General features: G+C 65.7%; 452 protein-coding genes, 4 tRNA genes, 1 other RNA gene, 3 pseudogenes and 2 riboswitches (1 of these 462 only partly in view). Of the genes and pseudogenes, 194 read left to right on the forward strand and 266 right to left on the reverse strand.

Translation table 11 applies throughout. The features are described from left to right. From WJU17_RS10955 to WJU17_RS10970, 4 genes are all read left to right on the forward strand, one after another. A partial coding sequence (locus WJU17_RS10955) for a YadA-like family protein (protein ID WP_346327437.1) occupies positions 1-1093 on the forward strand: 1093 nt, incomplete at its 5' end. 80 nt (positions 1094-1173) lie between these two features. Continuing rightward, positions 1174-3756: a tetratricopeptide repeat protein gene (locus WJU17_RS10960; protein ID WP_346327438.1), complete on the forward strand. Its 2583-nt coding sequence runs from the start codon at positions 1174-1176 to the stop codon at positions 3754-3756. Then, entirely contained in the window at positions 3753-6008 is a 2256-nt protein-coding gene (locus WJU17_RS10965; RefSeq protein ID WP_346327439.1) for a glycosyltransferase, read from the forward strand. Before WJU17_RS10960 ends, WJU17_RS10965 begins: the two co-directional genes overlap by 4 nt. Before the next feature lie 10 nt (positions 6009-6018). Beyond that, a complete protein-coding gene (locus WJU17_RS10970; RefSeq protein WP_346327440.1) occupies positions 6019-6489 on the forward strand; it encodes a hypothetical protein in 471 nt (156 codons plus the stop codon). Positions 6490-6498: 9 nt separating this feature from the next. Here WJU17_RS10970 and WJU17_RS10975 read toward each other — a convergent pair whose 3' ends face one another. The 5 genes from WJU17_RS10975 to WJU17_RS10995 form a co-directional block, all read right to left on the reverse strand. Then, positions 6499-6939, reverse strand: a complete 441-nt coding sequence (locus WJU17_RS10975) for a helix-turn-helix transcriptional regulator (RefSeq protein ID WP_346328937.1) — start codon at positions 6937-6939, stop codon at positions 6499-6501. 312 nt (positions 6940-7251) lie between these two features. Further along, positions 7252-8274, reverse strand: a complete 1023-nt coding sequence (locus WJU17_RS10980) for an NAD(P)-dependent alcohol dehydrogenase (protein ID WP_346327441.1) — start codon at positions 8272-8274, stop codon at positions 7252-7254. Between the two features lie 2 nt (positions 8275-8276). Further along, on the reverse strand, positions 8277-9134 hold the full coding sequence (locus WJU17_RS10985; RefSeq protein WP_346327442.1) for an amidohydrolase family protein: 858 nt from the start codon (positions 9132-9134) through the stop codon (positions 8277-8279). Positions 9135-9238: 104 nt separating this feature from the next. Beyond that, on the reverse strand, positions 9239-9445 hold the full coding sequence (locus WJU17_RS10990; protein WP_346327443.1) for a hypothetical protein: 207 nt from the start codon (positions 9443-9445) through the stop codon (positions 9239-9241). A 42-nt stretch (positions 9446-9487) separates the two neighbouring features. After that, positions 9488-10897: a coniferyl aldehyde dehydrogenase gene (locus tag WJU17_RS10995; RefSeq protein WP_346327444.1), complete on the reverse strand. Its 1410-nt coding sequence runs from the start codon at positions 10895-10897 to the stop codon at positions 9488-9490. Between the two features lie 141 nt (positions 10898-11038). On the opposite strand from WJU17_RS10995, the gene WJU17_RS11000 reads away from it, so the two are divergent. From WJU17_RS11000 to WJU17_RS11015, 4 genes and pseudogenes are all read left to right on the forward strand, one after another. Further along, positions 11039-11329 carry an antibiotic biosynthesis monooxygenase gene (locus tag WJU17_RS11000; protein ID WP_346327445.1) on the forward strand — a complete coding sequence of 97 codons (291 nt, stop codon included), beginning with the start codon at positions 11039-11041 and terminating at the stop codon, positions 11327-11329. After that, on the forward strand, positions 11304-11675 hold the full coding sequence (locus tag WJU17_RS11005; protein WP_346327446.1) for a hypothetical protein: 372 nt from the start codon (positions 11304-11306) through the stop codon (positions 11673-11675). The genes WJU17_RS11000 and WJU17_RS11005 overlap by 26 nt, the downstream gene beginning before the upstream one ends. A 56-nt stretch (positions 11676-11731) precedes the next feature. Beyond that, the gene (locus WJU17_RS11010; RefSeq protein ID WP_346327447.1) at positions 11732-12874 is read left to right on the forward strand and encodes an AAA family ATPase; all 1143 of its coding nucleotides are present in this window, start codon (positions 11732-11734) and stop codon (positions 12872-12874) included. A gap of 36 nt (positions 12875-12910) precedes the next feature. Further along, positions 12911-13294 (forward strand): annotated as a pseudogene (locus tag WJU17_RS11015) (OsmC family protein); the annotation flags it as partial. 105 nt (positions 13295-13399) lie between these two features. On the opposite strand, the gene WJU17_RS11020 reads toward WJU17_RS11015, so the two are convergent. Further along, entirely contained in the window at positions 13400-14167 is a 768-nt protein-coding gene (locus WJU17_RS11020; RefSeq protein WP_346327448.1) for a glucose 1-dehydrogenase, read from the reverse strand. Positions 14168-14217: 50 nt separating this feature from the next. Continuing rightward, positions 14218-14775: a nuclear transport factor 2 family protein gene (locus tag WJU17_RS11025; RefSeq protein ID WP_346327449.1), complete on the reverse strand. Its 558-nt coding sequence runs from the start codon at positions 14773-14775 to the stop codon at positions 14218-14220. A 107-nt stretch (positions 14776-14882) separates the two neighbouring features. On the opposite strand from WJU17_RS11025, the gene WJU17_RS11030 reads away from it, so the two are divergent. The 6 genes from WJU17_RS11030 (at position 14883) to WJU17_RS11055 (ending at position 18775) form a co-directional block, all read left to right on the forward strand. Then, positions 14883-15797, forward strand: a complete 915-nt coding sequence (locus tag WJU17_RS11030) for an LLM class flavin-dependent oxidoreductase (RefSeq protein ID WP_346327450.1) — start codon at positions 14883-14885, stop codon at positions 15795-15797. After that, entirely contained in the window at positions 15794-16216 is a 423-nt protein-coding gene (locus tag WJU17_RS11035; protein WP_346327451.1) for a gamma-glutamylcyclotransferase family protein, read from the forward strand. Before WJU17_RS11030 ends, WJU17_RS11035 begins: the two co-directional genes overlap by 4 nt. A 67-nt stretch (positions 16217-16283) precedes the next feature. Continuing rightward, the gene (locus WJU17_RS11040) at positions 16284-16700 is read left to right on the forward strand and encodes an OsmC family protein (protein ID WP_346327452.1); all 417 of its coding nucleotides are present in this window, start codon (positions 16284-16286) and stop codon (positions 16698-16700) included. A gap of 76 nt (positions 16701-16776) precedes the next feature. Continuing rightward, positions 16777-18030, forward strand: coding sequence for a cytochrome P450 (locus tag WJU17_RS11045; protein ID WP_346327453.1), 1254 nt, complete (start codon positions 16777-16779; stop codon positions 18028-18030). Positions 18031-18116: 86 nt separating this feature from the next. Next, entirely contained in the window at positions 18117-18335 is a 219-nt protein-coding gene (locus tag WJU17_RS11050) for a DUF2061 domain-containing protein (protein WP_346328938.1), read from the forward strand. Between the two features lie 77 nt (positions 18336-18412). After that, on the forward strand, positions 18413-18775 hold the full coding sequence (locus WJU17_RS11055; RefSeq protein WP_346327454.1) for a hypothetical protein: 363 nt from the start codon (positions 18413-18415) through the stop codon (positions 18773-18775). Here WJU17_RS11055 and pdeM read toward each other — a convergent pair. Continuing rightward, positions 18772-19467, reverse strand: coding sequence for a ligase-associated DNA damage response endonuclease PdeM (gene pdeM / locus WJU17_RS11060; protein ID WP_346327455.1), 696 nt, complete (start codon positions 19465-19467; stop codon positions 18772-18774). The two genes, WJU17_RS11055 and pdeM, sit on opposite strands and share 4 nt — an antisense overlap. Beyond that, positions 19460-21997 (reverse strand): ligase-associated DNA damage response DEXH box helicase, encoded by a 2538-nt coding sequence (locus WJU17_RS11065; protein WP_346327456.1) that lies wholly within the window; start codon positions 21995-21997, stop codon positions 19460-19462. Before WJU17_RS11065 ends, pdeM begins: the two co-directional genes overlap by 8 nt. A gap of 130 nt (positions 21998-22127) precedes the next feature. On the opposite strand from WJU17_RS11065, the gene WJU17_RS11070 reads away from it, so the two are divergent. From WJU17_RS11070 to WJU17_RS11085, 4 genes are read left to right on the forward strand one after another with little or no spacing between them, the layout of a single operon-like run. Beyond that, positions 22128-22406, forward strand: a complete 279-nt coding sequence (locus WJU17_RS11070) for a type II toxin-antitoxin system RelE/ParE family toxin (protein ID WP_346327457.1) — start codon at positions 22128-22130, stop codon at positions 22404-22406. Between the two features lie 8 nt (positions 22407-22414). Then, complete coding sequence (locus tag WJU17_RS11075; protein ID WP_346327458.1) at positions 22415-22714, forward strand: HigA family addiction module antitoxin; 300 nt, start codon at positions 22415-22417, stop codon at positions 22712-22714. A gap of 15 nt (positions 22715-22729) precedes the next feature. Continuing rightward, positions 22730-23779, forward strand: coding sequence for a ligase-associated DNA damage response exonuclease (locus WJU17_RS11080; protein WP_346327459.1), 1050 nt, complete (start codon positions 22730-22732; stop codon positions 23777-23779). Next, on the forward strand, positions 23776-25353 hold the full coding sequence (locus WJU17_RS11085) for a cisplatin damage response ATP-dependent DNA ligase (protein WP_346327460.1): 1578 nt from the start codon (positions 23776-23778) through the stop codon (positions 25351-25353). Before WJU17_RS11080 ends, WJU17_RS11085 begins: the two co-directional genes overlap by 4 nt. A 6-nt stretch (positions 25354-25359) precedes the next feature. Here WJU17_RS11085 and WJU17_RS11090 read toward each other — a convergent pair whose 3' ends face one another. Next, entirely contained in the window at positions 25360-25785 is a 426-nt protein-coding gene (locus tag WJU17_RS11090) for a Kazal-type serine protease inhibitor family protein (RefSeq protein ID WP_346327461.1), read from the reverse strand. A 144-nt stretch (positions 25786-25929) separates the two neighbouring features. Between WJU17_RS11090 and WJU17_RS11095 the strand changes: the two genes are divergently transcribed. From WJU17_RS11095 to WJU17_RS11105, 3 genes are all read left to right on the forward strand, one after another. Then, entirely contained in the window at positions 25930-26349 is a 420-nt protein-coding gene (locus WJU17_RS11095) for a metallopeptidase family protein (protein ID WP_346327462.1), read from the forward strand. Between the two features lie 76 nt (positions 26350-26425). Continuing rightward, entirely contained in the window at positions 26426-27514 is a 1089-nt protein-coding gene (locus tag WJU17_RS11100) for an efflux RND transporter periplasmic adaptor subunit (protein WP_346327463.1), read from the forward strand. 13 nt (positions 27515-27527) lie between these two features. Continuing rightward, entirely contained in the window at positions 27528-30599 is a 3072-nt protein-coding gene (locus WJU17_RS11105; protein WP_346327464.1) for an efflux RND transporter permease subunit, read from the forward strand. 4 nt (positions 30600-30603) lie between these two features. On the opposite strand, the gene WJU17_RS11110 is transcribed toward WJU17_RS11105, so the two are convergent. Genes WJU17_RS11110 through WJU17_RS11120 form a run of 3 tightly spaced genes read right to left on the reverse strand, consistent with a single transcriptional unit; the run spans position 30604 to position 33222 of the window. Continuing rightward, positions 30604-31485, reverse strand: coding sequence for a hypothetical protein (locus WJU17_RS11110; RefSeq protein ID WP_346327465.1), 882 nt, complete (start codon positions 31483-31485; stop codon positions 30604-30606). Continuing rightward, positions 31478-32152, reverse strand: a complete 675-nt coding sequence (locus WJU17_RS11115; protein ID WP_346327466.1) for an iron-containing redox enzyme family protein — start codon at positions 32150-32152, stop codon at positions 31478-31480. The genes WJU17_RS11110 and WJU17_RS11115 overlap by 8 nt, the downstream gene beginning before the upstream one ends. A 2-nt stretch (positions 32153-32154) precedes the next feature. After that, on the reverse strand, positions 32155-33222 hold the full coding sequence (locus WJU17_RS11120) for a 3-oxoacyl-[acyl-carrier-protein] synthase III C-terminal domain-containing protein (RefSeq protein ID WP_346327467.1): 1068 nt from the start codon (positions 33220-33222) through the stop codon (positions 32155-32157). A gap of 381 nt (positions 33223-33603) precedes the next feature. Here WJU17_RS11120 and WJU17_RS11125 point away from each other — a divergent pair, with 381 nt between their 5' ends. Then, a complete protein-coding gene (locus WJU17_RS11125) occupies positions 33604-34938 on the forward strand; it encodes a YhjD/YihY/BrkB family envelope integrity protein (RefSeq protein WP_346327468.1) in 1335 nt (444 codons plus the stop codon). A 54-nt stretch (positions 34939-34992) separates the two neighbouring features. Beyond that, positions 34993-36042, forward strand: a complete 1050-nt coding sequence (locus WJU17_RS11130; protein ID WP_346327469.1) for an alcohol dehydrogenase — start codon at positions 34993-34995, stop codon at positions 36040-36042. Between the two features lies 1 nt (position 36043). Here the strand turns inward: WJU17_RS11130 and WJU17_RS11135 are convergent, their stop codons facing one another. The 4 genes from WJU17_RS11135 to WJU17_RS11150 are packed head-to-tail and all read right to left on the reverse strand — an operon-like array spanning position 36044 to position 38122. Beyond that, on the reverse strand, positions 36044-36802 hold the full coding sequence (locus tag WJU17_RS11135) for a VOC family protein (protein ID WP_346327470.1): 759 nt from the start codon (positions 36800-36802) through the stop codon (positions 36044-36046). Between the two features lie 13 nt (positions 36803-36815). Further along, positions 36816-37292 (reverse strand): VOC family protein, encoded by a 477-nt coding sequence (locus WJU17_RS11140; protein ID WP_346327471.1) that lies wholly within the window; start codon positions 37290-37292, stop codon positions 36816-36818. 4 nt (positions 37293-37296) lie between these two features. After that, positions 37297-37653: a DUF1428 domain-containing protein gene (locus WJU17_RS11145; protein ID WP_346327472.1), complete on the reverse strand. Its 357-nt coding sequence runs from the start codon at positions 37651-37653 to the stop codon at positions 37297-37299. 52 nt (positions 37654-37705) lie between these two features. Continuing rightward, positions 37706-38122, reverse strand: coding sequence for a VOC family protein (locus tag WJU17_RS11150; protein WP_346327473.1), 417 nt, complete (start codon positions 38120-38122; stop codon positions 37706-37708). Between the two features lie 59 nt (positions 38123-38181). Between WJU17_RS11150 and WJU17_RS11155 the strand changes: the two genes are divergently transcribed. Further along, positions 38182-38874 (forward strand): winged helix-turn-helix transcriptional regulator, encoded by a 693-nt coding sequence (locus WJU17_RS11155; protein ID WP_346327474.1) that lies wholly within the window; start codon positions 38182-38184, stop codon positions 38872-38874. Here the strand turns inward: WJU17_RS11155 and ilvD are convergent. After that, positions 38871-40544 (reverse strand): dihydroxy-acid dehydratase, encoded by a 1674-nt coding sequence (gene ilvD, locus WJU17_RS11160; RefSeq protein WP_346327475.1) that lies wholly within the window; start codon positions 40542-40544, stop codon positions 38871-38873. The two genes, WJU17_RS11155 and ilvD, sit on opposite strands and share 4 nt — an antisense overlap. Positions 40545-40648: 104 nt before the next feature. On the opposite strand from ilvD, the gene WJU17_RS11165 reads away from it, so the two are divergent. Together WJU17_RS11165 and WJU17_RS11170 are read left to right on the forward strand one after the other, a co-directional pair. After that, positions 40649-41533 carry a LysR family transcriptional regulator gene (locus WJU17_RS11165; RefSeq protein WP_346327476.1) on the forward strand — a complete coding sequence of 295 codons (885 nt, stop codon included), beginning with the start codon at positions 40649-40651 and terminating at the stop codon, positions 41531-41533. Positions 41534-41656: 123 nt separating this feature from the next. Beyond that, positions 41657-43831, forward strand: a complete 2175-nt coding sequence (locus tag WJU17_RS11170) for a TonB-dependent siderophore receptor (protein ID WP_346327477.1) — start codon at positions 41657-41659, stop codon at positions 43829-43831. Between the two features lie 8 nt (positions 43832-43839). On the opposite strand, the gene WJU17_RS11175 is transcribed toward WJU17_RS11170, so the two are convergent. Next, the gene (locus WJU17_RS11175; protein ID WP_346327478.1) at positions 43840-44661 is read right to left on the reverse strand and encodes a transglutaminase-like domain-containing protein; all 822 of its coding nucleotides are present in this window, start codon (positions 44659-44661) and stop codon (positions 43840-43842) included. Further along, entirely contained in the window at positions 44658-45911 is a 1254-nt protein-coding gene (locus WJU17_RS11180; protein WP_346327479.1) for a cytochrome P450, read from the reverse strand. Before WJU17_RS11180 ends, WJU17_RS11175 begins: the two co-directional genes overlap by 4 nt. 343 nt (positions 45912-46254) lie before the next feature. On the opposite strand from WJU17_RS11180, the gene gltB reads away from it, so the two are divergent. The 5 genes from gltB to WJU17_RS11205 all read left to right on the forward strand — a co-directional run bounded on the left by gltB (position 46255) and on the right by WJU17_RS11205 (position 54284). Further along, a complete protein-coding gene (gltB, locus tag WJU17_RS11185; RefSeq protein ID WP_346327480.1) occupies positions 46255-50922 on the forward strand; it encodes a glutamate synthase large subunit in 4668 nt (1555 codons plus the stop codon). A gap of 1 nt (position 50923) precedes the next feature. Next, positions 50924-52342 carry a glutamate synthase subunit beta gene (locus tag WJU17_RS11190; protein ID WP_346327481.1) on the forward strand — a complete coding sequence of 473 codons (1419 nt, stop codon included), beginning with the start codon at positions 50924-50926 and terminating at the stop codon, positions 52340-52342. Between the two features lie 6 nt (positions 52343-52348). Then, positions 52349-52609 (forward strand): hypothetical protein, encoded by a 261-nt coding sequence (locus WJU17_RS11195; protein ID WP_346327482.1) that lies wholly within the window; start codon positions 52349-52351, stop codon positions 52607-52609. A gap of 111 nt (positions 52610-52720) precedes the next feature. After that, positions 52721-53245 (forward strand): pyridoxamine 5'-phosphate oxidase family protein, encoded by a 525-nt coding sequence (locus WJU17_RS11200; protein ID WP_346327483.1) that lies wholly within the window; start codon positions 52721-52723, stop codon positions 53243-53245. A gap of 10 nt (positions 53246-53255) precedes the next feature. Continuing rightward, entirely contained in the window at positions 53256-54284 is a 1029-nt protein-coding gene (locus tag WJU17_RS11205; protein ID WP_346328939.1) for an SIR2 family protein, read from the forward strand. Between the two features lie 2 nt (positions 54285-54286). On the opposite strand, the gene WJU17_RS11210 is transcribed toward WJU17_RS11205, so the two are convergent. Further along, positions 54287-55306 (reverse strand): NADP-dependent oxidoreductase, encoded by a 1020-nt coding sequence (locus WJU17_RS11210; RefSeq protein ID WP_346327484.1) that lies wholly within the window; start codon positions 55304-55306, stop codon positions 54287-54289. 103 nt (positions 55307-55409) lie between these two features. On the opposite strand from WJU17_RS11210, the gene WJU17_RS11215 reads away from it, so the two are divergent. Further along, positions 55410-56627, forward strand: coding sequence for a dipeptidase (locus WJU17_RS11215; RefSeq protein ID WP_346327485.1), 1218 nt, complete (start codon positions 55410-55412; stop codon positions 56625-56627). A gap of 37 nt (positions 56628-56664) precedes the next feature. On the opposite strand, the gene WJU17_RS11220 is transcribed toward WJU17_RS11215, so the two are convergent. Beyond that, a complete protein-coding gene (locus WJU17_RS11220; RefSeq protein ID WP_346327486.1) occupies positions 56665-57870 on the reverse strand; it encodes a mechanosensitive ion channel family protein in 1206 nt (401 codons plus the stop codon). A 124-nt stretch (positions 57871-57994) separates the two neighbouring features. Continuing rightward, entirely contained in the window at positions 57995-59161 is a 1167-nt protein-coding gene (locus WJU17_RS11225) for a mechanosensitive ion channel family protein (RefSeq protein WP_346327487.1), read from the reverse strand. 216 nt (positions 59162-59377) lie between these two features. On the opposite strand from WJU17_RS11225, the gene WJU17_RS11230 reads away from it, so the two are divergent. After that, complete coding sequence (locus WJU17_RS11230) at positions 59378-59953, forward strand: sigma-70 family RNA polymerase sigma factor (RefSeq protein ID WP_346327488.1); 576 nt, start codon at positions 59378-59380, stop codon at positions 59951-59953. Beyond that, positions 59950-60606, forward strand: a complete 657-nt coding sequence (locus tag WJU17_RS11235; protein WP_346327489.1) for a ChrR family anti-sigma-E factor — start codon at positions 59950-59952, stop codon at positions 60604-60606. Before WJU17_RS11230 ends, WJU17_RS11235 begins: the two co-directional genes overlap by 4 nt. 52 nt (positions 60607-60658) lie before the next feature. On the opposite strand, the gene WJU17_RS11240 is transcribed toward WJU17_RS11235, so the two are convergent. The 9 genes from WJU17_RS11240 to WJU17_RS11280 all read right to left on the reverse strand — a co-directional run bounded on the left by WJU17_RS11240 (position 60659) and on the right by WJU17_RS11280 (position 69944). After that, positions 60659-61936, reverse strand: coding sequence for a cyclopropane-fatty-acyl-phospholipid synthase family protein (locus WJU17_RS11240; RefSeq protein WP_346327490.1), 1278 nt, complete (start codon positions 61934-61936; stop codon positions 60659-60661). After that, entirely contained in the window at positions 61908-62711 is an 804-nt protein-coding gene (locus WJU17_RS11245; protein WP_346327491.1) for a DUF1365 domain-containing protein, read from the reverse strand. The genes WJU17_RS11240 and WJU17_RS11245 overlap by 29 nt, the downstream gene beginning before the upstream one ends. Positions 62712-62719: 8 nt before the next feature. After that, complete coding sequence (locus WJU17_RS11250) at positions 62720-64072, reverse strand: FAD-dependent oxidoreductase (protein ID WP_346327492.1); 1353 nt, start codon at positions 64070-64072, stop codon at positions 62720-62722. A 5-nt stretch (positions 64073-64077) separates the two neighbouring features. Continuing rightward, entirely contained in the window at positions 64078-65517 is a 1440-nt protein-coding gene (locus WJU17_RS11255) for a deoxyribodipyrimidine photo-lyase (RefSeq protein WP_346327493.1), read from the reverse strand. Positions 65518-65572: 55 nt separating this feature from the next. Then, positions 65573-66268, reverse strand: coding sequence for a DUF6134 family protein (locus WJU17_RS11260; RefSeq protein WP_346327494.1), 696 nt, complete (start codon positions 66266-66268; stop codon positions 65573-65575). A gap of 139 nt (positions 66269-66407) precedes the next feature. Continuing rightward, on the reverse strand, positions 66408-67049 hold the full coding sequence (locus WJU17_RS11265; protein ID WP_346327495.1) for an ABC-type transport auxiliary lipoprotein family protein: 642 nt from the start codon (positions 67047-67049) through the stop codon (positions 66408-66410). Next, positions 67046-67984, reverse strand: a complete 939-nt coding sequence (locus WJU17_RS11270; protein ID WP_346327496.1) for an MlaD family protein — start codon at positions 67982-67984, stop codon at positions 67046-67048. The genes WJU17_RS11265 and WJU17_RS11270 overlap by 4 nt, the downstream gene beginning before the upstream one ends. A 9-nt stretch (positions 67985-67993) precedes the next feature. After that, on the reverse strand, positions 67994-68791 hold the full coding sequence (locus WJU17_RS11275; RefSeq protein WP_346327497.1) for an ABC transporter ATP-binding protein: 798 nt from the start codon (positions 68789-68791) through the stop codon (positions 67994-67996). Between the two features lie 4 nt (positions 68792-68795). Beyond that, positions 68796-69944: an MlaE family lipid ABC transporter permease subunit gene (locus tag WJU17_RS11280; protein WP_346327498.1), complete on the reverse strand. Its 1149-nt coding sequence runs from the start codon at positions 69942-69944 to the stop codon at positions 68796-68798. 105 nt (positions 69945-70049) lie between these two features. Here WJU17_RS11280 and WJU17_RS11285 point away from each other — a divergent pair, with 105 nt between their 5' ends. Together WJU17_RS11285 and WJU17_RS11290 are read left to right on the forward strand one after the other, a co-directional pair. After that, complete coding sequence (locus WJU17_RS11285; protein ID WP_346327499.1) at positions 70050-70637, forward strand: DUF924 family protein; 588 nt, start codon at positions 70050-70052, stop codon at positions 70635-70637. 81 nt (positions 70638-70718) lie between these two features. Beyond that, entirely contained in the window at positions 70719-70907 is a 189-nt protein-coding gene (locus tag WJU17_RS11290) for a hypothetical protein (RefSeq protein WP_346327500.1), read from the forward strand. A gap of 18 nt (positions 70908-70925) precedes the next feature. Here the strand turns inward: WJU17_RS11290 and WJU17_RS11295 are convergent, their stop codons facing one another. Further along, complete coding sequence (locus WJU17_RS11295; RefSeq protein WP_346327501.1) at positions 70926-71702, reverse strand: metallophosphoesterase family protein; 777 nt, start codon at positions 71700-71702, stop codon at positions 70926-70928. Positions 71703-71718: 16 nt separating this feature from the next. Next, positions 71719-72300, reverse strand: a complete 582-nt coding sequence (locus WJU17_RS11300) for an ankyrin repeat domain-containing protein (RefSeq protein ID WP_346327502.1) — start codon at positions 72298-72300, stop codon at positions 71719-71721. Positions 72301-72384: 84 nt separating this feature from the next. Between WJU17_RS11300 and WJU17_RS11305 the strand changes: the two genes are divergently transcribed. The 3 genes from WJU17_RS11305 to WJU17_RS11315 all read left to right on the forward strand — a co-directional run bounded on the left by WJU17_RS11305 (position 72385) and on the right by WJU17_RS11315 (position 74734). Further along, positions 72385-72969, forward strand: coding sequence for an SCO family protein (locus WJU17_RS11305; RefSeq protein ID WP_346327503.1), 585 nt, complete (start codon positions 72385-72387; stop codon positions 72967-72969). 78 nt (positions 72970-73047) lie between these two features. Continuing rightward, entirely contained in the window at positions 73048-74286 is a 1239-nt protein-coding gene (gene phaZ / locus WJU17_RS11310; RefSeq protein ID WP_346327504.1) for a polyhydroxyalkanoate depolymerase, read from the forward strand. Positions 74287-74293: 7 nt separating this feature from the next. Next, on the forward strand, positions 74294-74734 hold the full coding sequence (locus WJU17_RS11315; protein ID WP_346327505.1) for a YcgN family cysteine cluster protein: 441 nt from the start codon (positions 74294-74296) through the stop codon (positions 74732-74734). On the opposite strand, the gene WJU17_RS11320 is transcribed toward WJU17_RS11315, so the two are convergent. The 10 genes from WJU17_RS11320 to mutM all read right to left on the reverse strand — a co-directional run bounded on the left by WJU17_RS11320 (position 74731) and on the right by mutM (position 87170). Next, positions 74731-75735 carry a polysaccharide deacetylase family protein gene (locus WJU17_RS11320; protein ID WP_346327506.1) on the reverse strand — a complete coding sequence of 335 codons (1005 nt, stop codon included), beginning with the start codon at positions 75733-75735 and terminating at the stop codon, positions 74731-74733. The genes WJU17_RS11315 and WJU17_RS11320 overlap by 4 nt on opposite strands. A gap of 78 nt (positions 75736-75813) precedes the next feature. Continuing rightward, complete coding sequence (locus WJU17_RS11325; RefSeq protein ID WP_346327507.1) at positions 75814-77652, reverse strand: PBP1A family penicillin-binding protein; 1839 nt, start codon at positions 77650-77652, stop codon at positions 75814-75816. A 218-nt stretch (positions 77653-77870) separates the two neighbouring features. Further along, on the reverse strand, positions 77871-80315 hold the full coding sequence (gene gyrB / locus WJU17_RS11330; protein ID WP_346327508.1) for a DNA topoisomerase (ATP-hydrolyzing) subunit B: 2445 nt from the start codon (positions 80313-80315) through the stop codon (positions 77871-77873). Beyond that, positions 80308-81501, reverse strand: a complete 1194-nt coding sequence (gene recF, locus WJU17_RS11335; protein ID WP_346327509.1) for a DNA replication/repair protein RecF — start codon at positions 81499-81501, stop codon at positions 80308-80310. The genes gyrB and recF overlap by 8 nt, the downstream gene beginning before the upstream one ends. Positions 81502-81528: 27 nt before the next feature. After that, positions 81529-82644 carry a DNA polymerase III subunit beta gene (dnaN, locus tag WJU17_RS11340; protein WP_346327510.1) on the reverse strand — a complete coding sequence of 372 codons (1116 nt, stop codon included), beginning with the start codon at positions 82642-82644 and terminating at the stop codon, positions 81529-81531. A 212-nt stretch (positions 82645-82856) separates the two neighbouring features. Then, positions 82857-84239 carry a chromosomal replication initiator protein DnaA gene (gene dnaA, locus WJU17_RS11345; protein ID WP_346328940.1) on the reverse strand — a complete coding sequence of 461 codons (1383 nt, stop codon included), beginning with the start codon at positions 84237-84239 and terminating at the stop codon, positions 82857-82859. 69 nt (positions 84240-84308) lie between these two features. Further along, positions 84309-84728 (reverse strand): rhodanese-like domain-containing protein, encoded by a 420-nt coding sequence (locus tag WJU17_RS11350; protein WP_346327511.1) that lies wholly within the window; start codon positions 84726-84728, stop codon positions 84309-84311. Positions 84729-85102: 374 nt separating this feature from the next. Next, positions 85103-85369, reverse strand: a complete 267-nt coding sequence (gene rpsT, locus WJU17_RS11355) for a 30S ribosomal protein S20 (protein ID WP_346327512.1) — start codon at positions 85367-85369, stop codon at positions 85103-85105. Between the two features lie 100 nt (positions 85370-85469). Continuing rightward, a complete protein-coding gene (locus WJU17_RS11360) occupies positions 85470-86246 on the reverse strand; it encodes an enoyl-CoA hydratase (RefSeq protein WP_346327513.1) in 777 nt (258 codons plus the stop codon). A gap of 78 nt (positions 86247-86324) precedes the next feature. Beyond that, positions 86325-87170, reverse strand: a complete 846-nt coding sequence (mutM, locus tag WJU17_RS11365; RefSeq protein WP_346327514.1) for a bifunctional DNA-formamidopyrimidine glycosylase/DNA-(apurinic or apyrimidinic site) lyase — start codon at positions 87168-87170, stop codon at positions 86325-86327. 56 nt (positions 87171-87226) lie between these two features. Between mutM and ubiE the strand changes: the two genes are divergently transcribed. The 10 genes from ubiE (at position 87227) to WJU17_RS11415 (ending at position 94660) form a co-directional block, all read left to right on the forward strand. Next, positions 87227-88027 (forward strand): bifunctional demethylmenaquinone methyltransferase/2-methoxy-6-polyprenyl-1,4-benzoquinol methylase UbiE, encoded by an 801-nt coding sequence (ubiE, locus tag WJU17_RS11370; RefSeq protein ID WP_346327515.1) that lies wholly within the window; start codon positions 87227-87229, stop codon positions 88025-88027. A gap of 8 nt (positions 88028-88035) precedes the next feature. After that, complete coding sequence (ubiB, locus tag WJU17_RS11375) at positions 88036-89592, forward strand: 2-polyprenylphenol 6-hydroxylase (RefSeq protein ID WP_346327516.1); 1557 nt, start codon at positions 88036-88038, stop codon at positions 89590-89592. 69 nt (positions 89593-89661) lie between these two features. Next, positions 89662-90882: a bifunctional phosphopantothenoylcysteine decarboxylase/phosphopantothenate--cysteine ligase CoaBC gene (coaBC, locus tag WJU17_RS11380; RefSeq protein ID WP_346327517.1), complete on the forward strand. Its 1221-nt coding sequence runs from the start codon at positions 89662-89664 to the stop codon at positions 90880-90882. After that, positions 90882-91328 (forward strand): dUTP diphosphatase, encoded by a 447-nt coding sequence (gene dut / locus WJU17_RS11385; protein WP_346327518.1) that lies wholly within the window; start codon positions 90882-90884, stop codon positions 91326-91328. The genes coaBC and dut overlap by 1 nt, the downstream gene beginning before the upstream one ends. A gap of 4 nt (positions 91329-91332) precedes the next feature. Next, a complete protein-coding gene (locus tag WJU17_RS11390) occupies positions 91333-91788 on the forward strand; it encodes an Rrf2 family transcriptional regulator (protein WP_346327519.1) in 456 nt (151 codons plus the stop codon). A gap of 26 nt (positions 91789-91814) precedes the next feature. After that, positions 91815-92780: a cysteine synthase A gene (gene cysK, locus WJU17_RS11395; RefSeq protein ID WP_346327520.1), complete on the forward strand. Its 966-nt coding sequence runs from the start codon at positions 91815-91817 to the stop codon at positions 92778-92780. Then, positions 92780-93571 (forward strand): molybdopterin-synthase adenylyltransferase MoeB, encoded by a 792-nt coding sequence (gene moeB, locus WJU17_RS11400; protein WP_346327521.1) that lies wholly within the window; start codon positions 92780-92782, stop codon positions 93569-93571. Before cysK ends, moeB begins: the two co-directional genes overlap by 1 nt. After that, on the forward strand, positions 93568-93951 hold the full coding sequence (locus WJU17_RS11405) for a DsrE family protein (RefSeq protein WP_346327522.1): 384 nt from the start codon (positions 93568-93570) through the stop codon (positions 93949-93951). Before moeB ends, WJU17_RS11405 begins: the two co-directional genes overlap by 4 nt. 50 nt (positions 93952-94001) lie before the next feature. Continuing rightward, complete coding sequence (locus WJU17_RS11410; RefSeq protein ID WP_346327523.1) at positions 94002-94235, forward strand: hypothetical protein; 234 nt, start codon at positions 94002-94004, stop codon at positions 94233-94235. Then, positions 94235-94660, forward strand: a complete 426-nt coding sequence (locus tag WJU17_RS11415) for a type II toxin-antitoxin system VapC family toxin (protein ID WP_346327524.1) — start codon at positions 94235-94237, stop codon at positions 94658-94660. The genes WJU17_RS11410 and WJU17_RS11415 overlap by 1 nt, the downstream gene beginning before the upstream one ends. Here the strand turns inward: WJU17_RS11415 and WJU17_RS11420 are convergent. Further along, positions 94657-95643, reverse strand: coding sequence for a D-glycerate dehydrogenase (locus WJU17_RS11420; RefSeq protein ID WP_346327525.1), 987 nt, complete (start codon positions 95641-95643; stop codon positions 94657-94659). The two genes, WJU17_RS11415 and WJU17_RS11420, sit on opposite strands and share 4 nt — an antisense overlap. A 190-nt stretch (positions 95644-95833) precedes the next feature. Here WJU17_RS11420 and WJU17_RS11425 point away from each other — a divergent pair, with 190 nt between their 5' ends. Next, on the forward strand, positions 95834-96358 hold the full coding sequence (locus WJU17_RS11425) for an SH3 domain-containing protein (RefSeq protein WP_346327526.1): 525 nt from the start codon (positions 95834-95836) through the stop codon (positions 96356-96358). 9 nt (positions 96359-96367) lie between these two features. Here WJU17_RS11425 and WJU17_RS11430 read toward each other — a convergent pair whose 3' ends face one another. Continuing rightward, the gene (locus tag WJU17_RS11430; RefSeq protein WP_346327527.1) at positions 96368-96970 is read right to left on the reverse strand and encodes a TetR/AcrR family transcriptional regulator; all 603 of its coding nucleotides are present in this window, start codon (positions 96968-96970) and stop codon (positions 96368-96370) included. 137 nt (positions 96971-97107) lie between these two features. On the opposite strand from WJU17_RS11430, the gene WJU17_RS11435 reads away from it, so the two are divergent. Further along, positions 97108-98565, forward strand: a complete 1458-nt coding sequence (locus WJU17_RS11435) for an FAD-dependent oxidoreductase (protein WP_346327528.1) — start codon at positions 97108-97110, stop codon at positions 98563-98565. A gap of 56 nt (positions 98566-98621) precedes the next feature. Here the strand turns inward: WJU17_RS11435 and WJU17_RS11440 are convergent, their stop codons facing one another. From WJU17_RS11440 to irrA, 4 genes are all read right to left on the reverse strand, one after another. Continuing rightward, entirely contained in the window at positions 98622-99215 is a 594-nt protein-coding gene (locus WJU17_RS11440) for a DUF3501 family protein (protein ID WP_346327529.1), read from the reverse strand. A 41-nt stretch (positions 99216-99256) separates the two neighbouring features. Beyond that, on the reverse strand, positions 99257-100597 hold the full coding sequence (locus tag WJU17_RS11445) for a heterodisulfide reductase-related iron-sulfur binding cluster (RefSeq protein WP_346327530.1): 1341 nt from the start codon (positions 100595-100597) through the stop codon (positions 99257-99259). 85 nt (positions 100598-100682) lie between these two features. After that, positions 100683-101102 (reverse strand): rubrerythrin family protein, encoded by a 420-nt coding sequence (locus WJU17_RS11450; RefSeq protein ID WP_346327531.1) that lies wholly within the window; start codon positions 101100-101102, stop codon positions 100683-100685. Between the two features lie 158 nt (positions 101103-101260). Further along, on the reverse strand, positions 101261-101677 hold the full coding sequence (irrA, locus tag WJU17_RS11455; RefSeq protein WP_346327532.1) for an iron response transcriptional regulator IrrA: 417 nt from the start codon (positions 101675-101677) through the stop codon (positions 101261-101263). 164 nt (positions 101678-101841) lie between these two features. Between irrA and WJU17_RS11460 the strand changes: the two genes are divergently transcribed. Beyond that, positions 101842-102285 (forward strand): hypothetical protein, encoded by a 444-nt coding sequence (locus WJU17_RS11460; protein ID WP_346327533.1) that lies wholly within the window; start codon positions 101842-101844, stop codon positions 102283-102285. Here WJU17_RS11460 and WJU17_RS11465 read toward each other — a convergent pair. The 20 genes from WJU17_RS11465 to WJU17_RS11560 form a co-directional block, all read right to left on the reverse strand. After that, positions 102282-103679, reverse strand: a complete 1398-nt coding sequence (locus WJU17_RS11465) for a nitronate monooxygenase (RefSeq protein ID WP_346327534.1) — start codon at positions 103677-103679, stop codon at positions 102282-102284. The two genes, WJU17_RS11460 and WJU17_RS11465, sit on opposite strands and share 4 nt — an antisense overlap. A gap of 85 nt (positions 103680-103764) precedes the next feature. After that, positions 103765-105939 carry a polyribonucleotide nucleotidyltransferase gene (gene pnp, locus WJU17_RS11470; protein WP_346327535.1) on the reverse strand — a complete coding sequence of 725 codons (2175 nt, stop codon included), beginning with the start codon at positions 105937-105939 and terminating at the stop codon, positions 103765-103767. Between the two features lie 102 nt (positions 105940-106041). Next, entirely contained in the window at positions 106042-106311 is a 270-nt protein-coding gene (rpsO, locus tag WJU17_RS11475; protein ID WP_346327536.1) for a 30S ribosomal protein S15, read from the reverse strand. Between the two features lie 11 nt (positions 106312-106322). Continuing rightward, positions 106323-107216, reverse strand: a complete 894-nt coding sequence (gene truB / locus WJU17_RS11480) for a tRNA pseudouridine(55) synthase TruB (protein ID WP_346327537.1) — start codon at positions 107214-107216, stop codon at positions 106323-106325. 7 nt (positions 107217-107223) lie between these two features. Continuing rightward, positions 107224-107628, reverse strand: a complete 405-nt coding sequence (gene rbfA / locus WJU17_RS11485) for a 30S ribosome-binding factor RbfA (protein ID WP_346327538.1) — start codon at positions 107626-107628, stop codon at positions 107224-107226. Positions 107629-107653: 25 nt separating this feature from the next. Next, on the reverse strand, positions 107654-110287 hold the full coding sequence (gene infB, locus WJU17_RS11490; protein WP_346327539.1) for a translation initiation factor IF-2: 2634 nt from the start codon (positions 110285-110287) through the stop codon (positions 107654-107656). Continuing rightward, on the reverse strand, positions 110284-110907 hold the full coding sequence (locus WJU17_RS11495) for an RNA-binding protein (protein WP_346327540.1): 624 nt from the start codon (positions 110905-110907) through the stop codon (positions 110284-110286). Before WJU17_RS11495 ends, infB begins: the two co-directional genes overlap by 4 nt. Positions 110908-110919: 12 nt before the next feature. After that, entirely contained in the window at positions 110920-112482 is a 1563-nt protein-coding gene (nusA, locus tag WJU17_RS11500; protein ID WP_346327541.1) for a transcription termination factor NusA, read from the reverse strand. Then, positions 112482-113018 (reverse strand): ribosome maturation factor RimP, encoded by a 537-nt coding sequence (gene rimP, locus WJU17_RS11505; protein ID WP_346327542.1) that lies wholly within the window; start codon positions 113016-113018, stop codon positions 112482-112484. The genes nusA and rimP overlap by 1 nt, the downstream gene beginning before the upstream one ends. Before the next feature lie 177 nt (positions 113019-113195). After that, positions 113196-113909, reverse strand: a complete 714-nt coding sequence (locus WJU17_RS11510) for a tRNA (guanine(46)-N(7))-methyltransferase TrmB (RefSeq protein ID WP_346327543.1) — start codon at positions 113907-113909, stop codon at positions 113196-113198. Positions 113910-113913: 4 nt separating this feature from the next. Continuing rightward, positions 113914-115083 (reverse strand): methionine adenosyltransferase, encoded by a 1170-nt coding sequence (gene metK / locus WJU17_RS11515; protein ID WP_346327544.1) that lies wholly within the window; start codon positions 115081-115083, stop codon positions 113914-113916. Between the two features lie 123 nt (positions 115084-115206). After that, entirely contained in the window at positions 115207-115590 is a 384-nt protein-coding gene (locus WJU17_RS11520; protein WP_346327545.1) for a helix-turn-helix transcriptional regulator, read from the reverse strand. Between the two features lie 172 nt (positions 115591-115762). Next, positions 115763-117325: an apolipoprotein N-acyltransferase gene (gene lnt, locus WJU17_RS11525; protein WP_346327546.1), complete on the reverse strand. Its 1563-nt coding sequence runs from the start codon at positions 117323-117325 to the stop codon at positions 115763-115765. Positions 117326-117333: 8 nt separating this feature from the next. Then, complete coding sequence (locus WJU17_RS11530; protein ID WP_346327547.1) at positions 117334-118236, reverse strand: hemolysin family protein; 903 nt, start codon at positions 118234-118236, stop codon at positions 117334-117336. Beyond that, positions 118233-118706: an rRNA maturation RNase YbeY gene (ybeY, locus tag WJU17_RS11535; protein ID WP_346327548.1), complete on the reverse strand. Its 474-nt coding sequence runs from the start codon at positions 118704-118706 to the stop codon at positions 118233-118235. The genes WJU17_RS11530 and ybeY overlap by 4 nt, the downstream gene beginning before the upstream one ends. Positions 118707-118720: 14 nt before the next feature. Further along, entirely contained in the window at positions 118721-119752 is a 1032-nt protein-coding gene (locus tag WJU17_RS11540; RefSeq protein WP_346328941.1) for a PhoH family protein, read from the reverse strand. A 33-nt stretch (positions 119753-119785) separates the two neighbouring features. Further along, on the reverse strand, positions 119786-121171 hold the full coding sequence (miaB, locus tag WJU17_RS11545) for a tRNA (N6-isopentenyl adenosine(37)-C2)-methylthiotransferase MiaB (protein WP_346327549.1): 1386 nt from the start codon (positions 121169-121171) through the stop codon (positions 119786-119788). 81 nt (positions 121172-121252) lie between these two features. Then, on the reverse strand, positions 121253-122089 hold the full coding sequence (locus tag WJU17_RS11550) for a 1-acyl-sn-glycerol-3-phosphate acyltransferase (protein ID WP_346327550.1): 837 nt from the start codon (positions 122087-122089) through the stop codon (positions 121253-121255). A gap of 6 nt (positions 122090-122095) precedes the next feature. Continuing rightward, the gene (locus tag WJU17_RS11555) at positions 122096-122515 is read right to left on the reverse strand and encodes a Fur family transcriptional regulator (RefSeq protein WP_346327551.1); all 420 of its coding nucleotides are present in this window, start codon (positions 122513-122515) and stop codon (positions 122096-122098) included. 48 nt (positions 122516-122563) lie between these two features. Then, complete coding sequence (locus WJU17_RS11560; protein WP_346327552.1) at positions 122564-122992, reverse strand: MucR family transcriptional regulator; 429 nt, start codon at positions 122990-122992, stop codon at positions 122564-122566. Between the two features lie 103 nt (positions 122993-123095). Between WJU17_RS11560 and WJU17_RS11565 the strand changes: the two genes are divergently transcribed. Then, positions 123096-123341 (forward strand): sulfurtransferase TusA family protein, encoded by a 246-nt coding sequence (locus tag WJU17_RS11565; RefSeq protein ID WP_346327553.1) that lies wholly within the window; start codon positions 123096-123098, stop codon positions 123339-123341. Here WJU17_RS11565 and WJU17_RS11570 read toward each other — a convergent pair. The 10 genes from WJU17_RS11570 to mutS form a co-directional block, all read right to left on the reverse strand. Beyond that, complete coding sequence (locus WJU17_RS11570; protein ID WP_346327554.1) at positions 123334-123816, reverse strand: GNAT family N-acetyltransferase; 483 nt, start codon at positions 123814-123816, stop codon at positions 123334-123336. The two genes, WJU17_RS11565 and WJU17_RS11570, sit on opposite strands and share 8 nt — an antisense overlap. Beyond that, entirely contained in the window at positions 123813-124484 is a 672-nt protein-coding gene (gene tsaB / locus WJU17_RS11575; RefSeq protein ID WP_346327555.1) for a tRNA (adenosine(37)-N6)-threonylcarbamoyltransferase complex dimerization subunit type 1 TsaB, read from the reverse strand. Before tsaB ends, WJU17_RS11570 begins: the two co-directional genes overlap by 4 nt. Positions 124485-124495: 11 nt before the next feature. Beyond that, entirely contained in the window at positions 124496-125089 is a 594-nt protein-coding gene (locus WJU17_RS11580; protein WP_346327556.1) for a malonic semialdehyde reductase, read from the reverse strand. 156 nt (positions 125090-125245) lie between these two features. Further along, on the reverse strand, positions 125246-125797 hold the full coding sequence (locus WJU17_RS11585) for a NifU family protein (protein WP_346327557.1): 552 nt from the start codon (positions 125795-125797) through the stop codon (positions 125246-125248). A 74-nt stretch (positions 125798-125871) separates the two neighbouring features. Next, the gene (locus WJU17_RS11590; RefSeq protein WP_346327558.1) at positions 125872-126351 is read right to left on the reverse strand and encodes a universal stress protein; all 480 of its coding nucleotides are present in this window, start codon (positions 126349-126351) and stop codon (positions 125872-125874) included. A gap of 113 nt (positions 126352-126464) precedes the next feature. After that, positions 126465-127097, reverse strand: a complete 633-nt coding sequence (locus WJU17_RS11595; protein ID WP_346327559.1) for a DUF4136 domain-containing protein — start codon at positions 127095-127097, stop codon at positions 126465-126467. Positions 127098-127159: 62 nt separating this feature from the next. Then, on the reverse strand, positions 127160-128164 hold the full coding sequence (gene trpS / locus WJU17_RS11600; protein WP_346327560.1) for a tryptophan--tRNA ligase: 1005 nt from the start codon (positions 128162-128164) through the stop codon (positions 127160-127162). Positions 128165-128228: 64 nt separating this feature from the next. After that, entirely contained in the window at positions 128229-129809 is a 1581-nt protein-coding gene (murJ, locus tag WJU17_RS11605) for a murein biosynthesis integral membrane protein MurJ (protein WP_346327561.1), read from the reverse strand. Positions 129810-129842: 33 nt separating this feature from the next. Further along, on the reverse strand, positions 129843-132674 hold the full coding sequence (locus WJU17_RS11610) for a [protein-PII] uridylyltransferase (protein ID WP_346327562.1): 2832 nt from the start codon (positions 132672-132674) through the stop codon (positions 129843-129845). A gap of 48 nt (positions 132675-132722) precedes the next feature. Beyond that, on the reverse strand, positions 132723-135359 hold the full coding sequence (gene mutS / locus WJU17_RS11615; protein ID WP_346327563.1) for a DNA mismatch repair protein MutS: 2637 nt from the start codon (positions 135357-135359) through the stop codon (positions 132723-132725). Positions 135360-135613: 254 nt separating this feature from the next. On the opposite strand from mutS, the gene WJU17_RS11620 reads away from it, so the two are divergent. Beyond that, positions 135614-137875: an NADP-dependent malic enzyme gene (locus tag WJU17_RS11620; RefSeq protein ID WP_346327564.1), complete on the forward strand. Its 2262-nt coding sequence runs from the start codon at positions 135614-135616 to the stop codon at positions 137873-137875. Positions 137876-137968: 93 nt separating this feature from the next. On the opposite strand, the gene WJU17_RS11625 is transcribed toward WJU17_RS11620, so the two are convergent. The 11 genes from WJU17_RS11625 to WJU17_RS11675 all read right to left on the reverse strand — a co-directional run bounded on the left by WJU17_RS11625 (position 137969) and on the right by WJU17_RS11675 (position 150004). Further along, positions 137969-138736: a GNAT family N-acyltransferase gene (locus WJU17_RS11625; RefSeq protein WP_346327565.1), complete on the reverse strand. Its 768-nt coding sequence runs from the start codon at positions 138734-138736 to the stop codon at positions 137969-137971. Positions 138737-138856: 120 nt separating this feature from the next. Next, positions 138857-140245 carry an AmpG family muropeptide MFS transporter gene (locus tag WJU17_RS11630; protein ID WP_346327566.1) on the reverse strand — a complete coding sequence of 463 codons (1389 nt, stop codon included), beginning with the start codon at positions 140243-140245 and terminating at the stop codon, positions 138857-138859. Positions 140246-140336: 91 nt separating this feature from the next. Beyond that, on the reverse strand, positions 140337-142208 hold the full coding sequence (locus WJU17_RS11635; RefSeq protein ID WP_346327567.1) for a potassium transporter Kup: 1872 nt from the start codon (positions 142206-142208) through the stop codon (positions 140337-140339). 155 nt (positions 142209-142363) lie between these two features. Then, positions 142364-142564: a YbdD/YjiX family protein gene (locus WJU17_RS11640; RefSeq protein WP_346327568.1), complete on the reverse strand. Its 201-nt coding sequence runs from the start codon at positions 142562-142564 to the stop codon at positions 142364-142366. Next, positions 142557-144599: a carbon starvation CstA family protein gene (locus WJU17_RS11645; RefSeq protein WP_346327569.1), complete on the reverse strand. Its 2043-nt coding sequence runs from the start codon at positions 144597-144599 to the stop codon at positions 142557-142559. Before WJU17_RS11645 ends, WJU17_RS11640 begins: the two co-directional genes overlap by 8 nt. A 26-nt stretch (positions 144600-144625) precedes the next feature. After that, positions 144626-145729 carry a branched-chain amino acid ABC transporter substrate-binding protein gene (locus WJU17_RS11650; RefSeq protein WP_346327570.1) on the reverse strand — a complete coding sequence of 368 codons (1104 nt, stop codon included), beginning with the start codon at positions 145727-145729 and terminating at the stop codon, positions 144626-144628. 88 nt (positions 145730-145817) lie between these two features. Continuing rightward, positions 145818-146165, reverse strand: a complete 348-nt coding sequence (locus tag WJU17_RS11655; RefSeq protein ID WP_346327571.1) for a DUF6867 family protein — start codon at positions 146163-146165, stop codon at positions 145818-145820. Then, complete coding sequence (locus WJU17_RS11660) at positions 146162-146896, reverse strand: ABC transporter ATP-binding protein (protein WP_346327572.1); 735 nt, start codon at positions 146894-146896, stop codon at positions 146162-146164. Before WJU17_RS11660 ends, WJU17_RS11655 begins: the two co-directional genes overlap by 4 nt. Then, a complete protein-coding gene (locus WJU17_RS11665) occupies positions 146896-147735 on the reverse strand; it encodes an ATP-binding cassette domain-containing protein (protein WP_346327573.1) in 840 nt (279 codons plus the stop codon). Before WJU17_RS11665 ends, WJU17_RS11660 begins: the two co-directional genes overlap by 1 nt. Continuing rightward, entirely contained in the window at positions 147732-149078 is a 1347-nt protein-coding gene (livM, locus tag WJU17_RS11670) for a high-affinity branched-chain amino acid ABC transporter permease LivM (RefSeq protein WP_346327574.1), read from the reverse strand. Before livM ends, WJU17_RS11665 begins: the two co-directional genes overlap by 4 nt. 5 nt (positions 149079-149083) lie before the next feature. Further along, on the reverse strand, positions 149084-150004 hold the full coding sequence (locus tag WJU17_RS11675) for a branched-chain amino acid ABC transporter permease LivH (RefSeq protein WP_346327575.1): 921 nt from the start codon (positions 150002-150004) through the stop codon (positions 149084-149086). A gap of 108 nt (positions 150005-150112) precedes the next feature. On the opposite strand from WJU17_RS11675, the gene WJU17_RS11680 reads away from it, so the two are divergent. The 3 genes from WJU17_RS11680 (at position 150113) to WJU17_RS11690 (ending at position 152873) form a co-directional block, all read left to right on the forward strand. Continuing rightward, the gene (locus WJU17_RS11680; protein ID WP_346327576.1) at positions 150113-150598 is read left to right on the forward strand and encodes a nuclear transport factor 2 family protein; all 486 of its coding nucleotides are present in this window, start codon (positions 150113-150115) and stop codon (positions 150596-150598) included. Between the two features lie 74 nt (positions 150599-150672). Then, positions 150673-151884 carry a CoA transferase gene (locus tag WJU17_RS11685; RefSeq protein ID WP_346327577.1) on the forward strand — a complete coding sequence of 404 codons (1212 nt, stop codon included), beginning with the start codon at positions 150673-150675 and terminating at the stop codon, positions 151882-151884. Between the two features lie 203 nt (positions 151885-152087). Next, positions 152088-152873: an SDR family oxidoreductase gene (locus WJU17_RS11690; protein ID WP_346327578.1), complete on the forward strand. Its 786-nt coding sequence runs from the start codon at positions 152088-152090 to the stop codon at positions 152871-152873. An 88-nt stretch (positions 152874-152961) separates the two neighbouring features. Here WJU17_RS11690 and WJU17_RS11695 read toward each other — a convergent pair whose 3' ends face one another. Both WJU17_RS11695 and WJU17_RS11700 read right to left on the reverse strand, forming a co-directional pair. Then, a complete protein-coding gene (locus WJU17_RS11695; protein WP_346327579.1) occupies positions 152962-153552 on the reverse strand; it encodes a mobile mystery protein B in 591 nt (196 codons plus the stop codon). After that, positions 153549-154013 carry a mobile mystery protein A gene (locus tag WJU17_RS11700; RefSeq protein ID WP_346327580.1) on the reverse strand — a complete coding sequence of 155 codons (465 nt, stop codon included), beginning with the start codon at positions 154011-154013 and terminating at the stop codon, positions 153549-153551. The genes WJU17_RS11695 and WJU17_RS11700 overlap by 4 nt, the downstream gene beginning before the upstream one ends. A gap of 220 nt (positions 154014-154233) precedes the next feature. On the opposite strand from WJU17_RS11700, the gene WJU17_RS11705 reads away from it, so the two are divergent. After that, entirely contained in the window at positions 154234-154356 is a 123-nt protein-coding gene (locus tag WJU17_RS11705) for a hypothetical protein (protein WP_346327581.1), read from the forward strand. 142 nt (positions 154357-154498) lie between these two features. Here the strand turns inward: WJU17_RS11705 and WJU17_RS11710 are convergent, their stop codons facing one another. From WJU17_RS11710 to rsmI, 10 genes are all read right to left on the reverse strand, one after another. Continuing rightward, positions 154499-155089 carry a hypothetical protein gene (locus WJU17_RS11710; RefSeq protein WP_346327582.1) on the reverse strand — a complete coding sequence of 197 codons (591 nt, stop codon included), beginning with the start codon at positions 155087-155089 and terminating at the stop codon, positions 154499-154501. A gap of 204 nt (positions 155090-155293) precedes the next feature. Then, positions 155294-156346: a DUF2252 family protein gene (locus WJU17_RS11715; protein ID WP_346327583.1), complete on the reverse strand. Its 1053-nt coding sequence runs from the start codon at positions 156344-156346 to the stop codon at positions 155294-155296. 56 nt (positions 156347-156402) lie between these two features. Beyond that, positions 156403-157392 carry a glutaminase A gene (gene glsA, locus WJU17_RS11720; protein ID WP_346327584.1) on the reverse strand — a complete coding sequence of 330 codons (990 nt, stop codon included), beginning with the start codon at positions 157390-157392 and terminating at the stop codon, positions 156403-156405. Positions 157393-157532: 140 nt separating this feature from the next. Then, entirely contained in the window at positions 157533-159047 is a 1515-nt protein-coding gene (locus WJU17_RS11725; RefSeq protein WP_346327585.1) for a YifB family Mg chelatase-like AAA ATPase, read from the reverse strand. Between the two features lie 82 nt (positions 159048-159129). Continuing rightward, complete coding sequence (locus WJU17_RS11730; protein WP_346327586.1) at positions 159130-159831, reverse strand: alpha/beta hydrolase; 702 nt, start codon at positions 159829-159831, stop codon at positions 159130-159132. A 59-nt stretch (positions 159832-159890) separates the two neighbouring features. Continuing rightward, entirely contained in the window at positions 159891-161213 is a 1323-nt protein-coding gene (locus WJU17_RS11735; protein ID WP_346327587.1) for a hypothetical protein, read from the reverse strand. Positions 161214-161385: 172 nt separating this feature from the next. Then, on the reverse strand, positions 161386-162501 hold the full coding sequence (locus WJU17_RS11740) for a metallophosphoesterase (protein ID WP_346327588.1): 1116 nt from the start codon (positions 162499-162501) through the stop codon (positions 161386-161388). Positions 162502-162570: 69 nt separating this feature from the next. Continuing rightward, complete coding sequence (gshB, locus tag WJU17_RS11745) at positions 162571-163518, reverse strand: glutathione synthase (protein ID WP_346327589.1); 948 nt, start codon at positions 163516-163518, stop codon at positions 162571-162573. 18 nt (positions 163519-163536) lie between these two features. Continuing rightward, positions 163537-163908 (reverse strand): YraN family protein, encoded by a 372-nt coding sequence (locus WJU17_RS11750; RefSeq protein ID WP_346327590.1) that lies wholly within the window; start codon positions 163906-163908, stop codon positions 163537-163539. Continuing rightward, entirely contained in the window at positions 163905-164783 is an 879-nt protein-coding gene (rsmI, locus tag WJU17_RS11755) for a 16S rRNA (cytidine(1402)-2'-O)-methyltransferase (protein ID WP_346327591.1), read from the reverse strand. Before rsmI ends, WJU17_RS11750 begins: the two co-directional genes overlap by 4 nt. Positions 164784-164839: 56 nt before the next feature. Between rsmI and WJU17_RS11760 the strand changes: the two genes are divergently transcribed. Beyond that, positions 164840-166159, forward strand: a complete 1320-nt coding sequence (locus WJU17_RS11760; RefSeq protein ID WP_346327592.1) for a penicillin-binding protein activator — start codon at positions 164840-164842, stop codon at positions 166157-166159. Here WJU17_RS11760 and hemW read toward each other — a convergent pair. From hemW to rph, 3 genes are read right to left on the reverse strand one after another with little or no spacing between them, the layout of a single operon-like run. Then, positions 166156-167328: a radical SAM family heme chaperone HemW gene (gene hemW, locus WJU17_RS11765; protein ID WP_346327593.1), complete on the reverse strand. Its 1173-nt coding sequence runs from the start codon at positions 167326-167328 to the stop codon at positions 166156-166158. The two genes, WJU17_RS11760 and hemW, sit on opposite strands and share 4 nt — an antisense overlap. Then, on the reverse strand, positions 167315-167917 hold the full coding sequence (gene rdgB / locus WJU17_RS11770; protein WP_346327594.1) for an RdgB/HAM1 family non-canonical purine NTP pyrophosphatase: 603 nt from the start codon (positions 167915-167917) through the stop codon (positions 167315-167317). The genes hemW and rdgB overlap by 14 nt, the downstream gene beginning before the upstream one ends. Continuing rightward, complete coding sequence (gene rph / locus WJU17_RS11775; protein ID WP_346327595.1) at positions 167914-168633, reverse strand: ribonuclease PH; 720 nt, start codon at positions 168631-168633, stop codon at positions 167914-167916. The genes rdgB and rph overlap by 4 nt, the downstream gene beginning before the upstream one ends. Positions 168634-168758: 125 nt before the next feature. On the opposite strand from rph, the gene hrcA reads away from it, so the two are divergent. From hrcA to WJU17_RS11805, 6 genes are all read left to right on the forward strand, one after another. After that, positions 168759-169796 carry a heat-inducible transcriptional repressor HrcA gene (gene hrcA / locus WJU17_RS11780; RefSeq protein WP_346327596.1) on the forward strand — a complete coding sequence of 346 codons (1038 nt, stop codon included), beginning with the start codon at positions 168759-168761 and terminating at the stop codon, positions 169794-169796. Positions 169797-169803: 7 nt separating this feature from the next. Further along, the gene (gene grpE, locus WJU17_RS11785; protein ID WP_346327597.1) at positions 169804-170370 is read left to right on the forward strand and encodes a nucleotide exchange factor GrpE; all 567 of its coding nucleotides are present in this window, start codon (positions 169804-169806) and stop codon (positions 170368-170370) included. Beyond that, positions 170367-170969: a hypothetical protein gene (locus tag WJU17_RS11790; RefSeq protein WP_346327598.1), complete on the forward strand. Its 603-nt coding sequence runs from the start codon at positions 170367-170369 to the stop codon at positions 170967-170969. The genes grpE and WJU17_RS11790 overlap by 4 nt, the downstream gene beginning before the upstream one ends. A 59-nt stretch (positions 170970-171028) precedes the next feature. Beyond that, the gene (locus tag WJU17_RS11795) at positions 171029-171460 is read left to right on the forward strand and encodes a hypothetical protein (RefSeq protein ID WP_346327599.1); all 432 of its coding nucleotides are present in this window, start codon (positions 171029-171031) and stop codon (positions 171458-171460) included. A gap of 91 nt (positions 171461-171551) precedes the next feature. Then, on the forward strand, positions 171552-172133 hold the full coding sequence (pyrE, locus tag WJU17_RS11800; RefSeq protein WP_346327600.1) for an orotate phosphoribosyltransferase: 582 nt from the start codon (positions 171552-171554) through the stop codon (positions 172131-172133). A gap of 127 nt (positions 172134-172260) precedes the next feature. Next, positions 172261-172554, forward strand: coding sequence for a GIY-YIG nuclease family protein (locus tag WJU17_RS11805; RefSeq protein ID WP_346327601.1), 294 nt, complete (start codon positions 172261-172263; stop codon positions 172552-172554). Between the two features lie 60 nt (positions 172555-172614). Here WJU17_RS11805 and WJU17_RS11810 read toward each other — a convergent pair whose 3' ends face one another. Beyond that, positions 172615-173031, reverse strand: coding sequence for a cupin domain-containing protein (locus WJU17_RS11810; RefSeq protein WP_346327602.1), 417 nt, complete (start codon positions 173029-173031; stop codon positions 172615-172617). A 193-nt stretch (positions 173032-173224) separates the two neighbouring features. Here WJU17_RS11810 and dnaK point away from each other — a divergent pair, with 193 nt between their 5' ends. The 3 genes from dnaK to dapB all read left to right on the forward strand — a co-directional run bounded on the left by dnaK (position 173225) and on the right by dapB (position 177265). After that, positions 173225-175153 (forward strand): molecular chaperone DnaK, encoded by a 1929-nt coding sequence (dnaK, locus tag WJU17_RS11815; RefSeq protein WP_346327603.1) that lies wholly within the window; start codon positions 173225-173227, stop codon positions 175151-175153. 75 nt (positions 175154-175228) lie between these two features. Then, positions 175229-176371 carry a molecular chaperone DnaJ gene (dnaJ, locus tag WJU17_RS11820; RefSeq protein WP_346327604.1) on the forward strand — a complete coding sequence of 381 codons (1143 nt, stop codon included), beginning with the start codon at positions 175229-175231 and terminating at the stop codon, positions 176369-176371. Between the two features lie 87 nt (positions 176372-176458). Next, positions 176459-177265 (forward strand): 4-hydroxy-tetrahydrodipicolinate reductase, encoded by an 807-nt coding sequence (dapB, locus tag WJU17_RS11825; protein WP_346327605.1) that lies wholly within the window; start codon positions 176459-176461, stop codon positions 177263-177265. Here dapB and WJU17_RS11830 read toward each other — a convergent pair. Beyond that, positions 177262-177789 (reverse strand): DUF2244 domain-containing protein, encoded by a 528-nt coding sequence (locus tag WJU17_RS11830; protein WP_346327606.1) that lies wholly within the window; start codon positions 177787-177789, stop codon positions 177262-177264. The two genes, dapB and WJU17_RS11830, sit on opposite strands and share 4 nt — an antisense overlap. Before the next feature lie 20 nt (positions 177790-177809). Between WJU17_RS11830 and nth the strand changes: the two genes are divergently transcribed. Continuing rightward, positions 177810-178442 carry an endonuclease III gene (gene nth / locus WJU17_RS11835; protein WP_346327607.1) on the forward strand — a complete coding sequence of 211 codons (633 nt, stop codon included), beginning with the start codon at positions 177810-177812 and terminating at the stop codon, positions 178440-178442. Between the two features lie 19 nt (positions 178443-178461). Here the strand turns inward: nth and WJU17_RS11840 are convergent, their stop codons facing one another. Next, on the reverse strand, positions 178462-178968 hold the full coding sequence (locus tag WJU17_RS11840; protein WP_346327608.1) for a hypothetical protein: 507 nt from the start codon (positions 178966-178968) through the stop codon (positions 178462-178464). A gap of 10 nt (positions 178969-178978) precedes the next feature. Further along, entirely contained in the window at positions 178979-179659 is a 681-nt protein-coding gene (locus tag WJU17_RS11845; protein WP_346327609.1) for an EI24 domain-containing protein, read from the reverse strand. Positions 179660-179748: 89 nt separating this feature from the next. On the opposite strand from WJU17_RS11845, the gene WJU17_RS11850 reads away from it, so the two are divergent. Continuing rightward, a complete protein-coding gene (locus WJU17_RS11850; RefSeq protein ID WP_346327610.1) occupies positions 179749-180732 on the forward strand; it encodes an adenosine kinase in 984 nt (327 codons plus the stop codon). 7 nt (positions 180733-180739) lie between these two features. On the opposite strand, the gene WJU17_RS11855 is transcribed toward WJU17_RS11850, so the two are convergent. The 3 genes from WJU17_RS11855 to WJU17_RS11865 are packed head-to-tail and all read right to left on the reverse strand — an operon-like array spanning position 180740 to position 184618. Then, the gene (locus WJU17_RS11855; protein ID WP_346327611.1) at positions 180740-181261 is read right to left on the reverse strand and encodes a VOC family protein; all 522 of its coding nucleotides are present in this window, start codon (positions 181259-181261) and stop codon (positions 180740-180742) included. A gap of 13 nt (positions 181262-181274) precedes the next feature. Then, entirely contained in the window at positions 181275-182159 is an 885-nt protein-coding gene (locus WJU17_RS11860) for a phytanoyl-CoA dioxygenase family protein (RefSeq protein ID WP_346327612.1), read from the reverse strand. Positions 182160-182170: 11 nt separating this feature from the next. Continuing rightward, positions 182171-184618: a TonB-dependent receptor gene (locus WJU17_RS11865; RefSeq protein ID WP_346327613.1), complete on the reverse strand. Its 2448-nt coding sequence runs from the start codon at positions 184616-184618 to the stop codon at positions 182171-182173. Between the two features lie 210 nt (positions 184619-184828). Here WJU17_RS11865 and WJU17_RS11870 point away from each other — a divergent pair, with 210 nt between their 5' ends. Then, positions 184829-185545: a TetR/AcrR family transcriptional regulator gene (locus WJU17_RS11870; RefSeq protein WP_346327614.1), complete on the forward strand. Its 717-nt coding sequence runs from the start codon at positions 184829-184831 to the stop codon at positions 185543-185545. Here WJU17_RS11870 and WJU17_RS11875 read toward each other — a convergent pair whose 3' ends face one another. The 7 genes from WJU17_RS11875 to hisB all read right to left on the reverse strand — a co-directional run bounded on the left by WJU17_RS11875 (position 185546) and on the right by hisB (position 189465). Continuing rightward, a complete protein-coding gene (locus WJU17_RS11875; RefSeq protein WP_346327615.1) occupies positions 185546-185923 on the reverse strand; it encodes a histidine triad nucleotide-binding protein in 378 nt (125 codons plus the stop codon). Continuing rightward, positions 185920-186240: a phosphoribosyl-ATP diphosphatase gene (locus WJU17_RS11880; protein ID WP_346327616.1), complete on the reverse strand. Its 321-nt coding sequence runs from the start codon at positions 186238-186240 to the stop codon at positions 185920-185922. The genes WJU17_RS11875 and WJU17_RS11880 overlap by 4 nt, the downstream gene beginning before the upstream one ends. A gap of 10 nt (positions 186241-186250) precedes the next feature. Continuing rightward, complete coding sequence (hisF, locus tag WJU17_RS11885; protein ID WP_346327617.1) at positions 186251-187018, reverse strand: imidazole glycerol phosphate synthase subunit HisF; 768 nt, start codon at positions 187016-187018, stop codon at positions 186251-186253. Beyond that, on the reverse strand, positions 187012-187734 hold the full coding sequence (gene hisA, locus WJU17_RS11890) for a 1-(5-phosphoribosyl)-5-[(5-phosphoribosylamino)methylideneamino]imidazole-4-carboxamide isomerase (RefSeq protein ID WP_346327618.1): 723 nt from the start codon (positions 187732-187734) through the stop codon (positions 187012-187014). The genes hisF and hisA overlap by 7 nt, the downstream gene beginning before the upstream one ends. Beyond that, a complete protein-coding gene (gene hisH / locus WJU17_RS11895) occupies positions 187731-188384 on the reverse strand; it encodes an imidazole glycerol phosphate synthase subunit HisH (RefSeq protein ID WP_346327619.1) in 654 nt (217 codons plus the stop codon). Before hisH ends, hisA begins: the two co-directional genes overlap by 4 nt. A gap of 71 nt (positions 188385-188455) precedes the next feature. After that, positions 188456-188866, reverse strand: coding sequence for a DUF2628 domain-containing protein (locus tag WJU17_RS11900; RefSeq protein WP_346327620.1), 411 nt, complete (start codon positions 188864-188866; stop codon positions 188456-188458). Beyond that, a complete protein-coding gene (gene hisB / locus WJU17_RS11905) occupies positions 188866-189465 on the reverse strand; it encodes an imidazoleglycerol-phosphate dehydratase HisB (protein WP_346327621.1) in 600 nt (199 codons plus the stop codon). The genes WJU17_RS11900 and hisB overlap by 1 nt, the downstream gene beginning before the upstream one ends. 119 nt (positions 189466-189584) lie before the next feature. Between hisB and hslV the strand changes: the two genes are divergently transcribed. The 3 genes from hslV to WJU17_RS11920 are packed head-to-tail and all read left to right on the forward strand — an operon-like array spanning position 189585 to position 191949. Then, positions 189585-190133, forward strand: coding sequence for an ATP-dependent protease subunit HslV (hslV, locus tag WJU17_RS11910; protein WP_346327622.1), 549 nt, complete (start codon positions 189585-189587; stop codon positions 190131-190133). Beyond that, on the forward strand, positions 190130-191443 hold the full coding sequence (hslU, locus tag WJU17_RS11915; RefSeq protein WP_346327623.1) for an ATP-dependent protease ATPase subunit HslU: 1314 nt from the start codon (positions 190130-190132) through the stop codon (positions 191441-191443). The genes hslV and hslU overlap by 4 nt, the downstream gene beginning before the upstream one ends. Beyond that, positions 191443-191949: an N-acetyltransferase family protein gene (locus tag WJU17_RS11920; protein ID WP_346327624.1), complete on the forward strand. Its 507-nt coding sequence runs from the start codon at positions 191443-191445 to the stop codon at positions 191947-191949. Before hslU ends, WJU17_RS11920 begins: the two co-directional genes overlap by 1 nt. Positions 191950-191953: 4 nt before the next feature. On the opposite strand, the gene WJU17_RS11925 is transcribed toward WJU17_RS11920, so the two are convergent. From WJU17_RS11925 to WJU17_RS11940, 4 genes are all read right to left on the reverse strand, one after another. Further along, positions 191954-192376: a limonene-1,2-epoxide hydrolase family protein gene (locus WJU17_RS11925; RefSeq protein ID WP_346327625.1), complete on the reverse strand. Its 423-nt coding sequence runs from the start codon at positions 192374-192376 to the stop codon at positions 191954-191956. Between the two features lie 78 nt (positions 192377-192454). After that, positions 192455-193027: a Smr/MutS family protein gene (locus WJU17_RS11930; RefSeq protein WP_346327626.1), complete on the reverse strand. Its 573-nt coding sequence runs from the start codon at positions 193025-193027 to the stop codon at positions 192455-192457. Next, positions 193024-194238, reverse strand: a complete 1215-nt coding sequence (locus WJU17_RS11935) for a murein transglycosylase A (RefSeq protein WP_346327627.1) — start codon at positions 194236-194238, stop codon at positions 193024-193026. The genes WJU17_RS11930 and WJU17_RS11935 overlap by 4 nt, the downstream gene beginning before the upstream one ends. Positions 194239-194262: 24 nt before the next feature. After that, complete coding sequence (locus tag WJU17_RS11940) at positions 194263-194949, reverse strand: Tim44/TimA family putative adaptor protein (RefSeq protein ID WP_346327628.1); 687 nt, start codon at positions 194947-194949, stop codon at positions 194263-194265. A gap of 144 nt (positions 194950-195093) precedes the next feature. On the opposite strand from WJU17_RS11940, the gene WJU17_RS11945 reads away from it, so the two are divergent. Beyond that, entirely contained in the window at positions 195094-195576 is a 483-nt protein-coding gene (locus tag WJU17_RS11945; RefSeq protein ID WP_346327629.1) for an FxsA family protein, read from the forward strand. A gap of 93 nt (positions 195577-195669) precedes the next feature. After that, a complete protein-coding gene (gene secB / locus WJU17_RS11950; RefSeq protein ID WP_346327630.1) occupies positions 195670-196140 on the forward strand; it encodes a protein-export chaperone SecB in 471 nt (156 codons plus the stop codon). Between the two features lie 38 nt (positions 196141-196178). Here secB and dnaQ read toward each other — a convergent pair whose 3' ends face one another. The 5 genes from dnaQ to WJU17_RS11975 are packed head-to-tail and all read right to left on the reverse strand — an operon-like array spanning position 196179 to position 199819. Further along, positions 196179-196850, reverse strand: a complete 672-nt coding sequence (gene dnaQ / locus WJU17_RS11955; RefSeq protein ID WP_346327631.1) for a DNA polymerase III subunit epsilon — start codon at positions 196848-196850, stop codon at positions 196179-196181. Then, complete coding sequence (gene coaE / locus WJU17_RS11960) at positions 196847-197485, reverse strand: dephospho-CoA kinase (protein ID WP_346327632.1); 639 nt, start codon at positions 197483-197485, stop codon at positions 196847-196849. Before coaE ends, dnaQ begins: the two co-directional genes overlap by 4 nt. Next, positions 197482-198402, reverse strand: coding sequence for a shikimate dehydrogenase (locus WJU17_RS11965; RefSeq protein ID WP_346327633.1), 921 nt, complete (start codon positions 198400-198402; stop codon positions 197482-197484). Before WJU17_RS11965 ends, coaE begins: the two co-directional genes overlap by 4 nt. Positions 198403-198407: 5 nt before the next feature. Continuing rightward, entirely contained in the window at positions 198408-198998 is a 591-nt protein-coding gene (locus tag WJU17_RS11970) for a Maf family protein (RefSeq protein ID WP_346327634.1), read from the reverse strand. Beyond that, entirely contained in the window at positions 198995-199819 is an 825-nt protein-coding gene (locus WJU17_RS11975; RefSeq protein ID WP_346327635.1) for a pyruvate, water dikinase regulatory protein, read from the reverse strand. Before WJU17_RS11975 ends, WJU17_RS11970 begins: the two co-directional genes overlap by 4 nt. Positions 199820-200198: 379 nt before the next feature. Between WJU17_RS11975 and hemE the strand changes: the two genes are divergently transcribed. The 3 genes from hemE (at position 200199) to rho (ending at position 203217) form a co-directional block, all read left to right on the forward strand. After that, entirely contained in the window at positions 200199-201248 is a 1050-nt protein-coding gene (gene hemE, locus WJU17_RS11980) for a uroporphyrinogen decarboxylase (protein ID WP_346327636.1), read from the forward strand. Between the two features lie 16 nt (positions 201249-201264). Continuing rightward, the gene (gene hemJ, locus WJU17_RS11985; RefSeq protein WP_346327637.1) at positions 201265-201717 is read left to right on the forward strand and encodes a protoporphyrinogen oxidase HemJ; all 453 of its coding nucleotides are present in this window, start codon (positions 201265-201267) and stop codon (positions 201715-201717) included. Positions 201718-201960: 243 nt separating this feature from the next. Beyond that, positions 201961-203217 (forward strand): transcription termination factor Rho, encoded by a 1257-nt coding sequence (rho, locus tag WJU17_RS11990; protein ID WP_346327638.1) that lies wholly within the window; start codon positions 201961-201963, stop codon positions 203215-203217. A gap of 42 nt (positions 203218-203259) precedes the next feature. On the opposite strand, the gene coaA is transcribed toward rho, so the two are convergent. Genes coaA through WJU17_RS12015 form a run of 5 tightly spaced genes read right to left on the reverse strand, consistent with a single transcriptional unit; the run spans position 203260 to position 208469 of the window. Next, positions 203260-204207: a type I pantothenate kinase gene (coaA, locus tag WJU17_RS11995; protein ID WP_346327639.1), complete on the reverse strand. Its 948-nt coding sequence runs from the start codon at positions 204205-204207 to the stop codon at positions 203260-203262. A 45-nt stretch (positions 204208-204252) separates the two neighbouring features. Continuing rightward, entirely contained in the window at positions 204253-205227 is a 975-nt protein-coding gene (locus WJU17_RS12000) for a quinone oxidoreductase (RefSeq protein ID WP_346327640.1), read from the reverse strand. 4 nt (positions 205228-205231) lie between these two features. Beyond that, positions 205232-205930: a dienelactone hydrolase family protein gene (locus WJU17_RS12005; protein ID WP_346327641.1), complete on the reverse strand. Its 699-nt coding sequence runs from the start codon at positions 205928-205930 to the stop codon at positions 205232-205234. 56 nt (positions 205931-205986) lie between these two features. Further along, on the reverse strand, positions 205987-206439 hold the full coding sequence (locus WJU17_RS12010; RefSeq protein WP_346327642.1) for a methylated-DNA--[protein]-cysteine S-methyltransferase: 453 nt from the start codon (positions 206437-206439) through the stop codon (positions 205987-205989). Then, a complete protein-coding gene (locus tag WJU17_RS12015) occupies positions 206439-208469 on the reverse strand; it encodes a thioredoxin domain-containing protein (protein WP_346327643.1) in 2031 nt (676 codons plus the stop codon). The genes WJU17_RS12010 and WJU17_RS12015 overlap by 1 nt, the downstream gene beginning before the upstream one ends. An 81-nt stretch (positions 208470-208550) precedes the next feature. Between WJU17_RS12015 and WJU17_RS12020 the strand changes: the two genes are divergently transcribed. The 7 genes from WJU17_RS12020 (at position 208551) to WJU17_RS12050 (ending at position 214809) form a co-directional block, all read left to right on the forward strand. Further along, positions 208551-208820, forward strand: a complete 270-nt coding sequence (locus tag WJU17_RS12020) for a DUF6489 family protein (protein WP_346327644.1) — start codon at positions 208551-208553, stop codon at positions 208818-208820. A gap of 3 nt (positions 208821-208823) precedes the next feature. Next, on the forward strand, positions 208824-209171 hold the full coding sequence (locus WJU17_RS12025; protein ID WP_346327645.1) for a (2Fe-2S) ferredoxin domain-containing protein: 348 nt from the start codon (positions 208824-208826) through the stop codon (positions 209169-209171). Beyond that, entirely contained in the window at positions 209168-210469 is a 1302-nt protein-coding gene (gene mnmE / locus WJU17_RS12030) for a tRNA uridine-5-carboxymethylaminomethyl(34) synthesis GTPase MnmE (RefSeq protein ID WP_346327646.1), read from the forward strand. The genes WJU17_RS12025 and mnmE overlap by 4 nt, the downstream gene beginning before the upstream one ends. A gap of 102 nt (positions 210470-210571) precedes the next feature. Next, on the forward strand, positions 210572-212458 hold the full coding sequence (gene mnmG / locus WJU17_RS12035) for a tRNA uridine-5-carboxymethylaminomethyl(34) synthesis enzyme MnmG (RefSeq protein ID WP_346327647.1): 1887 nt from the start codon (positions 210572-210574) through the stop codon (positions 212456-212458). Then, positions 212458-213078 carry a 16S rRNA (guanine(527)-N(7))-methyltransferase RsmG gene (rsmG, locus tag WJU17_RS12040; RefSeq protein WP_346328942.1) on the forward strand — a complete coding sequence of 207 codons (621 nt, stop codon included), beginning with the start codon at positions 212458-212460 and terminating at the stop codon, positions 213076-213078. The genes mnmG and rsmG overlap by 1 nt, the downstream gene beginning before the upstream one ends. Continuing rightward, on the forward strand, positions 213062-213925 hold the full coding sequence (locus WJU17_RS12045) for an AAA family ATPase (protein ID WP_346327648.1): 864 nt from the start codon (positions 213062-213064) through the stop codon (positions 213923-213925). The genes rsmG and WJU17_RS12045 overlap by 17 nt, the downstream gene beginning before the upstream one ends. After that, on the forward strand, positions 213922-214809 hold the full coding sequence (locus WJU17_RS12050; protein ID WP_346327649.1) for a ParB/RepB/Spo0J family partition protein: 888 nt from the start codon (positions 213922-213924) through the stop codon (positions 214807-214809). The genes WJU17_RS12045 and WJU17_RS12050 overlap by 4 nt, the downstream gene beginning before the upstream one ends. Positions 214810-214872: 63 nt before the next feature. On the opposite strand, the gene holA is transcribed toward WJU17_RS12050, so the two are convergent. The 4 genes from holA to WJU17_RS12070 are packed head-to-tail and all read right to left on the reverse strand — an operon-like array spanning position 214873 to position 219439. Further along, on the reverse strand, positions 214873-215898 hold the full coding sequence (gene holA, locus WJU17_RS12055) for a DNA polymerase III subunit delta (protein ID WP_346327650.1): 1026 nt from the start codon (positions 215896-215898) through the stop codon (positions 214873-214875). A gap of 33 nt (positions 215899-215931) precedes the next feature. Next, the gene (gene lptE, locus WJU17_RS12060; RefSeq protein WP_346327651.1) at positions 215932-216435 is read right to left on the reverse strand and encodes an LPS assembly lipoprotein LptE; all 504 of its coding nucleotides are present in this window, start codon (positions 216433-216435) and stop codon (positions 215932-215934) included. An 8-nt stretch (positions 216436-216443) separates the two neighbouring features. Beyond that, on the reverse strand, positions 216444-219002 hold the full coding sequence (leuS, locus tag WJU17_RS12065; protein WP_346327652.1) for a leucine--tRNA ligase: 2559 nt from the start codon (positions 219000-219002) through the stop codon (positions 216444-216446). Between the two features lie 26 nt (positions 219003-219028). Next, positions 219029-219439, reverse strand: a complete 411-nt coding sequence (locus WJU17_RS12070; protein ID WP_346327653.1) for a DUF3576 domain-containing protein — start codon at positions 219437-219439, stop codon at positions 219029-219031. A 392-nt stretch (positions 219440-219831) separates the two neighbouring features. Between WJU17_RS12070 and WJU17_RS12075 the strand changes: the two genes are divergently transcribed. After that, positions 219832-220860, forward strand: a complete 1029-nt coding sequence (locus WJU17_RS12075; RefSeq protein ID WP_346327654.1) for a hypothetical protein — start codon at positions 219832-219834, stop codon at positions 220858-220860. An 18-nt stretch (positions 220861-220878) separates the two neighbouring features. Here the strand turns inward: WJU17_RS12075 and WJU17_RS12080 are convergent, their stop codons facing one another. Further along, complete coding sequence (locus WJU17_RS12080; protein ID WP_346327655.1) at positions 220879-221508, reverse strand: thiamine phosphate synthase; 630 nt, start codon at positions 221506-221508, stop codon at positions 220879-220881. A gap of 54 nt (positions 221509-221562) precedes the next feature. Between WJU17_RS12080 and WJU17_RS12085 the strand changes: the two genes are divergently transcribed. After that, entirely contained in the window at positions 221563-222246 is a 684-nt protein-coding gene (locus WJU17_RS12085; RefSeq protein ID WP_346327656.1) for a YggS family pyridoxal phosphate-dependent enzyme, read from the forward strand. A 60-nt stretch (positions 222247-222306) separates the two neighbouring features. After that, a complete protein-coding gene (locus WJU17_RS12090; RefSeq protein WP_346327657.1) occupies positions 222307-223257 on the forward strand; it encodes a hypothetical protein in 951 nt (316 codons plus the stop codon). Positions 223258-223283: 26 nt separating this feature from the next. On the opposite strand, the gene WJU17_RS12095 is transcribed toward WJU17_RS12090, so the two are convergent. From WJU17_RS12095 to ribA, 3 genes are read right to left on the reverse strand one after another with little or no spacing between them, the layout of a single operon-like run. Next, the gene (locus WJU17_RS12095) at positions 223284-223928 is read right to left on the reverse strand and encodes a glutathione S-transferase (RefSeq protein ID WP_346327658.1); all 645 of its coding nucleotides are present in this window, start codon (positions 223926-223928) and stop codon (positions 223284-223286) included. 1 nt (position 223929) lies between these two features. Beyond that, positions 223930-224529 carry a L,D-transpeptidase family protein gene (locus WJU17_RS12100; protein WP_346328943.1) on the reverse strand — a complete coding sequence of 200 codons (600 nt, stop codon included), beginning with the start codon at positions 224527-224529 and terminating at the stop codon, positions 223930-223932. Continuing rightward, on the reverse strand, positions 224427-225575 hold the full coding sequence (ribA, locus tag WJU17_RS12105; RefSeq protein ID WP_346327659.1) for a GTP cyclohydrolase II: 1149 nt from the start codon (positions 225573-225575) through the stop codon (positions 224427-224429). Before ribA ends, WJU17_RS12100 begins: the two co-directional genes overlap by 103 nt. Positions 225576-225648: 73 nt before the next feature. On the opposite strand from ribA, the gene WJU17_RS12110 reads away from it, so the two are divergent. Further along, positions 225649-226338: a response regulator transcription factor gene (locus WJU17_RS12110; RefSeq protein ID WP_346327660.1), complete on the forward strand. Its 690-nt coding sequence runs from the start codon at positions 225649-225651 to the stop codon at positions 226336-226338. A 2-nt stretch (positions 226339-226340) separates the two neighbouring features. Then, positions 226341-227162: an MBL fold metallo-hydrolase gene (locus tag WJU17_RS12115; protein ID WP_346327661.1), complete on the forward strand. Its 822-nt coding sequence runs from the start codon at positions 226341-226343 to the stop codon at positions 227160-227162. Positions 227163-227178: 16 nt separating this feature from the next. Here the strand turns inward: WJU17_RS12115 and xth are convergent, their stop codons facing one another. From xth to WJU17_RS12155, 8 genes are all read right to left on the reverse strand, one after another. Next, the gene (xth, locus tag WJU17_RS12120) at positions 227179-227973 is read right to left on the reverse strand and encodes an exodeoxyribonuclease III (RefSeq protein ID WP_346327662.1); all 795 of its coding nucleotides are present in this window, start codon (positions 227971-227973) and stop codon (positions 227179-227181) included. Between the two features lie 11 nt (positions 227974-227984). Then, entirely contained in the window at positions 227985-228578 is a 594-nt protein-coding gene (locus WJU17_RS12125; protein ID WP_346327663.1) for a hypothetical protein, read from the reverse strand. A 400-nt stretch (positions 228579-228978) separates the two neighbouring features. After that, positions 228979-229641, reverse strand: coding sequence for an outer membrane lipoprotein carrier protein LolA (locus tag WJU17_RS12130; RefSeq protein WP_346327664.1), 663 nt, complete (start codon positions 229639-229641; stop codon positions 228979-228981). Between the two features lie 67 nt (positions 229642-229708). Further along, positions 229709-232093 carry a DNA translocase FtsK 4TM domain-containing protein gene (locus WJU17_RS12135; protein ID WP_346327665.1) on the reverse strand — a complete coding sequence of 795 codons (2385 nt, stop codon included), beginning with the start codon at positions 232091-232093 and terminating at the stop codon, positions 229709-229711. Beyond that, positions 232093-233313 (reverse strand): aminotransferase class I/II-fold pyridoxal phosphate-dependent enzyme, encoded by a 1221-nt coding sequence (locus tag WJU17_RS12140; protein WP_346327666.1) that lies wholly within the window; start codon positions 233311-233313, stop codon positions 232093-232095. The genes WJU17_RS12135 and WJU17_RS12140 overlap by 1 nt, the downstream gene beginning before the upstream one ends. A 73-nt stretch (positions 233314-233386) precedes the next feature. Next, positions 233387-234616, reverse strand: coding sequence for an ammonium transporter (locus WJU17_RS12145; RefSeq protein ID WP_346327667.1), 1230 nt, complete (start codon positions 234614-234616; stop codon positions 233387-233389). A 319-nt stretch (positions 234617-234935) separates the two neighbouring features. Next, positions 234936-236225: an ammonium transporter gene (locus WJU17_RS12150; protein ID WP_346327668.1), complete on the reverse strand. Its 1290-nt coding sequence runs from the start codon at positions 236223-236225 to the stop codon at positions 234936-234938. A 32-nt stretch (positions 236226-236257) separates the two neighbouring features. Beyond that, the gene (locus tag WJU17_RS12155) at positions 236258-236596 is read right to left on the reverse strand and encodes a P-II family nitrogen regulator (protein WP_346327669.1); all 339 of its coding nucleotides are present in this window, start codon (positions 236594-236596) and stop codon (positions 236258-236260) included. A gap of 298 nt (positions 236597-236894) precedes the next feature. Here WJU17_RS12155 and WJU17_RS12160 point away from each other — a divergent pair, with 298 nt between their 5' ends. Continuing rightward, positions 236895-238133, forward strand: coding sequence for an FAD-dependent monooxygenase (locus tag WJU17_RS12160; protein ID WP_346327670.1), 1239 nt, complete (start codon positions 236895-236897; stop codon positions 238131-238133). A 9-nt stretch (positions 238134-238142) separates the two neighbouring features. Here WJU17_RS12160 and WJU17_RS12165 read toward each other — a convergent pair whose 3' ends face one another. Both WJU17_RS12165 and WJU17_RS12170 read right to left on the reverse strand, forming a co-directional pair. Beyond that, the gene (locus tag WJU17_RS12165; RefSeq protein WP_346327671.1) at positions 238143-238394 is read right to left on the reverse strand and encodes a hypothetical protein; all 252 of its coding nucleotides are present in this window, start codon (positions 238392-238394) and stop codon (positions 238143-238145) included. 234 nt (positions 238395-238628) lie between these two features. Continuing rightward, positions 238629-238820 carry a DUF1192 domain-containing protein gene (locus tag WJU17_RS12170; RefSeq protein WP_346327672.1) on the reverse strand — a complete coding sequence of 64 codons (192 nt, stop codon included), beginning with the start codon at positions 238818-238820 and terminating at the stop codon, positions 238629-238631. 64 nt (positions 238821-238884) lie between these two features. Here WJU17_RS12170 and WJU17_RS12175 point away from each other — a divergent pair, with 64 nt between their 5' ends. Next, entirely contained in the window at positions 238885-239886 is a 1002-nt protein-coding gene (locus WJU17_RS12175; RefSeq protein WP_346327673.1) for an NAD(P)H-quinone oxidoreductase, read from the forward strand. Between the two features lie 97 nt (positions 239887-239983). Further along, positions 239984-240607 carry a cell cycle transcriptional regulator TrcR gene (locus WJU17_RS12180; RefSeq protein ID WP_346327674.1) on the forward strand — a complete coding sequence of 208 codons (624 nt, stop codon included), beginning with the start codon at positions 239984-239986 and terminating at the stop codon, positions 240605-240607. Between the two features lie 109 nt (positions 240608-240716). Here the strand turns inward: WJU17_RS12180 and WJU17_RS12185 are convergent, their stop codons facing one another. After that, the gene (locus WJU17_RS12185; RefSeq protein ID WP_346327675.1) at positions 240717-240932 is read right to left on the reverse strand and encodes a DUF465 domain-containing protein; all 216 of its coding nucleotides are present in this window, start codon (positions 240930-240932) and stop codon (positions 240717-240719) included. A gap of 52 nt (positions 240933-240984) precedes the next feature. Between WJU17_RS12185 and WJU17_RS12190 the strand changes: the two genes are divergently transcribed. After that, entirely contained in the window at positions 240985-241569 is a 585-nt protein-coding gene (locus WJU17_RS12190) for a UbiX family flavin prenyltransferase (RefSeq protein ID WP_346327676.1), read from the forward strand. Here WJU17_RS12190 and WJU17_RS12195 read toward each other — a convergent pair. Next, positions 241566-242015: a TIGR02444 family protein gene (locus WJU17_RS12195; RefSeq protein WP_346327677.1), complete on the reverse strand. Its 450-nt coding sequence runs from the start codon at positions 242013-242015 to the stop codon at positions 241566-241568. The two genes, WJU17_RS12190 and WJU17_RS12195, sit on opposite strands and share 4 nt — an antisense overlap. Positions 242016-242095: 80 nt before the next feature. Here WJU17_RS12195 and WJU17_RS12200 point away from each other — a divergent pair, with 80 nt between their 5' ends. From WJU17_RS12200 to WJU17_RS12210, 3 genes are all read left to right on the forward strand, one after another. Then, positions 242096-242296 carry a DUF465 domain-containing protein gene (locus WJU17_RS12200; RefSeq protein ID WP_346327678.1) on the forward strand — a complete coding sequence of 67 codons (201 nt, stop codon included), beginning with the start codon at positions 242096-242098 and terminating at the stop codon, positions 242294-242296. A 68-nt stretch (positions 242297-242364) separates the two neighbouring features. Continuing rightward, positions 242365-242859, forward strand: coding sequence for a 5-(carboxyamino)imidazole ribonucleotide mutase (gene purE / locus WJU17_RS12205; RefSeq protein WP_346327679.1), 495 nt, complete (start codon positions 242365-242367; stop codon positions 242857-242859). A gap of 4 nt (positions 242860-242863) precedes the next feature. Next, the gene (locus tag WJU17_RS12210) at positions 242864-243937 is read left to right on the forward strand and encodes a 5-(carboxyamino)imidazole ribonucleotide synthase (protein WP_346327680.1); all 1074 of its coding nucleotides are present in this window, start codon (positions 242864-242866) and stop codon (positions 243935-243937) included. Positions 243938-243940: 3 nt separating this feature from the next. Here the strand turns inward: WJU17_RS12210 and WJU17_RS12215 are convergent, their stop codons facing one another. Next, positions 243941-244615 (reverse strand): COQ9 family protein, encoded by a 675-nt coding sequence (locus WJU17_RS12215; protein WP_346327681.1) that lies wholly within the window; start codon positions 244613-244615, stop codon positions 243941-243943. A gap of 149 nt (positions 244616-244764) precedes the next feature. Between WJU17_RS12215 and rpsU the strand changes: the two genes are divergently transcribed. Continuing rightward, entirely contained in the window at positions 244765-244971 is a 207-nt protein-coding gene (rpsU, locus tag WJU17_RS12220) for a 30S ribosomal protein S21 (protein WP_346327682.1), read from the forward strand. Positions 244972-245134: 163 nt separating this feature from the next. Here the strand turns inward: rpsU and WJU17_RS12225 are convergent, their stop codons facing one another. Further along, positions 245135-245590 (reverse strand): carboxymuconolactone decarboxylase family protein, encoded by a 456-nt coding sequence (locus WJU17_RS12225; RefSeq protein ID WP_346327683.1) that lies wholly within the window; start codon positions 245588-245590, stop codon positions 245135-245137. Positions 245591-245740: 150 nt separating this feature from the next. On the opposite strand from WJU17_RS12225, the gene sigJ reads away from it, so the two are divergent. Then, the gene (sigJ, locus tag WJU17_RS12230) at positions 245741-246619 is read left to right on the forward strand and encodes an RNA polymerase sigma factor SigJ (protein WP_346327684.1); all 879 of its coding nucleotides are present in this window, start codon (positions 245741-245743) and stop codon (positions 246617-246619) included. 189 nt (positions 246620-246808) lie between these two features. Here the strand turns inward: sigJ and WJU17_RS12235 are convergent, their stop codons facing one another. Together WJU17_RS12235 and WJU17_RS12240 are read right to left on the reverse strand one after the other, a co-directional pair. Continuing rightward, positions 246809-247360: a hypothetical protein gene (locus tag WJU17_RS12235; protein ID WP_346327685.1), complete on the reverse strand. Its 552-nt coding sequence runs from the start codon at positions 247358-247360 to the stop codon at positions 246809-246811. Between the two features lie 199 nt (positions 247361-247559). Continuing rightward, positions 247560-247634: transfer RNA gene (locus WJU17_RS12240), tRNA-Val, on the reverse strand. A 161-nt stretch (positions 247635-247795) separates the two neighbouring features. Between WJU17_RS12240 and WJU17_RS12245 the strand changes: the two genes are divergently transcribed. Further along, positions 247796-248716: an N-formylglutamate amidohydrolase gene (locus WJU17_RS12245; protein ID WP_346327686.1), complete on the forward strand. Its 921-nt coding sequence runs from the start codon at positions 247796-247798 to the stop codon at positions 248714-248716. Between the two features lie 54 nt (positions 248717-248770). On the opposite strand, the gene WJU17_RS12250 is transcribed toward WJU17_RS12245, so the two are convergent. The 3 genes from WJU17_RS12250 to WJU17_RS12260 all read right to left on the reverse strand — a co-directional run bounded on the left by WJU17_RS12250 (position 248771) and on the right by WJU17_RS12260 (position 252056). Beyond that, positions 248771-249535, reverse strand: coding sequence for an SDR family NAD(P)-dependent oxidoreductase (locus WJU17_RS12250; protein WP_346327687.1), 765 nt, complete (start codon positions 249533-249535; stop codon positions 248771-248773). 86 nt (positions 249536-249621) lie between these two features. Continuing rightward, positions 249622-250524 carry a DMT family transporter gene (locus WJU17_RS12255; protein WP_346327688.1) on the reverse strand — a complete coding sequence of 301 codons (903 nt, stop codon included), beginning with the start codon at positions 250522-250524 and terminating at the stop codon, positions 249622-249624. Positions 250525-250676: 152 nt separating this feature from the next. Then, positions 250677-252056 (reverse strand): hypothetical protein, encoded by a 1380-nt coding sequence (locus WJU17_RS12260; protein WP_346327689.1) that lies wholly within the window; start codon positions 252054-252056, stop codon positions 250677-250679. Between the two features lie 387 nt (positions 252057-252443). Between WJU17_RS12260 and WJU17_RS12265 the strand changes: the two genes are divergently transcribed. From WJU17_RS12265 to WJU17_RS12280, 4 genes are read left to right on the forward strand one after another with little or no spacing between them, the layout of a single operon-like run. Further along, a complete protein-coding gene (locus WJU17_RS12265; RefSeq protein ID WP_346327690.1) occupies positions 252444-252983 on the forward strand; it encodes an RNA methyltransferase in 540 nt (179 codons plus the stop codon). Between the two features lie 52 nt (positions 252984-253035). Next, complete coding sequence (locus tag WJU17_RS12270) at positions 253036-253542, forward strand: invasion associated locus B family protein (protein ID WP_346327691.1); 507 nt, start codon at positions 253036-253038, stop codon at positions 253540-253542. A gap of 5 nt (positions 253543-253547) precedes the next feature. Continuing rightward, the gene (gene rlmN / locus WJU17_RS12275; protein ID WP_346328944.1) at positions 253548-254708 is read left to right on the forward strand and encodes a 23S rRNA (adenine(2503)-C(2))-methyltransferase RlmN; all 1161 of its coding nucleotides are present in this window, start codon (positions 253548-253550) and stop codon (positions 254706-254708) included. Positions 254709-254721: 13 nt separating this feature from the next. Further along, entirely contained in the window at positions 254722-255912 is a 1191-nt protein-coding gene (locus WJU17_RS12280) for a cyclopropane-fatty-acyl-phospholipid synthase family protein (RefSeq protein WP_346327692.1), read from the forward strand. On the opposite strand, the gene WJU17_RS12285 is transcribed toward WJU17_RS12280, so the two are convergent. Both WJU17_RS12285 and WJU17_RS12290 read right to left on the reverse strand, forming a co-directional pair. After that, positions 255909-257078 (reverse strand): glycosyltransferase family 4 protein, encoded by a 1170-nt coding sequence (locus tag WJU17_RS12285; RefSeq protein ID WP_346327693.1) that lies wholly within the window; start codon positions 257076-257078, stop codon positions 255909-255911. The genes WJU17_RS12280 and WJU17_RS12285 overlap by 4 nt on opposite strands. Next, positions 257075-258964 carry an XrtA/PEP-CTERM system amidotransferase gene (locus WJU17_RS12290; RefSeq protein ID WP_346327694.1) on the reverse strand — a complete coding sequence of 630 codons (1890 nt, stop codon included), beginning with the start codon at positions 258962-258964 and terminating at the stop codon, positions 257075-257077. The genes WJU17_RS12285 and WJU17_RS12290 overlap by 4 nt, the downstream gene beginning before the upstream one ends. A gap of 114 nt (positions 258965-259078) precedes the next feature. On the opposite strand from WJU17_RS12290, the gene WJU17_RS12295 reads away from it, so the two are divergent. Next, entirely contained in the window at positions 259079-260290 is a 1212-nt protein-coding gene (locus WJU17_RS12295; protein WP_346327695.1) for an argininosuccinate synthase, read from the forward strand. A 257-nt stretch (positions 260291-260547) separates the two neighbouring features. Here WJU17_RS12295 and folD read toward each other — a convergent pair whose 3' ends face one another. The 3 genes from folD to WJU17_RS12310 are packed head-to-tail and all read right to left on the reverse strand — an operon-like array spanning position 260548 to position 262041. After that, a complete protein-coding gene (gene folD, locus WJU17_RS12300; protein WP_346327696.1) occupies positions 260548-261438 on the reverse strand; it encodes a bifunctional methylenetetrahydrofolate dehydrogenase/methenyltetrahydrofolate cyclohydrolase FolD in 891 nt (296 codons plus the stop codon). Between the two features lies 1 nt (position 261439). Next, positions 261440-261748 (reverse strand): DUF167 family protein, encoded by a 309-nt coding sequence (locus WJU17_RS12305; RefSeq protein WP_346327697.1) that lies wholly within the window; start codon positions 261746-261748, stop codon positions 261440-261442. Beyond that, positions 261745-262041, reverse strand: a complete 297-nt coding sequence (locus tag WJU17_RS12310; protein ID WP_346327698.1) for a YggT family protein — start codon at positions 262039-262041, stop codon at positions 261745-261747. Before WJU17_RS12310 ends, WJU17_RS12305 begins: the two co-directional genes overlap by 4 nt. A 151-nt stretch (positions 262042-262192) precedes the next feature. Between WJU17_RS12310 and WJU17_RS12315 the strand changes: the two genes are divergently transcribed. After that, positions 262193-262268, forward strand: a tRNA-Ala gene (locus WJU17_RS12315). An 85-nt stretch (positions 262269-262353) separates the two neighbouring features. After that, a complete protein-coding gene (locus WJU17_RS12320) occupies positions 262354-262968 on the forward strand; it encodes a class I SAM-dependent methyltransferase (protein WP_346327699.1) in 615 nt (204 codons plus the stop codon). Positions 262969-262972: 4 nt separating this feature from the next. Here the strand turns inward: WJU17_RS12320 and WJU17_RS12325 are convergent, their stop codons facing one another. After that, entirely contained in the window at positions 262973-263365 is a 393-nt protein-coding gene (locus WJU17_RS12325) for a hypothetical protein (RefSeq protein ID WP_346327700.1), read from the reverse strand. Positions 263366-263523: 158 nt separating this feature from the next. Here WJU17_RS12325 and WJU17_RS12330 point away from each other — a divergent pair, with 158 nt between their 5' ends. Next, positions 263524-263838 carry an NIPSNAP family protein gene (locus tag WJU17_RS12330; RefSeq protein ID WP_346327701.1) on the forward strand — a complete coding sequence of 105 codons (315 nt, stop codon included), beginning with the start codon at positions 263524-263526 and terminating at the stop codon, positions 263836-263838. A 7-nt stretch (positions 263839-263845) separates the two neighbouring features. On the opposite strand, the gene WJU17_RS12335 is transcribed toward WJU17_RS12330, so the two are convergent. The 5 genes from WJU17_RS12335 to WJU17_RS12355 all read right to left on the reverse strand — a co-directional run bounded on the left by WJU17_RS12335 (position 263846) and on the right by WJU17_RS12355 (position 268874). Continuing rightward, positions 263846-264586, reverse strand: a complete 741-nt coding sequence (locus WJU17_RS12335; RefSeq protein WP_346327702.1) for a LuxR C-terminal-related transcriptional regulator — start codon at positions 264584-264586, stop codon at positions 263846-263848. 56 nt (positions 264587-264642) lie between these two features. Then, positions 264643-264906, reverse strand: coding sequence for a hypothetical protein (locus WJU17_RS12340; RefSeq protein WP_346327703.1), 264 nt, complete (start codon positions 264904-264906; stop codon positions 264643-264645). Between the two features lie 125 nt (positions 264907-265031). Next, positions 265032-265814, reverse strand: coding sequence for an SDR family oxidoreductase (locus tag WJU17_RS12345; protein ID WP_346327704.1), 783 nt, complete (start codon positions 265812-265814; stop codon positions 265032-265034). A 25-nt stretch (positions 265815-265839) separates the two neighbouring features. After that, on the reverse strand, positions 265840-268626 hold the full coding sequence (gene polA / locus WJU17_RS12350; RefSeq protein WP_346327705.1) for a DNA polymerase I: 2787 nt from the start codon (positions 268624-268626) through the stop codon (positions 265840-265842). 77 nt (positions 268627-268703) lie between these two features. Continuing rightward, on the reverse strand, positions 268704-268874 hold the full coding sequence (locus WJU17_RS12355) for a zinc-finger domain-containing protein (protein WP_346328945.1): 171 nt from the start codon (positions 268872-268874) through the stop codon (positions 268704-268706). 145 nt (positions 268875-269019) lie between these two features. Between WJU17_RS12355 and WJU17_RS12360 the strand changes: the two genes are divergently transcribed. The 6 genes from WJU17_RS12360 to dapE all read left to right on the forward strand — a co-directional run bounded on the left by WJU17_RS12360 (position 269020) and on the right by dapE (position 275341). Next, positions 269020-269955, forward strand: a complete 936-nt coding sequence (locus WJU17_RS12360) for an ABC transporter ATP-binding protein (RefSeq protein ID WP_346327706.1) — start codon at positions 269020-269022, stop codon at positions 269953-269955. 2 nt (positions 269956-269957) lie between these two features. Next, positions 269958-271538 (forward strand): L-aspartate oxidase, encoded by a 1581-nt coding sequence (nadB, locus tag WJU17_RS12365; RefSeq protein ID WP_346327707.1) that lies wholly within the window; start codon positions 269958-269960, stop codon positions 271536-271538. 3 nt (positions 271539-271541) lie between these two features. Then, the gene (locus WJU17_RS12370) at positions 271542-272450 is read left to right on the forward strand and encodes a D-amino-acid transaminase (RefSeq protein ID WP_346327708.1); all 909 of its coding nucleotides are present in this window, start codon (positions 271542-271544) and stop codon (positions 272448-272450) included. Then, complete coding sequence (locus tag WJU17_RS12375) at positions 272450-273121, forward strand: pyrimidine 5'-nucleotidase (RefSeq protein WP_346327709.1); 672 nt, start codon at positions 272450-272452, stop codon at positions 273119-273121. The genes WJU17_RS12370 and WJU17_RS12375 overlap by 1 nt, the downstream gene beginning before the upstream one ends. A gap of 54 nt (positions 273122-273175) precedes the next feature. After that, a complete protein-coding gene (dapD, locus tag WJU17_RS12380; protein ID WP_346327710.1) occupies positions 273176-274021 on the forward strand; it encodes a 2,3,4,5-tetrahydropyridine-2,6-dicarboxylate N-succinyltransferase in 846 nt (281 codons plus the stop codon). A gap of 174 nt (positions 274022-274195) precedes the next feature. Next, positions 274196-275341: a succinyl-diaminopimelate desuccinylase gene (dapE, locus tag WJU17_RS12385; RefSeq protein ID WP_346327711.1), complete on the forward strand. Its 1146-nt coding sequence runs from the start codon at positions 274196-274198 to the stop codon at positions 275339-275341. Here dapE and truA read toward each other — a convergent pair. From truA to ffs, 9 genes are all read right to left on the reverse strand, one after another. Next, positions 275338-276078, reverse strand: a complete 741-nt coding sequence (gene truA / locus WJU17_RS12390) for a tRNA pseudouridine(38-40) synthase TruA (protein WP_346327712.1) — start codon at positions 276076-276078, stop codon at positions 275338-275340. The two genes, dapE and truA, sit on opposite strands and share 4 nt — an antisense overlap. Continuing rightward, positions 276078-276470: a type II toxin-antitoxin system VapC family toxin gene (locus WJU17_RS12395; protein ID WP_346327713.1), complete on the reverse strand. Its 393-nt coding sequence runs from the start codon at positions 276468-276470 to the stop codon at positions 276078-276080. The genes truA and WJU17_RS12395 overlap by 1 nt, the downstream gene beginning before the upstream one ends. Further along, a complete protein-coding gene (locus WJU17_RS12400) occupies positions 276470-276754 on the reverse strand; it encodes a type II toxin-antitoxin system VapB family antitoxin (protein ID WP_346327714.1) in 285 nt (94 codons plus the stop codon). Before WJU17_RS12400 ends, WJU17_RS12395 begins: the two co-directional genes overlap by 1 nt. A gap of 54 nt (positions 276755-276808) precedes the next feature. After that, entirely contained in the window at positions 276809-277732 is a 924-nt protein-coding gene (gene fmt / locus WJU17_RS12405) for a methionyl-tRNA formyltransferase (RefSeq protein ID WP_346327715.1), read from the reverse strand. An 8-nt stretch (positions 277733-277740) separates the two neighbouring features. Further along, complete coding sequence (gene def, locus WJU17_RS12410; protein ID WP_346327716.1) at positions 277741-278253, reverse strand: peptide deformylase; 513 nt, start codon at positions 278251-278253, stop codon at positions 277741-277743. A 67-nt stretch (positions 278254-278320) separates the two neighbouring features. Continuing rightward, positions 278321-278923, reverse strand: a complete 603-nt coding sequence (gene recR / locus WJU17_RS12415) for a recombination mediator RecR (RefSeq protein ID WP_346327717.1) — start codon at positions 278921-278923, stop codon at positions 278321-278323. A gap of 87 nt (positions 278924-279010) precedes the next feature. Further along, complete coding sequence (locus WJU17_RS12420; RefSeq protein ID WP_346327718.1) at positions 279011-279334, reverse strand: YbaB/EbfC family nucleoid-associated protein; 324 nt, start codon at positions 279332-279334, stop codon at positions 279011-279013. After that, positions 279331-281100: a DNA polymerase III subunit gamma/tau gene (locus WJU17_RS12425; RefSeq protein WP_346327719.1), complete on the reverse strand. Its 1770-nt coding sequence runs from the start codon at positions 281098-281100 to the stop codon at positions 279331-279333. Before WJU17_RS12425 ends, WJU17_RS12420 begins: the two co-directional genes overlap by 4 nt. 52 nt (positions 281101-281152) lie before the next feature. Continuing rightward, an RNA gene (ffs, locus tag WJU17_RS12430) (signal recognition particle sRNA small type) lies at positions 281153-281249 on the reverse strand. Between the two features lie 317 nt (positions 281250-281566). On the opposite strand from ffs, the gene nudC reads away from it, so the two are divergent. After that, positions 281567-282610: an NAD(+) diphosphatase gene (gene nudC / locus WJU17_RS12435; RefSeq protein ID WP_346327720.1), complete on the forward strand. Its 1044-nt coding sequence runs from the start codon at positions 281567-281569 to the stop codon at positions 282608-282610. A 20-nt stretch (positions 282611-282630) separates the two neighbouring features. On the opposite strand, the gene WJU17_RS12440 is transcribed toward nudC, so the two are convergent. Further along, a complete protein-coding gene (locus tag WJU17_RS12440; RefSeq protein WP_346327721.1) occupies positions 282631-283497 on the reverse strand; it encodes a prephenate dehydratase in 867 nt (288 codons plus the stop codon). Between the two features lie 151 nt (positions 283498-283648). Between WJU17_RS12440 and WJU17_RS12445 the strand changes: the two genes are divergently transcribed. The 6 genes from WJU17_RS12445 (at position 283649) to WJU17_RS12470 (ending at position 292005) form a co-directional block, all read left to right on the forward strand. Then, on the forward strand, positions 283649-284311 hold the full coding sequence (locus tag WJU17_RS12445) for a cytochrome c family protein (RefSeq protein ID WP_346327722.1): 663 nt from the start codon (positions 283649-283651) through the stop codon (positions 284309-284311). Positions 284312-284421: 110 nt separating this feature from the next. Then, positions 284422-286269: an extracellular solute-binding protein gene (locus WJU17_RS12450; RefSeq protein ID WP_346327723.1), complete on the forward strand. Its 1848-nt coding sequence runs from the start codon at positions 284422-284424 to the stop codon at positions 286267-286269. 42 nt (positions 286270-286311) lie between these two features. Next, positions 286312-288171, forward strand: a complete 1860-nt coding sequence (locus WJU17_RS12455) for an extracellular solute-binding protein (RefSeq protein ID WP_346327724.1) — start codon at positions 286312-286314, stop codon at positions 288169-288171. After that, positions 288171-289295 (forward strand): microcin C ABC transporter permease YejB, encoded by a 1125-nt coding sequence (locus WJU17_RS12460; protein ID WP_346327725.1) that lies wholly within the window; start codon positions 288171-288173, stop codon positions 289293-289295. Before WJU17_RS12455 ends, WJU17_RS12460 begins: the two co-directional genes overlap by 1 nt. 59 nt (positions 289296-289354) lie before the next feature. Further along, positions 289355-290386, forward strand: a complete 1032-nt coding sequence (locus tag WJU17_RS12465; RefSeq protein WP_346328946.1) for an ABC transporter permease — start codon at positions 289355-289357, stop codon at positions 290384-290386. Continuing rightward, the gene (locus WJU17_RS12470; protein WP_346327726.1) at positions 290383-292005 is read left to right on the forward strand and encodes an ABC transporter ATP-binding protein; all 1623 of its coding nucleotides are present in this window, start codon (positions 290383-290385) and stop codon (positions 292003-292005) included. The genes WJU17_RS12465 and WJU17_RS12470 overlap by 4 nt, the downstream gene beginning before the upstream one ends. A gap of 10 nt (positions 292006-292015) precedes the next feature. Here the strand turns inward: WJU17_RS12470 and WJU17_RS12475 are convergent, their stop codons facing one another. From WJU17_RS12475 to WJU17_RS12485, 3 genes are all read right to left on the reverse strand, one after another. Continuing rightward, positions 292016-292885 carry an NlpC/P60 family protein gene (locus WJU17_RS12475; protein WP_346327727.1) on the reverse strand — a complete coding sequence of 290 codons (870 nt, stop codon included), beginning with the start codon at positions 292883-292885 and terminating at the stop codon, positions 292016-292018. Positions 292886-292895: 10 nt separating this feature from the next. Then, positions 292896-293192 (reverse strand): MarR family transcriptional regulator, encoded by a 297-nt coding sequence (locus WJU17_RS12480; protein ID WP_346327728.1) that lies wholly within the window; start codon positions 293190-293192, stop codon positions 292896-292898. Between the two features lie 98 nt (positions 293193-293290). Next, positions 293291-294700 carry a leucyl aminopeptidase family protein gene (locus WJU17_RS12485; protein WP_346327729.1) on the reverse strand — a complete coding sequence of 470 codons (1410 nt, stop codon included), beginning with the start codon at positions 294698-294700 and terminating at the stop codon, positions 293291-293293. A 218-nt stretch (positions 294701-294918) separates the two neighbouring features. Continuing rightward, a riboswitch (guanidine-I (ykkC/yxkD leader) is annotated at positions 294919-295029 on the forward strand. Positions 295030-295112: 83 nt separating this feature from the next. On the opposite strand from WJU17_RS12485, the gene WJU17_RS12490 reads away from it, so the two are divergent. The 7 genes from WJU17_RS12490 to atzF are packed head-to-tail and all read left to right on the forward strand — an operon-like array spanning position 295113 to position 304780. Next, positions 295113-296186, forward strand: coding sequence for a putative urea ABC transporter substrate-binding protein (locus WJU17_RS12490; RefSeq protein ID WP_346327730.1), 1074 nt, complete (start codon positions 295113-295115; stop codon positions 296184-296186). 34 nt (positions 296187-296220) lie between these two features. Next, positions 296221-297048 carry an ABC transporter permease gene (locus WJU17_RS12495; RefSeq protein ID WP_346327731.1) on the forward strand — a complete coding sequence of 276 codons (828 nt, stop codon included), beginning with the start codon at positions 296221-296223 and terminating at the stop codon, positions 297046-297048. After that, positions 297045-297863: an ABC transporter ATP-binding protein gene (locus WJU17_RS12500; protein WP_346327732.1), complete on the forward strand. Its 819-nt coding sequence runs from the start codon at positions 297045-297047 to the stop codon at positions 297861-297863. The genes WJU17_RS12495 and WJU17_RS12500 overlap by 4 nt, the downstream gene beginning before the upstream one ends. A 12-nt stretch (positions 297864-297875) precedes the next feature. Continuing rightward, positions 297876-298700 carry an urea amidolyase associated protein UAAP1 gene (locus WJU17_RS12505; protein ID WP_346327733.1) on the forward strand — a complete coding sequence of 275 codons (825 nt, stop codon included), beginning with the start codon at positions 297876-297878 and terminating at the stop codon, positions 298698-298700. A 10-nt stretch (positions 298701-298710) separates the two neighbouring features. Further along, entirely contained in the window at positions 298711-299349 is a 639-nt protein-coding gene (locus WJU17_RS12510; protein WP_346327734.1) for an urea amidolyase associated protein UAAP2, read from the forward strand. 14 nt (positions 299350-299363) lie between these two features. Then, the gene (gene uca / locus WJU17_RS12515) at positions 299364-302951 is read left to right on the forward strand and encodes an urea carboxylase (protein WP_346327735.1); all 3588 of its coding nucleotides are present in this window, start codon (positions 299364-299366) and stop codon (positions 302949-302951) included. Next, entirely contained in the window at positions 302948-304780 is a 1833-nt protein-coding gene (gene atzF / locus WJU17_RS12520) for an allophanate hydrolase (protein ID WP_346328947.1), read from the forward strand. Before uca ends, atzF begins: the two co-directional genes overlap by 4 nt. 447 nt (positions 304781-305227) lie before the next feature. Here the strand turns inward: atzF and WJU17_RS12525 are convergent, their stop codons facing one another. Beyond that, positions 305228-305692, reverse strand: a complete 465-nt coding sequence (locus tag WJU17_RS12525) for a hypothetical protein (protein WP_346327736.1) — start codon at positions 305690-305692, stop codon at positions 305228-305230. Positions 305693-305748: 56 nt separating this feature from the next. Here WJU17_RS12525 and WJU17_RS12530 point away from each other — a divergent pair, with 56 nt between their 5' ends. Together WJU17_RS12530 and WJU17_RS12535 are read left to right on the forward strand one after the other, a co-directional pair. Further along, a complete protein-coding gene (locus tag WJU17_RS12530; protein WP_346327737.1) occupies positions 305749-306207 on the forward strand; it encodes a GNAT family N-acetyltransferase in 459 nt (152 codons plus the stop codon). An 85-nt stretch (positions 306208-306292) separates the two neighbouring features. Further along, positions 306293-306664, forward strand: coding sequence for a hypothetical protein (locus WJU17_RS12535; RefSeq protein ID WP_346327738.1), 372 nt, complete (start codon positions 306293-306295; stop codon positions 306662-306664). A 167-nt stretch (positions 306665-306831) separates the two neighbouring features. Here WJU17_RS12535 and WJU17_RS12540 read toward each other — a convergent pair whose 3' ends face one another. From WJU17_RS12540 to ccrA, 10 genes are all read right to left on the reverse strand, one after another. Continuing rightward, complete coding sequence (locus WJU17_RS12540) at positions 306832-307611, reverse strand: SDR family oxidoreductase (protein WP_346327739.1); 780 nt, start codon at positions 307609-307611, stop codon at positions 306832-306834. Positions 307612-307736: 125 nt separating this feature from the next. Continuing rightward, complete coding sequence (locus WJU17_RS12545; RefSeq protein WP_346327740.1) at positions 307737-309719, reverse strand: biotin carboxylase N-terminal domain-containing protein; 1983 nt, start codon at positions 309717-309719, stop codon at positions 307737-307739. 2 nt (positions 309720-309721) lie between these two features. Next, positions 309722-311329, reverse strand: a complete 1608-nt coding sequence (locus WJU17_RS12550; RefSeq protein WP_346327741.1) for a carboxyl transferase domain-containing protein — start codon at positions 311327-311329, stop codon at positions 309722-309724. 84 nt (positions 311330-311413) lie between these two features. Next, the gene (locus WJU17_RS12555) at positions 311414-312286 is read right to left on the reverse strand and encodes a 3-hydroxybutyryl-CoA dehydrogenase (RefSeq protein ID WP_346327742.1); all 873 of its coding nucleotides are present in this window, start codon (positions 312284-312286) and stop codon (positions 311414-311416) included. Between the two features lie 43 nt (positions 312287-312329). Beyond that, complete coding sequence (locus WJU17_RS12560; protein ID WP_346327743.1) at positions 312330-313259, reverse strand: FAD-binding protein; 930 nt, start codon at positions 313257-313259, stop codon at positions 312330-312332. Beyond that, positions 313259-314008, reverse strand: a complete 750-nt coding sequence (locus tag WJU17_RS12565; RefSeq protein WP_346327744.1) for an electron transfer flavoprotein subunit beta/FixA family protein — start codon at positions 314006-314008, stop codon at positions 313259-313261. Before WJU17_RS12565 ends, WJU17_RS12560 begins: the two co-directional genes overlap by 1 nt. A 105-nt stretch (positions 314009-314113) precedes the next feature. Beyond that, complete coding sequence (locus WJU17_RS12570) at positions 314114-314677, reverse strand: cob(I)yrinic acid a,c-diamide adenosyltransferase (protein ID WP_346327745.1); 564 nt, start codon at positions 314675-314677, stop codon at positions 314114-314116. Positions 314678-314681: 4 nt separating this feature from the next. Next, complete coding sequence (locus tag WJU17_RS12575) at positions 314682-314876, reverse strand: twin transmembrane helix small protein (RefSeq protein ID WP_346327746.1); 195 nt, start codon at positions 314874-314876, stop codon at positions 314682-314684. Positions 314877-314897: 21 nt separating this feature from the next. Next, positions 314898-316589, reverse strand: a complete 1692-nt coding sequence (locus tag WJU17_RS12580; RefSeq protein ID WP_346327747.1) for an acyl-CoA dehydrogenase family protein — start codon at positions 316587-316589, stop codon at positions 314898-314900. Positions 316590-316640: 51 nt separating this feature from the next. After that, the gene (gene ccrA / locus WJU17_RS12585) at positions 316641-317954 is read right to left on the reverse strand and encodes a crotonyl-CoA carboxylase/reductase (RefSeq protein WP_346327748.1); all 1314 of its coding nucleotides are present in this window, start codon (positions 317952-317954) and stop codon (positions 316641-316643) included. Between the two features lie 177 nt (positions 317955-318131). Here ccrA and WJU17_RS12590 point away from each other — a divergent pair, with 177 nt between their 5' ends. Further along, a complete protein-coding gene (locus tag WJU17_RS12590) occupies positions 318132-320150 on the forward strand; it encodes a protein meaA (protein ID WP_346327749.1) in 2019 nt (672 codons plus the stop codon). 22 nt (positions 320151-320172) lie between these two features. Here the strand turns inward: WJU17_RS12590 and WJU17_RS12595 are convergent, their stop codons facing one another. From WJU17_RS12595 to argH, 5 genes are all read right to left on the reverse strand, one after another. Continuing rightward, complete coding sequence (locus WJU17_RS12595) at positions 320173-321096, reverse strand: alpha/beta hydrolase (protein WP_346327750.1); 924 nt, start codon at positions 321094-321096, stop codon at positions 320173-320175. Positions 321097-321170: 74 nt separating this feature from the next. Further along, complete coding sequence (locus tag WJU17_RS12600) at positions 321171-321680, reverse strand: DUF4175 family protein (protein ID WP_346327751.1); 510 nt, start codon at positions 321678-321680, stop codon at positions 321171-321173. 16 nt (positions 321681-321696) lie between these two features. Then, on the reverse strand, positions 321697-322968 hold the full coding sequence (gene lysA / locus WJU17_RS12605) for a diaminopimelate decarboxylase (protein ID WP_346327752.1): 1272 nt from the start codon (positions 322966-322968) through the stop codon (positions 321697-321699). After that, the gene (locus tag WJU17_RS12610) at positions 322968-323171 is read right to left on the reverse strand and encodes a lipoprotein (RefSeq protein ID WP_346327753.1); all 204 of its coding nucleotides are present in this window, start codon (positions 323169-323171) and stop codon (positions 322968-322970) included. Before WJU17_RS12610 ends, lysA begins: the two co-directional genes overlap by 1 nt. Continuing rightward, entirely contained in the window at positions 323168-324562 is a 1395-nt protein-coding gene (gene argH, locus WJU17_RS12615; RefSeq protein WP_346327754.1) for an argininosuccinate lyase, read from the reverse strand. The genes WJU17_RS12610 and argH overlap by 4 nt, the downstream gene beginning before the upstream one ends. 34 nt (positions 324563-324596) lie before the next feature. Between argH and WJU17_RS12620 the strand changes: the two genes are divergently transcribed. Continuing rightward, a complete protein-coding gene (locus tag WJU17_RS12620; RefSeq protein WP_346327755.1) occupies positions 324597-325169 on the forward strand; it encodes a TlpA disulfide reductase family protein in 573 nt (190 codons plus the stop codon). 93 nt (positions 325170-325262) lie between these two features. Continuing rightward, a complete protein-coding gene (locus tag WJU17_RS12625; protein WP_346327756.1) occupies positions 325263-326402 on the forward strand; it encodes an acyl-CoA dehydrogenase family protein in 1140 nt (379 codons plus the stop codon). An 86-nt stretch (positions 326403-326488) separates the two neighbouring features. Here WJU17_RS12625 and WJU17_RS12630 read toward each other — a convergent pair whose 3' ends face one another. From WJU17_RS12630 to pabB, 9 genes are all read right to left on the reverse strand, one after another. Continuing rightward, positions 326489-328045 (reverse strand): PepSY domain-containing protein, encoded by a 1557-nt coding sequence (locus WJU17_RS12630; RefSeq protein WP_346327757.1) that lies wholly within the window; start codon positions 328043-328045, stop codon positions 326489-326491. 19 nt (positions 328046-328064) lie between these two features. After that, positions 328065-330191 (reverse strand): TonB-dependent receptor, encoded by a 2127-nt coding sequence (locus tag WJU17_RS12635; protein WP_346327758.1) that lies wholly within the window; start codon positions 330189-330191, stop codon positions 328065-328067. A 58-nt stretch (positions 330192-330249) separates the two neighbouring features. Next, the gene (locus tag WJU17_RS12640) at positions 330250-330804 is read right to left on the reverse strand and encodes a hypothetical protein (RefSeq protein ID WP_346327759.1); all 555 of its coding nucleotides are present in this window, start codon (positions 330802-330804) and stop codon (positions 330250-330252) included. A gap of 10 nt (positions 330805-330814) precedes the next feature. Beyond that, entirely contained in the window at positions 330815-331642 is an 828-nt protein-coding gene (locus tag WJU17_RS12645; protein WP_346327760.1) for a DJ-1/PfpI family protein, read from the reverse strand. Beyond that, positions 331642-333726, reverse strand: a complete 2085-nt coding sequence (locus tag WJU17_RS12650; RefSeq protein ID WP_346327761.1) for a TonB-dependent receptor — start codon at positions 333724-333726, stop codon at positions 331642-331644. The genes WJU17_RS12645 and WJU17_RS12650 overlap by 1 nt, the downstream gene beginning before the upstream one ends. A gap of 51 nt (positions 333727-333777) precedes the next feature. Continuing rightward, entirely contained in the window at positions 333778-334278 is a 501-nt protein-coding gene (locus WJU17_RS12655; RefSeq protein WP_346327762.1) for a copper chaperone PCu(A)C, read from the reverse strand. Between the two features lie 39 nt (positions 334279-334317). Beyond that, positions 334318-336417, reverse strand: coding sequence for a TonB-dependent receptor (locus tag WJU17_RS12660; RefSeq protein WP_346327763.1), 2100 nt, complete (start codon positions 336415-336417; stop codon positions 334318-334320). Positions 336418-336478: 61 nt separating this feature from the next. Further along, complete coding sequence (locus WJU17_RS12665) at positions 336479-336871, reverse strand: hypothetical protein (protein ID WP_346327764.1); 393 nt, start codon at positions 336869-336871, stop codon at positions 336479-336481. Positions 336872-336973: 102 nt separating this feature from the next. After that, on the reverse strand, positions 336974-338803 hold the full coding sequence (gene pabB / locus WJU17_RS12670; protein WP_346327765.1) for an aminodeoxychorismate synthase component I: 1830 nt from the start codon (positions 338801-338803) through the stop codon (positions 336974-336976). Between the two features lie 72 nt (positions 338804-338875). Here pabB and WJU17_RS12675 point away from each other — a divergent pair, with 72 nt between their 5' ends. After that, positions 338876-339538 carry a hypothetical protein gene (locus WJU17_RS12675; RefSeq protein ID WP_346327766.1) on the forward strand — a complete coding sequence of 221 codons (663 nt, stop codon included), beginning with the start codon at positions 338876-338878 and terminating at the stop codon, positions 339536-339538. Here WJU17_RS12675 and WJU17_RS12680 read toward each other — a convergent pair. From WJU17_RS12680 to WJU17_RS12710, 7 genes are all read right to left on the reverse strand, one after another. Next, a complete protein-coding gene (locus tag WJU17_RS12680; RefSeq protein WP_346327767.1) occupies positions 339535-339657 on the reverse strand; it encodes a DUF2474 domain-containing protein in 123 nt (40 codons plus the stop codon). The two genes, WJU17_RS12675 and WJU17_RS12680, sit on opposite strands and share 4 nt — an antisense overlap. Further along, positions 339657-340658 (reverse strand): cytochrome d ubiquinol oxidase subunit II, encoded by a 1002-nt coding sequence (gene cydB, locus WJU17_RS12685; protein ID WP_346327768.1) that lies wholly within the window; start codon positions 340656-340658, stop codon positions 339657-339659. The genes WJU17_RS12680 and cydB overlap by 1 nt, the downstream gene beginning before the upstream one ends. Further along, complete coding sequence (locus WJU17_RS12690; protein ID WP_346327769.1) at positions 340658-342031, reverse strand: cytochrome ubiquinol oxidase subunit I; 1374 nt, start codon at positions 342029-342031, stop codon at positions 340658-340660. Before WJU17_RS12690 ends, cydB begins: the two co-directional genes overlap by 1 nt. Positions 342032-342196: 165 nt before the next feature. After that, positions 342197-342376, reverse strand: coding sequence for a hypothetical protein (locus WJU17_RS12695; RefSeq protein WP_346327770.1), 180 nt, complete (start codon positions 342374-342376; stop codon positions 342197-342199). Between the two features lie 8 nt (positions 342377-342384). Beyond that, positions 342385-343605 (reverse strand): acyl-CoA dehydrogenase family protein, encoded by a 1221-nt coding sequence (locus WJU17_RS12700; protein WP_346327771.1) that lies wholly within the window; start codon positions 343603-343605, stop codon positions 342385-342387. Positions 343606-343711: 106 nt separating this feature from the next. After that, positions 343712-344317 carry a hypothetical protein gene (locus WJU17_RS12705; RefSeq protein ID WP_346327772.1) on the reverse strand — a complete coding sequence of 202 codons (606 nt, stop codon included), beginning with the start codon at positions 344315-344317 and terminating at the stop codon, positions 343712-343714. A 144-nt stretch (positions 344318-344461) separates the two neighbouring features. Next, positions 344462-344782, reverse strand: a complete 321-nt coding sequence (locus tag WJU17_RS12710; protein WP_346327773.1) for a DUF2849 domain-containing protein — start codon at positions 344780-344782, stop codon at positions 344462-344464. A 247-nt stretch (positions 344783-345029) separates the two neighbouring features. On the opposite strand from WJU17_RS12710, the gene WJU17_RS12715 reads away from it, so the two are divergent. From WJU17_RS12715 to mutL, 8 genes are all read left to right on the forward strand, one after another. Continuing rightward, complete coding sequence (locus tag WJU17_RS12715; protein ID WP_346328948.1) at positions 345030-345416, forward strand: MaoC family dehydratase; 387 nt, start codon at positions 345030-345032, stop codon at positions 345414-345416. 14 nt (positions 345417-345430) lie between these two features. Beyond that, positions 345431-346447 carry a bifunctional riboflavin kinase/FAD synthetase gene (locus WJU17_RS12720; RefSeq protein WP_346327774.1) on the forward strand — a complete coding sequence of 339 codons (1017 nt, stop codon included), beginning with the start codon at positions 345431-345433 and terminating at the stop codon, positions 346445-346447. 100 nt (positions 346448-346547) lie between these two features. Continuing rightward, on the forward strand, positions 346548-347033 hold the full coding sequence (gene lspA / locus WJU17_RS12725; RefSeq protein WP_346327775.1) for a signal peptidase II: 486 nt from the start codon (positions 346548-346550) through the stop codon (positions 347031-347033). Positions 347034-347050: 17 nt separating this feature from the next. After that, positions 347051-347530 carry a DUF3035 domain-containing protein gene (locus WJU17_RS12730; protein ID WP_346327776.1) on the forward strand — a complete coding sequence of 160 codons (480 nt, stop codon included), beginning with the start codon at positions 347051-347053 and terminating at the stop codon, positions 347528-347530. 23 nt (positions 347531-347553) lie between these two features. After that, positions 347554-348915 carry a pitrilysin family protein gene (locus WJU17_RS12735; RefSeq protein WP_346327777.1) on the forward strand — a complete coding sequence of 454 codons (1362 nt, stop codon included), beginning with the start codon at positions 347554-347556 and terminating at the stop codon, positions 348913-348915. Beyond that, positions 348912-350243, forward strand: coding sequence for a pitrilysin family protein (locus WJU17_RS12740; protein WP_346327778.1), 1332 nt, complete (start codon positions 348912-348914; stop codon positions 350241-350243). Before WJU17_RS12735 ends, WJU17_RS12740 begins: the two co-directional genes overlap by 4 nt. Continuing rightward, positions 350240-351514 carry a glucose-6-phosphate isomerase gene (locus tag WJU17_RS12745; RefSeq protein ID WP_346327779.1) on the forward strand — a complete coding sequence of 425 codons (1275 nt, stop codon included), beginning with the start codon at positions 350240-350242 and terminating at the stop codon, positions 351512-351514. Before WJU17_RS12740 ends, WJU17_RS12745 begins: the two co-directional genes overlap by 4 nt. Then, positions 351511-353331, forward strand: a complete 1821-nt coding sequence (gene mutL, locus WJU17_RS12750) for a DNA mismatch repair endonuclease MutL (RefSeq protein ID WP_346327780.1) — start codon at positions 351511-351513, stop codon at positions 353329-353331. Before WJU17_RS12745 ends, mutL begins: the two co-directional genes overlap by 4 nt. On the opposite strand, the gene WJU17_RS12755 is transcribed toward mutL, so the two are convergent. From WJU17_RS12755 to WJU17_RS12770, 4 genes and pseudogenes are all read right to left on the reverse strand, one after another. Further along, entirely contained in the window at positions 353314-353520 is a 207-nt protein-coding gene (locus tag WJU17_RS12755) for a hypothetical protein (protein WP_346327781.1), read from the reverse strand. The two genes, mutL and WJU17_RS12755, sit on opposite strands and share 18 nt — an antisense overlap. A gap of 92 nt (positions 353521-353612) precedes the next feature. Beyond that, positions 353613-354164: a 16S rRNA (guanine(966)-N(2))-methyltransferase RsmD gene (gene rsmD / locus WJU17_RS12760; RefSeq protein ID WP_346327782.1), complete on the reverse strand. Its 552-nt coding sequence runs from the start codon at positions 354162-354164 to the stop codon at positions 353613-353615. 46 nt (positions 354165-354210) lie between these two features. Then, positions 354211-354909, reverse strand: a pseudogene (locus tag WJU17_RS12765) (pseudouridine synthase); the annotation flags it as partial. Between the two features lie 65 nt (positions 354910-354974). Then, positions 354975-355439 (reverse strand): GNAT family N-acetyltransferase, encoded by a 465-nt coding sequence (locus WJU17_RS12770; protein WP_346327783.1) that lies wholly within the window; start codon positions 355437-355439, stop codon positions 354975-354977. 75 nt (positions 355440-355514) lie between these two features. On the opposite strand from WJU17_RS12770, the gene WJU17_RS12775 reads away from it, so the two are divergent. The 5 genes from WJU17_RS12775 to WJU17_RS12795 all read left to right on the forward strand — a co-directional run bounded on the left by WJU17_RS12775 (position 355515) and on the right by WJU17_RS12795 (position 362148). Continuing rightward, a complete protein-coding gene (locus WJU17_RS12775) occupies positions 355515-355907 on the forward strand; it encodes a VOC family protein (RefSeq protein ID WP_346328949.1) in 393 nt (130 codons plus the stop codon). Positions 355908-355950: 43 nt separating this feature from the next. Then, on the forward strand, positions 355951-356397 hold the full coding sequence (locus WJU17_RS12780) for a nucleoside deaminase (RefSeq protein ID WP_346327784.1): 447 nt from the start codon (positions 355951-355953) through the stop codon (positions 356395-356397). 10 nt (positions 356398-356407) lie between these two features. Then, positions 356408-357727 carry a mechanosensitive ion channel domain-containing protein gene (locus WJU17_RS12785; RefSeq protein WP_346327785.1) on the forward strand — a complete coding sequence of 440 codons (1320 nt, stop codon included), beginning with the start codon at positions 356408-356410 and terminating at the stop codon, positions 357725-357727. Further along, entirely contained in the window at positions 357724-359286 is a 1563-nt protein-coding gene (locus WJU17_RS12790) for an alpha/beta hydrolase (protein WP_346327786.1), read from the forward strand. The genes WJU17_RS12785 and WJU17_RS12790 overlap by 4 nt, the downstream gene beginning before the upstream one ends. A gap of 117 nt (positions 359287-359403) precedes the next feature. Beyond that, positions 359404-362148 (forward strand): PAS domain S-box protein, encoded by a 2745-nt coding sequence (locus tag WJU17_RS12795; RefSeq protein ID WP_346327787.1) that lies wholly within the window; start codon positions 359404-359406, stop codon positions 362146-362148. 3 nt (positions 362149-362151) lie between these two features. Here the strand turns inward: WJU17_RS12795 and WJU17_RS12800 are convergent, their stop codons facing one another. From WJU17_RS12800 to WJU17_RS12815, 4 genes are all read right to left on the reverse strand, one after another. Further along, positions 362152-363234 carry a nuclear transport factor 2 family protein gene (locus tag WJU17_RS12800; protein WP_346327788.1) on the reverse strand — a complete coding sequence of 361 codons (1083 nt, stop codon included), beginning with the start codon at positions 363232-363234 and terminating at the stop codon, positions 362152-362154. Then, positions 363231-363749, reverse strand: coding sequence for a nuclear transport factor 2 family protein (locus WJU17_RS12805; protein WP_346327789.1), 519 nt, complete (start codon positions 363747-363749; stop codon positions 363231-363233). The genes WJU17_RS12800 and WJU17_RS12805 overlap by 4 nt, the downstream gene beginning before the upstream one ends. 176 nt (positions 363750-363925) lie before the next feature. Next, the gene (gene ppa / locus WJU17_RS12810) at positions 363926-364471 is read right to left on the reverse strand and encodes an inorganic diphosphatase (protein ID WP_346327790.1); all 546 of its coding nucleotides are present in this window, start codon (positions 364469-364471) and stop codon (positions 363926-363928) included. 141 nt (positions 364472-364612) lie between these two features. Then, a complete protein-coding gene (locus tag WJU17_RS12815; protein ID WP_346327791.1) occupies positions 364613-365683 on the reverse strand; it encodes a phosphotransferase in 1071 nt (356 codons plus the stop codon). Positions 365684-365862: 179 nt separating this feature from the next. Here WJU17_RS12815 and WJU17_RS12820 point away from each other — a divergent pair, with 179 nt between their 5' ends. Beyond that, on the forward strand, positions 365863-366708 hold the full coding sequence (locus WJU17_RS12820; RefSeq protein WP_346327792.1) for an MOSC domain-containing protein: 846 nt from the start codon (positions 365863-365865) through the stop codon (positions 366706-366708). Between the two features lie 9 nt (positions 366709-366717). Here the strand turns inward: WJU17_RS12820 and WJU17_RS12825 are convergent, their stop codons facing one another. Together WJU17_RS12825 and purD are read right to left on the reverse strand one after the other, a co-directional pair. After that, positions 366718-368223 (reverse strand): glycosyltransferase family 39 protein, encoded by a 1506-nt coding sequence (locus tag WJU17_RS12825; protein ID WP_346327793.1) that lies wholly within the window; start codon positions 368221-368223, stop codon positions 366718-366720. Positions 368224-368227: 4 nt separating this feature from the next. After that, positions 368228-369490 carry a phosphoribosylamine--glycine ligase gene (gene purD, locus WJU17_RS12830; protein WP_346327794.1) on the reverse strand — a complete coding sequence of 421 codons (1263 nt, stop codon included), beginning with the start codon at positions 369488-369490 and terminating at the stop codon, positions 368228-368230. 47 nt (positions 369491-369537) lie between these two features. Between purD and xseA the strand changes: the two genes are divergently transcribed. The 3 genes from xseA to WJU17_RS12845 all read left to right on the forward strand — a co-directional run bounded on the left by xseA (position 369538) and on the right by WJU17_RS12845 (position 372962). Further along, complete coding sequence (gene xseA, locus WJU17_RS12835) at positions 369538-371100, forward strand: exodeoxyribonuclease VII large subunit (protein ID WP_346327795.1); 1563 nt, start codon at positions 369538-369540, stop codon at positions 371098-371100. A gap of 74 nt (positions 371101-371174) precedes the next feature. After that, on the forward strand, positions 371175-371909 hold the full coding sequence (locus tag WJU17_RS12840) for a M23 family metallopeptidase (RefSeq protein ID WP_346327796.1): 735 nt from the start codon (positions 371175-371177) through the stop codon (positions 371907-371909). A gap of 276 nt (positions 371910-372185) precedes the next feature. Then, positions 372186-372962 carry a TorF family putative porin gene (locus tag WJU17_RS12845; protein ID WP_346327797.1) on the forward strand — a complete coding sequence of 259 codons (777 nt, stop codon included), beginning with the start codon at positions 372186-372188 and terminating at the stop codon, positions 372960-372962. 295 nt (positions 372963-373257) lie between these two features. Here WJU17_RS12845 and WJU17_RS12850 read toward each other — a convergent pair whose 3' ends face one another. Together WJU17_RS12850 and WJU17_RS12855 are read right to left on the reverse strand one after the other, a co-directional pair. Beyond that, positions 373258-374232, reverse strand: coding sequence for an NADPH:quinone oxidoreductase family protein (locus tag WJU17_RS12850; RefSeq protein WP_346327798.1), 975 nt, complete (start codon positions 374230-374232; stop codon positions 373258-373260). A 15-nt stretch (positions 374233-374247) separates the two neighbouring features. Next, the gene (locus WJU17_RS12855; RefSeq protein WP_346327799.1) at positions 374248-375369 is read right to left on the reverse strand and encodes an FAD-binding oxidoreductase; all 1122 of its coding nucleotides are present in this window, start codon (positions 375367-375369) and stop codon (positions 374248-374250) included. An 80-nt stretch (positions 375370-375449) separates the two neighbouring features. Between WJU17_RS12855 and hisN the strand changes: the two genes are divergently transcribed. After that, positions 375450-376256 (forward strand): histidinol-phosphatase, encoded by an 807-nt coding sequence (hisN, locus tag WJU17_RS12860; protein ID WP_346327800.1) that lies wholly within the window; start codon positions 375450-375452, stop codon positions 376254-376256. Here hisN and WJU17_RS12865 read toward each other — a convergent pair. The 3 genes from WJU17_RS12865 to WJU17_RS12875 form a co-directional block, all read right to left on the reverse strand. Then, positions 376253-377176 carry an alpha/beta hydrolase gene (locus tag WJU17_RS12865; protein ID WP_346328950.1) on the reverse strand — a complete coding sequence of 308 codons (924 nt, stop codon included), beginning with the start codon at positions 377174-377176 and terminating at the stop codon, positions 376253-376255. The genes hisN and WJU17_RS12865 overlap by 4 nt on opposite strands. A gap of 5 nt (positions 377177-377181) precedes the next feature. Continuing rightward, on the reverse strand, positions 377182-379020 hold the full coding sequence (locus tag WJU17_RS12870; protein ID WP_346327801.1) for an ATP-binding cassette domain-containing protein: 1839 nt from the start codon (positions 379018-379020) through the stop codon (positions 377182-377184). Between the two features lie 68 nt (positions 379021-379088). Beyond that, positions 379089-379751, reverse strand: a complete 663-nt coding sequence (locus WJU17_RS12875) for a TetR/AcrR family transcriptional regulator (RefSeq protein ID WP_346327802.1) — start codon at positions 379749-379751, stop codon at positions 379089-379091. Between the two features lie 170 nt (positions 379752-379921). On the opposite strand from WJU17_RS12875, the gene WJU17_RS12880 reads away from it, so the two are divergent. Together WJU17_RS12880 and WJU17_RS12885 are read left to right on the forward strand one after the other, a co-directional pair. Next, positions 379922-381265, forward strand: coding sequence for a TldD/PmbA family protein (locus tag WJU17_RS12880; protein ID WP_346327803.1), 1344 nt, complete (start codon positions 379922-379924; stop codon positions 381263-381265). Beyond that, positions 381252-382064: a 3'(2'),5'-bisphosphate nucleotidase CysQ gene (locus tag WJU17_RS12885; RefSeq protein ID WP_346327804.1), complete on the forward strand. Its 813-nt coding sequence runs from the start codon at positions 381252-381254 to the stop codon at positions 382062-382064. The genes WJU17_RS12880 and WJU17_RS12885 overlap by 14 nt, the downstream gene beginning before the upstream one ends. A gap of 7 nt (positions 382065-382071) precedes the next feature. On the opposite strand, the gene WJU17_RS12890 is transcribed toward WJU17_RS12885, so the two are convergent. Further along, complete coding sequence (locus WJU17_RS12890; protein WP_346327805.1) at positions 382072-382623, reverse strand: 4a-hydroxytetrahydrobiopterin dehydratase; 552 nt, start codon at positions 382621-382623, stop codon at positions 382072-382074. On the opposite strand from WJU17_RS12890, the gene WJU17_RS12895 reads away from it, so the two are divergent. The 3 genes from WJU17_RS12895 (at position 382508) to WJU17_RS12905 (ending at position 386109) form a co-directional block, all read left to right on the forward strand. Further along, positions 382508-382996, forward strand: a complete 489-nt coding sequence (locus WJU17_RS12895; RefSeq protein ID WP_346327806.1) for a low molecular weight protein-tyrosine-phosphatase — start codon at positions 382508-382510, stop codon at positions 382994-382996. The two genes, WJU17_RS12890 and WJU17_RS12895, sit on opposite strands and share 116 nt — an antisense overlap. 201 nt (positions 382997-383197) lie before the next feature. Continuing rightward, positions 383198-385075 carry a 2-oxoacid:acceptor oxidoreductase subunit alpha gene (locus WJU17_RS12900; protein ID WP_346327807.1) on the forward strand — a complete coding sequence of 626 codons (1878 nt, stop codon included), beginning with the start codon at positions 383198-383200 and terminating at the stop codon, positions 385073-385075. 11 nt (positions 385076-385086) lie between these two features. Further along, positions 385087-386109 (forward strand): 2-oxoacid:ferredoxin oxidoreductase subunit beta, encoded by a 1023-nt coding sequence (locus tag WJU17_RS12905; protein WP_346327808.1) that lies wholly within the window; start codon positions 385087-385089, stop codon positions 386107-386109. 69 nt (positions 386110-386178) lie between these two features. On the opposite strand, the gene WJU17_RS12910 is transcribed toward WJU17_RS12905, so the two are convergent. Beyond that, positions 386179-387210 carry a WG repeat-containing protein gene (locus tag WJU17_RS12910; protein ID WP_346327809.1) on the reverse strand — a complete coding sequence of 344 codons (1032 nt, stop codon included), beginning with the start codon at positions 387208-387210 and terminating at the stop codon, positions 386179-386181. A 67-nt stretch (positions 387211-387277) separates the two neighbouring features. Next, the gene (locus WJU17_RS12915) at positions 387278-388579 is read right to left on the reverse strand and encodes an FAD-dependent oxidoreductase (protein ID WP_346327810.1); all 1302 of its coding nucleotides are present in this window, start codon (positions 388577-388579) and stop codon (positions 387278-387280) included. 183 nt (positions 388580-388762) lie between these two features. Between WJU17_RS12915 and WJU17_RS12920 the strand changes: the two genes are divergently transcribed. From WJU17_RS12920 to rpoH, 6 genes are all read left to right on the forward strand, one after another. Continuing rightward, positions 388763-389398 (forward strand): RNA polymerase sigma factor, encoded by a 636-nt coding sequence (locus WJU17_RS12920; RefSeq protein ID WP_346327811.1) that lies wholly within the window; start codon positions 388763-388765, stop codon positions 389396-389398. Further along, the gene (locus WJU17_RS12925; RefSeq protein WP_346327812.1) at positions 389395-389832 is read left to right on the forward strand and encodes a hypothetical protein; all 438 of its coding nucleotides are present in this window, start codon (positions 389395-389397) and stop codon (positions 389830-389832) included. Before WJU17_RS12920 ends, WJU17_RS12925 begins: the two co-directional genes overlap by 4 nt. After that, positions 389829-390329, forward strand: a complete 501-nt coding sequence (locus WJU17_RS12930; protein WP_346327813.1) for a periplasmic heavy metal sensor — start codon at positions 389829-389831, stop codon at positions 390327-390329. Before WJU17_RS12925 ends, WJU17_RS12930 begins: the two co-directional genes overlap by 4 nt. Before the next feature lie 167 nt (positions 390330-390496). Next, complete coding sequence (locus tag WJU17_RS12935; RefSeq protein WP_346327814.1) at positions 390497-391420, forward strand: sulfite exporter TauE/SafE family protein; 924 nt, start codon at positions 390497-390499, stop codon at positions 391418-391420. Continuing rightward, positions 391417-392163, forward strand: a complete 747-nt coding sequence (locus tag WJU17_RS12940; protein ID WP_346327815.1) for a TIGR02186 family protein — start codon at positions 391417-391419, stop codon at positions 392161-392163. Before WJU17_RS12935 ends, WJU17_RS12940 begins: the two co-directional genes overlap by 4 nt. A gap of 156 nt (positions 392164-392319) precedes the next feature. After that, a complete protein-coding gene (rpoH, locus tag WJU17_RS12945; protein ID WP_346327816.1) occupies positions 392320-393192 on the forward strand; it encodes an RNA polymerase sigma factor RpoH in 873 nt (290 codons plus the stop codon). Between the two features lie 86 nt (positions 393193-393278). On the opposite strand, the gene WJU17_RS12950 is transcribed toward rpoH, so the two are convergent. Then, positions 393279-394478 carry an aminotransferase class I/II-fold pyridoxal phosphate-dependent enzyme gene (locus WJU17_RS12950; RefSeq protein ID WP_346327817.1) on the reverse strand — a complete coding sequence of 400 codons (1200 nt, stop codon included), beginning with the start codon at positions 394476-394478 and terminating at the stop codon, positions 393279-393281. A 62-nt stretch (positions 394479-394540) separates the two neighbouring features. On the opposite strand from WJU17_RS12950, the gene WJU17_RS12955 reads away from it, so the two are divergent. The 3 genes from WJU17_RS12955 to WJU17_RS12965 are packed head-to-tail and all read left to right on the forward strand — an operon-like array spanning position 394541 to position 398292. Then, the gene (locus tag WJU17_RS12955) at positions 394541-397003 is read left to right on the forward strand and encodes an AAA family ATPase (protein WP_346327818.1); all 2463 of its coding nucleotides are present in this window, start codon (positions 394541-394543) and stop codon (positions 397001-397003) included. Next, positions 397000-397848 (forward strand): hypothetical protein, encoded by an 849-nt coding sequence (locus WJU17_RS12960; RefSeq protein ID WP_346327819.1) that lies wholly within the window; start codon positions 397000-397002, stop codon positions 397846-397848. The genes WJU17_RS12955 and WJU17_RS12960 overlap by 4 nt, the downstream gene beginning before the upstream one ends. Before the next feature lie 42 nt (positions 397849-397890). Continuing rightward, on the forward strand, positions 397891-398292 hold the full coding sequence (locus WJU17_RS12965) for an antibiotic biosynthesis monooxygenase (RefSeq protein ID WP_346327820.1): 402 nt from the start codon (positions 397891-397893) through the stop codon (positions 398290-398292). Between the two features lie 7 nt (positions 398293-398299). Here the strand turns inward: WJU17_RS12965 and WJU17_RS12970 are convergent, their stop codons facing one another. Together WJU17_RS12970 and WJU17_RS12975 are read right to left on the reverse strand one after the other, a co-directional pair. After that, positions 398300-398596: a hypothetical protein gene (locus WJU17_RS12970; protein WP_346327821.1), complete on the reverse strand. Its 297-nt coding sequence runs from the start codon at positions 398594-398596 to the stop codon at positions 398300-398302. 94 nt (positions 398597-398690) lie between these two features. Continuing rightward, positions 398691-399127 (reverse strand): annotated as a pseudogene (locus tag WJU17_RS12975) (VOC family protein). 287 nt (positions 399128-399414) lie between these two features. Between WJU17_RS12975 and WJU17_RS12980 the strand changes: the two are divergent. Beyond that, positions 399415-401532 (forward strand): hypothetical protein, encoded by a 2118-nt coding sequence (locus tag WJU17_RS12980; RefSeq protein ID WP_346327822.1) that lies wholly within the window; start codon positions 399415-399417, stop codon positions 401530-401532. Positions 401533-401617: 85 nt separating this feature from the next. On the opposite strand, the gene WJU17_RS12985 is transcribed toward WJU17_RS12980, so the two are convergent. Beyond that, positions 401618-401691, reverse strand: a tRNA-Gly gene (locus tag WJU17_RS12985). Positions 401692-401802: 111 nt separating this feature from the next. Here WJU17_RS12985 and WJU17_RS12990 point away from each other — a divergent pair. The 7 genes from WJU17_RS12990 to argE all read left to right on the forward strand — a co-directional run bounded on the left by WJU17_RS12990 (position 401803) and on the right by argE (position 409395). Continuing rightward, entirely contained in the window at positions 401803-402618 is an 816-nt protein-coding gene (locus WJU17_RS12990; protein WP_346327823.1) for a mechanosensitive ion channel domain-containing protein, read from the forward strand. A 91-nt stretch (positions 402619-402709) separates the two neighbouring features. After that, positions 402710-405142: an ATP-binding protein gene (locus WJU17_RS12995; protein ID WP_346327824.1), complete on the forward strand. Its 2433-nt coding sequence runs from the start codon at positions 402710-402712 to the stop codon at positions 405140-405142. Between the two features lie 23 nt (positions 405143-405165). After that, a riboswitch (SAM riboswitch) is annotated at positions 405166-405242 on the forward strand. A gap of 37 nt (positions 405243-405279) precedes the next feature. Further along, positions 405280-405894, forward strand: a complete 615-nt coding sequence (locus WJU17_RS13000; protein WP_346327825.1) for an FMN-binding negative transcriptional regulator — start codon at positions 405280-405282, stop codon at positions 405892-405894. Next, positions 405891-407084: an O-succinylhomoserine sulfhydrylase gene (metZ, locus tag WJU17_RS13005; RefSeq protein ID WP_346327826.1), complete on the forward strand. Its 1194-nt coding sequence runs from the start codon at positions 405891-405893 to the stop codon at positions 407082-407084. The genes WJU17_RS13000 and metZ overlap by 4 nt, the downstream gene beginning before the upstream one ends. A 131-nt stretch (positions 407085-407215) precedes the next feature. After that, positions 407216-407608 (forward strand): Co2+/Mg2+ efflux protein ApaG, encoded by a 393-nt coding sequence (gene apaG / locus WJU17_RS13010; protein WP_346327827.1) that lies wholly within the window; start codon positions 407216-407218, stop codon positions 407606-407608. A 13-nt stretch (positions 407609-407621) separates the two neighbouring features. Beyond that, positions 407622-408227: a GTP cyclohydrolase I FolE gene (gene folE, locus WJU17_RS13015; RefSeq protein ID WP_346327828.1), complete on the forward strand. Its 606-nt coding sequence runs from the start codon at positions 407622-407624 to the stop codon at positions 408225-408227. A gap of 4 nt (positions 408228-408231) precedes the next feature. Beyond that, positions 408232-409395: an acetylornithine deacetylase gene (argE, locus tag WJU17_RS13020; protein ID WP_346327829.1), complete on the forward strand. Its 1164-nt coding sequence runs from the start codon at positions 408232-408234 to the stop codon at positions 409393-409395. 3 nt (positions 409396-409398) lie between these two features. On the opposite strand, the gene WJU17_RS13025 is transcribed toward argE, so the two are convergent. The 4 genes from WJU17_RS13025 to WJU17_RS13040 form a co-directional block, all read right to left on the reverse strand. Then, a complete protein-coding gene (locus tag WJU17_RS13025; RefSeq protein ID WP_346327830.1) occupies positions 409399-410316 on the reverse strand; it encodes an Hsp33 family molecular chaperone in 918 nt (305 codons plus the stop codon). Between the two features lie 4 nt (positions 410317-410320). Further along, positions 410321-411256, reverse strand: coding sequence for an ornithine carbamoyltransferase (argF, locus tag WJU17_RS13030; protein WP_346327831.1), 936 nt, complete (start codon positions 411254-411256; stop codon positions 410321-410323). Then, positions 411253-412443, reverse strand: a complete 1191-nt coding sequence (locus tag WJU17_RS13035; RefSeq protein WP_346327832.1) for an aspartate aminotransferase family protein — start codon at positions 412441-412443, stop codon at positions 411253-411255. Before WJU17_RS13035 ends, argF begins: the two co-directional genes overlap by 4 nt. Positions 412444-412537: 94 nt before the next feature. Continuing rightward, the gene (locus tag WJU17_RS13040) at positions 412538-413350 is read right to left on the reverse strand and encodes an ABC transporter permease (protein ID WP_346327833.1); all 813 of its coding nucleotides are present in this window, start codon (positions 413348-413350) and stop codon (positions 412538-412540) included. 216 nt (positions 413351-413566) lie between these two features. Here WJU17_RS13040 and WJU17_RS13045 point away from each other — a divergent pair, with 216 nt between their 5' ends. Continuing rightward, the gene (locus tag WJU17_RS13045; protein ID WP_346328951.1) at positions 413567-414001 is read left to right on the forward strand and encodes a GcrA family cell cycle regulator; all 435 of its coding nucleotides are present in this window, start codon (positions 413567-413569) and stop codon (positions 413999-414001) included. Between the two features lie 362 nt (positions 414002-414363). Here the strand turns inward: WJU17_RS13045 and WJU17_RS13050 are convergent, their stop codons facing one another. Beyond that, positions 414364-415284, reverse strand: a complete 921-nt coding sequence (locus WJU17_RS13050; RefSeq protein ID WP_346327834.1) for a peptidylprolyl isomerase — start codon at positions 415282-415284, stop codon at positions 414364-414366. A 157-nt stretch (positions 415285-415441) separates the two neighbouring features. After that, a complete protein-coding gene (locus tag WJU17_RS13055; RefSeq protein ID WP_346327835.1) occupies positions 415442-416062 on the reverse strand; it encodes a hypothetical protein in 621 nt (206 codons plus the stop codon). A gap of 136 nt (positions 416063-416198) precedes the next feature. Between WJU17_RS13055 and WJU17_RS13060 the strand changes: the two genes are divergently transcribed. Both WJU17_RS13060 and WJU17_RS13065 read left to right on the forward strand, forming a co-directional pair. Beyond that, a complete protein-coding gene (locus WJU17_RS13060) occupies positions 416199-417116 on the forward strand; it encodes a hypothetical protein (protein ID WP_346327836.1) in 918 nt (305 codons plus the stop codon). A gap of 21 nt (positions 417117-417137) precedes the next feature. Then, positions 417138-418226 carry an aldo/keto reductase gene (locus tag WJU17_RS13065; protein WP_346327837.1) on the forward strand — a complete coding sequence of 363 codons (1089 nt, stop codon included), beginning with the start codon at positions 417138-417140 and terminating at the stop codon, positions 418224-418226. A gap of 9 nt (positions 418227-418235) precedes the next feature. On the opposite strand, the gene WJU17_RS13070 is transcribed toward WJU17_RS13065, so the two are convergent. Then, positions 418236-419174: an NmrA family NAD(P)-binding protein gene (locus WJU17_RS13070; protein WP_346327838.1), complete on the reverse strand. Its 939-nt coding sequence runs from the start codon at positions 419172-419174 to the stop codon at positions 418236-418238. Positions 419175-419292: 118 nt separating this feature from the next. Between WJU17_RS13070 and WJU17_RS13075 the strand changes: the two genes are divergently transcribed. Next, positions 419293-419997 (forward strand): helix-turn-helix domain-containing protein, encoded by a 705-nt coding sequence (locus WJU17_RS13075; protein ID WP_346327839.1) that lies wholly within the window; start codon positions 419293-419295, stop codon positions 419995-419997. 6 nt (positions 419998-420003) lie between these two features. Here WJU17_RS13075 and gluQRS read toward each other — a convergent pair whose 3' ends face one another. Further along, positions 420004-420843 carry a tRNA glutamyl-Q(34) synthetase GluQRS gene (gene gluQRS / locus WJU17_RS13080; RefSeq protein WP_346327840.1) on the reverse strand — a complete coding sequence of 280 codons (840 nt, stop codon included), beginning with the start codon at positions 420841-420843 and terminating at the stop codon, positions 420004-420006. Beyond that, on the reverse strand, positions 420840-421328 hold the full coding sequence (locus tag WJU17_RS13085; RefSeq protein ID WP_346327841.1) for a GNAT family N-acetyltransferase: 489 nt from the start codon (positions 421326-421328) through the stop codon (positions 420840-420842). Before WJU17_RS13085 ends, gluQRS begins: the two co-directional genes overlap by 4 nt. Positions 421329-421433: 105 nt before the next feature. On the opposite strand from WJU17_RS13085, the gene WJU17_RS13090 reads away from it, so the two are divergent. Together WJU17_RS13090 and WJU17_RS13095 are read left to right on the forward strand one after the other, a co-directional pair. Next, positions 421434-422114, forward strand: coding sequence for a dienelactone hydrolase family protein (locus tag WJU17_RS13090; RefSeq protein WP_346327842.1), 681 nt, complete (start codon positions 421434-421436; stop codon positions 422112-422114). Positions 422115-422209: 95 nt separating this feature from the next. Then, positions 422210-422770 (forward strand): HNH endonuclease, encoded by a 561-nt coding sequence (locus tag WJU17_RS13095; protein ID WP_346327843.1) that lies wholly within the window; start codon positions 422210-422212, stop codon positions 422768-422770. Between the two features lies 1 nt (position 422771). On the opposite strand, the gene WJU17_RS13100 is transcribed toward WJU17_RS13095, so the two are convergent. The 6 genes from WJU17_RS13100 to WJU17_RS13125 form a co-directional block, all read right to left on the reverse strand. Then, a complete protein-coding gene (locus tag WJU17_RS13100; protein WP_346327844.1) occupies positions 422772-423080 on the reverse strand; it encodes a HigA family addiction module antitoxin in 309 nt (102 codons plus the stop codon). 4 nt (positions 423081-423084) lie between these two features. Then, positions 423085-423381 (reverse strand): type II toxin-antitoxin system RelE/ParE family toxin, encoded by a 297-nt coding sequence (locus WJU17_RS13105; protein WP_346327845.1) that lies wholly within the window; start codon positions 423379-423381, stop codon positions 423085-423087. Positions 423382-423424: 43 nt separating this feature from the next. Beyond that, positions 423425-423961 carry a hypothetical protein gene (locus tag WJU17_RS13110; RefSeq protein ID WP_346327846.1) on the reverse strand — a complete coding sequence of 179 codons (537 nt, stop codon included), beginning with the start codon at positions 423959-423961 and terminating at the stop codon, positions 423425-423427. A 3-nt stretch (positions 423962-423964) separates the two neighbouring features. Next, positions 423965-424717, reverse strand: a complete 753-nt coding sequence (locus WJU17_RS13115; RefSeq protein WP_346327847.1) for a glucose 1-dehydrogenase — start codon at positions 424715-424717, stop codon at positions 423965-423967. Positions 424718-424790: 73 nt separating this feature from the next. Then, positions 424791-425339, reverse strand: a complete 549-nt coding sequence (locus WJU17_RS13120) for a demethoxyubiquinone hydroxylase family protein (RefSeq protein ID WP_346327848.1) — start codon at positions 425337-425339, stop codon at positions 424791-424793. Next, on the reverse strand, positions 425339-425830 hold the full coding sequence (locus tag WJU17_RS13125) for a disulfide bond formation protein B (RefSeq protein ID WP_346327849.1): 492 nt from the start codon (positions 425828-425830) through the stop codon (positions 425339-425341). Before WJU17_RS13125 ends, WJU17_RS13120 begins: the two co-directional genes overlap by 1 nt. 174 nt (positions 425831-426004) lie before the next feature. Here WJU17_RS13125 and ada point away from each other — a divergent pair, with 174 nt between their 5' ends. The 4 genes from ada (at position 426005) to WJU17_RS13145 (ending at position 428335) form a co-directional block, all read left to right on the forward strand. Continuing rightward, a complete protein-coding gene (ada, locus tag WJU17_RS13130) occupies positions 426005-427051 on the forward strand; it encodes a bifunctional DNA-binding transcriptional regulator/O6-methylguanine-DNA methyltransferase Ada (RefSeq protein WP_346328952.1) in 1047 nt (348 codons plus the stop codon). Next, positions 427048-427695, forward strand: coding sequence for a DNA oxidative demethylase AlkB (gene alkB, locus WJU17_RS13135; RefSeq protein WP_346327850.1), 648 nt, complete (start codon positions 427048-427050; stop codon positions 427693-427695). The genes ada and alkB overlap by 4 nt, the downstream gene beginning before the upstream one ends. 50 nt (positions 427696-427745) lie before the next feature. Further along, a tRNA-Leu gene (locus WJU17_RS13140) sits at positions 427746-427832 on the forward strand. 35 nt (positions 427833-427867) lie between these two features. Next, positions 427868-428335: a hypothetical protein gene (locus tag WJU17_RS13145; protein WP_346327851.1), complete on the forward strand. Its 468-nt coding sequence runs from the start codon at positions 427868-427870 to the stop codon at positions 428333-428335. 14 nt (positions 428336-428349) lie between these two features. Here the strand turns inward: WJU17_RS13145 and WJU17_RS13150 are convergent, their stop codons facing one another. Further along, a complete protein-coding gene (locus tag WJU17_RS13150) occupies positions 428350-428979 on the reverse strand; it encodes a glutathione S-transferase family protein (RefSeq protein WP_346327852.1) in 630 nt (209 codons plus the stop codon). 85 nt (positions 428980-429064) lie between these two features. Here WJU17_RS13150 and WJU17_RS13155 point away from each other — a divergent pair, with 85 nt between their 5' ends. Beyond that, complete coding sequence (locus WJU17_RS13155; RefSeq protein WP_346327853.1) at positions 429065-429739, forward strand: META domain-containing protein; 675 nt, start codon at positions 429065-429067, stop codon at positions 429737-429739. On the opposite strand, the gene WJU17_RS13160 is transcribed toward WJU17_RS13155, so the two are convergent. From WJU17_RS13160 to ectA, 5 genes are read right to left on the reverse strand one after another with little or no spacing between them, the layout of a single operon-like run. Continuing rightward, positions 429736-431151: a sodium/proline symporter gene (locus tag WJU17_RS13160; RefSeq protein ID WP_346327854.1), complete on the reverse strand. Its 1416-nt coding sequence runs from the start codon at positions 431149-431151 to the stop codon at positions 429736-429738. The genes WJU17_RS13155 and WJU17_RS13160 overlap by 4 nt on opposite strands. Before the next feature lie 4 nt (positions 431152-431155). Further along, positions 431156-432058, reverse strand: coding sequence for an ectoine hydroxylase (thpD, locus tag WJU17_RS13165; protein ID WP_346327855.1), 903 nt, complete (start codon positions 432056-432058; stop codon positions 431156-431158). A gap of 7 nt (positions 432059-432065) precedes the next feature. Further along, positions 432066-432473 (reverse strand): ectoine synthase, encoded by a 408-nt coding sequence (locus WJU17_RS13170; protein ID WP_346327856.1) that lies wholly within the window; start codon positions 432471-432473, stop codon positions 432066-432068. Positions 432474-432492: 19 nt separating this feature from the next. Continuing rightward, complete coding sequence (gene ectB / locus WJU17_RS13175) at positions 432493-433755, reverse strand: diaminobutyrate--2-oxoglutarate transaminase (RefSeq protein WP_346327857.1); 1263 nt, start codon at positions 433753-433755, stop codon at positions 432493-432495. Then, positions 433752-434300, reverse strand: coding sequence for a diaminobutyrate acetyltransferase (ectA, locus tag WJU17_RS13180; protein ID WP_346327858.1), 549 nt, complete (start codon positions 434298-434300; stop codon positions 433752-433754). Before ectA ends, ectB begins: the two co-directional genes overlap by 4 nt. A 409-nt stretch (positions 434301-434709) precedes the next feature. Between ectA and WJU17_RS13185 the strand changes: the two genes are divergently transcribed. Further along, on the forward strand, positions 434710-436146 hold the full coding sequence (locus WJU17_RS13185; RefSeq protein WP_346327859.1) for a DHA2 family efflux MFS transporter permease subunit: 1437 nt from the start codon (positions 434710-434712) through the stop codon (positions 436144-436146). A gap of 4 nt (positions 436147-436150) precedes the next feature. On the opposite strand, the gene WJU17_RS13190 is transcribed toward WJU17_RS13185, so the two are convergent. From WJU17_RS13190 to WJU17_RS13200, 3 genes are all read right to left on the reverse strand, one after another. After that, complete coding sequence (locus WJU17_RS13190; RefSeq protein WP_346327860.1) at positions 436151-436510, reverse strand: hypothetical protein; 360 nt, start codon at positions 436508-436510, stop codon at positions 436151-436153. A gap of 109 nt (positions 436511-436619) precedes the next feature. Beyond that, a complete protein-coding gene (locus tag WJU17_RS13195) occupies positions 436620-436964 on the reverse strand; it encodes a hypothetical protein (protein ID WP_346327861.1) in 345 nt (114 codons plus the stop codon). 41 nt (positions 436965-437005) lie between these two features. Beyond that, a complete protein-coding gene (locus tag WJU17_RS13200; RefSeq protein WP_346327862.1) occupies positions 437006-438574 on the reverse strand; it encodes an AMP-binding protein in 1569 nt (522 codons plus the stop codon). Between the two features lie 179 nt (positions 438575-438753). Between WJU17_RS13200 and WJU17_RS13205 the strand changes: the two genes are divergently transcribed. The 3 genes from WJU17_RS13205 to WJU17_RS13215 all read left to right on the forward strand — a co-directional run bounded on the left by WJU17_RS13205 (position 438754) and on the right by WJU17_RS13215 (position 442232). Then, on the forward strand, positions 438754-439644 hold the full coding sequence (locus tag WJU17_RS13205) for an MBL fold metallo-hydrolase (RefSeq protein WP_346327863.1): 891 nt from the start codon (positions 438754-438756) through the stop codon (positions 439642-439644). 82 nt (positions 439645-439726) lie between these two features. Beyond that, entirely contained in the window at positions 439727-440848 is a 1122-nt protein-coding gene (locus tag WJU17_RS13210; protein ID WP_346327864.1) for a class I SAM-dependent methyltransferase, read from the forward strand. A 13-nt stretch (positions 440849-440861) separates the two neighbouring features. Then, positions 440862-442232: an NAD-dependent succinate-semialdehyde dehydrogenase gene (locus tag WJU17_RS13215; protein ID WP_346327865.1), complete on the forward strand. Its 1371-nt coding sequence runs from the start codon at positions 440862-440864 to the stop codon at positions 442230-442232. Here the strand turns inward: WJU17_RS13215 and WJU17_RS13220 are convergent. After that, positions 442229-443011, reverse strand: a complete 783-nt coding sequence (locus WJU17_RS13220) for an ion transporter (protein WP_346327866.1) — start codon at positions 443009-443011, stop codon at positions 442229-442231. The two genes, WJU17_RS13215 and WJU17_RS13220, sit on opposite strands and share 4 nt — an antisense overlap. A gap of 208 nt (positions 443012-443219) precedes the next feature. Here WJU17_RS13220 and WJU17_RS13225 point away from each other — a divergent pair, with 208 nt between their 5' ends. After that, positions 443220-444887, forward strand: coding sequence for an amidohydrolase family protein (locus WJU17_RS13225; RefSeq protein WP_346327867.1), 1668 nt, complete (start codon positions 443220-443222; stop codon positions 444885-444887). A 109-nt stretch (positions 444888-444996) separates the two neighbouring features. Then, positions 444997-445518: an arsenate reductase ArsC gene (locus WJU17_RS13230; protein ID WP_346327868.1), complete on the forward strand. Its 522-nt coding sequence runs from the start codon at positions 444997-444999 to the stop codon at positions 445516-445518. 21 nt (positions 445519-445539) lie between these two features. On the opposite strand, the gene WJU17_RS13235 is transcribed toward WJU17_RS13230, so the two are convergent. Beyond that, a complete protein-coding gene (locus WJU17_RS13235; RefSeq protein WP_346327869.1) occupies positions 445540-445992 on the reverse strand; it encodes a MaoC/PaaZ C-terminal domain-containing protein in 453 nt (150 codons plus the stop codon). Positions 445993-446086: 94 nt separating this feature from the next. Here WJU17_RS13235 and WJU17_RS13240 point away from each other — a divergent pair, with 94 nt between their 5' ends. Both WJU17_RS13240 and WJU17_RS13245 read left to right on the forward strand, forming a co-directional pair. Continuing rightward, positions 446087-447325, forward strand: a complete 1239-nt coding sequence (locus WJU17_RS13240) for an MFS transporter (RefSeq protein WP_346327870.1) — start codon at positions 446087-446089, stop codon at positions 447323-447325. 13 nt (positions 447326-447338) lie between these two features. Continuing rightward, entirely contained in the window at positions 447339-447947 is a 609-nt protein-coding gene (locus tag WJU17_RS13245; RefSeq protein WP_346327871.1) for a 2-hydroxychromene-2-carboxylate isomerase, read from the forward strand. On the opposite strand, the gene WJU17_RS13250 is transcribed toward WJU17_RS13245, so the two are convergent. Then, on the reverse strand, positions 447937-448335 hold the 3' portion of the coding sequence (locus WJU17_RS13250) for a thioesterase family protein (RefSeq protein ID WP_346327872.1). The gene runs 42 nt beyond the window's last position; only the last 399 of its 441 coding nucleotides appear in the window; the start codon falls outside the window, past its right edge; its stop codon occupies positions 447937-447939. The two genes, WJU17_RS13245 and WJU17_RS13250, sit on opposite strands and share 11 nt — an antisense overlap.

The following is a 448335-nucleotide window of genomic DNA, read 5'->3' on the forward strand; positions in this document are numbered from 1 at the left end:
GGTTCAGGCCACCACGGGCAGCTTCGACACCGTCTCCGCCGGCACTGTCTCCGCTGACACGGTTCAGGCCACCACGGGCAGCTTCGACACCGTCTCCGCTGACACGGTTCAGGCGACCACCGGCAGCTTCGATACCGTACAGGCCAACAATGGCAGCTTCGGTACCGTATCCGCCGATACGGTCCAGGCCACCAACGGTGCGTTCGACAACATCCAGGCGGATAACGGTAACTTCGGTACCGTTCAGGCCAGCTTCGGCAGTTTCGACACGGTCCAGGCGACTACCGGCAATTTCGATGTCGTCGTCTCCCAAACCGTGTCGGCCAATACGGTTCAGGCAAGCACGGGCAGCTTCGGCACCGTGTCGGCCAATACCGTGCAGGCCAATGTCGGCAGCTTCGGCACCGTGTCCGCCGACACGGTTCAGGCCGATGTGGGCAGCTTCAACGACCGCATCGACCTGACGGCGAACCAGGGCATCACCATCGGCGGCGGGTCGATCACCGGCCTGGGCGCCGATGGCGGTAATGGCGACTTCGCCGAAGCCGCCTCTGCCGGTGCGTTCGCCGGAGACGTGACCGCCATGGCCATCGGTAACGGCGCGCAGGCCGTGAGCGAAAATTCCGTCGCTCTCGGCACGGGCGCCGTCGCCAACGGCGCCAACTCGGTTGCCCTGGGCGCCGGATCGGTGGCCAGCGCGCCGAATACGGTGTCGGTGGGCTCGCCCGGCAACGAGCGCCGCATCACCAACGTGGCCCCGGGCGTGGACGGCACCGACGCGGTGAACGTCAACCAGCTCAACGCGGCGATCGCCGAACAGAGCTGGCAGATCCACCGGGTCCGCAAGGAGATGGATGCCGGCGTCGCCGTCGCCATCGCCATGGGCGGCAGCATCATGCCGTCGGATGTCGGCAAGACCACCATCAGCGCCAATTTCGGTACCTATGGCGGCGAGCAGGCCTTCGCCTTCTCGCTCACCCATCTGGTGACCGAGACGAGCTGGGGCAAGGTGTCGGTCAACGGCGCCGTCGGCACCGGCTTCAATGGCTACAGCAAGGTCGGCGGCCGCGTGGGCGTCGGGCTTGAGTTCTAACCCACTACACGTCTAGCGTGTGAGGCGCGGGATCCATTTCTCGGATGCCGCGCCTCCTTCGCAGAGAAAGGTCCGGCGCCATGTCATCAGGTTCTCTCCGACAAGCCGGCTCGCTGTCACCGGACGCGGAAGCAGCCCGGGCCCGGCTCATCGAACTGGGCAACCGTTTCATTCATTCCTCGGATTTCGACAAGGCCACGGATGCCTTCTCCCGCGCCCACGCGCTGAGGCCCGAGGCCATGACCGCCTATGGGCTGGGCCTGGTGCGCGAGAAGACCGGCGAGCCGCGTCTGGCCATCAAGTATTTCCGCCAGGCCCTGACGCTGGATCCCACCTTCCTCCCCGCCAGGGTCAATCTGGGCAATTTGCTGCGCGAGGACGGCGCGCTGGAGGACGCCCTGCACCACCACCTCATCGCCTACGGCCTGTCGCCGCTGCATCGGCTGACGCTGTACAACCTTGGACTGACTCAGATCCACCGTCAGGCGCTGCGTCAGGCATTGCATCTGCTGCGGGAGTGCCGGACCCGCTACCCCGATTTTGCCCTCAACACCACGGCCCTCCAGGAGTTCGGGTCAGAGCGGCCCCCGAAAGCGGCGCCGCGAACGGCGGCGCGGAACTGCCCCGACGCGCTGCGGGCCGCCGAGGATGGACGTACAGAGGAGGCGCTGGCCCTGTTCGAGACGTTCGTCGCGGCGAAACCGGACGCGGCCGAGGCCTGGTCCGATTACGGCGCGTTGCTGCAGCGGGTTGGCCGCACCCAGGATGCGATCGTCGCGCAGGAAACCGCTCTGATGGCATCGCCCTACTTCGCACCGGCGCTGAACAATCTGGGCAGCGCTCTTTGCAGCGCCGGGCGCATGAAGGTCGGCGCCGGCTTCCTGCAGGACGCCATCGTCTACGAGCCGGGCATGCTGCGCGCCTGGACCAATCTCGCCAAGGCCTACAAGGCTCTTGGCGACACCGAACGGGCGCTCGAGGCCCTGCTGGTCGCGACCCTGGTGCCGCAGGCCAACGCGGAAATCTTCGCGGAGTTCGCCGAACAGGCCCGCCAGAGCGGCCGGACCGACCTGGCCATCGATGCCATGAACCGGCTCGAGCAGCGGCGGCCGGACGACTACATGGTGTTCAACAACCGAGGCACCTATCTGCTGGATCGCGGCGACACGGACGCCGCCCTGACGAATTTCGACCGCGCCGCCGCCCTGCGTCCGGATGCGGCGCTGCCCCATTCCAATCGGGGCGCCGTGCTGGAACTGGCCGGTCGCTACGAGGAAGCGCGGACCGCCTATGCCAGCGCGGCCGCCCTGTCCGACGAGATCGGCACGCTGACCCGGCTCGTCCATGTCTCCCAGCATGCCTGTCAATGGGATGGCATCGAGCCCATGTTCGAGCGGCTCGCCGCCGGCATCTCGGCCGGACAGCTGCGCAAGGTCCAGCCCTTCAGCCTGCTCGCCGTTCCCGGCGTCGATGCCGCCATGATGCGCGCCGCCGGGCGCGCATATGGCGACCAGTTCGGCGGCCACACCGTCGCCGCGCCCCACGCGGCCCGTCCTGCCGGGCAGCGCCTGCGGATCGGCTATGTCTCCAGCGATCTTTACGGTCATGCGACCGCATGGCTTCTGGCCGAGGTGCTGGAACGGCACGATACCGCGCGGATCGAGGTCTTCGTCTATTCCTACGGCGCGGTGCCGGAGGACGAGACGCGCGCACGCCTGCGCCGGGCCAGCGAGCACTTCATCGACATCGCCGCCTTGTCCGACGATGCAGCGGCGGAGCGCATCCGGGCCGACGGCATCGACGTGCTGATCGATCTCAAAGGCTATACGCGCGGCGGCCGTCCCGGGATCTTCGCGCGTCGTCCTGCGCCCGTTCAGGTCAACTATCTGGGATTTCCGGGAACGCTGGGGACGGATTTCATGGACTACATCATCGCCGACGCGGTGGTGATCCCGCCGTCGCTGGAGCGCTTCTATGCCGAGACGGTGCTGCGCCTGCCCCACTGCTACCAGCCCAACGACCGCAACCGTCCGCTGCCGCCGCCCGCCCGCCGCGCCGATGTGGGCCTGCCCGAGGACGCGTTCGTGTTCTGCAGCTTCAACAACGCCTACAAGCTGACGCCGGACGTCTTCGACCAGTGGTGCGCCCTGCTGGCCGATGTGCCCGGCAGCGTGCTCTGGGTGCTGTCGGGAAATACCGCCGCCAACGACAATCTGCACCGCGAGGCCGCCGCGCGCGGCATCGACCCGGCCCGGCTGGTGTTCGCCGGGCGCATGGACCTGGCCGGCCATCTGGCCCGTTTCCGCTGCGCCGACCTGTTCCTCGACACCTTCCCCTGCACCGCGCACACCACCGCCAGCGATGCCCTGTGGTGCGGCGTACCCGTCGTCACCCGGCTGGGCGAGACCTTCGCCAGCCGCGTCGCCGCCAGCATCCTGCATGCCGCCGGACTGCCGCAACTGGTCGCCGAGAGCGCCGATGACTATCTCGCCCTCGCCCGCCGCCTCGCCACCGCGCCCGCCGAACTGGCCGCGATCAGGCAGCACCTCGAGCAGGTCCGCATGACCTGCCCCCTCTTCGACAGCAAGACATACACACGGGATCTCGAGGATCTGTACGCCTCCATCGCCGGAGAACCGGCCGCGCGGCGGGCCATCCTTTGAACAGCCCGACCGCCGTGTCACCGGTCTCGGCGGCGCCTCTCGAAGCCGAGGCGCTCAACCTGCTGAACGGCGGCCAGCACGCCCGCGCCCTGCCGCTGCTCCGCGCGCTGCACGCACAGGCGCCGGGCGCGCTGACGGCCTACCGGACGGGTGTTGCCCTGGCCCGGTCCGGCGAGACGGACGAGGCGGCATGGTTCTACCGGCAGGCGCTGATCTTCGATCGCCACATGATAGAGGCCAGGGTCAATCTGGGCAATATCCTGCGGACGGACGGCAACCTCGCCGAGGCCCGTTTTCATCACCTCCTGGCCTATGCCCGCGCGCCACGCCACGCCATCGTGCTCGGCAATCTGGCGGAAACCTTCGCGGCGTCCGACCTGCGGGAAGAAGCACGGTTCATCGCCGCGTTCATGGACGCTCCGCCGCGGCTCGTGATGACGCAAGCCGCCCCCACGCCCGCGGAGCCTGCCTGGCGCCGGGCCGACGCCTGTCACACGGCGCTGGTCTACAACCCGTCGGCGGCCCAGGCATGGCTGGCGCTGGGACGCGCCTATGCCGCCCTGGCGCGTCCCGAAGACGCATGGGATGCCTTCGCCGCCGCCACCGACGCCGGACCGGATCTCGCCGAGGCCTGGAGCGAACTGGAAGTCGCCTCCCGCCGCCTCGGCCGCACCCAGGCGACTCTGGAGGCGCTGGAGCGATTACGGACGCTGTTGCCCGACAACGTTCAGGTCCTGAACAATCTGGGCGGCATGCTGGTGGAGAGCCGCGACTACCACGGCGCGTTGCGGTGGCTTTCGCAGGCCGCGGCGCGCGCGCCGGCCGACGCCATGGTACTGACGAATCTCATGGCGGCCCATACCGGCTTGGGCCAGCACGCCGAGGCGCTGGCGGCCGGGCTTAGGCTCGCCGCGGTGTCGCGGCCCGACGCCGCCTTGACTTCCAAGCTGGCGGTCGCCTCGCAGCACCTGTTCGACTGGTCCGCGCTTCCCGAGCTCCGCCACGCTCTCGACCAGGCCCGCCAGCGCGGCGATACGAGCGCGCACCCGTTTTCGCTGGTCGCACTGCCCGGAGCCGGCCCCGAATACCAGCGCGCCTGCGCCGCCCATTTCGGGCACGGCCGCGCCCAAGGCGTGCCCGCCCTGCCGCGTCCCGCGCCCAGCGCGGCGGGCGGGCCGCTGCGGATCGGCTATGTCAGCGGCGAGTTCCGCGAGCACGCCACCGCCTGGCTGCTCGCCGAGGTGCTGGAGCATCACGACAAGGCCCGCTTTCACGTCACCGGCTTCAGCACCGCCGAGGATGAAACGCCCGGGCCCACCCGCCGGCGGCTGGCACGCGCCTTTTCCGAACTGGTGGATATTTCCAGACAGTCCGACGAGGAAGCGGCCGCGCTGATTCGCGCGCGCGGCATCGACGTGCTGCTCGACCTGAATGGCTATACCGGCACCATGCGCCCGGGGATTTTCGCGCGTCGTCCGGCGTCCGTCCAGGTGAACTATCTGGGATTTCCCGGCACGTTGGGCACGGATTTCATGGACTACATCATCGCCGACGCGGTGGTGATCCCGCCGTCGCTGGAGCGCTTCTATGCCGAGACGGTGCTGCGCCTGCCACACTGCTACCAGCCCAACGACCGCAACCGTCCGCTGCCGCCGCCCGCCCGCCGGGCCGATGTGGGCCTGCCCGAGGACGCGTTCGTGTTCTGCAGCTTCAACAACGCCTACAAGCTGACGCCGGACGTCTTCGACCAGTGGTGCGCCCTGCTGGCCGATGTGCCCGGCAGCGTGCTCTGGGTGCTGTCGGGAAATACCGCCGCCAACGACAATCTGCACCGCGAGGCCGCCGCGCGCGGCATCGACCCGGCCCGGCTGGTGTTCGCCGGGCGCATGGACCTGGCCGGCCATCTGGCCCGTTTCCGCTGCGCCGACCTGTTCCTCGACACCTTCCCCTGCACCGCGCACACCACCGCCAGCGATGCCCTGTGGTGCGGCGTACCCGTCGTCACCCGGCTGGGCGAGACCTTCGCCAGCCGCGTCGCCGCCAGCATCCTGCATGCCGCCGGACTGCCGCAACTGGTCGCCGAGAGCGCCGATGACTATCTCGCCCTCGCCCGCCGCCTCGCCACCGCGCCCGCCGAACTGGCCGCGATCAGGCAGCACCTCGAGCAGGTCCGCATGACCTGCCCCCTCTTCGACAGCAAGACATACACACGAGACCTGGAAGCGCTTTATCGCCGCGTCGCGGGACGCTAGGACTGGATCCATGAAGGCATTTCTCATTCCGATTCTCGCTGCTCTGGTCGCGCTGGGGTCTCCCGCATGGAGCCAGCAAGCCAAGTCCAAGACCGCGCCCGGCTCCCGGCCACACGTGCTGCAGGGTCTCTGGAAGATCTACTGGCTGGACCAGAACAAGCAGACCGAAATGCGGATCGTCGAGGTCTTTCCCGGCAAGGGCACCACCAACCTTGTCGGCGCCATGGCTCTCATGTCCGGCGTGGTCTGCCCGATGACCGGCAGCGTCTCCGACACCATGACGGGCGAAGTCGTGGACGGACTGGAAAAGCGGATCGTCACCACGTCGGCCTTCGTCACCTTGAAGGCCCAATGCCCGGACCGGCAATTATGGGTCGAAGCATTCGGTCTGCCGTCCGGCCCTTACCTGATGAACGGCCGCGCCACCCAGATCGACAAGGCCGATCGCCGCAGCTTCGGCGCGGTGGCGCTGGGCCGCTAGGTAGCCAGCCTAGTTTTCGTCATCGTCGATCAAGCCCAGCCGGCTCGCGATCAGCGCGGCCTGCAGCCGCGTACGCACCCCAAGTCTGTTACAGGCATTGGCCAGATGTTCATCCACCGTATTCCGGGATATCTCGAGTATGGAAGCAATATCCGTGGAACTCTTTCCCTGCGCCACCCATTTTAGGCAGTCTCTCTGACGACCAGTGAGAGATTTCGTGCGAGAATTCTGGCTAGTCACTAAGTACATACCCTTATCCTTTAGATCAAGCCGACTAAATTCGGCCCGCATTGTCAGATCACCGCCGAAATTATTCATCCGGCAGCCCGTTGATTGACGACGCTTAACGCTTCTTTTGTTTCCTCCACCGCAGTCCGACCCCACATCGGCGATCGGGGTTACACGTCCCTTCGCTATATACAAACTACATTTATAAAATTTGAAACACATCGCCTTTGTAAATATTATCAAGGCAATGAGAATGAACAGAGCCAAGAAACCAACAAAACACAACCAAGGGTACGCGTAAAAAGTAGCGCGTTGCCACCCCTAGATTTAGGGGGTGCGATCCAATGATTACAGTAGGTTAGGGTATTTTTGACATGCAATCATCAGTGCCGTGAGGAGATACCCACAGTCACGGACATCTAAACATTGCATCTTGTGACAGCACTAGGTGAGCGCCATCCACAGGGTAAATAGCATCGCCCTCGCGAGGAAGGCGATGCTTGTTCTACGCGCCCTGAGGCACCTGGTTCCCGACTAGTGGGAATAATCGATGACGATCTTGCCGATCACCGTCTGGGAGGTCATGGCCGCGAACGCGTCCTTGGCCTGGTCGAACCCGAAAGTTGCCCCGATCACCGGCTGCATCTGGGCTGTCTCGATGGCCCGGCACATATCCTCGAACCAGTCGCGGTTACCGACCGAGATGCCCTGGATATGGGCGCTCTTGCCCATGATCGAGGCGGTCGGCACCTCGCCCATGCCGCCCGACAGCACGCCGATGACGCCGATGAAACCGCCGATCCGTACCGCCTTGAGGGATTCCACCATGGTGCCGGCGCCGCCGACCTCGACCACGATGTCCGCACCGCCGCCATTGGTGAGCTTCATCACCTCGGAACCCCATTTCGGGGTGGTCTTGTAATTGATCAGGTGGGTGGCGCCGAGCTGCTTGGCCCGCTGCAGCTTGTCATCCGAGGACGAGGTCGCGACCACGCGCGCGCCCGCCATGCGCGCGAACTGCAGCGCGAACATGGACACGCCGCCTGTTCCCTGGACCACCACCAGATCGCCGGCCTTCAGGCGGCCGGTGCAGTTGAGCGTGTTCCAGGCGGTCAGCGCCGCGCAGGGCAAGGTCGCCACTTCCAGGTCGGTCAGATGGGCCGGCACCTTGGAGACGCCGCGCTCGTTCAGGCACATATATTCGGCCAGGCAGCCATCGACGCCGCCGCCCAGCGCGGTCAGCACGTACTCGCCCTTGCGCGGCCCGGACATCCAGTCCTGGAAGAACAGCGGCGCGACCCGGTCGCCCACCTTCACGCGGGTGACGCCCGCACCGATCTCGACCACCTCGCCGCAGCCATCCGACAGCGGCACGATCGGCCGGTTGGTCGGCGCGCCATACTGGTTCTTCACCACGATGGTGTCGCGGTAATTGATGCTGCCGGCCTTCATCTTCAGCAGGACCTGGCCCGGACCCGGCGACGGAATCGGCCGTTCCTCGATCTTCAGATTCTCGTAGCCCGGCTCGTCGGAAATCCAGACCTTCATGGTCGCCATGATCACTCTCCCTGTTGGTGTGCCGCGATCATATCGGCCAAACCGTAAACCGCTACCGCATTGTCGCGCAGGAACGGCGCCCAGAGATGATCGCGCAGCGGCAGGTCGTTCATCTCGCCGAAGACCCGGTCCCAGCCGAGTAGCGGATAGTAACCGGCGAACAGCAGTTTTTCGGGCGCCCGTTTGTTGCAGAACTCGATGACATCGCGCGGATAGTATTTCGGCGCGAAGGCCGAGGTGGAATAGAACAGGTTCGGCCATTTCAGCAGCAGCTTGCAGCACAGCGCCGTCCACGGCTCGCCGCCATGGCGCATGACGATCTTCAGTTCGGGAAAGAACCAGGCGATCTCGTCGAGCAGGCCCGGGTGCTGGAACTTGTACGGCACGCGCGGCCCGGGCACGCCGACGAACACGTTGATCGGCAGGTCCAGCTCGATGCACTTGGCATAGACCGGGTACCATTTCTTGTCGTCCAGCGCGGCGGGCGGGTTGATGAAGCCGGGCGCCACGGTGACCGATTTCACGTTGCGGTGAAGCGCCGCCATGCACCCGATGGCGCGGACCGCCTCCATGCCCCGGTTGCAGTCGATCCACACCTCGCCGATGAACCGGTCCGGCCAGCGCTCGAACAGGGCCAGCGCCGGCTCGGGATTGTCGGGATCGACCCGGATCTGCGCGATCGCCACATTGTGAGCGTCCATGGCCTCGATGACACGCGCCGGGTCCTTCGCCTCGTCCTTGCGCCCGCCGCCATCCCCGAACAGGTAATCGACCGGATTACCCGTCGCGGGCTGTCCCTTGACCGGCGAGGCGAGCCGGTTGCTCCACACGCCGGGCTCGCCCAGCGGCAAGGACACCATCAGATCGATGGCCGGTATCGTCGGTGGTCTCGGTATGGCGGCATCTCCCCTGTTGAAGGGATGCTAGCCACTGGTCCGGGCGCCGACAAGCATGGCCCGGGCTGCTAGTCCTTCAGCATGTTCATGGCGGCCTGGCGCTCGCCGGGCTTCAGCTTCAGGAACAGGGTGCGCGCCTTCTTGATGTCGGCGGCCGCGCCGCTTTCCGAGGCGGTGCGCAGCGCCACCACGGTGGGATGGGCGGCGCTGAGGATGAAGGTCAGCGCCTTGGCCAGGCGGCCCATGGCGACCTGGTCGATGGCTGTGTCGGTCATGCTGCGCTCTCGTCTTGTCCCCGGTGATCTCCGGGTTCTACCCTATTTGCCGATCATCATGGCGGCGATTCTTTCCAGCCCGGCGCCGAAGGGCGGGCGCAGCGCGCCGCCCAGATTGAAGCGCGACTGGCGCAGCACCGACTTGGCGTGGCTGAAGGTGCGGAAACCCGCCTCGCCATGATAGGCGCCGATACCGCTGGGGCCGACGCCGCCAAAAGGCAGTTCCTCGACCGCCACATGCAGGATGGTGTCGTTCACGGTCATGCCGCCGGCCGTGGTGCGCGCGATCACGCGCCGCTGCGCCGCCTTGTCGTCGCTGAAGTGATAGAGCGCCAGCGGCCGGTCGTGGGCGTTGATGTAGTCGATGGCCTCGTCCAGCGCGCCATAGGTCTTCACCGGCAGCACCGGGCCGAAGATTTCCTCCTGCATCACCTTCATGTCGTCTGTCACGTCCAGGATGAGGGTCGGGGCGATCTTGCGCTGGTTGCCCAGATCCTCGCCGCCCGGATTGATCGGCTCGATCCGCGCGCCTCGCGCGCGTGCATCCTCGATCAGCCCGTTGATCCGCTCGAAATGCCGGTCCGCGACGATCGAGGTATAGTCCGGGTTAGCGGCCAGCGTCGGGTACATGCCGCTGATCCGCGACGACAGCGCACGGGCAAAGGCATCGGCCTTGCCCTCCGGGACGAACACATAGTCCGGCGCGATGCAGGTCTGGCCGGCATTCAGCATCTTGCCCAGCGCGATGGAGCCCGCGGCCCTGTCGAGATCGTAGTCCTCGCCGATGATGACCGGCGACTTGCCGCCCAGCTCCAGCGTCACCGGCACCAGGTTCTCGGCGGCGGCCATCATGACCCGCCGGCCCGTCGCGGTGGAGCCGGTGAACATCAGATGATCGAATTTCTGGCGGCTGAATTCGGCGGCCACGTCCGGCCCGCCCTCGATCACCGCGACCTGCTCCTCGCTGAACACCTCGCCCAGCATGCGGGCCATCAGCGCCGACGCCCCCGGCGTGAACTCGGATGGCTTGAGCATCACCCGGTTGCCCGCCGCCAGCGCCTGTCCCAGCGGCACCAGCGCCAGCTGGAACGGATAATTCCACGGCGCCATGATGCCGATCACGCCCAGGGGCTGGTAATGCACCGCCGCCGAGGCGAAGGGATGCTGCAGCCGGCTGAGCGGCCGCCGCGCCGGCCGCATCCAGGAGGCGAGGTGCTTTTTCGCGTGTTTGAGCGACATCACCGTGGCCATGGTCTCGGCCAACAGGGTCTCGTGTCGGCTGCGGTTGCCGAAATCCTCGCTCAGCACCTCGCCCATGTCGCGCTGATACTTGCGCACCTGGCCTTCCAACGCCGACAGATGCGCCTTGCGCTCGGCCAGCGTCGGCGGCCCATCGCGCAGGAAGGCGCGCCGCTGGATGCCAAGGATCTCGTCGATGGATCGCCCGCTCATGCATAGCCTCCATTGGAATGGCGCGCATTCTACGCTGTGTTACCGATAAGTAAATTGCTGCTGTTCCGGATCGGTGCTCGACGCCATTCCCCACGGCGGCGCGGCGGGCTAGGGTGCGGCGACGCAACGAGGGAGAATCCAATGATTGAAATGCTGATCCGTTTGAAAGTGGCCGAAGGCAAGGTGGAGGAATTCGAGGCGCTGGTGGCCGGGCTGGTCGCCGACATCTATGCCAACGAGCCCGATCCCAAGCTCTACGCCGTCCGCAAGGTCGCGGGCGCGCCGCGCACCTATGTCTATTTCATCTCCTTCACGGACAAGGACGCCTATGACCGCTACGTCAACGCGCCCTATCACAAGCAGGTCGCGCCGCCGATCATGGCCTGCCTCGATGGTGATCCCGTCTATGAGACGCTCGAAGGGTTCTACTGATCCGGACCACGGCCGCGCCCTCGGGCGCATCAGGCTGGCGCACACCGTCATCTGGGCGGTGTTCGCCGGCGCGATCCTGCTGATCCCCGTCGCGGTCGCGTCAGGCCGTCTGGGTCTTGCCGCATGTCTCAGCGCGCTCGTCTGGATCGAGGTCGCCGTGCTGGCCGCGAACGGCATGCGCTGCCCGCTGACCGGCATCGCGGCGCGCTACACCGAGGATAGGTCCGACAATTTCGACATCATCCTCCCGCTCTGGCTGGCGCGTCACAACAAGACGCTGTTCGGCACGCTCTTCGCGGCAGACCAGGCCTATCTACTCTGGGACCTGGTGTCGCGCGGCGCTTGAATTGTTCCCGTAATGTTCTATCATGGCCGCAGGTATTTCGGCGAATGGTATGGTCCATGCAGGTTTGGTCGGTCGGCATTGAAGGCTATCGCAGCATCCGGCGGCTTAACTTTCCCCTGAAGCGGCTGAACGTGTTCATCGGCGAGAACGGCGTCGGCAAGACCAACCTCTATCGCGGCCTGCAACTGGTTCAGGCGGCGGCGCTGGGCACGCTGACCCGCGAGCTGGCCATGGAAGGCGGCATGGAAAGCGCCCTCTGGGCCGGCCCGCGCAAGAAGAACGACAAGGCGCGGATCAGGCTTCATGCCGATGTAGGCGCCCTGACATCCGACTACGCCTACCGTGTCGAGGCCGGGCTTGTGCAGCAGGCCGGCGGCACGACCATCGGCGCAGGGTTCCTGCGCGAACCGCAGGTGAAGGAGGAGGAACTGATCTTCCTTGGCGGACGGCGTGCCGAAACCCTCCTGGTTCGACGCGGACCCGCCGGCTATGCACGCGACGAGAGCGGCGTGCGAGTCGATCTGGACAACGACCTCCTGCCCAGCGAGACCGCGCTCGCTAGCCTGAAGGATCCCGGCCGGTATCCCGACCTGCATGTGGTGCGCGCCGCCATGACGGACTGGCGCTTCTACCACTCATTCCGGACAGACCCGCAATCGCCGCTGCGCCATCCGTGTCTGGCTGTCACCTCGCCGACCATGTCGTCCGACGGATCGGACCTGGCGGCGGTCTTCGCGACCTTGGCGCATATCAGGCAGGATACGGCCGATCTGGATAGGGCGATCGCCGATGCCTTTCCGGGTGCCAGGCTGTGGGCCCGAACACCGGGCCGCACCGCCTCGTTCGGCATGGTCTATGAAGAATTTCCCAAGCGGGTGTTCGATGCGTCCGAGCTTTCGGACGGCACGCTGCGGTTCCTGGCGCTGGCGGGCGCGCTGCTGGGCTACCGGCTGCCGGCGCTGGTGGCGCTGAACGAGCCCGAGACCAGCCTGCATCCGGACCTGCTGCCGGCGCTGGGACGGCTGATCGCCAAGGCGGCCGAACGGACGCAGGTATGGGTGGTCACCCATTCCCAGATCCTCGCCGACACGCTGGAGGACGCCACCGGCGTCCAGCCGCGCCGGGTCTACAAACAGGACGGCGAGACCCTGATCGAGGGCATCTCCTCCCTGGGCGAGGTGGACGACGACGACGGTTGAGTGCCATCATGCGCCTCTGCAAGAGGAGAACCGCTCATGGCACGCGTCCAGGTCACCCAGAAATCCGCGCCCTTTCAGGTCGCGGTGAAAGCCGGCAAATACAGCCTGACCGCCGATGAACCGGCCGCGCTGGGCGGCGGCGGCACCGGTCCCGCGCCCTATGACCTGCTGCTGGGCAGTCTGGGCGCCTGCACCGCCATCACCCTGCGCATGTACGCCGAACGCAAGGGCTGGGCGCTGGACGGGGTCACCATCGACCTCGCCCACCGCAAGGAGGACAAGCGCTCGAAGATCGAGCGGCGGCTGCATCTGTTCGGCGCTCTGGACGATGAGCAGCGCGCGCGGCTGGCGGATATCGCCGAACGCACGCCGGTCACCCTGACCCTGAAGGACGGCGCGGACATCGACACCATCCTGTCGCCCGCGGAAGAGACACCCGCCGTGCTCGACGACCGGCTGGATCAGGCGCTGGACGAAAGCTTTCCGGCCAGCGACCCGCCGGCCGTGTCGCCGCGCGTCGACTGATCAGCGGCCGCCGGCCACTTCCAGCCATTGGCCCGTCGTCCATTCGGCGGCGGGCGAGGCAAAGAACACGGCCGCGGCCGCCACGTCCGACGGCTGGCCGATCCGGCCCAGCGGAATTTCGGCGTCCGCGTAGGCCTGGGCCGAGGCTTGGTCCATGCCGAGGGATTCGGTCAGCAGATCGGTGTAGATCTCACCCGGCGCGATGCAGTTCACGGTGATGCGGCGCGGCGCCAGTTCCACCGCCAGCGTGCGGCCCATGGCGATGATGCCCGCGTTCCCCGCGCCATAGCAGCCGAAGCCCGGATAGGGATGGGTCGCGGCGATGGACACGATGTTGACGATGCGCCCGCCATCGCGCATGCGCCTCGCCGCTTCCTGCGAGCCCTGGAACTTGTGACGCATGTTCAGATTGATCTGCTCGTCCCATTTCTCGAGCGTGATCTCGTCCAGCGTGTAGCCGCGCCGGTCCGTGTTGCCGCCCGCATTGTTCACCATGATGTCGAGATGCCCGAAATGCTCGATCACCGCATCGAGCGCCGCCGGAATGGCCGCACCGTCCATGACGTCGCCGGTCAGCGCCAGGCCACGGCGCCCGAGCGCCCCGATTTCGAGCGCGACGGCGTCCACATCCGCCTGCCGGCGCGCCAGCACGGCGACGTCGGCGCCGCATTCGGCCAGCGCCAGCGCGATGCCGCGGCCGATCCCGCGCCCGCCGCCGGTGACCAGCGCGACCTTGCCGTCGAGCCGGAACCGTTCATGCATGTTCATGGCGACTGCCCCCTCTTCTCTCGATCATTAGAGACGCCGCCGAGACCCCTTCAGCCCCGGTTGAAGCGCCAGTACAGCGGATGCCGCGGGTTCAGCCGGCCCCGGTCGTTCAGCCCGGCGACGAATCCCGAAACCGTATCGGCGGGCGCCGTGTCGGTATAGCGGAAATCGCAGATCAGCACCCGGCGGGCCACGCGCCATTCGCCGCCGCGCCGCTCGAACACATCCAGATAGCGGCCGCCGATGAACTGGGCTTCCATGTCGCCGGTCACGTTGGGCTGGGTGCTGCCGCCGAGGAAATAGCACTCGGCGTTGGCGCTGTCCGGCCCGGTCAGGCTGACGGTCTGGCCCGAGATCGCGTGCCAGGGACGGCAGCCGGACGACCGGCTGATGTCGACCAGCACCTTCACGAACTCGTCGCCCCGGCCGACGAAGAAGCCGTAATCCACGTCGGCGTCCGGCCAGAACACTTCGGCCAGCAGCGACTCGTCGTCCCAGTCCAGCGCGCGGCCATAGCGCAATTGCTGGTCGCGGATGGCCTGAATGGCGTCCAGTTCGGCGAGGCGTCTGGCCATCGCTTCCATGTCGAAGGTCGTCGTCGCGCTCATCGGTCTCCCCTTCGTTGAGCGGCGCGCCGGAAACACGCCTTCCGGCGTTCCATCGTTCTCCCCACTTGGATAGGATGTCCCGAGTTGGGGAGCGGGAGAAGCATTAAATGAGTCCTTTGAAGCTGAGCGTCATCATCACCAGCCAGGACTGGGCCACGCCGCATCTGGAGGAGATCGACGCCACCGCGCTGCACGGGCTCTACGTCGCCGATCACCCGTCTTTCCCCGTCACCGAATCCTGGACATGGCTGGCCTACGCGGCGGCCAGGACCCGCCGGATCAGGCTGGGCACCCATGTCACGGGCGCGCCCTTCTATCATCCGACGCGGCTCGCCAAGCAGGTGGCCAGCGTCGACGCCCTGTCGAACGGGCGCGCCGTGCTGGGTATCGGCACCGCCTACGAGGTGCAGGACTTCATGCCCTACGGCTTTCCCATGGCCGGATTCCGCGACCGGGTCGAGTATCTGGAGGAAAGCCTGGTCATCATCAAGCAGCTGTTCACGGGCCGGATCGACGGCTTCCGGGGCCGCTTCCATACCTATGAGGGCGAGGCGGATTTCGCGCCGGTGCCGGTCAACGGGTCGGTGCCGATCTGGATCGGCCTGAACAAGGCGGGCCTTGCCCTGCAGGTCGCCGCGCGGCACGCCGACGCCATCAACACCTGGCAGCTGTCGCCCGACCAGGTGCGCGAGATCGCCGGGCCGCTGGCCGAGGCGGTGGAGAAGGCCGGCCGCACGGCGGGCGACGTGGCGATCACCTGCGACGTGGTCATGGCGCGCGGCGCCGACACCAAGGGCGCCGAGGACCTCGCCCACCGCATCCGCGACATGGCGCGCGGCTGGGGCCGCAAGGACTCGGTCACCGACTGGGGCGTCGGCGGCGTGCTGCACGGCGACGGCGACGCCATGCTGGAGCAGCTCCAGCGCTTCGCCGACGCCGGCTGCAGCGAGGTCACGGTCTCGGCCTCCAGCATCGAGGACGTGCGCTGGGTCGACGAGAACGTGGCGCGGCGGCTGGCGTGAGCTCGCTGCTCTACTTCGCCTATGGCCGCAACATGCACCCGGCGATCATGGCCCAGCGCTGTCCGGCCGCCGGCTTCGTGGGACCGTCGGCGCTGCCCGGACACCGGCTGCTGATCAACACGCGCGGCGTCAGCACCATCGTGCCCGAGGCGGGACAGATCGTGCATGGCGTGCTGTGGCGCCTGACGCCCGCCTGCGAGGCCGCGCTGGACGAGATCGAGGGCGTGGCGCGCGGCGTCTACCACCGGGAGATGGTGCGGCCATCCGGAGCGGCGGCGGCGGCGATGGCCTATGTGGCGAGCGATATCGCCCCCGCCCTGCCCCGCGAAGGCTATCTGGAATCGCTGGAAGAGGCGGCGGCCCATCACGGCTTCCCCGAGCCCTACCGGCTCTATCTGGCGGGATTGCGCCGTCCCTGATCGAAGACGGTTTCGCGGCGCGCCCGCCGGCGCTAGATTGCCGCCCGCGCAACACGAGGAACACGCCATGAAAGCCCGCATCAAGTGGATCGAGGACCGCAATTTCCTGGGCCAGTCCGACACCGGCCACGCCGTGGTCATGGGCAGCATGGGCGGCAAGACCGGCGTCGCCATCGCGCCGACCCCCATGGAGATGATCCTGATGGGTCTGGGCGGCTGCACCTCCTATGACGTGGTGCACATCCTCGAGCGCGGCCGCGAATCCATCATCGACTGCGCCGTCGAGATCGAAGCGGAGCGGGCGGCGGAAGACCCGAAGATCTTCACCCGCATCCACCTGCATTTCCTGCTGACCGGCAAGGCCCTCAACCCCGCCAAGGTGGAACGCGCCATCGCCCTGTCGGCGGAGAAGTACTGCTCGGCCTCGGCCATGCTCGCCAAGGCGGCCGACATCACCCACGATTTCGAGATCGTCGAGGGCTAGCCTGTTACCGGTCGGTAGCCTTCTACCGGCGGCTTCGGCATACTGACGCCCGGGGAACGATGAACCGGGGACGCTCATGCACGCCGAAACCCTCGATTATGCCGCCATCGCCGATCCGCGCACCTGGGGCGACGCGCCCCTTCTGCACGCCCTGCTGGACGACATGCGCCGCAACGCGCCCGTGGCCTGGGTCGAGCCGCCCGGCTTCCGGCCGTTCTGGGCCGTCTCGCGCCATGCCGACATCATGGAGGTCGAGCGGCAGAACGAGCGCTTCCTCAACGGGCCGCGCGCCGTGCTCCAGAGCATCGAGCAGGAAGACGCCGTCCGCGCCTTCACCGGCGGCAGCCATCTCCTGCTGCGCACCCTGATCCATATGGACAATCCCGACCACCGGGTATTCCGCGCCCTCACCCAGGAATGGTTCCAGCCGCGCAGCCTCAAGCGCCTGCAGGACGGCATCGCCGACCTGGCGCGCCGCACGGTGGACAGGATGGCGGCACGGGACGGCGCGTGCGATTTCGTCGGCGAGGTCGCCGTCTGGTATCCGCTGCACGTCATCATGATGATCCTCGGCGCGCCCGAATCCGACGAACCGCGCATGCTTAAGCTGACCCAGGAGCTGTTCGGCCCGCAGGACCCGGACATGCAGCGGCAGAAATCGGCGGCCGACATGGGCACGGTGCAGGACTTCTTCGCCTATTTCACCGCGATGACCGAGGAGCGCCGCGCCGATCCCAGGGACGATGTGGCGACCGTGATCGCCAACGCCCGGATCGACGGCAAGCCCATCGGACATCTCGAGGCCATGTCCTACTACATCATCGTCGCGACGGCGGGTCACGACACCACCAGCGCCTCGACCTCGGGCGGCATGCTGGCCCTCATCCGCAACCCGGAACAGCTGGCCAGGCTCCAGGCGGATCCGGCGCTGATCCCGTCGGCGGTCGACGAGATGATTCGCTGGACGACACCGGTGAAGCACTTCATGCGCACCGCCACCGAGGATTACGTACTGGGCGGCCAGACCATCCGGGCCGGTGACGCGCTGATGCTGCTCTATCACGCGGCGAACCGGGACGAGGCGGTGTTCGAGGACCCGCTGTCCTTCCGCGTCGACCGGTCGCCCAACCGCCATATCGCCTTCGGCTACGGTCCGCATCTGTGCCTGGGCCAATATCTGGCAAAGATGGAAATGCGCGCCCTGTTCGCCGAATTGCTGCCCCGGCTGGAGTCGATCGAACTGGCGGGCGAGCCCGCCTTCGTGCAATCCAGCTTCGTCAGCGGCCTGAAACGCCTCCCGGTGCGGTACCGCATGCGCTCATCAGTTTAGAATTATTCTAAATATTCTTGACGGCACCCCAGTTGCGGCATAAATTGATAATCGTTCGCAACAGAGTGACCGCCATGACCCGCGACCTGATGAAGACCGCCACCTTCGCCGTGCTGCACTTCGCCGTCGGCTTCACCGTGACCTACGCCTTCACCGGCTCGGTCGCCATCGCGACCGGTGTCGCCCTGGTCGAGCCCGCGATCAACACAGTGGTGTTCTTCTTCCACGAGCGCGCCTGGCGCCGCGCCGACGCGGCCCAAGCGCACGGCTGGAAGGACATGCTGCGCCAGCAGGCCTGCCACTAGGCGGATTGATCGCCGTCAATGCCGCCCTCGGCCCTCTCGGTTTTCATCCCCGGATCAACCAACGGGGAGAGTTCACCATGTCCATGGTCGAGGATATCGGCGGCGTCGAGGGACTGCACAAGGCATCCGACGCGTTCTTCAGCCACGCCCGGGCGCATCCCGCCGTCCGCGCCTATTTCGAGGCGGTCGACGGCCCGAGCCTGCGGGCCGGCATCGAGGAAGCCCTGAAGCTGCACCTGGACTTCGCCTCCGATCAGGTGCCCGAGGCCATGGCCCGCGCCCATCAGGCGCTGGTCGGCAAGGGCCTGTCAGACAAGGAATTCGACGCGATCTATGATCTCTACCACGAGACGCTGAGCGACGTGGGCGTGCCCGGCGGCATGCTCTACGGCTTTCTCGAGGCGTTCGAGGATTTGCGCGGCGCGCTGGTGGCGCACTAGCCCAGCTTGCGGCTCGCCACCGGATAGACCCGCTCCTTGCCGATCATCCAGGCATGGAACGGCCCGGCCAGCAGGAAGGCGAAAGCGCGGTCCAGCACGTCGAGCCCGCCCGTATACGCCCCGAAGGACGGCAGGATGAGGCGGCTGCCATCGGTGACGAAGCAGCGGCGGCGCAGCCCGCGCCCACGTACGGTCACCTTCGCCGCCGGATGCAGATGACCGGCGACCTCGCCCGGCTGCGTGCCCGGCTGCGGCAGGTGGCGGAAGGTCAGCGGCCCGCAGGCCAGCGTGCCCGCGACCCAGCCGCCCAGATCCTCCGGCGGCTTGGGATCGTGATTGCCTTCGATCCAGTACCATTCATGGGCCGATGTCAGCGCCCTGATTTGCGCGACCTCGCTGGCGGCGAGGCGCCCGGCGGCCTGCATGTCGTGAAAGCTGTCGCCCAGCGCGATCACGGTCTTGGGCCTGTAATAGGCGCAGGCCTGCTCCAGCCGCGCCAGGGTTTCCCGCGTGTCATAGGGCGGCAGCAGCACGCCGCGCCGCGCCGCGAAGGCCGAGCCCTTTTCGAAATGCAGGTCGGCGACGACCAGCAGCCGCTCCTCGGGCCACCACGCCGCGCCGGAGCGGTCGAAGACCAGGGCCGCGCCATTGACCGAGGCGGTCGCCATCTCGTCCGTTGCCGCCTCAGCCATTCAGGATCTCCATGAACTCGTCCGAGACCTCGGACAACAAATCTTCATTCGCCGCGTCGCCGATGGTTTCCCGGCCGATCTCCATCATCAGCGGCACCGCCAGCGGCGAGATGCGGTCCAGCACCTTGTGCAGGATCCTGCCCTCCGGCCGCACCCGTTCCAGCAATTGTCGCATGCGCGCCAGATCGAGCAGACCGGACGAGACATCCTCGCGGGTCGCCTGCAGCAATATATGGTCGGGCTCGTGCCGCCCCAACACCTCGTAGATCAGATCCGAGTTCACCATCATCTGCCGGCCGGTCTTTTCGTGGCCCGGATGACGCCGGTCGATCAGCCCCGCGATGGTGGCGCAGGTGCGGAACGTGCGCTTGAGCAGATTGGAATCGGCCATCCAGGCATCGAGCCCGTCGCCCACGCCCTCGTCGGAAAACAGGCCGTGCATGTCGGCGCGCGACATGTCGCGCAGCGCCCAGACCGTCAGCGCGTAATCATTGGCCATGAAGCCGAGCGGCCGGTAGCCCGCCCGTTCGAGCCGCTGGGTCAGCAGCATCCCCAGCGTCTGATGCGCCAGCCGGCCTTCGAACGGATAGCAGGCCAGGTAATGCTTGCCGCCGCGCGGGAAGGTCTCGACCAGCATCTGCTGCGGCCCGGGAATGCAGGATTTGGCCTGCTGCAACTCCAGCCACCAGCTGACCTGTCCGGGCAAGGCGCGCCACTGCGCCGGATCGGCGAGAAGCGCCCTGACCCGCGCGGCGAGGAAGGTGGACAGCGGGAACTTGCCGCCCTGATAGGACGGCACCATGGGCTCCTTTTCGTCGGTGCGCGAGGCATAGGCCTCGTTCTCGGCCATCCCCTCGAAACGCCAGACCATGCCGCCGAACAGGAAGGTATCGCCGGGCCGCAGCTGCTCGATGAACCATTCCTCGACCTCGCCGATATGGCCGCCCGCGCGGCCCACCGGCTTGCCCGCCACGTGCGTGACCTGCGCGGCGAGGCCGGACTTGCGCGTCTTGCCGCCGCGCCGGATCGAGCGCAGCTTGATCATGGGCGCCTCGACGATGGTGCCCACGTTCAGACGGTATTGTTGCGCCGCCTTGCGCGAGGCGATGGTGTAACGGCCGTCCTGCAGCTTCTCGAGCTTGTGATACTGCTCGTAGCGGCGCAGCGCATAGCCGCCGGTCGCGGCGAAATCCACCACCCGCGCAACCGTGTCCCGGTCCAGATGGGCATAGGGCGCCGCCGCCGTGATTTCCTCGAACAGCGTGTCCATGTCGACGGGCTCGGCGCAGGCGCGGCCGACCACATGCTGGGCCAGCACGTCGAGGCCGCCGGGCCGCGGCAAATCGCCGTCCTGGATGCCCTCCATGATCGCCTGCCGCGCGGCAACGCATTCCAGCACCTCGAACCGGTTGGTCGGCACGAACAGCGCCTGGGACGGCTCGTCGAGCCGGTGATTGGACCGGCCGATGCGCTGCATCATGCGCGACGAGCCCTTGGGCGCGCCGAGCTGGATCACCAGATCGATGGCGCCCCAGTCGACGCCCAGCTCCAGCGTCGAGGTACACACCACGGCCCGCAGCTTCCCCAGGGTCATGGCCTGCTCGACCCGGCGGCGCTGTTCCGCCGACAGCGAGCCGTGATGCAGCGCGATCGGCAGATTCTCGTCGTTTAGCTGCCACAGCGCCTGGAACGACGCTTCCGCCTGCGAGCGGGTATTGACGAACAGCAGCGCCGAGCGCACGGCCTTGATGGCGCCCATGATGTCGGCCATGGCGTAGGTGCCCCGGTGCCCGGCCCACGGAATGCGCTCGCGCGTGCGCAAAATCGCCACGTCAGGCGGCGCGCCGGCATCGGCGATCACCAGATCGGCCATCCGCTCGTGCCCCTGGAACTGGGGTACCAGATAGCGCCGCAACCGGCCCGGATCGGCGACGGTGGCCGACAGGCCGACCCGCCTGGCCTGCGGCGCGAGACTGGCCAGCCGGCCGAGGCCTAGCGCCAGCAGGTCGCCGCGCTTGGTGTTCTCGATGGCGTGCAATTCGTCGAGCACGATGGTGCGCAGGCCGCCGAACATGTCGGCCGCATCCTTGTGCGACAGCAGCAGGGCGAGCTGCTCCGGCGTGGTCAGCAGGATATCGGGCGGGTCGCGCCGCTGGCGCTGGCGCTTTTCGGCCGGCGTGTCCCCCGTGCGGGTTTCGACGCGCACCGCCAGCTTCATCTCCCGCGCCGGCGCCTCCAGATTGCGCGCGATGTCCACGGCCAGGGCCTTGAGCGGAGAGATGTAAAGGGTGTGGAGGCCGCGCCGCCGATCGGCCGGCGCGATCATCTGCTCGGCGTGCAACTCGATCAGGCTGGGCAGGAAGCCGGCAAGGGTCTTGCCCGCGCCCGTCGGCGCAACCAACAGCGCCGAGCGCCCGGCCCGCGCCAGATCGAGCAACTCCTGCTGATGCCGCCGGATCGCCCAGCCACGCACGGCGAACCAGTCGGCGAAGACCGGTGGCAGCGTGATGGGAAGCGGAGGCGAATCCATGTTGTCAATCTAACCGAAAGGAACATAATGGGAACAATAAGAATCTGGGTCCCGATGGCAAAGAGTGTCAGTCGGGCGACACGGTCTCTTGAACTTTATACAGTACGTAATACATAATGGACGCGTTTCGGTGATCAGGAGTTTCAGGGACAAGCAGAGCGAGGCGGTCCACAGGGGCGAATTTGTCGCGAGATTTCAGGCTATCCAAAAGGTTGCTCTCCGCAAACTGGACATGATCAACGCCGCCAGGGAACTGCAGGATCTTGTCGCACCGCCAAATAATCGCCTTGAGGCGCTGAAAGGCGACAGGGCCGGTCAGCACAGTATCCGTATCAACGACCAGTACCGTATCTGTTTTGAATGGCGGGAAGACGGCCCGCACAACGTCGAGATCATCGACTATCACTGAGAGCCGACATGCGCGTCACGACACCACCAGGTGAAGTCCTCAAGGAAGAATTCATGGAGCCGCTAGGGCTGTCGGCCAACATGCTGGCGCGGCGGCTCGACGTTCCCCCCAATCGCATCACGGCGATCATCAATGGCACGAGGTCGGTGACATCGGACACGGCGCTGCGGCTGGCACGGGCGTTCGGCACCACGCCCGAGTTCTGGCTCAACCTGCAGATGGCGCATGATCTGTCGGCGGCCCGGGCCGCGGCCGAAGAAACCATTCGGCAGCGGGTGCGCCCGTTCGCGGAGCAAATGACGCGCTAGACGCGTTACAGGGCGATGACATCCTTCACCGACATTCTCTGCCCGACGCCGCAGGGCCTGTACTGCCCGCCGGGCGATTTCTTCATCGACCCCACGCGGCCCTCGCCGCGCGCGGTCGTCACCCATGGCCATTCGGACCATGCCCGCGCCGGGCACGGATCGGTGCTCGCCACCGCCGAGACGCTGGCGATCATGGGCGCGCGCTATGGCGAGGCCTTCACGCCGGCGCGCCAGGCGGCCCGCTACGGCGAAAAGCACAGGATCGGCGACGCCACCGTCTGGCTGTCGCCCGCCGGGCACGTGCTCGGTAGCGCCCAGGCCGTCATCGAGGCCCATGGCCGGCGCATCGTCGTCTCGGGCGACTACAAGCGGCGCCCCGACCCCACCTGCGCGCCGTTCGAGCCGGTGCCGTGCGACGTGTTCGTGACCGAAGCGACCTTCGGCCTGCCCGTGTTCCGCCATCCGGACGACGGCAAGGAGGTGGCCAAGGTGCTGCACACGCTGGAGCTGTTCCCCGAGCGCTGCGTGCTGGTCGGCGCCTATGCGCTGGGCAAGGCGCAGCGGATCATCGCCCTGTTCCGGCGCGCCGGGCACGACGCGCCGATCTATCTGCACGGTGCGCTGGAGAAGCTGTGCGGCCTGTACACCAGCCTGGGCGTCGAGCTGGGCGATCTGCGCCTCGCCAAGGATGCCGACAAGGTCGAGCTGATGGGCCGCATCGTCATGGCGCCGCCCTCGGCGCTGGGCGACCGCTGGAGCCGCCGCCTGCCCGAGCCGGTCACCGCCTTCGCCAGCGGCTGGATGCGCGTGCGCGCCCGGGCCCGGCAGGGCGGGATCGAGCTGCCGCTGGTCATTTCGGACCATGCCGACTGGGACGAGCTGACCGCCACGCTGACCGAGCTGTCGCCGCAGGAGGTCTGGGTCACCCATGGCCGCGAGGACGCGCTGGTGCACTGGGCCGGGCTGAACGGCCTGAAGGCCAAGCCGCTGCACCTGGCCGGCTATGACGAGGAGGGCGGCGAAGGCCCCGAGGGTGACGGCCTGAAGCCGCCGGAGGCCGCGTGAACCGGTTCGCCGAGCTGCTCGACCGCCTGTCCTACACGCCGGGGCGCAACGACAAGCTGGCGCTGATCGTCGATTATTTCCGCCACGTGCCCGACCCGGACCGGGGCTATGCGCTGGCCGCCATGACCGGCGCGCTAAGCTTCCGGCACGCCAAGCCAGCGCTGATCCGCGGACTGATCGAGGAACGGACCGATCCCGCGCTGTTCCGCTGGTCCTATGATTACGTGGGCGACATGGCCGAGACCGTCGCCCTGATGTGGCCTGTGCGCCGCGGCGTCAACCGGGTGCCGGACCTGTCGGAAATCGTCGAGGAACTGGACAGCACCTCCAAGGCGGACATGCCGGGCCGCATCGCCGGCTGGCTCGACGGGCTCGACGAGACCGGGCGATGGGCGCTGCTGAAACTGATCACCGGCGCCATGCGCATCGGCGTGTCCGCCCGGCTGGCCAAGCAGGCGCTGGCCCAGTACGGCAGTCTGGACATCGCCGAGGTCGAGGAAGTCTGGCACGGGCTGACACCGCCCTATCTGGACCTGTTCGCTTGGTCCGATGGTCTTGCGGAACGGCCCGAGCATGGCGCGCTGGCGCCGTTCCGGCCGGTCATGCTGTCCCATCCGGTCGAGGAAGCGGATTTCGCCAAAATGAACCCGGCCGAATTCCGCGCCGAGTGGAAATGGGACGGCATCCGTGTCCAGGCGGTGTCTGATGGCGGCGTGAAACGGCTCTACAGCCGCACCGGCGAGGACATCTCCGGCGCCTTCCCCGACCTGATCGAGGCCATGGAGTTCGATGCCGCCATCGACGGCGAATTGCTGGTGATCCGCGACGGCACCGTCGCGCCCTTCGCCGACCTGCAGAAGCGGCTGAACCGCAAGACCGTCACCAAAAAGCAGCTCGCCGAATTTCCCGCCGGCCTGCGGGTCTACGATCTGCTGGTGGAGGATGGCGAGGATCTGCGCCCCCTGTCCTTCGACGAGCGCCGCGCCCGGCTGGAAGACTGGGTGGCGCGGCAAGCGAATGCCCACATCACCCTGTCGCCGCTGATCCCGTTCGCCGCCTTCGAGGACCTGGCGGAGCTGCGCGGCCATGTGGACGCCGAGAGCGTCGAGGGCGTGATGCTGAAACGGGGCGACAGTCCCTATCTGGCGGGACGGCCGAAGGGCCCTTGGTGGAAATGGAAGCGCGACCCGTTCCTGGTGGACGCGGTGCTGCTCTATGCCCAGCGCGGCCATGGCCGCCGCTCGTCCTTCTATTCCGACTACACGTTCGGGGTCTGGAAGGACGGCGCGCTGGTGCCTGTCGGCAAGGCCTATTTCGGCTTCACCGACGAGGAACTGAAGCAGCTGGACAAGTTCGTGCGCGACCACACGGTCAATACCTTCGGCCCGGTCCGCGAGGTCAGCCACGAGGCGGACAAGGGCCTGGTGCTGGAAGTGGCGTTCGAAGGCCTGCAACGCTCGCCGCGCCACAAATCCGGCATCGCCATGCGCTTCCCGCGCATCAACCGCATCCGCTGGGACAAGCCCCCGCGCGAGGCCGACGAGATCGCCGCGCTGGAAAAGATGCTGGCCTAGCGGCGCCTATTGGGCGGGGGCATCAGCCTTGGGCGCGCACTCACCGTCATGATCCACGTTCTTGCCTTCGCCGGCCGCCGCGCAGGCATTGCCATAGGTCTTCCCGTCGCAACCGCAGACCGGACGGTAATCCATGGTGCACATCTGCGGCTTGGGCGCGCAGGTGCCGGTACGCTTTTCCAGGCCGCAGGTGCCGGCGTCGAAACGGCAATACTGGCCTTCCCCGCAGGAGAATCCGGCGACCGTATCGCAGATCTGGAAAGACTCCGCCCCTGAGCCGGCCATGCCCTGCGGCGTGGACGAGGCCGGCGGCACGGTGACGGCCGAGGGCGTGCCGCGCTCGATATCCGGATCCTGGCCGCCTTGGGACGAGGCGCAGCTGGCAAGGGTCAGCGCCGCTAGGGCGAACATCAGGGTCGGAATGAGCTTCATCGTCGGTCTCCTTGCCGCCGGGGCACATCCGCCGGCATCGCGCGCCACACCATACCGCCGACACCCCGTCCGGGCCAAGGGCGGTTGACGCCGCGACGTCCGGGCTGGCATAGCAACCCCCTCGACGATGAAGGATGCCGCGACATGGACTATGCCGACGACGATTACCCATCGCTCGAAGACTTCGAGATCATGGCGCGTGACGCGTTCGAGACGCTGCCCGCGCAGTTCCGCGAGCGCTGCGAGGGCGTCGCCATCCTGATCGAGGATTTCCCCGACGACGAGGTCTGCCGCGACATGGAGCTGGAAAGCCCGTGGGACCTGCTGGGGCTCTACGAAGGCGTGAACCTGCTGGAGAAAGCCTCGGGCATGACCGGCGAGGCGCCGGACGTGATCTTCCTCTACCGCGAGCCGATCATGGACTACTGGGACGAGGGCGAGCGCGAGGAAAGCCTGCGCCATATCATCGCCCACGTCCTGATCCACGAGATCGGCCACCATTTCGGTTTTTCCGACGAGGACATGGAACGGATCGAGGAAGCCGCCCGGTCCGGCGAGGATTAACGCACGCTTCGCGTGGAAAATTTGCCTCTCGACGTTGCGGATACGAAATGGCACTCATTCACGCATGATTAAACGAATGCTCATCATGGTGCTGGCCCTGGTCGTCGTGCTCGGCGGCATTTTCGGCTGGAAGGCCTATCAGGGTGCCAAGATGGCGGCGACCATGGCGAACATGAAGCCGCCGCCCGCCGCCGTCTCCTCGTCCGTGGTGAAAGAGGAAACCTGGCGCTCGGAGCTGACCGCCGTCGGCACGCTCCGCGCGGTCCAGAGCACCGATCTGACCGCCGAGACGGCCGGCATCGTGCGGGAAATCCTGTTCGAATCCGGCGCCGAAGTGAAACGCGGGACGCCGCTCGTGCGCCTCGATTCTTCCACCGAACAGGCCCGACTGAAATCTCTCGAGGCGCAGGTGGCGCTGGCTCGAGCGACGTTCGAGCGCGACACCCGCCTGATCGGCCAGGGCCACGTCTCGCAGGCCCGGCTCGATACCTCGAAAAGCAGCCTCGACAGCCTGCTGGCGCAGGCCGAGGAGCAGAAGGCCGTGATCGCCAGGAAGACCATCACCGCGCCCTTCTCGGGACGGCTGGGCATCCGCCAGGTCAATCTGGGCCAGTTCATCCAGGCCGGCACGCCCATGGTCGAGCTGCGCCAGATGGACCCGATCTATGCCAACTTCACCCTGCCCGAGCGCTATCTGGACGCCATCGGCCAGGGACAGGACGTGCGTTTCGCCGTCGCCTCGTTCCCCGGGCGCACCTTCACCGGCAAGGTGACCGCCGTCAGCCCGCAGGTCGATGCCGCGTCGCGCAGCGTGGCGGTGCAGGCAACGATCGCCAATCCGGACAGGACACTGCGCCCCGGCATGTCGGCGCAGATGACGGTCGGCCTGCCCGACGAGCGCGCGGTGCTGACCCTGCCGCAATCGGCGGTCACCTATAACCCCTACGGCAACGCGGTGTTCCTGATCGTCGACAAGGACGGCGCGCGCATCGTGCAGACGACGCCGATCAAGACCGGCGAAATCCGCGGCGGCGCCATCGAGATCCTCGATGGGCTCAAGGCCGGTCAGGAAGTGGTCAGCGTCGGCCAGAACAAGCTGCGCAACGGCGTGACCGTCGCCGTCGACAACCGCGTCGCTCCGCCGCAGGCGGTGAACGCGCCATGACGGGCCGCCGGCGGTGAGGTGGACCGACATCTTCGTCCGCCGGCCCGTGCTGGCCAGCGTGATCAGCCTGCTGATCCTGCTGATCGGCCTGCGCTCCATCGCCATGATGGAATTGCGCGAATATCCCGAGACCAAGACCACCGTGGTCACGGTACGCACCACCTATCCGGGCGCCAGCGCCGACGTCATCCAAGGCTTCGTCACCACGCCGCTGCAGCAGGCCGTCGCCGAAGCGGACGGCATCGACTACATCTCCTCCACCAGCACCCAGGGCACGTCGGTGATCGAGGCGCACATGCGCCTGAACTACGATCCCAACGCGGCGGTCTCGGAAATCCAGGCCAAGGTGGCGAGCCAGCGCAACGTGCTGCCGCGCGAGGCCGAGGACCCGGTCATCAGTTCCTCGACCGGCGACAACATGGCGCTGATGTACGTCGCGTTCTTCAGCGAGAAGATGACGCCGTCGCAGATCACCGACTACCTGCTGCGCGTCGTCCAGCCCAAGCTTCAGGCCATACCGGGCGTCGCCAAGGCCGGCCTGATCGGCGAGAAGACCTTCGCGCTGCGCGTCTGGCTGGATCCGGCGCGGCTGGCCGCCCACGACATGACCGCCGACGACGTGGCCGCCGCCCTGCGGGCCAACAATTACCTGGCCGCCGCGGGCAAGACCAAGGGCGCCGCCGTCGCCATCGACATGAGCGCCGAGACCGACATCCGCGATCCCGACAAGTTCCAGGACATGGTGCTGCGCGCCGACGGCGACCGCATGGTGCGCCTGCGCGACGTGGCCACGGTGGAGCTTGGCTCGAAGAACTACGAGATCACCAGCTGGTACAACGGCAAGATGGCCATGTTCCAGTTCGTCGAGACCACGCCCGGCGCCAACCCGCTGGCGGTCAGCAAGGCGGTGCGGGCGCTGCTGCCGGACATCGAATCCCAGTTGCCCACCGGCCTCGAGATGGATCTGGCGGTGGATTTCAGCGAGTACATCGACGAATCCATCGACGAGGTGTTCTGGACGCTGGGCGAGACGGTGCTGATCGTGCTGCTCGTCATCCTGATCTCGCTCGGATCCCTGCGCGCCGCCGTCATTCCCAGCGTGGTCGTGCCGCTGGCGCTGGTCGGCTGCGCGTTCCTGATGCTGATGATGGGTTTCTCCATCAATCTGCTGACCCTGCTCGCCATGCTGCTCGCCATCGGCCTCGTCGTCGACGACGCCATCGTCGTGGTCGAGAACGTGGACCGGCACATCGTCGAGGGCATGACCCCGTTCCAGGCGGCCATCGCCAGCGGCCGCGAACTGGTGGTGCCGATCATCTCCATGACCACGACGCTGGTCGCCGTCTACGCCCCGATCGGCTTCATGGGCGGTCTCGTCGGCACCCTCTTCGTCGAATTCGCCTTCGCCCTCGCCGGATCGGTGCTGATCTCGGGCATCGTGGCGCTGACCCTGTCGCCCATGCTGGCCTCGCGCATCCTCAAACCGCACTCGGAACATGGCCGCTTCGAGCAGCGGGTGCAGCAGTTCTTCCAGTCCCTGTCGGACCGCTACCAGCGGGTGCTGCACGGGTCGCTGAACTATGTGCCGGTGACCATGGTGTTCGCCGCCGTGGTGCTCGCCAGCATCTATTTCATGTTCGTCACCACCAAGACCGAGCTGGCGCCGCCGGAAGACCAGGGCATCCTGTTCGTCCAGACCAGCGCGCCGCAGACCGCGACCATCGACTACGTCCAGACCTATGCCCGCGAGATGGTCAAGCAGTTCGAGACCATTCCCGAATACCGCCACAGCTTCCTGATGCTGGGCGGCAGCGGTGACCCCAGCCTGAGCTTCGGCGGCTTCAAGCTGGTCGCCAGCAGCGAACGCGAACGGTCGGTGTTCGAGATCTACCCGGAGATCCAGGGCAAGGTGTCGCAGATCCCCGGCGTGCAGGTGAACATGGGCCCGCGTCCCAGCCTGCCGGGCAGCGGCGGCGGTTTTCCCGTGCAGTTCGTCATCACCTCGCACCACGACTTCACCGAACTGGACCAGGTCGCGAGCGATCTGCTTGGCAAGGCCATGGCATCGGGCCAGTTCATGTTCCTGCGCAAATCCACCGAATTCAGCCGGCCGCGCACCACCGTGGAAGTGGACCGGGAACGCGCCGCGCAGCTGGGCATCGACATGCAGGAAGTCGGCGGCAATCTGTCCGCCATGCTCGGCGGCGCCTATGTCAACCGCTTCAGCCTGGAAGGCCGCAGCTACGAGGTGATCCCGCAGGTGGCGCGCGACTTCCGCGCCAACAGCGAGTTGCTGGACAGCTATTACGTCCGCGCCGGCAGCGGCGATCTGGTACCGCTCTCGACCATCGTGACCTTCAAGGACACGGTGGAACCGAGCAAGCGCACCCAGTTCCAGCAGCTCAACTCGGTAACCCTCGAAGGCGTACCCGCGCCCGGCATCACTCTCGGCGTGGCGCTGGACACGCTGGAACGGGCCGCCAAGGACAGCTTCCCGCAGGGCTTCACCTATGACTACACCGGCGAATCCCGCCAGTACGCCCAGGAAGGCAGCGCGCTGGTCTTCACCTTCTTCCTGTCGATCCTGGTGATCTACCTGGTGCTGGCCGCCCAGTTCGAAAGCTGGCGCGACCCGATCATCATCCTCGTGTCGGTGCCCATGTCCATCGCCGGCGCGCTCGCGTTCATGACCCTGGGCTTCGCCAGCATCAACATCTACACCCAGGTCGGCCTGATCACGCTGATCGGCCTGATCGCCAAGAACGGCATCCTGATCGTGGATTTCGCCAACCAGCTGCAGATCCAGAAGGGCCTGAGCAAGCGCGATGCCGTGGAACAGGCCGCCGCCGTGCGCCTGCGCCCCATCCTGATGACCACCGTCGCCATGATGGTCGCCATGGTCCCGCTGCTGCTCGCCGACGGCCCCGGCGCCAAGAGCCGCTTCGACATCGGCCTCGTCATCAGCACCGGCCTCGGCATCGGCACCCTGTTCACCCTGTTCGTGGTGCCCGCCGTCTACATGCTGATGGCCCGCGACCAGAGCGACAAGGCGCGCGCCATCGCGCCGCACCCGCAAATCCCCTGAGCCGTCACGGCGCGTCCGCCGCGCGCCGTGCCTTGAGCTCGCGCAGGAAACCGTGCAGCACTTCCGTCGACAGGCCGTGCAGCACCAGCCGGAAGCCGGCCTGCAAGGTCGAGAACGGCACCAGCGGATGCCGGTTGTTGATCATCGCCAGGTGCTTTTCCTCGCCCGTCAGCCGCGCCGCGTAGAGCCCGATGGTCTCGTCGAGCTGGAGCGAATTCGCCGCCCGCCAGAAATCCCGGTCGGTCAGCAGCAGCGCATAGGCCGGCGTGTACAGCTCGATGGCCGTGTGCAGATCGATGACATTGAAGCGGCCCTCGGGAATCTCGTCCAGCACGATCTCGTCCGTGATGGCCGAGAAATCCAGATGCTCGACCCGGCCGACCACGGCGCCGCGGCGCGCCAGCTCCTGATTCAGCTGGATCAGGAAATTGTACATGTTCAGGTCGTGATTGAGGAACAGGTTGGCGCGCACGTCATCGGTCCGCCGCGGCGTCATCGGCTCCAGTTCGGGCCGGAAACCCGGCGTCGCGTTGTCGGCGATGAACCGCAGGATCTGCGCGCCGAGATGGAAATGGCGCAGGATCAGCGTGTTCGCGTCCCGCGTCAGGAAATGCTTCATCCCGAACGCGATGCTCCAGTGCAGGAAGCGCGGCGCGTGCGGCCAGCGCGGCGTCACCATGTGGATCAGCTGCGCCAGCACGATGACCAGCCGCGAAAAGGGCCGCACCACCGGCAGCAGGAACTGCCGGCTGCGCGAGGCCTGTCCGCGAATCAGCGCCGCCTTGGCCGCCGGATCGAACGGCAGCGAGCGGTCCAGCGCCAGCGCCAGCCAGGGATCGGGATCGCGCCGGTCATACGGCGTTCCGGGGACGGCCGGCTCAGACATTGTCCAGTTCCTCGAGCTGCAGCCGGTAGAGCCGGGCGACGATCCTGGCGTGCCGCACGATGTCCTCCGACTCCGCGGGACCGCGCACCGCCAGCGCGAGCGCCCGGTCGAACATGTCCAGGTGATCGCCGTCATTCTCGCCGTGATAGAGCAGGAAGCTGACGGCCTCCTCGCCCAGCGACAGCTGCGCCCGCACCGCCTCGCCCCAGGACCGCGCCAGCCGGTTGCCCAGCCCCTCGATGATGAACATGGCGCCCAGCAGCCCGACCGGATCGGCCTTCGACGCCGCCTGGTACATGAACGCCGACAGCGCCTCGGACCCGATGTTCTTCCGGGCCGACAGGATGTCCTCGCGCACACCGCCGGCCGCGACATAATTGTCCTCCAGCATCCGGTAATCCCGGTGCTCGGCCGCCGCGTGCAGCACGAACAGCGAGCGCAGCTCTTCATGCGCGGGACCCAGATTGGACGCGGCGCGGATGATCCAGCGGCTGCCCTCCACCACCTGCTGGCGCAGATTGAGCAGCAGCCGGCGGTAATCCTCGGGACGCAGCCGGCCCGAAAGGAGGCGCGCGATCACGGGCACCTGCGAAAGCGCGCTCTCGAAATCGATCCAGACCCGTGCCAGTCCGCGGTGCGTCGCCTCGATCGCGCTGTCCCCGGTCATTCTTAACCCTCCACCACGGTCATCGCCGCATAGGCCATCACGCACTGGCCGCTTTCCGGCACCGCGCACAGCACGCGCTGGCCCGGCCGCAGCCTGTCCGACTTCATCAGATCGTCGATCAGCAGGAACAGCGAGGCCGCGCCCACATTGCCCTTGTCGTAGAGATTGGTGAACCAGCGCTCCTCCGGGATCATGCAGCCGGCGCGGGTCGCCAGCCGGACCATCTCCTCGCGCAGGCTGTGCGCCGAGAAATGGCACAGGAACCAGTCGACCGCCCCCGGATCGATCTTGCCCTCGTCGACCAGCCGCATGAACTCGCCCATCCACACGGGCAACATCCGGTAGAGCGCGTCCACGTCCTGGCGCAGCTGGAACGCGCCGGCGCGCGCCGCCTCGCCGATGCCGTCATGCAGGCTCCAAGGCTTGATGCCGCCATCCTCCGTGCGCACCGCGCCGCCGGTCATGCACGGCGTGAAACGGTCGGCGAAGGATCGCAGCGAGATCCAGTCGATCCGCAGCGACGGCCCGCGCCGCGCCGGCCTGTCCTCGACCAGCACGGCGGCGGCGCCGTCGCTGAGCGTCCAGCGGAGGAACTCGGCATCGCCGGGCAGAGTGCCGTCCTCGCGCAGGGTCGCCGTGTCCTGATAGAAACCCGGCCGGAAATAGCGGCTGGAGAATTCGGCGCCCACCGCGAGCGCCGCCCTGTGTTCGCCGGCGGCGACCTGCAGCCATGCGGTCTTCAGCGCCATCATGGCGCTGGCGCACACGCTTTGCAGGCTGGCGATTTCCATGGGCGGCAGACCCGCTTCCGCGTGCACGCCGCTGGCGAGCCCCGGCACCATCGTGTCGTTCTGCGTCGTCGCGGTGGCGAGGAATCCCACGTCGGCCGCGTCCAGTTCGGCGCCGCCCAGCACGTCATCCACCGCGCGGGCGGCCAGTCTCGCCACCGTCCAGTCACTGCTCCCGTCGGGCCGGATGGCGTAGTGGCGGGTGCGGATGCGGTTCTGGCGCAAGGTCAGCCGTCCTAGGCGCTCGGCCTCGGGTGAAAGCCGGCCGATATGGTCCGCCATCCGGTCGTTCCCGACTGGCGCGCCCGGAAGACATTGGCCGGATGCGGTTATGTAGACGGAATTCATCGCGCACTCCTCATCGCCGGACGGGTCGTCCGGCTCATCATCACGCTCACACTAACGCGTTGCGCGCGTTCACGATATCCGAGGGCCGACCGGCGCGCGCCGGGACGCGGGCGGGAACCTCGCCCATGCGACGGCGTTTTTATCGCGGTCATTACATGCGTCGTCACGGCGTTGTTAAGGTATGCTGCCATCACGGAGATTTTCTCCGCGGTAGGAGAACGACGCAAGGATGTCGATCTGAACACGAACGAGACAAAGCCCGCTTCGCGCCGCTCATGGCCGAGGCGCCGCGTCGACAGTGCACGGCGCCACTGGATGACGCTGACCGGACCGGCGCCCTTGCGCTGGCTGCCCGAAGGCGTGCAGCGCCGGGCCCTTGTTCTGCGGGTCATTCGTGCGGGCGTGCGGGACATCACCCACGGCCATCTCAGCTTGCAGGCCATGAGCCTGGTCTACACCACGCTCCTGTCGCTGGTGCCGCTGCTCGCCGTCAGCTTCTCGGTGTTGAAGGGCTTCGGCGTCCACAACCAGATCGCGCCACTTCTCTACCGTCTGCTGGAGCCGATCGGATACGAGAAGGCGCACGAGCTCACCGATACGATCATCGCCTTCGTCGACAATGTGAAGGTCGGCTTGCTGGGCGGTGTCGGCCTGCTGATGCTGATCTACACCGTTCTTTTGCTGATGCAGAAGATCGAGGACGCGCTGAACTATACTTGGCACATCAAGCGCGGCCGCAGCCTGGGCCAGACCTTCGCCATCTATCTGAGCGTGCTGCTGGTCGGTCCGCTGCTGATCTTCGGCGCCATCAGCCTGACCTCGGCGCTGGCCACGGACAGCTTCGTCGACTGGCTGACCCATCGCCCCGCCGTCGAACCCATCGTCGCCTGGGCAGGCCAGATCGTGCCGTACCTCATCCTCGTGGCGGCGTTCACCTTCGTCTACATGATGGTGCCCAACACCTCGGTAAAGTTCAAACCGGCGCTGATCGGCGCCGCCATCGCGGCGGCGCTCTGGGAACTGTGGGGGTGGATGTTCGCCGCCTTCCTGACCAATTCGGCCAGCTATGCCATCTACGCGGCCTTCGCGACCCTGTTCATCTTCATGTTCTGGCTCTACGGCGGCTGGCTGATCCTTCTCCTCGGCTCGTCCATCGCCTGCTACGTCCAGAATCCGCAATATGCCACGGTCGAGCCGGAGGCCCTGAAGCTGAGCGCCCGCGCCCGCGAGGTCATCGCCATCGCCATCCTGCGGGAGATGGCCGAGCGCTTCCAGAAGGGCATGCCGCCGTGGTCGACGCCGGAGCTGGCCAAGCATATCGACGCGCCCGACCCGGCGGTGGAATGGACGGTCTGCGCGCTGCTGGACGGCGGCATCGTCATCGAGAGCGGCGAGAAGCCGCAACGGTTGATGCTGGCACGGGATCCATCGGCGGTGACATTGGGCGAAGTGCTGACCGTCCTGCGCAACGCGGACTCCACGGGCACCCAGTCCAAGCTGAAACCGCCGCAGGACATGGAGGCCTGCGCGGTGATCGACGCCGCCGACCGGGCACGCGACGCGGTGCTGCACACCCAGACCATCCGGTCGCTGATCGAGCCCGGCTCGGCCACCCCCGTGGACTTTCCGGCGGTGCCGCCCGCCGGTTGACAAGCGGACGCCCCCGCCGCCTAATGCCGCCAAACGCAGCATCGGGGACAGATCATGAAAAGCCAGGCGATCACCAGTTTCGGACAGCCGCTCGAGGAAGTGACGAGCGACACCCCCGTGCCGCAGGGCGCCGAAGTGGTGCTCAAGGTCACCCATTGCGGCGTCTGCCACTCCGACGTGCACATCCATGATGGCCATTTCGACATGGGCGGCGGCAACAAGCTGGACATGACGCGGGGCATCAAGCTGCCCTTCACCATGGGCCACGAGATCGAGGGCGAAGTGGTGGCCGTCGGCCCGGACGCCAGGACGGCCAAGGTAGGTGACAAGCGCGTGGCCTTTCCGTGGATCGGCTGCGGCGAATGCGCGGTCTGCGCCCGGGGCGACGAACATCTGTGCAACGCGCCGCGCCAGCTCGGGGTGCAGATTCCCGGCGGCTACGCGGATCATGTGCTGATCCCGCACGAGAAGTATCTGCTCGATTACACCGGCGTGCCCGAAGGCCTCGCGGCGACCTATATGTGCTCGGGCGTCACCGCCTTCAGCGCCCTGAAGAAGATCGGCGAGCCCGGCCCGGACGACGCCATTCTGATCGTGGGCGTCGGCGGTGTCGGCATGATGGGCGTCCAGTTCGCCAAGGCGCTGTTCAACAAGGCGCCGCTGGTCGCCGACATCAGCGCCGAGCGCATGGCGGCGGCCCAGAAGGCGGGCGCCGGCACCGCCTATGACGCGTCCGACGCCAAGATCGTCAAGCAGATCAAGGCCGACACCGGCGGCGGCGTCTTCGCGGCCATCGACTTCGTCGGCTCGGAAAGCTCGTTCGCGCTGGCCCGCAACAGCCTGCGCAAGGGCGGCACCGCCGTGGTCGTCGGCCTGTTCGGCGGCGGCTTCGCCATGCCGATCCCCATGCTGCCCTTCACATCCATGCAGCTGAAGGGCTCGTTCGTGGGCTCGCTGGCCGACACCCAGGAGATGCTGGACATGGTCAAGCGCGGCGCCGTCGATCCGATCCCGGTCGCCGAACGCCCCATGAACCAGGCCAGCGCCACCCTGGATGATCTGCGCGCCGGCAAGATCACCGGCCGCGTCGTGCTGCGCCCCTGACCTAGCGTTCGGGACCGACCAGCGCGAATACGGCGCCCTGCGGGTCGCTGCACACGGTGATCCAGTTGCCACCCGGAACCTGATGGGTGCCCATCAGGATCTGGCCGCCACGCTCGATCACCCGCGCCGCCGCCGCGTCGATGGCCGGCACGATGAAATAGAACTGCCAGACCGGCGCGGGCACGCCCTCCGGCCTGTTCATCATGGCGCCGCAGGACTCGCCGTCCGTCGCGAACAGCTGGTAGGTGCCCATCGGGCCCATGTCCATCGCCTCGGTCTTGATCCAGCCGAACTGCCCGGCATAGAAATCGAACGCGCTGCTCCAGTCATTGGCGTAAAGTTCGTGCCAGCCCACATGGCCTGGCGTCATCGGCGCGACAGGCGGCCTTTCGCGTCCCTGCGGCGTCATCAGCATGAAAACCGCGCCTTGGGGGTCGGCCACCGCCGCCAGACGCCCCACATCGGGAACATCGAAAGGCGGCTCATGAACGATGCCGCCTGCCTGCATGATCGCGGCCGTGTCCGCATCCACGTCCGGGCTGTGAATGTAGCCGAGCCAGCAGGGCGGCGCGCCCGTGGCCCGATGCGTTTCTGGCTGCTTCATGATGCCGCCGATCCCGCGCTGGCCCGCATGCAGCACCGTGTACGCGCCGGTATCGTCGTAGGATTGCGGCCGCCAGCCTACCACGTCGGCATAGAAATCCGCCGCGGCGGCCGGATCGGTGGTCAGCAGTTCGTACCAGAAGAATGACTGTCCCATGGACGCTCTCCTCTCATTCGCCGGCGAAGGCGCGCTCCAGCGCCGCCACGTCCAGCTTGATCATGGTCATCATCGCGGCGGTCGCGCGCCGCACCGCCGCCTTGTCCGGCGATTTCATCATGTCGATGAATGCGCGCGGCACGACCTGCCACGACAAGCCGTAGCGATCGGTTACCCAGCCACACTGGACGGGCGTGCCGCCGTCGCACAACGCCGCCCACAGGCGGTCCACCTCGGCCTGATCCTCGCAGGTGACGGACAGGGAGATCGCCGGCGTGAACTGATAGTGAGGTCCGCCGTTCAGCGCCTGGTAGGACAGGCCCGCCAACGTGAATTCCACCAGCATCACTTTTCCGGCCGCGCCGCCCGGCCCATCGACGCTGTAGGGGATGACCGAGTCGATCCGCGAATCCGGCAGAAGCGACACGTAGAAGCGCGCCGCCTCCTCGGCCTTGCCGTCGAACCACAGGCAATGGCTGATCCTGGACATGGGCCTAACCCCGTTCGTCGACGATCGGCTCGAACCCGCCGAAGATCATCCGCTTGCCGTCGAACGGCATTTCGGCGCCCATGTCCATGCGCGGGTCGGCCATGACCTTGTCATTGCCTTCGTCACGGGCGGCCTTGGACGGCCAGACGATCCAGGAAAACACCACCGTCTCGCCAGGCTCTGCCTTCACGGCGCCGCGGAAGTCCGTCACCTTGCCCTCGGGCACGTCATCGCCCCAGCACTCGACCACATGAAGCGCGCCATGATCCCGAAAGATCACCGCCGCGTCGGCGGCGAGCTTGCGATAGGCCTCCTTGTTTTCCGTGGGCACGGCGATCACGAATCCATCTACGTAGCTCATCTTGCTTCTCCTCGTTTGCCTGATGGGTTGACTGGCGGCCTCGTCACATGTCTCAGGCCGCGTCCGGCGCGGCGTTCACGTCCATCCAGAACATTTCCCAGATGTGTCCGTCCGGGTCTTCGACACTGCGGCTGTACATGAATCCATGATCCTGCACCGGTCCGGGATCGGCGCGGCCGCCCGCACCGATCGCCTTGGTCGCCAGTTCATCCACCTCGGCCCGGCTCTCGACGGAGAGCGCGACAAGCACCTCGGTGGCCGCATGGGCATCCGCGATCGGTTTCGACGTGAAGTCCCGAAACCGGTCATGGGTCAGCAGCATGGCGTGGATGGTGTCCGAGAACACCATGCAGGAGGTCGTGGTCTCGTCCGAGAACTGGCCGTTCTTCACGGCGCCGAGCGCTTCGTAAAAAGCGGTCGCCTTTCCCAGATCGGCGACGGGCAGATTGATGAAAATCATCTTCGACATAGGACACTTCCCCTAAGGTGACTTGACCTTCCTACCGCCTATGGTTAATAAAAACAACCATGAAGTTAGAAAAAACAACTAAAGAGACCGGCATCCTCGGCCGGACTTACGATGATGCCTGTGGCGCGGCCCATGCCCTCGACCTGGTGGGCGAGCGCTGGGCGCTGCTCGTCATGCGTGAATTGATGCTCGGTCCCAAGCGTTTCAGCGATTTGCGCGCCGACCTGCCGGGCATCAGCGCCAACGTGCTGACGCAGCGGCTGGAAGGGCTCGAGGCCGTCGGCGTGCTCGTCAAACGCAAGCTGCCGCCTCCCGCCTCGACGCAGGTCTATGAACTGACCCCCTGGGGCTACGAGAGCGAGCCGATCTTCCAGGCGCTGGGACGCTGGGCGACCCGCTCGCCGCTGCACGACCCGACCCTGCCGTTCAGCGCCGTGTCGCTGTTCCTGTCCTTCCGCACCATGATCGACGCCGAACGGGCAAGGGATCTCGACACGCGCGTCGGATTCAGGCTGGGCAACGAGATCTTCCTCGCCCGGCTGCTGGGTGGAGGCATCCATATCAGGCGCGGTCCTGTCGAAGGCGCGCAGGTCACCTTCACCACCACACCGCCCGTCATGGCCGCGGCGGTCTATGGCGGTGTTCCCCTGACGGAACTTGAGGCGCAGGGCACCCTGGCCATCAAGGGCGACAGGGCGCTCGCCGAGCGTTTCGTTACGCTGTTTCCCCTGCCGCCCAAGATCGAGCGCTAACCCGTCACCGCACCCTCGCTGGCCGAGCGGGCGAGCTGGGCGTACTTGGCCAGCACGCCGCGTGTGTAACGCGGCGCGGGCTGTCGCCACGCGGCGCGGCGCGAGGCCAGTTCGGAATCGTCGACATCCAGTCGCAGGACACCCCGCCGGCCATCGATGGTGATGCTGTCGCCATCCCGGACCAGCGCGATCGTGCCGCCGTCGAACGCTTCCGGCGTCACATGGCCGACGACCATGCCCCAGGTGCCTCCCGAGAACCGCCCGTCCGTGACCAATGCCACGCTGTCGCCCAGCCCCCGCCCGATCAGGGCCGAGGTAGGCGCCAGCATCTCGGGCATTCCGGGTCCGCCGCGCGGGCCGAGATAACGCAGAACCAGAACATCTCCCGGCTTGACCCGGTCCGACTGGATCGCCGCCATCGCCGATTGCTCGTCCTCGAAGACCCGCGCCGGACCGGTGATCGCGAGACTCCTGAGGCCACTCACCTTGGCGACCGCGCCGCCTTCGGCCAGATTGCCGCGCAGAACGGCCAGATGCCCTTCCGGATAGAGCGGATCGCCAACCGGACGGATCACGTCCTGCCCGGCGGGCGGTGTCCCGGGCACCGCCGCCAGTTCCTCGCCCAGGGTACGTCCGGTCACGGTCAGGCAGTCGCCATGCACCAGGCCGGCCTTCAGCAGCAGCTTCAGCACCTGCGGGACGCCGCCGGCCTTGTGCAGGTCGACAGCCATGTATCTGCCCGAAGGTTTCAGGTCGCAGATCACCGGCACCTTGCGGCGCACCCGCTCGAAATCGTCCAGCGACCACTCGACACCCGCGGCATGAGCGATGGCGAGATAGTGGAGCACCGCGTTGGTCGACCCACCCGTCGCCATGACCAGCGCGACCGCGTTCTCGATGGCGCGCCGCGTGATGATGTCGGAAGGACGGATGCCGGCCTTGACCGCCGCCACCAGAACTCGCCCGGACTCCGCCGCCGACTCGTGCTTTTCGGCATCCGTGTTGGCCATGTTGGACGAGCCGAGCAGCGACAGGCCCAGCGCCTCGAACGAGGAACTCATGGTGTTCGCCGAATACATGCCGCCGCACGATCCGGTCGTCGGGCAGGCGTTCCGCTCGATGCCCTCGAAATCCTCGGCGCTCATGCGGCCCGCGCTGAACGCGCCGACCGCCTCGAAGGCCGAGATCACCGACAGGTCCTGCCCTTTCCAGCGGCCCGGCTTGATGGTGCCGCCATAGACATAGACCGACGGCACGTTGGCGCGGATCATGCCGAGCATGCCGCCGGGCAGGTTCTTGTCGCAGCCGCCGACGACAAGCACGCCGTCCATCCACTGGCCCTGGACACAGGTCTCGATGCAATCGGCGATGACCTCGCGCGAGACCAGCGAGTACTTCATCCCCTCGGTGCCCATGGCCATCCCATCGGAGATGGTCGGCGTGCCGAAGATCTGCGGATTGCCACCCGCCGACCGGATCGCCTCCACCGCGGCATCGGCGAGCGGTTGGAGGCCCGCATTGCACGGCGTGATGGTGGAATGGCCGTTGGCGATGCCGATCATCGGCTTGTCGAAATCCGCCTTCTCGTAGCCGAGCGCGTAGTACATTGCGCGATTCGGTGAGCGGTCGACACCTTGGGTGATGGCGCGGGAGCGGTGATCGAAACCCATGAGAACTCTCCTTGCTGAGGAGACGCCACGCTAGCCATGGCTAAGTTTCGTGTGAAATATATTATAGGCGGCTTATTAAGAGATTTTTCATATCAGGAGACGCCATGGACATTCGTCAGTTGCGGCATTTCGTCACCGTCGCCGACGTGCTCCATTTCGGGCGCGCCGCCGAACAGCTGCACATGACACAGCCGCCGCTCAGCCAGAGCATCCGGCTGCTGGAGCAGGATCTCGGCATCGTGCTGTTCACCCGCACCCGGCGCAGCGTGGCCCTGACCGCGGTGGGCAAGCAGTTCCTGCCGCATGCGCGCAAGGTGCTGGAGGATGCCCAAAAGCTGCCTGAGACCGCCCGGCGGCTGTCGCGGGGCGAGATTGGCACGCTGAGGATCGACTTCGTCAGCACCGCCGCCTACAGCCTGCTGCCCGGCCTTGTCAGCGGCTACAAGGCGCGGTTTCCCGAGGTGGATATCCAACTGCGCGAAGCGACGAGCGACGTACAGATCGAGGCGCTGCTCTCGGGCACGGCCGATGCCGGCCTTCTGATCGCGCCGCCCGGACGCCTCCTGCCCGCGCCTCTGACCTATCGGATGCTCCGCCGCGAGCCGCTGATCGCCGCCGTGCCGCTGGACTGGGTCGAGACCGGAAAGATTCCGGCGGCGCCCGCCTTCGATGCGATCTCGGACGCCCCGCTGATCCTGTTTCCGCGCCATGGCGCGCCCGCGCTGCATGACCTGATCACCGGCTACTATGCCCGACACGGCGCGGCACCGGTCATGGGTCAGGCGGCCATGCAGATGCAGACCATCGTCAGCCTCGTGGCGGCGGGCCTGGGCATCGCCTTGGTACCCGAATCCCTGCGCGATATGGCGCGAACAGGCGTCGCCTATCTGCCGCTGTCGGATACGCCGCCGGTCATGGAAACCGGTCTGGCCTGGCGCCGTGACAACGATGCATCCGCCCTTGCCCATCTCGTTTCACTGAGCGCCTGACCTTACAGCCATGCAAGGAAAGCGGCCGTTACCGCGCAAACGCGACTTGCAAGTGATACTGCCTATCAATATCGTCCGCCGCACGAATGCCAGCCCTTTCACCGTTCAGGCGAGATGTTCCCCATGCGCGTTTTCCGTTCCGCCAGCCGCCGCCATGCGGCGCTGATCCTCTCCACCACCGCGCTGATCGCGAACGGCGCGCAGGCGCAGGACACCAAGAAGGCGCCCGAGCAGGTCATCGTCACCGGCTATGGCTCGCAGGTCGAGCTGGTACCGGCCTATGAGGGCGGCCAAGTGGCGCGCGGCGGCCGCGTCGGCATGTTCGGCAATCTGGACAACATGGACACGCCGTTCTCGCTGACTAGCTATACGGCCGAGCTGATGCTGGACCAGCAGGCCCGCAGCGTCGCCGACGTGCTGCAGAACGATCCGGTCGTGCGCCCGGCGCGCGGCTTCGGCAACTTCCAGGAAGTCTACATCATCCGCGGCTTCCCGGTTTACTCGGACGACATGACCTACAATGGCGTCTACGGCATCCTGCCGCGCCAGTACGTGGCCGCCGAATTCCTGGAGCGCGTCGAGGTGTTCCGGGGCGCCAACAGCTTCCTCAACGGCGCCGCGCCGTCGGGCAGCGGCATCGCCGGCGCCATCAATCTGGTGCCCAAGCGCGCCCCGTCCGAGCCGCTGAACCGGCTGACCGCCGGCTTCGAGAGCGAGGGGCATGTCTATGGCGCGGTGGATATCGCGCGCCGGTTCGGCCAGAACGGCGAGACCGGCATCCGGGTCAACGCCACCCACCGCGACGGCGAGACGGCGGTCGAAGGCCAGGACCGCGCCCTGACCGCCCTGTCGCTCGGCCTCGACCACCAGGGCGACCGGCTGCGCCTCTCGGCCGATGTGGGGTTCCAGGATCACGACATCGACGCGCCGCGCCCGAGCGTGACGCCGCTGGGCGCCATTCCCGAGCCGCCCAAGGCCAAGTCCAACTTCGCCCAGCCCTGGACCTACAGCCACGAGCGCCAGCTGTTCGCCGTGGTGCGCGCCGAATACGACGTCACCGACGCCGTGACCGCCTGGGTCGCGGGCGGCACCCGCAGCGGCAAGGAAGCCAACGTGCTGTCCAACCCCAGCGCCCTCGCCAATGGCGACACCAGCGCCTACCGCTTCGACAATAGCCGCAAGGACCGGATCTGGTCGGGCGAAGCCGGCGTCCGCGCTGAGTTCGAAACCGGCGGCATCGGCCACCGGCTGGTCGTCTCCGGCTCGATCTACTCGCTCAGCGCCCGCAACGCCTATGCGTTCTCCAGCTTCGCCGGTTTTGCCGGCAACCTCTACAATCCCGTCGCGGTGACGCCGCCGACCCCGGATTTCTTCGTCGGCGGCGATCTCGACGACCCGCTCGTCACCGAGACCCGGGACGCCAGGAGCATCGCCGTCGCCGACATGATCTCGCTGTTCGACAAGCGCCTGCTGATCACCGTGGGCGCCCGCTACCAGACGCTGGAGAACAAGAGCTTCGACTACAACACCGGCGGCTTCCTGTCCGGCTATGACAAGAGCGCGGTGACGCCCATGGGCGGCATCGTCTTCAAGGCGACGGAGAGCCTGTCGCTCTATGCCAACTACATCGAGAGCCTGGTGCCCGGCGAGGTCGCGCCCGCGACAAGCGGCAGCACGCCGGTCTCCAATGCCGGCGAGGTGTTCTCGCCCTACAAGGCCGACCAGATCGAGGCCGGCGTGAAGTACGATGGCGGCTCGTTCGGCGCCACCCTCGCCGTCTTCACCCTGTCCAAGCCCATCGCCTTCGTCGAGAACGGCACCTTCGGGATCAACGGCTCGCAGCGCCACCGCGGCGCGGAACTGAGCCTCTACGGCCAGGTCTTCGACAGCGTGCGCGTCATCGGCGGCCTGACCCTGCTCGACGCCACCATGACCCGCACCGCCGGCGGCGCCTTCGACGGCAACGATCCGGTCGGGGTGCCCGACTTCCAGGCCAACATCAATCTGGAATGGGACGTGCCCTTCCTGCCCGGCCTGACCCTGGACGGCCGTTTCGTCCACACCTCGTCCCAGTTCGCCGACTCCGCCAACACCATCGACGTCTCGTCCTGGAACCGGCTCGACCTCGGCGTGCGCTACGGGCTGGAGATCGGCGGCAAGGACGTGGTCCTGCGCGCCCGCCTCGACAACGTGACCAACAAGAACTACTGGGCCTCGGTCGGCGGCTACCCGGGTTCGAACTACCTGGTGCTCGGCAACCCGCGCACCCTGTCGATCTCGGCTTCGCTGGATCTCTAGACCGCGCCTCAGTTCAGGTCGCGCCGGAGCGTCGCCAGCAGTTTCTCCGCCTGTTGCTTCATGGCGGCCTCGGGCGCGAGCGCGAGGCACGCCTCGGCGGCCTCGCGGGCGCCCTTCAGCTGCCCGGATTGCATCTGAATTGCGGCGCTTTCGAGCCAAAGCTGTGGCTCAGCCGGGGCGATGAGGAGCATGCGGCGCATGATCTGGAGGCCCCGCTCGGCCTTGCCGCCCTGCAGCGCGCGGCCCCTGATGTTGTTCAGCAGCCGCAGCAGGATCGCCCGGTCGGGCATGGGCTCGTAATATTTCGGCTCCAGCTCGGCCTCCGGCCCCACATAGGTCTTGAGCAGCTGGCGCAGCGCGGGCGGCTCGACGGTCACGCCGGCATGGAACGGGTCGAGGATCACCCGGTCCGCCTCGCCGTCCAGGCGAAAGACGAAATGGCCCGGAAAATCAAGGCCCCAGGCCGGCCAGCCGGCCCGGCGGGCGGTTTCGATGTAGAGGATGGCGAGCGCGACGGGCAACCCCTTGCGCCGGTCGATCACCGCCATCAGGTCGGCGTTGACCATGTCGTCATAGGTCTCGCGGTCGCCGCCATAACCATGATCGATATGGATCATCGAGGACAGCGCGTCCGCCCGGTCGGCGGCGGCGGGAACGACCTTTCCGGCCAGCGGCGCGGCCAGATCGTCCAGATGGCGCAGATATGGCTCGACCTCGCGGCCCGGATGATCGAGCGCGGCAAGGCGCAGCGCCGCTTCCGCGAGCGGCATGGTCTCATCCTGCGCCGCGCCGATCTCGCGCAGCCTTTCCTCGTGCTCGGCTGGGCTCATTCGGCGGCTCTCGCGGCCTCCGCCGGCTCGAACGCCAGCCGCAACTGCTTGAGGCCGCGCAGGATGAAGTTGGCGTGATGCGCCCTGGTGTCGGCCTCACTGACCAGCCGAATGTTGTCGAGCCGGCGCAGCAGCGTCTTGAAGCCCAGGAACATCTCTTCCCGCGCCAGCATGGCGCCGACACAGAAGTGGACACCCACGCCGAAGCCGATCTGGGCGCCCGCGTTGCGGCGGCACACGTCGAGCGCATCGGGATTCTCGAACACCCGCTCGTCCCGGTTGGCGGCCGCCCACCGCAGATTGACCAGCGCCCCGGCGGGGATTTCGGTGCCGCCCAGCACCGTGTCGCGGGTGGTCACCCGGAACAGGCCGGCCACTGGCGCTTCCAGACGCAGCACCTCCTCGCAGAACGTCCGCATGGTCTTGTCGTCGCCCGCCCGGAGCAGCGCCAGCTGATCCGGGTTCTCGATCAGCAGCACCATGCCGGCGGCCAGCGCGTTGGTGGTGGTCTCGTTGCCCGCCACCAGCAATTGCTGGATGATGGACAGCAGTTCCGAACCGTTGAGCGGCCGGCCGTCTTCCAGCCGGGCGGCGACGAGATCGCCGAGAATATCGTCCTTGGGCGCATGCCGGCGCTCCTCGATCCGCTCGAGGAAATACTTCTGGAACTCGATCACCAGCCGGGCACGAGCCAGCTCGGCGTCCTTGCCGATGTCGAGGCCGATGGGGACCGAGGCGTCGGACCAGTCCTTGAACTTCTGCATGTCCGAACGCGGCACGCCGAGCTGGTCGGCGATGATGTAGATGGGCAGCTTGATGGCGAAGTCGGCGACGAATTCCACCTCGCCGTCAGCAATGAAACCGTCGATCAGTTCATCGACGATCTGCTGGATGTAGCCTTGCATTCCGCGCACCCGTCCTGCCGTGAACGCGCGATTGACGAGGCTCCGGTAGCGGGTATGCTCGGGCGGATCGGCGGAAATCAGCGTGCTGGCGAAGGGCACGCCTTCCTGCTGGAACAGCGCGGCGACCTCGGGGTGGCCGCCAGCGGACGAGGCCTGGTTGATCTGGCTGGAGAACGTCGCGGTGTCACGAACCGCTTCCATGACCAGATCATAGCGGCTGACGACCCAGAAACCGGTCTGCGGCATGCGATAGACAGGCGCCTGCTCGCGCAGTGTACGATAGGCCGGAAACGGGCATTCGAGCGTGTCCGAATCGACAAGATTGATGCTCGCAAGGTCGGTCATCGCGCCGTCTCCCTGGTGGCGTTCCGCCGTCAAACGGGGCCGAAGTGTAGCGCGGCGGCGGCGCGGCGGATAGATAAACTGGTTGCCCGCCCTTGGGAAAAAAGGTAAGTAATGCTGATATAAATCGGCGGTTCACGCCGAGACGATGGCGCAGGATTGCCGGGAGTTCTGCAGCCCCTTTCCACCGGACGGAGCCTCGGCCACCGTCCTCTGGGCCTTGGGGCTTTGTATCCTTCCGGCGAATCGGTACTCTTAACGGCCTTTAAGAAAAGACCGGAGAACGCCCGTGACCCCGTAAGACGGCCACGTGGTGTTTTCGCGGCCTGAAGGGAGACACCCCAAGATGTCGAAGCCAGACAGGGACTTCATTTTGCCCGGACCGCCAAAGGCGCAGGGGCTTTACGATCCGCAGCAGGAACATGATGCCTGCGGCATCGGCTTTGTCGCGAACATCAAGGGCAAGAAGAGCCACGAGATCGTGCAGCAGGGCCTGCAGATCCTGCTGAACCTGGATCACCGCGGCGCCGTGGGCGCGGACCCGAAGGCCGGTGACGGCGCGGGCATCCTGATCCAGGTGCCGGATGCGTTCATGCGCACCGAAGCGGGCAAGCTCGACATTACCCTGCCAAAGGCCGGCCATTATGGCGTCGGCGTCATCTTCCTGCCGCGCGACGAAGCGTTGCAGCAGCAGATCATGGCGCATGTGGAAGCGGCTTCCGTCCAGGAAGGGCAGCGCTTTCTCGGCTGGCGCGACGTGCCGGTCGACAATTCCGACTTCTCCGAAGCGCTGAAGCAGACCGAACCGGTCATCAAGCAGTTCTTCATCGGCCGCGGCGCCGCCGTGCTGGACGACGATGCCTTCGAGCGCAAGCTGTACATCCTGCGCAAGGTGGTCTCGTCCGCCGTTCAGGGCATGGGCGACGAGGTCTACGACTGGTACTACATCCCGTCGCTGTCCTCGCGCACGGTGCTGTACAAGGGCATCCTGCTGGCGACCCAGGTCGGCCAGTACTATGTGGATTTGCAGAACCCGCTGATGGAATCGGCGCTGGCGCTCGTCCACCAGCGCTTTTCCACCAACACCTTCCCGTCCTGGAAGCTGGCGCACCCGTTCCGGTTCATCTGCCACAATGGCGAGATCAACACGGTGCGGGGCAACATCAACTGGATGAACGCGCGCCGCGACGCGCTGCGCTCGGAAGTCTATGGCGAGGACCTGGAAAAGCTCTGGCCGCTGATTCCGGAAGGCCAGTCGGATTCGGCCGATTTCGACAACGCGCTCGAGCTGCTGGTGCATGGCGGCTATTCCATGGCACACGCCATGATGATGCTGATCCCGGAAGCCTGGGCCGGCAACCCGCTGATGGACGACCAGCGCCGCGCCTTCTACGAATATCATGCCGCGCTGATGGAGCCGTGGGACGGCCCCGCCGCCGTGGCCTTCACCGACGGCCGCCAGATCGGCGCCACGCTGGACCGCAACGGTCTGCGTCCCGCCCGGTATGTGATTACCGATGATGACGTGGTCATCCTCGCCTCGGAAGCCGGCGTTCTGCCGGTGCCGGAGAGCAAGATCGTCCGGAAGTGGCGGCTGCAGCCGGGCAAGATGCTGCTGATCGACACGATCGAGGGCCGCATCATCGACGACGAGGAAATCAAGGCGCAGCTGGCCTCGGCCAAGCCATACCAGAAGCTGCTCGATGCCGCGCAGATCCAGCTCGAGCAGCTACCCGAGCGCAACGGCCTCGACGAGCCGGCCACCACCGTGCCGCTGCTGAAGCAGCAGCAGGCCTTCGGCTATACCCAGGAGGACCTGCGTGTCCTGTTGGCGCCGATGGCGCTGACCGGCCAGGAAGCCATCGGCTCCATGGGCAACGACACGCCGATCCCGGCGCTGTCGAACCAGCCCAAGCCGCTCTACAGCTATTTCAAGCAGCGCTTCGCCCAGGTGACCAACCCGCCGATCGACCCGATCCGCGAGGAACTGGTCATGTCGCTGACCTCGTTCATCGGTCCGCGCCCGAACCTGCTCGGCCTTGGCGCCGGCGGCCACAAGCGGCTGGAAGTGCACCAGCCGATCCTGACCAATGCCGACCTGGAGAAGATCCGCCACATCGGTGACGTCGCCAGCAATCCGTTCCATACCATCACCATCGACGCCACCTTCCCGGCCGCCGACGGCCCCGAAGGACTGAAGACGGCGCTGGACCGCATCTGCCAGGAAGCGGAAGCCGGCGTGATGGCTGATTACAACATCGTCATCCTGTCCGACCGGGCGGTCAGCCAGGACCGGATTCCGATCCCGGCCCTGCTGGCGACCTCGGCCGTGCACCACCACCTGATCGACAAGGGCCTGCGCACCGGCGCCGGCCTGGTCATCGAGACGGGCGAGGCGCGCGAGGTGCATCATTTCTGCCTGCTTGCGGGCTATGGCGCCGAGGCCATCAATCCGTGGCTGGCCTTCGACACCATCGTCAACATGCTGCCGCATCTGGACGAAGCCATCTCCGAGAAGTACGCCATCGAGCGTTTCATCAAGGCGATTTCCAAGGGCATCCTCAAGGTCATGTCCAAGATGGGCATCTCGACCTACCAGTCCTATTGCGGCGCCCAGATCTTCGACGCCGTCGGCCTGTCGACCCAGTTCGTCCACGACTATTTCTACGGCACGCCGACCCGCATTGAGGGCGCCGGCCTGCCGGAGATTTCCGAGGAAACCGTGCGCCGCCACCAGCTGGCGTTCGGCAACTCGCCGGTCTATCGCAACCAGCTGGACGTAGGCGGCGACTATGCCTACCGAATCCGCGGCGAGGATCATCTGTGGACACCGGGCACGGTCAGCGCCCTGCAGCATGCGGTGCGCGGCAACAGCCAGGAGCGCTACCGCGAGTTCGCCGCCCAGATCAACGAACAGGGCGAGCGCCTGTTGACGCCGCGCGGCCTGTTCGTCCTGAAGCCGGCGGGCGAGCCCGTGCCGCTCGATGAAGTCGAGCCCGCGAGCGACATCGTCAAGCGGTTCGCCACGGGCGCCATGTCGTTCGGATCGATCAGCCGCGAGGCGCACACCACGCTCGCCATCGCCATGAACAGGATCGGCGGCAAGTCGAACACCGGCGAAGGCGGCGAGGAGCCGGACCGCTTCGTGCCCATGGCCAATGGCGATTCCATGCGCTCGGCCATCAAGCAGGTGGCATCCGGCCGCTTTGGCGTGACCGCCGAATACCTGGTCAATGCCGACGACATCCAGATCAAGATGGCCCAGGGCGCCAAGCCCGGCGAGGGCGGTCAGCTGCCCGGCCACAAGGTCGACGAGATCATCGCCAAGGTGCGGCATTCCACGCCGGGCGTCGGCCTGATTTCGCCGCCGCCGCATCACGACATCTATTCCATCGAGGATCTGGCCCAGCTGATCTTCGACCTGAAGAACGTCAACCCGTCCGCCCGGGTCAGCGTCAAGCTGGTGTCGGAAGTGGGCGTGGGCACGGTCGCGGCCGGCGTTTCGAAGGCGAAGGCCGATCACGTCACCATTTCAGGCTATGAGGGCGGCACCGGCGCCAGCCCGCTGACCTCGCTGAAGCATGCGGGTTCGCCCTGGGAAATCGGCCTGGCCGAGACCCAGCAGACCCTGGTGCTGAACCGTCTGCGCGGCCGCATTTCGGTGCAGGTCGATGGCGGATTGCGCACGGGACGCGATGTCGTCGTGGGCGCGCTGCTCGGCGCCGACGAATTCGGCTTCGCCACCGCGCCGCTGATCGCCGCCGGCTGCATCATGATGCGCAAGTGCCACCTGAACACCTGCCCGGTCGGCGTGGCCACCCAGGACCCGGACCTGCGCAAGAAGTTCACCGGCCAGCCCGAGCACGTCATCAACTACTTCTTCTTCGTCGCCGAGGAAGTGCGCGAGCTGATGGCCAGCATGGGTTTCCGCAAGCTGGACGACATGATCGGCCGCGTCGACCTGCTCGACATGCGCAAGGCGCACGATCACTGGAAGGCCAAGGGTCTGGACTTCACCCGGCTGTTCCACAAGCCCGACATGGACGACAGCGTCGCCATCCGGCACGTGGAAAGCCAGAAGCACGGCATCTGGGATATTCCCGACCGCGCGCTGATCGAGCAGGCCCAGCCCGCTCTGGTCAACGGCACGCCGGTGCAGATCGAGATCCCGGTCCGCAACGTCAACCGCACCGTCGGCGCCATGCTGTCGGGCGAAGTGGCCAAGCGCTATGGTCATGGCGGCCTGCCCGAGGACACGATCAGCGTGAAGCTGACCGGCACCGCTGGCCAGAGCTTCGGCGCCTTCCTGGCGCGCGGCGTCTCGTTCGAGCTGTCGGGCGAAGGCAACGACTATGTGGGCAAGGGCCTCAGCGGCGGCCGGATCGTCATCTATCCGCACCATGAGAGCAAGTTCGCCGCGCCCGAGAGCATCATCGTCGGCAACACGGTGCTGTACGGGGCCATTTCCGGCGAATGCTATTTCCGGGGTGTCGCCGGCGAGCGTTTCGCGGTCCGTAACTCGGGCGCCACCGCCGTCGTCGAGGGCGTCGGCGATCATGGTTGCGAGTACATGACCGGCGGCGTCGTCGTGGTCATCGGCCAGACCGGCCGTAACTTCGCGGCGGGCATGTCGGGCGGCATCGCCTATGTGCTGGACGAGGCCGGCGATTTCGAGCGCCGCTGCAACATGGCCATGGTCGAGATCGCGCCGCTGCCGGCCGAGGACGACATGATGAACCGGGTCCTGCACCTGCAGGGCGACCTGGAGAATCACGGCATCGTCGAGCTGGACCACGACATGACCCGCTTCGACGCCGAGCGCCTGTGCCTGCTGCTGAAGAAGCACGTGCACTACACGAACAGCGACCGGGCGCGGGAAATCCTGGAAAACTGGGCCGAGTATCTGCCCAAGTTCATCAAGGTCATGCCGGTCGACTACCGCATGGCGCTGGAGCAATTGCAGGCCAAGCGCAAGGTACAGCGCGCCATGGCCGCGAACGCCGGAGGACATTGAGATGGGCAAGCCAACCGGTTTCAAGGAATTCGACCGCGCCGACCGCAAGTACGCGCCGGTCGAGGAACGGGTAAAGCACTATAAGGACTTCGTCATCCCGCTGCCGCCGGAAGAGCTGAACAAACAGTCGGCGCGCTGCATGGATTGCGGCATTCCGTTCTGTCACAATGGCTGTCCGGTGAACAACATCATCCCGGACTTCAACGACCTGGTGTACCGGAACGAGTGGCAGGAAGCGTTCATCACGCTGGATTCCACCAACAATTTCCCGGAGTTCACCGGCCGCATCTGCCCCGCCCCGTGCGAGGCGGCCTGCACGCTGAACATCGACGACAAGCCGGTCACCATCAAGACCATCGAATGCGCCATCATCGACCGCGCCTTCCAGGAAGGCTGGGTCGAGCCACGCCCGGCGCCCTACCGCACGGGCAAGAGCGTGGCCATCGTCGGCTCGGGTCCGGCGGGCATGGCGGCGGCGCAACAACTGGCGCGCGTCGGCCATGACGTGACCCTGTTCGAGAAGAACCGCAAGGTCGGTGGCCTGCTCCGCTATGGCATTCCCGACTTCAAGATGGAAAAGCACATCATCGACCGCCGCGTCGAGCAGATGCAGGCCGAAGGCGTCGTGTTCCAGACCGGCGTGCATATCGGCGTCGACATGGATGCGCAGGAGTTGCTCGGCAAGTTCGACGCCGTGCTGCTGACCGGCGGCGCGGAAAAGGCGCGCGACCTGCCCGTTCCCGGCCGCGAGCTGGACGGCATCGAGTTCGCCATGGACTTCCTGCCCCAGCAGAACCGCCGCGTGGGCGGCGAGCCGGTCGGCAACGTTAAGGAAATCGTCGCCACGGGCAAGCATGTGGTCGTGATCGGCGGCGGCGACACCGGCTCGGACTGCATTGGCACCAGTTTCCGCCAGGGCGCTCTGTCGGTGACCCAGATCGAGATCATGCCGCAGCCGCCGGAGCGCGAGAACAAGCCGCTGGTGTGGCCGAACTGGCCCATGAAAATGCGCACTTCTTCCTCGCAGGCCGAAGGCGCCGCGCGCGACTTCGCCGTGAACACGGTGAGCTTCGAGGGCGTCAATGGCCGCGTCACGGGCCTGAACTGCGTCCGCGTCGACGAGCGCATGCAGCCGATCCCGGGGAGCGAGTTCCAGATTCCCGCCGATCTGGTGCTGCTGGCCATGGGCTTCGTCAGCCCGGTCCACGAGGGCATGATCAATCAGCTGGGCCTGAACCTGGACGGCCGGGGCAACGTGGCGGCGGATACAATCCGCTACCAGAGCTCGCTGGACAAGGTGTTCACCGCCGGCGACATGCGGCGCGGCCAGTCGCTGGTGGTCTGGGCGATCCGCGAAGGCCGTCAGGCCGCCCGCGCCGTCGATCTGTACCTGATGGGCACGACCGAGCTGCCCCGCTGATCCGCCATGGATGAAGGCCAGCGCGCCGACCTGGTCCGCGCCTGCCGCGACATGCTCGCGGACGGCGCGGAAAATGAGGAGGTGCTGGCCATCCTTCGCGGCGGCGCCCATGACTTCGCCGACGCGCGCGGCCTCGTGGCGCTGGTGTTCGGCATCGGCGCCGAAGCCGCCCACGAGATGATCGCCGACAGCGCCACCTGGCAAGACCGCCGCGAACCCCTGCTCGATACCGGCAGCCTGCTCGACGATTTCCGCCGCGGCGACTGAAAGGTCCGCGCAACACGGTGGCGCGCCAACCGCCCCCTACCCCTCAAGGGGGGGATTGTGCCCGCCCCGAAACGCCCGTTACACTTCCCGCCGAACCTGGGGAGAGACGGCATGAGCGGGAACACCTTCAATTACGACAGCGTCAAGGGCTACACCCTGGACGAGGACGCCGAGCGCCAGCTGATCGAGGCGCAGAACGAATGCACCTTCATGTGGTCGACCAAGGAAGGCTGGCCCGTCGGCGTCATCATGTCCTATGTGTTCCACGAGGGCTGTTTCTGGCTGAGCGTGTCCTCGCTGCGGGTGCGGGTGCAGGCGGTGGAGCGCGACCCGCGCGTGTCCATTTCCATCACCGGCAAGGGCGTCGACGTGCCCGGCGGCCGCAGCCTGACCTACAAGGGCACCTGCGAGGTGCTGCGCGACCGCGAGACCATCGACTGGTTCCTGCCCGCCCTCGCCAAGCGCCTGCGCTGGGGCGACGAAGAGGCGCAGAAACTGTTCGTGAAGCTGAACGACACGCCGAACCGCCGGGTGCTGAAAGTGACCCCGGTCAAGCGCATCGGCTATGACGGCCAGAAGATGCGCAAGGCGACGGAAGAGGCGGTGGCGGCGGGGAAAGAGATCGGGCCGAGCTGATTATGTGACGATGTTTGATTCACGTACGCTATTTATCATCGGTGCCGGCGCAAGCGCGGAAGTTAATCTCCCTATAGGTGATGACCTCACGAAACGAATTGCGAAGCTCTTAACGTTTCAGTTTGATGGATTCCAAAAAACCTCAGGCGATGAACTCATCTACCGAGCGCTTCAGCAGCATATTTCCTCAACTAGACGCCATGATGCTGATCAACTACTAAATTCATGCTTGAGAATAAGCCGGGCAATGCCATTAGCATCTTCTATAGACTCATATTTAGACAGCAGCCCAGATGATACAAACATGATATTTTGTGGAAAGCTAGGAATTGCTCGTTCCATTTTGGACGCTGAACGAACTAGCAAGTTATTCTTTGGCGCGAACCAGGCGTCTCTTGATTTTAGAGCCCTGTCAGAAACATGGTATAATAAGATATTCAAAATATTATGCAGAGGCGTTAGCCTCAAAAATATAGACTATATATTTGATAATGTTTCGATGATAGTGTTCAACTACGATAGATGCATAGAACATTTTATCAAAAACTCTTTATCCACGTACTTCAACCTTAAGCCAGAACGTGCTGAAGAGATCACCAAAACATTACATATAATTCACCCGTATGGAACTGTTGGAGAATTACCTTGGAAATCTAAAGAGAGATCTATTTCGTTTGGGGCCACCCCTAGCCCAGAAGATTTAATTAACATCTCTAACAAATTATATACATTTAGTGAGAGCTTTGAAAAAATTACACTAAAAAAAATTATATCAGACACTGTCGATGAATCTGATACCGTGGTATTCCTCGGCTTCGGATTTCACCGTCAGAATATGGATTTAATTGACAAGAAATCCACGCGCGAAATTAAAAAGATATTTGGGACACTAAAGGGTTCGTCCGAGAGTGACAAATTGGTTGTTTCTCAATTAGTTTCTGAAAGCTTCAATATAAACGAGCCTGAATCGAAGATTCATTTACGAACAGACCTTACTTGTAACGAATTATTCCAAGAATATTCTCTTAGCTTAGGATAAGGTCACACCCGCACCATCACCTTGCCCTTGTTCGACCCGTCGAACAACCGGTGATAGGCCTTCAGCGTGTTCTCCAGGCCGTCGACCAGTTCCACGTTGTAGGTGAACTTGCCGTCGCGGTGCCACGCCATGAGCTGGCGTTCGATCTCGCCGCACTTGTCGAACCAGTCGGGCGAGAAGAAGCCCTGCACGGTGGCGCGTTTCATCAGCAGCTGGTCGAAATTGCTGGGGCCGGGGCGTTTTTCCGTGTCGGCATATTGCGAAACCAGGCCGCAGATGGCGATGCGGGCATACATGGCCATGTGGCCCATGATGGTGTCGAGCACCTGCCCGCCCACATTGTCGAAATAGACATCCACGCCATCGGGGCACAGCACGTTCAGCTCGTGCGACAGGTTCTGCTGGCGGTAGTTGATGGCGTGATCGAAACCCAGTTCCTCGGTCAGCCAGCGGCATTTTTCCTCGCGGCTGGTGAGGCCGATCACCCGGCAGCCCAGATTGCGCGCCACCTGCCCGGCCAGCGAGCCCGTGGCGCCCGCCGCCGCCGAGATCACCACGGTTTCGCCCGCCTTCGCCTTGCCCACGTCGGCGATGCCCACATAGGCGGTCCAGCCATTGGGGCCGCCCATGGCCAGATAGGCCGGCAGGTCGATGTCGTCTTCCACCGGCAGTTTCTGGAACAGGCCGGAATGCTCGTCGGCCACGGAGTAGTCCGCCCAGTGGCCGAAGGTGCGCAGCCGGTCGCCCACGGCGAAGTCGGCGCGCTTCGACTCCACCACCTCGCCGATCATCATGCCGGCCATGGGCGTGCCGATCACCACCGGCGGCTGGTAGGCATCGGTGCGCGGGCCCATCCACATGCGGGTGCCGGCATCCATGGAGAGGTAGAGCGACTTGACCAGCACCTGCCCGTCCCGAATCTGAGGAATGTTGCCATGTTCATGGAATTCCAGCGCGCTTTCGAAATCGTCGCCCTCGGGACGGCGCGCGAGCACCCAGTTGCGGTTGGTGTTGCCGGTCATGGACTTCCCCTTTTCATTGGGGTCAGCCTAGCATGGCGGGCAGTTGCGCGACACCTGCCGCGCCGCTAGCGTGGCGTGGGTGGCAACCGAGGGGGAGCAGCGGATGAGACAGCCAGCCGGCGCGGTGATCGCGGCATTCCTCGCGGGTGTGCTGCTGGCGGCGCCCGCGCGCGCCGACGAGGCGAGCGAGCTGCACGCGCGGCTGCTGACGCTGGACACCCATATCGACATTCCCGCAGGCTACGCCACGCCCAAACACGATCCCGGCGCGGCCAGCGACATGCAGGTGGACCTGCCCAAGATGAAAGCGGGCGGCCTGGATGCCGGGTTCTTCATCGTCTATGTGGGCCAGGGGCCGGAAACGCCGGAGGGCTATGCCGAGGCCTACCGGCAGGCGGTGGAGAAGTTCGACGCCATCCGGCGGCAGACCGAGCAATATCCCGACCGGATCGGACTGGCGACCTCGCCGGATGAACTGGAGCGCATCGTCGGCTCGGGGCGGCTGGCGGCGTGCATCGGCGTCGAGAACCTGTATCCGGCGGGACCGGGCGCCGGGCGGATCGCGGAGTTCCATGCGCGCGGCGCCCGCTACATGTCGCTGACCCATTCGGGCGACAATCATCTGGCCGACAGCGCCAATCTGCAGGGGCGGCTGGAGGAGGCATCGGCGCACACCCATGGCGGCCTGACGGCCGCGGGCCGCGCCGCCATCGCCGAGATGAACCGGCTGGGCGTGATGGTCGACGTGTCGCACGCCTCGGAGGAAACGACCCTGCAGGCCATCGACGCGTCGGCCGCGCCGGTGATCGCCTCGCATTCGGCGCTGTCCGGCGTGTACGACATTCCGCGCAATCTGAGCGACCGGGCGCTGCTGGCGCTGGCGGCGAAGGGCGGTGTGGTGCAGGTGGTCGCCTTCGACAGCTATCTGCGGGTGCCGAAGCCCGAGAAGGTGGCCGCCATCAAGGCGCTGCGCGAGGAGCTGGGCCTGACCAGTCCGGCCGCGTGGAAGGCGATCACGCCGGAACAGCGCACGGCCTACATGGAGCGGCTGAAGGCATTGCATGCGACGTATGGCCGCGCCGGCGTCGCCGATCTCGTCGATCACATCGATCACGCGGTGGCGCTCGCCGGGATCGAGCATGTGGGTATCGCCTCGGATTTCGGTGGCGGCGGCGGCATCGACGGCTGGGAGGATGCCTCTGAAACCGCCAACGTCACCCGCGAGCTGCTGAAGCGCGGCTACTCGGAGGGCGATATCGGCAAGCTGTGGAGCGGCAATCTGCTGCGCGTCTGGCGGGCGGCCGAGGCGGCCGCGCGGTAGCGAGCCTCAACCTCCCGCGCCGCCGCTCCGGTCTCGCTCAGGCCGCGTTCCGTGTGGCGTTTTCGCCATCTGTATTCGGGTCGCCTTCGCGGCCCTTCCCTTCGCCTTGCGCCTTCTCGCCCGGCGGCATGAAGGTTTCCGGCACGTCGAACGGGACTTTTTCCAGGTACACCGACTGACTGGGGAAGGCGAAAGCACTGCCAGCGCCCTCGACGATTTCCTTGATCCGGTAGGCCAGCTCTTCCTTGATCTTCAGCCAGTCGCCCCAATTGGTGGTCTTCGTGAAGCAGTACAGCATGATGTCGATGCTGGAGGCGTTGAAAGCATCCACATGCACGAAGGTCGAGACTTCGTCGCGGCCGGCGAACTCCTCGTTGCCGACGACATACTCTTCGATCGCCGAGCAGATTTCGCGCAGCTGTTCTGTCGTGGCGCCGTATTCCACGCCGATCTTCCAATAGATCCGGCGATGGGTCATGCGGCTGAAATTGGTCACAGCATTGTCCGACAGCTTGGCGTTCGGCACGAAAACCGGTGCCTTGTCGAAACGCCGGATGAAGGTGGAGCGGAAGCCGATGGACTCCACCGTGCCCTCGACGACGCCATCCACCAGCACCCATTCGCCGGGCGCGAAGCGCTTTTCCACCAGGATGAGCACGCCGGCGATGAGGTTCTTGAACAGATCCTGCGCGCCGAGGGCCACCGCGACGCCGAACAGGCCGAGACCGGCGAGCAGCGGGCCGACCTCGATGCCCCACATCTGCAGGATCACCGCGCCGCCGATGAAGGCGACGATCACCTTGAGCGCCTTGACGATCCACTGCACCGTGGCTTCGCCGAGCATGCCGTTCAGCCGCTCGAACACCTGGCTGAGCGGCGTGACCGCCCGGAAGATCGCCCAGAAAATAGTGAAGGCGACAAGTGACCGGACCAGCGTGACCAGCGTGTCCCAATAGTCCGGGTCCATGTCCAGCGAGCGGAACGCCAGATAGATGCCCAAGATGACGGGAACGAGGCGCAGGGGCGGGTCGATCGCGTCCAGCACCAGATCGTCGAACTGACCGCGTGTCCGCTGGGTGAGCACCCGGAGATTGGAGATGACGAGACGCGCGAACAGACGGCGGACGATAATGGCGAGAACCAGAATGCCCAAGGCGATCAATATCTGTCCGACAGTGGCGCCGAACAGCCCCTCGTTCCAGACATCCTGAACAATTTCCCAGAATTCTCTTAGTTCAACCATCAATCATTCCCGCCAGTGAATCAGCTGGCAAACCCTAGACGCCCGATTGCATTGACCGCAACCCTCGCGGGCCGAAAGTTTTACAATACGGCATCCCGCTATTGCTGTGGCGGAAGACCGCCGATTATTCGCTTACAGGACGCAGATCAGGCCGTGTCGCCGGTCGATCCGGACCATCGTCCGGTACGGCGGCCGGACGGGCGGGCATCTTTTCCACATAGAGAGACTGGGATGGAAAGGCGAAGCCGGCGCCGGCCGCTTCGACGATGTCCATGATCGCGAGCAGGAGCTCCTCCTTCGTGACTTCGAAGTCACGCGCCCGCGCCGTCTTGGTGAAACACTGGACGTTGATGTCGATGCTCGAGGTATTCAGCGCGTCGATCCGAACGACCACGTCAGCCTCGGGCGGCACCGCGAAATCATCGTTACCGGTGATATAGGCCTCGATCTCGCTCCGGATGCGGCGAAGCTGGGCGGCGCTCGTGCGGTAGTCGAGACCGAGCACCCAGTTGATCCGCAAATGATTCCGCCGGCTGAGATTGACCACGGCGTTATCCGCCATCTGCGTGTTCGGCACATAGACGGGCGCCCGGTCGCCCCGGCGGATGAAGGTCGAGCGGAAGCCGATGGATTCCACCGACCCTTCGACCCCGTTGACGCTGACCGCTTCGCCCTTGGAGAAGCGCTTTTCGGTAAGGATCGCCATCCCCGCGATGAGGTTCTTGAACAGGTCCTGCGCGCCCAGGGCCACCGCGACGCCGAACAGGCCCAGACCGGCGAGCAGCGGGCCAACGGCGATGCCCCACATTTCCAGGATGATGGCGCCGCCAATAAAGGCGACGACGATCCGCACCGCCTTCACCAGCCAGTCGAGGGTTTCGGCACCCAGCACGGTACGCAGGGGCGAGGCGGCCTGGCTCACCGGCGTGACCGCCCGGAAAATCGCCCAGAAAATGGCGAAAGCGACGAGCGAGCGGATAATGGTCTCAGCCGTGCGCCAGTACACGGGCGCGGGCTCGAGGAAACGGAACGCCAGATAAAGACCGAGGATGACTGGCAGCAGTCTGAGTGGCGGCGCGATCGCATCGATCACCATGTCGTCCAGCCGATTCTGGGTCCGGGCGGTCAGCCGGCTGAGATTGGCAACCACGAAGCGGGAAAACAGGCCGCGTACCATCACGGCGACGACGACGATGAAGATGGCGATGAGGATGTCGCCCACCGTGGTGCCGAACAAACCCCTGTTCCACACATCCACCGTCAAATCCCAGAAACCTTGCATGCCGTCCATCTATCGCATCCACGCCGTTGGAAACGCGTCATCAACGCGGGAGCGCCGAAAGAGTGCGCGGCGCAGCGAGATTCCCGCTGTGAACCCGTGATCTAGCCGCAGCGGGCTACCGTATCAACAACGTACAGAGACGAGGCATGGATGACACAGGCAGCCGCACCGACTACGATCGGGCAGCCGCGCACCCAGTGGCGGCGAGCAGCGAGAAACAGGGGTATGCAACAGAGGACCGTCTCGTCCCCTGAAATGACCAATCGACTCGAAGCGCTGGTGGAACGCGTTGCCCAGCAGCGCGACCGCACGGCCTTCGTCCAGCTGTTCGAGCATTTCGCTCCCCGCCTGAAGGCGTTCATGCTCCGCGGCGGGGCCGATGCCGAGACGGCGGAAGAGATCGCGCAGGAAGCCATGATCGTGGTGTGGAACAAGGCGGCACAGTTCGACCGCACCCGCGCCGCTCTGTCGACCTGGATCTTCACCATTGCCCGCAACAAGCGGATCGACATGCTGCGCCGGGAAATCCGCCCGGATATCGACCCGCTGGACATGCCCGGGCCGGAAGCCGGTTCCGACGCCGCCGACGTGGTGGCGCTGGATCAGGCGGCGACCGACTTGCGCGGCTCCATCGCGCAATTGCCGGAGGAACAGCGCCAGGTGCTGCAGCTGGCGTTCTTCGAGGACAAATCGCACGGCGCCATATCCGCCGAACTCAACCTGCCGCTGGGTACCGTCAAATCGCGTATCCGGCTGGCGCTCGCGCGTCTGCGCGGCATGATGGGAGACCACACCCCTTGAGCGCTACCCTGGAGCAGGACAGCTTGCTGCTCGATTACGCGAGCGGCGCGTTGCCGGAAGGCCCGGCATTGGCAGTGGCCACACAGCTCGCCCTCGATTCCGAGGCGCGGGCCCGCTACCGCGCGCTGGAAGCCGCCGGCGGCATGCTGTTCGACCAGCTGGAACCGGAATCCGTCTCTGCCACCTTGCTGACGGACACGCTCACACGCCTCGACGATACCGACGGCCTGCTGACGGTGCCCGCTCCCATGCCCGACGCGCAGACCCGCCGGGTGCTGCCGGCGCCGCTGTGGCGGTATGTTCCGGAAAGCCTGGACCGGCTGGCATGGACCCGCTGGGGCAAGAACGTACAGGAAGCGGTTCTGCCGCTGGGCAACCGTGACCATCGGGCGGTGATCCTGCGCATCCAGCCCGGCCACGCGGTGCCGCACCACACCCATGGCGGCGTTGAATACACGGTGGTGCTGTCGGGCGGGTTTCGCGACGAAGGCGGCCATTATGGCCGAGGCGACATCCAGATCTGCGACGGCAGCGTCCGGCACCAGCCCGTCGCCGACATGGGCGAGGAATGCATCTGCCTGGCGGTGCTGAGCGCGCCGATCAAGGTCAGCGGCCTGCTGGGCACGCTGGTCAACCCGTTCCTGAAATTCTGAACCCGCCGCGAGATCATTGACGGCGCCGCCTCCCGGGCGGCGCCGTTTGTCGTCATTCACGGATCAGGCCGACCTGCATCACATCGATGGTGTTGGCGCGAAAGCCGCCTTCGCAATAGGCCAGGTAGTAGCGCCACAGCCGCCGGAAGCGGTCGTCGAGCCCGTCGAACCGCAAGCGGTCCGCCGCGATCTCGAACCGTTCGCGCCACAGCCGCAGCGTGCGCGCATAGTGGTCGGCGTAGAACGCCTCGTTGAGCACGGTCAGGCCCGCCTTGCCGACCTGCTCGCGGAACGCGCTGATCGACGGCAGCATGCCGCCCGGAAAGATGTGGGTCTGGATGAAGTCCGGCCGGCGGCGATAGCGGTCATAGGCATCCTCGCTGATGGTGATGACCTGGAGCGCGGCACGGCCGCCGGGACGCACGGTTTGCGCGATCTTGCCGAAGAAGGTGGGCCAGTACTTCTCGCCGACCGCCTCGAACATCTCGATCGACACCAGATGATCGTAATGACCGGTGACGTCACGGTAGTCGATGAGCTGCACCGAGACCTGGTTGCCGAGGCCGGCGCGCTGCACCCGCTCGCTCGCGAAACGGAACTGCTCCTCGGAGATGGTGATCGAGGTGACGTCGACGCCGCGCTCACGCGCCGCGAATTCGGCGAATCCGCCCCAGCCACAGCCGATCTCGAGAATGCGCTCGCCCGGTTTTGGGTCGATCATGTCCAGCAGCCGCCGGTACTTGTGGCGCTGCGCCTCTTCAAGAGTGGTGTCCTCGGTAGGAAACACACCGGAGGAATAGGTCATCGTGTCGTCGAGCCAGGACGTATAGAAGGCATTGCCCAGATCGTAATGGGCGGCGATGTTGCGCCGACTGCCCTTGCGCGAATTGGGCCGCATGGCGTGCGCCAGACGCTGCAGCGCCTGGGAGAGCCGGTGGCCCTGAACCTCGCGCCGCGTGCCCAGACGGTTGCGGGCGGCCAGTTCGATCAGCGCGGCCAGATCGGCGGTCTCCCAATGACCCTCCACATAGGAGTCGGCGAACCCCACGCTGCCTTCGGCGAACAGACGGCGCAGCGCGTTCCAGTCGCGGAACTGAATGTCGGCCGCGGGACCGGGCACCGCGCCGCTGATCGTCCGCCGCTCGCCCGATGGCAGCTCGATACTCAGCGTGCCCGTTTCCAGATGGCGTTCGGCGAACCCGAAGACCTGGGCCTCGCCGACGCGGCCCAGCAGGCGACCGACCCCGCCCAGCGCCAGCTTGGGCAAGCCGAGACCCCGGGCGGCGATACGCCCGATCGGCCTATCCTCTGGCGGCATAAAGTGGTTCATCGACGTCCCCCGCCACCTGTTCGCCCGTAACCTTCGTTCCCGGCGGCGGCGGGTGCCGGAAGACACGGGCTCCCTTGCGCCACAGCCTGAATGCCTCCCAGTGGATGCCCCCGATGATTTTGAGCGTCATCAGGGGATGCCGGAAGAACATCCGCATCAGTATGCCATCGGTCAGCGGCTTGCGCACGCCCGACAACGCGGCGAACAGGATGTTGCCTTCCGGCGTGGCCTCGCGAATCGCCACGGCCAGCGCCTCGCCTGGATCCGCGAGCCGGAAATGATAGCGCGCCTCCATGCCGATGAACGGCGAGACATACATGTTCTTGTCGCAGGCCTGGCGCACGGAGCCGGAATCGCCCGTCACCGGCAGCAGATAGCTGTGCCGGTCCCTGTAGGTATTGGTGACTTCATAGAGTATGGCACGCAAGACGCCCGAAACGTCGCGCACGTAGTAGATGCTGAGCGGATTGAACACGTAGCCGAGGATGCGCGGGAAGCATAGCAGATCGACGGTCCCGACCGGAAAGTCGTAGCCCTGCGCGCGCAGGGTCCGTTCCACCCAGACGCGGGGCGCCGTGCCGTCGCCGGGACCGAAATCGGCATCGCGGAAACTGAACAGGTTGAAGCGGTTGCGCGAGAACAGGCGAAGGCCGCTGGACAGCCGGTCCAGTTCGTCCACATCAAGCAGCAACGAGAAGACCTTGTAGGTGAAGCGGTGCCGGAACGGCCGGACCCGGTGATGCATCACCACGGCGTCATAAAGGGCGGACCGCATGGCCGTGCTCACGCGACGGCGGCTTCTGTGGCCGGCGCGGTGGACCAGGGAAGGGCGGCGCCCAGAGCGACGCCCACGTCGAGGCCCGACGTGAAGGCGTCTTCGTGGAAGCCGTAGCCGAAATAACTGCCGCAATACCAGATCCGGTCGGCACCCTGGATTTCCGGCAGACGCTTTTGCGCCGCCAGCGCCTTGGCGTCGAAGGAGGGGTGATCGTAGGAGAGCCGCGCGATCAGGCTCTCCGGGCGAGGCTCGTGCAGCGGGTTGAGAGTGACGAACAGCGGTACGCGGGAATCGATGGCCTGCAGGCGGTTCATCCAGTACGTGACGGAAAGCCGGCCTTCCACGTCCTCGGCGCCGCTGGAAAGATAGTTCCAGCTCGACCACACTTCGCGCCGGCGCGGCATCAGGCTCTCGTCGCTATGGAGGACGACCGTGTTGCGCTCGTAATCAAAGGCCCCCATCACCTCGCGCTCCAGCGCGGTCGGCGTCGCCAGCATGCGGTAGGACTGGTCGCCATGAGCCGCCAGAACCACCTGATCGTAGACAATGCCATCGTCCGCATCGGTCTTCACCATGACACCCGAGGCGTCCCGCGAGACGGTGCGCACCGGATGGCCGGAGCGGATGTCACCGGCGAAGTCGGCGAGGATGGCCTGAACATAGGATTGGCTGCCGCCGGTGACCGTGCGCCAGCGCGGCCGGCCCTTGAGAGTCAGCAGGCCATGCTGCTTGTAGAAGCGGATGAAGGTGGCGGCGGGGAAGTCCTCGATCTTGTGGACCGGCATGGACCAGATCGCGGCGGCCATCGGGTAAAGATGGTTGAACCGGAAATATTTCGAGTAACGCTGCCGGTCGAGAAGCTGGCCAAGGGTGATGTCCTCCAGGCCCTCGCGCTCGAGCAGTACCGGCATTTCCCGGTAGAAGCGCAGCAGATCCCAGACCATCCGCCAGTAGAGCGGCCGGGCCATGTTGCGGCGCTGGGCAAAGAGGCCTGACATGCCGGTGCCTGAATATTCCAAGCGCCCATCGCGGATCGACACGGCGAAGGACATGTCGCTTCCCGAGGTCTCGACCCCGAGATGCTCGAACATGGCGACGAGATTGGGGTAGTTGATCTCATTGTAGACGATGAAACCCGTATCCACCGGGACATCGCCGATGATGGTCGGAGCCACCATGGTGTGGCTGTGGCCGCCGAGCCGGGTGTCCGCCTCATAGAGCGTGACGCGGTGGCGCTTCGACAGGGTCCATGCCGCGCCCAGCCCGGCCGCGCCCGAGCCGATCACGGCGATGCGCTGCGCCGGCGTGGTTACCGGTTGCCGAAGCGGAATGATGTTTGGCTGGCCCGTCGTTGTCATATGTCTCAATTCAAAACCGAAGCGTTCTCGTTCATTTCGCCGAGCGCGGCCAAGGCCGCCTTGCGGGCCTCGCCATGATCGACAATCCGGTGCGGATAAGTTTGCCCAAGCCTCAACCCTATCGCCTCGCGGTCATACGCCATCATCGACCATGGTTCCGCCACGTGAGCCGCCGGAACATTGCCCAACTCCGGCACCCAGCGGCGGATATACCCGCCCTCGGGATCGAATTTTCGCGCCTGCAGCGCCGGGTTGAAAACCCGAAAATACGGTGCTGCATCAGTACCACAGCCGGCCACCCATTGCCAGTTGGACGAATTGGCGGCCGTGTCCGCGTCCACCAGCGTATCGAGGAACCAGGCCGCGCCGCGCCGCCAGTCGATGCGCAGATCCTTGACCAGAAAAGACGCGGCGATCATCCGCACGCGATTGTGCATGAAACCGGTATGCCAGAGTTCACGCATGCCGGCATCGACAATGGGATATCCGGTTTCGCCACGCTGCCACGCGCGCAGGCCCGCAGGATCGTCGCGCCAGGGAAAGTTCTCGAACTCGGCGCGCAGCGGACGATGGGTCATCTCCGGGCAGTGATGCAGCAGATGGCACGAGAATTCGCGCCAGCCGATTTCGCGCAGGAAGGTCGCCATGCCGGTGCTCCCTGCATCAGGATGATGCGTGGCGGCATGCCACACCTGGCGCGCGCTGATTTCGCCGAAATGCAGATGTGGCGAAAGGCGCGACGTACCGGGCTGAGCCGGCAGATCACGCGCGGTGTCATAGGCAGGAGCGGCGCGGTCGAGAAACGCCTCGAGCCGCGCCGCCGCCCCTGCCTCGCCGGGTGTCCATGTCTCGCGCAGCCCGCCCGCCCAGTCGGGCGCGCGGGGCAATAAGTCCCAGTCCTCCAGCCTGTCGCTGCCGGGCCACTCGCCAGGCGCGGCGATCGCGGCGGGCGCGTCGAGCGGGGCGGCGGGCGGCGGGGCGTTCAGGCAAGCCTTGTAGAAGGGCGTGAACACCCGATAGGGCGCGCCGCTGCCATTCAGGATCGTGCCGGGTGGAAACAGATGATTGCCCGCGAACAGCCTGAGCGGCACGCCGGCATCTGTCAGCAGCCGTTCCACGGCGCGCTGCCGGGGCTCGTGCGAGGCGCTGGCGACGATGCCGCCAGCCCCGGTCTCACGGAGCAGGTCCGGCATGATCCGGGCCGCGTTGCCGCGCCGCAGGACCAGCCGGGAGGCCAGCGCGCCCAGCGCGCCGGACAGCTGCGTCAGACTGTGATGGAGCCACCAGCGGCTCGCGGCGCCGGGCGCGGCGTGTCTGTTGCCTTCGTCCAGCACGAAGACCGGGATGACCGGACGTCCGGTGCGGGCGGCCGCCATCAGCGCCGGATGGTCCGCGAGGCGCAGATCCGACCGGAACCATAGGATGAGCGGCGACGATGTTGTCATGCTGGTTCTTACGCCCGCGCGGGCGCGGCGGATCAGGCCGCCTGGCCGGAAACCTTCAACTGATTCGCTCGAACTCGATCAGCGAGCCATCGGCCACGGCGACGAACTGCATCTTCACCAGTTCGCCGCTGTCGTCATACCAGAGGTCCATGTCGACCGGCTTGCCGGTCTCGGCGATGATCCCGGTCACCTTGTAGCGGTGCGCCTCGACGGGCTGGCCGACAGCCTCGACCTTTTCGGTGCCGAGCGGCGCCACGTCCACGTCGATGGGCGAGCCATACTGGGTATTGAACCAGCGCGGCTGATCCAGCATGCCCCGCTTCCAGTAGCTGGTCGGCGGCAGCGTGTCCGGCAGCACGCGCTGCTGGTCGTTCGTCCTGACCAGAAGCGCGTCTTCGCCCGAATGGGCCTCGACCTCCCACTTCTTGCCGTTTTGTTGGGTGGAGCTTTCAAAGGCGACGAGCCGGCCGCTGTCCCAGACCTCCAGCGCTTCGTGCTGGTAGCGGTAGACGGTGACGAACAGCAGGTCGACCTTGAGACTGACATCGACGCGGACCTCGAGCTTGTCGCCCTTCTCCACGAAGGTGAGCTTGTGGGTGCCGATGCGGTCACCCTTGCGGAACACGGCGAATTCAATGGTACCGTCTTGAGGAACCCCAGCTTCGCCAGCGAGGACTTCCGGCGCCGCGGGTGTGGCCATCGCCATCACCCCCAGCACAAGCGTCAGTGCGATGGGCCTCTTCCAGTGCATCCGGTGTCTCCCGAAAGCTCAACGTTCGAAGCTCTTACGGGTTCCCCCAAGGATTCGATCACCGCCACGCGGTCTCGTCCGCCCTTACCCGCGCCGAGAGGCTAGCACGGGGAACGACGACCCGAAAGCGGCGACGCGGTCAGGGCGCCGCGCGCATTCGCTCCGTCGTCCAGGCAACGGTCTGCCCAAGCGCGTCGTGCACCGCCTGATCGAACGCGGCAATGACAGCCGGCATTTCAGGGGATGTCGCCTGCACGGTCGTTTCGATGACCGTGCGGCCGGCGGACGCCAGCGGGCCCAGCCGAACGAGACTGATCGCCAGCCGCACGCGCACCGTGGGTGTCTGGGCGCCTTGGAAGTATTCGGCCTGGAAATCGCGCAGATTGACCTGCAGTTCGTACTGGGCGGGGACGACGGCGCCGCCGCGGGCTTGGCTCACGGCCTGACCCGCCCCCTCGAAGGTTTCGACCAGCGTGTTCTGGAGCATGACGGACGGACGTCCCGCCCAACGCGCCTCGGCGAAGAACTGCAATTCGTTGGGGGACGACCGCCGCGCGATGAGCGTGGTGTCGAGCCCGCCGGAAACGGTCGGGTCCTCGATCAGCAAAAGAGCTTCGGTCCCGGACGCGCCGACGGTGGACGGCGCGGTGAGGTTGTAGAGGCCCGGCGCCGGACCGGAATTGGGCAGCTTGACCAGACCGCCGCAGGCGGTGAGCAGGACCGGCATCAAGAGGGACAGCGCGGCGACGCCAAGGCGGCGCGTGAGACGGATCGGCATCATGGTTTGGGAGCCTCGATCTGGGGCGTCTTGGGCGGAAAGAGGAAATCGGTCGGGCTCTGCTCGATCCGCTCGAGCACCCGGTTGAGCGATGCCGCGGCGCGGCGCGCCTCGGTGGCGAACTGGCCGATCTCGGGCAAGGCGGTGCCGGTGAAATTGCTGACCGCGCCCCGGTTTTCAGCAATCATCTGGTTCAAATTGTCGCTGACCTGCTCGAAGTTCCTGGCCGCCTTGCGGATATCTGCCAACGCCGCGGGAACGTCCTGCGCGGTCATGGTCTCCACATTGGCGGCAACCCTGTTGACCCGTTCCATCGTGTCGCGGGCCTGGGCGATGGTGGCCTGCAGATCCGGTGTCATGGCGGCAACGCCGCCGCTGGTGGTTTCGACATTGTCGAGAATGCGCGAGACCTTGCCGATGTTCTCGTCGCTGATCAGCTTGTTCGCCTGGTCCAGCACCCTGATCGCCGAAGCGAGAACCTCGGGCGCGGTGCGGAACACGCCCTGCAGCCCGGTGATGCGCGACGGAATGATCGGGTATTCCTCGCCTTCCGGGGTCGAAAGCGGCTGGCCCGGCTTGTCGTCCTTGTCGTCGTTGATCAGCTGGACGAAGGACACGCCCGTGAAGCCCATGACCTCAAGCGTGGCGATGGTATCGGTGGTGACCGGCGTGTTCGAGAAAACGCGGATGGTGACCTTGACCCGGCTCGCCTTGCGCGGATCGACGGCGATCTGGCGCACCTCGCCCACCAGCAGGCCGTTGAAGCGCACCTCGCCCGCCTTGCCCAGACCGGTCACCGGCGTATCGAAGTAGATGTTGTAGTAGTTGTAGTCCTTGTCGATATCGACCTTGGCCGCCCAGAAAAAGAAGGCGATGAGGCCAACGAACATCATCAGGACGAAGCTGCCGATCAGGACGTGATGCGCACGGGTTTCCATGTTTATTCTCTATTGCTTTCCGAGACCCGCAGCGCGTGACCGGGGACCGTGGAAGTACTCTCGAATCCACGGATGGTCGCTCTGCAGCATGTCGTCCATCGTTCCCACCAATTTAACACGTTTGTCCGCGAGCACGGCAATCCGGTCGCAGATGGCGTTCAGCGAGTCCAGATCGTGGGTGATCATCACCACGGTCAGGCCGAGCGCGTCGTGCAGCTTGCGGATCAGTTCGTCGAACGCCGCCGCGCCGATCGGATCGAGCCCGGCCGTCGGCTCGTCGAGAAACAGGATATCCGGATCGAGCGCGATGGCGCGCGCGATACCGGCGCGCTTCTTCATGCCGCCCGACAGTTCCGAGGGATATTTCGGCGCCGCATCCGGCGGCAGGCCGACCATGCTGAGTTTCATGGAGGCCAGTTCGTCCATGAGAATCTGCGGCATGCCAGGGATGTGCTCGCGCAGCGGCACCTCGACGTTCTGCGCCACCGTCAACGCCGTGAACAGCGCGCCTTCCTGGAACAGAACGCCCCAGCGCCGTTCGATACGGCGCTGTTCCGAGTTGGTCAGGGACAGGAAGTCCTCGCCGAACACCCAGACCGAGCCGGCCTGCGCCTTGTTGAGGCCGATGATCGTGCGCATGAGCACGGATTTGCCCGTGCCGGAGCCGCCGACGATGCCGATCACCTCGCCCTTGCGGATATCCAGATCCAGATTCTCGATCACCGGCGACTTGCCGTCGAATCCGACCTCCAGCCCGCGAATGGAAATAGCGATGTTCTCGTCGTCCTTCATGTCGGAATCGACCATGCCGCTAGATCCCCAGCGAGGTGAAGAAGACGGCGAAGAAGGCGTCGAGCACGATGATCATGAAGATGGATTCGACGACGGACTTGGTGGTCCGCTGGCCGACGCTCTCGGCACTGCCTTCCACCGACAGGCCTTCGTAACAGCCGATCAGCGCGATGATCGCACCGAAGATGGGCGCCTTGATCAGGCCGACCCCCAAATCCCAGCCCAGGATCACATCGTGGGTGCGCTCGAGGAACTGCTGCGGCGTGATGTCCAGGGTCAGCCAGGAGATCACCGCGCCGCCGAGCAGGCCGACGATATCCGAATAGAAGGTCAGGATCGGCATCATCACGATCAGCGCCACGACGCGCGGCACGACCAGCGTATCCAGTGGCGAGATCGCGAGCGTGTCCATCGCGTCGATTTCCTGGTGCATCTTCATCGACCCGATCTCGGCCGTGAAGGCGCTGCCGGAGCGGCCGGCGATGATGATGGCCGACAGCAGGATGCCGAACTCGCGCAGCACCGCGGTCACCACCAGATTGACGGTGAAGATTTCGGCGCCGAAGAAGCGAAGCTGATAGGCGCCCTGATAGGCGATGACGATGCCGATCAGGAACGAGATGAGGCCGACGATCGGCAGGGCGTTCAGACCGACCAGTTCCATCTGACGCACGGTGGCGGTGAGCCTGAACCGGCGCGGATTGAGAATGGAGCGCCACAGAGCCTCGAGCACGAGCCCGACGAAACCCAGCGAGGCCTGGACCTGCGCCCCCACTCTGACGACGCCTGCGCCGACATCCTCCAGCACCCGGATCAGCACATTCGGCTGGGGCGGCTCGATCAGGCATAGCGCGTCGTTCAGGCTCGCCTGTTCGATGAGCGCGCGCTGCTGTTCGGTACCGCCGGTGTATTCAACATCGAGGCCCTGGGCGCGCAGATCGCGGACGGTGCGGTAGAGCAGCCACGCGCCTGCCGTGTCCAGCCGCTCGATACGGCTGAGATCCACGATGATCGGCGCCTCGCCGCGAGGCTTCAGCGCCTCGAGCGTTTGATAAAGGGATGGTGAATGACCGACGATCCACGCGCCGCCCGCCTGAAGCGTCAGGCCGGCCTCGCTCTTTTCCTCGGAAATCCACGGCGTCGTGCCGGTGGCCAACCCCTGCCCCATGTACCCTCCAGGCTCCTAGCCGCAGTATCGCCGACATTCCAGAGGCTTGGCAATCACCGCCGCGTCTGTATACGGTAACGGGGTTACCAGCTGCAGGGAGTTTTCATGACGACCGTGAACGCCGTCATCGATTTCTGGTTCCCCGAAAACGTTCGTCCCTCTCCGGATCATCCCGAAGGCCTGGATAATCCGGCCTGGTTCACGCCGGACGCAGCCTATGATTCCGAGATCGCCCGCCGGTTCGGCGAGGCATGGGGGCAGGCTGGCGAGGGCGCGTTGGATGGGTGGACCGCCACCCCGGAAGGCGCGCTGGCGCTGACCATCCTGCTCGACCAGTTCCCCCGGAACATGTTCCGGGGCGACCCACGCGCCTTTTCGACCGATCCGAAGGCGCTCGCGGTCGCCCTCGCCGCCATCGATCGCGGAGACGATGCCGACTTGCCGGCGGTAATGCGCAAGTTTTTCTACCTGCCGCTCGAGCACGCCGAGGATCCGGCCATGCAGGCGCGCTGCGTGGCCCTGTTCACGGCGCTGGGCGAGGCCGAGGCGCTGCGTTACGCGGTCCTGCACCGCGACATCATCGCCCGGTTCGGTCGCTTTCCCCATCGCAACCACATCCTGGGCCGCGTCAGCACGCCCGAGGAGACAGCGTGGCTCGAGGGCGGCGGCGAAACCTTCGGGACGTCGGTCTGAGCCGCTCCTGCGTGGCAAAACCCCTTGGCCGCCGGGCCGCCCGGCGATATAACGACCTGAAATGCCGTCAGGAGATCTGCGATGCACAACCCCGATCAGTTGCCGCTGTTCATTGCCTTCATGCTGTTCACCTTCGTGGTGATGGGCGGCATGTCATGGGTGTTCGCCAAGTGGATGAAGCAGCACCGCGACATGGAACGTCAGTGGCTGGCCAATGATCAGAGCCATGGCCACGACCACGCGGGTCACGATCACCACAACCACCACTGAGCGGTCGCCGAAGCCGGATCACGCGAAGCGCGGGTCCGGCTCGGTATAGATCCATGAGCGCATGGCGCCTACGAGCGCGAGGCATGTCAGCCTGTTCGTCGCATAGGCGCCCGTGTCGATGCCGATCCGGCTGGGCCGCTCGGCGCTGGGATATTCCTCGGGCTTGAAGGCCACCGAGTGGCCGTGCACCACCACCTTGCCATGGTCGCGGGTGGAGCGCAGGAACTCGTCCCTGATCCACATCAGATCATCCTGGTCCTGTCGCCCGAGCGGAACGCCCGGACGCACGCCCGCATGCACGAACAGGTAGTCGCCTTCCGCATGCTGCGCGCGAAGGCCGCGCAGGAACGCCAGATGCTCGGGCGGCAGCACGGCCGCCAGCCGGTCGCGAATCTGCTTGGCTTCGTCGATGACCCAGCCGCCCTCGAGCGGCGCGCCGTAGCTCTCCATGGTCGCGAGGCCGCCGTTCTGGAACCATACGGCGCCATCGGCCGGCTGGCTCAGGAAGCGCAGCATCAGATCTTCGTGATTGCCCATGAGATGGATGGTCTCGAAATCCGGCGGCGGCGACAGCAAGCGCTCGATGACGGCCCGACTGTCGGGACCGCGGTCCACATAGTCGCCCAAGGTGATCAGCACCTTGCGGAATCCCGCATAACGGGCCGCGTGATCCTCGATACGCACAAGCACCTGCTGGAGCAGGTCGGCGCGGCCGTGGATGTCGCCGATGGCGTAGACACAGGTCCGGGGCGGCGCCTGGACGAACTTGCGTTTCTTGCGGAACAGGCCGAACACGCGAGGCTCCGCCCGATCAGGAAGCAGGCGCGGCCGGCTTGGTCTGCAGCGCCTTGATGATCCGCTGATTGCGGATACGCTCGGCGTGATCCTCCGGCGTCATTCCCGTGTAATCGGCCAGATCCACGTCGGCGCCCATCTGCACGAGCAGCTCGACGATGTCTGGAGCATTCGCGCGCACGGCCTTGATCAGGGCGGTCTCGCCGCGCTTGTCGCCGATATTAAGGTCGGCCTTGTAGTAGACCAGCAACTGGGCCGAGGCGAGGTCCTTCTGGGTCGCCGCCCGCATCAGCGCGGTCTCGCCGGTGGCCCGATTGAACAGGTCGGGGTTGGCCTTGTACTCGAGCAGGGTCTTGACCAGGCTGGGGTCGCCGATGGAGACCGCCACGACGAGCGCGGGCGTGCTGTCATGCTCGCGGGCATTGGGATTGCCGCCATTGACCAGATATGGCAGCACCTCGCCATAGGACTGCTTGCGGACGTTGCGGATGAACTCGGCGTCCGAGGTCATCTGCGCCATGGCGCCACCCGCGACAAAGCACAGCGCGGTCAGCGCCAGGACCAGCTTGCCGGCCAATCGCCCCCAATATGTCATCATGCTGCCCTTGATCCTTCTGTGTCGGCGTCCGAGCCTATATATAGGGCGAACCTAGCCCAACCCACCCCAGTTGGAAACCCGGCCATGCGTCTCCTGCTTTCCGCTCTCTTCGCCCTGCTCGTTCTGGCGGCCGTGCCCCTCGCCGGATGCGGCGACGGCAATTGCCGCGCGAAAGGCGATCCCGGCGTTCCCGTCGGCGGGGCGTTCGAGCTCGTCGACACGGCCGGCAAGACCGTCACCGACGAGAGCCTCAAAGGAAAGTACCGGATCGTCTATTTCGGCTTCACCTACTGCCCGGACATCTGTCCGACCGAGCTTCAGCACATCAGCGACGCGCTCGACAAGCTGGGCGACGGCGCCGCACGGTTCACGCCGGTGTTCGTGACGGTCGATCCGGAACGCGACACGCCCGAGGTGCTCGGCGACTATCTGAAGAATTTCCACGCGTCGTTCATCGGGCTGACCGGCACGCCGGAGCAGATCGAACGGGCCGCCAAGGCGTACCGCATCTATTACGCCAAGGCCGAGCGGCCGGACGCGCCCGATGCCTATACCATGGACCACTCGTCCTACGTCTACGTGATGGATTGCGAGGGCCGCTACATCGAACACTTCAACTTCGGCGTGTCGGCCGACGAGATGGCCGCCCGGCTCGGCAAGCTGCTCTGACCGCCGGAATCTCTCGCAGGTTGCAATTTCCTGAAATCGCTTCAGATTGAATACCCCATCACCTGGAGCGCTGGACCCATGCTTTACAATACCCACGAACTTGGACGCTTTGCCCTTCAGCCCGCGCGGCTGATGGCGGAAGCCGGCCAGTACGTGTTCTCCAGCCCGTTCAATCCCTGGTCGCAGACCTGGGCAGGCAAGGCGATTTCCGCCGCCTGCGCGGTCTTCGAGGAGACGACCAGACGGTTCGACAAGCCGGCCTTCGGCCTGCCGACCACCACCATCGAGGGCCGCGAGATCCCCGTGCGCGAGGAAATCGTCGGGCGGCGGCCCTTCTGCCAGCTCAGGCACTTCGTGCGCGACGGCGCGCCGGACGGTCAGCCGCGCCTGCTGCTGGTGGCGCCGCTGTCGGGCCATTACGCCACGCTGCTGCGCGGCACGGTGGAATCCCTGCTGCCCGATCATGACATCTACATCACCGACTGGCGCGACGCGCGCGACGTGCCGGTGAGCGAGGGCACGTTCGACCTCGATGACTACATCGACTATGTGATGGCCTATCTGCACCTGCTGGGGCCGAACACCCATGTGATGGCCGTGTGCCAGCCGGCGGTGCCGGTTTTCGCCGCCATCGCGCTGATGTCGCAGGACAATGATCCGTGCGTGCCGCCCTCGATGACCCTGATGGGCGGCCCCATCGATACCCGGAAAAGCCCGACCACGCCGAACAAGCTGGCCAAGGAGCGGCCTTATGAATGGTTCGAGAAGAACCTGATCACCCATGTCCCGGCGAATGCGCCCGGCTTCCTGAGGCGGGTCTATCCCGGCTTCCTGCAATTGACCGGGTTCCTTGCCATGAACTGGGACCGGCATGTGGAATCCCACGTGAACTATTACAACCAACTGGTCGACGGCGACGGCGACAGCGACAGCGCCCAGAAGCACCGGGAGTTCTACGAGGAATACATGGCGGTGATGGATCTGCCGGCGGAGTATTATCTGCAGACGATCCGGGTGGTGTTCCAGCAGCACCTGCTGCCGCGCGGCATGATGGTGCATCGCGACCGGCTGGTGAAGCCCGAGGCGATCCGCAAGACGGCGCTGCTGACGGTGGAGGGCGAGCGCGACGATATTTCCGGTCCGGGCCAGACCCAGGCGACCCATTCCCTGTGCATCAATTTGCCCGAGAGCATGCGCGAGGATTACGTGCAGCCGGGCGTGGGCCATTACGGCGTGTTCAACGGCCGGCGCTGGCATACGGAGATCGCGCCCCGGGTGAAGGATTTCATCCGCAAATTCGACCATTCCGCCGCATAGCGACGCCGTGAACGAGCCCGCCCCCTTCTGGAAGACCAAGCAACTCGCGGAGATGTCCCGCACCGAGTGGGAATCCCTGTGCGACGGCTGCGCCCGCTGCTGTCTGCACAAGCTCGAGGACGAGGATACGGGGGAAATCCTGCAGACCAATGTCTGCTGCCGTCTGCTCGACACGCAGGGATGCGGCTGTACCAAGTACATGGAGCGTCAGCGGCTGGTGCCCGATTGCCTGGTGCTGACGCCCGAAAACGTGGTCGGCCTGAACTGGATGCCGCGCACCTGCGCCTACCGGCTGCTGTCGGAAGGCAAGGACCTGGAATGGTGGCATCCGCTGGTGTCCGGCGATCCGGACAGCGTCCACAAGGCCGGTATTTCCGTGCGCGGCAAGGTGGTCTCGGAGCGTGAGGCCGACGATCTGTTTCAGCATCTGGTGGACTGGGAGCTTTAGGCCTCGGCCCCGCGCAGGACGTCTCGCACGTCGAACGGCGTCGAGAACCGACCGCCGATCTCGCTCTGAAAAAACTCGAAATACCCTGTGCAGGTCGCCAGAAGGCGCGCGAGGTCATCCTTGTCGCGGACATAGGGCGTGCAGCCGGGCCGTAGTGACGGACTGTGAAAGCTGAAGCTGAACACCCGCACGCCGTCGGCGAGCAGCTTTCGGGTCAGTCGCTTCAGGTCGGCAAGCGCGTATCCTTCCGGCGAGAGCCGAAGCCGCTCGAGCAGGCCGAGGCGCGAGAACGCCGCCTTGACCCGCAAGCGCTCCATGCGCCGCCCGCCGACAATGCGATGCAGCGCCTGGCCTTGCCCGGCCAGCAGGCCGGCATATCCGGCGGTGGACGGCAGCTCCAGCAGGTCGCCGCCCGGCCCGAACCAGAACGGATCCGCCCCGTAGGCGGAATGATCCGGTCCGCCATCACCACGGCCGTCGAACCGCGCGCAGATGCTCAAATCGATCTGGAAACCCAGATCGGCGATGATCGCCGGGGTCGCCGGGCCGATGCCGTACCGGCCTGCCTTGTGGATGACCGGCCTGACCGAGAAACTCTCGGTGATGCGCCCGGCGAGCGCGTCCAGCTTGGCCTGCTCCAGCGCGGCGGGCAAGTTGCCCTGATAGGAGTTGACCCGGCTGACGGCCTCCTCGAAGGGCGGCGTGACCCAGCTGTGCAACTGGGCGCCGACCAGAGCCTTGCCGGACGCCGCCGCGTCGATCAGATGGCGAGCCTTGGCCGGCTGGTCCGCCACGGGGTAGTCAACGGCGTAAACCGGGACGATGCCGAAGCGCTCGAACAGATCCTGGGCCCGGCCGATCTCGGCGAGCGCCTCGACGGAATGCCCGGTCCGGCTGAACGGCTTTGACCAGTCGAATTCTTCTTCCGTATCGATGACGACCAGCAACACGGGCGCGGACGATGCCGGCAGTCTTGCAATACGCCGCTTGAAATCCGCCATTCCACCAATCCGGGACCTGCGCTTCCCGCACTTTCCGGCATCGACCGATGATGCGCAAGCCGCGTTCCGGCGCGCCGGTCAATCGGCGCGGGTCTGCCTGGCGCTGTCGGCCCGGACCATGATGTCTTTCCAGATCCGGGCCGGCAGGCCACCTCCCGAGATGTGGTTCATGGGGGAATTGTCATCATTGCCGAGCCAGACGCCGCCGACATAGCGGTCCGTGTAGCCGACGAACCAGGCATTGCGCCATTCCTGGCTGGTACCGGTCTTGCCCGCGGCGACCCGGTTGGGCAGCCGCGCGGCCGTGCCGGTGCCATAGGAAACCACCGCGCGCAGCACCTCGTCGAGCTGGGCGACCTGCTGTGGGGCCACGACCCGCTCCTTGTTGTCCTTGTGACGGAACACGCGCTTGCCGTCGCCGTCGCGAATTTCCACGATGGCATAGGGGTAGACGCCGTAACCGCCATTGGCGATGGCCGCGTAGGCGGCGGTCAGCTCGACCAGCCGCACCTCGGTGACGCCGAGCGACACACTGGGCAAGGAACTCATGGGCGTGGTGATGCCAAGCCGTTTCGCGGCCTGGACCACTGTCGCCTGGTCCGCCGCGTTGGCCAACTTCACCGCGACGGTGTTGATCGAATCCGCGAACGCGGTCCGCAAGGTCACCGGCCCGCGGAACTCTCCGGCATAGTTCTGGGGTTGCCAGCCGTCGAGAATGACCGGTGAATCCCGCATGACGTAGTTGGGATCGTAGCCTGCCTCGAAGCCCGCCAGATACACGAACAGCTTGAACGCGGAACCGGGCTGGCGCAGGGCACGCACGGCGCGGTTGAACTCGCTCTGCTGATAGTCGCGGCCGCCAACCATGGCGCGAACCTCGCCGTCGGAGGTCATGATCACGGCGGCGCCCTGGCCGACCTTCGCGGCCGGACCGGCGCCGTCGAGGGCATCGGTCAGCGCCTGCTGGGCGGCGAATTGCACGGCGGGCTCGAAGGTGGTGCGCACGGTCAGGTCGCTGGTGGGCTCGCCCACATATTGGGGTAGCTCGGCCATCACCCAGTCGGTGAAATAGCGCGCGCTGTCGCCGGCCGCGCGCGAGGCGATCCGGGGCATCTTCAGCGACTTGCGCTGGGGCTGACGCAGGAAATCAGCGTCGACCATGGCATCCAGGACCAGCGAGGTGCGCGCCGCCGAGCGCTTGGCGTCGTTGAGCGGTGAATAAGCCGACGGCGCCTTGAGCAGACCGGCAAGAAGCGCGGCTTCCTGCACATTGATGTCCTCGACCTCCTTGGCGAAATAGCGGCGCGACGCCGCCTCGACGCCATAGGCGCCGGCGCCGAAATAGACCCGGTTCAGATACTGCTCGAGGATCTGGTCCTTGGTCAGCCGCCGCTCCAGCGCATAGGCGAGCATGGCCTCCTGCACCTTGCGCTTCATGTGGCGCTCGGGCGTCAGGAAGAGATTCTTGGCCAACTGCTGGGTGATGGTGGAGCCGCCCTGAACCACGTCGCCGCTGCGCAGATTGGCGACGATGGCCCGCAGCACGCTCCAGAAGTCCACGCCCTCATGGCTGTAGAAACGGCGGTCCTCGATGGCCAGCACCGCCTTGATCAGATGATCCGGCATCTGCCCGCGCTTGACCCATTCGCCGCCGACGCCGCCATAGGCGGCGATCTGCGCGCCATGCCGGTCGAGAATGGTGATCGCCGGCGGCCGGTTCTCCGCCAGCGTCTTGTCCACGTCGGGCAGCTCCAGCGCCCACCAGACGACGACCAGCACGAGCACGCCGCCCGCGCCGGCGGCGATGGCGAGAAGCCATGCGAAGACGGACCGCTTCCAGCTGCCCGGCTTACGCGCGGGGCCGGTTTTCCTGGCGGGTGTTTTGCGGGGTGTCTCGGAATTCTTGGATGAGGCCATGGATCAATCAGTTTGCCCGGCGCGACGAGCGGGCACCTTAAGCGGGGACAATGACGGAATCAGGGCGTGTTGGCGGCGGCCTGCATGGGGGCTGTCTAACCTCTCGACCCGGCGGTTGTCAAAACACGACTGGATATAGGATGGCCGGGGAGCGCGTGGAGACCCGCAAGCCTCCACGCGAAAATATTGTTGCCGTCTCGTAATGGACGGGCATGCGATCAGATGTCCAGATTGGCGACCTGCAGGGCATTGGTCTGGATGAACTCGCGGCGCGGCTCGACCACATCGCCCATCAGCTTGGAGAACATCTCATCCGCCGTGTCGCCATGGCTGACCTTCACCTGCAGCAAGGTACGCGCGTCCGGATCAAGGGTGGTCTCCCACAACTGGTCGGCATTCATCTCGCCCAGGCCCTTGTAGCGCTGCACGCTGATTCCCTTGCGGCCCAGGGTGATGACGGCCTCGAACAGCTCCAGCGGCGAGGAAATCTTCACCACCTCGTCGCGGTAGCGCAGGATCCCCGGCTGCTCGTATGTGAGGTGCAACTCGCCCGCCATCGCATGGAGCGCGCGCGCCTCGGCGGAATCCAACAGGGCCGCGTCGATCACATGCTCCTCGCGCACGCCGCGCAGCTCACGCGAGAACACCAGGCCGCCATTGTCGGCGACCGCGCCCACCCAGCCCCGCTCGGCCTCCAGCGAGAGCGCGTCCATGCGCGCGACCACGTCCCCCAGAATGCGTTCGGCCGACCCGCGGTCGGATAGCAGGTCCGAGTTCATGGCACCAACGATGACCAGCTGCTCCAGCAGGGCGCGGTAATAACGGGCCGGCAGTGAATCGAGCAGCGATTTCACCCGGGCCGCCCGCTGCACGAGGGCACGGAGATCTTCGCCCGCGCGCTGGGTGCCGTCATGGAGCGAGAGCACCATGTCCCTGATACCCGCCTCGATCAGGTAGAGATCCAGCGCCGGCATGTCCTTCAGGTAGACTTCCGATTTGCCACGCGCGACCTTGAACAGCGGCGGCTGAGCGATGTAGAGATGCCCCGCCTCGATCAGCTGCGGCATCTGGCGGTAGAAGAAGGTCAGCAGCAGGGTCCGGATGTGAGCGCCATCGACGTCGGCGTCGGTCATGATGATGACCTTGTGGTAGCGCAGCTTGTCCAGATTGAAGTCGTCGCGACCGATTCCGGTGCCCAGCGCCGTGATCAGGGTGCCGATCTCGTTGGATCCGAGCATGCGGTCGAAGCGGGCACGCTCCACGTTGAGGATCTTGCCGCGCAGCGGCAGAACGGCCTGGCGGCCGCGATCACGGCCCTGCTTGGCCGAGCCGCCTGCCGAATCACCCTCGACGATGAACAGTTCCGACAGGGCGGGATCGCGCTCCTGGCAATCGGCCAGCTTGCCCGGCAGATTGGCCACGTCCAGCGCGCCCTTGCGACGGGTCATCTCGCGCGCCTTGCGGGCCGCCTCGCGGGCCAGCGCCGCCTCCATCACCTTGCCGACGATGATCCGGGCGTCGGACGGATGTTCGTCGAGCCACTGATTCAGCTTGTCGTTGATCAGGCTCTCGACCACGGTCCGCACCTCGGACGAGACGAGCTTGTCCTTGGTCTGCGACGAGAATTTGGGGTCGGGTACCTTCACCGAGAGCACGCAGGTCAGGCCTTCGCGGGCGTCGTCGCCGGTCAGCGGCACCTTGTCCTTCTTGGCGCCCATCGCCTGGTTGGCATAGCTATTGACCGTGCGCGTCAGCGCGGCGCGAAAGCCGGCCAGATGGGTGCCGCCGTCACGCTGGGGAATGTTGTTGGTAAAGCACAGCACGTTCTCGTGATAGCTGTCGTTCCACTGCAGCGCCGCTTCCACGGTGATGCCGTCGCGCTCGCCGGTGACCAGAACGGGCGGCGCATGCAGCGCCGTCTTGTTGCGGTCCAGATAGCTGACGAACGCCGCGACACCGCCTTCATAGAACAGGGCCACCTGCTTGTGTTCGGCATGGCGCTGGTCGGCCAGGTTGATGCGCACGCCAGAGTTGAGGAACGCCAGCTCGCGCAGCCGGTGCTCCAGCCGGTCGTAATCGAACACGATCTGGCCAAAGGTCGCGGTGGAGGGCAGGAAGCGAACCTGGGTGCCGGTCTTGCCCTCGGACGGGCCGACCGCGACCAGATCGCCCTGCGGCTCGCCATGATGGAAGCGCATGTAATGTTCCTGGCCCGCGCGCCAGATGCGCAGGTCGAGCCATTCCGACAGGGCGTTCACCACCGACACACCGACACCGTGCAGGCCGCCCGAGACCTTGTAGGAGTTCTGATCGAACTTACCGCCGGCATGGAGCTGGGTCATGATGACCTGCGCCGCCGAGACACCTTCCTCGGTATGGATGTCGGTCGGAATGCCGCGGCCATTGTCGGTCACCGAGACGCTGCCGTCGGGGTGCAGCACCACGCGGATGTCGTCGCAATAGCCGGCCAGCGATTCGTCGATGGCGTTGTCGGTCACCTCGAACACCAGATGGTGCAGGCCCGAGCCGTCTTCCGTGTCGCCGATATACATGCCGGGGCGCTTGCGCACCGCGTCGAGACCACGCAGGACCTTGATGGAATCCGCGCCGTAGTCGGATCCGTCGTTCTGTGGCTCTTGGTGGTTGTCTTCGCTGTTAGACATCAGTTTTGGTCACCTTGCCTTGCGCGACGCAGAGGAACTGCGCCGCTCCCGTCAATCGTTCAAACAGCGCGCGGTCGGTCCCGGTCATCCAGGCTTGCGACCCGAGCGCGATAATCTCGTCGAACAGCGCCTCGCGGCGCGCCTCGTCCAGATGCGCCGCCACCTCGTCGAGCAGCAGCAGCGGCGGCGCGCCCCGATGCACCGCCTGAAGCCGGGCGTCGGCCAGCACCACGGCCACCAGCAGCGCCTTCTGCTCGCCCGTCGAGCACAGCGCGGCCGGCAGGCCCTTCGCCAGGTGCACCACCTCCAGATCGGCGCGGTGCGCGCCTTCCTGGGTGCGGCCCGCATCCCGGTCCGCCGCACGGTTGCGCCGGAGCAACGCCTGCAGGCGCCCTTCGACCTCGACCGCCGCATGCTCGGCGAGCATGTCCTCGGCAAAGCCGCGAACGGTCAGTTCAGCGCGGGGAAACGGCCCGATTCCAGCCGCCAGCGCACCGCGCAGCCGCAGCACCGCCTCGCGCCGCGCGGCGCCGATGGCCACCGACTGTTCCGCCATGCGCGCCTCGAGCGCCGTCAGCCACGTATCGTCGCCGCCACCATCGCGCAGCAGCTTCATGCGCTCACGCGTCACCCGCTCATAGGCGCCGACACGCCGGCCGTGGTCCGGGTCGTAGCCCAGGACCAGGCGATCGAGAAACCGCCGCCGGTCGGAGCGCCCCTCGACGAACAGCCGATCCATCTGCGGCGTCAGCCAGACCGCGCGGATCAGGTCGGCCAGTGCCGCGGGACCGCGCGCGGGGGCGCCGTCGATGCGCACCACGCGCCGTTCGGCCGCGTCGTCCTCGTCATCCGTCCGGCCTTCGACACCCGTGCCGATGGCGGCCGTACCCGAAGGCGTTTCGATCCGCGCGGCCACGGCCCAGCCGCCCGCACCGCCCAGCCGCGACAGATCCGGCAGGCGGGCGCCGCGCAACCCACGCCCCGGCGTCAGATAGGACAGCGCCTCGAGCACGTTGGTCTTGCCCGCGCCATTGGCTCCGGTCAGCACCACCGGGCGCGCCGCCACCTCGATCCGTTCCGCGGCGTAGTTGCGGAAATCGGTCAGGGTCAGTCGCGTCACCGCCAGCAACAGCGCCGCCGCCTCGGGTTCCGCCGCCCGCTTCGCATGGTGTTCCGCTTGCAGCATTCGCTTTCCGGACGCGCTCCCGCGCCTTTAGACCCTCATCGGCATCAGCACGTAGAGGGCGGCATCGTCGCCGCCGTCGCGCACCAGCGTGGGGGCGGCCGCGTCGGCGAACGACACACGCACCGTGTCGCCCTCGATCTGGCCCATGATGTCCAGGACATAGCGGGCGTTGAAGCCGATCTCCATGGGCTCGGACGAATAGCCCGCGGCCAGTTCCTCGGTCGCCGAGCCGCTGTCCGGGCTGTTCACCGCCAGGGTGACCCGATCCGTGTCGATCATCAGCTTCACCGCCCGCGATTTCTCGCTGGAGATGGTGGATACACGGTCGATCGCCTCGGCGAACAGCCGGGCATCGACTTCCAGGTCGCGGTCGTTATTCGACGGGATGACCCGGACGTAATCGGGGAAGGTGCCGTCGATCAGCTTGGAGGTGAGCACCGCATCCTCGAAATCGAAGCGGATCTTGCTCTCGGACAGGCTGACCTGGATCATGCCGTCGGCTTCATCAAGCAGCTTGCGCACTTCCTGCACGGTCTTGCGCGGCACGATGACGCCCGGCATGCCCGCCGCGCCCTTCGGCATGGGCAGGCGCACCCGCGCCAGACGGTGACCGTCCGTGGCGACGCCGATCAACGTCGGCTCGGCGCCATCGGACACGTGCAGATAAATGCCGTTCAGATAGAAACGGGTTTCCTCGGTGCTGATGGCGAAGCGGGTCTTGTCGATGAGGCGCTTCAGGTCGGCGGCGGCCAGCGGAAAACGGTGCGGCAGCGCGTCCTCGGACATGACCGGGAAATCCTCGCGCGGCAGGCAGGCCAGCACGAAGCGCGAACGGCCCGCGCTAAGCGTCAGGCGCTGTTCGCCGCCCCGATATTCGAGCTCGACCTGCGAGCCATCGGGAAGCTTGCGCACGATGTCGTAGAGGGTGTGCGCCGGCGTGGTGATCGCGCCCGGTGCCGAAATGTCGGCGGCGACGGATTCCACCACGGCGAGATCCAGATCCGTGGCCGTCAGGTTGAGCCGGCCATCGGCCGCCTCGAGCAGCATGTTCGACAGGATCGGAATGGTCGTGCGGCGTTCGACGACACTTTGCACGTGGCCCAGCGACCGCAAGAGCGCCGCGCGTTCGATTGTAAGTTTCATGGGCTCTTAACTGAGTTGATGTGAAGGCCGTTAAGCCCTTGTCTTTCTTATCGTTTCCTGACCACCGGCAAGGCCGGCGCGCAGGCCCGGAAGACATGTCCCCAAGACCGGGGTCAACCGGACGGAGACTCTAGCAGACGAGGGCGGGAATGGCACGCAAAAGTCGGGCGGACGCCCGCCGGGCTCCGCTCCGAATCGCCGGGACGCAGGCGTCAGTTCTCGAGCGTGCGGCGCAGGTTCTCGATGTCCTGATCGAGGCCGCTGTCGGTCTCGCGCAGCTCCTCGATGCGGCGCACCGCGTGCATCACCGTGGTGTGGTCGCGGCCCCCGAACTTGCGTCCGATCTCGGGCAGGCTGCGCGAGGTCAGCTGCTTGGACAGGTACATGGCGACCTGGCGCGGACGGGCCACCGCGCGGGCGCGGCGGGCCGACAGCAGGTCGGACAGGCGCACGTTGAAATACTCGGCCACGTGGCGCTGAATTTCCGAGATGCTGACGCGCCGGTCGTTGGAGCGGATCAGGTCCTGAAGAACCTCCTGCGCCATCTCGAGCGTCACCGGCCGGCCGACCAGATCGGAATAGGCGGTGACCCGGTTGAGGGCGCCCTCCAATTCACGCACGTTGGAGACGATCTTGCGCGCCAGGAACTCGGTGACCTCGTTGGGCATGTCGATGCGCCCGATCATCTCCAGCTTGGACTGCAGGATGCCGAGGCGCAGCTCGTAGTCGGTCGGGTGGATATCCGCGACCAGGCCCCAGCCGAGGCGCGACTTGATACGGTCCTCGATCCCCTCGAGATCGGACGGCGAGCGGTCGGCGGAGATGATCACCTGGCGGTTGTGGTCCACGACCGCGTTGAACGTGTGGAAGAACTCTTCCTGTGTCGCGTCCTTGTGGGCGATGAACTGCACGTCGTCGATCATCAGAACATCGACCGAGCGGAACTGCTCCTTGAACGCCATGGTGTCCTGGAAGCGAATCGCCCGGATGAACTGGTACATGAATTTTTCGGCCGACAGGTACAGCACCCGGCGCTCGGGCGTACGCGCCTTGATCTCGGCGGCGATGGCGTGCATCAGATGGGTCTTGCCCAGGCCGACGCCGCCATAGAGAAACAGCGGATTGAACTGGACCTTGGCGTTGCACGCCACCCGGCGCGCCGCCGCATGGGCCAGCTCGTTTGACTTGCCGACCACGAAACTGTCGAAGGTGAAGCGGGGATCGAGCGGGGCGCCATAGGATTCGACCGGCGCGTCGATCTCTTCGCCATTGTTGTCGCCGCCCTGGCGCGGGCGCGCGCTCTTGACGGGAACAGGCGTCGCCACGGCTGGCGCGGGCTGACTGGCCTGGACATTGACGACCAGTTCAACATCGATGGCCGCGCCGGTTTCCTGGCGCCAGTAATCAGCGATTCGTCCCAGATAGTGGGTTTTCACCCAGTCGCACATGAAGCGCGTCGGCACCGCGATGAGCACCTTGTTCGATTCTGCCCGCAGCAGGGAAAGCGGCTTGAGCCAGCTATCGAACGCCGCGTCGCCGAATTCACCGCGCAGACGGGCGCGAATCCGCTGCCATGCGTCCTGCCAGGGGGCCATTACCACCGCGCTCACCACATCGTTTGACTCGGCCCCGAGCCGGGGCGTTTCCCTGGTCATGGCCCGCCCCTAGTTCTGCGTCCAGGGCAGGCCGCGCACCTTCCACCCATTGATCCGGCCCCGGTGCCGCTCGGCATCGGGATCACCCTCGAAACCTTCCAGGATGTTGTAGCAGCGCTGATAGCCCCGCTGGGTCATCAGCGTCGCCGCAGCCGCCGAGCGGGCTCCAGAGCGACATAGGAAGACAATGGGCGCATCCTTGGGAATATCCGCCGCCTCGAGTTCGTCGGCGAATCGGTCGTTCCTCTGGCCGCCGGGAAAGGACTGCCATTCGATGAGGAGCGGCTTTTTACTGAGCGGCGACAGGTCGGCGGTGCCGACATAGGTCCATTCGGCGCGTGTGCGAACGTCGACCAGCCGGGCGTCCGGCTCGGATTCCAGCAAAGTCCAGGCATCTTTAGGAGACAAGTCACCCGCGTACTCAGCCATTACCGCTCAATCCTCCACCGCCAACAGATCGGAAAAACAAGAGCATTTCCGAATAGGGACACGTCATCGTCAAGTATTCACAAGATGATTTAAAGACAAACCCTGCGCCGGCCCTCGTTTGAGCCTCGATGTTGCAGAATTGTTACTTGCAGGAACCCGCCCGTCACCGAGTCTGGGGGGAGAGAGTAACAAATCTTCCGCCATTGGCAACCGCCCCGTGGAGCTTTCGCCAAATTGTGACACGTCTATGTAGATTCGATGAAGGCGCCACTAGATATGGCGAACGTGCCGAGGCGCATTCCAGCGGGTCCGTGGCATGGGGAGGCGACAACGACCGGTCCGCGCGCGGACCGGTCACCGAGTCGCGAAGGCCCTTAGGCCTTGAGGGTACGCAGGCGCTGGTTGAGGCGCGAGATCTTGCGCGAGGCGGTGTTCTTGGCGATGACGCCCTTCGACACGCCGCGCATGATTTCCGGCTCGGCTTCCTTCAGGAACACGGCGGCTTCGTCGAGCTTGCCGGCTTCCAGCGCGTTCTCCACCTTCTTGATGAACGTGCGGATGCGGCCGCGACGGGCGCGGTTCACTTCCGTACGACGTTCGGTCTGGCGGATACGCTTACGTGCTTGCGGCGAGTTTGCCATTTTTGTTCCGTTTCAACGCTAAATCACGAGTAGGGCGCGGCTTATAAGGCCTGCGCCCTCACCCGTCAACCATTGATGGGAGCCAGGGGACGCGGGTCCCTCAGCGGTTCTTGAACTGGGCCGGGCGCTTCTCGGCGAAGGCGCCCATGCCTTCCTTCTGGTCATCGAAGGCGAACAGCGCGTGGAAGGTCCGGCGCTCGAACCGCACGCCTTCCGACAGGGTCGTTTCATAGGCCCGGTTGATCGCCTCCTTGGCGACGATGACCGACGGGCGCGACATGCCGGCGATGATCTCGGCCGCCTTCAACGCCTCGTCGATCAGCTGGTCGTTCGGCACGATTCGGCTGACGAGGCCTGAGCGTTCTGCTTCCTGGGCATCCATCATGCGGCCGGTCAAGCACATGTCCATGGCCTTGGACTTGCCGACGAAACGGGTCAGGCGCTGGGTGCCGCCCGAGCCCGGGATGACGCCCAGCTTGATCTCCGGCTGGCCGAACTTGGCGCTTTCGGCGGCGATGATGAAGTCGCACATCATGGCGAGCTCGCAGCCGCCGCCCAACGCGAAACCGGCGACCGCCGCGATCACCGGCTTGCGGGTGCGCGTCACGGTTTCCCAGTTGCTGGTGATGAAATCCTCGGTGAAGACGTCGATGTAGTTCTTGTCCTTCATCTCGGTGATGTCGGCGCCGGCCGCGAAGGCCCGCTCGCTGCCGGTGATGACGGTGCAGCCGATGTCCGCGTTCTTCTCGATGCCAAGCAGCGCGTCGGTCAGCTCGTCCATGAGCTGGCCGCACAGGGCGTTGAGCGCCTTCGGACGGTTGAGGGTGATCAGCGCGACCTTGCCGCGAATGTCGAGAATGATGGTTTCGTAGGACATGGGTTCCTCCCGGATTGGCTGCCAGAATGGGCTGAGGGCGTTTTGACAGAGCTTGGCGCGGGGCGCAAGAACCCGCCGTCAGCGTTGATGCGCCCCGCAGAAGAAGGTGGAGCGGCCGCTCTGGACGATTCGGGAAATGGTGCCGCCACAACCGGGCTCGCTGCACGGCATGCCTTCCCGTCCATACGCCTTCCAGGCGTGCTGGAAATATCCGAGCTCGCCATCGACCTGGGCGTAATCGCGCAGACTGGACCCGCCTGCCGCGATGGCCTTCTCCAGCACGTCGCGAATGGCGGGAACCAGCCTCTCCGCACGTTGGCCCGACACCGAACAGGCCAGTCGGCGCGGCGATATGCCCGCCATGAACAGCGCCTCGCACACATAGATGTTCCCCAGGCCGGCGACCACCCGCTGGTCGAGCAGCGCGGCCTTGATGGGGGTCCGCTTCGCCTGCAGGGCGGCGGACAGGTAATCCGCGGTGAAAACATCGCCCAGCGGCTCGGGACCCAGCAGCGCGAAGAACGGGTGCGAGGCCAGATCCTCCTCACGGGTCAGGGCCATGAAACCGAAACGCCGCGGGTCGTGAAAGACCACGCGGCTGCCATTGCCGACCTCGAACACCACATGATCGTGGGTCGCCAGAGGCGGCGGCGCCTCGTCGCCCTCGCGCGGGGCCCACAGATTCATCCGGCCCGACATGCCCAGATGCATCACCAGCACCTGGCCATCGTCCAGGTGGGTCACGATATATTTGGCACGGCGGTCGATCCGCTCGACCTTGCGCCCGCTGAGCCGCTCGCCCATATCCGGCGGCAGAGGAAAACGCAGATCGGGCCGCCGCGCCGTGACCCTGGTCAGGGTCCGGCCTTCCATGGCGCGCCGCAGACCGCGGCAGACGGTTTCAACCTCGGGTAATTCGGGCATGAGATGTTCAGTAACGCTTCTGGTTCCGCCGGATCGGCTGGGGTAAGGTGCGCCGCATGATAGAGGATCACGGCGAAAACACAGCCCCTTCCACCGAAAGGAGCGCCAGCTTCGGCTTCCGCGAGGTCAGCCGGGCCGAGAAATCGGCGCTGGTGCGCGGCGTCTTCAATTCCGTGGCGACCCGCTACGACGTCATGAACGACGCCATGAGCGGCGGCGTCCACCGCGTGTGGAAGTCCGCCATGATCGACTGGCTCAAGCCGCGCCCGGGCATGCGCCTGCTGGATGTGGCCGGCGGGACGGGCGATATCGCGTTTCGGATTCTCGATTCGGCCAACAAGGCGCTGGCGGAAGGCCGGACGCCCGCCGCCGTCACGGTGTGCGACATCAACGAGGCCATGCTGAGCGTAGGCCGCGACCGCGCTGTCGACGCGGGCCGCCTGGACAATCTGGACTGGGTCGTCGGCAATGCCGAAGCCCTGCCGTTCGAGTCGGCACGGTATGACGCCTACACCATCGCCTTCGGCATCCGCAACGTGACCGACATTCCCGCCGCCCTGCGCGAGGCGCGCCGCGTGCTGAAGCCGGGTGGACGCTTCCTGTGCCTGGAATTCTCCAATGTGGAGATCAGGCCACTCGAGGCGCTCTACGATTTCTATTCGTTCAACATCGTCCCACGACTGGGCCGGATGATCGCGGGCGACGCCGACTCCTACCGCTATCTGGTGGAGAGCATCCGGCGCTTTCCCGATCGCGAGACCTTCAAGGGCATGATCGAGGACGCCGGCTTCGGCCGGGTTTCCTGCCGGGTCCTGTCGGGCGGCATCGTCGCGCTGCATTCCGGCTGGCGGATCTGACCGCGCCCATGTTCGGCGCCGTCGGCCATTTCCTCAGACTGTTCAAGATCGCCCGAACGCTGGCGCGCCACGACGCCATGTTCCCGCTTGACCTGCTGGCCATGCCGCCAGCCCTGCGCACGTCGCTGGGCGTGCTGACCGTGTTCAACCGGCGCCAGATCAATGCGCCGATCCCGCCCGGCGAGCGCCTCGCGCGCGCGCTGGAAGAGCTGGGGCCGACCTTCATCAAGCTGGGCCAAGCGCTGGCGACGCGCCCCGATATCGTCAATGCCGAGGTCGCCGAGGCGCTGACCCGGCTGCAGGACCGGCTGCCGCCGTTCCCGGGCGCAGAAGCACGTGCCATCATCGAAGACGAACTGGGCCAGCCGGTCGAGGCACTGTTCACCCAGTTCGACGACAACGCGGTCGCGGCGGCGAGCATCGCCCAGGTGCACAAGGCCGTGACCATCGACGGCCTGAAGGTGGCGGTGAAAGTGCTGCGCCCCGGCGTGCGCGAGGCGTTCAGGCGGGATCTCGGCACCTTCTTCTGGTTCGCGCGCCTGATGGAATCCCATGTGCCCGACACACGGCGCCTGCGCCCGATCAAGGTCGCCGAGACCTTCGCCGAAATGGTCGTGCTGGAGATGGACCTGCGGTACGAGGCCGCCGCCGGGAGCGAACTGCGCGAGAACATGGCCGGCGAACACGGTTTCCGCATTCCGCGCGTGCACTGGCCGACCACGTCCGAACGGATCCTGACCACCGAGTGGATCGATGGCACCCCGCTGGGCGACCGCGCCGCGCTGGAGGCGCTGGGCATCGACATGCGCGCGCTCGCCACGGTGCTGGTGCGCGTCTTCCTGCTGCAGGTGATGCGCGACGGCTTCTTCCATGCCGACCTGCACCAGGGCAATCTGTTCGTCGACACGGACGGCAATCTGGTCGCGGTGGATTTCGGCATCATGGGCCGCCTCGACCGCAAGTCGCGGCGCTACCTGGCGGAAATCCTGCGCGGTTTCCACACGGGCGATTACCGCCGCATCGCCGAGGTGCATTTCGAGGCCGGCTACGTGCCGCGCGGCAAGAACGTGGGCACCTTTGCCCAGGCCCTGCGCGCCATCGGCGAGCCCATCGCCGGCCGCCCGGTCCGCGACATTTCGTTCGGCAAGCTGCTGGCGCAGCTGTTCCAGATCACCGCCACCTTCGAGATGCGCACCCAGCCGCAACTTCTGCTGCTGCAAAAGACCATGGTGATGGCGGAGGGTCTCGCCATGTACATGGATCCGGAAATCAACATGTGGGAAGTGTCGCCGCCCGTGGTCCAGGCCTGGCTGGCGGACAACATGGGTCCCGACGCCTATCTGCGCGAAAGCGCCGAGGCGGCCCTGTCGCTGCTGCGCTCCATGCCGCTGATCGCCGAGGAACTGGAAAGGCGTGCCGACGCCCTCACCGCCGACGGCGTCAGGCTGCATCCGGAGAGCACGCGGCAGATCGGCGAGACCCAGGGACGCTTCCTGCAGACGCAGACCCTGGCGCTGTGGACCATTGCCGCGCTGCTCCTATTGTTGATAATGATTCTCGACTAAAGTAGTTCTTGCATCTGAATTGTGGGTTACCTAGCGTAACTACAGTTCCAGCCCGTAAATTTGGCGAGCATGCTCCAAGACAAACGCGTCCTGCTGATCATCGGCGGCGGCATCGCCGCCTATAAGGCTCTCGACCTGATCCGCCGCCTGCGCGAGCGCGGCGTGCATCTACGCGCCATCCTGACGAAAGCCGGCGGTGAATTCATTACCCCGCTCTCCGTCGCGAGCCTGACCGGCGAGAAGGTCTACACCGATCTCTTCTCGCTGACCGACGAAGCCGAGATGGGCCATATCCGCCTGTCGCGCGAGGCCGATCTGGTCCTGGTCGTCCCGGCCACCGCCGACCTGATGGCAAGCATGGCGCACGGCATCGCCCGCGATCTTGCCACCACCGCGCTGCTTGCCACCGACAAGCCGGTGATGATCGCCCCGTCCATGAACGTGCAGATGTGGAACCATCCCGCGACGCAGCGCAATCTGCGCACGCTCGAGGGTGACGGCATCCTGCGCGTTGGCCCTGGCAGCGGCGATCTGGCCTGCGGCGAGGTCGGCGACGGCCGGCTCGCCGATGTCATGGATATCGTCGCCGCCGCGGACAGGTTCTTCGACCGCGCGATGGTCGCGAACCGCCCCCTGGCAGGCAAGCGCGCGCTGGTCACCGCCGGGCCGACCCACGAGGCCATCGACCCGGTGCGGTACATCGCCAACCGGTCGTCGGGCAAGCAGGGCTACGCCATCGCCGAGGCGCTGGCGGCGCTGGGGGCCGAGACCATCCTGGTCTCCGGACCGACCACCCTGCCCGACCCGGCAGCTGTCACCACGGTGCGGATCAATTCGGCGCGCGAGATGCTGGCCGCCTGCGAGGCCGCCCTGCCCGCGGATGTCGCCGTCTGCGTCGCCGCCGTCGCCGACTGGCGTATGGCCGACGACGCGGCGCAGAAGATCAAGAAGAACGGCGGCGCCCCGCCCATGCTGAACCTCGTCGAGAACCCGGATATTCTGGCGACCCTGTCCAGCCGGGCCAAAGACCGACCTGCGCTGGTCGTGGGTTTCGCCGCCGAGACCGAGAAGGTCATCGAGCACGCCCGCGCCAAGCTGGGGCGCAAGGGCTGCGACTGGATCGTGGCCAACGACGTGTCGCCAGCCACCGGCATCATGGGCGGCGACGACAACACGGTGCATCTGGTCAGCCGGGCCGGGATCGAGGACTGGCCGCCGGCCAGCAAGGCCGACGTGGCGCGGCGTCTGGCGCAGCGCATCGCCGATCACCTGAAGGAGCCCACAGCCTGATGCCCGTACCTGTCCGACTCCGCCGTCTGCCTCACGCGGATGGCATGGCCCTGCCAGCCTATCAGACCGTCTCGGCCGCGGGCGCGGACCTGGTGGCCGCCGTCAGCGAGACCATCGTCCTGGCGCCCGGCGAGCGCGCGCTGGTTCCCAGTGGCATCGCCATCGAACTGCCGGACGGCTACGAGGCGCAGGTCCGGCCGCGCTCGGGACTGGCGTTGAAACACGGTGTCACGGTGCTGAACGCGCCCGGTACCATCGACGCCGACTATCGCGGCGAGATCGGCGTCATCCTCATCAATCATGGCCACGAGCCGTTCACCATCAGGCGGGGCGACCGTATCGCGCAGATGATCGTCGCCCCCTTCATCCAGGCCCAGTTCCACGAGGCCGAGCTCAGCGAGACCGCGCGCGGCGCGGGCGGGTTCGGCTCCACCGGCCAGGGCTAGCCCGGTGCTGAAGCTCTCGCGCAAAACCCTCTACGCACTCGAGGCGGTGGTCGACATCGCCTACAACGCGCGGGCCGAACCGGTGCAATCGAAGGAAATTACCCATCGTCAGGGCATCCCGCAGCGCTATCTGGAACAAGTGATGCAACAGTTGGTGCGCGCCGGGATCCTGAAGGGCGTGCGCGGTCCACGCGGCGGTTATCTGCTGGCGCGGGAGCGGCGGCGGGTATCGGTGGGCGAGATCGTGCGGGTCATCGCGGCCATGGAGGATGAAGGCGATGCGGGCGGCTATGCCTCGGAATCGGCCATGGGCCAGAGGATCATCGCGCCGTTGCTCGACTCCATCCGGCAGGACATGATGAAGCGGCTCGATTCGGTGACCGTCGAGGATCTTTGCAGCGAGGCCGCCGGCACCGGCGTGCCGCGCGACACCAAGGACCGGCTGGACTTCACCATCTGAGCCACGGGATTAAACAGGAGAGCGACATGGGTATCAGTCAAACCGGCACCAAGGGCCGCGGCAAGGTCTATGATTCGATCATCGACACCGTCGGCAACACGCCGCTGGTGCGTATCGACCGCATCGCCAAGGCGCACGGTGTGAAGGCCAACCTGATGGCCAAGCTGGAGTTCTTCAACCCGATCGCGTCGGTGAAGGACCGCATCGGCGTCTCCATGATCGAGGCCATGGAAGCGGCGGGCGTGCTGAAGCCGGACACCGTCATCATCGAGCCCACCTCGGGCAATACGGGCATCGCGCTCGCCTTCGTCTGCGCCTCCAAGGGCTATCGCCTGATCCTGGTGATGCCGGAGAGCATGTCGGTCGAGCGGCGCAAGATGCTGCTGCTGCTGGGCGCCGAACTGGACCTGACGCCGGCCGCCAAGGGCATGCGCGGCGCCATCCAGCGCGCCGAGGAACTGAAGGCCACCATGCCCAGCGCGGTGATCCCGCAGCAGTTCGACAACCCGGCCAATCCGGCGGTGCACCGCTCGACCACCGCCGAGGAGATCTGGAACGACACGGCGGGCGGCGTGGACGCCGTGATCTCGGGCATCGGCACCGGCGGCACCATCACCGGCGTCGGCGAGGTCCTGAAGGCGCGCAAGCCCGGCCTGCGCATGATCGCGGTCGAGCCCGAGGACAGCCCGATCCTGTCCGGCGGCCAGCCCGGCCCGCACAAGATCCAGGGTATCGGCGCGGGCTTCGTCCCGTCGATCCTCAATACGGAGATCATCGACGAAGTGCTGACCATCGGCAACGAGACCGCTTTCGCCTATGCGCGCGAGCTGGCCAAGACCGAAGGCATTCCCGTCGGCATCTCGTCGGGTGCCGCTGTCGCCGCCGCGGTCGAGGTGGGCAGCCGGCCGGACATGGCGGGCAAGAACATCGTCATCATCATCCCGTCCTTCGCCGAGCGCTATCTGTCGACGCAGCTTTTCGAAGGGCTTTGATGGATTTCAGCGACGACCAGATCGAGCGGTACGCCCGGCACATCATCCTGAAGGAAATCGGCGGCGCCGGGCAGCAGAAGCTGCTGGCCGCCAAGGTTCTGGTGGTGGGCGCCGGCGGTCTGGGATCGCCGCTGCTGATGTATCTGGCCGCCGCCGGCGTTGGTACGCTGGGCGTCATCGACGACGACACCGTGTCGCTGTCCAACCTGCAGCGCCAGATCCTGCACAAGACAGCCGATATCGGCCGCGCCAAGGTAGATAGTGCGACAGAGGCGCTGGCAGCACTCAATCCGGATGTGCGCGTCGTGATTCACCCGCACCGGCTGACCGCCGCCAACGCGCTGGAGATCATCGCCGGCTATGATCTGGTGGCCGACGGCAGCGACAATTTCGGCACCCGCTTCCTGGTCAACGACGCCTGCTATCTGGCGAAGGTCCCACTCGTGTCCGCCGCCATCGGTCAGTTCGAAGGCCAGTTGTCCACCTACAAGGCCCATCAGGGCGGCCAGCCGTGCTATCGCTGCGTCTTTCCGGAGAAGCCGCCGGAAGGCACCGTGCCCAGCTGCGCCGAAGCCGGCGTGATCGGCGCGCTGGCGGGCGTGATGGGCTCGCTCCAGGCCGTCGAGGTGATCAAGGAGATCACCGGCATCGGCCAGTCCATGGCGGGCCGCCTGACCATCTATGACGCGCTGGACGCCCGGTTCCGCACCCTGAAACTGCGGCCCGATCCCCTATGCGCCCTGTGCGGCGAACACGCCACCATCCACGACCTGACGCTCCACGCCGCATGAGCGCGATCGAGAAGCTTTCCCTCGTCATCCATTCGGGCGACTTCTCGCGCGTCCACTATGCGCTGGTGATGGCGAGCGCGGCGGCGGCCATCGGCAAGCCGGTCACCATCCTGTTCGCCGGCACATCCGTGCGCCTTCTGGTCAAAGGCCATGTCAAACCGGACGACGATCACCGCATCAAGGCGCTGCGGGTCGCCGGATTCGAGGAACTGCTGCTCGCCTGCAACGATCTGGGCGCGCGCCTGCTGGTGTGCGAGACGGCGCTGGCCCTGTGCGAGATCAAGCCCGCCCAGCTCCGCGAGGATATCAGCCTGGAAATCGCGGGCGCGGTGACGTTCCTGAACGATACGTCTTCCGGAGGCGGTCTGGTTTTCGTGTGAGTTGTCTTTGGATTGTGTTATCATTGCCATCATTGATGGCGGGATAAGTCATGGGCGACATCACCATACGAAAACTCGACGACGATGTGATCCGAGGCTTGGCGATCCGGGCGGCGAAGCGGGGCGTGTCGCGCGAGGAAGAGTCGAGGCGGATACTGACGGAGGCCGTACGGCGGTCTGTTGACGATGTCTGGGAGCGTCTGGCCAGCCATCGCGAGGAAACCCGTGGGACGCACCAGACTGATAGCGCCGAATTGCTGCGTGAAATTCGGGATTCCCGTTAGTGGAGCGCGCGGTCGTCGACGCCAGTGTCGCGATCAAGTGGACAATCGAGGAAAACAATAGTCAGGAAGCGCTGCATCTCGCCGCGAGAACCTTATTGATCGCACCGCACCTGATGCTGACGGAATGCGGAAACATTCTGTGGCGCAAGGCCCGCCTGGGTGAGATTACGCCTCAAGCCGCTGTCGACTGGCACGCCGACCTTGCTCTCGTTCCGGTGGAGTACATGGACGACCATGCGCTGTTGCCGAAGGCGCTTGCGCTGGCCGTGCGACTGGACCATCCGGTTTACGACTGCCTCTATGTCGCCGCGTCCCTGGAGTGCGGCGCGCCTCTGGTCACCGCAGATGCGAGACTGCATCGCAAGCTGCTCGCCAGCGGCGGTCTCGCGGTCGCTCCAGTCCTGCTCAGCGAACTGAAATCCTAGAGCAGGCCTTCGAGGACCCGGTCGGGCGGCGCGTGGCCATCGACGAAGGTCTTGATGTTGATGATGACCTTCTCGCCCATGTCGATGCGGCCCTCGATGGTGGCAGAGCCCATGTGCGGCAGCAGCACAACGTTGTCCATGGCGAGCAGCTTGGGGTTCACCGCCGGCTCGTGCTCGAACACGTCGAGACCGGCGCCGGCCAGTTCCTTGTTGCGCAGCATGCGGATCAGCGCGTTCTCGTCGATGACCTCGCCGCGCGCGGTGTTGACGATGTAGGCGTGCGGGCGGAGGAGCGCCAGGCGGCGCGCGGACAGCAGGTGGAAGGTGGCGGGTGTGTGCGGGCAGTTCACCGACACGATGTCCATGCGCGCCAGCATCTGGTCCAGGCTTTCCCAGTAGGTCGCCTCCAGTTCCGCCTCGGTCGCCTCGTCCACGCGGTTGCGGTTGTGATAATGGATCTGCATGCCGAACGCCTTGGCGCGGCGGGCGACCGCCGAACCGATCCGGCCCATGCCGATGATGCCGAGACGCTTGCCCCAGATGCGGTGACCCAGCATGCCCGTCGGCGACCAGCCCTGCCAATCGCCGTCGCGCAGCAGGCGTTCGCCTTCGGAGAGGCGGCGCGGCACGGCCAGCATCAGCGCCAGCGTCATGTCGGCGGTATCCTCGGTCAGGACGCCGGGCGTGTTGGTGACGGTAATGCCGCGCTGACGCGCCGTCGCAAGGTCGATGTGATCGACACCGGTGCCGAAATTGGCGATGAGGCGCAGATCCGGATTGGCCTGCACCAGTACGCCGGCGTCGATCCGGTCCGTCACCGTGGGCACCAGCACGTCGGCTTCCTTGGCGGCGGCGATCAGCTCGGCCTGGGTGAACGGTTTATCCTCGAGATTCAGGCGGACGTCGAACAGTTCCATCAGCCGCGTCTCGATGGGATCGGGCAGCTTGCGGGTGACCACGACCCTGGTCTTCCTGTACGACATCCAAACGCCCTCCAAGGCGGTGCAACACTGGGATTCCGGGGGAAATGTCGGCCTGATCCCCTCGGGCTGTGTCTAGCAGATGTACCCCCTGGTTTCAAACGCACAAGGCGCAACCGACCGCGACCCTTCTTGACCGTCCGCCATGGCAGGCATAAACCTTTGTGGCACCACGAATTAAGAGCCCGCGCCGTTGCCGCTTTTCACCAGGTACCTGATCGCTCTCTGGCTTTGCGCCGCCGGTTTCGGCGCGCTGCCGGCGCACGCCCAGGAAGAGGAAAGTGGCGGTGAAGGCGGCGTGACCGGCCTGCCGCTGCCACGTTTCGTCACGCTGGCGGCGAGCCCCATCAACATGCGCGTCGGCCCCGGGATGCGTTATCCCATCGACTGGGTCTACAAGCGCAAGGGGATGCCGGTCGAGATCATCGCCGAGTACGAGCTGTGGCGCAAAGTCCGCGATGTGGACGGCACGGAAGGCTGGGTGCTCAAGCACATGGTCTCGTCCAAGCGCGGCGCCATCGTCACCGTTGCCGTCGCCACCCTGCGGCGCTCGCCCGACGACACCGCACCGCCGGTGGCCTACGCCAAGAAAGGCGTGCAGGGCGTGCTGGAAGAATGCCGTGCCGACTGGTGCCAGCTTGACGTCTCGGGCACGGAAGGCTGGCTGCGCAAGTCGAGCCTCTGGGGCGCCTACACAGCGGAAACCTACAAGAAATAGCCGTGGGCTTCAGCCCTCCGGCCGCGCGCCGCCAGCCGCCGCCAGCAACGAGGAGAGCGGCTTCATGACGTCGTGCAGCGCCGCCCGCTGGGCATCGGGCGTCCAGGCCTCGGGGTCGAAGACCGCCTGCACGGCGATGCCGTAGATGGTCGTCATGATCTTCTGGGACAGGTCATGGGCCGACTCCGGGGCGCAGCCCAGCGCCCGCAGATTGTCCTCGATCAGGCCACGCTGCTGACGCGAATAGAGCCGCTGGACGGCCGCCAGGTCCGGATTGAACAGCGCCTCGGTCCAGAAGCAGAGCCACACGACCCAATCGTCGAACTCCTCGTCGCTGAGTGGCAGGATATGATCGATCGACGCCAGCATGGCGCGGCCGTCGGCGCCGGGCCGGGTGCGGCGGCCCCGCGCCCGCTGGACCACGAACTTGTAGGTCTCGACCAGGATTTCCTGCCGGTTGGCGAAATAATGGCTGATCGAGGTGGTGCTGCACAGTAATGCGCCGGCCAGATTCCGGAACGTGACCGCTCCCATGCCGCGTGTCGCGATGAGCCGCGCCGCCGCCGCGGCGACATCCTCCCTGCGTTGATTCTGGTCCACATCGATGGGCAAGAGCGGTTCCCGACTGAAGATAAGATGAGTGTTGTATAACGTGCGTTCTTTGATACCATCCCGACCAGCCGTTTAACATACTTCCGGGCCTCGCTTAAGCGCCCGGATCGTCACACCGACTTCCAGGGGAATCAATCATGACCACTACGCCGGAGTTGCTCCGTGAAAGCCAGATCGCGGCATGGAACGATATCGCCGACGTCATCGTCATCGGCTATGGCATTGCCGGCGCCTGCGCCGCGCTGGAGGCACGCCGTGCCGGCGCCGACGTGCTGGTGATCGAGCGGGCCAGCGGCGGCGGCGGCGCCAGCGCGCTGTCGGCGGGCATCTTCTATCTGGGCGGCGGCACCGCCGTGCAGAAGGCGGTCGGCTATGACGACACGCCCGAGGACATGTTCAAATTCCTGATGGCCAGCACCGGCGCGCCGGACGCCCGCATGGTGCGACGCTTCTGCGACGACGCGGCCGCCCATTTCGACTGGCTGGAGGCCCAGGGCGTGCCCTTCGAGCGGACCTATTACAAGGACAAGGCGGTCATCGCGCCCACCAGCGATTGTCTCGCCTCGACCGGCAACGAGAAGGCATGGCCCTATTACACGTTCGCCAAACCGGTGCCGCGTGGCCACAAGGTGGCCAAGGAAGGCGATGGCGGCGGCGCGCTGGCCATGAACGCGCTGATCGCGCGCTGCGCCGACGAGGGCGTCCGCGTGGCGACGGACAGCCAGGTGACGGCCCTGGTCCGCGACGACGCCGGCCGGATCATGGGCGTGCGCGTGCGCCAGACCAGCGGACCGGTGCATCTGCGCGCCCGTCGTGGCGTGATCCTCGCCGCCGGTGGCTTCGGCATGAACAAGGAACTGATGCGCCAGTACGCGCCGCGGCTGCCCGAAACCGCCGAAGCGCTGGGCATTCCCCACAATGACGGCGCGGCGCTGATGTTGGGACTGTCCGCGGGCGCGGCGACCCAGGCCATGGGCGGCACCATCGCCACCTCGTCCTTCTATCCGCCGGGCGAGCTGATCAAGGGCATCGTGGTCAACAAGCGCGGCGAACGGTTCGTGGCCGAGGATTCCTACCATGGCCGCACCGCCGAGCACATCGCCGAGCAGCCGGACGCCGCGGCCTGGCTGATCCTGGATTCGGAGATATTCGCCTATCCTCAGATCCAGCACCGGCTCGTCGATGGCTGGGACACGGTCGCCGAAATGGAGGTCGGGCTGAAGCTGCCTCCGGGATCGCTCCAGAAGACGATGGCCGAGTACAACACGGCTGCCGCGCAGGGACGCGACCCGCTCTGGAACAAGCATCCGGACTGGGTCAAGCCGCTGGACAAGGGTCCGTATGCGGCCTTCGACCTGTCCTATACCAGTTCAACCTACCGTTACCTGACCTTGGGCGGCATCCGCACCACCGCCGAGAGCGAGGTGATCGGGGAAGACGGTCTGATCATTCCCGGCTTCTATGCCGCGGGCGCATGCGTCTCCAGCATCCCGCAGGATGGCAAGGGCTATGCGAGCGGTCTGAGTCTTGGGCCGGGCTCGTATTACGGTCGGGTCGCCGGTATCAACGCGGCGCGGGCGACGCTGAACAGCTAAGGCCGCGACGAGATGGGCCACCTTCCCGCACCAGCGGGATGGTGGGGCATCCCATCCTAATCGAAATCCGCGGCCAGGGCCGCGCGCGTGGCGGGCGAGAGCATGGCCATGTGCTGATAGCCCTCATGACCGATACCAAGGATCACCGGCGTCGCCGGATCCCGGAACGCCGCGATCGCCTCGGGCGTGAACGGGAAGTGCAGGAAGTGCACCGACGAGGTCTTGCCGTCGGCGGTGGTGCGGTCGACATCCTCTTCCGCCTTGCCGGTCACTACATGCCCGCCCATGGTGAAGGTGACAGTCTGCTCGACGCCAGCCAGCTTGCCGAGCACGCGGCGGCGCCGGTTCTCGTCGTCGATCTCGAACATCATGGTGGCGATCAGTTCGCTGCCCTGCGGGATCAGCGGATTGTAGGCGGCCAGTTCATCGGCGATCTGTTCGTCGCCGCCCTTCTCGATGTAGAGCATCTCGTGAATCTGGAGCCACATGGTTTCGTAGCTCTCGAAGTAGAAGGTCACGTAAGGCCCGACCTCGATGCGGCGGTGCTTCTTCCGGCTTACCACCTCAGCGCGTTTTTCCTTGCGGACCTTGCCGTACTCGGCGGTGGGCAGGATGTCCGCGCGGGTGATCTGTCGCGGATGTGCGGTCATGGTCTTTCCTTTTCCAGGCCCGACAATGCGCCGGGCCGTTCCTAAAGCTGGATACCGTAGGCCAGCGCCATCAGTTCCATGGGATGATACGACCGGGCCGGCGTCTTGGCCTTGTCGATGCGTTCCATGCCCTGCAGCATATGGTCCGCCGCCAGCGGACATTCGCTCGACAGATAGGCCTTGCCCTGTTTCACGGCGTTCTGGGCGGCGGGCTTGCCGACCTTGAGGGCCACCTCGAAATTCTCGGTCATCATGCCCCACGAACCGCCATGGCCGGAACAGCGCTCGATCACCGAGACGTCCGGCTCGGGCAGCAGGCGCAGCATCTCGGCTGCCTTGGGCCCCATGTTCTGCGCGCGCGCATGGCAGGCCAGATGCACCGTGACGCCGCCGGGCAGGCTTTGCAGTCCGTCGGCCAGGCCGTTCTTGCGCGCGATGTCGACGATGTATTCGGCGGCGTCGAAGGTGGCGCCGGAAACCGTCCGAACCGCCGGATCATCCGGAAGGATGAGCGGCCACTCGAATTTCAGCATGAGCGCGCAAGACGGCACCAGCGCGATGACGTCGTAGCCCTTCTCGATCCAGGGCACCAGTTCAGCCGTGACGATGCGGGCATTCTCGGCGACGCCCTCGAGATTGCCGTGTTCCATCATCGGCATGCCGCAGCACTTGGGATAGACCACTTCGGTCTCGACCCCGTTGCGCGCCAGCACCGCCTGGGTGGCGACGCCGATGTCCGGATTGTTGTAATTGGCGAAGCAGGTGGCGTAGAGCACTGCCTTGCGGCCGTGCGCCGGCGCCTGGGGGTTGACCGCGGGCGGATTCTTCTTCGCCCGGCGGACGAAGGTGTCGCCGTGGAATTTCGGGACAATCGCCTTGCGGTCGACGCCGGCGACCTTTTCCATGACCGGCCGGGTCAGTCCGTTGTCCAGATCGGTCGCCCAGTTGGCGATCGGCGCGACCGCGCCGAAGAGCTTGCCGTTCCGGTCGGTTTCGACCAGCTGCTCGCGGACGAAATCCTTGTGACCGTGTTTCCGCTCGGCGGCGCGGTAGCGCAGCATCAGATGCGGGAAGTCCAGATTGAATTCGTGCGGCGGCACGTAAGGACATTTGGTCATGAAGCACAGATCGCAGAGCGTGCACGCATCCACGACCGGCTTGAAATCGGCGCTGGCCACCGAATCCAGTTCCATGGTTTCGGAGGCATCGACCAGGTCGAACAGTCTGGGAAAGGAATCGCAGAGGTTGAAGCAGCGGCGGCAGCCGTGGCAGATGTCGAAAACCCGGCGCATCTCCTCGTCCAGCTTCTCGGCATCGTAAAAATCCGGGTTGTTCCAGTCCAGCGGATGGCGGACCGGTGCGTCGAGACTGCCCTCACGCATGTAGCTTCCCCTTGCTTGTCTATTGGCGAAAGGCCGGCCGGAGCCTCATCGTGCCCCGGCCGGAACCCGTCGGTCGCTGGGCGGCTTACGAGCCCAGGCTGTCCAGAGCCTTCTGGAAACGGCCGGCGTGCGAACGCTCGGCCTTCGCCAGCGTCTCGAACCAGTCGGCGATTTCGTCGAAGCCTTCTTCGCGCGCCGTGCGCGCCATGCCCGGATACATGTCGGTGTATTCGTGGGTTTCGCCCGCGATGGCGGCCTTCAGGTTCAGCGAGGTCTCGCCGATCGGCTCACCGGTGGCCGGATCGCCGACTTCCTCGAGGAATTCGAGATGGCCGTGGGCGTGGCCGGTTTCACCTTCCGCGGTGGAGCGGAACACGGCGGCGACATCGTTGTAGCCTTCCACGTCGGCCTTCTGCGCGAAATACAGATAGCGACGGTTGGCCTGGCTTTCGCCGGCGAAAGCGGCTTTCAGATTGTCTACGGTCTTGGACCCGGCAAGTGACATGATGATCTCCTGAACTAGTGGTTCTGTGTTCCCCGGCCTCCGGAAAGGCCCCAGCACGACGAACGGACGCCGGCGTGACGTTACTATCACACCCTGAGCCAAGCATGGTCAAGACTTATTTAGAATGATTCTAAATAAGCTCGGAGAGGATTGGGAAACTATTCGTCCTGCAGCCGGAAGACGATGTCCATGCGGGCGATCCGGCGGCCGTCGGGCGCCTGTGGCAGCCCGGCGACAGTAACCTGATCGGCGGGGATATCGGTCAACTGGCCGGATTTCTCGCACAGGAAGTGGTAATGATCGCCGATGTTGGTATCAAAATAGGTTTTACCGGCATCCACCATGATTTCGCGCAATAGGCCGGCATCCGTAAACTGGTGCAGCGTATTGTAGACCGTCGCCAGCGAGACGCGGGCCCCGGACTGCTGCGCTTCCTCGTGCAGCGTCTCGGCTGTCACGTGACGGTCGTAGCCCTGCTCGAACAGCAGCTTCGCCAAGGCCAGGCGCTGGCGCGTGGGCCGCAGATCCGCTTCGCGGAGGCGGGCGATCGCTTGGGCATAGGGACGTTCGTTCATGGTCCAGTCCATCGAAGGATGCGCGGGTGAGCGCAAGCTGCGCATCACTCTCATTAGATTGACTCCAGATTGCGAAAGTCAAGCGGACGGCGGATCAAGGCGGCACTAACGCACACCCGAGGCGTTCGCCTCGTGTCGCGATCGGACAGAAAAGGGAGCGCCACATGATCAGGACATTGCTGTTTGCCGCCGCGACCGCCGGCTGCCTCGGCCTCGCCGGCGCCGCCTCGGCGCAAGGGGACTGTCTCGCCTATGGACCCAGCCCCGTGGCGCTGACGGGCATGGTCAGCTCGCTGCAGGCGTCGGGACCGCCGGGCTATGGCAAGACGCCCGAGACCGACGCCGTTGTCCAGGTGCCCATCCTGCAGATGACGCCGCCCGCCTGCGTCGCGGCGGACACGGCCGATCCCGCCCGCGTGGCCCTGCAGGACGTCAACACGATCCAGCTGGTGTTTCAGCCGCAAGGGCCTCGGTTCAGGGCCGAGATGACAGGTACCAGTTTCATGGTGGCCGGCACGCTCGTGCCGCCGGCAGGCCCGCAGCACATCACGCCGGTCGTCCTGGTCGTGGACCGGATGGAGCAGGTGCTCGCGCCAGCGGCGGATTAGTCGCCGGTGGCGATCCGGTCGACGAGCTGCTTGACCGTCGGCACGAAACCGTTCGAGTAGAACGGGTCCTGCGCGAAACGGTAGGCGCTGTGACCGGCGAACATGAGATTGTTCTCCAGATCGCCGCCATGGGCGATGTCCATCAGCGTCTTCTGAATGCAGAAGCTGCGCGGATCGGCCTTCTTGCCATTCGAGAAGTCGCCATGGTCGGCCCAGTTGGAGAAGCGGCAGGCGCTGAGACAGCCCATGCAGTCCGCCTGATCCTTCTGGATTTCGCGCTGCTTCTCGGGACCGACGAAGATCAGGGTCTGATCCGGCGTGCGCATGGGCTGGGTGTAGCCGGCGGCGCGCCAGTTTTCCGCATGATCGAAATCGCCCGGCGTCAGGTAGAGGGTATTCTTGCGGGCGCCGAGCGAGAACGGCACCTGATGCTCGCCGACCGGCTCGGTGGTATAGGCAATCTGCCGTTCGCTGCGGCCGTCAAGTTCGCGCAGGAAGTCGTTGCGCACGGCGGAGGAATAGAATCCCGTCGGCGAATGGCGGTGTAACTGGATGTCGCCTTCCTCCAGCGTCATCAGCCGCTGCTTCCACTGTTCCGGAATAGGGCTTTCCTGGGTCAGCAACGGCCGGGTGCCGAACTGGAAGCAGATCGGCCCCACTTCGGGATTGTCGATCCAGTCCTCGAAATCACGCAGGAACCAGACGCCGCCGGCCATGATGATCGGCGTGTCGTGCAGCCCGCATTCGTTCATCTGCTTGCGCAACTCGACGATGCGCGGATAAGGCGATTCGGGGCGGAGGGGATCTTCCGAATTGGAAAGACCGTTATGCCCGCCCGCCAGCCAGGGATCCTCGTAGACGACGCCGCCAAGAAACTCCGAGAACTTGAAATACGCGCGTTTCCAGAGGGCGCGGAAAGCGCGGCCCGAAGAAATGATGGGATAATAGTGGACGCCGTACCGGGCGGCGATTTCGCCCAGCTTGTAGGGCATGCCCGCGCCGCAGGTGACGCCGTGGATGAGCCCCTTGGCCCGCTCCAGAACGCCATGCAGGATGCGCTGGGCACCGCCCATTTCCCACAGCACGTTGATGTTGATGAAGCCCTGACCGTTGGCCCTGTCATAGGCCTCGCGGATCTGGGCCAAGCCGCCGCGGATACCGAAATCGATCAGTTCCTCGTGGCGGTCCTGACGCGTGCGCCCGTGATAGACATACGGCACGAGCCGGCCATCGGCGTCATAGGAATCGGCGTTGACGCAGGACACGGTGCCAATGCCGCCGGCCGCGGCCCATGCGCCAGAGCTGTAGCCATTGGTGACGGAAATGCCCTTGCCGCCTTCGATCAGGGGCAGGACTTCTTTTCCGGCTATCCGGATGGCGTTAAGTGCTTTCATTGATCGGGACGGTCCTCATGCCGTTTCGGCCCGAAGGCTCCTACAGGAGCCAAATAGGCCAAAACGGCACGAAAACCAAGTCTCATCAATCCCGGCGCGGCTTCTTGGCCTCGCGGGTGTCGGGCAGTTCCTCGCCCGTCTCCTGATTCACCAGCCGCATGGACAGGCGAACCTTGCCGCGATCGTCGACGCCGAGGACCTTCACCTTTACGGGCTGGCCTTCCTTGATGACGTCGGAAACCTGGGCGACGCGTTCCTCGCGCAGCTCGGAAATGTGCACCAGTCCGTCCTTGTTGCCGATGAAGTTCACGAAGGCGCCGAAGTCGACGACCTTGACGACTTTGCCGTCATAGATCACGCCCACTTCCGGCTCGGCGACGATGCCGGTGATCCAGGCACGCGCCTTCTTGATGGCTTCCGGATCGCTGGAGGCGATCTTGATGGTGCCGTCGTCCTCGATATCGATCTTGGCGCCGGTCTGCTCGACGATCTCGCGGATCACCTTGCCGCCGGTCCCGATGACTTCACGAATCTTGTCCTTCGGCACGCTCATCGTCTCGATGCGCGGCGCGTTGGAGCTGAGTTCACCGCGCGACTGGTCGAGCGACTTGGCCATTTCGGCGAGGATATGGATGCGGCCGCCCTGCGCCTGAGCCAGCGCGGACTGCATGATGTCCTTGGTGATCCCGGTGATCTTGATGTCCATCTGCAGCGAGGTGATGCCTTCCGACGTGCCCGCCACCTTGAAATCCATGTCGCCGAGGTGATCCTCGTCGCCGAGGATGTCGGACAGAACGGCGTAGCTGCCGTCCTTTTCCAGAATCAGGCCCATGGCGATGCCCGACACGGGCCGCTTGATCGGCACGCCCGCGTCCATCATGGCGAGGGACGAGGAGCACACGGTGGCCATGGAACTGGAGCCGTTCGATTCGGTGATCTCCGACACCACGCGGATGGTGTAGGGGAACTCCTCCGCCGAGGGCAGGACCGCCTGGAGGGCGCGCCACGCCAGCTTGCCGTGACCCACCTCGCGGCGGCCGGTGAACCCGGAGCGGCCAACTTCACCGACCGAGAAGGGCGGGAAGTTGTAGTGCAGCATGAAGCGCGAGCGCCAGTTGCCCTCGAGCGAATCGATGATCTGCTCGTCATCGCCGGTGCCCAGGGTGACCACGCCCAGCGACTGCGTTTCGCCGCGGGTGAACAGGCACGAGCCGTGGGTGCGCGGCAGGACCGTGACCTCGGCCAGGATCTGGCGAACGGTGGTCAGGTCGCGGCCATCGATACGGCGGCTGGTCTTGATGATGTTGCCACGGACGATGGTCTTTTCCAGGTCCTTCAGCAGCGTCTTGACCACGCTGGGATCGGCTGGGGGATCCATGTCGGCCAGTGCCGCGACGACCTTGCTCTTGGCTTCGCTGATGGCCTTGGTGCGGACCTGCTTTTCGGTGTTGGCGTAGGCCGCGCGCAGGGCGGGCTCGCCCAGTTCGGCGATGCGGGCCTCGAGCGCGCTGTTGTCGGGGCCTTCCGGCAGCGACCACGGTTCCTTGGCCGCCTCTTCGGCCAGATCGATGATCAGGTCGATCACGGGCTGCATCTGCTCATGACCGAACATGACGGCGCCGAGCATGACTTCCTCGCTCAGCTCGGCGGCCTGCGATTCCACCATCAGCACCGCGGTGCTGGTGCCGGCCACGGCCAGATCGAGCTGTGAATTCGGCAGGTCGTCGATCGAAGGGTTCAGGACGTACGCGCCATCGATATAGCCGACGCGCGCGCCGCCGATCGGGCCCAGGAACGGAATGCCCGAAATGGTCAGCGCCGCCGAGGCGCCGATCATGGCGACCATGTCCGGGTCGTTCTCCATGTCGTGGCTGAGCACGGTGCAGAGCACCTGGGTTTCGTTGCGGAAACCGGCGGGGAACAGCGGACGGATCGGACGATCGATCAGGCGCGAGGTCAGCGTCTCCTTTTCGGTCGGACGGCCTTCACGCTTGAAGAAGCCGCCCGGAATCTTGCCGGCGGCGTAATATTTCTCGGTGTAGTTGACGGTCAGCGGGAAGAAGTCCAGGCCCGGCTTGGGCGACTTTTCCGCGACGACGGTGCACAATACGACGGTATCGCCGTAGCTGACCATGACGGCGCCGTCGGCCTGACGGGCGACGCGACCGGTTTCGAGGACCAGCTTGCGGCCGCCCCAGTTGAGTTCCTTACGGGTAATGTTAAACATGGCTAATCCTAATTCTTGCGCGGCGGGCCCCATTGCCTGCCGCCCCTTCCTCGTCTCTTTCAATTCGAAGGCCTTCATCCGCCATTGACGGCGGGCATTACGACAAAGGCGCCGGACGATGCCGGCGCCTTCATGTTACTTGCGCAGACCGAGGCGCTGGATGAGCGAAGCATAGCGCGCTTCGTCCACTTTTTTCACGTAGTCCAGCAACCGGCGGCGCTGGTTGACCATCTTGATCAGACCGCGGCGGGAGTGGTTGTCCTTGGCGTGGGTCTTGAAGTGTCCGGTCAGATTGTTGATCCGTTCGGTCAGGATCGCGACCTGGACTTCGGGGGAACCGGTGTCGCCCTTGACGACAGCGTATTCACCAATCAGTTCTTCCTTGCGGGCAGGCGTAATCGACATCGAGCATCTCCTTATGAGTTGAAAAGCCGCTTGGGCTTGAGGTTTCCGTCCTCGAGCACGCCCAAACCGACGGCTTTCCCGGACACCTTGATCACCACCTCGCCATTCAGCTGACGCGGCACGAAGACCGCTTGGCCGTGACGGAGACGGTCGGCCTCGCTTTCCATCACGGCGACCGCCGGGATGTCGTCCAGCGGTGTCTCGATGGGCAGCAAAAGGCCCGAAGGCGGCGCACTATTGCCCAATTCCCCAATCTTATCCAGTGAAAACGAGTCGGCCTCGTGGAACGGGCCGACCCGGGTTCGGCGCAGGGCTGTCACATGACCGAAGGTCCCGAGCCGAACGCCGAGATCGCGGGCGAGCGAACGGACATAGGTGCCCTTGCCGCAATCGACCTCGAAATCGGCACTGTCCGCGCCAGCGGCCAGCAGGCTGAACCGATCCACCTGAACCTCGCGCGGCGGCAGGTCCGGCGGCGCGCCATCCCGCGCAAGGTCGTAGGCCCGCTCGCCATCGACCTTGATCGCCGAATAGGATGGCGGCTTCTGCTGGATCAGGCCGGTGAATTCGGGCAGCACCGCCTCGATGGCCGCGGCGTCGGGACGCACGTCGCTGGTGCCGGTCACGGCGCCCTCGCTGTCGTCGGTATCCCGGCCCTCGCCCCACTGCACGGTGAACTTGTAGGTCTTGCTGCCGCCCATGGCGTAGGAAACCAGCTTGGTGGCATCGCCCAGCGCCAGCGGCAGCACGCCGGTGGCCAGCGGATCGAGCGTGCCGGCATGGCCGACCTTGGCCGCGTCCAGCATCCGCTTGACGCGCGCGACCGCATGCGCCGACGTCACGCCCTGCGGCTTGTCGACGACAATCCAGCCGGTGATGGGCCGGCCCTTATTACGACGTCCCATATGTAGTCTATTCGTCCTCGGAGGAATCTTTGTCCAGGTCGCGGCGCACGCCGGGCTCGTTGAGCAAGGTGCCGATCCGCTCGGCGATCTCGAACGAGCGATCGACCGAGAACCGCAACTGGGGCGTATAGCGCAGGGCCACCTCGTGGGAGACCTGGCCACGCAGGTAGCGAGCGCAGCGATTGAGCCCGGCCGCCACCTTTTCCGCATCATGACCGCCCAACGGCATGATCCACGCCGTCGCGTTCTTGAGATCGGGGCCGAGCTCGACTTCGGTCACCGTCACCGACACGCCGACGAGGGCGGGATCGCGCAGATCGCCGCGTGACAGCACCTCCGCCAACGCGTGGCGAAGCACTTCGCCGACGCGGCTTTGACGCTGGGTCCGCGGACCCCCGCGTGCTCTGGTCATGACCTTCTCGCCTCGCTCGTGACGGTTACAGCGTGCGGGCGCGTTCTTCGACCGAGTAGACCTCGATCTTGTCGCCGGCCTTCACCTCGTTGAAGTTCTCGATGGTGATACCGCATTCGGTACCCGCCACGACCTCCTTCACCTCGTCGCGGAAACGGCGCACCGAACTGATCTTGCCATCGTGAACAATAGTGTCGTTGCGCAGCACGCGCGCCCGCGCATCGGCCCGGACCGCACCGTCCGTGACGATACAGCCAGCGGCCTTGCCCTTGCCCGCCGCGAACACTTCCTTGACATCGGCGATGCCGAGGATGGTTTCGCGAATTTCGGGCGACAGCATGCCGGACAGCGCCGCCTTGATCTCGTCGACCAGGTCGTAGATCACCGAGTAGTAACGGATTTCCACGCCGTTCTGCTCCGCCATGGTGCGGGCCTTGCCCGGCGCGCGGACGTTGAAGGCCAGAATCGGAGCCTTCGAGGCCTCGGCCAGCATCACGTCCGATTCGGACACGCCGCCGACGCCGCTGAGCAGGACCTTCACGGCAACTTCGTCGGTGTTCATGGACGTCAGCGCGTTGGCGATGGCCTCGGCCGAGCCATGCACGTCGGCCTTGATCACCACGGGCAGCTCCTGCGCTTCCTTGGTCTTCAGCCTGTCCATCATGGCCTCGAGCGACGCGCGCGCGAGCGGCGCGGCGGCCTTTTCCTTAGCCTGACGCTGACGATACTCGGAGATCTCGCGGGCCCGGGCCTCGCTCTCGACCACCAGGAAGTCGTCGCCCGCCATGGGCGCGCCGGTCGCGCCGAGCACGGCGACCGGCTGCGCCGGACCGGCTTCCTTCAGATTCTTGCCCTTGTCGTCGATCAGGGCACGGACGCGGCCCGATTCGGCGCCCATCACGAAGATGTCGCCGATCCGCAAGGTGCCCCGCGTGACCAGAACGGTCGCGACGGCGCCGCGTCCCTTGTCCAGCATGGATTCAATGACCACGCCTTCGCCGGGGCGGTTCGGATTCGCGCGCAGCTCGAGCACTTCGGACTGCAGGATGATGGCTTCTTCCAACTTCTCGAGATTGAGCCGCTGCTTGGCCGAGACTTCCACGTCGAGGACGTCGCCGCTGAGCTTTTCCACCACGATCTCGTGCTGGAGCAGGCCCTGGCGCACCTTGTCCGGATCGGCCTCGTGCTTGTCGATCTTGTTGATCGCCACGATGATCGGCACGCCCGCCGCGCGAGCATGCTGAATCGCCTCGGCCGTCTGCGGCATGATACCGTCATCGGCCGCCACGACCAGCACCACGATATCCGTGACCTGAGCGCCGCGGGCGCGCATGGCCGTGAACGCCGAGTGGCCGGGCGTGTCGAGGAAGGTGATCTTCTCGCCGCCAGGCATGGTCACCTGATAGGCGCCGATATGCTGGGTGATGCCGCCGGCCTCGCCCGCCACCACGTCGGTGGCGCGCAGAGCGTCGAGCAACGAGGTCTTGCCGTGGTCGACATGGCCCATGACCGTCACGACCGGCGGACGCGGCCGCAGATCATCGGGATTGTCCGCGTCGCCGGACAGACCGGCCTCCACATCCGCTTCGGCGACTCGCTTCATCTTATGGCCCATCTCGGCCACGACGATTTCAGCCGTATCCGCGTCAATAGTGTCGTTGACGCCGACCAGGACGCCGATTTTCATCAGCTCGCGCACCACGTCGTGGGCACGCTCGGTCATGCGGTTGGCCAGTTCAGCCACGGTAATGTGCTCGGGAACGATGATTTCGCGGAACAGCTTCTCCGGCGCGCCCGAGGCACGGCGGTTGGCCTTCTGCTTTTCACGCGCTCGCCGCATGGCGGCCAGCGACCGCTGACGCTCCTCGGCACCGTCATCCAGCGCACGCTGGACGGTAAGCTTGGAATTGGCGCGGCGCGGATCGGCCTTCGGCGTCGGCTTGGCGTGCGCCTTCGCGGCGCCCGCGCCCGGACCGGCGCCGGCACGCGCCTTCTTCTTGCGCTCGTCTTCCTCTTCCTCGTCGATCAGCGTCGCGCTGCGGACGCGATCCTCGGCCTTGGGCACGCGGCGTGCTTCATCGGCGGCGGGCGCGGCAGGGGTCGCGACGGCGGCCGGCGCGGTGCGCGCGGCCTGGGGCTGCGCCTGGCCGGGTTCGACGCGTGGCTTCGGCTTCGCCACCGTGACCTGTGGCTCGGGGCGGGCACGCTCCTCGACCGGCGCCGGTTCGGCGACGGGCTTGGGCTGAAGCGCCTCCTCGCGCGCCTTGCGCTCGGCTTCCTCGGCCTCGCGACGCAAGCGCTCTTCTTCCTCGGCCTTGCGGCGGGCCTCTTCCTCGGCCTGGCGCTTGGCTTCTTCTTCCTTGCGGACGCGCTCGAGCTCTTCCTGACGGCGTGCTTCTTCCAGCGCGCGCATGCGGACGGCTTTCTCGTCCTTGGTCAGGTGGCCGTCGCCGCCATCATGATCGTGGCCACCGCCATGCTCGCCGTCACGGGTGATGACGCGGCGGCGCTTGCGCTCCACGACCACGGGCTTGCCGCGTCCATGGGACAGACTCTGCCGTACCTGCCCGGAGCCCGCGTCCACAGTCTTCTTCAACTGCAGCGTCTTGCCGGAAGACAGGGTGAGCTTCGTGTCACCGCTTTCCTTGGTTTCGCTCATTCACCGTTCCTCAATTCGCGTTCGGACAGCCCATCAGGGCTTTCGCACTGCCGATAACCGGCAAGCATATTCACATCGGCCACAAAACGCCGGGCCAGGCCGCCGTCGCGCAGGGCAGCATGTACCACATTCCCGCGCCCCAAGGCCAAACTCAATTGCTCGGACGTGAAAAGGTCCACGTCCGGCCGGCCTGCCGCGAGGCCATAAAGCTTGCGCCGGCCATCGGGCGAGGCATCGCTGGCGGTGACCAGCACCGCCGCCTCGCCGCTCTGCAACCAGCCCTTCACCTTCTCGAAACCGGCCACGATGTCGCCGGCCTTCCGGGCAAGACCCAGCAGGTTCAGGCAACCATTCACCCATTGGCTTTCGATCAGCGCGGGCAGGCCCTCGGGCACGCTGACCTTGCGGCGCGCGGCGCGAGAAAAGGCATTCTTCGCACAAGCGGTTTCCACCAGGTCGCGCCGTGCCGAGACCCACAGGCCGCGGCCAGGCAGCTTACCCCTGAGATCGGGAACGATGACGTCGCCGGGACCGACGACAAAACGCACGAGCCCCGCCTGCGGCTGGGTCTCGCCGCTTACGATGCATCGTCGTTCCGCCACATGGTCCTCACGCGTCATCCATTCTCCAGATCAATCCTCGCTCGCCGCCGATTCGGCGGCCGGAGTCTCTTCGTCGTCGTACCAATGGGCGCGCGCCGCCATCACGATGGCGTTGGCGTCGTCCTCGGTCAGCTCGAAGCCCTGCAACGGCCCCTCGCCCGATTCGATCAGCTCGAAACCGGCGAACTCGGCGAGATCGTCCAGCGTCTTCACGCCCGCCTCGCCCAGCTTCACCAGCATCTGCGGAGTCAGCAGCTCGATTTCCGCCACATCGTCCTTCACGCCGAGCTGCTTGCGCTTGTCGTCCGCTTCCTCGTCGCGCTTCTGCAACGCGCCGCGCGCCCGGTTCTGCAGTTCCTGGGCGATGTCGTCGTCAAAACCCTCGATCGAGGCCAGCTCGTCCAGTTCCACATAGGCCACTTCATCCAGATCGGCAAACCCTTCGGCCACCAGAAGCTGAGCAATGGTCTCCTCGACGTCGAGCGCGTCCATGAACAGCGACGAGCGCGACTGGAACTCCTGCTGGCGGCGTTCGGATTCCTCGGCCTCGGTCAGGATGTCGATGGTCCAGCCCGTCAGCTGCGACGCCAGGCGCACGTTCTGGCCGCGTCGGCCGATGGCGAGGCTGAGCTGATCGTCGGGGACCACCACCTCGATGCGTTCATTGTCGTCGTCGAGCACGACCTTCTGCACTTCGGCCGGGGCCAGCGCATTGACGACGAAGGTGGCCACGTCCGGCGACCACTGGATGATGTCGATCTTCTCGCCCTGCAACTCGTTCACCACGGCCTGCACGCGGCTGCCGCGCATGCCGACGCAGGCGCCGACCGGATCGATGCCGCCATCATTGGACATGACGGCGATCTTGGCGCGGCTGCCCGGATCGCGGGCCACCGACTTGATCTCGATGATGCCGTCGTAAATCTCGGGCACTTCCTGCGCGAACAGCTGGGCCATGAATTCGGGGCGCGCGCGCGACAGGAATATCTGCGGGCCGCGCGGCTCCTGGCGGACGTCGTAGATGAAGGCGCGCACGCGGTCGCCATTGCGCAGGTTCTCGCGCGGCAGGGCCTCGTCGCGGCGAATCACCGCTTCGGCGCGCCCCAGATCGACGACCACGTTGCCGTATTCGACGCGCTTGACGATGCCGTTGATGATGTCGCCCTGGCGGTCCTTGTACTCGTTGTACTGGCGGGCGCGTTCGGCCTCGCGGACCTTCTGGGTGATGACCTGCTTGGCGGTCTGGGCGGCGATGCGGCCGAAATCCATGGGCGGCAGCTCTTCGGAAATCTCCGAACCGATCTCCAGCTCGTGGCCCGGATAGCGGCGCTGCGCATCCTTCAGGCTCATCTGGGCCGCTTCGTTCTCGATTTCCTCGGCCACGGTGATGACACGGCGCAGCTTGATCTCGCCGGTCAGGCGGTCGATATGGGCGCGCAGGTCGTGCTCGGCGCCATAACGCGACCGGGCCGCCTTCTGGAAGGCTTCTTCCATGGCCTCGAGCACCAGTTCGCGATCGATCACCTTGTCGCGCGCGACGGCATCGGCGACCTGAAGCAGTTCCAGGCGGTTGGCGCTAATGGCGGTGGACATCAGTCAGCTCCCTGTTGATCGCCAAGCTCGATCATGCCCGCCTTGCGGGCGTCCTGATGGGCGTCGATGAGCGCGTCCGTCAGAACCAGCTTGGCCTGTTCGATTCCGTCGAACGGCAATTGCACCCGGCCCTGCGGTATATCCAGCACCACATGGCCTTCTTCCAAACCCACGATGACGCCGCGGAACCTGCGCTGGCCCCCGACCGGCGTCGCCATCTCGATCTTCGCCTCGAAGGCGGCGTATTTTTCAAAATCCTGCTCGCGCACCAGGGGCCGGTCGATGCCGGGCGAGCTCACTTCCAGATTGTACTCGCCCTTGATCGGGTCTTCCACGTCGAGAATCGCCGAGACGGCACGGCTCACTTCCGCGCAATCCTCGACGGTCATGGACCCGTCGGGACGCTCGGCCATGATCTGCAGGGTGCGCGTGCTGGTCGTGACGTAGCGCACACGGATCAGGTCGAAGCCCATGGCTTCGACGGACGGTCCGATCAGCCCGCGCACTTTCGCGGCTATGCCGGTTTCAGCGATCAACCCAAATTCCGTATCAAGACTGCACAAAAACAAAAAAGTGGGCTCTCGCCCACTCTTTGGAACGTCCCGTCGCCATTGGAAGCGCCGGTCTATGTCAAGAGCAGGCGGAAAGTAGCGCAGCCGCCACGATTTTTCAAGCCGCTTCCGCCCACATCAGCCCTGCGCGGCGTGCCTCCCTCAGGCGGCGCGGGCCTGCCGGCGGTAGCGCAGATAAAGCGGCTTCAGACCCTTGGCCAGCGCCTTGGCCTCGTAGCGGGTCTGCGGCCAGTCGGGCGTGCGGCCCTGCCAGTCCCCCGATCGCTCGGCGGTCCAGTCGAAATCCTCGCGCGCGCTCATGTGCCGCACGATCCAGTCGCCGTAATCCGCATGATCCGTGGCCGCGCGGAATTCAGCGCCGTCGACGAGAGCCCGCGCCAGGATGTCGAGCCGGTCGTGGCTGACGAAGCGCCGCTTGTGATGCCGCACCTTGGGCCACGGATCGGGAAACAGCAGAAAGGCGCGGGCAATGCAGGCGGGGCGCAGCGCGGCGAGCAGCAGGGCCGCGTCGTCGGTCCACACGCGCACATTGTCCAGATGGTGATCGACCACCTCCGACAAAAGGCCGGCCACGCCGGTTTCATAGGGCTCGCAGCCGATGATGCCGATATCCGGATTGTTGCGCGCCTGCCAGGCGAGATGCTCGCCCTTGCCGAAGCCGATCTCGAACCACACTTCGCGCACTGGCCGGTCGAACCACATGCGCGGGTCCAGATTACCGTCGCCCTCCTCGAGCGGGATGCGCAGCGCCGGCAGCAGCCGGTCGACGGTCTGCTGGCGGGTCTGGTTCAGCGGTTTGCCGCGGCGGCGCCCGTAGACGCGGCGCAGCACGGGCCCTGGATCGGAGGCGGTCACGGCGTCAGGACAGGGCCGACCGGAGCGCGTCGACCAGATCGGTGCGCTCCCAGCTGAAGCCGCCGTCCGCGTCCGGCTCGCGCCCAAAATGACCATAGGCGGCGCTGCGCTTGTAGATCGGCCGGTTCAGCCCCAGATGCTCGCGGATGCCGCGCGGGCTGAGGTCCATCACCTGGTCGATCACGCCGGGCAGGCGCGATTCATCCACATTGCCCGTCCCGTGCAGGTCCACATAGATGGACAACGGCCGGGACACGCCGATGGCGTAGGAAAGCTGGATGGTGCAGCGATCGCCAAGACCGGCGGCGACCACGTTCTTGGCCAGATAGCGCGCCGCGTAGGCCGCCGAGCGGTCCACCTTGGTCGGATCCTTGCCGGAAAACGCCCCGCCGCCATGAGGCGCCGCGCCGCCGTACGTGTCGACGATGATCTTGCGGCCGGTCAGGCCGGCGTCGCCATCCGGTCCGCCGATCACGAAGCGGCCGGTCGGATTGATGTAATAGACCGTCTCGTCCGTCAGCCAGCCCTCGGGCAGCGCGTTGGCGATGAAGGGCCGGACCAGCGCGTCGACATCGGCCGAGGACAGCCCTTCGTCGTGCTGGGTCGAGACGACCACCGAGGTGGCGCGCACCGGCTTGCCGTCCACATAGAGCAGGCTCACCTGGCTCTTGGCGTCCGGGCCGAAGCCCTTCACCGCGCCGGAATGCCGGGCGTCGGCCATGGATTTCAAAATCTTGTGTGAATAGTAGATCGGCGCCGGCATCAGCACCTCGGTCTCGCGGCAGGCATAGCCGAACATGATGCCCTGGTCCCCCGCGCCCTCGTCCTTGTTCCCGGCGGCGTCGACGCCCACGGCGATGTCGGCCGACTGGCTGTGCAGCAGCACCTTCACGTCGGCGGTCTTCCAGTGGAAGCCATCCTGTTCATAGCCAATCTGGCGCACCGTCTCGCGCGCGACCTGTTCGATGACCTCGGGCGTGATCGACGCCGGGCCCCGCACCTCGCCCGCCAGGACGATCTGCTGGGTGGTCACCAGCGTCTCGCAGGCGACGCGGGCGAACGGATCGGCCGCCAGAAATGTGTCTAGGACGGCGTCCGAGATCATGTCGCAGACCTTGTCGGGATGGCCTTCGGAAACGGATTCACTGGCGAACAGATACGAATTCCTGGTCACGAGACCCCTCGAAAATGGCGTTCATGAAAGGCGCGCGAGCCACGGTCCCGCGATTGCCGGCACGTTCGCTGTATACCAGCGACCGCAACGGCGTCACAAGCATAAAGATGTCTTTATATTTACCTATTCAGCCCTGGCGAGCGCCCGCGCCAGATCCAGCAGCCGCTGGCGCACCGAGGCGCTTTCGATCTGCCGGTAGGCCCGGACCAGGTCCATGGTTTCCCGGTCGACGGGATCCTCGACCCGCGCCGGCGGCTGGCCGACCGCCGGCTCCGCGCCTTCCGGCATGCTTTCGAAGAAGAACTGCGGCTGCACCTCGAGAATGCGGCAGATGTCGAACAGTCGGCTCGCGCCGATGCGGTTGGCGCCGCGCTCGTATTTCTGAACCTGCTGGAAGGTGATGCCAAGCGCCGCGCCAAGCTGTTCCTGGGTCATCCCGATGAAAGTGCGGCGTTGACGAAGGCGTTTGCCGACATGAATGTCGACAGGATTGGGATCCGATAGCACGCGTGGCCTCCTCAAGTTCTCCAGCCGGGAAACGCGCGAATTCCTGGCTGAACGATCAGCTTCAATAGCCCCCAAAGGCGCTGTCGCGCCCCTACCCCAACAGCTGCTCGCCGACCCTTCGAACCTGTTAAAACAAGCAATAGGGAGCACCGTTTGACCGGTCAAGCGACTTCTACGCCCGGCGCCGGACCCGATGCACCAAAATGAGCGCGGCCAGCGCCGCCATCATGAGCCAGAACACCCCGTCACCCAGCCGGGCGTAGAGCGGCGCGGCGATGGGCGGCGGCAGCCTGGCGTCCACCACGCCCCGTTCTCCCAGGCCCAGCTGCTTCACGACGCGGCCATGGGCGTCGATGATGGCCGACACCCCGGTACCGGCCGCGCGCATCATCGGCAGTCCCTCCTCGATGCTGCGGAAACGGGCGATGGCGAGATGCTGGTAGGGACCGGCCCACTCGCCGTACCAGGCGTCATTGGTGATGTTCAGCAGCCAGTCGGGACGGCGCCCGTCCGGCGTGACCGCGCCGGGAAAGATCACCTCGTAGCAGACCAGCGGGCTGACTGGCGGCAGGCCGGGCAGGTCGATGACGCGCGGCCCGCTGCCGGGCACGAAATCGCCGCCGCCCTCGACCACCTTCTGGAACCGGATGTCCAGCCCAAGCGCTTCGAAAATCCGGTCCAGCAGACGGAAGAAGCCCTTCATCGGGACATATTCGCCGAACGGCACCAGATGGAACTTGTCGAACAGGTTCAGCGTCCGGCCGTCGGAGTCCACGAAGATCATGCTGTTGTAGAAGTGACGCTGGCCGGCATCGGTATATTCGACCCGGGGAAACCCTGTGACGGCGATGGCACCCGGCGGCAGCATGTCGGCGATCATCGCCCGGGCCTGCGCGTCGCCGTCGAGCTGATAGGGCACCGCGGCTTCCGACCAGACGAACAGGTCGATCGCCTCGGCGCCCGGCCCTGCCGACAGCGCCAGATGATCGGTGAAGTTGCGGGTATAGTTCTCCGGCAGCCATTTCTCGTCCTGAGCGATATCGGGCTGGACCAGGCGCACCATGGGGCCGTCCCGCGGCTCGTCCGCCGCGGTTCCCAGCCGCACGAGGCCGAAGACGAGGAGCGCGGCCAGGGTCGCGCCGGCCCAGGCAAGCTCCGGCAGTGGCCGGCGCCGCTCCGGCGGCTGGCCGATCAGAAGCACGGGCACCGCGGCCACCGCCGCCGTCACCAGGGTCAGGCCATACGCGCCCGCGACCGCGACGAACTGGCTCATGGCGTCGGAGAAGGCCCAGGCATAGGCCGCGAGGTTCCAGGGAAAGCCCGTGATGACATGGCCGCGCAGCCATTCCGCCAGCGCCCAGCAGAGGGCAAACAGCAGCACGCGCGAGCCCAGCCGCCGCGAGAGAATCCTGTAGGCGAGCGCCGCCGCGCCGCTATAGAGCGCCATGCCCAGCGGCAGCGCGATGGCCGCGACCGGCGGCGCGCCCGCGATCTGCAGCGCATAGGCGACCCAGTAGAATCCGGTCAGGAAATGGCCGAAACCGAAGAACCAACCGACGGCGAAGGCGCCCTTCTTGCTGGGCGTGGCCTCGATCAGCAGAATCAGGGCGGGAAAGGACAGCAGCAGCACCGGAATGGCGTAAACCGGTGCGAACGCCGCCGTCGCCAGCGCGCCGGCGACAAACGCCAGGACCATGCGCTGCCACGGCCGCCGACCGGCAAGCCAACGGGGCACGGCATTCATCACGGCAGCGTGTCGCCACTGAGCTCGGGCCTGGGCTTGCGCACCCGGACCCGCTTGAGCTGGCGCGCATCGGCCTCGACCACCTCGAACTCGACGCCGGAGGGATGCTCGACCACCTCGCCGCGCAGCGGCACGCGTCCGGAAAGCGAGAACAGCAGACCACCGACCGTGTCGATGTAGTCTTCCTGGTCTTCCGGCAGCAGGTCGATGCCCAGCTGCGCCTCCAAATCCTCGATCGGGCAGCGGGCATCGACGTCGAGCAGGCCCGACGGGCGTGGCATGATCAGCGGCGTCAGCTGTTCGTCATGCTCGTCGTCGATATCGCCGACAATGGTTTCGATCAGGTCCTCGATGGTCACGAGACCATCCGTGCCGCCATATTCATCGATCACCAGCGCCATGTGGATCCGGCTCAGGCGCATCTTCAACAGCAGATCGATCACCGGCATGGACGGCGGCACGAACAGGACACGTCGCTTGATGTCGTTGATCGAGGGCTGGGTCGGCAGATCCCGTGATTCGGCATAGGCCGACAGCAGATCCTTCACGTGCACCATGCCGGCCACGTCATCGAGCGTGTCCCGGTAGACCGGCAGGCGCGAATGGGCCGCTTCCTTGAACGCCAGGACCAGGCCATCGAGCGGCAGCGACATCTCGACGGCGACGATGTCGGCGCGGGGCACCATCACGTCGGACACTTCCAGCCCGCGCAGCGAGACGATGTTCATGAGCATGATCCGCTCTTCGGCGGTCAGGTCGGACGGATCGTCCCGGTGTTCCTCGATCACGTCCTCGAGGCTCTCGCGCAACGAGGGCTCTCGGCCGCGCAGGCGGGTGATCATGCCGCTTACCCAGCCCTTGAGGCTGGCCGTACTGTCGTCTTCCGTGGATGTGTCGTTCATGCCTGGATCTGTGTGTTGGCCCTATTTTCCGCATAGGGATCGGGGATGTCGAGCGTTTCGAGAATCTCGGCTTCCCGCCGCTCCATGATCTCGGCCTCGGCGTCGGTCTCATGATCGTAGCCAAGCAGGTGTAGCAGACCATGCACGAGAAGGTGCGCCGTGTGATCGCTGAACGGCTTGCCCGCCTCCGCCGCCTCGCGCGCCACCGTCTCGTAGGCCAGCACGATATCGCCGAGCTGGCGCGGGCCGGGGCTCGGCGGGGCGGGGAACGAGAGCACGTTGGTGGGCTTGTCCTGGCCGCGGTAGCGCGCGTTCAGGTCGCGGACGAAGCCATCGTCGGCGAACAGCAGACTGATCTCGGCCTCGCTCTCGAGGGGCACGGCGGCCAGCACCCGGCATGCGAACTCATCGGGATCGGGCAGAGGCCCGAGCCAACTGTCGCACTCCGTAGCGGTCTCTACCGTCAGCATGGGCTTCGGCGGGTTCAGCCGCCGTCCTCTCCATTCGGGGCGCGTCTCGCGACCTGGGCCAGCTGCCGCTGGCGGTCGTTCTCGTTATAGGCTCGCACGATCTTGGTGACCAGATGATGACGCACCACATCGGCCTCGGCGAAGTGCACGAAGCCTACATCGGGCACGTTGGCCAGGATATCGAGGGCATCGCGCAGGCCCGACTTGCTGCCCAGCGGCAGATCGATCTGGCTGGGATCGCCCGCGATCACCATGCGCGAATTCTCGCCCAGGCGGGTCAGGAACATCTTCATCTGCATCGGCGTGGTGTTCTGCGCCTCATCCAGGATGATGAAGGAATTGGCCAGGGTCCGGCCGCGCATGAAGGCGAGCGGCGCCACCTCGATGTCGCCGCTTTCCAGCGCCTTGGCGACCTGGTCGCCCGGTAGCATGTCGTGCAGCGCGTCGTAGAGCGGACGCAGATAGGGATCGATCTTGTCCTTCAGGTCGCCTGGAAGGAAGCCGATGCGCTCGCCCGCCTCGACCGCGGGGCGCGACAAGATCAGCCGGTCGACGCGGCCCTGCAGCAGCATCTCCACCGCCACGGCCACCGACAGGTAGGTCTTGCCCGTGCCGGCGGGACCGATACCGAACACCACCTCGGATTCGCGGATGCGCTGGACATATTCCGACTGCTTGGCCGAGCGCGGCGTGATCAGGCGCTTGCGGGTGCGGATCACCGCCTGCTGCGCCACATCGTCGATGGTCGAGCCCGCCGGCCGCGTGGCTTCCGCCAGCCGAATCGCGCCTTCCACATCGCCGGTTTCCACGGTCTGGCCCCGCTCGAGCCGGGAGTACAGCGCCTGCAGCACCGATCGGGCCGCATCGGCCGAGACGGCGGGGCCGTCGATGGAGACCCTGTTCCCGCGCGACGACATGGTCACGCCCAAGCGCTTTTCGATCAGCGCCAGATTGCTGTCATGCTTGCCGAACAACTCGGCCAGAAGGGAATTGTCCTTGAAATCGGTGACGACCTTTTCGGCCGTCGACGCGGCGCCGCCAGGCATGCCCGTCGATTTATCTGCCACTTTTCCTCGCACTCATTGCGCCGCCACCAAGGTTGCCGGGCCGATCAGCCGGCCGCGCAGGCTGTTCGACAGCACGGCCCCGATTTCCACATTGTGGATGGTACCCCGTAAATCACCCTGAGCGGAACCCGCATCGACACTGACGGCCTGCATATAAGGGCTGCGGCCCACGAGCTGGCCCGGATGACGGCCATCACGCTCCAGCAGCACGGGCAGGATACGACCGACGCAGGCGGCGTTGAACTCCTCCTGCTGGCGCAGCAATTCGGCTTGCAGGATCGCGAGGCGCTCGGACTTCACCGATTCCGGAACCTGGTCGTCCAGATCCGCCGCCGGAGTTCCGGGGCGCGGGCTGTACTTGAACGAATAGGCCATGGAGTAGCGGACATCGCGCACCAAATCCATGGTCGCCTGGAAATCGGCGTCGGTCTCGCCCGGATAGCCGACGATGAAATCGCTGGACAGGGCAAGGTCGGGCCGGGCATCGCGCAGCCGGGCGACGATGTCGCGGTAGCGCGCCGCCGTATGGCGCCGATTCATGGCGGTGAGGATCCGGTCCGAGCCGCTTTGTACCGGCAGGTGCAGGAAGGGCATGATCTGCGGCACGTCGCGGTGCGCGGCGATCAGGTCGTCATCCACGTCGCGCGGATGGGAGGTCGTGTAACGGATCCGTTCCAGACCGTCGATGTCGGCGAGGCGCCGCATCAGCTCGCCGAGCCCGGCGGTGCCGCCATGGCCATTGTCGCCATGATAGGCATTGACGTTTTGGCCCAGCAGGGTGATGTCCACCGTGCCCAGGCGCACCATGCGCGCCGCCTCGGCAAGGACGTCGGCCATGGGCCGAGAATATTCGGCGCCGCGCGTATAGGGCACCACGCAAAAGGAACAGAATTTGTCGCAGCCTTCCTGGATGGTCAGGAACGCGCTGACGCCCTGCGGCGCGGCCTCTTCCGGCAGCTTGTCGAACTTGATGTCCGTCGACAGGTCGACCGACACCACGCGCGAGCGGCCGGTCATCATCAGGTCGCGGGTGGCGCGTCCCAGCAGGTCGGGCAGATCGTGATAGGTCTGCGGCCCGAACACCAGATCGATGGAGGGCGCGCGGCGCATCATTTCCTCGCCCTGGGCCTGCGCGACACAGCCGCCGACGGCAACGAGCATGCGGCCGCCCGAGCGCGCCTTCTCCTCCTTGAGCAGGCGCAGACGGCCCACTTCCGAATAGACCTTTTCGGCGGCCTTCTCACGGATATGGCAGGTGTTCAGGATGACCAGGTCGGCGTCGTCGGGCGCTTCGGTCGTCTCATAGCCCAGCGGCGCCAGGATATCGGCCATGCGCGCCGAATCGTAGACGTTCATCTGGCAGCCATAGGTCTTGATATGCAGGCGCTTCTTCGCCACGGGCCTTATCCTCGGGACTGAACGGGGCGGACCGTAGCAGCGGCCCGGCGGGAGTCAAGAAAAGCCGCGCGCGCCGGGGTCTCAGGCGGCATCGGCCACCGGCTCGTAACCGGCGTTGAGCAGCGCGAGCTGGCGGGAAATCTCCGAATGGCAATGGGCCGACATGGCCTTGCGGCCTCCCACGGTATCGAGCGTCACCGGCGCATGGAAGGTGATGACGACCGTGACGCGGCCGAGCGTCATCAGATCCCAGACGTGCGGCCCCAGATACATGTCGCCGAACCATCCCACATAGGGCCGGAAATGACGGCCGAGCGGCATGGAGTTGATCCGGGTATAGGCGATGGACACCGGCTGCACCGTCAGCGGCTTGGCGCCCTTCCAACGTTCGGCCACCGCGAACAGGCTGCTCTTGAACGGCAGCACGCGGGTGCCGTCGGAGCTGGTGCCCTCGGGAAACAGGATCAGGCTGTCGCCCGCGTCGAGGCGCTCGATCATGAGCTCCAGATGGGCGCCGGAGCGCGCGCGGTTTTCACGATCGATGAAGATCGTCCGCCGCAGGGTGGAGAGCCAGCCGAAGAACGGCCAGCCCTCAAGGTCGCCGCGGGCGACGAAGGATGGCTTCATCACGCCGCCCAGCGCAAAGATATCGACCCAGGAGATGTGGTTGGCGATGAACAGCACCGGACTCTCGCGAGACGGCGCGCCATGCACCACCGTGTCGATCCCGAGAATGTGGCTGGAGATCTTGAAGTACCAATAGGGCAACCACTCCTTCGCCCGCCCCGGCAGGCGCAGCAGGATCGGCTGCAGGATAATGACCGGCAGCAGGCAGAGCGCGGCGCCGACGAGCAGGATGACGGCGCGCATCTCGCTCAGCGGCAGCTTCCGGGCATTGGTCCGGCGGCTGATAGGCATCGAGGCTCAGGAACCTTCCTTGGCCAGCGGAACCCCATAGAGCTCGAGCCGGTGATCGACCAGCTTGTAGCCCAGTTCCCGGGCGATGAATTCCTGCAGCTTCTCGATGTCCTCGTTGCGGAATTCGATCACATTGCCGGTATGAACGTCGATCAGGTGATCGTGATGGCGCTCGGGCACTTCCTCGTAGCGCGCGCGGCCATCCCGAAAGTCGTGACGCTCCAGAATGCCCGCTTCCTCGAACAGCCGGACGGTCCGGTAGACCGTCGCGATACTGATATGGCTGTCGATCTTGGCGGCGCGGGCGTAGAGCTCTTCAACGTCGGGATGGTCCGTGGCTTCCGAAAGCACCCGGGCAATCACCCGGCGCTGATCGGTCATCCGCATTCCCTTGTCCACACACAATTGTTCGAGACGGTCCGGCATACCTCACCTTTGTCGAGGGGTTCCGGACGCGCCCGCGCCGGAGACCCGTTACTTCCTGCGGCCGCGCTTGGTTCCGAGGCCGATTTTCTTCGCCAGCGTGCGCCGCTGGGCCGCGTAGTTCGGGGCCACCATGGGATAATCCGCCGGCAGGGCCCACTTCTCCCGATATTCCTCGGGCGACATGTTGTACGCGGTCCGCAGATGCCGCTTCAGCATCTTCAGCTTCTTACCATCTTCCAGGCAAATGATGTAGTCCGGCATGACCGAGCGGCGAACCGGGACGGCGGGCTTGGCCTTCTCGACCGGCTCTTCCGGTGCTTCGGCGCCCAGCTTGGTGAGCGTATAGTACACCTGCTCGATCAGGTGCGGAACATCGGCCATGGCAACGCTATTATTCGCCAGATGCGCGGAAACGATATCGGATGTCAGCGCAAGCAGGTCGCCACGATCGACGTTCTCTTTGGTTTCATTTGGCATAAGGGCCCTAGCTTTCTGTTTGACTAGTGGAAATCTTCCGTCTTATAGGCCGAAGAGAATGCCGAGGCAACCGCGATAGTCATGATGGAAAACCTGTAAGAAGATGACAGAACAAGCAAATCGCCAACTCGATATTACCGGCCTATTATGCCCCATGACCTTCGTGAAAACTCGGCTGCTTCTGGAGCGGATGGCGCCTGGAGAGATCGCGGAAATCATCATGCGCGATGGCGAGCCACTGAAAAACGTTCCCGCTGCCGTTCAGGACTTGGGTCACCGGGTTTTGAGTATCGAGGAGACCGCCGAAGCCGGCATTTACCGCGTGCGGATCCGGGTCGCGGCTAGCTGAGATCGAGGCACATGGTCAGGGCATCGACCCTGCTTTCGGCCAGACGCAGATAATAGCCCCTGCGCCGGCCTACCTGATGAAACCCGAGAGACCGATACAGTCGCTGGGCATTCGGATTGTCCTCGGCCACCTCGAGAAACATATCGCGTGCGCCGCCCGCGCGGCACCGCGCGATGCTGCGCCCGATGAGCTGGCGCGCGATGCCCCGGTTGCGCTGGTCGGGTACGACCCCGATCGACAGCAGTTCGGCCTCGGGGCCGGCGACACGGCAGGCGCAGAAACCGATCGGCTGCGCGTCGGCGCCGTCGAGGAGCTGGGCGAGCAGGCAGAAGGAACCGGGCATGCGGAGCACGTCGGCAAAGGCCCGGGATGACCAGCTTTCATCGCCGGGGCGCGAGAAACTGGCGGCGTGCAGCGCGGCGAGAAGCTCTGCCGCCGACTCGCCGACACTCACGATGTCCATGCTGGCGCTCATGCGGGAACGATGCCCCCCGGCAGCTTGGCATCAGGCGCACGCAGATAGAGGGGCCGCGGCGGCCCGCCTGGTGCCCGCCCCGCCGCCAGCGCAGCCACCGCGACGGCATCGATCGTCGAAAACCCCGCCAGCAGGCGCAGGCCGCCGAGCGCCGGGCCGCCGACAAGCGCCGCGCCCGACCCGACCACGAGGCCGGGGCCGGACGGCATGACGCCCGGCAGGTCGGCGAGATCGACGGCCGATGGTGCCATGAGCGGTCGCGGCGCGCCGCCCAGAACCCGGAACGTCTGGAGGTAGACCTGGCCGCGCCGGCCGTCGATGACGGAGACGATGACCTCGCCCTCGCCCGCTTCACCGAGAGCGCCCTGCGCCAGCGCTTCCAGGCTGGTCACGCCCATGGTGGCGACGCCGGTGGCGACGCCGAGACCGCGCGCCACGGCGACCCCGATGCGCAGGCCGGCGAAGGTGCCCGGACCCACGGTCGTGACGATGCGATCGAGATCGCCATAACCGGTTCCCGCGCGGGAAAGAACATCCTCGATCATGGGCAACAGCCGTTCCACGAGAGCGCGCGGCTGGTCCTCGTCGGCGCGGGCAAGACAGACGCCGCCGTGCACGACGGCCACGGAGCCACCGCCAAGCGACGTATCGAAGGCCAGCACGCGCATCGGCGCCGCTCCTAGCGGATGTCGCACATTTCCGCGAAGTCGGGACGCGGGCTGCGCGGAAACAGTCCATCGGGATCGCCGTAACCGATCGCGCACAGGAAGTTCGACCGGACATCCGTGCCGGCGAAATAGGCCGCGTCCACCGCCGCGTTGTTGAATCCGGACATGGGCCCCGTATCCAGGCCAAGCGCCCGCGCCGCGATCATCAGATAGGCGCCCTGCAGCGTTCCGTTGCGAAAGGCGGTGGTGGCGGCCACCTGCTCGTCATTGGCGAACCATTCCCGCGCTTCAGGCGCATGGGGAAACAGCCTGGGAATCTGGTCATAGAACTTCATGTCATGGCCGATGATGGCCACGGCGCCCGCCGTTTTCACCTTCTCCACATTGCCCGGCGAGACCATGGTCGCCAGCTGGTCCTTCTCCGCCTGCGAATGCGCGAAGACCAACCGCATGGGAAAACAATTGGCGCTGGTCGGCCCCCACTTCATCAGATCGTAGATCGCCACGAGCTGCTCGGCCGATACCGGCTTGGGCAACCACTTGTTCTGGGTGCGGGCGGCGCGGAAGATGGTGTCGAGATGCTCGTCGGACAGGGTGGCGCTCACGGAAATTATCCTCTTGTGGTAAGGCGGTGCGACCTCGCCAATCTAGATCGCTTTTCGGCCAATAGCAGCCCGTTAACGAAACAGGCCGCCAACCCGCACCCGGTGCTGGCTGGCGGCCCGTGAGAGGCCCGCGCCCCGGGGCGCGAAGAAGACCGATCAGATCTGGCGGACTTCCGCCACTTCCGGCACGAAATGGCGCAAGAGATTTTCGACGCCGTGCTTCAGCGTGGCGGTCGAGCTGGGGCAGCCGGCGCACGAGCCCTGCATGTGCAGATAGACGATGCCGTCCTCGAAGCCCTTGAAGACAATATCCCCGCCATCCTGGGCCACGGCGGGGCGCACGCGCGTGTCGAGCAGGTCCTTGATCTGGCGAACCACGTCGTCATCTTCCTCGCCGCTGTCCGTGACCGCGTCGGCGGCAGTGTCCTGTTCCACCACCGGCAGACCCGCCGTCAGATGCTCCATGATGGCGCCCAGCACCGCCGGCTTCAGGTCCTGCCAGTCGGTGCCATCGGTGGTGATGGTGATGAAGTCGCTGCCCAGGAACACGGCGGCGACACCGTCGAGGTCGAACAGACGCAGCGCCAGCGGTGACCGGGCGGCGGCCTGCGCATTGGCGAAATGCACCGTCGTGTCGCCCATGATCTCGCGGCCGGGCAGGAATTTCAGCGTCGCCGGGTTGGGCGTCCGTTCGGTTTCGATAAACATGGCGGTCTCCAGGTCGGAGGAAGGTTGAGCGTCATATGCGCCAGGGCGAGGCGCTTTTCAAGCATCAGCGTCGGTCAGGCGATCCGGTCGATCTGCGCCATGTCGAGATGGCCGGGCACGATGGTGAGCGGAATCGGCATGGTGGCGGCGAACTGACCGGCGAAGGAACTGACCAGCGGGCCCGGACCATCGGAGCCATTGCCCGCCCCCAGGACCAGCACGTGAATGGCCGTATCCTCGGCCACGAGGCGCAGGATTTCAGGGGCCGGCTTGCCTTCGCGCACGATCAGTTCGGCGTCGATCTGTGTATCGGCCTTGAGCCGGGTGGCGAGCGCCCGCAGGACCTGCTGGGCCTCCTCGTGCGCCTCCTCGCGCATCACCGCCTCGATGCCGGCGAACTGCTGGAACTCCGGCGGGGCGACCACGAACAACAGAATGACACCACTACCGGTCTTGGCCGCGCGGCGCGCGGCATAGCGCATCGCGTTATGACATTCGGGCGTATCGTCGACCACGACCAGGAACTTGCGGCGGTCGGCGGCGGTGTCTGCCAAGGGCTGCAACACTGACAAGGGAGCGGTCTCCAATGCTGTCGGGCGCGCAGTGTAACAGAACAGGAACGGGCGGCGAATCCATTCGCCGCCCGTTGCCGAATATTCGCGGTATCCTAGTAACGGCTGGACGCGGGCGCCTTGTCGAGATCGATGCTGATCTCGCGGGTGACACCGCTGGGACCGGGGAATTCCTCGAACAGCGTGCGCACCATCAGGGGCATCACCTCTTCCAGCCGGTTCGAGCGGCCATCGCTCACGACACGGGTTTCGTACAGATTCTGGCCCGGATTCCGCGCGTCGGCGATCTCCATTTCCAGCTTGCGCTGATAGACCGTGTAGGACCGGACGTCAGGATAATCGTCGAAGCCGCCATAGCCCCAGCCATAGGGACCCCAGAAGGGCCGGTGGTAGCCGTAGTAGCCACCATACAACCCGCCGCCCGAGCTGCGCACCTTTTCACGGGCGCCGTCGAGGCCGTAGTCCAGCCGGACGATGAGGTCGGGTTGTCCGCCGCGCGCTGCGGAACGGTAACCTACCCGCTCCAGCTGGGCCGCGACGAGACTGGCGTACTGGGCGAATTCGAGGCTGCCCTGCTTGCGCGGGTCCTTGGCATCGATGACGAAGGTTTCGCCGCTGGGGGCCGGCAGCCTGTGCCAGCTCGACACGTCGGACCGGAACTTGCTGGCGCAGCCCGCCAGCATGAGAACCGCGGCGAGCGCAACGATGATCTTTGATGTATTGGCCATTGGCGTTTTCCGTCTGCCCCCCAAAGGCGTGGATCAAGAAGTACCTTAACAGATAAGTCGCCTTATCCTGCCTGCAAGAAGCCCACGATGTCCTTGACCTGGCGCAAGATGGGCTGGGCCCGCTCATGGGCCCGCGCGGCGCCCTGGTTGAGAATGCCCTCCACATAGGCCGGGTCGCCCCGCAACCGCTCGAACTCGGCCGAGATCGGGCCCAGCTTGGCCACCGCGAGATCGGTCAGGTCCTGCTTGAAGGCGGAGAACTGCGCGCCATCATACTGCGCGCAGACCTGGTCGGCGGTCATGTCGGACAAGGCGGCGAAGATGCCGACCAGATTGCGGGCTTCCGGCCGGTCCTTCAGATCCTTGGCGAGGCCGGGCAAAGGCTCGGCATCGGTCCGCGCCTTGCGTACCTTGCGCGCGATCTCGTCCGGGCCGTCGCTGAGATTGATGCGCGACACCTCGGCGGGATCGGACTTGGACATCTTCTTGGTGCCATCCTTGAGCGACATGACGCGGGTCGCCTCGCCCAGGATCAGCGGTTCGGGCAGCGGGAAGAAATCGGTCTCGTAGTCCACGTTGAACTTCTGCGCGATGTCGCGCGCCAGTTCCAGATGCTGCTTCTGATCCTCGCCCACCGGCACGTGCGTCGCCTTGTAGAGCAGGATGTCCGCCGCCATCAGGTTGGGATAGACGTAAAGGCCGACGCTCGCCCGCTCGCGGTGCTTGCCGGCCTTGTCCTTGAACTGGGTCATGCGCGCCAGCCAGCCCATGCGGGCGACGCAATTGAAGATCCAGGCCAGCTCGGCATGGCCGGGCACCTGGCTCTGGTTGAACAGCACGGCGCGCGACGGGTCCACGCCGCAGGCGATCACAGCCGCCGCCACCTCGCGGGTGTTGCGGCGCAACTCCTCCGGCGACTGGAACAGGGTGATCGCGTGCATGTCGACGATCGCATAGATGCAATCATACTCATCCTGCATCTTCACCCAGTTGCGGATGGCGCCGAGATAGTTCCCCAGATGCAGGTTACCCGTGGGCTGCACGCCCGAAAATACCGTCGCCGTCACGTCATTGATCCTGTTTCAGAACGCCACAATGGCCGCCGCGTTATGGGCCTTTCATGCCGCTTTTTCAACTCCCGGTCTTGCCCCGCAGCATGCCGCGCAACTCGCCCAGCCGCACCGCGCCGGTCAGGTGGGCCACGGCGCCGAAGACCAGGATGCCGGACGTCACGATCACGGCCATGCCGAGGACACGGCGCAGTTCGGTCGCCTCCGGACCCGACCACGGACCGAGCGCCCAGGCCAGCCCCCACAAAACCGCGCCCATCACCGCCGACGCGGCGAGCATGCGCGGGAAGCGGTGGCGCAGGCGCGCGTCGACCTTGAAATGACCCCGTTTCATCAGGCCCCGCGTCAGGAACGCCACGTTGAGCCAAGACGACAAGGCGGTCGCCGCCGCCAGCCCGACGAATGCCTTTTCGAAATAGCCCTGTAGGCTCGCGAACAGGACGACGAGGCTGATCAGCGTGTTCAGCACCAGGCAGACGATGGAATAGCGTACCGGTGAGCGGGTATCGTGACGGGCGAAGAAGCCCGGCGTCAGGATCTTCACCAGGATGTAGGCCGGCAGGCCGGCGGCGAAGGCCGCCAGGGTCAGCGCCGTGTTCCAGGTGTCGGTGGCGGTGAATTCGCCACGCTCGAACATGGTGGCGATCAGTGGCACCGGCACGATCATCGACGCCACGGCGCAGGGAATGGTCAGGAACAGGCCGATCTCCATCGCCCGATTCATGCTGGCCCGGGAATCCTCCTCCTGGCCCGCCGCCACCTGGCGCGACAGCATGGGCAGCAAGGCCGTGCCGACGGCGACGCCGATGACACCGATGGGCAGCTGGTTCAGCCGGTCGGCATAGAACAGATACGAGATCGAACCGGCCGGCAGGAAGGAGGCGATCATCATGTCGATCAGCAGATTGACCTGCATGGCGCCCGCGCCCACCGCGGCCGGCGCCATCAGCAGCAGAAGCTGCTTCACGTTCGGGGTGAGCCTGGGCCAGCGCAGCCGAAGGCCCATGCCCGCCGACCGGAGCGAGCCGAAGAGCCAGAGGAACTGGGCGAGCCCACCCGCGGTGACGCCCCAGGCCAGCGCATGGCCCGCCGGCAGGTAATCAGTCAGCCACAGCATGGCCGCGATCATGGTCAGGTTGAGGATGATCGGCGTGCCGGCCACGGCGGCGAACCGCCCGCAGGCATTGAGAATGCCGCCCTGCAGCGACACGAGACTGATGAAAAGCAGGTAGGGAAAGGTGATTCGAGTCAGCTCGACGGCCAGGTCGAACTTGGCCGGATCACCGGTGAACCCCGGCGCCAGCAGCAGCATGAACCAGGGCATGATCGCCTGCACCAGCCCGACGAACGCGAGCAGCACGGTAAGCAGTACCGCCAAGGTTTCCTCGGCGAACACGCGAGCGCTGGCGCCGGTCTCGTCCTCGGTGAGCTTGCGGGTGAACAGCGGCACGAAGGCGGCGTTGAACGCGCCTTCGGCGAACAGGCGGCGGAAGAAGTTCGGCAGCTTGAAGGCGACGACGAAGCAGTCGGCGACAACACCGGCGCCCAGCACGCCGGTCATCAGGATATCGCGGGCAAACCCCGCCACGCGGCTGATCGCCGTGAAGCCGCCAATCGTCGCGGTCGCGCGTCCCAGAGACATGAGGCGCCTCAGGCCGGAAGAAACGGAAGAGCGCTATTCGGCGGCAGCGGCATTCTTGGCGGCCTTGGCGGAGGGTTTGGGCGTTGGGGCGGCTTCGTCCTTCGTCTCGGCCTTCTTGGCGGCGCGCCGGTCGCCCGGGGGTTCGCGCAGCGCCTCCAGCAATCGGTCCTCGATGGCCTTCAGGCGTCCCTCATGCGTGATCTTGTGTCCGAACAGGTCGCGCACGTAGAACGTATCGACCGCCCGCTCGCCATAGGTGGCGATATGGGCGCTAGAAATGGTCAGCTTCAGATCGAACAGCGCGCGCGTCACATCGTGCACGAAGCCGGGGCGGTCGCGGCCGTTCACCTCGATCACCGTATGCGTGTGGCTGGCGTTGTTGTCGATGAGCACGATCGGCGCCACCGTGAACACCTTGCGGGTACGGCTGGGCATGGCCGGCGGCTTTGCCAACTCGCGGCGCGGGATGACCTCGCCCGCCATGGTCTGCTGGATGGTCTTTTCCAGTCGTTGCAACCGGGTCTTGTCGGTGAAGGCCGTGCCGCCTCGGTCCTGGATCGTGAAATGATCGAGGGCCATGCCATCTTTGGTGGTGAAGATCTTCGCATCGACGATGGACGCATCCAGCAGCGCGATGGCGCCGGCGATCCGCGCGAACAGGCCGGGATGATCCTGGGTGTAGATGGTCAGGTTGGTCGCGGCCTGGAACGTGTCGGAACGGGCGGCGAGGCGGTATCTCTCGTCGGCGGCATCGGCGGTGGCCACGAGGCGCGCGTCGTCGATCTGCACCTCGAGCGGCGTGCCCGTCCAGTACAGGTCGTAGTGCCGCTTGGCATAGGCGTCGAAGGCCTCGTCGGACCAGTCGGCGAGCGCCTTGCGCAGGGCATCGCGCGCGGCCTGGGCGCGCCGGGCGGCGCCATCCGACAGATGGCCGCCGGTGAGGAAATCCTCGGCGTTGTAATAGAGTTCGCGGAGCAACTGGCCCTTCCAGCCGTTCCAGACACCGGGTCCGACCGCCTTGATGTCGACGACGGTCAGGCACACCAGCAGGCGGAGACGCTCGGGACTCTGCACCACGTCGCAGAAGTCCTTGATGGTCTTGGGGTCGCTGATGTCGCGCTTGAAGGCCGTGTTCGACATCAGCAGATGCCAGCGCACCAGCCACGCCGTCGCTTCGGTTTCGCCCTCCGAGAAGCCCAGACGCGGGCAGAGACGCTCGGCCACCTTGGCGCCCAGCACCGAATGGTCGCCGCCGCGTCCCTTGGCGATGTCGTGCAGCAGCACGGATACATACATCACCCGGCGCGACAGGACCTTGTGGATGACCTTGTGGAGGGTTGGATGCTCGTCGCCCAGATTGCCGGCTTCGATCTTGGACAGGATCTCGATGGCGCGGATCGTGTGCTCGTCCACCGTGTAGTGATGGTACATGTCGTGCTGCATCTGCGCCACGACACGGCCGAAATCGGGAATGAACCGCCCGAACACGCCGGCTTCGTTGAGGCGGCGCAGGGTCGTCCCCGGATCCTTCGGCGAGGTCAGCATCTCGAGGAAGATGGCGTTCGCCTCGGGATCGTTGCGCACCGCCTTGTCGATCCGTCCCAGATTGCGCGTGATCAGCCGCAGCGCTTCCGGATGAATGTCCAGCTCGCGTTTCTGGGCGACGCGGAACAGGCGCAGGATCGATACTGGATCGCGCTCGATATCCTTGGGATCGGCGAAGCCCAGCCGGTCGCCCTCCACCTCGAAGCCTTCCAGCTCGCGCCGGCGCAGGCCGATGCGCGGCAGACGCAGCAGCGGTTTCTTCTGGTGCTGATCTTCCAGATGGGCGCAGAAGATACGGGTCAGGTCGCCAATGTCCTTGGCCACCAGGAAGTAGTGCTTCATGAAGCGCTCGACACCCGCCGTGCCCGCGTGATCGGTATAGTTGAGGCGTTCCGACAACGGCTTCTGCACATCGAAGGTCAGCCGTTCCTCGGCCCGTCCGACCATGTCGTGCAGATGGCAGCGCACCGTCCAGAGGAACTTCTCGGCCTTGTCGAAGCGCTGCTTCTCGGTCGCCGAGAGCACGCCCTTTTCCACCAGAACGCCCACATCGTCGGCGCGATAGAGATATTTCAGCAGCCAGTACAGCGTATGCAGGTCGCGCAGGCCGCCCTTGCCGTCCTTCAGATTCGGCTCGACCAGATAGCGGCTGTCGCCCATGCGCTTGTGACGCTCGTCGCGTTCGGCCAGCTTGGCTTCCACGTAATCCGGGCCGCTAACGGCGACCACTTCCTTGTCGAAGCGGGTACGCAGCTCCTCGAACAGATTGCGGTCGCCCCAGACATAGCGCATCTCGAGCAGGGCGGTCCGGATCGTGAGGTCCTTGCGGGACAGACGCAGGCACTCCTCGACGGAGCGCACCGAATATCCGACCTTGAGACCCAGATCCCACAGGACATAGAGCATGAACTCGACCACCTGCTCGCCCCAGGCGGTTTGCTTGTAGGGCAGCAGGAACAGCAGATCGACGTCGGAGAACGGCGCCATCTCGGCGCGGCCGTAACCGCCGACGGCGACCACCGACAGGTGCTCGGAACTGGACGGGTTGGAGGCGCGATATTCGTAGGCGAGCGTGAAGTCGTAGAGCACACGGATCAGCTGGTCGATCAGGAACGAGCGCGCATGCGCCACCTTGCGGCCGCCCTCGCCCGCGTGCAGGCGGCGGCGCACCTCGGCGTCGCCGGCGGCAAGCGCGTCCTGCAGCGTCTTGACCAGCACGCCGCGCAGCTTGTCGGCCGCGGACTCCTCGGCAAGGCGCTCGAGCGTCTCGATCAGCGCCTGACGGTCGATGATGGCTTTGCGGTTGGCGACCTGTTGCATGCGCCTAACCTAAGGCTTGAGACGGCGATTTACCACTGCCGCGACGCACTATTCGTCAAGCAATCCGCGCAGGCGGTAGACCAGATCAAGCGCCTGACGCGCGGTCATCTCGTCCGGATTGACGCCCGCCAGCGCCTCGGCGAGCGGCGACGCCTTGGCTGGCGGCGGCGCGCTCTGGCGCAGATGCGCGGCGAACAGCGGCAGGTCCTCGGCGAGGCCGGTGACCGGCCCGGACTGGCCGCCCGCTTCCAGCTTCTGGAGGACGGCCTGAGCCCGGGTGACGACGGCCGGCGGCAGTCCGGCGAGCCGGGCCACCTGGATGCCGTAGGACCGGTCGGCCGCGCCGGGTCCAACCTCGTGCAGGAAGACCACCTCGCCCTGCCATTCGCGCACCTTCATGGTGTGCGGGCTGAGCGCCTCCAGCTTGCCGGTCAGCGCCGTCAGCTCGTGATAATGGGTGGCGAACAGGCCCCGGCTGCGATTGACGTCGTGCAGATGCTCGACGGCCGCCCAGGCGATGGACAGGCCATCATAGGTGGCGGTCCCCCGGCCGATCTCGTCCAGGATCACCAGCGAGCGCGGCCCCGCCTGGTTGAGGATGGCGGCCGTCTCGACCATCTCGACCATGAAGGTCGAGCGGCCGCGCGCCAGGTCGTCGCTGGCCCCGACGCGGCTGAACAGGCGGTCGACCACGCCGAGATGAGCGGACGAGGCCGGCACATAGGCGCCGATCTGGGCCAGGATCGCGATCAGCGCGTTCTGGCGCAGGAACGTGCTCTTGCCCGCCATGTTCGGACCGGTGACGAGCCAGAGCCGCCTGCCCTCGCCCAGATCGCAGTCATTGGCGACGAAGCTGGCGCGCGACTGGGCCGCGACGGCGGCCTCGACCACCGGATGGCGCCCGCCCCTGATGTCGAAGGCCAGGCTGTCGTCCACCTGCGGCCGGCAGTAATTGTGCGCGGCGGCCAGGTCGGCGAGCGCCGCGCCGACATCGAGCACGGCCAGCGCCCGCGCCGCCAGCGAGATCGCCGCCCAATCCGCCGTCACCTGCGCCGAAAGCGCCTCGAACAGGCTCAACTCCAGCGCCAGGGCCTGGTCGGCGGCGCGGCTGATGCGCGAATCCAGCTCGGCCAGTTCGGTGGTGTTGAACCGGACCGCGCCGGCCATGGTCTGCCGGTGGATATACACCTCGTTCAGCGGCGGCTTGAGCAGGCGGTCGCCATGACTGGCCGGCACCTCGATGAAATAGCCGAGCACGTTGTTGTGCTTCACCTTCAGGCTGGCGATCGCGGTATGGTCCTTGTAGCGGCCCTGCAACCCGGCGACGAGCTGGCGGGACTGGTCGCGAAGCTGGCGCAGCTCGTCCAGCGCCGGATCATGGCCCGGAGCAATGAAACCGCCATCGCGGGCGATCAGCGGCGGTTCCTCGACCAGCGCGCCGCTCAGCAGGCCCACGAGGCCGCCATGACTGCCCAGATCCTCGGCGGCCACCGCGATCACGCGCGGCGCCCGGCTGAGCGCGACCTCTGACACCGCCTTGCCGATCAACTGCTGGATCTCGCCCGCGCGCGCCAGGCCCTGCGCGATGGCGGCCAGATCCCGTGGGCCGCCACGGCCCAGCGACAGACGCGACAATGACCGCTCCAGATCCGGGCACGCCCGCAGCATGTCGCGCAGCTTCGCGGCGAGCGCGGGACGCTCCATGAACCAGGCCACGGCATCGAGGCGATGATCGATCTCGACGGGATCGGTCAGCGGCGACGACAGGCGCTCGGCCAGCAGGCGCGCGCCGGCGCCGGTCACCGTGCGGTCGATGCACGAGAGCAGCGTGCCGCCGCGCTCGCCCTGCTGGCTGCGGATCAGTTCCAGGCTACGGCGGGTGGCGGCGTCGATGGCCATGGTGGCATGCGCCTCGACCCGCTGCGGCGGCCGCAGACGCGGCAGCGTGCCTTTCTGGGTATCGTCCAGATAGGCGACCAGCGCGCCCGTCGCCGCCAGTTCGGCCCGGGTAAAGGCGCCGAAGCCATCGAGACTCGCCACGGCGAACTGGCGCTTCAGCACCTCCTCGCCGCGCTGGGAATTGAACCGCGCGGATGGCAGCGGCGTCAGCGCGGTGTGCCAATCATCCAGCGCCTCCCGCACCTCGGCGACCGCGCCCAGCGTCTCCGGCACCAGCAACTCGCCGGGCTGCAGGCGGGCAAGGTCCGCCTCCAGATCCTCGGCCGTGGTCGGTCCCGTGGAAAAATCGCCCGTCGACATGTCGAGCCAGGCCAGCGCCAGCGCGCCCTCGGCCCGTCCCAGCGCGGCCAGGTAATTGTGGCGGCGCGCATCGAGCAGGGTTTCCTCGGTCAGCGTGCCGGCGGTGACCAGCCGGACCACGTCGCGCCGCACGACCGATTTGGAGCCGCGCTTCTTGGCCTCGGCCGGGTCCTCGATCTGCTCGCACACGGCGACGCGAAAGCCCTTGCGGATCAGCCGCGCCAGATACCCGTCGGACGCATGGACCGGCACGCCGCACATGGCGATATCCTCGCCCTGGTGCCGGCCCCGCTTGGTCAGCGTGATGTCGAGTGCCTCCGCCGCCTTGACGGCGTCGTCGAAGAACATCTCGTAGAAGTCGCCCATCCGGTAGAACAGCAGGCTGTCGGGGTACTGCGCCTTGATCTCCAGATATTGAGCCATCATCGGCGTCGCGCCCTCGGGCGCGGCCGTATTCGGGGTTGCGTTCTCGGAAGAGCGTGTTAAAGACATAAAATAACGTTATCGAGGTCCAACACCTAACGATCCATCCCCAGGGCGATCAAAATCGGAAGAAAGTTTCGCGAATGCGCAATTGAGGCACGTCCTTTTCCGTAATGGAGGGTGACAGATGGGCGCTCCTATGGTACCGCCCGCCTCTACCGATTGCCAGCCCGCCCCCCAACCCGACAAGAAGTTTCATGGCCGAACAGAAATTCACCGATCGCGAAGCGCTGCTGTTCCACACGATGGGTCAGCCGGGCAAAATCGAAATCGTCTCCACCAAGCCGATGGCAACCCAGCGCGACCTGTCGCTGGCCTATTCGCCCGGCGTCGCCGTGCCGGTGCGCGCGATCGCGGAAGATCCGTCCTGCGCCTATGACTACACCTCCAAGGGTAATCTGGTCGCGGTGATTTCCAATGGCACCGCCATTCTGGGCCTGGGCAATCTGGGCGCGCTGGCGTCCAAGCCGGTGATGGAAGGCAAGGCGGTTCTGTTCAAACGCTTCGCCGACGTGGATTCCATCGATCTAGAGGTCGATACCGAGAACGTCGAGGATTTCATCAATTGCGTTCGCCTGCTGGAGCCCAGCTTTGGCGGCATCAACCTCGAGGACATCAAGGCGCCCGAGTGCTTCATCATCGAGCAGCGGCTGCGCGAGCTGATGAACATCCCCGTGTTCCATGACGACCAGCACGGCACGGCGATCATCGCCGCCGCCGGCCTGATCAACGCGCTGGACCTGACCGGCCGTGACATCCGGGACGTGAAGGTCGTTGTCAATGGCGCCGGCGCCGCCTCGATCGCTTGCGTCGAGCTGATCAAGGCCATGGGCGTGCCGCACAACAACGTCATCGTCTGCGACACCAAGGGCGTGCTGTACCAGGGCCGCACCGAAGGCATGAACCAGTGGAAATCGGCGCATGCCGTGGTCACCGACCACCGCACGCTGGCCGAAGCCATGGCCGGCGCCGACGTGGCCATGGGCCTGTCGGCCCAAGGCGCCTATTCGGCCGAGATGGTCGCCAGCATGGCGCCGAACCCGATCATCTTCGCCATGGCCAATCCCGACCCGGAAATCACCCCCGAGGAAGTGGACGCCATCCGCACCGACGCCATCGTCGCCACCGGCCGGTCGGACTATCCGAACCAGGTCAACAACGTGCTGGGCTTCCCCTACATCTTCCGCGGCGCGCTCGACGTGCGCGCGACCACCATCAACGAGGACATGAAGATCGCCGCCGCCCGCGCCCTGGCCGAGCTGGCGCGCGAGGACGTGCCCGATGAAGTCGCCGTCGCCTACGCCGGCAATCGCCCGTCCTACGGTCCGGGCTACATCATTCCGGCGCCGTTCGACCCGCGCCTGATCAGCCGCATTCCCGCCGCCGTCGCCCAGGCGGCCATGGAGTCCGGCGTCGCCCGCCGTCCGATCATGGACATGGACGCCTACCGCGCCAAGCTGAGCGGCCGCCTCAACCCGACCGCGGACTTCCTGCAGAACATCTACCAGAGCGTGCGCACCACGCCCAAGCGCGTGGTGTTCGCCGAGGGCGAGGAGGAAAAGGTCATCCGCGCCGCCATCGCGTTCCGCAACGCAGGCTACGGCACGCCGCTGCTGGTCGGCCGCGAGGAGCTCATCCACGCCAGCATGGCGGCCATGGGAATCGAGGATCTGGCCGGCATCGAGGTGCACAACGCGCGCGAGAGCCAGAACAACGAGGCCTATGCCGACTTCCTGTACAAGCGGCTGCAGCGCAGCGGCTCGCTGTACCGCGACTGCGTGCGCATGGTGAATAACGACCGCAACGTGTTCGCCGCCTGCATGGTCGCCTTTGGCCACGCCGACGCCGTCGTCACCGGCCTGACCCGTAATTACTTCGTCACCTACGAGGAAATCCGCCGCGTCATCGACCCGCTGCCCGCGCACACCGTGTTCGGCCTGTCCATGATCGTCACACGCGACCGCACCGTGTTCATGGCCGACACCCAGGTCAACGAACTGCCGACGGCCGAGCAGCTGGTCCAGATCGTCAAGGGTGCCGCCGCGACCGCCCGCCGCTTCGGCCACGAACCGCGCGTCGCCCTGTTGTCCTATGCCAATTTCGGTCACCCGGAAGGCTTCCGCAGCGATCACATCCGCGAGGCAGTGCGCATGCTCGCCGAACAGAAGCCCGACTTCGAGTTCGACGGCGAAATGTCCGCCGACGTCGCGCTGAACCCGGAGTTGCAGAAGCTCTATCCGTTCATGGGCCTGTCGGGTCCGGCCAACGTGCTGGTCATGCCGGCGCTGCATTCGGCCAATTTGTCGTCCAAGCTGCTGCAGGAGCTGGGCGGCGGCACCGTCATCGGCCCGCTGCTGAGCGGCCTGGAGCGCTCGGTGCAGATCGTGCCGATGAACGCCGGTGCCTCCGACCTGGTCAACATGGCCGCCCTCGCCGCCTTCGGCGCGGAACTGCTCTAGTCCAAGGGTAGACGCCTCTCGCAAAAAGAAACGGGCGCGTCCTCGAGGACGCGCCCGTTTTCTTTTATGCGCGGAGTCCCGTCGCCGCCGCTCTCAGAGCGGACGTTCGCGCCGGGCCAGATGGGCGAAATACTTGTCCGGCACGCGGGCGATGGACTGGAGGATGAACACGTCGGTGGTGCCGAACTGCTTGTCGATCACCGCCCCGTCACCGATGTAGCAGCCGCAGCGCAGATAGCCCTTGATCAGCGGTGGCAAAGCCTTGACCACATCCCTTTCGCGGATCTGATCGGCGGCCATCATGTTCATCTCGATATGACGCGACGGCACGGCGTAGACGCACAGTTCCTCCGGCGCGCGGAAGTTGTGGTAAAGGTAGGACAGCGCCTCGGCATGATCCGTCAGATCCGTGCCCGGCAGGCTGGCGCACCCGAACAGATACGACACCTTGTGCTGATAGACATACTCGGCGATGCCCTTCCAGAGAAACTGGATGGTGGCGTTCGACCGGTATTCCGCCCGCACGCAGGAGCGGCCCAGTTCGAGAAACTGCCCGTGCTGGCGCGCGGTGTTCGCGTCACGGCCCATGAACAGCGGGCTGAGGTCGTATTCGGACGCCGAATAGAACCCGTCATTGGCGATGGCGACTTCTTCCCTCAGCAGCCGGTACGTCCCCACGACGGACTCGTCCGCGGGCAGCGAATGGTCGATGACCAGAAGATGATCGCAGATGGGGTCGAATTCATCCACGTCCAGCTTGTCGCGCGCCATCTGCTGGGTGGCGGCGGCACCCATCTCCTCGTAGAAGACCCGGTAACGGAGATGTTGCGCGGCAATGATTTCGGACTCGTCTTGCGCCAATCGGACTTCAAGCGGGGCCGGTCTGGTGGCTAGAACAGCGATGACAACACCTATGTTGTTGTGGCTTCCCCAGATGATCGGCGGACCATATCACAGTTCCGGAGGGCCGGGCATGAACTTTCAATTAACCGGGGGAGTCTGTTTTGTTACGGACCCGAAATGCCGTGTCACGAAGTACAGCAGGACCAGACCTGGCACGGCGGCCAGCACGGTGAGCGAGAAATACATCGGCCAGTTCACCGCTTCCGCGACGTAGCCGGCCGGCGCCGACAGCAGCGTGCGACCTACGTTCATCAGCGACGACAGCAGCGCGTACTGGGTCACGGTGTAGGAGATGTTGCACAGCCCCGACATGTAGGCGATGAACGCCGTCACGCCGACGCCGCTGGCGAAATTCTCGATACCGATGGTCGCGCCCAGCACCCATGGGTCCGGGCCGGCCCACGCCAGCAGCACGTAGGTGAAATTCGAGAACAGTTGGACGAGCCCGCCGATCCAGAGGCTTTTCATCACCCCCAGGCGATTCACCATGACCCCGCCCAGCAGGGCGCCGGCGATGGTGGCGACGAGGCCAACGGGCTTGCTGATGAGCCCCACCTGATCCAGCGTGAAACCCAGTTCCAGATAGAACGGACCGGTCATCATCGCCGCGAGCGTGTCGCCCAGCTTGTAGAACAGCACCAGGGCCAGCACGATCAGGGCGAAGACGCCGAAACGCCGGAAGAATTCGATGAAGGGCGCGGCGACGGCCACGTAGAACCAGGCCGCCGCACCGTGCAGCGGCGACGGAATACCCGGCCAACGTCCCAGAAACGCCCGCGCGTCGGTCTCCTGTGCCTGTGCGTCGTCGGCGGACGGCAGGGGCGGCTCCGGTGTCAGCAAGGTGGCGGCCACGCCGACCAGCATGAGCAGCGCGACGGCGGCGTAGGCGATGGGCCAGCCGCCATGGCCGGCCACCAGCAGGATACCGGCGCTGGTGATCAGCAGGGCGATCCGATAGCCGATGGTATAGGCGGCGACGCCGGCGCCCTGCTGGCGTTCGTCCAGCAGCTCCACCCGCAGGCCGTCGATGACGATGTCCTGACTGGCCGACAGAAAGGCCACGAGGACGGCCGCCATGGCGGTGAGCGTCAGGTGCCCCGGCCCCGGATCGGACGACGCCATCAGCAGGATCGCGCCGATCAGGGCGATCTGGATGCCGAACAGCCAGCCGCGTCGGCGTCCGAGCAGCCCGTTCAGAACCGGGAATGGCAACCGGTCGATGATCGGCGCCCAGACGAACTTGAAGGCAAAGGGCAGCGTCACCAGCGTGAACAGGCCCACCTCGCCCTTGTCCGTGCCCACTTCGGTCAACCAGTAGGTCAGCGTGCCGAACGGCAGCACGAACGGCAGTCCCGAGGCAAAGCCGAGGAAGAAGAACAGGAAAACCCTCTTCTCGAAGAACACGGCCGACCGTGTCAGCCGCTCGATCCAGGGCCGTGGCAACACATAAGTGGCGGATTCGGTCATGCGCGGCACGTTTCCGGCTTCGGGGTGGGGCAATGGCCGCGCACTCTAGACGCGTCCGATCCATAGGGCCATTGCTGGCTGATGGGCGGCGTCAAATCTCGATCTGGGACCCCATCTCGACCACCCGGTTGGCGGGGATCTCGAAAAAGTCCATGGCGCTGGCCGCGTTTCGCGTCATCCAGGCGAACAGGCTCTCGCGCCACATGGCCATGCCGGGCCGGACGCTGGGGATGACCGTCTCCCGCCCCAGGAAGAACGACGTCTGCATCATGTTGAAGGTGAAGCCATGCGCCGCGGCGAGCCGGAGCGCGCGCGGCACGTCCGGGTCCTGCATGAACCCGTAGTGATAGATGATGCGGAAGAAACCTTCACGCAACTCGGTGCACTCCAGCGCCTCCTCGTTGTTCAGTCGCGGTACCTCCTCGATCTGCATGGTGAGGAAGATGTTCGTGTCGTGCAGCACCTTATTGTGCTTGAGGTTGTGCAGCAGGGCATGGGGCACGCCATCGGAACGACCCGACATGTAGACCGCCGTTCCTGGCACCCGCTGTATCTTGGCCGACAGGGACGCGAGGAACGTGTCGGTGGGAATCGCGTCGCGGGCCTGGCTGGCGCGCACCAGCAGGCGGCCGCGCTTCCACGTGGTCAGCAACACGAACAGGGCAAGGCCGGCAAACAGCGGGAACCAGCCCCCATCGGGAATCTTGGTGAGGTTCGCGCCGAGGAAGGCCAGATCGATGATGACGAACACGGTCAGCAGCGCGATCGCCCGCCAGCGCGGAATGCGCCAGAGCATGAACATGACGAAGGCCAGCAGCAGCGTGTCGATGAACATGGTCGCCGTCACGGCGACGCCATAGGCCGCCGCGAGATTGGTCGATGACCCGAAACCCAGCACCAGCAGGATCACGGCGACCAGCAGCGACCAGTTGACGAAGGGCACGTAGATCTGGCCGATCGCTGCCTCGGAGGTGTGCTGGACGCGCAGGCGCGGCAGGTAGCCCAGCTGCACCGCCTGGCGCGTGACCGAGAACGCGCCGGAGATGACCGCCTGCGAGGCGATGATGGCGGCCAGCGTGGCGAGGCCGAGCAGAGGCCACAACGCCCAGTCGGGCGCGAGGCGATAGAACGGGTTGTCGATCGCCGCCGGGTCGTTGATCAGCAGCGCGCCCTGACCGAAATAGTTCAGCATCAGCGCCGGCAGGACGAGCGCGAACCAGCCGCGCCGGATCGGCGGACGGCCAAAATGACCCATATCGGCATAGAGCGCCTCGGCGCCCGTGACGGCGAGGACGACCGAGCCAAGGGCCAGGAAGGCGATCCACTGATCCTTGATGAAGAAGTCCACCGCGTAATAGGGGTTCACCGCGGCCAGGATTTCCGGATGATCGATGATATTGAGCACGCCCAGCCCGGCCAGGGTCAGGAACCAGACCAGCATGATGGGACCGAAGAAGCGCCCGACCACCGCGGTGCCATGCTTCTGGATGACGAACAGGCCGATCAGGATCACCACCGTGATCGGCACGATGAGGTCATGCAGGCCGGGCGCGGCGATTTCCAGTCCCTCGACGGCGCCCAGCACCGAGATGGCGGGCGTGATCATGCTGTCGCCGTAGAACAGCGCCGCCGCGAAGATGCCCAGCAGGGCCACCACCGGAAACAGCCGGGAGCTCTGGGTCAGATGGCTGACCAGCGTCAGCAGGGCCAGGCTGCCGCCCTCGCCCTTGTTGTCGGCCCGCATCATCAGCATGACGTACTTGAACGACACGATCGCCATGACCGCCCAGAAGATCAGCGAGATCACGCCGTAGACATGGGGTGCGTCCAGCGCCAGGGGATGCGCGCCGGCGAACGCCTCCTTCATGGTGTAGAGCGGGCTGGTGCCGATGTCGCCGAACACGACCCCGACGGCGCCGAGCGCGAGCCGGACGAAAGACTGCTTGTGGGTGTCTGGGGACAACGGCGATACCGGCGCTAGGGTTGAGGTTCCAACCGGGGCTGGCGGCCGGCCGGCACGGCCGGTGCGGATACCGTCAGGGCGGAGGGCGCCTTCGCCGCCACTCTAGTGCGGATCGCGGGCGGGCGGAATGGGGAAATCGTCGCCATTGGCGCCGATCAGCAGCAGCGTCCGATCCGCCCGCCGCGCCCGCCATAACGGCTTTCCTGGCGCTCGCGGAAGAATTCGTCGCGCGTCATGATCGGTTCATTTGGATGGTGCATGCGGCGATGGACCACGTAGAGATCATAGTCGGGCAACCCGACCATGAGCCGGGCCATCTGCGACAGCATTCGGTGGACGTCTCGGACGTCACGCATGGACGCGCTCCACTGTCTCGCGCGCGCTGGGTTCGGGATCGGCGAGCGCGCGGCGGATGCTCACGAATGCGGCGACCAGCATGGCGATGACGACGGCCATGAACAGGCCGCACAGGGCGGCGTCCACGTAATCATTGAAAACGATCCGCCGCATTTCGTCCAGCGTTTTGGCGGGCGCCAGCACTTCGCCCGCCGCGATGGCGTCACCGAACTTGCGCGCATGGGCGAGGAAGCCGATCGCCGGGTTTTCGTGGAACAGCTTCTGCCATCCGGCCGTCAGCGTGCAGATCAGCAGCCACGACGCGGGCGCCGCGGTGACCCATGCGTATTTCTGACGCTTCATCTTGACCAGCACGACGGTGGCGAAAATCAGGGCGATAGCGGCCAGCATCTGGTTGGCGATGCCGAACAGCGGCCAGAGAGTGTTGATGCCACCCAGCGGATCGACCACGCCCTGATAGAGGAAATATCCCCACGCCGCGACGGCAAGCCCGGTGGCGAGCAGATTGCCGGTCCAGGACGAGGTTTCGCGCAGCGTCGGCACGACCGTGCCGATCATGTCCTGGATCATGAAGCGGCACACCCGGGTGCCGGCGTCGATGGTGGTCAGGATGAACAGGGCCTCGAACAGGATGGCGAAATGATACCAGAAAGCCATGAGCGCCTTGCCGCCGATCGCCGCCGACAGGATTTCCGCCATGCCCACAGCCAGCGTCGGGGCGCCGCCGGCACGGGACAGGATGGTGCTTTCGCCGATGTCGCGCGCGACCTGCTCCAAGGTCTCGGGCGTGACAGCGAAGCCCCAGCCGGAAATGGTCGCGGCGACGGCCTCGGGCGTGGTGCCGATCAACGCCGCCGGACTGTTCATGGCGAAATAGATACCGGGATCCAGCACGCAGGCGGCGATCAGCGCCATCACCGCGACGAAGGATTCGGCCAGCATGGCGCCATAACCGATGAAGCGCGCCTGGGTCTCGTTCTCCAGCATCTTGGGCGTGGTGCCCGATGAAACCAGCGCGTGAAAACCGGAGACGGCGCCGCAGGCGATGGTGATGAACAGGAACGGGAACAGCGTACCGCTGAAGACCGGACCGGTGCCGTCGATGAAGCGGCTGATGGCCGGCATCTTCAGATCAGGCATCACCACCAGAATGCCGATGGCGAGACCGACGATGGTACCGATCTTGAGGAAGGTCGACAGATAATCGCGCGGCGCCAGCAACAACCAGACCGGCAGCACGGAGGCAACGAAGCCATAGCCGATCAGCATCAGGGCGAGGGTCTCGCCGGAATAGGTGAACAAGGGCGCGAGCGTGGGGCTTTCCGCGACCACCTGCCCGTAGACAATGGACAGCATCAGCAGCACGAAGCCGATCAGCGACATCTCGGCGATCCGGCCGGGCCGTATGTAGCGTCCGTAAATGCCCATGAGGAACGCGATGGGAATCGTCGCGATCACCGTGAACGTGCCCCACGGACTGACGGCAAGGGCCTTCACGACCACCAGCGCCAGCACCGCGAGCAGGATGACCAGGATCATCAGCACGCCGAACATGGCGATGAACCCCGGCAGCGCGCCCATTTCCGACTTGATCATGTCGCCCAGCGAACGGCCGTCGCGCCGTACCGAGAGGAACAGGATCACCATGTCCTGCACGGCGCCGGCAAAGACCACGCCCGCCAGGATCCAGAGAACACCCGGCAGATAGCCCATCTGCGCGGCCAGCACCGGGCCGACTAGCGGGCCAGCACCGGCGATGGCCGCGAAGTGATGACCGAACAGCACGTACCGGTTGACCGGCACGAAATCCAGACTGTCATTGTGAACAAAGGCGGGAGTGCGCCGGTTACCGTCGAGGCGCAGAACCTTGGTCGCGACGAACAGGCCGTAGAAGCGGTAGGCGATCAGGTAGACGCAGGCCGAGGCGACGACAATCCACAGGGCGTTGACATGCTCGCCCCTGCTGAGCGCCACCACCGCGAGCGCGCCGGCGCCCACAAGGGCGACAAGCGCCCAGACAAGCATGCGTCCCATCGCGCTTCCCCCTCGCTGGCCGGCAGTTACTCGGCGTAGACGTACTTGCCGTCTTTCCAGACATAAAAGACGTAACCGGGCGCGGAATTATCGCCCTTTGCGTCGAATTTGAGCGCGCCGAGCGCCGTGTCGAAGCTGTTGTTCTTCAGCGCGGCGGTCACCGCCTCGAAGTCGGTGGTGCCAGCCTTGTTCGCCGCCTGCGCCCAAGCCTGGATCGCGGCGTAGGTGTACAGGGTATAGGCCTCGGGCTCGTAGTTATCGGCCCGGAACGCTTTCACCAGCGCGTCATTGGCCGGGATCAGACGGGGATCGGGGCCGAAGGTCATCAGCGTGCCGGCGCCCGCGTCGCCGGTGATTGCCCAGAACTCCTCGGTAACCAGAGCATCGCCGCCGATCAGCACCGAACTCAGGCCGGCGGCGCGCATCTGGCGCACGATCAGGCCCGCTTCGGTCTTGTAGCCGCCGAAATAGACGTAATCCGCGGCGGCTTCCTTCAGCTTGGTGACGAGGGCGCTGTAATCCTTCTCGCCCGCCGTGATGGCTTCCTCGAGCACCGGCTCGACGCCCTTGGCGCGCGCGGAGGCCGCGAACTGGTCGGCGAGGCCCTTGCCATAGGTCGACTTGTCATTGACCACGGCGATGCGCTTGCCCTGGAACCTGGCGGCCACGTACTCCGCGGCCATGGGGCCTTGCGCATCGTCCCGTCCGCAGACGCGGAACACACCCGGCAGACCCCGCTCGGTCAGCTGCGGGTTGGTGGAGGCCGGCGAGATCTGCACGATATTGGCGTCCGCATAGACGTCCGAGGCCGGGATCGAGGCGCCAGAGCAATAGTGGCCGGCGACGAAGACCACGCCCTGGGAGGCGAAATCATTGGCGACGCTGACGGCCTGCTTGGGATCGCAGACGTCGTCGCCGATGGCAAGCTTGAGCTGCTTGCCGTTCACGCCGCCCTGGGCGTTGATATCGGCGACCGCCTTTTTCGCGCCGCGCAGGAATTGTTCGCCGATCGCCGCCTCGGCGCCGGTCACCGGCCCGGCGACGCCGATGACGATGTCCTCCGATTCCGAACAGGCGGACAGCAGGCCGACGGCGACAAGAGCGAGAAGCGAAGTCCGGAACCGCGTCATGACAGGAACCCCCTACGAACAGAATGACCGGAAAAAGAAAGCCAGAGCATACAAGCTGACCGGCGGACTGCAAGGAACGCCGCCGTGGTCACGGCCGGCGGCGCCAGCCGAACGGGCCGGCCCGAACGAACAGCCACGGATATTGCGTGACCATGCGCCGTGCCCGGGTCGCCCGGTACGACGCCAGCGCCATGGCGAGCAGAATCGCCGTGTGCACGACGAAGCCGGATAATGACAGCAGCGCCCCGTTAAACAGGGCAAAGATCAGGAACCGGTTGGCCAGGCCGAGCAGGAGGACGTAAGGCACCACCAGCCAGGCCGGTCGCCAGCTATCGGCCAGCGCGCGTCCCGTCATGATCGCGCAGCCGCCCATGAAGATGATGGTCACCGCCAGGGTGACCGACCAGGATGTGCCCAGCAGCGCCGGCCAGTTCATGGCGCGGACTCCGGCACGGCGGGCGCGGCGCCCTCCAAATAGGCCGCCTGGACCGCCGGATCGGCCAGCAACTCGGCGCCGGTGCCGCGCAGGGTAATCCGTCCGTTGACCATGATGCAGGCGCGGTGCGCCAGCTTCAGTGCCTGGAAGGCGTTCTGTTCGATCAGGAAAATGGTCATGTTGTCGTCGCGGTTGATGGCGCCGATGATCTCGAACAGCTGCTTGACCACCAGCGGCGCCAGGCCCAGCGACGGCTCGTCGAGCAGCAGCAGGCGCGGGCGGCCGATCAGCGCGCGGCCCATGGCCAGCATCTGCTGTTCGCCGCCCGACAGCGTGCCGCCGCGCTGGGTCAGCCGCTGCTTCAGCAGGGGAAATAGCGTCAGTACCCGTTCCAGATCCGACGGGAAATATTTCGGGTCCACCGCGTAGCCGCCCATCTGGAGATTTTCCAGCACGGTCATGCGCGGAAAGATTCGCCGGCCTTCCGGCACCTGGGAAATGCCGCGCCGGACGATTTCGAAGGTGGGCAGATCGGTGATGTCCTCGCCCTCGAACAGGATGCGGCCCTGCGAGGCGCGCGGCTTGCCGCAGATGGTCATCAGCAGCGTCGTCTTGCCCGCGCCATTGGCGCCTACCAAGGTGACGATCTCGCCAGCCTGGACTTCGATATCGACGCCGTGCAGCGCCTCGATCCGGCCATATCCCGCATGCACGTTCTGGACGCTGAGCATCAGACCGCGCCTCCGGCGGCGACACCCGCCGCCGCCAGTTCTTCCTCGGGCGTGCCCAGATAGGCGCTGATCACCGCCGGGTCGCCGCGCACCGCCTCGGGCGTGCCCTTGGCGATGCAGGCGCCATGATCCAGCACGACCACATGGTCGGAAATCTGCATCACCACGCTCATGTCATGCTCGATCAGCAGGATGGACAGACCGTGCTCGCGCCGGATATCCAGCAGCAGGTCGGACAGATCGTCGGACTCGCGTGGATTCAGGCCCGCCGCCGGCTCGTCGAGGCACAGGAGCACCGGTCCGGCGCACATGGCGCGGGCAATTTCCAGCCGGCGCTGGGAGCCATAGGGCAAACTTCCTGCGGGCAAGTCCGCCGCGCCGGTCAGGCCGATCTTGTCGAGCCAATAGCGCGACAGCTCCACGGCCCGCCGCTCGGCCTTGCGGTAGACCGGCAGGTGCAGCAGACCGGCGATGGCGTAGCCCGACGCGCGGGTCAGTGCCAGATGCTGGGCGACCACCAGGTTCTCCAGCACGCTCATGCCCGTGAACAGACGGATATTCTGGAAGGTGCGCACCACGAGGGCATCGCGGGCGATGCGGAAATCAGGCATGCGCTCGAGCAGGAACTTGCGACCGTTCTCATGGGTCAGCTCCAGGCGGCCGACGCTGGGGCGATAGAAGCCGGTAAGGCAGTTGAACAGCGTCGTCTTGCCGGCGCCGTTCGGTCCGATAATCGCGGTGATCTCGCCCCGCAATGCCTGAAACGACAGGTCGCTGACGGCGGTGAGGCCGCCGAAGCGCATGCTGAGATGTTCGACGTCGAGAAGAACCGGGTTCATCGCGCCACCGTCGCCTCGGCCTTGTCCTCGTCTTCCGGCGCGTCCTTGCCGTCATCCAGCGTCACGGTCGGGCTGCGGTGCGACAGCAGGCCCTGCGGGCGCCACAGCATGATCAGCACCATGGCGCCGCCAAAGGCCACCATGCGATACTCCTGCAGCTCGCGGAACCATTCGGGCAGCCCGACCAGCAGCACCGCCGCCAGCACGATGCCGATCTGACTGCCCATGCCGCCCAGCACGACGATGGCGAGAATGGTGGCGGATTCGATGAAGCTGAAGCTCTCCGGGCTGATGAAGCCCTGCCGGATGGAGAAGAACGCGCCCGCCAGCCCGGCGAAGGAGGCACCGATGGCGAAGGCCGACAGCTTCACCGTCACCGGGTTGATGCCCAGGCTGCGGCAGGCGATCTCGTCCTCGCGCAGCGCTTCCCAGGCCCGGCCGGTCGGCAGCCGGCGGATACGCTGGGCGAACAGGGTGGTCACCAGCGCCAGCACGAGGATGAGATAGTAGAGAAACGTCATCCAGTGCATGGCGGAATAGGACAGGCCGAAGAAGTCGGCGAAGCCCGTGCTGCCCGCCGGCGCGCGCGCCGGATTGTCGAAGGAAAGGCCGAACAGGGTGGGACGCGGGATGCCGGTGATGCCGTTGGGGCCATTGGTCACTTCCTGCCAGTTCAGCAGGATGACGCGGATGATCTCGCCGAAGCCCAGGGTGACGATGGCGAGGTAATCGCCGCGCAGCCGCAGCACCGGAAACCCCAGCAATATGCCGAGAAACGCGCCCATGATCCCGGCCAGCGGCAGGCAGATCCAGAACGACAGGCCGAAATGGAGGGACAGCAGGGCGCTGGAATACGCCCCGATGGCGTAAAACGCCACATATCCCAGGTCGAGCAGACCCGCGAGCCCGACCACGATGTTAAGCCCCCAGCCCAGCATCACATAGATCAACACCAGGGTTGCCACGCTGACCACGCTGCGGTCGGCGAACGGCATCAGCGGCAACACCAGCGCCGCGCCGATCAGCACCCAGCCGAAGATCAGCCGGTAATTGATCGGCGGCCCGGCGGCTTCCTCCTCCCGAGCCAGCGAGCGGGCCCAGCGCGCCGTGGCGGGCGCCAGCAGTCTCACGGTCACGGTAAGCAGGAGCCGCCCCAGGAACACGGCCGCCGCGGCATAGAGCACCCACAGGAAGCGATAGTCGAGGCTGAGCCCCTGCGCGGAATCCACCAGCCGGAAACCGAGGAGTGGAATGGCCAGCAGCGCCGCGACGAACGCCGCGAGCCCCGCATCGCGCAGCATGGACGCGAGCGGCGGAATCCTGCGGTCGGGCGCGCCTGCCATGCGGCTCAGACTTTCTCGATCTCGGGACGGCCCAGCAGACCTGTCGGGCGGAAGATCAGCACCAGCACGAGCAGGCCGAACACCGCCACGTCGCGGTATTCGAGATCGAAGAACACCGGCCAGAACGCTTCGATCATGCCGATCACCAGCCCGCCCAGCATGGCGCCCGGCAGCGAGCCGATGCCGCCCAGAACGGCCGCCGTGAAGGCTTTGATGCCCGCGATGAAGCCGATGTAGAAGTCGATCACGCCGTAATAGAGCGTCGCCATCATGCCGGCGACGGCGGCCAGCGAGGCGCCGATCACGAAGGTGATGGAAATGGTCCGGTTGACGTTGACGCCGAGCAGGCCGGCCATGGTCATGTCCTGCTCGGTGGCGCGCTGGGCGCGGCCCAGCGGCGTGCGGCGGATCATGAAGGTGAACCCGGCCATCAGCGTCACGGTCAGGGCGATGATCACCACCTGCAGCAGGCTCACCGTCACATGGGCGCCGTCCGCCAGGTTGAGGGTGTAGGTGCCCTCGACCATGGGCTGGAGCGGTTTGACCCGCGCGCCTTGCACGATTTGAACATAATTCTGCAACAGGATGGACATGCCGATCGCCGAAATCAGCGGCGCAAGCCGCGGCGAACCGCGCAAGGGCCTGTACGCGATCCGCTCGACCGCCCAGCCATAGACGGCGGTAAAGAACATGGCCAGCGCGAGCACCATCAGGATCGCCAGCGGCACCGACGCGACGCCCAGGGTGCTGAACAGCAGGAAGCCGATCAGCGAGACGAAGGCCCCGATCATGTAGATGTCGCCATGGGCGAAATTGATCATGCCGATGATGCCGTACACCATGGTGTAGCCCAGCGCGATCAGGCCGTAGAAAGCCCCGAGCGTGAGGCCGTTGACCAATTGTTGGAGAAAGGTGTCGAGTTCCATCGGCGCTGGTGCGTTCCCCCTCGAAATGTCCAGCTGGTTTACGGCAAAGTGCCATTCGCGGCGGTGCGTGACAAGCACCGCTGCATGCCACGGCAAAAAAGGCCCGCCATGACCGCTCGCGACCCCGACCTCGCCGCCCTGATCGACCGCCAGCAGCTGCAGGACACGGTGCTCAAATTCGCCACCGCCGTCGACACGCTGGACATGGCGCTCTACCGCTCGATCTTCGCCGAGGAAGCCGAGTTCGATTTCTCGTCCTTCAGCGGCCTGCCCGCCAGCATCGTGGCCATCGACGACTGGATCGCGGGCATCGACGGCTTTCTGCGCGGCTTCGACGCGACCCAGCACCTGATGAGCAACTTCGTCATCGAGGTGGCGGGCGACGCGGCGATCGTGACGGTGCAGGCCCAGGCCGAGCACGCCCTGGCCAATAGCGGCGGCGACGGCACCGTCAGCCTGGGCGGGCACTACATCTTCCGCCTGGCGCGGCGCCCCGAGGGCTGGAAGATCACCGCGTGCCGGCTGACCGTGGGCTGGCACCGGGGTAACCGCGAGCTTTACGCCCTGGCCGGCGCCGGACCGCCCCGGCGCTGACGCCGTGACGGTTTGACATCGGGCGGCGGCAGTGTAATCCGTTTCCTGCCCTTCAATCGCCAGCGAGTGCCGCCATGCCTTTCCCATCGTCCGATCCCCGTCCGCTTGCCGGCATCCGCGTGCTCGATCTGGCGACCTTCATCGCCGCGCCCTATTGCGCCACGCTGATGGCGGAGTTCGGCGCCGAGGTCATCAAGGTCGAGCTGCCGAAAATCGGCGACCCGCTGCGCCGCTTCGGCACGCCGACCGAGTGCGGCGATTCCCTTGTGTGGCTGAGCGAGTCCCGCAACAAGAAGCCGGTGACGCTCGACCTGCGCACGCCCGAGGGCGCCGGCCTGCTCAAGCGCCTGGTCCGGGAGGCCGACGTGGTGTGCGAGAACTTCCAGCCCGGCACGCTGGAAGGCTGGGGCCTGGGCTGGGAGACCCTGTCGGCCGAGAACCCGGCGCTGGTGATGCTGCGCGTCTCGGCCTATGGCCAGACCGGCCCCATGCGCGCCCTGCCCGGCTTCGGCCGCATCGCCAACGCGTTTGGCGGCATCTCGTTTCTGGCCGGCGATCCGGACCGGGGACCGGTGACGCCCGGCTCGGCGACGCTGGCCGACTACATGTCGGGCATGTACGGCGTGATCGGCGTGCTGCTGGCGCTGCGCAGCCGCGACCGGACCGGCGCCGGACAAATGGTCGATATCGGCCTCTATGAAAGCATCTTCCGCATCCTGGACGAGCTGGCCCCGGCCTATCAGCAGGGCGGCTTCGTGCGCCAGCGCATGGGCGCGGGCACGGTGAACGCCGTGCCGCACAGCCATTATCCCACCAGCGACGGCCGCTGGCTGGCCATCGCCTGCACCAACGACAAGATCTTCGAGCGGCTGGCGCGGCTGATGGGCCGGCCCGAGCTGGCCGGCGACGGCGTCTATGGCACCATCGCCCGGCGCGAGGCGGCCCGCGCCGAGATCGACGCCATGGTCGGCGCCTGGACCGGCGGCATGACCCGGGCGCAGGTGCTGGAGCACTGCGCCGAAGCCCAGGTGCCGTGCGGCCCGGTCTATTCGGTGGACGAGATCTTCGACGACCCGCAATACGCCGCGCGCGGCAATATCGCCACCGTGCCGACCCGGGTAGGCGACGTGGCCATGGCCAATGTCATGCCCCGACTGACCGGCACGCCCGGCGCCATCGACTGGGCCGGCAAACCGCTGGGGGCGGACAATGACGCCGTGTTCCGCGACCTGCTGGGGCTGAGCGAGGCCGAGATGACGGCCCTGCGCGACAAGGGCGTGATCTAGCCAACCCGTTTCACCGCCTTGCTTATCCGGATCCGCCGCGCTTGCCCCAAAGCCGGCGGCGAGCGCCTCCGCGCGCCCGCTTTTCCGATCATCTTCGGCACCGCCGCTGAAAAAAACATTGACCCGGCACCCGGAATCCTAAGATTATGCACCACCGCTGAAATTCACCGCGCCCCCTCATCGACACGGGAACCCGTCACGCCATGAAGCACCTCGAAGGATCTGTCGCCATCGTCACCGGCGCCGGCCGCGGCATAGGCAAGGCCATCGCCATCGCCTATGCGCGCGAAGGCGCCAAGGTGGCGGTCGCCTCGCGCACCAAGTCGACGGTGGACGGCGTGGTCGAGCAGATCCGGGCCGAGGGCGGCGAGGCGCTCCCCGTGGTGGTCGACGTGTCCGAACGCGCCCAGGTGTTCCGCATGGTCGAGGAGACCGTGAAGGCCTATGGCACCGTCGACATCCTGGTGAACAACGCCCAGGGCTTCGGCACCAAGGAAAAGCCGCAGGGATCGACCGTGTTCGTCGGCGTCGAGGATTCCACGGACGAGGAAGTCCGCTACACCTTCGACAGCGGCGCCATGGCGACGCTGTGGGGCATGCAGGCCGTGTTCCCGATCATGAAGGACAAGAAGTGGGGCAAGATCATCAACTTCTCGTCCACCTCGGGCATTCTCGGCACCACCGGCAACACCGCCTACAACATGGCCAAGGAGGCAATCCGCGCCGTGTCGCGCACCGCCGCCAATGAATGGGGCCAGTTCGGCATCAACGTGAACATCATCAGCCCGACGCTGGCCTCGGACGCCTTCGAGAACTGGCGCGCGGCCCGCCCCGAGTTCGTCACCGCCCTCGAGCAGGCGCTGCCCATGCGCTATCTGGGCGACCCGCTGGTGCATGGCGCGCCGCTGTGCGTGTTCCTCGCCGGCCATGGCTCCGACTACATCACCGGCCAGACCTTCATGCTCAATGGCGGCAAATTGATGCCGTGACGCCCACAAGTTTCCTGGGGAGAGATGGCGGGGCGTCCTTCGGGGCGCCCTTAGCTTTTATGCCCCTCTCTCCCCTGCTTCTCAGGGCTCATGAACGCGCGAAGGCAACGAGGGCGGTGAAATCGTGATTATCGGCCGCACGCAGAGCGACCACGTAAGCCTTACGGGTTTCATTCGGATCAATGAGATTGGCGCTTCCCCAAGAAAAACGCGGACGACCAAGCTGCTGGGCCAACAAGTCCCCCACCAGGCGAGAGAACCGCCCGTTGCCATTCGGAAATGGGTGAATGGCGACCAGCAGATGTGAAAAGCGGATTGCGATTTCGTCGGGCGGGAAGGTTGCGTGTTCAACCCAATAACGCGCATCGTCGATGGCTTGTGCGATATCCGTGCCGATACGGTACGCCTCGACACCGATATTGCGCGCCGTCTTACGATAGCCACCCGCCCAGCGCCAGACGTCGCCGAACATCCTCTTGTGCAATTGCCTCAGGAATTTCTCGTCCAGTACGTTGCGTCTGCGCGATGACAGCCATTTTACCGCGCCGGCGATGTTCACCTGCTCGGCTTCGTTCAACTCGCGGCGCAGCGTGATGTAGGCAGGAATAAGCCCTTCACGCTCATCAGGTTCGAGCGGTGTATTGGCCTCGTCATCTTCATCGAATAGGGGATCGCTCATGCATCGTCCCACAGCCGCCGAGGTGGTCCATCGAGAATTTCGCGCATAAGCCGAGCCCGCTCATCGGCCAAGTCGCGCGAGGTCAGTTCCTGATTTTCAAGGCTCATGGTGTGGTGCAAGCGCGCCAGTTCGCTAAGGGCTTTCTTCTCCGCCTGATCGAGCACCGTCTGATCAAGCGAGGCGCGCGGGACAATCGCATAGACCAGCACGCAATCCATTGCCTCGGCGGCTTCTCGCAGGGTCTTGATCGTGGTTGATCCGGTGATCTCGGCTTTTTCGAGGGCGTTGATGCGCGGGCGCGTGACGCCAATGCGTTTGCCTAGCGTGGCAGGGGACATGCCCAAGGCCTCGCGAATGGCGCGCACCCACCCGAACGGAGGCATCCGAAGCGCTTCGCGATCAACCGCGTTCAAGCGACGGTCCAGATTCTTGCGGGCTAGTCGTGCCTGGTCAGACTTCATGTCCTCATCCCACCAACGATCTGTCACAGATAGATTTCTTATCGTGGACAATAAAGTAATATATATGTGCCTTATATTTCAATAATTAGATATATATATGTGCCGATTCTCATGATCGATATCTGGCCAATACGTCGCCCCGACCCTGGCCTCGGACGCCTACGAGAACTGGCGCGCGGCCCGTCCCGAATTCGTCACCGCCCTCGGGCAGGCGCTGCCCATGCGCTATCTGGGCGACCCGCTGGTGCATGGCGCGCCGCTGTGCGTGTTCCTCGCCGGCCACGGCTCCGACTACATCACCGGCCAGACCTTCATGCTCAATGGCGGCAAGCTGATGCCGTAACGGCCAAGAATTTCCTGGGGAGAGATGGCGGGGCGTCCTTCGGGGCGCCCTTAGCTTTTGGCGGGGACAGGATAGGCAGCCAGTTGCCGATCAACTACTCAGCCGCTCTGTCGCGCCTGATCAAAAGATCATCGGCATAGGGTCAATTTAGTAGGGTATCACTGGAATCGTGATTCGGCGAACTGCATAATTCAGTTAAAATATCACCAGCATCCAAATCGACTTCAACGTCAGAATGTTCTCGGCATCGTATGCTTTGCGTACAGCCATCTGCGACATGTATTTTGGCCATCACTCCACCAGAAATTACTATATTCACTGGCATTGGAGGACAGTGATCGACACTTTGCGACGAACCAGAAGTCACACGTACCCCAGTTCCTTTTTTTAGGGAGATATACAAATTGTCGACATTCTTATCGCTACAACTATAGGTCTGTGTATCAATCTTTGCACATTCCACAATATCAATGTCATTTATTCCCGGTGAGTTTTGCATTTTGAAGTTGAGACAGCCAGCGCCACCATAGGACGATGAGCAACCCTCGGTCTGATACCAATACGTTAAATCAACATCTCCGTTCAGGATTACCTGAATGTATTCTGAATTTACATGATTACGCGGAATCTTTCCAATGAATAAACTTTCTCCGGCCATAAGTTCCGCCTGAAATAGGAAATTTAGCCCCACCACAAAAACAATAAATAATTTTGAACCGATACTTCTAGTCATTGTCTATGCATCCTACGTCATAACCATAAAAACCGATACGGCGATGCTTCCCTCATCTTCCTCCACCGCCGCACCGTGAAGCGCCGATACAACAGCGCCTTGGCGATCTGAATGACCCACGGCTTCCATACCGGCGATCTCAACGCCCTCCCGCCAAAGGGGGGGGGGAACGTGTAAACCGCCCAGATGCCCCGAAGCATCCCTTCAGCGTGCCCGCCACCTGACGTAGTCGAACTCGACGGCGCGGGCCGCCGCGCGGGAGGCGGTTTGCAGCCAGTCGGGGGCGCGGGCGGTGAGGCCGGGGAGGATGGCGGCGGCGGCGCCGTCGGTAGCGGCGTGGATCGAGCCGAGGTCGAACGCCATGGCGCGCAGCAGGTCGGCGGTCAGCACCGGGCTCGTCAGGTTGCTCAGTTCCACCTTCCGGGAGTCGGCGGCGATGCGGCGGAAGATGTAGCCATCCTGCACGGTGAGGAACGGATCGGGCGAGCGGAAGCGGCCGGTGGCGGCGTCGAGGAAGTGGTTTTCGGGCGTGGCGCCGTGCAGCCATTCCCATGAAGACGGGACGATGGTCTTGGCCTCGCGCACCACATGGCCGCCGCGCCACAGCGCCACCGCCACATAGCGGGGACGGCCGAGGCCGCCCGCGCCCTTGGTGCGGCGGGCGAAGCGTTCGATGACCGCGCCCGCCGGCACGCTGCGGCGCAGGCCGGCCAGCGCGAGCGGCGGCGGCGACGCGTCCGGCAGGGCGGCGATCTCGTCCCAGAACTTGCGCCGGTCCGTGTCGGAACAGGCGACGAAACGGCGCATCCAGGTTTCCTGTTCGTCCAGCAAGGTGGGGCGCGGATCGGTCAGGCCGCGCCGGTAGCCGTCGATGATCACGGACGCCGCTTCCTTGCCGCCGAGGGTTCGGCCGGGCATGAGGCGAGCGCTGGCGGCCAGCCGCACGAGATCATAGGGCCAGGGAATCACCGCCGCTTCGTCGAAATCGTTGAAGCCCCAGACCCAGCGGCCTTCAGCGTCGCGCCAGGTGCCGAAATTCTCCAGATGGGTGTCGCCCACGGACAGCACGCGCGGCGCGTCCTTCAGGTCGGGGCAGACGGTTTCGATACGGCGGGCCCAGCGGAAGAAGGTGGCGCGCAGGAACGGGAACGGATGGCTGTCCATCTTCTCGTGCTTTCGGACGAGACCGGCTTCGTCCACCGCGCACTGGGTGCGAAGCCACGCTTCGTACGCCTCGTTGTCCGACAGGAATGACATGCTCCCACTCTAACCGGTGATCCGGTGCGGATTTCCAGCAAAATCGCCGGGACGGTTCAGCGCAGGAACCGCTCGACAACGGTGGAGCCCATGTTGGTGCAGTCGAAGGCATGCAGGCCCAGTTCGTCCGAGAGGGTGGCGAAAGCCGCGACACCCCTGACCGAATTGCCCTTGGCATCGAGGCGCGGCGAATAGGAACCGAGGCCGAGCTGGCGATTGACCACGCCGACGAGGCCGCCACCGACGCCGCTCTTGGCCGGGATGCCCACATGATAGGCCCAGTTGCCGGAATAGTCGTACATGCCGCACGAGAACATCACCGACTGGGTATCGCGCACGGCCTTGAGATCGAAGACCGGTGTGTCGGTGACCGGATTTTCGCCCATGTTGGCCAGGGTGGCGCCGATCCAGGCCAGATCGACGGCGGTGACCCGGATCGCGCATTGCCGGAAATACAGATCGACGATGGGCTCGACCGGCGCGGACAGGACGCCCGCGCCCAGCAGCAGGTGGGAAATGGCCCTGTTGCGATGGCCCGTATGGGATTCGGAGCGATAGACGGCCTCGTCCATGTCCAGCGGCCGCCCCGCCGCGCGCGACAGGCGATCGAGAATGAAATCGAACGCGCCGGCGCCGAGCTGGTCATGGAGAATGCCCGCCACCGTGATGGCGCCGGCATTGACCATGGGGTTGAAGGGGCGGCGGGTGTGCGGGTCGAACTCGATGGCGTTGAAGGCATCGCCGCTGGGTTCCACGCCGACCTTGCGCATCACCGCCTCGCGGCCGATCAGTTCGGTGGCAAGGCAATAGGCGAGTGCCTTGGACACGGACTGCATGGTGAACTTCACGTCCGCGTCGCCGACGGTATAGAGGTCTCCGCCCGCCGTGGCGATGGCGAGCCCGAATCCTTCCGGATCGGCGGTGGCCAGTTCGGGAATATAATCGGCGACGGCGCCGCCCCGATCCTCCCGCGCCTGATGGTAGGCGGAGTCGAGGATTTCCTGAAGCTCGGCATGGGTGCCCTGGGGATCGAGATCGTTGGCCATGGGTGTCTCACAAGGGAAAGGGAGCGGCTGTTCGCCGTGAGGCTATCACGGGGCCATCCCGGGCGCCGCCCGGATACAAAGCGGATCAGGCGTGCTTTAGGGGCTGGAGGCGCCGGCGTACGCGCCAGCACCGGCCGGGCTCAACGCTGCACCGTGAAGCGGCGGTACGACAGCGCTTCGGCGATCTGCGGGCGGCCGACGGTGTCGATCCCCGCCAGATCCGCGAGGGTGCGGGCGACGCGCAGCACCCGATGATAGCCGCGCGCGGACAGGCGCAGCTTTTCCGCCGCCTGGGTCAGCAGGTCGCGGCCTGCCCGGTCGGGCGCGGCGACCGCCTCGAGCACCTCGCCATCGGCCTCGGCGTTGGTGCGCACCGGCGCGCCGAGCGCCGCGTAGCGGCGGGTCTGGACCGCGCGGGCGGCGGCGACGCGGGCGGCGACCTGGGCGGTGCCTTCGGCGGCGGGCGGCAGGCTGAGGTCGGCGGCGCTGACGGCGGGCACGTCGATCTGCAAATCGATGCGGTCATAGAGCGGGCCGGAAATCTTGCCCTGATAGTCGATGGCGCAGCGCGGCGCCCGGTTGCAGGCCAGCTGCGCATCGCCCAGATAGCCGCACTTGCACGGGTTCATGGCGGCGACCAACTGGACCCGGGCCGGATACTCCACATGGGCGTTGGCGCGCGCGACCATGATCCGGCCGGTTTCCAGCGGCTGGCGCAGGGAATCCAGCACCTGGCGGGGGAATTCGGGCAACTCGTCGAGGAAGAGCACGCCATTGTGGGCCAGCGAAATCTCGCCCGGCCGGGCGCGGATGCCGCCGCCGACCAGCGCCGGCATGGAGGCCGAATGGTGCGGCGCGCGGAACGGCCGGATGCGCGAGATGCGGCCACCATCGAGCTGGCCGGCGATGGAGGCGATCATGCTGACCTCCAGCGCCTCGGCCGGCGACAGGGGCGGCAACAGGCCCGGCAGGCGCGCGGCCAGCATGCTCTTGCCCGAGCCTGGCGGACCGCTCATCAGCAGATTGTGACCGCCGGCGGCCGCCACTTCGAGGGTGCGCTTGGCCGCCTCCTGCCCCTTGATGTCGCGCAGATCCGGCGCGTTGGCCGGCGCCTCGGCCATGCGCGGCTCGGGCGGGGCGAGCACCTGCACGCCCTTGAGGTGGTTGACCAGGGAAATCAGGTTGGGCGCGGCGATGACGTCGACGCTCGCGGCCCAGGCGGCTTCGGGGCCGCAGGCCGCCGGGCAGATCAGCCCGAGCCCTTCCTCGCCCGCCTTCAGCGCCGCGAGCAGCACGCCCGACACGGAGGCGATGGAGCCGTCGAGGCCCAGTTCGCCGATGACGCAGAACCGGTCGGCCACGTCGGCGGGCAGCACGCCCATGGCGACCATCATGCCCAGCGCGATGGGCAGGTCGAAATGGCTACCTTCCTTGGGCACGTCGGCGGGCGCCAGATTGACGGTGATATGCTTGGGCGGCAAAGCCAGGCCGATGGCCGACAGCGCGCCGCGCACCCGTTCGCGGGATTCGGCCACCATCTTGTCGGGCAGGCCGACGACGGCGAACGCCACCGCACCGCCCATCATCCGCACCTGCACGTCGACCAGTTTCGCCTCGATGCCGATGAATGCGACCGTGCTGATATGTCCGTTCATGCGCCCCCGCGCGCCCTTGATATGCCGTCATCTTAAGGGGGCAAACGGGGAACGCAACGGGATTAGACGGCGCGCGGCCCGGCTACAGGGGCTGGCCGAGCCATTGCGCCACGGCGCGCAGGGCCTGCGGATTGCGGCAGATGGTCGCATGGCCGCCCTCGACCTCGACCTCGTGGCATTCGCCCTCGGCGCCCTGGCAGGTTTCCCACGCGATCAGTCCGTCGCCCCGGGTGTAGAGCGCCATGGTGGGCACCGGCGGCGCGCCGCCATAGCGTTCGGTGCTGACCCCGTCGCTGTAGAAGGGCGACAGCAGGCGGACCAGCGGCTCGAGCGAGGAGGCGGTGGGAAAGCGCACCGGGCTGACCATGGTGGCCAGCTTGCGGATGCGGCCGGGATGATCGTGCGCGAGGTTGCGGGCGAGAATGCCGCCCATGCTGACACCGACGACGCTGACCGGCCCGCCTTCGCGGTCGTTCAGCCGGCGCAGCCGCTCCTCGAGACCCGCGAGCAGGCGCGGCGTCGGTCCCCAGTTGGTGCCGAGTTCCCAGCCTTCGGCGCGGTAGCCGCAGGCGCCGAGAAACCGGCGCAATCGCAGGGTGAACGCGTCGGTGGTGAGCAATCCGGGCAGGACCAGGACCGTATGTCCGGCGCCATGGGGAATGCCGGCCATGTCGGCGGCGCCGGGTCGATAGGTGAGGAACGCGGTGAATTCGCGCGGCAAGGCGCCGAAGGCGGGGCGCCGCACCGTGCCAGATGTGTCGAAAACGCCGTCGAGCGACTTCACCGATCTCTCTCCTCGCTGGTCCTGCTCATATGGGAGCGGCGTGTCCGGCGCGCAACCGGTCAGCTGGCGGGCCGCGGCGCCAGCCTGATCCACGTGACCCTGCCCGGCTGGAACATGGTGCGCAGGTCGCGGTCGAGCAGTGGCGGCGCGTGATCGCCGACCACCAGGATTTCCATGGGCGGCAGCGACGGATCGGCGGCAAGGCCGGCGATCTTCTCGAACAGGTCGTGCCACATGCCGGCCATGTCGCACACCTCGCTGTCGCCGAACGGCCCGTCGGCGCGGCAGGGGATCGCGCCCGAGTGCTCGCCGTCCTCCACCGGGACATGGGTGTTGAGGGTGAGCCAGTAGACGAGGAGCGGCCCGGGCGCCGCGCGCAGCAGATCGGCGACCGTGGCGGCCATCGCCGGATCGCAGGCGCCGTGGAAGACGCCGCCGCACTGGGGCAGCTCCGTCATGGCGTCGCCGAACAGCGCGCGCCGCAGGCCCATGTGCGGCCACCACCGCGTCCGCTCGAACATGTCGCCGCTGAAGCCGTGCAGGCCGATGCTGTCCATGCCGCGCGCGGCGAGGCGGTGCGGCAGGCAATCGGGCGCCGGCTTGTCGAGAAAGTGGGTGTAGGAGGCACGGGTGGCGCACATCTCGCGCAGCTCGGCCGCGGTGGTCGAGCCGAAATAGGTCGTCGTGCCCATGGTCACGGCGTAACGGCCGGTATCGCCGACCCGCGCCAGCGGCGCGGTGACCAGTCGCTGCTGTCCGGGATCCTGGAACACGCCCAGACCTTCGACGATGACCAGCAGGACGTTGCGCGGCGGGCCGGACAGCGCCGCCGCCTCGAACCCGGACTCGCGCGCGGCGGATTCGAACGGATGGCCCTGGGCGACGGCCGAGCCGAAATTGTAGTGCGGCAGGCGGTTGAGCCACAGGTCGCCGCCGCTCAGGCACAGGGCCATGGCGAGCGGCACCGCCAGCGGCGCGCGGCGCAGGGCATCCCGCTCGCGGGTCAGCAGCCAGAGCGCGCCGATGGTGGCGGAGAGGAAAACCGCCGCCAGCGCCACATAAAGGGAGGATTCGAGCGGGTTGAGCTGGGACGAGAAGCGGACCGAGCCCAGCAGTTCGGTCGCCACGAAGTTGAACATCAGGCCGACGGTCGTGAACAGATCATAGATGGCGAGCGTCAGATAGGCCGCGACTGTCGCCACGCGGGGAATCCTCGGCGCGAACAGCGCGATCACCGGGTAGAGCAGAATGGCAATGGGACGAGGCGGTGTGCCGATACCGATGGCCATGGCGCCCAGATAGAGCAGGTTCGGCAGCAGGATCGCCGCAGCCAGGAACACCAGGACCGGCCGCGCCCGCAGAAAGGACAGCAGTGACGTCATCGTCCGCTCACGGCGTCGGCGGCGCTGGGGGTGGACATGACGGCATCGGCGGGTTCCTGGCGGGAGGCCGACGTTTCATGACGGCTTTGTTACAGCCGCATCTTAGGCAAGCGCGATGGGAAGGCAATCGGGTTACGCGGATGGTAGCTGGGTAATAGCGGCGTGGGTCTTCCTAAGGCCGCGATTTCGAGATGCAGGGGATATTGTATTGCGGTCCGCAGAACTCGGCGCCGGGGGCGAAATCGGGGACGCCGTCCTTGGCCAGGATGCCAGTGGCCAGCAGATGGGCGAAGATGGGGCCATCCTTGCGCATGGTCACCCAGGTGACATGGTCCATCTCGCCCGGGCCGCCGGCGGGCGACCAGCCGCCGCCCGAGGTGCCGAGGCCCACATAGTCGCGGCCATTGCGCTGTTCCCAGGAATGGCTGTGGATGTGGCCGGCGAACATGGTGTAGCCGCGTCCGGCAAGGGCGGCCTCGATGCGCTCGAAATTGGCGATGCCCTGCTGCCAGACCGGCCGATGCATGAAGAAGAACGTCCAGCGCACGTCCTTGTGGCGCGCGAGCAGGTCGAGCACCCATTGGGTCTGGGCGTCGCCGATCCGCTGCGCGTCGGTCTCGGCGACGTAGGTCCGGATGAGAGCATTGCCCTTCATGAACTCGGCCGCCGCCGCCGGGCTCTGGGCATAGAGCGCCAGCGCCTTGTCCAGCTCCACGATCTCCTCGGGGGTCGGATGGCGGCTGTCTTCGGTGTTCAGGGCGATGAACAGGGTGTCGCGGTAGAGGAAGTGGTACCAGGTGACGCCGCCGGTCCGCTCGCGCCAGACCGCCTCGCTGTCCGCGTCGAAAATCTCGTGATTGCCGACGACGAAGAACAGCGGCGGCTCGAGCGCCTTCACCATGCCGTCGATCTCGGCCCATTCGGCGCGGACCTTGCCCGCGTCGCGCACATAGCCTTCGATGTAGTCGCCCACGCTCATGACGAATTCGGGCTGCAGCAGATTGACCTTGCCCAGAATCCCCTCGAACACGCCGGGACGCGCGCCGCCCGTGCGGTCGGTGATGATGGCGAACTGGAAGTCGTCGGGATCGTCGAGGAAATTCAGATGGGTCCAGGGCCGCGCCGTGGATCCTTCGGGATAGACGTCGGAGGTCTGGAACACGGGCGGCGCGGCGGCGCCAGACTCGCCCACGTCAGGCGCGGCGGGCCGATCGCACGATGCGATCGCGAGGGCCGCGCCGAGCAGCGCGAAAACACACCATCTCGAAAGACTTCCCAAATGGGCCACGGCTGCCTCCCCGGATCGACCGCGCGACTATGAAACGCAGTCTGACGCAATCCGGCAGGCAGGTACAGCCTACATGCGCACGCGGCGGGCCTCGATGGCGTCCCAGACCAGCCCGGCGATGTTGCTGCCGTCGAAGCGGTCGATTTCCTGGATGCCGGTCGGCGAGGTGACGTTGATCTCGGTCAGGTAGTCGCCGATCACGTCGATGCCGACGAAGATCAGGCCGCGCTCGGCCAGCGCCGGGCCGATGGCCTCGCAGATTTCCTTCTCGCGCCGGGTCAGCGCCGATTTCTCGGGCCGGCCGCCCACATGCATGTTGGAGCGGGATTCGCCCTGCGCGGGCACGCGGTTGATGGCGCCCACGGCGCGGCCGTCGACGATGATGATCCGCTTGTCGCCCTTGCGCACCTCGGGCACGTAGCGCTGGACCACGATGGGCTCGCGGTAGAACTGGGTGAACATCTCGAACAGGGCGTTGAAGTTCTCGTCGTCCGGCTTCACCCGGAACACGCCCGCGCCGCCATTGCCGAACAGCGGCTTCATGATGATGTCCTGGTGCTCCTTGCGGAACTCGGCGATGTCGCGCTGGCTGGCGCTGATCAGGGTCGGCGGCATCAGGTCGGGAAAGCGGGTGACGAACAGCTTCTCCGGCGCGTTGCGCACATGATGCGGATCGTTGACCACCAGCGTCTTGGGGTGGACGTGCTCCAGCAGATGGGTGGTGGTGATGTAGCCCATGTCGAAGGGCGGGTCCTGGCGCAGCAGCACCACGTCGAAGGTGGCGAGGTCGATGGTCTCGCCCGCGCCCAGGGTGAAATGATTGCCCGGCTCGCGCCGCACCTGCAGCGGATGGGCGTAGGCGACGACCCGGCCATGCACGAAGCTGAGGTCCTTGGGCAGGTAGTAATACAGCCCGTGGCCGCGCCGCTGCGCCTCCAGCGCCAGCGCGAACGTGCTGTCGCCGTTGATGTTGATGCCGGCGATCGGATCCATCTGGATGGCAACGGCCAGGGTCATGCCTGTCTCCTCGGTCTTCTATTCATATCCCCACGCGCCGGGACTATGGGTCGGCCAACTGCCGGGCGCAATCGTCATGATGTCGAAGCGCATGTCCAGGCTCGCGAGCGACGGATGCGCGGCCATGAAAATCTCGGCCGCCCGGCGCACGCGGCGCTGCTGGCGCACGGAAACCGCCTCGATACCCGCCGCGTGGCTCGCGCGCGCCTTGACCTCGACGAAGGCGATCAGCCCGCCGCGCCGGGCGACGATGTCGGCCTCGCCCGCCGCCGTTTTCCAGTTGCGCGCCAGGATGCGGTAGCCCTTCAGGCGCAGGGCCCAGACGCACAGGGTCTCGGCCATCCGTCCGGCGCGGAAGGCGCGCTGGCGCTGGGCCGTCGTGCGTCTCATGGCTCGTCCCCGACCTCGTCCTTGGCCTTCGACAGGGTGACGGCCCGGGCATAGACCTCGCGGCGCGGCAGGCCGGTCATGAAAGCCACGGCGCTGGCCGCTTCCTTGACGCTGAGGTCGCGCAGCGCCGTGCGCAGCGCCGCGTCGAGGTCGGCGGCCTCGGCGTCGGCCTCGTCGGGCGGGCCGATCACCAGCACGACCTCGCCGCGCGGCGGCCCCTCTTTCTGGTAGCGCGCGGCCAGCTCGGCGGCGGTGCCGCGCACGCCTTCCTCGAAATGTTTGGTCAGCTCGCGCGCCACGACCACGGGCCGGTCCGGCGCCAGCGCCGCCAGATCGGCCAGCGAGGCGGGCAGCCGGCGCGCCGATTCGAACACCACATGAGTTCCGGGCTGGCGCAGCAGCTCGTTCAGCGCGTTCTGGCGCGCCACCCTCTTTTCGGGCAGGAAGCCGCCGAAACTGAAGCGGTCGGTCGGCAGGCCGGCAAGGCACAGCGCCGCCAGCACCGAGGACGGGCCGGGAATCGGCACCACCGTGACGCCGGCCGCGATGGCGGCGCGCACCAGCTTGAATCCCGGATCGGACACGAGCGGCGTGCCCGCGTCGCTGGCCAGCGCGATCGCCTCGCCCGCCAGCATGCGGTCGATCAGGCGCTGGCGATCGGCTTCGCTGCTGTGGTCGTCATAGCGGCTGAGTGGGGTTGTGATGTCGTAACGATCCAGCAACCGCCGGGTCACACGCGTATCCTCGCAGGCCACGGTGCTGGCCGCGCCCAGCACATCGAGGGCCCGCAAGGTGACATCACGCAGATTGCCGATGGGTGTCGCGACGAGGTAAAGCCCCGGCGTCAATTTGACTTGGCCGTCCAAGGCTTTCATAGTCATCCCGCTCCTGTTCACCCCCGACCAGGCGCCATCGACACGAGCCGACTTGCATGACCGTTTCGCGCCTTATCCGTACCCATCTTTGCCCGCTTTTCCTGGCCGCTTCAATGATGCCGTTGAGCGCGTGCGGCGCCGATCTGCGCGAGGAGGTGATCATCGACACGCCGCCGCCGCCCACGATCGCGGCCATCGCGCCGGAGCCGCAGGAGGAAATTCCGACCGCGCCGGTCAAGCAGGACAAATATTACGAACAGGGCGTGGTGAAGGTGGGCATCCTGCTGCCCCTGTCCGGCCGCAACGCGGCGCTGGGCCAGTCCATGCTTGATGCCGCGCAGCTGGCGCTGTTCGACGTGGGCGACGAAAAGATCGTGCTGCTGCCGCGTGACACGGAAGGTCCGCAAGGCGCCGCCGGCGCGGCTCAGGACGCCATCGACGACGGCGCGCAGATCCTGCTCGGCCCCATCTTCGCCGACGCCATTCGCACGGCGGGACCGGTGGCGCGCCACTACCGCGTGCCGCTGGTCGGTTTCTCGACCGACCACACCGTCGCCGGCAACGGCGTCTACATCATGGGCTTCACGCCGCAGCAGCAGGTCGAGCGGATCGTCAAATACTCCATCGACCAGGGCCGCAAGCGAATCGCCGCGCTGGTGCCGCAATCGGCCTATGGCACCATGGTGACCGAAGCGTTGCGCAATGCGGTGAGCCGTCACGGCGGCACGCTGGTCGCCGTCGAAACCTTCCAGGAAACAGAGGAAGCGCTGTCCGATCCGGTTCGGCGCCTCGCCGACCGCAAGGTCGCGGCGCCCGCCCCGACGCCCGATCCCATGGCGGGTCCGGGCGCGCCCGCGGTGATGGTGCAGGAGAGCTACGACTACCCCTATGACGCCGTGCTGATCGCGGCGGGCGGCGGGCTGCTGCGCACACTGGCGCCCATGCTGACCTATTACGACATCGATCCGGACAAGGTGAAGTTCCTGGGCACCGGCCTGTGGGACGATGCCGGGCTGCGCGCCGAGCCGGCGCTGGCGGGCGCCTGGTATGCCGGGCCGACGCCCGAATCCGGCGTGTCGTTCGCCCAGCATTTCACCAAGACCTACAGCGGCACCGCGCCGCGCGTCTCCAGCATCGCCTATGACGCCGTCGCCCTGGTCGCCGCGCTGAAGAAGAGCCGGCCCGAGCGCCCGTTCGCGCCGGAGGCCCTGACCGATCCCAAGGGTTTCGCCGGCGTCGACGGCGTATTCCGCTTCGGTCCGGACGGCATCGCCGAACGCGGTCTCGCGGTGGTGCAGATCACACCGGCGGGGTCGCAGGCGGTGGACCTGGCGCCGCGTGAATTCGGCACCAGCTATGCCGGGCCCCGCAACTAGCCCAACAGCCGCCGGATCACTTCGTTGAGGACCGGCCACGCCCGAGGCGTGGCGGTCAGCGCCTGCGCCGAGCGGACCAGCAAGCCTTGGCCGAGCATCATGGCGAGGGCGTCCCTGTCCACCGCGTCGTCGAGCGGCGCGCCGGTCAGCGCTTCCAGCCGGAGCAGATCGACGCCGCTGGTGGTGCGCAGGCCCATCATGATCATCTCCTCGCCGCTTTCGACGGGCGCCACCGGGTTCATCACTTCGGTGCCGTGACCCCTGCCCTCGACCAGATCGAGCCATGTTTCGGGCTTGCGGCGCTGGGCGGTGGCGACGACCGCGCCATCGAGATGCAGACGGCCATGGGCGCCGGGGCCGATGCCGGCATATTCGCCATAGCGCCAGTAGGTCATGTTGTGGCGGCTGTGCCCGCCCGGCGCGGCGTGATTGGAAATTTCGTAGGCCGGCATGCCCGCCGCCGCCATCATTGCCTGGGTCGTCTCGTAGAGTTCGGCGGCGGTATCCTCGTCGGGCAGCACCAGCCGGCCCTCGCGCCAGGCGGCGTGGAAGGCGGTGCCTTCCTCGATGGTGAGCTGGTAGAGCGACAGATGATCGCCGGCCAGCGCCAGTCCCTGCGCCAGTTCCGCCTGCCAGACCGGCACGGTCTGGCCTGGCCGCGCATAGATCAGGTCGAAGCTGTAGCGCGGGAAGATGTCGCGGGCGAGCGCGATAGCGGCCAGCGCCTGCGCGCTGCTGTGGCCGCGCCCCAGCGCCTTGAGATCCACATCGTTCAGCGCCTGCACGCCAAGGGACACCCGGTTGACGCCGCCCGCCGCATAGGCGGCAAAGCGCGCCGCCTCGACGCTGGTCGGGTTGGCCTCTAGGGTAATTTCCGGATCGGGCGCGTAGCCCCAGCGCGCGCCGATGCGCTCGATGGCGGCGGCGACCGTTTCCGGGTCCATCAGCGAGGGCGTGCCGCCGCCGAAGAAGACGCTGGTCACCACGCGGCCCGGCGTCAGCGCAGCGGTGTGGTCGATCTCGGTCAGCAGCGCCGCGCGCCAGCGGGCCTGGTCGACCGTCTCGCGCACATGGCTGTTGAAGTCGCAATAGGGGCACTTGGCGAGGCAGAACGGCCAGTGCAGGTAAACACCGAACCCCGGATTCCCTGACGGATCAGAAACAGGCATCGATCAGCTGCCGGAACGCCACGGCGCGGTGGCTGATGGCATGCTTGGCGTCCGGGTCCATCTCGCCGAAGGTGATGCTGTCGCCATCGGCCACGAAGATGGGGTCGTAGCCGAAGCCCCGCGTACCGCGCGGCGGCCAGACCAGCGCGCCGTGGATATGGCCTTCGAAGGTGTCCACATGACCATCGGGCCAAGCGAGCGACAGGGCGCAGGTGAAATGGGCGCTCCGGTCAGGGGAGCCGCTGGCGGCCAGCAACTCCTCGATCTTTTCCATCGCGACGCGGAAATCCTTGCCGGGGCCGGCCCAGCGCGCCGAGTAGATGCCCGGCTCGCCGCCCAGCGCGGCGACGGACAGGCCGGAATCATCGGCCAGCGCCGGCAGCCCCGACGCCGTCGCCGCCGCCAGCGCCTTCAGTTCGGCGTTGGCGCGGAAGGTCGTGCCGGTTTCCTCCGGCTCGGGCAGGCCCAGTTCGCCAGCCGAGACAGGTTCCACGTGAAACGGGCGCAACAGGTCGCCGATCTCGCGGACCTTGCCCGGATTGTGGGTGGCGACCACCAGCCGGCCGCCGGTGACGCGCCGCGCGCTCATTCCAGGCCGAGCGCCTGGCGCTGATGCCGGGCCAGATCGGCGATGCCGCTCTTGGCCAGCGACAAGAGCGTGAGGAAGGCGTCTTCCGAGAACGGCTCGTCCTCGGCGGTGCCCTGGATCTCGACGATGCCGCCGGTGCCGGTCAGCACGAAATTGGCGTCGGCCTGGGCCTTGGAATCCTCGGGATAGTCCAGATCGAGCACGGGCACGCCGTTGAAGATGCCGCAGGACACGGCCGCGACCTGATCGGTCAGCGGAATGCCGTCGATCATGCCCTGGGCCGCCATTTTCTGCAGGCACAGGTAAAGCGCCACATAACCGCCGGTGATCGAGGCGGTGCGCGTGCCGCCATCGGCCTGCAGCACGTCGCAGTCGATGACGATCTGGCGCTCGCCGAGCAGCTTCAGCTTGGTGACGGCGCGCAACGAGCGGCCGATCAGCCGCTGGATTTCCTGGGTGCGGCCGGTCTGCTTGCCGCGGGCCGCCTCGCGCGAGGACCGGGAATGGGTCGAGCGCGGCAGCATGCCGTATTCGGCCGTCACCCACCCGCTGCCCTTGCCGCGCAGGAAGCCGGGCACGCCCTCGTCCAGCGAGGCCGTGCACAGCACATGGGTGCCGCCAAATTTGGCGAGGCACGATCCCTCGGCATAGGGCGAAAAGCCGGTTTCGAGGGAGATGGGACGTAACTGGTCGGCGGCACGGCCGGATGGGCGCATGATGAGATATTCCCGTGGCGGATGGTGGGTGCGTTCTAGACCTTGGGTTCCCGGCCGTCCAGCACAAGCGCCCAAGGCGTAAGTCACATTGACGGCATCGGGCCGGTTTCCTACATAGTCGGGTTATGATCGAGGAATTCAACGAGCGCACGCGCCGGATCCTGCGCGGCATTGTGGAAGCCTATCTGGAAACCGGCGAGCCGGTGGGTTCGCGCACCCTTGTCCAGCGCCTCGGCCTCAACCTTTCCTCGGCCAGCATCCGCAACGTGATGGCGGATCTGGAGGATGCCGGCCTGCTGTTCTCGCCGCATACCTCGGCCGGGCGCATGCCCACCGAACGCGGCCTGCGTATCTTCGTCGACGGCCTGCTGGAAATCGGCAACCTGACCCATGAAGAACGCAATGCCATCCAGGGCCGCATCGGCTCGGGCGGTCAGACCATCGACGGCGTGCTGCAGCAGGCGTCGGCGCTGTTGTCGGGCCTGTCGCACGGCGCCGGACTGGTGATGGCGCCCAAGCTGAACGTGGCGATCCGGCACATGGAGTTCGTCAGCCTGAATCCGGGCCGGGCGCTGGCGGTGCTGGTGACCGAGGACGGTCAGGTGGAGAACCGGATCATGGAAGTGCCGGCGGACATGATGCCGTCGACCCTGACCCGCGCCGGCAACTATCTCAACGCGCGCATGACCGGCCGCACGCTGGACGAGGCCAAGGCCTTCATCATCGAGGAGCTGACCCAGCACCAGGCCGAGCTGGACGAGTTGTCCGGCAAGGTGGTCGAGGACGGGCTGGCGATCTGGACCGGGCCGACCGATGGCGAGCAGACGCTGATCGTGCGCGGCCAGAGCAATCTGCTGGAAAACCTGCAGGCCACCGAGGACCTGGAGCGCATCCGGCGGCTGCTGGAAGACCTTGAAAACAAGCGCGAGTTCGTCCATCTGCTGGAGCTGGCCAAGGAAGCGGAGGGCGTGCGCGTCTTCATCGGGTCGGAGAACCAGCTGTTCAGCCTGTCCGGCTCGTCACTGATTCTGGCGCCCTATGCCAATGAAAAGCGCAACGTGATCGGCATTCTGGGCGTGATCGGTCCGACCCGGATCAATTACGCGCGGATCGTGCCGATGGTCGATTATACCGCCCGCGTCGTGGGCCGGCTTTTGAGTTGAGGACAAAATGACCACGCAAGCGAACGACATCCCCGAGAACGACGCCGACCATGGCGAGACCGACGCCAGCGAAGCCGTCGACCTGACCGCGCGCCTGGAGCTGGCCGAAGCCGAGGCCGCGGACCTGAAGGACAAGCTGCTGCGCGCCGTGGCCGAGGCCGAGAACGTGCGCCGCCGGGCCCAGAAGGAACTGGAAGACGGGCGCAAATACGCCATCACCGGCTTTGCCCGCGATCTGCTCGCCGTGGCCGACAATCTGGGCCGGGCGCTCGACGCGCTGCCCGAGGGCGCCGAGAACGATCCCCAATTCGGCGCGCTGGTGCAAGGCGTGCAGCTGACGGGCCGCGAGCTGGCCAACGTGCTGGAGCGCCACGGCGTGAAGGAAGTGCGCCCGCACGGCGAAAAGTTCGATCACAATCTCCACCAGGCGATGTTCGAGGTGGAAGATGCCGAACAGCCGCACGGCACGGTGAACCAGGTGCTGCAGGTCGGCTACACCATCGGCGACCGGCTGCTGCGCCCCGCCATGGTCGGTGTGACCAAGGCCCCCGTGAGCACCGACGCCGGGAAGTGAGCGGGACCCCGGAAAGGTACGGTAGCGAGGCGATTCCCGCCGGAATCGCCGCCTTCCGCGATCTGGCCGAAGACGACATCGAGGCCATCGTCCACTACTGGTACACCAGCGGGGACGATTATCTGGCCTATCTCGGCATCGACAAGACCCGTCTGGGCGCCCCGGACGACACCATCGCCCGGTTCCGCAGGGCCCTGCGCGACGGCGATCCGGACCAGCGCAGCCTTGCCTTTGCCATTACCTTGGACGAGCGTCTGGTCGGCTATACGCTGCTGAATCGCTACGCGCCGGACAACAATTTTTCCCACTGGCATCTCATCGATCCGGTTGCCCGGAGGACCGGTATCTCGACCGCGCTCTATCCACACCGGATCGCCATGTATTGCGATGTCTGCGACATGACGCGCCTGACCCACCAGACACGGCCGCGCAACATCGGCGTCAACCGCATGCTCGACAAGTTCGTGCCCGTCGCCGAGACCGTCTGGGTGGACGACCCGGATGGCATCGCCGAACCGGGCGAGTTCAACCATCGGCATGTGACGCGTGAGGATGTTCCCAAACTGTTCAAGATATTGAGGAATTTGGGAGAACGCTGACCTCGCCACGGTGTTGTGGTATTCTGGGCTGTATAGTCGATAGCACTTTAGGGGGTCCGATGCGCTTTGTCCGCTTTCAGTCCAAGGCGCTGTTCGATCCGGAAGTGCTCGCCCCCGAACTCGCTGACCTCGACGAGGACGAGCAAGAGGCCGAGCTGGAACAGGGCGGCCGCTTTGTCGCGGCCCTGCTCGAAGCCCGGTTGCCAGAAAAGGGCTTTCCCGTCGATTTTACCGTGCAAGAGGATTGGGGCTGGTGCATCAGCCTGAAGAAGGACCATGGCTATAGCCCGTGGATCGGCTGCCAATATGGCTATGACGGTCGCGGCGACTACAGCCTGCAGTGCTTCGTAGAACCCGACAAACCCGTGATCTGGCGCTGGTTCCGCCGGATCGACATCACCGAGCGCACCGCCGCCCTGAAGCAGGCTATAGAAGACATCCTGCGCGAGAGCGGCCTGGCTGATGATATCTACTGGAGCGACAAAGCCTGACGGCCCGGGGGCACGCAGAGACGGTGCTGATCCTTGCCGTCCACCAGCCCGCCTGATACACCCGATTGCCGTTCCAAACCGAGGGTCCGCCATGTCCGACGCCGCCAGTTTCCTTGCGCCCAACAATGCGCGCCTTGCCGAGATCATCCGCGCCAGGTCGTTCGGCATGGGCAAGACCATCCGGCTGGCGTCGGGGCGCGAGAGCAATTTCTATTTCAACATGAAGCCGACCATGCTGGACCCGGAAGGGTCGGCGCTGATCGCCGCCGCCTTCGTCGAGGTGCTGAAGGCCGAGCGTCCCGCCTTCATCGCCGGGCTGGAGCTGGGCGCGGTGCCGCCGCTGGCCTGCGCCACCATGGCGAGCTGGTGGGCCGGCGTGCCGGTGCCCTGCCTGATCGTGCGCAAGCAGGTTAAGGAGCACGGCACCCGCCTGCCCATCGAGGGGCTGGCGTCCGAAGACGCGCTGAAGGGCGCCAGGGTGCTGATGATCGAGGACGTCACCACCACGGGCGGCTCGGTCCTGCGCGCGGTGCACACCATGCGCGAGCTGGGCGCCGAGGTCACCAAGGTGCTGACCATCGTCGACCGCCAGGAAGGCGCCGACGAGGAGCTGGCCAAGGAAGGGCTGGAGCTCTTGTCGGTGTTCCGCGCGGAGACGTTTTTGCGGGGTTGAGGACGACTATAAAAAATTCGTCATCCCCGCGCACGCGGGGACCCAGCTCTTCGTAGGATGCCGTCGCCTGTACCGCTGAACTCCTGGCTGATATGCTGAACCCCAGTTTCGGGTCAGCCAGCGTTTCATGTTCAACGCTTTCGTTTACATCCTTGCCAGCCAACGCAATGGCACGCTGTACGTCGGCGTGACGACAAACCTGCCAAAGCGAATCCATGAACATCGAACCGATGCTCTCGAGGGCTTCACCTCACGCTACAATGTGAAAATGCTGGTCTACTATGAAGCGCACGACAGCATTGAAGGGGCGATCTGGCGGGAGAAGGCGCTCAAGAAATGGCGGCGGCAATGGAAGCTGCAGCTGATCGAAGATAGCAATCCACAATGGCGCGATCCGTTCGACGATATCGCCGTTCCGTGAACGGAACTCTACGAAGAGCTGGGTCCCCGCGTGCGCGGGGATGACGATCTTTTTGTTGGATTAGCCCGGTTCCCAGCCTTCCGGGGCCATTTCGAAGCCGAAAAACTCGAAGCCCGGGCCCACGGTGCAGCCCATCAGGCACCAGTCGCCCTGGGGTTCGGCGGCCTGCCAGGCGCGGGGCGGGATGATGGCCTGGGGGCGCTGGCCGAGGTCGAGCTGGATGCCGAGCGCATGACGGGTGACGGTCATGCCGTCCTCGGACACGGACAGCAGCAGCGGCGCGCCGGCGTACCAGTGCCAGATTTCGGTGGCGTCGATCCGGTGCCAGCGGGAGCGCTCGCCGGCGGCCAGCAGGTAGTAGATCGCCGTCAGCGGACTGCGTCCCTCGCCCGGCGCGCGGTGGATTTCCCGGTAGTGGCCGCCTTCGGGGTGGGGCCGCAATCCCAGCGTGTCGATGATCTGCCGCGCGTCGGTCATGGGGCGAAATCTCCTCGAAAGGGCGGCGGACAAGGCTCTGGGCGGACTCAGGAATTTTATGACGGCGTGGTTGTAGCCCAAAATCCGCTTCACTATATAACGGCCGGGTAAGAATTCGAGGCTCCCGACGGGGGCCGGCGCGGTGCACGAGGTGGCTGCCCCGGTCCGCCACGAGGAAAGAGGAGAACATCTAATGGCTAAAGTTATCGGTATCGACCTGGGTACGACCAATTCCTGCGTCGCCGTCATGGACGGCAAGAACCCCAAGGTCATCGAGAATTCGGAAGGCGCGCGCACCACGCCGTCGATCGTCGCCTTTACCGGCGACGGCGAGCGTCTGGTCGGCCAGTCGGCCAAGCGCCAGGCCGTGACCAACCCGGAAAGCACGCTGTTCGCCATCAAGCGCCTGATCGGCCGCCCGTTCAGCGACCCGGCGACCAAGAAGGACATGGACATGGTGCCCTACAGCATCATCCGTGCCGACAATGGCGATGCCTGGGTGCAAGCGCGCGACAACAAGTACAGCCCGAGCCAGATCAGCGCCTTCATCCTGCAGAAGCTGAAGGAAGACGCCGAGAAGTATCTGGGCGAGCCGGTGACGCAGGCCGTCATCACGGTGCCCGCCTATTTCAACGACGCCCAGCGCCAGGCGACCAAGGACGCCGGCAAGATCGCCGGCCTCGACGTGCTGCGCATCATCAACGAGCCGACGGCGGCCGCGCTGGCCTATGGCCTCGACAAGTCGGAAGGCAAGACCATCGCGGTCTATGACCTTGGCGGCGGCACGTTCGACATCTCGATCCTCGAGATCGGCGACGGCGTGTTCGAGGTGAAGTCGACCAATGGCGACACCTTCCTGGGCGGCGAAGATTTCGACATGCGCCTGCTCAACTATCTGGCCGACGAGTTCAAGAAAGAGAACGGCATCGACCTGCGCGGCGACAAGCTGGCCCTGCAGCGGCTGAAGGAAGCCGCCGAGAAGGCCAAGATCGAGCTGTCGAGCGCGACGCAGACGGAAGTGAACCTGCCGTTCATCACGGCGGACGCGTCCGGTCCGAAGCATCTGACCATGAAACTGACCCGCGCCAAGCTGGAAGCCCTGGTCGACGAGCTGATCGAGCGCACCATCGGCCCGTGTAAGGCGGCGCTGAAGGATGCGGGCCTGAGCGCGGCCGAGGTGTCGGAAGTGGTTCTGGTCGGCGGCATGACGCGCATGCCCCGCGTGGTGGAACGGGTGAAGGAATTTTTCGGCCGCGAACCTCACAAGGGCGTGAACCCGGACGAAGTGGTCGCCATGGGCGCGGCCATCCAGGCCGGCGTGCTGCAGGGCGACGTGAAGGACGTGCTGCTGCTCGACGTGACCCCGCTGTCGCTGGGCATCGAGACCCTGGGCGGCGTGTTCACCCGGCTGATCGACCGCAACACCACCATCCCGACCAAGAAGAGCCAGATCTTCTCGACCGCCGAGGACAATCAGACGGCGGTGACGATCCGGGTCTATCAGGGCGAGCGCGAGATGGCGGCGGACAACAAGCTGCTGGGCCAGTTCGATCTGGTCGGCATCCCTTCGGCGCCGCGCGGCGTGCCGCAGATCGAGGTCGGCTTCGACATCGACGCCAACGGCATCGTCAACGTGACCGCCAAGGACAAGGGAACCGGCAAGGAACAGCAGATCCGCATCCAGGCCTCGGGCGGCCTCAGCGACGCCGACATCGAGCGCATGGTGAAGGACGCCGAGGCGAACGCCGGCGAGGACAAGAAGCGGCGTGAGCTGGTCGAGGCCCGCAACCAGGCGGAATCGGTGGTACACACCACCGAGCGTCAGCTGGCCGAGCACGGCGACAAGCTGCCGGCCGGTGACAAGCAAGCCATCGAGGACGCGGTCGGCGCGCTGAAGACCGCGCTCGAAGGCAACGACCCGGCCGAGATCGCGGCCAAGACGGAAACCGCCGTTCAGGCCTCCATGAAGCTGGGTGAAGCCATCTACAAGGCCCAGCAGGCCGAAGGCGATCCGTCGGCGCAGCAGCCCGGTGGTCAGCCGGGCGGCAACGCGGGCGGCGATGACGACATCGTCGACGCCGACTTCGAGGAAGTCGACGACGACCGCAAGAAGAACTCGTAAACTCTTGCATGAACGGGCGGCAGGTCGTACCTGCCGCCCGTTGTCTTTCAGGATCGAACGACCAGGACCTGCTGCATGGCCAAGGCGGACTATTATGAATTGCTGGGAATCGCCCGCGGCGCGAGCGATGCCGAGATCAAGAAGGCATTCCGCTCCATGGCCATGGAGTGCCATCCCGACCGCAATCCCGGCGACGCGGCGGCGGAACAGAAGTTCCGTTCCATCAACGAGGCCTACGAGGTCCTGAAGGACCCGCAGAAGCGCGCGGCCTATGACCAGTACGGCCATGCGGCGTTCGAGAATGGCGGCCGTCCCGGCGCGGGCGGCTTCGACTTCAATTTCAACGGCTCGTTCAGCGACATCTTCGAGGATCTGTTCGGCAACGCCTTTGGCGGCCGCGGCGGCCAGCGCCGGGGCGGGCCGCAGCGCGGCGCCGACCTGCGCTACAATTACGAGGTGACGCTGGAAGAGGCGTTCGCGGGCAAGCAGGCCGAGATCACCATCAAAACCTCGGTGGCGTGCGAGCCGTGCGATGGCTCCGGCGCGGCACCAGGCAGCAAGCCGGTGACCTGTCCGACCTGCCAGGGCATGGGCAAGGTCCGCGCCCAGCAAGGTTTCTTCACCGTCGAGCGGACCTGTCCGACCTGCCACGGCGCCGGCCAGACGGTCAGCGATCCGTGCACGGCCTGTGGCGGCGCCGGCCACGTGATGCGCGACAAGACCCTGTCGGTGAACATTCCCGTCGGTGTCGAGAACGGCACGCGCATCCGGCTGTCCGGCGAGGGCGAGGCCGGCGGGCGCGGCGGACCGGCGGGCGATCTTTATCTGTTCCTTTCCGTCAGGCAGCACCCGCTGTTCGAGCGCGACGGCATCGACCTGCATGTCAGCGTGCCGATCCCCATGACCACGGCGGCGCTGGGCGGCCAGATCGAGGTGCCGACCATCGATGGCAAGAAGGCGCGCGTCAGCATTCCGGAGGGGACCCAGACCGGCCGTCAGTTCCGCCTGCGTGGCAAGGGCATGCCCCGGCTGCAGCGCGGCGGCGTCGGCGACATGTTCGTGCATGTGGGCGTGGAGACGCCGGTCAACCTGACCAAGGACCAGGTTCGCCTGCTGAAGGAGTTCGAGGCGGCGGGCGGCGGCAATCAATCCAGCCCCGAATCCGATGGCTTCTTCGCCAAGGCGAAGGAGTTCTGGGACGATCTGATCAAGGATTAGGGTTCGGGGCGCACCCCGTTCCATGCTAGAGCGTTCTTCCGGTCAGGCGGACGCGAGCCAGGCGCGGAGGCACAGGGAGCGGATATCATGAGTGAACTCGCCATCGGCATTCTGGGCGGCGCCGGCCGCATGGGCCGCGCCCTGATCCGCGCGGCGACCGAGGCCAAGGGCGCCCATGTGGCCGGTGCGGTCGACGCGCCGGGCAATCCCGAGCGGGGCAAGGATTTGGGCCTGCTCGCCGGCATCGACGCGCTGGGCATCGGGCTCGAGAACGATGTGGCGGCGCTGTTCGCCAAGTCCGACGTGGTCATCGACTTCACCGTGCCGCGCGCCAGTGTCGAGCACGCCCGGCTGGCCGCCGAGACAGGGACCGCCTATGTGGTCGGCACCACGGGGCTCGAGTCCGGGCAGCAGACCATCATTGCAGATGCGGGGCAGCGCACCGTCGTGGTGCAGGCCGCGAATTTCAGCCTCGGCGTCAATCTGGCGATCGCGCTGACCGAGCGCGTCGCCGCGGCGCTGGACGACAGTTTCGACATCGAGATCGTCGAGATGCACCACCGCCACAAGGTCGACGCGCCGTCGGGCACCGCGCTGGCGCTGGGCCGGGCCGCCGCCGCCGGGCGCGGCGTCAACCTGGACGACGTGGCCGACCGGGGCCGCGACGGCATGACCGGCGCCCGCAGACGCGGCGACATCGGCTTCGCCGTGCTGCGCGGCGGCAATGTGGCCGGTGACCACACCGTGACCTTCGCCGCCGATGACGAGCGCATCGAAATCACCCACAAGGCGGGCGACCGCATCATCTTCGCCCGAGGCGCCGTGCATGCGGCCCTGTGGACCGCCGGCCGGAAAGCCGGGCACTACAGCATGCGGGACGTGCTGGAGCTCTAGGCGGGCCGCGCGCCGCGCTGGACGCGCAGCGCGGCCTCGAGAGCGGCGCGGAAGCTTTCCTTTTCCTCTTCGATCAGGAACTTGCCCAGCTCGAGCGACCGGCCATGCGAGCGGAGCAGCAGGCATCCCGCCTCGTCGATCAGCACCCGGGTCCAGTAAGGCTGGAGGGTACTGAGGGTTTCGCTTCCATCGGGCGCCACCCGGCGCAGCTCCAGCGCCTCGTCCGTCAACAGGATCCGTTCATAGCGCTTGCCGTCGCGGAAGTTGAATTTGAAGGCCAGATAGACCAGCAGCACGTCGAGGCCGAAAAAGCCGAAAACCGGCCACGCGCCCATCAGCAGGAACACCATGCCGCCGACGAAGCTGATGCCGCTCACCAGGATCATCACGATCAGGAAAGCGCGCGGGCTGAGCGACCGGTGCGGGTGTAGCACCGCGTCGAAATGTACGGGCGGCTCGGTCATGCGCGAAAGGATAGGCCGGACGCGGCTGTCCGCCAAGAGTGCCGCTTGTCCGGCAGCCATGCGCGGGTACAATCCCGGCCATGAAAAAAGCTGATGTCGAGGAATTCTTCAGCCGGTTGCAGGGCGCTGACAGCACGCCGCGCACCGAGCTGAACTACGTCAACCCGTACACGCTTCTGGTCGCCGTCGCCCTGTCGGCGCAGGCGACCGACGTGGGCGTCAACCGCGCGACCGGCCCGCTGTTCCAGGTGGTCGACACGCCCGAGAAGATGGTCGCGCTGGGCGAGGAAAAACTGCGCGAGTACATCAAGACCATCGGCCTGTTCAATTCGAAGGCGAAGAACGTCATCGCGCTCTCGCACATCCTGGTGGACAAGCATGGCGGCGAGGTGCCGCGCGACCGGGAGTCGCTGGAGGCATTGCCCGGCGTCGGGCGCAAGACCGCCAACGTGGTGCTGAACGTGGCCTTCGGCGAGCCGACCATCGCGGTGGACACCCACATCTTCCGCGTCGGCAACCGCACCGGCCTCGCGACCGGCAAGACGCCGCTGGCGGTGGAGCTGAAGCTGAACAAGGCGGTGCCCGACCGCTTCAAGCTGGACGCCCATCACTGGCTCATCCTGCACGGGCGCTACATTTGCAAGGCCCGCAAGCCGGAATGCCCGAAATGCATCGTCGAGGATCTGTGCGCCTACAAGGCGAAGACGATCTGAGACGGCGTCCGGGCCGAGACTAGCGCCCGGGCGGCGGCGGATCGCCCGGCGAATAGATCGGCGTGCCCGTGTCTTCGCGCCCGCGCAGGATGACGGGGCTGGCGGGCGGCAGATTGTTGTCCGGCACGCCAACGGGAGTCGCGGCCGAACCGACCGAAGGCGGGTCGCTCAGGCAGAGATCGGCCCTGCCCTCGTATCCCGCGTTCATTCTGGCGCGGACATAATCCACCTTGGCTGGGCCCTTGCCGTTCTTCGGCTCATAGAGAAACAGGACCATGGTGCAATGGCTGTCAGCGTACTGCCACACCTCGGCGGGCGGCTCGCGGCGCAGCAGGCGCGGTTCGCCATACTTGGCCCGAAGAGCGGCGCCGTCCCAGCCCACGAGCTGGCGCGCGGTTTCCTCGATGGACGGGATGATCGGCTGGCCCGACTGGGCGGGGAGCTGGGCGGCGGGCGGCTCGGACGCATGCTTCTTTTCCCGTTTGGCCGCGACTCCCGTCGCCGTCAACGCCATCGCCACCGCCATCACCAACACCCTAGACAATCGCACCCTGAGCCACTCCCTTGAAGATATGCACCATGAAGGCGGTACCGATCAGCGGCGCCGCCAGATTGAGCACCGGTACCGCGAACAGGCCGGCGAGGACGCAGCCCGCGAGGAAAATCCGGCCCCGCCGCCGCCGGCGCAGTGCCTTCTGCTCGGCGGCGCCCGCGTGCCGGGACGCCACCATCCCGAAATATTCCCGCGAGAGCAACCATCCATTGACGGTGAAATAAAGCGCGGCGCCCAGCGGCGGCACGAACAGGAAGGCGATGTAGAACGGCAGCACCAGCAGATTGACGCCGATGACCAGCAGGGCGAGCCGGATACCCTGCCGCACGGAGTCCGCGAGCCCTACGGGCCTGCCGGGCGCGTCGGCGGGATAAAAGCGCCGTTCGGTGGCCTCGGCGATGTCGTCGAGGAACAGTCCGGTGACCATGCTCGCCAGCGCCGGGAACAGCAGCAGCCCGATGAACACGGATCCGACGGCGCCGATGGCGTCGATGACGTAATTGAGCAGCCGGTACCGCGTATCGGGCAGCGCCTCGAACCCCTGCCACGCCGCCCACGCCGCCAAGGCTGCGAGAGGCACGGTCAGAAGCAGCGCCTTGAAGGCCGTCGCCCAGAACGTGCGGTCGCCGAACAGGGCGAAGCTCTTGCCAAGTGCTTGAAACATCTTGCGGAAGACCACCCCGGAGAGCGCGGTTGCGTGCTGGTGCGCCCACTCTATACTCGGCCGGACTCAACCGCCAGAAGGGCTTCCCCATGCATGAAATCGATGTGGTCGGCATTGGCAACGCCATCGTCGACGTGCTCAGCCATGCGGATGACGCGTTCCTGGACAAGCACGGCCTGACCAAGGGCGGTATGATGCTGATCGATGACGACCAGGCACGCAGCCTGTACGCCGCGATGGGACCGGGCGTGGAAATCTCGGGCGGATCGGCCGCCAACACCATGGCGGGCATCGCGGCGCTGGGCGCGCGGGCCGCGTTCATCGGCAAGGTGCGCGACGACCAGCTGGGCGAGGTTTTCGCCCACGATATCCGGTCCATCGGCGTCAGCTTCATGACGCCGCCAGCCCTGGAAGGCGCATCGACCGGCCGCTGCCTGATCCTGGTGACGCCCGATGCCCAGCGCACCATGAACACCTTCCTGGGCGCCGGTGTCGGCCTGACGCCCGAGGACATCAACCCGGACGTGATCCAGGCCGCGCAGGTGACCTATCTGGAAGGGTATCTGTGGGACCCGGAGAATGCCAAGAACGCCTTCCGCAAGGCGGTCGAGGCCGCGCATGCCGGCGGCCGGAAGGTCGCGCTGAGCCTGTCGGATTCATTCTGCGTGGACCGGCACCGCGACGAGTTCCGTGAGCTGGTGGAGCAGGTCGATATCCTGTTCGCCAACGAGGCCGAAATCCTGTCGCTTTATCAGGTGGACCAATTCGATGCGGCGCTGCAGGCCGTGCGCCGAGCCAATACGCTCGCCGCCCTCACCCGTTCCGAAAAGGGTTCCGTCATCCTGCAAGGCGACGAGGTTCACGTGATCGACGCCGAAGCAGGCGTCACCCTCGTCGACACGACAGGCGCGGGCGACCTGTACGCGGCCGGGTTCCTGGCGGGCTACACGACAGGCCGAACTCTGCCCGAGTGCGGCCGCATGGGTTCCATCGCCGCCGCCGAAGCCATCAGCCACATGGGCGCGCGCCCCCAGGCGGACCTCAAGGCGCTGGTGGCGGCCAAACTGGGTTAAGCCCGCCTCAGGACTTGAAGAACGGGCTGTCGCCCGGGCGCCAGAGATCGTGCGCGCGCTTCCACGTGGCGAAGGCCTTCAGGATGTTCGGTGGATCGCCATGGATCTCCGTGAAGCAGCCATTGACGGCGCGCGTGTCGAAATAGGCCGCGTCGACCTGGTCGGCATAGAGCCGGCAGGCCGCCACATATCCCATGTCGAGCAGGCGCTGATATTCGGCTTCGAAGTCGTGCACCAGAATGCCCACATGGTGATAGCCCTGCTCGCCGCGCCGGAACATATCGCGATAGATCGACGGCTTGTCGTCATGCTGCTGGATGAACTGGATCATCATGTCGCCCAGATAGCCAAAGGCATAGGAGACGTCCGCTTCGGTATCGGTGCCGCGATACATGAAGGTGTCGGTCTTGTGATGCGGCGTCATCTTGAAGGGGCCCGCGCCATAGAGGCGGCTCCAGGCCTGCACGGATTCTTCCAGATCGTTGACCAGATAGGCCTTCTGGAACAGCGGATAGCGACTGAGCAGCATGGATCTTCCTTCGTCAGGCGTAATAGTCCGGGCGCTCACGCGCGGGGACCGGGCGGAGTTTGGGATAGAGCGGGTGGCGCAGCGGATCGCCCGGCTTCAATTGCAGCGAAAGACCCGGCGTGGCCGGCGCCGTCCGGCGGGACGCCGGGCGCGACGCGTAGACCACGTCGTCGCCGAAGCAGCGCACCGACAGGGTCCGGCGTACCCGTCCCTCGTTGGTCTGGCCGCCGCCATGCAGCAGGCCGGGATGAAACACCACCACGTCACCCGGCTCGATGGCCCAGGAGACGATCTCGTGCCTGTCGCGCTCGGCCTCGATATTGGGCAGGCGCGGAAAACCCTCGCCGTAATAGGGCGCGGTGGGATCGTCGGCGACCGACGGGTTGAAGCCGTCGAACAGTGCGCGCCGATGGGAGCCGACCACGAACTCCAGGGATTCATGGCGGGGAATGGGATCGAGGGTGATCCACATGGATGCGAGTTGGGTGCCTTCAACCGGCCAGTAGGTCAGATCCTGATGCCACGGCGTGCGGTTGCAATGGCCGCCTTCCTTGACGAAGACATGGTCGAACAGCAGCCAGACGTTCTCCGACCCGATCATCCGCCCCAGCATGTCGGCGATGGGCGAGTCGAACAACAGGCGCTGGAACTCGGGCGTGACGCTGAAATTGCGGGTGGCGTCCAGAAACTCGCCCGGTTCGCCCTCGAAGAACTTGAACTTGTAGGGGCTGGACCCGGCGAGCACCCGGCGGATGCCGATCTCGATCAGCGCCAGCCATTCCGGATGGATGGCCTGGGGCAGGAACACCACGCCGTCGCGATGGTAGCGTTCGACCACATCCGGCGTGATCTGGTCCTTCCAGGCCCGCAGGGGATCGGTGTTCATCATGGATGACATGGTCGCCTCCCTCAGTTGAAGCGGTAGGTGAGCTGGAACATGATCTCGCGGCCGCGCTGCACGCCCACGGTCACGTCCGAGAAGGTCTGGCCGGGCGTGCCGGCCGGCAGACCCGAGGAGCCGCCGGTCAGCGGACGGCCCAGACCGGTGAAGGCGATCGCCTCGTTGGTCAGGTTCCGGCCGATCACGGCGAACTCCCAGTGATCGTCCGTGTCGAGCAGGCGCGCGCTGGCGTCGAACAGGATATAGGATTTCTGGACGGCCCCGGGACTGGCTTTTTCATCCAGCAGGAACTTGTCCGAGTAGGCCGCATCGCCGGTGAGGACCACGTTCCAGCCATCCGAGACCGGGATTTCGTAGCTGAACCCGCCGCGCAGGGTCACCTTGGGCGCCTTCAGCAACGGCTGGCCGGAGCGATCCTGCGAGGTGAACCGGCCATTCGCCACGTTCAGCACCCGGTCGCAGCCAGCCTCGATGGACTGGCCGGAATAGCAGCCGACGAGGAAGTCCACATAGTGGCCGTCATTGTAGGACGCGGCACCGCGGAAGGTCAGCGCATCGGTCGCCAGCCAGGTGAAATCCATTTCCACGCCCGTCGTGCGCGCCTTGCCGGCGTTGCGGATCTTGAACTGGGTGGTTTCGGTGTCCAGCTCCTGAACCTGCAGATTCTCGAACGTGTAGCGATAGGCCGTGGCGTTGATCTGAAGCGTACGATCGAACCAGCTGGTCTTGGCGCCGATCTCGAAACCGTTGGAGGTTTCGCTCTTGAAGGTCAGATCCTCGGTTTCGGCGCTGGCATTGGTGAGCAGGAAGCTGTTGTCGAAGCCGCCCGACTTGAATCCCTGGCGGTAGGCACCGAACAGAGTGAGCGCGTCATCGGGCCGCCAGGTCAGCGTGGCCTGGGGCGAGACGTTGGAATCCTTGAATTTGTTCTGGAGGCTGCGATTGGTCAGCGACCCGCTGAGCAGGCTGTGGACATAGGTGGACTGGAGATCGGAATCCTTGGTCTCACGGGTGTACCGCGCGCCGCCCGCCAGTTCGACCGTATCGGTGATATTCCAGGTGGCTTCGGCGAAGGCCGACCATGTCTTGCCCTGGGTGGTGGAAATCTTGTCATAGGACCAGTAACGGCCGGTGACCGGATCGCGCGGCGCGGCGAAGATGCGGGCGGAATTGCGGAACGAGAAGTCCGTGTCCTGATAATAGGCGCCGAACAGGACGTTCAGCGGTCCTTCGAAGGTGGTGACCGCCCGCAGTTCCTGGCTGAACATGCCGTAGCGGGCGTTCTCGTAGACGCCGACCTGGCCCTGCGCCGAGAACTCGGAATTGCCCAGATACTGGTTATCGTACCAGGTATAGGCGCTGATCGAGGTCAGGGTGACGTCCTCCAGCGTGTAGTTGGCCTGGAACGTGGCGGCAAAGGATTCGAATTCCGACCATTGCTCGCCGCCATTCTTCTTGAATTCGTCCGGTTCGCCCGACATCAGCTCGTCCGGCAGGTCGGCCAGCGACTGGGTGAAGTTCTGCGTGCAGTCGTCGAACGGATCGCGCACGCCGAAGATAGGCTGCGGCTGGCCATTAGGGCCATAGCAGATGCTCTGCTGCAACGTGCTGTAGCGGCTGGCATCTGTGTTGCGCGCGGCGCTGACCTTCAGGACCGCGTCCAGCTGATCGTTGGGCGTGAAGCGCAGGGTGACGCGGCCCAGATATTCCTGCTCGTTGGGCAGACGCTTATTCAGGGCACCTGGAATGACGAAGCCCAGAGGATCCTGCCCGATGATGGGCTCGGCCTGGTTCTTGATGAAGCCCTTCAACTCGGAATAGCGAAACGCCAGCCGAAGACCGACCGTGTCGGAGATCGGCGTGGACATGACCGCTTCGGTGACCAGCTCGCGCGCCTCGATCTCGTAGCCGACCTTGCCATAGGCCTCGAAACGGTCGCCCGGATTGGCCGTGGTCAGCGAGATCAGGCCGGCGGAGTTGTTCTTGCCGAAATACAGGGCCTGCGGGCCTTTCAGCACCTCGACCCGATCGACGTCGAAATAGCCCTGCTGAACCCAGCGGCCGCGGGAATAGGACACGCCGTCGATGACGATGCCGACCGCCGGATCGAACCCGGCGCTGCCGCCATTGGTGCCGACGCCGCGCAGATGGATGGTTGGGCCGCTGCCGCTGACGCCGCGGCCCACCACCAGGTTCGGCGTCTCGGTGCCGATCTCCTCCAAATCGCTGATGGCGTACATTTCCAGCGAGTCCCGGGAAAAGCCGGTGGCGGCGACGGGCACCGACTGCAGCGTCTCCTCGCGCTGTCGGGACGTGGTCACCACCTCCTCGATCTGGCGGCCGCGAAACTCTCCCGAGCGCGGCGATGCATCCTGCGCGGTGGCAGGCGGCGCGGTCACGGCAACGGCCAGCAGGCCCAGCGCGGCATACGCTGGAAGTGAATACAGACGGCTCATTGAATCCTCCCCTGGATGACGGCACGCGGCGGTCGTCTCCCCAGATACCCCGCGCGAGGAATTTAGAATACATATTCTTGTTCTATTTATATAATGAAAAAGCGCCTGGGCTGACTGTATGAAGCTGCAAGATTCCTGTCGGTCCGCGCCGCGCTCCGTGCCAGATTGGAGCGTCCGCCCGCCAACGCCGACGAGAGTTTTTCAGCCTTCATGGGATCGCCGTCCGCCAGCAAATGGAATCTGGAGTCCGAATGGCTCGTGCCGCCACAGCAGGCGCGCAGCCGCAAGTCCATGGAGGCGGTGCTGAATGCCGCCGAGGAGCTGTTCACGAGCCACGGCTATGACAACACCTCCATCGCCGATATCGGTGCGCGTTCAGGCGTGTCGACAGGGTCGATCTACAGCCGGTTTCCCGACAAGGACGCCATCTTGCAGGTGATCCATGACAGCTTCTCGAAGGCGCTGACCGACGCCTCGGCCGATGCCTTTTCGCCGGAGACTTGGCGGACGGCTAGCGCCGCGCACATCGTCATGGCCATGGTGGACCGCTTCTTCTTCGCCTACCGCACCTATCCGGGGATCCTGTGCCTGATCGAGCGGCAGCGGCTGGTCAACCCGGCGGTCGAGGAGCGGGCGCGGAAATGGAATAACCTGTCGATCGCCAAGTTCCAGGCCCTGCTCGCGGACCATGCCTCGGAGATGAGTTGCGCCGACACGGACAGGGCGGTGACGGTGGTGCATTACCTGCTGCACCAGACGCTGGCCATGACGGCGCTGTTCGAGCAGGAACAGGCCGCGCCGCCCTTCAGGCTAGACGACAACCGGTTCGAGCGAGACATGATGGAGGTGGCGCTGCGCTATTTCGGGCTGCCGGACGATACCACGGGATGGCGGCGTCACCCCTGGCAGCGGCTGCCGGGCTGGTAATCAGCCCTTCGACCAGTCCTTCACCAGCATGGGGCCGAGACGCTGGCCGCCGAAGACGTGGATGTGCAGATGCGGCACTTCCTGGTGGGAGTTCAGCCCGTGATTGGCGAGAATCCGGTAGCCGGGTTCGACCAGCTCCAGATCTTTCGCCACCTGTCCGACGGCGCGGAAGAAGCCGAGAACGAGATCGTCCGGCGCGTTGGCGGTGAAATCGGCCATGGACACGTAGGGTCCCTTGGGAATCACCAGCACATGGATGGGCGCCTGGGGATTGATGTCGTGGAACGCCAGCGCGTGGTCGTCCTCGTAGACCTTCCTGCAGGGAATCTCGCCGCGCAGGATGCGGGCGAAGATGTTGTTCTGGTCATAGGCCGTCACGCCGTCCTCCCCTTCTTTTCCTCGATGCCGGAGATGCCTTCGCGCCGGGCCAGTTCGGCGAACACCTCGGCCGGCGACACGCCCTTGGCGGACCACAGCACCATCAGATGGAACAGCAGATCGGCGGATTCGGCGACGGTGTCCGCCTTGTCCTTGGCCACGGCGGCGACGATGGTCTCGACCGCTTCCTCGCCCATCTTCTCGGCGATCTTGTTCAGGCCCTTGCCGTGCAGCCGGGCCACATAGCTCTTGTCCGGATCGCCGCCCTTGCGGGCGTCGATGGTGGCGAACAGGCGGTCGATCAGATGCTCGGTCATGCCCGGAAGCTTATGGCCCGATGGGGCGGATGGCAACGCCGGCGGCCGCCATGTGGGCTTTCGCCTCAGCCACCGAATAGGTGCCGAAATGGAAGATCGAGGCGGCCAGCACCGCCGTCGCATGGCCTTCCCGGATTCCGTCGACCAGATGATCGAGCGTGCCGACGCCGCCCGAGGCGATCACCGGGATGCGCACGGCGTCGGCCACGGCGCGGGTCAGCGGAATGTTGAAGCCCGCGCCCGTGCCATCACGGTCCATGGAGGTGAGCAGGATTTCGCCCGCGCCATTGGCTTCCGCCTGCCGCGCATAGTCGATGGCGTCGATGCCGGTGGCGGTGCGGCCGCCATGGGTGAAGATTTCCCAGCGCCCCGGCGCGACCTGCTTGGCGTCGATGGCGACGACGATGCATTGCGAGCCGAACTTCTCGGATGCCTCGCGCACGAAATCCGGATTGTTCACCGCGGCGGTGTTGATGGAGGCCTTGTCGGCGCCGGCGAGCAACAGAGCGCGCACGTCATCGACGGTGCGGATGCCGCCGCCCACGGTCAGCGGCATGAAGCATTGCTCGGCGGTGCGGCGCACCACGTCGAGGATGATGCCGCGCTTTTCATGGCTGGCGGTGATGTCGAGGAAGCACAGCTCGTCGGCGCCGGCCGCGTCGTAGATCTTGGCCTGCTCCACCGGGTCGCCGGCATCGCGCAGATTGACGAAGTTGACGCCCTTGACGACCCGCCCGTCCTTGACGTCAAGGCAGGGAATGATGCGGGCCTTCAGCATTTCAGCAGCTCCAGCGCCGCCTTGGGATCCAGCCGTCCATCATAGAGCGCCCGGCCGGAAATCACGCCCTCGAACGGCGCGCCCGTGGCCTTCAGCGCCGTGAGGTCGTCCAGCGACGCCACGCCGCCCGAGGCGATCACGGGAATGGAGGTCGCCCGTGCCAGCATGGCGGTGGACTCCACGTTGACGCCGGTCAGGGCGCCATCGCGGTCGATATCCGTATAGATGATCGCCGCCACGCCCGCGTCCTCGAACTGGCGGGCCAGATCGACCACGGTGATGGTTGAGGTTTCGACCCAGCCTTCGACGGCGACCATGCCGCCGCGCGCGTCGATGCCGACGACGATGCGGCCGGGAAACCGCCTGCAGGCCTGCTTCACCGTCCCCGGATCGCGCAGGGCCATGGTGCCCAGGATGACGCGGCGCACGCCCTTCTCCAGCCACATCTCGATGGTGGCCATGTCGCGGATGCCGCCGCCCAGCTGCACGGGCAGCGTGGTTTCCTTGAGGATCGCCTCGACCGCCGGCGCGTTGACCGGCCGGCCTTCGACGGCGCCGTTCAGATCGACCAGATGCAGCCACTCGAAACCGGCATCCTGGAACGAGCGGGCCTGGGCCGCCGGGTTTTCGCCGTAGACGGTGGCCTTGTCCATGTCGCCATAGAGCAGGCGCACGCACTGGCCGTCCTTCAGGTCGATGGCGGGAAAAAGGATCACGGTTGCCACCTCAGGAAATTGGCGATCAGGCGCAGCCCCGCATCCTGGCTTTTCTCCGGATGGAACTGGCTGCCGATCATGTTGTCACGCCCGACCAGCGCGGTCACCGGCCCGCCATAGTCGACGCTCGCCAGCAGGTCGGCCGGATCGGCGGGATGGAAGGCATAGGAATGGACGAAATAGACGTGTGTCCCGGCGGCGATGCCGTCGAGGACCGGATGAGCCGCCTCGATCCGCAGATCGTTCCAGCCCATGTGGGGAATCTTCAGCGCAGGGTCGGCGGGCGCTATCGGCTCCACCGTGCCCTTCAGCCAGCCCAGCCCGGCATGGCGGCCATGCTCGTGACCCCATTCGGCCATCAGCTGCATGCCGACGCAGATGCCGAAGAATGGCGTGCGGCGGCGGCGCACGGCATCCTCGAGCGCCTCGCCCATGCCGTCGATGGCCAGCAGGCCGCGGCGGCAATCGGCGAAGGCGCCGACGCCCGGCAGCACGATGCGGCCGGCGGCGGCGATGGTGGCAGGATCGGCGGTGACGAAGACGTCCTGACCGGTGCCGGCCTCGGCGGCGGCACGGGCGAATGCCTTTTCGGCCGAGCGCAGATTGCCCGAGCCATAATCGATGATCGCGACGGTTTCAGCCGTGGCCATGAGCCTGGTCTCGCGGGGTTTGATGTGTCGGGGCATGGATGCCCGCTTAAGGCGGGCAAGACAAGTTGAAACTACGCCGGGAGCGCCGGCGCGGGGCTATGTCGCGCCTCGATCTGGGCCATGCGCTTGCCGAAATAGCGGATTTCCGCTTCCTCGACGCCGCTGCCCGTCGATACGCCCGTTTCCACGTAGCCGCGCCGGGTGAGCGAGGCGCGGTGGAAATCATGGGCGAAGATGCCCACGCCCATGCTGATCACCAGCTGGATCGCCATGTTGAGATAGAGCGGGATACCGATCACGCTCTGTCCGACGCCGAGCAGCATCAGTGCGGCGAAGACCGCCGTGCCCGCCAGCCAGGCACGGTGCGCCCAAAGCCACAGGAAGGTGAGAAAGAACGCCCAGATGCTGAAGCCCTCGCGGACGAATTCGACCTCGCCTTCCAGCCCGCCGCGTTCGTGCACCGTGTAGAGCGTCGTCGCCATCAGAGACTCCCGCCCAGGACCCCCTTGGTCGAGGGCACGGCATCGGCCTTGCGCGGGTCGATGGCGAAGGCCTGCTTCAGGCTGCGCGCGACGCCCTTGAAGCAGCTTTCGACGATGTGGTGATTGTTCTCGCCATAGAGATTTTCCACATGCAGCGTGCAACCGGCCGACTGGGAGAACGCCTGGAACCATTCCTTGAACAGTTCCGTGTCCATGTCGCCCAGCTTGGGCCGGGAGAAGGCCACCTTCCAGATCAGATAGGGCCGGTTCGACAGGTCGAGCGCCACGCGGGTGCAGGTCTCGTCCATGGGAATGACGGCCGAGCCGTACCGCTCGATGCCCTTGCGGTCGCCCAGCGCCAGCGACACGGCCTCGCCGATGGCGATGCCGCTGTCTTCCGTGGTGTGGTGGAAATCGATGTGCAGGTCGCCCTTGGCCCGGACCTTGAGATCCATCAGCGAGTGGCGCGACAACTGCTCCAGCATGTGATCGAGGAAGCCGATACCGGTTTCCACGTCATAGACGCCGGTGCCATCCAGGTTCACCTCGACGGTGATCTGGGTTTCCTTGGTGTTCCGTTCGATTTTGGCGGTGCGCATGACGCAAACTCATACCGGGATCAGTGGATATTGTGTAGTTCTGTTTTCGCCGCAGGCAATGCGCTTCAGCGCGTTTTCCGTGGTTGCAACCCTTCCGCAAGGTACCTATGTAACCCGCCATGTCCGATACACCCTCCTGGCACGGAACCACCATCCTTTCGGTCCGCAAGGCCGGTACGCTCGTCATGGCGGGCGACGGCCAGGTATCGATGGGCAACACGGTCATCAAGTCGAACGCGCGCAAGGTGCGGCGCATCGGCGATGGCAGCATCATCGCCGGCTTCGCGGGCGCGACGGCCGATGCCTTCACGCTGTTCGAGCGGCTCGAGGGCAAGCTGGAAAAGCACGGCGGCAACCTGACCCGCGCCTGCGTCGAGCTGGCCAAGGACTGGCGCACCGACCGCTATCTGCGCCGGCTCGAGGCGCTGCTGGCGGTGGGCGACAAGGATGTCAGCCTGCTGCTGACCGGCACGGGCGACGTGCTGGAGCCGCAGGACGGCATCATCGCCATCGGCTCGGGCGGCAATTACGCGCTGGCCGCCGCCAAGGCGCTGTACGACGAGAACCTGAGCGCCGAGCAGATCGTGCGCAAGTCGATGAAGATCGCCGCCGACATCTGCGTCTTCACCAACGAGAACCTGACCGTCGAGATGCTGGAGAACGCATGACCGGCTTTTCGCCCCGCGAGATCGTTTCCGAACTGGACCGCTACATCATCGGCCAGAAGGACGCCAAGCGCGCCGTGGCCATCGCCCTGCGCAATCGCTGGCGCCGGCAGCAGCTGCCCGAGGGCCTGCGCGACGAGGTGCTGCCGAAGAACATCCTGATGATCGGGCCGACCGGCGTCGGCAAGACCGAAATCTCCCGTCGCCTCGCCCGTCTGGCCGAAGCGCCATTCATGAAGGTGGAGGCGACCAAGTTCACCGAAGTCGGCTATGTGGGCCGCGACGTGGAATCGATCATCCGCGACTTGCTGGAATCCGCCATCGTCATGGTGCGCGAGAAAAAGCGCAAGGACGTGCGGGCGCGCGCCGAACTGGCCGCCGAGGAGCGGGTGCTGGACGCGCTGGTCGGTACCGATGCCCGGCCGGAAACCCGCGAGCGCTTTCGCCAGAAGCTGCGGGCCGGCGAGATGGATGACAAGGAAATCACCCTCAAGGTCGCCGACACGGGCGGCGCGGGCATGCCCACCTTCGACATTCCCGGCATGCCGGGCAGCCAGATGGGCATGCTCAACCTGAACGACATGTTCGGCAAGATGATGGGCGGCCGCACCAAGGACAAGCGCACCACCGTCGCCGAGAGCCACGACCTGCTGGTGGCCGAGGAGAGCGACAAGCTGCTGGATGACGAGGACGTCACCCGCGCGGCCATCGAGGCGGTGGAGCAGAACGGCATCGTCTTTCTGGACGAGATCGACAAGATCACCGCCCGTTCGGGCGAGCGGAGCGGCGCCGACGTGTCCCGCGAAGGCGTGCAGCGCGACTTGCTGCCGCTGATCGAGGGCACCACGGTCAGCACCAAATACGGACCGGTGCGCACCGACCATGTGCTGTTCATCGCCTCGGGCGCGTTTTCCATCGCCAAGCCGTCCGACCTCCTGCCGGAATTGCAGGGCCGCCTGCCGATCCGGGTAGAGCTGAAGCCCTTGAGCAAGGACGATTTCCGCCGCATCCTGACCGAGCCCGAAGCCTCGCTGATCAAGCAGTACCGGGCGCTGATGGCGACGGAGGACGTGACGCTGGATTTCACCGAGGATGGCATCGACGCACTGGCCGGGATCGCGACCGACGTGAACCAGTCGGTCGAGAACATCGGTGCCCGACGCCTGCACACCATCCTAGAACTGGTGCTGGACGAAATCAGCTTCGACGCGACCGACAAACCCGGCACGACGGTGACCGTGGACGCCGCCTATGTGGAACAGCACATCGGCGCGCTGGTGCGCAACGCCGACCTGTCCAAGCATATCCTCTGATGTCGACCGCCCGGCGCGCCACGGAAGCGGACCTGCCGGCGATCACCGAGATCTATAATTATTTCGTTTCCAATACCGTGATCACCTTCGACACGGTGCCGTTTCGCGCGTCGGACCGGCAAGGGTGGTTCAGGCAGTTCGGCGCCAGCGGACCGCACCAGATCTTCGTCGCCGCCGGTCCGGCCAATGTGATCATGGGCTATGCCTATTCCAGCGGATTCCGCGACAAGCCGGCCTATGACCAGACCGTCGAGGTCGCCATCTACCTGGCGCCGCACGCGGACGAACAGGGCATCGGCAGCACGCTCTATTCGGCACTGTTCGGCGCGCTGGAGCGGGAAAGCGCCGTCCACCGCGCCGTCGCCATGATCGCCCAGCCCAATCCGGGCTCGGTCGCGCTGCATGGCAAGTTCGGCTTCCGGCCCGTGGGCGAGCTGTCGGAGGCCGGTTTCAAGTTCGGCCGCTATGTGGACATCCTGATGATGGAACGGGCCTTCGGCGGCTAATGCTTTACCGGGGTTCCTGGGCGTAGCAGGCGGTGTCGTAGAAGTCCCGGATGGCGCAGATCCTGTCGCCGCGGAACTCCATGATGCCGCAGATGTGCGGCGTCATCAGGTCGCGCCCCTGCCCGTCCCAGTGATGATCGACCCGTTCGGTGAACACCGCGTCGCCATTGCTGGCGATATGCAAGACGTCCGCCGTGAACGACGTCATGCCCTTGAGAATGGGGATCATGGCCGCGAACCCGCCGCTGTCCATGAGATCGAAGATCGCCTGCTGGCCATGTAAGGTGGGGATGCCGCTGTTGGCCCAGACCACATCCTCCGTGCAGGCCTCGCGCATGTGATCGCGCAGGGTGCGGTCCTCCATGGCCTTCAACAGCGCCAGGGCCGCCCGCTGGCGGTCGTCCTGCGCGAGGTCGAAATCAATCATCGGAGCCTCCCCTGCCCTTTTACCGGAACACGGTCCATTGTTGAGCACGATGAGGGGAAATTCAATCGGTACGGCGGATCAGCGCAGCCGCCGGAGCACCACGTAGAGCGCGCCCTCGCCGCCATGCTGGGGGCTGGCCGGGTGCCAGGCGACGACGCGAGCGCTGTTCTGGCCTTCCGCCAGCCATTGCGGCACGAGGCTGCGCAGCACCCCGGTGCGCGGCTCGCTCCAGTGCGCTTCCAGATCGTCCTTCCTCGGCGCGCCGCCCTTGCCGGTCACGACCAGCACCACCCGCTTGCCCATCTCCTGCGAGCGGGCGAGGAAGGGCCCGAGAGCACGATAGGCCTTGTCCTGGGTCATGCCGTGGAGATCGATACGCCCTTCCACCGGCAACTGGCCGCGCTGCAGGCGCTTGGCACGGGCACCGTCGAGGCCGGTGAGCGACTGGGGCGCCGAGGTCAGCTGGCGCGGCGGCAGATCGAACATGGGCTCCGCCGCGTGCCGGCGGGCCGAGTGTTCCTTGACCGGAATGTCGCGCGGGTGGCGCAGCGCGTCGAAGCGCAGCGGCTTGCTGCCCTTCAGCGGCACGATGTCCTGGGTCACCGCCGCCCAGAGGGCCGCATCCTCGGGGCGGAGCGGCTTGCGGGTCATGGCTTGGCCGGCGCGGCGGCGATACGTTCAGCAAGCGGGCGCGGCAGCAGGACATAATAGCGCCCTTTGTCCTTCATGCCCCCGGCCGAGTGTTCGGCCTGGTCGCCCTCGCCCCAGTAGAAATCGCCGCGCACCATGCCGCGAATGGCGCCGCCGGTATCCTGCGCGATCACAAGGCTGGCGATGTGGCGGTTGCCGTCCTCGCCCACGGATTCCAGCCAGAACGGCGCGCCGAGCGGCATGTATTTCCGGTCGATGGCGAGCGAGCGTCCGCCAGTCAGGGGCACGCCCTGGGCGCCGATGGCGCCTTCGGCCTGCTGTTCCTCGAAGAAGACATAGGACTGGTTCTCGTCCATCAGCGCCGCGCCCGGCCCGGGATTGGCCGTGATCCAGTCGCGGATGCGCTGCATGCTGACCTCTTCCCGTGTCAGTTCGCCGCGCTGGATCAGCAAACGGCCCACGGGCGTGTAGGGATGACCGTTCTGGCCCGCGTAACCGAGCCGCGCCAACCCGCCATCGGGCAGGCGCACCAGCCCCGAACCCTGGATCTGCAGGAAGAAGGCATCGACCGGGTCGGCAAGCCACATGATCTCGAGACCGCGATTGGCGAGCGCGCCCGCGACGATCTCGGCACGGGTGGCGTATGGCACGAGGCGATTGCCCTCGACCCGCCCGGCGATGCGCTCGCCTTTCATGGCGGGGCGGAACAGACCCAGATCCAGCATCACCAGCTCGGGCGGCATCCGGTAGAGCGGCACGGTATGACGCGCGTCCCGCGAGCGGCTGCCATCGACTATAGGCGCGTAGTAGCCGGTGAACAGGCCCGTCGGCTCGTTGCCGGCGGCAATGGCGACAGGCTGGAACCATTGTTCGAAAAAGGCGCGGGCGGCATTGTCGGGATGACTGACGGCGGCTTCGCAGGCCGCCCGCCAATCACCGATGGCGCCAGCGAAGCCCGCGCCGTCCAGCGGCTTTTCATCGGGCTGCTTGAGCATGGCGGCGCAGGAACGGCGGAATGCCGTCAGCGCGCCAGCCTGATCATCGTCGGTCCAGCCGCGCAGCGCGTCGTAGCCGACCACGGTCAGCGACAGCGGCGGTTCTGCGTCATCCGGTCCGGGCGTCACGGACCGAAGCCAGACAAGGTAAAGCCCGGCGGCCAACAGGGCGCCGAGCAGCAGATAGACGAGAGGAAAGGGTGACGGGGTCTTCACGGTCGGCCGGCCTTCGCCGCCCGATCAGTCTTTGGACTCGGTGGCGACCAGGAACCAGTTCGGGTCGCGATCCTTCACCTGGCGAGCGAACGTCCAGATGTCGGTGACCTTTTCCGTGTCCGACGGGTTGCCTTCCACGATACGGCCTTCCGCGTCGCGCACCACGCTGATCAGCTCGGACTTGAAAGTGACAGTGACCTCGGCCGTGCCGTTTTCGAGACGCGCTTCGGTAATCTCGCTGCTGGCCACATCGACGATGGTGGTCTGCATGGTGCGGTCCTGCGCCTCGCGGTCGGCGATGGCGGCATCGAAATCAGCGTAAACCTCGGGGCTGAGAAGCGAACGCAACGTCTCGCGATCACCCTGCGCAAAGGCTTCCGTGATCATGCCATAGGCGCTGCGGGCGCCATCGATAAAACCTTCCGGGTCGAAGGTGCGGTCGGCAACCATGATGCGAGAGAGCGTCTTGCCGAGCGGCGTGTCACGGTCGATGACCACGGCAGGACTGGAATCGGCGGCGTAAGGCTGCCTGTCCCGCCCAGCCGGATCGGCGGCCTTGGTATCTTTCGGACCAGCCGGCGCGCGTTCGAGGCCTTGCGGATTTTCCTGCCGGCGCTCATTGCCCGTACGGCGTCCCAGGACGCTGACCAGCCGCAAGGCCACGAAGCCCGCAAGCAAGGCCAGAAGTATGATGTCCCACATGCCGCTCATGAAATTCCTGAACCCTTCCCGCCGCGCATTCATCGATTGAACCGCACTCGTCGCGGCCTTAGGTAAGAAAGGACGCGGCGACCCGCTTTCAAGGCGAAATCCGCTTCAGACCATAGATAATTCGAGGCCGACGAAAGAACAAGCATGGTATTTGCTCTGGTTTTGATATTCCTGGTGCTTCCGGCGGTGGAAATCTTTCTGTTCATCGTTGTCGGCGAAGCCATCGGAGCGCTTGCCACCATCGCCCTGGTGTTCGGCGCGGGCGCCCTCGGCATCGTCCTGGTCAGGGCTCAGGGCCTTCAGACCATGCGCCGCGCCCAGGCCAGCATCGAACGCGGCGAGGCACCGGTGCGCGAGGCCGTCGAGGGCCTTTGCCTGTTCATCGCCGGCATGCTGCTGATCGTCCCCGGCTTCTTCACCGACATCCTTGCCCTGTTGCTGTTCCTGCCCCCCACCCGCCGCATGATGGCCCGTGCCATGGCCGCCCGGATGACGGTGATGGGCGCCGCCCGGCGGGGCGGCACGGCGCGGTCGAGTGCCACTTCTGGGGTCATCGAAGGCGATTTCGAAGTGATGCCCGGCGCAAACGACAATGGGAACCCCCCGGAACCGCCGCGTCTTCCGTAGGATTTTCGCGCCCTTCGAACAGATCGAGAAGCCGGTTGAAGCCTTCCGCCACCGCCGCTAAAGTCGCGCGCTCAAATCCAGCGAGGCATTGTGATGAGTGAAGAGAACGAACAGCCGCAGGGCGACGCCCAGGTGGTCCTGCTGACCCAGTATATCCGGGACCTGTCCTTCGAGAGCCCCAATGCCCCGTCGATCTTCCGCCTGATCGAGGAAAAGAAGCCCGCGATCAACGTGAATGTGGGCGTGCGCGTCAACCAGATGGGCGCCGAGGGCTATGAAACGGTGATGACCATCACCGTGGAAGCCAAGAGCGAAGACACGGTCGCCTTCGTGGTCGAGCTGGAATACGGCACCCTGTGGGGTATCCGCGGCGTTCCGGAACAGCACCTGCCGCCGCTGCTGCTGGTGGAATGCCCGCGCCTGATGTTCCCGTTCGCCCGCCGCATCCTGGCCGACGCCATCCGCGATGGCGGTTTCCCTGCCGTGCTGCTCGAACCAGTGGATTTCGGCGCGCTCTATCGCGCCCAGCGCGGCGCCATGCCGGAAGGCACCAAGCCGAACTGATCCCGGCGGCCGGGAGACCGGTCGCTCGTTTTCTTCCTCTAATCCTGCAGCCAGAGCGCGTTGGGCAGCCTGGCGATGAACGCCGCATGGGCCGCCAGTTCCTCCTCGGTCGCGGCATGCGGCCGGGCTGGCCGCTGCTGGCGTTTGACGACCACGAGCGCACGGGACGATTCCACCGACAGCACGAGACCGGGCTGACGGCCGCCGATCAACTCCAGATAAACCTCGGCCAGCAACTCGGAATCGAGCAAGGCGCCGTGCAGGGTGCGGCTGCTGTTGTCGATCTGAAACCGCCGGCACAGCGCATCGAGGCTGTTGTTGGCACCGGGAAATTTCCGCCGCGCCAGCGCCAGCGTATCGATGACCCGGTCGCCGGGAATCATCGCCCGTTTCACCCGCGACAATTCAGCATTGAGAAAATTGACGTCGAAGGACGCGTTGTGCGCGATCAGCGTCGCATCCTCGGTGAATGCCAGGAAATCATCGACCACTTCGCGAAAGCGCGGCTTGTCGGAGAGGAATTCCTCCGAGAGGCCGTGCACGTTGAACGCGGCGGTCGGCATGTCCCGGTCGGGATTCAGATAGACATGGAAGGTCCGGCCGGTCGGCATGTGATTGACCAGCTCGACACAACCGATTTCGACGACCCGATCCCCTTGAAGCGGATCGAAGCCGGTGGTTTCCGTATCGAGGACGATTTCCCGCGTCATTTGCGTGCCCGCCGCGTCAGGATGCGGTACGGCCACACGAGGCCGGACCGGTGCTGGACCTGGGCAATGATACGCCGCACGGCCCGGCGGGCAAAGGCCTTGCCAAGGCCCGAGGGGACGATGAAGTCAGCCTTACGCCGCTTGATCGCGTCAGGTGTCTGCAATTTCAGCACCTGATCGAGGCGTTCGGCGGTCATGCCCGGGCGCGCCAGCACGCGTTTGCGCTGCACGGCGGCCGGCGCCGAGACGACGACGGACACGTCGACGTAGCGGTCGCCGCCGGTTTCGAACAGCAGCGGGATATCGAGCACGACGAGCCTTTCTCCGCGCCGCTGCGCCGCCTGCAGAAACCGCCGCTGGGCCTGACCGACAAGCGGATGGATGATCTTCTCGAGCTTGCGCAGTTCCTCGGGCTTGCCGAAGACACGCTTGCCGAGCTCGGGCCGGTCGATGGCGCCATCCTTGACCACGCCGGGAAAGGCGGCCTCCACAGGCGCGACCGCGGCGCCGCCACGGCGCATCAGTGCATGAACCGCCGCGTCGGCGTCATAGACAGGGACGCCTTCGCGCCGAAACATGCGCGCGGTTTCCGATTTCCCCATGCCGATGGAGCCCGTCAGGCCGATCAGTATCATTTGCCCCCCAGATCCCGCACCACGATCGCTCGCAATTCTTCCGTTACCGCCGGCCGGACGCCGAACCACGCCTCGAAACCTGGAACCGCCTGATAGAGCAGCATGCCGAGACCGTCGACGGTGATGTTTCCCTGCGCCCGCGCGGCCGCCAGCAGACCGGTTTCCAGCGGTGCATAGACGATATCGTTGACGACGGCGTCCGCCGGCAAATCGTCCAGTGCGATCTCCAGCGGCTCCTGACCATGCATTCCCATGCTGGTGGTATTGACCAGCAGCGCCGCGCCGGCCAGCGCGGCGGACCGTTCGGCCCAGTCGATCACGGTTATCCTGCCCGCGCCCAGTTCGGCGGCCAAGTCATCGGCTCGCCCGCGCGTACGGTTCGCCAGCCTGATTTCGGGAGCACCCGCATCGAGCAGCGCCACCAGGATCGCCCGGGCGGCGCCGCCCGCGCCCAGCACCACGGACGGCCCGGAGGAGACGTTGAATTCAGGCGCGTTCAGCAGGAAGCCGGCATGACCAGCCCCCTGACTGTCTCGTGTAAAGCGGTCTCGCAGAGCGGCGGTCGCCGACACACGAAGATTCTCCATGAACCCTTCCGCGTCCGTATTGGTGGCATGGATCGCCCCGTCGCGGACGACCAGCGTGTTCGCCGCGCCGATCCGGCGCGCCAACGCATCGACCTCATCGGCGACGTCGAGGGCGATGATTTTGTGCGGCAGCGTGGCATTCACCCCGGCAAACCCCAGTTTCGGCAGGGCACGAATGGCGGAAGCGGCGTCCTCGGGCCGGACGGGCAGCGGAATATAGACCCCGGAAATCCGGTGCTGTTGCAGCCAGTGGCCGTGAATCAGCGGCGAGCGCGAATGGGCGATGGGCCAGCCGATCACGCCGGCGAGGATGGAAGGATTGGAAGACACGCGGTTCAGGCCTCGATGATGTCGCGGTGCCTCAGGAAAGCCAACAGCGGCAGCAAAGGCAAGCCCAGGATGGAAAAGAAGTCACCATCGACACGCTCGAACAGATGCGCGCCCCGCCCTTCCAGCTGATACGCCCCGACACTGAGCAGCGCATCGTCGCCGATCGCGGCCAGATAGGTGTCAATGAAGCGGTCGCTGAAGTCGCGCATGGTCAGAACCGGCCGTTCGGTATGCCGCCATAGGACAGTGCCGTCCTGGACAATGACCGCGGCGGTGCACAGATGGTGTGTTCGCCCGCGCAACCGTGCGAGGTGGCCGCGTGCTTCATCGAGATCGCGCGGCTTGTCGAAGAGGTCGGGGCCGCACACCAGCATCTGGTCGGCGCCGATGACCGCCGCGCCCCGATGGGTGGCTGAAATGGCCTGGGCTTTGATCTCGGCGAGACACTGGGCGATGTCCAACGGGTCCTCGCCGTTCATCGCCTCTTTCGTGGCGGCCTCATCGGCATGGGCGGGAATGATGTCGAAGTCGAGGCCGGCGGCGCGCAGCATGGTCGCGCGCACGCGGCTCGCCGACGCCAGGATCAGCCGGGTCATGACGCCGCCAGCTCTTCCTGACGGCGCTGATAGAGGTTGTAGATCGCCGCCGCGGTTTCCTCGATCGAGCGCCGGGTGACGTCGATGATCGGCCAGCCGCGCTTGAGATACATGCGCCGCGCGTTGGTGATTTCCTCGGCAACGGCCTCGGGATCCGCATAGGCGGTATCCTCCAGATCGGACAGCGCCCGCATGCGGGTGCGCCGGATGTGGACGAGCCGGTCCGGCGACAGGGTGAGCGCGACGATCAGCGGTTTCTTGAGGCCATCCAGTTCGGCGGGCAAGGGAATGCCTGGAACAACGGGTACGTTGGCCACCTTCAGTCCGCGATTGGCCAGATAGATCCCCGTCGGCGTCTTCGACGTCCGCGAGACACCCAGCAGGATGATATCAGCCTGATGCAGGTCGTCGGTCCGCAGCCCGTCATCATGGGCCATGGTGAAGCTCATGGCCTCGATCCGGCCGAAATATTCCGCGTTCATCTCATGTTGCTGGCCAGGACGGCCGAGGCTTTCGGCGCCGAGATAGCGGCCGAAGGCATCCATCACCGGATCGAGCACGGCAATGGAGAGAATGCCCAGATTGCGGCAGCCTTCCTCCAGCTGGTCGCGCAGGCCGCGATCGACCAGGGTGAACATGACCAGACCGGGTGTACGCTGAATGGCCGACAGGACCAGTTCCATCTGTTTGGGTGTGCGGACCATGGAGTGAAAATGCTCCATGGCATCGAACCCCTCAAACTGGACCAATGCGGCCTTCACCACCGAACTGAGGGTTTCGCCGGTCGCGTCGGATACCAGATGGAGATGAAAGCGCTGCATGTGACTCGTTTCACGTGAAACCTGTGGGCGAACTGTGCATAACCCGTCCCGCTTGGCAACCCGGCCTGTTTACGCAGAGTTAGCGGGGACAAGCGGAGCCGGTTGTGAATCCGTTGAACTGAATCGAAAAAGCCCCTGTGGATAAGTGGGACAAACAGTTGTCGGACATTTTTTATCCCCACGTTTCTCACCGCTCAAAACCAGGGTGAGTCAGGCTTTGCGCGACTTATCCACAATCGGAGATTGATGGCTTTGGGGAAATCCCACGAGGCTGGCCATCTGGAGGACAAGTGGTGTATGAACACGTTCTCCCCATGATTCACAGGGATTCACTACCTCTACATCCCTTTAATCAATTCAGACTTAAGGTAAGGGTGGTGTGACCAAAATCGTCTCCAACAAGCGCTTCATCCAGGCCCTGACGGATTATCCGGTGGACCGCCCCCCGTTCTGGTTCATGCGCCAGGCCGGACGATACCTGCCCGAGTACCGGCAGATCCGCTCGAAGGTCGGTGATTTCCTCGAGCTCTGCTACACGCCGGAAGCCGCCGCCGAAGTGACGCTGCAGCCGATCCGGCGCTATGGCATGGATGCCGCCATCCTGTTCGCCGATATCCTGCTGATCCCCGACGCGCTAGGTCAGAAGCTGGAATACCGCGAGGGTGAGGGCCCTGTGCTGGATCCGATCCGGGACGGGGCCGCCGTGGCGGCGCTGACCCTGGACAAGATCGACGACAGGCTGGCCCCGGTCTACGAAACCGTCGAACGGGTGGCCGGCGCGTTGCCGGAGGAGACCGCCCTGATCGGTTTCGCGGGGTCGCCCTGGACCGTCGCCACCTACATGGTGGAAGGCCACGCCACGAAGGAGTTCCAGGAGCCCCGCCTCTGGGCGCTGCGTGATCCGCAAGGCTTCAGCGCCCTGATCGACGTACTGACGGAGGCGACGATCCACTATCTCGGTCGGCAGATCGAAGCTGGCGCCCATGCGGTGCAACTGTTCGACAGCTGGGCCGGTGTTTTGTCGGACGATCAGTTCTCGCGCTGGTGCACCGGGCCGACACGGACCATCGTGGGGCGGCTAAAGCGCCGTTTCCCCGACGTTCCCGTGATCGGCTTTCCGCGCGGCGCCGGCGTCAAGACGGCCGATTACGCGGCCGCGACGGGTGTGGACTGCGTCGGGCTCGATACCAGCATGCCGCCGCGCTGGGCGGCGCGGAGCCTGCAAGGCACGGTGGCGGTACAGGGCAATCTGGACCCGCTCGCGGTGGTCGCTGGCGGCAGGGCCATGGAAGGCCAGGCAAGGGAAATTCTGAAGGCCCTGTCCTATGGGCCTTTTGTTTTCAATCTAGGCCATGGCATTGTACCGCAGACGCCGCCCGAACATGTGGCGGCGCTATCGGACCTGTTGCGGAACTGGCAGGGCGAATAACGGCGGAGAGCGTTCGATGACGGAGATTCTGGCCAGTTGGTATCCCTGGCTGCTGGGCCTGCATATCATCGCCGTGATCGCCTGGATGGCCGGCATGCTGTATCTGCCGCGGCTTTTCGTCTATCACGCCGGCACCATGCCCGGTTCGGAAAGCTCCGAGCTGTTCAAGATCATGGAGCGTCGCCTGCTGAAGGCGATCATCAACCCGGCGATGATCGCGGCCCTGATCCTGGGGATTCTCCTGCTGTGGTCCAAGGACTGGGCGCAGCTGCGCGAAGGCTGGATGCATGGCAAGCTGCTGGCGCTGTTCTTCATGTTCGGCGTTCACGGCGTGCTATCCGGCCATACCCGGCGCTTCGCCGAGGACCAGCGCGCCAAGACGGCGCGCTACTACCGCGTTCTCAACGAGATCCCGACGGTACTGATGATCGCCATCGTCCTGCTGGTCGTCGTGGGCACCCGTCTCTGAGGCGGATCCGGCCGTTTCCACCCGCACCATTTTTGCTGGACAAGGCTTGAAGCATTGGCCATTGTGGCCATATCCCATAGACAGTTCCAAGCGCTGTCGCGCCCCTCTCCGGGGTCTCTCAGAAAACATTCCAAGAACCAGAACGGCCGATCGACCCGGTGGGACACAGTGAGTGGATTAGACCACGCATTCCCAAGCTGATCGTCCCCGTTCCACCCTTCCAGAAGGCAATCGGACATTCCGATGAATCTACAAGAACTTAAGGGCAAGTCCCCGCCTGACCTGCTGGCGTTCGCCGAAGAGCTCGAGATCGAGAACGCCTCGAACATGCGCAAGCAGGACATGATGTTCGCCATCCTGAAGCAGCTGGCTGCCCAGGGCGAGGAAATCACCGGCGTCGGCGTGCTCGAGGTGCTGCAGGACGGATTCGGCTTTCTCCGCTCGCCGGACGCCAACTATCTGCCGGGGCCCGACGACATCTATGTGAGCCCGACCCAGATCCGCCGCTTCGGCATGCGCACCGGCGACACGATCGAAGGGCCGATCCGCGCCCCCAAGGACAGCGAGCGCTATTTCGCCCTGCTGAAGGTTAACACCATCAATTTCGAGGATACGGAAAAGGCCCGTCACAAGGTCAATTTCGATAACCTCACGCCGCTCTATCCCGACGAGCGCCTCGTCCTCGACCGCGATGATCCGCGTGTGGACGATCTCAGCTCGCGCATCATCGACATCGTCGCGCCGCTCGGCAAAGGCCAGCGCGCCCTGGTCGTGGCGCCGCCGCGGACCGGCAAGACCGTGCTGCTGCAGAACATCGCGCACTCGATCACCACCAATCATCCGGAAGTGTATCTGATCGTTCTGCTGATCGACGAGCGCCCGGAAGAAGTCACCGATATGGCCCGCTCGGTGAAGGGCGAGGTCATCAGCTCGACTTTCGACGAGCCGGCGACGCGCCATGTGGCCGTGACCGAAATGGTCATCGAGAAGGCCAAGCGCCTCGTCGAGCACAAGCGCGACGTGGTCATCCTGCTGGATTCCATTACCCGTCTCGCCCGCGCTTACAACACCGTCGTGCCCTCTTCCGGCAAGGTGCTGACCGGCGGCGTGGACGCCAACGCCCTGCAGCGCCCCAAGCGCTTCTTTGGCGCGGCCCGCAACATCGAGGAAGGCGGTTCGCTGACCATCATCGCCACGGCGCTGATCGACACCGGCAGCCGCATGGACGAAGTGATCTTCGAAGAGTTCAAGGGTACGGGCAATTCGGAAATCATTCTCGACCGCAAGGTCGCCGACAAGCGTGTCTTCCCGGCCATCGACATCCTGAAGTCTGGCACCCGCAAGGAAGAACTGCTGGTCAACAAGGGCACCCTGTCCAAGATGTGGGTGCTGCGGCGTATTCTCAACCCGATGGGCACGGTCGACGCCATCGAGTTCCTGGCCAGCAAGGTCAAGGACAGCAAGAACAACGCCGATTTCTTCGAATCGATGAATACCTGAGGTCGTTGCCGCGCCGTGGGGCGCGGCGGCAATCCAGAAGGATCAGGCGCCCCGGAGCGAGACCGCTTCGGTGGCGTGATCATGTCCCTTGCGCAGGATGAGATCGGCCCGCTGCCGCGTCGGCAGGATGTTGGTGCGCAGATTGACCAGATTGATGGCTTCCCAGATCGACGTCGCCGTCTCGCGCGCCTCGCCGTCGCTGAGAACGGCATAGCGGTGGAAGTAGGACTGCGGGTCGCGGAACGCGGTTTCGCGCAGCCGCAGAAAGCGCTCCACGTACCATTTATGCAGGTCTTCCTCGCTGGCGTCGATATAGATCGAGAAGTCGAAGAAATCGGACACGTAAGGCATGGGATCGGCGGATGCCGGGCTGGTCTGGAGCACGTTCAGGCCTTCGACGATCAGGATATCCGGCCGGTCGATGGTCAGCACCTTGTCGGGCTGGACGTTGTAGACCAGATGGGAATAGGTGGGCGCCGTGACGTTGTGCTTTCCCCCCTTCACATCGGCCATGAAGGCGAGCATGGCCGGCAGGTCGTAGCTTTCGGGAAAGCCCTTCCGGTTCATGATGCCGCGCCGTTCCATTTCCTCGTTGGGGAGCAGGAAGCCGTCCGTCGGCACCAGATCGACCCGGGGATGATCGGCCCAGCGGCTGAGCAGGGTGCGCAGGATGCGGGCCGTGGTGCTTTTGCCGACCGAGACACTGCCCGCCATGCCGATGATGTACGGCACCTTGCGCTTTTGGAGGCCCAGGAACTCGTTAGTGGCCCGGAACAGCTGCTGCGAGGCGGCGTAGTGCAGGTTGATCAGGCGCGAGAGCGGCAGGTAGATCTCGACGACCTCGCTCATGGAGACCGGTTCGTTGAGACCTTTCAGCGTATCCAGTTCGGCGTCGGACAGGTTCAGCGGCGTGTCTTCACGCAGCCGCGACCATTCGGAGCGCGAGAATTCCCGGTACGGTGAGATGGCGATGTGCGTCTTGCGGATCATGGGGCCTGCGGCCTGGAAAGTTTCGGGCGGTCGTCAGGCCGGTCGTTACGGCAGGATGACAGTGGAGCCGGTATGTTTGCGGTCTTCCGCGTCCCGATGCAACTGAACGATGTCGTCTAACGGGTAGGTCTGGTTGATTTCGATGCGAACGGCATCGCTGCGGATGACATTGAACAAGGCATTCACGGCCTCGTCGCGCTCCGCCGGATCGGAAATGTAGGCGTTGAGGCCGGGCCGGGTGACGTAGAGCGAGCCCTTGGCGGCGAGAATGCCCAGATCGACGCCGGCGACGGCGCCCGAGGAATTCCCGAACGAGACCATCAGGCCGCGTGGGCGCAGACAATCCAGCGAAGCAAGCCAGGTATCCTTGCCGATGGAATCATAGACAACCGGCACCATGGCGCCCTGTGTGATCTCGCGGACCCGGGAAGGAATGGCTTCCCGGGAAGTGACGATGACATGGTCACAGCCATGATCGAGGGCGGTCTGGACCTTGGCATCGCTGCCCACGGTGCCGATCACCACCGCACCCAGCGATTGGGCCCATTGACAGGCGATCAGTCCGACACCGCCTGCGGCGGCATGGAACAGGATCGGCTCGCCCGGCGAGACCTTGTAGGTTCGGCGCAGCAGATACTCGGCGGTCAGCCCCTTGAGCATGGCGGCCGCGGCAACCTGATCGGGAATGTCATCGGGCAGAGGGACGACTGAACGGGCATCCACCAGCCACGCCTGGGCATAGGCGCCGAGCGCGCCGACGATCGTCGCGACCCGGTCGCCGGGCTTCAGATGGCCGACACCCTCGCCCACCGCTTCCACCGTACCGGCCGCTTCGCCGCCCAGGCCGGTGGGCATGGGCAGCGGATAGAGGCCGGAGCGGTGGTAGGTGTCGAGAAAATTGAAGCCGATGGCCGTGTTCCGCATGACGATCTGTCCCGGCCCTGGCGCGGGCAGATCCTGATCGACGATTTCCATCATTTCGGGTCCGCCCTGGCGGGCGATGCGGACGGCCTTCACCATCGTCCTAGCGCAGGTTTTCAGCGAAGAAATCCAGCGTGCGCTGGTTCGCCAGATCGGCATCTTCCTTGTGATAATGCTCGCCGCCCGTGCGGGCGAATGCGTGGTCACGGCCCTGATAATCCTTCAGGGTGACGTGCGGGTTGCCGTCCAGCGCGTCGTGCATCGCCTTCTGGGCGTCCTTGGAGACGAAACCGTCCTCGGTCGCCACGTGCAGCAGCAGCGGCTTGCGGATATTACCCGCCTCGCCGACCCGGTCGTTGATGGATACGCCGTAATAGCCGACCGAGGCGTCGATGCTGGTGCGGGCCGAGGTAAGATAGGCGAGCAGGCCGCCGAGGCAGTAGCCGACGGCGCCGACCTTGCCCGAGCAGCCATCCATGTTGCGCAGCGCCTCGATGGTCGCCTCGATGTCCTCGATGCCCTTGTCCACATCGAAGCCGTTGAACAGCTCGAATGCCCGTGCCCAGTCGGCTTCGGTCTTGTCGGTGAGCTGGATGCCGGGTTCCTGGCGCCAGAACAGGTCCGGCGCCAGCGCCATGTAACCCTGCGAGGCAAGCCAGTCGGCGATTTCACGCACGAAGCCGTTGACGCCGAAGATTTCCTGGATGACGACGATCCCGGGCCCCTTGCCGCTCGCCGGCTTGGCCAGATAGCCCATGAAAGTGCCGCTGCCGTCCTTGGCCTGGATGTTGATTTCGCTCATGCGTCCGCTCCTGCTGTCCTGGGGTCTCTGGACTCTAGTGGCAGCAGGGACGACCCTCAAGGTGCAATGGCTCGTTCAAGCCGCAGGAGGACCCGCTTGGTTTCCGCGCCGCCATCGCCCGAATATCCGCCCAATCCGCCATTGGATGCCAGGACCCTGTGGCACGGAATCAGGATGGGGATCGGGTTGGCGCCGCAGGCGCCGCCTATGGCGCGCGGCGCTGATCCCAAGGCATCGGCCATTTCGCCATAAGTCATTGTATGACCGTAGGGAATCTGGCTCATCAAGGTCCAGACCCTGGACCTGAAAGGCGTTCCATGAGGCCGGAGCGGCAGATCGAACTGCTCCAGTTCGCCATCGAAGTAGTGGTGCAGCTGCCGCCGGGCCGCGCATAACAGCGGCGTTTCGTTCTGCCACGCGCTCCAGCCCCAATCGACCGAGACGATGGCGCCGTCATCCTCGCTGACCGTCAGGTCGCCGACCGGCGTGTGCAGGGAGAGCTGTGACATCAGAAGGCCTCGAGCATGTCGCGAAGGACATTCACTTCGGTGATGGGGAGCGAACAGGTCTTTCCGTGGCAGATATACACCGTCGCCGTGCCGTCGATGGCAGTCTTGCCATGGGCGGGATGGTCCTGGTGCAATTGCGCGCCCGCGGCGACGACCTGAACCAGCCGGTTGGGCAGCGATGCTGCAAAAATGCTGCGCAACATGGACTGCGTGGCGGACGCGTCACGATCACCGACGATGACGATGAGATCGGTGTTCAGCATGAAGTCGAAACCGCAGAGCAGCGCGGCGTGACCGGGCGCCTGGGTGGCGACCGCGCTCGCGAAGGCGGCGACCAGATCCTCCGCCAGATCCCGGTAATACGACTGCCCGGTCAGCAGGGCGAGACGGGCGAAGCTGTCCACCAGCAGACCGTTGCCGGCGGGCACGGCGCTGTCGGCGGCCGATTTGCTGCGCACAATCAGCGCTTCGGCATCGCGGGCGGTCAGGAAATAGCCGCCATTCTCGCTGTCGCTGAACCAGGCCTCGACCGCGTCGCTCCAGAGAGCCGCCTGCTCCAGATAGATCGCCGAGCCGGTGATCTCGTGCAGGACCAACGCGGCGCGGATCATGTTGGCGTAGTCGTCCAGCATGCCCTCGTGCTGCGCCCGGCCGCTGCGCCAGGCATGGTGCAGTCGCTCTGGCGTGTCCGGCCGCGTCAGATCGCGCGCGATGGCCGTAAAGGCGCGCTCGGCGGCCGCGAGCCAGCCCGGTTCATCGAACGCGGCGGCGGCATGCGCGAGGGCGGCGATCATCATGCCATTCCAGTCCGCCAGGACCTTGTCGTCCCAACCGGGATGAACACGCTCCTCACGGGCGGTAAACAGGATATCGCGCAGGGAAGCGAGCAGCTGCTCCTGTTCGGTGTCAGGTTTCTCCTGCAATGTCAGACGGTTGAGGATATTGTGGCCCTCGAAATTGCCGGTCGCGGTCACATCGTAGGTGCTGGCGAACAGGTCGGCATTGGTGCCGAGCAGTTGCTGGATCTCGCCGGCACTCCAGACATAGAACTTGCCTTCCTCGCCTTCGCTGTCGGCATCCTGCGTGGACGCGAACGCGCCATTCTCGGCCACCATTTCCCGGAGCAGCCAGCCGATGGTTTCGCGGATGCGCTGTTCGAACAGGGCGTTTCCGCCGTGTTGCCACGCCAGGGTCATCAGCTCCAGAAGCTGGGCATTGTCGTACAGCATCTTTTCGAAATGCGGGACCAACCAGCGGTCGTCGACCGAGTAACGCGCATAGCCGCCGCCGAGATGGTCGTAGATGCCGCCTTCCGACATGCGCTCCAGAAGGAGCTCCACGGCGCGGCCATAGCTGGGCTCGCCTGTCTTGCGGAATGCCTGCCAGAACAGGCGGAAGATGGGCGGATTGGGAAACTTCGGCGTACCGGCGAGACCGCCCCTGTTCCAGTCGACGCTGTTGACCAGCTTGGCGGCCAGCTGCTCCACGGAATCCTCGCGCAGCGTCGCGCCATCGCGCGCGGTGTCGGCCATCGCTTCCAGCCGCTGCAGCAGGGCGAGACGATTCTGCTCGATTGTGTCGCGTTCCTCGCGCCAGACCGTGTCGATGCGGTGAAGCACGTCAAGGAACCCGGGCCTGCCCCATTGCGAACGTGGGGGAAAATAGGTGCCGCCCCAGAACGGCTCTCCGTCCGGCGTCAGGAACATGGTCAGCGGCCATCCTCCCTGCTGTCCCAGCAGATGCAGCGCGTTCATGTAGATCGTGTCGATGTCCGGGCGCTCTTCGCGATCCACCTTGATATTGACGAAGAGCTGGTTCATCACGGCGGCGATTTCGGCGTCTTCGAAGCTCTCATGGGCCATGACGTGGCACCAGTGACAGGCGGCATAGCCGATGGAGAGAAGGATCGGTTTACCGCTCGACCTGGCTGCGGCCAGGGCGTCGGGCCCCCAGGGACGCCAATGGACCGGGTTGTCCTTGTGCTGAAGCAGATAGGGGCTGGTTTCCTGGTCTAGCAGGTTTCGCGTCATAGAATTTCCGGGTCGGGGACCGAGTGGTGTACGGTTCGAGGTCAGTCCCTTCCGTCCCGGTCAGTTGCAAGAGGTACGCCGATGAAGATCACGATAGACGTAGACTGTACGCCCGAGGAAGCCAGAACCTTCCTGGGATTACCCGATGTGAAGCCTTTCCAGGACGCGATGATGGAAAAGATGCAGCATCAGGTCGGCACGACCATCGACACGCTGGGGCCCGAGGCGATCATGAAGGCATTCTTCCCCACCGGCATTCCCGGCCTGGAGGAACTGCAGGGCATGTTCTGGCGCATGGCCACGGGCGGCGGGAATCGTGAAAAGTCGGATAAGCCGAAGGATAACAAGTAGATAATGAACGAGGATCCCCCGCTTTACTTTGCTTGCCATGTCTTCTGTTGCGTCAACGAGCGCGCTGAAGGTCATCCCCGCTCGTCGTGCAAGGCCAAGGGCGCGGAACCGCTGCGCGACTATATGAAGAAGCGGGCCAAGGAACTGAAGATCAAGGGCGTGCGCGTCAACCAGAGCGGGTGCCTCGACCGGTGCGAGCTCGGGCCGACCCTGGTGATTTACCCGGATGGAGTCTGGTATCACTACGAGACCCAAGCGGATGTGGACGAAATCCTGCAACGTCACCTGATCGACGGCGAACGGGTCGAGCGGCTCATGCTGCGACCGGACCAGATTCGCCTGGATCCATGACGACGATCTTCGCCCTGGCCTCGGCCCGCGGACGCGCCGGGGTCGCCGTGATGCGGCTGTCCGGACCGCGGGCCGGCGCCGCGCTGGAGCAGATCACAGGCCAGGATCTGCCGCCCGCGCGGCGCGCCGTCTTTCGGAGCTTTTCGGATCCGGCGACTGGCGCACCGATCGATCGCGGCCTCGCCTTGTGGTTTCCTGGCCCCGCCAGTTTCACCGGCGAGGACGTCGCCGAGTTGCACCTTCATGGCGGCCCCGCCGTCGTGGCCGCCATGGTCGGGGTTCTCGACCGGGTAGACGGACTGGTCCCGGCGGCGCCCGGGGAATTCACCCGCCGGGCCTTCGAGAACGGCAAGATGGATCTCACGGAGGTCGAGGGGCTCGCGGATCTGATCGACGCCGAGACCGAAGCCCAGCGCGCGCAGGCCCTGCGTCAGATGGAAGGCGCGCTCGGCGCGATCTATGAAGGCTGGCGCGCCGATCTGGTTCACGCACTGGCGCTGCTGGAGGCCGATCTCGATTTCCCGGACGAAGATCTGCCAGACGGCCTGGAGGCGCAGGCAGCGCCGGCCTTGCGCATACTGGCGCGAGAAATGCGCGAGCATCTGGCGGATGACGGACGCGGCGAGGTCCTTCGCAGCGGCTTCCAGATTGTCATCCTCGGCGCGCCAAATGTCGGGAAGTCCAGTCTTCTCAATAGTTTGGCGCGGCGCGACGTGGCGATCGTCTCGGATGTCGCCGGGACGACGCGAGACATGATCGAGGTCCGGCTCGATCTCGGAGGCTATCCGGTCATGCTAGTCGATACGGCGGGTCTGCGGGACTCGGTGGATGCCATTGAACAGGAAGGTGTTCGGCGCGCGCTGGAACGGGCGGAACGGGCCGATCTCCGGCTTCGCCTTTTCGCTCCCGGCGAGGACGTCACCACGGCGCCCGGCGAATTGGCGGTGTTGAACAAATCCGACATGGCGCTCGCCGAGACCAGACCGGACGTCCTGCGGATATCGGTCAGGACGGGTGCGGGCATCGCGGCGCTGCTGGAGCGTCTCGAGGCCATCGTGGTCGAGCGCATGTCGTTGCGCGACGTCCCTGCCCTGACGCGGGCGCGTCACCGCCGTGCCCTCGAGGATGCATTGGGACACCTGAACCGCGCGCTGGATGGTATCGAGCGGCGTGCCGAGGCAGAACTGGTTGCTGAGGACGTCCGGCTTGCCGCACGGGCGCTGGGCCGGATCACCGGGCGGGTCGACGTGGAGGAGATTCTCGACGTGGTGTTCAGCGCCTTCTGTATCGGAAAGTGAGCGACTTAAAGTGGTGTTTCACGTGAAACACCGGCCTGTCGCGCCCTGACACCTTGCCCCTTCCTTGTTCACGGCATAGATTGCCGGCAAACCGGAGAGAGCATGTACGACGTTATTGTCATCGGGGGCGGACACGCGGGCTGCGAAGCGGCGGCGGCGTCCGCACGGCTTGGCGCCCGAACCCTACTGCTGACCCATAAGGTCGAAACCATCGGCCTGATGTCCTGCAATCCGGCCATCGGCGGCCTCGGCAAGGGACACCTTGTGCGCGAAATCGATGCGCTGGACGGCGTCATGGGCCGTGTCGCCGATGCCGCGGGCATCCAGTTCCGTCTGCTGAACCGGCGAAAGGGTCCCGCGGTGCGTGGTCCCCGGGCGCAGGCGGACCGCAAACTATACCGGCAGGCCATGCAGTCGATGCTGCTGGATTATCCCAACCTGACGGTGAAGGCGGGCGCGGTCGAGGACCTGCTCCTGGATTATGGTCATTTCGGCCCGGGGCGGCTGGCGCGCGTCCGGGGGGTCGTTTGCGGCGATGGCGAGCAAATCCTTGCCGGGCGCGTCATTCTGACCACCGGAACGTTTCTCAGCGGTATCATCCATATGGGTGAGGAGAAGACAGCGGGCGGCCGGATCGGCGAGGCGCCGTCGCTGGGCCTGTCGCGGACGCTTCGGAGCGCCGGCTTCGAGGTCGGCCGGCTGAAGACCGGGACGCCTGCGCGCCTCGATGGCAGCACCATCGATTGGTCCGGGCTCGAGGTGCAGCCCGGTGATGATCCGCCCGTGCCATTTTCGTTTCTCACGACCCGGATCGATACGCCGCAGGTCGATTGCCACATCACCTATACCAATGACGCGACGCACGCGGTCATTCGGGCCAATCTTCACCGTGCGCCGATGTATTCCGGGCAGATCGAATCGAGCGGGCCGCGATATTGCCCGTCGATCGAGGACAAGGTCGTCCGTTTCGGCGAGCGCGAGCGCCATCAGATATTCCTGGAGCCGGAGGGTCTGGACGATGATACCATCTACCCGAACGGCATCTCCACGTCCCTGCCGCGCGACGTGCAGAGCGCGCTGCTGAAGACCATACCCGGATTGGAAAACGCCGTCATGCGCCAGCCCGGCTATGCCATCGAGTATGATTTCGTTGATCCTCGCGAGTTGTCCAACACCTTGGAAACACGCAGGATTTCAGGTCTTTACTTCGCCGGGCAGATCAACGGCACGACCGGGTACGAGGAAGCGGCCGCGCAGGGCCTGATGGCGGGCCTGAACGCCGCCCGGTCGGCCGGTCAGGCCGATGCTGTCGTACTGGACCGGGCTGAGGCCTACATCGGGGTGATGATCGACGATCTGGTGACGCGCGGAACGCAGGAGCCGTACCGCATGTTCACCTCGCGGGCGGAATATCGGCTGACGCTGCGCGCCGACAATGCGGATCAGCGGCTTACCTCGCGCGGCATCGCGATCGGTTGCGTCGGCAACGAACGCGCCATGGCGTTTGCGCAGAAGACCGAAGCGCTCGAGCGCGCCCGTGGTCTGACGCGGTCCCTCGCCATGACGCCGAACGAAGCCGCTGGACACGGCCTGGCGATCAATCATGATGGCCGCCGCCGCAGCGCTCACGATCTTCTCGGTTATCCGGATGTAACCGTGGAGCGGCTTGGCCAAATCTGGCCCGAGTTGCTCGATTTCGTGCCCGCTGTTCGCGAGCAGCTGGAAATCGATGGCCGGTATGCGGGCTACATGGACCGTCAGGAAGCGGATGTGGTCGCATTCCGGCGCGATGAGTCGTTGCTGATTCCCAAGGATCTGGACTATGGCGCTGTCGGCGGTCTCTCGAACGAGATCCGCGAGAAGTTTTCGCGCGTACGTCCGGATACGCTGGGCGCCGCGGCGCGGATCGCGGGGGTAACCCCGGCCGCGGTGACGCTTCTGCTCGGCCATGTCAGGCGGGCACGTGAGTTGCGAAAGCAGACGGCGTGATCGCATTCTATGACGATGGCAGCTTCCACCAGGCCACCGGTGTTTCACGTGAAACATTAGATAAGCTTCGGGCTTACGCGGCTCTCCTCGAAAAATGGCAGCGTTCCATCAATCTCGTGTCCTCCGCCACGCTCCCTGAGCTCTGGCGCAGGCATTTCGCCGACTCCGCCCAGCTGGCGCCGTTGATCGGCACGGAAACGAGCACTCTTCGCTGCGTAGACCTTGGCAGCGGCGCGGGCTTTCCGGGTCTCGTTCTGGCGATCATGGGGATCGGCCAATGGACATTGATCGACAGTGATCGCCGCAAGCTGACATTCCTTCAGGAAGCCGCCCGCATCACGCGGACATCTGTTACATTGCTTCCTGCCCGGCTCGAACAGGTGACGGGCTTGACGGCGGATATCGTCACGGCGCGCGCGTGTGCGTCTCTCGAGACCCTGCTGGGCTATGCCACGCCCTTATTGGAGCCGTCGGGAAAGGCGCTTTTTCTCAAGGGTCGTGATGCAGCCCGCGAGATCGATGAGGCCAGGAAGACGTGGAATTTCGAGGTTCGGCGCATTCCGAGCCAGACCGATCCGGAAGCGAGTATCGTGGAAATACGCAATGTCTCAAGTACTTAGCCTCGGACGCGATGTGAAGAGATCCCGCGGCGGGGCAGGCCGAATCATCGCCGTCGCCAATCAGAAAGGCGGCGTGGGCAAGACGACGACCACAATCAACCTGGCGACCGCGCTTGCCGCGACCCGCAAGTCCGTTCTGGTGATCGATCTCGATCCGCAAGGTAACGCCAGTACAGGTCTGGGCGTCCCACGTTCGGCGCGGACCGTCAGTATCTACGATGTGCTGATGCGCGACCATGATCTCGGTTCCGCGCTGATCGACACCGCGATCCCCAAATTGCGGCTGATCGCGTCCACCGTCGATCTCGCCGGCGCCGAGCTCGAGCTGGTATCGGCGGAAGAGAGGGCGGAACGGCTGCGCCAAGCGCTGCGCAATCCCGAGTCGGGTGAGGTTCTCGAGGCGTTCGATTACGTGCTGATCGATTCGCCGCCGTCGCTCGGGCTTCTCACGCTGAACGCCCTGGTGGCCGCCGATTCCGTCCTGGTGCCGCTGCAATGTGAGTTCTTCGCGCTCGAAGGACTGAGCATGCTCATGAAAACCGTCGAACGCGTGCGCGGCGCGTTCAACCCCGATCTGAGGATGGAGGGCGTGGTGCTGACCATGTTCGATCGGCGCAATCGCCTGTCGGGGCAAGTGGAGGAAGATGTGCGTTCTTTCATGGGTGATACGGTGTTCAACACGGTCATTCCGCGCAATGTGCGCTTGTCGGAGGCGCCCAGCCACGGCAAACCGGCGCTTGTTTACGATATGCGCTGTCCCGGCAGCATGGCCTATATCAAGCTGGCTTCCGAACTTCTCAAACGCGAAAAGAAGCAGAAAGCCGCGTTAAACCAAGGGGTTGAATGATGGCAGGCGACGACAAGGCAAGCAAGCGCCGCCCCGGCGGCCTGGGACGTGGCCTCTCCGCGCTGCTTGGCGAGGATACCGTCCCTGAGGCGGCGCCGCGGAACGCCCGTGAGTTGCCGATCGAGAAGCTTCATCCCAACCGCTATCAGCCCCGCACTCACTTCGACGAGGCGGCCATCGAGGATCTGGCCAGTTCAATCCGGGCGCGAGGCATTTTGCAGCCCATTCTGGTAAGGCCCCTGCCGGGCCGGCCGGGCGAATACGAGATCGTCGCGGGCGAGCGCCGCTGGCGCGCCGCCCAGCGCGCCAGGCTCCATGCGGTTCCGGTGGTCGAAAAGGCGCTCAGCGACACGGAATCGCTGGAAATCGCCATCGTCGAAAACGTGCAGCGGCAGGACCTGTCGCCGATCGACGAGGCGCGTGGCTATCGCCGTCTCGTGGACGAATTCGGCCACAGCCAGCAGAACGTCGCCGAGGTGGTCGGCAAGAGCCGGCCGCACGTGGCGAACATGATGCGGTTGCTGACCCTGCCGGAAAAAGTTCAGGGGATGCTCGATAATGGTGCGCTGTCCATGGGTCATGCCCGGGCGCTCGTCACCTCCGATAACGCGGAGTGGCTCGCCGGTGAAATCGTCGAAAAGGGCCTGAACGTGCGTCAGGCCGAAGAGCTGGCACGCGAAACGCCGCGTAGCGGCGGCAGAGGCCCGCTGAAGCCCATGAAGGATGCGGACACCCGCGCCCTGGAAAAACAGCTCAGTGCGGCTCTCGGGCTTCCTGTGGCGGTCGACCACAAAGGACCCGCCGGCGGCAGCCTGACGATTCGCTACAAAACGCTCGATCAGCTCGACGAAATCACGGCGAAGCTGGCCGCCCGAGGTCGCTGAGAGGCCTCTTCCACCGCGTGCCGGGCGGCAGGCCGACGGTCGGAATCCTGCTTATGTTAAATGTCAGTTGCGCCGCGCCGCGACGGCGAGGCGCATCATGGCACGGGCCGTGATGGCGTCGGCGGGCATGCCGGTGGTCTTGCACATCATTTCGGCTTCCAGCAGCAGCGCCAGGGCATCGGCCAGCTTGCGCACTGTCCAACGGTTGAGCAGCTGGCGCATCTCATTGCCTTCCCGCTGAAACGCCGGCGGCTTCAGCGCCTTGAATGCCGCGTCCAGCGGCGTGCCCCGCTCGGCCATGCTGGCGACCAGATGCAGGCGCTGCAGGCGGCGGGTGGTCAGGCGGATCAGGCCGACGGAACTTTCCCCGGTCTCCTCGGCCTTGGCGAGCGCGGCGATCAGCCCTTTCAGGTCGCCGCGCGCGGCGGCATTGCCGACCGCGTCGAAGGCTTCCGCCGATGAATCTCCCACACAGGCGCGGGCATCCTCCAGGCTGATGCTGGTTCCCTCCCCCTGCATGTAGAGCGCCAGCTTTTCCAGCTCCTGACGGCTGATCATGCGGTCGCCGCCCAGACTGGCGCGCAGGTGCATGCGTGCCTCCTCGCTCACCGTCAGGCCATGGGGCGCCAGAACATGGTCGATCAGTCCGTCTACGGTCTCGGCGCTGTCATAGCCGCACTCGATCACCGCCGAATTCGGGGCCTCCTCGAATGCCTTGCGCAAGCTGCTGGTCCGGCCCAAATCATCGGCGGTCACGAGGATAAAGCCGTCACCGGGCGGATTGGCGAGGAACTCCTTGAACAGGCCGGACATGCGGTCGCCGGCGCGCGATATCCGCACGAGACGCCTGCCGCCGATCATGGAAATGGCGGCGGCTTCATCCGCCAGCCGCGCCGGGTCGGCGGTCAGCCCGGCGGCCTCCAGCTCGGTCACGCGAAAAGGGTCCTTGGGGTCGTCCACGATCGCGCGCGCGACCGCCGTGGCCCGTTCGCGCACCAGTCCCTCGTCGGCGCCGAAAATGAGCAGCGCGCGCAGGGTGTCGTCTGGTTTGTCGGTAAAGCGCTTGAGCTGGGCGGGGGTGAACTTCATGGCGCCAATGATACCGCGCCGCGCGGCAAAAGCCTATTTGCCCCGGTCGAAATAAACGGCGATCCGGGTGCGGATTTCCTCGGCCAGATCGACGGCAAGGCGCTTTTGCGCATCCTGCTGGGCAATCACCGTGGGATAGTCCTGCTGCACGATGTCAAACGCGGTTTCGGCCCAGGTCGTCCCCGTCAGCACCACCTGATCCGTGGCGATCTCGCGCAATTCGAACCGGGCGCTCATGCGATAGTTGGCTCGCGTCGAGGAAGAATTCTCGCGCAGGCCGACGTCTTCCCGCTCCTCGCCGACCAGCAGGCCCAACTCGTAACGGGGCTGTTCCGGTTTGCCCGCAGGCGTGATCACGTCGAGCAGCTGGTTACGCACGACCTGTCCCAGACGATCGGGAATGGGCCGGATATCGATCGTCGCCATTTTCTCGGTGATAGCCGGCCTGTCGGCCGTGCCCCGAGCGCCATACATGGGCTTGAAGCCGCAGGCGGGCAGCGTCAGACAGATCAGAACGATGGCGAGGGCACGAAGCATGAGACCCACTATGCCACAATATTGACGATACGGCCCGGTACGACGATGACCTTGCGGATTTCCTTGCCGTCGATGGCCGCGAGCACCTTGGCATCGGCAAAGGCGGCTTGCTCGGCATCTTCCTTGCTGGCGTCGCGGGCAAGCTCGATGGTCGCCCGCAGCTTGCCGTTGACCTGCACGGCGACCTTGACGGTCGTATCCACCACCAGCGACTCGTCGGCGTGCGGCCACGGCGTTTCGGCCAGCGCCGTGGCGTGGCCCAGCGCCTCCCAGGCCTCCTCGGCCAGATGCGGCATCATGGGCTCGCTCAGGCGGACCAGAATCTCCAGCGCTTCGCGCAGGGCCCAGGCATCGCCTTCGTCGGACGGCTTGAAGCCGTTGACGGCGTTGGTCAGTTCATAAAGCTGGGCCACGGCGGTGTTGAACCGGAAGCTGTCAATGCCGTCGGTGACCGCCTTGATGGCTTTGTGGGTCGCCCGGCGCAAGGCCAGCGCGTTCTCGCTCGGCGTTGCCGGCGCCGGCGATCCCGCATCGGGCAGCGCCGTCGCCGGTTCGCTGACCAAACGCCAGATTCGCTGCGAATGGCGCCAGGCGCCTTCGATACCGTTCTCCGACCAGTCCAGATCGCGCTCGGGCGGGCTGTCCGACAGCATGTACCAGCGCGCCGTATCGACCCCGTAGGTGTCGATGATATCGGTGGGATCGACGGTGTTCTTCTTGGACTTGCTCATCTTTTCCGAGCGTCCGACGGTGACGGCGCCGCCGTCCCTGGTCTTCCATCCCTCGACGTCGCGCACGATGTCCTCGGGCGACAGCCACTTGCCGTCCGCACCCTTGTAGGTCTCGTGATTGACCATGCCTTGGGTGAACAGGCCCTGGAACGGCTCGGCGATGGAGACCAGACCGCATTTCTGCAATGCCCGGGTGAAGAAGCGAGCATAGAGCAGGTGCAGCACCGCGTGCTCGACACCGCCAATATATTGATCGACCGGCATCCAGCGGTCGACGGCGGCACGGTCGAGCGGCTGATCCGGGTCGAGGCCGCAGAAACGCAGGAAATACCACGACGAATCCACGAAGGTGTCGCAAGTATCGGTCTCGCGCCGCGCCGGCTTGCCGCAGGACGGACAGTCCACATGCTTCCACGTGGGATGACGCTCCAGCGGATTGCCCGGCACGTCGAAGGTGACGTCGTCGGGCAGCAACACGGGCAACTGTTCACGCGGCACCGGCACGACGCCGCAGGCCTCGCAATGAATGACCGGAATCGGGCAGCCCCAATAGCGCTGCCGCGACACGCCCCAATCACGCAGGCGATAGTTCACCTCGCGGGTGCCGGCGCCCAGGCGCTCCAGCTCGTCGAGAACCCGCGCCTTGGCTTCCGGCACGGTCATGCCGTCCATGAAGCGGGAATTGCCCAGCCGGCCATCGCCGTCATAGGCCTTGGCGCCGACGGTGAAGCTCTCCGCCGCCTCGCCCTCGGGCACGACAACGGGCGTGACCGGCAGGCCGTATTTGCGGGCGAAATCCAGGTCGCGCTGGTCATGGGCCGGGCAGCCGAAGATAGCGCCGGTGCCGTATTCCATCAGCACGAAATTGGCGATGTAGATGGGCAAGGTCCAGTCGGGATCGAACGGATGCACGACGCGCAGGCCGGTGTCGAACCCCAGCTTTTCCGCCGTCTCGATTTCGGCTTCGCTGGTGCCGGTGCGCTTGCAGGCTTCGATGAAGTCGGTCACCGCGGGATTGTCCCGCGCCAGACGCTGGGCGATGGGGTGGTCGGCGGCGATGGCGCAGAAACTGGCGCCGAACAGCGTGTCGGGACGGGTCGTGTAGACCTCGAGGAGGTCATCCGTGCCGGCGAGCCGGAAGTGGACGCGCGCGCCTTCTGACCGGCCGATCCAGTTGCGCTGCATGATGCGCACCTTCTCGGGCCAGCGGTCCAGCGTGTCGAGGCCGGCCAGAAGATCCTCGGCGAAATCGGTGATCTTGAAGAACCACTGAGACAGCTTGCGGCGCTCGACCGGCGCGCCGGACCGCCAGCCCTTGCCGTCGATCACCTGCTCGTTGGCCAGCACCGTATGGTCGACCGGATCCCAGTTGACGTAGGACTCCTTGCGCTCGACCAGTCCGTTCTGCAGGAACGCCAGGAACAACGCCTGTTCGTGCCGGTAATAGTCCGGGCTGCAGGTGGCGAACTCGCGGCTCCAGTCGATGGCGAGACCAAGGCTCTTGAGCTGGCCGCGCATGGTGTCGATGTTCTGGTAGGTCCAGGCCGCCGGATGCACCTTGCGCTCCATGGCGGCGTTCTCCGCCGGCATGCCGAAGGCGTCCCAGCCCATGGGATGCAGGACGTTGAAGCCACGCGCGCGTTTGTAACGGGCGACGACGTCGCCCATGGTGTAGTTGCGCACATGGCCCATATGGATGCGGCCCGACGGATAGGGGAACATCTCCAACACGTAGTACTTGGGCTTGCCCTCGTCCTCACGCGTGGCGAAGCTGTCTCGCTCCGCCCAGATGTCCTGCCACTTCCGCTCGGCGACCTTGGCGTTATAGCGGCTCATTCGACTCGGTTCTTTGGAAAAAGCGTCTAGTCTTCGTTCTTGGTGACGGTGCCGATGCGAATCTGGCGCGCCTTGACGAGAATGGCGTCCTCGAGGCCGGCGATCGTGGTCTGCTGCACGGGGACGTCGATCCATTCGCCGTTGGCGGCGCGCTGCTGGCGGTTGACCACCACCTTCAGGGCGTCGGCGCGTAGCCGCGAATCCATGATGTTGACGCGCACCTTGGTCCGTTCGTTCGGCGTGGCCGGGTTGTTGTACCAGTCGGTGAGGATGACGCCGCCGGTGGCATCGGTGGACGCCATCGGCATGAATTCCAGGGTTTCCAGCGCTGCCTGCCACAGGTAGCCATTGACCCTCATCGCCTCGGCCTGTTGCAGCTGGATGGGCCGATACCGGTCGGCGACTTCCTTGCTGCCGCCGCCGCCGCAAGCCGTCACGGCCGCGGCACCCGCCAACACGATGATTCGAAAAGCTATCCTCGGCATATGTTCGCCTCAGTCTGATGAAGGGTACGCGGGGCGTGCCGCCGCGCCTTTATACAAGCCGGGTAAGCGATAGAACAACCGGTTTGAGGGCGCAAGCCGCCGATAGCGCGGGTTTCACGCCGCTTTCTTGCCGGCTCGCCTGTGGAAACGCCCGTAACCGGCCACGGTGTCAGCATTCTGTCGCGGACTCTTCTTGATTTGCCATGAATGTTGGAGTGGAATATATCGAGATCAATACCAGATAGGTTGTGGCGGACGCGGAAACCGTTTATCACCCGGCGCGTTACGCCAAGAGGAAACGAACAAGGAGCACGCCTCCCCGAAACGGGCGGCGGAGCAAGAAGATGGGCAGGCTGACTCGGACTGCAGTTGTATCGCTGATGGCGCTCGCCTTCGGGCAGCAAGCGGTCGCGCAGGATTCGATCAAGTTCATCGACGGTGGCGATCTCCAGATGCTGGAGCCCAATACGCCGCTGCCTACTCCTTCCCTCGTCAAGGACAAGCCAGCGGCGCCAGCCGTGATCACGCCTCCCGCCGAGTCCCGGGCGGTGCGTATCCAGGCCGATCCCAAGCAGGAAAATATCCGCGTCGGCGTCGACATCAAACTCGAGGAATCCGACCGCATCGAACTGCGCGAGGCCGGGCGTCTTTCGTTCCAGAGCGATATCGGCTCCGTCACCGGCTTTTCGTCCGCCGCCACCGCTGGTCCGTTCGGCACGCGCGGCGGTCCGGTCGATCAGGGTCTCGATACGCGCAGCCTGTTCAGCAAGGCCGCTTCGGTCAATCCGGGCAAGGCGCTGACAGGCGCCGCCGTCCGTGATCCCGGCGCGGTTTCGCCGCGCTTCGCCGGTTTCCGCATCGGCTATGCCGACGGCTTCTCAGCCGACGACCCGCGCGGCGTCGCCCCCTCCGAGCGGGGCTTCGAGGTCTATATCAGTTCCGCGGTTGTCGGACAGGGCCTGCGCAGCGGCGCCTACCTGTCTGAATCCAGCCTCGTCTATGAGACCCCGGCCTATAATTTCGGCCTCAACCTGGGCTATCGCGGCTTCACCGTAGCGGCGTCCTTCCTGCATGGCGGCGGCGGCTCGGTCGTGGGGTACGATGCCTATGATCTGGGCGTGAGCTATGATTTCGGCAACTGGATCACCAGCGTCGCCGTGGGCGGCTATTTCGCCGACCGGTCGCCGATGATGCTGGCCATGGTTGATGTGGACCAGCTGTACAGCGTCGAAATCGGCGCGGCCTATGAACTCCGCCCCGGCATCCGTCTGCTCGGCCGCCTGAAAGTCTTCGATTCGCGCAGCCTGCTGCGTACCGGCCCGCTTGATGGCATGGGCGGCAGCTTCTATTTCGGCACCAGCTTCGGCTTCTGACGCCGCGGTCGTCGCGACCTAGTCGCTCAAGCCCTCCGCCACCGCGCCGATCACCCCTACTCCCGCCACGCCCATACCACGCAATCGCCGCACCGACTCCGTGTCCACGCCGCCCAGCGCATAGACAGGTATTCCGCTGCCCCGCACCAGCGCCGAAAGCTTGGCCGGGCCGAGATAGGGGGCGCCGGGATGGCTGGCGGTGGAAAATACCGGCGAAACGAAGGCCGCATGGGCGCCGGCGGACGCGGCGCGCCGAAGCGCCTTGCGGTCATGGGCCGCAGCCGTCAGCAGCCAGCGTGGATGGCGCCGCCGTATCATGCCGGCCCGGGGAATCAGCCATTGCGGCAGATGCACGCCATCGGCCCCGACGGCCTCGGCCAGCGACACATCTCCCGCCACCAGGACGAGCAGGCCCCGTTTCCGCGACAGACGCACCAGCCGCGTCGCCAGATCTGCCCGGCCGGGCGCGTCGTAATCCCGCAAGATCACGCCCGCGCCGCGCGGCAATGCCCCGGCGGCCGCGATCGGATCGGGGACGCGCCTCGCGTCGGTCATGAACCACAGGGGGGGCAGGCCATCGTCGCCTCCCGCGCGGCGGTGCAGGGCGCTCGCGGCACGCCACAGGGATATGAGCTTGGTACTGGCCATGAACCGGTGACGCTAATATACCAGCACCCAGTCTGACCAGCCGATTGAACCAGGATGCCCGCCCAGCCCACCCTCTCGCAGATTACCGCCCATCTTGCCGAAATCCGCGCCCGTATCGATCAGGCCGCCCGTGCAGGTGGCCGCTCCGGCGCCGACGTGACCCTGATCGCGGTCTCCAAGACCCATCCGGCCGAGACCATCGAGCTGGCGCTGGCGGCGGGCCAGCGGCATTTCGGTGAAAACCGGGTGCAGGAGGCCGAGGCGAAGTGGCCGGCGTTGAAGGAGCGGTTTCCCGATGTGGTGCTGCATCTGATCGGTGGCCTGCAGACCAACAAGGTCAAGGACGCGCTCACCCTGTTCGACGTGATCCATACGGTGGATCGGCCCAGACTGGCTGCCTCCATCGCCCAGCATGCGGGGGAGCTGGGTGTGCGTCCGGCCTGTTTCATCCAGGTCAATACAGGCGAGGAAGAGCAGAAGGGCGGCATCCCGCCGCTGGAGACCGACGGCTTCGTGGCCGAATGCCGCGATGTGCACGGCCTCGATCTGGCGGGCCTGATGTGTATCCCGCCGGTCGGCGACCCACCCGCGCCGCATTTCGCCCTGCTGAAGAAATTCGCCCGCCGCAACGGCCTCGCCGGGCTCAGCATGGGCATGAGCGGCGACTACGAATGCGCGGCGGAGATGGGCGCCACGCATGTGCGCGTGGGATCGGCCATTTTCGGCGTGAGAGCATGAGTTAATCGGCGCTGGCTACTATTATGGTATTCTCGTGTGAGCCACTTGGGGTGCTACGATATGGAGCCGACCAACAAGACGGATAGGTTTTGCTCGGACTGCGGGCTTAGTTTAATTCCATTGCCAAGCCCTCATATTTCCAAAAACTGCGAAACGTGCAATCGACAAATTTTTTTTACTAGAATAAATAAAGATGGGATTAAGGTTGAGAAAGGAGAGAGGTTAACCATTCCAAGCGGATTTATCAGACTATCTTTAGATCCATCAGATGGAGGAAAGCTATTTAGGCCAGGACTATCCTTTCTTATAAAGAAAATGTTTTTATCGGGTCACCCTAAGAATGGCGAAGAGTTAGACGGATTTTTAAGATTAGTAACGGAAGATACAGATAATCACCTTAGTAATCTACCTGAATTATCCGGCCTAGATTTAAAAATAGAAGAGGATGCAAATAAAGCTTTTAAGATACTAGAAGATAAGAGTAATTCATCTTACTATAGAGTGGTTCAGGCCTCTTTTGCAGAGATTGTCAAAAAATTTGTCGGTGCATCGGATGCTACAAACGCTGCATGGGCAGGCTACATGCTCGGAACTTTTCGAGGCCTATCGCTTGTTTCCGAACCACTTTTCGAGCAAACGCTTTGGAGGGGATACCTCGCAAACCAGATTGTTTATGAGGCAGCCGCCGCTGCCGCGCAAACGCCAGCAGAGGCTGAAGCGATTAAAAAGCTTGAGCCACTATTCCGTCGACTCGATGAAGCCACACTCTTTATATGGATTGAGAGCAACCTTCCAATTGGACCGAGGCTGGGTGTTAAGTCTTTGCCAGAAGAGGTATTAAGGAGCTTGGCAAAGTGGCATTTAGCATCATATCAGCGAGAGAGGGAGGGAATAGCACGAACGGCCGTTGAGAAGCGCGCAGAACGTGAATTAAAGATTAAGTGGATCTCGGCAGGAGTAGCTGTAACTACTTGCGTATTTGGCGCATTAAAGGCGGTTGGCTTATTTTGAACTTTCCTGCTACTGTAAATATTCATCTAGAATGCCAACCGGCCCCGCAGTTCCTCGAATGGGACCATGACGTGTTCGCGGTAGGCGGACCGTTCTTGCAGTCGTTCGAACCAGGCTTCCACATGGGCAAAACGAGGTTTGGCCAGATCCAGCGAGTACCAGCGGTGAATGGTGCAGGCGGCGGGGATATCTCCCATGGTGAGCCGTTCGCCGCTTAGCCAGGGCTGACGCGACAACACCTCGTCCATCAGACCGAACAGATGGATGGTCCGGTCCAGCGCGCTGTTGATGAATGCCCAGTCACGTTGTTCGGGCGGGGTGCGAAAATATCCCCAGAACAAATCCATGAAGGCGGGCTGCAAGGCTGTAGCGCACCAGTCAGTCCAGCGATCGACCAGAGCGCGTTCCGCCGGATCCCCGGGCCAGAACGTGCCTGCTCCGTAGCGGGCAGACAGATATCGAAGGATGGAATGGGATTCCCACAGCACCAGCTCGCCATCTTTGATCACCGGCACTTTGCGATTGGGATTCATCGCGCCGAATTCCGGCGTGTCGAGACCACCATAGCGACCGCCGGTGTCGATACGGCGGTGCGGCAGGTCTAACTCGGCCAGCAGCCACATGACCTTGAACACGTTCTGGGAAGTTTTCCGGCCCCAGACCGTGATCATCCTAAAGCACCTCGATCTCGGCGCCCTTGCGCGCTTCGCGGAGGATGGCGAGCAGGTCCTCGACCGCCACCGCCACGCAGCCTTCCGTCGGGCTATAGCCCGGCGCGGCCACGTGCAGGAAGATGGCGCTGCCGGCGCCGGGGACCACGGGCGCGTCGTTATGGCCGAGCACGACGATCACGTCATAGAGATGATCGTTCCGCCACAAGGGCTCGGTGCGGGCCGGATAGGGCGTAATCACCTTGGAATTGTAGGTCGGATAATCCGGATCGTCGCACCAGGCATCGTCCGGATACAGCTTGATCACCGGCAGCCGGGTGTAGGGTGTCTCGATGCGGTCTGGTCGGAAATAGACCCGGCGCAGTGGAAAGCGGCCCACGGGCGTCGCGCCGTCGCCTTCCTTCTTGTCCTCGCGCACGCCGCCCTTGCCCAGCGCGCAGCGCACCGTCCGGTCTCCCCATGACAGGGTGCCGTCGCGGGTGACGGTGAGATGCAGGCTCAGCTCTTGCTCCGGGCCTTCAGGCCCGGTCCCGACAGATAGTGGCCGCTGCGCTTGGCCTTGGTGGCCAGATACAGTTCGTTGTGGGCGTTGGACGGAAATTCGTGCGGTACCCGTTCGACCACTTCGATACCAAAGCGCGCCAGCGAATCCACCTTGTCCGGATTGTTGGTCATCAGACGCACCCGGTCGAAGCCCAGATTGCGCAGCATTTCCGCCGCGGGCAGGAACAGACGCTCGTCCGCGTCGAAGCCCAGCCGTTCATTGGCCTCTACCGTATCGAAGCCGTCATCCTGCAGATGATAGGCGCGCAGCTTGTTGATCAGGCCGATGCCGCGGCCTTCCTGCGCCAGATACAGGAGGATGCCGCTTCCCGCCGCGCCGATGGCCGCGATGGCGCCCTGGAGTTGCTGGCCGCAATCGCATTTCAGCGAGCCGAGCAGATCGCCCGTGAAGCATTCGGAATGCAGCCGGATCAGCACGGGCTCGTCGGGCGGCGGATCGCCGATCACGATCGCCAGATGCTCCACGCCGCCATCCTCTGGCCGGAACGCGATCACACGGGTGTTTTCGGCGCCGTGCAGCGGCACGCGGGCGGACGATACCGGACGCAAGCTGATCGCCGCGACCTCGTCATAGGCCTCGATGTCTTCCGCGCTGACGCTGGGGATGGAGTCGGAATCCACCATGTCCACAGGCACCGTCACCACCGCCGGCAACAATTGGCCTAACTTGCACAATTTGATGGCGGCGCGCACGGCGGCGGGCACGGCATCCCATGACCGGGCGAAGGGCCCCCGCATGGGATTGTCCAGATCATGGGTCGGATCCGCCAGCGAGCGGATCAGCCGGGCGTTGAAATGAGTGGCGACAGGCATGCGAATGATGTCCGCGCCTGTCGGGTTGATGCGTAGAACGGCAGCCCGGTTGGCGGTCAGCGCCACCATGGGCGTTTCGCTGGACCGGCGCTTGATGTCGACCATTGTTTCCGGCGTCACCGACTCCGCGGCAAGGCACAGGATGGAGCGCTCGCCATCGGTCACCGCCGCCAGTCGTCCGCGGCGCAGCGCGGCGAATGCATCATCGACCCGCCGCAGCAACGCATGCCGCGCGTCGGCGTCCCGGGCAAATGTCGGCTTCCAGTTCATGGGACTTATATACGGCGACCAGAAGCCGTATAACAGAGGAATAGAGAATACGGTACAGCGAGGGGGTCTCGATATGTCCGTGCATAGACACGTGCTGCTGATCGACGATGACGCCGATCTGCGGCGCACGCTCGCCGATCAGTTGACACTGATCGACGACTTCACCGTCGAGGAAGTCTCGACCGGCACCGAGGGCCTGAAGAAGGTTCGTGGCGGTGACTACAATCTCGTGCTGCTCGATATCGGCCTGCCGGATCTGGATGGGCGCGAAGTCTGCCGCCTCATCCGCCGCGCCGGGATGAAGATGCCCATCATCCTGCTCACGGCCGCCGCGACGGATGCGGACACCATTCTGGGCCTGGAGTCGGGGGCCAATGATTATGTGGTGAAACCGTTCAATTTCGCCGTGTTGCTCGCCCGCATGCGCGCCCAGCTCCGCCAGTTCGAGCAAAGCGAGGACGCTGTGTTCCGCATGGGACCCTACACCTTCCGTCCCAGCCAGAAGCTGCTGGTGGACGAGGAACGGGGCAGCCAGAAGGTCCGCCTGACCGGCAAGGAAACCGACATCCTGAAATATCTCTACCGCGCCGCCGGCTCGGTCAGTCGAGAGGTCCTTCTGGACCAGGTGTGGGGATACAATGCCAGCGTCAGCACGCATACGCTCGAAACCCATATCTACCGGCTGCGGCAGAAACTGGAACGGGACCCCGCGAACGCGACCATCCTGATCACCGAGGGCGGCGGCTACCGCCTGCGGCCCTGAGGATGTCCGCGCCGTTCGAGGTCACGTTCTGGGGCGTGCGCGGGTCGATCCCGTGTTCCGGGCCGGCGACCGCGCGCTATGGCGGCAACTCGTCCTGCGTGGAAATGCGATGCGGCGACCGGCGACTGGTGTTCGACGCGGGCTCCGGTATCCGCCAGCTGGCCGCGACCATGACCGGTCCGCAGGAGTTCGACCTGCTGTTCAGCCATTTTCACTACGATCACGTGATCGGGCTTCCCTTTTGCGCGCCGCTCTACCGGCCGCATACCCGCTGCCGCCTCTGGGGCGGGCGCACGGGAATGGAAACGGGCGTGCGCCAGGTGCTGTCGGACTTCATGGCCGCGCCGCTGTTTCCGCTGCGGCTGGATTTCTTCGCGGGCAACCTCAGCTTCCACGATTTCCGCCCCGGGGAATCCATCGATCTGGGCGACGGTATCCGGCTACAAACGGCGGCCTTGAACCATCAGGACGGGGCAACGGGATACCGTGTGGAGTTCGCTGGCCGTGCCGCCTGCTACGTGACCGACACCGAACAGCCCGAAGGCCGGCTCGATCCGGGCATCCTCCGGCTGATCGACGGCGCGGATCTGTTTATCTACGATTGCACCTACACCGACGAGGAATATCCGGCGCACAAGGGCTGGAGCCATTCCACCTGGCAGGAAGGCATGCGCCTCGCCGACGCGGCCGGGGTCGGCACCTTCGCCATTTTCCACCACGATCCCGGGCATGACGACGACTTCATGGATGGCGTGGCGGCCCAGGCCGAGCAGGCCCGGCCCGGAACGATCGTCTCCCGCGACGGTATGTCGCTGATGCTCTGAACGGCGGCCTCCGGGTTCAGACCTCCAGATCCACCGTAACCGGGACGTGATCCGAGGCGCGTTCCCAGCCGCGAGCCTCGTCGAGGATATGGACGGACCGCAGGCTGGATTTCAGCTCGGGCGTCACCCAGATGTGATCCAGCCGTCGGCCCCGGTTTGACTCGCGCCAGTCCTTCGCGCGATAGCTCCACCAGCTGTAGAGCTTCTCCGGCTCGGGATGAAACTCGCGGATGGCATCGATCCAGCCGGTCTTGAGCAGCGCCGTGAGCTTTTCCACCTCGACTGGGGTGTGAGAGACCACGTTGAGCAGCTGCTTGTGCGACCAGACATCGAATTCCGACGGCGCCACGTTCAGGTCGCCGACCAGGATCATCCTCCCGTCCGGACGGCACCGGCCGGTGAACCAGTCGGTTGCCTCGTCGAGAAACATCAGCTTGTGGGCGAACTTCTCGTTCACCGACGGATCCGGCTCGTCGCCGCCGGCGGGGATGTAGAAATTGTGCACCTCGATGCCGCCGCGCAGCGTCGCGTGGACGTGGCGGGCATCTTCCTTGCCGCACCAGTTGCGCCGCTCCGAGGCCTCGAACGGCCAGCGCGACAGAATGGCGACGCCGTGATAGCCCTTTTGTCCGGCGACCACATGATGGGTATAGCCAAGCTTTTCGAACGGCTTCAGCGGGAACATGGGGTCGGGAACCTTGGTTTCCTGCAGACAGATCACGTCAGGCTGCAGGCGTTCGATCAGCGCGGTAGCCAGATTGATGCGCAGGCGCACCGAATTGATGTTCCACGTCGTCAGCCGAAGGCTCATGCGGATTCCGTCTAGAAGATGTTGAAGGTGCGGCCGCTGAGGCCGATCGGCCAGCGCCCACGCTCGAACAGCCGGAACTTCAGGCCGAAGGGATGATCCTCCACCGCCTGGGCGGCCAGCACCAGCGCCGCCTGATAACAGGCCTGGACTGCAGCGCCAGTGGCGGCCTCGATCACCTCCGGCTCCTCGATCGGCCACAGCGAGGCGGCGTTGGCCGTCGCTTCGACGATCTGCGGTCCAGCGGCCTCGGCGATGAAGGACAACGTGTCGCTCAGGCTTTCCTCGTCGAACTGCATCAGCGCCTCGCGGCTCAGATCGGCGCGTAATTGTTCCTCGACTTCCCAGGCTTCGCTGTTCAGGTCCGTACTGCTGGCGGCATCGCCGGCTTCGGCCCAGTCCATGACCGGCACGGGTGTCGCGTCGGGAAAGCCCAGCATGTCCAGATAGCGCTGGGCCAGTGCCCGGTCGGTCTCGTCCAGGGGCTCGCCGATCCGGCTGAACCAGGGCATGCGCTCGACCACTTCGCCGAGGCGGCGGATGGCGGTCAGCGCGGCCAGCTGGTCTTCGTCCAAGCCGTCCAGATCGTCGTCGTCATCATGATCCATGGGTCATCCTCCGCGCCCTTTGTAGGTCCCGGGGGCCCGGACGTCGAGCCCCAGACATGAATAAGCCCGGCCAAGAGAAAATACTTGGCCGGGCTCTGCGCTGTTACGCAAGGTACCAGGAGGGGGGTCCGGTACCGGCAACGCGAGACGCAGAACACCAAGGGAGGGGATGTGATACTGCGTCTGTAGGGCGTCGCTGTGCGTGTATTTGGTTGCGTCGTCACAAAAATTCAACAGTCTTTTTGCCTATTTTTGCACCACAGATATGCAAATCCAATTCAAGTTGGAACGTCAAAGCCTTAAGCTTGCGCAGAAATGACCCAGCACTGCCCATAAAGCAGGCTACATGCGGTAAAGAAACAGCCCTGACGACGAATCACCGACAGAAAAACCGGTTTTTCTATTTGGTGGGTGGGCCGCCGCGCTGTGGCCTCGGGTCCTTGAAGCTCCAGAGACTCTTGGACAGATCGACGTTGGTCTCCAGATCATCAAGCGCCACGATGGTCGAGGCGCCGCGTTCATCGACGACCTCCCATTCCGTCAGCTTCAACGGGTTGCGAGAGAAGGTCAGCATCATGGTGCCCTCGTCGCGCTTCTTGGGGTCGACGATGGCAACGTTGATCCGGTCGGCGTTGCGGCGCATCCGCAGGACCTGAACATCCTGGCCGAAGATGATGTCGCTGCGCACCAGCGCCCGGAGAGGCGTGTCGTTGATCGGCCACCGGGTCACCTGCTTGAGATCATAGTCGACCAGGGTGATGATCTTGCCGTCCGCGACGACGAGCAGCGGCGATGGCGGTTCGTATTCGAAGCGCAACTTGCCAGGTTTCTCCAGCGACAGGGTGCCGCTGGAGACGGCCATGTTGGGCGCGACCTGGTTGAAACGGGCCCGAAGGGACTTGATGTTCTTCAGATAGGCCTGCACTGCGGCCATGTCCTGTGCCTCGGTGGTCGAGAGCGCGGGAGCCGCGGTTTTCGCAGGCGGGGCGGCAACGGCCGTGGTCACGGCGGCGCCGGCGACGAGGCCCATCAGGGCAAGGGCGGATACAGCGTGTCGAATCATGGGGGCAGCCTATCTGGGGAAACCTGACTTTACCATGAACGCGATCACCGAGTGGGGGTTCGGCCGGTCAGCCGCTGTGATCGCCGATGAGCACCTCGCGCTTGCCCACATGGTTCGCGCCGCTGACCACGCCTTCCTTTTCCATGCGTTCGATGATGCGGGCGGCCCGGTTGTATCCGATCTGCAGATGGCGCTGCACGAAGCTGGTCGACGCCTTGCCCTCGCGCGCCACCAGCGCGACCGCCTGATCATACAGCTGGTCCTCGCTGCCGCCCTCGCCGCCGCCGCCGGCCATGTCCAAAATGGTCTCGAACCCGCCTTCCGGCTCCTCCGTGACGCTGGTCATGTAATCGGGCGCGCCCTGCGCCTTCAGGAAGCGGACCACATCCTCGACCTCGCCATCGGTGACGAACGGGCCGTGGACGCGGGTGACCTTGCCGCCCGCCGCCATGTAGAGCATGTCGCCCTTGCCCAGCAGCTGCTCGGCGCCCTGCTCGCCCAAAATGGTGCGGCTGTCGATCTTGGAGGTCACCTGGAAGCTGATCCGTGTGGGGAAGTTCGCCTTGATGGTGCCGGTGATGACGTCGACCGAGGGTCGCTGCGTCGCCATGATCAGGTGAATGCCGGCGGCGCGAGCCATCTGCGCCAGCCGCTGGATCGAGCCTTCCACATCCTTGCCGGCGACCATCATAAGATCGGCCATCTCATCGACGATGATGACGATCAGCGGCAGACGCGTCAGCTCCAGCGGCTGGTCCTCGTAGACCGGGCGGCCGGTTTCCGGGTCGAAGCCGGTCTGCACCGTGCGCGCGAGCTGCTCGCCCTTGTTCAGCGCTTCCACGACGCGGTCGTTATAGGCGGCCAGATTGCGCACGCCGAGCTTCGACATGGCCTTGTAGCGGTCTTCCATCTCGCGCACGGCCCATTTCAGGGCCACCACGGCCTTGCGCGGATCGGTCACCACCGGCGTCAGCAGGTGGGGAATGTCGTCATAGACCGACAGCTCCAGCATCTTCGGGTCGATCATGATGAAACGGCATTCCTGCGGCGGCAGTTTGTACAGCAGCGACAGGATCATGGTATTGATGCCGACCGACTTGCCCGAGCCGGTCGTGCCCGCGATCAGCAGATGCGGCATCGCCGCCAGGTCGGCGACGACCGGCGTGCCACCGATATCCTTGCCCAGCACCATGGGCAGGCGTGCCTTCGACTTGTCGTAGGAAGTATCGCCGAGCAATTCCCGCAGCAACACGGTTTCCCGGCTGGCGTTGGGCAATTCGATGCCGATGGCGTTGCGGCCGGGAACCACGGCGACGCGTGCCGAAATGGCGCTCATGGATCGGGCGATGTCGTCGGCAAGGCCGATGACGCGCGACGATTTGGTGCCGGGCGCCGGCTCAAGTTCGTACAGGGTCACCACCGGACCGGGGCGAACCTGGATGATCTTGCCCTGGACGCCGAAATCGTCGAGCACGGTCTCGAGCAGCCGGGCGTTCTGCTCGAGCGCCTCTTCGTTGATCCGTGTCGTCTTGTGCGCGGGCGTGGGTTCTTCCAGCAGCGCCAGCGGCGGCAGGCTGAACGTGGACGAGCCGGGCATGAACTCCAGTGTCGGCTGCTTTTCTTCCTCGGCCCGACGGCTTTCCTTGGCTTTTTTCGGCTCGCGCTGGACGATGGTCGGCTTGTCGCGCACCGGCGGAGCGTCGTCGGTCTCGTGCGTCTCCGGCACCTCGGCAGCCTGACGCTTCAGGCGCGGCGCGGCGCGTTCCCGGGGCGCGTCGGCGACCGGATCGGGCTCCCACGCGGGCTCCCGCTCGTCGCTCTCGGCCCTGGCGCGCAGGACGTAGCCAATGGGCGCATACAGGAAGCGGCCCACATTGCGCCAGTGACGGATGCTGAAGCCCATGGTCGGCAGCAACACCATCATCGCCAGAACCCCAAGCACCAGGCCGGGAATGAACGACGGGACGAAGGAGGGCAGCACCGATCCCAGCAGGCTGTCATGCAGCAGCCGGCCCATCATCCCGCCTGGCCCCGCTTGCAGCGGCCATTCAAGCGCCGGCGCGATGGCCGTGGCGGCGAAGGCGGCCAGCACCAGGCACAGCGGCAGCAGGGCCAGATAGAACCATATGGAGCGAAGGCCTTGGTGCGTCATGATCCGCCAGCCCCAGCCCAGCAGCGCCAGGGCGATGGCGTAGCCCGCCAAGCCAACGGCCTGAATCAGCAGATCGGCGATCCATGCGCCCGCGCCGCCCATCCAGTTGGTGGCGATCGCGTCCGTTTCCGTGTTCAGGCTCGGGTCGGCGGGATTGAAACTGAACAGGGCCAGCGCGAAGACCACCGCCAGTCCGATGACGGCCAAGCCGCCCAGCTCGATCAGCCGGCGCTGCATGAAGGCGACGAAGGCCGCCGGCAGAAACGAGCTGCGCGTCGACGCGGTGCTTGTCCGTGCCATCAGGGTGTCCCGCCTTCCAGCGTGTCGCGGATGCTATGCAGGGCCAGTTCCGTAACCTCCAGCGAATTCACCAGGGCGACCCGGATATAGGCCGCGCCGGGATTATAACCCGAAGCATCGGGCCGCGCCAAATATGCTCCGGGCAGCACGCGCACGCCGGCCTTGCCCCACAAGTCGCGGCAGGCCGCCTCGCCGTCGCCGACATCGAGCCACAGATAGAAACCGCCGCCGGGCCGGTAGGCGCCGAAGCGGCCCTCGAGAATCCGCTCGGCGGCATCGAACTTGGCCCGGTAGAGGACGCGGTTTTCCTCCACATGCGCCTCGTCGCTCCACGCGGCGGCGGCGGCGGCATAAACCGGCAGCGGCGACGGCGCGCCCGCGTAGGAGCGCAGCTCGCGGTAGGCGGCGATCAGCCGCGGATCACCGGCGACGAAGCCCGAGCGCAGGCCCGGCACGTTCGATCGCTTGGACAAGGATTGGAAACTCAGCACGTTCGCATAGGGATCCGCGGGATCCCCCAGGCCGCGGCGCGCCATGCTCAGGCAGGCCTCCAGCGCGCCGACCGGCGGCGCGTCCGGGTAAATCTCGCCGTAGCATTCGTCCACCACCAGGGTGATGTCGTGTGCGCGGCACAGGCCGATGACCGAGTCGAAATAGGCCTGATCGGCGACGGTGCCCTGCGGATTGGCGGGCGTGCACAGGTAGATCAGCGCCGTTCGTGCCAGCACGGCCGGATCGAGACCGGCGAAATCCGGCAGGAACCCGGTGGAAGCGGTGGCCGGCACGTAGAACGGCTCGGCGCCGGCCGCCAGCGCGGCGGCGGCATAGCACTGGTAGAACGGGTTGGGCATCAGCACCAGCGGGCGCTGGCCGCTCTTGCTGTCCGGTATGGCGATGAAGGCGACGTTGAACAGACCCTCGCGCGTGCCCGAGACCGGCAGAACATGCTGGTCCGGATCCATCGCGGGCAGACCGTAGCGCCGCTCCAGCCATCCGGCGACCGCCTGCTGCCAGGCGGGCGTGCCCTGGATCGGCGGATATTTGGCGTATCCGACGCTGTTGGCTTCCAGCACCTCGTTGATGAAGGCTGGCATGGGATGGCGCGGCTCGCCGATGGTCAGGTCGAGCGGCGCGTTGCGGCCGGCCGGCACCTTGTCGAGCAGGGCGCGCAGCTGGGTCCATGTATGGGCGGGAAGTTGCTGGAAACGGGGATTGAGCACCGGTCACCGGAACAAAAGAAAAACGCGCCGCACTGTACCGGGCGGCGCGTTGATCGACAAGGTGCAGCCTGTTCTACCGTCCCGTGACGTCCTCCTCGGGCGTCGCGCCGATCTGGTGGATCGACAGGTCGGCGCCGCGGAACTCCTGTTCCTGGGTCAGCCGGATGCCGATGGTCGCCTTGATCGCGCCGTAAATGGCAAGGCCGGCGGCGAACGCGAACAGCGCGCCGCCGATGCTGCCGACCAGCTGGCTCATGACGCTCACGCCGCCCATGCCGCCCAGAGCGGTCTGACCGAAGATGCCGCAGGCGATGCCGCCCCACAGGCCGCACAGGCCATGCAGCGGCCAGACACCGAGCACGTCGTCGATCTTCCATTTGTTCTGGCACCAGGTGAAGGCATAGACGAACAGCACGCCCGCCGCGCCGCCCACCGCCAGCGACCCCAGCGGATGCATGACGTTGGACCCGGCGCACACCGCCACCAGCCCGGCCAGCGCGCCATTATGGGCGAAGCCGGGATCGTTGCGGCCGACCAGCCACGAGGTCAGGATACCGCCGGCCATGGCCATCAGCGAATTGATCGCCACCAGTCCGTTGATCGCGGCGACGCTCTGGGCGCTCATCACGTTGAAGCCGAACCAGCCGATGCACAGCAGCCACGAGCCCAGCGACAGGAACGGGATGTTCGACGGCGGGATGCCGACCACGGTGCCGTCCTTGCGATAGCGGCCATGGCGCGCGCCCAGCATGAGCACGGCGCCGAGCGCGACCCAGCCGCCGAAGGCGTGGACGACGACCGAACCGGCGAAATCGTTCATCTTCGCGCCGAACTGGGCCTCGAGAAACGTCTGAACGCCGTAGTTGCCGTTCCAGAACACGCCCTCCACCAGCGGATAGGCGACGCCGACGATCACGGCGGTCGCCATCAGCTGCGGCGCGAAACGGGCGCGCTCGGCGATACCGCCCGAAATGATGGCGGGGATTGCGGCCGCGAAGGTCAGCAGGAAGAAGAACTTCACCAGATCATAGCCGTTGGCCGCGAAGGCCGAACCTGGCGCGGTCCCGGAGATGGTGGCGGCATCCTGCAGGAAGGACACGCCATAGGCGACACCATAACCGACGAAAAAATAGGCAATGGTCGACATGGCGAAATCGACCAGGATCTTCATCAGGCCGTTGACCTGGTTCTTCTTGCGCACGGTGCCGACTTCGAGAAACCCGAAACCCGCATGCATGGCAAAGACGAGGATGGCCCCCATCAGCACGAAAAAGACGTCAGCTTCCCGACCGGACGCGTCCATTTGCTCTCTCCCTTTTTCTCTCTCCCGCGATCAAAGCGTGAGCACGCCGACCGCATTGACGGCAAAAGGGAAACCAAGAACCGTGCCAATCGACGACAGCTTTGTCGATTTACAGGAAAATCAACAGGTTACGGGCGTCAGGACGTTGGCTGCGCCGCCGCTAAAGAACAGAGCGACTGCTTAAAAAACGAGCCGGGCCCGCCCGGAACGATTAAATTCTGGGCAGGCCCGGTGGAGAGACCGGCTGGGAGGAGCCGGGGAGAGATCGTCGCGGAAGGGCCCGTCCGGGAGAGAGACGGCCGGGCCCCGCCCGCGATGATTACTGCAGCGATTCGCCGTGCAGGCTGACGTCGAGGCCTTCGACCTCCTGTTCCTTCGTCACGCGGATGCCCATGACCATGTCGATGAGCTTGAGCAGGATGAAGGTGACGATGCCGCTCCACAGCACGGTGGCGACGATGCCCTCGAGCTGCTTGACGACCTGGCCGATGCTGCCGGCGGTACCGCCGATGGCTTCGACCGCGAACAGGCCGGTCAGCGCGGCGCCGACGATGCCGCCCACGCCGTGAACGCCCCAGACGTCCAGGCTGTCGTCATAGCCCAGCGCCTTCTTCAGGCTGGTGGCGGCGAAGAAGCAGATCACGCCGGAAGCCAGGCCGATGATCAACGCGCCCATCGGGCCGACGAAACCGGAAGCCGGGGTGATGGCGACCAGACCGGCGACGGCGCCGGAGATGATGCCGAGCACGCTGGGCTTCTTGTGGACGATCCATTCGACGAACATCCAGGCCAGCGCCGCGGCCGCGGTGGCGACCTGGGTGACCAGCATGGCCATGCCGGCACGGAAGTCGGCGGCGACGGCGGAACCGGCGTTGAAGCCGAACCAGCCGACCCACAGCATGGACGCGCCGATCAGGGCGAGGGCCAGGTTGTACGGGGCCATGTTTTCCTGACGGTAGCCATGACGCTTGCCGAGGACGATACAGGCGACCAGGCCGGCGATACCCGCGTTGATGTGAACGACGGTGCCGCCCGCGTAATCGAGGACGCCTTCACCGGCGAGGAAACCGCCGCCCCACACCCAGTGACAGACCGGCGCGTAGACGATCAGGCTCCACAGGGTCATGAACACCAGCATGGACGAGAACTTCATGCGGTCGGCGAACGCGCCGGTGATCAGGGCCGGGGTGATGATCGCGAAGGTCATCTGGAAGGTGATGAAGACGCTTTCCGGCACCGCATAGGACAGCGCGTCGAGCGTCAGATGGTTGAGAAACGCCTTGTCCAGGCCGCCCCAGAAGGCGTTGAGCCCGCCGCCGTCACCGAAGGCGATGCTGTAGCCGGCGACCATCCACACGATGGACATCACGCAGCAGATGGCGAAGCTCTGCATCAGCGTCGCGAGAATGTTCTTCTTGCGAACCATGCCGGCATAGAACAGGGCTAGGCCGGGGATCGTCATGAACAGGACCAGCGCGGTGGCGGTCAGCATCCATGCCGTGTCGCCCGCACTCAGGGTCGGCGGCGGCGCGTCCTGCGCGAAAGCAGGGACGGCGGCGGCGCAAAAGGCGGCGAGGACGGATCCTGCTGCCACAAGGGTCGATTTCATTCGCATTGGGTTATTTCTCCCTAGGTCTTGTTCTAGACGGCGGTAGAGCCGGTTTCGCCGGTCCGGATGCGGGCGGCGTATTCGACGGGCACGACAAACAGCTTGCCGTCGCCGATATTGCCGGTCTTGGCGGCCGCCATGATGGCCTCCACCACCGCTTCGGTTTTTTCCGCGGGGACCACCAGTTCGAGCTTCAGCTTCGGCAGGAAGCTGACGTCGTACTCCGCACCCCGGTAGATTTCGGTATGGCCCTTCTGCCGCCCGAATCCCTTGACCTCGCTGACGGTCATCCCCGCCACGTCGAGTTCAGTCAGTGCCTCGCGCACCTCCTGCAGCTTCGACGGTTTGATGATCGCAATGATCAATTTCATGGGATCGTCCTTTGCCTCGTGGATCCAACTTTTCTGGGAAAGGAGGTCTTGAGCGCAGGACGCCCGGCTCCCTTCTGACCATCACAGAGTCAAGAACCGTGCCAGTTGCGGGATTATTATCTAAATCATTGATATAAAAAAGAAATATCAATTATGGCAGACTCGTGGTGGGCTGTGCGCGAAGTTTCATCACTGTCTATTATTTGTGCAAATATGTTTATATGCCTCTAATTTGATCGAAAATCGCTGATCCATATGGGCTGGACAACGTATTGTCCCACCGGCCATGGTTACACATATGACCCAGTCCCCTGCAGCCATCCGGTCTGCCCTGCGCACCGATGTCCTCATCGTCGGCGGCGGCCTCGCCGGCCTCAGCCTCGCCGTCGCCCTCGGCCGCGCCGGCCTCGACGTGACCGTTGCGGAACGCTCGGACCTGAGCACGATGGTGGTGCCGGAATTCGACGGTCGGGTGACCGCCGTGGCCTATGCTTCATGGCGGCTGCTCGATGCCATCGGCGCCTGGCGGTACATGGAAGAGTACGCACAACCGATCCTCGATATCCGCGTCACCGATGGCGACGCGCCGGTCTTCCTGAATTTCGATCACCGGGCGCTGGGCAACGAGCCTTTCGGCTATCTGGTGGAGAACCGGCATCTTCGCCTCGGTCTTCTGCGCGCTCTCGCCGATCTGGGCACGGTCAGGCTCGTCCACCCGGCCGAAATCGACGGCATGGACGTGGTCCCCGGCGGCGTGAACGCGCGGCTGACTGGCAGCGGCGGAATCCGCGCCGCGTTGGCCGTCGCGGCCGACGGTCGGCAATCGCCGCTGCGCGAGGCGGCGGGCATCGGGCTCGTGGGACACCGGTATGCCGAAACCGGAATCGTCACCACGATCGAGCATGAGCATGACCATCGTGGCATCGCCCATGAACGGTTCCTGCCGGCCGGACCGTTCGCCATCCTGCCGCTCACGGGCAACCGGTCATCGCTGGTCTGGAGTGAAAAGCACGCCGTGGCCAAGGCGCTTCTGGCGCTCGACGACGCTGCCTTCAATGCCGAGATCATGCGCCGGATGGACGGCTTTCTCGGCGAGGTCCGGGCCGTCGGGCCACGGTTCAGTTATCCCTATGCGGTGCATGTGGCGGAGAAATTCGCTGGCGACCGGCTGGCGCTGGTGGGCGATGCCGCGCACGGCATTCACCCCATCGCGGGGCAAGGGTTGAATTTGGGCTGGCGCGACGTGGCGGCGTTGGCCGAACTCGTGGTCGATGCCGCCCGCCTAGGGCTCGATGTGGGGTCGCCGCTGCTCTTGGAACGCTATGATCGCTGGCGCCGCGTCGATACCCTGACGCTGGCGGCCGTGACCGACGCGTTGAACACGCTGTTCACCAATGACGTCGCGCCGGTCCGGCTGGCCCGCGACGCGGGCCTCGCCCTGGTGAATCGTATCGATCCGCTCAAGCGGTTTTTCATGCAGCATGCGCGGGGAACGGTCGGTGAGCTACCGCGCCTCTTGAAGGGCGACGCGCTCTAGCACCCCGCGTCACGGCATGGTGATATGCCGTGCACGATCCTGCGCGCCGGCGCCATTGGCCAGGTCGCGGGCTTTCACGATGCGATGTTCGACGGTGCCGAGCGCCTCGAGATCCTCGCGCGAGTAGAGGCAGTGGCGGGCATCGCGCAGGAATTCGGCGGCCAGCGCGAGGGTTTCCGCATCACGTCTTCCAAGGGCGGGACCACGGCCCACATTCTGGTCCAGCCACATACGGCAATAAGTCTGTATCGAATCCGACATTCATCTCTCCGGCGTTTACTCATCGCCCGGCCCAGGGGGCGACCGCCGCAGGATCGTTTCCGGATGCCGGTCGAACATTGATCCGGCGCAAAAAAAAGGCCGCCAGCGACAGCTTGCGGCCCAAGGTTTGGGGGAGTCATCCGGCCGGTTAAGGGAGGGGAAAAACCGACCGAACATGACCTTTATAGAGGGTCCAACATTAACGCCGGATTAACGGCTTTCAGAAATCACGCCTCATTTGAAAAGTTTCGCGGCCGCCGACTGGCTGGATTCCTTGGACTCCATCAGTTTTCGGGTGCGCACGATCTCCGCCTCCAGCAGCTGGACGCGTTCCTTCAGTTCATAGACCGACATGTCATCGAGCGATTCCTTGGCCAGGGCCGCGGCGCCGGCCGGGCGCTGCCGGGGCAGGTCGTCCAAATCCACCTTGTCCTCCTTCGTCTCACTGCTATGGTTCGGCCAACTGTACTTTAAATCGGGGATTTCCAGAATGACCGACCTGCCCATGACCGCGCCGGCCATCGTCGTCACCCAGCCGGGCGGTCCGGAAAACATGGTGCTCCGGGACATTCCGGTGGACGCGCCCAAGGCGGGCGAGATCCTGATCCGCGTCCGCGCCGCCGGCATCAACCGGGCCGACGCGGTGCAGCGCGAAGGTCATTATCCGCCGCCCAAGGGCTCGTCGGAGATCATGGGCCTGGAATGCGCGGGCGAGGTCGCCGCGCTGGGCGAAGGCGTCACCGAGTTCAAGATTGGTGACAGGGTCTGCGCGCTGCTGGCCGGCGGCGGCTACGCCACCTACTGCGCCGTCCCCGCCGTTCAGGCGCTGCCGCTGCCGAAGGGCTATAGTTTCGAGCAGGGCGCCGCGATCATGGAGACCTTCTGCACGGTATGGACCAATGTGTTCGAGCGCGGTCGGCTGCAGGCGGGCGAGCGCCTGCTGGTGCATGGCGGCTCGTCGGGCATCGGTACCGCCGCCGTCGCCCTTGCCGCGGCGCGCGGGGCGGAAGTCTACGCGACCGCCGGAACGGCCGAGAAATGCGCCGCCTGCGCCGATCTGGGTGCCAAGCGGGCGATCAACTACAAGACCGAGGACTATGTCGAGGTCATCAAGGCGGAAACCGGCAAGGAAGGTGTCGATGTCGTTCTCGACATGGTCGGCGGCGATTATCTGACCCGCGACATCTCGATCATGCGGCTCGAAGGCCGGCATGTCAGCATCGCGACCCTGGGCGGCCACACGGCCGAAATCCCGATCATGCAGATCATGCTCAAACGCCTGACCATCACCGGCTCGACGCTGCGCACGCGCACCCCCGAACAGAAGGGGTCCGTGGTACGCGGCGTTCACGAGAATGTCTGGCCGCTGTTCGAGAGCGGGCGCATCGCCCCGGTAATCGATTCGGTCATGCCGCTCGCCGCCGCGGCCGATGCCCATCGCCGCATCGAATCAAGCGCCCATATCGGCAAGATCATCCTGAAGGTGGATTAGCAATTTCTTTTCATCCCGGGGGCCAGCGCCTATATAGGAGCGAACATCCGAGCCTTGACTTCAGGTCGGCGCCAGTACGGCGCGCAGGAGACTATTGATGAACCTACCGTTGATGCCGAAGGCAACCGCCGTCTGGCTGGTCGACAACACCAAGCTGACGTTCCGTCAGATCGCCGATTTCTGCGGCCTGCACGAGCTGGAAGTCCAGGGCATCGCCGACGGTGAAGTGGCGCAGAACATCGTCGGCCTGGACCCGGTCGGCAATGGCCAGCTGACCAAGGAAGAGATCGCCCGCTGCGAAGCCCACCCGACGGGTGTGCTGAAGCTGAACCAGCCGGTCATCCCGGAAGCCAAGAAGCGCAAGGGCCCGCGTTATACGCCGGTGTCCAAGCGTCAGGATCGCCCGGACGCCATCGCCTGGCTGGTGAAGTTCCATCCGGAACTGACCGATGCGCAGGTTGGCAAGCTCATCGGCACCACCAAGCCGACCATTGCCTCGATCCGCAACCGGACGCACTGGAACATGGCCAATCTGAAGCCGACCGACCCGGTGACGCTGGGTCTGTGCAGTCAGGTCGAGCTGGACGAGGCCATCCGTTCGGCGGCGGCGCGTCTGGAAAAGCTCCGCCCGGCGCAGCCGGAGGGTACGCCCGCCGGCATGGGCGAGCAGCCCTATGTGGATCTGGGATCCCTGCCGCAGCCCGACATCAACTTCGACTGAGCCGTCGTAACCCGCGACGCGGCTGCCCGAAGGAAGCCGCGCGGCGGGCAAGACGATACGCCGCCTGTCAGGGGCGAGACTGCCGAAGCACGGGCTTCGGCGGACCCTCCTAGTCCTGGAGGCGGGAGATTTCTTCCTTGATACGGAGTTTTTCTCGCTTCAGCGAGGTGAGCCGGGATTGGTCCGGCGAGGGGCGATGGAGTTCGCCATCGATCTGGGTCTCGAGACGGTGATGCTTTGATTCGAGTGCCGAAACGTGCGCCTCTGTGGTCATCAAAAGCTCCTTCTGTTCGATACAACCCGTATAGTACAGCACGGCTTTCATCGAAGAGTCACGGAAGAACGATTCTAATCTTCGCCTAGGGCGGGAGCGTGCGTTGTCCAGTCCAGATCGCAAACTCGTGGTGGGAATCAGCGGCGCGTCGGGCGTGATCTACGGCGTCACCCTGCTGCGGGCGCTGCGCACCGCCGACGTCGAATCCCATCTGGTCATGTCCCGGGCGGCGGAGATGACGCTGGGATACGAGACCGAACTCAAACCCGCCGATGTGCGTGCCCTCGCCGACCGGCACTACCCCGTCGCCGATGTGGGCGCGGCCATCGCCTCCGGCTCGTTCCGGTCCATGGGCATGGCCATCGCGCCCTGTTCGGTCCGGTCCATGTCCGAGATCGCCACCGGTGTCACCTCGAGCCTGCTGACCCGCGCCGCCGATGTGGTGCTGAAGGAACGCCGCCGCCTCGTGCTGCTGGTGCGCGAATCGCCGCTGCATCTGGGCCATCTGCGCACCATGGCGGCGCTGGCCGAGATGGGCGCGGTGATCGCGCCGCCCTTGCCGGCGTTCTATCCCGGGCCTTTGAGCGTTCAGGACATCGTCGATCATTCCGTGGGCCGATTGCTCGACCTGTTCGGGATCGACAACGATCTGGCCCATCGCTGGCGCGACGGGTCCACGACTTCCTAAAGCGCGGCCAGCAAGGGGGCCGCCGCGGCGAGGAATGCCGTCCGGTCGGCCCGCAGACGCTCCGCGTACAGCGCCAGATTGTCCCGGGCGGCCGCCGGGTCCGGCGGAGTATCGTCCGGTACGGTCGCGGCCAGCCTTGCCTGCGCCAGCCGTTCCGCCTCCAGTTCGGCCGCCTTGACGGCCCGGCGCAGCGCCGCCTCGTCGCCGTCCCGCGACAGCGCCCGGCGCAGGCGGCGCAGCGGGACTACGCACCCCTCGCGTACCGGACGCGCCGCCGCCAGCGCGTCGTCCAGCGCGGCGACGCTGAGCGGGCCGCGCCACAGGCAGAACAGCACCATGTTGACGTCGGCGCCAAAGTCATCCTGCAGGCTCAGGCAGGCGTCCTCGACGCCGGGGCGCCCGTATAATCGGACCGAAAAGTCCCAAAAGCGCGAAGCGGCGGTCATGGGCGCGCTAAATCCTCTCATATTTGCCGTTCCCCTGTTATCATAGCGGGGAACGGGACCTCTCAGACATTACCGGCACGATGATCGATCGAACGGCGCTGGAAGCCAAACTGGCCCAGTTGGAGATTGAACACAGCGATCTGGACGCATCGATCCTGGCCCTGCAAGCGCAGGCCCATGTGGATCAGATTCGCGTACAGCGGCTGAAGAAGCGCAAGCTTGCCCTCAAGGACCAGATATCGAAAGTCCGCAGCGAGCTCATGCCCGATATCATCGCATGACCATGGCGTGCTTGCCCCCGGCGGATTCCCGCCTATAATCCCGCGCTTTTCCGGAGGAAGGCAACGCGATGGCGGACACGCCGCAGGTCGGTATCATCATGGGCAGCCAGTCGGACTGGCCCACCATGAAACATGCCGCCGACATCCTCGACGTGCTGGGCGTCGCCTTTGAAACCCGCATCGTCTCGGCGCACCGCACGCCGGACCGCCTGGTGGATTACGCCAAGTCGGCGCGCAGCCGCGGCCTGAAGGCGATCATCGCCGGCGCGGGTGGTGCGGCGCACCTGCCGGGCATGGCGGCGGCAATGACCATCCTTCCCGTGTTCGGCGTCCCGGTCGAATCGAAGATGCTGAAGGGCCTCGACAGTCTGCTGTCGATCGTCCAGATGCCCGGCGGCGTGCCGGTCGGCACCCTGGCCATCGGCCCCGCGGGCGCCAAGAACGCCGGCCTGCTGTCGGCCAGCGTCGTCGCCCTGCTGGACGTCGAGGTTGCCCGCAAGCTCGAGGCGTGGCGCCAGGCGCAGACCCAGTCCGTCGCGTTCGAACCCACCGACGAGGCCTGAACCGATGCGCATCGCTCCCGGCGGCACGGTCGGCATCCTGGGCGGCGGCCAGCTTGGCCGCATGCTGGCCCAGGCCGCGAAGAAACTGGGCTACCGCACCGTCGTCCTGACGCCCGAAACCGATAGCCCCGCCTCGCAGGTGGCCGACGAGACCATTGTCGCGCCCTACAAGCGGGAAGAGGCGCTGAAGGAATTCGCGGACAAGGTCGACGTGATGACCTACGAGTTCGAGAACATCCCGATCCAGACCGTGCTGTTCGCCAGCAAGGACAAGCCGGTGCAGCCATCGGCCCCGGCGCTCAAGACCTCGCAGAACCGGCTGGACGAAAAGACCTTCCTCAACCGCATTGGCGTGCCGACCACGCCCTTCGCCGCCGTGCAGCTGCTTGACGATCTGGTCGCCGAGGCGCCCCTGCTGGGCTTTCCGTGCGTGCTCAAGACCCAGCGCGGCGGCTATGACGGCAAGGGACAGGTGCTGATCCGCGAGCGGCGCGAGATGGGCCGCGCCCACGCGGAAATGATGGGCCAGCCCTCGATCATCGAGGCCTTCGTCGAATTTACCCGCGAGCTGTCGATCATCTGCGTGCGCGGCGCCTCCGGCGCGATCCTGTTCTATCCGGTGGTCGAGAACGAACACCGCAACCACATCCTGTTCCGCACCCTCGCCCCGGCCGAGATTTCCGACCGGCTGGAGCAGCGCGCCCAGACCATCGCCAGCAAGATCGCCGAGGGACTAGACTATATCGGCGTGCTGACGGTGGAGATGTTCGAGACGGTCGATGGCGGACTTCTGGTCAACGAGATCGCGCCGCGCGTCCACAATTCGGGCCACTGGACCATCGAGGCGTGCAAGACCAGCCAGTTCGAGAATCACATCCGCGCCATCTGCGGTCTGCCGCTGGGCCAGACGACCCAGACGCACCGGGCGGTGATGACCAATCTGATCGGCGATGACATCGACAAGGTGCCGGAATGGGAGGCGCAGCCTCAGACCACCGTGCATCTTTACGGCAAGGCCGAAGCCCGGCCAGGCCGCAAGATGGGCCATGTCACCCAGATCTTCCCGCTCGACGACTGAGGCTCAGGGCTTCATCCGGGCCTCGCCCGGATAGCGCAGGCGCGCCAGCAGCGACGCCAGGCTCGGCGTGTCCTTCAGCCGCGCTCTGGCGCGGGCCTTGGCCTTCTCCACAGTCATCACGTCCTCGATCCGCCGGTCGAGGAACGCCCAGGTTTCGGCGCTGTCCTCGGACGAATCGGCCATCCAGTACAGCATGGTGCTGGAATAGACGCCGGCCAGCGTGGCTCGCTTGGTGTAGAAGCTGAAATCGGTCGATATGTCGCCCGCCGCGCGCCACATCAGATCCACGGTACGCATCAGCATGCGCGCGCCCTGCGGCGCGTTCTGCGGCAGGGCCACGAAGCCCAAGGCGCGGCGCTCGGCCTCCCTGTGCTCGGCCACCGCGTCGAAGCGGGCGCGCACCACGGCGCGGATGCGGTCGCGCATGCGCATCGAGGCAATGTCGAGGGACTCGGCCTGCGCCAGCATGCGCGAATCGGCCTCGCGGGCATGGAGGTCGAGCAGATCGGCCGGGCCGCCGGGAAAGGCCATGGCGGCCGCGCCAGGCTCGATGCCCAGATCGCGGGCGGCCTTGTTCAGGCTGATCAGGCTCCATCCGTCGAACGGAATGTGGGGCAGCGCGGCGGCCAGCAGGCTGGCGCGGGTGGCGTCGAGGGGATGGGGGGCTGTCTCGGTCATGATTTCAATATGGTTCCTGCGGCTTTCCGGGTCAAAGGGCTTCACAAGGCAATTGCGAAGTGCTACATACGCGCCACCTTGCTGGCTGGAAGATGCTGGCGAAAAACCTATATGCCGGCCTATCGGTCGCAACAGCCACAGGAGAGAACGTGCAGGTTTCCGTTCGTGACAATAACGTCGATCAGGCGCTGCGCGCCCTGAAGAAGAAGATGCAGCGCGAAGGTATCTACCGCGAGATGAAGCTGCGCCGTTTCTACGAAAAGCCGTCCGAGCGCCGCGCCCGCGAGCACGCCACGGCCATCCGCCGCGCCCGCAAGCTGGAGCGCAAGCGCGCCGAGCGCGACGGTTCGGTATAAGCCGTCGCCTCACGGCGAATCGAAAAGCCGCCCGATGGGCGGCTTTCGTGTTTCTGGGGTCCGCGACATCGACGGCGAAGCGCACGGCAAAAGCGCGAACGCGTGATGTCAGTCCTCGATCGGCCGGCCCGCTTGCGACCGGCCGATCAGGGTGTACATGTCGTCAGGGCTTTGCCTTGACCGGTAGACGAAACGGCGCGCCAAGCCGGTTGAAGGCATTCATCGTCGCGATCGTGATGGTAAGGTCGACCAGATCCTTCGGCTCGAACGCTGCGGCGGCCGCGGCATACGCCTCGTCCGATGCATGAGTCGCGCTGATCAGCGTGACCTCCTCGGCCCAGGCGAGCGCCGCGCGATATTGATCGGGGAACAGGTGGGGCACTTCCGCCCATACCGGTACGAGCGCAACCTTGTCGGCGGCCATGGTCTTGAGCAGGTCGCGGGTATGCATATCGATACAATGCGCGCAGCCATTGATCTGCGAGACGCGCAGGAAGACGAGATGGATCAACTCCTCGGGCAGACCAGTCTCATGGGTAATGTAGCGGTGAACGGCGAATAGCGCTTTCGCGCCATCGGGTGCCAGGTCAGTCCAGTTTAGACGTACGGTCGCGGTCATGATGCTTTCCTCGATAGGCGCCTCCGTGAATGACGAGGCAACAGGTTCGGGTGTGACATGGGAAAGTTTCTTCCAGCCGCTTTCGGTGATGTCACATCAGGGCCGCCTGGCTCGTCACCCGCCTGGATGGCGGCGATATGGGATGTTTAGATGGAGCAGGATCAGAGAATCGCTGATTTCGAGCGCGAGCGCAGACGCCTCGAAAGGCTCGGCTACAGGATGCTCGGGTCGATCAGCGACGCACAAGATGTCGTGCAGGACGCCTGGTTACGCTTCGCGACCGCCAAAGCCAGCATCGATACGCCGGCGGCCTATCTCACGCGCGTGGTCACGCGCCTCTGCCTCGACCGGCTGAAGTCCGCCCGCGCGCGGCGCGAGACCTACATAGGCCCCTGGTTGCCGGAGCCGCTGATCGATGCGGTCGAGCCTGCCGAGATGATCGCCGACGACATCACCACGACTCTCATGCTCGCGATGGAACGGCTTTCGCCGCTCGAGCGCGCTGCCTTCCTGCTCCACGACATCTTCGGCGTGGCGCTCGGTGACGTCGCCGGGGCGCTCGGTCGCGAGCCCGCCGCCGTGCGCCAGTTGGCCTCACGTGCTCGCAAGCACGTCCAAGATTCGCGTCCGAGGTACGTCATTGAAGCTGCTGAAGCCGAACGGCTTGCACGCGCCTTCTTCGCGGCGGCGCGCGATGGCGATACCGCCGCGCTTTCAGAGCTGTTGGCCCGGGACGTGGAAATTCATGCTGACGGCGGCGGCAAAGTGCTCGCCGCCCGCAACGTCATTCGCGGAGTCGAGCGCGCGCTGCGCCTGTTTACCGGCGTGAGGCGCAAGGCCGTTCGGCCTGCGACCCTGCTTCGGACCGCGACCATCGACGGTCTTCCGGGCTATATCAGTATCGAGCGTGGGGACGTGCTGCAGACGACCGCCCTTGATATCCGCAACGGCCGGATCCGTGCGATCTACATCGTCAGAAATCCAGATAAGCTGACGCATATCGAAGAACTTAAATCGCCGGCAGCGTGACAGGTCCGCCCGGCATCCCCGAAGCGCTGTTTCACGAGCTAAGGCGGGTAGCTGAAGGCTTACGCAATGAGGCGATCGCGTTTGCAGGGCGCACTGAAGCGTGTTTGGAAATGGCGAATTGGCTTGATGCTCACCGGATACCTCTCTCGGAAAGTAGCAGCCGGCCCGTGTCTCAATGAATGCTGAGGGTCAGGTATGGCGATGGATTAACGATATAACTGGGGCTTGAGCATCCATGAACAGGTATGCTCGGCCTAAAAGAGCTTGCTTACCAAAGTCATCGAACTTGTTCGGCCCGAGGGGAGTATACAGAATCTCGGACTCTGTAAGCCCGTCGAGATGCCGATCTTCAATCTCCGTCCAGTGCGCTTTTGCCACATCCAGAAGAACCACGTTAGCGGCCGGATGGTTGTAGCTAACGAGAATGTTGCCATCATCCATCGGCGTAGGGCTCATGTCAGGATGATAATTTAAAATATCTGACAGCACCTTTAGTGAAACCGCTTTAGCTTCAGCGTCAGACAACCCATCTTCTAAGATCACAGAGGTACCATTGCTAAAAACAACAAAGTCTCTCTCTCGATCTGAGTAGTATGAGATTCGATCGACAACTCGATCAAGGGGCTGGCTAAAGGATGGTTGCCAAGCAGGCATCGGTGGAAACTTTGCAGTCGCTGCCACGGCACCCACTTTTCGGATGCCGAATACAGCCAATAATCCAGCAATAAATGAGCGTCTCATCAACTGCGATCTCCGTAACTGAGCACAGTCAACCTGCCACAGAAAATGGCCGCTTTCCACTCGTAGCGAAGCCTCACAGTCAGGCCGCAAGCATCTACCAAAAACTGTGAGCTTTACTGGCTTGCGATCCGGTTACGACCCCAAAACGCATCGATCTTCGTAGAGGAAGATGAACTATGCAGCGATGTCAGGGGGAAGATGGTGGGCGCAGCAAGGTTCGAACTTGCGACCCCTACGATGTCAACGTAGTGCTCTACCACTGAGCTATGCGCCCCCGGGTCGGCGCGGACTATAAGCAAAAAGCCTGACGGTGCAAGGGTTCTGTTACAGCCATCGCGGTGAAATTCGCATCGGTTGCCCGGCGGACAAAAAGCGTCATAATTACCGACCGTCGTGTCTTGCCGGAGGCACGCCCCTCAGCCGGATGACAGACCGATGACCCCGAGCGAACCCGCCCTGAAAACCCTGGACGCCGCGCCGGACACCGCGCTTCCGGCCTGCGTCGTCGCCGAACCGGCGCGGCAGACCCTGCCGCTGGTGTTTTCCTCGCCGCACAGCGGCCGCCACTATCCGGCCGATTTCATCGCCGCCTCGCAGCTCGATCCGCACACCCTGCGCGCGTCCGAAGACGCGTATGTGGACGAGCTGTTCGCGGCCGCGCCCGGCCATGGCGCGCCGCTGTTGCAGGCCGTCTACGCCCGCGCCTATCTGGACGTGAACCGCGAGGCGTGGGAGCTGGACCCGGACATGTTCGATGGCCCGCTGCCCGACTTCGTCAACGCCCGATCGGGCCGCGTCGCGGCCGGGCTGGGCACCATCGCCCGCGTCGTCGCCAGCGGCACCGCCATCTACCGCGACCGCCTGCCGTTCACCGAGGCGGAACGGCGTGTGGCCATGGTCTACACCCCCTATCACCAGACGCTGAGCCGCCTGCTCGAGCGCACGCGGGACCAGTTCGGCTGCGCCGTGCTGATCGACTGCCATTCCATGCCATCCAGCGGCGCCAGCTGGGGCGACATGCCGCTGAAGACCGGCGGCCCCGCGCCCGACTTCATCCTCGGCGACCGCTATGGCCGAAGCTGCAGCATGGAAGTGGTGGCCGCCGCCCAGGAGGCGCTGAGCGGGGAAGGCTACCGCGTGGTGCGCAACGATCCCTATTCCGGCGGCTACAACACCCGCCATTACGGCGTGCCGCGCGAGGGGCGCCACGCGCTGCAGATCGAGATCAGCCGCGCGCTGTACATGGACGAGACGACCATGGGCCGTGCCGACGGCTTCGACCGGCTGCGCGACGCCATCGGCGTGCTGATCAATGCGCTGTCGCGCCTGCCGCTGGACGTGCTTCGCCCGCTCTGAAGACAAGAAAAAGGGGCCGCGCAGGCCCCTTTCCCATCGGATGATCTCAGCCGGTCACTTCGGCGCCATGCGCAGCGCGCCGTCGAGACGGATGGTCTCGCCATTGACCATGGGATTGTCGCAGATGAACAGCACGGTCTTGGCATATTCGGACGGATCGCCCAGACGCGAGGGGAACGGCACGGTGGCGCCCAGCGAATCCTGGACGGCCTGCGGCAGGCCCTTCAGCATCGGGGTGATGAACAGGCCCGGCGCGATGGTGCAGCAGCGCACGCCGTCGCGTGACAGGTCGCGGGCCACGGTCAGGGTCATGGACACCACGCCGCCCTTGGACGAGGCATAGGCGACCTGGCCGATCTGGCCCTCGAACGCGGCGACGGAGGCGGTGTTGACGATCACGCCGCGCTCGCCATCGGTCAGCGGCTCCATCTGGGTCATGCGCGCGGCCGCCAGGCGGATGCAGTTGAACGTGCCGATCAGGTTGATGTTGATGACCTTGGTATAGACGGCCAGCGAATGGGGCTCGCCCTTGGCGACGGTCTTGCCCGCGTCGGCCACGCCGGCGCAGTTGATCAGGATGCGGGCGTCCTGGCCGTGCGCGGCCTTGCCCTTGTCGAGACCGGCGATGACGCTTTCCTCGCTGGTCACGTCGACCTTGGCGAAGACGGCGCCGATTTCCTTGGCGGCGGCTTCACCGGCGGCTTCGTTCACGTCGAAAATGGTGACCTTGGCGCCCTTGGCGATCAGCGCTTCGGCGGTCGCGCGGCCCAGACCAGACGCGCCGCCGGTGATGATGGCGGCAACCCCGTTCACATCCATTCTCTCATCCTCTTTTTTTGATTGGGTATCGGTGCGGAAGGCGATTTAGCACAGGGTGCGGGCGGAGTCGAGGCGCGGGGCGGCCGCTATTCCGCCGCTTTCGGGGCCGTTGCCGCCGCCTTGCGCTGGCGTGCCTCGCGCCGGGCGATATAGACCGTGCTGGCCAGGATCAGGCCGGCGCCCGCCCAGGTCAGCGCGTCGGGGGTTTCGTCGAACAGCATCACGCCCAGCAGGGTGACGAACACGAGGCGCAGGAAATCCATGGGCAGCACCGCGCCCGCGTCGGCCAGGGTGAGCGCCCGGGTCAGGAAGGTCTGCGCCGTGGTCGACAGCACGCCGATCACCGCCAGCACGCCGAAATTGTGCCAGGTCATGGGCTGCCAGTGGTTCAGCGCCAGCAGCAGTCCGATGGGCAGGCAGAGGGTGTTGCCATAGAAGATGATGGTGGGCGTGGACTCCGTGGCCGACAGCTTCTTGACGCACAGAAGAGCGCTCGCCATGCCCAGCGCGCCCACCAGCGCCGCCAGGATGCCCAGATGCACTTCCTGGAAACCCGGCCGTACCACCAGCAACATGCCGGCGAAACCGATCAGCAGCGCGACGACGCGCCGCTGGTGCAGCGTCTCGCCCAGCAGCAGCGCCGCGCCCAGCGTGGCGAACAGCGGCGCGGAATAGTTGATCGCCATGCCCTGCGCCAGCGGCACGTGGGCGATGGAATAGAAGATGCCGACCATGGCCGTCAGACTGCACAGGCTGCGCAGCGTGTGCAGCGGCAGCCGCCGCGTGCGCAGCGACCCGATGCCAGTGCGCATCAGCAGCGGCAGCAGCACCACCGCCCCCAGGAACGAGCGCCAGAACACCATGTAGATCGGGTGCATGGTCTCCGACCCCACGCGCAGCGCCGCCCACAGCAGCGAGATGGTCGCGCTGGCGCAGATCATGAACACAACGGCCTGCGCCGTGCGGGAAAGACGGGCGAATGTCGGCATGGGCGGAGGTTAGGGGGAACAAGCGATACTGGAAAGCGGAAGCTTGTGTTAAAGCGATTTGTGCCCGTTGCAGCTGTTAAGCGATAAACCTCTCCATTCCATTAGCTGTAGATGGCCCGTCCAAGTGCTCTGCCATTCTATCGCAAAGTTTATCAGCGGTATTTCATACGATCGAGGTCGGCGAGGAAATCAACTTGCTCTTTGTAACGGTGCATAGTCGTGATCACCGTGAGCATCGTGAGCCACATATTGTGGAAGAAGGTCGAAAAGGTCTCTTCGTCATCTACGGTCGCAAGGTGATGCACCTGCCGTGACCGGGCGCTATAGGCTTTCCTGAAATTAGCCACTATGTGCTGGCGTTCATCGACATCTTTGGCAATTAGAAATGCAATTCGGTCGCCGACGCTAGCTTGAATGGGTTCGTTGGAGTCGCGCAACAGCAGGTGCTCCGCAGCCGACATAGCGTAGACTAACCTATCACGTTGGTCGTGGGATGCGATTCCCCGTGAATATGCTGAAACGGCCGTCTTTACCCGACGCTCGAAGCCAGTGAGATCGCGCCCTGAGAAGAAAGCCGCGCAGCGGTGAAATCCTGCCTTCATCAGTTCGTCGAGCTCGGCGATCGTCAGCTTCCACTGAAATATGCCGATGTTCAGCAATCCCGTCGAGATGGTCCCTAGTTCCCCACTGCGCATTTCAATGACGGTCGTGGATGGCATGTATTCGCAGCCGTGGGGTAGGCATGGAAAAACGATGTTCCAAGTTGCCCCTGCGGGCGACATAAGTCGGAGTACGTCGGCCATGTCGAAGCCAATGTCGCGGGCCCGCTCGCGAGCGTAGTCGAGGTCGCCGACGACATTAATCTGCACGCCAGTGAGGTGCCCATAGTTCCGTCTCAGCTCTGCCCTGGCGGCGAGCATAGCGTTCGCTCGGCTCGGACAGTTCTGGATTGCGGCGTCACCGAATCGTTCGAAGGGTAAGCCGTGCATCGGGGTGACGAGCACGTCTCCTAGCTGAAAGGGACTTTCAATCTCGATGTTTGCTAGAGGGATCAGAATGGAATGGCGTGCAACCGCAGCCTCGGCGACTTCTAGGAGGTGCCCCGATAGCGGTGTGTCGGTCTGGCCGCGTAGTGTCGACCGCCACCAGCGAAACGTTTCCTCCTCGATGAACGTCGACGATATTTTGGAAGCAAAGGGCTTGGTGCGCAGCACTTTCTCTGTCAGGCGGCGAAGTTGCATGTAGCCCTCTTCGCGCAGGGCAACGAGCCGACCGTCCTGAACGAAGTACCGACCGACCGTGCGGCCTGACAGATCGGTCCATGCCATCATAGGTTCACCGACAAGATCAGCCTCTGTAATCGTGGCGGCGGGTCGACGACGGCTGGGAAAGGGAGACATGGTGCTGGTTACGTTGCCAACCTGCCTTGCTGAGAGCAGATTCGTGCCGTCTCGATCCAACGCAGCCGCCGCGCCAGCGTGAAGTAAACTGCGGTCGAACAGCACTCCGTTTCTCGCCAGGTCCTCATTCATCTACTGTCTTCATTCGCTGCGTCTGTATATTGCGTTGCGCATCATTTCGGTACCATCGCTTCCAGAACCGCCATTGACCTTATATTTAGCGGCGCATCTAGTGCTCTCGGGCTAAAAACCATTTACCGCGAGAAATTTCTAAGTTGTGTCAATGGAAGGGTGTAGCGCTAATCCTCGCCTTTTTTCATTCTTACGACTAGAATAAAGCCTCGCACCCACGGCAAAAATCTTCGTTGCCGCCTGCAACGTACTGCCTAACGGTTTTTGGTGGCACTCCGGCATTTAAAATCAACCCTATTCACGCTGCGTTCTCCCCGATTTGCGCCGCCGCCTCACTCCCTGTATAAGCCGCGCCATTCCGGACCTTTTCGGGCCAGGGTGGAGCGGATGCGCGGGTATTTCGGGATCGGGGTCGAGAGCGGCGACAAGTCTGGCAATCTGGGCAACCTGATGCGCACCGCGCATGGGTTCGGCGCCAGTTTCCTGTTCACGGTCGGGCGCGACTACAACAAGGACGACACCTTCTCCGACACCAGCCGCACCGACAAGGAAGTGCCGCTCTATGCCTTCGAGTCCGTCGATACCATCATGCTGCCGGCCCGCTGCGTGCTGGTCGGCGTCGAGCTGACCGAGGACGCGGTGGATCTACCCAGTTTCGCGCATCCGCGCCAGGCGGCCTATGTGCTGGGGCGCGAGCGCGGGTCGCTGACGCCCGAGATGCTGGCGCGCTGCGCCCATGTCATCCGCATCCCGACCAGCTTCTGCCTGAACCAGGCGACGGCGGGCGCGGTGGTGATGTATGACCGCATGCGCATGCTGGGCCGCTGGCCGGCGCGGCCGGTCACCATGCTCGGCGAGCCGGAACCATTGCTTGAGCATCGCTATGGCGAGCCTATCTCACGTCTGAAACCTCAGGCCAAACAGTAAGCAGGAATCGGTTGTCGTGGAAAAGAACGGCGGCATTTCGTATGGTATGTGCATGAAAACCATGTTGTTCGTGGCGGGCCTGCTGGCCGCCGTCGCCCTGCCCGCCGCCGCCGCGCAGCCCAAGCTGCTCGGCACCTTCCAGCAATGGGACGCCTTTTCGTCGGGCCAGGGCAAGGCGATGGTCTGCTATGCCATTACCGTGCCCACCCATGCCAAGCCGGTCGATGTGGGCCACGGCGCCGTCTACATGATGGTCTCGCACAAGCCCGCCAAACAGATCCGCGACGAGGTGCGCTTCGGCTTCGGCTATGCGCTCAAGCCGGGATCGGATGTGGTGGCCTCCATCGCCTCCATGAAGGAAACCCTGTTCGTGTCGGGCAACGATGCCTGGGCCTATGACGCCAAGGGCGATGCGCGCATCGTCGCGGCCATGAAGGGCGGCCAGAGCATGATGGTCAAGGCGCTGTCGGCCAAGGGCAACAACACGGCGTATGAATATCCCCTTTCCGGGTTCAGCGCGGCCTATAGCGCCGCCGCCAACGCCTGTGGTGTGAAATGAACATGATGCAGAAAGCCCCGGCGGTCGCCGCCAGCGGCAAGATCAACCTCTCCGGCCTGACGCGTGACGAACTGCGCGACGTGCTGCTCGGCCTCGGCGTGCCCGAGAAGCAGGCCCGCATGCGCGTGCAGCAGCTGTGGCACTGGCTCTACAATCGCGGCGCCACTGAATTCGACATGATGACCAACGTGTCGAAGGAGATGCGCGCCCTGCTCGCCGAGCATTGCGACATCCGGCGGCCCGAGGTCAGCGTGTCGCTGCTGTCCGAGGACGGCACCCGCAAATGGCTGGTGCGGCTCGATGACGGCAACGAGGTCGAGGCCGTGTTCATTCCCGAGGACGATCGCGGCACCCTGTGCGTGTCGTCCCAGGTGGGCTGCACCCTGACCTGCAAGTTCTGCCATACCGGCACCCAGAAACTGGTGCGCAACCTGACCGCGGCCGAGATCGTCGGCCAGGTGCTGATCGCGCGCGACGCGCTGGGGGAATGGCCCAGCCCGGCAGATGGCCGCCTGTTGTCCAACATCGTGCTGATGGGCATGGGCGAGCCGCTCTACAATTTCGACAACGTCAAGGCGGCCATGAAGATCGTCATGGACCCGGAAGGCATTTCCCTGTCCAAGCGGCGCATCACCCTGTCCACCTCGGGCGTGGTGCCCATGATGGGCCGCTGCGGCGAGGAGATCGGCGTCAACCTGGCCGTGTCGCTCCATGCGGTGCGCAACGAGACGCGCGACCGGATCATGCCCATCAACAACAAATACCCGCTGGAAGAGCTGCTGACCGCCTGCGCCAATTATCACGGTGTATCCAACGCGCGGCGCATCACCTTCGAATACGCCATGCTCAAGGGCGTCAACGACAGCTTGGACGACGCGCGCGAGCTGGTGCGGCTGCTGAAGAAGTACGACATCCCGGCCAAGGTGAACCTGATCCCGTTCAACCCGTGGCCCGGCACCGCCTTCGAGTGCTCGGACTGGGACACGATCCATGCGTTCTCGGAATATGTCTTCAACGAGGGCATTTCCGCGCCGATCCGCATGCCGCGCGGGCGCGACATCATGGCCGCCTGCGGGCAGCTGAAATCCGCGTCCGAGAAGGTCCGCAAGGTCGACCTTCCGAAGGCCGCGCCGGAAACCATCCCAGAAAACACCCCCATGCCCTGAGGAGACGCCGGCGATGCTTCCACTGAAACTCCTGCTGGGCAGGCTGATCAAGGAAGGAACGCTGACCGTCACCGACGTGAAAGGCCATGTGCATGCGTTCGGCGGCACACCGGGGCCTGCCGTGGCTATTCGCCTGCACGATGCCCGTCTGCCTTGGCGCATGCTGCGCAAACCCGAGCTGACGGTGGGCGAGGCCTATATGGACGGCACGCTGACCATCGAGAGCGGCGACATCCTGGATTTTCTCAATCTGGTCGCCATCAACGCCAAGCGCGCCACCGACAACACCTCGCTGCGCATCGGCGACAGCCGGCTGAAGCACGCCTGGGCGCGGGCCAATTCGGAACGGCGCGCGCGGCGCAACGTGGCCCATCACTACGAGTTCAAGACCGCTTTCTACGACCTGTTCCTCGACGCGAACCGGCAATATTCCTGCGGTTATTTCCGCAGCCCTGACGACAGCCTCGACCAGGCGCAGCGCAACAAGCTCGATCACATCGCCGGCAAGCTGCGGCTAAAGCCCCATCACCGGGTGCTGGACATCGGCTGCGGCTGGGGCACGCTGGCGCGTCATCTCAACGCGGTTTCGGGCGCCAAGGTGGTCGGCATCACCCTGTCCGAGGAACAGTGCCGCGCCGCCAAGGAGATGGCCGCCGCCGAGGGCAAGTCCGACGTGCTGGACTTCCGGGTCGAGGATTACCGCAAGATCGCCGGGCCGTTCGACAGGATCGTCTCGGTGGGCATGTTCGAGCATGTGGGCCTGCACCACTACGACACCTATTTCCGCCGCATCAACGAACTGCTGACGCCGGACGGCGTCGCCATGGTCCACACCATCGGCCGCTCGGACGGGCCGGGCGGCACCGACGACTGGACCGAGAAGTACATTTTCCCCGGCGGCTATTCGCCGGCCCTGTCGCAGATCATGCCGGCGGTGGAACGCTCGGGCCTGTTCATCAGCGACATCGAGGTCTGGCGCCAGCATTACGGCCGCACCACCGAACACTGGTACCGACGCTTCCAGCAGAACCGCGACAGGATCAGGGAGATGTATGACGAACGCTTCTGCCGGATGTTCGAATTCTTCCTGGCCGGCTGCGTGGGCGGATTCGATCATGGCGGTCTGGTTGTCTACCAGATGCAGTTCGGCAAGCGGGTGGATTCGGTGCCGCTGACGCGGGACTACCTCTATGGCCGCGCCTAGCGGCGCGCCAGACTCTCGAACAGGGCGAGCTGGCCCTGCGTGGTCGCGTCCCAGCTGAAGCCTTCCGCATAGGCCCGGGTCGCCGCGCGCTCCGGCGGTGCATCCAGCAGACGCCGCACGCCGGCCGCGATGGCGGCGGCGGACCGCTCCGGAATCAGCACGCCCGCCTCGGGCGCGGTCACCACCTCGGCGGTGCCCCACACATCGGTGGCCGCGACCGGCGTGCCACAGGCCATGGCCTCCAGCAGCACGTTGGCCCAGCCTTCACGGCTCGAGGCCAGCACCAGCGCGTCCGCCGCGCTGTAGAGCGACGGCAGGTCGGCCTGGGCCACCTGTCCCAGCAGTCGCACCCGGCCGCCCAGGCCCAGCGCGGCGATCCGCCGCTCCAGCGCCCGCCGTTCCTCGCCTTCGCCCGCGATCAGCAGCGAGGTGTCCGGCAGGTCGGCCAGCGCGTCGATGATCAGATGGTGGCCCTTGCGCTCCACCAGCCCGCCGACGGACACCAGCGCGCGCCCCTTGGCGCCCCAGCGCGCGCGGGCGGCGTCACGGTCCATGGGGCGGAACCGGATCAGGTCGACGCCGTTGCGCAGGGTGCGGATCTTGTCCGGCGCGATGCCCATGTCGAGCAGGGGCTGCTGCAAGGCGTCGCACACCGTGATCAGGGCATCGGCCTCCCGCGCCGCGCGCACGATCTGCCGGCGCGGGATGGCGAAGCGGGGGATCAGGTTCAGGTCCGTGCCGCGCGCGGTGACGCAGACCGGCAGCCCCAGCTCGCCGGCGATCGCCACCGCGGCGACCCCGTCCGGATAGAAATAATGCGCGTCGATCAGGTCGATCCGCCGGTCCTTGACCAGCTTGGCGACCAGCGAGCGCACGTCCCGCGCCATCAGACTCGGCGCCACCGACATGCCGATCCTGGGAATGGTTCTGTAGCGGGGATGGAAGATTTCGATGCCGTGCCTTCGCTCGTGGCCCGGAACGCGGGCATAGGCGCCCCACGCGCCGAAGCGGGGCGAGGCGAACGGAAACCACGGCACCGGCGCCACCACGGTCAGCCTGACCTTGCCGCTTTCGGCCAGCCGGCGCAGCCGGTTCTCGACGAAGATGCCGTGCACCGGCTGGACGGCGTTGGGATAAAGCGTGGTGAAGCTGAGAACGTTGATCATGCGCTAGCGCCAAGGCTGGCATCGTGCCGCAGGAAACCCTGGAACATCAGCAGCAGCCAAAGCGCCCGGGAATGATCTCGGCCGCCGCTCTGGTGCTCGTCCAGCAGCCGTTCCACCCGCGCCGGATCGACGAAACCGGACTGCGCCAGCAACGGGCCGGTCAGCGCCTCGCGCAGCCGCTGGCGCAGCGGTCCCCGGAACCACGGGCCGATGGGCATGGAAAAGCCCTGCTTGGGCCGGTACAGCAGATCGCGGGGCACGAACGGCTCCATGGCGCGCTTGAGCACCGCCTTCTTCTCGCCGCCGGCGATTTTCACCTCGGGCGGCAGGTTGACGCCCCATTCCAGTAGATGGTGATCGAGGAACGGCGCGCGCACTTCCAGCCCGTTCGCCATGCTCGCCCGGTCCACCTTCACCAGGATGTCGCCCGGCAGCCAGGTCTTGATGTCGGCGTATTGCGCCTGCGTCAGCGGGTCGGCGCCGGCGGCGGCCTGCCAGTGGGGGCGCAGCACCTCGACCGGGTGATACGCCGCCAGCGCCCCGCGCAGATCGCCGCCCAGCAGCGCGCGGCGTTCGCCGTCCGGCAGGGCCGAGACGCTGAGGAAGAAGGCGTCGAGGTCGTCGAGCGCCAGTTCCTGGAACGTGGTCCTGGCGCGCAACGGGCGCGGCGCCCAGTCGGCCTTGGGATAGATCCGGCCCAGCGTGCCGAACAGGCCGCGCCGCAGGGCGCGCGGCAGCCGGCGGCGCACGCTGGCCTCGCGCAGGTGCCACAGATAGCGGCGGTAGCCGGCGAACACCTCGTCGCCGCCGTCGCCGGACAGCGCGACGGTCACCTTCTCGCGCGCCAGGGCGCAGACCTGGAAGGTCGGCATGGCCGAGCTGTCGCCGAACGGTTCGTCATACAGCGCCGCCAGCCCGTCGATCAGGTCGAACGCATCGGGATCGACCATGCGCTCCGTGTGGTCGGTGCCATAGCGCTGCGCGACCTGGCGGGCATAGCCGGTCTCGTCATAGGCCTTGTCGCCGAAGCCGATGGCGAAGGTCTTCACCGGCGCGCTCGTCAGCCCGGCCATCTGCGCGACCACGGCGCTGGAATCGACGCCGCCGGACAGGAACGCGCCCAGTGGCACGTCGGCGATCAGCCGCCGCTCCACGGCCTCGCGCAGCCTTCCGGCCAGCTCGGCCGCGCCGCCCGTGCGCGCCTCCAGCGGCAGCGTCCACCACGCTTCGACTCGCGGGCTGTCGCCGCGCCGCCAGATCAGGCGGTGTCCGGGCGCCAGCTTACGCACGGCACGGTAGATGCTCTTGGGCTCGGGCACATAGCCATAGGCGAAGAAATCCTCGACCGCCTCGGGGTCGATGACGCGGGGCAGCGCCGGATGGCAGGTCAGCGCCTTCAGCTCAGAGCCGAACAGGCACGAGCCGTCCGCCAGCGCCGCGTAATGCAGCGGCTTCTTCCCCAGCCGGTCACGGGCAAGGAACAGGGTCGCCTCGCGCGGGTCCCACAGGGCGAAGGCGAACATGCCGTCGAAGCGCTCGACGCAGGCCGGCCCCCATTGCTTCCACCCATGCAGGATCACTTCCGTGTCGCAATGGGTGCGGAAGCGATGGCCAAGTCCGGCAAGGGTCTCCATCAGCGCCGGAAAATTGTAGATCTCGCCATTGAATGCGACGGTCACACCGGTCTCGGCGTCGGTCATGGGCTGGGCGCCGCCGGCAAGGTCGAGGATGGACAGGCGCCGATGCCCCAGCCCGATGCCCGGGCCGACGAAAAGGCCGCTACCATCGGGTCCCCGATGGACCAGCGCGTCGGTCATGCGTTGCAGCAGGCCGCGGTCCACGTCCCGCTCCCCCGTGCCGTCGAAGATGCCCGCAAACCCGCACATAGACGTCTTTTCTATCAGGAATCAGGCTGTTAGCGGGCACAAAAAGCGCTTCTTGCCCCTTTACGCCTTTTCCCTATACTCCGCCGCCATCCGATCCCCCTGGAACACAGCATAATGTCGAAGAAAATCAACAAGGTCGTTCTCGCCTATTCCGGCGGTCTCGACACGTCCGTCATCCTGAAGTGGCTGCAGGTCACCTATGGCTGCGAAGTGGTGACCTTCACCGCCGATCTGGGCCAGGGCGACGAGCTCGAGCCGGCGCGCGCCAAGGCCGAGATGCTCGGCGTGAAGCAGATCTTCATCGAGGATCTGCGCGACGAATTCGTGCGCGACTACGTGTTCCCCATGTTCCGCGCCAACGCCGCCTACGAGGGCGTCTACCTGCTCGGCACCTCGATCGCCCGGCCGCTGATCGCCAAGCGCCAGATCGAGATCGCCCGCGAGGTCGGCGCCGACGCCGTCTGTCACGGCGCCACCGGCAAGGGCAACGACCAGGTCCGCTTCGAGCTGGGCTATTACGCGCTGCAGCCCGACATCAAGGTGATCGCGCCATGGCGCGAATGGGACCTCACCTCGCGCACCACGCTGATCAAGTTCGCCGAGGAAAACCAGATTCCGATTCCGAAGGACAAGCGCGGCGAGGCGCCGTTCTCGGTCGACGCGAACCTGCTGCACATCTCGGCCGAGGGCAAGGCGCTCGAGGACCCGTGGGCCGAGCCGGAAGAGTTCGTGTTCTCGCGCACGGTCGCGCCGGAAGACGCGCCGGACAGGCCGACCTATGTGGAAATCGATTTCGACAAGGGCGATCCCATCGCCATCGACGGCGTCAAGATGGGCCCGGCCGCGCTGCTGACGCGGCTGAACGAGCTGGGCGGCGCCAACGGCATCGGCCGTCTCGACCTGGTCGAGAACCGCTTCGTCGGCATGAAGAGCCGCGGCGTTTATGAAACGCCCGGCGGCACGATCCTGCACGCGGCGCACCGTGGCATCGAAAGCATCACTCTCGATCGCGGCGCGGCGCATCTGAAGGACGAGCTGATGCCGCGCTATGCCGAGCTGATCTACAACGGCTTCTGGTTCAGCCCGGAACGCCGCATGCTCCAGGCGTTGATCGACCAGAGCCAGGAAAAGGTCGCCGGCACCGTCCGTCTCAAGCTCTACAAGGGCAGCGTCACCGTGGTGGGCCGCAAGTCGCCGAACACGCTCTACTCGCTGCAGCACGTGACCTTCGAGGAAGACGCCGTCTACGACCAGCGCGACGCCGCCGGTTTCATCAAGCTGAACGCCCTGCGCCTGCGTCTCCTCGGCCAGCGGGACGCGCAGTAGGCCGCTCTGTTCCACAATCGTCATCCCGGACGTTAGCGCCGCCCACGACCCGTCAGGGTCGTGATGTGCGGTGCTTGCGATCTGGGACCCGTGTTCATGCGGGAGATGTCGAGGACCCTTGCGGCTCCGGCGGTGATGCGGGACTGCGACGCCCGGGCCTTGCCCCGACATGGATCCCGGATCGCAAGTCTCGCGGCCGCGAACCTGCCGGTTCCCGGGCTCGACTAGCGTCCGGGATGACAATGCAAGGTGAGCCGCTAAACCTTCGGTACCTCGACGCCCGCCTGACGGCACGCGGCGATCACCGTGTTGTGCAGCAGGGTGGCGATGGTCATGGGGCCGACGCCGCCGGGCACGGGCGTGATGGCTTCGGCGCGTTCGCTGGCCTCGGCGAAATGCACGTCGCCGACGACGCGGGTGCCCCCGCCATCCTTGGGGATGCGGTTGATGCCGACATCGATCACCACGGCGCCGTGCTTGATCCAGCCGCCGCGCACCATTTCCGGCTTGCCGACGGCCGCCACCACGATATCGGCCCGGCGGCATTCGGCGGGCAGGTCGTCGGTGCGGGAATGGGCCATGGTGACCGTGGCGTTGGCCTTCAGCAGCATCTGGGCGATGGGCTTGCCGACCAGGTTGGATCGGCCGATGACGATGGCCCGCTTGCCCGAAAGGTCGGCGCCCAGACGGTCCTCGATCAGCATCATGCAGCCTGACGGCGTGCAGGGGAACAGGCCGTCCAGCCCGCTGGCCAGCCGCCCGGCATTGATGACATGCAGGCCGTCCACGTCCTTGTCCGGGTCGATGGCCTGGGTGATCGGCTGCTCCACCAGCGGGCGCGGCAGCGGTAGTTGCACCAGGATGCCGTGGACCCGGGAATCGGCGTTCAGCTCGCGCACCAGGCCCAGCAGCGCGTCCTGGGTGATGTCGGCGGGCCGCTTGAACTCGAAGGAGTTCATGCCGGCTTCGACGGTCTGGGCGTGCTTGTTCCGGACATAGATCTCGCTGGCCGGATCGGCGCCCACCAGCACCACGGCGAGGCCGGGCGTCAGCCCGTGCGCCGCTTTCAGCGCCTCGACCTGCCGCGCCACCTTGCCGCGCAGACTGGCCGCGAACGCCTTGCCGTCGATGATCGCTGCTTCAGACACCCTATTCTCCCGTCAGTTTCGCCAGCGCGGCGGCGATCTCGGTCACGTCGCCGCGCACCAGCACGTCCTTGTTGCGCGACGTCGCGCCGCCCACCACGTCCACGCGTCCGCTGGCAACGCCCAGCGCCTTGGCGAGCAGGCGGCTCAACGCCGCGTTGGCCTTTCCCTTCTCGGGTACGGCCGTCACTTTCACCGCCAGAACCTGCCCGCCGTGGGAATCGTCGCGAAGCCCCTCGATGGCGTTGCGCGAAGCCTTGGGCGTCAGCCGCACCGCCACGATCAGGCCGTCAGCGGCGACTCGGCCGATCACCTCAGCGCCAGCGGGATCAGGATGTCGTCGACCAGCAGGGTGCGGACGACGATGATGAGGATCAGCAATACGGCGGGCGAGAAATCGATCCCCCCCGGCGCGGGCAGGATGCGGCGGATCGGCCGCAGGATCGGCTCTAAAAACCGGTCGAGCGAGCGCATCACCGCGGCCACGAAGGGCTGGCGGGCATTGACGATGTTGAACTGCGCCAGCAGGCCCAGGACAATCCAGACGATCAGCATCACCTGAAGCAGCCAGGCGACCATGTTGATGAGGGTAATCAGCGCGTTCATCGGGTTCCTGCCTTGTTGTGGGGCAGGTTTAGTATCCACGACGCCTGTGCGCAAGCATCGAGAAAATCATCGCGCCGCCGCGAGAAAAACTTGTGCGCAGGACCCTTGACTTTGTCCCCCGATCCTCAGATGGTACGCGCCGTTTCGCCGTGGGGCCGTAGCTCAGTTGGGAGAGCGTCGCGTTCGCAATGCGAAGGTCAGCGGTTCGATCCCGCTCGGCTCCACCAGAAACGCTCCCGCCCCTTATTCCGCTGATCGACGACGCGCCGTGGTGCGTTCGAACGCGGTATGATGACCTTCGGGAGAGGCGGCATGGCCGATCACATCAAGGGCACGAACGGTTATGAGCGGGAAGCCGAGGCGCTGCTCGTGCGCTACGAGACCATCAGCTTCGACGAGGCGCACGGCGATATCCTGCATCTGATTCCGCCAGTGCCGGCCCTGATTCTCGATATCGGCTCAGGCACGGGCCGCGACGCGGCCCATTTGGCGGCCCTGGGGCACCGCGTCGTGGCTGTCGAGCCGACCGACGCGTTGCGTCGCGGGGCCGCTGTCCTGCATCCCTCGCCCGCCATCGAGTGGGTCGACGACGGGCTTCCCGACCTCGTGCGGTTGGCCGATCGCCGGGAGCGTTTCGACCTCGTCATGATGACGGCCGTCTGGATGCATCTGGCCCCGGCCGAGCGGGCCCGCGCCATGCCTGTCGTCGCGTCCTTCATCCGGCCGGGCGGCTGTCTGGTCATGACGCTGCGTCATGGCACGGTGCCCTTGGGGCGCCGCATGTTCGAGGTCACGGCTGCGGAAACCATTGCGCTGGCTCGTGCGGAAAGACTTACGCTCCTGCTCGAGCAGCACCGCGGGTCTCTGCAGGAGCCAAACCGCGGCGCCGGCATCACATGGACCAGGCTTGCGTTTCGGCGGCTCTGATTCGTCAGTCACCAACGAGGATGGGCGTTTCCACATTCAGCATGTCGAGAGGCGCGGTGGCGATGCAGGTTTTCAGCCGAGGCGTGGCGGCGGCGCGCTTCTTGGCCGAGATCAGCGACACCTGATATTTCTGGCGCTCGGCGGAAAACGCGCCGAGGGACATGCCCTTTGCCTTTGCCAGGGTCTCGGCCTGATTCGACCAGGCGCGGTAGTCAGCATCAGAGGCTTTGGGCAGATCGCCCGCCGTCTCCGGCGATGCCAGATGCAGGAAATACGACCCGTGGGTGACACCCCAGCAGTCAAGGGCGTGGGCCAAGTCGTCCTGCGCCATCGCGCCAGGGACGTGGACGCCAAGCATGAGCGTGGCCATCAGCGCGGCGTTCCGCAGTACATTCATCCAGTTGTCTCCCCGTGTTGATTGTCCAGCACACCACATTACCCAAGGCCCGGACAACGGGGAATGTGCGATGGCGGCGCTTCAATTCCTGTTCGCCCGGGACCCGTCATGCTGCATGCTGGTGCCTCGAACCTGCACCGCCACTGAAGGGGAGACGCATGGCCACGCCGGTTTATCTGCATGTCACGCTCAAGGTCCGCATGGATGGCTATCAGCGCTTCTGCGACGCCATGGCCGGACAGGTGCCCATTATCGAAAGCTTCGGCTGGAAGCTGGTGGGCGCCTGGGTGACCACGGTCGGCCGCCTGCATACGGTGATCGACATCTGGGAGATTCCCGACGCCAACGCCTATGCCGACGTGATGGCGGAGGTCGCCAAGCGGCCGGACTATCGGAAATTCTGGGACATGCTGGCCGAGACGCTTGAGGAGGAGGTGGTCACCATGGTCCAGAAGGTGCCCTACAGCCCGTGATGTCCGTTTAGATCAGCCTCAGTCGCATCGCCTGTGCAACGGCGTGGGCGCGGGTTTCCACGCCCAGCTTGGTCTTCAGGTTGGCGACGTGATAGTTCACCGTGCGCTCGGCGATCTGCATGATCTCGGCAATGTCCTCGGTCGACTTGCCATGGCTGAGCCAGTTGAGGATTTCCGTCTCCCGGTCGCTCAACACGGGGGTATCCTCGCCCGCGTTGGCGGTCAGGCTGCACCAGGTCTCGTGCGCGTGGTTGCACAGGGCCGGCATCAGCATCTCCGCATGCTCGAAATGCGCGGGGCCCAGCGTCTCGTAGTCCACCTTCTTGGGCGCGATGCCGAACAGACCCATGTAGTTGGTCTGATCGCGGACGGGAAAGTGCCAGGCCGGCGTATGCACGCCGAAACCTTCCAGCTCCTCGAAGATATCCTGGGCCCAGGACCCGTCGTCGCCGATGTCGGTCCGGCGCACCGGCGTGGTCCGGTTGATGATATGGGCGATCAGCGGATCCCGCACCGCGACGCTGGCATCCGCCCAGACCCGGCGGATGGCGTCCGGATAGGTGGAGCAGATCATGTAGAGGCGGGGCTGGGAGACATCGATCTGGCAATAGATGTAGTGGGCGAAACCCAATGCGAGAATGACCTTCTGAAAACGCCGTCCCAGCATCACCTCGTCGGGCGAGGTCCTAATGAACTCGACAAGCGATCGATTCGACTCGACCCCCGGAAGCGGGCTGAGTCTTTCCACCTGAATTTGTCCCAAAATAATCCTCGATAAACCAGTTTTCGCGCCTTGCGGCGCGTTCAGTCAGGCGCAGATTGGTAGGTCCTGCGTTGGAAAATGAACATCAGTTCTTGTTGGCTCGCCATGAAATCCGACGTGCCTACCTTGAACACGTTCACCAGCTCCCATGCAGGACCATGTTCACGATAGAACGCATCAAGAAGATTTTCCAGCTTTCGCGGGTGACCGCTATTATTGCTCCCGCCCGGCGCCATGAGCACGCGGTGCTCGATGCGGAGCCTCGGTTGTTCCGTCGCGACTGAAGCGCACCTTGCGATGGTCATTTTCTGCCCCTGACCTTGTCGGCATTTCGCCCGTGTTTCACGAACATTTCCTACCCTGCGATAGGACACGCCAATTTTGATCTCAGGGGAACTGTAAGAAGTTGCAGTGCTGCAGCGCCAAGGCGCTACATCGCGCTGATTCCACCATCCAGCACCAGTTCGGCGCCGGTCATGAACTTGGACTCATCGGATGCCAAATAGACCACGCCCCAGGCGACATCGTCCGGTTCGCCGACCTTACGCATGGGAATCTGCCGCGAGAGCTTCACCAGCGCGTCCTCGCGCGACATGTTGACGGCGATGTCGTCCAGGATCGGCGTGTCGACAAAAGCGGGATGGACCGAGTTGCAGCGCACACCCGGTGCGCTTCTGGCGCAATCCAGCGCGACCGACTTGGTCAGGTGGCGCACCGCCGCCTTGGCCGAATTGTAAGCCGGAACATTGTGGCCGGCGACGATGCCGGCGATGGACGAGATGTTGACGATGGCGCAACCGCGCTCGGGCGTCGCCGCGGCGCGCAGATAGGGCAGCACGTATTTGCAGCCCAGGAAGACGCTGTCCAGATCGATGGCGTGGACCCGCTTCCATTCGGAAAAGGCGACGGTCTCGATGGTGCCGACCGACCCGATGCCGGCATTGTTCACCAGAACGTGGATGGCGCCGAAATGCGCCGCGGCCGTCTTCAGCACGTCCTGCCAGCGGCTTTCGTCGGTCACGTCATGTTGCAGGCCGATGGATCCCGGAATGGTCTCGGCCAGCGTGTTCACCGCCTCGCCATTGATATCGGTGAGGACCAGCGACGCACCCTCCTGTGCCAGCCGCCGGGCAATGGCGGAGCCCAGTCCGCCGGCCGCGCCGGTCACGACCGCTACCTTGCCGGCGACCCGGCCCGTCTTTCCATTCGTCATGGCTTCTTTCCGTTCAATGGCCCGTTCAGTGGGCTTCGTCCCAATTGTCGCCGACGCCGACGCCGACCGTCAGCGGCACCGAAAGGTTCACCGCCGGCGCCGCGGCGCCTTCCATCACGTCCTGCACCGTCCGGCGCGCGTCTTCCAGTTCGCGCTCGGGCACCTCGAACACCAGTTCGTCGTGCACCTGCAGCAGCATGCGTGTCCGCAGGCCGGCACCCGACAGCGCGCCGGGCATGCGGACCATGGCGCGGCGGATGATGTCGGCGGCCGAGCCCTGGATCGGGGCGTTGATCGCCGCGCGTTCGCCGAACTGGCGCAGGGCCGGATTCTTGTCGTGGATGGAGCGGATATGGACGCGGCGCCCGAACAGCGTGCTCACATAGCCCTGTTCGCGGCAGGCGGCGACCGTGTCGTCCATATAGGTGCGAATGCCCGGAAAGCGCTCGAAATACCGGGTGATATAGGCTTTGGCTTCGCTTTGCGGAATGGCGAGCTGGCGCGCCAGACCGAACGCCGAGATGCCGTAGATGATGCCGAAATTGATCGCCTTGGCGCGGCGCCGCTGTTCGGGCGGCATGCCGTCGATGGGAATGCCCAGCACTTCCGACGCGGTCATGGCGTGGATGTCGAGCCCGTCGGCGAAGGCCTGCTTCAGCGCCGGGATATCGGCCATGTGGGCCAGGATCCGCAGCTCGATCTGGCTATAGTCCGCCGACATCAGGCGGTGGCCAGACTCGGGAATGAAGGCCTGCCGGATCTTGCGGCCCTCGGGTGACCGGATGGGGATGTTCTGCAGGTTCGGGTCTGTCGACGACAGCCGGCCCGTGGTGGTCGATGCCATGGCGAAGCAAGTGTGCACGCGCCCGGTGACCGGATCGATCTGTTGCTGCAGGGAGTCCGTGTAGGTGCTCTTCAGCTTGGACAGCTGGCGCCAGTCCAGGACCCGCGCCGGCAGGTCGTGCCCCTGCGCGGCCAGATCCTCGAGAATATCGGCGCCGGTCGAGCGCGCGCCCGACTTGCCCGTGCGGGTGCTGCCCAGATTCATCTCGTCGAACAGGATCTCCCCCAATTGCTTGGGCGAGCCGATGTTGAACTCGCGTCCCGCCAGCCGGTAGATTTCGGTCTCGAAGGCGGCCATGCCATCGGCGAATTCGCGCGACAGCGCCGCGAGGCGCTCGCGATCGACCTTGATGCCTTCCTGCTCCATGGCCGCCAGCACGGGCGACAGCGGCCGCTCCAGCGTCTCGTAAACGGTGACAAGATGTTCCTGCGTCAGGCGGGGTTTCAGGACCTCATGCAGGCGCAAGGTCACGTCGGCGTCCTCGGCCGCATAGGCCGTCGCCTTGTCCAGTGGCACCCGGTCGAAGGTAACCTGATTCTTGCCACTGCCCGCGACATCCTTGAACGCGATCGGCTTGTGACCCAGATGCAGCTCGGACAGCTCGTCCATGCCATGGCCGTGCAGCCCGCCTTCCAGGGCGTAGGATATCAGCATGGTGTCGTCCACCGGCCCGACCTGAATGCCGCAGCGGGCCAGCACGACCGTGTCGTATTTGATATTCTGGCCGATCTTCAGCACGCCAGGGTCTTCCAACAGCGGCTTCAGCCGGGCGAGAACCTGGGCCTTGGGCAGCTGCGCCGGGCGGTCGCCGTCCAGATCCAGGGTGCCGTCGCCGCCCGAGCCGGTGTGGCCGATGGGAATGTAGCAGGCCTTGCCCGGCTCGATCGCCAGCGACACGCCCACCAGTTCGGCCAGCATGGGCTGCAGCGAGGTGGTCTCGGTATCGACCGCAACGAAGCCTTGCGATGCCGCGGCGTCGATCCAGGCATCCAGCGCCTCGAGCGACAGGATGGTATCATAGCCGCCCATCTCGACCCGCGGCCTCGCCTCGGCAGCGGCCTGGGCTGCCGAGGATGCGGCGGCGGGCGCCTCGCGTTGGTGCCTAGCGGCCAGTTTGGTCGCCAGCGTACGGAAACCGTTCTCTTCGACGAAGGCGATGGCGCGGGGGACGTCGATGGGACGTACTTTGAGATCATCGATGGTTTCGGGGACGGGCACGGTGTCGTGCAGGCGCACCAGATCGCGGCTTATGCGGGCCTGGTCGGCGTAGTTGATCAGGGATTCCCGGCGCTTCGGCTGTTTGATCTCGCCAGCGCGGGCCAGCAGCGCATCCAGATCGCCATACTCGTTGATGAGCTGGGCCGCTGTCTTGATGCCGATGCCGGGCACGCCGGGCACGTTGTCGACCGAATCGCCTGCCAGCGACTGCACGTCGATGACCTTCTCCGGTGGTACGCCGAACTTCTCGATCACCTCGGCGATGCCCAGCTTCTTGTTCTTCATGGTGTCGAGCAGCAGGACATCGTCATCGACCAGCTGCATGAGGTCCTTGTCGGACGACACGATGATTACGGTGGCGCCGCGTTCGCGGGCCTGCCGGGCATAGGTGGCGATGATGTCGTCGGCTTCGTAGTCGGCCAGTTCGATGCAGGGCACGTCGAATGCGCGCACCGCGTCGCGGATCAGGGCGAACTGGGGAATCAAGTCCTCGGGCGGCTCCGGCCGGTTGGCCTTGTAGGCCGGATACAGGGTGTTGCGGAACGTCAGCCGGCCGGCGTCGAAGATGACTGCCAGATGGGTCGGCGCTTCCGAGCCACTGTCTTCCAGCAGCTTGTACAGCATGTTGCAGAAACCATAGACCGCGCCGACGGGCGTGCCGTCGGGCCGCGACAGGGGCGGCAGTGCATGGTAGGCCCGGAAGATGTAGCCGGACCCGTCGATCAGGAAAAGGTGCTCGCGTTCGCTCATGCGGCGCATCATGCCGACAGGTGGCGGGAGAGGCCAGCGCTACGTGCGGCGATCAGGCCGCCGCGCCGCGCGTCAGGTCAGTGCGCGTCGTCCTGGAGAATGAACAACCGGTCGCAATAGGGACACTCGACCCGGCCGGTTTCGTCCATGTGCAGATAGACGCGCGGATGGCCCAGCGCGCCCTCGCCACCGTCGCAGGCGACCTCAACCGAATTGACATAGGTGGTCTCGGGTGCTTCCGGGGCGATGACGGTTGAATTCGGCACGGGGATTGTTCGCTTTTTATGACGCCAGGGTCGTTGAGGTTTGCGTGGCCGGATGATACGGATTGCCGCCCGCTATTCAACTGAATGTAGGCGGCGACAGGACAGACATGCAGGAAAACGCCACTTCATGATCCCGGACAACGCGATCGAAATCCGGGGGCTGCGCAAGAAATATCGTGGCGGCAAGGGTTTTCCCCCGCACGAGGCGCTCAAGGGCATCGACATGGATGTGCCGCGAGGGTCGTTCTTCGGCCTGCTCGGTCCCAACGGCGCCGGTAAATCCACGCTGATCAACATCCTGGCCGGTCTGGTCAACAAGACCGCCGGCGATGTGCGAATCTGGGGCTATGACATCGACCAGCACGCGCGCAACGCGCGGGCCAGCATCGGCGTGGTGCCGCAGGAAATCAGCTTCGATGCCTTCTTCACGCCGCGAGAGGCGCTGGAGTTGCAGGCCGGTCTCTACGGCGTCAAGAAGCACGAACGGCGGACCGACGAAATCCTCGCGGCCATGCGCCTGTCGGACAAGGCCGACTCCTACGCGCGGGCGCTGTCCGGCGGCATGAAGCGCCGCCTGCTGGTCGCCAAGGCGATGGTGCACAGCCCGCCGATCCTGGTGCTGGACGAGCCGACCGCCGGCGTCGATATCGAGCTGCGCCAGCAATTGTGGGAACACATCCGGGCGCTCAAGCAGCGCGGCGTGACCATCATGCTCACCACGCACTATCTCGAGGAAGCCGAACAGCTCTGCGACCGGATCGCCATCATCGACAAGGGGCAGGTCGTCGCCAACGAGCCGACCGTCGATCTGCTGCGCCGCATCGATGAGCGCGAACTGGTCCTGCGCCTTGACCGGCCGGTGACCGAAATTCCCGAAGGGCTCCGTGGCTTTCAGGCGCGGGCCGAGGATGGCACCCAGCTGTCGGTGCGCTATTCGGCCAGTTCCCATCATGTGGACGAAGTGCTGCACGCGGTCCATGGTGCGGGCTACGCCATCCTCGACCTGACCATGCGCGAGGCCGATCTGGAAGATATCTTCATGCAGTTGACGAGCCGGAAGTAAGCATGGCGAACGACGCGGTTTTCGATGTCCTGGTGATCGGCAGCGGCGCGGCCGGTCTGACCCTCGCCCTCTGCGTGGCCGACCACTGCAAGGTCGGTGTCGTTTCCAAGGCGCAGATCGATTCGGGCAGCACCAACTGGGCCCAGGGCGGCATCGCCGCCGTGCTCAGCGCCACCGACAGCTTCGACTCGCATGTTCAGGACACGCTGGTCGCCGGCGGCGGCCTGTGCGACCTGGACGCTGTGCGCTTTACCGTCGAGGAAGGCCCCGCGGCCATCCAGTGGCTGATCGACCAGGGCATGCTGTTCGATACCACCAAGAAGGGGCCGTATCACCTGACCCGGGAAGGCGGCCACAGCCATCGCCGGGTGATCCACTCCAAGGACGCGACCGGCAAGGCGGTGCAGCACACCCTCGACGACCAGGCGCGGGCGCACCCGAACATCACCGTGCTCGAGAACTATGTGGCGGTCGACCTGGTCAACCGCGATGCCGACGGGGTGCGCGGCCGATGCCGCGGCGCGTATCTCTACGACATCGAGGAATCGCGGGTGAAAGTGTTCGGCGCCAAGGCGACGGTCATCGCCACCGGCGGCGCCAGCCGCGTCTATCTCTACTCCTCCAACCCCGACGGCTCGACGGGCGACGGCATCGCCATGGCCTGGCGCGCCGGGTGCCGTGTGGCGAACCTGGAATTCAATCAGTTCCACCCCACCTGCCTCTATCATCCCGAGGCCCGGACCTTCCTGATCACCGAGGCCGTGCGCGGCGAAGGCGGCAAGCTGCTGCTGCCCAATGGCGAGCGCTTCATGAAGCGGTTCGATCCGCGCGGTGAGCTGGCGCCTCGCGACATCGTCGCCCGGGCCATCGATCATGAAATGAAACGGCTTGGCATCGAGTGCGTCTATCTCGACATCAGCCACAAGAAGAAGAGCTTCATCAAGGAGCACTTCCCCAATATCTACAAGCAGTGCAAGAAGTACGGCATCGACATTTCCAAGGAGCCGATCCCGGTGGTGCCCGCCGCGCACCATACTTGCGGCGGCGTGATGGTCGATCATCGCGGCCGGACCGACATCGACGATCTCTACTGCATCGGCGAGGCCTCCTATACGGGTCTGCACGGCGCCAACCGGCTGGCGAGCAACTCGCTGCTGGAATGCATCGTGTATGCGACCGCCGCGGCCGAGGACATCCTCGAGCGCCTGGACACATTGCCGGCGCCACCCGACCTGAAAGCGTGGGACGAAAGCCGGGTCACCAATTCGGACGAGGAAGTGGTTGTCTCGCATAACTGGGACGAGTTGCGCCGCACCATGTGGAACTATGTGGGCATCGTGCGCACCGACAAGCGCCTGCGCCGGGCGCAGCGCCGAGTCGATCTGCTGCTGGCCGAAATCCAGGAATATTACGGTAATTTCCGCGTCACGCCCGATCTGCTGGAGCTGCGCAATCTGGTCACCGTCGCCGATCTGATCGTGCGCTCCGCCGCTTCGCGCAAGGAAAGCCGGGGACTGCACTACACGCTCGATTATCCCGAGCCCGCCCCCGACCCCGTGCCCACCGTCCTGTCGCCGGAATAGACCATGTCGCGCGTCGCCTATGTCAATGGGCGCTACCTGCCCTATGCCCACGCCGCCATCCATGTGGATGACCGCGCCGTGCAGTTCGCCGACGCGGCCTATGAAGTCATCGCCGTCATCGGCGGGCGGATCGCCGATCTAGACCCCCATCTCGACCGCCTCGACCGGTCGCTGGGCGAGCTGCGGATCGCGAACTATCCGCCGCGCGCCGCCCTCGCGGTGATCGCGCGCCAGATGGTGCGGCGGAACCGGCTGGACTACGGCCTGCTCTACATCCAAATCGGCCGCGGCGCGCCCGGCCTGCGCCAGTCGCCGCGCGACAGCACCTTCCCCAAGGATCTGCGGCCCTCCGTGGTGATGACCTGCCGCCCGCTGGATTTCCGCAAGGTCGCCGCCCGCGCCGCGACCGGTGTCGCCGTCGCCACCATGCCGGACCAGCGCTGGGCCCGTGTCGACATCAAGGCCGTCTCCCTCCTGCCCAACGCGCTGGCCAAGCAGGCCGCGCGCGAAGCCGGCGCCTTCGAGGCGTGGATGGTCGACCGCGACGGCAACGTCACCGAAGGCGCCTCCACCAATGCGTGGATCGTCACCGCCGACGGCACGCTCGTCACCCGGCCGCTGTCAAGCAGCATCCTGGCGGGCATCACCCGGCACGTGGTCATCGCCCAGGCGCGGGAGGCGGGACTGCGGGTCGAGGAGCGTGCCTTTACCGTCGCCGAGGCGCTGGCCGCCAAGGAGGCTTTCTTCACCAGCACCACCGGCGGGCCGATCCCGGTCGTCACCATCGACGGCAAGACCGTCGCCAATGGCGCGCCGGGCGAGACGACCGAAAAACTGGTCGGCCTCTATCGGCGGCATCTGGCCTCCTTCGCCGCCGATCCGGCGGCCGCGTTTCAGGTTCTGGGCGGCTGATGGCACATCCCCTCTACAATGCCGGCACCTGGATCTTCGATCTGGACAACACGCTCTATCCGGCGGCCTGCGACCTGTTCGCCCAGATCGACGTGAAGATGGGCGCCTACATCTCCAACCTGCTCAGCGTCGACCTGATCGAGGCGCGCCGCGTGCAGAAGGACTATTTCATGCAGTACGGCACCACGCTGGCCGGACTGATGCGCCATCACCAAATCGATCCGCACGACTATCTGGATTACGTCCACGACATCGACGTCAGCGTGGTCATGCCGGATGAACGCATGGCGCGGGCGCTGGCAGCGCTGCCGGGGCGCAAGATCGTCTACACCAACGGGTCGGAAGGCCATGCCACGCGGGTCATGGCGCGGCTCGGCATCACCCATCTGTTCGAAGGCATTTTCGACGTGCTCGCGTCGGATTTCATTCCCAAGCCCGATCCGGGCGCCTTCACCGCGCTGGTCGAGGCCTATGCGTTCGATCCCGCCGACGCGGTGATGGTCGAGGATCTGGCCAAGAACCTGATCCCGGCCCACGATCTGGGCATCACCACCGTCTGGGTGCCCACCGCGTCCGAATGGTCGCGCGCCGGGTCCGATGGCGGCTTTATCGACTACGTGGCCGAGGATTTGTCGGCCTGGCTGGCCGAGGTCGCCGGGCTAGCGGATTGACAGCGCGCCTGACGCGGCTATGGTCTGCGGCGCTTCAGGAACAAGGATACAGCCATGAGTGTGACCAGCCTTCAGCCGATCATCGAGCGCGCCTGGGAAGAGCGCGACGGCATCTCGCTCACCACCACCGGCGAGGTGCGCGACGCCGTCGACGCCGCGCTGACCGCCCTCGACGCCGGCAAGGCGCGGGTCGCCGAGAAGATCGACGGCCAGTGGGTGGTCAACCAGTGGCTGAAAAAGGCGGTGCTGCTGTCGTTCCGCCTCAACGACATGGAGCCGATCACCGGCGGCCCGGGCAACCACGCCCGCTGGTTCGACAAGGTGCCGTCCAAGTTCGAGGGCTGGGGCGTCGAGGAATTCCGCGCCGCCCGCTTCCGCGCCGTGCCCGGCTGCTTCGTGCGCCGCTCGGCCTATATCGCGCCCGGCGCGGTGCTGATGCCCAGCTTCGTCAATCTGGGCGCCCATGTGGGCGAGAACACCATGGTCGACACCTGGGCAACCGTCGGCTCCTGCGCCCAGATCGGCAAGAACTGCCACATCTCCGGCGGCGCCGGCATCGGCGGCGTGCTCGAGCCGCTGCAGGCCGATCCGGTGCGCATCGAGGACAACGTGTTCATCGGCGCCCGCTCGGAAGTGGCGGAAGGCGTCATCGTCGAGGAAGGCGCGGTGCTGTCCATGGGCGTCTATATCGGCGCCAGCACCAAGATCGTCGACCGCGAGACCGGCGAGGTCATGTATGGCCGCGTGCCGGCCTATTCGGTGGTCGTGCCCGGCGCCCTGCCCGGCAAGGCGCTGCCCGACGGCACGCCCGGCCCCAGCCTCTACTGCGCCGTGATCGTGAAGCGCGTCGACGAGAAGACCCGCTCGAAGACCTCGATCAACGAGCTACTGCGGACCTGATCACTCGCACTCTGCCGTCATCCCCGCGCACGCGGGGACCCAGCTCTTCGTAGAGCGCGGCTTCCGATATGTTCCGGTGATTGAGATGGCTGTAGGGCTAGCTCAGAGAAGCCAGTATCCTATGAAGAGCTGGGTCCCCGCGTGCGCGGGGGTGACGATTTGGAGATGTCAGGAATGTCGGCGATCGACCCTGTCGCGCTAACGCAAGAACTGATCCGCCGGCCCAGTGTCACGCCGGCGGATGCGGGCGCGCTCGATGTGCTGCAGGCGGCGCTTGAGGCCATCGGCTTCGTCTGCAAGCGCTATGTGTTCTCGGAACCGGGCACGCCCGATATCGACAATCTCTATGCCCGCCTCGGCACGGCGCAGCCCAATTTCTGCTTCGCCGGGCACACGGACGTGGTGCCGGTGGGCGATCTGGCCGGCTGGACCGTCGATCCGTTCGCGGCCGAGATCATCGGCGGCAATCTGTTCGGCCGCGGCGCGGCTGACATGAAGGCCGCCATCGCGTGCTTCACGGCGGCTGCCGGCCGTTTCGTGGATGAACGCCCGGACTTCTCCGGTTCCATCAGCCTGCTGATCACGGGCGACGAGGAAGGCCCCTCCATCAACGGCACCCGCAAGCTGCTCGAGGAGATCCGGGAGGAGGGCGAACAGATCACCCATTGCCTCGTTGGCGAGCCGACCAATCCGGTGCGGCTGGGCGAGATGGCCAAGATCGGCCGGCGCGGCAGCATGAACGGCTTGGTCACCGTCAATGGCGTGCAGGGCCATGTGGCCTATCCTCATCTGGCCGACAATCCTGCGCCCAAGCTGGTACGGCTGATGGCGCGGCTTGCGGCACTGGAGCTCGACAGGGGCAACGCCCACTTCCAGGCGTCCAATCTCGAGATCACGGCCATCGAAACCAGTCCGGGCGCCGAGAACGTCATTCCCGCCTGGGCACGCTGTCGTTTCAACGTGCGCTTCAACAGCGATCACAGCTCTCAGGACGTGGAACGGCTGGTTCGCCACGCCATGGATCAGGAACTGATCGACTACGATCTGAGCATCCGGGTCAGCGGCGAGTCCTTCCTGACGCCGCCCGGCAAGCTCAGCGGTCTGGTCGTCGATGCCTGCAAGGCTGTCCTGGGCGTCGAGCCCGAGCTCAGCACCACGGGGGGCACGTCCGACGCGCGCTTCATCAAGGATTACTGTCCGGTGATCGAGTTCGGCATGGCCAGCGGCACCATGCACAAGGTCGACGAGCGGGTCGCCGTGTCGGACATCGAGGGGCTGACCGCGATCTATCAGGAAGTGCTGCGGCGCTATTTCGCCTAGGGATAGATCACTTTCGTCAGGTACAGCCCGTCTGGCGGGGCGTTCAGCCCCAGGCGCTGGCGATCGCGGGCCTCCAGCGCGGCGCTGACATCGTCGGCGGTCCATTTGCCCTCGCCCACCAGCTTCAGCGTCCCCACCATCGAGCGCACCTGATGATGCAGGAACGACCGGGCCTCGGCGATCACGATGATCTCGTCGCCGTGACGCATCACGTCCAGCCGGTCCAGCGTCTTGAGCGGCGACTGGGACTGGCAGTGCACCGACCGGAAGGTGGTGAAGTCGTGCCGGCCCACCAGCCGCTGCGCCGCCACGTGCATGGCGTCCGCGTCCAGCGGTACCGGCACCTGCCAGGCCAGCCCGTGATCGAAGGTCAGCGGCGGGCGGCGGTTGACGATGCGGAACCTGTAGTGCCGGCCGATCGCGTCGAAGCGGGCATGAAATCCCGGATCGGCGATCGCGGCATCCAGCACGGCTACCGGATCGGGCTTCAGATGATGGTTCAGGGCGCCCTGAACCTGGTTGGCGCTCTTGTCCGCCGCGATGTCGAAATGCACCACCTGCCCTTGGGCGTGCACGCCCGCGTCGGTCCGCCCGGCGCCGGTAATGGTGACCGTTTCGCCGCAGAATCTGGTGATGGCCGTCTCCAGCGCCTGCTGGATGGACGGCCCATTGGTCTGGCGCTGGAAGCCGACGAACGGTCCCCCGTCATATTCGATAGTCAGGCGATAGCGGGGCATCAGGACGGCACGCACACAATGTCGGTCATACTGAAATCGGTACCCTTGAACAGCAGCGGCTCACCGGTGCATTTGGCCAGCGCGTAGGAGAAACAGTCGCCGAAATTCAGGGCGGCCGGATGCCGGCCCTTGCCGAAGCGCCGCCATCCAAACCGGGCGGCCTCGGCCTGCAGGGCGTCGAAGGCGACGACGTCCAGGCGGGCGCGAAGGACGAAGCGGTCGAGTTCGGCCTGGCCGCTTGCCCCTTTCCGGCTTTCGATGACGAGCGCGGCTTCGAGAAGCGAGGCGGCGGATATCAGGCGGATCGCTGAAGCGGCGATGCTTGCGTTGTAGGCGGCGCGCTCCGGTTCATTCAGCAGGATCGCGACCAGTGCCGATGTATCGACGACCATCAGACGGGGAGGCCGTTTTCGTCATAGAGCCAGGAATGGTCACTACCCGGTCTGTCCGCCGTTGTTGGCGGCGCATCCAGCACGTCGGGCAACGCGGCGCACCGCTGCGCAATCTCGTTCAATTCATCGAGCAGTACACCATGCCTTGCCTCTCGTGCCCTTCGCGCGACGTCGAGTTCCCGCTTGAGCGCAGCGCGCACGGCATCGGTCAGGGTGCCGCCGCGTAGAGCGGCAAGCTCCTGCGCCATGTGATGAATTTCATCGTCCTTGATATTGAGCGCCATGATCCGCGTCCTTAATTTCCACCACCATAGCAGGAATGGTGGAAACGTCCAGAATCACCCCAGAATCTCGCCCGTGCCGAGCGGAAAGCCGCGCAGCAGGGTGGCGGCGTCCATGGCGCCCTTGCCCGCGCGCTGCAGTTCGGTCAGTTGCACCGCGCCGGTGCCGCAGGCGATGGTCAGACAATCGTCCAGCACCGCTCCCGCTGCGCCGCCGCCTTCCACGAGGCGGCTGCGCAGCACCTTGATGCGCTCACCCCGTGCCTCGAACCAGGCGCCGGGAAACGGACTCAGGCCCCGGATCACGCGGTCGACCTCGGCGGCAGGGCGCGACCAGTCGATGCGCGCCTCGGCCTTGTCGATCTTCCTGGCGTAGGTGACGCCCTCGTCCGGCTGTGGCACGGGCACCGCGCCCGCCTGTACGTCGCCGATGGCCTCGAACAGCGGCGCGCTGCCCAGCGCGGCCAGCGCATCGTGCAGCTCGCCCGTTGTCGTCTCCGGTCCGATAGGGATCTCGCGGCGGCGATAGACCGGGCCCGTGTCCAGTCCCTCTTCCATGCGCATGATGCACACGCCCGTCATCTCATCGCCGGCCATGATCGCCCGGTGGATCGGCGCGGCGCCGCGCCAGCGCGGCAACAATGAGGCATGCACGTTGAGGCATCCCAGCCGGGCCGCATCAAGGATGGCCTTGGGCAGGATCAGCCCATAAGCGGCGACCACCGCCAGATCCAGGTCCAGCGCCGCGAACGCCGCCTGATCGGTCGTGTCTCTCAGCCGGATGGGCGTGAAGACCGGAATGCCGAGGCTATCGGCCAGCCCGTGCACGGGCGAAGGCTGCGGCTTCTTGCCGCGACCCGCCTCACGCGGCGGCTGACTGTAGACGGCGACGATCTCGTGCCCCTGCGCCGTGGCCCAGGCGGCCAGATCGGACAGCAGGCGCGCCGCGAAATCCGGCGTGCCCATGAAGGCGATGCGCATGGGAATGGTTACTCGGCCGCCTTGCGGGCCTTGGTCAGCTTGCGCACGATCATGTCGCGCTTCATGCGCGACAAATGGTCGATGAACAGCACGCCGTTCAGATGGTCCATCTCGTGCTGAATGCAGGTGGCCAGCAGGCCGGTGGCATGGACTTCCTGCGGCGCGCCCTGATAGTCCAGGAACTTCACGCGCACCTCGGCGGGGCGATCCACGTCGCCGAACTGTTCCGGCACGGACAGGCAGCCTTCCTGATAGGAGCTCAGCTCTTCCGATTCCCAGACGATCTCCGGATTGACGAAATAGCGCGGCGCCGGCTCCTGGTCCTCGACGGCGATGTCCATCACCAGCACGCGCTTGGGCACGCCGACCTGAATGGCGGCCAAGCCGATACCCGGCGCGTCGTACATGGTCTCCAGCATGTCATCCATCAGCGCGCGCAGATCGTCGTCCACGGTCTCGACGGGTTTCGAGACCTGCTTCAGGATCGGATCGGGGACGGTGACGATCTTGCGGATGGCCATGGCTGCTCGCTCTCAACTGTTTCCGGTAGTTAGTACGGGCCGCCGGAAGCGTCAAGTCGGTGGCTCGCTAGAACGGCCGCCGCGCCCGCATCGCCGTGGTCAGGGTGCCGTCGTCCAGATAGTCCAGCTCGCCGCCAACGGGCACGCCGTGGGCCAGCCGGGTGATGGTGACGCCGCACTCCTGCAGGCGGTCGGTGATGTAATGGGCCGTGGTCTGGCCGTCGACCGTGGCGTTGGTGGCCAGGATGATCTCGGTCACTTCCGGCGCGCGGGCGCGATCGACCAGGCCGGCGATGTTGAGATCGTCGGGCCCGATTCCGTCCAGCGCCGACAGCACGCCGCCCAGAATGTGATAGCGCCCCTTATAGGCGGCCCGCTCCAGCGCCCACAGATCCGCTACTTCCTCGACCACGCACAGGATCGAGGCGTCGCGCCGCGGATCGGTACAGATGTGGCAGGGATCTTCCGTATCCAGATTGCCGCAGATGCCGCACGGCTTGATCCGCGCGGCCGCTTCGGTCAGCGCCCGGGCCAGCGGCTCCATGGCCGAAGATCCCTTTTTCAGCAGATGCAGGGTGGCCCGCCGGGCCGAACGCGGGCCAAGGCCCGGCAGCTTCGCCAGAAGCTGGATCAGCCCGTCGATCTCGGGGCTGATGACGGGCGCGGCCATCAGCGCGCTTTCAGGCAGGGCGATATCGCCTTGCCGGCCGAAAGCCGCGACAGCGAGCGCAAAAGCGGCGCCTTCATGAAGCGGCCGCTAGAACGGCAGGCTCATGCCCGGCGGCAATTCCAGGCCGCCGGTGACCTTCTTCATCTCCTCGGCCGCATGGGCCTCGACCTGGCCTTTGGCATCCTTGTGGGCGGCGACGATCAGGTCTTCCAGGATTTCCACATCATCGGCGTTGGCGATGGACGGGTCGATCTTTATGCGCTTCAGCTCGCCCTTGCCCGACAGCACCACATTGACCATGCCGCCGCCGGCCGTGCCGCTGATTTCCGCTGAATCGAGCGCGGCCTGCATGTCGGCCATCTTCTGCTGCATCTGCTGGGCCTGCTTCAGCATGCCGGCGAGGTTCTTCATAGGTCCAGTTCTCCTGTGTCGTCCATGTCCGGATCGATGATCGCGTCCTCGTCGAGGGCGGGCGCCTCGGCCACGGTGCTTTCGATGATCGAGGTGACCTGCGCCCCCGGAAACGCGCGCAATGCGGCGCGCACCAGCGGGTGTTCGATCACCTCGTTGTGGATGCGGGCGTCGCTCGCCTGCTTCTGTTCGGTCAGGGTCGCCTCGCCCTGCTCGCGCGAAACGGTGACGATCCAGCGCGTGCCGGTCCACTCGCTCAGCCGTTGGCTCAGCTTGCCGATCAGGTCGGCCGGGGCGCGCGGACCAGGGCGCAACTCGATCCGGCCGGGCTGGAAGCGGACCAGGTGCACATTGTCGGTCAGGTGCGCCTCGAGCATGCCTTCCCGGTGCTCGATGGCCAGCGCGACCACGTCCTGGAAGCTGCGCGGCTGCGGCAGGCCGCTCGCCTGAATCTCGGGCTGCGCCATCGGGGCGGGCTCGGCGCGGCCGCCACCGCCGTTGCCGCGGGCCATGGACGCGCCGCCATTGCCGCCCGAGGGAGGCGCCGGTGCCGGTGACGCCGCGCCGCCGGGCGCGGCGTTCTGCAGGCGTTTTACCAGATCGGCCGGACTGGGCAGATCGGCGGCATAGGCCAGCCGGATCAGGGTCATCTCGGCGGCGCCGATGGGCGTCGGCGCCGAGCGGGTTTCCTCCAGCCCCTTCAGCAGCATCTGCCACGCGCGGGTCAGCGCCGGCATGGCCAGGCGACCGACGATGCGCTCGCCGAACCGGCGCTCGGCCTCGGGCAGCGCGTCGCCCGATTCGACGTCCGGCGCGGCCTTCAGCTGGGTCAGCCAGTGGGTGACGCCCAGCAGATCCTCGATGATCGCGGCCGGGTCGGCGCCCGAATTATATTGGTCGCGCACATTGGCCAGTGCGGTCTTGATGTCGCCCGCCATCACGGCCTCGAACAGGTCCAGCACGCGGGCCCGGTCGGCCAGGCCCAGCATGTCGCGCACCTGCGCGGCATCCACCGCGCCGCCGCCATGGGCGATCGCCTGGTCCAGCAGCGACAGGCCGTCGCGCACGGAACCGTCGGCTGCCCGCGCGATCATGGCCAGCGCGTCGTCGTCGATGGCGACGCTTTCCTTTGTCGCAAGATTGGCGAAGTGCTGCTTCAGGCTGGCCGTCTCGACCCGGCGCAGGTCGAATCGCTGGCAGCGCGACAGCACGGTGATCGGCACCTTGCGGATTTCCGTGGTGGCGAAGATGAATTTCACATGCGGCGGCGGCTCTTCCAGCGTCTTGAGCAGCGCGTTGAACGCGTTGCGCGACAGCATGTGCACTTCGTCGATGATGTAGATCTTGAACCGGGCGTCGCCGGGGGCATATCGCACGCCGTCGATGATCTCGCGCACATCGTCCACGCCGGTGCGGCTGGCGGCGTCCATCTCGATGACGTCCACATGGCGCGATTCGGCGATGGCGGTGCAGTGGCGGCAGACGCCGCAGGGCTCGGTGGTGGGTGGGCCGTTGCCGTCCGCGCCGACGCAGTTCAGCGCCCGGGCGATCAGGCGCGCCGTAGTGGTCTTGCCCACGCCGCGCACGCCGGTCAGCACGAAGGCGTGCGCCAGGCGGCCGCTGTCGATGGCGTTCTTGAGGGTGCGGACCATCGGCGCCTGGCCGATCAGTTCCGCGAAGGTTCCTGGGCGGTACTTGCGGGCAAGCACCCGGTAAGGTCCGGTCTGGGTCGCCTGCTCAGGGGTCTGGGCTGTGCCGTCCGTCATCCGTTCCGCGCCGGAGCGGCCTGCCGTGGGTCTGGCTGCGCCGCGGTGTGAGGTAGGAGGCTGGACGAATGACCCAAATCGGGCTCGTTACGGCTGCTTCCTCTCGGACCTGACCGGATTGGCGAGTGATTTGCCCACCGCCAACCTCCCGCCCCCTATATCGGGCATTTGATCCCGCGTGGCAAGGGCGGGCGCGATGGTTCGCGATGCATGCGGGATGGGCGGGTTTGCGCGGCCCGCAAAGCGAAAGGCCGCCCCGTCGCCGGTGCGGCCCTTCCATTGTCAGCCGGTAAAGGCAATCAGCGACCGAACTTCGGAGTGAAGGCCGGACCCTTTGGCGTGCCTTTCGGCGTGTGACAATGAGACATCGGACCACCTCCTTTCAATTTGTTGACGACACCATCCATATTGCGCTCATCATCGGAAACTTCAAGTAATTGATGCGCTGCACCATCGCGGAGCGGATATGGTGGTTTTCGGGGAGCGCGGCCCCGGTTTTGCGGGAAATGAAGAGGTCGTTTCATTGCTGTTTCCCGCCGCCGCGTCTGCGGCTAATCTCCGCGCCATGCTGAACCGTATTCCTGGCCTCGAACGGCCCAATGTGTTCGCCGGCAGTCCGCTGGACCGGTGTGAGATTCTCCGCGGCGACGCGCGCAGGATCGACGAGATGATGCGCGCCAAGGACACGCGTTTCATTTGCCTGTGGAAGACAAGGCCGCTGATCAGGCCCGGCGAGACGCTGCGCATCCAGTGGGTGAACGGCCTGATGGCACTGCCGCTGATCGACGCCGGTGCCGACTGGGTCTTCCTGGGCACGGCCGACGGGCGCGCGCATTTCGCGGTCGATATCTCGTCCGAGACGGACCCCGAGAACAGTGGCGACTTCGCGGGCATGGGCACCTTCCCCGATCTGCGCATGAGCGCGGCGAGTCTCGACCGGGTCGACGCGGCGATCATCGCCCAGGCCAAGCCGCTGATCGACTGGCATAGTCGGCGCAAGTACTGCTCGGTCTGCGGCGCGCTCACCGAGATGCGCCAGTCCGGCGCGTCACGTCACTGCACCAACGAGGCGTGCAAGGCGTCCCATTTCCCGCGCACCGATCCTGTCGTCATCATGTTGGCGATCCATGGCGACCGCTGTCTGCTCGGCCGCCAGAAGATCTTTCCGCCGCACATGTATTCGGCGCTCGCCGGCTTTCTCGAGCCGGGGGAATCGCTCGAGGAAGCGGTGAGGCGAGAGATTCAGGAAGAATCCGGCGTGCCGGTGGGCGAGGTGCGGTACCATTCCAGCCAGCCCTGGCCGTTTCCCGCGTCGCTGATGATCGGCTGCCACGCCATCGCGCTCGACGACAGGATCGAACTCCCCGGTGACGAGCTGGAAGAAGCGGTATGGTTCGAGAAGGGTTTGATCCGCGAGGCCCTCGATGGCAAGCACCGCGACCGGGTCTGGATGCCGCCGCCCCACGCCATCGCCCACCAACTGATCCGCGCCTGGGCCTCGGTGGATTAGCGCGTCTTCAGCGACCCGCTTTAATCCAGCGTGTCGCGGAAGGCGTTCTTGGGATACGAGCCCAGCACGGTGACCGTGGTGGAGAAGAAGCGCAGTTCCTCGAACGCCAGCTGTACCGCCCGGTCCTCCGGATGGCCTTCGATATCGGCATAGAACTGGGTGGCCTTGAAGCTACCCTCCAGCTGGTAGCTTTCCAGCTTGGTCATGTTCACGCCATTTGTGGCGAAGCCGCCCAGGCTCTTGTACAGCGCCGCCGGCACGTTGCGCACCTCGAACACGAAGCTGGTCATGGTCGGCGTGCCGACCGGCGGCACCACGGGCTCCCGCGAGAGGATGACGAAGCGGGTGGTGTTATGGCCCGCGTCCTCGGCCTCCTCGACCAGGATGTCGAGGCCGTAGATCTCGGCGGCCAGCGACGAGGCCAGCGCGCCCATGTGCGGGTCGCCGCGCTCGGCGATCATCTTGGCCGCGCCCGCCGTATCGGCATTGGCCACCGGCTTCAGTCCCAGCCCGCGCAGCCGTTCGCGGCATTGACCCAGGGCCTGAACGTGGCTGTGCACCTCGGTGAGGCCGGCAAGGCTCGCGCCGCGCAGACCCAGCAGCTTGTGGTTCACCCGCTGGAAATGTTCGCCGACGATGTGCAGACCCGAATTCGGCAGCAGATGGTGGTTGTCGGCGACGCGGCCGGCCAGGGAATTCTCGATCGGGATCATGGCGAGCGCCGCGCGTCCATCGGTCACCGCCTGATAGGCGTCCTCGAAGGTGGGGCATGGCAGCGGGGTCATGTCGGGGCGGGCATTGCGGCACGACAGGTGCGAGTACGCGCCTGGCTCGCCCTGAAAGGCGATGGTCCGGTCAGGGCTCGCGCCGTTCAGCTCGTTTACCATCCGCATATTCCGCCGTGTTTTACAGCCGCTTAATCGGGCTGGCTGGTGGCCGGTTATACGGCTTGCAAACCTGAGGGGGAAGCGGCTAAATTCCGCGCAAATTTCGGACCTCGGGCCTGGAGCACGGCCTGGTGAGCAAGGGGCGGAAACAGTGAACAGTTTCGAACTAAACAAGATCGCGGGGGCGGTGCTGTTCGCAATGCTTATCGTCATGGGCATTCGCGAAGTGAACAACATCGTCAACCACGAGCCGGAAGTGGCCGTGAAGGGCTACAATGTCCCCGGCGTGGAAGCGACGGAAGAGGCGGGCGCCGCGGCGCCCAAGGTCGAGCCGCTGGCGGTCCTGCTGGCCAAGGGCAGCCCTGAAGAAGGCGCCAAGGTCTTCAAGAAGTGCATGGCCTGCCACACCATCGAGCAGGGAGGTCCCAATCGCGTGGGCCCGAACCTCTACAATACGATCGGCAGCCATTTCGCCCATATCGACGGGTTCAACTATTCCGACGCCATGAAGAACCATGGCGGCAACTGGACCTACGAGGACATGGATCACTGGCTGGCCAATCCGAAAACCTTCATTCCGGGTAACAAGATGGGCTTCGCCGGCCTGTCCGATGCTCAGGACCGCGCCAACGTGATCCTGTACATGCGTGCCAACACCGCCAATCCGCCGCCGCTGCCCGAGCCTCCGGCCGAAGCACCGGCCGAAGAGGCGCCCGCCGAAGGCGCGGCTCCGGCCGAGGGCGCCCCGGCCGATGCCGCGGCCCCCGAGGGCGAGGCTCCCGCGGCCCCGGCCGAACCGGCCCCCGCCGGCTGATCCACGGCAAGACACATCGGGAAAGGGGCTGCTTCGGCGGCCCCTTTTTTTGCGTCCGCCGTTCCCGGTGTTATATCCTCCCCACCGGTTCGACAAACGAGGCATTCCCGATGAGAAAAGCGCTTCTGGCCGCCAGCCTGGTGTTTTGCACCGCCGTGGCCCATGCTCAGCAGCCGGCGGCACGCTCCGACCAGGGCATCCGCACCGTTCACGCCCTGTCGCTCATCGGTGAACCGGAAAACAAGCCCGGCTTCAGCCATTTCCCCTACGTCAACCCGGACGCGCCCAAGGGCGGCACCGCGCGGCAGGCCATCGCCCCGGCCAGCTTCGACAACCTCAATCCTTTCACCATCGCGGGATCGCCCGCCGCGGGCATCCTCGGGCTGGTCTATGAAACCCTGACCACCGAATCGGCCGATGAAAGCACGGCCGAATATCCGCTGATCGCCGAAAGCATCACCCTGCCGGCCGATTTCTCCTGGGTCGAGTTCACCCTCAATGCCAAGGCCCGGTGGCATGACGGCAAGCCGATCACCCCGGACGACGTCATCTTTTCGTTCAACGTGCTGATGGAAAAGGGTCAGCCCTTTTTCGCCCAGTACTATCACAACGTGAAAAAGGCCGAGAAGACGGGCCCGCGCAAGGTACGGTTCACCTTTGACCAGGCCGGCAACCGCGAGTTGCCCATGATCATGGGCCAGCTGCCGGTCCTGCCGAAACATTACTGGCAGAACCGCAAGTTCGAAACGCCCACCCTTGAGGCGCCGCTGGGCAGCGGGCCCTACAAGGTCGCCGACGTGAAGCCGGGCCGTTCCATCGAATATGTCCGGGTGAAGGACTACTGGGGCGCCGATCTGCCCTCACGGCGCGGCCAGTTCAATTTCGACCGTCTCTCCTACGAATATTTCCAGGACGAGACTGTCCGGCTGGAGGCGTTCAAGGCCGGCAAGTTCGATTTCATCAGCGAGAACACCGCCAAGAACTGGGCGACCCAGTACGATTTTCCCGCCATCCGCGACGGGCGGGTGAAGAAGGAAGAGGTCCGGCACAAATCGCCGACCGGGATGCAGGCCTATGTGTTCAACCTGCGCCGTCCGTTGTTCCAGGATGTGCGGGTGCGCGAGGCGCTCGCCCTCGCCTACGACTTCGAGTGGACCAACAAGAACATGTTCTACGGCCAGTACACCCGGACCCAGAGCTACTTTTCCAATTCGGACCTGGCCAGCAGCGGCCTCCCCTCCAATGACGAGCTGAAGCTGCTTCAACCCTTGAAGGCCAAGGTGCCGTCCGCCGTCTTCAAGCAGGCCTTCAAGGCGCCCGAGACCGATGGCTCCGGCAACAACCGCGCCAATCTGCGCAAGGCCGCGATCCTGCTCCAGCAGGCCGGCTGGGAGGTTCGAGGCGGTGTCCTGACCCATAAGCAGACCGGCCAGCAACTGAAGTTCGAGATCCTGCTGGTTCAGCCCATGTTCGAGCGCGTGACGCTGCCCTTCATCGAAAATCTCAAACGTCTCGGCGTGGCCGCGAATATCCGCATCGTCGATCCCTCACAGTACAAGGAGCGCGAGGACCGGTTCGATTTCGACATGATGGTCGGCTCGTTCGGCCAGTCGGAATCTCCCGGCAACGAACAGCGCGAATTCTGGGGCTCCGAGGCCGCGGGCCGGCCGGGCAGCCGGAACGTGATCGGCATCCGCAACCCGGCGGTCGATGCGCTGATCGAAAAGATCATCTACGCGCGTGACCGCGACAGCCTGATCACGGCGACCCACGCGCTCGACCGGGTGCTGCTCGCCAACCATTACGTCATTCCCATGTATCACACGCGCGTTTTCCGCATCGCGTACTGGGACAGGTTCGGCCGGCCGGCACGGTTTCCCGCCTATAGCCATGGTTTTCCCGTGACGTGGTGGTTCGATGCGGGCAAGGATGCCGCCCTGAGGAAGAAAGGCTCGTAAGGACAGGATGTAACGGCGCATGGATGCCGCTATGATCGCCCCATGAGAGCCTTCATCCCGGCCGCGCTCGCGGCGTTCCTCGCATTCTCCGGCACCGCGACCTGCATGGCGCAGGGCGCGGTCTCCCATGGTCTTTCCGCGTTCGGCGAGCTTAAATATACCGCCGGGTTCAAGCATTTCGACTATGTGAACCCGGCGGCGCCCAAGGGCGGCACCCTTGCGCTGACGCCCGATGGCGGCAGCGGTAGCTTCGACAGCCTCAACGCCTTCATTCTGGAAGGTGACTACCCGCAGGGCATCCAGAACGCCGACCCCCGCAGCCTCGTCTTCGATTCCCTGATGACCCGCGCCTGGGACGAGCCCGACGCGGTCTATGGCCTCGTCGCCGAGAGCGCCGAACTGGCGCCGGACCGGACCTGGGCCATCTTCAATCTTCGTCCCCAGGCTAAGTGGCATGACGGGACGCCGATCACCGCCGCCGATGTGGTCTTCACCTTCAAGGCACTGAAGGAAAAAGGCCATCCGCAATTCGCCGTGGTGCTGGCCGATGTGCTGAAGGCCGAGGCTCTTGGTCCGCGCCGGGTGAAATTCAGTTTCGATCCCAAAGGCGCCGTCCGTGACCTGCCCATGACCGTAGCCGAGCTGCCGATCCTGTCCAAGGCCTATTACGACAAGCACGATTTCACCAAACCGTCGCTGACGCCGCCGCTCACCAGCGGACCCTACAAGTTCGGCAAGGTCGTCTCCGGTTCCGCGATCACCTATGAACGGGTGAAGACCTATTGGGGCAAGGATCTGCCGGTGAACGTAGGGCGGATGAATTTCGATGCGGTCCGTGTCGAGTATTTCCGCGACCGCGCCATCGCCATGGAAGCCTTCCTTGCTGGCGCCTACGATTTCCGCGAGGAATACACTTCCAAGACCTGGGCGACCGAATACAAGGGCCCCGGAATCGACCGGAAATGGATCCTGCGCGACACGCTGAAGGACAACCGTCCCTCGGGCGCCCAGGTGTTCTTCATCAATCTGCGGCGCGACAAGTTCAAGGACGTGCGGGTGCGCGAGGCGCTCGACCTCGCCTTCGACTTCGAATGGACCAACCGCGCCATCTTCTACGGCGCCTATGGCCGCACCAGCAGTATCTTCGAGAATTCCGAACTTGCCGCCAAGGGCATGCCCAGCGCGGCCGAGCTGAGGCTGCTCGAACCCTTCCGCAAGCAGGTGCCCGCCGCCGTCTTCGGCCCGGCCTATACCCCGCCGAAGAGCGATGGCAACGGCGCCAATCGCGACAATCTGCGCAAGGCGGCCCTGCTGCTGCGCGAGGCGGGCTTCACCGTGAGGAACGGCGTCGTCACAACGCCGGACGGCAAGCCCTTCACCGTCGAGATCCTCAACTATGAACCCGGCTTCGAGCGTGTCTTCCTGCCCTATATCGAAAGCCTCAAGCGCATTGGCATCCAGGCCAGCCTGCGCACGGTCGACCCGGCCCAGTACGAGCAGCGCATCAAGCAGTTCGATTTCGACATGACCACCACCCGCCTGTCCCAACCGCTGACGCCGGGTGTCGAGCAGCGGGCCCTGTGGTCCTCGGCGGCGGCCGATACGGTCGGCAGCTTCAACAAGGGTGGCATCAAGGACCCGGTGGTCGATGCCTTGCTGACCCAGATCATCAACGCCAGGGACCGGCCCTCGCTGATCGCCGCATGCCGGGCGCTCGACCGGGTGCTGATGCACAATCACTACATGGTGCCGCAATACTACAAGGGCAGCCACACCATCGCCTGGTGGGACCGCTACGGCCGGCCCGCGCGGAAGCCGGCCTATTCGCGGGGCACCATTGATCTCTGGTGGCTGGACGCGGACAAGGCCGCGAAGCTGGCCGCGGCGCGGGGCAAGAACTGATGGCCGCCTATATCCTGCGCCGGCTGCTGCTGATCATTCCCACCTTGCTGGGTATCATGATCATCAATTTCGCCATCGTCCAGGTGGCGCCCGGCGGACCGGTCGAACAGATGATCGCCCAGATCACCGGCGCGGATGCGGGCGCCACGGCCCGTCTCGGCGGCGGCGCGGGCGGTGACATGGGTACGGCGGGCCGTCAGGCGGAACTGGGCGGGCAGGGCGCCGGCGGCGCCGAGGTGAAGTATCGCGGCGCCCAGGGACTGGATCCGGCGCTCATCGCCCGGATCGAAAAGCAGTTCGGCTTCGACAAGCCGGCCCATGAGCGCTTCTTCATCATGGTGCGCGACTATCTCCAGTTCGATTTCGGCACCAGCTTCTTCAAGGGACGCCCTGTCATGGAGTTGATCCTCGACAAGCTGCCGGTGTCCATCTCGCTGGGTCTCTGGACGACCCTGCTCGTCTACCTGATCTCCATCCCTTTGGGCATCCGCAAGGCCGTGCGCGACGGCAGCCGTTTCGACACCTGGACCAGCGCGGTGATCGTCGTCGGCTATGCCATCCCCAGCTTCCTGTTCGCGGTGCTGCTGATCGTGCTGTTCGCCGGTGGCTCCTACTGGGACCTGTTCCCGCTGCGCGGGCTCACCTCGGACAATTGGGCCGACATGGGCTGGTGGGCGCGCATCGGCGATTATTTCTGGCACATCACCCTGCCCGTCATCGCCATGACCATCGGCGGCTTCGCCAGCCTGACCATGCTGACCAAGAATTCCTTCCTCGACGAGATCAACAAGCAATACGTCATGACCGCGCGCGCCAAGGGCCTGACCGAGCACCGGGTGCTGTACGGCCACGTCTTCCGCAACGCCATGCTGATCGTCATCGCCGGCTTTCCCGCCGCTTTCGTCAGCATCCTGTTCACCAACTCGCTGCTGATCGAATTCATCTTTTCGCTGGACGGACTCGGTCTGCTGTCGTTCGAGGCGCTGATCCAGCGCGACTATCCGATCATCTTCGGCTCGCTCTACGTTTTCACCCTTATCGGCTTGCTGATGAAGCTGATCGGCGACATCACTTATGTCTGGGTGGACCCGCGCATCGACTTCAATTCGCGGGAGGTCGCATGAACGCGCCCGCGGCCGCAGAAGCAGCGCCGACCGCGCGGCGCCGGTTCCTGTTCTGGAAGATGACGCCCATCAACGAACGGCGCTGGGCCAGCTTCAAGCGCAACCGGCGCGGTTATTGGGCGCTGTGGATCTTCGGTATCCTGTTCGGCCTCTCGCTCTTCGCCGAATTCATCGCCAACGAGCGGCCGCTCCTCGTCCAGTACAAGAATGAACTCTACGTTCCCGTGCTTCGCGACTATCCCGAGACCGTGTTCGGCGGCTTCTTCGAAACGCCGACGGATTACCGCGATCCCTATGTCCAGGATCTCATCAAGGCCGAGGGTGGATGGCTGGTCTGGCCGTTGATTCCGTATAGCGAGAACACCATCAACCGGAACATTCCCGTGCCCGCGCCCGCGCCGCCGAGTTGGGACAACGTGCTGGGAACAGACGATCAGGCGCGCGATGTTGCGGCCCGCATCATCTATGGCTTCCGGATTTCCGTGCTCTTCGGCCTGCTGCTCACCCTGTTCGCCTCGGTCATTGGTGTCTGGGCCGGCGCCATCCAGGGTTATTTCGGCGGCAAGATCGATCTCTATGCCCAGCGTTTCGTCGAAATCTGGTCGGGCCTGCCCGAGCTGTTCCTGCTGATTATCCTGTCCAGTATCGTCACGCCGAATTTCTGGTGGCTGCTCGGCATCATGGTCATTTTCCGATGGGTGACCCTGGTCGACGTGGTGCGCGCCGAATTCCTGCGCGCCCGCAACTTCGATTATGTCCGCGCCGCGCGCGCGCTGGGCCTCGGCAACGGCAGAATCATGTTCCGCCATGTGCTGCCCAACGCCATGGTGGCGACGCTCACCTTCATGCCCTTCATCCTCAATGGCTCCATCGCCACCCTGACCTCGCTCGATTTCCTGGGCTTTGGCCTGCCGCCGGGATCCGCGTCGCTGGGCGAGTTGCTCAAACAGGGCAAGAACAACCTGCAGGCGCCCTGGCTCGGCATTTCCTCGTTCCTGGTGCTGGCGTTCATGCTGAGCCTGCTGATCTTCATCGGCGAGGCGGTGCGCGACGCCTTCGACCCGCGCAAGACCTTCGGAGGCCGCAAATGAGCCTGCTCGAGGTCAAGGACCTGTCGGTCAATTTCAATTCGGAAGGCCGCATCGTCGAGGCCGTGCGCCACGTGTCGTTCTCCATCAACCGGGGCGAGACATTGGCGCTGGTGGGAGAATCCGGCTCCGGCAAGTCGGTCAGCGCGCTCTCTGTCCTGCAGTTGCTGCCCTATCCCAACGCGGCGCACCCGAACGGATCGATCCGTTTCGAGGGCACGGAACTGGTGGGCGCCGATGAGAAGACGCTGCGCACCATCCGAGGCAACCGCATCTCCATCATCTTCCAGGAACCGCTGACCTCGCTCAATCCGCTGCATACGGTCGAGCAGCAGATCGGCGAGGTGCTCGCCATCCATAAGGGCATGCGGCCGCAGGCGGCGCGCGTTCGCATCATCGAGCTGCTGACCCTGGTCGGCCTTGCCAACGTCACCGAGCGGCTGAGGGCCTATCCGCACGAGCTGTCCGGCGGACAGCGCCAACGGGTGATGATCGCCATGGCGCTGGCCAACGAGCCGGACCTGCTGATCGCCGACGAACCGACCACCGCGCTCGACGTGACCATCCAGGCCCAGATTCTCGCCCTTTTGCGTGACCTGCAGCAGCGTCTCGGCATGGCGATCCTGATGATCACCCACGATCTGGGCATCGTCGAGAAGTTCACGGACCGGGTCTGCGTCATGACCCATGGCGAGATCGTCGAAGCCGGGAATTCTCGCGAGGTCTTCGCCGCCCCTCGCCATCCCTACACACAGAAGCTGCTGGCCTCGGCGCCGCGGGGAAGGCCCGCCCCCAAGCCCGCGGATCTGCCGCTGCTGGTCGAGACCAATGGACTCAAGGTCCATTTCCCGATCAAGGGTGGCCTGCTGCGCAAGACCGTCGATTACGTGCGCGCGGTGGACGATGTCAGTATCGCCATTCCCGCCGGCACCACCCTCGGGGTCGTCGGTGAATCCGGTTCCGGCAAGACCACGCTCGGTCTGGCCATCCTGCGGCTGCTCGCCAGCAAGGGGCCGATCCGCTTCGCGGGGAGCGATATTTCCGGCTATGGCTTCGAAGAGATGCGGCCACTCCGCCGCGAGATGCAGATCGTGTTCCAGGACCCGTTCGGCTCGCTCAGCCCGCGCCTGTCGCTGACGGAGATCGTCGCCGAAGGCCTTTCCATCCACGAACCAGGCTTGAGCGAGGCCGAAATCGACGCCCGTGTCGTCGAGGCGCTGGGCGAGGTCGGGCTCGATCCGGCCATGCGGCACCGCTACCCCCATGAATTCTCCGGCGGCCAGCGCCAGCGTATTTCCATCGCCCGGGCGCTGGTCCTGAAGCCGCGCTTCGTGGTGCTCGACGAGCCGACATCAGCACTCGACATGTCGGTGCAGGCCCAGATCGTCGATCTGCTGCGCGATCTGCAGACGCGCCATAACCTGACCTACCTGTTCATCAGTCACGATCTTCGGGTGGTCCGCGCCCTGTCCGACCACGTGCTGGTCATGAAGGACGGCAAGGTGGTCGAACACGGCCAGGCCGAGCGCGTCTTCGAACATCCGCAAACGGACTATACGCGCGCGCTGATGGCGGCGGCCTTCAACCTGGAAGTGGCCCACGCGGACGCCGTGGGAAGCTGAACCCGCCGTCTCAGTGGGTCCGGGCGCCCGTGTCGACCAGCCGCCGGATGGCCGTCACCGGCACCGGGTTTTTCTTGGCGATTTCGGCCACCACGTACCGCAGCGGATGCGGCGAGACCATCATGTCCCAGGCATTGGCGTGCAGCAGCACGCCGTCGTCGATGACAAGGCCGACATGGCCCGGGAAGAACACCAGGTCGCCGCGCTGGGCCAGCCGGGCATCCGGCTCGACCGCTTCGCCAAGGCTCGCGGCCTGCATGTCGCTGTCGCGCGGGCAGTTCAGGATGCCGGCGAATTGTAGCGACACCTGCACCAGACCCGAGCAATCCAGACCCAGGCTGGTCTTGCCGCCCCACAGATAGGGCACGCCGATGAAGCGGATGGCCGTGGTCAGGTAGTCGGCTTCCATTTCGTCGACCGGCTTCAGGTGGTCGGTGAAGACGTAGCCGCCCGCATCGATCGCGGTAAACTCGCCTTCCTCGCCGGCAAACGACACGGTGGCACCCAGGCTGATGGCGCCCAGCACCTGCGACTTCAGGTCGGGCCTGGCATAGATGAAGGTGCGGATGGCGCCGACCTTGTGGGTGCCCGGCGCGCCAAGGTCGCCCAGCGCGACGCTGGGCATGTAGCCCACATAGCCATCGGCATCGAGCTGGCCCCAGGACCAACCGTGCTTTTCCTCATAGACGGTGAAGCCTTCGCCCATCAGCGCCTCGGTGAGACGCCCCGACGCGGTATCCGGCTTGCTGTGCAGCGGCGCATAGGACAGCCGCACCTGCTTGCGCACACCCTTGGCGTAGTGCGGCACCTTGATGACCGAGCGGAGATAATCGGCGGCCAGGTCCTCGCGCGCCGGAGTCAGGCGCGGATCGCCCTTCATGGCAGCCTCCTCAGGCGTCGGAACCCGCCGTCACGATGATGTCGGAGAGCTGCCCGAGATAGCTGGTACCGCGCGGCGTGCGTTCGATCAGCACGTTCCGCTTGTCGGTCATGTCGCGCCGCCGTTTCAGCAGCCCGAGCCGTCCGAGCGTGTCGAGCGCGCGGGTGACAACCGGCTTGGTGATATCCAGTTCCGCTGCCAGACCACGAACCGTGTGCGGTCCGGATGTCAGATACACGGTCAGCAGGATCGCCATCTGACGCGACGTCAGATCGTGCGTTTCCTCGCCGCGCACCAGCGTGCTCATTGTGTTCAGCCAGAGGCTTAACGCTTGGGGATTTGTCAGTTGTAGGGTCATAGAAAGAGTATCGGGTTGCGTCCATAGTTTACAAGCGCCCCCAAGGCTTAATTTTCGCACGCGAAACGTTTGACGATCATCTCAAACGCGGCGCGCATGGCCATTGCCTCGCCCCCAACAGTACGACCGTAACGTTTTTCAGGGTTCCAGGCATAAATGTCCAGATGAATCCATCGTTCCGGGTCGGCGACGAATTTTTTCAGAAAAAGTCCCGCGACGACCGCGCCGGCGAAAGGACCGCCATCATTGCGCATATCCGCGATGTTGCTTTTCAGATTGTCCGCGTAGTTTTGCCACAGCGGCAGGCGCCAGACGGGATCCGCCGAAACCCGGGCCGCCTCGGTGAAGGCAGCCGCCAGATCCTCGCCATCGGTGAAGAAGGGCGGCACCTCGGGGCCCAGCGCCGAGCGCGCGGCGCCGGTCAACGTGGCGAAATCGATCAGCAGCGCCGGGTCTTCCTCGCAGGCCAGCGCCAGCGCATCGGCCAGGATCAGGCGGCCCTCGGCGTCGGTGTTGCCGATTTCGATGGTGAGCCCCTTGCGTGAGGCGATCACGTCGCTCGGTCGGAACGCGTTGCCCGAGATGCTGTTCTCCACCGCCGGGATCAGCACACGCAGGCGCACCGGCAGATTCATGGCTGCGATCATCTGCGCCAGGCCGAGGACATGCGCGGCGCCGCCCATGTCTTTTTTCATCAGCGCCATGGACGAGCCCGGCTTGATGTCGTAGCCGCCGGTGTCGAAGCACACGCCCTTGCCGACCAGCGTCACCTTGGGATGGGACGGATCGCCCCAGCGCAGATCGATCAGGCGCGGCGCGCGGACGCTGCCCTTGCCGACCTCGTAGATGGCCGGGAAATTTTCGTCCAGCAGGTCTTCGCCGATCGTGGTGGTGGCCTCGGCACCGATCCGCGCGGCCAGATCGAGCGCCTCGCGCTCCAGGTCGGCGGGGCCCATGTCATTGGCCGGTGTATTGACAAGGTCCCGCACGAGGAAGGTCGCCTTTGCCGCGGCCGTCGCATAGGCGATGTCGCAGCCCTCCGGCACAACCAGATGCGGATGGGCCTTGCTTGGCCCGCCATCCGACATGCGGTAGCGCTCGAAACGATAGGTGCCCAATGCCCAGCCCAGCGCGGCCGTAGTGGCGAAGGCGCCATCCGGCACGGTATCGAAGGCATAAGTGCCCGCCGGCAATGAGACTGGCAAGGCGGTGAAGGGCCAGGGCGACAGCGGCGCGGCGGGCAGCGCGGCGCCCAGACCCATCAGCACGCGGGCGATGCCGCCTTCACCGTCCGGGATCGTCACGATCTGCCCGGTCTGCGCCTTGAAACCCTGCAGGTCGGCCCATTTGCGTACGGCGTCCGGTTGTTGCGGCAGCCAGTCGGTCAGGGTGGCGGCGGTCAGGGCGGTGATGGTGATGGTGTCTGGGGGGCGCTGATCGGTCAGAAAGTCGAACACGGCATTCTCCTGGTCGTCTCCCGTATGTACTTCACTGCGGCCATGCCGCCAAGGGCGGCCTGTGCGCTGATGGCTGCACATTTCCCAGGCGGATGCGCGCAGGTGCTCAAAAATTGCACAGCCATGCCCATGGATTGTCCGCCGCGCCGCGCCTGACGTCTCTGGATCAGCGATTCCCGCCCAAATCCGACGCTGGCACGGGAGTTGCTAGGTAGAGGCTATAGGGTGGCTAGGGTTCCGGTGCGGTCAGGCCGCGCGACTGGTCCGAGAGCCGCCGCCCGGTCGGTGAACAGCGGCCGGGTACACGGCGGGACAAAAGCCCGGGAGGTCATCGTGATGCAAGGGATTGGCATCATACACTCGGCCTCGCCAATCCCCCAGACCAGCAGCCGTATTGTGGAGGATTGGAACTATGCAGAAGAAATCCAGGTTCGTCGCCGCGCTCGCCATCGCCGCCATGACCCTCACCGCGTTCGCCGCCCCGGCCAGCGCGGAGAAGAAAACCGAATTCAAGCTGGCGTGGTCCATCTATGTGGGCTGGATGCCCTGGGGCTGGGCCGCCGACAATGGGATCGTGAAGAAGTGGGCGGACAAGTACGGCATCACCATCGACGTGGTGCAGTTCAACGACTACGTCGAGTCCATCAACCAGTACACCGCCGGCGCCTATGACGGCGTGACGGCGACCAACATGGACACGCTGGCCATTCCGTCGGTCGGCGGCGTCGATACGACGGCGCTGATCGTCGGCGACTTCTCCAACGGCAACGACGCCATCATCCTCAAGGGCAAGACCAAGCTGGCCGACATCGTTGGTCAGAAGGTCAACCTGGTGGAGCTTTCCGTGTCGCATTACCTGCTGGCGCGCGCGCTGGAGAGCATCGGCAAGTCGGAGAAGGACGTCACCGTCGTCAACACCTCGGATGCCGACATGGTCGCCGCGTGGAACACCAAGGACGTGACGTCGGTCGTGACCTGGAACCCGCTGGTCGCGGAGATCGCCGCCCTTCCAGGCGCCAACAAGGTCTTCGATTCCAGCAAGATCCCCGGGGAGATCATCGACCTTACCGTGGTCAATACCCAGACCCTGAAAGACAATCCCAATCTCGGCCGGGCGCTGACCGGCGCCTGGTACGAAACCATGGCGATCATGAGCTCCAATACGCCCGAGGGCAAAGCCGCCCGCGAGGCCATGGGCAAGGCGTCCGGCACGGATCTGGCGGGCTACGACATGCAGCTCGCCTCGACCAAGATGTTCTACATGCCGGCGCAGGGCGTCGAATTCGCCATGGGCGCGAGCCTGCCCAAGACCATGGATTCGGTGCGCAACTTCCTGTTCGCTCACGGCTTGCTCGGTCAGGGCGCGCCGAGCGCCGACGTGGTCGGCATCTCCTTCCCCGACGGCAAGGTGCTGGGCGACGCGGGCAACGTGAAGCTGCGCTTTACTGCCGCCTACATGAACGAAGCAGCCAAGGCGGCGAAGTAACGGTCACGGGCAGTCAGCCGGACAGCAGGCAAGCATGCGCAGGCGTCTCATCAATGCCCATCCGACACGGGGTGTCGCGGTCTTCCTCGCCGCGCTCCCCTTCCTGCTCCTCCTCTTCGCCTATGTGGTGGGGTCGGAGGCGCGGCTGGCGGAAAACCCGAACGACAAGCTTTTGCCGTCGTTCTCCAGCATCGGCCAGGGTTTCGCGCGCATGGCGTTCGAGGCCGACGCCCGGACCGGAGACGTCCTGTTGTGGGTCGATACCGCCGCCAGCCTCGCCCGGCTGATGGCGGGCCTTGCCATCGCCACCCTGCTTGCCGGCACGCTGGGCGTCGCCATCGGCCTGCTGCCGTACATGCGGGCCTCGTTCAACTCCTTCGTCGCCGTTCTGGCCATGATCCCGCCGCTGGCCATCCTGCCGATCCTGTTCATCATCTTCGGTCTGGGCGAAACCTCGAAGATCGCGCTGATCGTCATCGGTGTCGCCCCGGTGATCATGCGGGACATGATCCTGCGGGTCGAGGAACTGCCCCGCGAGCTGATGGTCAAGGCGCAGACCCTCGGCGCGTCCACCTGGCAGATCGCCCTGCGCGTGGTGGTGCCGCAGATGCTGCCGCGCCTCATCGATTCGGTCCGCCTGTCGCTTTGCTCGGCATGGCTGTTCCTGATCGCGGCGGAGGCGATCGCCTCCCAGTCGGGCCTTGGCTATCGCATCTTCCTGCTGCGCCGGTACCTCGCCATGGACACCATCCTCCCCTATGTGGCGTGGATCACCCTGCTGGCCTTCCTGCTGGATTTTGGTCTGCGCAAGCTGCAGGACCGCGCCTTCCCCTGGTTCGCCGAAGGAAGGAAGCAGCGATGACCGCCGTCAGCGTCAAGAACGTCTGGAAGGAATATGACGGGCGCATCGTGCTCGAGCATGTCTCGCTCGAGGTCGAGCCTCACTCCTTCGTCTCGCTGGTCGGCCCGTCCGGCTGTGGCAAGTCCACCTTCCTGCGCATGCTGCTCAGCGCCGAGACGCCGACGCGGGGCACCATTCTCGTCGATGGCGAGGCCCTGCCGGAAGAACCCACCGCCGATCGCGGCGTGGTGTTCCAGCGCTATTCGGTATTCCCGCACCTGACCGTGCTGGAAAACGTGGTCGTCGGCCTGGAATTCGCCGGCGCGCCACTGACCGGGCATTTTTTCGGCAAGGCCCGCCGCAAGGCGCGCGAGGATGCCGCCGAAATTCTCACCGCCGTGGGGCTGGGCGACTTTCTGTCGCTCTATCCGACCCAGCTTTCGGGCGGCATGCAGCAGCGCCTCGCCATCGCGCAGGCGCTGATCAAGCGGCCCAAGATCTTGTTGCTGGACGAGCCCTTCGGCGCCCTCGATCCGGGAATCCGCGCCGAGATTCACGTGCTCATGCTCAAGCTGTGGCGCGAAACCAAGATGACCGTCTTCATGGTCACCCACGACCTGTCCGAGGCCTTCCACCTCGGCACCCGTGTCATCGCCTTCGACCGGCCCCGCAACCGGCCGGAGGAGCGTGACCGGTACGGCGCTACCATCACCCACGATCTGGCGGTCTGGCCGCCCAAGTATCCGGTTTCGGATACGGATATTGCCCCCGGCGGGACGGCCCGCCTGCTCGACGAGTTCGGGGCATTGCCGGGACGGCCCGGTGTCGGTCAGTAAAGGAGACAACGCATGACCGCGCTTGACCAAGCAACACCCGAGGAAAACCGCGCCCGCTACGAGGCGCTGAAGGCCGGGGCCCACGAGAAGTCGCCGCGTCTGGCGCAGGCCGCGCAGGAGCCGTCGAACCCGGCGCGCATCAAGCCGAAGAAGGTGCTGCACCGCGAGCTGATCCCCGGCGGCTGGTATTGGAGCACCATCGTGCCGCGCGGCGAGACTCTTCGGATCGTCAATGGCGGCACCGGCAGCGTTTCCGCCCTGTTCTGGAACGCCGATGACACCAGCGAGCGGTATAATGCGGGCGACACTGTGAAGATTCAGTGGCACGCGCACCTTTCGAAGGGCCGGGTGCTGTTCTCCGACATGGGCCGGGTGCTCATGTCCATCACCGACGACACCTGCGGCCGGCACGATTTCATCGCCGGCGGATCGACGCCGTTCAGCAACCGGCGCCGCTATGGCGACGACAGCCTGCGCAACAGCCGCGACAATTTCCGGCTCGCCGCCGGCAAGTACGGCATGGGCGTCAAGGACGTCGCGCCCTGCATGACTTTCTTCGCGGGCGTCACCACCGGGGCGAACGGGCATTTCCAGTGGACCGGCGGCCACGACCGCGCCGGCGACTACGTGGATCTGCGGGCCGAGATGAACGTGCTCGCGGTGCTCTCCAACTGTCCTCATCCGCTCGATCCCGCGCCCCAATACGCGCCGAAATCCGTCGAGGCGATCCTTTGGCGCTCGCCCGAGCCGGACGAGGACGATCTGTGCCGGACGGCGACCGAGGAAGCGGTGCGCGGGTTCGAGAACACGGACCCGCTGTTCGGCGGCCGGGCTTAGGAGACGGCCCATGACCCTGTTCATCGATCGCGACTACGCCGCCGCCACCTATGATTTCACCATTCCCGCCCGCAAGCCGTGGTCCGGCCAGCTCCGCAAGGGCCAGGTGCTGCGGATCGTCGACCTGGAAGGCCAGCAGGCGGTGGATACGCTGCTGTACAATCTCTCCAACACCACCGAACGCTATAGCGCGCAGGACACGCTGACGGCCCAGGGCGCGGCCTATATCGAGGCCGGCACGGCGCTGATGTCGAACGAAGGCAACGTGATGGCCACGGTGATCGCCGACACCTGCGGCCGGCACGATACCTCGGCCGGTGCCTGTTCTTGCGAGAGCAACACGGTGCGTTTCGGCCATCACACCCGCTACATGCACGCCTGCCGCGAGAACTTCCTGCTGGAAGTGTCGAAGTACGGCATGACCAAGCGCGACATCGTCGGCAACATCAACTTCTTCATGAACGTGCCGATCATGCCCGATGGCGAGGTGACCATCGACGACGGCATCTCGGCGCCGCTGGGCTATGTGGATCTACGCGCCGACATGGACTTGCTGGTGGTGATCTCCAACTGCCCCCAGGTCAACAACCCGTGCAACGGGTTCAACCCCACGCCCGTCCGTGTCCTGGTCTGGGACTCGGCGGTCTGAGGGGAGACATTATCATGTTCGACAAGGTCCTGATCGCGAACCGGGGCGAAATCGCCTGCCGGGTCATTTGCTCCCTGCGCCGCATGGGCATCGCCTCGGTCGCCGTCTATTCGGACGCCGACCGGCATGCCCGGCATGTCCTCATGGCCGACGAGGCGGTGCGGGTCGGCCCGGCGCCCGCTGCGGAAAGCTACCTCAACCAGCAGGCCATCATCGACGCCTGCCTGTCCACCGGCGCCCAGGCGGTCCATCCGGGCTATGGCTTCTTGTCCGAGAATCCGGCATTCGCCGAGAAGCTGGCCCTGCATGGCATCCGCTTCATCGGTCCCGGCGCCGAGCACATGCGCAGCTTCGGCCTCAAGCACACCGCCCGCGCTCTCGCCCAGAACAGCGGCGTGCCGCTGCTGCCCGGCACCGGCTTGCTGGCCGATGTGAACGAGGCGCTCGCGGCCGCTGCGACTATCGGTTATCCGGTGATGCTGAAAAGCACGGCGGGCGGCGGCGGCATCGGCATGGTGCTCTGCCACGAGGACACCGAACTGGCGACCCGCTACGAGGAGGTGAAGCGGCTCAGCCAGAACAATTTCGGCGATGCCGGCCTGTTCATCGAGAAATTCGTCAGCCGGGCCCGCCATATCGAGGTGCAGATCTTCGGCGATGGGCGCGGCCATGTGGTTGCCCTGGGCGAGCGCGACTGTTCCCTGCAGCGGCGCAACCAGAAGGTCGTCGAGGAAACCCCGGCGCCGCATCTGCCGGCGCAGGTCCGCCTCGATCTGCACGCCTCGGCCATCGCGCTCGGGCAGACGGTGAATTACGAATCCGCCGGCACGGTCGAGTTCGTCTACGACGTCGATGCCGACGCCTTCTACTTCCTCGAGGTGAACACCCGCCTGCAGGTCGAGCACTGCGTGACCGAGGAAGTGTTCGGCGTCGATCTGGTGGAATGGATGGTGCGCCAGGCCGCGGGCGAATACCCGGCGCTGGACATTCCGGCGGGCTACCCGAAAGGCGCGGCCATCGAGGTCCGTATCTATGCCGAGGACCCGGCCAAGGACTTCCGACCCAGCGCTGGCCGTCTGACCGCGGTAAAGTTTCCCTGCAATGCCCGCGTCGACGGATGGGTCGAGTCGGGGACAGAGGTGCCGCCCTACTACGATCCCATGCTGGCCAAGCTGATCGTGTCGGGGCCGACCCGCGCCGCCGCCGTCGAGGCGCTCGCCGAGGCGCTCGACCGCTCCAGCCTCTACGGCATCGAGACCAATCTGGCCTATCTGCGAGAGATCGCCCGCTCGCCCGTGTTCCGCGAGGGCAAGGCCATCACGGCGACGCTGAAAAGCTTCCCTTTCCAGTCCAGATCCATCGAGGTGCTCGCCCCCGGCGCCCAGTCCAGCATCCAGGACTGGCCGGGCCGGATCGGCTACTGGAACGTGGGCGTGCCGCCGAGCGGGCCCATGGACGCGCTGTCCTTCCGCCTCGCGAACCGGCTGGTCGGCAATCCCGAAGGCGCGCCCGGGCTGGAAATCACCCTCACCGGCCCGACCCTGCGTTTCGGCTGCGACGCGGTCATCGCGCTGGGCGGGGCGAGGCTGAAGGCCACGCTGGACGGCGCCCCCGTCGCCTGGTGGCGCTCGCTGCCGGTGAAGGCCGGGCAGGTGCTGGCGCTGGGCGGCATCGAGGGCGCGGGCAACCGGGCCTATCTGGCGGTCGCCGGCGGGTTTGACGTGCCGGACTATCTGGGCTCGGGCGCGACCTTCGGCCTGGGCGGTTTCGGCGGCCATTCGACCGGGACGCTGAAGACCGGCGACGTGCTGCGGCTGAACGGCACGGACGCGCCGTACATCCCGCAGGTGCTCCGCGAGGACGCGCTGCCGCCGCTGACGCGCCAGTGGGAAATCGGCGTGCTCTACGGCCCGCACGGCGCGCCCGACTTCTTCACCGATGGCGACATCGAGACCTTCTTTTCCAGCGAGTACGAGGTCCATTTCAACAGCTCGCGCACCGGCGTGCGGCTGATCGGACCCCGGCCGCAATGGGCGCGGGCCGATGGCGGCGAAGCGGGTCTTCACCCGTCCAACATCCACGACAATGCCTATGCCATCGGCGCCATCGACTTCACGGGCGACATGCCGATCATCCTGGGTCCGGACGGGCCGAGCCTGGGCGGCTTCGTCTGCCCGGCGGTGATCGTCGATGCCGAATTGTGGAAGACGGGCCAGCTCAAGCCTGGCGACAAGGTCCGCTTCCGCCGCATCGGGCTGGAAGAGGCGGCCTCCCTGCGCCGGGTGCAGGATGCCTCGGTGCTGAACCTCGACGCGCCGCGTCCGGTCGCCGCGCCGGTGCGCCACCAGCACGACGCGGTCCTCGAGCGCCGCGAGGATCATGGGATTCCGGTCTGCTACCGGGTGGCCGGCGATTCCTACCTTCTGGTGGAATATGGTCCGCTGGTGCTGGACATCACCCTGCGCATGCGCGTGCACAGCCTGATGCAGGCCATCGAGGCGCAGGACTGGCCGGGGATCATCGACCTGACGCCGGGAATCCGGTCGCTGCAGATCCACTATGACAGTCTCGCCTTGCCGCTCGCCCGGCTGCTCGACGGTCTCAAGGATCTGGAGCGCGGCCTGCCGGCGGTCGAGGACATGCGCGTGCCGTCGCGCATCGTCCATCTGCCGCTGTCGTGGAACGACGATCAGGCCCAGCTCGCGGCCCAAAAGTACATGGAACTGGTGCGTCCGGACGCGCCGTGGTGCCCGTCCAATATCGAGTTCATCCGCCGCATCAACGGCCTTGACAGCATCGACGATGTGTATCGGCTGTTCTTCGATGCCAGCTACATGGTGCTCGGGCTGGGCGACGTCTATCTCGGCGCGCCCGTCGCCACCCCGGTCGACCCCCGCCACCGGTTGGTCACCACCAAGTACAATCCGGCCCGCACCTGGACGCCCGAGAACGCGGTGGGCATCGGCGGCGCCTATCTGTGCATCTACGGCATGGAAGGGCCGGGCGGTTACCAGCTCGTCGGCCGCACCATCCAGGTGTGGAACACCTGGCGCCAGCCGAAGCCGTTCGAGCCGAGAGTGCCGTGGCTGCTGCGCTTCTTCGACCAGATCCGCTTCTTCCCGGTCTCGGCCGAGGAATTGCTGGAGGCCCGCGCCGATTTCCCCCATGGCCGCTACAAGGTGGACATCGAGGAAACCAGCTTCAGCGTGCAGGAGTACAACCATTTCCTCGCGGCGAACGCCGAGGGCATCGGCGCCTTCAAGACCCGCCAGCAGACCGCCTTCGAGGCCGAGCGCCAGCGCTGGGCCGAACAGGGCCTCGCCACCTATGTGGGCGAGGAAACCGTCGCCGCGGTGATTGATGAAAGCGCGCTGCCGGACGGCTCGGTCGGCGTCGAATCCCACGTGCCGGGCAATGTCTGGAAGCTGATGGTCGAACCCGGCCAGAGCGTCGCCGCCGGCGACACCCTTGTCATCGTCGAATCCATGAAGATGGAGCTGTCCATCACCGCCCCCGTGGCCGGTGTGGTCAGTGAATATCGCTGCCAGCCCGGCAGGCCGGTCCAGGCCGGTCAGGTCGTGGCCGTACTGAAAGCCGCCTGATGCCGATTTCGTCCCTGCAGATCGAAGACCTCCTCGCCGCCTACCGCGAAGCGCGGGCCACGCCCGAACAGGTAATCCACGCGGTTTATGACCGCATCGACGCCTGGCCCGACAAGGCCGTCTGGATCAGCCTGTTCCCGCGCGAGGAGGCGCTGGCACGGGCGCGGGCGCTGGCGGAACGGCCCGAGGGCATCGACGGCCTGCCGCTCTACGGCATTCCCTTCGCGGTGAAGGACAATATAGATTGCGCCGGACTGCCGACCACGGCGGCCTGCCCCGACTACGCCTACCAGCCCTGGGAGAACGCGACGGCCGTCCAGCGTCTGCTCGATGCCGGCGCGATCGCCATCGGCAAGACGAACCTGGATCAGTTCGCCACCGGCCTCAACGGCACGCGCTCGCCCTATGGCGCGCCGCGCTGTGTCTTCGACGGCGAGTATATCTCGGGCGGCTCCAGTTCGGGATCGGCGGTGGCCGTCGCCGCCGGGCTGGTGTCCTTCGCCCTGGGCACGGACACGGCAGGATCGGGACGGGTCCCGGCCGCGCTGAACAACATCGTCGGCGTCAAGCCGACCAAGGGCCTGCTGAGCACGGCGGGCGTGGTGCCGGCCTGCCGCTCGCTCGACTGCGTCACCGTCTTCGCCCTGAATGTGGGCGACGGCAACCGGGTGCGCCGCATCTCGCAGGCCAATGATGGCGACGATCCCTACGGCCGGACCTTGACGCCCCGGCCGCTCCCCCTGCGCGGCTTCCGCTTCGGCGTGCTGGCGGGAGAGGACCGCAAGTTCTGCGGCGACCGGGATGCCGCGGGACTCTATGACCGGGCCTGCGAACGGCTGGCCAGCCTCGGCGGGCAGGCGGTCGAGATCGACTATCAGCCCTTCGCGGCGGCGGCGGCGCTGCTCTATGACGGCCCGTGGGTGGCCGAACGGCTGGCGGCGATCCAGACCTTCTTCAACACCAGTCCCGGCGCCATCAACCCGGTGGTGCGCCAGATCATCCAGGGCGGCCGGCGCTTCACCTCGGTCGATGCGTTCGAGGGCCAGTACCGGCTGAAGGCGCTGGAGCGCGTCGCCGCGCGGGAGTGGGAAAAAATCGACTTCATGTTGCTGCCGACCTGCCCCACCACCTACACGGTGGCCGAGATGGAGGCCAATCCCATCGAGTACAACGCCAATCTGGGCCTCTACACCAACTTCGTGAACCTGCTGGACTGCTGCGGCGTCGCCGTGCCCGCCGGCCGTCGCCGCGACGGCCTGCCGCTCGGCGTCACCCTGATCGGCCCGGCCTTCACCGACGATGCGCTCGCCGTGCTGGCCGACCGGCTGCACCGGGCGCTGGTGGAAACCGCCGGCGCGACAGGACAGGGGCTGTCGGCCCGGTCGCTGGTGCCCGAGCCGGCGCCCGCCGCCTATGTGGATCTGGCCGTGGTCGGCGCGCATCTGCGCGGCATGCCGCTGCATCACCAGCTGACCGAACTGGACGCCCTGTTCGTGCGCGCCTGCCGCACCGCCGCGCCGTACCGCCTCTACGCCCTGCCCAACACCGAACCGGCCAAGCCCGGCCTGATCCGCGAGCCGGGATATGCCGGCAAGGGCGTCGAGGTGGAAGTGTGGCGGCTGACCGAGGCGGCCTTCGGCCGCTTCGTCGGCCGCATCCCGGGCCCGCTCGGCATCGGCACTGTCGAGCTCGAGGACGGCTCCAGCGTGAAAAGCTTCCTGTGCGAGGAATGGGCCGTACGCGGCGCCGAGGACATCACCGGGTTTGGTGGCTGGAAGGCGTATTGCACCGCGTTGACCATCAAGGCGGGGGCTGCGTCGGCGGGTTGATGGGCGGCTCCCGAACGGGCGTCATCCCCACACTCGATAGGCAGGTCAGATATCTTCGGCAAAGCCGAATGTCTGCTATCGACCCATTGCAGACATTTCCAGTCCGATACATGCTGTGGATCATATCCGAGGCGCCAATGAGACTGCTACGCAGGTGGGAATTCGTGTACCTCAGCGCGGTGCTCGCCGGAGTCATATGCTTTGCCAGACGAGATATCCCAGCCAAGCTTGCGAGTGATGCTGACACACTAGGCGTTTTTGGAGTCCCTACACTGGTGGCGGCCGTGGTCTGGCTGGCGCTCGCCTTCGTGCGATTTTGGCTGGTCAGCAAGGGCGCGCACCAAACGTGAACGTCCGCCATCCGCCCCAACCTGTCAGACTGATCACGACCCTTCGCAGCACAGAACCTCTGGGCTAACCTGGCGGTGTAATGTTCGATGCTCAGCCTCAGCGAACTTGTAGGATGACCCAAAGGACTGGCACCAGAAACGCGGGGACAAGGGTTATGCCCACAGATATGAATAACCCGAGATAAAAAATCTTGGAACGGAAAGCCTCAGTTCTGGTCGGATCGCCGCCCGACCACATTAACTCCGTCGCCCATCCGAGAGTGTAGGCAACATTCGCAGCGATGGCATACAGCGGAACGAAGATGAAGAGCGCCATTGGCTCAATCGCATCTTCTCCAGGCCTAAGCAATTTCGCGCCCGCAACCTGCAGGATGGTGATGGTTATCAACCCGGTGATCGCCAATACGAGATTATAAGGGGCTCGGCGAAGCTCCCACCATAATACGCATTGGCCGGCTGGTTTCATTCCATAGAGGATAGATGCGATCCATCGGTTTTGCATTTGAGAACATCCAACGATGTCCTCTTTCCACCCAGACCGGCCAGGCTGGATACGACCCATTGCGGACCTATCGACTACGGCAGTAGCGTAACGTCCATCTCTTGAGGTTTTCAGTGATGAATATCGAGCATGTTGTTTCGGGAAAGGGAGCGCTATGTCGCTCCATACTCGAAAGCCTTCCAGAGTGGTTCGCGATACCGAGGGCCGTGACTCAATATTGCGAGGATGCTGAGCAGCTTCCAATGCTGAGGTGTCGTGCTGACGGCGAACTGATCGCCTTCACGTCTCTCAAGCATCACACTGCATACGCAACCGAAATTAGTGTCATGGGCGTTAGGCGAGAGTTTCATCGCCAAGGCATAGGTCGGGCCATGTTGGCCGAAGCTGAGGATTACGTTAGAGGGCTGGGCGGCACCTATCTGACCGTGAAAACGCTGGCAGCTTCAAACCCGGACCCCAGCTACCAAAGCACTCGTCAATTTTACGAAGGCATTGGCTTTATGCCGGTGGAAATCTTTCCAACGCTGTGGGGTGATACGAACCCTTGTCTCTTGGTGATCCGGCCGGTCCGGTGAGAGTTATTCTTTATCCAGCCCCATCAGCTCCCCGGCTGCATCCGACCCATTGCGGACCGTTTGTAGCTCGCTCTACTCTGCGTGCATGTTCAACCCACCCTCATTAGCCGATGCTGTGAAAGCGCGTGCCTTTCATGCGCAAAGCGGCGAGCTTGGTTTGCACCTAGGCGACGCTCGTTCATTCCTGGATGCTTGCCGGCATGACGGCATTGAAGTGTTGGGTTGGGAGCTTTGGGTTATCGATCATGTTTGGGGAACCGTCGAGAATGGCCCCGTCCCGGCACCCGGTCTATGGTGCGGCTTAATCCCTTTTCGAGGTGAACTCGCGCCGGCGATCGTCGGTGGAGAGGGTGATGCCGATGCCACACAGAATCAGTTGGCGGCGATTGATCTCAACGTCCAAGTTGAACCGATATGGATTTTCTACGTGCGGGTAAACTTCACCCTGGCGGACTAGCAATGTCCATGTCCCCTAACCACCCTGAACGGAAAGGCTGATGACGGCCCACTGCAGACACTAACGCATAAACACGAAGACCTCTGCGTCCGTCCCTAATGGCGAATGGGCGCCCCGGATGGCGCCACCTTGAAAATCTTCCTGTGCGCGGCAGGGAGAATGCGCCATCAAAGCGGGGCTGGATTGACGCAGGCGGCGTTGTCGATGCGCAGTTCGGCGCCGTTGATGAACTTGGATTCGTCCGAGGCGAGGAACAGCACCGTGTTGCCCACATCCATCGGCTCCCCCAAGCCCGGACCGGGTTTTGTCTCGACCGGGTTCTGCTGGATCTGGCTGGCCTCGCCGGTGGTCTGCGCGCGCAGGCCCAGCACCAGCGGCGTGACGATCACGCCGGGCAGCAGGCAGTTCACGCGGATCCTGTAGCCCTCTTGCTGGCAATGGATCGCCGCGGCATTGGTCATCGACCGCACCGCGCCCTTGCAGGCGGCATAGGCGAAGACCTCCTTGTAGCCCATGAGCGCCGTGGTCGAGGCCATGTTGATGATCGAGCCGGGCTTGCCGTTCCGCTTGATGGTCTCGATGCCGTATTTCAGACCCAGATAGGTGCCGTCCATGTGGATGCGCTGGTGAAGCTGATAGTCGTCCCAGCTGCATGTCTCCACATTGCCGGGCCGGACCATGCCGGCATTGTTGACCACCACGTTGAGTTCGCCGAAATGATCGAGCGTCCGCGCGATGACCCGCTCCCACTGGCTTCGCTCGGCGACATCATGTTCGATGAAGATGGCGTTGCAGCCCGCCTGTTGCGCGGTTTCCTCGCCGCCCTTTTGGTCGATGTCCGTGATGACGACCCGCGCGCCCTCGCGCGCCAGCGCCAGCACGTCCGCCCGCCCTAGGCCCGAGCCGCCGCCCGTGACCAGACACACCTTGTCCTGCACCCGTCCCATGAACCGGCCTTCCCCTCGTTTTCCGAACAGGCATGCATGCTATGGGCGGAGACCGCCGGTCGCAATCGGCAAGTCCGGCCGTGACCCGCCTTCCGGCCACCTTCGTGCGGAGACCGTCGGGTGCCCTAGCTCCGCGCCGCGAAGGTGACCAGCACGGCACCTTCGGCGACCTGATCGCCCGCCGTCACGCGGACTTCATCGACCATACCGGCGACCGGGGCGACCAGAACGTGTTCCATCTTCATGGCCTCGAGGATGACCAGCGGCGCGTGTTTCGCCACCGCCTTGCCCGGTTCGGCCAGCACCTGCGCCACGCGGCCCGGCAGCGGCGCGCGGATGTCGGACGCGCCGGCCGCCGCGTCGTCGCCCGCCGCGTCGGCCTGCAGCAGCGCCAGCCGGTGGGCGTGCCCTTTGCGCAGCACGGTGATGGTCTCGCCCTCGGTGAACACGTGAACCGTTGCGCGCACACCGCCCAGGCTGATGGCCAGATCGCCATTGGCTTCCCGCTCGAAGGCGGCGAGCAGGCTGTCGCCGTTGATCTCGAGGATCAGCGACGGTGCATGAGTCACGGTCACGCGGCGCTCGGCATCGCCGTCCTGCAGCACGAAGATTTCGCGCGGCGGCAGATTCACGCGCCATGCGGTGCGCTCGTCCCACGGATCGGCGGCGTTCTGCGTGCGGGCCGACAGGATCGACAGCACCGCCGCGCCCAGCGCCTCGCGATCCGCTGGCGCGGCGGCAGGGATCAGGTCGGCGGCGTGCTCATCGATGAAGCCGGTGTGCAGGTCGCCCGCCAGGAACGCCCCGTTGCCGGCGATGGCTGCGAGGAAGCCCAGATTGGAGGCGATGCCCGCCAGCCGTGTCTGTTGCAGCGCCGTCTCCAGCCGACGCGCCGCGCCGGCGCGCGTCGTGTCCCACGCGACGACCTTGGCGATCATCGGGTCGTAGTAGATCGAGATGTCCTGGCCTTCCTCGACGCCCGAATCGATCCGCAGATGCGGGCTTTCCGGCGGGAAGCGCAGGCGCTTGAGCGGCCCGGCCTGCGGGAAGAACTTCTTGGCCGGATTCTCGGCGTAAAGCCGCGCCTCGATGGCGTGGCCGTTGATCGAAAGCCGGTCCTGGCTCAGCGGTAGCGCCTCGCCCGCCGCCACGCGGAACTGCCATTCCACCAGATCGGTGCCGGTGATCATCTCGGTCACCGGATGCTCCACCTGCAGCCGCGTGTTCATCTCCATGAAGAAGAAGTCGGCGTTGGCCAGCCCCTGGCTGCCATCGACGATGAACTCGACCGTCCCCGCGCCCCGGTACCCGATGGCCCTGGCCGCCGCCACCGCCGCCCCGCCCATGCGCGCGCGCAGTTCCTCGGTCATGCCGGGCGCGGGCGCTTCCTCGATCACCTTCTGGTGGCGGCGCTGGATCGAGCATTCCCGCTCGAACAGATGCACCGCTTGGCCGTGGCTGTCGGCGAAGACCTGGATCTCGATATGGCGCGGCCGGGCGACGAATTTCTCGACCAGCATGGCGTCGTCGCCGAACGCGCTCATGGCCTCGCGCCGCGCCGCCTTCAGCTCCTTGTCGAACGCGGCTGGATCGTTCACCCGCCGCATGCCCTTGCCGCCGCCGCCCGCCGCCGCCTTGATCAGCACGGGATAGCCGGCATGTTCGGCGGCCAGCGCCAGCACCGCGTCGTCCTGGTCGGCGCCGTGATAGCCGGGCACCACCGGCACGCCCGCCGCGTCCATCAGCGCCTTGGCCGCGCTCTTGTTGCCCATGCGGCGGATGGCGTCGGCCGGCGGGCCGATGAAGACGATCCCGGCTTCGGCGCAGGCCTCGGCGAAAGCGGCGTTCTCCGACAGGAAGCCATAGCCGGGATGGATCGCCTCGGCGCCCGACCTGACGGACGCCTCGATGATCCGGTCGATCTTCAGATAGCTCTCCAGCGCCGGTGGCGGGCCGATCAGGTGCGCCGCGTCGGCGAAGCGCACATGGGGCGCGCCGGCATCCGCCTCGGAATGGACGGCGATACTGCGCATTCCCATGCGCCGCGCGGTCTTCATGACGCGCAGCGCGATTTCGCCCCGGTTGGCGACGAGCACGGAACGGAACATGGCTACATCCTGAAGATGCCGAAGCGGGTTTCGGGGATCGGCGCGTTGAGGCTGGCCGAGATCGACAGGCCGAGAATCCGGCGCGTGTCCGCGGGGTCGATGATGCCGTCGTCCCACAGCCGCGCGCTGGCGTAGTAGGGATGGCCCTGCGCCTCGTACTGGTCGCGAATCGGCTGCTTGAACGCCTCTTCATCCGCCGCCGGCCAGCTCTCGCCGCGCGCCTCCAGCGCGTCGCGCCGGATGGTGGCCAGCACGGTCGCCGCCTGCTCGCCGCCCATCACCGAGATGCGGGCATTGGGCCAGGTGAACAGCAGGCGCGGGCCGTAGGCGCGGCCGTTCATGGCGTAATTGCCCGCGCCGAACGAGCCGCCGGTGATCACCGTGAACTTGGGCACTTTGGCGTTCGCCACGGCCATGACCATCTTGGCGCCGTCCTTGGCGATGCCGCCCGCCTCGTACTTGCGTCCCACCATGAAGCCGGTGATGTTCTGCAGGAACACCAGCGGGATGCCGCGCTGACAGCACAGTTCGATGAAATGGGCGCCCTTCAGCGCGCTTTCCGAGAACAGAATGCCGTTATTGGCGACGATGCCGACGGGAAAGCCCCACAGCCGCGCGAAACCGCAGACCAAGGTCTCGCCGTAGAAGCGCTTGAATTCGTCGAAGCGCGAGCCGTCGACCAGCCGGGCGATGATTTCGCGCACGTCATAGGACTGGCGCGCGTCCCTCGGCACGATGCCGTGGATATCCTCCGCCGGATAGAGCGGTGCTTCCGGCGGCGCCAGGTCGAGGCCGTGGCTCTTGCGATGATTGAGATTGGCGACGATCCGCCTTGCGATGCCCAGGGCATGGGCGTCGCTGGCGGCCAGGTGATCGGTGACGCCGGAGACACGGGCATGCAGATCGCCGCCGCCCAGCGCCTCGGCGCTCACCACCTCGCCGGTGGCGGCCTTCACCAGCGGCGGCCCGCCGAGGAAGATGGTACCCTGCTTGCGGACGATGATCGTCTCGTCGGCCATGGCCGGCACATAGGCGCCGCCAGCCGTGCACGAGCCCATCACCACGGCAATCTGCGGGATGCCGGCGGCGGACATGTTGGCCTGATTGTAGAAGATGCGGCCGAAATGGTCCCGGTCCGGAAACACCTCGTCCTGGCGCGGCAGATTGGCGCCGCCCGAATCAACCAGATAGACGCAGGGCAGCCGGTTCTCCGCCGCGATCTCCTGCGCCCGCAGGTGCTTCTTCACGGTGACCGGATAATAGCTGCCGCCCTTCACGGTGGCGTCGTTGCACACGATCATGCACTCGACGCCGGACACGCGGCCGATGCCGGTGATCAGCCCGGCGGCATGGACGGTGTCCTCGTACAGGCCGTGCGCGGCGAACTGGGACAGCTCGAGGAAGGGTGAGCCGGGATCGAGCAGGGCTTCGATCCGCGCGCGGGGCAGCAGCTTGCCGCGCGCCAGATGGCGCTCGCGGGAGCGTTCGTCACCGCCGAGCGAAATGGCGGCGGCCTTGGTGCGCAGGTCATCGACCAACGCCCGCATGGCGGCCGCGTTGTCGCGGAACGTGTCGGATGTGGATTTGATCGCGGTCGCAAGCGGCTGCATGACGTCTCCCCGGACATCATTTGTAGCGCACTAATCTTTTCCCGTCATCGCGAGCGAAGGCAGAGACTGTTGGAAAAGAACCCTTTATCGGGTCGGGACCGGCTTCTCGCCGGAATAGTCGTAGAAGCCGCGACCGGTCTTCTGGCCCAGCCAGCCGGCCTCCACATACTTCACCAGCAGCGGGCACGGCCGGTACTTGCTGTCGGCAAGGCCGTCATACAGCACCTGCATCACCGACAGGCAGACATCCAGACCGATGAAGTCGGCCAGCTCGAGCGGGCCCATGGGGTGGTGCGCGCCCAGGCGCATGGCGGTGTCGATGGCCTCGACGTTGCCGACGCCCTCATACAGTGTGTAGACCGCCTCGTTGATCATCGGCACCAGGATGCGGTTGACGATGAAGGCGGGGAAATCCTCGGCGTTGGTGGTAATCTTGCCAAGGCGGTCGGCGAAGGCCTTGATCGCCTTGTAGGTGTCTTCCACGGTCGCGATGCCGCGGATGATCTCCACCAGCTCCATCAGCGGCACCGGATTCATGAAGTGCATGCCGATGAAGCGTTCCGGCCGGTCGGTGGTCGAGGCCAGCCGGGTGACCGAAATGGAGGACGTGTTGGTGGCGATATAGGCGTCCTTGCGCAGCGTCTTGCAGAGTTCGGTGAAGATCGCGACCTTCACCGCCTCTTTTTCCGTCGCCGCCTCGATGACCAGATCGCAGTCGGACAGGGCGGACATGCCGTCGACGAGGCTGATCTGTTTCATCGCCCGCCGGTGCTCGTCCTCCGTGATGCGGCCACGAGCAGCCTGGCGGGCCATGTTGTTCTCGATAATGCCCAACGCCTTCTTGGCCGCGTCCGGATTCGCATCCATCAGCAGGACCTTGAAACCGGCCAGGGCGGAGACGTGGGCGATACCGTTGCCCATCTGTCCGGCGCCGATGATACCGACTGTTTCAATCATGGCGTCTGCCTCGACCTGTTGGAGCACTATTCGATCACGATCGTCAGAGGGCCTTCTCGAGCGCAGGCACCAGTTCGAAGAGATCGCCGACCAGGCCGTAATCGGCGACCTGGAAGATCGGGGCTTCTTCGTCCTTGTTGATCGCGACGATCACCTTGGAGTCCTTCATACCGGCCAGATGCTGGATCGCGCCGGAGATGCCGACCGCGATGTAGAGCTGCGGCGCGACGATCTTGCCGGTCTGGCCGACCTGATGGTCGTTGGAGATGAAGCCGGCGTCAACGGCGGCGCGCGAGGCGCCGACGGCGGCGCCCAGCTTGTCGGCCAGGCTCTCGATGATCGAGAAGGCTTCGCCCGAACCCATGCCGCGGCCACCGGAGACGATGATCTTGGCGCTGGTCAGCTCGGGACGGTCGGACTTGGCCAGCTCGGCGCCGACGAAGCGCGAGTTGCCCGGATTGGCGGCGGCGGCCACGGTACGGATTTCGGCCGAGCCGCCCGAGGTGGCGGCGGCCGGGAAGCCGGTGCCGCGCACGGTCAGCACCTTCTTGGAGTCGCTCGACTGCACGGTCGCCAGGGCGTTGCCCGCGTAGATCGGACGGACGAACGTGTCGGCTGATTCGATCTTGATGACGTCGGAGATCTGGGCCACGTCCAGCTGCGCGGCGACGCGCGGCAGGATGTTCTTGCCCGAGGTGGTGGTCGGCGCGACGATAGCGTCGTAGTCACCGGCGAGCGAGACGATCAGCGGCGCGACGTTCTCGGCCAGCTTGTTGCCATAGGCGGCATCGTCGGCCAGCAGGACGACGGAGACGCCCGCGACCTTGGCGGCCGCGTCGGCGACGCCCTGGGCGCCCGAGCCGGCGACCAGTACGTGGACGTCGCCGCCCAGCTGGCTGGCGGCGGTCACGGCGTTGAGGGTCGCGGCCTTCAGTTCGGTATTGTCGTGTTCGGCGAGGACGAGCGTCGTCATCAGATCACTCCCGCTTCGTTCTTCAGTTTCTCGACCAGCTCTTCGATGGTCTTGACCTTGATGCCGCCGGCGCGCTTCGGCGGCTCTTCGACCTTGAGGGTCTTGAGACGCGGCGCGGTGTCGACGCCGTAATCGGCGGGCGACTTGACGTCGAGCTGCTTCTTCTTGGCCTTCATGATGTTCGGCAGCGACGCATACCGCGGCTCGTTCAGGCGCAGATCGGTGGTGACGATGGCCGGAAGGGTCAGGGCCACGGTCTCGAGACCGCCATCCACTTCACGGGTCACTTCGATCCCGTCGCCGGCGACCTTGACCACCGAGGCGAAGGTGCCCTGCGGCCAGCCCAGCAGGGCGCCGAGCATCTGGCCGGTCTGGTTGCTGTCGTCGTCGATGGCCTGCTTGCCAAGGATCACGAGTTGCGGACCTTCCGCCTCGACAACCGCCTTCAGCAGCTTGGCAACGGCCAGCGGCTCGACGATGTCGTCGGTCTGGATGAGGATCGCACGGTCGGCGCCCATGGCCAGCGCGGTGCGCAGGGTTTCCTGGGCCTGTGCCGGGCCGATGGAAACGGCGATGATTTCTTCGGCCTGTCCGGCTTCCTTCTTGCGAATCGCCTCTTCAACGGCGATCTCGTCGAACGGATTCATGGACATCTTGACGTTGGCGAGGTCAACGCCCGTCTTGTCGGCCTTTACACGCGCCTTGACGTTATAGTCGATGACGCGTTTCACAGGGACCAGTATCTTCATACCTGAGGACTCTCCCGGTTTTTCTAAGTCTTTTTTCGCAGCGCACCATTAACGCAAGGTCATAATAGTGTCAACGACTCCACCCCCGCTGAAATTAGAGGGCTTCTAACGGTTCGCGCCGGGTATCCACAACACGTCCCGTGCGCCGTTGTCGTTGAGGTGGCGCGCGAGCACGAAGAGATAGTCGGACAAGCGGTTGATGTAGCGGATCGCGGCCGGATTGACCGGTTCGGTTTCGGCCATGGCGACCATGTCGCGTTCGGCGCGCCGCGCGACCACGCGGCACAGATGAAGCGCCGCCGCAGCCGGCGAGCCGCCCGGCAGGATGAACGAGGTCAGCGGCTTGAGCTGCTCATTGAGGGCGTCGATCTCATGCTCGAGCCAAACGACCTGTGGCTCGACGATGCGCAGGCTCGACGAATTCTCGAAATCCTCGCCGGGTGTGGCCAGATCGGCGCCTAGGTCGAACAGATCGTTCTGGATGCGCGACAGGGCCGCGTCCACGGCGCCGCTGGTGTGAAGCCGGGCCAGACCGATGGTGGCGTTGGTCTCGTCCACGGTGCCATAGGCGGTGACGCGCGGCGCTGACTTCAGCACGCGGTCGCCGCTGACGAGCGACGTTTTCCCCGTGTCGCCGCCGCGCGTGTAGATCCTGGTCAGGTTGACCATCGCGTCAGTTGCTCATCGCCAGGACGATGAACACCACGACGATGATCGCCAGCTGGATCGCGACGCGCATCTGCATCAGCTTGTTGGAGCGGCGCGGATTGGTGCCGCCATCCCGCGCCAGGCCGATGATGCCCATGCCCAGCACGACCACCAGGGCCACGAGCATCAGGCCGATGAGGATGAGGAACGGTGTGGACATGATCGCCTATCTAGGCCGTTTCTAGTTGCTTTCCAGCAGCCGCCGCGTGATCACCTCGGCCTGGATCTCGCCCGCGCCCTCGAACACGTTCAGGATGCGGGCGTCGCACAGCACCCGGCTGATGGGATACTCGAGGGCATAGCCGTTGCCGCCATGGATCTGCATGGCGTTGTCCGCCGCCGCCCAGGCGACGCGGGCGCCGAGCAGCTTGGCCATGCCGGCCTCCAGGTCGCAGCGCAACCCTTCGTCCTTTTCGCGGGCGGCGAAGTAGGACAGCTGGCGCGCCATCATGATCTCGACCACCATCCAGGCGATCTTGCCGAACACGCGCGGGAAATTATAGATCGGCTTGCCGAACTGCACGCGGTCGAGCGCGTATTTCAGGCCCAGTTCCATGGCGCACTGCGCCACGCCGATGGCGCGCGCCGCGGTCTGGATGCGGGCGGATTCGAAGGTCGTCATCAGCTGCTTGAAGCCGTTGCCTTCCTGCTGACCCAGCAGGTTCTCGGCCTTCACCTCGAAGCCGTCGAAGCCCAGCTCGTATTCCTTCATGCCGCGATAGCCGAGCACATGAATCTCGCCACCGGTCATGCCCTTGGCCGGGAAATCCTCGGTCCCGTTCATGCGCGGCTTCTCGGCCAGGAACATGGACAGGCCGCGATAATCCTTGGTCTCCGGATTGGTGCGCACCAGCATGGTCATCACGTCGGCGCGAGCCGCGTGGGTGATCCAGGTCTTGTTGCCGGTGATGCGGTAGACATCGCCATCCTTCACCGCGCGGGTGCGCAGGCTGCCCAGATCCGATCCGGTATTCGGTTCGGTGAACACGGCGGTCGGCAGAATTTCGCCCGAGGCGATCTTGGGCAGCCACTGGTGCTTCTGCTCCTCGGTGCCGCCGTTCAGGATCAGCTCGGCCGCGATTTCCGAACGGGTGCCCAGCGAGCCAACGCCGATATAGCCGCGGCTCAGCTCTTCCGAGACCACGCACATGGAGGTCTTGCCCAGGCCAAGCCCGCCATATTCCTCGGGAATGGTCAGGCCGAACACGCCCAGCTCGCTCATCTGCGCGACCACCGGGGCGGGAATCAGCTCGTCCTTCAGGTGCCAGTCGTGGGCGTAGGGCGCGACCTTCTCGTCGGCGAAGCGGCGAAACTGGTCACGGATCATGCCCAGCGTCTCGTCGAGGCCGGTGTCGCCGAAGGCGCCGGTCGCCAGGCTGTCCTGGATCAGTTCCGCGATGCGGGCGCGGACGGCTTCGGTGTTGCCGCCGCGCACCAGTGCCCGCACGGCGGGATTGCCGGCGAACGCGGCGATCTGCTCGTCCGAGGCGCCCATTTCCGAGGGGCGCGCCCATTCGACCTGGCTCATCTGCAGGCCGCCGATCATCTGCGCGCAATATTCACCGAAGCCGGCCTGCAGGATCAGGGTTTCCAGCTCGCCGCCACGGCCCTGGTCGGACAGCGTCTTGCGCCAGCTCAGGGTCTGGCGCAGCGCCTCCACATAGGTCGCGTACCAGCCATAGCCATGCGCCACGGACTGATGGGCTTCCAGCAGCTTGCGGTCCACCTTGCCGTCGCGGACGATCAGGTTGGACACGGCCGCACGGACAGCCAGCGCCAGCTTGTCGGCGGCAACAAGCGCCTGCTCGCAAAGCGGGATGAGATTGTCCATGTGCACGGTCGCCGTGTCGTCCTTCGGCAGGGTGGAAGCCATGTTCGCTCCTTCAGTCTTTCGTTTCTTCTTGGTGGTCGTTGTACGCGCGATCTAGCGGGCCAGACCAGGTTCGTTTCCGGCCTCGATCGTGTCCTCGATGGTGCGCAGGCCCGGATAGCGAGCCGACACGAGGACGGCCATATTGCCGGGCTTGTGTTCGTTGTTCCACATTTTCGTATGGGCGCGCGGGATATCCTCCCACGAGAACACTTCCGACATGCATGGGTCGATACGGCGCTCGATGACCAGCTGGTTGGCCTGGCTGGCCTGCTTCAGATTGGCGAAGTGGCTGCCCTGGATACGCTTCTGGCGCATCCACACGAAGCGGGCGTCCATGGTCAGATTGTAGCCCGTGGTGCCGGCGCAGAACACGACCATGCCGCCGCGCTTGACCACGAAGCAGCTGACCGGGAAGGTCGACTCGCCCGGGTGCTCGAACACCATGTCGACGTCGTTGCCCTTGCCTGTGATGTTCCAGATCGCCTTGCCGAACTCGCGGCTGCGCTTCATGTAGTCGGCGTAGACGGCCTGATCGCCGACCGGCGGCAATTGGCCCCAGCAGTCGTAGTCCTTGCGGTTCAGCACGCCCTTGGCACCCAGCGACAGCACGAATTCACGCTTTGATTCGTCCGAGATCACGCCGATGGCGTTGGCGCCTGCCGTGGCGCAAAGCTGGATGGCCATGGAGCCCAGGCCGCCCGAGGCACCCCAGACCAGCACGTTGTGACCCGGGCGGATGATGTGCGGCCGGTGGCCGAACAGCATGCGATAGGCGGTGGCCAGGGTCAGCGTGTAGCAGGCGCTCTCTTCCCAGGTCAGGTGCTTGGGCCGGTGCATCAGCTGGCGCGCCTGGATCTTGGCGAACTGCGCGAACGAGCCGTCCGGGGTTTCATAGCCCCAGATGCGCTGGGACGGCGAATTCATCGGATCGCCGCCGTTGCATTCCTCGTCGTCGCCATCGTCCTGGTTGCAATGCACCACGACCTCGTCGCCGACCTTGAAGCGCTTCACGCGGCTGCCGATCTTGTAGACCACGCCCGAGGCGTCGGAACCGGCGATGTGATACTCGGCCTTGTGCACGTCGAAGGGCGACAGGGGCACACCGAGGCCCGCCCAGACGCCGTTGTAGTTGACGCCGGCGGCCATCACCAGGATGACCACTTCGTCCGGATCGACATCAGGCGTGTCGACCACTTCGATCTGCATGGCCTGTTCCGGCGGTCCATGGCGCTCGCGCCGGATCGTCCAGGCGTACATCTTGGGCGGAACATGCCCCAGCGGCGGGATTTCGCCGACTTCGTACAGATCCTTCAGGACCTGCGGGCTAGCAGACGTGTCTTGTGCGGTTGCGGGCTGCGCGCTCATGGTATTCTCCTCCTTACGCCGGGCTGCTTTGCTTCGAAGGGAGACCTTCCGAAGCTGCATTGTCGTTCAAGTCATTTTGCGGCGCAGCATCTATTATGATATTTCCGGTATGCGGTCTATCCGGAAATAAAAGACTCCGTTACCACCCGGTAGCGTTAACGAACCTATGGAGCAAGCATGAGCGGGACGTCAGGAAAAGGGGCCGAATCGCAGCAGGAAACCACGGTGAGGGACAAACCGTGGCTGATCCGGACCTATTCGGGCCACTCCTCCGCCAAGGCGTCGAACGCGCTCTACAGGACGAATCTGGCGCGTGGGCAGACCGGGCTCTCGGTGGCCTTCGATTTGCCGACCCAGACCGGATACGACAGCGACCATGCGCTGGCGCGGGGCGAGGTGGGCAAGGTCGGCGTGCCGGTCGGTCATCTCGGCGACATGCGCGCCCTGTTCGACGGCATCCCTCTCGAGAAGATGAACACGTCGATGACCATCAACGCCACGGCGCCGTGGCTGCTGTCGCTCTACATCGCCGCCGCCGAGGAGCAGGGCGCAAACCGGGCCAAGCTGAACGGCACGGTGCAGAACGACATCATCAAGGAATATCTCAGCCGGGGGACCTACATCTTTCCGCCCGCGCCGTCGCTGCGTCTGACCACCGACATCATCAGCTACACCTATCGCGAGCTACCCAAGTGGAATCCCACCAACGTCTGCTCCTACCATTTGCAGGAAGCGGGCGCGACGCCGGTGCAGGAAGTGGCATTCGCGCTGGCGACGGCGATGGCCGTGCTCGATTCGGTGCGTGATTCGGGCCAGGTGCCGGCCGACGAGTTTCCCACCGTGGTCGGCCGCATCAGCTTCTTCGTCAATGCGGGCGTGCGCTTCATCACCGAGATGTCCAAGATGCGCGCCTTCACCGAGTTGTGGGACGAGCTGACCGAACAGCGCTATGGCATTCAGGACGCAAGCCTGCGCCGTTTCCGCTATGGCGTGCAGGTGAACTCGCTCGGCCTGACCGAACAGCAGCCGGAAAACAACGTCTACCGCATCCTGTTGTCCATGCTGGCCGTGACCCTGTCGAAGGGCGCCCGCGCCCGCGCCGTGCAGCTGCCGGCCTGGAACGAGGCGCTTGGCCTGCCGCGCCCGTGGGATCAGCAATGGAGCCTGCGGCTGCAGCAGATCGTCGCCTACGAGACCGATCTCCTGGAATATGGCGACATCTTCGACGGCTCCATCGCCATCGAACGCAAGGTCAAGGCGCTGAAGGAGGAAATCCTCGACGAGCTCTCGCGGATCGAGGCCATGGGCGGCGCCGTCGCGGCGGTGGAATCCTCCTACATGAAGCAGGCGCTGGTACAGTCCAACAGCGCCCGGCTCAACGCCATCGAGGCGGGCGAGCTGCCGCTCATCGGCGTGAACCGCTTTACCGAATCAGCCCCCTCGCCACTCACGGGCGGCGACGACAGCGGCATCCTCACCGTCGATGATTCGGCCGAACGCGACCAGCTCGAAAGCCTGCGCGCCTGGCGCGCCGGGCGCGACGACGCGGCGGTCAAGGCCGCCCTCGCCAATCTGGCCGCCGCCGCGAAGGAAGGCCGCAACATGATGCCGCCGTCCATCGAAGCCGCGAAGGCCGGCGTGACCACCGGCGAATGGGGCCAGACCCTGCGCGAGATCTTCGGCGAATACCGCGCGCCGACCGGTGTCGGCCGCGCCGCCGGCGGCCAGAGCGCGGATCTTTCCGCCGTGCAGGGCAAGGTCGATGCCGTCTCGCGCAAGCTGGGCCGCCGGTTGAAGATTCTTGTCGGCAAGCCCGGCCTCGACGGCCATTCCAACGGCGCCGAACAGATCGCGGTCAAGGCGCGCGATTCGGGCATGGAAGTGGTGTACGAGGGCATCCGCCTGACCCCGGCGCAGATCGTCAACGCCGCGCTGGAAGAAGGCGTGCACGTGGTCGGCCTGTCGATCCTGTCGGGCAGCCATGTGGCGCTGGTCACCGACGTGATGGACCGGATGCGCGCCGCGGGCCTGGGCGACATCCCCGTGGTCGTCGGCGGCATCATCCCGCCCGAGGACGAGCGCACCCTGAAGGCCGCGGGCGCGGCGGCGGTCTACACGCCGAAGGATTACCAGATCAGCGAGATCATGAGCGACATCGTCGACCTGGTGGACCGCGCCCAGGACGAGGCCGCCTAAATTCAGCCGGCTCGGGTCGCCCTCAGCCGAAATGTCCCCTTAGATACTCACCGATCCGGTTCAGGGCGCGCGACGATTCGGGGACCGCGTGGCCCAGGGCGTGCCAGACATGGATCACGTCCGGCCAGCGCTCCAGCGTGACGGGAACGCCGGCCTGCGCCGCCTTGCCGGCCATGACCACGGAATCGTCCAGCAGGGTCTCGTCCTCGCCTACCTGGATCAATAGCGGCGGCAGCCCGGTGAAATCGCCGAACAGGGGCGAGATGCGCGTGTCGCGGGCATCGACGCTGTCGGCGACCACCATGCCCGCCATCCAGGACAACAGGCCAGCGCCCACCATGGGATCGGCGGCCGCGTTGGTGCGCATGCTGTCGCCCGAGCAGGTCATGTCGGCCCAGGGCGACAGGGCGACCGCCGCCGTCGGCGCCGGCAGGCCGGCATCCCGGATACCCAGCAGCAGGGCGATGGCAAGACCGCCACCGGCCGAATCGCCCGCCACGAAGCTGTGAGTCGCCGCGCCTTCGCCCAACGGCCCGTGATCCAGCATCCAGCGATAGGCCACCATCGCGTCGTCGAACTGGGCGGGTGCGGGATGCTCGGGCGCCAGGCGGTAGTCCACGTTCAGCACGCTGACGCCCGATGCGACCGAAATGTCGCCGCACATGGCCCGGTGGGTGTCCAGGTCACCCGCCACATGGCCGCCGCCATGCAGATATAACAGCCGCTTGTCCGGATCGGCGCCCGCCGCGCACACCCATTCGCAGGGGACGCCGACGGTGTTGACCTTCCTGATTGTGACGCCGGACGGCACTGGCGCGGTGAACAGCGTGCCCCCCATCATCTCGCGCACCGACGCCACCGTGGGCGCCACGCCGGCCGCGGCCGCCGCTTCGTTACCCGCGCGCAACATATCGATGACCGTCTGAAGCTGTGCCGATGCCGCCATATGAATACCTCCCCGGTGTCCGGGCGGTATTGTTACGAGAAAACAGTCAGGAGTCGCGGGAAAAGCGGCGCCGACTATTTTACCGCCGGAGTCTCGTCGTCGGTCGTGGCGGTGGAAATGGAGCCGTCGCCCTCCAGTCGCTCCGCCGTGTCCCACAGCATCAGCGCGGCCTCCAGGCTGCCCCGGACCTCGGGGTCGCGGCGCAATTGCCAGTAGGCGGATCGCACGGCCAGATAGGCGGTCATGTCATCGCCAAGGGATTCGGGATTTTCGGTCAGCGCCAGCAACTGCCGGGCGGCTTCCTGCCGGTCGCGGGGCCGCGACACCAGATCGTTGCCCAGCGCGACCAGCAACTGGGACGTGGGATTGCTGAAGGTCTGCGTCGGCGGCGTCAGCTTCTCGACGAGGTCATCGACGCCACCGCTGGCCTCGCTCTTGATTTCGATCTGCTCGGGCTCTGGCGCGAGATCGGGGCCGAGATACCGGACGGCGAGCAGGACAAGAACCAGCGCGACGGCAAGCCAGCGCACAACGGACAGCACCCGCGCGAAACGGCCGGGCGGATTTTCATCGGGGGTAGGCATAATGCCTGGTGTTTCCTTAACCCAGCAGCCACTCCGGCAGCGTTTCCGCGGCCAGCATTTCATCATAGGTAGGGCGGCGGCGGGTCACGGCGAATCGATTTCCGTCGACCAGAACCTCCGGTACCAACGGACGGGTATTATAGCTGGAAGCCATCACGGCGCCATAGGCGCCAGCAGACATGATGGAAACAAGATCGCCGGCCGCCAGTGGCGTCGACAGGCGTTCCTTGGCGAAGGTGTCGCCTGTCTCGCAGACCGGGCCGACGAAGTCGACGGGCGATTCTTCCGCGCCCGGCGCGGGCTCGGCGACCGGGATGATGTGGTGATAGGCGCCGTACATGCTGGGCCGCACGAGATCGTTCATGGCGCCGTCGATGATGACGAAGGCCCGGTTGCCGGTCTGCTTCACGTAGATCACCTTGCTGACCAGAATGCCGGCATTGCCCACGATGAGGCGGCCAGGCTCCAGCACGATCTCGCACTCCAAGGGGCCAAGGACGCGGCGGATCAGGTCCGCATAGTCGGTGGGATGCGGCGGCTCCGGATCATCGGGATGATAGGGAATGCCCAGCCCGCCGCCCGCGTCCACGCGCCGGATGTCGTGGCCTTCGGCGCGCAGTTCGCCGACCAGCGCGGCAACGCGGGTGAAGGCTTCCTCGTAGGGCGCGAGGCTGGTCAGCTGCGAGCCGATATGCACGTCGACGCCGACCGGATCGATCCCGGGCAGGTCGGCCGCCAGCCGGTACATCTCGCGCGCCCGGGTGATGGGAACACCGAACTTGTTCTCGCCCTTGCCGGTCGAGATCTTTTCGTGGGTCTTGGCGTCCACGTCGGGATTGATGCGCAGCGCCACCGGCGCCTTCAGGCCCTTTTCCACCGCGACGGCGTTCAGCACCATCAGCTCGGGTTCCGATTCCACGTTGAACTGGTGGATACCGGCATCCAGCGCGAAGGCGATTTCGTCCCAGGTCTTGCCGACGCCCGAGAAGACGATCTTGCCGGCGGGAATGCCGGCGGCCAGCGCACGGCGCAGCTCGCCTTCCGAAACGATGTCGGCGCCGGCCCCATGGCGCGCCAGCGTCTTCAGCACCGCCATGTTGGAATTGGCCTTCATGGCGTAGCAGACCAGCGCGTTCATGCCGGCGAAGGCGCCGGCGAACACGTCGAAATGCCGCGCCAGCGTGGCGGTCGAATAGCAATAGAACGGCGTGCCGACGGCGGCCGCGATCTCCGGCAGCGGCACGTCCTCGGCGTGCAGAACGCCGTTCCTGTAGGTGAAATGATGCATCAGGGCGCGGCCGGTGGCGGCGGCATCTGGTCCGTCGGCGGACGGGTCGAGGGTGCCTGCGGCGAGATTTCAGTGGCGGGCGGCTGCGCTTCCGTCCGCGGCGGCGGCGCGGCGGAGGCCGGCGCTTCCAGCGGGCCCTTGCGGCCGCATGCGGCGGCCGCAAGGGCCAAGACCAGGACGGCGGCGATCTTCAGGGTGCTCATGCCAGACGCTCCTTCCAGGCGGCGATGGCCTCGCGCACCCGCTCGGGCGCGGTGCCGCCATAGGACCGGCGGCTCGCCACGGACTTTTCCACCGTCAGCACGCCGAAGACGGCTTCGGTGATGCCATCCTCGACCGACCGCATGTCCGCAAGGCTCAGGTCGGACAGGTCGCAACCCCGGTCTTCGGCCATCTTCACCAGCGCGCCCGTCACGTGATGCGCGCGGCGGAACGGCATGTTCAGGTTCTGAACCAGCCAGTCGGCCAGATCGGTCGCGGTGGCGAAACCGGTGCCCGCGGCCTTCGCCAGCACGGGCTCGTTGATTTCCAGGTCCCGGATCATGCCGGTCATGGCCGCGACGCACAGCGCCATGGCCTCGGCGGCGTCGAAGGTCGGCTCCTTGTCTTCCTGCATGTCCTTGGAATAGGCCAGCGGCAGGCCCTTCATGACGATCAGCAGGGTGTTCAGCGACCCGACGATGCGGCCGGTCTTGGCGCGGATCAGCTCGGCGGCATCCGGATTGCGCTTCTGCGGCATGATCGACGAGCCGGTGGAGAAGGAATCGCTCAGCCGCGCGAAACGGAACTGGGCGCTGGACCAGATCACCAGTTCCTCGGCGAGCCGCGACAGATGGACGGCGCAGATGGAGGCGGCGGACAGGAATTCCAGCGCGAAGTCGCGGTCTGACACCGAATCAAGCGAGTTGGCCGTGGGCCGGTCGAATCCCAGCGCCGCCGCGGTCATGTGCCGGTCGATGGGGAACGACGTGCCCGCCAGCGCCGCCGAGCCCAGCGGGTTTTCGTTCAGGCGCTTGCGCGTGTCGGACAGGCGGCCCCGGTCGCGGCCGATCATCTCCACATAGGCCATCATGTGGTGGCCGAAGGTCACCGGCTGGGCGACCTGCAGATGGGTGAAGCCGGGCATGAGGGTGGCGGCGTGCTGCTCGGCCCGCTCCAGCAGGGCGCGCTGCAGATCCGAAAGGGCACCGTCTAGGCCGTCGATGGTGTCGCGCACCCACAGGCGGAAATCCGTCGCCACCTGATCATTGCGCGAGCGGGCGGTGTGCAGCCGGCCGGCGGGATCGCCGACGATCTCCTTCAGGCGCGACTCCACATGCATGTGGATGTCTTCCAGCGCCGGGTCCAGATAGAAGCGCCCGGCCTCGATCTCGCCCTTGATCTGATCCAGTCCGGCCCGGATCGCTTCGCCGTCCTCGGCGGTGATGATCCCGGTGGCGACGAGCATGGCGCAATGCGCCTTGGACGCGGCGATGTCCTGGGCATAGAGCTTGCGGTCGAAATCGATGGACGCATTGATGCGCTCCATGATCTCGGCCGGGCCGCCGGCGAAGCGGCCGCCCCAGAGCTTGTTGGACTCGTTATCGTCTGCCATCTTGTCCGCCGCTGCCCCTGAACCGGAGCCCATCATGACACTCAAGCGCCTGTTGCGCCTCACCCTTGTGCTAAGCGCCGCCTTATATGTCGGCTGCGGCGAGACAGGCAACCCGGAAACGGGCGGTAGCGCGGCGTTGACGCCTTCAGGCGAGGTCGCCGCCTTCAAGCCCGCTGCCGATCCGAAGCCCGTGCCGGCGACCGCTTTCAAGGGCGCCGGCGACCGGGAAGTCACCCTGGCCGACTTCAAGGGCAAGACCGTGCTGCTGAACTTCTGGGCCACCTGGTGCGCGCCCTGCAAGGTGGAGATGCCGTCGCTCGACAGGCTGCAGACCCAGCTGGGCGGCGACGATTTCGAGGTCGTCACCCTGTCCAGCGACCGCGCCGGCAAGCGCGCCGTCGATCCGTACTTCGCCGAGGCCGGACTCACCGCGCTGAAACCCTATTATGACCCGAAGAACGCCGTCGGCATGGCCATGGGCGTGACCGGCCTGCCGACCACCATCCTGATCGACGCCCAGGGCCGCGAACTGGGCCGCATGCTCGGCGACGCCGAATGGGACAGCCCCGAAGCGATCGCCCTGGTCAAGCAGGCGATGGGGAAATAGCCGCCGCCTGAAACGCTCGGGACGCGGCTTTCGCGGCGCGGGCGATCCATGTAGGTTACCGCCCCGTACAGGGTTCAAAACAGGGTGCCTTCCATGCTCACGCGCAGCATTTACGAGCCGGAACATGACATGTTCCGCGACGCCGTCCGCAAGTTCTTCGACAAGGAACTGAAGCCTTTCCACGGCGCGTGGGAACAGGCCGGCAAGGTGCCGCGCGAGTTCTGGCTGAAAGCGGGCGAGCAGGGCCTGCTGTGCCCGCAGGTGCCCGAGGAATATGGCGGCGCCGGCGGCGACTACCGCTATCTCGCCGTGGTCGACGAGGAACTGGGCCTGTCCGGTGCGTCCGGTCCCGGCTTCGCGGTGCACAGCGACATCGTCTGCGGCTACATGCTGAAATATGCCAGCGAGGACCAGAAGCGCGAGTGGCTGCCCAAGATGGTCACCGGCGAGGTGATCACCGCCATCGCCATGACCGAACCGGGCACCGGCAGCGACCTGCAGGGGGTCAAGACCACGGCGCGCCTGGATGGCAACCATTACGTCATCAATGGCAGCAAGACCTTCATCTCCAACGGCCAGAACGCCGACCTGATCATCGTCGTGGCCAAGACCGACCCGACCCTTGGCGCCAAGGGCATCAGCCTGATCCTGGTCGAGGCCACGCGCGAGGGCTTCGAGCGCGGCCGGAACCTGGACAAGATGGGCATGCATGCCGCCGACACATCCGAGCTGTTCTTCAACGAGGTGCGGGTGCCGACCTCCAACCTGCTCGGCCCGGAAGAGGGCAAGGGCTTCATCCAGCTGATGAGCGAGCTGCCGCAGGAGCGTCTGGGCATCGCGCTCAACGCGCAGGCCGTCGCCCAGTACGCCTACGATCTGACCGTGGCCTATGTGAAGGAACGAAAGGCGTTCGGGAAAACCGTGTTCGATTTCCAGAACACCCGCTTCAAGCTGGCCGAGCTGAAGACCCAGGTCGAGGTTGGCTGGGCGTTCTGCGACAAGTGCATGGACCATCACATGCGCGGCGAGTTGACCGCCACCGACGCCGCCATGGCAAAGCTGTGGGTCACCGAGATGCTGGGCCGCGTCGTCGACGAGGGCGTCCAGCTCCACGGCGGCTATGGCTTCATGAACGAATATCCGATCACGCGCCTGTACACTGACTCGCGTGTCCAGCGCATCTTCGGCGGCACGTCGGAGATCATGAAGGAACTCATCAGCCGCTCGATCTGACCCGGGCGCCGAGCCGGCTGACATCAGGCTGTACATTCAGGCCGGGAGACTCGTGATCCACGAGGCCTCCCGGCCCTGAATTCCGTTCAGGACGAGACTTTCGCCGTCCCTCTCCTGCGGAAATAGAGCAGCAGGCCGAGGATCGCCATGAAGCCGATCAGCGCGATCACGAAGCCGCCCACCACCGCGTTGAGACCCAGGCGCCCCAGAGGGAACAGGAAGTTCCACTTGTGGACGAAGCTGAACACATAGCGTTCGGGCTTCTTCCAGTCGTCCAGTCGGTCGACCATGGTGCCGGTGGCGGTATCGACGAACACCGTCGTCGCGTACGGCGCTCCATAGTCCAGGCGCCAGACCGGCAGCCGCTTGTTGCGGAAGTCGTAATCGGGACCGAAGCGGGTCACCAGCTGCATTGCCTCGATGCTGTCGTCGCTGGCACCGAGGAAGCGGTTGGCGATGAATCGCGCCAGTTCCCTGTCCCCCTGCGGCGCGGCCTCGCCCGTTGCGGCGTCGACATAGACGGCGGGTCCGGTGGGCTGGATGCCATCGAAGCGGGCGTTGCGGATCTCCCGCTCCGTCGTCGGCATGGCATGCCCGGCGTGCCCGCCCTGATCGGAATGATCATGCTCGTGCATGGGCGGCCGGGCGCCCGGGGCCGACAGGCCGAACCGGTACAGGGGCTTGCCCCCCGCCCCTTCCACCAGTGAGAGGCTGACGACGTCGAGGCCCTTCGTGATCTCGTTCCATTGCTCGGTGATGGGGAACCGTTGACCGCTCAGATCGAGCGGTTCCGCCATGCGCAGCTGGCTCGACGGGCGCTCGATGGCGCTCTGGATCAGATGATAGATGCCGCTGACCGAGAACATGAGGAGCGGCAGCGCCAAGGCATAACCGGCCATGCGGTGCCAGCCCTTCGACCCTTGCAAACGCTTCTTGCGCCGGATGGTCACCAACATCAGCACGCCAGTGACCGCGAGGGCTGCGAGACTGCCCACCATCAGCGTGACCACGACGACCCGCAGCCAATCCATGGAGGCGGGCACCCATTCCCAGGTGTGCAGATACCGGAAAGCCGTCTGCAGGCGGGTCTTGGACACGTTGTTCACGCCCGCCAAGCTGCTGGTTTCCGTGTAGACATAGGCCGTCAGCTGGTCGTCCCCGGCGAACCGCACCCGCCAGACGGGCAGCAGACGGTTGACCCAGGGATAGTCGCCATCGAACTTCCGTTGCAGCTCGATCGCCGTGACGGGACGCGTCTCCGCGAGGAAGTGCCGGGCCAGAAATTCGGCCTGCGCCCTGTCCTGATCCGGAAGTTCCGCGCCGCTCGCCGGCTCGAAGTAACGGCGCGGCTGCATCGGGTCGGTCGTCACCTGAAGCAGGCTGCCATTGGGACCGGCGACGGTCCTGACGGCGACCGCCCGGTCGATCCCGGCGCTCTCCAGAATGGCGGCCAAGGGCCGCGCACCCTGGAGGTCGAGGGGACTGGTCGGCGGCATGAACTGGGCCTGCTGCGGGCCGAACAGCACCATGAGGATGTGGGTGAGGCCAGACAGGCCCCAAATCAGCAGGCTGATGCCGCCGATCAGGCCGAGCCATCTGTGCTTGCTGAAACTCCAGCGCGCGGTGCCGGTTTTGCTGATCATTATCATGGTGCTCCCGATCCTAGAAACCGGCGCTCACGCCGATATAGAAGGCACGACCCTGACCAGGAGTGTAGATGGCTGCCCGTTCACGTGACTGATTGGCGACCGTGCCGACATTGGAGATATACCGCACATTGAACAGGTTCTCGACCGAACCGAACAGTGTCACCCCGTCGCTCAGATTGACGCCGGCGGTCAGCCCGACCAGTTCGTAGCCCGGCGCCCGTTCGGTATTGGCGTAATCCGCCCAGGTGCCTTGCGGCGCCCAGCGCAGATTGGCCGAGACGTAGAAGCGCTCCTTCTGGTCGAAGCGGATTTCCGAGACGACCATGTGACGCGGGACGCCCGGCAGCCGGTTGTTGCCATAGGTCGTGTCGTCGTCGAAGCGGAAGTCGCTGAGCGTATAGGCGGTGCTCAGGCGCAGCGATTGTCCGCGCGCTTCCAGCATGTCGCGGGCGATGAACACGTCGATACCAAGCTCGATGCCCTGGTGGATGGTGTCATCGCCATTGCTGGTGACGGAGCTGGCGCCATTGTTGATGGCGACATCGAGGAACTCGTTCGCCACATGGGACCGGTAGAGCGAGATGTCCCAGGCGACGAACCCCTGCTGGCCGCGCGCGCCGACCTCGAAGGTGGTCGCCTTCTGCGGCGCCAGCGGCGCGAACGGCGCGGCACCGCCGGAGGTGAGATCGGCCAGGCTGGGCGGCTCGAAGCTGCGGCTCACATTACCGTAGAGCTGGGCGCTTTCACCAATGTCGGCGATCAGCCCGATGCGCGGGTTGAACTGGTCATAGGCACCCCGGCCAGAGACCGAGTTGAACTCCGCCGCCACGTCGCGCACGGCGCGGGCATACTGGCCGCCCAACACCGCGCGAAGGTTTTGCGTAATGGAGAGATCGAGTTCGCCATACGCGATCAGCATGGACGAATCCTGATCGGCGCGGCTGCGCAGCGCGCCCCGGTCGCCGAAATCGTTCACGTAGGTGCGCGCGTCGTTGCTGCCGAAGGCATAGCTGCCGCCGATGGTCCAGCGGCTGATTCCGCCAAACAGGTCGAACTCGCCGGTCAGCCGCGTGGTGGCGCCGATCTCGTCCTCGTCTTGGGCGATGATGCCGGCGAAACGCGTGATCGCGTGATCCAGCTGACGTTTGGTGTACCAGCCGCCGACCTCGAGCGTCGCGCCGCCCAGATCGATCGAGGTCAGGTTGGCGATGCGATAGACATCCAGATTGCGGTCCCAGTCATCGGCGACGGGGCCGGGGTCCAGCACGGTCACCGGACCGCCGGGAAAGAACGGCCCGATCTGGACCGGCCTGCCCGCCGCGCGGGGATTTTCCAGCGCGTCGGCGAGGCGCAACGATCCCGCGAGTTCGAAATTGTCGCTGAGGGCGGTGAAATAGAAGCGTGTCTCGACCGTGTCGTTGATCTTCCAGCCCAGATTGCCGTGGCCGTAGAAGCTGCGCACGTCGCTGTGGTCCCGGAAGCCGTTCGTCCGCAGTCCGGTGACGCCGACATAATAGTCCACGTCGTCATTGCTGCCGGCCACCGACACATTGCCGCGCAGGGTCGAGAAACTGCCGCCTTCCAGCCGGGCGCTGAAGGGCGCCTTGGCGGTCCGGCCAGTGGGGCTGACCACGTTGACCGCGCCGCCCAGCGACGCGGCGCCGAAGCGCAGGCCATTGGCGCCCTTGAACACTTCCAGATAGCGGATGGTCAGCGGGTCCACTTCCTGGAACTCGGTGCTGCCGCTGGCGCGGCTGATCGGAACGCCGTCGCGCAGCACCGTCAGCCCGCGGCGCTCGAAGCCGGAATTGAGGCCGGAGCCGCGAATGGAAATCCGGCTCTCACGCTGGGCGCTCGTATCGGCGAAGACGCCGGGAGTCAGCGACAGGGCGTCGCCGATGCTCTGCGTGAAATCATCTTCGAAGACGCTGTCTTCGACGAAGCCGATGCCGCCCGGAATGCGCTCCAGCTCCGTGCGCGCCTCCTCGACGCTGGGGGCGGTGGCGGTCCCCTGGGTGGCCGCGGTGACGATGACGGCGTCGATATCCTGCCTTTGCCCGATTCCCTGGGCGAGCACGGCGTGGGTGGTGAGCATCAGGGCCGGCGCGACGAGCGCGGCGTAGCGTGTTTTCTTGGACATGTGAGTTCCCCCAGTCCTGGCGAATGATTTGGCGGCCGTGGCCGCGGTTGGTCTTTCGTCAGGCGGAAACCGTGGGACCCGTGGAGGGTGGCGGCGGCGCGGCAAGACCTTGGCTCGGGCGTTGCCGGAGGGCGGCCCAGAACGGCGCGGGCGCAGCGACAGGGGCGGGTTGGTCAAGAACCGCGGGCGCGGGCGGCGGGATGTTGACGGCGACGGCGGCGAACACGCAAGGCTCGCCGGGTTTGCCGCTTCCATCGTGCCTGGCGGGATCGGTCTTGCTTGGAATGCCGTAGCTGTCGGCCTTGATGGTGACCATGCCGGTTGACGTGCAGAGCACCAGCGCGGGCAGGTCGTTCTGTTCAGCCGGCTTTTCCAGCATGATGCCGGCCGGGAGAGCGAAGCGTACCGCGAGCGCAAGCATGGTCAGCGTCACGAAAATGCGCGACATCCAGCTGTTGGTCTGCGATGCGACCGCCTTGCCCGTTTCTGTAGCTCCGAAACGACATTCGACCCAGTGGCGGCGTCGCGATGCCGACGCAAGCTTACGCCGCGACAACGTGGTCCCGCGGTCAAGCTTGTCCTGGCGTTCGCGTCTACACATCACAAGGGTCAAGTCGGGCCACTCACGAGATGCCGCTGATCTGCCGTAGCGTGTCGCGCACCTGACTGGGGAACGACACGAACATCTGTTCCATCATGGTCTTGACCTCGGGCGGCGCTGTGCGCGTGGAACCTGCGTTGAATGGCGGTGCAGGATCGTATTCGCAAATCAGCTGGACGCCTTGGGCATAAGTTTCGTCGCGCAGTTCCGAGACCATGGTAAGGCCGAAGTCTAGTCCCGCCGTGACGCCGGCGCCGGTGATCCGATTTCGATCCCGCACCACGCGCTCGGCAATGGGCGTCGCGCCGAAATCCGGCAATGTCTCGAGCGCCGCCCAATGCGTCGTCGCGCGGTGCCCTTTGAGCAGGCCGGCGGCACCGAGGACGAGAGCCCCGGTGCAAACCGAGGTCACGTAGCGCGCGCGGCTGCCGCGATCGGCGACGAACTCGCGCGTGGCGTCGTCACGCATGGCCGCCAGCGTCCCGTCCGTACCGCCTGGAACGAACAACACCGTCAGATCGCGCGGGCACTCGTCGAAGGTGGCGCTCGGGACGATGGTGACGCCAGTGTCGCTGGTGATGGGATCGCGGCTCTTGGCGACCAAGTGGACACTCGCGCCCATCAGGCTCGCGAACATGTATTGCGGGCCGATCAGGTCGAGGATCGTCATCCGGGGATAGCAGAGCATGGCGATGCTGTCCGCGCGGGTCCATGACGCGGGCATGCCGCTCATGTCGTGTCCGGGGGTAACGGTCGCCGATGGCTCGGCTCGCAGCCCCCGCGACGCCGCGAGCGGCGCCAGCACGGCCATCAGCAGCGCCGTGCGGCGGTCGATGGTGAGTTGCCCCATCAGAAGTCTCCCCGCAACGTGACGAACGCCGAACGCGACTGAGTGGGGATGACGTAGGCACCGCCGAAATACTGGTAGGGTTCGTATGCCTTGGAACCGAGCAGGTTGACGACGGAGACCCCTAGGCTTACGCGCCCAAGATCATACGAGACCTGCAGGTCCACTAACGCGTTGCCTTTGACCGAGACCGTGTTCGGCAGGGTGAGTTCCCGGCTCGACACCGCGGTTATGCCTGCACCGACGGCGAGGCCCTTCAGGTCGCCATCGAGGAAGCGGTAGCGCACGGCAAGGCGTCCCGAGTGCGTCGGCACGGCGCGCAGCCTGTCACCGACCGGCAGGGCATTGTCCTTGGTCACCTCGGCGTCGGTGTAGGCATAATTGAACAGCATGGAGAACGCCGGGTTCGGCTCGTAGATCAGGTCGAGCTCCGCACCGCGCGCCCGCTGCTCGCCGGTCTGCAGGTAGAAGAACGGGTTTGCCGGATCGGGCGTGATGACGTTCTGCCGGGTGATCTGATAGAGCGAGGCCGTGCCGGTCAGGCCCTTGATCGGCGCGGTGAACTTGAAGCCCGCCTCCCAGTTCTGCGAGGTTTCCGGCTTGGGCGTTACGCCGTAGAAGCCGCCGGCGACGACACCGCGAAATCCTTCCGAATAGCCGGCGAACAGCGACAGGCCGTCGGCGATCCTGAACGTCGCGCCGGCCCGGGGAGTTACCTTCTCGTCAGATGTCACCGTCGGGAGGCCGGAGATGGCGCTATTGATCTTGATCTGTGTCCACCGCACGCCGAGCGTCACGTCCAGCCTGTCGCCGATGCTGATCTGGTCCTGCAGGAACCCCGCGACGCTTTCGAGCCGGTCGGTCTGGTCGAAATAGAACGGCGGGACGACGTAGGACTGGGCCGGCAGCGGCGCCGCGTAGTCGACGACGCCCCACGCCGTGTCGAAGTACATCGCCCCGTAGTAGTGGGTGATGTCATAATCGACGCCCGCCAAGATCTGCTGCCGGAACCCGCCGTCGCCGAAGCGCGCGGTGACCGAGCCGGTGACGAAGGTTTCCTTGCTTTTCGACGGCAGGTACGCGCTACCGAAATTGTAGACCGTGCCGCCGAGCTGGCCGTAGGGGAAGGTTCCCCATTCGTCGAAGGCGCTGATCGCGTGGTTGATGGCGACCTCGGCGGAAATCCGGTCGGAAAAATTGTGGGTCAGCTTGGCGTTGATCGATTTGTTTTCGACGGTCGTGCGCGGCATGTCGCGCGCGCCGCCGTAGACCTTCCTGTCGATCAGCCGGTTGGGCTTCAACAACTCGAACGGCAATCCGGCATACTCGGTCTGCTCCAGGCGGTTGTAGCGACCGCGGATGACCAGCCTCGTTTCCGCTCCCAGGTCGACGGACAGCGTCGGGAACAACGCGTATCTGTCGCGGCTGACGAAATCGACATGAGTGTCGGCGCTCTCGATCATTCCGTTGATGCGAAAGGCGATCCCCTCGGCGATCGGCACGTTCACGTCGCCGTCGCCGCCGAAGGTGCTGAAGCTGCCGCCCCGAGCGGCGAAACTGGCGCCGAACCGGTCGTACGGATCGCGCGACACCAGGTTGATGATGCCTGAAAGGGGCGCGCCGCTGCCGCCGCCATAGAGCGTGGCCGTCGGACCCTTGGCCACCTCGATCCGCTCCACGTTGATCAAGGTCCCCGGGTCGGCGACGCTGGCCGGCAACTGGTAGGTCGGCATCCCGTCGATATAGTAGCCGACTCCGAAGCCTCTGATGAGGGCGGGCTGGAGCAACGTCTGGTCGGTGCTCGTCGGCGTGACACCCGACACATTGACCAGCGCGGCCGACAGGGTCTGGAGATCCTGTTCCTCGATCAGGGTGCGGGTCAGGGTCTGAATGGACTGCGGGACCTTTTCCACCGGTGTCGCGGTCCGCGTCGCCGTGGTCGCCTGCGGCTCGGCATATGTCTCGCGGTCAGCGGTAACGGTGACGGATTCCGCCGTCCAACCCTGGTTTTCGCCCTGTTCCGCGGCGCGAACCGTCGCGGCTGACGCAACGACCATGGTGGTCGCGACAAGTGCCGATTTAAGCATGGTTTCCCCCAATTTAATGGAATGACCTGGCAGGCTGGCCGTTGATCGGCTTCAGTGCGCCATGTTCGAATGATCGTGCGCGTCATGCCCCGAGGCCGGTGCCGTGGCGCCTACCGGCTGGACTTCGAAGCGGACCTCGACCTTCCCTGCCTTCTCGAAGCGTAGAACCCCGGCGAAGGACTCGCCCGGCTTCAGGGGGCGCTTCAGGTCCATGAACATGATGTGGAACGAACCGGGCTTCAGGGTCATCGTGCCCTCGGCGGGCACCAACAGGCCATCCGGCAGGTGCCGCATGGTCATCACCCCATCCCTCATCCCGCCTTCGTGCACTTCGACCCTGTCGGAAACTGCCGGTGCGGTCGCGGCCAGCAAACGATCTTCCGAACCTGTATTGACGATTGTGAGATAGCCGGCACCGACCTTCGCTCCGTCGGGAGTGGCACGGGACCACGGATTCTGGATGGTAAGCGATCCGGCCTTGTAGTCTCGGGCGCAAGCCGTCGAGACGGCGCAGGCGAGTAGGAAAAGCGTGACTGTGGCAGTACGGAACATGGTGTTTCTCCCTTGCAACGTTTGAATGGCGTATGCTGGTCAGAGACGCAGCGACAGGCCGGCGAAGATCGCGCGGCCTTCGCCGGGATAGAACGTCGTGGTCGACACTGTCGGGTCGGTCGCGTCGGTAATGGCGCCGAATTCGCCCACATAGCGCTTGCCGGTGAGGTTGCGCCCGTCGAGGAACAGGCTGACATGCTCACCCAGATCGATGCCGGCGCTGAGGGACAGCAGCGCATAACCCGGCACCTTCAGCGTGTTGGAGTAATCGGCCCAGACTGATCCGGGGCGCCAGTCGATGGCGGGAGCGATGTACCAGCCCGCGGGGTGCCGGTAGGTCAGTTCCGCGCGATACTGATGCTTGGGCGCGACGGGAAGCCTGTTGTCGCCGTAGACGGGATCGCCGTCGAAGGTGAAGTCGCTGAACGTGTAGCTCTGGCGCAGCGATAGGCTGCCGCCGCCCGGCGCGTCGCGCAGGATCGTCCAGTCCAGCGCCGCTTCAATGCCCTGGTGAATGGTCTTGTCCGCGTTGAAGAAGCTCGCGGGTACGCCGGTGATCAGCCGGAAGCTCAGCAACTCGCCCTTTACACGCGCCCGGTAGAAGGTGACATCCCAGGCCAGGTCCTCGACGCGGCCACGCGCGCCGATCTCGCCGGTCCAGGCGCGCTGCGCGTCCACTGGCACGAAACCCGGGTTGGGCGACTGCACGAGCGCGCCGTAGTGGGGCGGCTCCACCGAGCGGGTCAGGTTGGCGTAGATCTGGGCGCCGCTGTCGAATTCCCACAGCAGGCCGATACGCGGCGAAAACCAGTCGAAGTTCTTCGCCGCCGCGTTGGCGGCATTGAGGTAATCCGTGTAGTCACGGGTCGCCCGTCCGTAGGAGCCGCCGGCCACCACCGCCACTCCTGGCAGCACGAACAGTCTTCCTTCGGCGAACAGGTCGAGTCCCGTGGCTTTCTGCCGTGCATCGCCGAACTGAAAACCGCTGCTGCCGCCGGCATTCACGTAAAGCTGCTGCTTGCTGGTGCCCTGGCGATAGGACACACCCCAGAACAGGTCGGTTTTCAGACCGGCAACGTCTCCCGTCCAGTCGAACCGGCCGAAAGCGCCCTGGGTTTCGATGTCCTGATCGATGACGATGACGATGGGATGATGCAGCTTGGTGGCGGTGGCGTAGAAGCCACCCTCGAAAACCAGCGCCTCGTTGAAGCGCCAGCGGGTCTGCAACGAACCGCGCGCGACAGTCTGGTCGCGCGCCCAGTCATTGGCGATCACCCCCGCGCCGGCCTGGCGCGGCGTGGTCAGCGCATCGGCAAGGGACAGCGTGCCGGGGACTTCCTGCTTGATATCGGCATAGTAGCCGATCGCGCGGATTTCCCGATCCTCGCCAAAGCTGTAGCCCACGTTGAGCGTTCCGCGTCCCTGGCTCTGTTTGCTATGGTCGCGGTAGCCCTCCGATGTCAGACCGCTGCCGGCGGCGTAGATGTCCCAGTTGCCCAGCGTACGGGCAATGGCGGCGCGTCCCCGGAACGTGCCGAACGATCCGCCTTCGAGGCGTAGCAGATTCTGCGTCTCGGCGGTCTTGCCATTCGGCGTGATGAGGTTGATGGCGCCGCCGAGCTGGGCGCCGCCGAAACGCAGGGCGTTGCCGCCCTTGTAGACCTCGACATAACGGGCGCCGAGCGCATCGACCTTCTGGAAGTCGGAAAAGCCGTCGGCATCCGCATAAGGCACGCCGTCCTGGGCGATGAGCACGCCGCGCTGGTGATAGGACTGGTCGAGACCCGAGCCTCGGATCGACAGGCGCGACTCCTCGCCGTAGCGCTTCTGGGCGAGAACGCCGGGGACATCCCGCAGGATATCGGAGAAACCGGTGGCCAGGCGATTTTCATAGCTTTCGGCCGCCACCGCCGCGACGGCGCCGGGCGTGCGCGAGAGACGCTCCCGGGCATCGGCGACGACTGGCGGGTCACCGGCCACCGGCGTCGCGGTCACGATGACGCTGTCAGGGCCCGTATCGGCGACCTGGACGGGAGCGATGTCCTCGGCGCGCAGCGCGCCCGGGGTCATGAGAGGAAGGGAAAGGGCAAGAGCGGTGAGACTGGCGCGCCCCGAGGCGCTGCGAAAAGCGGATGACATGGAACCCCCGTCGTCGGACAGCAATCAGCCGGCGCGCGTCGGCGGCCGGCGGCAAATGGTGTCAGACGGTGGCGGGCGGTCCGGTCGCGGGCGGCGGCGGGGCGACAAGGCCCTGGCCGGGGCGCTGGAAGGCGGGAAGGAATGCGGGTTCCCTGCTGGCGGTCAGCGCGGGCGCGTCCAGAACAGTGAAAGTCGGCGCGAGCAGCGGTGCGCCGAGAGCGGCGAAATTACAGGGCTGCTCGGCCTTGGCCGTCTTGCCGTGATCGGACGCGTCATCCTGACCCGGCACGCCGAAGGCGCTGTCGGCGCTGACGGTAACGACGCCGGTGGTCGTGCAGATAATCAGCTTTGGCAGCGCACCTGATTCGTTGGGCGCTTCCAGCATGGTGCCGGCCGGAAAGGCGAAGCGTACGGCCAGTGCGAGCACGGTCAGCGCCAACGCGGCGCGTGCCATGAAACCTCGTGCTGGCCATCTCCATCCCATGAAACGGTTCTCTAGCGCCGCAGGCCTTGGTTGTCCAGTACCGCGCTTGCGGCTTTCCGCATGGCAGGACTGTCAGAGCCGGACAATGGACGACGACAGCCGAACCTCGATCAGTCCCCAGACCGCGTTGGCGACGCAGATCCGGTCGGCGCTTTCCAGATCGGCGCGGGTCAGCACCTGCTCCCGTACGGTGTTGCGTGCCATGAAATGGCGGCGGAAGACGCCCGGCAGCACGCCGCTGTCAAGCGGCGGCGTCAGCCAGTTGCCGTCACGGTACACGAACAGCGTGCTGCGCGCGCCTTCGGTGACCTCGCCGCGCTCGTTATGGAACAGCAGGTCCCAGTGCCCGTCTCTGGCCGCGGCCGTCATCGCCCGGTCATAGAGGGCGCGCCGCGTCGTCTTGTGGAATAGAAACGGATCGCTGGACCGCACGGCTGTCGATGCCCATGCGACGCTCGGCGGCGCCGAGTCGAGCGCCTCACGGCCGGCGCGCACATCAAGCGTGGTTGCCGTGACCGACACCGCGCCGGCCGGCGAGAGCAGCAGCCTGACCCGCTGGTCATGTCCGGTGGGAAAGCTGTCGGACGCCATCTCCAGCGCGCCGCGTACCGCCGAATCATCGAACGGGTAGACGAAATAGGCGGCCGACTCGCGCAGGCGCGCCAAGTGGTCTTCCAGCAGCCACCAGCCGGAGTCCCGGTCCCACAAAAGCGTTTCGATCAGTGCGGGGCGTGCCTGCGGCGCCGCCAGGAAGGCGGCCTTCAGCAGGCATTCGTCCCATTCGGCCGGGCCGTCGGAATCGGCGACGACGCCGCTGCCGATGCCCATGCGCGCGGTGCCGCCCGCATCCACGACCAGGGTTCGGATGGGGACGCTGAACGCGGCGTCGCCATCGGGCGAGATGTGTCCGATGGCGCCCGTGTAGACGCCGCGCGGCCGCTGCTCCAGCGCGGCGATGATCTCCATGGCGCGGATCTTGGGCGCGCCGGTGACCGAGCCGCAGGGAAACACCGAGCGCAGCAGGTCGAGGCTGCGCGTGGCGGGCGGCACCGCGCCCCGGACCGTCGAAATCATCTGCAGCACGGTGGGATAGGCATCGACGTGAAACAGGTCTTCGGCCGACACGGATCCGGGCAGGGCCATGCGCGACAGATCGTTGCGCTCCAGGTCGACGATCATCAGGTTCTCGGCGCGGGACTTGGCGTCGCCGGACAGCGCGGCTTTCGCCGCCTCGTCCTCCTCGAACCAGCGGCCGCGCGCCGCCGTGCCCTTCATGGGCTTCACGGTCACCTGGTCACCGGCGCGGCTCAGGAACAACTCGGGCGAATGAGACGAGACGCACCAGTCCCCGGCCGCGAGGAAAGCCCCATGGGACACTGGCTGTGCCTGGCGCAGCGCCGCGTGCAGCGCCAGCGGATCGCCGTCAAAGGCCGCGGCGGCATCCATGGTCAGGTTGATCTGGTAGACGTCGCCGGCCGCGATCCAATCCTGGATCCGCGCGAAGGCTTCCAGATATCCCTCGCGGGTCTGGACCGGTTGCAGCGGCGACAGGGTGTAACCGGTGCCCTGCGTGCGCTCGCGCCAGAACAGCTCCACATCCGCCCGGTCGAGCCGCCGGCGGCGGCGGAACAGCCCGAACCAGATCAGGGGCTCGCGCCGGTCCGATGGCATCAGGGGGCGCAGGCGCGGCTCGAGGGCATAGCCGACCTCGTAGGACAGCCAGCCCGCCGCGAACAGTCCCTCGTCGAGCCCAGCCTGGATGGCCTCCAGCGCCGCTTCGATCCCGGCCGGATCATCGCAGCGCACGATCCGCTCCGGCTGCTCGAACAGGAACGAGGCCGCGCGCGGGTCGCGGCTGTTTTCCAGCAGGACGAAGCAGTCGGACGGCATCAGCACGGTCATCAGGCCGGTCTAGCGGATCGTGCGCGCGTTCGGAAGGGGCATGTTGTCTCGACGCGCCGGCCGGTCCTTCCTATGCTGGCGGCCATGTTCGGCGACGGAACGAGACACACGATCATCCGGCTGCTCACGGGCGCGGCGCTGCTCGCCGTGCTGGCCGGCTGCGGCCCGTCGCCCGCGCGCGGCCTGCTGGCGGATCATTTGCACGAGGATACGCGGCGGAACTTCGTTTTCTGCGCCCATTATGGCTGCACCGCCCGCTGGAACATGGCCATCACCGACGAGGAATGGGCGCCGGTGCGGGCGCTGTTCGAGGTCCCGGCAACCGATGCCGCCGCCGAGCGCGAACGGATCGCGCTGGCTATCGGCCGGATCGAGCGGGTCATCGGCCCCAAGAGCGGCACCGACGCGGACCGGCCCGGCGCGACCATCATCACCGGCCGCACGCGCGGGCAGCTGGACTGCATCGACGAGGCGCACAACACGACGGTCTATCTGACCTTCCTCGAACGCGAAGGCCTGCTGCACTGGCACAAGGTCGGCGATCCGATCATTCGCGGCCGGGTCATCGATCGCTGGTTCCACAACACGGCGACGGTGACAGACACGGCCAGCGGTGTCCTGTGGGCCGTCGATTCCTGGTTCGGCGCCAATGGCGAACCCGCCGACGTGGTCACCGCCGATCGCTGGCTGAAGGGATGGGAGCCGGAGAAATTCGCTACCCGGACGGACCGCTAGCCCACCTCGCCCAGCGCCAGGAACAGCCAGCGCGTGCCATAGGCGAGCGCCAGGAAGACGAGCAGTGACCCCAGCCACAGACCCGCGAACCAGAGCAGGCGGCGCCGTCCCTCGCGCATCAGTGATGGTATCCCTCGCCATGGCGCACCTTGCCGCGGAACACCCGGTAGACGATCACCGTGTAGATCAGCACCAGCGGCAGAAACAGGGCGACGCCCACCAGCAGGAATTTCTGCGTCTCTGGCGGCGCGGCGGCGTCCCAGATGGTGATGGCGCGCGGCACCATGTAAGGCCACAGGCTGACAGCGAGTCCCAGATAGGAAAGCAGGAAAAGTCCGATCGACAACATGAAGGGCGAGGTCTCCCGCCGTGCCTTCAGGGCCAGCAGCAGCGCCAGTCCGACGATAGCCGTGACGATGGGAATGGGCGCGAGCAGCACTAGGTTCGGCATGGAGAACCAGCGCGCCGCGATCTCGGCCTGCATAAGCGGTGTCCACAGGCTGACCGCCACGATGATCGCGAGCAGGCCGACGGCCAGCGCCTTCGCCCAACCATACGCCCAGTCCTGCAACTCGCCTTCGGTCTTGCGGACCAGCCAGGTCGCGCCCAGCAGCGCATAGCCGACCACCAGCGCCACGCCGGTGAACAGGCTGAACGGCGTGAGGAAGCTCATGGCCGTGCCGACGAACTGGCCGTTCTCGATCGGCAGGCCCTGGACAAAGCTGCCCAGCACCAGCCCCTGCGAAAAGGCGGCGACGACGGAGCCGGTGGCGAAGGACAGGTTCCAGACCCAGCCGCTGGTCTCGGCCCTGTGCCGGAATTCGAACGCGATGCCTCGGAACACCAGCGCCACCAGGAACAGGATCAGCGGGACGTAGAGCGCCGGCAGAGTCGTGGCATAGGCCAGCGGAAACGCGCCGAAGAGTCCCGCCCCGCCGAGGACCAGCCATGTTTCGTTGCCGTCCCAAACGGGCGCGATGCTGTCCATCATGACGTCGCGCCACTCCTCGTGGCGGGCGAAGGGGAACAGGATGCCGACGCCCAGGTCGAAGCCGTCCATGATGATGTACATGGCGACGCCGAAGGCGATGACGCCGGTCCAGATCAGGATCAGTTCCATCACTCGGCTCCCGCGGCGGCATGGTCATGGGCATGGGGCGACAGTGCCGGCTCGGGCGGCGGCGCGGTGTCCGGCGCCGGTCCTTTGCGCACGGCGCGCACCGCGAAATACAGGAACGCGGCCAGCACCATGTTGTAGACGATGGCGAACAGCATCAGCGAGGTCATCACCGTCGGCGCCGTCAGCTGCGGCGACACGCTGTCGGCGGTGCGCATCAGGCCATAGACCGTGAAGGGCTGGCGGCCGACCTCGGTGACGGTCCACCCCGCCAGCGTCGCGATGAAGCCGGTCGGCGCCATGGCGACAAGGCCCCATAGATAAGGCCGGGGCAGGCGCTTGCGCAGGAGCACGCCCAGCCATGCCACGGCGATCATCAGCATGCCGAGGCCCACCATGATCCGGAAGGCATAGAACACGATGGCGACCGGCGGCCGGTCCTCTGGCGGTACGTCTTTCAGGCCCGGCACCACGCCGTCGGCGCTATGGCGCAGGATCAGGCTGGCGCCGTTGGGAATGCCGATCTCGAAGATGTTGGTCTCCGCTTCCTCGTCGGGAATGGCGAGCAGCAACAGCGGAATGTTGGGGCCGCTTTCCCAGTTGCCTTCCATGGCCGCCACCTTGACGGGCTGATGCTCCAGTGTGTTGAGGCCGTGCATGTCGCCCGCCAGCAACTGCAGCGGCGCCAGGATGGCGGCCGCCGAGATCGCCAGCTTCAGCGCCTTGCGCGCCGTATCGCCGTGCCGGTCGGTCAGCACCTGCCAGGCCGAGACCGCGGCGACGACGAAGGAGGTGGTCAGCAGCGTCGCCAGCACCATGTGCGCGAGGCGATAGGGGAAGGACGGGTTGAAGACGACCTCCCACCAGCTTGCCACGTGAAAGATGCCGGCTTCGTCGATGATGTGGCCCTGCGGCGTCTGCATCCAGGAATTGGCGGAGAGGATCCAGAATGCGGACAAGGTCGTGCCGAACGCCACCATCAGCGTGGCGAAGAAGTGCAGGCGCGGCCCGACCCGCTTCCAGCCGAACAGCATGATGCCGAGGAAGCTGGCCTCGAGGAAAAACGCCGTCAGGACCTCATAGCCCAGCAGCGGGCCCAGGACATTGCCGGTGGCGATCGAGAAGGTGCTGAAATTGGTCCCGAACTGGAACGACATCGGGATGCCGCTGACCACGCCCATGCCGAACGCCAGGGCGAAGATCCTCACCCAGAATTTGTAGAGATCGCGCCAGCGTGTGTCCTTCGTGCGCAGCCAGAGCCCTTCGACGAGGGCGAGGAAACAGGCCAGACCGATGGTCAGGGTAGGAAAGAGAATGTGGAACGCGATGGTGAACGCGAACTGGAGGCGGCTGAGCAGGACGGCATCGACATCCATGCGACTTCCCCTTTTTCACGAGATCGCGCCGTGAATTAGGCCTCGAGCGCGATCTTGGGAACCCCTCAAACCACCATAGCACCCATGCCTTAACGGGGGGCTGAAAAAGCAAAGGCCGGTCGCGTCGGACCGGCCTTTCCCCTAATGTCGGCGGTCTTGCCCGCTCTATTCGGTTTCGGCGCTGTAGTCGTCGAACGACCACTCCTCGCCCGAATCCATCTGGTCCTCGAACAGGTGTTCGGCGGCCAGCGCCGCGTCTTCCTCGTTGTTGGCCTCCACGTCGGCGATCCAGTAGAAGGTGCCGCGCTTGAGGTTCGCGCGAAGGGTGATCTGATATTTGGGCATGATGCGCCTTATCGGTTCGAGTAGGGCCGCAGCTCCAGCTTGGCGACCGTTTCAGTGTGCACTTCGTCCGGGCCGTCCGCCATCTGCGTCGTGCGCGCATAGGCCCAGGCCTTGGCCAGGAAGTAATCGTTGGTGAAGCCGCCCGCGCCGTGGGTCTGGATAGCGCGGTCGATGATCTTCGCCACCGTTTGCGGCACCACGACCTTGATCATGGCGATTTCCTTGCGCGCGCCCTTGGCGCCGACCTCGTCCATCATGTAGGCGGCCTTGAGCACCAGCAGGCGAAGCTGCTCCAGCTCGATGCGCGACCAGGCGATGTTGGAGCGGATGGTGTCGAAATCGGCCAGCTTCTTGCCGAACGCCTCGCGGCTCGACACGCGGCGGCACATCTGGTCGATGGCGCGGTCGGCGGCGCCGATCAGGCGCATGCAGTGATGGATGCGGCCCGGACCGAGGCGGCCCTGCGCGATCTCGAAGCCGCGGCCTTCGCCGAGCAGTACGTTGGACACCGGCACGCGGACATTGTCGAACAGCACCTCGGCCTCGCCGAACGGTGCGTGATCGTCATTGTAGACCTTCACATGGCGCACGATCTTCACGCCGGGCGTGTCCTTGGGCACCAGAATCTGCGACTGCTGCTGATGCTTGGGCGCGCTGGTGTCGGTCTTGCCCATGACGATGAAGATCTTGCTGCTCTCGCGCATGCCGCCGGTGGTGTACCATTTGCGGCCGTTGATGACGTATTCGTCGCCCTCGCGCTTCATGCTGGTCGCCACGTTGGTGGCGTCCGAGGAGGCGACAGCCGGCTCGGTCATGCAGAAGCACGAGCGGATTTCGCCCTCGAGCAGCGGGATCAGCCACTTGTCCTGCTGTTCCGGCGTGGCGTACTTGACGAACACCTCCATGTTGCCGGTGTCGGGCGCGTTGCAGTTGAACGCCTCGGATGCCCAATCGACCCGGCCCATGATCTCGGCCAGCGGGGCGTATTCCAGATTGGTCAGGCCGACGCCGTATTTGTCGCGGAAGGGATGCGGCAGGAACAGGTTCCATAGGCCCTCGGCCTTTGCCTTCGCCTTGATGTCCTGCAGAATCTGCGGCGTGCGGAAGCGGTTGCCCTGGCTGTCGAGCTGTTCGTAGAACAGGTCCTCGTTCGGATAGATATGGGCGTCCATGAAGTCGATCAGGCGCTTCTGCAGATCCTTGACGCGGTCGCTATAGGCAAAGTCCATGGTGATCCTCCCGGATGATACGCCGCCGTGAGCGCGGCCAAGTCGCGCCCTGTTATAACGGGGTTTGCATCATTGCCAAGTGGGGTTGTGGACCCCCCGGCGGCGCTCAGTCGGTCGTGCTTGCCGGCGCCGGCGCGGTGGTGTTTACCGCGGTGTGCTTGGTGCGCGTGTCCAGATCGGGCATGTGAATCGCCGCCAGATCGGGAATCTTGCCGCTCAGGGCGGGCACGTCCTTGCTGGCCATCTTCGCGTCCTCGTTGCACATGGGCGCCGAGTTGGGCGGCAGGAACGAGGTCTCGAACTGGCCGCGCAGCACGGCGCCGTCGCCCTGGGCCAGCACCGCGGTCACGGCGGCCGCCATGTCCTCGCAGAATTTCGGGTTGTTGAACGTGTTCAGCGAGAAATAATTGGCCATCGACGTCATGTACTTGTTCAGCGCCGCCTGGTGGCCCTTGCCATGGCTGCGCTGGAAGTAGGCCTGCATCACTTTGGAATGGCTGGTCAGCTCGCTGTTATAGCGGGTGATGAAGGTGTTGTAGTTGTCGTACATCTTCAGGCTGGACTTGTGCACGCACTTCAGCGCCGCCACCATCAGGGCCGACTGCAGGCCACGGGCATGTTCCGCCGTGGTTTCCGCCTGGGTCATGCAGGGAAGCGCGGCGGCCTGTCCCGCGATGCCGAACGTCGCGGCCAATGCGACCAGGACGTGCAATGTGCGACGTAGCGAGCCGCGGAATCCTGCGTGGCCTCGAAGAATACGAATGTGACCTCTCCTTGTCGTCGCCGGTTCCGTGCGCTTCAAGGTTGCGCGCACGGCGTCGGATAGCCCCCCGCGCCCACTATAGGCCGGAGCGACTCAAATCTCAAAATCCGAATTGTTGCGCGGCAGGGCGTCCTCGCCGAAGCGGATCGACGGGCCTTCGGCACGGATGCGCTCGCGGGCCGTCAGCGGCTGGTGATCGCCCGCGATCTCGATGGTGTAGGCGCCGACCACCGTGTTGGACCGCACGTCCTTCTCGGCCAGCGCGACCAGACCGTCGATTTCCTCGCCCGAGGCGACGGTCGCGTCGCGGAGGTGCTCGCTCCAGCCGGCGTCCCGGTTGAAATAGACAATGATGCCGTCGCGCAGCCGGTTGGCCGTCACTACCCTGTAAACGCTCTGATCGCCGTCCGCCATTGGCGGCCTCCCTCTGGTTTGGCGCGCGGCGCGCGCCGGAATGCCTGCTGGCGCCTGTTTGACAATACCAGCCGGGGCGGCGGCAAGCATTTTCTGCCGGCGCGTGAGTGGCAAGGCTTCGTGCGGGTCGCTTGCCGCGCCCTATGGCGGCGACTATACAGGACGCACCGACCCCTGCGCAGCGCGCCGAAGGAAAACGCCCTTGTCAGACCAGAACGGCTATTATTTCGAGGATCTCGCCGAAGGCATGTCCGCCTCCTACGCCAAGACCGTCACCGAGGCCGACATCATCCTGTTCGCCGGAATTAGCGGAGACACCAACCCGGTTCACCTGAACGAGGAATTCGCCGCCGCGACCATGTTCAAGGGGCGGATCGCCCACGGCATGCTGTCTGCCAGCTTCATCTCCACCGTGTTCGGGACGAAGCTGCCTGGTCCCGGCTGTATTTACATGAGCCAGTCGTTGCGTTTCAAGGCGCCGGTCCGTGCCGGCGACACGGTCACGGCCAAGGTCACCATCGCGGAACTCAAGCCGGAGAAGAAGCAGGCTCGTTTCGAGTGTGTGTGTCTGGTCAATGGCAAGGCGGTGCTGGATGGCGAGGCGCTGATCCTGGTTCCGTCGCGTCCCGCCTGAGCCGCGAAAAATCCATGAAGCTGTTCCGGCACCTGGACCATTTGCCGCCCGATGTGACCGGGTCGGTTGTCGCCTGGGGCAATTTCGACGGGTTTCACAAGGGCCATCAGGCGGTCGTGGGCCGTGCCGCCGCCATTGCCGACCAGTTGGGCGCGCCGCTCGCGGTGATGACCACCGAGCCGCACCCGTCCCAGTTCTTTCGCCCCGACACGCCGTCCTTCCGGCTGATGAGCCTGCGCTCGAAGGCGCAGGCCATCGAGGCATTCGGCGCCGACGTGCTGTTCGTCCTGTCCTTTGATTCGGCGCTCGCCGGCACCCCGGCCGAGGCATTCGTGCGCCAGGTGCTGATCGGCCAGCTGCAGGCGCGCCATGTGGTCACCGGCTGGGATCAGCGCTTCGGCAAGGGCCGGGGCGGCGACGCCGACCTGTTGCGACGCATGGGCGCCGAGGCAGGTTTCGGGGTCTCGGTGGTCGAGCCGCTGCGCACCGGCGGCGACGTCTATTCGTCGTCGCGGGTCCGCGAGCACCTGCGCCAGGGCGAGCCGCAGCGCGCCGCCGCCCTGATGGGGCACTGGTGGCGTATCGAAGGCCGGGTGGAACAGGGCGACCAGCGTGGCCGCACGATCGGATTTCCGACAGCGAATGTCAGCTGGGGCGACTATCTCGAACCCCTCCTGGGCGTCTATGCCGTGCGCATGCATGTGGAGGATGGACCGCGCGCCGGCGTTTATGATGGCGTCGCGAATCTGGGTCGGCGCCCGACCTTCGGCAAGACCGCCATCTCGTTCGAGGTGCATCTGTTCGATTTCGATGGCGACCTCTATGGCGCCCATGCGGGTGTCGACATGATCGATTTCATCCGTCCGGAGCGGAAATTCGATGGATTGGCGGCGCTGACGGCACAGATCGCGCTGGATAGCGCCCAGGCGCGCCGCCTTCTCGCCGAGCCTGCCGCCGCCCGCGACCGGTTTCCGCCGGTCACCCGTCACAGCCCGGTAGAACCGGCCTCGACAGCACCGGGGCTGGCCTGATAAACACTCCGTCCGGAATGCCCGGTCACGCCAAGCGATTAGGACGAATGCCGACTCTGTTTTCCGTCAGTTTCCCAGCCGCCGTCTCCGGGGCCTCCCGGTGAGCGCGCGTACGACCACGGGTTTCGTCGTGATGGCGGCTACCGTCGCGCTTGATCAGGCGTCGAAATGGTGGCTGCTGGGTCCCTACGATATCGGTACGCGCCAGCCCGTCGAGGTCACGAGTTTCTTCAATCTGGTGCTGACCTGGAACACGGGGATCAGTTTTGGCCTGCTGGGCACCTATGGAGACCTGACTCGCTGGCTGCTGACTGGATTTGCGGTCGCCGTTGCGATCGCCCTCGCGGTCTGGATGATCCGGGCCACCAACCTACTTCTAACCGTGGCGCTCGCCTTCGTTATTGGCGGCGCGCTGGGCAACGCGATCGACCGCGTGGTGCATGGAGCGGTGGCGGATTTCTTTGATTTTCATCTGGCGGGATGGCACTTTTGGGCCTTCAATATCGCCGACAGCGCGATCTCGATCGGCGTCGCCCTGCTGCTCTGGGACGCGTTCTTCGGAAGCGGCCGGCGGCAGAGCGAATAACGGAACAGGACGGAATCATGGTGGCACGGAACTCGGTCGGCCTCTCTGTGGCGTTGGCTCTCCTCGCGGCGGGCTCGCTGAGTGGCTGTGGCGGACTGAAGGACGCGCTTGGCGCGAACAAGTATCCGCCGGACGAATTCGCCGTGGTGTCCAAGCGCGCGCTGGTCATTCCGCCGGACTACAATCTGCGCCCGCCGGGGCCGAACCAGCCCAAGCCGCGCGATGCCGACCCCTCGGAAATGGCCATGCAGGCACTGTTCCCGGAAGCCAAGCTGGAAGCCGCAGCCGGTTCCCCGGCCGAGCGCCAGTTGCTCAACGCCACCGGCGGCGCCACCGCCGACACCGATGTTCGCTCGGACCTCTCGACGCAGGGATCGGTCGTCAACAAGGGCAACTTCACCGAACAGCTGCTCTACAACGACAAGGTGGAAGGCGCGCCGGAAACCAGCATCCGGCGACAAAGCCCGAGCCAGCCCGCGTCGACGCCGGACCAGTAGGGAGAGCGATCCTGAGACAGGCCGTGCGGCACCCCCGCCACTTTCTCGGTTTCCTCGTCGCGCTGGTGATGGCTCTTGCCGGGCCTGCGGCGGTGTCCGCCGCCGAACCGCTCGACATTCACGAGTTCAAGCTGGCGAACGGCCTGCAGCTGCTGGTGATCGAAGATCACCGCGCGCCGATCGTCACCCACATGGCCTGGTACAAGGTCGGCGCCACCGACGAGTTCGCCGGTAAGACCGGTCTTGCCCACTTCCTCGAGCACCTGATGTTCAAAGGCACCGAAAAGGTGCCGTCGGGCGAGCTGTCCAAGATCGTCGCCCGTAATGGCGGCCAGGACAACGCCTTCACCTCCTCGGACTATACCGCCTACTTCCAGCAGGTCGCCGCCGACAAGCTGGCGCTGGTGATGGAGATGGAGGCTGATCGCATGGCGAATTTGCGCATCGCCGAGGACCAGGTGGATCAGGAGCGCCAGGTGGTGATCGAAGAGCGGCGCACCCGGGTCGAGAATTCGCCGCCCGCCCTGTTCGGCGAGCAGCTCGACGCGGTCCAGTTGCTGGCGCATCCCTACCGGATTCCGGTGATTGGCTGGATGCACGACATCGAATCGCTGACCCGCGCCGACGCGCTGGGCTTCTACAAGCTGCACTATGCGCCCAACAACGCGGTGGTGGTCGTGGTCGGCGATGTGGAAGCCGAGGCGGTCAAGGCCCTTGCGAACAAGACCTATGGCGCGCTCCCGGCCAAGCCGGTGCCGCCCCGCATGCAGGGAAAGGAGCCGCCGCAGCTTTCAGCCCGGTCGCTGACCATGCGCGACCCGCGCGTCAGTCAGGCGTCATGGCTCAAGACCTGGATCGCGCCCAGCATCCATTTTGGCGAGAGCAAGCACGCCATCCCGCTCGAAGTGCTCAACGACATCATTGGCGGCGGCACCACCAGCCGGCTTTACCAGACGCTGGTGGTGGAAAAGAAACTCGCGGTCGATGCCGGCTCCAGCTATGGCTCCGACGGCCTCGGTCCGTCGCGCTTTGGCGTCTCGGTGACGCCGCAGAATGACGATTACGCGCCCATTCCCGCGGCGGTCGAGGCGGTGCTTGCCCAGATCCTGCGCGATGGTGTCACCGACGAGGAACTGGCCCGGGCGAAGAAGTCGCTGAAGGCCGCGGCGATCTATGCCCGTGACAGCGGCCAGGGCCTCGCCAACATCTTCGGCGCGGCGCTGGTGCGGGGCGAGACGGTCGCCGACGTGCTGGCATGGCCGGACCAGATCGAGGCCGTCACCAAGGACGACATCATGGCCGCCGCGCGCGCCGTGTTCGTCGAGGAACATTCCGTCACGGGCCTGCTGCTGCCGGCGGCTCCGGCGCAGGAGCCAGCGCCATGATGGCCCGAATCTTCGCCGCGATCCTCCTGATCTGCGCGTATGGCGCGCGCGCCGAGGCGGTGGAGATCAAGGAAGTGGTCAGTCCGGGCGGCATCAAGGCTTGGCTGGTCGAGGAACATGGCATTCCGCTCATCGCCGTGGATTATGAGTTCAAAGGCGGCGCGTCGGCCGATCCCAAGGGCAAGGAAGGCCTTGCTTATCTGGCGTCAGGCCTGCTCAACGAAGGCGCGGGCGAGCTGGACGCCCTGGCGTTTCAGAAAGCGCTGGACGAACGGGCGATCCGCATGGGCTTCACCGCCGGGCGCGATCAGTTCAGTGGCACGCTGAAGACGCTCAGCGAAGAAAAGGACGAGGCGTTCAGGCTTCTTGGTCTGGCGCTGGCCCAGCCGCGGTTCGACGCCGATGCGGTCGAGCGCGTGCGCGAACAGGTTCGTTCGATCCAGCGCTCGGAAGACGACAATCCCCGCTCGGTCGCGGGCAAGGCCTGGATGCGGGCGGCCTTCGGCGAGCATCCCTATGCCAGCAACCCTACCGGAACCCCCGCGAGCCTTTCCGGGCTGACCGCGCAGGATCTGCGCGGCTACGTCACCGCGACTTTCGCTCGAGACCGGCTGATCGTCAGCGTGGTCGGCGATATCACGCCCGAGGAGTTGGGAGCGCTGCTCGATAAGGCCTTCGGCGCGCTGCCGGCACAAGGCAAGGCAGCCGAAGTGGCCGATATCGCTCCGGTGCTTGATGCCAAGGTCCAGGTGATCGACACGGCCGTGCCCCAGAGCGTCGCCATGTTCGGCATGCCCGGCCTCAAGCGCGACGATCCCGACTGGTACGCGGCGCTGGTGATGAATCAGATCTTCGGCAGCGGCGGTTTCTCGTCGCGGCTGATGGAAGAGGTTAGAACCAAGCGCGGCCTCACCTATGGCGTCGCCACCTATCTCATGCCGATGGATCACGCCGCCCTGCTGCTGGGAAGTGTTGCCACGGTGAACGCGCGCATGGGCGAATCCAAGTCGGTCATCGAGGGCGAGATCGCCCGCATGGCCCAGACCGGCGCGACCGAGGCCGAACTGGCCGACGCCAAGACCTATCTCACGGGCTCCTATGCGCTCAATTTCGACACCAGCAGCGCCATCGCCGGCCAGCTGACGGGCATGCAGCGCTATGGTTTCGATACCGACTACATCAATGAGCGGAACAGCTACATCGAGGCGGTCACGCTGGCCGACGTCAACCGGGTCGCGCAGCGCCTGCTGGATCCAAACCGGACGTTCTGGGTTATCGTAGGCCAGCCCGAAGGGCTCAGTGCCGCAACGGAGAAACCGACACCGTGATCCCGCTCAGTCAGACTCTGGATGCCTGCTTCGAATCGGCCGTCGGTTCCGGCGGCGTGAGCCAGGCGGCGTTCGAGACGGCGATGAAAGCGGCATCGGCGGGCGTCGCGCGCATCCGCAAGGCGTATCGCGACGGCGCGTGGCCGTTGCTGCGCCTGCCCGAGGATACCACCGACCTCCTGAGCCTCACCGATATCGCCGGTCTGCTGTCGCGCCAGAGCAAGCATGTGGTCGTGCTCGGCATTGGCGGCTCCAGCCTGGGCGGTCAGACCCTGACGGCACTGGCGCCGCGCGGCAATCTGCCCGTGGTCGAATTCGCCGACAATCTGGATCCGCGCGCCCTGGGCGAATTGCTGACCAGCATCGATTTCCTGGCGACCAGCTTCATCGTGGTGTCCAAGTCGGGCGGCACGCCGGAGACGCTGGCCCAGCTGCTCGTCGTGCTCGACGCCTATCGGGCCCGCGGTCTCGAGGAAGAGGTCGGTGCCCGCGTGCTGGCCATCGCCCAGCCGGGAACGAGCGCGCTGCGGGATATCGCCCGGCAGTGGTCCATCCCGGTGCTCGATCATGATCCCGATCTCGGCGGCCGCTTCTCCGTCCTGTCGGGTGTCGGCCTGCTGCCGGCCGCGCTGGCCGGTCTCGACCTGTGGGCGATCCGCGCCGGCGCCGCCGCGGTGCTCCGGGACCTGCTGCACTCGGACAATTCCTCGCCGGCCATGGGCGCGGCGATGGCCGGCGCTCTGGCCGCCAAGGGCGTGACCACGCTGGTGATGATGCCCTATGTGGGCCGCTTCGAGCGGGTCGGCCACTGGTACCGCCAGCTTCTGTCCGAAAGCGTCGGCAAGGATGGCAAGGGGCTCACGCCGCTCGCCGCGCTGGGGCCGGTCGACCAACACTCCATGCAGCAATTGCTGGTGGACGGACCTTACGACAAGTTGGTCACCGTCATCACCGCCGACATCAAGGGCTCGGGCCCGACCGTTCCGGCCGATCTCGCCCAGGACAAGGCCCTCTCCTTCATGGCCGGGCGCACCATCGGCGACGTCGTCGACGCGCAGGCCCGGGCCAGCATGGATGTGCTGATCCGCAAGGGCCATCCGGTCCGGCACATCGCCGTCGGCGAGCCGGACGAGAAGGCGCTCGGCGCCCTGTTGATGCACTTCATGCTGGAAACCATCATCATCGGCGATATGCTGGGCGTCGATCCTTTCGACCAGCCCGCCGTCGAGCTGGGCAAGGTCCTCACGCGGGAATACCTGCAAAACCCATGACCATTCGCCTGCTGCCGGAGACCACCGTCAACCGCATCGCCGCGGGAGAGGTGGTGGAGCGGCCGGCCAGCGCCATCAAGGAACTGGTCGAGAACGCCATCGACGCGGGTGCGCGCCATGTGGACGTGGTGCTGGCGGGTGGCGGCATCGAGTATATCGGCGTCACCGACGACGGCATGGGCATGAGCCGCGAGGACCTCGAGCTTTGCATCGAGCGGCACGCGACCTCCAAGCTGCCCGACGACGACGATTTGCTCCGGGTGGAATTCCTGGGCTTTCGCGGCGAGGCGCTGCCGTCCATCGGCGCGGTCAGCCGCCTCACCATTTCCAGCCGGGCGCGCGGCGCGGCCGAGGCCTGGCAGATCGCCGTCGAGGCTGGCCGCAAGCTGCCGGCGCGTCCTGCCGCGCTCAATCACGGCACCAAGGTCGAGATTCGCGACCTGTTCCATGCCACTCCAGCCCGGCTGAAGTTCCTCAAGGGCGAGCGGACCGAACTGAACCAGGCGGTCGACACCATGCGCCGTCTCGCCATGGCCAACCCGGAAGTCGGCTTTACCCTGACCCACGATCAGCGTGTGCTACTGCGCGTGCCTCCCGCGCCGGGCGATCTGTTCGATCAGCGGCTGCTGGCGCGGCTGTCGGCCCTTCTGGGCGCGGATTTCGGCGAGAACACTCTGCCCATCGACGCCGAGCGCCGGAATTTTCGTCTGCGCGGCTTCGCGGGCGTGCCCACCTACAATCGCGGCAATGGCCAGCATCAGTATCTGTTCGTGAACGGCCGCACCGTGCGGGACAAGCTGTTCGTCGGCGCGGTACGCGGCGCCTACGCCGATTTCCTGGCGCGTGACCGCCACCCGGTGCTGGCGCTTTTCCTTGACGCCGAACCCGAGGACGTGGACGTGAACGTTCATCCGGCCAAGGCGGAAGTTCGCTTTCGCGATGCCGGGGTGGTGCGCGGCCTGATCGTCGGCGCCCTGCGCAACGCGCTGGTCGCGGCGGGCCACCATGCCTCGACGACGGTCGGCGCCGCGGCCCTCGGTGCCATCAAGCGCGAGACACCCGCCTTCTCGGCCAATCCCATCTTCGCCGAGTTCAACCGACCGCTGGCTGTCCCGCCCGGCTTTGGCGACGGACGTGATCAGGCGGCGTTCGCCTATGGCTCGGAGCCGTCCGCGCGCGTCGATACGGCACCTTCGGCCGTGGTGCCTCTCGCCGCCGAGCCGCAGCCCGAAGCGCGCTATCCGCTGGGCGCCGCCCGCGGCCAGCTGCATGAGACCTACATCATCTCGCAGACCGAGGACGGCATCGTCATCGTCGATCAGCACGCCGCGCACGAACGCCTGGTTTACGAGCGCATGAAACAGGCGCTGACCGGCCAGGGTGTCGCCCGCCAGATGCTGCTGCTGCCCGAAGTGATCGAGCTTGACCCGGCTGCCGCCGATCAGCTGATCGACCGCGCCCATGAACTGGCTGAACTGGGACTCGCCATCGAAGCCTTTGGCCCTGGCGCCGTGGTGGTGCGCGAGGCGCCCGCCTTGCTGGGCGACTGCGACATCAAGGGATTGGTCCGCGATCTCGCCGACGATCTCGCCGAACTGGACGAGGCGCTCAGCCTGAAGGAACGTCTCGAGGATGTCTGCTCCACCATGGCCTGCCATGGCAGCGTGCGCGCCGGTCGGCGGCTGACGGTCACCGAAATGAACGCACTGATGCGCGAAATGGAGGCAACCCCCCATTCCGGCCAGTGCAACCATGGCCGTCCCACCTATGTGGAACTGAAGCTCAAGGATATCGAACGTCTATTCGGGCGGCGCTGACTTGCGCCGCTTGGCAGCCGTCGCCTCCCGGGACTCCGGGGGTTTCGGCATTGTCTTTATCAGCGTATCCGCTTCGCTCGCCGCCAGACGAAGATACATGGCGACGCTATCGGCGCCCACCAGTTCCGCATCCTTCTCGAGATAGCGGACAGCCTCGAGAATCGCCCGAAGCGTCTCGCGCTCTGTCATTGCCCAACCTTGTTCGAACTTAAAATGGTGTGCCCAGCAATATGCGGATCAGCGTAATGCAACTTGATGCAGGCAACAACGCCCGTGGGTGCTCAGGGTTCGTAGCGGGCGAAAACAATATGGCTGCCGCCATAGGCACGCTGATCGGTTTCGGCGAAGCCCGGCGGTAGGGTCACCGCCTCGCCGGATGCCGTTTCGATCACCACCGTCGCTCCCGGCGACAGCCAGCCGCCGCGCGCGGCGGCCTCCAGAGCGGGATTCACCAAACCCTTGCCATAAGGCGGGTCGAGAAAGGCGAGCGTCGCGCCCACCTCGGATGGCCTCAGTTGCGCCGCGTCTGCCCTGACCACGGTGCATAGCGCGGCTGCCTTCGCCGCGTCGATATTGGCCCTGACAAGCGCCAGCGACCGGGTGTCCATGTCGACGAACACGGCCCGTGCCGCGCCGCGCGACAGCGCCTCCAGCCCCAGCGCGCCGGTGCCGGCGAACAGGTCGAGCACGACCGCGTCCCGCAGCACGGGCGGGTTCATGTGGGCGATGATGTTGAAAAGGGATTCGCGTACCCGATCGGTGGTCGGGCGCACCCGGTCGTCCTCCGGCGTCTTCAGCCGGAGACCGCGAAAGCGGCCGCCGACGATCCGCATCAGACCGGCGTCCCGCGCATCATTTTGCCTTGAGCTGGAACGCCGCGCCCAGCTGCTGGCGCAGCACCGGCCGGTGCACCTCGCGCACCTCGCCGCGCTCCAGCACGCCGAGCTGGAACGGACCATAGGCGACCCGGATCAGCCGGCTGACCTGCAGCCCGGCGTGCTCGAGCAGCTTGCGGACCTCGCGGTTCTTGCCTTCACGGATGCCGACGGCGATCCAGGTGTTGGATGCCTTCCGGCTCTCGACCTCGACTTCGGCGGGCGCGTATTTCACGCCATCGACGACCACGCCCTTGCGCAGCGCCTCCAGGCGCTTGTCGTCCGGCTCTCCCCACGCGCGCGCGCGGTAGCGACGCTTCCAGCCGGTCTTCGGGCTTTCCAGATGACGGGCCAGCTCGCCATCATTGGTCAGCAGCAGCAGGCCCTCCGAGTTGATGTCCAGGCGGCCGACCGAGATCACCCGGGGCATGTCCTTGGGCAGGTTCTCGAACACCGTGTTGCGGCCCTTCGGGTCCTTGTGGCTGGTCAGCAGGCCCGGCGGCTTGTGGTACAGCCACAGCCGGGTCGGCTCGGCCGCCGCGATGGGCTTGCCATCGACGGTAATGATCTGCTCGGGCCTTACGTTCAGCGCCGGGCTGTCCAGCACCTTGCCGTCCACGGCCACGCGGCGTTGCTCGATCATGGTCTCCGCCGCGCGCCGCGACGCCACGCCCGCTCGCGCCAGCACCTTGGCGATCCGCTCGCCGTCCTTATCGCCCGTCTTCTCGTTCATGCGCGCACCATAGTGCGGATTGGGTTCCGGGGAAATCAGCTTTCCCGCAGCTCGAGCGTCAGGAACAGGCTGTTCGGGTCGGGCCCGTACACCCCGAAGGGCGGGCAGTCGGTGAAGCCCTCGCTGCGGTATAGCGCGTGGGCCGGACGGAAGAACGCCCACGACCCCGTCTCCAGGCTGAGACGCGTCATGCCCTCGGACCGGGCAGCGGCGATGATGTGGCGCAGCATGGCCCGTCCCGCGCCGCGGCCGCGCATGGCCTCGGCGGTGTGCATGGATTTCACTTCCCCATGGTCGTTCGACAGTCGCTTCAGCGCGCCGATGCCCGCCAGCGTGTCATCGATCCAGAGGGACCAGACACGGATATCGGGCGTCCTCAATCCGGAAACGTCCAGCGCATGGGCGCTTCCCGGCGCTGTTTCCGCCCGAGCCGTCGCGAGATGAATCGCGAACAGGGCGATCACACGTTCATCGTTGAAGTCGGCGGGAATAATCCGCATCGTACTGGGCTCCCCTATGGCCTCAGCTTACTCTGGTAGTCGCGCGGCCATGGAGAAGATTTGGAGGTGAGCGCCATGCTGTCGCACGTGCATCTGGGCATCTCGGACTTCCCCCGGGCTTTTGCGTTCTACACCGCCGTCATGAAGGCTCTCGGTTTCCCGCTCAGGTTCTGCGAACCGGACAAGGCGTGGGCCGGCTGGATGCCGTCTGCCGCGCCGCGCCCGCTGTTCCTTATCGGCCGACCCTATGATGGCGGTGCGGCCTCCGCCGGAAATGGCCAGATGGTCGCGTTGCTCGCCCCAAACCGTGCGACCGTTGACGAGACTCACGCCGCGGCCCTCCATGCCGGCGGACTGTGCGAGGGCAGGCCCGGGCCGAGGCCCCATTACCACGCGGATTATTATGGCGCCTACTTCCGCGATCCCGATGGCAACAAGATCTGCGTCTGCTGTCACGATCCGGAATAGGTCACGGCTTGACGGTGCTGGACCGTTTGCCCATGGTCCGCTGATGCATAACCGCTTCATGCAGATGGCGCTCGACGAAGCGGGCGCGGCGGCCCGGCGCGGCGAGGTGCCCGTCGGCGCGGTGCTCGTCGGACCGGACGGCGCCGTCCTCGCGCGCGACGGCAACCGCATCGTCGAACGGCGCGATCCGACCGCGCACGCGGAAATGCTCGTCATCCGGGCGGGCGCGGCGATGCTGGGCTCGGAACGGCTGACCGGCTGCGACCTCCACGTCACGCTCGAGCCCTGTCCCATGTGCGCCCAGGCGATGGCGTTCGCCCGTATCCGCCGGCTTTATTACGGCGCTGCCGATCCCAAGGGCGGCGGCGTCGATCATGGGCCGCGCCTCTTCGCGCTGCCGACGTGCCATCACGCGCCCGAAATTTATGGCGGTATCGCCGAGGGCGAAGCCGCCCGTCTGCTGAAAGACTTTTTCGCGGCGAGACGATAAGCTGGCCATCATGGATCTCTCCACCACCATCGCCGATCTGAAGACCTGGCTGTCCTTCGCCGGCGGCTGGACCGCCGAACATGTGCTGACACTCGCCACGCTCTGGCAGGCGCTGGTGATCGCCGTGACCTTCTTCGCCGCCCGGCTCCTGGCCAGGCCGCTCAGGGCCTGGGCGAAAAACCGTCCGGGACAGGCCAATGGCGCCGCCGAACGGACCCTGGAGGTGATGGTCCTGCTCATCACGCCGGCCATCTGGCTCGTCCTGCAATTGGTGCTCTATCAGATCGCGCGCGGGCTCGACCTGCACCGGTACGGCCTGCGCATCAGCATGACCCTGCTGGCGGCATGGCTGCTGATCCGCCTGCTCACTGCGCCTGTACGCAATCCGGCCATGGCCCGGCTGGTCGCCGTCGTCGCCTGGACGGTCGCCGCGCTCGACATACTAGGCATTCTCGACCAGACCATGATCCTGCTGGAACAGGCCGCCATTCCCATGGGCAAGGACAAGGTTCTGTCCCTGCGCAGCGTGCTGATCGCGGTGCTGGCGGTGGTGGTCTTCGTCTGGATTGCGCTGATCACGACCCAGTTCGTCGAACAGCGCCTGTCCCGCGCGCACAGCTTCACGCCTTCGGCGCGGCTGCTCCTGGCCAAGATCGCCAAGTTCACCCTGATCGCCATCGCGATTATCGTCGGCCTCGGATCGGCGGGCCTCGACCTGACCATCTTCGCCTTCTTCGGCGGCGCACTCGCCGTGGCGGTCGGTTTCGGCCTCCAGAAGGTGACCTCCAACCTGTTCAGCGGATTTATCCTGTTGCTCGACCGCTCCATCAAGCCGGGAGACGTGGTCGAGCTTCAAGGCACCTATGGCTGGGTCAACAAGCTGGCCACGCGCTACACCTCGGTCATCACCCGCGATGGCACCGAATACCTGATCCCCAACGAGGACATGATCACCCAGCCGGTGGTCAACTGGTCGCACTCCAACCGGCTGGTGCGCCAGCATGTGAAGATTCGCGTGTCCTATGACAGCGACATCAATCTGGCGCGATCGCTGTGCATCGACTCGGCCAAGGAAACCGAACGCGTGCTCGATACGCCGTCGCCGCTGTGCATGCTGCTGGACTTCGAGGAAAGCGCCGTCATCCTCGAGTTGCGCTTCTGGATCGAGGATCCCCAGAACGGAATCACCAACGTGCAAAGCGACGTGCGCCTCAAGATCTGGGACAAGTTCCAGGCATCGGGCATCCGCTTTCCCTTCTCGCAGCACGATCTTCACATTGTCACCCGCGGTCGCCGTACGCGCGAGAACGACGAGGGTACGCAAGCGTGAGCCTCGGCCGCACCCTGCTCGTCGCGGTCCTGATCGTCGGTGCCGCCTATGCGGCTACATGGCTCTGGCGCAGCCAGGACAAGCCGGACAACGCGCTGGCCGGCGCGGAATGCTGGTTTCCCAAGCCCGCCCTGCGCAGCGCTGAATGCTATCGCTTCACCGTCCCCGAAAGCCGGGAGACGGCCAGCAACCGAACGGTCCGGTTCCCGGTCGTCATCCTGCGCAGCCCGTCCACTCCCGCCGAGGAACCGCCGGTACTTCATCTGATGGGCGGCCCGGGCCAGCCGGCGGGTATCGCGACGGCGGCGGACATCAACGCATGGGGCCGTGTTCTCGACCGGGCCGACTGGGCACGGGACCGCGACCATATCCTGGTCGACACGCGCGGCATCGGCCCGTTGGCCAGTCCCCATCTGCGCTGCGCCATGCTCAGCGACGTTCGCCTCGCGCTCACGCTCGACCGGCTTGAAAGCGATCCCGCGGCGCGGGACGCGGCGATCGAGCGGACGGTCGGCGCCTGCCGTGACGCGCTGCTCAAGGCCGGAGTCGATCTGGCCGCCTATGATACCGAGGCCACGGCCCTTGACCTGATCGCGCTGCGCGGCGCCCTCGGTGTGCCGCGTTGGACGGTCTATGGCATCTCCTATGGCTCTCGTCTCGCGCTCGAGCTCATGCGGCGGGATGCGGCGGGCACTCATGCGGCCATTCTGGATTCTCTCGTCCCTCCGAACGTGCCGGCGCTGGCGGCAGCGCCCGCCAATCTGCAGCGCGCCCTCACCCTGCTCTATGCCGATTGCGAGGCCGACCCCGCCTGCGCCGGCGCCTATCCGTTTCTCCAGCGCGATCTGGAACGCACGGTGCTGGCCTTTCGGGCAAGGCCGATAGCCCTTACCCTGACCGACCCGGATCGGAAGGGCCGGCAATTGACGGTAACGGTCGATGACGGCGTCTACCTGCAGGTGATCGAATATGGGTTGATGGTGAGCGAATGGCTGCCCTTCCTGCCCGGCATCGTCAACGATACGGCCAAGGGCGGCACGGTGTTGTTCTCGCATCTGGCCGCCCAGCTGATGTTCGATGCTTATGCGGACGGCGACGCCAACGCCCTGCTGCTGTCGGCCCTGTGCCGTGAGGAGTTGCCGTTCAACAGTCCCCAGGCCTTCGCCCGCGCCCGAGACACCCATCCGCTGCTGCGGCACTTCGATCTGGAGGCGCCTGTCCGCGCCCAGTGCGCGGCGTGGCCGGCCGGCGTGGCGCCGAAGGGGTTCCGGGAACCGGTCAAGAGCGACGTGCCGACGCTGCTGGTCAACGGCGCTTATGATACTCGAACCCCGCCGACTTATGCCGAACGGCAGCTGGTGCATATGAGTAACGCGTTCCGGGTTGTCCTCCGGGCCCGGGGCCATGCGCCGAGCGCGACCAGCGCCTGCGCCCAGGCCGCCATGGCCGCGTTCCTCGATTCACCGCGCCAGCCGGAGCCGCCAACCTGCCTGCATTTCCAGCGGCCGCCCCGTTTCATGACGCGCGGCGGCGAGGCTGACCGCATAAGGCGGTTGTAGAATACCACTTTTCGTTTCTTTTCCCCTCAGGGCGCGGCTTGTCCCCAGCCGGCATTGAATTCCCTGTCGCGTCACCCCTGATAACCTATAAAATTCGAAACACATTAGGGGGGCGGCATGGCGTGGATCGAACGGGTCTTTTCAGCGGACGGCTTCATGCCGCATGGGCACTGCTACCTGTGGGAACCACATATTCTGTGGCTCCACCTGATTTCCGACGCCGTCATCGGTCTGTCCTACTTCTCCATTCCCGTCGTGTTGATGCTGTTTTCGGCCAAGCGCGGCGACCTGAAGCTGAACGCGATCTTCTATGCTTTCTCCGCCTTCATCCTGGCCTGCGGGCTGACCCACCTGTCATCCATCGCGACCATCTGGTACCCGTACTATCTGCCGCAGGGTCTGCTAAAGGGGGTCACCGCGGCGATTTCCCTGGCGACCGCGTCGGTGCTCTGGCTGATCCTGCCCCGACTTGTCGCCTTGCCCAGCCCGGCGCGGCTGGCGGCGGCGAACGAGCAGCTCGCCAACGAGATCGCCCTGCGGCGCGAGATGGAAGCCCTTGTGAAGTCGCAAAATCAGGACCTGCGCGCCGGCAGCCGGGCACTGGCCATGCGAGATCACGCGCTGGCCCAGGCGGCGGCGGCCATCGCCATCGCCGACCTGACGGGAGAGATCACCTATTGCAACCAGTCCTTCGCCGATCTGATCGGCCTTGCCGGACCGGATGAGGCGGTGGGGCTGAACGCCCTTCAGTTCGCGCCCGATGGCGAGGCGGCACTGGGGCAGTTGTTGCAGAACGGCAGGTGGATTGGCGAGGTCCAGGTGCGCCGGCCCGACGGCTCCGTGCGCGAAACCGCCGTCGCGGCCAGCATGGTCGATTTCGGCGACAGCAGCCCGCACCGGATCATCGCGTCGTTCATGGACGTCACCGACCAGCGGGAAGTACAGCGCGCCCTCGCCAAAAGCGAGGCGCGCCTCGCCAATGCCCAGCGCCTCGCCCGCATGGGCAATTGGGAATGGGATATCACCGCCGATCAGTTCTCCTGGTCCGACGAAGTCCGGGTCCTGTTCTCCATGGCCGACGACGCGGACAGCGGTGGGCTCGCGGGCGTGCTGGATTACGTGCATCCCGACGACCGGGAAACCCTGCGCACGCGGCTGAATCGCTGTCTCGCCGGCCCGCCCGGCACCTTTTCCATGGATTACCGTGTGCCGCGACCCGATGGCTCTGTCGCGACCATCCATGGACAGGCCGAAACCCTTTTCGATGCCGATGGCAAGGCCATCCGGATGACCGGCACCGTGCAGGATATCAGCGACCGGGTACAGGCCGAGGCGGCGTCGCGGCGCACCGAGGCGTTCCTTGACCTCATTGTCGAGAACATTCCCGCCATGCTGTTCGTCAAGGACGCGCAGGAGCTGCGTTTCGTGACCTTGAACCGCGCCGGCGAGGATCTGCTGGGCTACGACCGCACGGAACTGATCGGCCGCAACGACCGTGATTTCTTTCCACCCGATCAGGCGGACGCCTTCATTCGCGCCGATCGCGCCGTGATCGCGGCGGGTCGTCCGCTCGTCATCCCCGAGGAAGCGGTGAACACGCGCCATCAGGGCCAGCGGCTGCTGCGGACCATCAAGATCCCGGTCCATGACGAGGCGGGCGCGCCGCTCTACCTGCTGGGCTTTTCTCTCGATATCACCGAACAGATACAGCTGGAGCAGCAGTTCCGCCAGGCCCAGAAAATGGAGACCGTCGGCCATCTTACCGGCGGGGTGGCCCATGATTTCAACAATGTGCTGATGGCCCTGCAGCTCAATCTGGAAATGGTGCAGGAGCGTCTCGCCGGCGACGAGGAAGGCAGCGACGCGCTGCGTGTCGCGCTGAACGCCGTGGAGCGCGGCGCGGCGCTGACCGGCCGTCTGCTGGCCTTCTCACGCAAGCAGCCGCTGCAGCCCGCGACCATCAACGTCAATACGCTCGTGCGCGAGATGATGCGACTGCTGCACCGGACGCTGGAGGAGGACCTGGATGTGGAGACCGTGCTCGCGGCCGGCGTATGGTCCATCGAGATCGACCCGGCCCAGCTTGAAAACGCGCTGATCAATCTGGCGGTGAACGCGCGCGATGCCATGCCCGACGGCGGCAAGTTGACCATCGAGACGGCCAACACCCGGCTCGACGACGAGTATGCGCGCCAGTATGACGAGGTTCGCCCCGGACAATATGTGATGATCGCCGTCAGCGATACGGGAACCGGCATGACGGCGGACGTCCTGGAGCGCGCGTTCGACCCGTTCTTCACCACCAAGGACGTGGGCAAGGGCAGCGGCCTCGGTCTCAGCATGGTCTATGGCTTCGTCAAGCAGTCCGGCGGTCATGTGAAGATCTATAGCGAGCTCGGTCAGGGGACGACGGTGAAGCTGTATTTCCCGCGCACCGCCATGACGGCTGCCAGTCCCGACCGCATCGACGCCGCGCTGCCGATCCGCTCCGGCAAGGAAACCGTCCTGCTGGTCGAGGACGACCCGAGTGTACGCCTCGCCGTGCGCCGTTCCCTCAATGCATTCGGTTACGCGGTGCATTCGGTGGGCAGGGGTGAAGACGCCCTCCAGCTGGTCCGCGATGGACTGATGCCCGATCTGCTGCTGGCGGACGTTGTGCTTCCGGGGGGCATGAGCGGGCGCGAGGTGTCGGACGCCATCGCCATCCTGGCGCCGTCCTGCCGGACGCTCTACATGTCCGGCTACACCGACAACGCCATCGTGCATCACGGCCGGCTCGACGTGGGCGTCACGCTGATCTCCAAGCCCTTCACCCGGCAGACGCTGGCGGCCAAGATCCGCGAGGTGCTGGACGCGGAGTGACCCTCAGGCGCCCCACAGGGCGTAGACCGGGTCCTCGGGCGCCCGGCCGCCGCGCAGCGGCAGGCTGGCATAGACTGCGCGGTCCCAGATCGCCGTGGTCGGCCGGTTGACGTTCCAGTCCAGCACGAAGGCGCGGCCCGACAGCTTCCAGACGCCGCCGCGCCGTTCGAACCGGTCGAGGAAGCGGCCGCCGATCATGCGGTCCACCGTGCCCGAGGCGCGGGGCAGAACCTCGATCCGCGCCACCAGCGTCTCGCCCACCGCCCGGTCGCCGTCGATCTCGAAATAGTCGTTACCGATCAAGTGGGTGATGCGCTCGAACCGGTCGCGCACGCCCGCCCAGTAGTCGCAGAACCCCTCGAAGCCGCCGGAATACTCGCCATAGGACACTTTGGCGCCGGGATGCCACAAGCGGCGCATCAACCCATCGTCGGCCCGGTCGGCGGCCCGGCAATAGGCGGTGTTCAGCTCGTGCAGGGCCTGCTTGGACACGGCGCGGTCGATGACGGCGTCGCGGCTGGCCGCGTCGTGCCCGGACGGCGTGCCGGGCGCATGACGGGACGACCAGTCGGCGAATAGCCGCGTGGCGGGATCGTCGGCGCGGCGCCCGCCCATGGTCTGGCCGGCGAACAGCGGTCCGGTCAGGTCGAGCGTGCAGGGCAGGTTGATGTTCCAGTCCAGCACGAAGATCCGCTGCGTGATCTTCCAGGCGCCGCCGCGCCGCTCCAGCCGGTCCAGATAGCGGCCGCCCATCAGGCGCTGGACGCGGCTCTCCTCGTCGTCTTCCTCCCGGTAGGCGAGACCGTAGGATTCGGCTATCGCCTTGTCGCCCTCTACCCGGATCCAGATGTTGGATGTCCGGTGCGTCGACAGCGGACGGTCCAGCGGCGCGCCTGTCACCAGCGCGGCGAACTCGTGCGCCGGTCCCTTGAACAGGCCGTAATCCACGGTTGCGTCGGCGTGATAGCATTCCTGCATCAGCGCCGTGTCCGACCGGTCGATGCCCCGGCCGTGATTGACCAGTACCTGCTCGATGGCATGCTTGTCCGCCACGTCGCGCAGCGCCGCCTCCAGCGCGGCGCTCATTGGAACAGCCCGCTATACAGCAGGTCGGCGGGCTTGCGATCGCCGCGCACGCCGAACCGCAAATGCCATTGCGCGGTGGACGGATTGTTCATGTTCCAGTCCATTACCAGCATCATGTGGGCGATCCGCCATTCGCCGGCGCGCCGCTCGTAATCGGCGGCATAGCGCGCGCCGATGAAGCATTCCATGCTCTGCCCCTCGGTGTCGTAGCTCAGCGCCGAGAATAGGCAGCATTCGCCGGCGGCCCGGTCGCCGCGAATATCGAACCATTCATTGGCGAGGCAGTGGGTGGTGCGCGGCAGGCTGCGTTCCAGACCGATGATGATGGGGCAGAATTCCTCGGCCGTGGTGTTCATCGGCCCAAAGGACACGGTCGCGCCCGGGTGGAAACTGCGCTGCAGCAGATCCAGGTCGCAGCGGTCGAGCGCGCGGCAATACAACGCATTCAGATCGTGGAGCGCCTGGCGCGACAGCACGCTGTCGAGCGGGTCGCCGGTGGCCGGACGGTTCGGCATCGGATGTCTCCCGTTTTACGGCGTCCCGCTCCCCAGAAGGACGCCTGTCACAATCGGCTTTGTCTCAAGCACGCCTGAAAACCGCCGCGCGTGGCCCGGCACACGGCTTACAATCATGACAGTTTAACGTAACGGAAGGTTTCGCGCGACCGCTTCGGCGCCGAAACGAGGCTCGATCAGGCCTTTTCGGCGACCTTCTTGCGGTGTGCTTCCATGCCGTCCAGCACCAGCTGCTGGGTTTCTTCCACGTCCAGCCACTTGGCGATGGTCACCCACTTGCCCTTTTCCAGATCCTTGTAGTGCTGGAAGAAATGACCGATTTGCTCGCACAGGATCGGCGGCAGGTCGCGGTAGGATTTGATGCCGGTATAGAATGGGTGCAGCTTGTCGACCGGCACTGCCAGGATCTTCTCGTCGGCGCCCGCCTCGTCCTGCATGACCAGCGCGCCAATCGGGCGGCAGCGGATCACCGCGCCCGGCACCACCGGCACCTGGCTGATGACGACCACGTCGCAGGGATCGCCGTCTTCCGAAAGCGTCTGCGGGATGAAGCCGTAATTCCCCGGATAGTACATGGCGGTGTGCAGGAAGCGGTCGACGAACAGCGCGCCGGACTCCTTGTCCAGCTCGTACTTCACCGGCACGCCGCCCAGCGGGATCTCGATGATTACGTTGATGTCGCTGGGAGGGTTTACGCCTGCGGAAATCTTGTCGAGGTTCATCGTCGCTCCTTGATCGTTCGGCAAGACAATATCCGGCCACGGATCGCGCCCCGGGTCGGGGCGGACCAGCATGGTCGGTTGCTCGCCGTTTCGTCGCGGTTTTAGTGGGACACGGGCCTGAACAACAGCGCTAACAGGTCGTTAAGCCCCGATTTTCCGCGCCATCTCCCATGCTTTTTCTGCAAGGGGACGCGCCTGCTTGCCGGATTCCGCGGCCTTGGCGCTCGCTGCGGTCCCGGCCATGACCCGGCCCATGATGCCCTGGGAAATCGCCGCCAGCCGGAAGATGTTATAGACGAGGTAGTAATCCCAGTTATCGATATGGCTGCGGCCTGTGCGCTCGCAGTACATGCGGATGTACTCGGCCTCGCTCGGAATCCCCAGCGCCTCCAGGTCCCGCTCGACCAGGCCGGTGGTGTTGGCCTGAACCTTCAGGTGATAGGGCATGCAGTTGTAGCTGAAATCGGCCATGGGATCACCGATGGTCGACAGCTCCCAGTCCAGGATGCCGATCACCCGGGGCTCGGTCGGGTGGAAGATCATGTTGTCCAGGCGGAAATCGCCATGGACGACGCAGGGACCGTGATCGGGCGGCAGATTGGCGGGCAGCCAGTCCATCAGCTTGTCCATGGCCTCGATGGTCTCGGTCTGCGACAGGCGGTATTGCTTCGACCAGACGTGGATCTGGCGCGCGATGTAGTCGCTCGGCTTGCCGAAATCATCGAGACCGATGGCGCGGTGATCGGCCTTGTGCAGCCGCGCCAGCGCATCGACCATGCCTTCATAGATCGCCCGGCGATCTTCCTTCGCGACCTCGGGCAGGTCCGGCGTCCAGAAGATGCGGCCGTCCAGGCAATCCATGATGTAGAACCAGGTGCCCACCACCGAATCGTCGGTGCAAAGGGCATAGGTCTTGGGCACCGGCACGTCGGTCTTGCCCAGCGCGGTGATCACCTTGTATTCGCGGTCGACGGCGTGGGCCGACTTCAGCAGCTCGCCCGGCGGCTTGCGCCGCATGACATAGCGCTTGCCGCCCGCGTCCAGCATGAAGGTCGGGTTGGACTGGCCACCCTTGAACTGGGCTACGCTCACCTGGCCGGAAAAGCCCTCGACGTGCTCTTCCATGAACGCCTGCAGCTTCGACACATCGAACTTGTGCTGCTCGCGCACCTCCTGGGTGCCGGAAAATTCCTTCGCGCGATCGATCGCCATGCCTGTCCCCGTTGCAGGAGTTCCGTGATGCCCGGCGGGCATGTCTTTTTAGCGCAATTGGGCGGGGTGTAAAGTCGTGGGGCGTAGGGCGTCGATCGCAAGCCATAAGTCATTATGCTTATTGGGCTGCGCATGGATCCCGTCCACCCTTTGTCTCCCTTTAACGCGGAGTGTCACAGGTGCCGATTCAGTCTTCCGGTCATGTCAGAGCGCTGTGGCGCCATCCGGTGAAGTCCATGCAGGGCGAGGCCGTCGAAAGCGCCTTCTTCGACGGCCGGGGCATGCTCGGGGACCGTGCCTATGCGGTGCTGGACCTCGAGACCGGCATCATCGCCAGCGCCAAGCACCCGAAGAAATGGGCCAATCTGCTCACCTGCCGCGCCGCCTATGTCGCCGAGCCGGAGACGGGCCAGCCTTTGCCGCCCATCCGCATCACTTTTCCCAATGGCGGCGAGATCGCCAGCACCGACCGGGAGGTGAACGGCGTCCTCTCCGAATTCCTCGGGCGCGAGGTCGCCCTGATCTCGACGCCGCCAGCGAAGGCCGAGCGCGAGGCGGACCGCACCGAGGACGATCTGGGCAGCGCCAAGGATGTCCGCCAGGAAGCGCTGGGCCTTGCCGCGCCCGGCAGTTTCCTCGATTTCGCGCCGATCCACGTGCTCAGCACCACGACGCTCGACGGGCTCGCCGAACGGGCGCCGGAAAGCCGCTTCGACGTGCGCCGCTTCCGGCCCAACATCCTCCTGGAAGGCAGCGGCCTGTCGGAACATGAATGGCCGGGCGACAGCGCCGCCATTGGCGCGGTGCGGCTGACCTTCATCGATCCCACGCCGCGCTGCGTCATGACCACGCTCCCGCAGGCCGATCTGCCGCGCGACACCATGATCTTCAGGACGGCGGCGGCCTGGATCAAGGCGCCCAGCATCACCTTCGCGCCCGGCGAGATGATGTCGGTGATCGCCGGCGTGCACGCGACGGCGACGGCGCCCGGCGTCATCTCGGTCGGCGACGTGCTGCGGGCCTGACCGGCCGCGCTATCGCAGCCGGTACAGCGCCGCCGGGGCGCCGCCATGGATCAGCCGGTCGCGCCACCGCTCCGGTAGCCTCTCGTCCAGGCCCAGCGCGCCGAGCAGCCTGCCGATCATCCGCCGAGGCGCGTCCACCGGCATGACCAGGTCCGCGCGGCGCGACGTCACGAACGGCGCGTCCACATTGGGATCGACGAACACCAGGGCGCCCGGCCTGCCCGGCGCCGTGCTCAGCCGCCGGCGCGGGTCCGCGTCGCTCCAGTGCAGCAGCATGGCCGTGCGGCGCACCGTCCACGGATCGGTATGGACGACGCCGCCGCGCGGATGGGTCTCGATCCACCCCGCCAGCGCCTGCGCGGCGAAACGCGGCCGCGTGTTCTCCACCGACAGGCACGCCAGATTGGCCAGCACGAGCACGGCCAGCACCGCGCCGGCCAGTCGCCCCCGCGCGAGTTGCGCCAGCCACATTCCGGTCAGCGCGCAGGCCAGCACCGCCGGCAGCATGAAATAGCGCGGCAGCGGAAACACCGTCCGGCTGTAGCCGATCCACACGCACCACACGGTCATGGCGACGACGGCGACTTCGATGAATACTCGCTGGCCGCCGGACACGGGCCGGGTCCGCCACAGGCGCCATGCGGCGAGCGGCGCCACGAAGAACAAAAGCCCGAACTCCTGGTTGACGAGCAGCGCCAGCGGCGGCCCCCAGATCGGGCTGTGCGAGATATTCCCGGTGTCGAAACCCGGATCGGCGGTGCCGGCGACCACGTCATGGGTGCGGGCGATGATCTCGAGCCGGTACAGCATGGACTCGCCGTGGGAGGCGAACCAGGCCATTTCCGCGCCCAGCACCAGCGCCACGCCCAGCGCGCCCCACAGATACAGCGCGCGGGGGAAATAGGCGCCGCGCAGGAACAGCAGGCCATAGACCATCAGCAGGCCCAGCGCCGTCTCCCGAGTCATCATGGCGAGCCCCGCCGCGATGCCGCAGGCCACCAGCCAGCCCTCGGGCGCGGCGCGCTCCGTCGCGGCGACGAACAGGCCCAGCGAGGCCAGCAGGAAGACGGTCTCGGGAATGTCCACGTTCAGGGTGGACGAGGCGATCACCAGCAGCGGCGAGGACGCCAGCAGCACACCGGCCCACAGTGCCGCCGCGCCACCGGCGAACCGCCGGACCAGCAGGATGGCCGCGCCGACCAGGACGATGCCATAGGCCAGCGCCAGGGAGCCGAGCAGGGCCTGGGTATCGCCGAACAGGGCGATCAGCCCGGCCAGCGGCCAGATCACGGTGTAGCGGAAGCCCCAGTGCTCATAGGGAAGCGCCGCCGGGTGGGCCAGCCAGCGCAGCGCCGTGTCCCGGTAGATGGCGTCGTCGCTGGCCATGAAGCCGGTCCAGAACAGGCCGGCCAGCGCGGCGAACAGCAACACCGGCAGCAGCAATGCGGCGGGATGGGGATCGCGGGGAAGCGGTCTTGCAACGTTCCGGGACGGTCGCTGCACGGCCGTCCGCATGGGATCAGCGCCCGATCGCGCGCCAGCCGATGTCGCGGCGGCAGAACCCTTCCGGCCAATCTATCGCGTCGATGGCCGCATAAGCCTTTTTCTGCGCCTCGGCTACCGTCTCGGCCATGGCGGTAACGGCGAGGACGCGGCCGCCGGTGGCGATGATTTTTCCGTCTTTCAGGGCGGTGCCAGCGTGGAACACCTGGACGTCGTCGCCGACCTTCTCCAGTCCGCGGATCTCGGTACCCTTCTGGTATTCTCCGGGATAGCCATCGGCGGCCATCACGACCGTCAGCGCCGGCTGGTCATGCCAGCGCAGGTCGAAATTGGCCAGATGGCCGTCGGCGGCGGCGATCAGCGCGGTCAGGATGTCGGACTTCAGGCGCATCATCAGAACTTGGCACTCCGGATCGCCGAAACGTGTGTTGTATTCGATGAGTTGCGGGCCCTTGTCGGTGATCATCAGTCCGGCGAACAGCACGCCCCTGAAGGGGCGGCCTTCGGCTTCCATGGCCTTCACCGTGGGGTTGATGATGCGCTCCATGACCTGCGCCGCGATCTCGTCGGTGATGACCGGCGCGGGTGAATAGGCGCCCATGCCGCCGGTGTTGGGACCGGTGTCGCCATCGCCGACCCGCTTGTGATCTTGCGCGGCGGCAAGCGCGAGGGCGTGCTTGCCGTCTACCAGCGCAAAGAAGCTGGCTTCTTCACCGATCAACCATTCTTCGATCACCACCTCGGCGCCAGCCGCGCCGAACCGGCCTCCGAAGATGTCGTCGATGGCCGCCAGCGCCTCGTCCATTGTTTCAGCCATGATCACGCCCTTGCCGGCAGCCAGACCATCCGCCTTCACCACGATGGGCGCGCCCTTCTCGGCGACGAATGCCTTGGCCGACGCCGCGTTATTGAAGCGACCATAGGCGGCGGTCGGAATTCCGTACTTCGCGCAAAGATCCTTCGTGAAGCCCTTCGATCCCTCCAGCACCGCGGCATTCGCGCGCGGACCGAATGCCATGATTCCCGCCGCCGCCAGCTTGTCTACAAGGCCGGCGACCAGAGGTCCTTCGGGTCCGACCACCACGAAGTCGATGGCGTTGTCATTGCAGAAGCCGATGATGCCGTCGAGGTCGTCGGCCGCTAGTGGAACGCATTCGGCATCGCGCGCAATGCCGCCATTGCCAGGCGCGCAATACAGTTTGGTGCACAGGGGCGAGGCGGCGATGGCCCAGCACAGGGCGTGTTCACGCCCGCCGGAGCCGACGACAAGAACCTTCATGCTGCTTCTCTTTCATCCGGTGTGCGGCTCTTGTAGCATAGGACCCCATGAGCACAAGTCCCACGGCCGGCACGGCCCCGAACGTCCCCGAATATTCGGTCGGCGAACTCTCCACCGCCATCAAGCGCACCCTGGAGACCAGCTTCGACCATGTCCGCGTGCGCGGCGAGATCACCGAATTCATGGCCGCCCGCTCCGGCCACCTCTATCTGTGCCTCAAGGACGAGAACGCCAAGATCAAGGGCGTCATGTGGAAAGGCACTGTCGGCCGCCTGAGCTTCCGGCCCGAGGACGGGCTCGAGGTGGTCGCCACCGGCAAGCTGACCAATTACGGTCCCCGCTCCGAATACCAGCTGGTCATCGACAGCATGGAGCCGGCCGGCGCCGGCGCGCTGATGGCGCTGCTGGAGGAACGGCGGCGCAAGCTGGCCGCCGAAGGCCTGTTCGACGCGGCGCGCAAGCGGCCGATCCCGTTCCTGCCCAGTGTCATCGGCGTCGTGACCTCGCCCACCGGCGCTGTCATCCGCGATATCCTGCACCGCCTGGCCGACCGCTTCCCGCGCCATGTCCTGTTGTGGCCCGTGCTGGTGCAGGGCCCGGACGCCGCGGCTCAGGTGGCGGCGGCGATCCGGGGCTTCAACGCCCTCGTGCCCGGCGGGCCCGTGCCGCGCCCGGATGTGCTGATCGTGGCGCGCGGGGGTGGCAGCCTCGAGGATCTGTGGGCCTTCAACGAGGAAATCGTCGTCCGCGCGGCGGCCGAGAGCGACATCCCGCTGATTTCCGCCGTGGGCCATGAAACCGACACCACGCTCATCGATTACGCCTCCGACCGGCGGGCGCCGACGCCCACCGCCGCCGCCGAGATGGCGGTCCCGGTGCGCGAGGATCTGCTGGACCGCATCGCTGGCCTCGACCAGCGCCACCGCCGCGCCGCCCGCCGGCTGCTGCAGGAACGGGATACCGCGCTGGCGGCGGCGGCACGGGCGCTGCCCCGCCCCGCCGACATGCTGGGGCTGCGGCAGCAGCGTTTCGACGAGCTGTCCGAGCGCTTGCCACGTGCGCTGGTCGCCAACAGCCAGGCCCATCGCCACGCCCTGGTCGCGGCGGCGGGCGGTCTGCGCCCCGCCGTGCTGCGCGGCCGGGCGGCCGATGCCGCGCGCGGCCTGCAGGCGCTCGGCGAGCGGCTGCCGCGCGGCCTCACCGCCAATATCCAGGCGCACGGCCATCGCCTCGACCGGGCCGCCGCCGGCCTGCGACCCGCCGCGGTCATCGCCCGGATCGGCGACGCGCGCCGTCAGGTGGCCGACCGGGCCGCGCGGCTGCTGCCCGCCGCCGGACGCGCCATCGAGCAGGCCGAGAAGTCGCTGCTCGCCGCCGGCCGCGTGCTGGAGAGCCTCAGCTACCAGAACGTGCTGAAACGCGGCTTCGCCGTGATCCGCGACGCCAATGACAAGCCGGTGACGTCGAGCCGCGCCATCGCTTCCGGGGATCCGCTCAGTATCGAATTCGCCGACGGGCGCGTTGGTGCGCTGGCCGTGGACGGAAAACCCCGTCCCGCGTCACCCCGGAAACGCGCGGTCCCGGATACGCCCCAGGGAGATCTGTTCTGAGAATTCGTACAGCCGTCGCCGCCTTCTTTGTTCTTCTGTCTTTTCCGGCCGTCGCTATTGAACTGACCGGACCGATGAGCCAGGGCGGTATGATCGTCGGCCGTGCCGAGCCGGGTTCACAGGTGATGCTGGATGGCCGTCCCTTGCGTGTCGCGCCGGATGGCCGCTTCGTGTTCGGCTTCGGCCGGGACGCGGCGCCGCAGGCCACGCTTACCGTCACCGGATCCGATGGCGCCGTGGAACACCGTGACTTCGCGGTTGCCCAGCGCACCTACGACATCCAGCGGATCGACGGGTTGCCGCCCTCGAAGGTCGTTCCGCCAGACGACCTGACGGCACGGCTGGCGCGCGAGCGTGGCATGGTCGCCGACGCGCGGCGCAATACAAGCGATGCCCTGCACTGGGCCGACCCGTTCGCCTGGCCCGCGGCGGGACGAATCTCCGGCGTCTACGGCAGTCAACGTATTCTCAACGGCGACCCCAAGCAGCCACATTACGGTGTGGATGTCGCCGGTCCCACGGGATCCCCGGTGACGGCCCCGGCTTCGGGCACGGTGGTGCTGGCCGAGCCGGATTTCTATTACGAGGGCGGGATCGTCCTGATCGATCACGGGTACGGGGTGTCGTCCACGCTGATGCATCTGCAGACCGTCGATGTGAAGGTCGGCGAATCAGTGGTCCAGGGGCAGCGAATCGCCACCCTGGGCGCGACCGGACGGGCGACCGGGCCGCATCTGGACTGGCGAATGAACTGGAACGAGGTGCGCCTCGATCCAGCCTTGCTGGTTGGTCCGGTGCCTACGAAATAACCGCAAAAAGCCGCGAAAGTCTGCCTATTATTTCTTCTTTGTTGCAACTGCTGACTATTTTTTGTGCAAAATGGCGTGTTGTAATATTGCAACGCCGAGCCGCATACGCAGCATAAAAGACACAGAAGATGGCGATAAAGTGTTGACCACCCTTGGTTCTTGGGTCATTCCGCAATGCACCACATGCTTCTGGCACGGCTCTTGAATAGTACCAGTCAGAGCGCTGCGTGGCTCTAACGACAAAACCAACGAGCCCCCAAGGGTAAGGAAGGACACATGATGAAATTCACGAAGGCACTTGCACTGGCCGGTCTGGCCGCCGGTTTCATTGCGACGAGCGCGCCCGCCATGGCGCAGGACGCCGCCGAGCCGGACTTCTCGTTCTCGGGCAACGTCGCGATCACCAACGACTACGTTTTCCGCGGCTTCACCCAGACCAATGAAGACTTCGCGATCCAGGGCGGCCTCGATCTGGCGCACTCCAGCGGCCTGTACATCGGCACCTGGGCGTCCAACGTCGAATTCCCCAGCGAGCCCGTGGGCAACCGCACCTCTTTCGAAATCGACTTCTACGGCGGTTTCAAGGGCACCTTCGGCAACAGCATCTTCACCTACGACATCGGCGCCATCTACTACATGTACCCGGGCGACCCGGCCGGCAGCGATTATTCCTACTGGGAATTCTACGGCAAGCTCGGCGCCGATTTCGGCTTCGCCTCGGTCGGTTCGGGCCTGGTGTATTCGCCTGACTTCTTCGGCGGCGTGGGCGACATGATCCACATCCCGCTGAACGTCTCCGTGCCGATCCCGCTCGGCAGCGACCAGTTCGGCCTCAGCGTCAGCGGCCAGCTCGGCTACAACGAGTATACCAACACAGGCGTGACCTGGGATGGCTTCACCGACAACTACCTGAACTGGAACATCGGCCTCACCGTGTCGATCACCGACTGGTTCAACGTCGATGTGCGCTACCACGACACCGATCTGGACGGCACCTACTGCAAGAACGTCTGCGACGAGCGCGTGACGTTCACGGTCAGCCGTTCGCTCTAATTGTTTAGATAAGCTAGCCAGCTTCTCTCCCAACTGCGCCCGAGTACCGGATATCCCGGTGCTCGGGCTCTTTGTTTTCCGGGAGGTCCCACGTGCGACGTACGGACAAAAAAAGAGCCACTTCAGTTGCCTGAAGTGGCCCAAGTTTAGGGAGGAAACGCCCACGAAGGGCAGTACCTTCTCGCGAGAAATCGCGCCAAAGGTACATCTCTAATATGAGAGCCCGGGCGCCGGTAATCAAGGGCTTTCCGAAAATCCTTTGAAATCAGTTGGTTGTGAAGGGCGGCGGCCGAACTCACGGGGTGATGACGACCTTCCCGGTCGATTTGCGCGTCACCACCGAGTCCAGCGCCTCCACCGCGCGCTCGAGCGGAAATGTCCGGGAGACCAGCGGGCGCAATTTCCCTTCCGCCAGCCAGTCGAGCAGCTGCTCCTGGCTGCGCCGCGACACCTCGGGCGCCAGCGTGTCGTAGCTCGGCCGGTTCACGCCGATGATGTCCACGTTCTTGACCATCACGTGGTTGGCCGGGATCTGCGGCACGCGGCCGCCGGCGAAGCCGATCACCAGGATGCGGCCCTCGAACGCGACGCAGCGCAGCGAGGCGTCGAAGACGTCGCCGCCGATGGGGTCGTAGACCACGTCCGCGCCGCGCCCGCCGGTCAGTTCCTTGACCCGCTTGCGGATGTCCTCGCTCAGATAATCGATGGTCTCGTGGGCGCCGGCGGCACGGGCGATCGCCAGCTTCTCCGGTCCTCCGGCGGTGGCGATGATGCGCGCCCCGATGATGCGGCCGATCTCCACGGCCGTCAGGCCGACGCCCCCCGCCGCGCCGTGGACCAGCAGGGTCTCGCCCGCCTGCAGGCGCGCCCGGTGAAGCAGCGCCACATGGCTGGTGCCGTAGGTGACGGCAAAGCTGGCCGCCTGCTCATAGCTCAGGCCGTCGGGCAGCCGGGTCAGCCGGCCGGCGTCCACCGCCACCAGCTCCGCATAGCCGCCCCGCCCCGGCAGGCCCATCACCCGGTCGCCGACCGAGAAGCCCTCGACGCCCGCGCCCAGCGCCACGATGTCGCCGGCGATTTCCGAGCCGGGCGTAAAGGGCAGCTCGGGCTGGTTCTGGTACTTGCCCGCCGTCATGATGCTGTCGGCGAAGTTGATGCCGCAGGCGCGGATGCGCACCAGCGCCTGGCCGGGTCCGGCGACCGGATCGGCGATCTCCTCCAGCTTCAGCACGGACAGGTCGCCATACGCGCGGCACATGATGGCTTTCATGGCATCTCTCTCGGTCTAGCGGAATCGGTCGGGGGCATAGCTGGCGGCGGCGACGTCGAAGCCGTCCAGTTCCTCCGGCATCCGTCCCGCGACGATCAGGCTTTCGGCGAGGCGTCCCATCATCGGCGCGGTCTGGATGCCGTAGCCGCCCTGGCCGACGAACCAGAAGAAGCCGGGCGCGTCGGGCTCGAAGCCCACCACCGGGGTGCGGTCGGGCGAGAAGGTGCGCAGGCCCGCCCATTTGTTCTCCACATGCCGCACCGGGATGTCGGCTGCCTGCTGGATGCGGTCGATGGCGATGGCGATGTCGAGTTCCTCGGGCTGGGCGTCGACCGGATCGCTGGGCGTCTCGTCCGCCGGCGAGGCCAGAATCCGCCCGGATTCAGGCTTGAAATAAAAGTGGTCGTCGATGTCCAGCACCACCGGCCATGTCGGCGCGAAGCCCGGCGGCGGCGGCAGGATGACGATGGTCCGGCGCAGCGGCTGCATCCCCACGGGCGCCAGACCGGCCAGCCGCGCCACATCGTCCGCCCATGCGCCCGCCGCGTTCAGCAGCACCGGCGCGCGCCATGTCCCCGACGGCGTCTCCACCGTCCAGAGACCGTCGATGCGGGTGATCGACGAGGCGGCGGCATCGGTGACGACCCTGCCGCCGTGCTGTTTCAGGCCGCGCAGGAAGCCCTGATGCACCGCGTTCACGTCGAGGTCGGAACATTCCGGCTCGAACAGCCCGCCCGCCACGTAGTCCTCGCGCAGCACCGGGCAGAGCGCGCGGGCCGCCGGACCGTCCATCCGGCTTACATCCGGCTCCAGCACCTGCAGCGCGGCGGCGAAGGCGTCCAGCGTGGCGAGCTGGTCCTGGCGCGCGATGTAGAGGGCGCCGCGCTCGTGCATCAGGGGACTGTCCGAAAAACCGTCCGGCGGTTGGCGCAGGAACGGGCCGGAGGCGATGGTCAGGGGCCGGATGTTGGGGCCGCCATAGGACGGCGCGTAGAACGCGGCCGAGCGGCCCGTCGTGTGATAACCGGGCGCGCTCTCGCGCTCCAGCAGCGCCACGGAACCGTGGCGGCTGAGAAAGTAACCCGCGCTGGCCCCGGCGATACCGGCGCCGATGATGAGAAAATCGCAGTCCTGCATGATGCGGCGGCTTCCGGCTTCCCCTGTTGGCATGGAGTGCCTAACCTAGGCACGGAACCAGGACGCGCAAGGGGAAATCCGTGACGGCTACCGACACCGGCGAACCGCTGAACACCCGACAGATCGCCGACCTGCTCGCTTTCGCGCATCGGCTCGCCGATGTCGCCGGCAGGGTGATCCGGCCGCATTTCCGCGCCTCCGGCGCGGTCGATAACAAGCGCCTCGCTGATTTCGATCCGGTCACCGCCGCCGATCGGGATGCCGAAAGCGCCATGCGCGACCTGATCGCCGCCCACTATCCTGATCATGCCGTCTATGGCGAGGAGCACGGCGCCCAGTGGGGCGCGCGTTTCACCTGGGTGCTCGACCCCATCGATGGCACCCGCTCGTTCATCGGCGGCTTTCCCACCTGGGGCACGCTGATCGCGCTCGCCGAACATGGCCGCCCGGTAATCGGCATCATGGACCAGCCGATTATCGGCGAGCGGTTCGTCGGCGCCCCGAACGGGGCCTTCCTCGGCGACCGGAAGCTCGCGGTGCGGCCCTGCGCCGGGCTGGCCGACGCTGTACTCTACGCGACCACTCCGGACATGTTCGAGCCGGCGCGCGAGATGCCGGCATTCCAGCGGGTCGAGCGGCAGGTGAAGCTGCGCCGCTTCGGCGGCGACTGCTACGCCTATTGCATGCTGGCGCACGGCCTGCTCGACGTGATCGTCGAGGCCGCCATGCAGCCCTATGACATCCAGGCGCTGATCCCGATCGTCGAGGGCGCGGGTGGCATCGTCACCAACTGGGAAGGCGAGCCGGCCTGGAATGCCGGGCGTATCCTGGCGGCGGGCGACAGGCGGGTCCATGCCGCGGCGCTCGAGGCGCTGAACCGGGCTTAAGCCTCGTTCAGTATCCGGCGGCTGAAGTCGTCGAAAACGCGCCAGAACTCGTCCCGAAGCGGATCGCTCTCCTTGAGCAATTCGTGGCGCGCCCCGTCGATGCGGTGCAGTTCGCAGCAGGCCACACGCGCGGCGAAGCGGTCCTGCGCCGAGTTGGACACGATCCGGTCCTCCCCGGCCTGGACAATACAGACCGGGGTACGGAAACCGTCCAGATAGGCCCGGTCCTCGAACAGCGCGATGGACCGCAGCGCCGCCTTCAGCCAGCCATAGGTGGCGCCGCCCGAGGCCAGATCCGGATTGGCCGCGATCTGCGCATGGGTGGCGGCAAAGCGCCGCGGGTCCGATGTCAGCCTGTTGCCATCGAAGACCTGCTTGTGGGAACCATAGTCGCGGCTTCCCGGCGCGTAGGCGTCCGAAAAGCCCAGGCCGACGCCGGTGTCGATGATCGCGCCGATCAGCCAACGCAGACGCGTCGGCAGCGCGATATCCAGCATGGGCGCCGACAGCACCGCTCCGATGATCGCCGGGGGCCGGTTATGCAGATATCGCAGCGCGATGTGCCCGCCCATGGAATGGCCCAGCAGCAGGATGGGGCCTGGCAAGGTGGGGGCGACCCGGGTCTCGATGAACTGTTCCAGATCGTCGGCATAACGCCGGAAGCTTGTGGCGTGAATTTTCTGACGGTTGGCGAGGGATCGCTGCGACAGCCCCTGGCTGCGCCAGTCCAGCGCGGCGACGGCGAAATCCCGCGACAGCAGGTCGCCGATGGTTTCGAAATGCTTTTCGATGAACTCGGTGAAGCCGCCCAGCATCACCACCGTGCCGCGCGGCGTCGGCCGGGGCCAGAAGGCATAGCGCAAAACAGCGCCGTCATCGGCCCGGAAGGTCGCGAACGTCCCGCCCGGCGGCGACGGCATCGGCGTCACGCGGCGCCCTCCAGGTCTTCCCGCATCATTTCCAGTTCCAGCCAGCGGTCCTGCTTGCGCTCCAGCAGCTTGCGCGCGGTGTCCAGCAGCCTGGCCAGTTTGGCGATGGCGTCCGGGTCGCGCGCCAGCTCGCGCGGGTCCGCCAGCTGTCCCTCGATCTTGGCGATGTCGCGCTCCAGCGCTTCCATCTCGCCCGGCAGGTTTTCCAGCTCGCGCTGGTCCTTGTAGGTCATCTTCGGCTTGGGCGCGGTGCGCGGCGCATCGGCGGGCCGGGCCTTTGCCGCGGCGGGCGCCGGGACACTGTCGGTCTGCATCATCGCCTGGATACCGCCGCGCTGCATCAGCATGTCCGAATAGCCGCCGGCATATTCACGGACTTTTCCGTCCGGGTCGAAGCTGATCGTGCTGGTGACCATGCGGTCGAGGAAGTCGCGGTCATGGCTGACCAGCAGTACCGTGCCCGCATAGGAGGCGACGATGTCCTCCAGCACGTCCAGCATGTCCATGTCGAGATCGTTGGTGGGCTCGTCCAGGATCAGCACGTTGGACTGCTTGGTGAACAGCTTGGCGAGCAGTAGCCGGTTCTTCTCGCCGCCCGACAGCGCGCCCACGGGCTGGCGCGCCTGGCTGGGGTCGAAGAGGAAATCCTTCAGGTAGCCGACCACGTGACGGACCACGCCCTGGACGTTGACCGAATCGCCGCCGCCCCCGATTTCCTTGTCGGTCAGGGTTTCCCAAAGCGTGCGCTTGGGATCGAGCCGGGCGCGGGTCTGATCGAAATAGGCGACTTCCAGGTTGGTCCCCAGCTTGATCTGGCCGGAATCCTGCCGGATTTCGCCCGTCAGCAGCTTGATCAGCGTCGTCTTGCCCGCGCCGTTCGGGCCGACGATGCCGACCCGGTCGCCGCGCATGATGCGGGTCGAGAAGCCGTCGATGATGGTCCTGCCCCCATAGGACTTGCTGATGTTGCGCGCCTCGACGATACGGCGGCCGGCGGGCGGGCCGTCCTGCAGGTCCAGCTCGATCTTGTCGGGCTGTTTCAGCTGCTTCTGGCGCTTGTCGCGCAGCGCGTGCAACTCGCGCAGCCGGCCCTGGTTGCGGCGCCGGCGCGCGGTCACGCCCTTGTGCAGCCACTCGGTCTCCTCGATCAGCTTCTTCTCAAGCCGGTTCCGGACCGCCTCCTCTTCGGCGAAAATGGTCTCCGACCACTCGTCGAACGCGCTGTAGCCCTTCTCCATCACCCGCATGTTGCCCCGGTCCAGCCAGAAGGTGCGCCGGGTGACGGCCCGCAGGAAGGCCCGGTCGTGGCTGATCAGCAGCAGCGCCATGGGCGTGCTGGCCAGGGTTTTCTCGAGCCATAGGGTGGTGGCGATGTCCAGATGGTTGGTCGGCTCGTCCAGCAGCAGCACGTCCGGGTCGCCGACAAAGGCGCGGGCGATGGCCGCCTTGCGCAGCGCGCCGCCCGACAGGGTGCCGACCAGCGCCTCCGGATCGAGGCCCAGCGTCCCGATAAGGTCGCGGACCCGGTACTGGCGCTGGTCGCGATTGTCATCGTCCAACCCCTGCGACACGTAGTCGTTGACGCTCAGCTTGGGGTCGGGCGACGGATCCTGCGGCAGATACGCCACCTTGGTCCCGGGTTGCACGAAGCGCTCGCCCTTGTCGACCTCGATGATCCCGGCCAGGGCCTTGAGCAGGGTCGATTTGCCGCTGCCGTTGCGGCCGACGAGGCACACCTTGTCACCGGGCGAGATGGCCAGTTCCACGCCGCTGAACAGCGGCGCGGTGCCATAGGTGAGGCCGGCATTCTTCAGCGCGAGGATCGGTGGGCTCATGGCCACGATGTATCAGGTCGCGGCGCGGCAGGGAATGGCGCAGTGGCGCCCGCGCATCGCGGTGGCGCTCAGGCCTTTTCCGGCGTCTGGAACACACGGTGGATAATGGTGCCCATGGCATCCTCCAGCCGCTTCCAGTCCTCGGGCTCGCGCACGGGGATGCCCCAGAAGTCCGGCGTCACCCGGCCCCGCATGGTCAGGTGCTGGAAGCCGGCCAGCAGGATGGCGTAGATCGCGTCCGCGTCGACACCTTCCGGCGCCTCGACGCCGTGCATGAACTTGCGCTGGGATTCGCGTGCCGCGTTCCGCCGGGCGCGGGCCAGCGGCTCGATCACTTCCGGCGGCGCCGTCAGCTCCGAGGCCATGATCTCCTGCATCATGGGCCGCTGCCGCAGGATGCGCGTATAGCAGATGATGGCGAGCCGGATCAGCTCGGCATAGTCGTCGACGCGCTGGCCCTTGGTCTCGTGCTGCGCCTCGGCCGAAATGTCGGCCACCGCGAGCCAGAAATGGGCGTCCTTGCCAAATTCCTCCAGCAGCGGTCCGAGCCCGCCGAAATAGCGGTAGATCAGCGGCTTGCCGATACCCGCTTCCTTCGCGATGGCGTTGACGCCAAGGCCGGTAAAGCCGTCGCGGGACAAGACCCGGCCCACGGCCTGCAGGATGTTTTTTCTGGTTGCTTCGGCGTCTCGGTGGGCCATTTGCCGTGTGTGTAGAGGGGCACTGTTCATCTTGGGAAGCACAATCTACACCACAGTTTAGGTTTTGTGCCACGGGAACGGACGGTTGCATGACAATTGATATAGGGCGGGTTTGGCCGGAGTTGCCGGTCGGTAACCGGTGTTCACGCCGACGCAAAGCACTCTATAGTGTGCGCCGCTCAATTTCGTAAGGACGTATCATGACTGAACGGGGGACTTCCCTCGATATCCTGGACACGCTGCTGACCCTGGCCCGTGACGCGGGTGCCGAGGCGGCGGACGCGGTCCTGCTGGAAAGCGCCTCGCTGGGCGTGTCGTGCCGCCTGGGTCAGATGGAGGATCTGGAGCGCTCCGAGGGCCGGGATGTCGGTCTTCGCGTGCTCATCGGCAAGAAGCAGGCGGTCGTCTCGGGCAGCGATACGGCGCCGCGGGCGTTGGCGCTGATCGCCCAGCGCGCGGTCGACATGGCCCGTTACGCGCCGGAGGACCGCTTCGCCGGGCTCGCCGACGAAGCGCTGCTGGCGCGGCATTGGCCCGATAATCTGGACATGATCGATCCGTCCGAACCGGGCGCCGAGGAGTTGATCGAGCAGGCGCGCATCACCGAGGATGCGGCCCGCGCCGTTTCCGGCATCACCAATTCGGAAGGCGCCAGCGCCAGCTGGAGCCGGGGCCGTATCTCCCTGGCGACCTCGCATGGCTTCGCCGGCACCTACGAAAACACCAGCTTCGCCCTGGGCGTGTCGGTGCTGGCGGGCGAAGGCACCGCCATGGAGCGCGACTACGAATATGATTCCGCGCGGCACCGCGGCGATCTGGACGATGCCGCCGACATCGGCCGCCGCGCCGCCGAACGCACGGTGCGCCGCCTCAACGCCCGCTCGCACAAGACCTGCCGCGTGCCGGTCGTCTACGAACCGCGCGTCGCCGGGGGCCTGCTGGGCCACTTGGCCGGTGCCATTTCGGGCAGCGCCATCGCCCGCGGCACCAGCTTTCTTAAGGAAAGCCTGGGCCAGCCCATTTTCGCGCCGGGCATCATGGTGATCGACGATCCGCTGCGCCCGCGCGGCCCGCGCTCCAAGCCGTTCGATGGCGAGGGCGTCGCCACCTCGCGGCGCGAGATCGTCGCCGACGGCCATCTGACCACCTGGATCATGGACAGCACGTCGGCCCGCCAGCTCGGCCTGCAAACCACCGGCCACGCTTCGCGCGGCACCGGTCTGCCGGCGCCCGGCGTGACCAATCTCTACATGGCGCCGGGCTCGGCCAGCCCCGAAGACCTGATCGCCGACATCGAGGACGGGCTCTACATCACCGAGATGATCGGCATGGGCGTCAATGGCGTCACCGGCGACTATAGCCGCGGCGCGTCCGGATTCTGGATCGAGAACGGCAAACTGGCCTATCCGGTCAGCGGCCTTACCATCGCCGGCAATCTGAAGGACATGTACAAGGCGCTGATCCCGGCCAGCGACCTCACCTTCAAATATGGCGTCAACGCCCCGACGGTGCGCATCGACGGGATGACCATTGCCGGAAATTGACCTCAGTCACCGCCGGCAGGTCCTGGTCGAGGCCGTCCGCGACGCGGGCGCGCTGGCCATGGATTATTTCCGCGACGGTTTCCGGAAATGGGAAAAGGCCGCGGACGATCCGGTGACCGAGGCCGACCTGGCGGTCGATGCCCTGTTGCGGGACCGGCTGTTGGGCGCTTTGCCCGGCGACGGCTGGCTCTCCGAGGAGTCCGAACGCGCGCCCCATGCCGTGGACCAGCCCTTTACCTGGGTGGTCGATCCCATCGACGGCACGCGCGCCTTCATCGAACAGAAGCCGCATTTCACCATTTGCGCCGCGCTGGTGCATGGCGACCGGACGGTGCTCGGCGCCGTCTTCAACCCGGCCACGGACGAGTTCTTCGAAGCCAGCCTGGGCGGCGGCGCGCTGTGCAACGGCCAGCCGATTTCGGTCAGCGACAAGCAGGGTCTCGATGGCGTGCGGATGATCGGTTACCGCGCCATGTTCGATGACCGGCACTGGCGCACGCCCTGGCCGCCGGTGAAGATTCACATGGTTAATTCCATCGCCTACCGGGTCGTGCTGGTGGCGCGCGGTGATCATGATGCCTGCATCAATCTGAAGCCGCAGAACGACTGGGACATCGCCGCCGCCGAACTGATCCTGCGCGAGGCCGGCGGCCTGTGTACCAACCGGAACGGCGAGCCGTACCGCTTTCACGGCAAGGGCGGCATGAACCAGAACGTCATCGCCGCCAATCCGGTGCTGCAGGCCAAGCTGGTCGCCAAGCTGCGCGAGTTCGAACCGCAGATGCCGAAAAAGGACTGAGGCCGCCTCAGCCCGCCGCCGCGTCCATGAACTGCGCCAGCGCCACATCCTTGTCCGTCACGCCGCCCGCGTCATGGGTCGTCAGGGTGACGTCGACCTTGTTCCAGACATTGAACCATTCCGGATGATGATCGGCCTTTTCCGCCGCCAGCGCCGCGCGGGTCATGAAGGCGAACGCCTCGTTGAAATCCTTGAACCGGTAGCTCTTGCAGATGGCGTCGCGCCCCGCCACCTCGGCCCAGCCCCGCAGTCCGGCCAGCGCCGTCTCGCGGGCTTTGCCTTCCAGTTTCTTCGTGCTCATGATCCCCTCGCTCTGATCGTGCCGTCCCCATGATCGGGCCGGCCACCGTCGGGCGCAATGGTGGCGCCCCGGCATTATATACTTCAGGTTCGGCGCGCCGCTGACATACTGGCCTCTCTGCCGCCGCCGCAACGGGATCGTCATGACGCCGACACGGGTACTTTTCGTCTGCCTGGGAAACATCTGCCGCTCGCCCCTGGCCGAAGGGGTTTTCCGCGACCTCGCGGCGCGCGAAGGCCTCGCCGAGGCCTTCGTCATCGACTCCGCCGGCACCGGCGACTGGCATGTGGGTGAGCGGCCGGACCGCCGCGCCATCGAGGCGGCGGCCTGGCGCGGCATCGATATTTCCGGCCAGCGTGCCCGCCAAGCAACAGTCGAGGACCTCGCCGGGTTCGACCATGTCCTGGCCATGGACGCGAAAAACCTGGATGCGCTGCAGCGACTGGCACGTGGCGGCGGGGCGCGGCCCCGGCTTTTCCTCGATCACGCCCGAGGCGTTTCCGCTCGCGAAGTGCCCGATCCCTATTTCGACGGCGGGTTCGAGGCGGCACTCGCTCTGATCGAAGCTGGCGCGCGGGATCTGTTGCTTGACCTGCGGAACGGGGCCGCACTGCAGCAAAACACAGACTAAATGTGTGATTAATTATATTTTACATTAAAGATTGATTCATTAGGGGCATCAGACTACATACCGGCACAGTTATAGGTGACTGTCTTGCTGCTATGTTCGCCTTGCCGCAAGGTCCGGGTGGTAGTATGTAAGCCGTGTGACAGCGCGCATTTATGCACTGCTGCCGAAAATTCGACCCCGAAAGGATGGGGCTGGGAGAAGATGGCAACCAATCTCGCAACTAAGCCGACGGCGAGCCAGGACGAACGCGTCCCCGCGAGCCTTGAATCCGTCGTCATCCGTTTTGCCGGCGATTCCGGCGACGGCATGCAGCTGACGGGCACGCAGTTCACGCATTCGACGGCGCTGATGGGCACCGATCTGGCGACTTTCCCGGACTTCCCGGCGGAAATTCGTGCGCCAACCGGCACCACCTTTGGTGTCTCGGCCTATCAGATCAATTTCGGCGCGCGCAAGGTGATGACGGCGGGCGATCAGCCCGACGTGCTCGTCGCCATGAACCCGGCCGCCCTGAAGGTCAATCTGGACGCCCTGAAGATCGGCGGCACGCTGGTCGTCGACACGGGCTCGTTCAACGACCGCACCCTGGCGAAGGCTGGCTACACGGCCAACCCGCTCGAGGATGGCACGATCGCCCCGTACAAGGTGATCCGCCTCGACATCACCAAGATGACCCTCGAATCCGTCAAGGAATTCGGCCTCTCCAACAAGGAGGCCATGCGCTGCAAGAACATGTGGACGCTTGGCCTGATGCTGTGGATGTATGGCCGTCAGCGACAGTCCGTCGTCGACTGGCTGCAGGGCAAGTTCGCCAAGTCGCAGCAGCTGGCCGATGCCAACATCGCCGCCGTCAACGCCGGTCACGCCTTCGGCGAGACGGCCGAGCTGGCCGGTGACCTGAGCCATTCCACCGTCGGCCGCGCCGAAGTGGCGCCGGGCGTGTACCGCACCATCACCGGCGCGGAATCGCTGGCGCTGGGTCTGGTCGCGGGCGGCAAGCTGGCCAACCTCGACATCATGTTCGGCTCCTATCCGATCACGCCCGCCTCGACCCTGCTGCACCAGCTGGCGCGGCTGAAGGAACATGGCGTCGTGACCTTCCAGGCGGAAGACGAGATCGCGGCGATCTGCTCGGCCATCGGTGCGTCCTTCGCCGGCTCGCTGGGCGTGACGTCGTCGTCCGGTCCGGGCATCGCCCTGAAGGGCGAGGCCATGGGCCTTGCCATCGCCACCGAACTGCCGCTGGTGATTGTGAACTCGCAGCGCGGCGGTCCTTCGACCGGCCTGCCGACCAAGACCGAGCAGTCCGACTTGTACCAGGCGATCTACGGCCGCAACGGCGACGCGCCGCTGCCGGTCATCGCCTCGGCGACGCCGGGTGACTGCTTCGAGGTCGCCATCGAGGCCGTGCGCATCGCCACCAAGTACATGACCCCGGTGATCCTGCTGACCGACGGCTATCTGGCCAACGCGGCCGAGCCGTGGCCGGTGCCGGACTTCGACAGCCTGAAGCCGTTCCCGGTGCAGTTCCATACCGAGGCCGAGGGTTTCAGCCCGTCCACCCGCGACCCGGAGACGCTCGCGCGGAACTGGGCGATCCCGGGCAACCCGGGCACCGAGCACCGCATCGGCGGTATCGAGAAGGACTACAAGACCGGCAACCTGTCCTACGCGGCCGACAATCATCAGCTGATGACCGACACGCGCTGGAACAAGGTGCTCGGCATCGCCAATGATATCCCGGACCAGGAAATCGCCCAGGGCGAGGCAACCGGCGATCTCGTGGTGGTCGGCTGGGGCTCGACCTTCGGGCCGATCTACCGGGCCGTCGAAACCGCGCGGGCGCAGGGCCTGAACGTGTCGCAGATCCACGTCCGCTACATGTGGCCGCTGCCGCGCAATCTGGGCCAGCTTCTCGGCGGGTTCAAGAAGGTGCTCGTGCCCGAGATGAACAAGGGCCAGTTCGCCACCGTCCTGCGCGACCAGTATCTGGTCGATGCCGTTCGCCTGAACCAGGTCAATGGCCAGCCCTTCAAGGTAAGCCACCTGACCCAGGTCATCAGCGACCTCGTGGGCTAAGGAGACCGATTATGAACGAAATGGCTCCGCAGAAGCTGACCGCCAAGGATTACGCGACCGACCAGGAAGTACGCTGGTGCCCCGGTTGCGGCGATTACGCCATCCTGAAGTCGGTGCAGAAGACCCTGGCCGATCTTGAAGCCGATCCGGCGAACACCGTGTTCGTGTCGGGCATCGGCTGCAGCTCGCGCTTTCCCTACTACATGGCCACTTACGGCTTCCACACCATCCACGGCCGCGCCCCGGCGTTCGCCACCGGCATCAAGCTGGCGAATCCCAAGCTCGACGTGTGGATGGTCACCGGTGACGGCGACGGCCTGTCCATCGGCGGCAATCACCTGCTGCATGTGCTTCGCCGGAATGTCGACATCCAGATCCTGCTGTTCAACAACGAGATCTATGGTCTGACCAAGGGCCAGTACTCGCCCACCTCGCGGCCGGGCACGCGCTCGCCGTCGAGCCCGGGCGGCTCGATCGAACGCAATCTCAACCCCTGCAACTTCGCCCTGGCCGCCGGCGCGCGCTTCGTCGCCCGTACCGTCGACACGGACCAGAAGCACATGCCGGAGATCCTGAAGCGTGCGCACGGCCATCGCGGCGCCTCCTTCGTCGAGATCTATCAGAACTGCATCGTGTTCAACGATGGCGTGTTCGCCGACTTCACCGAGAAGAAGGCCGCCGCCGACCGTCAGCTGCGCGCCGAGAACGGCCACAAGCTCGTCTTTGGCGCCAATGGCGAGAAGGGCCTGCGGCTCAACCCGAACAAGCTCGAACTCGAGGTCGTCACCATCGGCGAGAATGGCGTGACCCTGGACGAGATTCTGGTGCATGACGAGACCGACGCGGTGCTGGCCCAGATGCTGGTGACTCTCGATGGTCCGGATGCGCCGGTCGTCGTCGGTGTCATCTACTGCAATCCGGTGGACACCTACGATGCGGGCGTCTCCAAGCAGGTCGAGCGTGCCAAGACCGCCAAGCCGAACGCCGACATGAAGGAACTGCTGTTCGCCGGCAGCACCTGGACCGTCGACTGATCATGGCCTGACCCATACGCGAATGGGGCGCCCTCCGGCGCCCCATTTTTTTGTGCGGCGGGGGGCGGCCTAAAGGATGCAGTCGCGGGCCATGCCATCGAACTGCGGGTTCACGGTCCATTTGCCCTTGCGGTCGATGAAACCCCAGCTGTCTCCGAACCGGGCCAGTGCCAGGCCGTCATCGAAGGGACCGGCATTGTCGAATTGCGGGTTGATCACCCACTTGCCCTTCTTGTCGACGTAACCCCAGCGCCCGCCAAGCTCGGCCGGCGCCAGACCGTCCTCGAAAGGCCCCGCCTGCTGGAATTGCGGGTTGATCGCCCACTTTCCGTCCTTGTCGACAAAACCCCAGCGGCCGTTCAGCGAGGCAGGCGCCAGACCGTCCTCGAACCAGGTCGCGGCGTCGTCGAACTGCGGGTTGACGGCCCAGACACCCTTGCGGTTGATCCAGCCATAGCGGCCGTCCAGGGCGGCGAGGGCGCGGTCGTCGTCGCGGAAGGCGCCGGCGGCCGAGAACTGCGGATTGATCACCCACTTGCCGTCCTTGTCCACATAGCCCCAGCGATCGCCCTGACGGACGGCGGCGAGGCCTTCGTCGAACAGGGTGGCCTCATCGTACTGGGCCGGAATGACCCACTTTCCATTGCGGTCGATATAGCCCCACAGCCCGCCCTGCATGGCGGCGGCAAGCCCGTTGTCGGCAAAGTCGGCGGCGGCCTCGAACTGGGTGTCCATGGCCGATTGGCCCTTGGCGTCGATATAGCCGAAGCCCTGCTCGGTCTCGACCAGCGCCAGCCCGTTGTCGCCGAACATGTAGGCGGCCATGTATTGCGGCGGAATCACCCATTTGCCGGCCTTGTCCACATAACCCCACAGCTCGCCATCGCGCGCGGCGGCGAGACCGTTTTCATAGGGCCAGAGAGCATCGAACTGCGGGTTCAGCACCCACTTGCCCGTGCGGTCGATGACGCCGCAACGGCCATCGACGCGCACGATCATGGCGGAATCGCCGACGGTCTTCGGCGCGTCGCCCCGTTCCCAGATGATCGCGCCAATCAGCACCACCACCACGGCGGCGACGGCAAGAAGCATGTAACGCATGGTAAACCCCCGGATGGCTGTTGATCCGTACCCTTGATGGGACGGAAACGCCGGGGGCGGTAGAAAGTTACCCTAGCGCGGCGATCATCTCGGGAATACTGGTGAATTTGCGCCGCGGGGCGCCGTGGCTGGCGCCGGCTTCCTCGGCCGCCTCGATTCGCTTCCAGTCCTCGAACGAGACCACCCGCACGTTCCGGTCCCGCAGCATCTGGTCCAGCCCGGCGGGGCCCTGCTTGAAGGCATCGGCAGTCTGCAGCTTGATGTGCTCGGCCACGGCGTTGCCGTCCGGGAAGTTGGTGGCGATGGTGCCGCTCGGCCCGCGCTTGGCCCAGCCGGCGACGTAGAGACCGTCCTCGATCTTGCCATCCACATTGGGGAAGCGCTGGTTCTGCTCGTCATAGGCGACCGCCTCGATCGGCGTCGACTGGGTGCCGATGCAGGCCACGACGATGTTGCAGGGCACCTCGAACGTCTCGCCCGTCGCCACCACCTTGCCATCCTCGGTCAGCTTGGTGCGCTCCATGCGGATGGCGCTCACGCGGCCTTCCCCCATGATCGCGACAGGCATGGCATAGAACTGCAGGTGAATACGCACCGGCTTCTCGTCGCCCTTGTTCTTGGCGTATTCGCGCAGATAACCGATGTTCTTTTCCTGGCTGCCGCGGCCCTTGTCCTCCAGCGCCACGTCATCGCCGGGAAGCACCGCCGGATCGACCAGCGTCACCGCGTTTTCCAGTTCGCCGAATTCCTTCACCTCCTTGTGGGTGAAGGCGGCCTGGAGCGGTCCGCGCCGGGCGAACACATAGACGTCGGTCAGTGGCGCGATGTCGATGGCGTCGGCGGCATAATGGGCCATGTCGGTGGCGCGCACCTCGTCGCCCGTCTTGGCGAGCAGCCGTGCCACGTCCAGCGCCACGTTACCGGCGCCGATCACCACCGCCGTGCCGGTTTCCAGATTGGGCGCCAGCTCCTTGAAGTCGGGATGGGCATTGTACCAGCCGACGAATTCGGACGAGCCGTAGACGCCGCCCAGATCCTCGCCGGGAATGCCCAGCCGCCGGTCCTTGGGCGCGCCGGTCGCCAGCACCACCGCGTCATACAGCCCGCGCAGCTCGGCGATGGACACGTCGCGGCCCACTTCCACATTGCCGAGGAACCGCACCTGCGGGCTCTGGGCCGTCCGCTCGAAGATCTTGGCGATCTTCTTGCTGCTCTGGTGATCGGGCGCCACGCCGGCCCGGATCAGCCCGAACGGCGTCGGCAGCCGGTCGATGATATCCACCTGGCAGTCCGGCAGTTCCTTGATCAGCGCGGCGGCCGAATAAAATCCGCCGGGTCCGGACCCGACAATCGCTACGGTCAGGCCCATAAGCCTACCTCTCCCCTATGACGTCTCACTCAATCCCCGTGCCCGGTTGGCCGCCCGCGCGCCTATATCGAAATATAGTCATCCGCGCCGAAGGGTTTGCCGAAGGCCCTCGTTTAATAGCCAAGAACAGGGCTTAGGGCAACGCTTGGCGATCGGATAGAGTGTGTGAAACCGTCCTGGGAGATGACCGCTTTGGTGACGGAGACCCTGACGACCGCGCCGCCCTCCGGCGCGGCCGGCGCCGCGGCCCTTGGCGTCCTGTCCGACGAGACCCTGATGCAACGGGTCGGCGGCGGAGACGAGGCCGCGTACCGCGTGCTGGTCGAGCGGCATCTGGGCCAGAGCCTGGGTTTCGCGACCCGCGTCCTCGGCGACCGGGCCGAGGCCGAGGAGGCCATGCAGGAGGCGTTCCTGAAGCTCTGGCGCGGCGCGCCCAACTGGCAGCCGGGCGGCGCCCGGTTCACTACCTGGTTCTACCGGGTCGTGCTGAACCTGTGCATCGACCGGCAGCGCAAGCGGCGCGGGCGGCTGGTGCCGCTCGATGACGCGGGTGATCCGGCGGACACTCGCCAGGATGCCGAGGCCGATCTGCACGAGCGGCAGGTCGGCAGCCAGATCGATGGCGCGCTGGGCGAGTTGCCCGAGCGCCAGCGGGCGGCCATCAGCCTCTGCTACCTGCAGGGTCTGAGCAACAAGGAGGCCGCCGATGTGCTCGACGTGAACATCAAGGCGCTGGAAAGCCTGCTGACGCGGGCGCGGGCCGCGCTGAAGCAACGCCTGGCGCCGCTCAGGAACGAGTTGATGGGGACAGAACCATGACCGAGAACGAGTTCAGGAACTTGGCCGAGGCCTGGGGCGGCGATCTGGATCGCTGGCCGCGTGACCGGCAGGGCGACGCGCGTCGTTTGCTGCAGCGGTCTGACGAGGCGCGCCAGGTGCTGGCCGATGCAGCGGCGCTCGATGCCCTGATCGCGTCGGTGGCGCCCGTCACTCTCGATCCTGCCACGCTGGACAAGGTGATGGCCCTGCCGCGCGGAGTCCGGCAGGAGCGCAAGGCGTCGGGCGGCTGGCGATTCGATTTCTCCATGGTGCTGCCGCGCTTCGCCGGTTTGGCCGCCGCCGCCGTGCTGGGTTTCTATATCGGCACCACCAGCCTGTTCACGCCCGGCCAGACCATGTCGGCACAGGCCGAGACGGTGAACATCAGCGACTATGTGTTCGGCGAGAGCCTCGACGGAGAAAGCGGATCATGACGCGCGCGGAAAAGTGGCTGCTTGCCGGGCTGGGCATCTCGGTCGCCCTCAACGGACTGTTCGCGGCGATGATTTTCTTCCATCCCGGACATCCTCGCGACCGTCATGGCCCGGATGTGCGGCTTGGCCGCATGGAAGAACACCTCTCCGCCAACTCTCGCGCCGTTCTGAAAGAGACCGTGCAGGCGCGGCGCGACACCCTCGCTTCGGAGTTCGGGGCCATGCGCGACGCGCGGCAGGGCGTCGCCGATGCCCTGGCCGCCGAGCCGTTCGACCAGGCCGCTCTCGAGGCGGCGCTCGCCAGGGTGCGCGAGCATCAGGATGTGATCCAGGAAACGGTTCAGGCGAGTTTCGTCGATGCCGCCTCAAAGCTGCCACGCGACGAGCGTATCAAGCTGGCCAAGGGCGGCGAGCGCTTCATGCGCCGGATGTTCGATCCACGCCGTGACGAAAAGCGGGATCGACCGCCCCCGCCCCTGCTGGAACCTCATCCCTGACCGGCAACGGGGGCCGCGTGGGACCCTCGAGATGGCGGTGTTTCCCGAAAGCGGCAACGTCCCGCCGCTGTCCGGCCTGATCCGGGGTTAAATTTCCCTCCACCCGTTGCGCCCACGGTCTATCCGGCGCATACAGGTGGTAGGTCAGTGGGAAACGCCCGATCCCCATGCAGATTTACCTGCCCATCGCCGAACTCTCCATCAACGTCTTCCTGATCCTGGGACTGGGCGGCGGTGTGGGATTCCTGTCGGGCATGTTCGGTGTCGGCGGCGGGTTCCTGCTGACGCCACTGCTGATCTTCGTCGGCATTCCGCCGGCTGTCGCAGTCGGCACGCAGGCGAATCAGATCCTGGCCTCCTCCGTCTCCGGCGTCATCGCCCATTGGCGGCGCGGCGGCGTCGATTTCAAGATGGGCGCGGTGCTGATGTCCGGCGGCGTGCTCGGCTCGGGCGTTGGCATGGTGATCTTCGATCTGCTGCGCTCGCTCGGGCAGGTCGAGCTGCTGATCTCGCTCAGCTACGTGATCTTCCTCGGCACCGTCGGCGGGCTGATGATGAACGAAAGCGTGCGGGCCATCCTGCGCGCCCGGCGCGGCATGCCGCTGCCCAAGCGCCGCCGGCACGATGATCTGGCGCACCGGCTGCCGTGGAAGATGCGCTTCCGCAAGTCCAAGCTCTACATCAGCGTCATCCCGCCCATCGCCATCGGCTTCTTCACCGGCGTGCTGTCGGCCATCATGGGCGTCGGCGGCGGCTTCATCATGATCCCGGCGATGATCTACATCCTTGGCATGGCGACCAGCGTCGTCATTGGCACCTCGCTATTCCAGATCATCTTCGTCACCGCCACCGTTACCCTGCTGCACGCCACCACCACCTACACGGTCGACGTGATGCTGGCGCTAATCCTGGTGGCGGGCGGTGTCATCGGGGCTCAGTTCGGGGCGCGGGCCGGCATGAAGCTGAAGGGCGAACATTTGCGCGCCCTGCTGGCGCTGGCGGTGATCACGGTGTGCCTCGGGCTTGCCTGGGGCCTCGTGGCCACGCCCAGCCACAGATACTTCGTCTCGACTCTGGTGGATGCCGAATGATCCGCTGGCTCGCCGTCCTGCTGTTGATGCTGTCGCCGGCCCCGGCGCTCGCCGTGTCGCTCGCCACCGACCTGTCGAGCCGCGAGATCGCCATCACGTCGAGCTTCAACGGCACCAGCCTGCTGTTGTTCGGGTCGAAGAACGCCGGGCGCGGCGCGGGCGATGTCGACATCATCGCCGTGGTCCATGGCCCCGAACAGCCCATGACCATCTACCGCAAGCAGCGGGTCGCCGGCATCTGGGTCAACAGCCGGCCGGTGCGGTTCCACAACGTGCCGGGCTTCTACGCCATCGCCAGCAATCGGCCGCTCGAAGAGATCGCCGACGCCGACTATCTGCGGCGCGAGAATATAGGTCCGACCAATCTGGTGCTGCTGTCGGTCGAGGATGTGGGTCTCGATGAACTCGCCGATCTGCGCCGGGCCATCGTCGACGACCGCCGCCGCGCGGGCATGTACATCGCCGAGAATGACGCGGTCACGTTCCCGGCGGGCGACCTGTTCCGCGCCAACATCTTCTTTCCTGCCCGCGTGCCTGTCGGCGACTACCGGGTCATCGTGCGGATGATGCGCGACGGGCGCGAGATCGGGCGCACCACCACCGTCGTCACCGTGGGCAAGCAGGGGCTGGAACAGTGGATTTACACCACGGCGCACAGCCAGCCGCTCGCCTACGGGCTGGCCGCGATCCTGATCGCCGTCGCGGCGGGCTGGACCGCGGCCCTGGTATTCCGCCCCCGCTAGGCCCCGCCAGCGCCCCGCTGAGCCCACAATTCCACTTAAAGTGATTTCTGAACAACGGGAACCCGACCGTTCAGGAAGCGTTCAGGTTTCCAGCATCATTGTTCAACGTGACGAGGGCACGGAATCCCTAGGTTCCACGATCCAATCGGGGTGACGATGTCGAGAGCTACTTTTGTTGCAGACGAGAATTTGGGCCGGTTCCTGAAGGAAATGCGGCGCTTCAATGTTCTCGATGCCCAGACCGAACAGGAACTGGCCCTGGCATGGCAGCGCGAGCGCTGCCCGCACGCGGCCGAACAGCTGGTCGGCAGTCACCTTCGCCTGGTGGTGAAGGTCGCCAAGAGCTTTCGCGGCTATGGCCTGCCGCTGGGCGAGCTCGTCGCGGAGGGCAATGTTGGGCTGATGCAGGCCATCGACCGCTTCGAGCCGGAACGCGGCTTCCGCCTGTCCACCTATGCCCTCTGGTGGATCCGCGCGACCATCCAGGAATACGTGCTCCGGTCGTGGTCCATGGTCAAGCTTGGCACCACCTCGGCCCAGAAGAAGCTTTTCTTCAATTTGCGGCGCCTGAAGACCAATCTGCGCGCCATCGAGGAAGACACGCTGACGCCCGAGCAGGTCTCGTTCATCGCCCACCAGTTGCAGGTGAGCGAGGAAGACGTGATCAGCATGAACCAGCGCCTCTTTGGCCGCGACCAGTCGCTGAACGTGTCGATCTCGGACGAGGACGACACCGAATGGCAGGACTGGCTGGAGGATGGCGAGATTTCGCAGGAGGAGATGCTGGCCGAGAACGACCAGATGTCCAAGCGCCGCGCCCTGATGAGCCGCTGCCTGACCTTTCTCGATCAGCGCGAGCAGCACATCCTGATCAACCGCCGCCTGCGCGACGACCCGCCGACCCTCGACGCCCTCTCGCAGGAACACGGCATCTCGCGCGAGCGCGTCCGCCAGATCGAGGTTCGGGCGTTCGAGAAGCTGAAACGGATCATGCGCAGCCCCGACATGCCGGCGGCCTACGCAGCCTGACGGCGGCCTGCGCAGCCTAACGGCGGATTGAGAGCCCCTTTCGGAAACGGCCTCCCGTACACGGCGGGAGGCCGTTTCTTTTTGTCTCAGCCCCGGCGCTGCCCTGGCAGCCACTCTTTCAGCCGCCGCGCCGCTTCCGCCATGTCGGCGCCGGTGCCGGAGAAGCACATGCGGATGAAGCGGTGGCCGTCGATCTCGTCGAAATCCGTGCCGGGCACCGTGGCGACGCCCGCGCCCTCCAGCATGTCGCGGCAGAACGCCGCGCTGTCGCCGGTGAAGGCCGACACGTCGGCGTAAAGATAGAACGCGCCCTGCGGGTCGGCGAAGCGCAGGCCCAGCGGCGCCAGCTCGGCCAGCAGCAGGTCGCGGTTCGCCCGGTACTGGTCGACGCGCGCGTCCAGTTCCTGCGTGCACTCGAACGCCGCCAGCGCCGCGTGCTGGGCGATGGTCGGCGGTGAGATGAACAGGTTCTGCGCCAGCCGCTCCACCGGGCGGATCAGCGCCTCGGGCACCACCATCCAGCCGATGCGCCAGCCGGTCATGCAGTAATATTTCGAAAAGCTGTTGATGACGATGGCGTCCGGGTTGAACGACAGCGCCGTCACCTGGTCGCCGCCGAACACCATGCGGTGATAGATCTCGTCTGAAATCAGCCGGATTCCCCGCTCGGCGCAGGCATCGCCCAGTGCCTGCATGCCGGGGCCGTCGATCATGGTCCCGGTCGGATTGGACGGGCTGGCGACCAGCAGGCCGTCCAGCCGCTCGGCGAAGGCCAGATGCGCCGGCGTCGGCTGGAAATTGTCGGCGAGGCTGGTGCGCAGCTCCACCGCCTCGATGCCCAGCGTCCGCATGATCCGCTCATAGGGCGGATAGCAGGGACGGCCGATCGCCATCCGGTCGCCCATGTCGAAACAGGCGGTGAAGGCCAGCGTGAACGCCGCCGATGATCCGGTGGTCACCACGATCCGGCGCGGGTCCACGTCGGCGCCATACGCCTCGCCATAATGCCGGGCGATGCGCTCGCGCAGCGGCGCGATGCCCAGCGCCACCGTATAGCCGCTCCGCCCCGCCCGCATGGCCGCTTCCGCCGCCGCCACCACCGGCGCCGGCGTCGGCAGCCCGGGCTCGCCCACCTCCATGTGGATGACATGCCGCCCCTGCGCCTCCAGCGCGGCGGCCGCGGTCATCACGTCCATCACGCGAAAGGCGGGAATGTCGCTGCGGCGGGAAATCTTCGGGCTCATGGGCAAGGCTTTCAGCACGGACAGACCCGCCAATTCCCTCATGTGCCCGCTTCGATCAAGACATTTCCGGTCATTCCCCCTATTTTCCCTGAGGGAGGAACCGCATGACCGATCCGAAGACCGCCGCCACGCTGGCCCCCGCGCCGGACCATCTGCCGTTGCCCGGCGACGCCCTGTGCGGCCGGTGCGATTCGTCGGCGCTGGGCTTCGAGACCACCGCCGAGATCACCGAGGCCAATGGCGTCATCGGCCAGCAGCGCGCCGTCGAGGCCATCGACTTCGCGCTGGGCATGGACAAGCCGGGCTACAATCTGTTCGCCGTTGGCCCGCGCGGCACCGGCAAGCACCGGCTGGTCGCGGGCATCGTGCAGGACACCGCCCGGCAGCGTCCCGCCGACCGCGACTGGGCCTATGTCCACAATTTCGAGGACGAGCGCCGCCCGCGCGCGCTGGCCCTGCCGGCCGGACGCGGCGCCGGGTTCGACAAGGCCATGGATCAGCTGGTGCGCGACATGCGCGCCGGCCTCGCCACCGCCTTTGGCGGCGAGGATTACCGCAACGCCGTCCAGAGCATCCAGGAGCATGTGGAGCGTCACCAGGCCGAGGCGCTGGACGCCATGCGCGCCAAGGCGGCGGAAAAGAACATCTCGCTGCTCAGCACGCCCATGGGTTTCGGCTTCGCCCCGCTGGAGAACGGCAAGGTGATGGAGCCCGAGGCCTTCAACCAGCTGCCCGAGGACGCGCGCAAGCGGATCGAGACCGATATCGCCGCGCTGCAGGAGGCCATGCGCGAGGCCATGCAGCAGATGCCGGCGCTGCTCAAGGACGTGCGCCGCAAGATCGAGGAACTGAACCGGGAAACGGCCGAGTTCGCCATCGGCGGCCTGATCCGCGCGGTGCGCGAGCGCTACGCCGACCTTGCCGACGTGGCCGCCTATCTGGACGCGGTGCAGGCCGACCTCAAGGACAATATCGACCAGTTCCTGAAGGGTCAGGCGCCGCAGGAAAGCGGCGAGGGCAAGCCGCCATCGCCCGCGCCGCCCGATCCGGACGTGTTCTTCCGGCGCTACAAGGTCAATCTGATCGTCGAGCATGCCGAGGGCGCCACGGCGCCCGTGGTGTTCGAGGACGAGCCGACCTATGAACGCCTGATCGGCCGCATCGAGCACCGGGCCGAGATGGGCGCGCTGGTCACCGATTTCAGCATGATCCGCGCCGGCGCGCTGCACCGGGCCAATGGCGGCTACCTGATCCTCGACGCGCGCAAGGTGCTGATGCAGCCGCTGGCGTGGGAAGGGTTGAAGCGGGCGCTGCGGGCCGGCGAAATCCGCATCGAGGCGGTGTTCACCGCCATGGGCCTGCCCGCCACCAACATGCTGGAGCCCGAGGGCATTCCCCTGTCGGTCAAGGTGCTGCTGATGGGCGAGGGCAACGTCTACTATCCGCTGCAGGCCTACGACCCGGAATTCTCCGGCCTGTTCAAGGTGCTGGCCGACTTCGACGAGCGCGTCGTGCGCACCGACGAGAACATCCTGAAGATGGCGCGCCTCGTCGCCGCCCGCGCGCGCGGCGACAATCTGAAGCCGTTTCACCGGCAGGCCGTGGCGCGGCTGATCGACGACATGTCGCGCGAGGAGGAGGATTCCGAGCGCCTGTCGGCCAATGTGGAGCATCTGACCGACCTGATGCGCGAATCCGACTATCTCGCCGGTAAGGCGGGCCGCGAGGTCGTGATGGAAGAGGATGTGGAGGCTGCCATCGACGCCCGCCGCCGGCGGGTCAGCCGGATCGCCGAGCGCATGCAGGCCGAAACGGTCCGCCAGACCGTGCTGGTCGACACGGCCGGCGCCATGGTCGGCCAGATCAACGGTCTCTCGGTCTACAGCATCGGCGCCGCCGCCTTCGGCAAGCCGGCGCGGATCACCGCGCGGGTCTGGCTCGGCCGCGGCGACGTCATCGACATCGAACGCGCGGTGGCGCTGGGCGGGCCGCTCCACTCCAAGGGCGTGATGATCCTGTCGGGCTATCTCGGCGCGCAATATTCCCAGGACATGCCGCTGTCCCTGTCCGCGACCCTGGTGTTCGAGCAGTCCTATGGCGGCGTCGATGGCGACAGCGCCTCCTCGGCCGAGCTCTACGCTCTGCTCTCGGCGCTTGCCGACGTGCCGATCTTCCAGCATTTCGCGGTGACCGGGTCCGTGAACCAGCGCGGCCAGGTGCAGGCCATCGGCGGCGTCAACGAGAAGGTCGAGGGCTTCTTCGACCTGTGCGCCGCGCGCGGCCTGAACGGCAGGCAGGGCGTGCTGATCCCCACCGCCAACGTGAAGCACCTGATGCTGCACCGCCGGGTCATCGACGCGGTGCGCGCCGGCCAGTTTCATATCCATGCGGTCTCCAGCATCGACCAGGGCATCGAGATCCTGACCGGCGTCGCCGCCGGCAAGGCCGACGACACCGGCGCGTTTCCGCCCGGCACCATCAATGCCCGCGTCGCCGCCCGCCTGCATGGTTTCGCCGAGGCGCGCCAGCGCTTCGGCGCCCCGCCCCGCTGGGAAACCGACGCATGAACGCCGCGCCCGGCAATGTGGACACCGACAAGGCGGCCCCCGCGCGTCCGCGCCGAAGCCACCGGCCGCCCGCGCGCATCGTCCTGACGCTCGAGCCCGAATCCCTCGGCGGCGGCGCCATCGACACGGCCGTCAGGCTGGCCCGCGCCTACGGCGCCGAGCTGGCCGCCGTCTTCGTCAAGACCAGCGGCATGCTGGCCATGGTCTCGCTCCCCTTCGGCGGCACGGTCATCAGCCGCTCGGGCCTGTCCCTCACCATCGACCGGGGCGGGCTCGATCACCGGCTCGACCGGCTGGCGCGGCAGGCGCAGGCGACGCTGGCCCGCGCGGCGGGCGACCGGGTGCGCTGGTCGTTCCGCACCGCCACCGGCTACACCGAGCAGGTGGCCGCGCTCGAGGCGCTGCCCGGCGACCTGTTCGCCATCTGCTCGCGCACCGCCCGCCAGGTGTGCGAGGCCATGGAGACCCATGCCTGCTCGCTGCTGCTGCTCGGCGACGGCGTGGCGCGCGACCGGCCCGTCATCGCCCTGTTCGAGGGCGACACCGCCCTGCTGGTGGCGGCGCGCGACATGGCCGAGGCGCTCGGCAAGGAATTGCTGGTGGTGCTGCCGTCCGGCCCCGCCGCGCCCCGCTGGCGGCGCAGCGTACGCGGCTGGCTGGACCGGCGCGGCCTTTCCGCCCGTGTGCTGCAATCCAGCCTCGCCGAGGGCGCCGCCCTCGCCGGCGAACTGGCGCGCCTTGCCCCCGGCCTCCTCGTGATGGGCCGGCAGGCGCCCGCCGGCGCGTCGGTGCGCGGTGTCTATGAAAGCGCCGGTCGGGGCGTGCCCCTGCTACTGGTGTCCTGATACGGACATGCTATATCTCCGGCACATCCGGAGGTTGTATTCATGATCTTCATTTCCGTCACGCGGTTGCGCATCCGCTCATGGCGCGCCATGCCGGCCTTCGCCTGGCATGTGCTGCGCGTGGTGCGCCAGGCCCGCACGGCCCCCGGCAGCATCGAGGTCGAGCTGCTGGCCGATGCACGGCGCACCTTCTGGACCTGCTCGGTCTGGCGCGGCGAGGCGGCCATGCGCGATTTCATGCTGTCCGGCGCCCACCGCGCCGTCATGCCGCGGCTGGCTGGCTGGTGCGACGAAGCCTCGGTGGTGCACTGGGCGCAGATCGCCTCCGAGCTGCCCGGCTGGGACGAAATCTGGCGGCGCATGGCCGAACAGGGCCGCCCGTCGCCCGTCGATCACCCGTCGCCCGCGCACCTGGCGTTCGAGATCGCGCCGATCCGCCGCTAGGCCGCGCTCAGCGGGCGGGCGCGTCCGCCGGTGCCGCGTCCGGTTTCCCCGGCGCCGCTTCCTTGCGCTCGTGAAGGGGGTTGTGGCCGCTGCCGACAGGGGCCTCGTGCAGCGGATTGCCGGGCGCCGCCGCCGCGCCCATGTCGCTGTGCGCCTTGTAGGAATCATAGCCCTTGCGCGCCGCCGCCGCTTCGTCCGGCGGCGCGACCGTGTTGGCATCGCGCGGCGGCGCCGCATCGGCGGCCCGGGCGGGCAGGGATCCGGCCATCACGGCCAGGCATGCGCAGACCATCAACGTTTTCATCGGCAGGCTCCCCTCGATCCCATGACAATGGGTCATCCAGGAGAGTAGGCTCGCGATGGAACTGCCGCAATGGCGGCTCGCGTGCTGTCACCCGCTAGGCGTTGTCCGGCAAGCGTTCTGCGTCGCCGACCGTCTCTTGCGGGCCATCCGCGTGGTAACAGACAAAGGCCAGCTTGTTGCCGTCAGGGTCGCGCACATCGGCGATGTAGAAGTCCAACGCATAGTGCGGCCGCAAGCCCGGCGCGCCCTCCTCCGACCCGCCCCGCGCCAACGCGATGGCATGGAGGTGTCGACCAGTTCGACGTTCGGCGCGCGAAGCGCCAGCATCACCCCATTGTCCACGCTCGCCGGCGCGCCGTCGAATGGCCGGCCGACACAAAGCCCCGGCATGCCGTAATCGTCCAGCGATGCCCAGGAAACGCTCTTGTCCCCGGACCAGCATCGCGGCTGCCCCAGTCGCTCCATCAACGCATCATAGAAGCAGGCCGCCCGGTCCAGATCGTTGGTTCCAAGCATGGCATAGGCGAACATGGGACTCTCCGGAATGGGTGAGCTCGTCGCTGCAGGGGCATAGCATCTATGTTAACCAGAATATTGCATAAGGGGCCTGCTAGCCCCGGTACCTGATCAGTAACGAAGCCGTCAGGTGGGATTTGTTTCTAGGAAATGCTGGTACATTGATCCAGCAAGTTGCATCTTGCTGGTGAAACGATCCTGTGGCGGCCAGTTATCCAGAACTGATTGATGGAAACACATCGTAGAGTCGGTGGGGGCACAGTCGCTACTCGGTGCTAGTATTTATGGATTTGAGGGACGCTATGCCTGCCTTTACGCCAAAGCAACTTGACAGTTTTCACAGTGCGGCCATCTCTCTTAAGCTGTTTAGCCGTGCTGAGCTAACAGATGAGAAAGACCGTTCTCTTATCGAAAAGCTTTACGTTGACCCTCTTCCTAATGATCAGGTATTTAAGACATTGTTGGCGCCCAGTACTACTATCATTGTAGGCCGGAAGGGGACTGGAAAATCCACGGTCTTTCAACGTGTCCAGCATGAAGTCCGAAAAAATAAGATGAGTGCCATTTCGGCCTACATGGATATACGGAACGTATACGAATCATCGCAAGTTGATCCAGGAGCAGCGGCAAAATTAGATATTTTCCATAATGCAATGTCTACTGAGCAGATACAAAAATTTCTTTTGTATAAGCGGTTTTTTTATACTCTCATATCTGACATCCGGGATGAGCTAAAAAGACAAGTTGATCAGCACTTTTTAGGTAAACTTAAGCAGCGCCTAACAGGCACCTCAGCGGAGGTATTTTCTGGCCTCGACAAAATTATTTCCCATTTAGATCACCCCAACTACGAAAACATAGATGGATTCTTATCGAAAGATAAGAAAGTGTTGTTTTCTGAAAAAACTAGCGACAAAGATATCGCGGCTTTACAAGTGGGAGCCTCTGAGCGAGGGATATCAGTAGGCGCGGACGTTAGTGCAGAATCAGGACACTCATTAGAAGAAGCAGGAGAGGAGGTTTACACCCAGATATTAATGCGAGTTGTTGGTGTTAATGAAGTATTAGATGAGATAAAGAAGATTCTCTCGGCGTTGGGAATCAAGCATTTGTATTTATTTCTTGATGATTTTTCGGAGCTTCCTAGGGAGGCGATGAACATACTCGTGGATGCTCTAATTTCTCCACTATCTAGATGGTCTGATTTTATTAAATTCAAGATCGCCGCATATCCTGGGAGAGTATATTTGGGATCCCTTGATACTACAAAAATGGAAATAATAAATCTCGATATGTATGGTCTATATGGACAGTCTGGTGTGAATAAAATGGAAGAAAAAGCCATAGACTTTGTCCGACGCCTTGTTGAAAAGAGAGTTCAGTATTATTGCAAATCTAGTATTGATGGATTTTTTAACCAGAGAAGTTCCGATTTATGGAGACATTTGTTTTATGCATCAATGGCAAACCCGAGAACGTTAGGGCATATACTTCTGTACGCCCATGAGGCTAATCTAATTTATGGAAGCGCCATTGGTGTGCAGGCAATTCAGGAGGCAGCTCAACGTTATTACGAAGATAAGATTGCGCCGTTTTTCACTACAGGAAAATATAAAATGGCGTTTGAAGAGCGGTCATCAGTCTACTCGCTTAAGGAGTTGTTAGAGCGAGTTGTTTCTAGGGCCAGAAGCATCCGGCAAGAGGGCTCTAGAGATGGTGCTCATTCGCGCTCTAGACCTTTTTCTAGCCATTTCTACGTAGCTCAGGACTACGACGAGCTTTTGCTCTCGTTGGAATTGTCCTTCTTTATGACAAAGTATTTTGAGCAATCAGATCGCGCTGGCAAAAGAGTGTCGGTCTACGCTCTAAATTACGGCTTATGTATGAAGTATCAGATCGGATTCGGGCGCCCGTCAGATCGACGCGAGGATCGATTATATTTTGTGGATAGGCAATTTGACTATAATGGAATTGTTCTGGAGTACGTAAATTCGAATCAAGAGGTCAAGTGCGATAGCTGTATGACTGAGTTTGATATGTCAATGTTGAGTTCGTTAAAAACGTTTAAAATGAGATGTCCAAACTGCTTAAGGGGACAATGCAAAGTTATAAATCTTTCGAAAAAATACGGCGATGTTTTGGAGGCCATTAGTCCAGAGTTGTTGCTTCCTGATGCCGAGCTTGGGATAATGCAGGTGTTGTATGCAGAAGACGAAACTCTAGTTGCATCGCAAATAGCAACAGAGCTTGACTGTTCCGGCCAGTTGGTCGGCAGGAGGGGGCGAAACCTTGCCGAGCGTAAACTGGTTGAGCGAGAGCAGAAAGGGAACGTATTCAGCTACACTCTGACCAATCAAGCGAGGACTGCCTATTTTAGTGATACAAGCGGTGATTCGCTGTTATTAGAAGGCGAAGTTTAGTACTTGCGTTGGCAGGGAGTGCTCACGATTACGGATAACAGCCTTCAAAACAGGCTCGCCCGCATCTCTACCAATTACAAAAAACTGGAGCGGGTGAAGGGAATCGAACCCTCGTCGTAAGCTTGGGAAGCTTCTGCTCTACCATTGAGCTACACCCGCGCGCGCTGTCCGTCTGAGATAGCATATCGGCGCGGCCTGTCGAGTGTTTTCACCACTCCCGCGCGGCGGCGTTTTCCCGTATTGATCCCGTCACGAGACCGGAGCCGCCGCATGGACATGGAAGAGATCGTCAGGGACGTCACCGCGCTGCTGACCGCCTACGGGCTGAAGCTGGTCGGCGGCATCGTCATCCTCATCGTCGGCTGGACGCTGTCGTCCTGGGGCGGCCGGGCGATCTCGCGCATCTCCCGGCGTACCACGCGGATCGATCCCACCATCATCACCTTCCTGTCCAGCGCCGTGCGCTATGGCATCGTCGGCTTCACCATCCTGGCCCTGCTGGCCCAGTTCGGCGTCGAGACCACCAGCATCATCGCCGTGCTTGGCGCGGTCAGCATCGCCGTGGGCCTGGCGCTGCAGGGCACGCTCAGCCATTTCGCCTCCGGTGTCATGCTGCTGCTGTTCCGGCCGTTCAAGGTTGGCGACGATATCGAGGTGGCGGGCCAGGGCGGCACGGTCAAGGCGATCACCCTGTTCACCACCGAGCTGTCCATGGCCGACAACGTGCTGCTGATCCTGCCCAATGGCGCGGTCTGGGGCTCGGTGATCAAGAATTTCAGCGCGCACCGCACCCGCCGCGTCGATCTCACCCTGGGCATCGGCTACGACAACGACATCGACCGGGTCATGGAACTGGTGCGCCAGACCATCGCCGCCGACCCGCGCCCGCTGGCGGCCCCCGCGCCGCAGGTCGTCACCGGCGCGCTCACCGAAATGGCGGTGCAGGTCATCGTGCGCGTCTGGGTGAACACGTCCGACTACTGGGCCTTCCGCTTCGATCTGATCCGCGCGCTCAAGCAGCGCTTCGACGCCGAAGGGGTCGCCATCCCGCTCGCCCAGCATATGACTCATAACGGCGCCCCGTGACCCTTCAGGGCGAATTGTTCACCCCTCGCCCGGGTTTTTTCGTATGATGAAGGCCTTGGGGGATAACGCCTGGCGCGTTGGGGCCAGTGTCATGCGAACGTTGGAAGCGGTTTTCCCGCGAACCGGGGGCAATCTCCTGCGGCTGTTACTGCTCGCTGCGTCGTGCGCGGCCGCGGCGGCGCTCGGCCCGCTTGTCGCCATTGACGGCATGGCCTCGCCCGCCACCTGGTGGCCCATGGGCGTGGCTCTGGGCGGCGTCATCGCCTTCGGCGCCGTCGCCTTGCCCGGGGTGATTCTGGGCTGGCTGGCCGGGGCGCTGGTCGCCGGGCTCGATCCCGCCACCGCCGTGCTCAGCGTGCTCACCGGTGCCGTCTCGGCCTGGGGCGGAGGCTGGCTGTTTCGCCGCCTGGATCTCGGCCTGCCGCTGGACCGGTTCCGCGACGCGGGCTGGCTGGTCGGCGCGGTCATTCCCTTCACCGCGCTGCTGGCGGGTCTCGCTGACGGTATCGCCTTCGCGGCCGCCGGCCTCGTCCCGCTGGGGGACGGGCCGCTGCTGGCGCTCAGCCGCGCCGTCGGCTGCCTGTTCAGCGCCATGGCGCTGGTGCCCCTGATCATGGGGCTGGCGCTCGCCCAGCCCATCGCGACCCGACCGGCGCGCTGGCTGGAATTCGTCGCCTTGCTGGGCATCAAGGCCCTGTCGGCGGTGATCGTCAACCTGCCGACGCTGCCCTATCCCATCCAGCTCGCCATGGTCGTCAGCCAGTTTCCGCTGCTCGCCTGGATGGCGGTGCGTTTCAATCTGTTGGGGCTGGGCATCCTGGTCGCCGTCTCGCTGGTCTTTGCCATGTACGGCACCACGCAGGGGGCTGGGCCGCTCCACGAATTCACCTCGGCGGGGCAGTGGACCACCCTGACCGTGTTCTGCGCGCTGTCGACCGCGACGGCGCTGCTACTTTATACCGCCATGGAGACGGCGCGCCGCATGCAGGCCGATCTGGCCCAGAGCGAACGGCGCCTGCGCGACATCGCCGACAGCGCCAGCGATTTCTTCTGGGAAACGGATTCCGAGGGCCGCCTCGTCTACGTGTCCGAGCGCTTCGCCGATTTCGTCGGCAGCCAGACCGAAACGTTGCTGGGCCGCAGCACCTTCCGGGATGAGATGACGGCGCTGACCGAGGGTGACTGGATCGAGGCCCGCGAGGCGATCCGCCACCGCCGGCCCTATCGCAATCTTCGCCTGCCCATGAACACCTTCAACGACGAACACAAGGTACTGCAGGTCAGCGGCAAGCCGGTCTTCGATCCATCTGGGGCCTTCAGCGGCTATCGAGGGGCCTGCAGTGACATCACCGAACAGATCGAATCCGCCGATGCCCTGTTCCAGGCCCAGAAAATGGAGACCGTCGGCCAGCTGACCGGTGGCCTGGCCCATGATTTCAACAATCTGCTGGCGGTCATCATCGGCAACATGGAACTGACCGAGGACGCGGTCCGCGACAATCCGGCCGCGCTCTCGACCTTGCGCAAGGCGCTCAACGCGGCCGAGCGCAGCGCCACGCTGATCCAGCGGCTGCTGGCCTTCTCGCGCCGGCAGGCGCTGTCGCCGCGCATCATCGACGTCAACACGCTGATCGTCGGTCTGGGCGACATCCTCGACCATGCGCTGGGCGACAGGATCACGGTCCGCCGCGCGCTCGAGGTCGATCCGTGGCTGATCCGCGTCGATCCGACCCAGCTCGAGGCCGCCATCCTCAACCTGGCGCTCAATGCCCGCGACGCCATGGAGGGCGGCGGCAGTCTGACCATCGCAACGCGCAACCAGCGCCTCGAGGCCGCCGGTCAGCACAGCCCTGACCCGGCGCCGCCCGGCGACTATGTGGCCATCGAACTGGCGGACACGGGCACCGGCATGACGCCCGAGGTCCTCGCCCACATCTTCGAGCCGTTCTTCACCACCAAGGACGCCGGCCGTGGCAGCGGTCTGGGCCTCAGCATGGCCTATGGGTTCGTGCGCCAGTCCGGCGGCGCCATCGACGTGCGCAGCGTTCCGGGTGACGGCACGGTCATGACCCTCTACCTGCCGCGCCACCTGGCCGGCGGCGAGGCCGACAGTGAACCCGCCGAACCCGATCCGGCCGTGCGCGGGCAGGGCGAGCGGGTGCTGCTGGTCGAGGACGATCCCGGCGTGCGCGAGCTCATGATCCAACGCCTCGAGCGTCTTGGCTACCGGGTCGAGGCCGCCATCCATGCCCACGAGGCGCTCGAGCGGCTGTCGGGCCCGGCGCCGGTCGATCTGCTGCTCACCGACATCGTCCTGCCGGGCGGCACCTATGGCGACGTGCTGGCGGCGCAGGCGCAGGCCGCCCGTCCGGGCCTGCGTGTCCTGTTCATGTCCGGCTACCCCAAGAAGGCGCTCGATCGGATCGCGCGGCTGGAAGGCGCCGCGACCATCCTGCGCAAGCCCTTCCGCAACCGTGACCTTGCGGCCCATTTGCGGGCGGTGCTGGATGCGCCGCCATCTTGACGGGTTTGGCCAAAAAGCCTAACACTGAAGGCCGTGGTGATTTGGCGACCTGCTTGCGGCCACGTAAAACAAACAGCTAAACGGTCGGGCGCAAACCCTGACCTGTCGGTCGGGGTTTTTTGTTGTGGGCGTGGACGATGTACACACCGGACCATTTCAGGGAGGATGACGGCGACGCGGCGCTCGACCTGATCGAACGCTACCGGTTCGGCCTGCTCGTTGCCGGCGGTGACGCGGTCCACATTCCTTTCGTGCTCGATCGCGGCCAGCAGGTGCTGCGGTGTCATGTGGCACGCGACAATCCTGTCTGGCAGGATGCGATCGGCCAGGAAGTGCTGGCCGTGTTCTCCGGCCCGCATGCCTATATCTCTCCCGACTGGTACGAAAAAGCCGGCGACGTACCCACCTGGAACTATCTGGCGGTCCATGTGCGGGGCAAGGCGCGCCAGCTGCCGGAGGCGGCGCTGGAGGGCCATCTGCGCGCGCTGATCGCGCAGGAGGAAGCCCATCTGGCGCCCAAGCCAGTCTGGGACCTGGGCGCCGTCGACGCGGTCAAGGTCACTTCCATGCAGCAGCACATCGTCGGCATGGAAATTCCACTCGGCCGCGTCGAGGCGAAATGGAAACTGTCGCAGAACCGGACGGCGATCGATCGCCGCAAGGTGATCGGCGCGCTGCGGGCGCGGGGCGGCGAGGACAATACGGCCATCGCCGATGCGATGGAGCAGAAGGAAAAGGAAGTCCGTTCATGACCAACAAGAAAACTCCCGCCGACTGGCGCCTCGCGACCAAACTGGTGCGCGGCGGCCTGAAACGCTCGCAGTTCGGCGAAACCTCCGAGGCCATCTTCATGACCTCGGGTTTCCGCTACGACGCGGCCGAAGTCGCCGCCGACCGGTTCGCGGGCGCGGCCGAGGGCTTCACCTATTCGCGTCTGTCCAACCCGACCGTGGCCATGTTCGAGGAACGCATGTCGATCCTCGAAGGCCTGCCGGTCGCCAAGGCGACAGCCACGGGCATGGCCGCCGTCAACGCGGCGCTGACCTGCCAGCTCCGGGCCGGCGACAAGGTCGTCGGCGCCCGGGCGCTGTTCGGCTCGTGCCGTTATATCCTCGACGAGATCCTGCCGCGCTACGGCATCACCACCGAACTGGTGAACGGCGCCGACAACGACGCCTGGGCGCGGGCGATCACGCCGGGGACCAAGACCGTGTTCGTCGAAACCCCTGCCAATCCCACCCTCGACGTGGTCGACCTGCAAGTGGTCTGCGACCTGGCGCACGCGGTCGGCGCCACCGTGGTCGTCGACAACGTGTTCGCCACGCCGCTTTTGCAGCGGCCGACCGAATACGGCGCCGACGTGGTGGTCTATTCCGGCACCAAGCACATCGACGGCCAAGGCCGAGCGCTCGGCGGCGTCATCCTGTGCCAGCAGCAGTTCTTCGACGATCACCTGAACCAGTATCTGCGCCACACCGGGCCGACCATGAGCCCGTTCAACGCCTGGATCCTGCTCAAGGGCCTGGAGACGCTGGACCTGCGCGTGACGCGCATGTGCGAGAACGCGGCCAAGGTCGCCGACTTCCTCGCCGATAGTGGCAAGCTGTCCCGTGTGCTGTATCCGGGCCGCAAGGATCACCCCCAGCACGAACTGGCCATGCGCCAGATGGCCGCCGGCGGCACCGTCATCACCATGGACGTGCCCGGCGGGCGCGACGGCGCGTTCCATCTGCTGAACGCGCTGGAGATCATCGATATCTCCAACAATCTGGGCGACGCCAAGAGCCTGATGACCCATCCGGCCAGCACCACGCACCGCTCGCTGGCCGAAGCGGCGCGCCTCGAACTCGGCATCGGCGAGGGAACTCTCCGTCTGTCGGTGGGCCTCGAGGACGCGGACGATCTGATCGAGGACCTGGCCGAGGCGCTGACCAGGATCTAGCGCGCCGCGGGCGGCGTAGAACGGCCGCGGCGGCGGTCTCCTGGGGAAACCGCGCCGCCGGTGTGGACAAACCGCGCGCCACGGTTAGAGTACCCCCATGCCGCCCGCATCGACGTAACGAAGGGTTGACCATGTACAACGCCGTGACCCGGCAGATCAGCGTGACCGTCACGCCCTACTTCATCGAGGAGCAATCCGATCCCGATGACAATCATTTCGTGTGGGCCTATCAGGTCAACATCGAGAACCAGGGCAGTGAAACTGTTCAGCTGCTGAGCCGTTTCTGGCACATCACCGACGCCCATGGCCAGGTTCAGGAGGTGCGCGGCGAAGGCGTCGTCGGCGAACAGCCGGTCCTGCATCCCGGCGAAAGCTTCGAGTACACCAGCGGTACGCCGCTGTCGACGCCATCGGGGATCATGGTTGGGCGCTATCAGATGGAAACAAGGGGCGGCGAGGGTTTCGAGATCGAGATTCCCGCCTTTTCGCTGGACAGTCCGTACCAGCGGACAAGCCTGAACTGACGGGGAGCAGAAAATGGACAAGCGAGTGGCTCGGGCACCGACCCGTGAAGAGGCCGAGGAAGCGATGCGGGTCATGCTCCGCTGGGCGGGCGACGACCCCGACCGCGAGGGCTTGGTGGATACGCCGGCGCGCGTCGTGCGCGCCTACGAGGAATATTTCGCCGGTTATCGGGAAGACCCCAATCAGTATCTCGAGCGGACGTTCGAGGAAGTCGCGGGCTATGACGAGATGGTCGTGCTGCGCGACATCCCGTTCGAATCCCATTGCGAGCATCATCTGGCGCCGATCATCGGCCGGGCGCACGTCGCCTACCTGCCGACCAACCGGGTCGTCGGCATCTCCAAGCTGGCCCGCGTGGTCAACGCCTTCGCCAAGCGGCTGCAGGTGCAGGAAAAGATGACGGCCCAGATCGCCGAATGCATCAACAGCGCGCTGAAGCCCGATGGCGTCGCCGTGGTGATCGAGGCGGCGCATCACTGCATGACCACCCGCGGCGTGCACAAGCACGGCGTCTCCATGGTCACCAGCACGTTGCTCGGCGCGTTCAAGGAGAACATCCACACCCGGGCCGAGTTCATGGCCATGATCGGTAGTCCCGCCAGCCGGGTCTACGGCTAAGCCGATGCGCCCGAATGCCCGCCGTGCCGTCGAGATCCTGGGCCACCTGATCGCCTTCGACACGGTCAGCCGCAACTCCAACCTGGCGCTGATCGACTATGTCTCGGCGCGGCTTGCGGCGCTGGGCATCGAGAGCGAGCTGATCCGCGACGACACCGGCGGCAAGGCCAACCTGTTCGCCACCATCGGCGGCCCGGCCGGCCGGCCTGGCATCGTCCTGTCCGGCCACACCGACGTGGTGCCGGTCGAGGGCCAGGACTGGGACAGCGATCCGTTCGGCATGGTCGAACGGGATGGCAAGCTGTTCGGGCGCGGCACCTGCGACATGAAGGGCTTCATCGCCATCTGCCTTGCCATGGCGCCCACCATCGCCGCGGCACGGCTGCGCGAGCCGATCCATTTCGCCTTTTCCTATGACGAGGAAGTCGGCTGCCGCGGCGTCGCCGGCATGATCGAGCGGATCAGCGGCCGCCGCCCGCTCCCGCGCGCGTGCATCATCGGCGAACCCACTTCCATGCGCGCGGTGACCGCGCACAAGGGGATCCGCGCGTTCGAGACGGTCATCGTCGGCCGCGAATCCCACTCCAGCAACACCGAGTTCGGCGTCAGCGCCATCCTGGCGGCGGCGCGGCTCATCGAGTTCCTGCGCGGCCTGCTGGCGGAGATGAAGCAGCGCGGCGACGCGACCGGCCGCTTCGATCCGCCCTACACGTCGCTCAACGTAGGCACTATCAATGGCGGCACGGCGCTCAACATCACGCCCAACCATTGCCGCTTCGTCTGGGAATACCGGTCGCTGCCGCAGGCCGACGAGAACGAGATCATCGACCGGTTCGAGGCGTTCTCGGCCGAAGTGCTGGCGGAAATGCGCGCCCGGTTCGACGGCGCGTCCATCGTCACCACCCAGATCGCCCGCGCGCCGGCCCTGCTGCGCCGCGAGAATTCGGCCGCCGAGGAACTGGTGCTGGCGCTGACCGGCCACAACGAGACGCTGACCGCCGCCTATGTCACCGAAGCCGGCCTGTTCCAGCAGGCCGACATTCCCACGGTCGTGTGCGGTCCGGGTTCGATTGACCAGGCGCACCGGCCCAACGAGTTCATCGAACTGAGCCAGATGGACGAGGGCACGGAATTCGTCGAAAAGCTGGTCGCGGCGCTGTCGGCCTGAGGGTTACGCCGACGCGGTCGGCGGATCGAAATCATAGCGGGTGCTGCAGAACTCGCAGGTCACCTCGATCTTGCCATTGACCACCATGTCGGCCATCTCCTCGGCCGAGAACTGGCTCAGCACGCCCTCGATGCGCTCGCGGCTGCACTGGCAGAACACGTTCAGCGGAATCGTCTCGAACACCCGCACGCCGCGCTCGTGATAGAGGCGGAACAGTAGCTGTTCCGAGGTCACGTCGGCGGCGACCAGTTCGGCGTCGCTGGTGCTGGCCATCAGGATCGCGGCCTCGCGCCAGGTATCGTCGTCGTCATCGTCGCCGTGCTGGCGGCCGGCCGAGGCCAGGTGCTGCACCATGATGCCGCCCGCGCGCCAGTGGCCGTCTACCCGGGCCGCGCTCAGCTTCACCGCCGATGGCAGTTGCTCGCTGTCGTCCAGATAGCGCTGGGCGCACTCTGCCAGCGTCCCGCCTTCCAGGCCGACGATGCCCTGATAGCGCTCCGTGTCCGGGCCCTGGTCGATGGTGAAGGCCAGATAGCCGCCGCCCAGCAATTGCGGCACCTCGCGGCCCGGGTCGACGCCGCGTTCGACCGCCGCGGCATACAGCTCGGCGTCGAACGCCACCCAGCCGCGCAGCTCGCCCGGCGTGCGGTAATCGACCACGATGGTCTTCACCGCGCCGTCGCCCTTGGCCTGCATGGTCAGCTTGCCCTCGAACTTGATCGAGCTGCCCAGCAGCGCCGTCAAGGTCAGCGCATGGGCCAGCAGGCTGCCGATGCCCTCGGGATAATCGTGCTTGCCCAGGATATCGGCGACCACCGGTCCCAGCCGCACCACGCGCCCGCGCACATCCTGCCCCTCGATCTGGAACGGCAGGATGAGGTCGTCGCCGCGCGGCGCGGGCGCAAGAGGCATGCTCGACATAGAATTACTTTCCCAGGCACCAGAGCAGGATGGCCTTCTGGACATGCAGGCGGTTCTCCGCCTCGTCCCAGACCACCGACTGCGGGCCGTCGATCACGGCCTCGTCCACTTCCTCGCCCCGGTGCGCGGGCAGGCAGTGCAGGAACAGGGCATCGGGCTTCGCCGTCGCCATGACCGCCTCGCTGATCCGGTAAGGGTCCAGTCGCTCCAGCCGCTGCTCGCGGCCGGTCTGGCCCATGGACACGAACGTGTCGGTGAAGACGAAATCCGCGTCCTTCACCGCCGCGTGCGGGTCTTCGGTGGCGCTGACGCGGCCGCCCTGGGCGGCCGCCCAGTCCAGCACGTCCTGACGCAGGGCATATTCCGGCGGCGTGGCGATGCGCAGCTCGAAGTCGAACTTCACCGCGGCATGCACCAGGCTGGCGCAGACATTGTTGCCGTCGCCTGTCCAGGCCGCGACCTTGCCCGCGACCGGCCCCCGGTGTTCTTCCATGGTCATGACGTCGGCCATCAGCTGACACGGATGGGTCAGCTGGGTCAGGCCGTTGATCACCGGAATGGTGGCGTGCTCGGCCAGCTCCAGCAGATAGTCGTGGCGCAGCGTGCGCAGCATCAGCACGTCGACGAAGCGGGACAGCACGCGGGCCGTGTCGGCCACGGTCTCGCCCCGGCCCAGCTGCGTCTCGTCGCCGGTCAGCACCATTGTCTGGCCGCCGAGCTGGCGCATGCCCACGTCGAAGGACACGCGGGTCCGCGTGGATTCGCGCTCGAAGATGGCCGCGAGGATTTCGCCGTTCAGCGGCTTGGCCGGGTCGGCGGCGCCCTTCGGCAGCCCGGCGCGGGCGTTCTTGATCGCCTTGGCGCGGTCGATGATCTGCCGGAGGTCGCTGGCGTCGATCTGGTCGAGGTCGAGGAAGTGCCGGTACGCGCCGCCGGTCATGACGCTGGACTCAGCTGGGCGGCCACCGCCGCGCAGGCGCCGTCCAGCGCGTCGATGGCTTCGTCGATCTCGTCCTCGGTCACCGTCAGCGGCGGCAGCAGGCGTACCTGGTTGTCGCCCGCGCCCACCGTCAGCACATGGCGGTCGCGCAGCGCGTTGACGATGTCCGTGTTCGGCACCTTGCAGCGCAGGCCGCGCATCAGGCCGAGGCCCTGCACGCCGTCCAGCACGTCCGGATGACGGGCGACCAGCGCGCCCAGCTTCTGGCCCATGTAGCCGCCCAGATCCTGCACCCGGTCGAGGAAGCCCGGCGCCAGGATGACGTCGAGCACCGCGTTCGCCACCGCGCAGGCCATGGGATTGCCGCCGAAGGTCGAACCGTGGCTGCCGGCGACCATGCCCTTGGCGGCCCGTTCCGTCGCCAGGCAGGCGCCGATGGGAAAGCCGCCGCCCAGGCCCTTGGCCGTCGCCAGGATGTCCGGCTCGATGCCGGACCACTGATAGGCGAACAGCTTGCCGCTGCGGCCCACGCCCGACTGCACCTCATCGAGCACCAGCAGGATCCCGTGTGCGTCGCACAGCTTGCGGATCGCGGCCATCAGCTCGACCGGCACGGCGTTGACGCCGCCCTCGCCGCGCACCGGCTCGAACAGGATACCGGCGGTTTCAGGACCGATGGCCGCCTTCAGCGCCTCGAGGTCGCCGAACGGCACCTGGTCGAAACCTTCGACCTTGGGGCCGAAGCCTTCAAGATGCTTGGCCTGACCGCCGGCGGCGATGGTCGCCAGCGTGCGGCCATGAAAGGCGCCTTCCATGGTGATGATGCGATAGCGCTCGGGCGCGCCATTGGCATAGTGATATTTGCGCGTGGTCTTGATCGCGCATTCCAGCGCCTCGGCGCCTGAATTGCAGAAGAACACCGTGTCGGCGAAGGTTGCCTCGACCAGACGCGCGGCCAGCTTTTCCTGCTGCGGAATTCGGTACAGATTGGACGTGTGCCACAGCGCCTCGGCCTGCGCCTTCAGCGCCTCGACCAGATGAGGATGGGCATGGCCCAGACTGGTCACGGCGATGCCGCCGCAGAAGTCCAGGAACTTGTCGCCAGTGGTGGTATAGAGGTACGAGCCCTTGCCCTTGTCGAAGGCAAGATCGGCCCGTCCATAGGTCGGCATCACAGCCGTGATCATCGGAATCCCCGTCCGCGTGAGGGTCTGGAAAAAGCCGTGGAGTATCGGGAGGCCCCCACGGCGAGTCAACGAAAAAGGCAGACGCGCGGTCTGCCTAATCCTTGAGCCGGTACCCTCGTCGGAAGACCCAGTAGCAGATCGCGTAGAAGATCACGTTCAGCGCCGCCATGACGACGGCGCCCAGCACGATCGACCCGTCCGCATGGCCGGTGAATGCATAGCGCAGCCCGTCGATGGCATAGAAGAACGGGTTGAAGTGGCTGATCGTCTGCCAGACGCCGGGCAGACGCTCGATGGAATAGAACGTACCCGACAGAAATGACAAAGGCATGATGACGAAGTTGGTCACCGCCGCCATATGATCGAACTTGGTCGCCCAGATGCCGCCCAAGAGGCCGATCAGCGACAGCAGCATGGACGCGGACAGCGCGTAATAGAGCGCCACCAACGGATGCGGCAGCGCCACGTGCACGAACGGCAGCAGCGGCAGCACCACCACGACGGCGACCAGCAGGCCGCGCGTGATGCCGCCCAGCACGAAGGCCAGCGTCATCTCGCCGGCGCTCAGCGGCGGCATCAGCAGGTCGACGATGTTGCCCTGCACCTTGGCGATCAGCAGCGACGAGGAGGTGTTGGCGAAACTGTTCTGGACGATGCCCATCATCACCAGGCCCGGCACCAGGAACTCGCCGAACGGCATGCCGTCGACCACGCGGTGATCGCCGCCCAGCGCCACCATGAAGATGGCGAAGAACAGGATGGTGGTGACCGCCGGCGCGAACACCGTCTGCATGCCGACCTTCATGAAGCGCTGTACTTCCTTGCAGTACAGCGTCCACAGGCCGATCCAGTTGACCCGGCCCATCGGGCGCACGTCGTAGGCGGGCTTTTCGATGATCTGGTGCATGGCCGCGGTTCTACTCCCTGCCCGCCATCATGGGCAAGTCCCGCACGCGTGCCGCCGCGCACGCGCGCCGTGCGGCGATTGACGGCGCCGCCCCGCGCCCCATATCAGGGTCCTGAACGCCGCCGGTGCCGCCGAAACCGGCGGAGATTGACCAAAACCGGCGTTTTTTGTAGTGTGCGCCGCCACACCTCCGGACAGGACGTTTAAAGCATGACCATGGGTTGGACCGAAGATCGGGTCGAGCTGCTCAGGAACCTTTGGAAGAAGGGTCTCAGCGCCAGTCAGATCGCCGAGGAACTCGGCGGCGACGTCACGCGCAACGCCGTCATCGGCAAGGCCCACCGCCTTGGCCTGTCCTCGCGCCCGTCGCCGGTGAAGAAGCCGGTCGAGGAAGCGGCCGAGCCCGCCGCCAAGCCGGTCAAGAAGGCGCCCAAGGTCGAAAAGCCGGCACCCAAGGCCGAGCCCGAGATCATCAGCATCCTGACCCTGACCGACCGCATGTGCAAATGGCCGCTCGGCCATCCCGGCGACGCGGATTTCCGCTTCTGCGGCCGCAAGTCCACGCCGGGCCAGCCCTATTGCGCTCACCACGCCGCCATGGCTTACCAGGCCCCCCAACCCCGCAAGGACCGCCGCCGCGGCAACCGCTGAAAGGGTTCTCGCGCCCGGAACGAACAGGGGCGGCCCGCAGCCCCCCTGACGTGTCACCCCGGATTCATTCCGGGGCCCGCCTCTCCACGCGATGGCCGCAAGAGACTGGCGCCAGCGCGGACGCTATTCCCACCCCGATGCCCCTCGCGCGCCCACAGGCCCCGGAATAAATCCGGGGTAACGGTATAGGTGCGGGGCAAGGCAGCGGCTTCCCAGACACCACCCTTTGCGGCGGGCGGAATCACTCACCACGCCCTCTGGGAGTTTGCCGCAAAAAGGGCGGCCGCGCATGCGGGCCGCCCTTCACGTGTCTCGTTACCCCGCCCGGCCAAAAAGCCAGGAACGACGGCTGCCGCGCTACCTTACTTGGTTTCCGCCGGGGCCTCCGGAGCCGGAGCGGGCGCCGGGGCCGCCGGCGCGTCGTGGCCTTCATGGCCGGTGGTTTCGCCCTCGGGCTTCGGCTTCTCGATCTTCGCCTTGCCGCGCAGCTCGCTGATGATTTCCTCCACGACCTTGTCGCGCTCGGATTCCTTGATCTGGGCTTCCACGTCGGCCTGCGCCGGCGGGGTGCTCTGGCGGGTCTCCATCACCTTGATCACGTGCCAGCCATACTGGCTCTTGACCGGGGTCTTGGACACTTCGCCCGGCTTCAGGGCGGTCACCGCCTGCGAGAATTCCGGCACCATCTTGTCCGGCGAGAAGAAGTCGCCCAGATCGCCGCCCGCCGCGCCCGAACCCGGGTCCAGCGATTTTTCCTTGGCCAGGGCGGCGAAATCGGCGCCCTTGTTCAGCGCGTCGATGATCGCCTTGCCCTCTTCCTCGGTCTTCACCAGGATGTGGCTGGCCTTGTATTCGGTGGCGGGCTTGAACGACGCGACCATCTCGTCATAGGCCTTCTTCAGCCGCTCGGGCGTCAGCTTGGCGTCGATCTGCTTGGTGATCCAGACTTCCTCGAGCGCCGTTTCCTTGGCCAGCTCGAGCCGCTCCTTGTACTTCTCGTCCTTCTCGATGCCGTCGGCCTTGGCCTGCTCGACCATCAGCTTCTGCTCGATGAGGCGCGACACCAGCTGTTCCTGCAGGAACTCGATCGGCAGCTGTCGGTACTGGGGCGGCAGGTTGTTGTACAGCGCGTCGACGTCCGACTGGTGGATGTCGTCGCCATTGACCGTGGCGACGACGACGCTGGCCGTGCCCGCGTCCTTTTCCGGCGCCTTCTGGTCGCAGGCTGTCAGCGCGACGCAGGCGAGGGCGATGCCCACCGCGGGTCCGAGTGCGAATTTCATGGTGAACAGGCCTTCCCTGGGGTTGGAGGGCCGCTGTGGATGAGGCAGCGGCATGACGCAATACGGACCATGCCTTTAGCAATGTGCCGCGACAAAAGGAAGATGTAACTCCGGTGCGCGCGGCGGCAACCGTATGGATCGGGATTTTCCGTCCGCGTCAGTGGCCGTGCCCGGCATGTCCATGGCTGTGGCCGTGACGCAGCCGGTGATAGGTCAGGTGCAGCAGCGAGCCGGCGACGAAGGCCTGCAGCCAGGCGAATTCGGCCTCGCTGGCCACGTCCGCCACCGCCGATGCCGCCACATAGCCGGCGATGGTCGCGATGACCAGCAACGCCAGCACGATGGCCGCCGCGCGGGTGCCGAAATTGGTCTGGACCAGCCACCAGATCGCCAGTCCGGCGGGGAAATTGTGCAGCACCACCGCCACCGACAGGGTCTCGTGATGGCCGTGGTGCCCGGCCAGCAGTGCGGCGCCGTCCGCCGCGCTGTGCAGCACCAGGCCGATCACGCCGACCGCCAGCGTGGCGATGTGCACGCCGCGCTCCTTGTGGTGCAGCAGCGCCTCCGCCACCAGCGGCCCGGCCAGGCCGGCCAGCGCGAACGGCACGGCGAGCCAGCCGCCGGCCCCGGCGGTGTCGACCAGGATCAGCACCGCGAGGACGGTGATCACGCCGGTCACGACCAGGTCGAGAACGCGCCGCAGCCCTGCCATCTCCCGCAGAAGCTGGTAGGCGAGTGGCCCGAGGAGCAGGGCGGTGATGCCGGCGGCGAGATACATGGAGCGCGTTATAACATAACGGTTAATCCAGTCTGGATTTATGTGCCACTCCCGGCGGCGGCGCAAGCGCCGCATGGTGGACGTCGGACTTGCAAACAATGCCGGGCGCGGGCTTATGATGCGGCGGGAGAACGCCATGCCGCTCAGAGTACCGCCCGCAGTCCTCGCCCTGTTCGTCGCCGCCGCGCTGGCGGGACCCGCGCATGCGGCCGAGGCCGATTTGTCCAACGCCAGTCCGGCCGAGCTGGAGGCGCTGATCCAGCAGAGCCCGGCGCGCGGCGCCCCCAGCGACGCCTCGCTGCGGCGGATCGAGGCCATGTATCGGTTGGGTGATCTGCGCGGCGACACGACCATGATCCGCGCGGGGGCCGACGCGGCCAGCGCGGCGCTCTCGGCGCTGGAAGCGGGCGGGCGCGGCGCGTTGTGGGTGACCGCCAACAAGCATCTGGGCACCGCGCTCGTCATGCTGGCGCGGCGCGGCAACGACCGGACCCGGCTCGACGAGGCGATCGCCGCCTTCGAGTCGGCGACCCTGTTCGCCCGTGATTCGGTGCCGGAACAATGGCCGGGCCTGATGAACAGCATGGGCATCGCCCAGTGGACCAAGGGCAATCTGGCGCGCGATCCGTCGCAGGTGCGCCAGGCCGCGGCCACGTTTCGTTCGGCGCTGGACAATGGCGCGGTCCCCGTCTCCGACCGCGAGAAGATCCGCCTGCAGGTGAACCTGGCCAGCGCGCTGGTCGATCTGGCGACCATGGCCAGCGAGGAGGCGCCGCTGGACGAGGCCATCGAGCGCTACAACGCCGCGCTGGCCTCGGCGGCGGCCATGGGCGGCGGCACGCAGCAGGCCATCCTGCAGGGCAATCTGGCCCAGGCCCTGACCATCCGCGGCTCGAACCGCCGGTCCATCGACGATCTTGAACAGGCCGTGAAGCTGACCAAGACGGCCATCGCCTACTGGACCTCCATCGGCGCCACCGACGCGCTGAACGAGGCGGACGCCAATCTGCGCCAGACGCTGGCCCTTCTGACGGAACTCTATAACGCGCGCTGAACTGTAAAAACGGGGGATGACATGGTTGCCTTGGACCACTACCGGACGCTGGGGCGTTCGGGCCTGCGTGTGTCGCCGCTCTGTCTGGGGGCGATGACCTTCGGCGAGGATTGGGGCTGGGGCGCCAACGCCCAGGACAGCCGCCGCATGTTCGACATGTATGCCGACCGGGGCGGCAATTTCATCGACACCGCCGACGGCTATACCCAGGGCACCAGCGAGACCCTGGTCGGCGAGTTCATCGGCCCGGCGCGCGACCGCTGGGTGATCGGCACCAAGTTCACCATGAACACCTCGCCCGGCGATCCCAATGCCGGCGGCAACGCGCGCAAGAACATGATGCGCTCGCTCGAGGGGTCGTTGAAGCGGCTGGGCACCGACTACATCGATCTCTACTGGGTCCACGTCTGGGAATTCCGTACCCCGGTCGACGAGGTGATGCGCGCGCTCGACGATGCGGTGCGCCAGGGCAAGATCCTCTATGCCGGCGCGTCCAACACGCCGGCGTGGATCGTCAGCCAGGCCAACACCATGGCCGAACTGCGCGGCTGGACGCCGTTCGCCGCCATGCAGCTGGAATACAATCTCCTCGAGCGCACGCCCGAGCGCGACCTGCTGCCCATGTGCCGCCAGCTCGGCCTCGCCACCGTGCCGTGGTCGCCGCTCGCCGCCGGGCTCCTGACCGGCAAGTACGGGCGCCAGCACATCGCCGCGCCGGGCGCGGGCGACAACCGGTCGCTGGGCGGCGGCGGCGGCACGCGCGAGGAGATGGTCGCCGCCTCCGGCCGCGTTACCGAGAAGGTGCTGGACATCAATGACGGCCTGCGCGCCGTCGCTGGCGAAGTCGGCGCGACCCCGGCGCAGGTGGCGCTCGCCTGGGTGCTCGCCAAGGGCGTCACCAGTCCGATCCTCGGCGCCCGCACCCCGGCGCAGCTCGAGGACAATCTGGGCAGTCTCGACGTGACCCTGTCACCGGTGCAGATCGACCGGCTCGACGCGCTGACCGCGATCGAGCTCGGCTATCCCCACGATCTGATCCAGGGCCGATTCATTCAGGACGTGGCCGATGGCGGAACGGTCATCGACAAGCCGTTCGGTCGTCCCGCCTGAGGCCAGTCCTCAGCCGGCCGGCGGGCGTGGCTTGTTGGTCAGCTTCCACTCCTGCCGGGCGGCCCATTCCCGCATGGTTTCCAGCTTGATCGGAATGCGGTCGAGCACCGGCTTCACGTCGACGCAGAACGGCTTGGTCTCGGCGAAGTTGTTGTAGATGTAGAACTCCTCCATCCGCTTCACGATGGCCGCGTGCTCGTCGGGGCCGATGGTGTTGCCGAAGGCATCGGCCAGCGCCTTGCCGAAATCGGCGGGAAAACGCGGCACGAACTTCACCGGACGGCCGGTCGCTTCGGTCAGGATCTGGGCCACGTCGTCGGGCACGAGACGCTCGGGACCGCCGATGTTCATCCACGCGCCTTCCAGGTCGGGGCGGTCGATGGACGCGATCATGAACTTGGCCACGTCGTCCAGGCTGATCCAGTTGGCCTGCAGGAACGGGTTGTGCGGATAGGTATAGACGCCGTCGCGCACGATGGACTCGAACGCCCAGCTGGTCAGCAGATTGTCCATGAACAGCACCGAGCCGAACACGGTCGCCGGACAGCCGGTGCGCCACAGCCGGTTGATGGCGATGGTGTTCAGGCCATAGCGGCCCGGATCGCCGGCGCGGTCCGGAATCCACATGGACGTGTTCCAGACCATGCGCTTGACCCCAGCCTTCACGCAGGCCTTGCCGACGCGCTCGACCCACTCCACGCGGTCGCCATAGCGAACCGGATGGGTGTAGAACACGGCATCGACGCCGTTCACGGCGTTCTGCAGCGACGCATCGTCGGCCGTGTCCGCCGGCACGACAGTGATGTTGCCCGACCCCTCGAAAACCTCGCCATAGAACGGGTCCGCGCTGCGCGACAGCGCCCGCACGTCATGACCCGCCTTCACCAGCTGGCGCACCTGCGCCAGGCCTTGCCGGCCGCTCGCGCCGAAAACCGCTACCAATGCCATCCTGTCCTCCCTCGGTGACTGCATCTGCCGAGGGATAGAACCACACTCCAAAAGACCGATCAAGGATGATCGGTCTTTATCATGGACAGGCCGCGCCATCTTTGGAACACTCCCAGCCATGGCAGAAGAAACCGTCCATGAATCAGCGCGTCCGCGCCGCCGCTGGCTGACCCAGCGCGGGGAACGCGTGCGCGGTGTGATCCTCCGTGCCGCGGTGCAGTGCTTCGTCGAGGTCGGCTATGGCCGCACGACCATGAGCGAGGTGGCCAAGCAGGCCGGCGTCACCCGGGGCCAGGTGCAGCATCATTTCGCCACCACGCCTGATCTTCTGGCGGCGGCGGTGCGCTGGCTGCACGCCGAGATCGGGCGGGAACTGGACGCCGGCCTCGCGGCGCGGGATGGCGCGCGGGGCAGTCTGGCCGAGACGGCGGTCTCGGTGCTGTGGGCGCATGCCTCGGGCTCGTTGCAGACGGCCGCGCGCGAGCTGACGGCGGCGGCGCGCACCGATCCGGAACTGCGCCGGGTGCTGGATGAAAGCCGCGCCGAGATCGAGGCGGAGCGCAACGGTCGGCTCCGGCATCTCTACCGGGAATTGCTGGAGCTCGATCCGCCGGGCTTCGCCATGCTGGCGGATTACATGCAGGTGTTCCTGCACGGGCTGGCCGAAACCTCCTTTGCCAGCGACGACGAAGCGCGCAAGGCGGCGCTGCTGGATTTCTTCGTCAGCAACATCCGCCGCTTCTGGACCGACCGGGGCAAATCGCCCGATGCCGTCAGCACCGGCCAGGTCCGCGACCGAGCCGCGATCCCGCGCGGCGGCTGATCCGGCTCAGGCGGTGCCGTCCACCCTCCGCACCACCGCCTCGGCGCTCATGCCCGCCGTCCGCAGGTCGCGCAGCGCTGGCGCGCCCTTCGACTTCGCCAGGCGGTCGCCATTGGCATCGCGGATCAGGCCATGGTGCCAGTACGCCGGCACGGGTAAATCCAGCAGCGCCTGCAGCAGCCGGTGGATATGGGTCGCATGGAACAGGTCCTCGCCGCGCGTCACCAGCGTCACGCCCTGCAGCGCATCGTCGACGGTGACGGCGAGGTGATAGCTGGTCGGGATGTCCTTGCGCGCCAGCACCACGTCGCCCAGCGAGGCGGGATCGGCGGCGATCTCGCCCTTCAGCTTGTCGTGCCAGGACAGCGGGCCGGTAAGGGCCAGCGCCTTTTCCACATCGAGCCGGACGGCGAATTTCTCCCCGGCGGCGATCCGCGCCGCCCTGTCCGTCCCGGAACGGTGACGGCAGATCCCCGGATACAGCGCGCCTTCCGGGCCGTGCGGCGCGGCCGGGCTGCGCGCGATCTCGGCCTCGATGTCCTTGCGGGTGCAAAAGCACGGATAGGTGAGGCCCATCCCGTCCAGCCGCGTCAGCGCGGCCTCGTAATCCCCGAAATGCTCGGACTGGCGCCGCACCGGCCTTTCCCACTCCAGCCCGAGCCACGCCAAATCCTCGTGAATGGCCTGCTCGAATTCGGGCCGTGCGCGTCCCGTGTCGATGTCTTCGATGCGCAGCAAAAACCGCCCGCCCGCCGCGTGCGCCGCGCGGAACCCGGTCAGCGCCGACAGGGCGTGGCCCAGATGCAGGAAACCATTGGGACTGGGCGCGAAGCGGGTGACGATCATCGCAGCATCAGAACCCGATATTCCTGATCCACGTCGATACCCGCGACGCGCAGGCTGGCTTTCTCCAGGCCATAGACCTCGAAGCCGAAGCGGTCATAGAGCTTCCTGGCCGGTTCATTGAGAGCGGCAACCTTCAGCCAGACCAGATCGACCAGGGGTCGGGCGTGCGTGAGCACCGCATCGACCAGCTTGTCGGCGAGGCCGGTGCCATGCGCCGCCGGGCGCACATACATGGCGTACAGCACACCCCTGTGGCGTTCCTTGGCGCGGGGCATGACATAGAATCCGACGATTCCGGACAGGCGACCCTCGAGGAAACCGCCCCAGAACTGGTGGTCCTGCAGCATCCGTTCGAAATGGCTGTCGGGCTGCTCCCGCTCGACTTCCCACACCGTACCGAACGCATCAGGATGCAGCCGCAGGCACTCCAGCCTGATCTCCCGGAATGCCTCGGTTTCGGACGACCCGATCCGCCTGATCTCCATCACCGGTTTCCCTCCCTTCCCTTGACCGCTATCTTTGCGCGAGCCGGGCTCCATTTCATGTCAAAACCACCCGTTCGCCTGATCCCTTTGTTTCAAGGAACCGCCATGTCCGATCTGCCGAAACTGTCCGGTCCCAGCCTGCCGCCTTTCGCCGGCGGCCGACCGCGCAAGATCGTCGTGCTGGCCCATGGCTTCGGCGCCAGCGGGCAGGACCTGAACGGGCTGGCGCTCGGCTGGCGGGCGAATTTCCCGCACACGGCCTTCTACGCGCCGGACGGGCCGGACAAGGTGCCGGGCATGGAGGAAGGCTATCAGATGGGCTACCAGTGGTGGACCATCCGCAATTTCTCGGCGGCGGAAAGCGAAGCCGGCCTGCGCTATGCCGCGCCGATCTTCGACGCGTTCCTCGACCGAATCCTCGACCATGCGGGGCTGACCGAGGCCGATCTGGCGCTGGTCGGGTTCTCGCAGGGCACCATGCTGGCGCTGCATGTCGGGCTCAGCCGGGCCCATCCGGTAGCGGGTATCCTGGGCTATTCCGGCGCCATCGCGTCGCAGAAGCTGCTGGAGCCGGCGATCCGCTCGCGCCCGCCCGTGCAACTGGTGCATGGCGATCTCGATCACATGATCCCGCCCATGGCCATGGACACGGCCGCCAGCTTCCTGCGCCGCAACGACGTGCCCGTCGAAACCCACGTCTCGCCGCAGGTCGGCCACGGCATCGGTCCCGACGGCGTCGATCTGGGCGAAGCGTTCCTGTCGCGGGTGCTGGGCGGCGAAAAATAGCGCGCTGACAGCGCGGTTTGCAAAACTTGGTGGTGTCATAAAGAGGTCATACCCCATATAGTATAAGAGCGTGACTAAGGGAGCAGGAAACACCTGTGGAAGCTGCCTTACCATCACTGGAGAGTTGCCCGGCGCTGGTCCTCAACGCGGACTATCGGCCGCTCAGCTACTACCCTCTGTCCGTCTGGTGCTGGCAGGACGCGGTCAAGGCCGTGTTCATGGATCGGGTGAACATCGTCGCCGAATATGACCGGGTCATCCATTCGCCCAGCTTCGAATTCCGTCTGCCCAGCGTCATCTCGCTCAAGCGCTACGTGAAGCCGGCGCCGTTCCCGGCCTTCACCCGCTTCAACCTGTTCCTGCGCGACGAGTTCGCCTGCCAGTATTGCGGCAACCGCCACGATCTCACCTTCGACCATCTGGTGCCGCGCGCCTATGGCGGCATCACCACCTGGGAAAACGTCATCACCGCCTGCGCGCCCTGCAATCTGCGCAAGGGCGGCCGGACGCCGGGCGAGGCGGGCATGACGCCCCGATCCATGCCGTTCCGCCCGACCCAGTTCGACCTGCAGGAACGCGGCCGCCGCTTTCCGCCCAACTACCTGCACGAAAGCTGGCGGGATTACCTTTACTGGGACGCGGAACTGGAGCCGTAAGTCAGGCGGCGCTGGGGAGCGGACGGGCGCGCTCGATGCGGCTGCGCTCGGCGGGCGAGTTCATGGCGTCCCAGAGGTCGGTGCGGCGCTGGACGTTCAGCCAGAAATCCGCGCTGTTGCCGAACACCCGCGCCAGGATCAGCGCGGTCGGCGCGGTCACCGAGCGGCGGTCGTTGCACAACTCGTTGACGTGCTTGCGCGGCACACCCATCGCCTCGGCCAGCGCACCCTGCGTCAGGCCCAGCGGCTTCATGAATTCCTCGATCAGCATCTCGCCCACGGTCACGGGCTTACGTTTTGTGGTCAGCATGGCGTCACCTGTAGCTGTGGTCGTCCAGATAAACCTCGTCCGCTTCCCCCTTGGTCCCATCCCATCGGAAGACCAGCCGCCACTGCTGGTTGACCCGGATGGAATGGAAGCCATTCAGATTCCCGCGCAGCTTCTCGAAGTGATTGCTCGGCGGGACTCGCAGGTCCTGATCCGTCATCGCGTCATCGAGCAGCTGCAGTTTGCGAAATAATCGATCCTCAATGTCTGGCGGGATACGGCGCGACCGGACATCGTCGATGTAGAAATCCCGCAGCCAATCGTCCCGAAACCCAACAATCATAGGCGCCTATAGTGAGTTAGTGTACCACTCTATGGGTCAAACTTCAATCGCTACTGTGTTGGTGCTCTCGAAACCAGCGATTGGCCGATGGTGTGAACAGGAGAGCTAGTCCCACGGTCAGCAAGACCCCCTGACTCGCTAGGAGTAAATTGATCACGAGCTTCCCTCCCAGCCAGTCTGGATCTGGGAGCGCGCAAGCTGGACAATGAATTACGGTTGTTCCGTTCTCTTCAATGCTCCAGCTACGAGGTTCCTCATCGCCCATCTGACGGGTCCCTTCCTCGGTGAGAATCAGGTCGCGATGAAGCTTGGGCAATTCCTGCGCGGCGATGTAGCCGCTGAACAGACTGACAACCATGATCCCGAGGTAGATATAGCGCGCCCAATTGCCGCCATCGGCGAGGTTCTTCAACAGCACTGCGATAAGCGCCAGAACGAGTGCGATTATTATGACTTTCAACGGACTATAAATTGCGAGTAAGCCGAGGGAAGCCACGGCGAGAAGACAAAAATTTACCACCAGCAGGAGTAGTCCGACCAATACGGTGCGGGGCCTTTGCAGGATGGGCGTATCGTTCATCTGCTACCTAGCCATGTACCCGCCATCCACCACCAGGGACGAACCAGTGATGAAGCTGGCCTTGTCGGACATCAAGAAGATCACCGAATCGGCCACGTCCTGGGCGCTGCCGAAGCGGCCCAGCGGGTGCAGGTCGCGCAGCATCTTCTGGAACTCCTCGGGCAGCGGGTTGGCGCCCAGCCGGCCCTCGGCGATCACGCCGGGCGACACCGCGTTCACGCGGATGCCCTGGGCCGCGTATTCCAGCGCCGCCATCTTGGTATAACCCTCGACCGCGTGCTTGGTCGCCGGATAATGGCCTGAGCCGGCGATGGTCACATGCGCCTGGATCGAGCTGCAATTGACGATGGCGCCGCCCGTGCCCTGTTTCAGGAACTGGCGGATCTCGTGCTTCATGGACAGGAACACGCCGCGCACGTTGATGTTGAACATGTCGTCGAAGGTGTCGGCGTCCATGTCGGCGAGCAGCCCGCCCGCCGCGCCGATGCCGGCATTGTTGAAGGCGACGTCCAGCCGGCCGAAGCGGGCCGCGGTTTCGCCCACCATGCGCTCCACGTCTGCTTCCCGCGACACGTCGCCCTGGATGAACAGCGCCTCGCCGCCTGCCGCCTCGATCATGCGGACGGTCTCATGGCCTTCCTCGGCGCGCCGCCCAGTGATGCCCACCTTGGCGCCGGCCCTGGCGATGGCGAGCGCGGTGGTCTGCCCGATCCCGCTGGTGCCGCCGGTGACGAGCGCGATTTTCCCCTGAAGCATGGATGTCCTCCCCCTGTTGGGAAGGGAGTGTAGGGACAAAGTCCCCGGCCGTCACCCGGCCCTTGCGCCGTGCTCAGACCCGGCTCGACAGCCAGATGGCAAGGCGCGCGCCGGTCTTGATGGCGCCCGACAGCACGGGATAGCCCGGTGCCTCGCGCGCGCCGGCCTGCTCGGCCTCGTGCTTGTGCTCGATCTCCTCGGCGCGGCATTCCTCGATCAGGCCCTTCAGCGCCGGATCGTCACCCTCCAGCCGCTCGGCCTGGCGGGCATAATGCTCGTCGATCACTTCCTCGACGGCGACGGTACAGGCCATGGCCGCCTTCTCGCCCATCAGCGCCGTCGCCGCGCCCAGCGCGAAACCGGCCATGTGCCAGACGGGCGACAGCAGGGTCGGGCGCACGCGCCGCTCGTTCATCAGCCGGTCGAACTTTTGCAGGTGCACCGCTTCCTGCGCCGCCATCCGGCGGATGGCGTTGCCCGCTGGGCGCGCGCCCAGCACGGCGATCTGGCCTTCATAGATGCGGACGGCGCCATATTCGCCGGCCTGGTTGACGCGGATCATCCGCTCGGTTTCCTGCGCCTGGGTCATCTCGCCCGGCAGCCGTTTGGGGGCGTCGGTCATCAGCGTCCTTTCACCGCGAGCCGGAAGGCGACCAGTGCCAACAGGCCCGATATCAGGAAGTTGTATCCCGCCATGGAGATGCCCAGCAGCGACCACGGCGTTTCGTCGCAGCGGACCAGACCCTGCCGCATCACCGCGTCGAGGATGTTGCCGGGGCCGCTCAGGTCCGGCACCGAGCAGGTGTCCGGGCCGGGCCACCAGTGATATTCCACCCCGGCGTGATAGCCCGCGATCCCCATGCCCGCCAGCAGGGCGAGCCCGGTCAGCAGCAGCGGTATCCGCGCCGCGCTGAGGCCGCCGCGCGTGGCCATGGCGGTGGCGAGCGCCGCCAGCGGGATCGCCACGTAATAGGCATAGCGCTGCCAGTAGCACAGCTTGCACGGCGCCAGGCCGCCGATGTACTGGAAGCCATAGGCGCCCAGGATCATGGCGAGGCAGGCCAGCAGCAGAAACACCGGGCCGGTGATGGATGATGTCGCCGATGGGCGCATGCGCGTGGCTCTTCCTCGTGGCATCGACAATCCGGTGTAACAGGCCGGCCCGCGCCGGGCAACCGGCCCGATCCTGCTTTGGCCGCAAGGCACGGAGTTCGCCGCCGGCCGTTGTTCCCTAGATATGGGTTGATCGCCGCCCAGTGGCGCGGCTCAATCCATCGGAGCAGGATGATGAACCGGATGAGTCCCTTGCAAGACACCGACCCGCGCTGGCAGGCCGTGCTCGACCGCGACCCGGCGGCGGCGTTCGTCTATGGCGTCACCAGCACCGGCATCTATTGCCGCCCCGCCTGCCCGTCCCGCCGCCCCAGCTCCGCCAACGCGCGGTTCTTCGATGATGCCGCCGCCGCCGAGGCCGCCGGTTTCCGCGCCTGCCTGCGCTGCCGTCCCGATCAGGCGGACCGTCATGCCGCGTTGGTGGCCCAGGCCTGCCGCGCCATCGAGGATGCCGACGAGGTCATCGGGCTCGACGCGCTGGCCGGCGCCGCCGGGCTCAGCCCCTTCCATTTTCATCGCCTGTTCAAGGCGCGCACCGGCGTGACGCCGAAGGCCTATGCCGATGCCTGCCGCGCGCGGCGCGCCAGCCAGGCGCTGGACGGATCGGCCAGTGTGACCGAGGCGCTCTACGAGGCCGGCTACGGCTCCAGCGGCCGCTTCTACGCCCGGAGCAACGACAGGCTCGGCATGATCCCGACCCGCTACCGCGCCGGTGGGGCGGGTGAGACCCTCCGGTTCGCGCTGGGCCAGTGTTCGCTCGGCGCGATCCTCATAGCGGCGACGCCAAGGGGAATCTGCGCCATCACCCTGGGCGACGATCCCCACGTCCTGCTGCACGACCTGCAGGCGCGGTTCCACAAGGCCGAGCTAATTGGCGGCGATGCCGAATTCGAGCGCTGGGTCGCCCAGGTGATCGGCTTCGTCGAGGCGCCGCGCCTCGGCCTCGACCTGCCGCTCGACATTCGCGGCACCGCGTTTCAGCAGCGTGTCTGGCAGGCGCTGCGCGAGATACCGCCTGGAGAGACCATCAGCTATGCCGAGGTGGCGCGGCGACTCGGCATGCCCAAGGCGGTCCGCGCGGTGGCCGGTGCCTGCGCCGCCAACCAGATCGCGGTCGCCATTCCCTGCCACCGGGTCCGGCGCATGGGCGGCGCGCTCGCCGGCTACCGCTGGGGCCTCGCCCGCAAGCAGGCGCTTCTGGCGCGGGAGACGGCGGGATGACGGGCGACCTGTTCGCCGGCATGGCGCCGTCGGCCATCGAGACGCTGGCCGACGGCGCGCTGATCCTGCGCGGCTTCGCCTTGGAGGAAGCGCCCGCGCTGCTCGCCGCGATCGACGCCGTCGCCGCCGCCGCGCCGTTCCGGCATCTGGTCACGCCCGGCGGCTTCCGCATGTCCGTCGCCATGACCAATTGCGGCGCGGTGGGCTGGATCAGCGACCGGCGCGGCTACCGCTATGGCCCGGACGATCCCGAAACCGGGCGGCCTTGGCCCGCCATGCCGGCGCTGTTCCAGGCGCTGGCGGCGCGCGCGGCGCGGGCCGCCGGTTTCCCGGATTTCGCGCCCGAAGCCTGCCTCGTCAACCGCTACACCCCGGGCACGCGCCTGACCCTGCATCAGGACCGGGACGAGGGAAACCTCTCCCATCCCATCGTCTCGATCTCGCTCGGCGTGCCCGCCACCTTCCTGTTCGGCGGGCTCGAGCGCAAGGACAGGCCGCGCCGCGTTCGGCTCGAGCATGGCGACGTCGCCGTCTGGGGCGGCCCCTCCCGGCTCGCCTTCCACGGCATCGACACGCTGAAGGACGGACCGCACCCGCTGACGGGCGCGGTCCGCTACAATCTCACCTTCCGGAAGGCGCTCTAGCTGTCGGTTGACCGGCGGCGCGCGCTCGCTATGATGCGCGCTGCCTCCGCGCGGGCGTGGCGGAATTGGTAGACGCGCCGGACTCAAAATCCGGTTCTAGCGATAGAGTGTCGGTTCGAGTCCGACCGCCCGCACCAGCGCATCGGCCTCTGGGGCCAGCATGAGGATCTTCGTGACGATCCGTACTCCGCTTATCGCCGCCCTCGCGCTGCTCCTGTCGGCCTCGCCCGTGCTCGCGGCCCGGCTCGAGCCGATCCAGGACTATGTGAATTCCCGCGACTATGGCGAGCGCGATCATTCCTATCCGCTCTTGCGCTGCGGCGCGCTCTACCTGGCGTCGCTGAAGCTGACAGGCGACACGCTCGAGCCGGAGCGGGCCGGGCAGATCGCCGAGACCGCCACCAAGATGGTGGCCGTCGCCACCCATTTCCGCGTCCAGCCCGGCATGGACCCGGAAGCCGAGGCCAATCGGACCATGGACCAGGTGGAAGTGCTGGTCGCCGACTACATGGGCCGGGCGACCGGCGGCCGGGGCAAGGCCTTCGGCGCCGATTCGCTGGTCAAGAAGGACTTCAAGTACTGCCGCACGGTGACCGAGCCCTTCGTGCGCAATTACGACTTCAATCCGCCGCCCCGGTAGCGCGCCTGCGCCATTCAGGCCGCTGCGCTGGGCCGCGACTCGATCCGGTCCCACCAGCGGCGCAGGTTCCCGTGCCGCTCGGCGAAGTTAAGGCCCGCGCCCATGCCGGTGCCCAGACGGGCATAGGCGGTAATGTCGACCACGGTGAAGTCATCGCCCGCGATATAGTCGCGGCCCGCCAGTTCCTCGTTCAGCCAGTCGAACTTCTTCAGGGCGTCGATGCGGCAGGCCTCGACATATTCCGGCACCTGGGTCAGCACCTCGGCGAAGAACGGTCCCTGATGCTTGACGAAATTGGTGACGTAGCTCGCCACGTCCAGCTCGATGCGCCGGTTCCACATCTCGATGAGCGCGCGCTCCTTCGGCGTCGCGCCGAACAGGGAAGGCTCCGGATACAGCTCTTCCAGATAGCGGCAGATGGCATAGGACTCGCTCAGATAGGTGCCGTCTTCCAGTTGCAGCACCGGCAGCGCCGCCATGGGGTTGATCTTGCGAAACTCGGGCGACCGGTGCTCCATGGTCATGAAATCCACGGCCCGCTTTGGGATCTCCAGGCCCTTTTCGGCCAGGTACATGCGCACCCGCTTGGTGTTCGAGCCGCGTGGATTGTCGAAAAGCGTCAGGCCGTCGAGGCGCTGGGTCATGATGGTCTCCTCCCCGCCGGTCCGTCTTGGACCGGATCGCGGGCAGACTATATCCAGCGGAAGGCACGGCATAGGGAGGGAATGCATGCGGAGACTCTTGACGCTGCTGTTCGGACTGGCAGTCCTGCCGCTCGGCGCCTGTGCCGGGACGCAGGCCGACGCGGACAGCGCTGATCCCGCCGCGCTGACGGGACGGACCTGGCAGGTCGAGGATATCGCCGCCGCCGGCATCATCGACCGTTCGCACATGACGCTGACTCTCGGGCCCGATGGACGCGCTTCGGGCGACACCGGCTGCAACCGGTTCGGTGGTCCCTATAACTTGTCGGGCGCGGCCTTGTCGTTCGGCGACATGATGTCGACCCGGCGCGGCTGCGCTCCCGCGCTGATGGAACAGGAACGGCGGTATCTCGATGCGCTCAAGGGCGTTTCCTCCTGGTCGCTCCGGCCCGATGGGGCGTTGCTGCTGCAGGGCGCGGGCGGGCCAATTCTTTACCGCCTCGAAGCCGAAAGCAGCGGCGGGGCATCGCCCGGCGAGACGCGCTTCGTGTGCGAGGACGGCTCGGAGTTGAGCGTCTTCTTCGACAGCGCGGCCGGGACGGCGACCATTGCCAGCGGCGGCGGTCCCATCGTTTTGCCGCAAGCGCCCAGCGGCTCCGGATTCCGCTATGAGACGCCGACCCATTCGCTGACAGGCAAGGGCCGGGACATCACCTGGACCATCGGCCGGATGGTGCCGCGCCGCTGTACCGCTTCCTAATCCGGCGCGACAACGGCCTCCGGCTTGCGCCTCTGCCAGGCCACATGCACCAGCCAGCCGGCCAGCATGCCGGGCATGCCTTCGTAGACGGCGTTGTGCCAGTCGAGGCCGCGCCAGGCCAGCGCGACGCCGACACCGACGGCCATCATCGCCAGGGCCTGCGCTTCGCCGGGCCGGCCGCCCCGGGCATAGACCAGCATCAGCGGCGCGAAGGCCGAGGCCAGCACCGACCAGGCCAGAATCACCAGGCTGAACACGCTCTGCACCTGGAACAGCGCAATGGCGAGGGCGAAGGCCACGACCATGGCCGTGGCCGCCTTCAGCATCCATTTGTTCTCGATCTGCCGGCTCGGCAGATCCTGGGTGATGGCGGAGGAACAGCTGAGCACCAGCGAATCGGCGGTGGAAATGGTGGCGGCGAAGATCCCGGCGAGCACGATGCCCACCAGGAACGACGGCAGCAGGGCCTGCGCCATGCTCGGCAGGGCAAGCTCCGGATCGCCGGCGCCCAGATCGGGCAGATAAAGGCGCGACAGCATGCCGACCAGGGTGGCGGCGGCATAGAACAGGATGAAGAACCCGTAGTACCAGAGGCGGGCGCGCCAGAGGTTCCCGGGCGTGTCGAGCGCCATGAAGCGCACCATGATGTGCGGCTGCCCCACCACGCTGAAGCCCGCGAACAGCCAGCCGATCACGAACAGGGCGAGGCCGGAGACGCCGGGCCAGGCATCGGGCGGCGCGGCCATGCTGAGAAAACCGGGGATGGCCTCGAAAGCGCTCATGGTGGCGCCGATGCCGCCCAGTTCCGCGATGGCGACCCAGGCCAGGATCGCCATCGCGATCATCATCACCGCCGATTGCGCCGCGTCGGTCCAGATGGACGCGCGGATGCCGCCGGCCAGGCAATAGGCGATCACCATGGCCGCGCCGACCCAGGCGCCGGCGGACGGATGCCAGCCCAGCAGCGCCTGCAGCGCCTTGCCGCCGGCCGTCAGCTGGGCCGCCGTATAGGCGCCCAGGAAGATGATGGAAACCAGCGCCGCGACGCGCCGGTAGATGCGGAAATCCTGGCCGTACCAGCGTGACAGGATGCCGCCGAAGGTCGCCTCGTCCAGCGCCTCGGTCTGCACGCGCAACTTGTGGTGGATCAGCAGCGAGGCGATCAGGTCGCCGACGATCCAGCCGATCATCAGCCATGCCGCGGCGAGACCGGTGGCGTAGGTGTAGCCGATGACGCCGATGAACATGTAGCCGCTGTTGTTGGTCGCCACCGCCGACAGGCCGACCAGCGAGGGCGCGACGCCGCTGCTCGCCACATAGTAATCCTGCCGCGTGCCCCGGCTCCTGAGAGCCGACAGCAGGCCGACGCCCAGGATCAGGGCAAGCGTGCCGAGAAAGGCGGCGAGGGCCAAGGCCTCAGCCGTTCCGGGCGTCGAGCGGGGCGATCGTCTCGCGGGACGCGACGAACTCCGGCCGGGGCCGTTTGCCGCCGTAAGGCTCGGTGACCTTGTTGGACAGCGCGTTGTACACCATGAAGGCGTTGCTGCGGGCAAACGGCGTGATGTTGCTGCTCGAGCCATGCATCGTGTTGCAGTCGAACAGCAGCACCGATCCCGGCTGCACCAGCGGCGCCTCGATGCCGCCCAGTTCCACCAGCGTGCGCAGGCTGTCGTCGTCCGGCGTGCCGGTTTCCTGCACGCGCAGGGACTGCTTGTAGTTGTCGTCCGGGGTGTCGCCGACGCAGGCGACGAAGTGCCTGTGCGATCCGGGCACCAGCATCAGCGGGCCGTTATGGGCCGTGTTCACCGTCAGCGGAATGGAACACGACACCGCGCGCATGGCGGGCATGCCGTCCTCGACGTGCCAGGTCTCGAAATCCGAGTGCCAGTAGAAGTCCTTGCCCTTGAAGGCCGGCTTCAGATTGATCCGCGACTGGTGGATGTAGACGTCGTCGTCGAGAATCTGCTGGACCAGCGACATGATCCGCGGGTGCGCCGCCAAGCCGGCGAAGGTCTGGTTGATCTGGTGCACCATGAACACCGACCGGATGTCGCCGCTGCCCGGTTCGCTGATGACGACGGGATCGTCCTTGCCCCTCAGCGACTGGCAGGTCTGCTCCAGTTCCTGGCGCAGCACATCGATCTCGTGCGGGTTGAGAACATTGTCGACGACGAGGAAGCCGTCATGCTCGAAACGGCGCAGGTCCGTCGCCGACAGCGGGCCGGAAACCGCCGCGCCGCCATGCAGCACGGGCTCGCGCCGTTCCAGGATGGCAGGCCTGTCGGCCTGCCGTGAAGGATATGGGTCTGTGTTGTGCATGGCGGCCTCAGGCTGCCTGCACGCCATCCGTCTGGGTCACCAGGGGATAGACGCCATTTTCGTCATGGGTTTCGGTACCGGCCACCGGCGGATTAAACACGCAGATCAGCCGCAGGTCTTTCTTCACCCGCATGATGTGCTTCTCATGGCCATCCAGCGCATAGACCGTGCCCGGGGTGATCGGATAGCGCTGCCCGTCCGTCAGGTCTTCCAGCTCGCCTTCACCCTCGATGCAGTACACGGCTTCCTGATGGTTGGCGTACCACATGAAGGTCTCGGTGCCGGCGAACATGGTGGTGTCGTGCAGCGAAAAGCCCATGCCATGCTTCAGCAACAGCAGGCGGCGGCTCCGCCAGGTCTTCGACGCCACGTCGTCCTGGGTATCGGTGACGGAATCCAGTGTCTTCACAATCATATCTGTCTGTCTCCTTCGGTTAGGCCGCGACGCGGGGGCGTACGGCGGCCGCCACGCTCTTGCGCAGGATCTCCAGCCCTTCTTCGAGTTCTTCCTCGGTGACCACCAGCGGCGGCAGGCATTTGATGACCTCGCCGTCGATGCCCGAGGTTTCCATCAGCATCCGGTTGCGGAAGGCTTCCGCGCAGATGGCCGAGGCCCGGTCCGGATCACGGCACTCGATGCCCTGGATCAGGCCGCGTCCCCGCGCCTCGACAAAGACGTCGGGATAGTCCTGGCAAAGCGCCTGGAGGCGCTTGCGCATCAATGCGGATTTGGCCTCGATCTCGCGCTGGAAGCTGTCGTCGCGCCAGTATTCCAGGCCTTCGGTGGCCGCGACGAAGGCCAGATTGTTGCCGCGGAACGTGCCATTGTGCTCGCCGGGCTCCCAGACGTCGTATTCGGGCTTGATCAGCGTCAGCGCCATGGGCAGGCCCATGCCGCCAATGGATTTGGACAGGCAGACCAGATCGGGCGAGATGCCCGCTTCCTCGAAGCTGAAGAACGCGCCGGTGCGACCGCAACCGGCCTGCACGTCGTCGACGATCAACAGGATCTGATGCTTGCGGCAGATCGCCTCCAGCCCCTGCAGCCATTCGCGGGTGGCGACATTGATGCCGCCCTCGGCCTGCACGGTCTCGACGATGATCGCCGCCGGCAGGTCCATGCCGCTGCCGCGATCGGTCAGGAAGGCGTTCAGGATGGCGAGTGAATCGCCATCTTCGCCCAGATAGCCATTATACGGCATGCTGGTGGCATCGCTCAGCGTGACGCCCGCGCCGCCGCGCTTGAAGCCGTTGCCGGTCACCGCCAGCGCGCCCAGCGTCATGCCGTGGAAGGCGTTGGTGAAGCTGACGACGAGCTGACGGCCCGTCACCTTGCGGGCCAGCTTCAGCGCCGCCTCCACCGAATTGGTGCCCGTCGGGCCGGGGAACTGGATCTTGTAGGACAGACCGCGCGGCTGCAGGATCACCTCGTCGAAGGTTTGCAGAAAGCGGCGCTTGGCCACCGTGTGCATGTCGAGGCTGTGGGTGATGCCGTTGGTCGCGATGTACTCGATCACCGCGCGCTTCATGGCCGGATTGTTGTGCCCATAATTGAGGGCGCCGGCGCCGCCGAAGAAATCGAGATATTCCTGGCCATTCTCATCCCACAGGCGGGAGCCGGACCCACGCTCGAAAACGACGGGGAACGAGCGGCAGTAACCGCGGACTTCTGATTCGAGACTTTCGAACACGTTCATGTGGATACTCCTTGATGGCCGGCGGCGCCAAAGGGGCCGATGCGGAGCACCAGCTCTTCTTCATGGCCGTCGCCGGGGAATAGGGTGCGGCCAAACTGGCCGATGGTGTCGCACTGGCCGCCCATGTGGCGGGCAAGGCCGTTGAATAGCGCCAGCGACGCGGCGTTGGATGGCGTCACGGTGGTCTCGACGAAGCGGATGCCGCTCATCTCGGGCCGCCGCAACAGTGCCAGCAACATGCGGGTGGCGATCTTGCGCCCGCGTTGGTCCGGCGCCACGCCGACCTGCCAGACGAACAGTGTGTCGGGCTTCTCGGGTGCGGCGAAACCACTGATAAAGCCGGCGAGGTGGTCGCCATCTTCGGCGACGATGGACGTCTTGCCCATATAGGCGCCGACCATCAGGTAGGCATAGGGTGAGTTCATGTCGAGGCCGCCGGTCGCCTTGGCCAGGGCCCACATGGCCGCGCCGTCTTCCACGGCGGGCTGGCGGAATGTCAGCGGCTCTTCATCACCGCCGGACAGGCTGTCGGTTTGTTCATGCACGGAAACGCAAAGCTCCCTCGGGGCCGATGGCGATGCCATCAGCCTCCAATCATTATTTAATTTCAGGTGGATATATAATGGTGCCAAGGATTAAGGGATTCAACCCTTGAGTCTCGCCTGTCTTTCTCGACAAAGTTTAGAATAATAAAATATATGACAGGCATTTGCGGCGCTTCTTAAGCAGCTTATTTAAAACAAATTACTGTAAATAAATTTTACTTTGATCGGAGAGTGTAGCGAAAATCGGCCCTATTTTCACTTTGTCCGGAAAGTGTATGTCATTATTTACTGCTAGGCCCGGGCAGGTTCGCCCGTGTGCCGGCGTGCGGTGCGGCCGCCCTGGCGCTATTGGTTTGCGCCTGCGCCCGTTCCACACCTATGGTTCCGTTCTGAACAAACGGTTTTCGCCTTGTCCGATCTCCCCTCCCATCCCGCCGCCGGCGAGCGTCCTTCCATGATCGTGCCGCTGGTGATCGCCTGCGCGCTGTTCATGGAAACCCTCGACGGAACGGTGATCGCCACCGCCATTCCGGCGATCTCCCGCAGTCTGGGCGAAAGCCCGCTGGCGCTGAACATGGCGATGACCGCCTACATGCTCAGCCTCGCGGTTTTCATTCCGCTCAGCGGCTGGCTGGCCGACCGGTTCGGGGCGCGGCGTGTGTTCTGTTCGGCCATCGCCGTGTTCACGCTCAGTTCGCTTGGCTGCGCGTTGGCACAGGATCTGAACCAGCTTTTGGTCGCGCGCGTGGTCCAGGGAATGGGCGGCGCCATGATGATGCCCGTGGGCCGCCTGATCCTGCTGCGCACCATCCCGAAGAGCGAGTTCGTGAAAGCCATGAGCTGGGTGGTCGTGCCCGCGCTGATCGGTCCCGCGGTCGGGCCGCTACTGGGCGGCTTCATCGCCACCTACTGGTCGTGGCGCTGGATATTCCTGATCAACCTGCCCATCGGCATGCTGGGGCTTTTTCTCGCGCTGCGCTTCATCGGCCCGGTGACCGGCCCCACGCCGGGCAAGCCGGACATTGTCGGCTTTGTCCTGGTCGGCCTTGGACTGGGCGCCTTCGCGTTCGGCGTCGACAATCTGGGACGCGGCCTCGACTCCGCCGCTGTCATCATCGCGGGCTTTACCGTCTCGGCGGCGGCGCTGGGGCTCTATGTCCGGCATGCCAGGAAGGCCGAAAATCCTGCGCTGGACCTGGGATTGCTGCGCATTGCCACGTTCCGGATCGCGCTGGTCGGCGGCAGCGTCTTCCGCATCGCCATCGGGACGATCCCGTTCCTGTTGCCGCTGATGTTCCAGCTAGGCTTCGGCATGACGCCGCTGGAATCCGGCGCGCTGACCTTCGCGACGGCCATTGGCGCCATGAGCCTCAAGACGGTCGCGCCCTGGGTGCTGCGCCGCTACGGCTTTCGCCGCCTGCTGACCTGGAATGCCCTGTTCAGCGGGGTGCTTCTCGGCATCACCGGCCTGATCCAGCCCGACACGCCCTACCTGGTGGTGCTGGGCATTCTGCTGTTCTCGGGATTCTTCCGGTCGCTGCAGTTCACCTGCGTCAATGCCGTGGGCTTCGCCGACGTGCCGCCCGAGCGGATGAGCAACGCCACCAGCTTTTCCGGCGTGGCGCAGCAACTCAGCCTCGGCATGGGTGTCGCCTTCGCGGCGTTGATGCTCGGCCTCATGCCCAGTGCCGGCGGACATGCGCCCGGCAGCATGGATCCCGGCGATTTCATGCCGATCTTCGCCGCCGCCGGCCTGGTCTGCGCGGCGTCATGGCTGTCGTTCCGCCATCTGACGGCCGATGCGGGGCAGGAAATGAGCGGCTACCGCAAGCCTTCGGACGAGTGACGATCTACTTGTTGGCCCATGCGGGCGAGGTGGCGATATCCCGGAACGCCTTGCGCGCGGCCTCCAGTTTCTCGCCCTCGACCTTGGTGCCGGCGATGCGCAGACGGTCCAGTTCGCCGGCGCCGTCGACGGTGCATTCGGCGACGACCATCTTCTTGTCGCCGCCTGTGTCGGGAATGAAATCGATGGTCGCCTGGCCGGGCCCCCAGCCATGCGCGTCGACCACGGCCTCGCGCAGGACATCGTCCGCCGTACGGGCCGAGGAAATGCAGCCGCTGATGATCACTTCCGGCTTGTAGACCACGCCGCAGCCGGAAAGGCCGGCCATGGCGGCGATCAGCAGAATGGTGCCCTGGGGTTTCAAGTTGTGCCTCCGCGCAAGAAAATCATGACGCCGCCCACCGGGCCGGCGAACACTATCCCAGACAGTGTGGAGCGCCAACGTCGCACTCATGCCACGGTTCGCTCATGGATCAGTTTTGCTCGGTCGCGTCGGCGAAGGCCTCTTGCGCCGCGTCCAGCCGGCTGCCGGTGATGCGCACGCCGTCGATCTTCAGGCGTCGGAGGTCGCCGTGGTTGTCGACCTTGCACTTTGCCGTCACGGGCAGAGGTTCGCCCGAGGGGCGGGCGACCTGGAAGCGGACGATGCCTTCCTTGCCCACCACGGCGGTGTAGTCCACTTCGGCGTCGCGCAGGTTGAACAACACTTGCCGGGCCGCGGTCTGGCAACCGGCCAGCATGTCGGCCTTGCCCAGCGGCCGCCCGCAGGCCGCCAGCGCCGTCAGTCCCGCCACCAGAATCAGGGTACGAATCCACATGGCCGATTCATAGCACGATGCGCGCCGCGTTGAACCTGCCGCTAGTTCACCTGCCGCCCGGTTTCGCCCCAGAAGCGTGCCCGCAGCACCTTCTTGTCGGGCTTGCCGATGGCGGTCACCGGGATGGCGTCGGCGAATTCGACCCGTTTGGGCGCCTGTACCGATCCCTTCTTCTCCTTGACCAGGGCGATCAGTTCCTCGGCGCTCACCGATGCGCCGTTCTTGCGCACCACCACCGCCGTGACGGCCTCGCCCCATTTGTCGTCGGGCACGCCGATGACGGCGGCCTGCGCCACGCCCGGATGATGGGTGAGCACGTCCTCGACTTCCTTCGGGTAGACGTTGAAGCCTCCGGAGATGATCATGTCCTTCTTGCGATCGACGATATAGAGGTAGCCTTCGGCGTCCTTGCGGGCCATGTCGCCCGTGTGCAGCCAGCCGCCGCGCAGGGTTTCGGCGGTTTCCGCCGGCCGCTTCCAGTACCCGTCCATGGCGAGCGGGCTGCGCACGCAGATCTCGCCGACCTCGCCCTGCGGCACTTCCTCGTCATGGTCATCCAGCAGCTTCACCTGCACGTTGGCCACCGGAAAGCCGCAGGATGAAAGCCTTTCGGAATGCGCCGGATCGTGGTCCCAGGTGTTCAGCGTGGTCACCGTCATCGGCAGCTCGGACTGAGCGTAGAGCTGCATGAAGACCGGACCGAAAATCCCCAGCGCTTCCCGCAGCCGGGCAGGTGACATGGGCGAGGCCCCATAGACCACCAGCTTCAGGCTGGACAGGTCCAGCTCGCGGATGCGCGGGTGGTCGAGCAGACGGTACAGCATGGTCGGCACCAGCCAGGTGACCGTGATCTTCTCGCGCACCACGCAATCCAGGAACCGGTCCGGGTCGAAGCCTTCCTGCAGATGGACGGTGCCGCCCTTGACGAAGCTGGGCGCGACCATGGAGCCGCCGGCATGGGACAGGGGCGTCACCACCAGCGTCCGGATCTCGCGCGGCCATTCCCATTCGGCCAGCATCATCAGGATGGAATTGCAGGTCGCGTGATGGCGGTGGATGACGCCCTTGGGCCGGCCGGTGGTGCCGCCCGTGTAGACCAGGCCGACGATATCCGCCGGGTCGGCGGCGTCCCACAGCGGTTTCGGGTCGAAGCTGTCCGCGCGGGCCAGCAGGTCGTCGGCGATGCTGGACGGGCCGATGCTGACGATGTGCCGCAGGCCGGGCGACCGCGCCGCCAGCGCCGCGCCGCGTTCGGCGTAATAGGGATCGACCGCCAGCACGTCGGCCTCGGAATCCTCGATGATGAAGGCGTGGTCCTCCACCGCGCCCAGCGGGTGAAGCGCCGTGTAACGGATGCCCAGCAGGGTCGCGGCAAGCCGCACCATCAGGGTTTCCGGCCGGTTGGAGCCGAGCTGGCATAGCGCCATGCCGGGCTTCAGCCCGCGCGCCTCGAGCGCCTGCATGATCTGGCTGATGCGCTGGCCCAGCTGCCGGTAGGTCAGGCGGGTTTCGCCGCAGACCAGCGCTTCGCGGTCGCCATAGCGTTCGATGGCGCGGCGCGAGATCTCGCCCGCCGTGGTCCCCAGATGCACGTCGCGCAGTTCGGTCATGTGACTACCCCGTTTTCCCCGGGGATCACTCTATACGGGCATCCGAGACGGGTTCAATCGGCGGATCGCTCTGTTCAGCCGCCGGGCCGCCGGTTAGGGTTTCCCGGCGGCCTCGGAACGACACGGCTTTGCCACGAGACCGCCACAAAGTTTTCGGAAATCGGAACGGGGAGAGACCGATGGACTTCATGAAATGGACGGTGGGCGACGTCACCATCACCAAGGTGCCGGAGCTGGACCGGGTGCCCGGCATGCGGGGTCTGATCCCCGCCGCGACGCGCGAGGCCATCGAGCCGATCGCCTGGCTGCGGCCGCACTTCGTCACCGACGACCTGAAGATGCTCGCCAGCATCCACGCCCTGATCATCGAGACCGGCGGCCGGCGCATCCTGGTCGACACCTGCGTCGGCAACGACAAGGACCGGGCGTTCGATGCCTGGAACCACATGCAGGGGCCGTTCCTCGACGACCTGGCCAAGGCGGGCTTCCCGCGCGAGTCCATCGACACGGTGCTGTGCACCCATCTGCATATCGATCATGTGGGCTGGAACACCATGTGGGTCGATGGCCAATGGGTGCCGACCTTCCCCAATGCGCGCTATCTGATGGGCCGCGAGGAATTCGCCTACTGGAAGGCCGAGGCCGATGCCGACGACGCTCGGCCGGCGGGCGACAAGGGCATGCTGGAGACCGGACAGGTGTTCGGCGATTCCGTCCGGCCGGTGTTCGAGGCCGGGCTGGTCGACCTGGTCGAGACCGGGCACCGCCTGTGCGACACGGTACGCCTGGTGCCGACCGTCGGGCATACGCCGGGCCATGTCAGCGTGCTGATCGAATCCGGCGGCGAGACCGCGCTCATCACCGGCGATTTCATGCACCATCCGTGTCAGATCGCCCATCCGGAATGGGCCGCCGCCGTGGACTATGATTCCGAGCAGTCGACGAAGACGCGGCGCGAGGTGTTCGCCCGCTATGCCGACACGCCGACCCTGATCGTCGGCACCCATTTCGCCAGTCCGACCGCCGGACGGCTCGTTCGGGATGGCGAAACCTACCGGCTGGTGGTGTAGCATGGAGCCGCAACATTCCTTGCGGGAGACAGGCATTCCGTAACGCGTGGACGATCGCCGCGATGGGCGCCGGAGCGGCGCCATGAACCGCCTGCTGCCCCGGCTGGCGTTCATCGCCGCCGTGCTCGCGGCGGCGGGCTTCTTCGCCTATAGCGGCTGGCGCGATTATGCCAGCCAGACGCTGACCGAGACGGCGGAGTACAAGGCGCCGGACATTCCCTACACGCCGACGCCGGAGATCGTCGTCGAGCGCATGCTGGACGCCGCCCGCCTCGACCGGGGCGACCTGCTCTACGATCTGGGCTCCGGCGACGGGCGCATCCTGATCAAGGCGGCGCTGACCTATGGCGTGAAGGCGGAAGGCTACGAACTCGATCCGGATCTGGTCGAGCGCTCGCGGGCCGCCGCCCGCGCGGCCGGTCTCGACGAGAAGGTCACCATCCTGCGGCGCGACATCCTGACGCTGGATCTCTCGGATGCCGACGTGGTGACCCTGTCGCTCAGCCGCGACCTGAACCGCAAACTCGTGCCCCAGTTGCTGGCGCTGAAGCCGGGCGCGCGCATCGTCAGCCACGATCACGCGGTCGGCGATTATGTCCCTGACAAGCTGATCCGCTTCGCCCCGGAAGTGCAGGGCGGGCGCGAGCATCTGATCTATGTCTACACGGTGCCGCTGCGCACCGGCGACGACGCCACGGCGGTGGACCGGCCCGCCAAGGCCGGCATCAATTTCGTGCCGACGCCCGAGCCGGTCGCGGAGGAGATGCTGGGCCTGGCCCGCATCATGCCGCACGAAACCGTCTACGACCTGGGCTCGGGCGATGGACGCATCCTGATCGCCGCAGCCGCCGAATATGGCGCCAAGGCGGTCGGCTACGAGATCGACGCCAGACTGGTCGAGGAGTCGCGCAAGCGCATCGCCGCGGCCGGGCTGGCGGACAGGGTCGAGGTGCGGGAAGGCAATCTGTTCGAGGCCGATCTGAGCCAGGCGGATGTGGTGACCCTCTATCTGAGCCCCACCATGAACGCCAAGCTGCTACCCCAGTTCGACGCCATGAAGCCGGGCTCGCGCATCCTCAGCCACGATTTCGACATTCCTGGAATCAAGCACCAGACCGTTGTAAAGGTCACGCCCGGCGGGGCTTACAAGCGGGAGCGCACGATCTATCTGTGGACCACGCCACTCGAGCGCGTAGCGAACTAGAAGGACCGTTTTCATGAGCGTGATGCAGGCCATCAACCCGGCCACCGGCGACGTGATCGCCACCTATCCGGTTCACACCAAGGGCGAGGTCGGCCAGAAGCTCGACAACGCCGCCCGCGCGTTTCGCGACTGGTCACGCACCGCCATCGACGACCGCGCCGCGCTGCTGGTCAAGCTGGCCGGCGTGCTGGAGGCGAACAAGGAAACCTATGCCCGCCTGATGACCATGGAGATGGGCAAGCCGATCAAGGAAGCCCGCGCCGAAGTGGACAAATGCGCCTGGGCGTGCCGCTACTACGCCGAGAACGGCCCCGGCTTCCTCGCCGACGACATCGTCAAGACCGAGGCGCACAAGGCCTTCGTCGCCTTCCGTCCGCTGGGCGTGGTGCTGGCCGTCATGCCGTGGAATTTCCCGTTCTGGCAGGTGCTGCGCTTCGCCATTCCCAGCCTGCTCGCCGGTAACACGGCGGTGCTCAAGCATGCCTCGAACGTGCCCGGCTGCGCGCTCGCCATCGAGGAGGCGCTGCGCGAGGCGGGGCTGCCGGACGGTGCGTTCCACACGCTGATGATCCCGAGCGGCATGGTCGGCGACGTGATCGAGCACGGCGCCGTTCGCGCCGTCACCCTGACCGGCAGCAACGCCGCCGGCCGCGCCATCGCCGCCAAGGCCGGCGCGTGCCTGAAGAAGTCGGTGCTCGAGCTGGGCGGAAGCGACCCGTTCGTGGTGCTGGAAGACGCCGACCTGGACAAGGCCGCCGAAGCCGGGGCTGCCAGCCGCTTGTTCAACACGGGCCAGGCCTGTATCGCGGCCAAGCGGTTCATCGTCATCGACAGCATCGCCAAGCGGTTCGAGGAGAAGCTGGCGGAGCGGTTGCTGGCCCGCAAGATGGGCGATCCCATGGATGACAGCGTCGCCCTCGGATCCCTCGCCCGCGCCGATCTGCGCGACGAGTTGCACGATCAGGTCGCCCGCAGCCTGAAAAGCGGCGCGCGCAACGTCCTGGGCGGCCAGATCCCGAAGGACGCCGGGGCGTTCTATCCGGCGACCATCCTGGACGGGGTGGAGAAGGGCATGGCGGCGTTCGACGAGGAACTGTTCGGTCCGGTCGCGTCGATCATCCGGGCCAAGGACGAGGCCGAGGCGCTCGCCATCGCCAATGATTCGCCGTTCGGTCTGGGCGCGGCCGTGTTCACCGAGGACAAGACGCGCGGCGAGCGCATCGCCAAGGAAGGCCTCGAGGCCGGCGTCTGCTTCGTCAACGATTTCGTGAAGTCCGATCCGCGCCTGCCGTTCGGCGGCATCAAGGAAAGCGGCTATGGCCGCGAACTGGGCATTTTCGGCATCCGCGAGTTCACCAATGTGAAAACAGTGGTCGTCGCCTAGTCCACGAACGGCCGCACGGATTCCTCGGCCTCGGCCTCCTTCTTGCGGCGCTGCAATGCGTCGCTGAAGGCGGCGGCGAGGATGCCGGCGGGCATGGCGATCAGGCCGATACCCATGACGGCGGTGATCGCCGCCAGGATCCGGCCCAGCGGCGTCACCGGGAAGACGTCGCCATATCCGACGGTGGTCAGCGTGACGATGGACCACCACATGGCGCGCGGGATGCTGCCGAAATTGTCGGGCTGGGCCTCGCCCTCGACGAAATAGAGCAGGGTCGAAGACACCACGAGCACGAACATGGCCGCGCAGACGCTGAGCATCAGCTCGTAGCGCCGCGAGGCGACGGCCTCGATGATGAAATGCATGGCCTGCGAGAAACGGCCCAGCCGCGTGACGCGCAGGATGCGGAACAGCCGGACCGCGCGGAGCAGGAACGGTTCACTGCCGGCGAAGGTCAGGAACACGGGCAGCAGCGCGACCAGATCGAGGATGGCCGCCGGTGTCTTCATGAAACGCAGCCGGCCGGCCCAGCCCGGCCCGTATTTGGGGTTTTCGGCGCTGATCCACACGCGGACGAGGTACTCGGCCCCGAAGATCACCGTGAACAGCCATTCCGCCGCGAGGAACAGCCGGGCGTGTCCGCCGACCAGCGACTGCTCTGTTTCCAGGATCGCGGTGAGGGCCGACAGCAGGATCAGCACGCAGATGATCTTGTTGAACAGGGAAAGGCCGCGCCGGGACCCTTCCGTCTCCAGGTGCTCATAGACGATCCGCCGCAAGTTTACGGTCGTCCGCGCGCCTTCCATGTGTCCCCCACCAACGCCCGCGAGCGTCACCGCGCATTCCGGAAAAGCCGAAGTGTGGCAGAGGGCGCGGCGAAATCAACGACGCGTATGCAGGGTGATGGCGGATTCGCCCGTTGCGCGGCCCCGCGACGCGCCGTACCGTGGGTAACCACATGGTAACAGCGGCTGGGGAGGCGCGCGGATGGCTCGGGCAGAGATTCTCATCACCAACGGATTGATCGTCGACGGCTCCGGCGCCGCGCCGTTCACGGGCGATATCGCCATCGCCGATGGCCGGATCGTTGCGGTCGGCGCGTTCGAGGGCGACGCGGCGCGGGTGATCGACGCGGCGGGCAAGGCCGTCGCGCCGGGTTTCATCGACATCCACACCCACTATGATCCGCAATTGTGCTGGGACCGGCTGGCGACGCCCTCGCTGGAGCATGGCTGCACCACGGTGGTGATCGGCAATTGCTCGCTGTCCGTGGCGCCGATCCGCGACAAGGCGGCGGCCAGGAAGCTGGTGAGCATGTTCCGGGTCATCGAGGACATCGGCGACGCCACCTTCGAGGCGGGCGTGCCCTGGTCGTGGGAAAGCTTTCCCGACTATCTCGACTTTATCCGCGACGGGCTGGGCATCAATGTGGGCGCGCTGGTCGGCCATTCGGTGCTGCGCCTCTACGTCATGGGCGAGGCCGCGCAGGAGCGCGTGGCCACCGACGAGGAGATCGGCGAGATGGTCCGGCTGTTGAAGCAGGCCATGGACGCCGGCGCCATCGGCCTGTCCACCTCCTATGTGGATATCGACGAGAACATGAAGCCGGTGCCGAGCCGCTTCGCCGACATGCGGGAAAAACTCGCTCTCGCGCGCGCCATGGCCGAGACCGGGCGCGGCGTGATGCAGACCGTGCCGTTCTTCCTCGACCCGGTGAAGCAGCTCGCCTGCATCGACGAACTGGCCGAGATTTCGCGCCAGACCGGGGTGATGTGCACTCTCGCCCCCATCGTCTACAGTCCCATGGGCAGCCTCTGGCAGGACTCGCTGGACCGGCTGACCGCGGTGCGCGAGGCCGGCGCGAACGTCTATGGCCAGTCCATGCCGCGGCCCTTCGACCTCAACATGCGCCTGTCGGAAAACTCGTTCCTGCTGCTGTCCATGCCCAGCTGGGCCAAGGCGTTGAAAATGGGGCTGACGGACCGGCTGGCCTATTTCTCCGACCCGGCGACACAAGAAATTCTGATCGAGGAGATGAGCGCGGGGGCGATCATGGCCGCGTTCGGCAAGCTGCGCGTCGGCCGCGTCACCCATCCGGACAACAAGCCCTATGAGGGCCGGGCGCTGCACGAGGTGGCGAACGAACTGGGCGTGCCCATGCCGCGCGCCATGATCGATATCGCGCTGCGCGACGGGCTCGAGGCCGAATTCCAGCTGGTCGGCGCCATCCATGGCGACGAGAATTTCGTGGCGCGGATCCTCGACCATCCGGCCTGCCTGGTGGGCGCATCGGACGCGGGAGCGCATATCGCCCAGTTCTGCGGCGCGGGGGACACCTGCTACATGCTGTCGCGCCATGTGCGCGAACGCGGCGACATGACCCTGGAGCGCGCCGTGTTCCGCATGACCAAGGAAGTGGCAGACGCCTGGGGCATCGAGGGGCGCGGCCTGCTGAAACCGGGGATGGCGGCGGACGTGGTCGTGTTCGATCCGGCGACCATCGACCGGGGCGAGGAGGTTTTCGTGCATGACGTGCCGGGCAACGCCAACCGTTATATCCGGCACCCGTCCGGCATCGAGGCCGTGATCGTCAACGGCGCCCTCGCCGTCGACCGCGGCGTCTACACGGACGCGCGGGCTGGCGCGGTCGTCTGACGGACTGTCAAAAAAACTTCACTGGCGCAGGCCCCCCGGTTTGGGAACCATCAGAGCGACGAGGCCGCCGCGCGGGCGGCACGGCTGTCCTATTGTCCTTGGAGTGACCATGCCCAGCGACGGCGTCTACGATGTCCTGTTCTTCTGCACCCGCAACGCGGCGCGCAGCATTATCGCCGAGGCCATCCTCAACCAGCTGGGAGCCGGCAAGTTCAAGGGCTACAGCGCGGGCACCGCGCCCAGCGGCGAGATCGATCCCCATGCGCTGAATCTGCTGGAGCAGATGGGCCATCCCATCGAGGGCCTGCGCTCGAAATCCATCGAGGAGTTCAGCGGTCCGGACGCCCAGCCGTTCGATTTCATCATCACCATATGCGACAAGGCCACGGGCGAGACCGTGCCGGTCTGGCCGGGCCGTCCGATTACCGCCGAATGGACCTTCCCGGATCCCTCGCGCTTCGATGATGGCGAGAACAGCGAGGCCGAGATCGCCGCCGAGTTCGCCGAGACCTACAAGGACATCCACGCCCTGCTGTCGACCTTCGTCAGCCTGCCGCCCGAATCGCTCGACCGGCTGAGCCTGGAGAATTTGAACAGCACCACGGCCCGGCACGTTCCCCGGTCGGCCTGATCGGTCGCCGCCCGGTCGGCCTCAGGCCGGCCGCTTGTGGACGAGGCTGTCGCCGAGGAAATGGAAGACCGCCTCTCCCGCCTCGTTGCGCAACTCGTGGCGAATGGTGACGCGGCCGATATCCGTGCGCTTCTTCCACGGCCGCTTCTCGAGGATTTCCGCCCAGCCGTGGACCGTGTCGCCCGGCTTCAACGGCTTGCGCCAGCGCACCTGGTCCCAGCCGATGCCGCAGACCCAGTGCACGTCGCCGAAAACCTGGTGGTCGAGCAGGCGCCAGATCGCCGCCGTGTAGATGCCGCTGGCGGTCAGGCCCTGGAACACCGGGTGATCGGCGGCCTGCGCCTCGTCATTGTGGAAATATTGCGGGTCGTAGCGGCCGGCGAAGGCGATCATCTCGTCGCGGTCCAGCGTGAAGGGCCGAGACCGGACCGTTTCACCGACCGACAGATCCTCGAAATAGCGCCATTCCGTCATGGCCTTCGCCCTTCTATGTCGCTAGCGTTGAGCCTGTTTGTAGAATCATTCGTGCCGATGCCGCAACGGCCGCGCCCGCGGGGAGGGGCGCACCATGAACTATCTGGCGTTCATCCTGTCCAACCCCAGGTTTCTGGCCTACGGGTTCATGATGCTGTTCTTTTCGGGGTTCGGGCAGACCTATTATTTCGGCCCGTTCACCGACAGCGTGCGCGCGGAATTCCAGCTCAGCCATGGCGATATCGGCGCCCTGTTCTCCATCGCGACCGGCCTTGCCGGGGTGCTGATGATGTGGGCCGGGCGCAAGGTCGACGACGTGGATCTGCGCATGTTCACCTTCCTGATCTGCGTCACCCTGATCGCCGGATGTTTCGCCATGTCGGGCGCCAACGGCATCGCCACCCTGGTGCTGGGGTTTTTCCTGCTGCGCATCTCGGGCCAGGGGCTGATGATGCATGCCTCGTTCACCTCCATGGCGCGCTATTTCGACAAGGAGCGCGGCAAGGCGATCTCGGTCGCGGCGTTCGGCATGACCATCGCGCAGGCGGTGTTTCCGTGGGTGGCGAAGACTCTGAACGTGGAGTTCGGCTGGCGCATGGCCTGGTACTGGAGCGGCGTGTTCCTGACCGTGACCCTGGTGCCGATGATGCTGTGGCTGCTGACCGGCCACAAGGAGCGGCACGAGAAGTTCCTGCGCGAGAGCGAGGAAGGGCTGCACGGCGCGGCGCCCAAGTCGGGCTGGACGCGCAACGTGCTGCTGCGGGATATCCGATTCTATCTGATGTTCCCGTCGGCCATGGCCATGGCCTACATCCTGACCGGCTTCATCTTCCACCAGCAGCACATCGCGCGGCTGGAAGGCTGGCCGCCGGGGTTGCAGCCGAAAGCGTTCATCGCCTTCGCCGCCACCGGCTTCATCTGCTCGGTGATCGCCGGGCCGCTGGTCGACCGGTTCGGCGCGCGGCGGATGATCGCGTGGAATTCGGTGCCGTTCATGATCGGCATGATCAGCCTGGCGCTCACCAGCCACGAGATCGCCGCCTGGCTCTATCTGGGGCTGGCGGGGATCACGCTGGGCTTCGGCATTCCGGTCGGCACCGCGTTCTGGGCCGAGATGTACGGGCCGCGCCATGTGGGATCGGTGCGGGCGATCATGGGCTCCATGGGCATGCTGGCGACGGCGCTGGCGCCCTATACGATGGGCATCATGTTCGATCATGGCGTGTCCGTCGCCGCGCTGGCGCTGGGCAGCGCGCTCTATATCGCGGTCAGTTCGGTGCTGGTCTGGCTGGTGGTGACACGGTACTGGGAACGGCCCAATCCAACGGCCTGACGGGGAGAGAGACATGATCCGGTTCGAGTTCTTTTTCGATTGCTCCAGCCCGTGGACCTATCTGGCGTTCCACAACATCCAGCCGCTGGCGGCGGAGTTCGGCGTCGAGATCCAGTGGAAGCCGGTGCTGGTGGGCGGCATCTTCAACGCGGTGAACGACAGCGTCTACCGCAACCGCGACAATCCCATTCCCGCCAAGGCGACGTACTCCCGCAAGGATCTGTACGACTGGGCGCGGCTGGCGGGCATCGAGATCAACTGGCCGAGCATCTTCCCGATCAACAGCGTCAAGGCCATGCGCGGCTGCCTGGTCGCCGCCGAGAGCGGGGCGCTGGTGCCGTTCGCCACCAACGTGTTCCATGCCTATTGGGGCGAGGACCGCGACATCAACGACGATGCGGTGCTGCGCGACATCGTCGCCGCAAGCGGGCTCGATCCGGACGATGTCTTCGCGGGCATCGCGCGGCAGGACATCAAGGACCGGTTGAAGGCCAACACGCAGGAGGTCATCGACCGGGGCGGCTTCGGCTCGCCGACCATGTTCGTCAATGGCGCGGACATGTATTTCGGCAATGACCGGCTGCCGCTGGTGCGCGCGGCGTTCGAGGCGCTCAGCCGGTAAGCGTCCGGCCTTCGAAGCGGGTGACCGCGTCGGCGAAGCTGGGCATCACGGGAACCGGGCGGTGGGTCGCCATGTCGGCGCAGACCATGATGGTCTCGCCCTGGGCGAGCAGATCGTCCGCGCCGGCCGCGTGAATCTCGAATAGATTGCTCAGGCTGGTGCGGCCGATGCGCGCGACGCGCACCCAGATGTCGACAAGCTGGTCGAAAACGATGGGCTGGCGGTATTCGACCACCGATTTGACCAGATGGAAATCGAGGCCGCTGCGGGCCACCTCGCCGGCGTAGTCATAGCCGGTCGCGCGCATGTACTCGGTGTGGGCGACGTCGAAATAGGTCAGGTAATGCGCGTTGAAAACCACGCCCTGGGCGTCTACCTCCGCGTAGCG

This window comes from Iodidimonas sp. SYSU 1G8 (genome assembly GCF_039655775.1).
GTDB lineage: Bacteria > Pseudomonadota > Alphaproteobacteria > SMXS01 > SMXS01 > RI-34.

Bases quoted from the DNA above. Each gene is read 5' to 3' on its own strand.
- WJU17_RS12630 (WP_346327757.1), bottom strand. From the start codon at position 328,045: ATGATCAGCAAAACCGGCACCGCGCGCTGGAGTTTCAGCAAGCACAGA.
- WJU17_RS12075 (WP_346327654.1), top strand. From the start codon at position 219,832: ATGGGCAGGCTGACTCGGACTGCAGTTGTATCGCTGATGGCGCTCGCC.
- nadB (WP_346327707.1), top strand. From the start codon at position 269,958: ATGGCGAACGACGCGGTTTTCGATGTCCTGGTGATCGGCAGCGGCGCG.
- truB (WP_346327537.1), bottom strand. From the start codon at position 107,216: ATGGGACGTCGTAATAAGGGCCGGCCCATCACCGGCTGGATTGTCGTC.
- WJU17_RS11240 (WP_346327490.1), bottom strand. From the start codon at position 61,936: ATGAACCACTTTATGCCGCCAGAGGATAGGCCGATCGGGCGTATCGCC.
- WJU17_RS12995 (WP_346327824.1), top strand. From the start codon at position 402,710: ATGCGAACGTTGGAAGCGGTTTTCCCGCGAACCGGGGGCAATCTCCTG.
- rdgB (WP_346327594.1), bottom strand. From the start codon at position 167,917: ATGAGCGCGCGGCGCGTCACCGGCGGCCGGCTGGTGGTCGCCACCCAC.
- WJU17_RS12280 (WP_346327692.1), top strand. From the start codon at position 254,722: ATGCTTCCACTGAAACTCCTGCTGGGCAGGCTGATCAAGGAAGGAACG.
- WJU17_RS12160 (WP_346327670.1), top strand. From the start codon at position 236,895: ATGACCCAGTCCCCTGCAGCCATCCGGTCTGCCCTGCGCACCGATGTC.
- WJU17_RS13125 (WP_346327849.1), bottom strand. From the start codon at position 425,830: ATGCGCCCATCGGCGACATCATCCATCACCGGCCCGGTGTTTCTGCTG.
- WJU17_RS12755 (WP_346327781.1), bottom strand. From the start codon at position 353,520: ATGACAGAGCGCGAGACGCTTCGGGCGATTCTCGAGGCTGTCCGCTAT.
- WJU17_RS13240 (WP_346327870.1), top strand. From the start codon at position 446,087: ATGAACTATCTGGCGTTCATCCTGTCCAACCCCAGGTTTCTGGCCTAC.
- WJU17_RS13210 (WP_346327864.1), top strand. From the start codon at position 439,727: ATGAACCGCCTGCTGCCCCGGCTGGCGTTCATCGCCGCCGTGCTCGCG.
- WJU17_RS11245 (WP_346327491.1), bottom strand. From the start codon at position 62,711: ATGCGGTCCGCCCTTTATGACGCCGTGGTGATGCATCACCGGGTCCGG.
- WJU17_RS12265 (WP_346327690.1), top strand. From the start codon at position 252,444: ATGCGCGGGTATTTCGGGATCGGGGTCGAGAGCGGCGACAAGTCTGGC.
- WJU17_RS12320 (WP_346327699.1), top strand. From the start codon at position 262,354: ATGGCCGATCACATCAAGGGCACGAACGGTTATGAGCGGGAAGCCGAG.
- mnmG (WP_346327647.1), top strand. From the start codon at position 210,572: ATGTACGACGTTATTGTCATCGGGGGCGGACACGCGGGCTGCGAAGCG.
- WJU17_RS10970 (WP_346327440.1), top strand. From the start codon at position 6,019: ATGAAGGCATTTCTCATTCCGATTCTCGCTGCTCTGGTCGCGCTGGGG.
- dnaQ (WP_346327631.1), bottom strand. From the start codon at position 196,850: ATGACGCGGGAAATCGTCCTCGATACGGAAACCACCGGCTTCGATCCG.
- WJU17_RS12460 (WP_346327725.1), top strand. From the start codon at position 288,171: ATGGCCGCCTATATCCTGCGCCGGCTGCTGCTGATCATTCCCACCTTG.
- WJU17_RS11645 (WP_346327569.1), bottom strand. From the start codon at position 144,599: ATGGGACGCATGCTTGTCTGGGCGCTTGTCGCCCTTGTGGGCGCCGGC.
- WJU17_RS12005 (WP_346327641.1), bottom strand. From the start codon at position 205,930: ATGAGCGAAATCAACATCCAGGCCAAGGACGGCAGCGGCACTTTCATG.
- WJU17_RS13110 (WP_346327846.1), bottom strand. From the start codon at position 423,961: ATGAACGATACGCCCATCCTGCAAAGGCCCCGCACCGTATTGGTCGGA.
- WJU17_RS13090 (WP_346327842.1), top strand. From the start codon at position 421,434: ATGTCCGATCTGCCGAAACTGTCCGGTCCCAGCCTGCCGCCTTTCGCC.
- WJU17_RS12095 (WP_346327658.1), bottom strand. From the start codon at position 223,928: ATGATCACGGTCTGGGGCCGGAAAACTTCCCAGAACGTGTTCAAGGTC.
- WJU17_RS12550 (WP_346327741.1), bottom strand. From the start codon at position 311,329: ATGCAGCCGCTTGCGACCGCGATCAAATCCACATCCGACACGTTCCGC.
- WJU17_RS11165 (WP_346327476.1), top strand. From the start codon at position 40,649: ATGGACATTCGTCAGTTGCGGCATTTCGTCACCGTCGCCGACGTGCTC.
- nusA (WP_346327541.1), bottom strand. From the start codon at position 112,482: ATGTCCACCGCCATTAGCGCCAACCGCCTGGAACTGCTTCAGGTCGCC.
- WJU17_RS11150 (WP_346327473.1), bottom strand. From the start codon at position 38,122: ATGTCGAAGATGATTTTCATCAATCTGCCCGTCGCCGATCTGGGAAAG.
- WJU17_RS11095 (WP_346327462.1), top strand. From the start codon at position 25,930: ATGGACTATGCCGACGACGATTACCCATCGCTCGAAGACTTCGAGATC.
- WJU17_RS10960 (WP_346327438.1), top strand. From the start codon at position 1,174: ATGTCATCAGGTTCTCTCCGACAAGCCGGCTCGCTGTCACCGGACGCG.
- rlmN (WP_346328944.1), top strand. From the start codon at position 253,548: ATGCAGAAAGCCCCGGCGGTCGCCGCCAGCGGCAAGATCAACCTCTCC.
- WJU17_RS13195 (WP_346327861.1), bottom strand. From the start codon at position 436,964: ATGTGGATTCGTACCCTGATTCTGGTGGCGGGACTGACGGCGCTGGCG.
- WJU17_RS12330 (WP_346327701.1), top strand. From the start codon at position 263,524: ATGGCCACGCCGGTTTATCTGCATGTCACGCTCAAGGTCCGCATGGAT.
- WJU17_RS12290 (WP_346327694.1), bottom strand. From the start codon at position 258,964: ATGTGCGGGTTTGCGGGCATCTTCGACGGCACGGGGGAGCGGGACGTG.
- glsA (WP_346327584.1), bottom strand. From the start codon at position 157,392: ATGGCCAACGATCTCGATCCCCAGGGCACCCATGCCGAGCTTCAGGAA.
- WJU17_RS12900 (WP_346327807.1), top strand. From the start codon at position 383,198: ATGGCAACCAATCTCGCAACTAAGCCGACGGCGAGCCAGGACGAACGC.
- WJU17_RS12895 (WP_346327806.1), top strand. From the start codon at position 382,508: ATGACGCCGACACGGGTACTTTTCGTCTGCCTGGGAAACATCTGCCGC.
- WJU17_RS12285 (WP_346327693.1), bottom strand. From the start codon at position 257,078: ATGATCAACGTTCTCAGCTTCACCACGCTTTATCCCAACGCCGTCCAG.
- fmt (WP_346327715.1), bottom strand. From the start codon at position 277,732: ATGCGCATCGCCTTCATGGGCACGCCGGATTTCGCGGCGCGCCTGCTG.
- WJU17_RS13070 (WP_346327838.1), bottom strand. From the start codon at position 419,174: ATGGCATTGGTAGCGGTTTTCGGCGCGAGCGGCCGGCAAGGCCTGGCG.
- dapD (WP_346327710.1), top strand. From the start codon at position 273,176: ATGAGTGTGACCAGCCTTCAGCCGATCATCGAGCGCGCCTGGGAAGAG.
- xth (WP_346327662.1), bottom strand. From the start codon at position 227,973: ATGAGCCTTCGGCTGACGACGTGGAACATCAATTCGGTGCGCCTGCGC.
- WJU17_RS11265 (WP_346327495.1), bottom strand. From the start codon at position 67,049: ATGATGCCGATCCGTCTCACGCGCCGCCTTGGCGTCGCCGCGCTGTCC.
- WJU17_RS11840 (WP_346327608.1), bottom strand. From the start codon at position 178,968: ATGGCGGTGGCGATGGCGTTGACGGCGACGGGAGTCGCGGCCAAACGG.
- WJU17_RS13205 (WP_346327863.1), top strand. From the start codon at position 438,754: ATGGACTTCATGAAATGGACGGTGGGCGACGTCACCATCACCAAGGTG.
- rpsO (WP_346327536.1), bottom strand. From the start codon at position 106,311: ATGTCGATTACGCCTGCCCGCAAGGAAGAACTGATTGGTGAATACGCT.
- WJU17_RS12175 (WP_346327673.1), top strand. From the start codon at position 238,885: ATGACCGACCTGCCCATGACCGCGCCGGCCATCGTCGTCACCCAGCCG.
- WJU17_RS11725 (WP_346327585.1), bottom strand. From the start codon at position 159,047: ATGAACGGACATATCAGCACGGTCGCATTCATCGGCATCGAGGCGAAA.
- purE (WP_346327679.1), top strand. From the start codon at position 242,365: ATGGCGGACACGCCGCAGGTCGGTATCATCATGGGCAGCCAGTCGGAC.
- WJU17_RS12775 (WP_346328949.1), top strand. From the start codon at position 355,515: ATGCTGTCGCACGTGCATCTGGGCATCTCGGACTTCCCCCGGGCTTTT.
- infB (WP_346327539.1), bottom strand. From the start codon at position 110,287: ATGAGCGAAACCAAGGAAAGCGGTGACACGAAGCTCACCCTGTCTTCC.
- WJU17_RS12770 (WP_346327783.1), bottom strand. From the start codon at position 355,439: ATGCGGATTATTCCCGCCGACTTCAACGATGAACGTGTGATCGCCCTG.
- WJU17_RS11410 (WP_346327523.1), top strand. From the start codon at position 94,002: ATGGGCGACATCACCATACGAAAACTCGACGACGATGTGATCCGAGGC.
- xseA (WP_346327795.1), top strand. From the start codon at position 369,538: ATGAGCACAAGTCCCACGGCCGGCACGGCCCCGAACGTCCCCGAATAT.
- WJU17_RS13100 (WP_346327844.1), bottom strand. From the start codon at position 423,080: ATGCTGACCACAAAACGTAAGCCCGTGACCGTGGGCGAGATGCTGATC.
- WJU17_RS12135 (WP_346327665.1), bottom strand. From the start codon at position 232,093: ATGGCACGGACAAGCACCGCGTCGACGCGCAGCTCGTTTCTGCCGGCG.
- hslU (WP_346327623.1), top strand. From the start codon at position 190,130: ATGACCGGCTTTTCGCCCCGCGAGATCGTTTCCGAACTGGACCGCTAC.
- WJU17_RS12150 (WP_346327668.1), bottom strand. From the start codon at position 236,225: ATGAAATCGACCCTTGTGGCAGCAGGATCCGTCCTCGCCGCCTTTTGC.
- WJU17_RS12325 (WP_346327700.1), bottom strand. From the start codon at position 263,365: ATGAATGTACTGCGGAACGCCGCGCTGATGGCCACGCTCATGCTTGGC.
- lptE (WP_346327651.1), bottom strand. From the start codon at position 216,435: ATGCTTCGTGCCCTCGCCATCGTTCTGATCTGTCTGACGCTGCCCGCC.
- WJU17_RS11305 (WP_346327503.1), top strand. From the start codon at position 72,385: ATGCGTCTCCTGCTTTCCGCTCTCTTCGCCCTGCTCGTTCTGGCGGCC.
- WJU17_RS11260 (WP_346327494.1), bottom strand. From the start codon at position 66,268: ATGCACTGGAAGAGGCCCATCGCACTGACGCTTGTGCTGGGGGTGATG.
- WJU17_RS11055 (WP_346327454.1), top strand. From the start codon at position 18,413: ATGTCCATGGTCGAGGATATCGGCGGCGTCGAGGGACTGCACAAGGCA.
- ribA (WP_346327659.1), bottom strand. From the start codon at position 225,575: ATGAACTGGAAGCCGACATTTGCCCGGGACGCCGACGCGCGGCATGCG.
- WJU17_RS11285 (WP_346327499.1), top strand. From the start codon at position 70,050: ATGACGACCGTGAACGCCGTCATCGATTTCTGGTTCCCCGAAAACGTT.
- WJU17_RS12110 (WP_346327660.1), top strand. From the start codon at position 225,649: ATGTCCGTGCATAGACACGTGCTGCTGATCGACGATGACGCCGATCTG.
- WJU17_RS11925 (WP_346327625.1), bottom strand. From the start codon at position 192,376: ATGATTGATTTCGACCTCGCGCAGGACGACCGCCAGCGGGCGGCCCTG.
- WJU17_RS12695 (WP_346327770.1), bottom strand. From the start codon at position 342,376: ATGCCCAAATATCAGATCACCCTTCGCGCGAACCTCAAGCGCGGCACC.
- WJU17_RS11230 (WP_346327488.1), top strand. From the start codon at position 59,378: ATGCAACAGAGGACCGTCTCGTCCCCTGAAATGACCAATCGACTCGAA.
- WJU17_RS12920 (WP_346327811.1), top strand. From the start codon at position 388,763: ATGACCGCTTTGGTGACGGAGACCCTGACGACCGCGCCGCCCTCCGGC.
- ubiB (WP_346327516.1), top strand. From the start codon at position 88,036: ATGTTCGGCGCCGTCGGCCATTTCCTCAGACTGTTCAAGATCGCCCGA.
- WJU17_RS13050 (WP_346327834.1), bottom strand. From the start codon at position 415,284: ATGAAATTCGCACTCGGACCCGCGGTGGGCATCGCCCTCGCCTGCGTC.
- WJU17_RS11865 (WP_346327613.1), bottom strand. From the start codon at position 184,618: ATGAGCCGTCTGTATTCACTTCCAGCGTATGCCGCGCTGGGCCTGCTG.
- WJU17_RS11680 (WP_346327576.1), top strand. From the start codon at position 150,113: ATGACCGCTCGCGACCCCGACCTCGCCGCCCTGATCGACCGCCAGCAG.
- WJU17_RS11325 (WP_346327507.1), bottom strand. From the start codon at position 77,652: ATGGCCTCATCCAAGAATTCCGAGACACCCCGCAAAACACCCGCCAGG.
- WJU17_RS13085 (WP_346327841.1), bottom strand. From the start codon at position 421,328: ATGGAGATCAGGCGGATCGGGTCGTCCGAAACCGAGGCATTCCGGGAG.
- sigJ (WP_346327684.1), top strand. From the start codon at position 245,741: ATGGAGCAGGATCAGAGAATCGCTGATTTCGAGCGCGAGCGCAGACGC.
- WJU17_RS12000 (WP_346327640.1), bottom strand. From the start codon at position 205,227: ATGGTGAAGGCCGTCCGCATCGCCCGCCAGGGCGGACCCGAAATGATG.
- WJU17_RS12400 (WP_346327714.1), bottom strand. From the start codon at position 276,754: ATGGCGCTCAATATCAAGGACGATGAAATTCATCACATGGCGCAGGAG.
- pabB (WP_346327765.1), bottom strand. From the start codon at position 338,803: ATGACCGTGCTGATGCCGTCCGACTGCTTCGTCCTGCTGGAAAACAGC.
- rsmD (WP_346327782.1), bottom strand. From the start codon at position 354,164: ATGCGGATCGTCGGCGGCCGCTTTCGCGGTCTCCGGCTGAAGACGCCG.
- WJU17_RS12960 (WP_346327819.1), top strand. From the start codon at position 397,000: ATGAACGCCGCGCCCGGCAATGTGGACACCGACAAGGCGGCCCCCGCG.
- truA (WP_346327712.1), bottom strand. From the start codon at position 276,078: ATGCCCCGCTATCGCCTGACTATCGAATATGACGGGGGACCGTTCGTC.
- WJU17_RS11860 (WP_346327612.1), bottom strand. From the start codon at position 182,159: ATGTCATCCATGATGAACACCGATCCCCTGCGGGCCTGGAAGGACCAG.
- WJU17_RS12465 (WP_346328946.1), top strand. From the start codon at position 289,355: ATGACGCCCATCAACGAACGGCGCTGGGCCAGCTTCAAGCGCAACCGG.
- WJU17_RS12595 (WP_346327750.1), bottom strand. From the start codon at position 321,096: ATGGCGGCATCGGCACAGCTTCAGACGGTCATCGATATGTTGCGCGCG.
- WJU17_RS11290 (WP_346327500.1), top strand. From the start codon at position 70,719: ATGCACAACCCCGATCAGTTGCCGCTGTTCATTGCCTTCATGCTGTTC.
- cysK (WP_346327520.1), top strand. From the start codon at position 91,815: ATGGGTATCAGTCAAACCGGCACCAAGGGCCGCGGCAAGGTCTATGAT.
- WJU17_RS12090 (WP_346327657.1), top strand. From the start codon at position 222,307: ATGGAGCCGACCAACAAGACGGATAGGTTTTGCTCGGACTGCGGGCTT.
- WJU17_RS11200 (WP_346327483.1), top strand. From the start codon at position 52,721: ATGAGCGGGAACACCTTCAATTACGACAGCGTCAAGGGCTACACCCTG.
- cydB (WP_346327768.1), bottom strand. From the start codon at position 340,658: ATGGAACTGATCCTGATCTGGACCGGCGTCATCGCCTTCGGCGTCGCC.
- WJU17_RS13115 (WP_346327847.1), bottom strand. From the start codon at position 424,717: ATGCTTCAGGGGAAAATCGCGCTCGTCACCGGCGGCACCAGCGGGATC.
- WJU17_RS12955 (WP_346327818.1), top strand. From the start codon at position 394,541: ATGACCGATCCGAAGACCGCCGCCACGCTGGCCCCCGCGCCGGACCAT.
- rph (WP_346327595.1), bottom strand. From the start codon at position 168,633: ATGCGCCCATCCGGCCGTGCCGCCGACCAGTTACGTCCCATCTCCCTC.
- WJU17_RS13230 (WP_346327868.1), top strand. From the start codon at position 444,997: ATGCCCAGCGACGGCGTCTACGATGTCCTGTTCTTCTGCACCCGCAAC.
- WJU17_RS12845 (WP_346327797.1), top strand. From the start codon at position 372,186: ATGATGAAATTCACGAAGGCACTTGCACTGGCCGGTCTGGCCGCCGGT.
- WJU17_RS11145 (WP_346327472.1), bottom strand. From the start codon at position 37,653: ATGAGCTACGTAGATGGATTCGTGATCGCCGTGCCCACGGAAAACAAG.
- WJU17_RS12555 (WP_346327742.1), bottom strand. From the start codon at position 312,286: ATGATTGAAACAGTCGGTATCATCGGCGCCGGACAGATGGGCAACGGT.
- rpsT (WP_346327512.1), bottom strand. From the start codon at position 85,369: ATGGCAAACTCGCCGCAAGCACGTAAGCGTATCCGCCAGACCGAACGT.
- WJU17_RS11650 (WP_346327570.1), bottom strand. From the start codon at position 145,729: ATGACGCGGTTCCGGACTTCGCTTCTCGCTCTTGTCGCCGTCGGCCTG.
- argE (WP_346327829.1), top strand. From the start codon at position 408,232: ATGCGCCCGAATGCCCGCCGTGCCGTCGAGATCCTGGGCCACCTGATC.
- WJU17_RS11555 (WP_346327551.1), bottom strand. From the start codon at position 122,515: ATGCCGGACCGTCTCGAACAATTGTGTGTGGACAAGGGAATGCGGATG.
- hemW (WP_346327593.1), bottom strand. From the start codon at position 167,328: ATGCCTGTTTCTGATCCGTCAGGGAATCCGGGGTTCGGTGTTTACCTG.
- WJU17_RS12680 (WP_346327767.1), bottom strand. From the start codon at position 339,657: ATGCGCGAGGGACGGCGCCGCCTGCTCTGGTTCGCGGGTCTGTGGCTG.
- WJU17_RS12050 (WP_346327649.1), top strand. From the start codon at position 213,922: ATGATGGCAGGCGACGACAAGGCAAGCAAGCGCCGCCCCGGCGGCCTG.
- WJU17_RS11660 (WP_346327572.1), bottom strand. From the start codon at position 146,896: ATGCTCAGCGTCCAGAACGTGCATGCGGGATATGGCCGGATCGAGGCG.
- WJU17_RS12795 (WP_346327787.1), top strand. From the start codon at position 359,404: ATGGCGTGGATCGAACGGGTCTTTTCAGCGGACGGCTTCATGCCGCAT.
- hisF (WP_346327617.1), bottom strand. From the start codon at position 187,018: ATGCTGAAGGCCCGCATCATTCCCTGCCTTGACGTCAAGGACGGGCGG.
- rho (WP_346327638.1), top strand. From the start codon at position 201,961: ATGAATCTACAAGAACTTAAGGGCAAGTCCCCGCCTGACCTGCTGGCG.
- WJU17_RS13000 (WP_346327825.1), top strand. From the start codon at position 405,280: ATGTACACACCGGACCATTTCAGGGAGGATGACGGCGACGCGGCGCTC.
- WJU17_RS12710 (WP_346327773.1), bottom strand. From the start codon at position 344,782: ATGGCGGACGGCGATCAGAGCGTTTACAGGGTAGTGACGGCCAACCGG.
- WJU17_RS12180 (WP_346327674.1), top strand. From the start codon at position 239,984: ATGAACCTACCGTTGATGCCGAAGGCAACCGCCGTCTGGCTGGTCGAC.
- WJU17_RS13035 (WP_346327832.1), bottom strand. From the start codon at position 412,443: ATGATCACGGCTGTGATGCCGACCTATGGACGGGCCGATCTTGCCTTC.
- WJU17_RS12375 (WP_346327709.1), top strand. From the start codon at position 272,450: ATGGCACATCCCCTCTACAATGCCGGCACCTGGATCTTCGATCTGGAC.
- WJU17_RS12785 (WP_346327785.1), top strand. From the start codon at position 356,408: ATGGATCTCTCCACCACCATCGCCGATCTGAAGACCTGGCTGTCCTTC.
- WJU17_RS11495 (WP_346327540.1), bottom strand. From the start codon at position 110,907: ATGACGCGTGAGGACCATGTGGCGGAACGACGATGCATCGTAAGCGGC.
- ectB (WP_346327857.1), bottom strand. From the start codon at position 433,755: ATGAACGTGTTCGAAAGTCTCGAATCAGAAGTCCGCGGTTACTGCCGC.
- WJU17_RS12510 (WP_346327734.1), top strand. From the start codon at position 298,711: ATGACCCTGTTCATCGATCGCGACTACGCCGCCGCCACCTATGATTTC.
- WJU17_RS12980 (WP_346327822.1), top strand. From the start codon at position 399,415: ATGCCTGCCTTTACGCCAAAGCAACTTGACAGTTTTCACAGTGCGGCC.
- WJU17_RS12245 (WP_346327686.1), top strand. From the start codon at position 247,796: ATGACCCCGAGCGAACCCGCCCTGAAAACCCTGGACGCCGCGCCGGAC.
- WJU17_RS11020 (WP_346327448.1), bottom strand. From the start codon at position 14,167: ATGAACATGCATGAACGGTTCCGGCTCGACGGCAAGGTCGCGCTGGTC.
- WJU17_RS11125 (WP_346327468.1), top strand. From the start codon at position 33,604: ATGACGCTGACCGGACCGGCGCCCTTGCGCTGGCTGCCCGAAGGCGTG.
- coaE (WP_346327632.1), bottom strand. From the start codon at position 197,485: ATGATACTGATCGGCCTGACGGGCTCCATCGGCATGGGGAAATCGGAA.
- lysA (WP_346327752.1), bottom strand. From the start codon at position 322,968: ATGCATCATTTCACCTACAGGAACGGCGTTCTGCACGCCGAGGACGTG.
- WJU17_RS12570 (WP_346327745.1), bottom strand. From the start codon at position 314,677: ATGGTCAACCTGACCAGGATCTACACGCGCGGCGGCGACACGGGGAAA.
- WJU17_RS12970 (WP_346327821.1), bottom strand. From the start codon at position 398,596: ATGAAAACGTTGATGGTCTGCGCATGCCTGGCCGTGATGGCCGGATCC.
- hslV (WP_346327622.1), top strand. From the start codon at position 189,585: ATGTCCGATACACCCTCCTGGCACGGAACCACCATCCTTTCGGTCCGC.
- WJU17_RS11195 (WP_346327482.1), top strand. From the start codon at position 52,349: ATGGATGAAGGCCAGCGCGCCGACCTGGTCCGCGCCTGCCGCGACATG.
- WJU17_RS11045 (WP_346327453.1), top strand. From the start codon at position 16,777: ATGCACGCCGAAACCCTCGATTATGCCGCCATCGCCGATCCGCGCACC.
- WJU17_RS10990 (WP_346327443.1), bottom strand. From the start codon at position 9,445: ATGACCGACACAGCCATCGACCAGGTCGCCATGGGCCGCCTGGCCAAG.
- WJU17_RS12080 (WP_346327655.1), bottom strand. From the start codon at position 221,508: ATGGCCAGTACCAAGCTCATATCCCTGTGGCGTGCCGCGAGCGCCCTG.
- WJU17_RS12715 (WP_346328948.1), top strand. From the start codon at position 345,030: ATGTCCGCCTCCTACGCCAAGACCGTCACCGAGGCCGACATCATCCTG.
- WJU17_RS11570 (WP_346327554.1), bottom strand. From the start codon at position 123,816: ATGAGCGCCAGCATGGACATCGTGAGTGTCGGCGAGTCGGCGGCAGAG.
- WJU17_RS11000 (WP_346327445.1), top strand. From the start codon at position 11,039: ATGATTGAAATGCTGATCCGTTTGAAAGTGGCCGAAGGCAAGGTGGAG.
- WJU17_RS11930 (WP_346327626.1), bottom strand. From the start codon at position 193,027: ATGACCCGCAAGCCGCTCCGCCCCGAGGATGCGGCCCTCTGGGCGGCG.
- def (WP_346327716.1), bottom strand. From the start codon at position 278,253: ATGGCCATCCGCAAGATCGTCACCGTCCCCGATCCGATCCTGAAGCAG.
- WJU17_RS11225 (WP_346327487.1), bottom strand. From the start codon at position 59,161: ATGGACGGCATGCAAGGTTTCTGGGATTTGACGGTGGATGTGTGGAAC.
- WJU17_RS12185 (WP_346327675.1), bottom strand. From the start codon at position 240,932: ATGAAAGCCGTGCTGTACTATACGGGTTGTATCGAACAGAAGGAGCTT.
- WJU17_RS12545 (WP_346327740.1), bottom strand. From the start codon at position 309,719: ATGTTCCGTTCCGTGCTCGTCGCCAACCGGGGCGAAATCGCGCTGCGC.
- WJU17_RS11065 (WP_346327456.1), bottom strand. From the start codon at position 21,997: ATGGATTCGCCTCCGCTTCCCATCACGCTGCCACCGGTCTTCGCCGAC.
- thpD (WP_346327855.1), bottom strand. From the start codon at position 432,058: ATGCACAACACAGACCCATATCCTTCACGGCAGGCCGACAGGCCTGCC.
- WJU17_RS12850 (WP_346327798.1), bottom strand. From the start codon at position 374,232: ATGAAAGCCATCATGTGCCGCGCGTATGGCGACCTGTCCGTGCTGAAG.
- WJU17_RS12480 (WP_346327728.1), bottom strand. From the start codon at position 293,192: ATGAGCACGCTGGTGCGCGGCGAGGAAACGCACGATCTGACGTCGCGT.
- WJU17_RS11710 (WP_346327582.1), bottom strand. From the start codon at position 155,089: ATGACTAGAAGTATCGGTTCAAAATTATTTATTGTTTTTGTGGTGGGG.
- WJU17_RS11750 (WP_346327590.1), bottom strand. From the start codon at position 163,908: ATGAGACGCACGACGGCCCAGCGCCAGCGCGCCTTCCGCGCCGGACGG.
- WJU17_RS12535 (WP_346327738.1), top strand. From the start codon at position 306,293: ATGTTCAACCCACCCTCATTAGCCGATGCTGTGAAAGCGCGTGCCTTT.
- WJU17_RS13045 (WP_346328951.1), top strand. From the start codon at position 413,567: ATGGGTTGGACCGAAGATCGGGTCGAGCTGCTCAGGAACCTTTGGAAG.
- grpE (WP_346327597.1), top strand. From the start codon at position 169,804: ATGACCACGCAAGCGAACGACATCCCCGAGAACGACGCCGACCATGGC.
- mutS (WP_346327563.1), bottom strand. From the start codon at position 135,359: ATGATGGCTCAATATCTGGAGATCAAGGCGCAGTACCCCGACAGCCTG.
- WJU17_RS12130 (WP_346327664.1), bottom strand. From the start codon at position 229,641: ATGATTCGACACGCTGTATCCGCCCTTGCCCTGATGGGCCTCGTCGCC.
- livM (WP_346327574.1), bottom strand. From the start codon at position 149,078: ATGGCAGGCGCGCCCGACCGCAGGATTCCGCCGCTCGCGTCCATGCTG.
- WJU17_RS10975 (WP_346328937.1), bottom strand. From the start codon at position 6,939: ATGTGTTTCAAATTTTATAAATGTAGTTTGTATATAGCGAAGGGACGT.
- argH (WP_346327754.1), bottom strand. From the start codon at position 324,562: ATGGCAGACGATAACGAGTCCAACAAGCTCTGGGGCGGCCGCTTCGCC.
- WJU17_RS12910 (WP_346327809.1), bottom strand. From the start codon at position 387,210: ATGCGTTACATGCTTCTTGCCGTCGCCGCCGTGGTGGTGGTGCTGATT.
- mutL (WP_346327780.1), top strand. From the start codon at position 351,511: ATGACCATTCGCCTGCTGCCGGAGACCACCGTCAACCGCATCGCCGCG.
- rpoH (WP_346327816.1), top strand. From the start codon at position 392,320: ATGTCGAGAGCTACTTTTGTTGCAGACGAGAATTTGGGCCGGTTCCTG.
- holA (WP_346327650.1), bottom strand. From the start codon at position 215,898: ATGAAGTTCACCCCCGCCCAGCTCAAGCGCTTTACCGACAAACCAGAC.
- WJU17_RS12720 (WP_346327774.1), top strand. From the start codon at position 345,431: ATGAAGCTGTTCCGGCACCTGGACCATTTGCCGCCCGATGTGACCGGG.
- rbfA (WP_346327538.1), bottom strand. From the start codon at position 107,628: ATGACCAGAGCACGCGGGGGTCCGCGGACCCAGCGTCAAAGCCGCGTC.
- pdeM (WP_346327455.1), bottom strand. From the start codon at position 19,467: ATGGCTGAGGCGGCAACGGACGAGATGGCGACCGCCTCGGTCAATGGC.
- WJU17_RS11010 (WP_346327447.1), top strand. From the start codon at position 11,732: ATGCAGGTTTGGTCGGTCGGCATTGAAGGCTATCGCAGCATCCGGCGG.
- WJU17_RS11975 (WP_346327635.1), bottom strand. From the start codon at position 199,819: ATGCAGCGCTTTCATCTCCATCTGGTATCCGACGCGACCGGCGAAACC.
- polA (WP_346327705.1), bottom strand. From the start codon at position 268,626: ATGAGCGAACGCGAGCACCTTTTCCTGATCGACGGGTCCGGCTACATC.
- WJU17_RS11705 (WP_346327581.1), top strand. From the start codon at position 154,234: ATGCGCTATCTGGGCGACCCGCTGGTGCATGGCGCGCCGCTGTGCGTG.
- WJU17_RS12020 (WP_346327644.1), top strand. From the start codon at position 208,551: ATGAAGATCACGATAGACGTAGACTGTACGCCCGAGGAAGCCAGAACC.
- WJU17_RS12370 (WP_346327708.1), top strand. From the start codon at position 271,542: ATGTCGCGCGTCGCCTATGTCAATGGGCGCTACCTGCCCTATGCCCAC.
- WJU17_RS13060 (WP_346327836.1), top strand. From the start codon at position 416,199: ATGCCGCTCAGAGTACCGCCCGCAGTCCTCGCCCTGTTCGTCGCCGCC.
- WJU17_RS11870 (WP_346327614.1), top strand. From the start codon at position 184,829: ATGGGATCGCCGTCCGCCAGCAAATGGAATCTGGAGTCCGAATGGCTC.
- WJU17_RS12440 (WP_346327721.1), bottom strand. From the start codon at position 283,497: ATGGTAAACGAGCTGAACGGCGCGAGCCCTGACCGGACCATCGCCTTT.
- WJU17_RS12990 (WP_346327823.1), top strand. From the start codon at position 401,803: ATGGACATGGAAGAGATCGTCAGGGACGTCACCGCGCTGCTGACCGCC.
- WJU17_RS11190 (WP_346327481.1), top strand. From the start codon at position 50,924: ATGGGCAAGCCAACCGGTTTCAAGGAATTCGACCGCGCCGACCGCAAG.
- WJU17_RS13225 (WP_346327867.1), top strand. From the start codon at position 443,220: ATGGCTCGGGCAGAGATTCTCATCACCAACGGATTGATCGTCGACGGC.
- WJU17_RS11270 (WP_346327496.1), bottom strand. From the start codon at position 67,984: ATGGAAACCCGTGCGCATCACGTCCTGATCGGCAGCTTCGTCCTGATG.
- WJU17_RS11465 (WP_346327534.1), bottom strand. From the start codon at position 103,679: ATGAAAGCACTTAACGCCATCCGGATAGCCGGAAAAGAAGTCCTGCCC.
- WJU17_RS12730 (WP_346327776.1), top strand. From the start codon at position 347,051: ATGGTGGCACGGAACTCGGTCGGCCTCTCTGTGGCGTTGGCTCTCCTC.
- WJU17_RS12660 (WP_346327763.1), bottom strand. From the start codon at position 336,417: ATGTCATCCGCTTTTCGCAGCGCCTCGGGGCGCGCCAGTCTCACCGCT.
- hrcA (WP_346327596.1), top strand. From the start codon at position 168,759: ATGATCGAGGAATTCAACGAGCGCACGCGCCGGATCCTGCGCGGCATT.
- WJU17_RS11115 (WP_346327466.1), bottom strand. From the start codon at position 32,152: ATGACCGGGGACAGCGCGATCGAGGCGACGCACCGCGGACTGGCACGG.
- WJU17_RS11405 (WP_346327522.1), top strand. From the start codon at position 93,568: ATGAGCGCGATCGAGAAGCTTTCCCTCGTCATCCATTCGGGCGACTTC.
- moeB (WP_346327521.1), top strand. From the start codon at position 92,780: ATGGATTTCAGCGACGACCAGATCGAGCGGTACGCCCGGCACATCATC.
- WJU17_RS11565 (WP_346327553.1), top strand. From the start codon at position 123,096: ATGACAGAACAAGCAAATCGCCAACTCGATATTACCGGCCTATTATGC.
- WJU17_RS12620 (WP_346327755.1), top strand. From the start codon at position 324,597: ATGACACTCAAGCGCCTGTTGCGCCTCACCCTTGTGCTAAGCGCCGCC.
- hisB (WP_346327621.1), bottom strand. From the start codon at position 189,465: ATGCGCACCGCCAAAATCGAACGGAACACCAAGGAAACCCAGATCACC.
- WJU17_RS11135 (WP_346327470.1), bottom strand. From the start codon at position 36,802: ATGGGACAGTCATTCTTCTGGTACGAACTGCTGACCACCGATCCGGCC.
- WJU17_RS11215 (WP_346327485.1), top strand. From the start codon at position 55,410: ATGAGACAGCCAGCCGGCGCGGTGATCGCGGCATTCCTCGCGGGTGTG.
- gluQRS (WP_346327840.1), bottom strand. From the start codon at position 420,843: ATGATCGTCACCCGCTTCGCGCCCAGTCCCAATGGTTTCCTGCATCTG.
- gshB (WP_346327589.1), bottom strand. From the start codon at position 163,518: ATGACCCTGGCCGTTGCCATCCAGATGGATCCGATCGCCGGCATCAAC.
- WJU17_RS12905 (WP_346327808.1), top strand. From the start codon at position 385,087: ATGAACGAAATGGCTCCGCAGAAGCTGACCGCCAAGGATTACGCGACC.
- ccrA (WP_346327748.1), bottom strand. From the start codon at position 317,954: ATGAGCGCGCAGCCCGCAACCGCACAAGACACGTCTGCTAGCCCGCAG.
- folE (WP_346327828.1), top strand. From the start codon at position 407,622: ATGGACAAGCGAGTGGCTCGGGCACCGACCCGTGAAGAGGCCGAGGAA.
- WJU17_RS12340 (WP_346327703.1), bottom strand. From the start codon at position 264,906: ATGACCATCGCAAGGTGCGCTTCAGTCGCGACGGAACAACCGAGGCTC.
- WJU17_RS12805 (WP_346327789.1), bottom strand. From the start codon at position 363,749: ATGCCGAACCGTCCGGCCACCGGCGACCCGCTCGACAGCGTGCTGTCG.
- WJU17_RS13170 (WP_346327856.1), bottom strand. From the start codon at position 432,473: ATGATTGTGAAGACACTGGATTCCGTCACCGATACCCAGGACGACGTG.
- WJU17_RS11040 (WP_346327452.1), top strand. From the start codon at position 16,284: ATGAAAGCCCGCATCAAGTGGATCGAGGACCGCAATTTCCTGGGCCAG.
- WJU17_RS13055 (WP_346327835.1), bottom strand. From the start codon at position 416,062: ATGTATCTCGCCGCCGGCATCACCGCCCTGCTCCTCGGGCCACTCGCC.
- apaG (WP_346327827.1), top strand. From the start codon at position 407,216: ATGTACAACGCCGTGACCCGGCAGATCAGCGTGACCGTCACGCCCTAC.
- WJU17_RS11700 (WP_346327580.1), bottom strand. From the start codon at position 154,013: ATGAAGTCTGACCAGGCACGACTAGCCCGCAAGAATCTGGACCGTCGC.
- gltB (WP_346327480.1), top strand. From the start codon at position 46,255: ATGTCGAAGCCAGACAGGGACTTCATTTTGCCCGGACCGCCAAAGGCG.
- WJU17_RS13075 (WP_346327839.1), top strand. From the start codon at position 419,293: ATGGCAGAAGAAACCGTCCATGAATCAGCGCGTCCGCGCCGCCGCTGG.
- WJU17_RS12470 (WP_346327726.1), top strand. From the start codon at position 290,383: ATGAGCCTGCTCGAGGTCAAGGACCTGTCGGTCAATTTCAATTCGGAA.
- WJU17_RS11445 (WP_346327530.1), bottom strand. From the start codon at position 100,597: ATGCGTGAGGGCAGTCTCGACGCACCGGTCCGCCATCCGCTGGACTGG.
- nth (WP_346327607.1), top strand. From the start codon at position 177,810: ATGAAAAAAGCTGATGTCGAGGAATTCTTCAGCCGGTTGCAGGGCGCT.
- WJU17_RS10985 (WP_346327442.1), bottom strand. From the start codon at position 9,134: ATGGTGTCCTTGCCGCTGGGCGAGCCCGGCGTGTGGAGCAACCGGCTC.
- WJU17_RS11080 (WP_346327459.1), top strand. From the start codon at position 22,730: ATGACATCCTTCACCGACATTCTCTGCCCGACGCCGCAGGGCCTGTAC.
- recR (WP_346327717.1), bottom strand. From the start codon at position 278,923: ATGGCCGCGCCCGTCATCAGCCCCGAGATCGACGGGCTGATCCAGCTT.
- WJU17_RS12295 (WP_346327695.1), top strand. From the start codon at position 259,079: ATGTCGAAGAAAATCAACAAGGTCGTTCTCGCCTATTCCGGCGGTCTC.
- WJU17_RS11210 (WP_346327484.1), bottom strand. From the start codon at position 55,306: ATGACCGGCAACACCAACCGCAACTGGGTGCTCGCGCGCCGTCCCGAG.
- mnmE (WP_346327646.1), top strand. From the start codon at position 209,168: ATGACGACGATCTTCGCCCTGGCCTCGGCCCGCGGACGCGCCGGGGTC.
- WJU17_RS12940 (WP_346327815.1), top strand. From the start codon at position 391,417: ATGATCCGCTGGCTCGCCGTCCTGCTGTTGATGCTGTCGCCGGCCCCG.
- WJU17_RS11795 (WP_346327599.1), top strand. From the start codon at position 171,029: ATGCGCTTTGTCCGCTTTCAGTCCAAGGCGCTGTTCGATCCGGAAGTG.
- WJU17_RS11945 (WP_346327629.1), top strand. From the start codon at position 195,094: ATGGTATTTGCTCTGGTTTTGATATTCCTGGTGCTTCCGGCGGTGGAA.
- WJU17_RS11560 (WP_346327552.1), bottom strand. From the start codon at position 122,992: ATGCCAAATGAAACCAAAGAGAACGTCGATCGTGGCGACCTGCTTGCG.
- WJU17_RS12800 (WP_346327788.1), bottom strand. From the start codon at position 363,234: ATGAGCGCCGCGCTGGAGGCGGCGCTGCGCGACGTGGCGGACAAGCAT.
- WJU17_RS12915 (WP_346327810.1), bottom strand. From the start codon at position 388,579: ATGGGCCTGACCGTAGCGATTGTCGGGTCCGGACCCGGCGGATTTTAT.
- ubiE (WP_346327515.1), top strand. From the start codon at position 87,227: ATGATAGAGGATCACGGCGAAAACACAGCCCCTTCCACCGAAAGGAGC.
- WJU17_RS12475 (WP_346327727.1), bottom strand. From the start codon at position 292,885: ATGAAGGGCGATCCGCGCCTGACTCCGGCGCGCGAGGACCTGGCCGCC.
- WJU17_RS12425 (WP_346327719.1), bottom strand. From the start codon at position 281,100: ATGACGGACGGCACAGCCCAGACCCCTGAGCAGGCGACCCAGACCGGA.
- coaA (WP_346327639.1), bottom strand. From the start codon at position 204,207: ATGATCCGCAAGACGCACATCGCCATCTCACCGTACCGGGAATTCTCG.
- WJU17_RS12450 (WP_346327723.1), top strand. From the start codon at position 284,422: ATGAGAAAAGCGCTTCTGGCCGCCAGCCTGGTGTTTTGCACCGCCGTG.
- WJU17_RS11255 (WP_346327493.1), bottom strand. From the start codon at position 65,517: ATGACAACATCGTCGCCGCTCATCCTATGGTTCCGGTCGGATCTGCGC.
- WJU17_RS12215 (WP_346327681.1), bottom strand. From the start codon at position 244,615: ATGACCGAGACAGCCCCCCATCCCCTCGACGCCACCCGCGCCAGCCTG.
- dnaJ (WP_346327604.1), top strand. From the start codon at position 175,229: ATGGCCAAGGCGGACTATTATGAATTGCTGGGAATCGCCCGCGGCGCG.
- WJU17_RS12200 (WP_346327678.1), top strand. From the start codon at position 242,096: ATGATCGATCGAACGGCGCTGGAAGCCAAACTGGCCCAGTTGGAGATT.
- WJU17_RS12255 (WP_346327688.1), bottom strand. From the start codon at position 250,524: ATGCCGACATTCGCCCGTCTTTCCCGCACGGCGCAGGCCGTTGTGTTC.
- WJU17_RS11830 (WP_346327606.1), bottom strand. From the start codon at position 177,789: ATGGCTGCCGGACAAGCGGCACTCTTGGCGGACAGCCGCGTCCGGCCT.
- ybeY (WP_346327548.1), bottom strand. From the start codon at position 118,706: ATGCTGACGGTAGAGACCGCTACGGAGTGCGACAGTTGGCTCGGGCCT.
- argF (WP_346327831.1), bottom strand. From the start codon at position 411,256: ATGACCGGCGGCGCGTACCGGCACTTCCTCGACCTCGACCAGATCGAC.
- WJU17_RS12505 (WP_346327733.1), top strand. From the start codon at position 297,876: ATGACCGCGCTTGACCAAGCAACACCCGAGGAAAACCGCGCCCGCTAC.
- mutM (WP_346327514.1), bottom strand. From the start codon at position 87,170: ATGCCCGAATTACCCGAGGTTGAAACCGTCTGCCGCGGTCTGCGGCGC.
- WJU17_RS12025 (WP_346327645.1), top strand. From the start codon at position 208,824: ATGAACGAGGATCCCCCGCTTTACTTTGCTTGCCATGTCTTCTGTTGC.
- WJU17_RS11850 (WP_346327610.1), top strand. From the start codon at position 179,749: ATGCATGAAATCGATGTGGTCGGCATTGGCAACGCCATCGTCGACGTG.
- WJU17_RS12155 (WP_346327669.1), bottom strand. From the start codon at position 236,596: ATGAAATTGATCATTGCGATCATCAAACCGTCGAAGCTGCAGGAGGTG.
- WJU17_RS11530 (WP_346327547.1), bottom strand. From the start codon at position 118,236: ATGAACGACACATCCACGGAAGACGACAGTACGGCCAGCCTCAAGGGC.
- WJU17_RS11110 (WP_346327465.1), bottom strand. From the start codon at position 31,485: ATGTCTGAGCCGGCCGTCCCCGGAACGCCGTATGACCGGCGCGATCCC.
- WJU17_RS11140 (WP_346327471.1), bottom strand. From the start codon at position 37,292: ATGTCCAGGATCAGCCATTGCCTGTGGTTCGACGGCAAGGCCGAGGAG.
- WJU17_RS11715 (WP_346327583.1), bottom strand. From the start codon at position 156,346: ATGTCATTCCTGTCGGACAACGAGGCGTACGAAGCGTGGCTTCGCACC.
- WJU17_RS12815 (WP_346327791.1), bottom strand. From the start codon at position 365,683: ATGGCGATCGATCGCGCGAAGGAATTTTCCGGCACCCAGGAGGTGCGC.
- coaBC (WP_346327517.1), top strand. From the start codon at position 89,662: ATGCTCCAAGACAAACGCGTCCTGCTGATCATCGGCGGCGGCATCGCC.
- ada (WP_346328952.1), top strand. From the start codon at position 426,005: ATGAACCGGATGAGTCCCTTGCAAGACACCGACCCGCGCTGGCAGGCC.
- WJU17_RS12825 (WP_346327793.1), bottom strand. From the start codon at position 368,223: ATGCGGACGGCCGTGCAGCGACCGTCCCGGAACGTTGCAAGACCGCTT.
- ilvD (WP_346327475.1), bottom strand. From the start codon at position 40,544: ATGGGTTTCGATCACCGCTCCCGCGCCATCACCCAAGGTGTCGACCGC.
- WJU17_RS12650 (WP_346327761.1), bottom strand. From the start codon at position 333,726: ATGCTTAAATCGGCACTTGTCGCGACCACCATGGTCGTTGCGTCAGCC.
- WJU17_RS12590 (WP_346327749.1), top strand. From the start codon at position 318,132: ATGAGCGGGACGTCAGGAAAAGGGGCCGAATCGCAGCAGGAAACCACG.
- WJU17_RS12235 (WP_346327685.1), bottom strand. From the start codon at position 247,360: ATGAGACGCTCATTTATTGCTGGATTATTGGCTGTATTCGGCATCCGA.
- WJU17_RS11250 (WP_346327492.1), bottom strand. From the start codon at position 64,072: ATGACAACGACGGGCCAGCCAAACATCATTCCGCTTCGGCAACCGGTA.
- WJU17_RS11435 (WP_346327528.1), top strand. From the start codon at position 97,108: ATGACCACTACGCCGGAGTTGCTCCGTGAAAGCCAGATCGCGGCATGG.
- phaZ (WP_346327504.1), top strand. From the start codon at position 73,048: ATGCTTTACAATACCCACGAACTTGGACGCTTTGCCCTTCAGCCCGCG.
- WJU17_RS12925 (WP_346327812.1), top strand. From the start codon at position 389,395: ATGACCGAGAACGAGTTCAGGAACTTGGCCGAGGCCTGGGGCGGCGAT.
- WJU17_RS12270 (WP_346327691.1), top strand. From the start codon at position 253,036: ATGAAAACCATGTTGTTCGTGGCGGGCCTGCTGGCCGCCGTCGCCCTG.
- dapB (WP_346327605.1), top strand. From the start codon at position 176,459: ATGAGTGAACTCGCCATCGGCATTCTGGGCGGCGCCGGCCGCATGGGC.
- WJU17_RS11440 (WP_346327529.1), bottom strand. From the start codon at position 99,215: ATGACCGCACATCCGCGACAGATCACCCGCGCGGACATCCTGCCCACC.
- WJU17_RS12560 (WP_346327743.1), bottom strand. From the start codon at position 313,259: ATGACGACGCTCGTCCTCGCCGAACACGACAATACCGAACTGAAGGCC.
- WJU17_RS11205 (WP_346328939.1), top strand. From the start codon at position 53,256: ATGTTTGATTCACGTACGCTATTTATCATCGGTGCCGGCGCAAGCGCG.
- tsaB (WP_346327555.1), bottom strand. From the start codon at position 124,484: ATGCGCGTGCTGGCCTTCGATACGTCGCTTGGCGGTGGCTCCGTGGCC.
- WJU17_RS12015 (WP_346327643.1), bottom strand. From the start codon at position 208,469: ATGACGCGAAACCTGCTAGACCAGGAAACCAGCCCCTATCTGCTTCAG.
- rsmI (WP_346327591.1), bottom strand. From the start codon at position 164,783: ATGAAAGCCTTGGACGGCCAAGTCAAATTGACGCCGGGGCTTTACCTC.
- WJU17_RS12530 (WP_346327737.1), top strand. From the start codon at position 305,749: ATGAATATCGAGCATGTTGTTTCGGGAAAGGGAGCGCTATGTCGCTCC.
- WJU17_RS12495 (WP_346327731.1), top strand. From the start codon at position 296,221: ATGCGCAGGCGTCTCATCAATGCCCATCCGACACGGGGTGTCGCGGTC.
- WJU17_RS11155 (WP_346327474.1), top strand. From the start codon at position 38,182: ATGAAGTTAGAAAAAACAACTAAAGAGACCGGCATCCTCGGCCGGACT.
- WJU17_RS11280 (WP_346327498.1), bottom strand. From the start codon at position 69,944: ATGGGGCAGGGGTTGGCCACCGGCACGACGCCGTGGATTTCCGAGGAA.
- WJU17_RS13215 (WP_346327865.1), top strand. From the start codon at position 440,862: ATGAGCGTGATGCAGGCCATCAACCCGGCCACCGGCGACGTGATCGCC.
- dut (WP_346327518.1), top strand. From the start codon at position 90,882: ATGCCCGTACCTGTCCGACTCCGCCGTCTGCCTCACGCGGATGGCATG.
- WJU17_RS12395 (WP_346327713.1), bottom strand. From the start codon at position 276,470: ATGGTCGTCGATACATCGGCACTGGTCGCGATCCTGCTGAATGAACCG.
- WJU17_RS10980 (WP_346327441.1), bottom strand. From the start codon at position 8,274: ATGGCGACCATGAAGGTCTGGATTTCCGACGAGCCGGGCTACGAGAAT.
- WJU17_RS12890 (WP_346327805.1), bottom strand. From the start codon at position 382,623: ATGACGAAGGCCTCGGCGAGGCCTTCGCGCGCCGCGAGGTCGCGGAAA.
- WJU17_RS12865 (WP_346328950.1), bottom strand. From the start codon at position 377,176: ATGCCGTCGCCGCCGGGCGGGACGTTCGCGACCTTCCGGGCCGATGAC.
- WJU17_RS11100 (WP_346327463.1), top strand. From the start codon at position 26,426: ATGCTCATCATGGTGCTGGCCCTGGTCGTCGTGCTCGGCGGCATTTTC.
- WJU17_RS12930 (WP_346327813.1), top strand. From the start codon at position 389,829: ATGACGCGCGCGGAAAAGTGGCTGCTTGCCGGGCTGGGCATCTCGGTC.
- WJU17_RS11030 (WP_346327450.1), top strand. From the start codon at position 14,883: ATGAGTCCTTTGAAGCTGAGCGTCATCATCACCAGCCAGGACTGGGCC.
- leuS (WP_346327652.1), bottom strand. From the start codon at position 219,002: ATGAGCCGCTATAACGCCAAGGTCGCCGAGCGGAAGTGGCAGGACATC.
- WJU17_RS13120 (WP_346327848.1), bottom strand. From the start codon at position 425,339: ATGACCGACGCCCCCAAACGGCTGCCGGGCGAGATGACCCAGGCGCAG.
- WJU17_RS12855 (WP_346327799.1), bottom strand. From the start codon at position 375,369: ATGCAGGACTGCGATTTTCTCATCATCGGCGCCGGTATCGCCGGGGCC.
- WJU17_RS11090 (WP_346327461.1), bottom strand. From the start codon at position 25,785: ATGAAGCTCATTCCGACCCTGATGTTCGCCCTAGCGGCGCTGACCCTT.
- nudC (WP_346327720.1), top strand. From the start codon at position 281,567: ATGGTGGTTTTCGGGGAGCGCGGCCCCGGTTTTGCGGGAAATGAAGAG.
- WJU17_RS11970 (WP_346327634.1), bottom strand. From the start codon at position 198,998: ATGACCCGGCTGATCCTGGCGTCGGCGAGCCGCGTGCGCGCGACCATG.
- WJU17_RS11920 (WP_346327624.1), top strand. From the start codon at position 191,443: ATGTCGACCGCCCGGCGCGCCACGGAAGCGGACCTGCCGGCGATCACC.
- WJU17_RS11845 (WP_346327609.1), bottom strand. From the start codon at position 179,659: ATGTTTCAAGCACTTGGCAAGAGCTTCGCCCTGTTCGGCGACCGCACG.
- WJU17_RS11005 (WP_346327446.1), top strand. From the start codon at position 11,304: ATGAGACGCTCGAAGGGTTCTACTGATCCGGACCACGGCCGCGCCCTC.
- WJU17_RS12610 (WP_346327753.1), bottom strand. From the start codon at position 323,171: ATGAGCACCCTGAAGATCGCCGCCGTCCTGGTCTTGGCCCTTGCGGCC.
- WJU17_RS11450 (WP_346327531.1), bottom strand. From the start codon at position 101,102: ATGTCACTTGCCGGGTCCAAGACCGTAGACAATCTGAAAGCCGCTTTC.
- WJU17_RS12740 (WP_346327778.1), top strand. From the start codon at position 348,912: ATGATGGCCCGAATCTTCGCCGCGATCCTCCTGATCTGCGCGTATGGC.
- WJU17_RS13065 (WP_346327837.1), top strand. From the start codon at position 417,138: ATGGTTGCCTTGGACCACTACCGGACGCTGGGGCGTTCGGGCCTGCGT.
- irrA (WP_346327532.1), bottom strand. From the start codon at position 101,677: ATGAACGAACGTCCCTATGCCCAAGCGATCGCCCGCCTCCGCGAAGCG.
- WJU17_RS12950 (WP_346327817.1), bottom strand. From the start codon at position 394,478: ATGAGGGAATTGGCGGGTCTGTCCGTGCTGAAAGCCTTGCCCATGAGC.
- pyrE (WP_346327600.1), top strand. From the start codon at position 171,552: ATGTCCGACGCCGCCAGTTTCCTTGCGCCCAACAATGCGCGCCTTGCC.
- WJU17_RS11675 (WP_346327575.1), bottom strand. From the start codon at position 150,004: ATGGAACTCGACACCTTTCTCCAACAATTGGTCAACGGCCTCACGCTC.
- pnp (WP_346327535.1), bottom strand. From the start codon at position 105,939: ATGGGGCCCGCCGCGCAAGAATTAGGATTAGCCATGTTTAACATTACC.
- WJU17_RS12500 (WP_346327732.1), top strand. From the start codon at position 297,045: ATGACCGCCGTCAGCGTCAAGAACGTCTGGAAGGAATATGACGGGCGC.
- WJU17_RS11460 (WP_346327533.1), top strand. From the start codon at position 101,842: ATGATCAGGACATTGCTGTTTGCCGCCGCGACCGCCGGCTGCCTCGGC.
- WJU17_RS11735 (WP_346327587.1), bottom strand. From the start codon at position 161,213: ATGACGTCACTGCTGTCCTTTCTGCGGGCGCGGCCGGTCCTGGTGTTC.
- WJU17_RS11810 (WP_346327602.1), bottom strand. From the start codon at position 173,031: ATGACCGACGCGCGGCAGATCATCGACACGCTGGGATTGCGGCCCCAC.
- WJU17_RS11855 (WP_346327611.1), bottom strand. From the start codon at position 181,261: ATGCTGCTCAGTCGCTATCCGCTGTTCCAGAAGGCCTATCTGGTCAAC.
- WJU17_RS11025 (WP_346327449.1), bottom strand. From the start codon at position 14,775: ATGAGCGCGACGACGACCTTCGACATGGAAGCGATGGCCAGACGCCTC.
- WJU17_RS11665 (WP_346327573.1), bottom strand. From the start codon at position 147,735: ATGAACCCGGTTCTTCTCGACGTCGAACATCTCAGCATGCGCTTCGGC.
- WJU17_RS11180 (WP_346327479.1), bottom strand. From the start codon at position 45,911: ATGACCGACCTTGCGAGCATCAATCTTGTCGATTCGGACACGCTCGAA.
- WJU17_RS12345 (WP_346327704.1), bottom strand. From the start codon at position 265,814: ATGACGAATGGAAAGACGGGCCGGGTCGCCGGCAAGGTAGCGGTCGTG.
- WJU17_RS10995 (WP_346327444.1), bottom strand. From the start codon at position 10,897: ATGAGCGGGCGATCCATCGACGAGATCCTTGGCATCCAGCGGCGCGCC.
- WJU17_RS13155 (WP_346327853.1), top strand. From the start codon at position 429,065: ATGCGGAGACTCTTGACGCTGCTGTTCGGACTGGCAGTCCTGCCGCTC.
- WJU17_RS12225 (WP_346327683.1), bottom strand. From the start codon at position 245,590: ATGACCGCGACCGTACGTCTAAACTGGACTGACCTGGCACCCGATGGC.
- ppa (WP_346327790.1), bottom strand. From the start codon at position 364,471: ATGAACCTCGACAAGATTTCCGCAGGCGTAAACCCTCCCAGCGACATC.
- WJU17_RS11320 (WP_346327506.1), bottom strand. From the start codon at position 75,735: ATGGCGGATTTCAAGCGGCGTATTGCAAGACTGCCGGCATCGTCCGCG.
- WJU17_RS12250 (WP_346327687.1), bottom strand. From the start codon at position 249,535: ATGGATGTGAACGGGGTTGCCGCCATCATCACCGGCGGCGCGTCTGGT.
- WJU17_RS12525 (WP_346327736.1), bottom strand. From the start codon at position 305,692: ATGGGTCGTATCCAGCCTGGCCGGTCTGGGTGGAAAGAGGACATCGTT.
- WJU17_RS12625 (WP_346327756.1), top strand. From the start codon at position 325,263: ATGCTCACGCGCAGCATTTACGAGCCGGAACATGACATGTTCCGCGAC.
- WJU17_RS13200 (WP_346327862.1), bottom strand. From the start codon at position 438,574: ATGACCGAACTGCGCGACGTGCATCTGGGGACCACGGCGGGCGAGATC.
- WJU17_RS11760 (WP_346327592.1), top strand. From the start codon at position 164,840: ATGACCGTTTCGCGCCTTATCCGTACCCATCTTTGCCCGCTTTTCCTG.
- WJU17_RS11300 (WP_346327502.1), bottom strand. From the start codon at position 72,300: ATGATGACATATTGGGGGCGATTGGCCGGCAAGCTGGTCCTGGCGCTG.
- WJU17_RS13025 (WP_346327830.1), bottom strand. From the start codon at position 410,316: ATGTCGAGCATGCCTCTTGCGCCCGCGCCGCGCGGCGACGACCTCATC.
- WJU17_RS11220 (WP_346327486.1), bottom strand. From the start codon at position 57,870: ATGGTTGAACTAAGAGAATTCTGGGAAATTGTTCAGGATGTCTGGAAC.
- WJU17_RS12210 (WP_346327680.1), top strand. From the start codon at position 242,864: ATGCGCATCGCTCCCGGCGGCACGGTCGGCATCCTGGGCGGCGGCCAG.
- WJU17_RS13105 (WP_346327845.1), bottom strand. From the start codon at position 423,381: ATGATTGTTGGGTTTCGGGACGATTGGCTGCGGGATTTCTACATCGAC.
- WJU17_RS12655 (WP_346327762.1), bottom strand. From the start codon at position 334,278: ATGTTCCGTACTGCCACAGTCACGCTTTTCCTACTCGCCTGCGCCGTC.
- WJU17_RS12675 (WP_346327766.1), top strand. From the start codon at position 338,876: ATGCTGGCGGCCATGTTCGGCGACGGAACGAGACACACGATCATCCGG.
- secB (WP_346327630.1), top strand. From the start codon at position 195,670: ATGAGTGAAGAGAACGAACAGCCGCAGGGCGACGCCCAGGTGGTCCTG.
- WJU17_RS11275 (WP_346327497.1), bottom strand. From the start codon at position 68,791: ATGGTCGATTCCGACATGAAGGACGACGAGAACATCGCTATTTCCATT.
- WJU17_RS12125 (WP_346327663.1), bottom strand. From the start codon at position 228,578: ATGGATCATGATGACGACGACGATCTGGACGGCTTGGACGAAGACCAG.
- WJU17_RS11685 (WP_346327577.1), top strand. From the start codon at position 150,673: ATGCCTTTCCCATCGTCCGATCCCCGTCCGCTTGCCGGCATCCGCGTG.
- WJU17_RS13235 (WP_346327869.1), bottom strand. From the start codon at position 445,992: ATGACGGAATGGCGCTATTTCGAGGATCTGTCGGTCGGTGAAACGGTC.
- WJU17_RS11805 (WP_346327601.1), top strand. From the start codon at position 172,261: ATGTTCAACGCTTTCGTTTACATCCTTGCCAGCCAACGCAATGGCACG.
- WJU17_RS12420 (WP_346327718.1), bottom strand. From the start codon at position 279,334: ATGAAGAACCTCGCCGGCATGCTGAAGCAGGCCCAGCAGATGCAGCAG.
- dnaN (WP_346327510.1), bottom strand. From the start codon at position 82,644: ATGAAACTTACAATCGAACGCGCGGCGCTCTTGCGGTCGCTGGGCCAC.
- WJU17_RS12840 (WP_346327796.1), top strand. From the start codon at position 371,175: ATGAGCCAGGGCGGTATGATCGTCGGCCGTGCCGAGCCGGGTTCACAG.
- WJU17_RS12310 (WP_346327698.1), bottom strand. From the start codon at position 262,041: ATGAACGCGCTGATTACCCTCATCAACATGGTCGCCTGGCTGCTTCAG.
- WJU17_RS12565 (WP_346327744.1), bottom strand. From the start codon at position 314,008: ATGAAGATACTGGTCCCTGTGAAACGCGTCATCGACTATAACGTCAAG.
- WJU17_RS11550 (WP_346327550.1), bottom strand. From the start codon at position 122,089: ATGCCTATCAGCCGCCGGACCAATGCCCGGAAGCTGCCGCTGAGCGAG.
- WJU17_RS11130 (WP_346327469.1), top strand. From the start codon at position 34,993: ATGAAAAGCCAGGCGATCACCAGTTTCGGACAGCCGCTCGAGGAAGTG.
- WJU17_RS12085 (WP_346327656.1), top strand. From the start codon at position 221,563: ATGCCCGCCCAGCCCACCCTCTCGCAGATTACCGCCCATCTTGCCGAA.
- gyrB (WP_346327508.1), bottom strand. From the start codon at position 80,315: ATGTCTAACAGCGAAGACAACCACCAAGAGCCACAGAACGACGGATCC.
- WJU17_RS12690 (WP_346327769.1), bottom strand. From the start codon at position 342,031: ATGGATGTCGATGCCGTCCTGCTCAGCCGCCTCCAGTTCGCGTTCACC.
- WJU17_RS12870 (WP_346327801.1), bottom strand. From the start codon at position 379,020: ATGAGCCCACCGATCCTCGCGCTGAAGAATGCCGGCCTCACCTATGGC.
- WJU17_RS11900 (WP_346327620.1), bottom strand. From the start codon at position 188,866: ATGGCGACGACGCTCTACACGGTGCACGAACGCGGCGGGCTGGAAGGC.
- WJU17_RS12145 (WP_346327667.1), bottom strand. From the start codon at position 234,616: ATGGACGCGTCCGGTCGGGAAGCTGACGTCTTTTTCGTGCTGATGGGG.
- WJU17_RS12880 (WP_346327803.1), top strand. From the start codon at position 379,922: ATGACTGAACGGGGGACTTCCCTCGATATCCTGGACACGCTGCTGACC.
- WJU17_RS13150 (WP_346327852.1), bottom strand. From the start codon at position 428,979: ATGACCCAGCGCCTCGACGGCCTGACGCTTTTCGACAATCCACGCGGC.
- WJU17_RS12780 (WP_346327784.1), top strand. From the start codon at position 355,951: ATGCATAACCGCTTCATGCAGATGGCGCTCGACGAAGCGGGCGCGGCG.
- WJU17_RS12455 (WP_346327724.1), top strand. From the start codon at position 286,312: ATGAGAGCCTTCATCCCGGCCGCGCTCGCGGCGTTCCTCGCATTCTCC.
- WJU17_RS13245 (WP_346327871.1), top strand. From the start codon at position 447,339: ATGATCCGGTTCGAGTTCTTTTTCGATTGCTCCAGCCCGTGGACCTAT.
- metZ (WP_346327826.1), top strand. From the start codon at position 405,891: ATGACCAACAAGAAAACTCCCGCCGACTGGCGCCTCGCGACCAAACTG.
- murJ (WP_346327561.1), bottom strand. From the start codon at position 129,809: ATGTCTCTGGGACGCGCGACCGCGACGATTGGCGGCTTCACGGCGATC.
- WJU17_RS12540 (WP_346327739.1), bottom strand. From the start codon at position 307,611: ATGGGACGGGTGCAGGACAAGGTGTGTCTGGTCACGGGCGGCGGCTCG.
- purD (WP_346327794.1), bottom strand. From the start codon at position 369,490: ATGAAGGTTCTTGTCGTCGGCTCCGGCGGGCGTGAACACGCCCTGTGC.
- WJU17_RS12600 (WP_346327751.1), bottom strand. From the start codon at position 321,680: ATGCCTACCCCCGATGAAAATCCGCCCGGCCGTTTCGCGCGGGTGCTG.
- WJU17_RS11075 (WP_346327458.1), top strand. From the start codon at position 22,415: ATGCGCGTCACGACACCACCAGGTGAAGTCCTCAAGGAAGAATTCATG.
- WJU17_RS12875 (WP_346327802.1), bottom strand. From the start codon at position 379,751: ATGAACAGTGCCCCTCTACACACACGGCAAATGGCCCACCGAGACGCC.
- WJU17_RS11360 (WP_346327513.1), bottom strand. From the start codon at position 86,246: ATGTCCTACGAAACCATCATTCTCGACATTCGCGGCAAGGTCGCGCTG.
- WJU17_RS11880 (WP_346327616.1), bottom strand. From the start codon at position 186,240: ATGACCGAGCATCTGATCGACCGCCTGTTCGCCACCATCGACGCCCGC.
- WJU17_RS12195 (WP_346327677.1), bottom strand. From the start codon at position 242,015: ATGACCGCCGCTTCGCGCTTTTGGGACTTTTCGGTCCGATTATACGGG.
- WJU17_RS13040 (WP_346327833.1), bottom strand. From the start codon at position 413,350: ATGCACCAGATCATCGAAAAGCCCGCCTACGACGTGCGCCCGATGGGC.
- WJU17_RS11350 (WP_346327511.1), bottom strand. From the start codon at position 84,728: ATGGCTGAGTACGCGGGTGACTTGTCTCCTAAAGATGCCTGGACTTTG.
- WJU17_RS12115 (WP_346327661.1), top strand. From the start codon at position 226,341: ATGTCCGCGCCGTTCGAGGTCACGTTCTGGGGCGTGCGCGGGTCGATC.
- WJU17_RS12045 (WP_346327648.1), top strand. From the start codon at position 213,062: ATGTCTCAAGTACTTAGCCTCGGACGCGATGTGAAGAGATCCCGCGGC.
- WJU17_RS12010 (WP_346327642.1), bottom strand. From the start codon at position 206,439: ATGTCACAGCTCTCCCTGCACACGCCGGTCGGCGACCTGACGGTCAGC.
- WJU17_RS11420 (WP_346327525.1), bottom strand. From the start codon at position 95,643: ATGTCGTACAGGAAGACCAGGGTCGTGGTCACCCGCAAGCTGCCCGAT.
- WJU17_RS11940 (WP_346327628.1), bottom strand. From the start codon at position 194,949: ATGAGCGGCATGTGGGACATCATACTTCTGGCCTTGCTTGCGGGCTTC.
- WJU17_RS12490 (WP_346327730.1), top strand. From the start codon at position 295,113: ATGCAGAAGAAATCCAGGTTCGTCGCCGCGCTCGCCATCGCCGCCATG.
- WJU17_RS12645 (WP_346327760.1), bottom strand. From the start codon at position 331,642: ATGGGGCAACTCACCATCGACCGCCGCACGGCGCTGCTGATGGCCGTG.
- dnaA (WP_346328940.1), bottom strand. From the start codon at position 84,239: ATGGCCCCCTGGCAGGACGCATGGCAGCGGATTCGCGCCCGTCTGCGC.
- WJU17_RS11120 (WP_346327467.1), bottom strand. From the start codon at position 33,222: ATGGCGGACCATATCGGCCGGCTTTCACCCGAGGCCGAGCGCCTAGGA.
- WJU17_RS12575 (WP_346327746.1), bottom strand. From the start codon at position 314,876: ATGTCCACACCGTTCCTCATCCTCATCGGCCTGATGCTCGTGGCCCTG.
- WJU17_RS12360 (WP_346327706.1), top strand. From the start codon at position 269,020: ATGATCCCGGACAACGCGATCGAAATCCGGGGGCTGCGCAAGAAATAT.
- WJU17_RS12700 (WP_346327771.1), bottom strand. From the start codon at position 343,605: ATGGACTTTGCCTATAGCGACCGCGTCAAGGATCTGCAGAAGCGCCTG.
- WJU17_RS11540 (WP_346328941.1), bottom strand. From the start codon at position 119,752: ATGCCTGGCGGCGCCGCGTCGACGGCCGAAAAGGTCGTCACCGATTTC.
- uca (WP_346327735.1), top strand. From the start codon at position 299,364: ATGTTCGACAAGGTCCTGATCGCGAACCGGGGCGAAATCGCCTGCCGG.
- WJU17_RS11610 (WP_346327562.1), bottom strand. From the start codon at position 132,674: ATGCAACAGGTCGCCAACCGCAAAGCCATCATCGACCGTCAGGCGCTG.
- WJU17_RS12635 (WP_346327758.1), bottom strand. From the start codon at position 330,191: ATGTCCAAGAAAACACGCTACGCCGCGCTCGTCGCGCCGGCCCTGATG.
- WJU17_RS12580 (WP_346327747.1), bottom strand. From the start codon at position 316,589: ATGGCTTCCACCCTGCCGAAGGACGACACGGCGACCGTGCACATGGAC.
- WJU17_RS11630 (WP_346327566.1), bottom strand. From the start codon at position 140,245: ATGACCGAATCCGCCACTTATGTGTTGCCACGGCCCTGGATCGAGCGG.
- WJU17_RS12935 (WP_346327814.1), top strand. From the start codon at position 390,497: ATGCAGATTTACCTGCCCATCGCCGAACTCTCCATCAACGTCTTCCTG.
- WJU17_RS11175 (WP_346327478.1), bottom strand. From the start codon at position 44,661: ATGAGCCCAGCCGAGCACGAGGAAAGGCTGCGCGAGATCGGCGCGGCG.
- recF (WP_346327509.1), bottom strand. From the start codon at position 81,501: ATGCTGCAAGCGGAACACCATGCGAAGCGGGCGGCGGAACCCGAGGCG.
- hisH (WP_346327619.1), bottom strand. From the start codon at position 188,384: ATGGCCACGGCTGAAACCGTCGCGATCATCGATTATGGCTCGGGCAAT.
- WJU17_RS11595 (WP_346327559.1), bottom strand. From the start codon at position 127,097: ATGGCCAATACATCAAAGATCATCGTTGCGCTCGCCGCGGTTCTCATG.
- alkB (WP_346327850.1), top strand. From the start codon at position 427,048: ATGACGGGCGACCTGTTCGCCGGCATGGCGCCGTCGGCCATCGAGACG.
- WJU17_RS11170 (WP_346327477.1), top strand. From the start codon at position 41,657: ATGCGCGTTTTCCGTTCCGCCAGCCGCCGCCATGCGGCGCTGATCCTC.
- WJU17_RS11655 (WP_346327571.1), bottom strand. From the start codon at position 146,165: ATGAACTGGCCGGCGCTGCTGGGCACATCCTGGTCGGTCACCCTGGCG.
- WJU17_RS12965 (WP_346327820.1), top strand. From the start codon at position 397,891: ATGATCTTCATTTCCGTCACGCGGTTGCGCATCCGCTCATGGCGCGCC.
- hemJ (WP_346327637.1), top strand. From the start codon at position 201,265: ATGACGGAGATTCTGGCCAGTTGGTATCCCTGGCTGCTGGGCCTGCAT.
- WJU17_RS12165 (WP_346327671.1), bottom strand. From the start codon at position 238,394: ATGTCGGATTCGATACAGACTTATTGCCGTATGTGGCTGGACCAGAAT.
- WJU17_RS12260 (WP_346327689.1), bottom strand. From the start codon at position 252,056: ATGAATGAGGACCTGGCGAGAAACGGAGTGCTGTTCGACCGCAGTTTA.
- WJU17_RS11620 (WP_346327564.1), top strand. From the start codon at position 135,614: ATGGCCGAACAGAAATTCACCGATCGCGAAGCGCTGCTGTTCCACACG.
- WJU17_RS11585 (WP_346327557.1), bottom strand. From the start codon at position 125,797: ATGTTTATCGAAACCGAACGGACGCCCAACCCGGCGACGCTGAAATTC.
- WJU17_RS11695 (WP_346327579.1), bottom strand. From the start codon at position 153,552: ATGAGCGATCCCCTATTCGATGAAGATGACGAGGCCAATACACCGCTC.
- WJU17_RS11640 (WP_346327568.1), bottom strand. From the start codon at position 142,564: ATGCGTGACGTCCGAGACGTCCACCGAATGCTGTCGCAGATGGCCCGG.
- WJU17_RS11690 (WP_346327578.1), top strand. From the start codon at position 152,088: ATGAAGCACCTCGAAGGATCTGTCGCCATCGTCACCGGCGCCGGCCGC.
- dapE (WP_346327711.1), top strand. From the start codon at position 274,196: ATGTCGGCGATCGACCCTGTCGCGCTAACGCAAGAACTGATCCGCCGG.
- WJU17_RS12665 (WP_346327764.1), bottom strand. From the start codon at position 336,871: ATGGCACGCGCCGCGTTGGCGCTGACCGTGCTCGCACTGGCCGTACGC.
- dnaK (WP_346327603.1), top strand. From the start codon at position 173,225: ATGGCTAAAGTTATCGGTATCGACCTGGGTACGACCAATTCCTGCGTC.